This window comes from Streptomyces sp. NBC_00122, assembly GCF_045160845.1.
Taxonomy (GTDB): Bacteria; Actinomycetota; Actinomycetes; order Streptomycetales; family Streptomycetaceae; genus Streptomyces.
Genome location: NZ_CP108191.1, coordinates 4,413,477 through 4,874,849 on the forward strand (window position 1 = coordinate 4,413,477; position 461,373 = coordinate 4,874,849).

The 461,373-nt window shown below is 71.4% G+C and carries 389 protein-coding genes, 7 tRNA genes, 3 rRNA genes, 3 pseudogenes and 3 riboswitches (2 of these 405 running past the window's edge); of the genes and pseudogenes, 254 read left to right on the forward strand and 148 right to left on the reverse strand.

Annotation, left to right across the window (positions count from 1 at the left end):
* From OG737_RS21105 to mce, 7 genes are all read right to left on the reverse strand, one after another.
* On the reverse strand, positions 1-227 hold the 5' end (the start) of the coding sequence (locus OG737_RS21105; protein ID WP_328927695.1) for an ABC transporter permease. Its footprint begins 610 nt before the window's first position; the window shows 227 of its 837 coding nt (coding positions 1-227); it begins with the start codon at positions 225-227; its stop codon lies beyond the left edge, outside the window.
* Positions 224-1,339, reverse strand: a complete 1,116-nt coding sequence (locus tag OG737_RS21110) for an ABC transporter ATP-binding protein (protein WP_328927696.1) — start codon at positions 1,337-1,339, stop codon at positions 224-226. Before OG737_RS21110 ends, OG737_RS21105 begins: the two co-directional genes overlap by 4 nt.
* Before the next feature lie 135 nt (positions 1,340-1,474).
* Positions 1,475-2,251, reverse strand: coding sequence for an ABC transporter permease subunit (locus tag OG737_RS21115; RefSeq protein WP_328927697.1), 777 nt, complete (start codon positions 2,249-2,251; stop codon positions 1,475-1,477).
* Positions 2,252-2,253: 2 nt separating this feature from the next.
* The gene (locus OG737_RS21120; protein WP_328927698.1) at positions 2,254-3,267 is read right to left on the reverse strand and encodes an ABC transporter ATP-binding protein; all 1,014 of its coding nucleotides are present in this window, start codon (positions 3,265-3,267) and stop codon (positions 2,254-2,256) included.
* A 114-nt stretch (positions 3,268-3,381) separates the two neighbouring features.
* Positions 3,382-4,320, reverse strand: coding sequence for a cellulose-binding protein (locus OG737_RS21125; RefSeq protein WP_150259415.1), 939 nt, complete (start codon positions 4,318-4,320; stop codon positions 3,382-3,384).
* Positions 4,321-4,513: 193 nt separating this feature from the next.
* Positions 4,514-8,983, reverse strand: a complete 4,470-nt coding sequence (gene scy, locus OG737_RS21130) for a polarized growth protein Scy (RefSeq protein WP_328927699.1) — start codon at positions 8,981-8,983, stop codon at positions 4,514-4,516.
* Positions 8,984-9,165: 182 nt separating this feature from the next.
* The gene (mce, locus tag OG737_RS21135; protein WP_215020519.1) at positions 9,166-9,594 is read right to left on the reverse strand and encodes a methylmalonyl-CoA epimerase; all 429 of its coding nucleotides are present in this window, start codon (positions 9,592-9,594) and stop codon (positions 9,166-9,168) included.
* 137 nt (positions 9,595-9,731) lie between these two features.
* Between mce and OG737_RS21140 the strand changes: the two genes are divergently transcribed.
* On the forward strand, positions 9,732-10,934 hold the full coding sequence (locus tag OG737_RS21140; RefSeq protein WP_328927700.1) for an acetyl-CoA C-acetyltransferase: 1,203 nt from the start codon (positions 9,732-9,734) through the stop codon (positions 10,932-10,934).
* A 62-nt stretch (positions 10,935-10,996) separates the two neighbouring features.
* Positions 10,997-11,959, forward strand: a complete 963-nt coding sequence (gene meaB / locus OG737_RS21145; RefSeq protein ID WP_328927701.1) for a methylmalonyl Co-A mutase-associated GTPase MeaB — start codon at positions 10,997-10,999, stop codon at positions 11,957-11,959.
* A gap of 84 nt (positions 11,960-12,043) precedes the next feature.
* Here the strand turns inward: meaB and OG737_RS21150 are convergent, their stop codons facing one another.
* The 6 genes from OG737_RS21150 to OG737_RS21175 all read right to left on the reverse strand — a co-directional run bounded on the left by OG737_RS21150 (position 12,044) and on the right by OG737_RS21175 (position 15,581).
* Positions 12,044-12,118 carry a 50S ribosomal protein bL37 gene (locus OG737_RS21150; protein WP_099895366.1) on the reverse strand — a complete coding sequence of 25 codons (75 nt, stop codon included), beginning with the start codon at positions 12,116-12,118 and terminating at the stop codon, positions 12,044-12,046.
* A 94-nt stretch (positions 12,119-12,212) separates the two neighbouring features.
* Positions 12,213-12,782, reverse strand: a complete 570-nt coding sequence (locus OG737_RS21155) for a PepSY domain-containing protein (protein ID WP_328927702.1) — start codon at positions 12,780-12,782, stop codon at positions 12,213-12,215.
* Between the two features lie 127 nt (positions 12,783-12,909).
* Positions 12,910-13,413 (reverse strand): MarR family transcriptional regulator, encoded by a 504-nt coding sequence (locus OG737_RS21160; protein WP_328930424.1) that lies wholly within the window; start codon positions 13,411-13,413, stop codon positions 12,910-12,912.
* A 64-nt stretch (positions 13,414-13,477) separates the two neighbouring features.
* Positions 13,478-14,281 (reverse strand): AIM24 family protein, encoded by an 804-nt coding sequence (locus OG737_RS21165; RefSeq protein WP_328930425.1) that lies wholly within the window; start codon positions 14,279-14,281, stop codon positions 13,478-13,480.
* Between the two features lie 11 nt (positions 14,282-14,292).
* Positions 14,293-14,943 (reverse strand): AIM24 family protein, encoded by a 651-nt coding sequence (locus OG737_RS21170; RefSeq protein ID WP_328927703.1) that lies wholly within the window; start codon positions 14,941-14,943, stop codon positions 14,293-14,295.
* On the reverse strand, positions 14,943-15,581 hold the full coding sequence (locus tag OG737_RS21175; protein WP_328927704.1) for an AIM24 family protein: 639 nt from the start codon (positions 15,579-15,581) through the stop codon (positions 14,943-14,945). Before OG737_RS21175 ends, OG737_RS21170 begins: the two co-directional genes overlap by 1 nt.
* Before the next feature lie 207 nt (positions 15,582-15,788).
* On the opposite strand from OG737_RS21175, the gene OG737_RS21180 reads away from it, so the two are divergent.
* The 3 genes and pseudogenes from OG737_RS21180 to OG737_RS21190 form a co-directional block, all read left to right on the forward strand.
* A complete protein-coding gene (locus OG737_RS21180) occupies positions 15,789-16,133 on the forward strand; it encodes a DUF3817 domain-containing protein (RefSeq protein ID WP_328927705.1) in 345 nt (114 codons plus the stop codon).
* Positions 16,130-16,426: an MTH1187 family thiamine-binding protein gene (locus OG737_RS21185; protein ID WP_328927706.1), complete on the forward strand. Its 297-nt coding sequence runs from the start codon at positions 16,130-16,132 to the stop codon at positions 16,424-16,426. Before OG737_RS21180 ends, OG737_RS21185 begins: the two co-directional genes overlap by 4 nt.
* Positions 16,427-16,759: 333 nt before the next feature.
* A pseudogene (locus OG737_RS21190) lies at positions 16,760-16,993 on the forward strand (TetR/AcrR family transcriptional regulator); the annotation flags it as partial.
* 20 nt (positions 16,994-17,013) lie between these two features.
* On the opposite strand, the gene OG737_RS21195 reads toward OG737_RS21190, so the two are convergent.
* Positions 17,014-18,009 carry a DUF5937 family protein gene (locus OG737_RS21195; RefSeq protein WP_328927707.1) on the reverse strand — a complete coding sequence of 332 codons (996 nt, stop codon included), beginning with the start codon at positions 18,007-18,009 and terminating at the stop codon, positions 17,014-17,016.
* 109 nt (positions 18,010-18,118) lie between these two features.
* On the opposite strand from OG737_RS21195, the gene OG737_RS21200 reads away from it, so the two are divergent.
* The 5 genes from OG737_RS21200 to OG737_RS21220 all read left to right on the forward strand — a co-directional run bounded on the left by OG737_RS21200 (position 18,119) and on the right by OG737_RS21220 (position 22,464).
* Positions 18,119-19,357 carry an MFS transporter gene (locus tag OG737_RS21200; protein ID WP_328927708.1) on the forward strand — a complete coding sequence of 413 codons (1,239 nt, stop codon included), beginning with the start codon at positions 18,119-18,121 and terminating at the stop codon, positions 19,355-19,357.
* Positions 19,358-19,378: 21 nt separating this feature from the next.
* On the forward strand, positions 19,379-19,888 hold the full coding sequence (locus OG737_RS21205) for a MarR family transcriptional regulator (protein WP_328927709.1): 510 nt from the start codon (positions 19,379-19,381) through the stop codon (positions 19,886-19,888).
* Positions 19,889-19,932: 44 nt separating this feature from the next.
* Entirely contained in the window at positions 19,933-20,262 is a 330-nt protein-coding gene (locus OG737_RS21210; RefSeq protein WP_328927710.1) for a DUF3817 domain-containing protein, read from the forward strand.
* A gap of 76 nt (positions 20,263-20,338) precedes the next feature.
* Positions 20,339-22,039 (forward strand): methylmalonyl-CoA mutase, encoded by a 1,701-nt coding sequence (locus tag OG737_RS21215; protein WP_405921863.1) that lies wholly within the window; start codon positions 20,339-20,341, stop codon positions 22,037-22,039.
* A gap of 47 nt (positions 22,040-22,086) precedes the next feature.
* On the forward strand, positions 22,087-22,464 hold the full coding sequence (locus OG737_RS21220; RefSeq protein ID WP_405678483.1) for a hypothetical protein: 378 nt from the start codon (positions 22,087-22,089) through the stop codon (positions 22,462-22,464).
* Between the two features lie 56 nt (positions 22,465-22,520).
* Here OG737_RS21220 and OG737_RS21225 read toward each other — a convergent pair whose 3' ends face one another.
* Positions 22,521-23,141, reverse strand: coding sequence for a TetR/AcrR family transcriptional regulator (locus tag OG737_RS21225; protein WP_328927713.1), 621 nt, complete (start codon positions 23,139-23,141; stop codon positions 22,521-22,523).
* 227 nt (positions 23,142-23,368) lie between these two features.
* Between OG737_RS21225 and OG737_RS21230 the strand changes: the two genes are divergently transcribed.
* The 4 genes from OG737_RS21230 (at position 23,369) to OG737_RS21245 (ending at position 27,576) form a co-directional block, all read left to right on the forward strand.
* On the forward strand, positions 23,369-24,367 hold the full coding sequence (locus OG737_RS21230; protein ID WP_328927714.1) for a tetratricopeptide repeat protein: 999 nt from the start codon (positions 23,369-23,371) through the stop codon (positions 24,365-24,367).
* A 609-nt stretch (positions 24,368-24,976) separates the two neighbouring features.
* Positions 24,977-25,618 (forward strand): DUF6230 family protein, encoded by a 642-nt coding sequence (locus tag OG737_RS21235; RefSeq protein WP_328927715.1) that lies wholly within the window; start codon positions 24,977-24,979, stop codon positions 25,616-25,618.
* A gap of 109 nt (positions 25,619-25,727) precedes the next feature.
* A complete protein-coding gene (locus OG737_RS21240; RefSeq protein WP_328927716.1) occupies positions 25,728-26,300 on the forward strand; it encodes a DUF6114 domain-containing protein in 573 nt (190 codons plus the stop codon).
* Positions 26,290-27,576, forward strand: a complete 1,287-nt coding sequence (locus OG737_RS21245; RefSeq protein ID WP_328927717.1) for a hypothetical protein — start codon at positions 26,290-26,292, stop codon at positions 27,574-27,576. Before OG737_RS21240 ends, OG737_RS21245 begins: the two co-directional genes overlap by 11 nt.
* Before the next feature lie 318 nt (positions 27,577-27,894).
* On the opposite strand, the gene pyk is transcribed toward OG737_RS21245, so the two are convergent.
* The 3 genes from pyk to pta all read right to left on the reverse strand — a co-directional run bounded on the left by pyk (position 27,895) and on the right by pta (position 32,727).
* Positions 27,895-29,325 (reverse strand): pyruvate kinase, encoded by a 1,431-nt coding sequence (gene pyk / locus OG737_RS21250; protein WP_328927718.1) that lies wholly within the window; start codon positions 29,323-29,325, stop codon positions 27,895-27,897.
* A 61-nt stretch (positions 29,326-29,386) separates the two neighbouring features.
* Positions 29,387-30,601 (reverse strand): acetate kinase, encoded by a 1,215-nt coding sequence (locus tag OG737_RS21255; RefSeq protein ID WP_328927719.1) that lies wholly within the window; start codon positions 30,599-30,601, stop codon positions 29,387-29,389.
* A 41-nt stretch (positions 30,602-30,642) separates the two neighbouring features.
* Positions 30,643-32,727: a phosphate acetyltransferase gene (gene pta / locus OG737_RS21260; protein WP_405678479.1), complete on the reverse strand. Its 2,085-nt coding sequence runs from the start codon at positions 32,725-32,727 to the stop codon at positions 30,643-30,645.
* A gap of 224 nt (positions 32,728-32,951) precedes the next feature.
* Here pta and OG737_RS21265 point away from each other — a divergent pair, with 224 nt between their 5' ends.
* Positions 32,952-33,977, forward strand: a complete 1,026-nt coding sequence (locus tag OG737_RS21265) for an ATP-dependent 6-phosphofructokinase (protein WP_328927721.1) — start codon at positions 32,952-32,954, stop codon at positions 33,975-33,977.
* Positions 33,978-34,087: 110 nt separating this feature from the next.
* Here OG737_RS21265 and OG737_RS21270 read toward each other — a convergent pair whose 3' ends face one another.
* Positions 34,088-34,711 carry a helix-turn-helix domain-containing protein gene (locus tag OG737_RS21270; protein WP_405681353.1) on the reverse strand — a complete coding sequence of 208 codons (624 nt, stop codon included), beginning with the start codon at positions 34,709-34,711 and terminating at the stop codon, positions 34,088-34,090.
* 405 nt (positions 34,712-35,116) lie between these two features.
* Here OG737_RS21270 and OG737_RS21275 point away from each other — a divergent pair, with 405 nt between their 5' ends.
* Together OG737_RS21275 and OG737_RS21280 are read left to right on the forward strand one after the other, a co-directional pair.
* Positions 35,117-35,509 (forward strand): MerR family transcriptional regulator, encoded by a 393-nt coding sequence (locus tag OG737_RS21275; protein WP_328927722.1) that lies wholly within the window; start codon positions 35,117-35,119, stop codon positions 35,507-35,509.
* A 39-nt stretch (positions 35,510-35,548) separates the two neighbouring features.
* The gene (locus OG737_RS21280; protein WP_328927723.1) at positions 35,549-35,893 is read left to right on the forward strand and encodes a thioredoxin domain-containing protein; all 345 of its coding nucleotides are present in this window, start codon (positions 35,549-35,551) and stop codon (positions 35,891-35,893) included.
* On the opposite strand, the gene glgB is transcribed toward OG737_RS21280, so the two are convergent.
* From glgB to OG737_RS21300, 4 genes are all read right to left on the reverse strand, one after another.
* Positions 35,883-38,171: a 1,4-alpha-glucan branching enzyme gene (gene glgB, locus OG737_RS21285; protein ID WP_328927724.1), complete on the reverse strand. Its 2,289-nt coding sequence runs from the start codon at positions 38,169-38,171 to the stop codon at positions 35,883-35,885. The genes OG737_RS21280 and glgB overlap by 11 nt on opposite strands.
* The gene (locus OG737_RS21290) at positions 38,168-39,655 is read right to left on the reverse strand and encodes a maltokinase N-terminal cap-like domain-containing protein (protein WP_328927725.1); all 1,488 of its coding nucleotides are present in this window, start codon (positions 39,653-39,655) and stop codon (positions 38,168-38,170) included. Before OG737_RS21290 ends, glgB begins: the two co-directional genes overlap by 4 nt.
* Before the next feature lie 151 nt (positions 39,656-39,806).
* Entirely contained in the window at positions 39,807-41,516 is a 1,710-nt protein-coding gene (treS, locus tag OG737_RS21295; protein WP_328927726.1) for a maltose alpha-D-glucosyltransferase, read from the reverse strand.
* Positions 41,513-43,507: an alpha-1,4-glucan--maltose-1-phosphate maltosyltransferase gene (locus OG737_RS21300; protein WP_328927727.1), complete on the reverse strand. Its 1,995-nt coding sequence runs from the start codon at positions 43,505-43,507 to the stop codon at positions 41,513-41,515. Before OG737_RS21300 ends, treS begins: the two co-directional genes overlap by 4 nt.
* 428 nt (positions 43,508-43,935) lie before the next feature.
* Between OG737_RS21300 and OG737_RS21305 the strand changes: the two genes are divergently transcribed.
* On the forward strand, positions 43,936-44,448 hold the full coding sequence (locus OG737_RS21305; RefSeq protein ID WP_328927728.1) for a hypothetical protein: 513 nt from the start codon (positions 43,936-43,938) through the stop codon (positions 44,446-44,448).
* On the opposite strand, the gene OG737_RS21310 is transcribed toward OG737_RS21305, so the two are convergent.
* Positions 44,445-45,347 carry an ADP-ribosylglycohydrolase family protein gene (locus tag OG737_RS21310; protein ID WP_405921864.1) on the reverse strand — a complete coding sequence of 301 codons (903 nt, stop codon included), beginning with the start codon at positions 45,345-45,347 and terminating at the stop codon, positions 44,445-44,447. The genes OG737_RS21305 and OG737_RS21310 overlap by 4 nt on opposite strands.
* Positions 45,348-45,487: 140 nt before the next feature.
* Here OG737_RS21310 and glgP point away from each other — a divergent pair, with 140 nt between their 5' ends.
* Entirely contained in the window at positions 45,488-48,124 is a 2,637-nt protein-coding gene (glgP, locus tag OG737_RS21315) for an alpha-glucan family phosphorylase (RefSeq protein WP_328927730.1), read from the forward strand.
* A 4-nt stretch (positions 48,125-48,128) separates the two neighbouring features.
* Here the strand turns inward: glgP and OG737_RS21320 are convergent, their stop codons facing one another.
* Positions 48,129-49,142 carry an Lrp/AsnC family transcriptional regulator gene (locus tag OG737_RS21320; protein WP_405681352.1) on the reverse strand — a complete coding sequence of 338 codons (1,014 nt, stop codon included), beginning with the start codon at positions 49,140-49,142 and terminating at the stop codon, positions 48,129-48,131.
* A 136-nt stretch (positions 49,143-49,278) separates the two neighbouring features.
* Between OG737_RS21320 and OG737_RS21325 the strand changes: the two genes are divergently transcribed.
* Complete coding sequence (locus OG737_RS21325; RefSeq protein WP_328927731.1) at positions 49,279-50,820, forward strand: MFS transporter; 1,542 nt, start codon at positions 49,279-49,281, stop codon at positions 50,818-50,820.
* Between the two features lie 157 nt (positions 50,821-50,977).
* Entirely contained in the window at positions 50,978-51,649 is a 672-nt protein-coding gene (locus tag OG737_RS21330) for a hypothetical protein (RefSeq protein ID WP_328927732.1), read from the forward strand.
* A 154-nt stretch (positions 51,650-51,803) separates the two neighbouring features.
* Here the strand turns inward: OG737_RS21330 and OG737_RS21335 are convergent, their stop codons facing one another.
* Positions 51,804-54,074: a M4 family metallopeptidase gene (locus OG737_RS21335; RefSeq protein ID WP_405678470.1), complete on the reverse strand. Its 2,271-nt coding sequence runs from the start codon at positions 54,072-54,074 to the stop codon at positions 51,804-51,806.
* A 381-nt stretch (positions 54,075-54,455) separates the two neighbouring features.
* Here OG737_RS21335 and OG737_RS21340 point away from each other — a divergent pair, with 381 nt between their 5' ends.
* The gene (locus OG737_RS21340) at positions 54,456-55,922 is read left to right on the forward strand and encodes a sugar transferase (protein WP_405678468.1); all 1,467 of its coding nucleotides are present in this window, start codon (positions 54,456-54,458) and stop codon (positions 55,920-55,922) included.
* Between the two features lie 17 nt (positions 55,923-55,939).
* Here the strand turns inward: OG737_RS21340 and OG737_RS21345 are convergent, their stop codons facing one another.
* Positions 55,940-56,887: a GDP-L-fucose synthase gene (locus OG737_RS21345; RefSeq protein ID WP_328927735.1), complete on the reverse strand. Its 948-nt coding sequence runs from the start codon at positions 56,885-56,887 to the stop codon at positions 55,940-55,942.
* 253 nt (positions 56,888-57,140) lie between these two features.
* On the opposite strand from OG737_RS21345, the gene gmd reads away from it, so the two are divergent.
* The 4 genes from gmd to OG737_RS21365 all read left to right on the forward strand — a co-directional run bounded on the left by gmd (position 57,141) and on the right by OG737_RS21365 (position 62,294).
* The gene (gmd, locus tag OG737_RS21350; protein ID WP_328927736.1) at positions 57,141-58,154 is read left to right on the forward strand and encodes a GDP-mannose 4,6-dehydratase; all 1,014 of its coding nucleotides are present in this window, start codon (positions 57,141-57,143) and stop codon (positions 58,152-58,154) included.
* Between the two features lie 246 nt (positions 58,155-58,400).
* Positions 58,401-61,175, forward strand: coding sequence for a LamG-like jellyroll fold domain-containing protein (locus OG737_RS21355; RefSeq protein WP_405921865.1), 2,775 nt, complete (start codon positions 58,401-58,403; stop codon positions 61,173-61,175).
* A 100-nt stretch (positions 61,176-61,275) separates the two neighbouring features.
* Positions 61,276-61,950: a hypothetical protein gene (locus OG737_RS21360; protein ID WP_328927738.1), complete on the forward strand. Its 675-nt coding sequence runs from the start codon at positions 61,276-61,278 to the stop codon at positions 61,948-61,950.
* A 125-nt stretch (positions 61,951-62,075) separates the two neighbouring features.
* Positions 62,076-62,294, forward strand: coding sequence for a DUF6458 family protein (locus OG737_RS21365; protein WP_328927739.1), 219 nt, complete (start codon positions 62,076-62,078; stop codon positions 62,292-62,294).
* Here the strand turns inward: OG737_RS21365 and OG737_RS21370 are convergent.
* Complete coding sequence (locus tag OG737_RS21370) at positions 62,291-63,421, reverse strand: glycosyltransferase (RefSeq protein WP_405921866.1); 1,131 nt, start codon at positions 63,419-63,421, stop codon at positions 62,291-62,293. The two genes, OG737_RS21365 and OG737_RS21370, sit on opposite strands and share 4 nt — an antisense overlap.
* Positions 63,418-63,957 (reverse strand): WcaF family extracellular polysaccharide biosynthesis acetyltransferase, encoded by a 540-nt coding sequence (locus OG737_RS21375; protein ID WP_328927741.1) that lies wholly within the window; start codon positions 63,955-63,957, stop codon positions 63,418-63,420. Before OG737_RS21375 ends, OG737_RS21370 begins: the two co-directional genes overlap by 4 nt.
* A 157-nt stretch (positions 63,958-64,114) precedes the next feature.
* On the opposite strand from OG737_RS21375, the gene OG737_RS21380 reads away from it, so the two are divergent.
* Positions 64,115-65,590 carry a hypothetical protein gene (locus OG737_RS21380; RefSeq protein WP_328927742.1) on the forward strand — a complete coding sequence of 492 codons (1,476 nt, stop codon included), beginning with the start codon at positions 64,115-64,117 and terminating at the stop codon, positions 65,588-65,590.
* Between the two features lie 25 nt (positions 65,591-65,615).
* Here the strand turns inward: OG737_RS21380 and OG737_RS21385 are convergent, their stop codons facing one another.
* From OG737_RS21385 to OG737_RS21395, 3 genes are read right to left on the reverse strand one after another with little or no spacing between them, the layout of a single operon-like run.
* Positions 65,616-66,872, reverse strand: coding sequence for a hypothetical protein (locus tag OG737_RS21385; protein ID WP_405921867.1), 1,257 nt, complete (start codon positions 66,870-66,872; stop codon positions 65,616-65,618).
* The gene (locus OG737_RS21390; RefSeq protein ID WP_328927744.1) at positions 66,869-68,626 is read right to left on the reverse strand and encodes a lipopolysaccharide biosynthesis protein; all 1,758 of its coding nucleotides are present in this window, start codon (positions 68,624-68,626) and stop codon (positions 66,869-66,871) included. The genes OG737_RS21385 and OG737_RS21390 overlap by 4 nt, the downstream gene beginning before the upstream one ends.
* Positions 68,623-69,834 carry a glycosyltransferase family 4 protein gene (locus OG737_RS21395; protein ID WP_328930428.1) on the reverse strand — a complete coding sequence of 404 codons (1,212 nt, stop codon included), beginning with the start codon at positions 69,832-69,834 and terminating at the stop codon, positions 68,623-68,625. The genes OG737_RS21390 and OG737_RS21395 overlap by 4 nt, the downstream gene beginning before the upstream one ends.
* Positions 69,835-70,000: 166 nt before the next feature.
* Here OG737_RS21395 and OG737_RS21400 point away from each other — a divergent pair, with 166 nt between their 5' ends.
* The gene (locus tag OG737_RS21400) at positions 70,001-70,483 is read left to right on the forward strand and encodes an adenylyltransferase/cytidyltransferase family protein (RefSeq protein WP_328927745.1); all 483 of its coding nucleotides are present in this window, start codon (positions 70,001-70,003) and stop codon (positions 70,481-70,483) included.
* Here the strand turns inward: OG737_RS21400 and OG737_RS21405 are convergent.
* Both OG737_RS21405 and glgX read right to left on the reverse strand, forming a co-directional pair.
* A complete protein-coding gene (locus OG737_RS21405) occupies positions 70,464-71,198 on the reverse strand; it encodes a CDP-alcohol phosphatidyltransferase family protein (RefSeq protein WP_328927746.1) in 735 nt (244 codons plus the stop codon). The two genes, OG737_RS21400 and OG737_RS21405, sit on opposite strands and share 20 nt — an antisense overlap.
* 86 nt (positions 71,199-71,284) lie before the next feature.
* Entirely contained in the window at positions 71,285-73,633 is a 2,349-nt protein-coding gene (gene glgX, locus OG737_RS21410) for a glycogen debranching protein GlgX (protein WP_405921868.1), read from the reverse strand.
* Positions 73,634-73,811: 178 nt separating this feature from the next.
* On the opposite strand from glgX, the gene OG737_RS21415 reads away from it, so the two are divergent.
* From OG737_RS21415 to OG737_RS21450, 8 genes are all read left to right on the forward strand, one after another.
* Positions 73,812-75,032 carry an Ig-like domain-containing protein gene (locus OG737_RS21415; RefSeq protein ID WP_328930430.1) on the forward strand — a complete coding sequence of 407 codons (1,221 nt, stop codon included), beginning with the start codon at positions 73,812-73,814 and terminating at the stop codon, positions 75,030-75,032.
* Positions 75,033-75,199: 167 nt separating this feature from the next.
* Entirely contained in the window at positions 75,200-76,075 is an 876-nt protein-coding gene (locus tag OG737_RS21420) for a collagen binding domain-containing protein (RefSeq protein ID WP_405678460.1), read from the forward strand.
* Between the two features lie 60 nt (positions 76,076-76,135).
* Positions 76,136-76,855, forward strand: a complete 720-nt coding sequence (locus OG737_RS21425; RefSeq protein ID WP_328927748.1) for a L,D-transpeptidase family protein — start codon at positions 76,136-76,138, stop codon at positions 76,853-76,855.
* Between the two features lie 125 nt (positions 76,856-76,980).
* Positions 76,981-78,219: an Ig-like domain-containing protein gene (locus OG737_RS21430; RefSeq protein ID WP_405678457.1), complete on the forward strand. Its 1,239-nt coding sequence runs from the start codon at positions 76,981-76,983 to the stop codon at positions 78,217-78,219.
* 85 nt (positions 78,220-78,304) lie between these two features.
* Entirely contained in the window at positions 78,305-79,072 is a 768-nt protein-coding gene (locus OG737_RS21435; protein ID WP_328927749.1) for an enoyl-CoA hydratase-related protein, read from the forward strand.
* A gap of 271 nt (positions 79,073-79,343) precedes the next feature.
* The gene (locus OG737_RS21440; RefSeq protein ID WP_328927750.1) at positions 79,344-79,856 is read left to right on the forward strand and encodes an ATP-binding protein; all 513 of its coding nucleotides are present in this window, start codon (positions 79,344-79,346) and stop codon (positions 79,854-79,856) included.
* A gap of 365 nt (positions 79,857-80,221) precedes the next feature.
* Positions 80,222-81,016, forward strand: coding sequence for a polysaccharide deacetylase family protein (locus OG737_RS21445; protein WP_328927751.1), 795 nt, complete (start codon positions 80,222-80,224; stop codon positions 81,014-81,016).
* Positions 81,013-82,191: a hypothetical protein gene (locus OG737_RS21450; RefSeq protein WP_328927752.1), complete on the forward strand. Its 1,179-nt coding sequence runs from the start codon at positions 81,013-81,015 to the stop codon at positions 82,189-82,191. Before OG737_RS21445 ends, OG737_RS21450 begins: the two co-directional genes overlap by 4 nt.
* A gap of 73 nt (positions 82,192-82,264) precedes the next feature.
* On the opposite strand, the gene OG737_RS21455 is transcribed toward OG737_RS21450, so the two are convergent.
* Both OG737_RS21455 and OG737_RS21460 read right to left on the reverse strand, forming a co-directional pair.
* Positions 82,265-83,503 (reverse strand): cytochrome P450, encoded by a 1,239-nt coding sequence (locus OG737_RS21455; protein WP_328927753.1) that lies wholly within the window; start codon positions 83,501-83,503, stop codon positions 82,265-82,267.
* Positions 83,484-84,260: a tRNA-dependent cyclodipeptide synthase gene (locus OG737_RS21460; RefSeq protein ID WP_328927754.1), complete on the reverse strand. Its 777-nt coding sequence runs from the start codon at positions 84,258-84,260 to the stop codon at positions 83,484-83,486. The genes OG737_RS21455 and OG737_RS21460 overlap by 20 nt, the downstream gene beginning before the upstream one ends.
* Before the next feature lie 254 nt (positions 84,261-84,514).
* Between OG737_RS21460 and OG737_RS21465 the strand changes: the two genes are divergently transcribed.
* The gene (locus tag OG737_RS21465) at positions 84,515-84,727 is read left to right on the forward strand and encodes an EF-hand domain-containing protein (protein WP_328927755.1); all 213 of its coding nucleotides are present in this window, start codon (positions 84,515-84,517) and stop codon (positions 84,725-84,727) included.
* Between the two features lie 73 nt (positions 84,728-84,800).
* Here OG737_RS21465 and OG737_RS21470 read toward each other — a convergent pair whose 3' ends face one another.
* Genes OG737_RS21470 through OG737_RS21490 form a run of 5 tightly spaced genes read right to left on the reverse strand, consistent with a single transcriptional unit; the run spans position 84,801 to position 88,005 of the window.
* Entirely contained in the window at positions 84,801-85,358 is a 558-nt protein-coding gene (locus OG737_RS21470) for a PadR family transcriptional regulator (protein ID WP_328927756.1), read from the reverse strand.
* Positions 85,359-85,367: 9 nt separating this feature from the next.
* On the reverse strand, positions 85,368-86,219 hold the full coding sequence (locus OG737_RS21475; RefSeq protein WP_328927757.1) for an ATP-binding cassette domain-containing protein: 852 nt from the start codon (positions 86,217-86,219) through the stop codon (positions 85,368-85,370).
* Positions 86,216-86,965, reverse strand: a complete 750-nt coding sequence (cbiQ, locus tag OG737_RS21480) for a cobalt ECF transporter T component CbiQ (RefSeq protein WP_328927758.1) — start codon at positions 86,963-86,965, stop codon at positions 86,216-86,218. The genes OG737_RS21475 and cbiQ overlap by 4 nt, the downstream gene beginning before the upstream one ends.
* Positions 86,966-86,968: 3 nt before the next feature.
* A complete protein-coding gene (locus tag OG737_RS21485) occupies positions 86,969-87,310 on the reverse strand; it encodes an energy-coupling factor ABC transporter substrate-binding protein (protein WP_405921869.1) in 342 nt (113 codons plus the stop codon).
* Complete coding sequence (locus OG737_RS21490; RefSeq protein WP_328930432.1) at positions 87,310-88,005, reverse strand: energy-coupling factor ABC transporter permease; 696 nt, start codon at positions 88,003-88,005, stop codon at positions 87,310-87,312. Before OG737_RS21490 ends, OG737_RS21485 begins: the two co-directional genes overlap by 1 nt.
* A 29-nt stretch (positions 88,006-88,034) precedes the next feature.
* Positions 88,035-88,253, reverse strand: a riboswitch (cobalamin riboswitch).
* A gap of 167 nt (positions 88,254-88,420) precedes the next feature.
* Between OG737_RS21490 and OG737_RS21495 the strand changes: the two genes are divergently transcribed.
* On the forward strand, positions 88,421-89,137 hold the full coding sequence (locus tag OG737_RS21495; protein WP_328927760.1) for a flavodoxin family protein: 717 nt from the start codon (positions 88,421-88,423) through the stop codon (positions 89,135-89,137).
* A gap of 59 nt (positions 89,138-89,196) precedes the next feature.
* Here OG737_RS21495 and OG737_RS21500 read toward each other — a convergent pair whose 3' ends face one another.
* Entirely contained in the window at positions 89,197-89,334 is a 138-nt protein-coding gene (locus OG737_RS21500) for a hypothetical protein (protein ID WP_328927761.1), read from the reverse strand.
* On the opposite strand from OG737_RS21500, the gene OG737_RS21505 reads away from it, so the two are divergent.
* Positions 89,324-90,130, forward strand: a complete 807-nt coding sequence (locus OG737_RS21505; protein ID WP_328927762.1) for a hypothetical protein — start codon at positions 89,324-89,326, stop codon at positions 90,128-90,130. The two genes, OG737_RS21500 and OG737_RS21505, sit on opposite strands and share 11 nt — an antisense overlap.
* Positions 90,131-90,144: 14 nt before the next feature.
* Here the strand turns inward: OG737_RS21505 and OG737_RS21510 are convergent, their stop codons facing one another.
* From OG737_RS21510 to OG737_RS21530, 5 genes are all read right to left on the reverse strand, one after another.
* A complete protein-coding gene (locus OG737_RS21510) occupies positions 90,145-91,485 on the reverse strand; it encodes a DUF2252 domain-containing protein (RefSeq protein ID WP_328927763.1) in 1,341 nt (446 codons plus the stop codon).
* Between the two features lie 63 nt (positions 91,486-91,548).
* A complete protein-coding gene (locus OG737_RS21515) occupies positions 91,549-91,797 on the reverse strand; it encodes an amphi-Trp domain-containing protein (RefSeq protein ID WP_328927764.1) in 249 nt (82 codons plus the stop codon).
* A 69-nt stretch (positions 91,798-91,866) separates the two neighbouring features.
* Complete coding sequence (locus tag OG737_RS21520) at positions 91,867-93,192, reverse strand: diacylglycerol/lipid kinase family protein (RefSeq protein WP_405678450.1); 1,326 nt, start codon at positions 93,190-93,192, stop codon at positions 91,867-91,869.
* Between the two features lie 25 nt (positions 93,193-93,217).
* The gene (locus OG737_RS21525) at positions 93,218-93,544 is read right to left on the reverse strand and encodes a carboxymuconolactone decarboxylase family protein (RefSeq protein WP_328927766.1); all 327 of its coding nucleotides are present in this window, start codon (positions 93,542-93,544) and stop codon (positions 93,218-93,220) included.
* Between the two features lie 122 nt (positions 93,545-93,666).
* Entirely contained in the window at positions 93,667-94,191 is a 525-nt protein-coding gene (locus tag OG737_RS21530) for a hypothetical protein (protein ID WP_328927767.1), read from the reverse strand.
* Between the two features lie 205 nt (positions 94,192-94,396).
* Here OG737_RS21530 and OG737_RS21535 point away from each other — a divergent pair, with 205 nt between their 5' ends.
* The 3 genes from OG737_RS21535 to OG737_RS21545 all read left to right on the forward strand — a co-directional run bounded on the left by OG737_RS21535 (position 94,397) and on the right by OG737_RS21545 (position 96,942).
* Entirely contained in the window at positions 94,397-94,981 is a 585-nt protein-coding gene (locus OG737_RS21535) for a hypothetical protein (protein WP_328927768.1), read from the forward strand.
* 96 nt (positions 94,982-95,077) lie between these two features.
* Positions 95,078-96,358, forward strand: a complete 1,281-nt coding sequence (locus OG737_RS21540) for an IS30 family transposase (protein WP_405678447.1) — start codon at positions 95,078-95,080, stop codon at positions 96,356-96,358.
* A 371-nt stretch (positions 96,359-96,729) separates the two neighbouring features.
* Positions 96,730-96,942: a hypothetical protein gene (locus OG737_RS21545; RefSeq protein WP_405921870.1), complete on the forward strand. Its 213-nt coding sequence runs from the start codon at positions 96,730-96,732 to the stop codon at positions 96,940-96,942.
* 425 nt (positions 96,943-97,367) lie between these two features.
* On the opposite strand, the gene OG737_RS21550 is transcribed toward OG737_RS21545, so the two are convergent.
* From OG737_RS21550 to gcvT, 4 genes are all read right to left on the reverse strand, one after another.
* A complete protein-coding gene (locus OG737_RS21550; protein WP_328927770.1) occupies positions 97,368-98,750 on the reverse strand; it encodes an L-serine ammonia-lyase in 1,383 nt (460 codons plus the stop codon).
* 255 nt (positions 98,751-99,005) lie between these two features.
* A complete protein-coding gene (gene glyA, locus OG737_RS21555; RefSeq protein WP_328927771.1) occupies positions 99,006-100,262 on the reverse strand; it encodes a serine hydroxymethyltransferase in 1,257 nt (418 codons plus the stop codon).
* A 15-nt stretch (positions 100,263-100,277) separates the two neighbouring features.
* On the reverse strand, positions 100,278-100,658 hold the full coding sequence (gene gcvH, locus OG737_RS21560) for a glycine cleavage system protein GcvH (protein WP_328927772.1): 381 nt from the start codon (positions 100,656-100,658) through the stop codon (positions 100,278-100,280).
* 111 nt (positions 100,659-100,769) lie between these two features.
* Positions 100,770-101,885, reverse strand: a complete 1,116-nt coding sequence (gcvT, locus tag OG737_RS21565; RefSeq protein ID WP_328927773.1) for a glycine cleavage system aminomethyltransferase GcvT — start codon at positions 101,883-101,885, stop codon at positions 100,770-100,772.
* 156 nt (positions 101,886-102,041) lie between these two features.
* Positions 102,042-102,145: riboswitch (glycine riboswitch) on the reverse strand.
* 181 nt (positions 102,146-102,326) lie between these two features.
* Between gcvT and OG737_RS21570 the strand changes: the two genes are divergently transcribed.
* The 11 genes from OG737_RS21570 to OG737_RS21620 all read left to right on the forward strand — a co-directional run bounded on the left by OG737_RS21570 (position 102,327) and on the right by OG737_RS21620 (position 114,385).
* Entirely contained in the window at positions 102,327-102,995 is a 669-nt protein-coding gene (locus OG737_RS21570; protein WP_405681349.1) for an AAA family ATPase, read from the forward strand.
* Between the two features lie 99 nt (positions 102,996-103,094).
* Positions 103,095-103,829: an enhanced serine sensitivity protein SseB gene (locus OG737_RS21575; protein WP_328927775.1), complete on the forward strand. Its 735-nt coding sequence runs from the start codon at positions 103,095-103,097 to the stop codon at positions 103,827-103,829.
* Between the two features lie 55 nt (positions 103,830-103,884).
* The gene (locus OG737_RS21580; protein ID WP_328927776.1) at positions 103,885-104,625 is read left to right on the forward strand and encodes an enhanced serine sensitivity protein SseB C-terminal domain-containing protein; all 741 of its coding nucleotides are present in this window, start codon (positions 103,885-103,887) and stop codon (positions 104,623-104,625) included.
* A 497-nt stretch (positions 104,626-105,122) separates the two neighbouring features.
* The gene (locus OG737_RS21585; RefSeq protein ID WP_328927777.1) at positions 105,123-106,115 is read left to right on the forward strand and encodes an ABC transporter permease; all 993 of its coding nucleotides are present in this window, start codon (positions 105,123-105,125) and stop codon (positions 106,113-106,115) included.
* Positions 106,116-106,155: 40 nt separating this feature from the next.
* Positions 106,156-107,919: an ABC transporter substrate-binding protein gene (locus OG737_RS21590; RefSeq protein WP_328927778.1), complete on the forward strand. Its 1,764-nt coding sequence runs from the start codon at positions 106,156-106,158 to the stop codon at positions 107,917-107,919.
* Positions 107,920-108,069: 150 nt separating this feature from the next.
* Positions 108,070-109,071 carry an ABC transporter permease gene (locus tag OG737_RS21595; protein ID WP_328927779.1) on the forward strand — a complete coding sequence of 334 codons (1,002 nt, stop codon included), beginning with the start codon at positions 108,070-108,072 and terminating at the stop codon, positions 109,069-109,071.
* Positions 109,072-109,139: 68 nt separating this feature from the next.
* A complete protein-coding gene (locus tag OG737_RS21600) occupies positions 109,140-110,201 on the forward strand; it encodes an ABC transporter ATP-binding protein (protein ID WP_328930433.1) in 1,062 nt (353 codons plus the stop codon).
* A gap of 5 nt (positions 110,202-110,206) precedes the next feature.
* On the forward strand, positions 110,207-111,307 hold the full coding sequence (locus tag OG737_RS21605) for an ABC transporter ATP-binding protein (RefSeq protein WP_405922439.1): 1,101 nt from the start codon (positions 110,207-110,209) through the stop codon (positions 111,305-111,307).
* Between the two features lie 155 nt (positions 111,308-111,462).
* Entirely contained in the window at positions 111,463-112,119 is a 657-nt protein-coding gene (locus OG737_RS21610) for a trimeric intracellular cation channel family protein (RefSeq protein WP_328927780.1), read from the forward strand.
* A gap of 47 nt (positions 112,120-112,166) precedes the next feature.
* Positions 112,167-113,024, forward strand: a complete 858-nt coding sequence (locus OG737_RS21615) for a thioesterase family protein (RefSeq protein WP_405678441.1) — start codon at positions 112,167-112,169, stop codon at positions 113,022-113,024.
* 197 nt (positions 113,025-113,221) lie between these two features.
* Entirely contained in the window at positions 113,222-114,385 is a 1,164-nt protein-coding gene (locus tag OG737_RS21620; protein WP_405678439.1) for a cysteine desulfurase family protein, read from the forward strand.
* A gap of 3 nt (positions 114,386-114,388) precedes the next feature.
* Here the strand turns inward: OG737_RS21620 and OG737_RS21625 are convergent, their stop codons facing one another.
* Entirely contained in the window at positions 114,389-115,069 is a 681-nt protein-coding gene (locus OG737_RS21625; RefSeq protein WP_328927783.1) for an N-acetylmuramoyl-L-alanine amidase, read from the reverse strand.
* Positions 115,070-115,138: 69 nt separating this feature from the next.
* Here OG737_RS21625 and mnmA point away from each other — a divergent pair, with 69 nt between their 5' ends.
* A complete protein-coding gene (gene mnmA, locus OG737_RS21630; protein WP_328927784.1) occupies positions 115,139-116,275 on the forward strand; it encodes a tRNA 2-thiouridine(34) synthase MnmA in 1,137 nt (378 codons plus the stop codon).
* A 118-nt stretch (positions 116,276-116,393) separates the two neighbouring features.
* Complete coding sequence (locus OG737_RS21635; protein ID WP_328927785.1) at positions 116,394-116,519, forward strand: hypothetical protein; 126 nt, start codon at positions 116,394-116,396, stop codon at positions 116,517-116,519.
* A gap of 34 nt (positions 116,520-116,553) precedes the next feature.
* Here OG737_RS21635 and OG737_RS21640 read toward each other — a convergent pair whose 3' ends face one another.
* Positions 116,554-117,477 carry an NADP-dependent oxidoreductase gene (locus OG737_RS21640; protein WP_405921871.1) on the reverse strand — a complete coding sequence of 308 codons (924 nt, stop codon included), beginning with the start codon at positions 117,475-117,477 and terminating at the stop codon, positions 116,554-116,556.
* Positions 117,478-117,598: 121 nt separating this feature from the next.
* Here OG737_RS21640 and OG737_RS21645 point away from each other — a divergent pair, with 121 nt between their 5' ends.
* From OG737_RS21645 to gatB, 10 genes are all read left to right on the forward strand, one after another.
* A complete protein-coding gene (locus OG737_RS21645; protein WP_328927787.1) occupies positions 117,599-118,573 on the forward strand; it encodes a helix-turn-helix domain-containing protein in 975 nt (324 codons plus the stop codon).
* Positions 118,574-118,661: 88 nt separating this feature from the next.
* A complete protein-coding gene (locus OG737_RS21650) occupies positions 118,662-119,006 on the forward strand; it encodes a DUF1330 domain-containing protein (protein ID WP_328927788.1) in 345 nt (114 codons plus the stop codon).
* Positions 119,007-119,227: 221 nt separating this feature from the next.
* Positions 119,228-119,917 carry an SDR family oxidoreductase gene (locus OG737_RS21655; protein WP_328927789.1) on the forward strand — a complete coding sequence of 230 codons (690 nt, stop codon included), beginning with the start codon at positions 119,228-119,230 and terminating at the stop codon, positions 119,915-119,917.
* Positions 119,914-120,897: a methionine synthase gene (locus tag OG737_RS21660; RefSeq protein ID WP_405921872.1), complete on the forward strand. Its 984-nt coding sequence runs from the start codon at positions 119,914-119,916 to the stop codon at positions 120,895-120,897. Before OG737_RS21655 ends, OG737_RS21660 begins: the two co-directional genes overlap by 4 nt.
* A gap of 30 nt (positions 120,898-120,927) precedes the next feature.
* Positions 120,928-123,129: an NAD-dependent DNA ligase LigA gene (gene ligA / locus OG737_RS21665; protein ID WP_328927791.1), complete on the forward strand. Its 2,202-nt coding sequence runs from the start codon at positions 120,928-120,930 to the stop codon at positions 123,127-123,129.
* A gap of 399 nt (positions 123,130-123,528) precedes the next feature.
* The gene (locus OG737_RS21670) at positions 123,529-125,709 is read left to right on the forward strand and encodes a putative bifunctional diguanylate cyclase/phosphodiesterase (protein ID WP_405678429.1); all 2,181 of its coding nucleotides are present in this window, start codon (positions 123,529-123,531) and stop codon (positions 125,707-125,709) included.
* A 200-nt stretch (positions 125,710-125,909) separates the two neighbouring features.
* On the forward strand, positions 125,910-126,206 hold the full coding sequence (gene gatC / locus OG737_RS21675; RefSeq protein WP_030010586.1) for an Asp-tRNA(Asn)/Glu-tRNA(Gln) amidotransferase subunit GatC: 297 nt from the start codon (positions 125,910-125,912) through the stop codon (positions 126,204-126,206).
* A gap of 5 nt (positions 126,207-126,211) precedes the next feature.
* Positions 126,212-127,705 (forward strand): Asp-tRNA(Asn)/Glu-tRNA(Gln) amidotransferase subunit GatA, encoded by a 1,494-nt coding sequence (gene gatA, locus OG737_RS21680; protein ID WP_328927792.1) that lies wholly within the window; start codon positions 126,212-126,214, stop codon positions 127,703-127,705.
* Positions 127,702-127,947 (forward strand): hypothetical protein, encoded by a 246-nt coding sequence (locus OG737_RS21685; RefSeq protein WP_328927793.1) that lies wholly within the window; start codon positions 127,702-127,704, stop codon positions 127,945-127,947. The genes gatA and OG737_RS21685 overlap by 4 nt, the downstream gene beginning before the upstream one ends.
* A gap of 16 nt (positions 127,948-127,963) precedes the next feature.
* Complete coding sequence (gene gatB, locus OG737_RS21690; RefSeq protein WP_328927794.1) at positions 127,964-129,475, forward strand: Asp-tRNA(Asn)/Glu-tRNA(Gln) amidotransferase subunit GatB; 1,512 nt, start codon at positions 127,964-127,966, stop codon at positions 129,473-129,475.
* 66 nt (positions 129,476-129,541) lie between these two features.
* Here the strand turns inward: gatB and OG737_RS21695 are convergent, their stop codons facing one another.
* The 5 genes from OG737_RS21695 to OG737_RS21715 form a co-directional block, all read right to left on the reverse strand.
* Entirely contained in the window at positions 129,542-131,365 is a 1,824-nt protein-coding gene (locus OG737_RS21695; RefSeq protein ID WP_328927795.1) for a protein kinase domain-containing protein, read from the reverse strand.
* A 154-nt stretch (positions 131,366-131,519) separates the two neighbouring features.
* On the reverse strand, positions 131,520-132,152 hold the full coding sequence (locus OG737_RS21700; protein ID WP_405921873.1) for a GNAT family N-acetyltransferase: 633 nt from the start codon (positions 132,150-132,152) through the stop codon (positions 131,520-131,522).
* Positions 132,149-134,233 carry a penicillin acylase family protein gene (locus OG737_RS21705; RefSeq protein WP_405921874.1) on the reverse strand — a complete coding sequence of 695 codons (2,085 nt, stop codon included), beginning with the start codon at positions 134,231-134,233 and terminating at the stop codon, positions 132,149-132,151. Before OG737_RS21705 ends, OG737_RS21700 begins: the two co-directional genes overlap by 4 nt.
* Positions 134,234-134,350: 117 nt before the next feature.
* Positions 134,351-134,851, reverse strand: a complete 501-nt coding sequence (locus OG737_RS21710) for a DinB family protein (RefSeq protein ID WP_405678423.1) — start codon at positions 134,849-134,851, stop codon at positions 134,351-134,353.
* 8 nt (positions 134,852-134,859) lie between these two features.
* Positions 134,860-135,720, reverse strand: a complete 861-nt coding sequence (locus tag OG737_RS21715; protein WP_405681348.1) for a GNAT family N-acetyltransferase — start codon at positions 135,718-135,720, stop codon at positions 134,860-134,862.
* Between the two features lie 62 nt (positions 135,721-135,782).
* Between OG737_RS21715 and OG737_RS21720 the strand changes: the two genes are divergently transcribed.
* The 6 genes from OG737_RS21720 (at position 135,783) to OG737_RS21745 (ending at position 143,354) form a co-directional block, all read left to right on the forward strand.
* Complete coding sequence (locus OG737_RS21720; protein WP_328927799.1) at positions 135,783-136,199, forward strand: signal peptidase I; 417 nt, start codon at positions 135,783-135,785, stop codon at positions 136,197-136,199.
* Between the two features lie 211 nt (positions 136,200-136,410).
* Complete coding sequence (locus tag OG737_RS21725) at positions 136,411-138,651, forward strand: MMPL family transporter (RefSeq protein WP_328927800.1); 2,241 nt, start codon at positions 136,411-136,413, stop codon at positions 138,649-138,651.
* Between the two features lie 21 nt (positions 138,652-138,672).
* Complete coding sequence (locus tag OG737_RS21730; RefSeq protein ID WP_328927801.1) at positions 138,673-139,227, forward strand: GNAT family protein; 555 nt, start codon at positions 138,673-138,675, stop codon at positions 139,225-139,227.
* Between the two features lie 79 nt (positions 139,228-139,306).
* Positions 139,307-139,876: a hypothetical protein gene (locus OG737_RS21735; RefSeq protein ID WP_405678418.1), complete on the forward strand. Its 570-nt coding sequence runs from the start codon at positions 139,307-139,309 to the stop codon at positions 139,874-139,876.
* A 167-nt stretch (positions 139,877-140,043) separates the two neighbouring features.
* A complete protein-coding gene (locus tag OG737_RS21740; protein ID WP_328927803.1) occupies positions 140,044-140,211 on the forward strand; it encodes a hypothetical protein in 168 nt (55 codons plus the stop codon).
* 77 nt (positions 140,212-140,288) lie between these two features.
* Positions 140,289-143,354: an AAA family ATPase gene (locus OG737_RS21745; protein WP_405678416.1), complete on the forward strand. Its 3,066-nt coding sequence runs from the start codon at positions 140,289-140,291 to the stop codon at positions 143,352-143,354.
* On the opposite strand, the gene OG737_RS21750 is transcribed toward OG737_RS21745, so the two are convergent.
* From OG737_RS21750 to OG737_RS21760, 3 genes are all read right to left on the reverse strand, one after another.
* Positions 143,299-143,496 carry a DUF6191 domain-containing protein gene (locus tag OG737_RS21750; RefSeq protein WP_405681347.1) on the reverse strand — a complete coding sequence of 66 codons (198 nt, stop codon included), beginning with the start codon at positions 143,494-143,496 and terminating at the stop codon, positions 143,299-143,301. The genes OG737_RS21745 and OG737_RS21750 overlap by 56 nt on opposite strands.
* A 54-nt stretch (positions 143,497-143,550) precedes the next feature.
* Positions 143,551-144,789, reverse strand: coding sequence for a PQQ-dependent sugar dehydrogenase (locus OG737_RS21755; RefSeq protein ID WP_405678414.1), 1,239 nt, complete (start codon positions 144,787-144,789; stop codon positions 143,551-143,553).
* Between the two features lie 123 nt (positions 144,790-144,912).
* On the reverse strand, positions 144,913-145,920 hold the full coding sequence (locus OG737_RS21760; RefSeq protein ID WP_328927807.1) for an aldo/keto reductase: 1,008 nt from the start codon (positions 145,918-145,920) through the stop codon (positions 144,913-144,915).
* Positions 145,921-146,016: 96 nt separating this feature from the next.
* Here OG737_RS21760 and OG737_RS21765 point away from each other — a divergent pair, with 96 nt between their 5' ends.
* The 6 genes from OG737_RS21765 (at position 146,017) to serA (ending at position 155,826) form a co-directional block, all read left to right on the forward strand.
* Positions 146,017-146,973, forward strand: coding sequence for a 2-hydroxyacid dehydrogenase (locus OG737_RS21765; protein WP_328927808.1), 957 nt, complete (start codon positions 146,017-146,019; stop codon positions 146,971-146,973).
* A gap of 272 nt (positions 146,974-147,245) precedes the next feature.
* Positions 147,246-150,125: a putative bifunctional diguanylate cyclase/phosphodiesterase gene (locus OG737_RS21770; RefSeq protein ID WP_405678411.1), complete on the forward strand. Its 2,880-nt coding sequence runs from the start codon at positions 147,246-147,248 to the stop codon at positions 150,123-150,125.
* Positions 150,126-150,329: 204 nt separating this feature from the next.
* Positions 150,330-152,216 carry an acetolactate synthase large subunit gene (locus tag OG737_RS21775; protein ID WP_328927809.1) on the forward strand — a complete coding sequence of 629 codons (1,887 nt, stop codon included), beginning with the start codon at positions 150,330-150,332 and terminating at the stop codon, positions 152,214-152,216.
* 31 nt (positions 152,217-152,247) lie between these two features.
* Positions 152,248-152,772, forward strand: a complete 525-nt coding sequence (gene ilvN, locus OG737_RS21780) for an acetolactate synthase small subunit (protein WP_267824446.1) — start codon at positions 152,248-152,250, stop codon at positions 152,770-152,772.
* 180 nt (positions 152,773-152,952) lie between these two features.
* Positions 152,953-153,954, forward strand: a complete 1,002-nt coding sequence (gene ilvC / locus OG737_RS21785; RefSeq protein ID WP_328927810.1) for a ketol-acid reductoisomerase — start codon at positions 152,953-152,955, stop codon at positions 153,952-153,954.
* A gap of 282 nt (positions 153,955-154,236) precedes the next feature.
* Positions 154,237-155,826: a phosphoglycerate dehydrogenase gene (gene serA, locus OG737_RS21790; RefSeq protein ID WP_328927811.1), complete on the forward strand. Its 1,590-nt coding sequence runs from the start codon at positions 154,237-154,239 to the stop codon at positions 155,824-155,826.
* Positions 155,827-155,906: 80 nt separating this feature from the next.
* On the opposite strand, the gene OG737_RS21795 is transcribed toward serA, so the two are convergent.
* Complete coding sequence (locus OG737_RS21795; RefSeq protein WP_328927812.1) at positions 155,907-157,463, reverse strand: MFS transporter; 1,557 nt, start codon at positions 157,461-157,463, stop codon at positions 155,907-155,909.
* Between the two features lie 102 nt (positions 157,464-157,565).
* Between OG737_RS21795 and OG737_RS21800 the strand changes: the two genes are divergently transcribed.
* A complete protein-coding gene (locus OG737_RS21800) occupies positions 157,566-158,165 on the forward strand; it encodes a TetR/AcrR family transcriptional regulator (protein WP_328927813.1) in 600 nt (199 codons plus the stop codon).
* A 164-nt stretch (positions 158,166-158,329) separates the two neighbouring features.
* On the opposite strand, the gene OG737_RS21805 is transcribed toward OG737_RS21800, so the two are convergent.
* Entirely contained in the window at positions 158,330-159,304 is a 975-nt protein-coding gene (locus OG737_RS21805; protein WP_328927814.1) for an NAD(P)-dependent alcohol dehydrogenase, read from the reverse strand.
* Between the two features lie 116 nt (positions 159,305-159,420).
* Complete coding sequence (locus OG737_RS21810) at positions 159,421-160,632, reverse strand: PucR family transcriptional regulator (protein ID WP_405921875.1); 1,212 nt, start codon at positions 160,630-160,632, stop codon at positions 159,421-159,423.
* A gap of 159 nt (positions 160,633-160,791) precedes the next feature.
* Here OG737_RS21810 and OG737_RS21815 point away from each other — a divergent pair, with 159 nt between their 5' ends.
* Both OG737_RS21815 and pruA read left to right on the forward strand, forming a co-directional pair.
* Positions 160,792-161,718 carry a proline dehydrogenase family protein gene (locus tag OG737_RS21815; RefSeq protein WP_328927816.1) on the forward strand — a complete coding sequence of 309 codons (927 nt, stop codon included), beginning with the start codon at positions 160,792-160,794 and terminating at the stop codon, positions 161,716-161,718.
* A gap of 31 nt (positions 161,719-161,749) precedes the next feature.
* Complete coding sequence (gene pruA, locus OG737_RS21820; RefSeq protein ID WP_328927817.1) at positions 161,750-163,381, forward strand: L-glutamate gamma-semialdehyde dehydrogenase; 1,632 nt, start codon at positions 161,750-161,752, stop codon at positions 163,379-163,381.
* A gap of 72 nt (positions 163,382-163,453) precedes the next feature.
* On the opposite strand, the gene OG737_RS21825 is transcribed toward pruA, so the two are convergent.
* Positions 163,454-164,377, reverse strand: a complete 924-nt coding sequence (locus OG737_RS21825; protein ID WP_405921876.1) for a zinc-binding alcohol dehydrogenase family protein — start codon at positions 164,375-164,377, stop codon at positions 163,454-163,456.
* A gap of 45 nt (positions 164,378-164,422) precedes the next feature.
* Complete coding sequence (locus OG737_RS21830) at positions 164,423-165,124, reverse strand: nitroreductase family protein (RefSeq protein WP_405921877.1); 702 nt, start codon at positions 165,122-165,124, stop codon at positions 164,423-164,425.
* A gap of 77 nt (positions 165,125-165,201) precedes the next feature.
* Between OG737_RS21830 and OG737_RS21835 the strand changes: the two genes are divergently transcribed.
* Positions 165,202-165,747, forward strand: coding sequence for a GNAT family N-acetyltransferase (locus OG737_RS21835; RefSeq protein WP_405921878.1), 546 nt, complete (start codon positions 165,202-165,204; stop codon positions 165,745-165,747).
* A gap of 6 nt (positions 165,748-165,753) precedes the next feature.
* On the opposite strand, the gene OG737_RS21840 is transcribed toward OG737_RS21835, so the two are convergent.
* Both OG737_RS21840 and OG737_RS21845 read right to left on the reverse strand, forming a co-directional pair.
* Positions 165,754-167,781: a phosphocholine-specific phospholipase C gene (locus OG737_RS21840; protein ID WP_405921879.1), complete on the reverse strand. Its 2,028-nt coding sequence runs from the start codon at positions 167,779-167,781 to the stop codon at positions 165,754-165,756.
* A gap of 119 nt (positions 167,782-167,900) precedes the next feature.
* Positions 167,901-168,926 (reverse strand): NADP-dependent oxidoreductase, encoded by a 1,026-nt coding sequence (locus OG737_RS21845; protein ID WP_405921880.1) that lies wholly within the window; start codon positions 168,924-168,926, stop codon positions 167,901-167,903.
* Between the two features lie 101 nt (positions 168,927-169,027).
* Here OG737_RS21845 and OG737_RS21850 point away from each other — a divergent pair, with 101 nt between their 5' ends.
* The 4 genes from OG737_RS21850 to OG737_RS21865 all read left to right on the forward strand — a co-directional run bounded on the left by OG737_RS21850 (position 169,028) and on the right by OG737_RS21865 (position 172,748).
* Positions 169,028-169,912, forward strand: a complete 885-nt coding sequence (locus OG737_RS21850; RefSeq protein ID WP_405921881.1) for a LysR family transcriptional regulator — start codon at positions 169,028-169,030, stop codon at positions 169,910-169,912.
* A gap of 260 nt (positions 169,913-170,172) precedes the next feature.
* The gene (locus OG737_RS21855; RefSeq protein ID WP_328927824.1) at positions 170,173-170,304 is read left to right on the forward strand and encodes a hypothetical protein; all 132 of its coding nucleotides are present in this window, start codon (positions 170,173-170,175) and stop codon (positions 170,302-170,304) included.
* A 91-nt stretch (positions 170,305-170,395) separates the two neighbouring features.
* The gene (locus tag OG737_RS21860; protein ID WP_405921882.1) at positions 170,396-171,436 is read left to right on the forward strand and encodes a 3-isopropylmalate dehydrogenase; all 1,041 of its coding nucleotides are present in this window, start codon (positions 170,396-170,398) and stop codon (positions 171,434-171,436) included.
* A gap of 226 nt (positions 171,437-171,662) precedes the next feature.
* On the forward strand, positions 171,663-172,748 hold the full coding sequence (locus OG737_RS21865) for a branched-chain amino acid aminotransferase (RefSeq protein ID WP_328927826.1): 1,086 nt from the start codon (positions 171,663-171,665) through the stop codon (positions 172,746-172,748).
* A 77-nt stretch (positions 172,749-172,825) separates the two neighbouring features.
* Here the strand turns inward: OG737_RS21865 and OG737_RS21870 are convergent, their stop codons facing one another.
* Entirely contained in the window at positions 172,826-174,253 is a 1,428-nt protein-coding gene (locus tag OG737_RS21870) for a cytosine permease (RefSeq protein WP_405678390.1), read from the reverse strand.
* Positions 174,254-174,411: 158 nt separating this feature from the next.
* On the opposite strand from OG737_RS21870, the gene ureA reads away from it, so the two are divergent.
* The 6 genes from ureA to OG737_RS21900 all read left to right on the forward strand — a co-directional run bounded on the left by ureA (position 174,412) and on the right by OG737_RS21900 (position 182,040).
* Complete coding sequence (gene ureA, locus OG737_RS21875) at positions 174,412-175,125, forward strand: urease subunit gamma (protein WP_328927828.1); 714 nt, start codon at positions 174,412-174,414, stop codon at positions 175,123-175,125.
* Positions 175,126-175,172: 47 nt separating this feature from the next.
* Entirely contained in the window at positions 175,173-176,855 is a 1,683-nt protein-coding gene (locus OG737_RS21880; RefSeq protein ID WP_328930437.1) for an urease subunit alpha, read from the forward strand.
* Between the two features lie 29 nt (positions 176,856-176,884).
* Positions 176,885-177,919, forward strand: a complete 1,035-nt coding sequence (locus tag OG737_RS21885) for an agmatine/peptidylarginine deiminase (protein ID WP_405921883.1) — start codon at positions 176,885-176,887, stop codon at positions 177,917-177,919.
* Positions 177,920-177,961: 42 nt separating this feature from the next.
* Complete coding sequence (locus OG737_RS21890) at positions 177,962-178,582, forward strand: TetR/AcrR family transcriptional regulator (RefSeq protein WP_328927830.1); 621 nt, start codon at positions 177,962-177,964, stop codon at positions 178,580-178,582.
* A 371-nt stretch (positions 178,583-178,953) separates the two neighbouring features.
* Positions 178,954-180,582 carry a citramalate synthase gene (cimA, locus tag OG737_RS21895; protein WP_328927831.1) on the forward strand — a complete coding sequence of 543 codons (1,629 nt, stop codon included), beginning with the start codon at positions 178,954-178,956 and terminating at the stop codon, positions 180,580-180,582.
* A 108-nt stretch (positions 180,583-180,690) separates the two neighbouring features.
* Positions 180,691-182,040 carry a hypothetical protein gene (locus OG737_RS21900; RefSeq protein WP_405921884.1) on the forward strand — a complete coding sequence of 450 codons (1,350 nt, stop codon included), beginning with the start codon at positions 180,691-180,693 and terminating at the stop codon, positions 182,038-182,040.
* A 22-nt stretch (positions 182,041-182,062) separates the two neighbouring features.
* On the opposite strand, the gene OG737_RS21905 is transcribed toward OG737_RS21900, so the two are convergent.
* Positions 182,063-182,671 (reverse strand): YceI family protein, encoded by a 609-nt coding sequence (locus tag OG737_RS21905; protein ID WP_405921885.1) that lies wholly within the window; start codon positions 182,669-182,671, stop codon positions 182,063-182,065.
* Positions 182,672-182,918: 247 nt separating this feature from the next.
* On the opposite strand from OG737_RS21905, the gene OG737_RS21910 reads away from it, so the two are divergent.
* Entirely contained in the window at positions 182,919-184,502 is a 1,584-nt protein-coding gene (locus tag OG737_RS21910; RefSeq protein WP_328927834.1) for an acyl-CoA carboxylase subunit beta, read from the forward strand.
* 15 nt (positions 184,503-184,517) lie between these two features.
* Complete coding sequence (locus OG737_RS21915) at positions 184,518-184,715, forward strand: acyl-CoA carboxylase subunit epsilon (RefSeq protein WP_328927835.1); 198 nt, start codon at positions 184,518-184,520, stop codon at positions 184,713-184,715.
* A gap of 195 nt (positions 184,716-184,910) precedes the next feature.
* Here the strand turns inward: OG737_RS21915 and OG737_RS21920 are convergent, their stop codons facing one another.
* The 8 genes from OG737_RS21920 to OG737_RS21955 form a co-directional block, all read right to left on the reverse strand.
* A complete protein-coding gene (locus OG737_RS21920) occupies positions 184,911-185,498 on the reverse strand; it encodes an ATP/GTP-binding protein (RefSeq protein WP_215149809.1) in 588 nt (195 codons plus the stop codon).
* Positions 185,479-186,033 (reverse strand): DUF742 domain-containing protein, encoded by a 555-nt coding sequence (locus OG737_RS21925; protein ID WP_328927836.1) that lies wholly within the window; start codon positions 186,031-186,033, stop codon positions 185,479-185,481. Before OG737_RS21925 ends, OG737_RS21920 begins: the two co-directional genes overlap by 20 nt.
* A gap of 93 nt (positions 186,034-186,126) precedes the next feature.
* Positions 186,127-186,540 (reverse strand): roadblock/LC7 domain-containing protein, encoded by a 414-nt coding sequence (locus OG737_RS21930; RefSeq protein WP_030037347.1) that lies wholly within the window; start codon positions 186,538-186,540, stop codon positions 186,127-186,129.
* 10 nt (positions 186,541-186,550) lie between these two features.
* On the reverse strand, positions 186,551-189,739 hold the full coding sequence (locus OG737_RS21935) for a nitrate- and nitrite sensing domain-containing protein (RefSeq protein WP_328927837.1): 3,189 nt from the start codon (positions 189,737-189,739) through the stop codon (positions 186,551-186,553).
* Positions 189,740-190,032: 293 nt separating this feature from the next.
* The gene (locus tag OG737_RS21940; protein ID WP_328927838.1) at positions 190,033-190,617 is read right to left on the reverse strand and encodes an ATP/GTP-binding protein; all 585 of its coding nucleotides are present in this window, start codon (positions 190,615-190,617) and stop codon (positions 190,033-190,035) included.
* Positions 190,598-190,990: a DUF742 domain-containing protein gene (locus OG737_RS21945; RefSeq protein WP_328927839.1), complete on the reverse strand. Its 393-nt coding sequence runs from the start codon at positions 190,988-190,990 to the stop codon at positions 190,598-190,600. The genes OG737_RS21940 and OG737_RS21945 overlap by 20 nt, the downstream gene beginning before the upstream one ends.
* Before the next feature lie 151 nt (positions 190,991-191,141).
* Entirely contained in the window at positions 191,142-191,555 is a 414-nt protein-coding gene (locus OG737_RS21950) for a roadblock/LC7 domain-containing protein (RefSeq protein WP_328927840.1), read from the reverse strand.
* Positions 191,556-191,564: 9 nt separating this feature from the next.
* Entirely contained in the window at positions 191,565-195,161 is a 3,597-nt protein-coding gene (locus tag OG737_RS21955; protein ID WP_405921886.1) for a nitrate- and nitrite sensing domain-containing protein, read from the reverse strand.
* 564 nt (positions 195,162-195,725) lie between these two features.
* Between OG737_RS21955 and OG737_RS21960 the strand changes: the two genes are divergently transcribed.
* The 9 genes from OG737_RS21960 (at position 195,726) to OG737_RS22000 (ending at position 199,787) form a co-directional block, all read left to right on the forward strand.
* Positions 195,726-195,917: a hypothetical protein gene (locus tag OG737_RS21960; protein ID WP_328927842.1), complete on the forward strand. Its 192-nt coding sequence runs from the start codon at positions 195,726-195,728 to the stop codon at positions 195,915-195,917.
* Between the two features lie 96 nt (positions 195,918-196,013).
* On the forward strand, positions 196,014-196,802 hold the full coding sequence (locus tag OG737_RS21965) for a fumarylacetoacetate hydrolase family protein (protein WP_405921887.1): 789 nt from the start codon (positions 196,014-196,016) through the stop codon (positions 196,800-196,802).
* Complete coding sequence (gene gltX, locus OG737_RS21970; RefSeq protein ID WP_405921888.1) at positions 196,795-198,270, forward strand: glutamate--tRNA ligase; 1,476 nt, start codon at positions 196,795-196,797, stop codon at positions 198,268-198,270. Before OG737_RS21965 ends, gltX begins: the two co-directional genes overlap by 8 nt.
* Before the next feature lie 203 nt (positions 198,271-198,473).
* Entirely contained in the window at positions 198,474-199,202 is a 729-nt protein-coding gene (locus OG737_RS21975; protein WP_328927845.1) for an HAD family hydrolase, read from the forward strand.
* Between the two features lie 87 nt (positions 199,203-199,289).
* Positions 199,290-199,361 (forward strand) — tRNA-Gln (locus OG737_RS21980).
* Between the two features lie 27 nt (positions 199,362-199,388).
* Positions 199,389-199,461 (forward strand) — tRNA-Glu (locus OG737_RS21985).
* A 61-nt stretch (positions 199,462-199,522) separates the two neighbouring features.
* Positions 199,523-199,595, forward strand: a tRNA-Glu gene (locus OG737_RS21990).
* A 24-nt stretch (positions 199,596-199,619) separates the two neighbouring features.
* Positions 199,620-199,691, forward strand: a tRNA-Gln gene (locus OG737_RS21995).
* A 23-nt stretch (positions 199,692-199,714) separates the two neighbouring features.
* Positions 199,715-199,787: transfer RNA gene (locus tag OG737_RS22000), tRNA-Glu, on the forward strand.
* Positions 199,788-199,969: 182 nt separating this feature from the next.
* On the opposite strand, the gene ndgR is transcribed toward OG737_RS22000, so the two are convergent.
* Positions 199,970-200,686: an IclR family transcriptional regulator NdgR gene (gene ndgR, locus OG737_RS22005; RefSeq protein WP_007266782.1), complete on the reverse strand. Its 717-nt coding sequence runs from the start codon at positions 200,684-200,686 to the stop codon at positions 199,970-199,972.
* 119 nt (positions 200,687-200,805) lie between these two features.
* On the opposite strand from ndgR, the gene leuC reads away from it, so the two are divergent.
* The 4 genes from leuC (at position 200,806) to OG737_RS22025 (ending at position 204,017) form a co-directional block, all read left to right on the forward strand.
* Positions 200,806-202,230: a 3-isopropylmalate dehydratase large subunit gene (leuC, locus tag OG737_RS22010; RefSeq protein ID WP_405678374.1), complete on the forward strand. Its 1,425-nt coding sequence runs from the start codon at positions 200,806-200,808 to the stop codon at positions 202,228-202,230.
* 5 nt (positions 202,231-202,235) lie between these two features.
* Positions 202,236-202,829, forward strand: a complete 594-nt coding sequence (gene leuD, locus OG737_RS22015; protein ID WP_405678372.1) for a 3-isopropylmalate dehydratase small subunit — start codon at positions 202,236-202,238, stop codon at positions 202,827-202,829.
* 137 nt (positions 202,830-202,966) lie between these two features.
* The gene (locus tag OG737_RS22020) at positions 202,967-203,194 is read left to right on the forward strand and encodes a hypothetical protein (protein ID WP_030009267.1); all 228 of its coding nucleotides are present in this window, start codon (positions 202,967-202,969) and stop codon (positions 203,192-203,194) included.
* Between the two features lie 145 nt (positions 203,195-203,339).
* Positions 203,340-204,017, forward strand: a complete 678-nt coding sequence (locus OG737_RS22025; RefSeq protein WP_328927848.1) for an HU family DNA-binding protein — start codon at positions 203,340-203,342, stop codon at positions 204,015-204,017.
* Between the two features lie 271 nt (positions 204,018-204,288).
* Here the strand turns inward: OG737_RS22025 and cofC are convergent.
* Positions 204,289-204,951, reverse strand: a pseudogene (cofC, locus tag OG737_RS22030) (2-phospho-L-lactate guanylyltransferase); the annotation flags it as partial.
* 212 nt (positions 204,952-205,163) lie between these two features.
* On the opposite strand from cofC, the gene OG737_RS22035 reads away from it, so the two are divergent.
* From OG737_RS22035 to OG737_RS22045, 3 genes are read left to right on the forward strand one after another with little or no spacing between them, the layout of a single operon-like run.
* Positions 205,164-205,916: a lysophospholipid acyltransferase family protein gene (locus OG737_RS22035; protein WP_405678370.1), complete on the forward strand. Its 753-nt coding sequence runs from the start codon at positions 205,164-205,166 to the stop codon at positions 205,914-205,916.
* Complete coding sequence (locus OG737_RS22040) at positions 205,913-206,923, forward strand: NAD(P)H-dependent glycerol-3-phosphate dehydrogenase (protein ID WP_405678368.1); 1,011 nt, start codon at positions 205,913-205,915, stop codon at positions 206,921-206,923. Before OG737_RS22035 ends, OG737_RS22040 begins: the two co-directional genes overlap by 4 nt.
* Before the next feature lie 39 nt (positions 206,924-206,962).
* Positions 206,963-208,120: a D-alanine--D-alanine ligase family protein gene (locus tag OG737_RS22045; RefSeq protein WP_405921889.1), complete on the forward strand. Its 1,158-nt coding sequence runs from the start codon at positions 206,963-206,965 to the stop codon at positions 208,118-208,120.
* A gap of 99 nt (positions 208,121-208,219) precedes the next feature.
* On the opposite strand, the gene OG737_RS22050 is transcribed toward OG737_RS22045, so the two are convergent.
* Positions 208,220-208,666 carry a DUF3515 domain-containing protein gene (locus tag OG737_RS22050; protein WP_405678364.1) on the reverse strand — a complete coding sequence of 149 codons (447 nt, stop codon included), beginning with the start codon at positions 208,664-208,666 and terminating at the stop codon, positions 208,220-208,222.
* Positions 208,667-208,752: 86 nt separating this feature from the next.
* Complete coding sequence (locus OG737_RS22055; protein WP_073911116.1) at positions 208,753-208,986, reverse strand: Lrp/AsnC ligand binding domain-containing protein; 234 nt, start codon at positions 208,984-208,986, stop codon at positions 208,753-208,755.
* Positions 208,987-209,231: 245 nt separating this feature from the next.
* Between OG737_RS22055 and OG737_RS22060 the strand changes: the two genes are divergently transcribed.
* Both OG737_RS22060 and thiD read left to right on the forward strand, forming a co-directional pair.
* Positions 209,232-210,215 (forward strand): thiamine-phosphate kinase, encoded by a 984-nt coding sequence (locus OG737_RS22060; RefSeq protein ID WP_328927853.1) that lies wholly within the window; start codon positions 209,232-209,234, stop codon positions 210,213-210,215.
* Positions 210,212-211,012, forward strand: coding sequence for a bifunctional hydroxymethylpyrimidine kinase/phosphomethylpyrimidine kinase (thiD, locus tag OG737_RS22065; protein ID WP_405921890.1), 801 nt, complete (start codon positions 210,212-210,214; stop codon positions 211,010-211,012). Before OG737_RS22060 ends, thiD begins: the two co-directional genes overlap by 4 nt.
* Positions 211,013-211,109: 97 nt before the next feature.
* On the opposite strand, the gene rpmB is transcribed toward thiD, so the two are convergent.
* The gene (gene rpmB / locus OG737_RS22070) at positions 211,110-211,295 is read right to left on the reverse strand and encodes a 50S ribosomal protein L28 (protein WP_007266795.1); all 186 of its coding nucleotides are present in this window, start codon (positions 211,293-211,295) and stop codon (positions 211,110-211,112) included.
* A 242-nt stretch (positions 211,296-211,537) separates the two neighbouring features.
* Between rpmB and OG737_RS22075 the strand changes: the two genes are divergently transcribed.
* The 9 genes from OG737_RS22075 (at position 211,538) to mutM (ending at position 220,485) form a co-directional block, all read left to right on the forward strand.
* Positions 211,538-213,190 (forward strand): DAK2 domain-containing protein, encoded by a 1,653-nt coding sequence (locus tag OG737_RS22075; RefSeq protein ID WP_328927855.1) that lies wholly within the window; start codon positions 211,538-211,540, stop codon positions 213,188-213,190.
* Positions 213,191-213,227: 37 nt separating this feature from the next.
* Complete coding sequence (gene recG, locus OG737_RS22080) at positions 213,228-215,423, forward strand: ATP-dependent DNA helicase RecG (RefSeq protein WP_328927856.1); 2,196 nt, start codon at positions 213,228-213,230, stop codon at positions 215,421-215,423.
* A gap of 44 nt (positions 215,424-215,467) precedes the next feature.
* Positions 215,468-216,046 (forward strand): 16S rRNA (guanine(966)-N(2))-methyltransferase RsmD, encoded by a 579-nt coding sequence (gene rsmD / locus OG737_RS22085; protein ID WP_328927857.1) that lies wholly within the window; start codon positions 215,468-215,470, stop codon positions 216,044-216,046.
* Between the two features lie 14 nt (positions 216,047-216,060).
* Complete coding sequence (coaD, locus tag OG737_RS22090; protein WP_328930438.1) at positions 216,061-216,540, forward strand: pantetheine-phosphate adenylyltransferase; 480 nt, start codon at positions 216,061-216,063, stop codon at positions 216,538-216,540.
* A 103-nt stretch (positions 216,541-216,643) separates the two neighbouring features.
* Positions 216,644-217,657: a cell division initiation protein gene (locus OG737_RS22095; RefSeq protein ID WP_405921891.1), complete on the forward strand. Its 1,014-nt coding sequence runs from the start codon at positions 216,644-216,646 to the stop codon at positions 217,655-217,657.
* 129 nt (positions 217,658-217,786) lie between these two features.
* Positions 217,787-218,437 (forward strand): DUF177 domain-containing protein, encoded by a 651-nt coding sequence (locus OG737_RS22100; RefSeq protein WP_328930439.1) that lies wholly within the window; start codon positions 217,787-217,789, stop codon positions 218,435-218,437.
* A gap of 2 nt (positions 218,438-218,439) precedes the next feature.
* Positions 218,440-218,613: a 50S ribosomal protein L32 gene (gene rpmF / locus OG737_RS22105; RefSeq protein ID WP_003965982.1), complete on the forward strand. Its 174-nt coding sequence runs from the start codon at positions 218,440-218,442 to the stop codon at positions 218,611-218,613.
* 19 nt (positions 218,614-218,632) lie between these two features.
* Positions 218,633-219,493: a ribonuclease III gene (rnc, locus tag OG737_RS22110; RefSeq protein ID WP_328927859.1), complete on the forward strand. Its 861-nt coding sequence runs from the start codon at positions 218,633-218,635 to the stop codon at positions 219,491-219,493.
* 131 nt (positions 219,494-219,624) lie between these two features.
* Positions 219,625-220,485, forward strand: a complete 861-nt coding sequence (gene mutM / locus OG737_RS22115) for a bifunctional DNA-formamidopyrimidine glycosylase/DNA-(apurinic or apyrimidinic site) lyase (RefSeq protein WP_405678354.1) — start codon at positions 219,625-219,627, stop codon at positions 220,483-220,485.
* Here mutM and OG737_RS22120 read toward each other — a convergent pair.
* On the reverse strand, positions 220,458-220,865 hold the full coding sequence (locus OG737_RS22120; protein ID WP_328927861.1) for a helix-turn-helix domain-containing protein: 408 nt from the start codon (positions 220,863-220,865) through the stop codon (positions 220,458-220,460). The two genes, mutM and OG737_RS22120, sit on opposite strands and share 28 nt — an antisense overlap.
* A 125-nt stretch (positions 220,866-220,990) precedes the next feature.
* Between OG737_RS22120 and OG737_RS22125 the strand changes: the two genes are divergently transcribed.
* Positions 220,991-221,596 (forward strand): flavodoxin family protein, encoded by a 606-nt coding sequence (locus OG737_RS22125; protein WP_328927862.1) that lies wholly within the window; start codon positions 220,991-220,993, stop codon positions 221,594-221,596.
* Between the two features lie 13 nt (positions 221,597-221,609).
* On the opposite strand, the gene OG737_RS22130 is transcribed toward OG737_RS22125, so the two are convergent.
* Positions 221,610-222,575 (reverse strand): CAP domain-containing protein, encoded by a 966-nt coding sequence (locus OG737_RS22130; protein WP_405921892.1) that lies wholly within the window; start codon positions 222,573-222,575, stop codon positions 221,610-221,612.
* A 137-nt stretch (positions 222,576-222,712) separates the two neighbouring features.
* Between OG737_RS22130 and OG737_RS22135 the strand changes: the two genes are divergently transcribed.
* The 4 genes from OG737_RS22135 to OG737_RS22150 all read left to right on the forward strand — a co-directional run bounded on the left by OG737_RS22135 (position 222,713) and on the right by OG737_RS22150 (position 229,088).
* Entirely contained in the window at positions 222,713-222,994 is a 282-nt protein-coding gene (locus tag OG737_RS22135) for an acylphosphatase (protein WP_328927864.1), read from the forward strand.
* Between the two features lie 349 nt (positions 222,995-223,343).
* A complete protein-coding gene (locus tag OG737_RS22140; protein ID WP_328927865.1) occupies positions 223,344-223,562 on the forward strand; it encodes a hypothetical protein in 219 nt (72 codons plus the stop codon).
* A 184-nt stretch (positions 223,563-223,746) separates the two neighbouring features.
* Positions 223,747-227,439, forward strand: a complete 3,693-nt coding sequence (locus OG737_RS22145) for an AAA family ATPase (RefSeq protein ID WP_405921893.1) — start codon at positions 223,747-223,749, stop codon at positions 227,437-227,439.
* Between the two features lie 218 nt (positions 227,440-227,657).
* Positions 227,658-229,088, forward strand: coding sequence for a sugar porter family MFS transporter (locus OG737_RS22150; RefSeq protein ID WP_328927867.1), 1,431 nt, complete (start codon positions 227,658-227,660; stop codon positions 229,086-229,088).
* A 40-nt stretch (positions 229,089-229,128) separates the two neighbouring features.
* Here the strand turns inward: OG737_RS22150 and OG737_RS22155 are convergent, their stop codons facing one another.
* On the reverse strand, positions 229,129-230,115 hold the full coding sequence (locus OG737_RS22155; protein WP_405921894.1) for an LLM class flavin-dependent oxidoreductase: 987 nt from the start codon (positions 230,113-230,115) through the stop codon (positions 229,129-229,131).
* 189 nt (positions 230,116-230,304) lie between these two features.
* On the opposite strand from OG737_RS22155, the gene ftsY reads away from it, so the two are divergent.
* The gene (gene ftsY, locus OG737_RS22160; RefSeq protein ID WP_328927869.1) at positions 230,305-231,516 is read left to right on the forward strand and encodes a signal recognition particle-docking protein FtsY; all 1,212 of its coding nucleotides are present in this window, start codon (positions 230,305-230,307) and stop codon (positions 231,514-231,516) included.
* Between the two features lie 78 nt (positions 231,517-231,594).
* Here ftsY and OG737_RS22165 read toward each other — a convergent pair whose 3' ends face one another.
* Positions 231,595-232,263 carry a bifunctional DNA primase/polymerase gene (locus OG737_RS22165; RefSeq protein WP_328927870.1) on the reverse strand — a complete coding sequence of 223 codons (669 nt, stop codon included), beginning with the start codon at positions 232,261-232,263 and terminating at the stop codon, positions 231,595-231,597.
* 406 nt (positions 232,264-232,669) lie between these two features.
* Between OG737_RS22165 and OG737_RS22170 the strand changes: the two genes are divergently transcribed.
* The 6 genes from OG737_RS22170 (at position 232,670) to ftsH (ending at position 242,498) form a co-directional block, all read left to right on the forward strand.
* Positions 232,670-234,184: a hypothetical protein gene (locus OG737_RS22170; protein ID WP_405921895.1), complete on the forward strand. Its 1,515-nt coding sequence runs from the start codon at positions 232,670-232,672 to the stop codon at positions 234,182-234,184.
* Between the two features lie 384 nt (positions 234,185-234,568).
* A complete protein-coding gene (locus tag OG737_RS22175) occupies positions 234,569-235,912 on the forward strand; it encodes an ammonium transporter (protein WP_405921896.1) in 1,344 nt (447 codons plus the stop codon).
* A complete protein-coding gene (locus tag OG737_RS22180; RefSeq protein WP_328927872.1) occupies positions 235,909-236,247 on the forward strand; it encodes a P-II family nitrogen regulator in 339 nt (112 codons plus the stop codon). The genes OG737_RS22175 and OG737_RS22180 overlap by 4 nt, the downstream gene beginning before the upstream one ends.
* 17 nt (positions 236,248-236,264) lie before the next feature.
* On the forward strand, positions 236,265-238,691 hold the full coding sequence (locus tag OG737_RS22185; protein WP_405921897.1) for a [protein-PII] uridylyltransferase: 2,427 nt from the start codon (positions 236,265-236,267) through the stop codon (positions 238,689-238,691).
* A gap of 167 nt (positions 238,692-238,858) precedes the next feature.
* A complete protein-coding gene (ffh, locus tag OG737_RS22190) occupies positions 238,859-240,433 on the forward strand; it encodes a signal recognition particle protein (protein WP_328927874.1) in 1,575 nt (524 codons plus the stop codon).
* A gap of 127 nt (positions 240,434-240,560) precedes the next feature.
* The gene (gene ftsH / locus OG737_RS22195; RefSeq protein WP_405678335.1) at positions 240,561-242,498 is read left to right on the forward strand and encodes an ATP-dependent zinc metalloprotease FtsH; all 1,938 of its coding nucleotides are present in this window, start codon (positions 240,561-240,563) and stop codon (positions 242,496-242,498) included.
* Between the two features lie 12 nt (positions 242,499-242,510).
* Here the strand turns inward: ftsH and OG737_RS22200 are convergent, their stop codons facing one another.
* Complete coding sequence (locus tag OG737_RS22200; protein ID WP_405678333.1) at positions 242,511-243,188, reverse strand: SAM-dependent methyltransferase; 678 nt, start codon at positions 243,186-243,188, stop codon at positions 242,511-242,513.
* A 140-nt stretch (positions 243,189-243,328) separates the two neighbouring features.
* Between OG737_RS22200 and proS the strand changes: the two genes are divergently transcribed.
* The 18 genes from proS (at position 243,329) to OG737_RS22290 (ending at position 257,767) form a co-directional block, all read left to right on the forward strand.
* Positions 243,329-244,741 carry a proline--tRNA ligase gene (proS, locus tag OG737_RS22205; RefSeq protein WP_328927877.1) on the forward strand — a complete coding sequence of 471 codons (1,413 nt, stop codon included), beginning with the start codon at positions 243,329-243,331 and terminating at the stop codon, positions 244,739-244,741.
* A gap of 198 nt (positions 244,742-244,939) precedes the next feature.
* Positions 244,940-245,536 (forward strand): hypothetical protein, encoded by a 597-nt coding sequence (locus OG737_RS22210; protein ID WP_328927878.1) that lies wholly within the window; start codon positions 244,940-244,942, stop codon positions 245,534-245,536.
* 281 nt (positions 245,537-245,817) lie between these two features.
* Entirely contained in the window at positions 245,818-246,258 is a 441-nt protein-coding gene (rpsP, locus tag OG737_RS22215) for a 30S ribosomal protein S16 (RefSeq protein ID WP_030386406.1), read from the forward strand.
* A 2-nt stretch (positions 246,259-246,260) separates the two neighbouring features.
* Entirely contained in the window at positions 246,261-246,500 is a 240-nt protein-coding gene (locus tag OG737_RS22220) for an RNA-binding protein (protein WP_007266827.1), read from the forward strand.
* A gap of 95 nt (positions 246,501-246,595) precedes the next feature.
* Positions 246,596-247,156 carry a ribosome maturation factor RimM gene (gene rimM / locus OG737_RS22225; RefSeq protein ID WP_328927879.1) on the forward strand — a complete coding sequence of 187 codons (561 nt, stop codon included), beginning with the start codon at positions 246,596-246,598 and terminating at the stop codon, positions 247,154-247,156.
* Complete coding sequence (gene trmD, locus OG737_RS22230; RefSeq protein ID WP_328927880.1) at positions 247,156-247,977, forward strand: tRNA (guanosine(37)-N1)-methyltransferase TrmD; 822 nt, start codon at positions 247,156-247,158, stop codon at positions 247,975-247,977. Before rimM ends, trmD begins: the two co-directional genes overlap by 1 nt.
* Positions 247,978-248,110: 133 nt before the next feature.
* Complete coding sequence (gene rplS / locus OG737_RS22235) at positions 248,111-248,461, forward strand: 50S ribosomal protein L19 (protein WP_073911044.1); 351 nt, start codon at positions 248,111-248,113, stop codon at positions 248,459-248,461.
* A gap of 44 nt (positions 248,462-248,505) precedes the next feature.
* Positions 248,506-249,249 carry a signal peptidase I gene (lepB, locus tag OG737_RS22240; protein ID WP_405921898.1) on the forward strand — a complete coding sequence of 248 codons (744 nt, stop codon included), beginning with the start codon at positions 248,506-248,508 and terminating at the stop codon, positions 249,247-249,249.
* A complete protein-coding gene (lepB, locus tag OG737_RS22245) occupies positions 249,242-250,123 on the forward strand; it encodes a signal peptidase I (RefSeq protein WP_405678325.1) in 882 nt (293 codons plus the stop codon). The genes lepB (OG737_RS22240) and lepB (OG737_RS22245) overlap by 8 nt, the downstream gene beginning before the upstream one ends.
* 113 nt (positions 250,124-250,236) lie before the next feature.
* Entirely contained in the window at positions 250,237-251,139 is a 903-nt protein-coding gene (lepB, locus tag OG737_RS22250) for a signal peptidase I (RefSeq protein WP_328927882.1), read from the forward strand.
* A gap of 42 nt (positions 251,140-251,181) precedes the next feature.
* Positions 251,182-251,964: a signal peptidase I gene (gene lepB / locus OG737_RS22255; RefSeq protein WP_328927883.1), complete on the forward strand. Its 783-nt coding sequence runs from the start codon at positions 251,182-251,184 to the stop codon at positions 251,962-251,964.
* Positions 251,954-252,460 carry an NUDIX hydrolase gene (locus OG737_RS22260; protein ID WP_328927884.1) on the forward strand — a complete coding sequence of 169 codons (507 nt, stop codon included), beginning with the start codon at positions 251,954-251,956 and terminating at the stop codon, positions 252,458-252,460. Before lepB (OG737_RS22255) ends, OG737_RS22260 begins: the two co-directional genes overlap by 11 nt.
* A 55-nt stretch (positions 252,461-252,515) precedes the next feature.
* Positions 252,516-252,824, forward strand: a complete 309-nt coding sequence (locus OG737_RS22265) for a DUF2469 domain-containing protein (protein ID WP_005311352.1) — start codon at positions 252,516-252,518, stop codon at positions 252,822-252,824.
* A gap of 109 nt (positions 252,825-252,933) precedes the next feature.
* A complete protein-coding gene (locus OG737_RS22270; RefSeq protein WP_405678322.1) occupies positions 252,934-253,305 on the forward strand; it encodes a YraN family protein in 372 nt (123 codons plus the stop codon).
* A complete protein-coding gene (locus OG737_RS22275; protein WP_405921899.1) occupies positions 253,305-254,927 on the forward strand; it encodes a YifB family Mg chelatase-like AAA ATPase in 1,623 nt (540 codons plus the stop codon). The genes OG737_RS22270 and OG737_RS22275 overlap by 1 nt, the downstream gene beginning before the upstream one ends.
* Positions 254,924-256,111: a DNA-processing protein DprA gene (gene dprA / locus OG737_RS22280; protein ID WP_328927887.1), complete on the forward strand. Its 1,188-nt coding sequence runs from the start codon at positions 254,924-254,926 to the stop codon at positions 256,109-256,111. The genes OG737_RS22275 and dprA overlap by 4 nt, the downstream gene beginning before the upstream one ends.
* Before the next feature lie 209 nt (positions 256,112-256,320).
* Positions 256,321-257,157 carry an RNA polymerase sigma factor WhiG gene (gene whiG / locus OG737_RS22285; protein WP_328927888.1) on the forward strand — a complete coding sequence of 279 codons (837 nt, stop codon included), beginning with the start codon at positions 256,321-256,323 and terminating at the stop codon, positions 257,155-257,157.
* A 52-nt stretch (positions 257,158-257,209) separates the two neighbouring features.
* Positions 257,210-257,767 carry a helix-turn-helix domain-containing protein gene (locus OG737_RS22290; RefSeq protein WP_328930441.1) on the forward strand — a complete coding sequence of 186 codons (558 nt, stop codon included), beginning with the start codon at positions 257,210-257,212 and terminating at the stop codon, positions 257,765-257,767.
* 36 nt (positions 257,768-257,803) lie between these two features.
* Here the strand turns inward: OG737_RS22290 and OG737_RS22295 are convergent, their stop codons facing one another.
* Positions 257,804-258,265, reverse strand: a complete 462-nt coding sequence (locus OG737_RS22295; protein WP_405921900.1) for a M23 family metallopeptidase — start codon at positions 258,263-258,265, stop codon at positions 257,804-257,806.
* Between the two features lie 247 nt (positions 258,266-258,512).
* Between OG737_RS22295 and rpsB the strand changes: the two genes are divergently transcribed.
* The 9 genes from rpsB (at position 258,513) to OG737_RS22340 (ending at position 268,388) form a co-directional block, all read left to right on the forward strand.
* Positions 258,513-259,427 (forward strand): 30S ribosomal protein S2, encoded by a 915-nt coding sequence (gene rpsB, locus OG737_RS22300; protein ID WP_405921901.1) that lies wholly within the window; start codon positions 258,513-258,515, stop codon positions 259,425-259,427.
* A 135-nt stretch (positions 259,428-259,562) separates the two neighbouring features.
* A complete protein-coding gene (tsf, locus tag OG737_RS22305) occupies positions 259,563-260,399 on the forward strand; it encodes a translation elongation factor Ts (protein ID WP_405678315.1) in 837 nt (278 codons plus the stop codon).
* 163 nt (positions 260,400-260,562) lie between these two features.
* Entirely contained in the window at positions 260,563-261,345 is a 783-nt protein-coding gene (gene pyrH, locus OG737_RS22310; protein ID WP_328927892.1) for a UMP kinase, read from the forward strand.
* Between the two features lie 85 nt (positions 261,346-261,430).
* Positions 261,431-261,988, forward strand: a complete 558-nt coding sequence (frr, locus tag OG737_RS22315; RefSeq protein ID WP_030016386.1) for a ribosome recycling factor — start codon at positions 261,431-261,433, stop codon at positions 261,986-261,988.
* Positions 261,988-263,055 (forward strand): phosphatidate cytidylyltransferase, encoded by a 1,068-nt coding sequence (locus OG737_RS22320; RefSeq protein WP_328927893.1) that lies wholly within the window; start codon positions 261,988-261,990, stop codon positions 263,053-263,055. Before frr ends, OG737_RS22320 begins: the two co-directional genes overlap by 1 nt.
* Before the next feature lie 93 nt (positions 263,056-263,148).
* The gene (rlmN, locus tag OG737_RS22325; RefSeq protein WP_328927894.1) at positions 263,149-264,261 is read left to right on the forward strand and encodes a 23S rRNA (adenine(2503)-C(2))-methyltransferase RlmN; all 1,113 of its coding nucleotides are present in this window, start codon (positions 263,149-263,151) and stop codon (positions 264,259-264,261) included.
* 58 nt (positions 264,262-264,319) lie between these two features.
* Positions 264,320-264,429: riboswitch (TPP riboswitch) on the forward strand.
* An 85-nt stretch (positions 264,430-264,514) separates the two neighbouring features.
* Positions 264,515-265,612, forward strand: a complete 1,098-nt coding sequence (locus tag OG737_RS22330) for a thiamine ABC transporter substrate binding subunit (RefSeq protein WP_405678312.1) — start codon at positions 264,515-264,517, stop codon at positions 265,610-265,612.
* Between the two features lie 95 nt (positions 265,613-265,707).
* A complete protein-coding gene (locus tag OG737_RS22335) occupies positions 265,708-267,324 on the forward strand; it encodes an iron ABC transporter permease (protein ID WP_328930442.1) in 1,617 nt (538 codons plus the stop codon).
* Complete coding sequence (locus OG737_RS22340) at positions 267,324-268,388, forward strand: ABC transporter ATP-binding protein (protein ID WP_405678309.1); 1,065 nt, start codon at positions 267,324-267,326, stop codon at positions 268,386-268,388. Before OG737_RS22335 ends, OG737_RS22340 begins: the two co-directional genes overlap by 1 nt.
* Here the strand turns inward: OG737_RS22340 and OG737_RS22345 are convergent.
* The 10 genes and pseudogenes from OG737_RS22345 to OG737_RS22390 all read right to left on the reverse strand — a co-directional run bounded on the left by OG737_RS22345 (position 268,385) and on the right by OG737_RS22390 (position 278,160).
* A complete protein-coding gene (locus OG737_RS22345) occupies positions 268,385-269,632 on the reverse strand; it encodes a cytochrome P450 (protein WP_328927898.1) in 1,248 nt (415 codons plus the stop codon). The two genes, OG737_RS22340 and OG737_RS22345, sit on opposite strands and share 4 nt — an antisense overlap.
* 39 nt (positions 269,633-269,671) lie before the next feature.
* Positions 269,672-271,066, reverse strand: a complete 1,395-nt coding sequence (locus tag OG737_RS22350; RefSeq protein ID WP_328927899.1) for an FAD-dependent oxidoreductase — start codon at positions 271,064-271,066, stop codon at positions 269,672-269,674.
* Complete coding sequence (locus tag OG737_RS22355; protein WP_328927900.1) at positions 271,056-271,292, reverse strand: ferredoxin; 237 nt, start codon at positions 271,290-271,292, stop codon at positions 271,056-271,058. The genes OG737_RS22350 and OG737_RS22355 overlap by 11 nt, the downstream gene beginning before the upstream one ends.
* Before the next feature lie 134 nt (positions 271,293-271,426).
* Positions 271,427-272,026, reverse strand: a complete 600-nt coding sequence (locus OG737_RS22360; protein ID WP_328927901.1) for a hypothetical protein — start codon at positions 272,024-272,026, stop codon at positions 271,427-271,429.
* A 137-nt stretch (positions 272,027-272,163) separates the two neighbouring features.
* Positions 272,164-273,069, reverse strand: coding sequence for a hypothetical protein (locus OG737_RS22365; protein WP_328927902.1), 906 nt, complete (start codon positions 273,067-273,069; stop codon positions 272,164-272,166).
* An 80-nt stretch (positions 273,070-273,149) separates the two neighbouring features.
* Positions 273,150-274,241: a Rossmann fold nucleotide-binding protein gene (locus OG737_RS22370; RefSeq protein ID WP_328927903.1), complete on the reverse strand. Its 1,092-nt coding sequence runs from the start codon at positions 274,239-274,241 to the stop codon at positions 273,150-273,152.
* A 26-nt stretch (positions 274,242-274,267) separates the two neighbouring features.
* Positions 274,268-275,344, reverse strand: coding sequence for a hypothetical protein (locus tag OG737_RS22375; RefSeq protein ID WP_405921902.1), 1,077 nt, complete (start codon positions 275,342-275,344; stop codon positions 274,268-274,270).
* Positions 275,326-275,970: pseudogene (locus tag OG737_RS22380) on the reverse strand (ABC transporter ATP-binding protein); the annotation flags it as partial. The pseudogene OG737_RS22380 and the gene OG737_RS22375, both read right to left, overlap by 19 nt.
* 321 nt (positions 275,971-276,291) lie before the next feature.
* On the reverse strand, positions 276,292-277,653 hold the full coding sequence (locus OG737_RS22385) for an aspartate aminotransferase family protein (RefSeq protein WP_328927906.1): 1,362 nt from the start codon (positions 277,651-277,653) through the stop codon (positions 276,292-276,294).
* A gap of 3 nt (positions 277,654-277,656) precedes the next feature.
* Positions 277,657-278,160 carry an Lrp/AsnC family transcriptional regulator gene (locus tag OG737_RS22390; protein ID WP_328927907.1) on the reverse strand — a complete coding sequence of 168 codons (504 nt, stop codon included), beginning with the start codon at positions 278,158-278,160 and terminating at the stop codon, positions 277,657-277,659.
* Positions 278,161-278,329: 169 nt separating this feature from the next.
* Here OG737_RS22390 and OG737_RS22395 point away from each other — a divergent pair, with 169 nt between their 5' ends.
* The 3 genes from OG737_RS22395 to OG737_RS22405 all read left to right on the forward strand — a co-directional run bounded on the left by OG737_RS22395 (position 278,330) and on the right by OG737_RS22405 (position 281,583).
* A complete protein-coding gene (locus tag OG737_RS22395) occupies positions 278,330-279,769 on the forward strand; it encodes a gamma-aminobutyraldehyde dehydrogenase (protein WP_405921903.1) in 1,440 nt (479 codons plus the stop codon).
* 92 nt (positions 279,770-279,861) lie between these two features.
* Positions 279,862-281,040: a spermidine/putrescine ABC transporter substrate-binding protein gene (locus tag OG737_RS22400; protein WP_328927909.1), complete on the forward strand. Its 1,179-nt coding sequence runs from the start codon at positions 279,862-279,864 to the stop codon at positions 281,038-281,040.
* A gap of 78 nt (positions 281,041-281,118) precedes the next feature.
* Entirely contained in the window at positions 281,119-281,583 is a 465-nt protein-coding gene (locus OG737_RS22405; protein ID WP_405678298.1) for a hypothetical protein, read from the forward strand.
* Here OG737_RS22405 and OG737_RS22410 read toward each other — a convergent pair.
* The 5 genes from OG737_RS22410 to OG737_RS22430 all read right to left on the reverse strand — a co-directional run bounded on the left by OG737_RS22410 (position 281,576) and on the right by OG737_RS22430 (position 286,499).
* The gene (locus OG737_RS22410; protein ID WP_405678296.1) at positions 281,576-282,763 is read right to left on the reverse strand and encodes a serine hydrolase domain-containing protein; all 1,188 of its coding nucleotides are present in this window, start codon (positions 282,761-282,763) and stop codon (positions 281,576-281,578) included. The genes OG737_RS22405 and OG737_RS22410 overlap by 8 nt on opposite strands.
* 147 nt (positions 282,764-282,910) lie before the next feature.
* Entirely contained in the window at positions 282,911-283,588 is a 678-nt protein-coding gene (locus tag OG737_RS22415) for a response regulator transcription factor (protein ID WP_328927912.1), read from the reverse strand.
* On the reverse strand, positions 283,585-284,688 hold the full coding sequence (locus OG737_RS22420; RefSeq protein WP_405681346.1) for a sensor histidine kinase: 1,104 nt from the start codon (positions 284,686-284,688) through the stop codon (positions 283,585-283,587). Before OG737_RS22420 ends, OG737_RS22415 begins: the two co-directional genes overlap by 4 nt.
* Positions 284,689-284,747: 59 nt before the next feature.
* Positions 284,748-285,437 carry a glycerophosphodiester phosphodiesterase gene (locus OG737_RS22425; protein ID WP_405678294.1) on the reverse strand — a complete coding sequence of 230 codons (690 nt, stop codon included), beginning with the start codon at positions 285,435-285,437 and terminating at the stop codon, positions 284,748-284,750.
* A gap of 36 nt (positions 285,438-285,473) precedes the next feature.
* On the reverse strand, positions 285,474-286,499 hold the full coding sequence (locus tag OG737_RS22430; protein ID WP_328927914.1) for an adenosine deaminase: 1,026 nt from the start codon (positions 286,497-286,499) through the stop codon (positions 285,474-285,476).
* Positions 286,500-286,610: 111 nt separating this feature from the next.
* On the opposite strand from OG737_RS22430, the gene OG737_RS22435 reads away from it, so the two are divergent.
* Positions 286,611-287,315, forward strand: coding sequence for a DUF4190 domain-containing protein (locus tag OG737_RS22435; protein ID WP_328927915.1), 705 nt, complete (start codon positions 286,611-286,613; stop codon positions 287,313-287,315).
* A 20-nt stretch (positions 287,316-287,335) separates the two neighbouring features.
* Here OG737_RS22435 and OG737_RS22440 read toward each other — a convergent pair whose 3' ends face one another.
* The 3 genes from OG737_RS22440 to OG737_RS22450 all read right to left on the reverse strand — a co-directional run bounded on the left by OG737_RS22440 (position 287,336) and on the right by OG737_RS22450 (position 290,176).
* Entirely contained in the window at positions 287,336-288,955 is a 1,620-nt protein-coding gene (locus OG737_RS22440) for a TROVE domain-containing protein (RefSeq protein WP_405678290.1), read from the reverse strand.
* Positions 288,956-289,296: 341 nt separating this feature from the next.
* A tRNA-Ser gene (locus tag OG737_RS22445) sits at positions 289,297-289,358 on the reverse strand.
* Between the two features lie 263 nt (positions 289,359-289,621).
* Positions 289,622-290,176 carry an NADAR family protein gene (locus OG737_RS22450; RefSeq protein ID WP_328927917.1) on the reverse strand — a complete coding sequence of 185 codons (555 nt, stop codon included), beginning with the start codon at positions 290,174-290,176 and terminating at the stop codon, positions 289,622-289,624.
* A gap of 194 nt (positions 290,177-290,370) precedes the next feature.
* Between OG737_RS22450 and OG737_RS22455 the strand changes: the two genes are divergently transcribed.
* The 8 genes from OG737_RS22455 (at position 290,371) to OG737_RS22490 (ending at position 300,151) form a co-directional block, all read left to right on the forward strand.
* Positions 290,371-291,885 (forward strand): gamma-aminobutyraldehyde dehydrogenase, encoded by a 1,515-nt coding sequence (locus OG737_RS22455; RefSeq protein ID WP_328930444.1) that lies wholly within the window; start codon positions 290,371-290,373, stop codon positions 291,883-291,885.
* 48 nt (positions 291,886-291,933) lie between these two features.
* A complete protein-coding gene (locus tag OG737_RS22460) occupies positions 291,934-293,184 on the forward strand; it encodes a spermidine/putrescine ABC transporter substrate-binding protein (protein WP_328927918.1) in 1,251 nt (416 codons plus the stop codon).
* Between the two features lie 66 nt (positions 293,185-293,250).
* Positions 293,251-294,402 (forward strand): ABC transporter ATP-binding protein, encoded by a 1,152-nt coding sequence (locus OG737_RS22465; protein WP_405921904.1) that lies wholly within the window; start codon positions 293,251-293,253, stop codon positions 294,400-294,402.
* Positions 294,399-295,337 (forward strand): ABC transporter permease, encoded by a 939-nt coding sequence (locus OG737_RS22470; protein ID WP_328927920.1) that lies wholly within the window; start codon positions 294,399-294,401, stop codon positions 295,335-295,337. Before OG737_RS22465 ends, OG737_RS22470 begins: the two co-directional genes overlap by 4 nt.
* Positions 295,337-296,143 (forward strand): ABC transporter permease, encoded by an 807-nt coding sequence (locus tag OG737_RS22475; RefSeq protein WP_328927921.1) that lies wholly within the window; start codon positions 295,337-295,339, stop codon positions 296,141-296,143. Before OG737_RS22470 ends, OG737_RS22475 begins: the two co-directional genes overlap by 1 nt.
* A gap of 40 nt (positions 296,144-296,183) precedes the next feature.
* Positions 296,184-297,602: an FAD-dependent oxidoreductase gene (locus OG737_RS22480; RefSeq protein WP_328927922.1), complete on the forward strand. Its 1,419-nt coding sequence runs from the start codon at positions 296,184-296,186 to the stop codon at positions 297,600-297,602.
* Between the two features lie 155 nt (positions 297,603-297,757).
* Positions 297,758-298,222 (forward strand): hypothetical protein, encoded by a 465-nt coding sequence (locus OG737_RS22485; protein ID WP_405678283.1) that lies wholly within the window; start codon positions 297,758-297,760, stop codon positions 298,220-298,222.
* A 123-nt stretch (positions 298,223-298,345) separates the two neighbouring features.
* Positions 298,346-300,151, forward strand: coding sequence for a glycoside hydrolase family 18 protein (locus tag OG737_RS22490; RefSeq protein ID WP_328927923.1), 1,806 nt, complete (start codon positions 298,346-298,348; stop codon positions 300,149-300,151).
* Here OG737_RS22490 and OG737_RS22495 read toward each other — a convergent pair.
* Positions 300,108-300,905 (reverse strand): phosphatase PAP2 family protein, encoded by a 798-nt coding sequence (locus tag OG737_RS22495; protein WP_328927924.1) that lies wholly within the window; start codon positions 300,903-300,905, stop codon positions 300,108-300,110. The genes OG737_RS22490 and OG737_RS22495 overlap by 44 nt on opposite strands.
* 142 nt (positions 300,906-301,047) lie before the next feature.
* Complete coding sequence (gene gabT, locus OG737_RS22500; RefSeq protein WP_328927925.1) at positions 301,048-302,382, reverse strand: 4-aminobutyrate--2-oxoglutarate transaminase; 1,335 nt, start codon at positions 302,380-302,382, stop codon at positions 301,048-301,050.
* Positions 302,383-302,618: 236 nt separating this feature from the next.
* Between gabT and OG737_RS22505 the strand changes: the two genes are divergently transcribed.
* The 11 genes from OG737_RS22505 to OG737_RS22555 all read left to right on the forward strand — a co-directional run bounded on the left by OG737_RS22505 (position 302,619) and on the right by OG737_RS22555 (position 318,822).
* On the forward strand, positions 302,619-304,745 hold the full coding sequence (locus tag OG737_RS22505) for an ATP-binding protein (protein WP_328927926.1): 2,127 nt from the start codon (positions 302,619-302,621) through the stop codon (positions 304,743-304,745).
* A 133-nt stretch (positions 304,746-304,878) separates the two neighbouring features.
* Positions 304,879-306,459, forward strand: a complete 1,581-nt coding sequence (locus OG737_RS22510; protein WP_328927927.1) for a PucR family transcriptional regulator — start codon at positions 304,879-304,881, stop codon at positions 306,457-306,459.
* Between the two features lie 183 nt (positions 306,460-306,642).
* On the forward strand, positions 306,643-308,088 hold the full coding sequence (locus OG737_RS22515) for an aldehyde dehydrogenase family protein (protein WP_328927928.1): 1,446 nt from the start codon (positions 306,643-306,645) through the stop codon (positions 308,086-308,088).
* Between the two features lie 155 nt (positions 308,089-308,243).
* The gene (locus OG737_RS22520) at positions 308,244-310,187 is read left to right on the forward strand and encodes an acyl-CoA dehydrogenase family protein (RefSeq protein WP_328927929.1); all 1,944 of its coding nucleotides are present in this window, start codon (positions 308,244-308,246) and stop codon (positions 310,185-310,187) included.
* Between the two features lie 95 nt (positions 310,188-310,282).
* A complete protein-coding gene (locus OG737_RS22525; RefSeq protein ID WP_405921905.1) occupies positions 310,283-311,584 on the forward strand; it encodes a hypothetical protein in 1,302 nt (433 codons plus the stop codon).
* Positions 311,585-311,605: 21 nt separating this feature from the next.
* Complete coding sequence (gene dxr, locus OG737_RS22530) at positions 311,606-312,859, forward strand: 1-deoxy-D-xylulose-5-phosphate reductoisomerase (protein WP_328927931.1); 1,254 nt, start codon at positions 311,606-311,608, stop codon at positions 312,857-312,859.
* Entirely contained in the window at positions 312,856-314,157 is a 1,302-nt protein-coding gene (locus OG737_RS22535) for a site-2 protease family protein (RefSeq protein ID WP_328927932.1), read from the forward strand. Before dxr ends, OG737_RS22535 begins: the two co-directional genes overlap by 4 nt.
* A 176-nt stretch (positions 314,158-314,333) precedes the next feature.
* The gene (gene ispG / locus OG737_RS22540; protein ID WP_328927933.1) at positions 314,334-315,491 is read left to right on the forward strand and encodes a flavodoxin-dependent (E)-4-hydroxy-3-methylbut-2-enyl-diphosphate synthase; all 1,158 of its coding nucleotides are present in this window, start codon (positions 314,334-314,336) and stop codon (positions 315,489-315,491) included.
* A 141-nt stretch (positions 315,492-315,632) separates the two neighbouring features.
* Positions 315,633-316,478, forward strand: coding sequence for a GNAT family N-acetyltransferase (locus tag OG737_RS22545; protein WP_405921906.1), 846 nt, complete (start codon positions 315,633-315,635; stop codon positions 316,476-316,478).
* A 62-nt stretch (positions 316,479-316,540) separates the two neighbouring features.
* Positions 316,541-317,083 (forward strand): GNAT family N-acetyltransferase, encoded by a 543-nt coding sequence (locus OG737_RS22550; protein WP_328927935.1) that lies wholly within the window; start codon positions 316,541-316,543, stop codon positions 317,081-317,083.
* A 44-nt stretch (positions 317,084-317,127) separates the two neighbouring features.
* Positions 317,128-318,822, forward strand: coding sequence for a proline--tRNA ligase (locus tag OG737_RS22555; protein ID WP_328927936.1), 1,695 nt, complete (start codon positions 317,128-317,130; stop codon positions 318,820-318,822).
* Positions 318,823-319,027: 205 nt separating this feature from the next.
* On the opposite strand, the gene OG737_RS22560 is transcribed toward OG737_RS22555, so the two are convergent.
* Genes OG737_RS22560 through OG737_RS22575 form a run of 4 tightly spaced genes read right to left on the reverse strand, consistent with a single transcriptional unit; the run spans position 319,028 to position 321,994 of the window.
* Complete coding sequence (locus OG737_RS22560) at positions 319,028-319,975, reverse strand: SPFH domain-containing protein (protein ID WP_328927937.1); 948 nt, start codon at positions 319,973-319,975, stop codon at positions 319,028-319,030.
* Between the two features lie 44 nt (positions 319,976-320,019).
* Positions 320,020-320,922 (reverse strand): aminoglycoside phosphotransferase family protein, encoded by a 903-nt coding sequence (locus OG737_RS22565; RefSeq protein ID WP_405921907.1) that lies wholly within the window; start codon positions 320,920-320,922, stop codon positions 320,020-320,022.
* Positions 320,923-320,966: 44 nt separating this feature from the next.
* The gene (locus tag OG737_RS22570) at positions 320,967-321,407 is read right to left on the reverse strand and encodes a ferritin-like domain-containing protein (protein WP_328927939.1); all 441 of its coding nucleotides are present in this window, start codon (positions 321,405-321,407) and stop codon (positions 320,967-320,969) included.
* Entirely contained in the window at positions 321,404-321,994 is a 591-nt protein-coding gene (locus OG737_RS22575) for a hypothetical protein (protein WP_405921908.1), read from the reverse strand. The genes OG737_RS22570 and OG737_RS22575 overlap by 4 nt, the downstream gene beginning before the upstream one ends.
* Positions 321,995-322,108: 114 nt before the next feature.
* Between OG737_RS22575 and rimP the strand changes: the two genes are divergently transcribed.
* The 9 genes from rimP to OG737_RS22620 all read left to right on the forward strand — a co-directional run bounded on the left by rimP (position 322,109) and on the right by OG737_RS22620 (position 333,701).
* Complete coding sequence (gene rimP / locus OG737_RS22580) at positions 322,109-322,606, forward strand: ribosome maturation factor RimP (protein ID WP_328927941.1); 498 nt, start codon at positions 322,109-322,111, stop codon at positions 322,604-322,606.
* 2 nt (positions 322,607-322,608) lie between these two features.
* Complete coding sequence (gene nusA / locus OG737_RS22585; RefSeq protein ID WP_328927942.1) at positions 322,609-323,607, forward strand: transcription termination factor NusA; 999 nt, start codon at positions 322,609-322,611, stop codon at positions 323,605-323,607.
* A gap of 147 nt (positions 323,608-323,754) precedes the next feature.
* Positions 323,755-324,042: a YlxR family protein gene (locus tag OG737_RS22590; protein WP_328927943.1), complete on the forward strand. Its 288-nt coding sequence runs from the start codon at positions 323,755-323,757 to the stop codon at positions 324,040-324,042.
* Positions 324,043-324,190: 148 nt separating this feature from the next.
* Positions 324,191-327,304 carry a translation initiation factor IF-2 gene (infB, locus tag OG737_RS22595; protein WP_328927944.1) on the forward strand — a complete coding sequence of 1,038 codons (3,114 nt, stop codon included), beginning with the start codon at positions 324,191-324,193 and terminating at the stop codon, positions 327,302-327,304.
* Between the two features lie 160 nt (positions 327,305-327,464).
* On the forward strand, positions 327,465-327,758 hold the full coding sequence (locus OG737_RS22600) for a DUF503 domain-containing protein (RefSeq protein WP_030161467.1): 294 nt from the start codon (positions 327,465-327,467) through the stop codon (positions 327,756-327,758).
* 28 nt (positions 327,759-327,786) lie between these two features.
* Positions 327,787-328,239, forward strand: a complete 453-nt coding sequence (rbfA, locus tag OG737_RS22605) for a 30S ribosome-binding factor RbfA (RefSeq protein ID WP_214941698.1) — start codon at positions 327,787-327,789, stop codon at positions 328,237-328,239.
* Positions 328,236-329,144, forward strand: coding sequence for a tRNA pseudouridine(55) synthase TruB (gene truB, locus OG737_RS22610; protein WP_405921909.1), 909 nt, complete (start codon positions 328,236-328,238; stop codon positions 329,142-329,144). The genes rbfA and truB overlap by 4 nt, the downstream gene beginning before the upstream one ends.
* Positions 329,145-329,386: 242 nt before the next feature.
* A complete protein-coding gene (locus OG737_RS22615; protein ID WP_405921910.1) occupies positions 329,387-332,617 on the forward strand; it encodes a serine protease in 3,231 nt (1,076 codons plus the stop codon).
* Positions 332,618-332,744: 127 nt separating this feature from the next.
* Complete coding sequence (locus tag OG737_RS22620) at positions 332,745-333,701, forward strand: bifunctional riboflavin kinase/FAD synthetase (protein ID WP_328927947.1); 957 nt, start codon at positions 332,745-332,747, stop codon at positions 333,699-333,701.
* 78 nt (positions 333,702-333,779) lie between these two features.
* Here the strand turns inward: OG737_RS22620 and OG737_RS22625 are convergent, their stop codons facing one another.
* From OG737_RS22625 to eccE, 3 genes are all read right to left on the reverse strand, one after another.
* Positions 333,780-336,137 (reverse strand): SCO5717 family growth-regulating ATPase, encoded by a 2,358-nt coding sequence (locus tag OG737_RS22625; RefSeq protein WP_405921911.1) that lies wholly within the window; start codon positions 336,135-336,137, stop codon positions 333,780-333,782.
* A 112-nt stretch (positions 336,138-336,249) separates the two neighbouring features.
* Entirely contained in the window at positions 336,250-336,948 is a 699-nt protein-coding gene (locus OG737_RS22630; protein WP_328927949.1) for a hypothetical protein, read from the reverse strand.
* Positions 336,945-338,219 carry a type VII secretion protein EccE gene (gene eccE / locus OG737_RS22635; RefSeq protein ID WP_328927950.1) on the reverse strand — a complete coding sequence of 425 codons (1,275 nt, stop codon included), beginning with the start codon at positions 338,217-338,219 and terminating at the stop codon, positions 336,945-336,947. Before eccE ends, OG737_RS22630 begins: the two co-directional genes overlap by 4 nt.
* A 311-nt stretch (positions 338,220-338,530) precedes the next feature.
* Here eccE and eccB point away from each other — a divergent pair, with 311 nt between their 5' ends.
* The 4 genes from eccB (at position 338,531) to OG737_RS22655 (ending at position 342,314) form a co-directional block, all read left to right on the forward strand.
* Positions 338,531-340,114, forward strand: coding sequence for a type VII secretion protein EccB (eccB, locus tag OG737_RS22640; protein ID WP_328927951.1), 1,584 nt, complete (start codon positions 338,531-338,533; stop codon positions 340,112-340,114).
* Positions 340,115-340,125: 11 nt separating this feature from the next.
* Entirely contained in the window at positions 340,126-341,397 is a 1,272-nt protein-coding gene (mycP, locus tag OG737_RS22645; RefSeq protein ID WP_328927952.1) for a type VII secretion-associated serine protease mycosin, read from the forward strand.
* A gap of 214 nt (positions 341,398-341,611) precedes the next feature.
* Positions 341,612-341,962, forward strand: a complete 351-nt coding sequence (locus tag OG737_RS22650; protein WP_328927953.1) for a hypothetical protein — start codon at positions 341,612-341,614, stop codon at positions 341,960-341,962.
* A gap of 43 nt (positions 341,963-342,005) precedes the next feature.
* A complete protein-coding gene (locus OG737_RS22655) occupies positions 342,006-342,314 on the forward strand; it encodes a WXG100 family type VII secretion target (protein ID WP_328927954.1) in 309 nt (102 codons plus the stop codon).
* A gap of 107 nt (positions 342,315-342,421) precedes the next feature.
* On the opposite strand, the gene OG737_RS22660 is transcribed toward OG737_RS22655, so the two are convergent.
* Both OG737_RS22660 and eccCa read right to left on the reverse strand, forming a co-directional pair.
* Entirely contained in the window at positions 342,422-342,682 is a 261-nt protein-coding gene (locus OG737_RS22660) for a DUF397 domain-containing protein (protein ID WP_328927955.1), read from the reverse strand.
* A 76-nt stretch (positions 342,683-342,758) separates the two neighbouring features.
* Positions 342,759-346,727, reverse strand: a complete 3,969-nt coding sequence (gene eccCa, locus OG737_RS22665; RefSeq protein ID WP_328927956.1) for a type VII secretion protein EccCa — start codon at positions 346,725-346,727, stop codon at positions 342,759-342,761.
* Positions 346,728-346,923: 196 nt separating this feature from the next.
* Between eccCa and eccD the strand changes: the two genes are divergently transcribed.
* The 6 genes from eccD (at position 346,924) to OG737_RS22695 (ending at position 354,067) form a co-directional block, all read left to right on the forward strand.
* The gene (eccD, locus tag OG737_RS22670) at positions 346,924-348,429 is read left to right on the forward strand and encodes a type VII secretion integral membrane protein EccD (protein WP_328927957.1); all 1,506 of its coding nucleotides are present in this window, start codon (positions 346,924-346,926) and stop codon (positions 348,427-348,429) included.
* A gap of 182 nt (positions 348,430-348,611) precedes the next feature.
* Positions 348,612-348,899, forward strand: coding sequence for a 30S ribosomal protein S15 (gene rpsO, locus OG737_RS22675; RefSeq protein WP_031143997.1), 288 nt, complete (start codon positions 348,612-348,614; stop codon positions 348,897-348,899).
* A 311-nt stretch (positions 348,900-349,210) separates the two neighbouring features.
* Positions 349,211-351,433 carry a polyribonucleotide nucleotidyltransferase gene (locus OG737_RS22680; protein ID WP_328930446.1) on the forward strand — a complete coding sequence of 741 codons (2,223 nt, stop codon included), beginning with the start codon at positions 349,211-349,213 and terminating at the stop codon, positions 351,431-351,433.
* Positions 351,430-352,821 (forward strand): pitrilysin family protein, encoded by a 1,392-nt coding sequence (locus tag OG737_RS22685; RefSeq protein ID WP_328927958.1) that lies wholly within the window; start codon positions 351,430-351,432, stop codon positions 352,819-352,821. Before OG737_RS22680 ends, OG737_RS22685 begins: the two co-directional genes overlap by 4 nt.
* A gap of 30 nt (positions 352,822-352,851) precedes the next feature.
* Positions 352,852-353,604, forward strand: coding sequence for a 4-hydroxy-tetrahydrodipicolinate reductase (dapB, locus tag OG737_RS22690; RefSeq protein ID WP_328927959.1), 753 nt, complete (start codon positions 352,852-352,854; stop codon positions 353,602-353,604).
* A gap of 10 nt (positions 353,605-353,614) precedes the next feature.
* Positions 353,615-354,067, forward strand: a complete 453-nt coding sequence (locus OG737_RS22695) for a hypothetical protein (protein WP_328927960.1) — start codon at positions 353,615-353,617, stop codon at positions 354,065-354,067.
* A 44-nt stretch (positions 354,068-354,111) separates the two neighbouring features.
* Here the strand turns inward: OG737_RS22695 and OG737_RS22700 are convergent, their stop codons facing one another.
* Together OG737_RS22700 and OG737_RS22705 are read right to left on the reverse strand one after the other, a co-directional pair.
* Positions 354,112-354,672 (reverse strand): PH domain-containing protein, encoded by a 561-nt coding sequence (locus tag OG737_RS22700; RefSeq protein WP_328927961.1) that lies wholly within the window; start codon positions 354,670-354,672, stop codon positions 354,112-354,114.
* Positions 354,673-354,720: 48 nt separating this feature from the next.
* Positions 354,721-354,960, reverse strand: a complete 240-nt coding sequence (locus OG737_RS22705) for a hypothetical protein (RefSeq protein WP_328927962.1) — start codon at positions 354,958-354,960, stop codon at positions 354,721-354,723.
* Positions 354,961-355,126: 166 nt separating this feature from the next.
* On the opposite strand from OG737_RS22705, the gene thyX reads away from it, so the two are divergent.
* From thyX to OG737_RS22740, 7 genes are all read left to right on the forward strand, one after another.
* Entirely contained in the window at positions 355,127-355,867 is a 741-nt protein-coding gene (thyX, locus tag OG737_RS22710) for an FAD-dependent thymidylate synthase (protein ID WP_328927963.1), read from the forward strand.
* 210 nt (positions 355,868-356,077) lie between these two features.
* Entirely contained in the window at positions 356,078-356,977 is a 900-nt protein-coding gene (dapA, locus tag OG737_RS22715; protein ID WP_405921912.1) for a 4-hydroxy-tetrahydrodipicolinate synthase, read from the forward strand.
* A gap of 114 nt (positions 356,978-357,091) precedes the next feature.
* Positions 357,092-358,777, forward strand: coding sequence for a ribonuclease J (locus OG737_RS22720; RefSeq protein ID WP_328927965.1), 1,686 nt, complete (start codon positions 357,092-357,094; stop codon positions 358,775-358,777).
* 645 nt (positions 358,778-359,422) lie between these two features.
* Positions 359,423-360,947, forward strand: a 16S ribosomal RNA gene (locus OG737_RS22725).
* A gap of 282 nt (positions 360,948-361,229) precedes the next feature.
* Positions 361,230-364,352, forward strand: a 23S ribosomal RNA gene (locus tag OG737_RS22730).
* A 76-nt stretch (positions 364,353-364,428) separates the two neighbouring features.
* Positions 364,429-364,545 (forward strand): 5S ribosomal RNA (gene rrf, locus OG737_RS22735).
* Together the 16S, 23S and 5S rRNA genes with 1 tRNA gene alongside form the textbook arrangement of a ribosomal RNA operon.
* 5 nt (positions 364,546-364,550) lie before the next feature.
* Positions 364,551-364,626: transfer RNA gene (locus OG737_RS22740), tRNA-Thr, on the forward strand.
* Positions 364,627-364,680: 54 nt separating this feature from the next.
* Here the strand turns inward: OG737_RS22740 and OG737_RS22745 are convergent.
* Together OG737_RS22745 and OG737_RS22750 are read right to left on the reverse strand one after the other, a co-directional pair.
* A complete protein-coding gene (locus OG737_RS22745; RefSeq protein ID WP_328927966.1) occupies positions 364,681-365,151 on the reverse strand; it encodes a hypothetical protein in 471 nt (156 codons plus the stop codon).
* Positions 365,152-365,192: 41 nt separating this feature from the next.
* Positions 365,193-367,775 (reverse strand): SpoIIE family protein phosphatase, encoded by a 2,583-nt coding sequence (locus OG737_RS22750; RefSeq protein WP_328927967.1) that lies wholly within the window; start codon positions 367,773-367,775, stop codon positions 365,193-365,195.
* A gap of 165 nt (positions 367,776-367,940) precedes the next feature.
* Between OG737_RS22750 and OG737_RS22755 the strand changes: the two genes are divergently transcribed.
* From OG737_RS22755 to OG737_RS22790, 8 genes are all read left to right on the forward strand, one after another.
* Entirely contained in the window at positions 367,941-373,481 is a 5,541-nt protein-coding gene (locus tag OG737_RS22755) for a HAMP domain-containing protein (protein ID WP_328927968.1), read from the forward strand.
* 274 nt (positions 373,482-373,755) lie between these two features.
* Positions 373,756-374,439 (forward strand): response regulator, encoded by a 684-nt coding sequence (locus OG737_RS22760; RefSeq protein WP_328927969.1) that lies wholly within the window; start codon positions 373,756-373,758, stop codon positions 374,437-374,439.
* A 127-nt stretch (positions 374,440-374,566) separates the two neighbouring features.
* Positions 374,567-377,326 carry a DNA translocase FtsK gene (locus OG737_RS22765; RefSeq protein WP_405921913.1) on the forward strand — a complete coding sequence of 920 codons (2,760 nt, stop codon included), beginning with the start codon at positions 374,567-374,569 and terminating at the stop codon, positions 377,324-377,326.
* A 220-nt stretch (positions 377,327-377,546) separates the two neighbouring features.
* Positions 377,547-378,443 (forward strand): helix-turn-helix domain-containing protein, encoded by an 897-nt coding sequence (locus OG737_RS22770; protein WP_405921914.1) that lies wholly within the window; start codon positions 377,547-377,549, stop codon positions 378,441-378,443.
* 126 nt (positions 378,444-378,569) lie between these two features.
* On the forward strand, positions 378,570-380,063 hold the full coding sequence (rimO, locus tag OG737_RS22775) for a 30S ribosomal protein S12 methylthiotransferase RimO (RefSeq protein WP_328927972.1): 1,494 nt from the start codon (positions 378,570-378,572) through the stop codon (positions 380,061-380,063).
* Positions 380,060-380,716 carry a CDP-diacylglycerol--glycerol-3-phosphate 3-phosphatidyltransferase gene (gene pgsA, locus OG737_RS22780; protein WP_328927973.1) on the forward strand — a complete coding sequence of 219 codons (657 nt, stop codon included), beginning with the start codon at positions 380,060-380,062 and terminating at the stop codon, positions 380,714-380,716. The genes rimO and pgsA overlap by 4 nt, the downstream gene beginning before the upstream one ends.
* 24 nt (positions 380,717-380,740) lie before the next feature.
* A complete protein-coding gene (locus OG737_RS22785; protein WP_405921915.1) occupies positions 380,741-381,271 on the forward strand; it encodes a CinA family protein in 531 nt (176 codons plus the stop codon).
* 109 nt (positions 381,272-381,380) lie between these two features.
* Positions 381,381-381,758 carry a helix-turn-helix transcriptional regulator gene (locus OG737_RS22790; RefSeq protein ID WP_328927975.1) on the forward strand — a complete coding sequence of 126 codons (378 nt, stop codon included), beginning with the start codon at positions 381,381-381,383 and terminating at the stop codon, positions 381,756-381,758.
* A gap of 351 nt (positions 381,759-382,109) precedes the next feature.
* Here the strand turns inward: OG737_RS22790 and OG737_RS22795 are convergent, their stop codons facing one another.
* From OG737_RS22795 to OG737_RS22810, 4 genes are all read right to left on the reverse strand, one after another.
* The gene (locus OG737_RS22795) at positions 382,110-382,877 is read right to left on the reverse strand and encodes an SDR family NAD(P)-dependent oxidoreductase (protein WP_405678260.1); all 768 of its coding nucleotides are present in this window, start codon (positions 382,875-382,877) and stop codon (positions 382,110-382,112) included.
* Between the two features lie 36 nt (positions 382,878-382,913).
* Complete coding sequence (locus tag OG737_RS22800) at positions 382,914-383,708, reverse strand: DNA-formamidopyrimidine glycosylase family protein (protein WP_328927978.1); 795 nt, start codon at positions 383,706-383,708, stop codon at positions 382,914-382,916.
* Positions 383,709-383,862: 154 nt separating this feature from the next.
* Positions 383,863-384,555 carry a hypothetical protein gene (locus OG737_RS22805; RefSeq protein WP_328927979.1) on the reverse strand — a complete coding sequence of 231 codons (693 nt, stop codon included), beginning with the start codon at positions 384,553-384,555 and terminating at the stop codon, positions 383,863-383,865.
* A 156-nt stretch (positions 384,556-384,711) separates the two neighbouring features.
* Positions 384,712-389,301 carry an ATP-dependent helicase gene (locus tag OG737_RS22810; RefSeq protein WP_328927980.1) on the reverse strand — a complete coding sequence of 1,530 codons (4,590 nt, stop codon included), beginning with the start codon at positions 389,299-389,301 and terminating at the stop codon, positions 384,712-384,714.
* 109 nt (positions 389,302-389,410) lie between these two features.
* Here OG737_RS22810 and OG737_RS22815 point away from each other — a divergent pair, with 109 nt between their 5' ends.
* On the forward strand, positions 389,411-390,253 hold the full coding sequence (locus tag OG737_RS22815) for an AraC family transcriptional regulator (RefSeq protein WP_328927981.1): 843 nt from the start codon (positions 389,411-389,413) through the stop codon (positions 390,251-390,253).
* Here OG737_RS22815 and OG737_RS22820 read toward each other — a convergent pair.
* Positions 390,189-393,230, reverse strand: coding sequence for a hypothetical protein (locus OG737_RS22820; RefSeq protein WP_405678256.1), 3,042 nt, complete (start codon positions 393,228-393,230; stop codon positions 390,189-390,191). The genes OG737_RS22815 and OG737_RS22820 overlap by 65 nt on opposite strands.
* 92 nt (positions 393,231-393,322) lie before the next feature.
* Here OG737_RS22820 and OG737_RS22825 point away from each other — a divergent pair, with 92 nt between their 5' ends.
* Together OG737_RS22825 and OG737_RS22830 are read left to right on the forward strand one after the other, a co-directional pair.
* Complete coding sequence (locus OG737_RS22825; RefSeq protein ID WP_405678254.1) at positions 393,323-394,039, forward strand: AzlC family ABC transporter permease; 717 nt, start codon at positions 393,323-393,325, stop codon at positions 394,037-394,039.
* Entirely contained in the window at positions 394,036-394,344 is a 309-nt protein-coding gene (locus OG737_RS22830; protein WP_328927983.1) for an AzlD domain-containing protein, read from the forward strand. Before OG737_RS22825 ends, OG737_RS22830 begins: the two co-directional genes overlap by 4 nt.
* Here OG737_RS22830 and OG737_RS22835 read toward each other — a convergent pair.
* On the reverse strand, positions 394,313-395,287 hold the full coding sequence (locus tag OG737_RS22835; protein ID WP_328927984.1) for a hypothetical protein: 975 nt from the start codon (positions 395,285-395,287) through the stop codon (positions 394,313-394,315). The two genes, OG737_RS22830 and OG737_RS22835, sit on opposite strands and share 32 nt — an antisense overlap.
* 81 nt (positions 395,288-395,368) lie before the next feature.
* Here OG737_RS22835 and OG737_RS22840 point away from each other — a divergent pair, with 81 nt between their 5' ends.
* Positions 395,369-395,563, forward strand: a complete 195-nt coding sequence (locus tag OG737_RS22840) for a DUF3046 domain-containing protein (protein ID WP_030650223.1) — start codon at positions 395,369-395,371, stop codon at positions 395,561-395,563.
* Between the two features lie 105 nt (positions 395,564-395,668).
* The gene (locus tag OG737_RS22845) at positions 395,669-396,952 is read left to right on the forward strand and encodes an AI-2E family transporter (RefSeq protein WP_328927985.1); all 1,284 of its coding nucleotides are present in this window, start codon (positions 395,669-395,671) and stop codon (positions 396,950-396,952) included.
* On the opposite strand, the gene OG737_RS22850 is transcribed toward OG737_RS22845, so the two are convergent.
* Together OG737_RS22850 and OG737_RS22855 are read right to left on the reverse strand one after the other, a co-directional pair.
* Positions 396,906-397,661 carry a Clp protease N-terminal domain-containing protein gene (locus tag OG737_RS22850; RefSeq protein ID WP_405921916.1) on the reverse strand — a complete coding sequence of 252 codons (756 nt, stop codon included), beginning with the start codon at positions 397,659-397,661 and terminating at the stop codon, positions 396,906-396,908. The two genes, OG737_RS22845 and OG737_RS22850, sit on opposite strands and share 47 nt — an antisense overlap.
* Before the next feature lie 46 nt (positions 397,662-397,707).
* Positions 397,708-398,193 carry a hypothetical protein gene (locus tag OG737_RS22855; protein WP_405678248.1) on the reverse strand — a complete coding sequence of 162 codons (486 nt, stop codon included), beginning with the start codon at positions 398,191-398,193 and terminating at the stop codon, positions 397,708-397,710.
* Between the two features lie 111 nt (positions 398,194-398,304).
* On the opposite strand from OG737_RS22855, the gene recA reads away from it, so the two are divergent.
* The 3 genes from recA to OG737_RS22870 all read left to right on the forward strand — a co-directional run bounded on the left by recA (position 398,305) and on the right by OG737_RS22870 (position 402,605).
* Positions 398,305-399,414, forward strand: a complete 1,110-nt coding sequence (gene recA, locus OG737_RS22860; RefSeq protein WP_328927988.1) for a recombinase RecA — start codon at positions 398,305-398,307, stop codon at positions 399,412-399,414.
* 3 nt (positions 399,415-399,417) lie between these two features.
* A complete protein-coding gene (gene recX / locus OG737_RS22865) occupies positions 399,418-399,981 on the forward strand; it encodes a recombination regulator RecX (RefSeq protein WP_328927989.1) in 564 nt (187 codons plus the stop codon).
* Positions 399,982-400,052: 71 nt separating this feature from the next.
* A complete protein-coding gene (locus tag OG737_RS22870; RefSeq protein ID WP_405678246.1) occupies positions 400,053-402,605 on the forward strand; it encodes an FtsX-like permease family protein in 2,553 nt (850 codons plus the stop codon).
* A gap of 64 nt (positions 402,606-402,669) precedes the next feature.
* Here OG737_RS22870 and OG737_RS22875 read toward each other — a convergent pair whose 3' ends face one another.
* The 8 genes from OG737_RS22875 to OG737_RS22910 all read right to left on the reverse strand — a co-directional run bounded on the left by OG737_RS22875 (position 402,670) and on the right by OG737_RS22910 (position 408,954).
* Positions 402,670-403,068: a rhodanese-like domain-containing protein gene (locus OG737_RS22875; RefSeq protein WP_405922440.1), complete on the reverse strand. Its 399-nt coding sequence runs from the start codon at positions 403,066-403,068 to the stop codon at positions 402,670-402,672.
* On the reverse strand, positions 403,059-403,592 hold the full coding sequence (locus OG737_RS22880) for a cysteine dioxygenase (RefSeq protein ID WP_328927992.1): 534 nt from the start codon (positions 403,590-403,592) through the stop codon (positions 403,059-403,061). The genes OG737_RS22875 and OG737_RS22880 overlap by 10 nt, the downstream gene beginning before the upstream one ends.
* A gap of 78 nt (positions 403,593-403,670) precedes the next feature.
* Positions 403,671-403,757 carry a putative leader peptide gene (locus OG737_RS22885; protein ID WP_311318651.1) on the reverse strand — a complete coding sequence of 29 codons (87 nt, stop codon included), beginning with the start codon at positions 403,755-403,757 and terminating at the stop codon, positions 403,671-403,673.
* Positions 403,758-403,789: 32 nt separating this feature from the next.
* Complete coding sequence (locus OG737_RS22890) at positions 403,790-405,397, reverse strand: FAD-dependent monooxygenase (RefSeq protein WP_405921917.1); 1,608 nt, start codon at positions 405,395-405,397, stop codon at positions 403,790-403,792.
* Between the two features lie 153 nt (positions 405,398-405,550).
* Positions 405,551-406,444 carry an amino acid ABC transporter permease gene (locus OG737_RS22895; RefSeq protein WP_405921918.1) on the reverse strand — a complete coding sequence of 298 codons (894 nt, stop codon included), beginning with the start codon at positions 406,442-406,444 and terminating at the stop codon, positions 405,551-405,553.
* A complete protein-coding gene (locus tag OG737_RS22900) occupies positions 406,441-407,115 on the reverse strand; it encodes an amino acid ABC transporter permease (RefSeq protein ID WP_405921919.1) in 675 nt (224 codons plus the stop codon). Before OG737_RS22900 ends, OG737_RS22895 begins: the two co-directional genes overlap by 4 nt.
* A gap of 83 nt (positions 407,116-407,198) precedes the next feature.
* Entirely contained in the window at positions 407,199-408,050 is an 852-nt protein-coding gene (locus OG737_RS22905) for a glutamate ABC transporter substrate-binding protein (RefSeq protein ID WP_405921920.1), read from the reverse strand.
* Positions 408,051-408,168: 118 nt separating this feature from the next.
* Positions 408,169-408,954, reverse strand: a complete 786-nt coding sequence (locus OG737_RS22910) for an amino acid ABC transporter ATP-binding protein (protein ID WP_328927997.1) — start codon at positions 408,952-408,954, stop codon at positions 408,169-408,171.
* 278 nt (positions 408,955-409,232) lie between these two features.
* On the opposite strand from OG737_RS22910, the gene OG737_RS22915 reads away from it, so the two are divergent.
* Together OG737_RS22915 and OG737_RS22920 are read left to right on the forward strand one after the other, a co-directional pair.
* Complete coding sequence (locus OG737_RS22915; protein ID WP_328927998.1) at positions 409,233-409,946, forward strand: response regulator transcription factor; 714 nt, start codon at positions 409,233-409,235, stop codon at positions 409,944-409,946.
* Positions 409,947-409,958: 12 nt separating this feature from the next.
* A complete protein-coding gene (locus OG737_RS22920; RefSeq protein ID WP_328927999.1) occupies positions 409,959-411,371 on the forward strand; it encodes a HAMP domain-containing sensor histidine kinase in 1,413 nt (470 codons plus the stop codon).
* A gap of 5 nt (positions 411,372-411,376) precedes the next feature.
* Here the strand turns inward: OG737_RS22920 and OG737_RS22925 are convergent, their stop codons facing one another.
* Positions 411,377-413,551 (reverse strand): endo-beta-N-acetylglucosaminidase, encoded by a 2,175-nt coding sequence (locus OG737_RS22925; RefSeq protein ID WP_405678241.1) that lies wholly within the window; start codon positions 413,549-413,551, stop codon positions 411,377-411,379.
* A 21-nt stretch (positions 413,552-413,572) separates the two neighbouring features.
* On the reverse strand, positions 413,573-414,826 hold the full coding sequence (locus tag OG737_RS22930) for a glycosyl hydrolase (protein ID WP_405678239.1): 1,254 nt from the start codon (positions 414,824-414,826) through the stop codon (positions 413,573-413,575).
* 282 nt (positions 414,827-415,108) lie between these two features.
* Here OG737_RS22930 and OG737_RS22935 point away from each other — a divergent pair, with 282 nt between their 5' ends.
* Complete coding sequence (locus tag OG737_RS22935; RefSeq protein WP_328928002.1) at positions 415,109-416,200, forward strand: LacI family DNA-binding transcriptional regulator; 1,092 nt, start codon at positions 415,109-415,111, stop codon at positions 416,198-416,200.
* A 21-nt stretch (positions 416,201-416,221) separates the two neighbouring features.
* Positions 416,222-417,247, forward strand: a complete 1,026-nt coding sequence (locus tag OG737_RS22940) for an ROK family protein (protein ID WP_405678237.1) — start codon at positions 416,222-416,224, stop codon at positions 417,245-417,247.
* Between the two features lie 13 nt (positions 417,248-417,260).
* Here OG737_RS22940 and OG737_RS22945 read toward each other — a convergent pair whose 3' ends face one another.
* Positions 417,261-418,256 carry a TAXI family TRAP transporter solute-binding subunit gene (locus OG737_RS22945; RefSeq protein ID WP_405678235.1) on the reverse strand — a complete coding sequence of 332 codons (996 nt, stop codon included), beginning with the start codon at positions 418,254-418,256 and terminating at the stop codon, positions 417,261-417,263.
* Positions 418,257-418,338: 82 nt separating this feature from the next.
* On the opposite strand from OG737_RS22945, the gene miaB reads away from it, so the two are divergent.
* Entirely contained in the window at positions 418,339-419,856 is a 1,518-nt protein-coding gene (gene miaB / locus OG737_RS22950; RefSeq protein ID WP_405678232.1) for a tRNA (N6-isopentenyl adenosine(37)-C2)-methylthiotransferase MiaB, read from the forward strand.
* Positions 419,857-419,890: 34 nt separating this feature from the next.
* Positions 419,891-420,598: a class III extradiol dioxygenase subunit B-like domain-containing protein gene (locus OG737_RS22955; protein ID WP_405678230.1), complete on the forward strand. Its 708-nt coding sequence runs from the start codon at positions 419,891-419,893 to the stop codon at positions 420,596-420,598.
* Between the two features lie 109 nt (positions 420,599-420,707).
* Here the strand turns inward: OG737_RS22955 and OG737_RS22960 are convergent, their stop codons facing one another.
* On the reverse strand, positions 420,708-420,956 hold the full coding sequence (locus OG737_RS22960; RefSeq protein WP_405678228.1) for an antitoxin: 249 nt from the start codon (positions 420,954-420,956) through the stop codon (positions 420,708-420,710).
* A gap of 23 nt (positions 420,957-420,979) precedes the next feature.
* Positions 420,980-421,153, reverse strand: coding sequence for a gliding motility protein (locus tag OG737_RS22965; protein WP_405678226.1), 174 nt, complete (start codon positions 421,151-421,153; stop codon positions 420,980-420,982).
* A gap of 204 nt (positions 421,154-421,357) precedes the next feature.
* On the opposite strand from OG737_RS22965, the gene miaA reads away from it, so the two are divergent.
* The 6 genes from miaA (at position 421,358) to hflX (ending at position 429,326) form a co-directional block, all read left to right on the forward strand.
* Entirely contained in the window at positions 421,358-422,296 is a 939-nt protein-coding gene (miaA, locus tag OG737_RS22970; RefSeq protein WP_405678224.1) for a tRNA (adenosine(37)-N6)-dimethylallyltransferase MiaA, read from the forward strand.
* A gap of 126 nt (positions 422,297-422,422) precedes the next feature.
* Positions 422,423-422,980, forward strand: coding sequence for a hypothetical protein (locus OG737_RS22975; RefSeq protein ID WP_405678222.1), 558 nt, complete (start codon positions 422,423-422,425; stop codon positions 422,978-422,980).
* A 79-nt stretch (positions 422,981-423,059) separates the two neighbouring features.
* Complete coding sequence (dapF, locus tag OG737_RS22980; RefSeq protein WP_328928009.1) at positions 423,060-423,935, forward strand: diaminopimelate epimerase; 876 nt, start codon at positions 423,060-423,062, stop codon at positions 423,933-423,935.
* A 140-nt stretch (positions 423,936-424,075) separates the two neighbouring features.
* Positions 424,076-426,154, forward strand: a complete 2,079-nt coding sequence (locus OG737_RS22985; RefSeq protein WP_328928010.1) for an HD domain-containing protein — start codon at positions 424,076-424,078, stop codon at positions 426,152-426,154.
* Positions 426,155-426,241: 87 nt separating this feature from the next.
* On the forward strand, positions 426,242-427,696 hold the full coding sequence (locus tag OG737_RS22990) for a M1 family metallopeptidase (protein ID WP_405678219.1): 1,455 nt from the start codon (positions 426,242-426,244) through the stop codon (positions 427,694-427,696).
* Positions 427,697-427,820: 124 nt separating this feature from the next.
* Positions 427,821-429,326 carry a GTPase HflX gene (gene hflX / locus OG737_RS22995; RefSeq protein WP_328928012.1) on the forward strand — a complete coding sequence of 502 codons (1,506 nt, stop codon included), beginning with the start codon at positions 427,821-427,823 and terminating at the stop codon, positions 429,324-429,326.
* A 93-nt stretch (positions 429,327-429,419) separates the two neighbouring features.
* Here the strand turns inward: hflX and OG737_RS23000 are convergent, their stop codons facing one another.
* Positions 429,420-430,589 carry a trypsin-like serine peptidase gene (locus tag OG737_RS23000; protein WP_405678216.1) on the reverse strand — a complete coding sequence of 390 codons (1,170 nt, stop codon included), beginning with the start codon at positions 430,587-430,589 and terminating at the stop codon, positions 429,420-429,422.
* Positions 430,590-431,076: 487 nt separating this feature from the next.
* Between OG737_RS23000 and OG737_RS23005 the strand changes: the two genes are divergently transcribed.
* The 5 genes from OG737_RS23005 (at position 431,077) to OG737_RS23025 (ending at position 439,497) form a co-directional block, all read left to right on the forward strand.
* Positions 431,077-432,354 (forward strand): diaminobutyrate--2-oxoglutarate transaminase family protein, encoded by a 1,278-nt coding sequence (locus OG737_RS23005; protein ID WP_328930450.1) that lies wholly within the window; start codon positions 431,077-431,079, stop codon positions 432,352-432,354.
* Positions 432,355-432,957: 603 nt separating this feature from the next.
* Positions 432,958-434,766, forward strand: a complete 1,809-nt coding sequence (locus OG737_RS23010) for an IucA/IucC family protein (protein WP_405921921.1) — start codon at positions 432,958-432,960, stop codon at positions 434,764-434,766.
* A 31-nt stretch (positions 434,767-434,797) separates the two neighbouring features.
* Positions 434,798-435,496, forward strand: coding sequence for a GNAT family N-acetyltransferase (locus OG737_RS23015; RefSeq protein WP_328928015.1), 699 nt, complete (start codon positions 434,798-434,800; stop codon positions 435,494-435,496).
* 97 nt (positions 435,497-435,593) lie between these two features.
* Positions 435,594-437,474 carry an IucA/IucC family protein gene (locus tag OG737_RS23020; RefSeq protein WP_405678213.1) on the forward strand — a complete coding sequence of 627 codons (1,881 nt, stop codon included), beginning with the start codon at positions 435,594-435,596 and terminating at the stop codon, positions 437,472-437,474.
* Positions 437,475-437,526: 52 nt separating this feature from the next.
* Positions 437,527-439,497 carry an ATP-dependent DNA helicase gene (locus tag OG737_RS23025; RefSeq protein WP_328928016.1) on the forward strand — a complete coding sequence of 657 codons (1,971 nt, stop codon included), beginning with the start codon at positions 437,527-437,529 and terminating at the stop codon, positions 439,495-439,497.
* 74 nt (positions 439,498-439,571) lie between these two features.
* Here OG737_RS23025 and lexA read toward each other — a convergent pair whose 3' ends face one another.
* Positions 439,572-440,363, reverse strand: a complete 792-nt coding sequence (lexA, locus tag OG737_RS23030; RefSeq protein ID WP_215016496.1) for a transcriptional repressor LexA — start codon at positions 440,361-440,363, stop codon at positions 439,572-439,574.
* A gap of 468 nt (positions 440,364-440,831) precedes the next feature.
* Here lexA and nrdR point away from each other — a divergent pair, with 468 nt between their 5' ends.
* From nrdR to OG737_RS23065, 7 genes are all read left to right on the forward strand, one after another.
* Positions 440,832-441,344 (forward strand): transcriptional regulator NrdR, encoded by a 513-nt coding sequence (nrdR, locus tag OG737_RS23035; protein WP_328928017.1) that lies wholly within the window; start codon positions 440,832-440,834, stop codon positions 441,342-441,344.
* A 139-nt stretch (positions 441,345-441,483) separates the two neighbouring features.
* The gene (locus tag OG737_RS23040; protein WP_328928018.1) at positions 441,484-444,369 is read left to right on the forward strand and encodes a vitamin B12-dependent ribonucleotide reductase; all 2,886 of its coding nucleotides are present in this window, start codon (positions 441,484-441,486) and stop codon (positions 444,367-444,369) included.
* Positions 444,370-444,510: 141 nt separating this feature from the next.
* The gene (locus OG737_RS23045) at positions 444,511-445,341 is read left to right on the forward strand and encodes an arylamine N-acetyltransferase (RefSeq protein ID WP_405678208.1); all 831 of its coding nucleotides are present in this window, start codon (positions 444,511-444,513) and stop codon (positions 445,339-445,341) included.
* 32 nt (positions 445,342-445,373) lie between these two features.
* A complete protein-coding gene (locus OG737_RS23050; protein ID WP_328928020.1) occupies positions 445,374-445,979 on the forward strand; it encodes a YdbC family protein in 606 nt (201 codons plus the stop codon).
* Positions 445,980-446,050: 71 nt separating this feature from the next.
* Positions 446,051-446,710, forward strand: a complete 660-nt coding sequence (locus OG737_RS23055) for a histidine phosphatase family protein (protein WP_328928021.1) — start codon at positions 446,051-446,053, stop codon at positions 446,708-446,710.
* Between the two features lie 11 nt (positions 446,711-446,721).
* Entirely contained in the window at positions 446,722-447,639 is a 918-nt protein-coding gene (locus OG737_RS23060) for an ADP-ribosylglycohydrolase family protein (protein ID WP_328928022.1), read from the forward strand.
* Between the two features lie 172 nt (positions 447,640-447,811).
* The gene (locus OG737_RS23065; RefSeq protein ID WP_405921922.1) at positions 447,812-449,569 is read left to right on the forward strand and encodes a DUF4173 domain-containing protein; all 1,758 of its coding nucleotides are present in this window, start codon (positions 447,812-447,814) and stop codon (positions 449,567-449,569) included.
* A gap of 67 nt (positions 449,570-449,636) precedes the next feature.
* Here OG737_RS23065 and OG737_RS23070 read toward each other — a convergent pair whose 3' ends face one another.
* Positions 449,637-451,190: an MFS transporter gene (locus tag OG737_RS23070; RefSeq protein WP_405921923.1), complete on the reverse strand. Its 1,554-nt coding sequence runs from the start codon at positions 451,188-451,190 to the stop codon at positions 449,637-449,639.
* A 482-nt stretch (positions 451,191-451,672) separates the two neighbouring features.
* Here OG737_RS23070 and OG737_RS23075 point away from each other — a divergent pair, with 482 nt between their 5' ends.
* Positions 451,673-452,383, forward strand: a complete 711-nt coding sequence (locus OG737_RS23075; protein ID WP_328928025.1) for a ribonuclease HII — start codon at positions 451,673-451,675, stop codon at positions 452,381-452,383.
* Between the two features lie 76 nt (positions 452,384-452,459).
* Positions 452,460-453,074, forward strand: a complete 615-nt coding sequence (locus tag OG737_RS23080) for a hypothetical protein (protein WP_328930452.1) — start codon at positions 452,460-452,462, stop codon at positions 453,072-453,074.
* Between the two features lie 232 nt (positions 453,075-453,306).
* Here the strand turns inward: OG737_RS23080 and OG737_RS23085 are convergent, their stop codons facing one another.
* Both OG737_RS23085 and OG737_RS23090 read right to left on the reverse strand, forming a co-directional pair.
* The gene (locus OG737_RS23085) at positions 453,307-453,936 is read right to left on the reverse strand and encodes a hypothetical protein (RefSeq protein WP_328928026.1); all 630 of its coding nucleotides are present in this window, start codon (positions 453,934-453,936) and stop codon (positions 453,307-453,309) included.
* A 215-nt stretch (positions 453,937-454,151) separates the two neighbouring features.
* Positions 454,152-456,311 carry a RecQ family ATP-dependent DNA helicase gene (locus OG737_RS23090; RefSeq protein ID WP_405678202.1) on the reverse strand — a complete coding sequence of 720 codons (2,160 nt, stop codon included), beginning with the start codon at positions 456,309-456,311 and terminating at the stop codon, positions 454,152-454,154.
* Between the two features lie 123 nt (positions 456,312-456,434).
* Between OG737_RS23090 and OG737_RS23095 the strand changes: the two genes are divergently transcribed.
* From OG737_RS23095 to OG737_RS23110, 4 genes are all read left to right on the forward strand, one after another.
* Positions 456,435-457,700, forward strand: a complete 1,266-nt coding sequence (locus tag OG737_RS23095; RefSeq protein WP_328928028.1) for a DUF4192 domain-containing protein — start codon at positions 456,435-456,437, stop codon at positions 457,698-457,700.
* A 209-nt stretch (positions 457,701-457,909) separates the two neighbouring features.
* Positions 457,910-459,898, forward strand: coding sequence for a glycogen debranching N-terminal domain-containing protein (locus OG737_RS23100; RefSeq protein ID WP_405678198.1), 1,989 nt, complete (start codon positions 457,910-457,912; stop codon positions 459,896-459,898).
* A gap of 69 nt (positions 459,899-459,967) precedes the next feature.
* Positions 459,968-460,714 (forward strand): NUDIX domain-containing protein, encoded by a 747-nt coding sequence (locus tag OG737_RS23105; RefSeq protein ID WP_328928030.1) that lies wholly within the window; start codon positions 459,968-459,970, stop codon positions 460,712-460,714.
* A gap of 148 nt (positions 460,715-460,862) precedes the next feature.
* On the forward strand, positions 460,863-461,373 hold the 5' end (the start) of the coding sequence (locus OG737_RS23110) for an ATP-binding cassette domain-containing protein (RefSeq protein WP_405921924.1). Its footprint extends 1,292 nt past the window's final position; the window shows 511 of its 1,803 coding nt (coding positions 1-511); the start codon lies at positions 460,863-460,865; the stop codon falls past the right edge of the window.

Below are 461,373 nucleotides of genomic sequence, written 5' to 3' on the forward strand. Positions count from 1 at the left end.
GGCGTGGTGAAGGAGATGCCCGCGTAGTCCTGGTCCCCCGTCTGCACGACGAAGAGCAGCCCGACGCCGACGACGGTCAGCACGAGCGAGCCGAGCGTCCACATCGTGGAGCGGACCGAGACCAGCTTGGTCCACTCCGAGGCCATGGCGTGTCCCAGGTGCGGTCGCGGTGTCGGCAGCGGCGAGCTGTAGCTCTTCGGCTGGTCCGCGGTCGTCGGCGGGGTCATCGGGCTTCCTCGGGGTTGTTCTGGGCGGCCTCGGCGAGCTGGCCCGGGTTTTCCGGCATCAGGAAGGGCCGGCCGCCCGCTCCGGGCGGCGGGGGCGCGAAGAAGCCCGTCCCCGGGATCTCCGGTGCGGGCGCCTCGTCCTCCCACGCCGGGACGGTCAGCGGCTCCGGCTCCCACAGCTCGGCCCGCGGGTCTTCGGTGGAGGTGTACTCCAGGGACGACTGGGTCATCCGCATGTACGCCTCTTCCAGCGAGGCCCGGTGCGGCGAGAGCTCCCACAGCCGTACGCCCGCCTCGTGCGCGAGGTCCGAGATGCGGGGGAGCTCCAGCCCGGTCACGCGCAGTGCTCCATCGGGCTCCTGGAGGACCCGGCCGCCCGCCTTCGTGAGGGCCGTACCCAGCGTGTCCCAGCCATCGGGATCAGTGTCGGCCGCGCGTACCCGAGCGAATCCGGCCGAGTTGTGCGCGATGAACTCCTGGGTGCCCATGTCGGCCAGCAGCCGTCCCCGGCCGATCACGATCAGGTGGTCGGCGGTCAGCGCCATCTCGCTCATCAGGTGCGAGGAGACGAGGACGGTGCGCCCCTCGGCGGCGAGCCGGCGCATGAGGTTGCGGACCCAGAGGATCCCCTCCGGGTCCAGCCCGTTGACCGGCTCGTCGAAGAGGAGCACCTGGGGATCCCCGAGCAGGGCGGTGGCGATGCCGAGCCGCTGGCCCATGCCGAGCGAGAAGCCCTTCGTACGCTGCCGGGCGGCGTCCTGGAGGCCGACCACGGCCAGCACCTCGTCCACCCGCTTCTCCGGGATCCCGGAGAGCTGGGCGATCGAGAGCAGGTGGGTCCGGGCCCGGCGGCCCCCGTGCACGGCCTTGGCGTCCAGCAGGGCCCCGACGTGCCGCTGGGCGTTCGGCAGCTCCCGGAAGGGGAGGCCGTTGATCGTGACATGGCCGGAAGTGGGCCGGTCGAGGCCGACGATCATGCGCATGGTGGTGGATTTCCCGGAGCCGTTGGGCCCCAGGAAACCGGTCACATGACCCGGCCTGACCTGGAAGGACAGCTGGTCGACGGCGGTCTTGGCGCCGTAGCGCTTGGTCAGGCCGACTGCCTCGATCATCTTGCTGCCCCTTACCAGGCCGGGACGACTCTCGCCCGCGTAAGGGTTAAGAGGATATCCAGTCTCCTACGGTTCCGTCCCGGGCCGGATCCCTGAGCTGCCCCTGAGACCGACCCGGGGATGTCCCGTAGTGCGTCAGGCGTCCCTCTTCTTGAGGACGAGGTAGCCCCCGAGCACCGAGGCGGCCACCCACAGGAGCATGATCCCGAGGCCGCCCCAGGGGCCGTACGGCGTCTCGGAGCTGCCCATGGCGTCCGGCACGATCTGCATGATCTTGGACCCCGCCTTGTCGGGCAGGTACTGGCCGTACTTACGGGTCGCCTCGAAACCGCTGAGGAGGTTCGAGACGATCAGGAAGAACGGGATCAGGATGCTGATCGAGGCGACCGAGCTGCGCAGCATGGCGGCCACGCCCATGGAGAACAGGGCGAGGAGCGCCATGTACAGGCCGGCGCCGACCACCGCGCGCAGGACGTTCTCCCCGTCGATGCCGATGCCGTGGTCCCCCAGGATCGCCTGGCCGAGGAAGAACGACACGAAGCTGGTCAGCAGTCCGACCAGCAGGGCCAGGGCCGTGGCCACGGCGAGCTTGCCCAGCAGGAAGCTCGCGCGTGCGGGTACGGCGGCCAGCGAGGTACGGATCATGCCCGAGCTGTACTCGGTGCTGACCACCAGCACCCCGAAGACGATCATCGCCAGCTGGCCGAACTGCATCCCGCTGAAGCTCAGCAGGGTGGGGTCGAACGTGGCCCGTTCGACCGCGCCCATGTTGTCGAAGCTCGCGTTGACCAGGGCGCAGAAACCGGCACTGAACCCGACGGTGGCGAGGAGCGAGACGGCGAGGGACCAGCTCGTGGAGGCGACCGTGCGGATCTTGGTCCACTCGGACCTGAGGACGGCGGAGAAGGCCATGCTCACTCACCGCCCTTGGGGGTCGCCTCGTAGCCGGCGCCCCAGCCGGGAGCGTCGGCGGGCCGGGAGGGGTGGTCGGCGGCCATGCCCGCGGGCACGGGCGCGCCCGGTGCGTGGGCGTGGTACTCGACGGAGTCCGCCGTCATGCGCATGAACGCTTCCTCCAGTGAAGCCCGTTGCGGGCTGAGTTCGTGCAGCACGATCTGGTGCTGGGCGGCCAGCTCGCCGAGCCGCTCCGGGCCCACGCCGTCGATCTCCAGCGCGCCGGTGGCCGGCACGCTGACGGCGTCGATCCCCGCCTCGTGCAGGACGTCCTTGAGCCGCTCCTGCTGGGGCGAGCGCAGCCGGACGTAACTGCGCGAGTTCTGGTGGATGAAATCGGCCATCGACAGGTCTGCCAGCAGCTTTCCCTGCCCGATGACGACCAAATGTTCGGCCGTCAGGGCCATTTCGCTCATGAGATGGGACGAGACGAAGATCGTTCGTCCTTCCGCCGCCAGTCCCTTCATGAGATTCCTGATCCAGAGAATTCCCTCCGGGTCCAGACCGTTGACGGGTTCGTCGAACATCAGGATTTGGGGATCACCGAGCAGTGCGGAGGCGATTCCCAGCCGCTGGCCCATGCCCAGCGAAAATCCTTTCGACTTCCTCTTCGCGACAGCCGTCAGGCCGACCAGGTCGAGTACTTCGGCGACCCGGCGTTCCGGGATCCGGTTCGACTGGGCCAGACAGAGAAGGTTGTTGTATGCAGTTCGGCCACCGTTCATCGCTTTCGCGTCAAGCAGTGCACCGATGTACTTCAGCGGCTCCGGCAGATCCCGGTAGTGCTTGCCGTCGATCCGGACCGTACCGCTGGTCGGGTTGTCGAGGTCGAGCATCATGCGCATGGTCGTGGACTTCCCCGCCCCGTTGGGGCCGAGGAAGCCGGTCACCACCCCCGGTCTGACCTGGAAGCTGAGGTTGTCCACGGCGGTCTTCGCGCCGAATCGTTTCGTAAGGCCCTCAAGCTCGATCATGCAGGCCACGCTAGAACGCCGCAGGGCCGTACGCCACCTCCGAAAGGTGACGTACGGCCCTGCTTTGGTCGTGAAACGGGCGAACAGTACCGCCCGGTAGCCGTGACGCGGGGGTCAGCGGCTCTGCTGAGCCGGGACCCCGCGCGAGACCGGCTCGTCGTCGACGATCGGGTTGGCCGCCGCGACGGCCGCACCGGTCAGCGTCGCCAGCATCTCGCGGACGTTGGTCAGCTGCGCGTTGATGGAGTCGCGGCGGTTGGTGAGCGCCGCCAGCTCGCGCTCGGACTCGCTGCGGATACGGTCCGCCTTGGCGTTGGCGTCGGCCACGATGTCCTCGGCCTGGCGCTGCGCGGTCTCCACGGTCTGACGGGCGCGGCGCTCGGCGTCCGTACGCAGCTTCTCGGCCTCCAGGCGCAGCTGCTCGGCGCGGTGCTCGATCTCCGCGAGGCGCTTCTCGGCCTTGGCCTGGCGCGAGGCCAGGTCGCGCTCGGACTGCTCGCGGCGCTTGGCCAGGTTGGTCTCGAAGTCCGCGGCGGCCTGGGCGGCCTTGGCGCGGGTCTCCTCGAACAGGGCGTCGGCCTCCTCGCGCTTGGAGGCCGCGTCCTTCTGGGCCTCGGCGCGCAGGGTGGAGGCGTCGCCCTTGGCCTTCTCGACGATGCGGACGCCCTCGTCCTCCGCCTTCGACTTGCGGTCGGCGGCGAACGACTCGGCGTCGTTGCGCACCTGCTGGGCAGCCGACTCGGCCAGCTCACGGTGCTGCTCGGCCGCGCGACGGGCCTCCTCGCGCAGGTCCTTCGCCTCCTCCTCGGCCAGGCGCAGGATCTTCTCGACCCGGGCGCCGAGGCCGGCGTACGACGGTTCCGCGTCGCTCACCTGGGCCTGGGCGTTCTGCGTTTCGAGGTGCAGCTCCTCGATCCGCTTTTCCAGAGAGTTGATACGTCCAAGGGCGCTGTCGCGGTCGGAGACCAGCTTGGTAATGCGGTCGTCCACCTGACCGCGGTCGTAACCACGCCGCACGAGCTCGAAGCCGAAGGGGGAGGAAGTGTCGCTCATGGGGTTCCTGTCGAATGAGACCGATGAGGTGCTACGTGAGGTGTTAGGGGAATCCTAGGCGCCGAAGCGGCGTGTCTTCGAGTCAATCCGCGATTGATCTGGACAATGAGACCCCTTTTGAGTGGCAAGGCGACAGAATGCTTGTCACTCGTTCGACTGAACCTTCATCAGGAACACACATCCCGCACGCTTGCTACCCCTCCGACGACTTACCACCCGAACGAGTCGAACCCGCCGCGGCTCCGGCCTTCACGCCCCCCGCGCCCTGGCCGCCGACCGAGGGCTTTGCGCCGCCCGAAGGCGCCTCGAATGATTCCAACGCCTCAAGAACGTCCTGGACACGGGAGATCTCGCCCTGAATGTCCTGCCGCCTGCGCACCAGGACCTCCAGCTCGCGGCGTCCCTCGTCGACCAGCCGCTCGGCCTCCGCCTTCGCCTCCGCGAGGGCCTTCTCGGCCTCGCGGGCCAGTTCGGCCTTCTTCTGCTCGGCCTCCTTCAGGAGCGCCTCGGCCTTGCGCACCGCGGCGATGCGCACCTTGCTCGCCTCGCTGCTCGCGTCCGACACCAGCTCCTTGGCCTTCGCCTCGGCCGCGGCGCTCTGCTCGGTGGCCGCCCGCACCAGCTTGTCCACGCGCTCGCCGGCCGACTTCATCTGCTCGGCCGACTCCCGGCGGGCCCGCTCGTGCAGCTCCTCGACCTCTGCCTCGACGCGGCCGCGCAGCTCCTCCGCCCGCTCCCTTATGGCCGACGCGTCCGTACGCGCCCCGACCAGCAGCTCGTCCGCGTCCGTACGGGCCTTCTCCACCAGGGAGTTGCCCTCCACGGTCGCCTCCGAAGAGATCCGCACGGCCTCCTTGCGGGCCGCGTCGACCATCGCGTCGGCCTGCTCCTCGGCGGCCGTGGTGGCGGCCAGCGCCTGCTTGCCCGCCTCGGCGGTGAGCTTGTCGGCCTCCGCCGCGGCCTCGGTGATGAGCCGGTCGACCTGCTCCGCGGCCTCGCTGCGGCGCTTGTTGGCCTCCTCGCGCGCCTCGTCCAGCAGCCGCTCGGACTCCGTCCGGGCCTCCGTACGCATGCGCTCGGCCTCGGTCGCCGCCTCCGCCTTGACCCGCTCGGCCTCCGACCGGGTACGCGTCGCGTGCTCCTGCGCCGAGGACAGCGCCTCGGACGCCTCCGCGCGCAGCCGCTCGGCCTCGTTCGAGGCCTCGCCGACCGTGCGCTCGTTCGCCTTGCGGGTCTCGGCGGTGAGCTTGTCCGCCTCCGACGCGGCCTCGGTGATGAGCCGGTCCGCCTGCTCGGCGGCCTCGGTCCGCAGCCGGTTCGCCTCGGCGCGCGCCTCGTCCAGCGTCTGCTCGGCCTCGCGCTCCGCACTCGCCAGGGTCTCGTTCGCCGCGACCGTGACGCGGTCCGCCTCCGCGGTGGCCTCGCCGATGATCCGGCCGCCCTCCGCACGGGCGTCGTCCAGGGTCCGCTCCGCCTCGGCGCGCAGCCGCTCCGCCTCCGCGGTGGCCTCGCCGACCGTGAGCTCGTTGGCCGCACGGGTCTCGTCGACCAGCCGGTCGCCCTCGTTGCGGGCATCGACCAGCACCCTCGCGGCGTCCCGCTCGGCCGCGGCCAGGGTGTCCGCCGCCTGCTTGGTGAGCCGTTCGGCCTTCGCCGTCGCCTCGCCGACCGTCTCGGCGTTCGCCGCCAGGGTCTCCTCGGTGAGCCGCTCGGCCTCACCGCGCGCCTCGGCCAGCGTGAGCTCGGCCTCGGCACCGATGGCCTCCGCCGCGGCCGCCGCCTCGGCGGTGATCCGCTCGGCCTCGGCGGTCGCCTCGCCGACCGTCTCGGCGTTCGCCGCGAGGGTCTCCTCGGTGAGCCGCTCGGCCTCCGCCGTCGCCTCGGCGGTGATCCGTCCGCCCTCGGCGCGTGACGCTTCCAGGGCCTCCGCCGCCTCGCCGCGGATGCGGTTCGCGTCGTCCCGGGCATCCGCCCGGGTCCGGGCGGCGTCCCGCTCGGCCGCCGCCAGGGCGTCCGTGGCCTCGGTCCGCACCCGCTGCGCGTACTCGGCCGTGTCGCTGCGCAGTTGCTCAGCCTCGGCGATCGCGTCGCCGACCGTCCGCTCCGCGAGCGCCTTGGCCGCGTCCGTCTCGGCGCGCGCCTCACTGCGGATCCGGTTGGCGTCCTCGGTGGCCAGCTCCCGCTCCGCGTACGCGTCGCCGCGGACCCGCCCGGCCTCTTCCTCGGCCTCGGTCCGCGTGCGCTCCGCCGCGTGTTCGGCCGCGCTGCGCAGTCCGGCGACCTCCTCCTCGGCCTGCTCGTGCAGCCCGGCCACGGAGTCCCGCACCTGCTGGGCGGTGGCCTCCGCCGCCGCCACGACCTCGGACGCGCGCCGCTCGGCCTCCTCGGTCAGCCAGACCGCCTCGGCCTGCGCCTCCTCGGAGCGCTTGCGGGCCTGCGCCAGCAGTTCCTCGCTCTGCTCCCGGGCCTGCGCCCGCTCGTTCTCCGCGTCGGTCCGCGCCGACGCCAGGGTCTCCTCGGACTCCCGGCGGCGCCGGGCGGCCTCCTCCTGTGCGGCGGCCAGCGCCTCCGCGGCCTCCGCGGCGACCCGCTCGGCCGCCGCCTTCGCCTCGGAGCGCAGCCGGTCCGCGGTCTCCTGCGCCTCGGAGCGCACCCGCTCGGCCTCGGCCTCGGCCTCGCCGGTCAGGCGTACGGCGGCCTGCTCGGCCTCCGCGCGCACCCGGCCGGCGTCCTGCGCCGCTTCGCCCCGCAGCTGGTCGGCCTCGGCCTGCGACTGCGCCTGGAGGGTCCGGATCCGCTCCGCCGACTCGGCGCGCAGCCGGTCGGTCTCCTCGCCGGTCTCCCGGCGGATGTTCTCCGCCGCGGAGCGGGCGTCGCGCAGCGTCTGCTCGGCCGTGCCCAGCCGGTTCTCGGCCTCCGTGTGGAGGCGTACGAGTTCCTCGTCGGCCTCCGCCCGCTTCGCGGCGACGGCCTGCTCGGTCTCCGCGCGCCGGGCGAGAGCCGCAGCGTCCGCCTCGGCCCGTACGGCTTCCGCCTGCTCCTCGGCGTCGGCGCGCAGCCGCTCCGCCTCGCCGCGGGTCCGCTCCAGGGTCTCCTCGGCCTGCCTGCGCAAGGTGGTGGCCCGCTCGACGGCCTCGGCGCGGACGCGCTCGCTCTCGGCGGTCGCCCCGCCGCGCAGCTCGTCCGCGTCCGCCTTGGCCTTGCCGAGGAGTTCCTCGGCCGTCCGGGCCGCCTCCTCGATCTGCTGGACCGCCTCGCGGCGGGCCTCGCCGCGGATCCGCTCGCCCTCGGCGACGGCCTCCGCGCGCAGCTGCTCGGCCTCGCCGCGCAGCCGCCGGGCCTCCTCCTGGAGTTCGACCGTACGGGCCCGGTACTCCTCGGTGTCGTCCTTCGCGGCGCCCTTGAGCTCATCGGCCGTGGCCGCAGCCTGCAGGCGCAGCCGGTCGGCCTCCGCCTCGGCCTCGCGGCGGATCCGCTCGGCCTCCTCGGACGCGGCCCGGGTGGTGGCCCGGGCGTCCTCCGAGGCCTTGTTCAGTACGTCCTCGGCGGTGCGGGCGGCCTTCGCCAGCTGCGCCGCCGTGTCCTCGGCCGCCGCCGTACGGGCCTGGTCGCCGGCCTCGCTGCGCAGCCGCTCGGCCTCCGCGCGGGCATCGGCCAGGGACTGCTCGGCCTCCGACTTGAGGGCCTCGGCCTCCTTGGTGGCCTCGCCGACCAGCCGGGCCACCTGCTCCTTGGCGGTGCGGGTGCGCTGCTCGTTGACGGACTCCGCCGAGGCGAGCTGGCGGGCCGCGCTCTCCTTGGCCTCGGCGAGGACCTTGTCGGCCGCGGAGCGGGCCTCGCGCAGCGCGGCGTCGGCCTCCTGCACGCGGGCCTCGGCCACCCGGCCGAGGTCGAGGGTCTGCTGACGGGTCTGCTCCGCCTCGGCGGAGGTGGTGGAACGCAGCCGCTCGGCGTGCTCACTGGCCTCCTGGGCCTGCGTGGAGGCGGCGGTCAGCAGCCGCTCGGCCTCCTTGCGGGCGCGCAGCAGGGTGGCCTCGGCCTCCGCGCGGGCGGTCTCCGCGTCGGCGGCCATCCGGCGCCGGGTCTCCTCGGCGACCCGGGCGGCCTCGGCGCGGGCGGCGTTCAGGGACTGCTCGGCCTCGGCGCGGGACTCCTCCATGAGCCTGCGCGCCTGGGACTCCGTACGGGCGCGCAGCTGCTCGGCCCAGGCCACGTTCTCGTTGACGTGTGCCTCGACGGTCTGGCGGCGCTCGTTGAGCTCCTGGTCCAGACGCTGGCGGCGGTTGACGGCCTCGCTGTGCAGTTCGGCCTGCAGTCGTGCCTGGTGCTCGGCGTGCTCCTGGAGGATGCGCTGGGTCTGGGCCCGGGCGTCGCGCAGCTCGCGCTCGGCGTCGGAGCGCATCTGGTCGGCCTGGATCTGGGCATTACGGAGCAGCTGCTCCGCCTGGTACCCCATGTCCGCGCCGTCGTAGGCGGGGCGGGACGCCAGAGCTCGGCGTACCTCGTGGAGCTTGGCGCGCAGCACCTCGACCTGGTATCCCAGGTCCTCAGCGTGCTGGACGGCCTTCCCGCGCTCCTTCTTCAGCCGCTCCATCTCGGCCTCGAAGCGCGAGAGATGGTCGGCCTCGGCCTGATGGCTCTCCTGGCTTTCGTAGCCCCGCACAGCGCGGTCCCATCCGTCCCCTGGTCGCAAGCTCACTCCCAAATGAGCATCGCTCGCCCGCTGAACGACGCCCCCGGGTGAATGGTGTCAGATACCGGGGCAGGGGTCACAGGCCCCGACCCCGTCTCCGCACCGAACCCCGGCCGAGCCATGGCCACTCTACCGGCCGGGGAATGGGGACATCAGTGCTCGGGGTTGGAGGTGACGAGTTCGGTGAGGACTCCGTGGCAGTCCTTGGGGTGCAGGAAGGTGATCGAGGACCCCATGGAGCCGGTCCTGGGCTGGTCGTACAGGACGCGGACGCCCTTGCCGCGGATGGCTTCCGAGTCGCCCTGGACGTCCTCGGTGCCGAAAGCGATGTGGTGGACCCCCTCGCCGTTCTTCGCCAGCCACTTGCCCACCGCGGAGTCCTCGCGGGTGGGCTCCAGCAGCTGGAGGTAGGAGGCGCCGCCGTCGGACGTCTCGTTGATCTTGAGCATGGCCTCGCGGACGCCCTGCTCCTCGTTGACCTCGGTGTGGAAGACCTCGAAGCCGTACGTGGCACGGTAGAACTCGACGGTCTTGTCCAGGTCGAAGCAGGCGATCCCGATGTGGTCGATCCTTGTCAGCATGGAACCAGTGCACTGCCGAAGAGGGTGGTTACGCAACGTGCCAGCGATCACACCGGCAGCCCGGTGACGGCGCGGGTACCGCTCAGTACATTCATGTAAACCCTCGTTCACTCCTCATCCTCAAGGGGCTGTGCCTCATGTCCGGATCGAACAACACCACCTCAGTGATCGTCGCCGGGGCCCGCACGCCCATGGGGCGGCTGCTCGGCTCGCTGAAGTCCTTCTCGGGTGCCGACCTCGGCGGCTTCGCCATCAAGTCCGCGCTGGACCGGGCCGGGATCTCCGGCGACCAGGTGCAGTACGTGATCATGGGGCAGGTGCTCCAGGCCGGTGCGGGCCAGATCCCCGCCCGCCAGGCCGCGGTCAAGGCCGGCATTCCGATGAACGTGCCCGCCCTGACCATCAACAAGGTGTGCCTCTCCGGGCTGGACGCGATCGCGCTCGCCGACCAGCTGATCCGCGCGGGTGAGTTCGACATCGTGGTCGCCGGCGGCCAGGAGTCCATGACGAACGCCCCGCACCTGCTGCCCAAGTCGCGCGAGGGCTACAAGTACGGCGCCATCGAGATGCTCGACGCGATGGCCTACGACGGTCTCACCGACGCCTTCGAGAACATCGCGATGGGCGAGTCCACGGAGAAGCACAACACCCGCCTGGGCATCGAGCGCGCCCCGCAGGACGAGTTCGCCGCCGCCTCGCACCAGCGGGCCGCCGCCGCGCAGAAGAACGGCGTCTTCGAGGCGGAGATCACTCCGGTCGAGATCCCGCAGCGCAAGGGCGAGCCCGTGGTCTTCTCGCAGGACGAGGGCATCCGTCCGGAGACCACGGTGGAGTCCCTGGGCAAGCTGCGCCCGGCCTTCGCCAAGGACGGCACGATCACCGCCGGCACCTCGTCGCAGATCAGCGACGGCGCCGCCGCCGTGGTCGTGATGAGCAAGGCGAAGGCCGAGGAGCTGGGCCTGGAATGGCTCGCCGAGATCGGCGCCCACGGCAACGTGGCCGGTCCCGACAACTCCCTCCAGTCGCAGCCGTCGAACGCCATCGCCCACGCCCTGAAGAAGGAGGGCCTGCAGGTCGCTGACCTGGACCTCATCGAGATCAACGAGGCCTTCGCGGCGGTCGCCGTGCAGTCAATGAAGGACCTCGGCGTGACCCCGGAAAAGGTGAACGTCAACGGTGGCGCCATCGCCCTGGGGCACCCGATCGGCATGTCCGGCGCCCGCGTGGTGCTGCACCTGGCGCTGGAGCTCAAGCGCCGTGGCGGCGGGACCGGCGCGGCCGCGCTGTGCGGTGGCGGCGGCCAGGGCGACGCCCTGATCGTCCGCGTGCCCAAGGCGTAGCACGAGCCCGGCAGCACCCGCCCGTACCCGTACCCGTACGAGAACCGAGGAGCGCAGCACGTATGACGGCGGTGGACGTCCCCCAGCTGGTGGCCCAGGCACGTGAAGGCCGGCCGAGAGCGGTGGCCCGGCTGATCTCGCTGGTGGAGGGGGCGTCCCCGCAGTTGCGCGAGGTGATGGCGGCGCTGGCCCCGCTCACGGGCAACGCGTACGTGGTGGGGCTGACGGGGTCGCCGGGCGTCGGCAAGTCGACCTCGACCTCGGCGCTCGTGTCGGCGTACCGCAAGGCCGGGAAGCGGGTCGGCGTCCTCGCCGTCGACCCGTCCTCGCCGTTCTCCGGCGGGGCGCTGCTCGGCGACCGGGTGCGGATGTCGGACCACGCCTCCGACCCGGGGGTCTACATCCGCTCCATGGCCACCCGCGGCCACCTGGGCGGTCTCGCCTGGGCGGCCCCGCAGGCCATCCGGGTGCTGGACGCGGCCGGCTGCGAGGTGATCCTGGTCGAGACGGTCGGGGTCGGCCAGTCGGAGGTGGAAATCGCCGCGCAGGCCGACACCTCGGTGGTGCTGCTGGCGCCCGGGATGGGCGACGGGATCCAGGCCGCGAAGGCGGGGATCCTGGAGATCGGTGACGTGTACGTGGTGAACAAGGCTGACCGGGACGGGGCGGACGCCACCGCCCGGGAGCTGAACCACATGCTGGGGCTGGGCGAGTCCCGGGGGGCGGGGGACTGGCGTCCGCCGATCGTCAAGACCGTCGCCGCGCGGGCGCAGGGCATCGACGAACTCGTCGAGGCGCTGGAGAAGCACCGTGCGTGGATGGACGAGCACGGGGTGCTGGCCGAGCGGCGTACGGCGCGGGCCGCCCGCGAGGTGGAGACGATCGCGGTGACGGCCCTGCGGGCCCGCATGGCGGATGTGCACGGGGACGACCACGTCGGCGCCCTGGCCGCCCGGGTCGCGGCCGGCGAGATGGACCCCTACGCGGCCGCGGACACGCTCCTGGCGACGCTGACGGAGGCCTGAGAGGCCGTACGCCCTACGCCGTACGCGAGAGCCGCGCCCCGATCGACCGGGGCGCGGCTCTCGCGCGTCTGTGGGGCGGACCGCTCAGGCGTTGGGACGCTTGCCGTGGTTCGCCTTCTTCTTCTTGCGTGCTCGCTTCTTGTTGCCGCGCTTGGCCATGACGCCACTCCCTCGAAGATCGGGGTAAACCGGGCGCTCGTCAGTCTAGGGGCGCCCGGTCCGGTCCGCATCAGATCCCGCGGGCCGGTGGGCGTCAGTTGTCGTCGTTGTCGTCCGAGTCCGAGTCGGACACTGTCGCCTTCCCCGACGCGGGGTCGACGTGCACGTTGGTGGTCTTGTCGCCGGACTTGATCTCGACGTTCCAGTAGGGGGCGGAGGCGTTGTCGTCATCGTCGTCCCACTCCACCGACGAGACCTGGCCGGGGTGGGCGGCGAGGGCTGCCTTCATCGCCTGCACGGCGGTGACCTTCGCGCTGAGCAGCGCCTTGTTCCCGCCGGCGTCGTCGCTGTCTTCGTCGGCGTTCTCGGTGAACACCTTGCCGCTGCGGGTGTCGACCGTCAGTTCCGCGTGCTTGCCGTTCTTGGCGATGATGTCGACGTGCCAGACGGCGTCGTCCTTGTCGACGGACTCCACGACGCCGGGGTACTTCTTCAGCGCGGCGGAGGTTGCCTGCTCGGCGGTCATTTCGGAGCGGGCCGCCGCTGCCGCGGGGGCGGATCCCGCCGCGTCGGCTGTGTTCGCGGCGGCGGCCGCCACCGGGCCCCCGATCATCAGGGCCACGGCCGCGGCCGTCGAGACGTACGCCTTGTGCGTGCAGTGCATGGCTGACCTCCTCAGGCCGGCCATGCGCTGACGGTTGCCCGGCGGGCGGCCGGCGAGCGAGCGTTACCGACCATCCATTCTCCGGGCTGCCGCCGGGGACGGCACCCCGGCGAGGGGCGGGCCGGCGTCAGGCCTTGCCGCGGTTGCCCCGCAGGTGCTCCGCCACCGGGCGCAGCGACTCGCGCAGCGCGGCCAGAGCCTCGGGCGGCAGCAGGTCGATGAAGTGCCGCCGGACGGACGCCACGTGATGCGGAGCGACCTTTCGCATCGTCTCCATGCCCTCGTCCGTGAGCACCGCGAACAGGCCGCGGCGGTCGGACTCGCAGTTCACGCGGCGGACCATGCCCGCCGCCTCCATGCGCGTGATCTGGTGGGACAGTCGGCTCTTTGACTGCAGGGTGGCGGTCGCGAGATCGCTCATCCGCATCCGGTGGTCCACCGACTCCGAGAGGTTCACCAGGATCTCGTAGTCGTTGTTGGTGAGACCGAAGGGCTGGAGGTCCTTCTCCAGCTGGTGCATCAGCAGTCGGCTGACGTCCAGGTGGGTGCGCCAGGCGCACTGTTCGGCGTCGGTCAGCCAGCGGGTCCCGCCGGACTCCGTCCGGGGGAGGTCTGCCGTCTCGGTCTCCATGGTCTCCATGAGTGAACTCTACCTAAGAAGTTGAATTACGTACAAAAATGGGGCGGGTAAGCGGTTACAGTCCGAAGCGCCGCTGGAGATCACCCAGCTGCCCCGGCATCCGCGGCACGCCCAGCTGCCCCAGCGGGCCCTGGCCGGCTCCCGGCACGCCCTGCGCGTTGCCCGTGGCCGCGCCGGCGCCTACCGCTCCGACCGCCTGCTCCGCCATCAGCATCTCCGACGACTGCAGCAGGACCGTGCCCGCCCCCACGAACTCGAACTGGTGCTCCTCGCCCGAGGTGCCGCCGATGCCGGTCAGCGAGCGCAGCCCGCCCATCACGCCCGACATGTAGCCGTGATCGTAGTGGTGGCACGGCGAGGGACAGTCCGCCCAGCCCACCAGCGCCTGCGGGTCCACGCGCAGCGGCGGCTCCATGAAGACCACCGGCCCGTTGGACGCCGCCACGAACTTGCCCGTTCCGATCAGCGTGAGGAAGCCCGGGACGATCGACTGCTTCAGGGCCAGCGAGGGCTGGTACGCGAGCAGGTTGCCCGACCGTATGGTCAGGTTCCCGTTGTCCAGGTCGTACGAGTTCACGTCGAAGGCCCGGTCGGCCAGCAGCATCTTGCCCTGGCCCTCGGCCACCACCCAGTCGCTGGCGTGCAGCGGCGAGTGGAAGCTGGTGCGCAGCAGCCGGTCGAAGCGGCCGTTGCCGATGCCGTTGAACTCGATGCTCCCGTAGTACGAGATCATCTTGCCCTTCTGCAGGAACCACTGGCTCCCCTTGAGCTCCACGCAGAAGGTGTACGCGTTCACGTTGTCGTCGGAGGGCAGGGTGTACGGGTCGTAGACCGTCGGGCCGCCGGGGCCGCCCGTCACGGGGCCAAAGTTCACAGCTTCTCCTCCGAGGCCTGTACGTACACCGCGCCCTGGCCGGACAGCTCCAGCTGGAACGCCTCGCCCGAGCCGCGCCCCACCATGTCCCGCCAGCCGAGCGCGGTGGAGAGCTTGTTGCGTACGTCCCCGTGGTGGGCGACGTACGCCTGCGGGTCCACGTGGACCGGGCGCTGGGGGGTGATGGGGAGCTCGATGACCCCACCGTGCGCCATCACGGCGACCGCGCCGTGCCCCTTGAGCGTGGTGGTGAACAGCCCCTGGCCGGTCACCTGGCCGCGGACCATGCCCATGACCCCGCCCTGCGAGCCCATGAACATCGTGCCCTGCTGGAGGTTGCCGTCGAAGGCCAGCAGCCGGTCGGCCTCGACGTAGAGCGTCTCGCCGGTCAGGCTGATCACCTGGATGTGGTGGCCGCCGTGGCCGAACATCACGGTGCCGTTGCCCTCGACCGTCATCAGCGGGGTCTGCTCGTTCGCCACCCGGCGCCCGATCATGCCCATCACCCCGCCCTGACCGCCTGTCAGGCTCGGGGTGAAGGAGACCTCGCCGCGGTACGCGAGCATCGCGCCGCGCTGGCTGTACATCCGCTGCCCGGGGATCACCTGGGCCTCGACCATCTTCGAGTTGATCTCGCGGAACGGCATCAGATGTCGCCCCCGATGGTGTTGCGCTCGCTGGGCTGCACGTAGACCAGGCCCTCGCCCTCGAAGCGGATCTGGAAGGACTCCCCGGAGCCCTCGCCGATCAGGGTGCGGAAGTTGACACCCGACTGGAAGGACTGCTGGAGGTTTCCGGTGTGCGCGATGTACGCCCCCGGGTCGACGGAGAGCGGGTACTGGGCGCTCACGCGCAGCACCACCGCGGGACCGTCGGACATGATCGCCGCCTGGCCCGAGCCCTCGACGGTCGTGGTGAACAGGCCATTGCCGGTCGTCGCGCCGCGCAGACCGGTGAAGGTCGTGCCGGTGCGCAGCCCCGCGTCGGTGCACAGCAGGTTGCTGGACTCGACGTAGAGCTTCTCGCCGCGCAGGTCGACGAGATTGATCTCGCTCGCGCGGTCGGCGAAGAAGCAGGTGCCGTGCCCCTGCACTTCCATCACGGTCATCTGCTCGCCGGTGAGCCGGCGGGTCACCATTCCGCGGAGGCCTTCGCCGCCGCCGGTCATCTTCTTGAAGGCCATCTGACCGTCGTACGCGACCATGGAGCCGTTCTTCGCTTTCACGGCATCCCCGGTCAGGTCGACGGCGAGCACCTTGCTGCCTTGGAGTCGGAACTGAGCCACGGGATGACGTTATCGGCAGTGGGCGGGCACGAACAGGGTCCCGTGGCCGATATACGCCACACCCGGGCGGTAACGGACGCCGAACGGATGCCGTGCGCGCACCTTTCGGCGGCCCGCGGGCAGCGGCCCGGGTCAGGGGCCGGGTCAAGATCACGCAAAAGCGGCTGAGACACTGGGACGCCCTGACCTCCACCCCGAAGGTTCCCCGTGGACATCAAGACCGCCTCCGCCCTGCACCGGCTGCGCCTCATCTCCGTCCCGGAGGCGCTGTCGTTCCCGGCCCTGCTGATCTTCGGCTCGCTGCTGAGCCGGATCTCGGACATCGACTACCTGATGATGCCGCTGGGCATCCTCCACGGGATCCTGTTCGTCATCTACGCGGTCTTCCTGCTGGATGTCTGGAACAAGGCGAAGTGGCCGGTCTCGAAGGTCGCCCTGTTCTTCGGGCTGGCGCTGCTGCCGTTCGGCGGCCTGTACGGCGACCGGCTGCTCAAGCGGGACGAGGCCGACAGTGTGATCGCGGCCCGCGCGCGTGCGGCGGCCGACGCGTGATCGTCGCGTTCTCCGTGACCCCGCTCGGGGTCGGCGAAGAAGTCGGGGAGTACGTGGCCGACGCGGTCCGCGTGGTCCGTGAGTCCGGCCTGCCCAACCGCACCGACGCCATGTTCACCACCGTCGAGGGTCAGTGGGACGAGGTCATGGACGTGGTCCGGCGCGCCGTGGCCGCCGTGGAGGAGCGGGCGCCGCGGGTCTCCTTCATCCTGAAGGCCGACATCCGGCCCGGGGTCTCGGACGGGATGACCTCGAAGGTCGAGACGGTGGAACGCCACCTCGCCGAGGGCTGACGCGCTCACACGGCGTGGATGTGCACGTCCGGCGGATTCAGCACCGCCAGATAAGCAGCGATGTCCTCCGGGTCGCTGGTGAAGATCACGGCGCTGCCGTGCTTCGTGGCTGCCAGGGCCACGCAGGCATCCACCGCGTCGGCCCCTTCTTCGGTGGGAGTCGGGCTGCCCCAGGACGGTGCCGATCCGGCGCCAGTCGGCCAGGCCGAAGCCCGTTGCGCAGGCGACGCACTCAGGCCGGCCCGCCCTGGTTTCGCGCATCGGCGGGGCCGAGCTGCGCGCCTGCGGCACCGTGCAGTCTCTGAGGGCGGTGCCCAGTCCGTGCGCGAGCGCCGCATGCTCGCGGCGACCCCGCTGGCCGGGTTCGCCGACCCGGCGGGACTGGCCCGGGCCGCCGCCGCCTCCTTCGTCGGCATCGAGCTGCACGAGGGCGTGGACCCGCAGGGCGTCGGCCGGGCGCTCGACGCCCTGGAGCAGCTCGCCGGGCTCGCCCAGGCGCTGGAAGGCCTCGGGCCGCTGAGCCAGCGCGCGGTCCGGCACGGACTGCGGCGCGGCGGCCGCGGCTGAGGCGTGCGGCACCGTGCGGGTCAGGGAGCCGGGTCGCCCGTCGTGAGGGCGATGGCCAGTGGAGTGCGCTCGTAGAGGACCTGGTGGCCGTGGCGGGCGGAGACGAGCAGGCCCGCCGCGTGCAGGACCGTCAGGTGCGCCGAGACGGTGGAAGGGGCCAGCCCGAGCCGGTGGGCCAGCGCCGTGGTGGAGGCCGGTTCGTGCAGCGCGCACAGCACATCGGCCCGGGCCCGGCCCAGCAGACGGGCCAGCGCGTGCGGGGTCGGCCCCGCCCGGGCGGTCCACAGCGCGCCGACGCCCCGCGCCGGGTACACCAGCGTCGGCTGCCACGGCGGGTCGTAGCCGCCGACCACCTCCGGCCAGACGAACGCGCTCGGCATCAGCAGCAGCCCCTGCCCGTCCAGCGCGCGGTCGTGGTGCGCGGGCCGCTCGATGGTCAGCGTCGCCGTCTCCTCGTACCAGCGCAGCTCCGGATGGAGCCCGTCGAACAGCGCCTGGAGCCCGCCCGCCGCGAGGCGCCGCGAGTGGAAGACGATGTCCGCCTCCAGCAGTGCCCGCAGCCGCGGCCAGTGCGGGGCGATCAGCGCCTCCCAGGCCCGCTCGGTGAGATCGGCCAGCTCCCGTACCGCCCGCGCCGGATCCGCGAGCATCCGCTGCCCGATGTCGCTCTCCAGGGCGCCCGGGGTGCACACCAGGGAGAGCCGCAGGTCCTCGCGCGCCGCCCGCGGATCGGCCGCGCGCACCCGAGCCAGCTCCTCCTCGAAGGTGACGGAGGGACCGAGCGGCGACGGGCTGAGGAAGTCCGGGTGGTGCCCGGCCCGCGGCATCAGCAGCCACAGCGGACGCAGGTCCAGCCCCTCGGCGGCCGCCCGGACCTGCCGCAGCCACGGCAGGTGGTAGGTCTGCCGGTGCGGCCGCAGCAGGGTCCGTACCGCCTCCTGCGTCTCCCAGCGAGCGGACACGGCGAAGCGGCACCGCAGCAGGTCGCCGGGCCCGAACCGGTAGTGGAAGCCCATCGCGCCCCTCCCCGCCCCTTCGCGTCCCCGTCCGCGTCCCGTCCACCGAAGATTCGTGCGGGGACGAATCTCTACGGCGCCCACCGTAGCCGCGGCGAAGCTGCCGGACATGTCAGCCGTCACCTCCGCCTCCAGCGGCTACCGGGCCGTCTTCCGTACGGGCGAGTTCCGCCCCGTCTTCGCCGCGCACCTGATCTCCGTGCTCGGCGTGGTCGTCGCCGAGATCTCCCTCACCGTCCTCGTCTACCGCGCCACCGGCTCGCCCCTGATGAGCGCGCTCACCTTCGCCCTCGGCTTCCTCCCGTACGCCCTCGGCGGCACCCTGCTCGCCGGGATCGCCGACCGCCACCCCGCCCGGCGCGTGCTCGTCGGCTGCGACCTCCTCTGCGCGGCCTGCGCCGCGGCCATGGCCCTGCCGGGCACCCCCGTCGCGGTGCTCCTCGTACTGCGCTGCGCGATGGCGTTCGTGGCGCCGCTGTTCCAGGGCGCCCGCGCCGCCTCCCTCACCGACATCCTGGGCGCCGGCGACGCCTTCGTCCTCGGCCGCTCACTGCTGCGCATGGTGGCCCAGAGCTCCCAGCTCATCGGCTTCGGCCTCGGCGGGCTGCTGCTCACCGTCCTCGCGCCGCGCGGGGCCATCGGCCTGACCGCCGCCGGATTCCTGGGCTCCGCGCTCCTGCTGGGCCTCGGCACGCGCAGCCGCCCCGCCCGCGGGGGCTCCCGCGAGTCCCCGCTGCGCGGGCTGCGCGCCGTCCTCGGGGACCGCCGTATCCGGGTGCTCACCCTGCTGTTCTGGCTGCCGCCCGTCTTCGTCGTCGTACCGGAGGCCCTGCTCGCCCCCTACGCCGCCGGTCTCGGCTCCGGGACCGTGGCGCTGGGGCTGCTGATGTGCGCGATGCCCGTCGGCACCATCGCCGGCGAACTCTGGGCCGGCTCGGCCCTCACCGCCCGAACGCGTTCCCGGATCACGGGCCCGCTCGTGGCCGCCGGACTGCTGCCGCTGCTCCTGTACGCCGTCCGGCCCGGCGTACCGCTGGCGCTCGCCGCCCTGCTGCTCGCCGGCCTGGCCCACGCCTACACCCTCGGGCTCGACCAGTGGTACGTCGACGCCGTCCCCGAGGAGCTGCGCGGCCGCGCGATGACCCTGCTCAGCACCGGTCTGATGACCCTCCAGGGCGTGGGCATGGCCCTGGCCGGCCTCGCCGCCGAGTTCTTCCCCGTGCACCAGGTCGTCACCGCCGCCGCGATCCTCGGCACGGCCGTCGTCCTGCTGCTGCTCGCCGAACTCCGCGCCTGCGCCCCGGAGCGGGAACGGCCGAGGAGTGAGACGGGACTCGCCGCCAAATGACCGCCCGGTAGGGTCTGTCGCGTGCCCAAGCCGCTCAGCCTTCCCTTCGATCCCATCGCCCGCGCCGACGAGCTCTGGCAGCAGCGCTGGGGGCCGGTGCCCTCGATGGCCGCCATCACCTCGATCATGCGGGCGCACCAGATCCTGCTCGGCGAGGTCGACGCGGTGGTCAAGCCGTACGGTCTGACCTTCGCGCGGTACGAGGCGCTGGTGCTGCTCACCTTCTCCAAGGCCGGCGAACTGCCGATGTCGAAGATCGGCGAGCGGCTGATGGTCCACCCGACGTCGGTGACGAACACCGTCGACCGGCTGGTGCGGTCCGGGCTCGTCGACAAGCGGCCCAACCCGAACGACGGCCGCGGCACCCTCGCCTCCATCACGGACAAGGGCCGCGAGGTCGTCGAGGCCGCCACCCGGGACCTGATGGAGATCGACTTCGGACTCGGCGCGTACGACGCCGAGGAGTGCGCGGAGATCTTCGCGCTGCTGCGCCCGCTGCGGGTCGCCAGCGGGGACTTCGACGAGAAGTAAGCCCCCGTCAAGATCGAGCAAAACGGACGGTTAGTCTCAGTGGCATGAAGAAGAGCGTGCTGACCCGCTACCGGGTGATGGCCTTTGCCACCGCCGTGATGCTGCTGGTGCTGTGCACCTGCATGATTTTCAAGTACGGCTTCGACAAGGGCGCCGATCTGACGTTCGTGGTGTCCCAGGCCCACGGCGTGCTCTTCATGATCTACCTGGTCTTCGCCTTCGACCTGAGCTCGAAGGCCCGCTGGCCCTTCGGCAAGATGCTCTGGGTCATGCTCAGCGGCACCATCCCGCTGGCCGCGTTCTTCGTCGAGCGCAAGGTCCGCGCCGAGATCGAGCCGCTGGTCAGCGGCGGTCTCGCGACCGCCGAGGCCTGATCGTCACAAACCCCCGGGGCATCTCCCGGGGGTTTGCCATCGACATTTACTAGGACGTCCTAGTAAATTCATGGGTATGGACGCAGACGCCATCGAGGAAGGCCGCCTTCGCTGGCAGGCCCGTTACGACAGGGCCCGCAAGCGCGAGGCCGACTTCACCACGCTCTCCGGCGATGCCGTCGAACCGGTCTACGGGCCCCGGCCCGGCGACGCGTACGAGGGATTCGAGCGCATCGGCTGGCCGGGCGAGTACCCGTACACCCGCGGCCTGCACGCCACCGGGTACCGCGGCCGGACCTGGACCATCCGGCAGTTCGCCGGGTTCGGGAAAGCCGAGCAGACCAACGAGCGCTACAAGATGATCCTGGCCGCCGGCGGCGGCGGGCTCTCCGTCGCCTTCGACATGCCCACCCTCATGGGCCGGGACTCCGACGACCCCCGCGCCCTCGGCGAGGTCGGCCACTGCGGGGTCGCCATCGACTCCGCCGCCGACATGGAGGTCCTCTTCAAGGACATCCCGCTCGGTGACGTCACGACCTCGATGACCATCTCGGGCCCAGCCGTGCCCGCCTTCTGCATGTACCTGGTCGCCGCCGAGCGGCAGGGCGTGGACCCCGCCTCCCTCAACGGCACGCTCCAGACGGACATCTTCAAGGAGTACATCGCCCAGAAGGAGTGGCTCTTCGAGCCCGAGCCGCACCTGCGGCTCATCGGCGACCTCATGGAGTACTGCGCGAAGGGCATCCCGGCCTACAAGCCGCTGTCCGTCTCCGGCTACCACATCCGCGAGGCCGGAGCCACGGCCGCGCAGGAGCTCGCGTACACCCTCGCCGACGGCTTCGGCTACGTGGAGCTCGGGCTCTCCCGCGGCCTGGACGTGGACCACTTCGCGTCCGGCCTGTCCTTCTTCTTCGACGCGCACCTCGACTTCTTCGAGGAGATCGCCAAGTTCCGCGCCGCGCGCCGGATCTGGGCCCGCTGGATGAAGGAGGTCTACGGGGCGAAGAGCGAGAAGTCCATGTGGCTGCGCTTCCACACGCAGACCGCCGGGGTCTCCCTCACCGCCCAGCAGCCGTACAACAACGTCGTGCGCACCGCCGTGGAGGCCCTCGCGGCCGTCCTCGGCGGCACCAACTCGCTGCACACCAACGCCCTCGACGAGACCCTCGCGCTGCCGAGCGAGCAGGCGGCCGAGATCGCCCTGCGCACGCAGCAGGTGCTGATGGAGGAGACCGGGGTGGCCAACGTGGCCGACCCGCTGGGCGGTTCCTGGTACGTGGAGCAGCTCACCGACCGCATCGAGGCCGACGCCGAGAAGATCTTCGACCAGATCAAGGAGCGCGGCCTGCGCGCCCACCCGGACGGGCAGCACCCGATCGGGCCGATCACCTCGGGCATCCTGCGCGGCATCGAGGACGGCTGGTTCACCGGGGAGATCGCCGAGTCGGCCTTCCAGTACCAGCGGGCGCTGGAGAAGGGCGACAAGCGGGTCGTCGGCGTCAACGTCCACCACGGGTCGGTCACCGGGGACCTGGAGATCCTGCGGGTCAGCCACGAGGTGGAGAAGGTACAGGTACGGGAGCTGGCCGAGCGCAAGGACCGGCGCGACGACGCCAAGGTGTCCGGGGCGCTGGCCGCGATGCTGGAGGCCGCCCGGGACGGGTCGAACATGATCCCGGCCATGCTGGACGCGGCGCGGGCCGAGGCCACGATGGGCGAGATCTGCAACGTGCTGCGCGAGGAGTGGGGCACCTACACCGAGCCGCCCGGCTTCTGAGACCCCGTCGGCCGGAAAGGCCGGTCATGGCGCCCTACGGTGGCGGCATGGCCGGCCCTTCCGCTGTTTCGATCAACCGCGCCGTGCCCGGCGTGAGCGTCCGCGTGGTGATGCAGACCGGCTGCGGACCGTACGCGTACGTCGTCGTCGACTTCGAACCGCCCGGCCCGGACGGCGGGCAGGAGTTCCTGTACACCGTGCCCGACGCGCGGCTGCCGCACGAGTTCCTGCCCGCGGTGTGGGAGGGCATCCGGGAAGGGCTCGGCGCAGTGGCGGCCACCGTGCTGCTCACCGACGGGGGCTTCCACGAGGTCGACTCCAGGGACTACGGCTACTGGCTGGCCGGCCGCGAGGCGGGCGAGCCGCCCTCGCGGCCTCGGGGCTCGGACCCCCGCCGCAGGACCAGGGCCGGCAGATCCGGGTGAACTGGCCGGGGAAGCCCCGGCCGAAGCCGAAGGAGGGCGCCTGACCCCGCCCCGCGTCAGGGCTGGGCCGGGCCCCGGAGGCCGTGCATCAGGAGCGCCGTGAAGGTGGACACCCAGAGCTCGTCCACCGGTTCGGAGCTCACCAGCGCGCGGTGCACCACGGTGCCCGCGATCACGTCGAAGATCAGGTCGGTGGTGCGGCCCGTGAGGGACTCGTCCTCCTCGTACGGGAGTTCCCCGCGCGCCTGGGCCCGCTCGCGCCCCAGTACGACGAGACGTTTCTGCCGGTCCACGATGGCCGACCGGATCCGGCAGCGCAGGGCCTCGTCCCGGGTGGACTCGGCGACCACCGCCATCAGGGCCGTACGGGCCTCCGGGCGCCGCAGCAGCTCCGCGAACTGCAGGACCACGTACTCGACGTCGGCTTCGAGGGAACCGCGGTCGGGCAGTTCCAGCGAGTCGAAGAGTTCCGCGACCGCGTCCACGACCAGCTCGTTCTTGCCCGCCCAGCGCCGGTACAGGGTGGTCTTGGCCACGCCGGCCCGCACCGAGACATCGCCCATCGTCAGCTTCGACCAGCCCAGATCCACCAGCGCGTCCCGCGTCGCGGCGAGGATGGCGGCGTCCGCGGTGGCGCTGCGGGGGCGGCCGGTCCGGCCAGGGCTGGGGTTGCGCATGGCCGAGACCATACCCGCCGGTAGCCGACCGGGCCGCTGTGGTTCAGATCACGGGGCGCCGTGGGGCCGGGAGGAGTTACGCTACGGCTCGTAGCGTAAGAGCGACAACCACGCGAAGGGCTACTGGCGCCAGGTGGGGACCCGGCGCCGCACCGTTTCGACGGTCGCGACGAGGTAATTCTCGCGATCTTTTTCGTCGGCGCGCGCATACGGGGGAGGATGTACGCATGCAGCCCAGAAACATGTCCATGAGCGGCGTCGTCGACCTCGCCGCGGTGAAGGCGGCCGGCGAGGCCAAGGCCAAGGCCGAGCAGGCCCGCGCCGAATCGGCGCGGCAGGCGGCACAGGGCGGCGGGACCGGCCCGGCCGCCGGCGCCGTGCCGCCGTCCGCGCTCGTCATCGACGTAGACGAGGCCGGCTTTGAACGCGATGTGCTCCAGCTCTCCGCCGAGGTCCCGGTCGTCCTGGACTTCTGGGCCGAGTGGTGCGAGCCGTGCAAGCAGCTCAGCCCGCTCCTGGAGCGCCTGACCGTCGAGGCGAACGGCCGGCTCGTACTGGCCAAGGTCGACGTGGACGCCAACCAGATGCTGATGCAGCAGTTCGGCATCCAGGGCATCCCGGCCGTCTTCGCCGTGGTCGCGGGCCAGGTGCTGCCGCTGTTCCAGGGCGTGGCCCCCGAGCAGCAGATCCGCGAGACCCTCGCCCAGCTGGTCCAGGTCGCCGAGGAGCGCTTCGGGATCATCGGCATCGAGGTGGACCCGAACGCCGAGGGTGCGGCCCCGGCCGCCGAGGCCGAGGTCCCGGCCGGTCCGTACGACGCCCTGCTGGAAGCGGCCGTCGCCGCGCTGGACGCCGGTGACCTGAGCGGCGCGGTGCAGGCGTACAAGAACGTGCTCTCCGACGACCCGGCCAACAGCGAGGCCAAGCTGGGCCTGGCCCAGACGGAACTCCTCATCCGGGTCCAGGGCATGAACCCGCAGGCGGTGCGCACCGCGGCCGCCGAGAACCCGCGCGACCCGGCGGCGCAGATCGCCGCGGCCGACCTCGATCTGGTCGGCGGGCACGTCGAGGACGCCTTCGGGCGCCTGGTGGACACCGTGCGCGTGACGTTCGGTGACGACCGGGACGCCGTACGGCTGCGCCTGCTGGAGCTGTTCGAGGTCATCGGCGCGGACGACCCGCGGGTGTCGGCGGCGCGTACGGCACTGGCGCGGGTGCTGTTCTAGGAGCGGCTCCAGGAGCGGCTCCGAGAGCCGCCGCGAAGGCCGGTGGACCACCGGCGATTTATTGACACAGAGAGAAACAGCGGCCGCGCTTTGCCAAAACTTGGCAATTGCGGCCGCTGTTACTCGCAGTAAGCCGAACCCCGTGAACTGTCCGGTGTGTTCACTCTTCCCCCGTTCTGTCGTGGCCCTCGGTGACACCCTGTGTTGCTGCCCGACAACAGGAGGCAGCACCCCGGTTATCTGGCCGTTACCCGCCAGTAACGACCCCCCTTGTGCCCCGGCCGGGAATGGACCACGATCGGCGACGCTCGGTCCTTCCCGCAGAGCCGCTCACCCGGAGCCGCGGTGGAGGGTCCCCACCGAGCCGGCCGGTGGCAGTGGCACCGGCCGTGGGACAGGGGGGTCTCTGCCGCACGGCAGGGCCTGTCCTCCAGGTTGCGCGAACGCGTGGCCCAGTGGTTGTCGCTCGGGGGTGATCGCCGGTGTACGGGACGTGGCACAGCCGCGGCCGGGCCGCCAGCGCTCCTTCCCGAGGACGTAGCACTTCTCCCATCCCAGGACGGGTACGGCCCGGACCGGAGATGTACGTCCGAGAAGGAGGAACGAATAATGAGTTCTCAGGTTCGTGGCGGGACCAGATGGAAGCGCTTCGCGCTCGTCATGGTGCCGAGCATCGCGGCCACCGCCGCGGTCGGTGTGGGTCTGGCGCAGGGTGCCCTCGCGGCGTCCTTCAGCGTCTCCGGCCAGGACTTCAAGGTCTCGGCCGACAAGCTCGACGGTGACAACCTCATCCAGTACGGCGGCATTGCCAAGGGGCACGACCTGAAGACCGGCAAGGAGGTTGACCACCCGGTCACCATCTCCGGGTTCAGCCACGCCGAGATCACCAACATGTGCCAGTCCCTGGTCACCCCGACGCCGCTGGGCAACATCACGCTCCAGCTGCGTACGGGCCACAAGGGCAAGCCGGCCGTCGCCGACAACATCTACCTGGATGTTGCCGAGCTCGACACCGACGCCGAGTTCACCAACCTGGACATCGGTGTCGCGGTCGGTGACGCGAGCCACAAGACCAAGCCGCAGGCCGGCACGGTCTCCAGCCCGTACGCGTTCTCGCAGCGCGCGGACAAGGCGATCCTGTCGAACGTGCGCCAGAAGGCGTGGGCGACGACGGCGGGCACCTTCCGGCTGCCCGACCTCAAGCTGCGCCTCATGGGCGGCGACCAGCCGTGCTACCAGGACGAGAAGTAATCCGTCCCGGCGAGTGACCGGAGGGGCGGCCGGCGGCGCGAGTCGCCGTCCGCCCCGTCCGGGCTCCACAGAGTTCTCAAGTACCACCGTTTCCAGGGAGCTGTTGTCCATGAACCCCCAGGCCCCGGTTTACGTTCGCGCCGAAGATGACGCCTGGCTCACCGCGGTGTACTACCGCTTCCACGCGTGGAGCGGCCGCCGTCCGTTCTGGGCCGGGCTGTTCACGTTCCTCGGCGGCTTCCCGATCGCGTACTTCCCGTACGCGGACCTCCGGCTGGGCAACGTCAGTCTGGCGATGGCCACCACGGGTGGCGCCGGCGCGCTGATCATCGGCGTCCTGCTGATCACGCTCGGCCTGGCCTTGTGGTTCCAGCAGGCCATCCGCGTCTTCGCCGGTGTCGCCGCGATCCTGCTCGCCCTGGTCTCGCTCCCGGTGTCCAACCTCGGCGGCTTCTTCATGGGCTTCCTCCTCTCCATGCTCGGCGGCGCCCTCGCCCTGTCGTGGGCCCCTGGTCAGCCGGTGGAAGAGGCCCCGGTCGACCAGCGGCCCGCCCCGGTGGACATGGGCAAGGCGGAGTCGGCGGTCGGCCCCCAGGGCTTCCCCGCACACCGTGAGACGGAAACGGCACACGCGAGCGAGACGACTGCCCACGCCGATGGCGGGAGGAACAGTGCGGGGTGACGAGACGCAGCGGGGCGTGGCCCCAGGCGCAGAGTCCCGCGAGATCAAGGGGCCGCGGCATGCGGCGCCCAGGAAATCGCTGCTGAACAAGCTCCAGATACCCGTCGGCAAGACGATGGCGCTGGCGGCCATGCCGACGGCCGTGTTCGTCGGGATGGGCATGGCGCCCAAGCTGGCCGTGGCCGACGAGAAGGACATCCCCTTCGCGCCCGGCCCGTGCGTGACGCGGTCCGACGAGCCAGCCGAGTCGGCGTCCCCGACGCCCTCGACGTCGCCTTCGCCTTCGCCGAGCGCGTCGGCCAGTGCGAGCCCCTCGCCGTCCGCGTCGGGTTCCGCGAAGCCGAAGCCGAGCACGTCCCCGTCCCCGTCGGCGACCAAGCCCGCGGCCGACAAGCAGGCCGACGCCCCGGCGCCGAAGACGTCCCCGTCCGCGACCCCGTCGCCGACCAAGACCACGAACCCGCTGGACCCGCTGGGTCTCGGCGACGCGCTCAAGGGCCTGGTCGACGAGCTCGGCAACCCGCTCAAGGACGCGAAGACGCCGGTGACCCCGACGCCCGCGCCCTCCACGACCGCTCCGCAGACGCCTGCCCCGGCCCCGTCCAAGGCTGCGGACCCGGCGGCGGACGCGATCCGCGACGCGGCGAAGAACGCCGGCGTCGACGTCAAGGAGCTGTCCGACGAGGTCAAGGACACCGCCAAGACCCCGAAGGACGAGACGGGCGAGGGCAAGGCCGACGACGACAAGGCCAAGACCGAGGAGAAGAAGGACCCGGACGGGAAGGAACCCTTCCCCTGCCCGACCTATGACGCCAAGGCGCTGGCCGACGCCGAGCTGGAGCAGGGCGTCCCGCTCCTGCCGGACGAGCCCTGGTACCTGGACAGCTCCCTGCTGACCCTCTACGGCCTTGACTACCACGGCATCGTCGAGGTGAAGACGGCCGGCGGCAAGACCAAGAAGGTCCTGAAGTTCACCGCGGACTCGCTGGACATCAAGGACCTCTACCAGACGGTCGGCAAGGAGGGGAACGTCGCCCACCTGAAGTCCCGTCCGGGCTCCACGTCCAAGATCCGCGGCGGCACGGTGACGATGTACACCGAGAGCCTCAAGGGCAACCTCTTCGGCCTGATCCCGATCGAGTTCACCCCGAACAGCCCGCCGCCGCTGAACGTCCCGTTCGCGTTCTTCACGAACGTCAAGGTCGTCCAGGCCGGCCAGTTCGGCGGCACGCTCACCGTTCCGGGCCTGAAGAACTACATCGGCCCGCCGGAGTAACGGTCCCGCACAGGCCTGAGGCCCGCTCCCCACAGGGAGCGGGCCTCAGTCGTGCGTGTGGTGCTCAGGCGTCGAACCGCGGCAGGACCTCGGTGTTCATCCCGTACTCGTCGAAGATGCCCACCAGCGCGCGGGTCATGGCTTCCACACCGGGTTCGCGGACGATCACCAGATCCTTGACCTGGAGGTAGGAACCGTCGGCGCAGAAACACCGAGGGCGGCACCCCGATCCTCCTCGGGATCGGGGTGCCGCCCTCGGTCTCTGTGCGGCAGAGTTCAGGCGGTGGGTGGGGGACTTCCCAGCGGTGGCCGGGGGAGTCAGTCGCGCTCGCCGCCGCCCAGGTGGTGGACGCGGACCATGTTGGTGGTGCCCGGGACGCCGGGGGGCGAGCCGGCGGTGATGATCATGGTGTCGCCCGGGTTGTGGCGGCCCAGCTTGAGCAGCTCGCCGTCCACCAGGTCGACCATCGCGTCGGTGTTGTTCACGTGCGGGACGATGTAGGACTCGACGCCCCAGCTCAGCGTGAGCTGGTTGCGGGTGTTGGCGTCGGTGGTGAAGGCCAGGATCGGCTGGGTCACGCGGTAGCGCGACAGCCGGCGGGCCGTGTCACCGGACTGGGTGAAGGCGATGAGCGCCTTGCCGTCGAGGAAGTCCGCGATCTCGCAGGCCGCGCGGGCGACGGAGCCGCCCTGGGTGCGGGGCTTCTTGCCCGGGACCAGCGGCTGGAGGCCCTTGGAGAGGAGCTCCTCCTCGGCCGCCGTGACGATCTTCGACATCGTCTTGACCGTCTCGATCGGGTACGCGCCGACCGAGGACTCGGCCGACAGCATGACCGCGTCCGCGCCGTCGAGGATCGCGTTGGCGACGTCGGACGCCTCCGCGCGCGTCGGGCGGGAGTTGGTGATCATCGACTCCATCATCTGGGTCGCGACGATCACCGGCTTGGCGTTGCGGCGGCACATCTCGATGAGCCGCTTCTGGACCATCGGGACCTTCTCGAGCGGGTACTCGACGGCCAGGTCGCCACGGGCCACCATGACCGCGTCGAAGGCGTCGACCACGGCCGCCATGTTCTCGACGGCCTGCGGCTTCTCGACCTTGGCGATGACGGGGACCCGGCGGCCCTCCTCGTCCATGACCTTGTGGACGTCCTTGACGTCGTTGGCGTCGCGGACGAAGGACAGGGCGACCATGTCGCAGCCCATCCGCAGGGCGAAGCGGAGGTCGTCGACGTCCTTCTCCGACAGGGCGGGGACGTTGACGGCGGCACCCGGCAGGTTGATGCCCTTGTGGTCCGAGATGACACCGCCCTCGATGACGATGGTCCTGACCTGGGGGCCGTCGACCTCGGTCACCCGGAGCTCGACGTTGCCGTCGTTGATCAGGATCTGGTCGCCCTTGGAGACGTCACCCGGCAGACCCTTGTAGGTCGTGCCGCAGATGGACTTGTCGCCCGGGACGTCGTCGGTGGTGATGGTGAACTCGTCACCGCGCACCAGCTCGACGGGGCCCTCGGCGAAGGTCTCCAGACGGATCTTCGGGCCCTGGAGGTCGGCGAGGACGCCGACGGCGCGCCCGGTGTCCTCGGAGACCTTCCGGACGCGGTCGTACCGCTCCTGGTGTTCTGCCTGGGACCCGTGGCTGAAGTTGAATCGGGCCACGTTCATACCTGCCTCGATGAGCGCTTTCAGCTGCTCATACGAGTCGACGGCGGGGCCCAGCGTGCAGACGATTTTGGAACGGCGCATGACTGGATCCTATCGGTTTGTTTCGTAGCGGAATATTCCGTCTGGCGGAAAGTCCAAGTGACTAGTGAGTAACCAGCGCATACGCCTGGGTGGCGATCTCCAGTTCCTCATCCGTCGGGACCACGGCGACGGCCACCCGGGCAGAGTCCGCCGAGACCAGCCGCGGCTCGGGCGAGCGCACCGCGTTGGCCTCCAGGTCCAGCACCAGGCCCAGCTCGGCCAGGCCGTCCACCGCAGCTTCCCGGACCTGGTGGGCGTTCTCGCCGACCCCGGCCGTGAACGCCACCGCGTCCACCCGGCCGAGCACCGCCGAGTAGGCGCCGATGTACTTCTTCAGGCGGTGGACGTACGCCGCGAAGGCGGTGCTCGCCGCCTCGTCGCCCTCGCCCGCCCGCCGCAGCACTTCGCGCATGTCGTTGTCGCCGCACATGCCCAGCAGACCGCTCTTCTTGTTCAGGAGCGAATCGATCTCATCCACCGAGAGGCCGCCCACCCGCGCCAGGTGGAAGACGACCGCCGGATCCAGATCGCCTGAACGGGTCCCCATGACCAGACCCTCCAGCGGGGTCAGGCCCATGGACGTCTCCACGCACACCCCGCCGCGGACGGCCGAGGCCGAGGCGCCGTTGCCCAGGTGCAGCACGATCACGTTCACGTCCTCCACCGGCCGGCCCAGCAGCGCGGCCGTCGCCCGGGAGACGTAGGCGTGTGAGGTGCCGTGGAAGCCGTACCGCCGGATGGCGTACTTGTCGGCGGTCGCGGCGTCGATCGCGTACCGCGCCACGTACTCCGGCATCGTGGAGTGGAAGGCCGTGTCGAAGACGGCCACCTGCGGGATGTCCCCGCGCAGCCCGCGCGCCACCTCGATGCCCGTCACGTTCGCCGGGTTGTGCAGCGGGGCCAGCGGGATCAGGCTGCGGATCTCCGCCAGCACCTCGTCGTCGATGACGGTCGGCTGCGTGAACCTCGTCCCGCCGTGCACCACCCGGTGCCCCACCGCGGCCAGTTCGGGAGAGTCCAGGCCCGTCCCGTCGGCGGCCAGCTCCGCCGCTACGGCCCCCAGGGCCGCCTCGTGGTCGGCGATCCGGCCGAGCCGCTCCCGCTTGCCGCCCGCGGCGCCCGGCCCGGTCAGCGGCTCGTGCACCAGCCGGGAGGTCTCCTCCCCGACGCGCTCCACCAGGCCGACGGCGAGCCGGGAGCGGTCCGCCATGTCGAGGAGCTGGTACTTGACCGACGAGGAGCCGGAGTTGAGGACGAGTACGCGCGATGCGGTCACGGTGGAGGTCTTTCCTTGTCGCGGTCGGTGGTGGGGGGAGGTCAGGCGGTGGGCGCGGCCGCGCCCTGCGCCTGGATCGCGGTGATGGCCACCGTGGTGACGATGTCCTGGACGAGCGCGCCGCGCGAGAGGTCGTTGACCGGCTTGCGCAGGCCCTGGAGCACCGGGCCTACCGCCACGGCGCCCGCCGAGCGCTGCACGGCCTTGTACGTGTTGTTGCCGGTGTTGAGGTCGGGGAAGATCAGCACGCTCGCGCGGCCGGCCACCTCGGAGCCGGGCAGCTTCGTCGCGGCGACCGAGGGTTCCACGGCCGCGTCGTACTGGATCGGGCCCTCGACGGCGAGGTCGGGGCGCAGCTCGCGGACGAGCTCGGTGGCCTTGCGGACCTTGTCCACGTCCGCGCCGCTGCCCGAGGTGCCGGTCGAGTACGAGAGCATCGCGATGCGCGGCTCGACGCCGAAGGCGGCGGCGGTGGCGGCCGACTGGACGGCGATGTCGGCGAGCTGCTCGGCGTCGGGGTCGGGATTGACGGCGCAGTCGCCGTAGACGAGGACCTGGTCGGCCAGGCACATGAAGAAGACCGACGAGACGATGGACGCGTCCGGCTTCGTCTTGATGATCTCGAAGGCGGGGCGGATGGTCGCCGCGGTGGAGTGCACCGAGCCGGAGACCATTCCGTCGGCCAGGCCTTCCTGGACCATCAGGGTGCCGAAGTAATTGGCGTCGGCGACCACGTCGTTGGCCAGCTCGACGGTCATGCCCTTGTGTGCGCGGGCCTTGGCGTAGTACTCGGCGAAACGTTCCCGCAGGGGGGAGGTCGCCGGGTCGATGAGCTGCGCGGCCGAGATGTCGATGCCGAGGTCGGCGGCCTTCTTCAGGATCGCCGGCTCCTCGCCCAGCAGGGTCAGCTCGCAGACCCCCCGGCGCAGCACCACGTCCGCGGCGCGCAGCACCCGCTCCTCGGTGCCCTCGGGCAGCACCACGCGGCGCCGCTCGGAGCGGGCCCGCTCCAGCAGCTCGTGCTCGAACATCATCGGGGTGACGCGCTCCGAGCGGGTCACCGACAGCAGGTCGCGCAGCTCGCCGGTGTCCACGTGCCGCTCGAAGAGGCCGAGCGCGGTCTCCAGCTTGCGCGGGGTCGCGGAGTTCAAGCGGCTCTGCAGCGCGAAGAGTTCGGCGGCGGTCGGGAAGCTGTTGCCGGCGACCGACACCACGGGCGTGCCCGGGGCGAGCTTCGAGGCGAGCGTCAGGATGTCCGGGCCCGGGCGTTCGTTCAGGGTGAGCAGCACACCGGCGATCGGCGGGGTGCCCGAGGTGTGCGCGGCCAGCGCGCCGATGACCAGGTCGGAGCGGTCCCCGGGGGTGACGACCAGGCAGCCGGGGGTCAGGGCGTTCAGGAAGTTCGGCAGCATGGCTCCGCCGAAGACGAAGTCCAGCGCGTCGCGGGCCAGCCCGGCCTCGTCGCCGAGGAGCACCTCGCCGCCGAGCGCGCGGGTGATCTGGGCGACGGTGGGGGCGGACAGCGACTTGTCGTCCGGCAGTACGTAGCAGGGCACGGGGAGCCGGGCGGCCAGGCGCTCGGCTATGAGGTCGCGGTCCTCGGCGGCCACCCGGTTCACCATCATCGCGACGACGTGGCAGCCCAGGCTCTCGTAGGCGCGGTAGGCGTTGCGGGCCTCGGCGCGGACGGCCTCCGCGGGGTGCTTGGTGCCACCCACGACGGGAACGACGACCGCGCCCAGCTCGTTGGCGAGGCGGGCGTTGAGCGCCAGCTCGTCGGGGAGATTGGTGTCGGCGTAGTCGGTGCCGAGGACCAGCATGACCTCGTAGCCGCGGGCCACCCGGTGGTAGCGGTCGACCAGCTGGGAGACCAGCTCGTCGGTGCCCTTCTCGGCGAGGATCACCGAGGCCTCGTCGTACTCCATGCCGTAGGCGGTCGCCGCGTCCTGATCGATCCGGTAGCGGGCCTTGAGCAGATCGAAGAGCCGGTCCGGCCCGTCGTGGAGCAACGGGCGGTAGACGCCGACCCGGCCCGTCTGCCGGGTCAGGAGCTCCATGATCCCGAGCTCGACGACCTGCCGGCCGTCCCCCCGCTCGATGCCGGTCACATACACGCTGCGCGTCACGCCTGCTCTCCATCCCTTGCTGTGAATGTCTGTTTAGTCTGGCTTGACCTCTTGACAATACCTCTGTCGCTGGTTAGGGCGCCCCCCGGGAAAAGGCCTGGCCGGAAGGGTCGAGAGGCCCGGAGGGCGGAGCAGCAGAAGACGCGCGGCACCCCGGGCCCGTGGAAGAATCGGACAGGCTTCACCATTACGCCCTTCATATGTACGGCAGGAGACACAGCACGATGCGTATCGGAGTTCTCACCGCAGGCGGCGACTGTCCGGGCCTCAACGCTGTCATCCGGTCGGTCGTACACCGTGCCATGGTCGGGCACGGAGATGAGGTCATCGGTTTCGAGGACGGATTCAAAGGACTCCTCGACGGGCACTTCCGCCCGCTCGACATCAATGCCGTCAGCGGCATTCTGGCGCGCGGCGGCACGATCCTCGGTTCGGCCCGCATGGAGCGCGCGCGTCTGCACGAGGCCGCCGAGAACGCGCAGGAGCTGGCGAAGCGGTACGGCATCGACGCCCTCATCCCGATCGGCGGCGAGGGCACCCTGACCGCCGCCCGAATGCTGTCGGACGCCGGAATGCCCGTCGTCGGCGTACCGAAGACCATCGACAACGACATCTCCTCCACCGACCGGACCTTCGGCTTCGACACCGCCGTCATGGTCGCCACCGAGGCCATCGACCGCCTGAAGACCACCGCGGAGTCGCACCAGCGCGTCATGGTCGTCGAGGTCATGGGCCGCCACGCGGGCTGGATCGCCCTGGAGTCCGGTATGGCCGGCGGCGCCCACGGGATCTGCCTGCCGGAGCGCCCGTTCGAGGTGGACGCCCTGGTGAAGATGGTGGAGGAACGCTTCGCCCGCGGCAAGAAGTTCGCCGTCGTCTGCATCGCCGAGGGCGCGCACCCGGCCGAGGGTTCCATGCCGTACGAGAAGGGCGCGATCGACCAGTACGGTCACGAGCGCTTCGCCGGCATCGGCAACCGCCTCGCGGTCGAGCTGGAGCACCGCCTGGGCAAGGAGGCCCGGCCGGTCATCCTCGGCCACGTCCAGCGCGGCGGCACCCCCACCGCGTACGACCGCGTGCTCGCGACGCGCTTCGGCTGGCACGCCGTCGAAGCCGTCCACCGCGGCGACTTCGGCAACATGACGGCCCTGCGCGGCACCGACATCGTGATGGCCCCGCTGGCCTCGGCCGTCAGCGAGCTCAAGACCGTCCCCGAGTACCGCATGTACGAGGCCGAGTCGGTGTTCTGACCGCCGCCGCCAGCCCCGGTTTCCGTGCGGCGAGGCCCCGGAGCCCAGTGCTCCGGGGCCTCGCCGCGTCCCGGCCCTTCGCCGGGCGGGCCGGGCCGCCCCGATGTCTCCTATGCCCCGCCGCCCGCGAGGTGCCAGAAGCGGTCCACGATCTCGGCGAGGAACTCCCGGCCCGCGTCGCCGCTGCCCGCCTCACCCTGGCCGCCGCCCCAGCTGAGCGTCGCCACCATCCGCGACTGGTAGTCCCCGTGCAGCTGCTCCAGCACCCGCTCCAGATTGGCCTTGGGGATCGGCAGCAGCTTGCTCAGCGGCTTCACGTACGCCTGCCAGCGCGTGGTCACCGCACTGCGCAGCAGCTCCGCCAGCTCCTCCTGCTTGCCGGTGGCCGCCACGAACTGGGCCAGGGTCAGCCCGAGCACCGTCGCGAGGGAGGCGGACTGCCGCTCGTTGCCCTTCCAGCGCCCGGTGTCCTCCATCTTCTGGTACGAGTTCGCCTCCAGCCCGATCCGCCGGGCCAGCTCCTCGGCGGCCAGCCCCCTGGCGATCCGGTGCTCCCGCAGGGTGACCGGCTCGGCCAGCAGCTCCCCGGGCGAACACCACAGGACGCCGGCGAGGGCCGTGAGCTCGGCCGAGGTGGGCGATATCTCGCCACGCTCCCAGGCCAGCACGGTCTCGGGCGCGACGATCAGTCCGTACTGGGCGCGCAGGCCATAGGCGACATGACCGGGAGCCATGCCCAGGGCCGCGCGCAGGCGACGCGCGGCGGGGGCATTGAAGGGTGGGCTGGAGTGCACACGGCACACCGTAGGAGTGGCCGGGCTGTGGCGACTACAGACCAATCAAACAAGCCCAGAACTCGTAGGAACGTCCTATGGAGTTAGGGGCTTTTATCGGTTTCCTGTGCGACTGTCCGGTAACCGGTGCGACTCGAAGATCGACTGCACCTGTACGGTTCCAGCCAGCGCCCCTCGGCGCAAGACCCCTCACAGCTCCTGCACACACCTGAACCGCACGTCCACCCCGTGCGTGACACCTGTGGGGGCCCTCGCAGACGGGGGTGGCGAGGGCCCCGCCCCCGGCCGCCCGCCCCCCCCTGCTCCTCTTGCCTTGACGTCGGCGTCAAGGAATACGGTCGGTCCATGCGCATCGGCGAACTGGCGGAACGGGCCGGGACCAGCACCCGGACGCTCAGGTACTACGAGTCGCGCGGGCTGCTGCCCGCGCGGCGGGCGGACAACGGCTACCGGACGTACGACGAGGACGACCTGCGGCTGCTGAGCCAGATCCGCACGCTCCAGGACTTCGGCTTCGAACTGGAGGAGACCCGGCCCTTCGTGGACTGCCTGCGGGCAGGCCACCCGGACGGGGACTCCTGCCCGGCCTCGCTCGCCGTGTACCGGCGCAAGCTCGCCGAGCTGGACGGCCTGATCGGCCAGCTCGCCGACGTACGGGACCAGGTCGCGCGCCGGCTGGCCGACGCCGAGGAGGCCGCCGGGGAGGCGGCCGCCCCGCGCTGCGAGATGACGGGCTGAACGGCCCGCACACACGACCGACACAAGAGGGGACACGACATGATCCACGCACAGGGTGTCGCGGAAGTGACCGACGCGGACTTCGAGGCGGAGGTGCTCGGCGAGCGGGGCAGGCCCGTCCTCGTCGAGTTCACGGCGGACTGGTGCGGCCCCTGCCGCCAGCTCGCCCCCGTGCTGTCCGCGATCGCCGCCGAGGAGGCCGACCGCCTCAAGGTCGTGCAGATCGACGCGGACCGCAACCCCGCCGCCGTCACGCGGTACGGGGTGCTGTCCATGCCGACCCTGCTCGTCTTCCGCGACGGCGAGCCCGTGCAGCAGATGGTCGGCGCCCGGGCCAAGCGCCGCCTGCTGCAGGAACTGGAGGAGCAGCTCGCTACGGCCTGAGCCAGACCGTCGCCAGTGGCGGGAGCGTCATACGCAGGCTCGCCGGCCGCCCCTGCGCGGGCACCGGCTCGGGCCGCAGCGGCTGCAGATGGCGCACGCCGCTGCCGCCGTACTGCTCCTGGTCCGTGTTGAGGACCTCCCGCCACTGCGCGACGTCCTCCGGGACGCCGATCCGGTACCCGTGCCGGACCACCGGCGAAAAGTTCGACACGCACAGCAGCTGCGAGCCGTCCTGCGCGTACCGCAGGAAGGCGAAGACGTTGTCCTCCGCGGCGTCCGCCTCCACCCAGGCGAAGCCCTCCGGCACGGAGTCCCGCTCCCACAGGGCGGGCGCCGCCGTGTACGCGCGGTTCAGGTCGCGCACGAGGGTGCGCACGCCCCGGTGGTCGCCGGCCGCCGCGTAGGAGTCGTCCAGCACCCACCAGTCCGGCCCGTACGTCTCCGACCACTCCGACCCCTGGGCGAACTCCTGCCCCATGAACAGGAGCTGCTTGCCCGGGTGGGCCCACATGAAGCCCAGGTACGCCCGGTGCGCGGCCCGCTGCTGCCACCAGTCCCCGCCGGGCATCTTCGACACCAGCGAGCCCTTGCCGTGCACCACCTCGTCGTGCGAGATCGGCAGCACGTAGTTCTCGCTGTAGGCATAGACCATCCCGAAGGTCATGTCGTGGTGGTGGTACTTGCGGTGCACCGACTCCTTCGACATGTAGCGCAGCGTGTCGTGCATCCAGCCCATGTTCCACTTCAGGCCGAAGCCCAGCCCGCCCACGTCCGTCGGCCGGGTCACGCCCTCCCAGGCCGTGGACTCCTCCGCGATCGTCACCACGCCCGGGCAGCGCCGGTACACGGTCGCGTTCATCTCCTGGAGCAGCGCCACCGCGTCCAGGTTCTCCCGGCCGCCGTGCTCGTTCGGCGCCCACTCGCCCTCACCGCGCGAGTAGTCGAGGTAGAGCATCGAGGCCACCGCGTCCACGCGCAGCCCGTCGACGTGGAACTCCTCGCACCAGTACACGGCGTTGGCGACGAGGAAGTTGCGGACCTCCTTGCGGCCGTAGTCGAACTCCAGCGTCCCCCAGTCCGGATGGGCGGCCCGCCGCGGGTCCTGGTGCTCGTACAGCGGACGCCCGTCGAACTCGGCGAGCGCCCATTCGTCGCGCGGGAAGTGCGCCGGCACCCAGTCGACGATCACCCCGATGCCGGCCCGGTGCAGCGCGTCCACCAGGAAGCGGAAGTCGTCCGGGGTGCCCATCCGCGAGGTCGGCGCGTAGAAGCCGGTGACCTGGTAGCCCCAGGAGCCGCCGAAGGGGTGCTCGGCGACCGGCATCAGCTCCACGTGCGTGAAACCGAGCTCCTTCACGTACGCGGGGAGCTGCTCGGCGAGCTGCCGGTAGGAGAGCCCGGGCCGCCAGGACGCCAGGTGCAGCTCGTACACCGAGAAGGGGGCCTGGTGCGGTGTGCGGGCGCCGCGGTTCGCCATCCACTCCTCGTCCCGCCACTCGTGCGCGCTCGCCGTCACCCGTGAGGCGTTCGCCGGCGGGACCTCCGCCGAGCGGGCCATCGGGTCGGCGCGCAGCGTGTGGCTGCCGTCGGGGCGCGTGATGTCGAACTTGTACAGCGCCCCGGCGCCCACGCCGGGCAGGAACAGCTCCCACACGCCGCTCGACCCGAGCGAGCGCATCGGGTAGGCGACGGAGTCCCAGTACGAGAAGTCACCGGTGACCCGGACCCCCTGGGCGTTGGGCGCCCACACCGTGAACCGGGTGCCGGCCACCCCCTGGTGCTCGACGGGCTCCGCGCCGAGCGCCTTCCACAGCTGCTCGTGGCGGCCCTCGCCGATCAGGTGCAGGTCCAGCTCGCCGAGCGAGGGCAGGAACCGGTACGGGTCGTGGATCTCGATCTCGTCGCTGTCGTACGCCACCAGCAGCCGGTAGTCCGGCACCCCGGTCAGCGGCAGCAGCCCGGAGAACAGCCCGTCGCCCTCGTCGAAGAGCTCGGTCCGCAGCCCCTTGGCGAGGATGGTGACCGTCTTGGCGTACGGGCGCAGCACGCGGAAGGCCACCCCGCCCCGCTGCGCACGGGCCCCCAGCACCGCGTGGGGATCGTGGTGGCGGCCCTCCAGCAGCCGGGCCCGTTCCTCCCCGCCGAGCGCGGGCGCCGGCCGGACCCCGCGGGGCGGGGCGGCACGTCGGGCCCGTGGCGCGCGCGGCTTCTTGGCCGCCGCCGGGACGGATGCGGCTTCGTCGTGGACGGTCGGTGACGGCTGTCGTGCGGCGCTCACGCGAGCGGCCTCCTCGGGGGCTTCTGATGGGGTTGGGGATGCGTGGAGATGGAGCCGGGGACGGGCGGGGTCGGCGGTACCCGGTGGGCGGGCCGCTGCGGCTCGGAGAGCCGCCGGATCGCGGCCATCGGGACGTGCAGCCAGTCGGGGCGGTGCCGGGACTCGTAACGGGCCTCGTACACCGCCTTGTCGGTCTCGTACGCGCGCAGCAGCACCGGGTCCTCGCGGGGGTCGCGGCCCGTGGTGCGGGCGTAGCCCTCGCAGAAGGCGGCCCGGCAGTCGTCCGCCCAGGCGGGGGCGAACGGCCGGTGCGAGCGCGCGGCGTAGTCGAAGGAGCGCAGTATCCCGGCGATGTCGCGAACGGCCGGTTCGGGGCGGCGCCGGTCGGCCAGCGGCCGGGCCGGCTCCCCCTCGAAATCGATCAACGACCAGGAGCCGTCGAGGGTGCGCAGGGTCTGCCCCAGATGGAGGTCCCCGTGGATCCGCTGCGCGGGTACCCCGGCCCCCCGGGAGGCGGCCAGCGCGTCGAACGCCCCCCGCAGCCCCGCCTCGTAGGGCCGCAGCGCGGGCACCTCCCGGGCGGTGGCGGCCAGCCGGGCCGTCATTCCGGCGGCGAGCCGGGCGGTCTGTTCCGGGCCGAGCGCCACGGTGGGCAGCGCGGCGGCGAGCGCGCTGTGCACCTCGGCGGTGGCCCGGCCCAGCGCGTACGCCTCGGCCGTGAAGTCCTCCCCGGCGTCCAGCCGGCGCAGGGCGAGCTGCCAGCCGTCGTCGGAGCCGCGCAGGTACGGCTGGAGCACGCCCAGGGTGAGCGGCTCGCTCCCGGGCAGCTCGGCCTCGTACCAGGCGACGGGCGCCGGGACACGGGCGCAGCCGGCGGCGGCCAGGGCCCGGGGCAGCTCCAGGTCCGGATTGACCCCGGGGCCCACCCGCCGGAACACCTTCAGGATGTACGAATCCCCGTAGATCAGAGAGGAGTTGGTCTGCTCGCCGGACAGCGGCCGGGGTGCGAGCCCGGTCGGTACCGGCGCGTCCGGGTCCCGGTCGAAGCGGAGCGGGCCGAGACTGCCGGGGGAGCGCAATCGTTCCAGCAGCATGGCGGCGAGCCGGGGGTCGCCCAGCGCCTCGTACACCGCCCGGCCCGCGTACGGGCCGTCCTCGGCGTGCCCGATCAACGTGGGCGCGAGCGCGGGCGGCAGGGACGGGCGGATGCCCAGCAGGAGTTGGTAGCAGTCCCCGTCGACGTCGAGGAGCAGGTGCAGGAGTCCGGGGGTGGATCCCGGCGGCAGCAGCTCGGCCGCCGACACGGCCTTGAGCGTGCCGATGGTGCGGCCCTTGCCCGCGAACCAGCGCTGTGCGGGCAGCCAGGCCCGCAGCATCGGTTCCAGCGGGCCGATACCGGCGATCCCGGCGAACCCGGCGATCCCGGCGATCCCGGTGGCCCGGTCGGCCGTCAGCCGGCTCCGGGCGGATGCAGCCTCCGACATGGCGTCGCGTCCTTTCCCCGGGCCGTCACAGAATGCGCAGAGTGTCCCGGATGTGCGGCAGTTGCTTCTCCGGCGTGTGCGAGTGTCGGGTCAGGATGATCCGTACAGGGGCGGGCGATTGACCCATTCGCGCTGCCCGCCCCGTACCCGGCTACTTCTCGGCGCGCTGCTCGGTGCGCAGGCGGAACCAGTAGAAGCCGTGTCCCGCCAGGGTCAGCAGGTACGGCCACTCGCCGATCGGCGGGAAGCGCACATCACCCGTGAGCTCCACCGGGACCCGCCCGTTGAACGACCGCAGATCCAGCTCGGTGGGCTGCGCGAAGCGCGAGAAGTTGTGCACGCACAGCACCAGGTCGTCCCCGAACTCGCGCAGGAACGCGAGCACCGCCGGGTTGGACGAGGGCAGTTCGGTGTACGAGCCGAGTCCGAAGGCCGGGTTCGCCTTGCGGATCTCGATCAGCCGACGGGTCCAGTGCAGCAGTGAGGAGGGCGATGCCATCGCGGCCTCGACATTGGTGACCTGGTACCCGTGGACCGGGTCCATGATGACCGGCAGGTTCAGCCTGCCCGGATCGCAGGAGGAGAAACCGGCATTGCGGTCCGGGGTCCACTGCATGGGAGTGCGCACGCCGTCGCGGTCGCCCAGCCAGATGTTGTCGCCCATGCCGATCTCGTCGCCGTAGTAGAGCACCGGCGAGCCCGGCAGCGACAGCAGCAGGGCGGTGAACAGCTCCATCTGGTTGCGGTCGTTGTCCAGGAGCGGGGCCAGCCGGCGCCGGATGCCGATGTTGGCCCGCATCCGCGGGTCCTTGGCGTACTCGGCGTACATGTAGTCGCGCTCTTCGTCCGTGACCATTTCGAGGGTGAGCTCGTCGTGGTTGCGCAGGAAGATGCCCCACTGGCAGCGGTCCGGGATCGCCGGGGTCTTGGCCAGGATTTCGGAGACGGGGTAGCGGGACTCTCTTCGTACGGCCATGAAGATGCGCGGCATGACGGGGAAGTGGAACGCCATGTGGCACTCGTCCCCGCCCTTCGCGTAGTCCCCGAAGTAGTCGACGACGTCCTCGGGCCACTGGTTGGCCTCGGCGAGCAGCACCGTGTCGGGGTAGTGCGCGTCGATCTCCGCCCGCACCCGCTTGAGCAGCTCGTGGGTGCGCGGCAGGTTCTCGCAGTTGGTGCCCTCCTCGGCGTACAGGTACGGGACGGCGTCGAGCCGGAACCCGTCGATGCCGAGGTCCAGCCAGAAGCGGAGGGCGGAGACGATCTCCTCCTGGACGGCCGGGTTTTCGAAGTTCAGGTCCGGCTGGTGCGAGAAGAAGCGGTGCCAGTAGTACTGCTTGCGCAGCGGGTCGTACGTCCAGTTCGAGGTCTCGGTGTCGACGAAGATGATGCGGGCGTCCTGGTACTGCTTGTCGTTGTCGGCCCACATGTAGTAGTCGCCGTACGGACCGTCGGGGTCCTTGCGGGACTGCTGGAACCACTCGTGCTGGTCGCTCGTGTGGTTCATGACGAAGTCGATGATCACCCGCATGCCGCGCTGGTGCGCGGCGTCCACGAACTCCACGAAGTCGGCGAGGTCGCCGAACTCGGGGAGTACCGAGGTGTAGTCGGAGACGTCGTAGCCCCCGTCGCGGAGGGGTGAGGCGAAGAACGGCGGCAGCCAGAGGCAGTCGACACCGAGCCATTGGAGGTAGTCCAGCTTGGCGGTGAGCCCCTTGAGGTCCCCCACGCCGTCGCCGTTGCTGTCGTGGAAGGAGCGGACGAGGACCTCGTAGAAGACGGCCCGCTTGAACCAGTCGGGATCGCGGTCCTTGGCGGGGGTGTCCTCGAACGTGTCGTGGACGGGATCGTTGATCATCATGTGGTGGGTGACCCTCCGGTGGGCGGGGACGGTCGCAGAGCCGCCAGTACGTGCGCGGGCGTTCGGCCCGGCTCTAGGCGCACGTAGTTGGCCCTGCCCCAGTGGTAGGTATCGCCGGTGAGCTCGTCGCGCACCGCGAGGGACCCGTGCCAGTCGAGGCCGAGTACCGGCATGTCCAACGACACCGTCGCCTCCTGGGTGTGGTGCGGATCGAGGTTGACGACCACCAGTACGGAATTGGCTCCGGCGTGCTTCGAATAGGCGATCACCTGTTCGTTGTCGGTCGAGTGGAAGTGGATGTCGCGCAATTGCTGGAGCGCGGGGTTGCGGCGGCGCATCCGGTTCAGGGCGGTGATCAGCGGGGCGATGGTGCGGCCCTCGCGGTCGGCGGCGGCCCAGTCGCGCGGCCGCAGCTCGTACTTCTCGGAGTTCAGGTACTCCTCGCTGCCCTCCCGCACCGGGGTGTTCTCGCAGAGCTCGTAGCCGGCGTAGACGCCCCAGGCGGGGGACAGGGTGGCGGCGAGCACCGCGCGCACCTCGAACGCGGGGCGGCCGCCCAGCTGGAGGTACTCGTGGAGGATGTCGGGGGTGTTGACGAAGAAGTTCGGCCGCATGACGCAGGCCGACGGGGTGTCGGACAGCTCGGTCAGGTACTCGGTGATCTCGGCCTTGGTGTTGCGCCAGGTGAAGTACGTGTACGACTGCTGGAAGCCGACGGCGGCCAGGGCGCGCATCATCGCGGGACGGGTGAAGGCCTCCGCCAGGAAGATCACGTCGGGATCGGACTTGTTGATGTCCGCGATCACCTTCTGCCAGAAGACGACGGGCTTGGTGTGCGGGTTGTCCACCCGGAAGATGCGGACGCCGTGGTCCATCCAGTGCCGCAGGATCCGGCAGGTCTCCTCGACGATGCCGGCCATGTCGGTGTCGAAGTGGACGGGGTAGATGTCCTGGTACTTCTTCGGCGGGTTCTCGGCGTACGCGATCGTCCCGTCGGCGCGGTGGCGGAACCACTGCGGGTTCTTCTCCACCCAGGGGTGGTCGGGGGAGCACTGGAGGGCGAAGTCCAGGGCGATCTCCAGGCCCAGCTCCCGGGCGCGCGCGACGAAGGCGTCGAAGTCCTCGATGGTGCCGAGCTCGGGGTGCACGGCGTCGTGCCCGCCCTCGGTGGAGCCGATGGCCCAGGGCACGCCCGGGTCCCAACTACCGGCGGAAAGTGTGTTGTTCGGGCCCTTGCGGTAGGTGCTACCGATGGGGTGGATGGGCGGCAGGTAGACCACGTCGAAGCCCATCGCGGCGATCGCGGGCAGCCGTTCGGCGGCGGTCCGGAAGGTCCCGCTGACCGGAGCCTCGCCGGGCTCGACGACGGCTCCCTCGGAGCGGGGGAACATCTCGTACCAGGATCCGAAGAGGGCGCGCTTGCGTTCGACGAGGAGGGGCAGCGGCTTGGCGGAGGTGACCAGCTCGCGGTACGGGCGCTTGGCGAGCGCCGCGTCCACGGCCGGGCCGAGGGCCGCCGCGTACCGTTCGGCGGCCGGCCGGTCCTCGTCGCGCATCACCTCGGCGGCGGCCAGCACGGCCTCGCGGCCGTCCCGCTTGGGGATCCGGGCGCCGGCGCGCGCGTAGAGATCGGCGCCTTCGAGGAGGGTGAGGCCGGTGTCGATACAGGCGGGGATCTTGATCGCCGCATGGGCCCGCCAGGTGGCCACCGGGTCGCTCCACGCCTCGACGGTGTACGTCCACCTCCCCTCGGCCTCGGCGGACACCCGGGCCCCCCACCGGTCGGTTCCGGGGGCGAGCTCGCGCAGCGGTACGGGGGGCCGCAGCCGCCCGCTCGGATCCCGCAGCACGACGTGCGCGGATACGGCGTCGTGTCCCTCGCGGAACACGGTGGCTGAGATCTCGAAGACTTCGTCCACGACCGCCTTGGCGGGTCTGGCGCCGCAGTCGACGGCGGGGCGGACGTCCAGCACGGGAATGCGACCGATCATGATGGGCTCACCTGGGGGCAGTTCGCAGGGCTCGGTGACAACAGGCCAGCCGGCATGGCGGCTGGTAGTGCACGCTCTGTTCGCTCTGTTTCTAGCCGCTCGGTGGACGGCTGGGCTGCGGGCATGGCCGCTCCTGTCCGCGTTCACTCGGGTGGCGGGGAGAGGTTGGGGGCGGGTGCGCCGTGCGTGTACGACGTGTACCCGGTGAGCCCTTCCCACTCTCTCCCCGCCCAATCCGCGCGCTTGGTTAACTACTCGTACGTAGTGGCACGCCCGATACCAAGCCCCGGATCGACATCCGCCGGGGCTCCGTCAAGTCGGCCAGGACTACCTGATGTAGTGACGGACAACGTGCTTCTCATCAGTCCCACGGGTTGCTTCAGGTCCGCCGGGTCACAGGGACGAACGGGGAGGATGGAGGGCGAAACGTGAATGCCGGAACGCGGGCGTACCGCTATGTGGGACCGCCGGAGTTGGCCGGTCCCGTGCGATCCGGAGGCCGGGGCCGTCCGGTACGCTCGGCCCGCGATCTCACGGAGTGGGACGGCGCTCCCGCCGAGCCGTTCACCTATGTGGTGGACGGGGCGGGCGTGCTCCGGCTCGCCCCGCGGCGCAGCGAGCACGTGGCGTGCGCGGGCGGCGATCCGGTACTGGCGGCCGGGGAGATACGTTTCACCGCCTGCCCGGGCCGGGAACCGGCGTGGGAGGCGGACGAGGTGAGCAACCTGTCGACCGGCTACTGCCCCGACCTCGCGTCCTGGCCGGCGGTGGCCGAGGCGCTGGACCGGGCCGGGATCGGGCGTCCCGAAGGGTTCACGCACGCGGTGGTGTTCCGGCGCTGCACCGCCTGCGGGGAATGCAACGTGGTCCGCGACGCGTGGTTCGTGTGCGTCTTCTGCGACGGGGACCTGCCGGCCGAGTGGAACGTGGACGTGGGCTAAGGACGCCGGGCCGGGACCGCTTCGGTGTGGGCGCGCCACTGCGCGGGGACGGCGGACAGCGACGTGCGGGCGGCGATCACGCCGCCGACGATCGCGCACGTGGTGTCCCGGTCGCCCCAGCCCTCCACGGTGCGCCACAGCGCCTCGGGGAGGTCGTCGGGGGAGAGCGCCGCGCACCACAGTGCGAACGGCACCGTGTCCGGCGCCGAGATCCGCCAGCCCGAGCCCAGGCGGTCGGCGGCCTCCCGGACCGTGGTCCCGGCGGGCAGGGCGGCGGCCTCCAGCAGCAGGGTCCGTACCTCCGAGGGCGCCACCCGGGCCGCCACCTCGCGCAGGAACTCCGGGCGGCTCGGCGCGGGGCCGCCCCGGCCGGCGGCGGCCAGCGCGGCCGCCACCGCCACGGCGACCGCCCCGGCCACCGCCTCCGGGTGCGCGTGCGTGGCCAGCGCCGAGCGCCGCGCCTGTTCGACCACCATCGCGAGGTCCGTCCGGAACCAGGCGCCGAGCGGAGCCACCCGCATCGCCGCCCCGTTGCCCCACGAACCCTGGCCGTCGAACTGCTCGGCGGTGACGGCCCGCCAGTCCTCCCCGGCCCCGATCCGCTCCAGCACCTCGTGCATGGAAGCCCCGTACTGCCGATACGGGTCCCGCGCGTACTCGGCGGCGAAGCCGGCGGCCAGCACGTCCTCGCGGACCTCCCCGTAGCGGACCAGGTGCTCGTACAGCACGATCGCCATGGCCCCGTCGTCCGTCCACTTCCACGGCCCCGGCCGCAGCACCCGCCCGGCCAGCCACCGCTCCCCGGCCTCGGCGTCCCGTACGAACCAGCTCTGCCCGAAGGCGTCCCCGAGTACCAGGCCCTCAAGGCTGTCGCGTGCCACACCCACCCCACCGTTCATACCGCCGACCCTGCCATACGGGCCCGCCCGAGGCGGCATGGCCGCGGGGGCGGGGCGGCGCTAGCCTTCCGGGGGTGATGCGCGGATGCACAGCGTGGTGCGGCCGCTCCGATCCGTAATCCCCTGCGAAGGTGGAACACGTGAAGGCTATCCGTCGATTCACCGTGCGCCCCGTCCTTCCGGAGACCCTGCTGCCGCTCAGCGACCTCGCGCGCAACCTGCGCTGGTCGTGGCACGCGGAGACCCGCGAACTCTTCCAATCCGTCGACCCCGAGGGCTGGCAGGCCGCCGGGGGCGATCCCGTCCGGCTGCTTGGCGCCGTCCCCGCCGCCCGCCTCGCGGAGCTGGCCGGCGACCGCCGCTTCCTGCGGCGGCTCGCCGTCGCCGCCGCCGACCTCGATGACTACGTGAACGGCGGGAGGTGGTACCAGAGCCAGGAGAACGGCACGGAACTGCCCGCCGCCATTGCCTACTTCTCCCCCGAGTTCGGCATCACCGCCGCCCTGCCGCAGTACTCCGGCGGCCTCGGCATCCTCGCCGGGGACCACCTGAAGGCCGCCAGCGACCTCGGCGTCCCGCTCATCGGCGTGGGACTGCTCTACCGGCACGGCTACTTCCGCCAGTCGCTCTCCCGCGACGGCTGGCAGCAGGAGCACTATCCCGTACTCGATCCCAACGAACTCCCGCTCGCCCTGCTCCGCCAGGACGACGGCTCCCCGGCCCGGATCTCGCTCACCCTCCCCGGCGCCCGGGCCCTGCACGCACACATCTGGCAGGCCCGCGTCGGCCGCGTCCCCCTGCTGCTCCTGGACTCCGACGTCGAGGACAACGACGCCGCGGCCCGGGAGGTGACCGACCGGCTCTACGGCGGCGGCAGCGACCACCGGCTGCTCCAGGAGATGCTGCTGGGAATCGGCGGCGTCCGCGCCGTCCGCCTCTACTGCGGGCTCACCGGCCACCCCGGCCCCGAGGTCTTCCACACCAACGAGGGGCATGCCGGATTCCTCGGACTCGAACGCATAAGGGAACTGGAGAGGGAGCAGGGACTCGGCTTCGACGCCGCCGTCGAGGCGGTCCGCGCCGGGACCGTGTTCACCACGCACACCCCCGTCCCCGCCGGTATCGACCGCTTCGACCGGGCCCTGGTCGCCCGGCACTTCGGGGAGGGCGGGGAGCTGGCCGGCGTACCGGTCGACCGGATCCTGGAGCTGGGCGCCGAGTCCTACCCGGGGGGCGACCCCGGGGTGTTCAACATGGCCGTCATGGGGCTGCGCCTGGCCCAGCGCGCCAACGGGGTGTCCACCCTGCACGGCGCGGTCAGCCGGGAGATGTTCGCCGGGCTGTGGCCGGGCTTCGACCCGTCCGACGTGCCCATCACCTCGGTGACCAACGGGGTGCACGCCCCGACCTGGGTGGCCCCGGAGGTCGTCCGGCTCGGCGCCCGCCAGATCGGCGCCGGCCGCACCGAGGACGCCCTGTCGGTCGGCGGCTCCGCCCGCTGGGACGCGGTCGCCGACATCCCCGACCAGGACGTGTGGGACCTGCGGCGCGTGCTGCGCGAGCAGCTGGTCCAGGAGGTACGGGACCGGCTGCGGGCCTCGTGGCGCCAGCGCGGGGCCGCCGACGCCGAACTGGGCTGGGTGGACTCCGTACTCGACGCGGACGTGCTCACCATCGGCTTCGCCCGGCGCGTGCCCTCCTACAAGCGCCTGACCCTGATGCTCCGCGACCCCGACCGGCTGCGCAGGCTGCTGCTGGACCCGGACCGGCCGGTGCAGATCGTGGTCGCGGGCAAGGCGCATCCGGCCGACGACGGCGGGAAGCGGCTCGTGCAGGAGCTGGTGCGGTTCGCGGACGACCCGCGGGTGCGGCACCGGATCGTCTTCCTTCCCGACTACGGCATGGCCATGGCGCAGAAGCTCTACCCGGGCTGCGACGTCTGGCTGAACAACCCGCTGCGGCCGCTGGAGGCGTGCGGGACCAGTGGGATGAAGGCCGCGCTGAACGGCTGCCTCAACCTGTCCGTGCTGGACGGCTGGTGGGACGAGTGGTTCGAGCCCGACTTCGGCTGGGCCATCCCGACCGCCGACGGGCTCGGCGCGGACGAGGACCGCCGCGACCACCTGGAGGCGAACGCGCTCTACGAGCTGATCGAGGGCCGGGTCGCGCCCCGCTTCTACGACCGGGTCGGACGTACCGGGCTCCCGGTGCGGTGGATCGAGATGGTCCGGCGCACGCTCGTCTCGCTGGGGCCGAAGGTGCTGGCCGGGCGGATGGTGCGGGAGTACGTGGAACGGCTGTACGCGCCGGCCGCCCTCGCCCACCGCGCCCTCACCCCCGACGCGGCACGGGACCTCGCCTGGTGGAAGGGCCGGGTCCGGGCCGCCTGGCCGCGGGTCGGCGTGGAACACGTCGAAGCCCTCGCCGCGGCCCCGGTGGGCGGCACCGCCGAGCTCGGGGCCACCCTCACGCTGCGCGTGCAGGTGTCGCTGGACGCGCTCGTGCCCGAGGACGTGGAGGTGCAGGCCTTCGCCGGGCGGGTGGACCCGCAGGACGTGATCCGGGACGGGCGGACCTTCCCGCTGAAGCCGGCCGCAGGGCCCGACCTGGACGGCCGCTGGGTGTACGAGGGCCCGCTCGCCCTCGACCGTACGGGACCCTACGGCTACACCGTACGCATCCTGCCGGCGCACCGGCTGCTGGCGAATCCGGCCGAACTGGGCTTGGTCGCCGCCCCGATGGACTCAGACGCGGGAGGCGGCGTACTGCTGCGGTGAACCCTCACCGGGGGACGGGCGGCGGGTCCACCAGCCGCCCGTCCTCCACGAGCATCCCGGCCCGCTTGACGCTGCGCAGCGTCGGGATCAGCTCCACCTGGCCGACGCCGTCCACCGCGCCGATCCGCTCGGTCAGGTACGTGTAGAGGGCCTCGGTGTCCCGGCACACCACCACCGCCATCAAGGAGGCCGCACCGGTCACGGCCGCCGCGAAGGCCACCTCGCGGTGGCTCGCCAGCGCCGCGCCCACCTCCGCGAGCCGGGCCGGCGGGACGGTCAGCACCAAGGTCGCCTCCGCCTCGTAGCCGAAGAGCGCGGGTACGAACTCCACGTCGAAGAAGAGCGCTTCGAGGTCCCGCAGCCGTTCCAGCCTGCGGCGGGCGGTGGACTCCGACAGGCCGGTGGCGCGCGCGAGTTCCGGGTATCCGGCGCGTCCGTCCCGGCCCAGTACGGCGAGCAGCGCGAGCTCCGGCTCGTCCAGGGCGTACCGGTCCGGGACGGGTTGGACCGGCGGCCGCTGCAGGGCCTCGATCTGGTCGGGGCGCAGTACGTCCAGGCCCACCCAGGCGTCGCGTCCGCCGAAGAACTTCCGCAGGATGGTGTGGGCGCTGATGCCGGTCACCCGGCGGGTGCGCGGCAGCTTGTCCAGCAGCAGGCCGTCACGGTCCTTGCGGGTACGGGACCGGGTCATGCAGTGGATCTCCGTGCCGCCCGAATTCAGGGTCACCCACGCGATGTCGGGGCGGCGGGCGAGCGCCTCGGCCACCGGGAGCGCCGCGTCCGGGGCGCACTGCACCCGCAGCCAGGACTCGAACAGCCCGACGCGGCTGCCCGTCGGCAGCCCGACGACCCGGATCAGGCCGGCGGTCCGCAGGCGCCGGTAGCGGCGCACGACGGTCTGGTCGGACACCTCCAGGACTTCGGCGAGGCGGCTGAAGGCGGCCCGGCCGTCGATCGTGAGGGCCTGGACCAGGGAACGGTCGAGTACGTCCAGCTCCGTGTCGTTCACGGTTTCCATCATGGCAGAGGCTTCGGTGACGGAAATCCGGCAAGTACGGGTATCCAGGTGGGGGTGTGGTGCGGGGCGCTGAGAACTTGGGGTCACCGGGATCCCCCCGGGTCCCTCCGCCCTCCGCAATCAGAGGAGAACTCCCATGCGCAAATGGCTGCCGCTGACGGCCGTCTGCCTCGGGGCCTTCATGCTCCTGGTCGACGTCACGATCGTGACCGTCGCCCTGCCCGACATGGCTGCCGACATGCACACGGGTTTCGCCGGACTCCAGTGGGTCATGGACGTCTACGCGCTGGCGCTGGCGGCCCTGCTGCTCGGCGCGGGCTCGCTCGCCGACCGGATCGGCCGCCGCCGCGTCTACCTCGCGGGGCTCGTGCTGTTCGCCGCGGCCTCGCTCGTCTGCGGGCTGGCCACAGGCCCGGGCGAGCTGATCGCCTTCCGCGCGGTCCAGGGCATTGGCGGAGCCGCCATGTTCGCCACCACCATGGCCCTGCTCAGCGGGGCCTACCAGGGCCGCGACCGCGGGATCGCCTTCGGCGTCTGGGGCTCGGTCAACGGCGCCGCCGCCGCGGCCGGCCCCGTCATCGGCGGGCTGCTCACCGAGCACTTCGGCTGGCGCTGGATCTTCTTCATCAACCTGCCCGTCTGCGCGCTCGCCGTGTACGTGACCCTCAAGGCCGTCGCGGAGTCCCGCGATCCGCACGCCAAGGGCCTCGACCTGCCGGGCATGGCCACCTTCACCACGGGCGCCGGGGCCGTCACGTACGCCGTGATCCGCGGCGGCGAGAACGGGTGGGGCTCGCCCACCACGCTGGGCCTGCTCGGCCTCGGCGCCGCCGCCTTCGCCGCCTTCGTCCTCGTCGAACTGCGCAGCTCCCGCCCGATGCTGGACCTCGCGCTCTTCCGCAGCCGCACCTTCGTCGCGGTCATGGCCGCGGCACTGCTGCTGTCGGGCGCCGCTTTCTCGTACCTGATGTACGTCTCCCTCTGGCTGCAGTCCGTCCGGGGGATGACCCCGGTCGGCGCGGGCCTGGCGCTGATGCCGATGGCCGCGGCCGCGCTCGTCGTCTCGGCGGTGGCCGGACGTCTGCTGCACGCCATGCCGGCGCGGCTGACCATCGGCGGCGGACTGCTGCTGATCGGGGTGGGTGCGCTGATCCTGGCCTGGATGATGGACGCGGGTGACGGCTGGGCGGCCATGGTGCCGGGGCTGCTGGTGACCGGCGTGGGAGTGGGCGCCGCGACCCCGGCGCTGGCCGCGACCGCGATGGCCGCCGTGGCCCCGGCCCGGGCGGGCATGGCCGGCGGAGCCCTGAACACCGTGCGGCAGCTGGGCACGGCCCTCGGGATCGCCGTGCTCGGCGCGGTCTTCCACGCCGGGCTGCGCGGCGGGCTGGGTGAGGGCGGCCGGGAGCTGTCGGAGCCGCTGGCCTCCGGCGGCGCCGGGCGGCTGTTCGCCGAGGCCCCGGCGGGAGCGACGCGCGAGGCGCTGACCGCGCTGGTGGACGCGGGCTTCGCGAGCGGGCTCCGCGACACGTTCCTGGTCTCGGGCGCGATGGGACTGGCCGGAGCCCTGGCGGTCTTCCTGCTGGTCCGCACCGGCCCGCGACCGGCTCCGGGCGCCCCGGCGGCGGTCCCGGTTCAGGCGGCGCCGACGGACGGGCGTTTTGTGGCCCGGCGGTAACTGCACCCGGCCATAAGGCGGGTGGCCTGGTATCGCAAGGGTGAACCTTCGAACGCGCTGAGCCTGCCGAATCGTTTCATCACCCCCGTCCGCTCCTACGTTGGCCCGCGGATGCCACCGGACCCGGTATCCGCGGACCCCGAGAAACGGACTTTCCATGCGTCTTCGCACCACCGCCGCCGTCTTCGCCGGCGCCCTCGCGCTCGTCCTGCCCACCGCCGGCCCGTCGTTGGCCGACGACCAGGGCAGCCGCACCCTCGGCACGCTGCACTACCACTTCGTCGACGACCAGGGCGACGAGCGCAGCGCGCAGCTCCAGCCCGCGGAGAACGACACCTGCTACGTGCTGACGCGCACCTCCGGCGCGGAGCCCACCGTCGAGGTGCGCAACGAAACGGAGTCACTGGCCGTCCTCTTCGACAACCGGACGTGCGACGGCAAGGCGGAGCGGGTCCTGGAGCCGGGCCAGAAGGCGCAGGACGTGGAGGCCGTCTCGGTCTTCTTCAAGCCGGTCGACCAGCCGGGCGCGGGCCTGGGCGACCAGGCCCGTGATGACCAGGCCCGTGACGACCAGGCCGCCCGTGACGACCAGGCCCGTGACGACCAGGCCGCTCGTGACGACCAGGCTCGTGACGACCAGGCCGCTCGTGACGACCAGGCCGCCCGTGAGGACCAGGCCCGTGAGGACCAGGCCCGTGAGGACCAGGCCCGTGAGGACCAGGGCCGGGGCGACCAGGCTGCCCGTGACGACCAGGCCCGCCAGGACCAGGCCCGCGACGACCAGGGCGACGAGGACATGCTCGACCGCATCCTCCGCAACATGGGCTGATCCGGCGGCTGTCTGACCGACGAGGCCCGGCGTCCCGCACAGGGGGCGCCGGGCCTCGTCGGGTCCGATGGAACAGGGCCGCCCGGGGAGGTCGTCTCCCGGGCGGCCCCGTGGTCTATCTGGTCAGCTTCTTCTCACACGGCCCCGGTGGGGGTCAGAACGTGAGCTTCCAGCTGTTGATGTAGCCGGTGTCGGCCGCGTACACGTCCTTGACCCGCAGCTTCCAGACACCCTGCGCGACCTCGGAGGAGGCGTTCACGGTGTAGGAGGCGACGACGTTGTCCGCGGAGTCCGAGCTGGAGGTGTTCTTCAGCCGGTACGCCGAGCCGTCGGGGGCGATGAGGTCGATCTGGAGGTCACCGCGGTAGGTGTGGACGATGTTCACGTCCACCTTGAGGGTGCTCGGGGCGTTGCCCGTGCGGTTCACGGTGATCGGGGAGTCGACCGTGGAGTTGTCCGCGATCTGGTAGTCGGTGGTGTTCTCGAAGACGTTCGGCTGCGTGGTGCCGACCGTCCAGGTGAAGGCCGCCGTACCGGTCTGGTTCGCCGAGTCGGTCACCGTGACGGTCACGTTGGACGTGCCCGCGGTGGTGGCCGTACCCGAGATCAGGCCGGTGGAGGAGTTGATCGACAGGCCGGCCGGCAGACCGGTCGCCGCGTAGCTCAGGGCACCGGCGTTGCTGCTGGTGGCCTGGATCTGCAGGCTGACGGCACCGCCCGTGACGGTGGTCTGGTTACCCGGGCTGGTGACCGAGACCCCGACCTGGGGACGGGCCCCGACGCCGATGGCGGCCCAGGCGTGCGCGACGTTGTTGTACGTGGCCGAGCCGGACCCGTACAGGTCGGCGGCGGCCTGCAGGGTGGCCGTACGCGCGGCCGCGTAGTTGGTGTTCGACTTGAACAGACCGGTGGTCAGCGCGCGGAACCAGATCTTGGACGCGGCGTCACGGCCGATCCCGGTGACCGGGAGGCCGTCGGAGGTCGGCGAGTTGTAGCTCACGCCGTTGATGACCTTGGCGCCGGAGCCCTCGGAGGCCAGGTAGTACCAGTGGTTGGCCGGACCCGAGGAGTAGTGGACGTCGATGGAGCCGATGCCCGAGTACCAGGAGTCCTTGGATCCGCCGTCCTTGCTCGGCTTGTCCATGTAGCGCAGCGGGGTTCCGTCGCCGTTGATGTCGATCTTCTCGCCGACAAGGTAGTCACCGACGTCCTGCGGGTTGTTGGCGTAGAACTCGACCGCCGCCGCCATGATGTCGGAGGTGGCCTCGTTCAGACCGCCGGGCTCACCGCTGTAGGTCATGTTGCCGGTGACCGAGGTCAGGCCGTGCGTCATCTCGTGCGCGGCCACGTCGGTCGAGGTGAGCGGCTTGTTGTTGCCCTCGCCGTCGCCGTAGGTCATGCAGAAGCAGGAGTCGTCCCAGAACGCGTTGACGTACGCGTTGCCGTAGTGGACCCGGCTGTACGGGGCCACGCCGTCGTTGCGCAGGCCGTTGCGGCCGTGCACGTTCTTGTAGTAGTCCCACGTCACCTGGGCGCCGTAGTGGGCGTCGGCGCCGGCCGTCTCCAGGTTGGAGGCCAGGCCGTTGCCCCAGATGTCGTCCGTACCGGTGAAGAGCGTGCCGGTGCCGGAGGAACCGTGGTTGAGGTTGTACGTCTTGTGGCTGCCCCGCCCGGCGTCGGTCAGCGTGTAGTTGCTGCCCGACTGGGAGGTTCCGAGGGTCACCTGGCCGCTGTACTGCGTGTTGCCGGTGCCCGTCTCGATGGCCTGCCACTCGGTGATCTTCGCGCCGGTCTTGGCGTTCGTCACCACGTGGAGCTGGCTCGGGGTGCCGTCGTCCTGGAGGCCGCCGACGACGGTCTCGAAGGCGAGGACCGGAGCGCCCTCGGCAGCCCAGATCACCTTGCGGGCGCCCTTGGCGGCCTTGGCGTCCTTGGAGCCCGCGGCGTTGGCGGCGGCGACCGCCTGGCCCTCCGCGGCCGACGGGGTCACCGTGGCGTCGGTGTCCGCGACCTTGATCTCGTGGTTGGTCGCCTTGGTCACGCTCTTGGTGACGCCGTCCTTGGCGTGGACCGTGAGGTCACCGCCGAGCACGGGGAGGCCGTTGTAGGTGCGCTCGTACGTGGTGTGCGTGGTGCCGTCGGCGTCCTTGACCACGTCGCGGACGACGAGCTTCTCGCCGCCGCCGAGGCCGAGCGCCTTGGCGGCCTGCACGGTGGTCGAGTTGGCCTCGGCGAGGAGCGTCGCACGCTCCGAAGCGCTGAGTGCGCGGTTGGCCGCGCCCGGGTTGGACTTGACGGCCTGACGGGCCTGCGACGCGGTGGCGTCGGCGGTCGCGGTGCCGGTCTGAATGCCGACGGCGAGCAGGGCTGCTGCGGCAACGAGTGCGCCGGCCGCCGTGGCACGCCTCTGGGGGGTGGCTCTCAACGCAGACTCCTTCTGCAAGGGGGGTTCCGGATGGCTGGGTGGGCCTCCGGGCAGATCAGGGCTGGTGCGATGAACGGTCGAAGAGTGCCACCTGTTGGCCATGATGTCAGGACCGCGTCAAAAAGTTGGCCAGAAATAGTTCGTTGTCCGATCAGTCATATCCGGTATCCGAACCATTCACCTTTGCGTGCCAAGGGGGCATCCGCTATACGGAACGGCTCATACCAGTTGCTCACACTTGGGCAACGGGAGTTCGTGATGCCCCAAACGGCATCTGGCGAACGGGTGTTTGTCGTACTGTTTCCCGGTGCGACAGGTGTCCACTGCCTGGGGAAGCCGTGGAGACTCGTCGCTGTCATAGACCACGTGCCAGGGGGGCCCATGAGGCATGTCCATTTTCCTGCGCAAAGGGTGGCCGGAACGGCCCATGAGTCCGCACGGCGCCTCGGTGACAAGGCCCGCTGGTATCTGCCCGCCGCCGTCACCGCCGACTTCCTCGGCGCGGCCGTTCCCGTAGGACTCGTCTTCGCGGCCGCCCAGCAGGTCCGGCCCCTCTACTGCGCCCTCGGCGCCGCCTTGGCGTGGACCGGCGTGCAGTTGTTGCGCCGACGGTACGCGGCCCGGGTGCTCGGAGAATCCCGCGGAGTGCTGCCGGTCGTGCACGACTGGCTGATTCTGATCGGCGTGCTGGCCGTGGCCCGCGTGGTGACCGAGGAGGACACCCCCCGGCTCTCCGCCCTCGGGGCACTGCTGCCCGCCCTGCTGATCACCGTCGCCTGCCACAAACTGACCTATCGTCACCTCTCGGCCGCCCGCCGCGAGGCCCACGCCGTCAGCCGGGTCCTGGTGATAGGGGAGCCCGACGCCGCCGAGGACGTCATCGCCCACCTCGCCGCGCGCACCGACCATCCGTACGTGGTCGTGGGCGTGGTCCCGGTCGGCGCCGGCACCCTCGCCAGCGGGGTGCCCGTGGCGGCCCGGCTCGACGCGGCGATGCCCGCGGCGCCCGCCGGTGACTCCGCGGCCGTGCTCGGAGCCGTCAGCAGCCACCACGCCGACCTGGTCCTGGTGGCCCCCGGCGCGCGGATCTCGGGGGAGCGGCTGCGCCGGGTGGCCTGGGCCCTGCACGACGCCGGGCTGGAACTGGCCGTCTTCCCCGGACTGGTGGAGGTCTCCGTCAAGCGCCTGGAGACCCTGTCCGCGGGCGGACTCGCCGTGCTGCGGGTCGCGCCGCCCGTCGGCCGCGGCCTGCAGACCCTGCTCAAGTCGGTCCTGGACCGGGCGGGGGCCGCGGCCGGACTGATGCTGCTCGCCCCGATGTTCCTCGGGATCGTCCTGGCGATACGGCTCGGCTCGCGCGGCCCGGCCTTCTACCGCCAGCGGCGCATCGGCCGCGACGGGATCCCGTTCGTCATGTGGAAGTTCCGCACGATGGTGGTGGACGCCGACGCGCAGAAGGCCGAGCTGGCCGGGTCCAACGAGAACGACGGCCTGATGTTCAAGATGCGCCGCGACCCGCGGGTGACCCGGGTGGGCCGGCTGCTGCGCCGCACGTCGATGGACGAACTGCCGCAGCTGATCAACGTCCTGACGGGACACATGTCGCTGGTCGGCCCCCGCCCGCCGCTGCCGGAGGAGGTGGCGAAGTACGACGAGGTCGAACTGCGCCGGCTCACCGTGCGGCCCGGCATGACCGGGCTGTGGCAGATAAGCGGGAGGTCCGACCTGTCCTGGGACGAGACGATCCAGCTCGACCTGCAGTACGTCGACAACTGGTCCTTCACCAGTGACGTCGACGTGATGGGCCGTACGCTCCGCGCCGTCGTCGATGGCCGCGGAGCGTACTGAGAGGCTCTGGTTTGGGATCAGCCGTTCTGCTCGCGCCACCACCGGTAAGTGGCGGCGATGCCGTCCCGCAGCGGGATGCCGGGCTTCCAGCCGAGGGCGGTCAGACGGCCGACGTCGAGCAGCTTGCGCGGGGTCCCGTCCGGCTTGGACGTGTCCCAGGCGAGCTCGCCCTGGAAGCCCGTCACCTCGGCGACCGTCTCGGCCAGTTCCCTGATCGTCAGGTCCTCGCCGCAGCCGATGTTGACGGGCTCGTCGCCGTCGTAGCTGCCGAGCAGCACCGCGCAGGCGGCGGCGAGGTCGTCCACGTGCAGGAACTCCCGGCGCGGAGTGCCGCTGCCCCACAGGGTGACCTCCTCGCGGCCCTCGGCGGCGGCCTCGTGGAAGCGCCGGATGAGGGCGGGCAGGACGTGCGAGGACTCCAGGTCGAAGTTGTCGCCCGGGCCGTAGAGGTTCGTCGGCATGGCCGAGATGTACGAGGCCCCGTACTGCTTGCGGTACGACTGGACCTGGACGATGCCGGCGATCTTCGCGAGGGCGTAGGCCTCGTTGGTCGGCTCCAGCGGGCCGGTCAGCAGCGCGTCCTCGCTGATCGGCTGCGGGGCCAGCTTCGGGTAGATGCACGACGAGCCGAGGAACAGCAGGCGGTTCACACCGGCGGTGTGCGCACCGGCGATGACGCTGAGCTGGATCTTGAGGTTGTCCTCCAGGAACTGCACCGGGTACGTGCTGTTGGCCATGATCCCGCCGACCTTGGCGGCCGCCAGCACCACGGCGTCCGGGCGGACGTCCCTGAGGTACGCCCCGGTCGCGGCGGCGTCGCGCAGATCGAGGTCGGCGCGGCCCCGGGTGAGCACCTCGTGGCCGTCGGCGGTGAGCCGGCGGGCGACCGCGGACCCCACGAGGCCGCGGTGGCCCGCGACGAAGACACGGGCGTTCGGGGGCAGCAGCGGCAGCGAACTTGTCATACCGCCGATGATGCCAGTCCGCTCCCGCGGAGGCGGCGCCAGTCCGCCCCGGCCCGGTCCGGCATCCCGGGGCCCTTCCACGGGAGTTCTGCCCCCATCTCCCGCGCCGCACCGCGGAATCCGCCGCAAACGCGGCCGGACCCGGCGTGTACGGTACGCATCCAGTCCCCGGGCCCCCGCCCGGCGGGCCGGGCGCTGCCGGGGGTGCAGCCCGCTCAAGACCACGACCAGCAATCATCACCAGGGGGACCACATGGGCAAGACCGCACTGATCACCGGCGTCACCGGGCAGGACGGCTCGTACCTCGCCGAACTCCTGCTCTCCAAGGGCTACACGGTGCACGGTCTGGTGCGGCGGTCCTCCAGCTTCAACACGGAGCGGATCGACCACGTTTACCAGGACCCGCAGACCGCGAACCGGTCCTTCGTCCTGCACCACGCCGACCTCTCCGACGGCGTCGCCCTGGTGAACCTGCTCCGCGACATACGCCCCGACGAGGTCTACAACCTCGGCGCGCAGTCCCACGTCCGCGTCTCCTTCGACGCGCCCCTGTACACGGGCGACGTGACCGGCCTCGGCGCACTGCGCCTGCTCGAGGCGATCCGGGCCAGCGGCATCGACACCCGCATCTACCAGGCCTCGTCGTCCGAGATGTTCGGCGCCACCCCGCCGCCGCAGAACGAGGGCACCCCGTTCCACCCGCGCAGCCCCTACGGCGCCGCCAAGGTCTTCGCGTACTGGACCACCGTGAACTACCGCGAGGCGTACGGCATGTTCGCCGTCAACGGGATCCTCTTCAACCACGAATCCCCGCGCCGCGGCGAGACCTTCGTGACCCGCAAGATCACCCGCGCGGTCGCCCGCATCAAGGCCGGTCTCCAGGAGAAGCTCTACCTCGGCAACCTCGACGCCGTCCGCGACTGGGGCTACGCCCCGGAGTACGTGGACGCGATGTGGCGGATGCTGCAGCAGGACGAGGCCACCGACTACGTGGTCGCCACCGGAGTGGCCGCGACCGTCCGCGAGTTCGTCGAGGCCTCGTTCGGGCACGCCGGTCTCGACTGGAACGAGCACGTGCGCTACGACCCCAAGTACGAGCGCCCCAGCGAGGTCGACGCGCTCATCGGCGACGCCTCCAAGGCCCATGACAGGCTCGGCTGGAAGCCGACGGTCCTGGTCTCCGAACTGGCCAAGATCATGGTCGACGCCGACATCCGCCAGGTCGAGGACCAACTGGCGGGCGTGACGGTACGCATTGACCGCTGAGGCTTTATATTTCCCCTAGATTTGCCCTGCCCCGGCCATACTTCGCAGGTCCGTGTGGGTGCGGCCGGGTTAAACCTGCTGTATGTCCGAAGTGCGCCCTCCATGCTGAACCCTGTTGATTCCAAGTTGGTATGCAATGGGTCAAGTGAGGTGACCGGGCCCTCGCGTGAGCCCTAGTCTGCGCCAGTACATATGGCTGTTCGGATAGTTCCAGCCATCAAACCGGGCGATTGCCCTGGGGGGCTCATGCGTAGATCCAGAGGGCTGACCGTTGCCCTCGTCCTGTCACTGGCCGGTGCCGGCACGGGTATAGGCCTCGTGCTGATGCCGCAGGCGTCCGCCATCACGGCGCCGGTGGCGTTCACCGCCGACAACCTGCCGACGTGGCAGCCCAACGGGGTCGTGTGGGCGATGGCCCAGGCGAGCGGCACCGTCTTCGCCGGTGGCACCTTCTCGGCCGTCAGCCCGCCCGACGGCGCGGCCGGGGCCGAGCAGGAAGCCGTGAACTTCGTTGCGCTCGACGCCGCGACGGGCAACCCGACCTCGTGCAAGCTCGCCTTCACCATCGGCGACGGCACCGCGACGGTCCGCACGCTGGTCGTCTCGAAGGACAAGAAGACCCTCTACGCAGGGGGGTACTTCGGCGCCGTCAACGGCACCCCGGTCTCCAGCCTCGCCGCGGTCGACATCGAGACCTGCACCCCCAAGGCCGCGTTCCACCCGGGCGTCCCCGCCACCGTGCGCGCGCTCGCCGTCACCGACGACACCCTGTACGTGGGCGGTGACTTCGCCGCGGTCGACGGCCAGACCCGCGAGCGCTTCGCCGCGGTCGACGCCTCCTCGGGCGCCCTCAAGCCCTTCGTCGCCAACGCCGACGAGCCCGGCCGCGCCGTCGAGGTGAGCAACGACGGCAAGAACGTCCTGCTCGGCGGCGACTTCTTCTCGGTCAACGGCACCAACTCGCACGCGCTGGCCGTCGTGAACGCCACCACCGGCGCGGTCACCAAGACGTACACCAACATCCCGTCCAACTCCGTGGTCAAGGACATCTCGGCCGACGCGACGGGCTACTACACCGGCAGCGAGGGCTCCGGCGGCGGTGTCTTCGACGGCCGCATCGGCCTCGGCACCGACTTCAAGGAGAAGTGGCGCGACCGCTGCCTCGGCGCCACCCAGTACGTGCTGCCGTACGACGGGGTGCTCTACAGCTCCTCGCACGCGCACGACTGCTCCACCGAGCTGGAGTACCCCGACGGCAAGCGCCACTTCCTGCTGGCCCAGCCGACCGACCACACCGGCGCCGCCCCCGCGCCCGTGGACGGCTTCGTCCGCGGCCCGCGCAAGCTCGGCTGGTTCCCCACGGCCAACGACGGCATCGGCGAGGGCATCGGCCCGCGCGTCATGTCCGTCGCGGAGAAGAACGACGTCAAGTACATGTGGGTCGGCGGTGAGTTCACCCTCATCAACGGCAAGCCGCAGAAGGCCCTGACCCGCTTCGCCTCCACCGGCGACGTCGGCGCCCCGACCACCCCGGTGGTCAGCGCCGCGAGCGTCAAGCCCGGTGAGGCGCAGGTCCGCTGGCGCACCAGCTATGACGCGGACGACAGCAAGCTGACCTACCGGATCTACCGCAACGGCTCGGCCACGCCCGCCGCCACGGTGAGCGCGGAATCCCTGGAGTTCGAGCGGCCCCAGGCCTCCTGGGTCGACACCACGGTCAAGGCCGGCCAGTCGTACAGCTACCGCGTGACCGCGACCGACGGAGCGGGCAACACCAGCGCCCTGTCGGCCAACGTCTCGGTGACGGTCCCGACCGCGGTCCAGTCGTACCCGAACCAGGTCCGCGCGGACGGCGCCGACCTGTACTGGCGCTACGACGACACCGTCAGCCCGTACGTCGCCGACTCCTCGGTCGGCGGCAACACCGGCGGTGTCCAGCTGAACGCCCCGGCCCTGCGCCAGACCCCCGGCGCGGTCTCCGGCACCAGCACGGCGATGGGCTTCAACGGCACCAGCCAGCAGGTCTACAGCGACCACCGCCAGACGGTCGGCAACGCGTTCACCATCGAGACCTGGTTCAAGACGGGCAGCACGCGCGGCGGCAAGCTGATCGGCTTCGGCAACAACACCGACCGCAACAGCGGCTCGTACGACCGGCAGATCTACATGACCAACACCGGTCGTCTGGTCTTCGGCGTCTACAACGGCTCGACCCGGACCGTCTCCACCGGCCTGCTCGACACGTACAACGACAACAAGTGGCACCACGTGGTCGGCACCCAGGGCCCCGGCGGCATCACCCTGTACGTCGACGGCCAGAACAAGGGCTCGCTGAACGCCACCAGCAACATGACCTACGCGGGCTACTGGCACGTCGGCGGCGACAACCTGGCCAACTGGCCGACCCGCCCGACGAGCAACTTCTTCGCCGGGCAGATCGACGAGACGGCCGTCTACCCGTCGGCGCTCACCGAGGCCCAGGTCAAGAACCACTTCACGCTGGCCAAGGCGCCCACCGACACGGTCTCCAAGGTCAACGCGACCGAGGACACCTACATCAACCAGGGCGCCCCGAGCACCGCGTACGGCACGTCGAGCTCGCTCGCGGTGCGCGGCACCTCGGCGTACGAGACGTACCTGCGCTTCGACCTCCCGGCCGCCCCGGCCGGCCAGGTCCTCAAGTCCGCCGCCCTGCAGGTCAAGACCACCACGCAGACGGGCGCCGGCACCGCCGACACCGTCTCCGTGGTCCCCGTCACCGGCACCTGGAGCGGCGCGGGCACGACCTTCAACACCAAGCCCACCCTCGGCACCACCCCGCTCGGCACCATCGCGGGCGTGCCGGACGGCTCGGCGGTCCAGAGCGTCGAGCTGAACACCGCCGCGGTCTCCGCGGTGCTGGGCACCAGCTACAGCATGGGCCTGACGAGCACGGGCACCGACCCGCTGTGGATCTGGTCCTCGGAGTCCACGGCCGCGGACGGCATCCCGCAGCTGGTTCTCACCTTCGGCGCGAAGTAGCGACGGGAACCGAAGTAACCGCCTGACGGCGTGCGGGGCCCGGCCCTTCCCGGCCGGGCCCCGCACTCCTGTCCCACCCAGTAAGTACGGGAGCCATCCGATGTACCGACGCTCCGCAGCGGCTGCTGTTCTGCTGACCGCCGCCCTGACGCTGACCGCCTGCAGTTCGGGCAAGGCCGACTCCGGCGCGGAGGGCAAGGCGAAGCCCCCGGCCTCGTCGGCGGCCCCCGATCCCGCGGACAGCGCGGCGCCCTCGGCGTCCGCGCCCGAAGCGAAGCCGACGGGCCCCGTCCTGCCCGACGCGAAGCTCACCCCGAAGACGGGCAGTTTCACGGCGCAGGAGAAGAAGTACCTGAGCGGGCGCGTCCCGGAGAAGATGGACCCGGCGGCCGTCCTGCAGAGCGGCCAGGAGGCCTGCCAGCGCGTGGAGCGCACCGCGAAGCGCGACAAGGACGCGGCGACCGGCGCGGTCATCACCGGGGAGATCCCGGGCGCGAAGGACGCGATCACCCTGCTGTGCCCGGAGCAGAAGCCGATCCTCGCGGCGGCCGAGAAGGGCTTCCCCGAGGGCTCCCGCCAGTCGCCCGCGGCGGGCACGTACCGGGCGCTGACCCAGGCCACCACCTGCACGTGGGAGGCCAAGGCCAAGGACGGCTCGATCCTGGCCTCGGGCCCCGAGACCCAGCCCAAGGCCGGCGACAAGATCACGGCGACGATCCCGTCCGGCACGGCGGAGTTCAACTCCTCGGGCTGCTACGCCTGGCTGCCCGTCTAGGGCCACTGCCGTACGAGAACGCCCCCGGGGCCGGACTGCCGGTCCCCGGGGGCGTTTTCGTGTCCCCGTGCCGGGTAGCCGCGTGCCAGTACGCAACCACGACACCGGCATCCGGAGGCGATCCTATGCGCGGCCTGGGCGGCTGCATCGGCCTGATCGTGGTGGGGGCCATCCTCACCTTCGCCACCGACTGGGAGATGCGCAGCGTCGACCTCGACCTGGTCGGCCTCATCATGATGGCGGCGGGAGCCATCGGCCTCGCCGTGTACTCCAGGGTCCTGGGGCGCCGTCGCACGGCGGGCGCCATCCCGGTGGTGGAGGAGCGCCGCCGGGACGGCGTCTAGAGCGGGCTCTGGTTCCGGCGGGCGGCCTCGTACACCGGGAGCAGGGTGTCCAAGACCGCGTCCATCGAGAACGACTCCGCGGCCAGCTTGCGGGCCGCGCGGGAGGCCGCCGCGTTCGCCGCGGGGTCCAGCAGGGACAGGACCGCAGCCGACACGCCCGCCGGGCCCGGGTCGACCGCGTGTCCCGCGCCCGCCGCCGCGATGTCGCGGGCCAGGCCGTTGGAGTGGGTCACCACCGGGGGAACGCCCACCGCGAGGGCTTCCAGGACCGACATGGGGAACGGCTCGTCCACGGAGGGCAGTACGTAGACGTGCGCACGGCGCAGTTCCGCCAGGACCTCCCCGCCGGACAGGGCTCCCGGGACCGTGAAGCGGGACGAGAGGCCCAGTGCCGTGATGCGGGCGCGGACGGCAGCCAGCTCGCCCTCGTCCGGGCCCGCGACCACGAAGTGCGCGTCCGGATGCGCGGCGAGGACCGCCGGGGCCGCGTCCACGAAGTCCACCGGCCGCTTACGGGCCTGCAGGCGCGCCGAGTACAGGACGCGCGGCGGGCCGGACGGAGCGGGACGCTCCTCCTGCGCCGGGGTGCCGTTGACCAGGCGGACCGTGTTCGCCAGCGGCGGCGCCCCCACCACCGCGTCCAGGCCAGTCCGTTCGTGCGGGGTCAGGTGGAGCACCGCGTCCGCGCCCCGCAGCAGCCGGCGCACCGCCACCGCGTCCAGCACCTTGGCCAGTAGCTTCCCGCTCGGATCCACCATGCCGTGGGTCTGCAGGACGAGGGGCCTCCCGGCCCGCAGCGCGGCCAGCGCCACCGGCAGGGTCACCAGGTCCCGGGCCAGGTGGACGTGGACGACATCGGCGTCACGGACCAGACGCCCGGCCGACGCCAGCAGCGCCGGCGAGGTCATCCCGCTGAAGCCGAGGGGCAGCAGCCGCCGGGCCGGGAACAGCTTCGCCGGGACGCCCTCCACGGAGGTGGGCCACGGCTCGAAGCCTTCGCCCAGCGCCAGCAGCCGCGCCTCGTGGCCGCGGGCCCGCAGTCCCTTCGCCAGGTTCAGCGCGACCCGGACCGGCCCGCCGAAGGCGTGCGTGGGGGAGTGCAGCGTAACGGTGTGCAGGACTCTCACTTCGGCTCCTCCACCGGGCGGCGCTGCCCGTCCTGGGTCTGCAGGGTCAGCTCCGGCAGGTCCTTGTGTACGACGGCGCCCGCGCCCGCGACCGCGCAGCGGCCCACCGTCACCCCGGCCAGCACGGTCGCCCGCACCGCCACCCACGCGCCGTCCCCGACCGTGATCGGGGCGTTGCGGTAGCGGAAATCGGCGGCCCGGTGGTCGTGCGAGCCGGTGCACAGCATCGCCTCCTGCGAGAGGCACACGTGCGAACCGATCGTCACCGGCTCCAGGTTCAGCAGCCAGGCGCCCTCGCCGATCCACGTGTGGTCCCCGACGGTCAGCTTCCACGGCCACAGCACCCGCACCCGGTGCCGGATCAGCACGCCCTCGCCGATCTCCGCGCCGAAGGCGCGCAGCAGCGCGACCCGCAGCCGCGCCGGACAGAACCAGCTCATGAACAGCGTGTTCATCACGGCGAACCAGAGCGCCTGCGTCAGCAGACCCCGCCCCTTGTCGTATCCGGCCAGCGTGAAGGCAGGAAGGTCACGCAACTGAAGCCCCGATCGTCCACCCTCCCTCCGACCTCGTCGGAGGGACCCCCAGCGCCTCCCCGGGCGCCGCCCGCTCAGACTAGACTGCGCGCGGAGCCAGGCACATGGGGTGGGGGCAGCAGTGGCAACGGACATACGCAAGCCTTCCGTAGCCCCGGTGCCGCACCCACTTGAGGACGAGACCCTGTGGGGCCGGGTCACCACCCCGCGCACCCTGCTCTCCCGCGCGCTGTCCGTCCCGCTCGCCCTCGGATTCACCGTCTTCCTGCCGCTGTTCGTCGCCGTCCAGCCCGGTGCGGGCCAGCGCGACGCGGCCTTCTGGCTCCAGCTGCTGCTCACCATGTACGCGGGCGCCCGCCTCTCCGCGATGGTGCTCACCAGCCGACGCAAGCTGCTCCAGGGCTCCTTCTGGCTCTTCGTCTACATGGCCATGGGCGTGGCCCCCCTCGCCCAGGCCGTCCTCGGCCAGGTCCCGACACCCGTCGTCGGGCCCCGCTCCGACCTCACCGTCGCCATCGGCCTGGTGCTGCTCGGCTGCACCGCCTTCGACGTGGGCGTCCTGCTCGCCCGCCACCGGCCCGCCGGCCGCGCGGGCGGCTCCCAGAAGGAGTCGCGCCCCGTCATGGCCCACCGGCGGCGGCTCCAGCTGCTCACGGTCGTGTCCTTCGCGTGCAGCGCGGCCTTCGTGCTGAAACTCGGCGGTCCGGCGGTCTTCTTCTCCAGCCGCCAGGAGATCATCGCGGGCATCCAGGAGGCGGGTGTCTCCAACGGCGACGGCCAGGCGGGGCAGGCCCTGCTGCGCGGTTTCGGCACCGTGCCGGCGCTGCTCTCGCTGCTGCTCTACACGCGCTGGCTGATCACCTCGAAGTTCGCCCGCCGCAAGGTCTCGGTCATCGTCACCTGGTCGGCGCTCGCGCTGCTGAACCTGGTGGTCAACAACCCGATCTCGAACCCGCGCTACTGGTTCCTGACGGTCATGTTCGCGATGCTCTTCACGGTCTTCCCGGTCAGCGCGGCGATGTACCGGGTGGCCCTGTCGATGGCCGTGGTCGTCGCCCTGCTCGTCTTCCCCTTCGCGGACCGCTTCCGGTACGACGAGAAGAACTACCGTCCGGTCGAGACCACGTCCTTCCTGGAGCCGATGGCGCTCAAGGACTACGACCAGATCGGCATGTTCGCGAACACCATCACCTTCTCGAACTCCGGGCCGGGGCACTTCTACGGCCGCCAGCTGGCCGGGTCGGTCTTCTTCGCGGTGCCGCGCTCGGTGTGGCCGGGCAAGCCGCGCGACACGGGCGTGATGGTCGGTCAGTGGATGGGCACGGTCAACACCAACCTCTCCTCCCCGATCTGGGCGGAGCTGTGGATCGACTTCGGCCCGCTGGGCATGGGCGCCGGGCTGCTGGCCATGGGGTACGCCGCCGCCCGCGTCGACCGGCGCTACGCGAAGCGCGCCACCCGGCGGTCCCCGCCGGGGAGTCTGATCTCGGTGGTGGTCCCGCTGGTCGCGGGCTACTCCTTCATCCTGCTGCGCGGGCCGCTCCTCCAGGCGTCGGGGCGCGTCGCGATCGCCGCCCTGTGCCTGGCGCTGGTCGCGACCTACCGCACGGACAAGTCCACCACCCTGCGCTAGTCAGGGCGGAGCTCCGCGCAGCGGATCAGGCGGCGGAAGCCGACAGGGGCTCACTGTCCCGCGTGGTGGCGGCCGGCAGGCGGGCGACCCGCAACCAGGCGGCCAGGGCCTTCAGCGCGGAGCCGGCCACCAGGCCCCAGGCCGCGCCCGCCACACCGAACGCCGCGTAGCCGCCCAGCAGCAGCCCCACCGACAGCAGCGAGAAGACCACCTGCAGGGACAGCGTGGCCTTGGGGGCCAGCACCCGCAGGGTGAGCAGCGCGCAGGTGCCCAGACCCATCACCGCGTACTGGGCACCCGTCGCCGGCAGCAGCGCGGACGCCGAGGCCCAGGTGTCGCCCAGCAGCTGACGGCCCGCCCGTTCGGGAAGCGCGTACAGCACGGCCCCCCACCCGGCACCGAGCAGCGCCAGCACCACGCCCAGCAGACCCGTGGCCCGGACCGTGGCCCGCTTGCCGCCGAGCCGCGACAGCACCGGCGGCCCGAAGGAGTTCGCCGAGTTGAACAGCACGTTCAGCGGCCCGAAGAGGGTCGTCGCACCCCGCAGCGCACCGACGGCCAGCGGCGTCGCGAAGACTCCGAGGCCCAGTACGGCGAGCTGGCTGGAGCCGTTGCCCACGGCGAACTCGACCACGAACCGCTGCCCCAGGTGCCCGCGCCGCACGTACGGTCGCAGATCGGCCCGCGCCCCGCGAACGTAGGGCCGTAGCAGCCACAGCCCGAGGCCCAGCGCCGGCAGCGCGGAGAGGCCCCACACCAGCACCAGCCGTCCCGCGGAGGCCCCGGACGGCTGAGCGGCCAGCGCCGCGACCACGCACACCAGCCGCAGCGCGTCGGCGGCCAGCGCCCGCTCGGGGGCGCGCAGCGCCGAGAAGCAGTACCGCAGCCCGTCCTGGAGGAGGACCAGCGGCAGTACGAGGCCCAGCGCGAGGAACGCCGGCCCGGCGGAGCCGGACAGGGCCAGGCCCACGGCCGCCACCGCGGCCCCGGCCAGCACCGAAGCCGCCCCGGTGAAGCCCACGGCCGACCGGCACACCTCGCCCAGCCTCCCGCGGACTTCGTCCGGGGGGAGTCCCGCGCCGTTCTCCAGGACGACGCTCTGGCCGACGTAGGCCATGTTCAGCCCGAGGAGCACGGTGAAGGTCACGTACACCATCGAGAAGTCGGCGAAGCCGGACTCCGTGGACAGCCGGGCGGCCAGTACCAGCACCAGGATGTTCGTGGCGCTGGAAGCGGCCTGGTCCAGCACCGACGCGACGGCGGCGAGGCCGCGTCGGCTCATCTGCGGCCCTGGCGGACGGTGCGCAGCGCGACGGTGTCGGTGCCGTCACCGGCGATGTTCTGCTCGGGCTCGGCCACTTCGTACGCGATCGGCTCGGGCTGCGGGGCGGACTTCCCGGACGTTCCGGAGCCGGCGGCCGGGCCGGTGGCGGCCGGGACGACCTTGTCCTTGCTCCGGCCGCGCTTCTCGCCGGGCAGCGGCGCGTGCAGCACCGCGCCGAGCACCGTGCCGCCGGCGCCGCTGATCAGCTCGCGGATCCGGGACAGGTCGCTGCGGTGGACGGCGCGCGGGTTGCAGACCACCAGGACGCCGTCGACACGGTCGACGAGGGCGAGGGCGTCGGCGTACGAGAGCACGGGAGGCGCGAGCACGACCACGGTGGAGTTGGGGGAGTCGGCCTCGGAGATCAGCTGGGTGGCGCGGGCGGAGGTCAGCGCGCGCGGGACGTTGCGCGCCCGTTCGCCCGGAATCAGTTCGAACGTGCCGGACTCCCCGGCGTCGACGACGAGCTGGCGCCCGTCGGGCCACTCGGAGTCGGCGTGGCGTCCGGCGGCGGAGGGGCCGCCCGGGGTCCGGCTCCACCGGGGCCGGCCGCCGGCGTCCGTCGGCAGCTGGCTGGCCAGCACCGGGGTGCGCAGGTCGGCCTCGATGAGCAGGACGTCCTTGCCGGTCTCCGCGAAGGAGGCGGCGAGGTTCACGGCGACCGCGGCGGCGGTCTCGCTGCTGCCGCGGGGGGCGACGACGAGCAGCCGGCGCCGGTCGGCGAAGCGGGAGTCGTAGGCGAGCCGGAAGGCCACCGAGCGGTACTCCTCGGCGACCCGGGGATCGGCCTCGCCGGCGGCGAGCAGCGGTCCGCCGCCCGTCCTGTCCCGGGGCAGGTAGCCCAGTACGGGCGCGCGCAGGGACCGCGCCACATCGCCCTCGGAGCGCGGCGCCGGGTCGAAGACCAGCCGGACCCAGGCGGCCAGCAGGCCGAGTGCGAGGCCCACGGCCGCGCCGAGCGCGAGCGACATGACGATGCCGGGCCCGTCCGTCGCGGTGGGCGCGGTCGCGGCGCTGGTGACCCGGCCCGGGGTCATGTCGAGGGCTTCGAGCTTGGTGATCTTGGTGTTGTAGCCGCCGACCTCGCTCTGCAGGTCGGTCTTGGAGGAGGTGGCCGCGTCGCGCCCGGAGCCGGCGGGCATCCGGGCGATCTCCTTGGAGAGCTCGTCGAGCTGCTTGGAGATCGGATCGCGCTGCTCCTTGTACCCCTTGACCATTTTGTCGCGGGTGGCGTCGAGGGCTTCCTGACGCTTGAGCAGATACGCATCGGTCATCGCGTTGGCGCGCTTGGCGGCCTCGCCGGGGGAGGACGCGGTGTAGGTGAAGCGGAGCACCATCGTCTGCGGCGGGTTGGTCACCTGCAGACCGCTGCGCAGGGCCGCCAGGCCGGACGCGGACACGCCGAGCTTCTTGGCGGCCTCGTTGGCTATGGAGGAACTGAGCGCGACCTGGCGCTCCGAGCCGATGTTGATCGCCTTGTCGGGGGCGAGGCTCGGGTTGAAGGGGTCGTCGGTGGGTGCGCGCAGGACGACGTCGGCGGTCGCGACGTAGGTGTCGGCCGTGGAGATGCCGAGGTAGACGCCGCCCAGCAGGCCGACTGCGATGCCCGCGCCGATGAGTCTGCGGTAGCGCAGGAGCTGGCGGAACTGATCCCGGAGGAGGTCCGGTTCGTCCTCGGCCGGTGCCGCTGCTGGGCGGTTCGTCTCGATCACGGCCGGGATCCCCCAAGTGCTTCGTCCATCAGTGCGTCGATGCGGGCCAGGCCCGCTTCGCGGCTCAGGTGGGCCGCGACGTGGCGGGGTCCGGCCGCCCCCAGCGCGTCCGCGCCTTCGGGGTCCTCCGCCAGGGCCCGTACGGCCTTCAGCAGGGCCTCGGGGTCCTCCGGCTGTACGAGCACCCCTGCCCCCGAGCGCTCCACCTCCTGGGCGGTTCCGCCTTCCGCCGCCACGGAGGCGACGACCGGCCGGCCCGCCTGGAAGTAGGAGGTGAGTTTCGACGGAACGCTCATGTCCAGCACGGCGGCGTGCTGTGTGACCGCGAGTACGTCCGCCGCCGCGAGGATATCGGGGAACTCGCCGTCAGCGGCAGGGGGGATGATGTCCAGATTCGGGACGTCGGCGGCGAGTTCGGTGAGGGCCGAGCGCTGGCTGCCGTCGCCCATGAGGACGAAGCGGACGCTCGGGTCGAGCCGGGCGGCGCCCACGAGGACCTCCAGCCCCTGCTTCAGGCCCATGTTCCCGGAGTGCAGCACGACGGTTTGGCCGGGGGCCCAGCCCAGGTGGTGACGGGTCTCGCCGCGCGGCTTGCTGGGCACCGCGACGTGGGACCAGTTGGGGACGAGGCGGATCCTGCCGGGATCCACGCCCATGCCCACGACCCGCTCCACGAAGGTCTCGTGGATGACGCCGACGAGGGTGGCGCGCTTCAACGCGTACGCCTCGGCGCGGCCGGCGACCGCGGCCGCCTTGTCGCCGCCGCTGATCCCGCTCTGCGCGGCGGCGGCGCCCATCAGGTCCTGGACGACCGGGACGTACGGGACCTTCCACCGCGCCGCGAGCCGGGCGGCCAGCACGCCGCCGGCCAGGCTGGGCATCTGGGCGAGGACCGCGTCCGGCTTGGGCATCCGGGGCGGGGCCACGGCGCCGTGCAGCAGAATCGATCCTTCAAAAAGGGCGCGCTTCACGGCGGTCTGCTTCTGCGGCACGGTGTGCGCACGCCGGTGTACGGTGACCCCCGCGCGCTGCTCCGTGCGCCGGAACGCCCCCTGGTACTCCGGCTCCAGCGACCACGCCGGGTAGTGCGGCATTCCGGCGAGGACGTGGGTCTCGTGGCCGAGATCTGCCCAGTGCTCCGCGATTTGGGTGGCGTACGGCCCAATCCCCGCGTGTTCGGGAGCGTAATTGGTGGAAACCAGCAGCATGCGCCGGTGACCGGATCTCGACACTGAACGTCCCCTTCTCCCCAGGATGATGCGCACGTCACCCTATTCGTTCACCCGCACGGTGCGGAACGTGCACGCTATTGTCTGCTAATCCGCTACGCCGGGGGGTGTGGCTGCTGGGGGGTAAGAGATGACGGACCGTGACATGTCCGAACTTCGCGCGTCCGCGCGCAAACCGTATCGAGTCGGCTACGCGCCGGGCGCATACGACCTGTTCCACATCGGGCATCTCAACATCCTTCGGCACGCCCGGAGTCAGTGCGACTACCTGGTGGCCGGAGTCGTCTCCGACGAGATGGCCGAACTCGCCAAGGGACGCCGCCCGATGATCCCGCTCGTCGAGCGGCTGGAGATCGTCCGCAGCGTGAAGTACGTGGACGCCGCCTTCGTCGAGACGGTCCCGGACAAGGTGGAGACCTGGAAGCAGGTCCGCTTCGACGTCATCTTCAAGGGCGACGACTGGCGGGGCACCCCCAAGGGCGACAAGCTGGAGAAGGACTTCGCCGCCCACGGCGTCGACGTCGTCTACTTCCCCTACACCGTCCACACTTCCAGCACCCAGCTGCGCCGGGCGCTGGACGCGCTCGCCGAGCCCCTCACGGAGCCGGTCACCGCGGAACGGCGCTGAGCTCCCGGTACCACTTGGTGAGGAACGCCAGCAGGAACAGTCCGGCGACCACCCCGAGCCCCGCGTACGCCCATCGGAACAGCCCGCCGCCGAGCAGCAGGAACACCAGGCAGAACACCCCGTAGTCCACGGGCAGCAACGCCACCGCGCGCACGGTCGACGGCGCGGCGGCGGGACTCCCCGGAGCCGGCCTGGGCTTGAGCTTCTCGGTCAGCAGCCCGCCGAAGAAGGTCACGATCGCGGCGAACTGGAAGCCGAGCGGCACCAGCAGCCAGCCGTCGCCGCCCGTCCCGGCCCCGCCGATCCCGTACGAGTCGGGGAAGCGGTAGAAGGCGATCAGTACACAGGAGTGCACGGCGGTCAGCTTGGCGCAGTCCACGACGTGGTCGAGCCATTCGCCCGCCGCGCTGCCGCCCCCGCGAAGCCGGGCCAGCTGTCCGTCGGCGGAGTCGAAGGCGAACCCGACCGCGAGCGCGGCCCAGACGGCGATCCCGAGCCCCCAGGAGGGCTCGGTGAGCGCGACCGCGGCCGCGGCGGCGAAGCTGAACGCGGCGCTGACCAGCGTCACCTGGTTCGGGGTGAGCCCGAGCCCGTACGACCCGGCGGCCAGATAGCGTCCAGCGGGCCGGTTGACGAACCGTGAGTAGAGCGACACCCCCTTCGCCGACTTCTGCGCTCCGCGCAACTCCCGCAGCGCGGTTCCGACTCTGCCCATGCAGGGACCCCCTCAGTGACGATGTCGAACACATCATCGCAGGGCGAACTGGAGTACTAGATCCGTCCGGACCCCGGGTCCACGGCTCAGCCGACCACCCTGAGCAGCACGACCGACCGGGCCGGCACCGTCACGGTCTCACCGCCGCGGTGGCGGGTGAGCGGGGCGGTGGACTGGTCCTCGCGGGAGGTGTCCAGGACGACCTCGTAGCCCTCGGCCCACGGCGCCCCCGGCAGCACCCACGCCACCGGCCGGTCCCCGGTGTGCAGCAGGGCCAGGAAGCTGTCGTCCGTCACCTGCCGGCCCCGCTCGTCGCGGCCCGGGATGTCCCGCCCCGACAGGTACATCCCGAGCGCGGCGCCCGGCGCGTACCAGTCCCGCTCCGTCATCTCCGCACCCGCCGGCATGAACCAGGCCAGGTCCCGCAGCCCGTCCACCCCCTGCGGGCGCCCCGAGAAGAACGCCCGCCGCCGCAGCACCGGATGGGCCTGCCGCAGCGAGATCAGCCGCGTCGTCAGCGCGAACAGCTCCCGCCACGCCGGGTCCTCCAGCAGCGACCAGTCCACCCACCCCGTCTCGTTGTCCTGGCAGTACGCGTTGTTGTTGCCGCCCTGGGTGCGCCCGAACTCGTCCCCCGCGACGAGCATCGGCACGCCCGTCGACAGCAGCAGGGTGGTGAGGAGGTTCCGCAGCTGCCGGCGGCGCAGCGCGGCGATCCGGGCGTCGTCCGTCTCCCCCTCCGCGCCGCAGTTCCACGACCGGTTGTCATTCGTCCCGTCCCGGCCCGCCTCCCCGTTCGCCTCGTTGTGCTTGCGCTCGTAACTCACCAGGTCCCGCAGGGTGAAACCGTCGTGCGCGGTCACGAAGTTCACCGAGGCGTACGGCCGCCGCCCGCCCCACGCGTAGAGGTCGCTCGACCCCGACAGCCGGTACCCGAGGTCCCGTACGTCGGGCAGCGCGCCCCGCCAGAAGTCCCGTACGGCGTCCCGGTACCGGTCGTTCCACTCCGTCCACAGCGGCGGGAAGGCCCCCACCTGGTAGCCGCCCGAGCCCACGTCCCACGGCTCCGCGATCAGCTTGACCCGACGCAGCACCGGGTCCTGGGCGATCACCGCCAGGAACGGCGACAGCATGTCCACGTCGTGCATCGAGCGGGCCAGCGCCGCCGCCAGGTCGAAGCGGAAGCCGTCCACCCCCATCTCCGTGACCCAGTAGCGCAGCGAGTCCGTGATCAGGCGCAGCACGTGCGGGCGGCCCGCGTGCAGGGTGTTCCCGCAGCCCGTGTAGTCGGCGTACCGGCGCTGGTCCGACTGGAGCCGGTAGTAGCCCCGGTTGTCGATCCCGCGCAGCGACAGCGTCGGACCCAGCTCGCCCGCCTCCGCCGTGTGGTTGTAGACCACGTCAAGGATGACCTCGATGCCGGCCGCGTGCAGGGCCCGCACCATCCGCTTGAACTCCCCGACCTGCTGGCCCGCCGTACCGCTCGACGAGTACCCCGCGTGCGGGGCGAAGTAGCCGACCGAGTTGTAGCCCCAGTAGTTGCGCAGTCCCCTGCGCAGCAGGTGGTCCTCGTGCGCGAACTGGTGCACGGGCAGGAGCTCGACCGCCGTCACGCCCAGCTTCACCAGGTGCTCGACGGCAGCCGGATGCGCGAGACCCGCGTACGTGCCGCGCAGCTCCTCGGGAACCCCCGGATGGCGCATCGTGAAGCCGCGCACGTGCAGCTCGTAGATCACCGAATCGGCCCAGGGGGTCTTCGGCCGGACGTCGTCCGCCCAGTCGTCCTGATCGTGGACCACGACCCCCTTGGGGACGAACGGCGCCGAGTCCCGGTCGTCGCGCACGGTGTCGGCGATGTACTGCTGCGGCCAGTCCCGGACGTGCCCGTACACCTCCGGCGGCAGCCTGAAGTCACCGTCCACGGCCCGGGCGTACGGGTCCAGCAGCAGCTTCGCCGGATTGTGCCGGGCGCCCGTCCAGGGGTCCCAGCGCCCGTGCACCCTGAAGCCGTACCGCTGCCCGGGGCGTACGCCCGGCACGAATCCGTGCCAGATCTCGTGCGTGAGCTCCGTCAGGGCGCAGCGGGTCTCAGCCCCGCCCGCGTCGAACAGGCACACCTCCACCGCCTCCGCGCCCTGCGCCCACAGGGCGAAGTTGGTGCCCGCCGTCCCGTCCGGACCGTGATGGAACCGTGCCCCCAGGGGATGCGAGGACCCGGGCCACACCTGTGGTCCCGGGCGCCCGGATGCCCGTAACACCTGCCCTCTGACCTGGCCGTTCGGCCGCCCGCTGGGCGGCTCGTCCACCCGTGGCGCGGGCGCGGCGCGGCCGCTGCGCACCCCGTCCACGGCATCAACGGCATCCACCGCATCCACGGCGTCCACCGCGTTTCCGACGGCTTCCACCGCCTCTTCCTGCTCGGCTGCGCTCGACACTGCCCGCCTCCACGGCTCCTGGGTACCTGCGGGGAGGGGAGTGCGGCCCCGGCGTCCCGGCCAGGGCCCGCCCCCGTCTGGTCCTTCCCACTGTTCTGCCCGGACTGATCCGCCCGGAACGTGCAGCCCGCTCACGTTTCCCCCGGAGGGGCCCGGTCGTTGGAGGGTCGTGACACTTCTGACGAGGCGGGCAGGGGCGGGCTTGGCCGCCGTGGCGGCATGGGCGGGCCTCCTCGGCGGCCTGACCGGATGCACCCAGGACGGCCGGGCCCCGGTCGAGATCGAGCTGCCGGGAAAACCGCGTTCGCCGGACGAGGCCATCCGGATCACCCCCGACGACAACGCCAAGGCGGTCCCCGCGGACGGACGCCTCGGCGTCACCGTGCCCGAGGGCCGGCTGGAGCGGGTCGTGGTCACCAAGGTGGAGGACGCGCAGGAGGAGCAGGTCCCCGGTGCCATCGCCGCCGACGGGCTCAGCTGGAGCCCGGACCCCGAGGCCGCCCGGCTCTCGCTCGCGGCCAAGTACACCGTGGACGCCGTCGCCCTCGACGGGCACAACCGCCGCCAGGCCCGGCACACCACCTTCACCACCTACGTCCCCGAGGAGCGGTTCATCGGCTACTTCAAGCCCGAGAACCGCTCCACCGTCGGCACCGGCATGATCCTCTCCTTCAACTTCAACCGGGCCATCGAACGCCGGGCGGAGGTGGAGCGGGCCATCACCGTCACCTCCGCCCCCGCCGTGCAGGTCGTCGGCCACTGGTTCGGCAAGGAGCGGCTCGACTTCCGGCCCAAGGAGTACTGGAAGGCGGGCACCCAGGTCACGGTGAAGCTGAAGCTGCGCGACATCGAAGGCGCGCCCGGCTCCTACGGCATCCAGGACAAGACGATCACCTTCACCGTGGGCCGCTCCCAGGTCTCCACCGTGGACGCGGCCGCGCACACCATGGAGGTCCGCCGGGACGGGGAGCTGCTGTCGACCGTGCCGATCAGCGCCGGAGCGCCCAAGACCACCACGTACAACGGGAAGATGGTGGTGATGGAGATGTTCGACGTCACCCGGATGAACGGCCAGACCGTCGGTTTCGGCGGCGAGTACGACATCCCCGACGTCCCGCACGCCATGCGGCTCACCTCCTCCGGGACCTTCCTGCACGGCAACTACTGGCTCAGCCCCGACACCTTCGGCAGCAGCAACATGAGCCACGGCTGCGTGGGCCTGCGCGACGACAAGGGCGGCGGCTCGGACACCCCGGCCGGCTGGTTCTTCGACCGGACCCTGGTCGGCGACGTCGTGGAGGTCGTGAACTCGCAGGACAAGACGGTCGCCCCGAACAACGGCCTGGGCGGCTGGAACATGTCCTGGGCCGACTGGGTCGCGGGCTCCGCCATCGCCTGAGGGCCGCCGCCCGCCGCCGCCCGCCACCGCGCATCACCCTCCCGTGGCCACGGGAGGGTGATCGGTATGACCGGAATGCCGTAGCGGCCGAGTGTCCTCCCGTACTCGCGTACGAAGCTCCCCCAGCCTGTCAGGGGGCGACAGCCCCAGGAGACGGACGGAGTGTCATGGCAGCCAGGACAGCAAGGGTGTGGCCGCTCGGCCTCGCCGCCGCAGCGGTGGTCGTCGCGGCGGCGCCGGCCCATTGCGCGGGCGTGGACGGACCCGTCCCCAGCGCCCAGGTGGTGCTGCGGAACACGGACCTGGACACCGGAACACCCCTGCCCGGTGCCCGCTTCGAGCTGTGGCGGGAGGTCAACGACCAGCCGGGGCTCCAGGTCACCGGACCGGCCGCCGACGAGAAGCAGGAGGGCGCCTGCGAAACGGACGCCAGGGGCAGCTGCACGGTGGAGCTGCCGGTCGGCGAGACGTACTACTGGCGGCAGACCGTCGTCCCCGCCGGGTACGAGGCCCCCGAGGACCCGGTCACCGGCTTCACCGTGAGGGAGGCCGACGCCAAGGAGGGGATCGTCCTCAACGTCCCGCACCACAAGCGCGGCGCGGCGTACAGCGGCGCCGTCCGGGTCCTGAAGGAGGACGCCAAGACCGGGTCACCGCTGGCCGGTGCGGTGTTCGAGCTCTGGAGGGAGACCAACAGCACCGGGGGACTCCAGACCCGGGGCATCAACGCCGACCAGCGGGTCAGGCCCGGCTGCGCCACCGACGAGGACGGCGTCTGCGACTTCGAGGGACTCCCCGACGGCGAGTACTACCTGGTCGAGACGGACGTTCCCGAGGGGTACGTCCTGCCGGCGAGAACGGTGACCGGCCCGCTCCGCCTGGACGACGAGACCCCGGGCGGCCGACGCGTGGTCACCCTGGAGAACGCGCGCGACTCCTACGCCGGCGTCCCCATCACAGACCCGGACGAGGGCAGGGCCGCCCGGCGGGTGCGCCGCTGGAGTGGCCCGCTCACCCCCTCGGCGGAGCAGCACGGGCCGTAGACCCGCCCCGCGGGTTAGCTGGGCTGCGAGGGTCCGGCTGGCGGGCCCGAGGAGGCCCGGATGACTACAGGTCAGGCGACGAGCCCCCGAGGCGGTGTCCGGGCGGCCGTGCTCGGCGCCCTGCTCGTACTGGCGGGGCTGAACCCGGCGGCCGCGGCGGCTGCGCCCGCGCCGGGCCCGGAGTCCGCGTGCGCGGCGGGCACCGGTCCCTACCAGCGGGAGCTGGAGGAGCACGTGGGCCGGCCGGTCGACGGGGTGCAGTCCTCGGCGGACTGCTTCGCCGTCCGCGCCTTCCAGCGCAAGAACGGGGTCACTCCCGCGGACGGCTACCCGGGCGTGGCCACCTACCGCACGATGCTCGTCGTGGCCGCCCGCCCGAACCCCAACGCCGAGGGCGACTGCCCCGTGCGCTCGTACCGCGTGACGTGCGTGGACATGGGCCGGCAGCTGCTCTGGGTGCAGCAGGGCAGCCGGATCGTCTTCCCGGTCGTGCCCATCCGCACGGGCCGCGACACCCAGGAGACCCGGCCCGGCTGGCACGAGGTGTACTGGCGCAGCAAGGACCACAAGTCCACGCTGTACGCCGACTCCCCGATGCCGTACTCCCAGTTCTTCGACGGGGGCCAGGCGCTGCACGGCCGGACCGGTTACCTCTACGCCCACGGGGGATCCGCCGGCTGCGTCAACCTCACCGTGGCCGACGCCGAACGCCTCTGGAACCTGCTGACCGAGGGCGACGCCGTCTACGTCTGGGGCACGAAGCCCGGAACCGAGGACTGACCTGCGACACCGTCACCGATTCCGCACCCACGGTTGGGACGGAATGGTGACAAGACCGTGGCTTTTCGTGTTGTCCCCATGTGATTACCTGTCGACATGCGCGCGATTGCCCGCGCGCGGGGGACATGGGGAGAACACGAGTGAACCTGCAGCCGATACGCGGCCGCGCCCGCACCGGCCTGCCGGCCCTTCTGCTGGGGGCGGCCCTGCTGCTGACCACCGCGTGCAGTGGCGGCGGCGGCAACAGCAGCGGCAGCGGTGGAGACAAGGCGGGGGACGGTGCCAAGACCGGCACCGAGGCGTCCAAGGCCGTGGTCAACGTCAAGCCGGACGACGGCGCCAAGGAGGTCGCGACCAGCGGCATCCTGAAGATAACCAGCACCGGCGGCAAGCTCACCACGGTGACCGTCGCCGACACCAAGGGCAACGCGGTCGAGGGCAAGGTCGCCGACGACGGCGCGAGCTGGGAGCCGTCCCGCCACCTGGCCTCCGCCACCGAGTACAAGGTGCACGCGGTCGCCAAGGACGAGGCCGGCCGGGAGTCCGCCAAGGACACCACCTTCACGACGCTGACCCCGACGAACACCTTCGTCGGCCACTACACGCCCGAGGACGGCGCCACCGTCGGCGTGGGCATGCCGGTCTCGATCAACTTCAGCCGGGGCATCACCAACCCCGAGGCCGTCGAGAAGGCCATCACCGTGACGGCCGAGCCGGCCGTGCCGGTCGAGGGCCACTGGTTCGGCAACGACCGCCTCGACTTCCGCCCCGAGAAGTACTGGGCCGCGGGCACGAAGGTCACCGTGAAGCTCGCCCTCGACGGGGTCGAAGGCCGCCCCGGCGTCTACGGGAAGCAGACCCGTACGGTCACCTTCACCGTCGGCCGCTCCCAGGTCTCCACGGTCGACGCGAGCGAGCACACCATGGAGGTCGTCCGCGACGGCCAGGTGCTCAAGAACGTCCCGATCACCGCGGGCGCCCCGTCGACGACCACGTACAACGGGCAGATGGTCATCAGCGAGAAGTACAAGGTGACCCGGATGAACGGCGCGACCGTCGGTTTCGGCGGCGAGTACGACATCTCCGACGTCCCCCACGCCATGCGGCTGTCGAACTCGGGCACCTTCGTCCACGGCAACTACTGGGCCTCCTCGGGCACCTTCGGCTCGGAGAACGTCAGCCACGGCTGCGTCGGCCTGAAGGACGTCCGCGGCGCCGGCGACGGCAACCAGCCCGCCGCCTGGTTCTTCGACGAGTCGCTGATCGGCGACGTGGTCATCGTGAAGAACTCCAAGGACAAGCAGATCGCCCCGGACAACGGCCTCAACGGCTGGAACATGGACTGGGCGGAGTGGATCAAGTAGTCCCCCGTACGTAGTCCCAGGTGGCCCGGTGCTGTGACACACAGCACCGGGCCACCTGCCGTTAACCGCCGCTAACCTTCCTCGTATGACCATCTCTCTCGAAGTCTCCGAAGGCGTCGGCACCATCCGCCTGGACCGGCCGCCCATGAACGCCCTGGACATCGCCACCCAGGACCGGCTGCGCGAGCTCGCGGTGGAGGCGACCGACCGGGACGACGTCCGCGCGGTCATCCTCTACGGCGGCGAGAAGGTGTTCGCGGCGGGCGCGGACATCAAGGAGATGCAGGCGATGGACCACGCGGCGATGATCGCCCGGTCCCGCGCGCTGCAGGACGCCTTCACCGCCGTGGCCCGGATCCCCAAGCCCGTGGTCGCGGCCGTCACCGGCTACGCGCTGGGCGGCGGTTGCGAGCTCGCGCTGTGCGCCGACTACCGGATCGCCGCCGACAACGCGAAGCTCGGGCAGCCCGAGATCCTGCTCGGCCTGATCCCGGGGGCGGGCGGCACCCAGCGGCTGTCCCGGCTGATCGGCCCGTCCAGGGCCAAGGACCTCATCTTCACCGGGCGCATGGTCAAGGCCGACGAGGCGCTCGCCCTCGGCCTGGTCGACCGGGTGGTCCCCGCCGCCGAGGTGTACGAGCAGGCCCACGCCTGGGCCGCCAAGCTGGCCCAGGGGCCGGCGATCGCGCTGCGTGCCGCCAAGGAGTGCGTGGACGCGGGCCTGGAGGCCGACATCGACACCGGTCTGACCATCGAACGCAACTGGTTCGCGGGCCTGTTCGCCACCGAGGACCGCGAGCGCGGCATGCGCAGCTTCGTCGAAGAGGGGCCGGGCAAGGCCAAGTTCGTATAGGCGCAGTCGTGTAGGCGCCGTCGTGCAGGGCGCGTCGCCCGGTCCTCCCTGTGGGTGGATTAGCCAGGCCTTAAAGGAGCCTTAAAGGAAATCGTTGATCCACTCACGGTGATCATCGCTGTGCGCTGCGTCACGGCAGGTCAGGGCGTGTAGCGGAGCCCTCCGCTTGCCTTACGCATATGACAGGACACCCCCCCGGGTTCATCGGATCCGGGGGGTGTTTTCCCGTGGAACGGCCCGGAGGGACGGGGCGGCCCTCCATGATGGGTGCATGGCGGGCCTGGAGGGTGTGGAACAGCCGCGGCAGCGCAGCAGCGCTTCGGCCGTACGGCTCACGGCGGCGGTCGAGGACGAACAGGGCTTCAAGGCGCTGGAGTTGTACGGGAACCCGGCCGAGGGCGAAGTGATCCTGCCGTCGATGCCGGAATCGGCCGGTACCGCGCGCAGGCTCGCCCAGTGCGTGGTGGTCCGCCTCTGGGGCCTCTCCCCGCAGATCGCCGAGCATGCCGTCCTGCTGGTCTCCGAACTCGTCGGCAACGCGGTCAGGCACACCGGGGCCCGCACCTTCGGCTTACAGATGAAGCGGCGGCGCGGCTGGATCCGGGTGGAGGTGCGCGACCCCTCGCGCGGACTGCCCTGCCTGATGCCGGTCCACGAGCTGGACGTCACCGGCCGCGGGCTCTTCCTCGTCGACAAGCTCTCCGACCGCTGGGGTGCGGACCTTCTGCCCCGCGGGAAGATCACGTGGTTCGAGATGCGGGTCGCCGACCGTCAGAACGCCTGAAGCCCCCGGTCGCCGTGGTGGGGCGGTGTGGGGGCTTCGTGGGTGCGCCGAGGACCGATTGGGGTGTGATCCTCGGCGTGGCGACTTCGCTCGGGTCAATGGGGAAGTCGTGCTACCGACTATGGCAGACGTGGGCCCGAACGCCAAAAGTCCCTACTCGGACATAAGTGTGCAAATAGTGAGAGTTTCTAGTTAAATCCTAGGTGAGGTGGGCCACTCACCTCGCAATCTATGAATAAGTATCGACTGCTCTGTGTGAATCGTTGATCACGTAGCGGACGGGTCGCCCGTTTGGCCCACTTCGGCGGACGTACCGAATTGGGTCAATCATTACCTTCCGGGCTTTCCGCCTCTTAAATGGGCGAGTGCTCTCACATCCAGGCCGCAGGGCGGTCCTGCGCGCGGCCGGTCTCGGGGTGACCGGTGCCGCCACGGCGGGCCTCACCGCCGCCTGCGGATCGGGCCGCCCCGCCTCCGCCACCGCGCCCACCACCCCGCCGCCGGGCCCGGTCCGCCCCGCCCGGGCGGCCCCGGCCGTCCCGCGCCGGTTCGCCGGGCAGCCCGTCGAGATCGGCCACGGTCCGCGCGACCGGCCCGCGGTCGCCCTCACCTTCCACGGCAACGGGGAACCCGCCATCGCCCGGGCGGTGCTGGCCGAGGCGGAGAGAGCGGGCGCGCGGGTCACCGTACTGGCCATCGGCAGCTGGCTCGACGCCCACCCGGACATGGCCCGCCGGATCCTCGACGGCGGCCACGAGCTCGGCAACCACACCCAGCGCCACCTCGCGATCAACACCATGCCCGAGGCGGAGGCGTACGCCGAGATCACCGGCTGCGCCACCCGGCTCAAGCGGCTGACCGGCTCCATCGGCACCTGGTTCCGGCCCTCCCAGACCCAGTACGCCACCCCGCTCGTCCAGAAGCTGGCCCAGCGGGCCGGCTACCCCCACGTCCTCTCGTACGACGTGGACTCCCTCGACTTCACCTCGCCCGGCGCCGCGGCCGTCATCCGCACCGTCACCGGGACGATCCTCGCCGGATCGGTGGTGAGCCTGCACTTCGGCTACGCGGACACGGTCGACGCGATGCCGCCCCTCCTCGAAGAACTCGCGCGCCGCAAGCTGCGCGCGGTGACCACCACGGAGCTGCTGACGCCATGAAGACCACCCGCCTTCCCCGGAAGGCCTCCGTGCTGCTGGCCGGTCTGGTCCTCGCCGCCCTGGCCGGCTGCGGATCTGCCGACAAGGGACCCGCCGAGGCGCTCGGCACCAAGGGCCCGGCCAAACCCGTCAAGGCCGTCCCGCCGGGCCTTCCCGGCATGCCCCCGCTGCTCGATCCGGACGACGTGTACGCGGCGGACCGGCCGAACAAGCTCTCGCCGGTGGTCAAGGACTTCCCGTCCCGCGTCTACGTGCCGAACACCACCTCCAACACGGTGTCCGTCATCGACCCGGAGACGTACAAGGTCATCGACACCATCCCGGTCGGGGTCCAGCCCCAGCACGTGGTGCCCTCCTGGGACATGAAGACCCTGTGGGTCAACAACAACCGCGGCCACACGCTCACCCCGATCAACCCCGCCACCGGCGAGGCCGGAGAGCCCGTCGAGGTGCACGACCCGTACAACCTGTACTTCACGCCGAACGGCAAGTACGCCGTCGTCATGGCTTCGATGGACAAGGAGCTCGTCTTCCGCGATCCGCACACGATGGACCGGGTGAAGACCGTCCCGGTGAGCTGCTTCGGCGTCAACCACGCGGACTTCTCCGCCGACGGCCGCTACTTCATCGTGAGTTGCGAGTTCTCCGGCGAACTCCTCAAGGTCGACACCGAGAAGATGGAGGTCATCGGGCAGCAGAAACTGCCCTTCGAAGGGGCGATGCCGCAGGACGTCAAGGTCTCGCCGGACGGAAAGACCTTCTACGTCGCGGACATGATGGCGGACGGCATGTGGGTGCTCAGCGGCGACAAGTTCGAGGTCCCGAAGCTGCTGCCCACCGGAAAGGGCTGCCACGGGCTCTACGTGAGCCGTGACTCCAAGGAGATGTACGTCTCCAACCGGGGCGAAGGCACCGTCTCCGTCTTCGACTTCCCGCAGAACAAGCTCACCAAGAAGTGGGAGCTGCCCGACGGCGGCAGTCCCGACATGGGCGGCGTCTCCGCCGACGGCAAGGTGCTCTGGCTGTCGGGCCGCTACAACTCCGAGGTCTACGCGATCGACACCACCACCGGCAAGGAGCTCGCCCGGATCCCGGTGGGCGGCGGACCGCACGGGCTCGCCGTGTACCCGCAGCCCGGCCGCTACTCGCTCGGACACACCGGCATCTTCCGGTAGGCCGCGCGGGCAAGGCGGTGCCCCGGGAGCTCGCACAGCTCCCGGGACACCGCGGTACACGGCCGTGTGCGGACTACCAGGCCACCGGGAGCCGCTCCGGCAGCCGCTTGATGAAGCCCGTACGCCAGACGAGGTTCTCCGCGGGCACCGCGAGCCGCAGCCCGGACAGCCGCTCGACCAGCACCTCCAGCGCGATCTCGGCGTGAGCCCGGCCCAGCGCGGAGGCCGGGCAGAAGTGCCGGCCGGCGCCGAAGGCGAGGTTGGCGTTGGAGCTCTCGCGCCCCAGGTCCAGCTCGTCCGGGTTCTCGAAGGCCGCCGGGTCGAAGTTGGCCCCCTCCAGCAGGACGAGGACGAGCTCACCCTCCTTCACCAGCACGTCGCCGACCTGGACGTCCGCCAGAGCGATGCGCGGCAGGCCGTCCCCCACGGACAGGTTCCAGCGCAGCAGCTCGTCGACGGCCTTGCCCATGCGCTCCGGGTGCTCGCGCAGGTACCCGATGAGCTCCGGCTTCTGGAGCAGCGCCAGGACCGCGAGGACCAGGAACGCGGAAGTGGAGACCGCGCCCGCGCCGAAGAGCGAGACGGCGACCGTCGCGAACATGTCGTCGGTCAGGTGCGCCGACTCCGGGTCCGCCTCCTTCAGCGCGGCGAACCTGCCGAGGAGCCCCGTACGCTCCTCGGCAGGCAGCGCCAGCTGGACGTTCAGCTGCTCGGCGAAGTAGCCCACGTCCTTGTACCAGTTGAGGGCCGAGTCGGCGAACGGCTCGCGCGCGGTCATGAACGCGACGTCCAGCCCCGACATCAGCCGCCGCCAGTCCTCGAAGGGGACCCCGAGGACGGCGCAGTGCAGTGCCGCCGAGAAGGGGTCGGCGAACCCCGCCCGGAGATCGGCCGGACCGCCCTCGGCGACCAGCTGGTCGATCAGCTCGCCCGCCTTGGCGCGCAGCCAGTCCTGGAGCCCCTTCTGGCGCGGGTTGAGCGCCTTCATGACGGCGTTGCGCAGGCCCGCGCTGTTGATGTTGCCCATGTTGTTGACGACCTCGGGCGGGATCGTCAGCGCGTACTGGCGCGGGACTCCGGCGTTCGCCGTGTCCTTGAGGCTGAACCGCTCGTCCTCCAGCACCTGCTTGGCGAGGGCGTAGCTGCTCACCAGCCAGGCCGGGTCCCCGGTGAGGGTGCGCACCTTCGCCACCGGGGCCTTCTCGCGGAGCCACGTGCACTCCTCCGGGAGCACGTCACCGCGCCGCGAGAGCGGGAAGTCGAGGAGCGGCTGCTCCTGGGTCTCCGGGCCCTCAAGCTGCTCGACGCTCATTGACGTTCCTTTCGGTTGGTGCGTGGTTCGTGTCGCCCGCGGGCGTGTGTTCGCCGGCGGTCCGCGCCGCCTCGGGCCGGACGACGGCGTACGCCTGGTTGCGGGTGGCGCGCAGGCCCCCGCCGCGCGCGAAGAGGAGGTCCGTCAGCGGCATCTTGACGTGGTACGCCGCCACCGAGGACGGCACGTCGAGAATGCTCGGGGTGTCCACGAAGAACGGCAGCTCGGCCGCCATGTAATCGAAACAGACCTGCAACTGCCCGTCCGTGATGGATTCACCTTCCGGCAACTTGGAGCCGACAAAGTGCAAGGCCATCTTCTCGCAGCCCTTGCGGAATTCGTCGTCGGTCTCCAGGAAATGCAGCACACGTCGGTGCAGTAGCTGGTAGACGGGGTTGTCCCGGAACTCCGAAAGCGCCCTCACGCGGATTTCTCCCTGGGGCGGCCCCGATTCCTCCACGCCCTTCAGGATTCGCCGCCGGACTGCCTTTATCTCCTTCGTGGCGCGCTTCTCCGCGTGCTCCTGGGTGTAGCCGAAGGCGGCGAACATCCGGTCCACGTGGAGGTCTGCGTAGACGAAGTCGACCTGCGCGAAGCGGGTCGTGGCCCACTCGGCAAGGCGGGTGATGCGCTCGGAGCTGAAGTAGCTGTTTCCGGGACTCACCCCGATGAGCACATGGTCGCCGTCTTCCCAGATATGGCGGCAGGTACGTGTGAAGGGCAGAACTTCGAATGATGCGTCGGCTGTGATCGTCACCTGTGTGATCGCCCTTGTTGCCGCTTGTCCCTGGGAGCCCTGTGCTCCTGGTGTGGCGGCAATGTCGGTACGTTATGCCGTGGTCCCGGAGCGTGACAAGTCCGCGTGGCGTTTATTGGCCGGAATTATCGCTTCCGGTTTACGGGCGGGTAATTGAATATGTATCTGCCGCCCGAACGGGACCCGGAGCGGAGGCCGGCTCCGCGGGCCGCTACCCTGAGCCGGTCAACAAGCACCGAGAAAGGGTGGACCCAGTGGCGGACATCGAGAGCGCACGGGCGACGTTCAACAAGTTCGACGTGAACGGTGACGGCTTCGTCACGGCCGACGAGTACAGCGCGGCCATGAAGGCGATGGGCGACGCGTACGTCACCGGCGCGGTCGCGGACGCCGTGCTTGCCGCCAAGGACACCAACGGCGACGGCCTGCTGAGCTTCGACGAGTTCTGGGCCGCCCTGAACAAGTAGGCCTCCGCGAAGCGGGTCCCCGCGCAGCAGGCCTCCGCGCCGCCCCCGCCCCGCTTGCCGGGCGGGGGCGCGGTCATGCCCTGCCGCCGCCCGGGGGCGTCATGTCCTCGACCTCGGTGAGGGCCTCCTGGAGCCAGTGCAGCCAGAACGTCTCCAGGGCGATCCCGCCGTGCAGGACGAGCCGGCGCAGCCGGTCCTCCACGGCGTCCCGCTCCGGCGGGAAGTCCTTCTCCTCGATGGCCTGGTACTGGGCCAGCTGCCGCTGGTGCAGCTCCAGGTGGCGCCGCAGCTCCAGGCCGAGCCCCTGCGGCCCGACCACCCCCGCCGCGCGGATGCGCAGCAGCAGGGGATCGCGCATCGGCTTCGGGTCCTGGCTCTCGCCGACCCACCGCGCGAGCTCCGCGCCGCCCGCGGGCAGGACCTCGTACTCCTTCTTCTGCCCCCGCACGGGAACCTCGCTCGGCAGCTCCCGGATCAGCCCGGACTCCTCCAGCCTGCCGAGCTCGCGGTAGATCTGCTGGTGCGTCGCCGACCAGAAGAACCCGATCGACTTGTCGAACCGCCGGGTCAGCTCCAGCCCGGACGAGGGCTTCTCGAGCAGGGCGGTGAGGATGGCGTGCGGCAGCGACATGACGCCATCCTAGGTTTGCGGCCGCTCCGGCCGGTCTGCGGACGGCAAGGCGGACAGCGCGCCAGGGGTACGGGGGCCCGGGACGCCTGCGGGCAGCAGGCCGTGGGCGCGCAGGAAGGCCGTCACCGCCGGGGACCAGGCCTGGCGCAGGCCCGCCTCGGCGAGCAGGGCAGGATCCGAGAGCAGCGCCTGGGCCGCGCCCACCCGGATGCCCGACGGGGTCAGGACCGCGGCGTCGTCGGCCCACCGTACGGCCAGGTCCACGTCGTGGGTGGCCATCACCACCGTGGTTCCCGAGGCGCGCAGCCCCGCCAGGACGTCCAGCAGCCGCTCCTGGCCGTCCGGGTCGAGCCCGGCGGTCGGCTCGTCCAGGATCAGCACCCGCGGAGCCATCGCCACCGCGCCCGCGATCGCCGCGCGCTTGCGCTGCCCGTACGAGAGGAGGTGGGTCGGCCGGTCCCGCAGCGCCGTGATGTCCAGTGCGGCGAGCGCGGAGTCGACCCGCTCGCGGACCTCCGCCACCGGCAGGCCCAGGTTCATCGGGCCGAAGGAGACGTCCTGTTCCACCGACGCCGCGAACAGCTGGTCGTCCGGGTCCTGCACGACCAGCTGGACCGCCGTCCGCAGCCGGGTCAGGCCGGCGCGGTCGTACGAGACCGTCGCCCCCTCCAGGCGCAGCTCGCCCGGCCCCGGCCGCAGGCCGCCGCTCAGCAGCCGCATCAGCGTGGTCTTGCCGCTGCCGTTGCGGCCCAGCAGGACCAGCGCCCGGCCCTCGGCGATCTCGAAGTCGACTCCGCGCAGCACGGCGGGCCCGTCCTCGTACGCGTAGCCCGCGCCCACCAGTTCCACCAACGGCCTCACAGGTACAACTCCTTCAGTACGAGCGTCACGGCGGTCAGACCGGTCAGCAGTGCGGCGCAGGCGGCCAGGAACCGCCAGGACAGCGTCGCCTCGGGGACGAGCACGCGCAGCGCGCCGTCGTAGCCGCGCCCGGCCAGGCCCGACTGGAGCCGCGCCGCGCGGTCGAAGGCCCGTACGAACGAGGTCGCGGCGAGACCGCCCACCGAACGCCATGCCGCCGCCCGGCCGGTGGTGCCGAGCCGGGCCGCCTGGGCCTGCCGGATCCGGGCGAGGGAGTCGAGCAGCAGGAACCCGATCCGGTACATGACCAGGGCCACGTCCACCACGGGAGCCGGCACCCCCGCCCGGACCAGCCGCGGCAGCACGTCCGAGACCGGGGTGGTGAACGCGAACAGCAGCACACCGAGCGAGGCCGCCGAGGTGCGCAGCAGCAGCTCCGCGGCGTGCCGGGGGCCGTCCGGGGCCAGCGAGACGATCCCGCCGGGCCCGCCGACGGCGAACAGCAGCGGCAGCGCCCCCGTGAAGCAGAAGCCGAGCGGGATCCGGAAGGCCCGCCACAGCTGCCGCCCGGCCACCCCGGCGGGGCCGAGGAGCACGGCGAGGGTGGCCGCGGCGACCAGCGGACCGCCTGGCCACGGGGGCAGGCACACCGCGGTGACGGTCAGTCCGATCCCCAGCAGGGCCTTCTCCAGCGGGTGGCGGTGGCGCCAGCGGCTGCTGTGCGCCGCCGCGTCGATCGGCAGCACCGGCTACGACTCCGTGGCGGACGTGGACGCGGCCGCGGCGGCCGCCGCCTCCGCTCCCTGGCGGCGGCCCTTGCGGACGCCGAAGTAGTACGCGAGCACGCCCGCCCCCAGCGCCGCCTGGAGGGCGAACAGCGCCGACTCGATGTCCGCGGACGGGGGTTCGTACAGCGGCGAGAACCAGGGCTCGTAGTCCGGCTCCAGCTCGGTGATGGCCGCCTCCGCCTGCGCGTCGGCGCCGCTGAACGGCTCCTCCTTGCCCTCGCCCAGGCCGAGCACGAGCGGGAGCACGGCCAGCGCCGCCACCAGGAGCAGCAGCAGGGTGTTGATCTTCGCGTTCCTGGTCATCAGGCCGACGCCTCCTGCTTCGTCCCGGATCCGGTGAGCTTGGCGACGCCGAGCCGGACCAGGTCCGACTTGCTGGACTGCATCAGCAGCCGCATCACGAGCACCGTCAGCAGCCCCTCGCTGACCGCGAGCGGGATCTGGGTGAGCGCGAAGATGCCGGCGAACTTCTCCAGCGCGCCCAGGAATCCGGTGCCCGGGTCGGGGAAGGCCAGCGCCAGCTGGACGGAGGTCACGCAGTAGGTGACCAGGTCGGCGAAGAAGGCGCCGAAGAACACGGTCACCATCAGCGGCAGGCCGGACTTCCGCAGCAGCCGGTAGACGCCGTAGCCCGCCCAGGGTCCGGCGATCGCCATCGAGAACACGTTGGCGCCGAGGGTGGTGAGCCCGCCGTGCGCCAGCAGCAGCGCCTGGAAGAGCAGGGTGATCGTGCCGAGCACCGCCATGATCGGCGGCCGGAAGAGGATGGCCCCGAGCCCGGTACCAGTGGGGTGGGAGCAACTGCCCGTCACGGAAGGGATCTTCAGGGCGGACAGGACGAACGTGAATGCTCCGGATGCTCCGAGCAGCAGCGTGCTCTCCGGATTGGCCTTCACCTCGCGGGTGAGGGCGCGTACTCCGTGTACGACAAAGGGAGCGGACGCGGCGCCCCAGGCGACCGCGTGCAACGGGGGCAGAAACCCCTCGGCTATATGCATGAGTGGGGAAGACCTCTCCAGCACCTCGTGGATGGACAGCGCGCCCCGGCCGGTCTCCTGGCTCACGGGTACTGATGCCCGGACTCCGCCTTCCCGGGGCCGTGCGGTCTCCCGCGCGGGCCCAGTGGCTTCCGTAGGAATGGAGCCGGACTTCCCGATCACAGTGGCGAGGGCCGCACCGGTTTCGCACCGGTTTCCCGAACACCAAGGCCCATTGACCCTAGTCGGCCGCGCGGAGAGGTGACAAACCGCTCCGAACACCACCAGGCGGTGCCCGGAGTACGGCAGGTGGCCCAGCCCGTCGGGCGCACGGGGGAGCGGCCTGGTGAAGTGGAGGGCGCAGTGCGGTACACGTTCCCCCACCAGGGCGGTACGCGAGCCCGGCTCGCTCCTGCCGCGTGAAGGAGACAGGACGATGGCGGAGGCGGGAGAGAGGTACGGGGACCTGCGGGCCCTGGTGATCAACTGCACGCTCAAGCGGTCGCCGGAGCGCAGCCACACCGAGGGCCTGATCGACCTCAGCCGCGGCATCATGGAACGCCAGGGCGTGCAGGTCGAGGTCGTGCGGGCGGTGGACCTCGACATCGCCACGGGTGTGTGGCCGGACATGACCGACCACGGCTGGGAGACGGACGAGTGGCCGGTCGTCTACAGCAAGGTGATGGGCGCCGACATGCTGACGCTGGCCGGGCCGGTGTGGCTGGGTGACAACTCCTCGGTCATGAAGCAGGTGATCGAACGTCTCTACGCCTGTTCGTCGATCCTGAACGAGGCCGGCCAGTACGCCTACTACGGCCGCGTGGGCGGATGTCTGATCACGGGCAACGAGGACGGTGCGAAGCACTGCGCGATGAACGTGCTGTACAGCCTGCAGCACCTGGGGTACGTGATCCCGCCGCAGGCGGACGCGGGCTGGGTGGGGGAGGCCGGCCCCGGTCCCTCGTACCTCGACCCGGGTTCGGGCGGCCCGGAGAACGACTTCACCAACCGCAACACCACCTTCATGACCTGGAACATGCTCCACATGGCGAGGATGCTGAAGGACGCCGGCGGCATCCCCGCCCACGGCAATCAGCGGTCGGAGTGGGACGCGGGGTGCCGCTTCGACTTCGAGAACCCCGAGCACAGGTGAGGGACGCTCCGGCAGGCACCCGGGCACGGACCTCCGCGATCCACGGAGGGGAGGGCGGCTCAGATCGACCGCGAGCGATTCTTGAGAACGCTGACGTTCTGGCTGCGTCCGGCATTCGCGCTCCGCGTGGTGAACCGATTCCAGAGAATCGCGGGGTTCGACCGCTCGATGGCGCTGGCTTCCAGCATGCTGACCACGATGGTCTCCCTCGCGATCCTCTGCGGCGCCGTTCTGGCCGGCATCGGTGACAAGGACGTCGCCGACCGGATCATCGAACGGTACGGCCTCACGGGGGCCGGAGCCGACGCGGTGCGGAAGCTCTTCTCCTCGGCGGCCGACACGAGCCTCGGCGTCCTCGGGGCCCTGTTCCTGCTGATCTCCACGCTGAGCTTCGCGCGGGCGGTGCAGCGGTTGTTCGAGCAGACGTGGGAGCTGCGGCCATTGAGCGTGCGCAACACGGTGAACGACGCGAAGTGGGCCCTCGTCTTCGTGCTCTACGTGCCGGCGAGCGGCTGGCTCGTCGCCGTCACCGGCCGCGGACACCTCACGCTGGCGGTGAGCCTGGCCGAGGCGTCGCTGACCGGGATCTTCCTTATCTGGGGCGGCTGGATCCTCTCGGCGAAAAGGATCGCCTGGCGTGATCTCCTGCCGTTCGGAGTCATCGCGTCCGTCGCGACGGCGGTCTATTTCGTGGCCGCGGAGCTCTATCTGCCGCGCCTGTTCAACTCCTACGCCGACCGCTACGGCGCGGTGGGCGTGGTCTTCGCGATGCTCTCGTCGTTCTTCGCCGTCGTGCTGGTCGTGGTGGGGTCGGCGGCGCTCGGCCGGGAGGTGCACGACGAACTCGGCCGGATCCGCCAGGGCGAGCGGCCGCCCGATGACGAGGTCCGCCGCGAATGGGACAACGTGGTCGGCCAGATGAGAGAGCGGTGGCACACCACCCGGGGGAAGATCACTCGTTTCCGGCCGGCCCGGAAGCCGAAACGGCCCTGAGCGGGTGTTCCCGTTCAGACGTCGGGGGTGGCGATGATGTGGCCGGCGGAGACGGCAGCGGTGAGCGCGGCGTGGTCGGAGACGGTCTGGTCGGCGTAGGCGAGTGCGAAGTCGGCGACGGCCCGGTCGAAGGCGTCGCCGTTGCCGAGGTAGCCGGCGATGGCGATGCGGTCGCCGGTACGGGCGTGGGCGCGGGCCAGGGCGATCCCGCACAGTCCGGCGTAGTCGCGGAGCGCGGACGGGGTCATGGTCTCGACCACCGCCGATCCCTTCATGTCGCGCAGCTGGCGGCAGTAGAAGTGGCGCCCCTCCGGTCCGGTCGTCCAGCCGAGGAAGATGTCGCTGGTGGCCTGCATCAGCCGCTGCCCCGCGACCACCCGGTGGCCGTGATGGTCATGACTGCCGGCCGGCAGGTGTGCCTCCAGCACCGACGGCACGGCCTCCTTGATCTGGAGGAAGAGCGGGTCCTGCTCGTCGCGGCCGGTCAGCAGGGCGATGTAGCAGCGCGTGCCCACGCTTCCCACGCCGACGACCTTCCGGGCCGCGTCGACGAACCGGTAGCGGTCCAGCAGGAGGCGGCGCTCCTCGGGGAGGGTGCTGCGGTACTCCCTGAAGATCTTGTCGACGGCCTGTGTCGCGCGCCGGCCGGCGTTCTCCAGCAGAGGGGGGTCGTCGATGATGCGTCGGCGTCCGTCCCGGATCTCGGTGAGCTTGTCGAGCGCCTGCAGGCTGGTGCGTCCGCGGGCGCGCTCCAGGTTCGCCTCGGCCCGTCCCCGCTGCTTGCGCTGGCGGATCAGGGGGAGTACCTCGTAGGGGTCGATCCGCTGGTACCAGACGGCGAGCTCGCCCTGCCCGGCCAGCTGCCGCATGGCGCGCCGGTAGGTCTCGGCAGCGGAGAGAGCGGCCTGCCACGCGCGTGCGTCACCTTGCCCCCGGTCGCGGGCGGCCACGGCGACGCTGGCGGCGAGCCGCTTGACGTCCCATTCGAACGGGCCGGGCAGGGTCTCGTCGAAGTCGTTGAGGTCGAACAGCAGGGCCCGTTCGGGTGAGGCGAAGACGCCGAAGTTCATCAGGTGCGCGTCACCGCAGAGCTGGACGGTCAGACCGGTGTTCGGTACGGCGGCCAGGTCCGCGGTCATGACGGCGGCCGCGCCGCGCAGGAAGGTGAACGGGGAGACCGCCATCCGTCCGTAGCGGATCGGCAGCAGCTCGGCCACCCGGTCGGCAGCCTGCCGCTGCAGCACCCACAGGGGATCGGGACGGTCCTCGGCAGGGGTCCACCGGCCGTGCGAGGCCCGGCTGACCTGCTTGCGGACCGCGCGCCCGATCCGGGCCCGGTCGGCTGGACTGGTCATGGTCTGCTCCTTGTCGCTCCGCACCCTGACCGAACGGCGGGGACGGCGGATCGCGGGCGAGGCCTATTCCTTCGTCGCGGCTGCCTGCAGGGTCGGCCACTTGAATTCGATCTCCAGCTCGATCTCCCCGTCGCCGACCTCGACCTCGATTTCGGTGCGGAGTTCGTCGGGGATCCGCAGGGTCAGCGTTCCGGGCCCGAGATCCAGTTCGGCCGTGCCGCCGCGCCTGAGGGCGTCCGCGAGCGCGGAGAGCTGATCGGCGGCCTCAAGGCGTGTCAGCGAACTCTTCTGCTCGAATTCGAGGTCCTTCACGGCTGTCTCCAACCTGGGGGGAACGACAGACATGGCTAATTGTGGCGGTATGTCTCATAGAGGGCATCTTCATGTCGGGCGGGCGAAGGCCAGCGCGACGACTTCGCGCCAGTCGGGGGGCGGGGCGGGCGTGCGGGACCCGGGCCGGTCCTTGGGTACCAGAACGCGCAAGGCGCCCGGACGGATGGTGCAGGTGACGGGGGCGGGCAGGGTGAGGGCTTCGCCGTCCACGGCGACCGCGATGCGGTCGCCGTCCGAGGTGACGACGATCCTGCGGGAGGTCAGTACGTGCAGACCTGCCGCACGGGCCCCTCTGACGGCGACGTCCGCCGCCTGGGCCGCATTGCCCACCCGGATCCCGACGACGCCCAGCGACCCCTGGTCGAGCCGGGGCCTGCGGCCGCCCGCGGACGTGGGATCGGGGGTGGAGTACGGGTTGTTGCTGACCAGGAGGGCCTGCTGGGACTCCAGCTTCGTGTCGTCCGTCTGCGCGTCGAGCGGGCGGCCGGAGTATCCGAGCAGGAGGTCCGGCAGCGCGTCCAGGATCGAGCCCGCCTTGGCGTCGCGGTATTCCGGGCGCTGCACGACCTGTGCGTAGACGCCGAACGAGGCCGTGTTGACGAAGGCGCGGCCGCCCACGACGCCCAGGTCGATCCGGAGTTCCTCCCCGTCGGTCAGCGCGTCCAGGCACCGGGACGGGTCCTCCCGGTCCAGGCCGAGGTCCATGGCGAAGTGGTTCCTGGTGCCCGCGGAGATCGCCAGGAACGGCAGGCCGTGCTCGGCGGCCACCTCGGCCACCCGGGCCTGGGTGCCGTCGCCGCCGGCCACCCCCAGCAGGTCCGCGCCCTCGGCGACCGCCCGGCGGGCGATCGTCGCGAGGTCCGCCTCGCCCTCGCCGCCCAGCAGCACGACCCGGGCGCCCAGCGCCTCGGCCCTCTCGACCAGCCCGAAGCGGCCGACCTTGCCGCCGCCGGACTTCGGGTTCATGATCAGTACCGGATGCCGGGGGAGGGAGCACGGGACGGCACGCATGCCTTCGGGTTTCCGCGCCCGCAGCAGCGCCCACCGCGAGCACGCCACGGCGGCCGCCCACAGTGCGATCGCGGCCAGCAGGGTGGGCCACAGGCCCGCCCGGGTGTAGAGCACCAGGACGGCCACGGGCGCGGCCACCGCGACCAGCACCCCGGCCGCCCGCACCGCCCCGCGATGGGACAGGGCCCACCACGTACCCATCGCCGTGAGCGCCGAACAGGCCACCCCGGCGGCGAGGATGACCAGACCGCCGAACCCGCTCGCCGCCACCAGCGACACCGCCGCTCCCAGCGCGCAGACCACGGCCAGGCGCGCCGACGCGCGTGCGCGCGCCGGCGTGCCGGATCCGGGCGACAGGGACATCGTCCTCACCCGCCGCGGATGGTGCTCAGGACTCGGATCGGGATTCGGCTTCGGCCACTGCGATGGCGATCCCCAGAGCCTCCGTGATGTGGGTGGCCGCGGACATGACGCGGGCGGTGCCCACGATCGGCGCGATGGCCACCAGGACGTCCTGGAGCTTCTGTGCGTCCACGCCGGATTCCATGGCGGGGCCGGCGTGGGCGACGTAGGACATCGCGGGCGCGTCCATGGCGACGAGCGCGGCGATGCGGGTGAGGATGAGGGTGTCCGCGGACAGGCCGCACCGCTCGAGCGAGTCGAGCGTCATGGCGGCGAGGGTGTCGAGGACAGGAGTGTCGGACGCAGACGTCATGCGGTTCATCTCCTGACGGGATCGGGGGGCTGACGCCGTCAGTGGAGGGGAACCGGGTTCTCCTGCGGCGTATCCCTGTCCATCGACCTTAGGAACATTTCGGACTGTGCGCATCCCGGGGTTCAGCACCCGCTCTGGTGCGCGATGTCCACGACGAACCGCTCCGGCGAGTGCAGGGAGAAGGTGCGGTAGTACGGGACCGTGTCGAAGGCGGCGCCGAAGGTCACGTACCCCTCGAAGTCGCCGGTCAGGGCGAGGCCCTTGAGCTTGCTGAGGTTGATCTTCTGGAGCGCGGGCCCCTGGTAGGTGCTGTGGCCCGCGTCGTCGTGGGCGGCGGCGGGGTTGAGGCGGATCTCCAGGAAGTACTTCCCGGCCAGCGGCACGGGCTTGCCGGACCCGTCGTAGAACAGGTGCGGGACGGAGGTGACGCTCACCCCGGGGGCGAACCCCCGCAGGTCGATGACGATCCGGTCGTAGGTGGGGTGCCCGCCCCAGCGGGCGTTGACGACGAGCGGTGTCTGGATCTGCGTCTGGGTCCGGGTCCGGGCGGCGATGGCGGCCGAGGCCGGCGCGGCGGACGAGAGCCCGGCGGCGAGCAGGGCGCCGGAGGCCAGGGCCACGATCCGGCGGAAGGTCGGGTGGATCATGACGTCCCCTCGATTCTCGGGAGGCGGGGACTTGTGACACAGCCTAGGACGCCGTAGCGGACCCAGTAGTTCCACTTCTCCTTCCGCAATTCCTCCGGTACGCAACTCCCCTTGGTGGCAGGCTGGTTGAGTGGAATCCGACCCGCTCGACACAGGAGAGAACCGGATGCGCCGACGCCGTCTTACGCGCCGTGGAACGGTCGCCGTGGCTCTCGTCCTGGCGGCCACCGCCTGCGGCGGCGACGCGGACCGAGAGGTCTCGCAGGAGGGCAAGGGCGGCTACCACTGGGCGGCCACGGACGAGATCTGCAACGTGCTGCCCTACGGCGAGCTCGCCGACCCGCTGGGTGCGCGCGAGGAGGCCGCGGACCGGATCAAGCGGTCCGGTGGGGGCGCCCCGGGCGTCAAGTGCGAACAGCCGCTCGTCGAGTCCGGCCCGGCGAAGTACGGCAGCGTCAAGGTCGAGCTGGACCTCGCCTACACCGAGAGCGTCGACTTCGCGAAGGACGTCTTCGCCAGGGGCCGGGAGGACACGGTCAAGGCCATGCCGGACAGCGGCCTCACCGAGGTGAAGGGCGTCGGTAAGGAGGCCTACCGGTTCGCCTACGACAAGCCGACCGAGCTGCGCCAGGTCCGTGAGCTGCGCCTGCGGGACAGCAACCTGATGATCGACGTGACGGTCACGGCCGAAGCGCGCACCCAGCCCACCCCCGAGAGCCTGAAGGCGTACGACGCGTCGGTGGACGACTTCGCCAAGGGCGTCCTCAAGGCCCTGCGCCGCGGACAGTGAAGCGGACGGCGCCGCGGACGGCGCCGGACAGCGCGCAGGGCCCGGCGCGTGCTTGAGTTCTAGTGGTCGTCGCAACACCCCAGCTCAGGGGATGCGATGGACTTCGAGGTTCGGGCGGATCGACGGCCACAGGGACGCAAGAAGTTGAGCCGCGAGCGGGAGACATACCTTCTGCTCGTGGATCAAGGGACTTCTCACCTGGACGCCTGCGGGATCGTTGGCATCAACGACGGGACAGGCAGGCGATGGCGTAACGGCCGGCAGGCGTCCGGGAAGAACAAGGCGGCACCGCCTCTCGTGGAAACGGGGCCGTGGCGGTACACCGAGGCCCCAGAGCCGGCGGCCGCCCAGGAGCCCGAGGACGACGCTCCTTCGCGCTACCTGCGCGAGGCGGACCGGATCCACGTAGCCGACCGCCTCCGGGAGAAGGCGTCAGTCCGCACGATCGCTGCCGAGCTGGGACGCAGCCCGTCCACCATCAGCCGGGAGATCCGCCGCAACCGCACGGTCCTGCCCAGCGGCCAGTGGTACTACCGACCGCATGCGGCCCACCGGCGAGCAATTCGGCGACGGCCTCGGCCGAAGGTCGGCAAGATCGGCCAGAACCCGGAGCTCCGTGACTTCGTCCAGCATCACCTGACCCTGCGCTGGAGTCCCGAGCAGATCTGCCACGCTCTGCGCAGACGCTTCCCCGCCCGGCCGGAGATGCACGTGGTTCACGAGACGATCTACCAAGCTCTCTACGTCCAAGGCCGCGGCGAGCTGAAGCGGGAACTGACCCGCGCTTTGCGGACCGGACGCGCAGTGCGCCGGCCCCATCGCCACTCAGCACGCCGCAGGAAGCGGTTCCCCCACCCAATGGTGATGATCAGCGAGCGGCCCGCAGAAGTCGCAGACCGCGCTGTCCCCGGGCACTGGGAAGGCGACCTCATCATCGGCAGCAACTCCCGCTCCGCCATCGCCACCCTGGTCGAACGCAGCACTCGCTACTTGATGCTGGTCCACCTTCCCAACGGCCACGGAGCCGCCGCTGTCCGCAAGGCACTGGTCGACACGGTCCAGACCCTGCCGCCCCACTTGAAACGGTCCTTGACCTGGGACCAGGGCGCCGAGATGGCCGCCCACCACGCTTTCAGTGTCGCCACGGACGTGCCGGTCTACTTCTGCGATCCCGGCAGCCCCTGGCAGCGAGGCTCGAACGAGAACACCAACGGCCTCCTGCGGCAGTACTTCCCTAAGGGCAGCAGCCTGTCCGGCCACACCCGGGACCACTTCGACGCAGTCGCTGCCGAACTCAACAGCCGCCCACGCAAGACGCTCGGCTGGGAAACCCCAGCCGAGCGCCTGTCTAAACTGCTCGCCACCACGCGTCGGTGATCACGTGTGGCAACGACCCCTGGGATTCGCCTATGAGCTGGGCCTTCGCCGTGGAGCGGGTGACGGGAATCGAACCCGCGCTCTGAGCTTGGGAATCACCGGGCCGTCACGGAGGGGGTTGACGCTGACCAGCGCAAACGGCCTCTGGTGATTAATCGCGAGGCGTCGCGCTTGACTGCTCTTGACTGCTGGGATCCGCTCTTTCTGGCACGGATGTGGCACGGGCTTCCATCCGCTCTGACGGGTCGCGTCACCGACCCCGCACCCGATAACACTGTCACCCGAATGGCCCAACATGACGTGCCACCCACATGGGTGAAGATCAAGCTGGCTAGTGCCCCAACCGAGGCAATCTGTGAAAGGCGAACCAAATGCGCATTCGACGAATCCTCGCCGCAGTCTTCGCCACGGCAGCCCTCGCCGGACTCGGCCTCACAGGCGCCGCCACCGCCACCGCCGGCAGCGTCACCCCGGCCAGCGTCACCCCGGGTGAGTGCACGGACAACGGCGGAACGATCGATCGGTCGACGCCCGTGCTCCCGACCTGCAGGGGCGGTATGTACGACGGGCAGACGGTCGACTAAACCCCACTAGGCCCGTTGCGAAAGTGGATCGTCGCCCCGCAGCCACGCGTTGCGGGGCGACTCCCTCGCGAGCGTTCTCCCTCGGCTGACGGCTCAACGTACCTGGGAGGCGTGACGATCGCACACGAGCCAGATGAGGTCGGCGGGAGCGGCTTTGGGCTGGAGCTGCCGTGGGGCGAGAGATTGGGGCCCGTACGCTGGTCGCGAATCGGGCAGTCTCCAGGGCAGCAGCCTGTCCGGCCACACCCGGGACCACCTCGACGCAGTCGCTGCCGAACTCAACAGCCGCCCACGCAAGACGCTCGGCTGGGAAACCCCAGCCGAGCGCCTGTCTAAACTGCTCGCCACCACACGTCGGTGATCACGTGTTGCAACGACCCCTGGAATTCGCCGTGCGCCGGGCCCTGCGCGTCACCTGCCGTGGATCAGCACTCGATGACGTTGACCGCGAGGCCGCCGCGGGCGGTCTCCTTGTACTTCACCTTCATGTCCGCACCGGTCTCCTTCATGGTCTTGATGACCTTGTCGAGGGAGACCTTGTGGCTGCCGTCGCCGCGCATGGCCATCTTGGCCGCCGTGACGGCCTTGACCGCCGCCATGCCGTTGCGCTCGATGCAGGGGATCTGGACGAGGCCGCCGACCGGGTCGCAGGTCAGGCCCAGGTTGTGTTCCATGCCGATCTCGGCCGCGTTCTCGACCTGCTCCGGGGTGCCGCCCAGGACCTCGGCCAGCGCGCCGGCCGCCATCGAGCAGGCCGAGCCCACCTCGCCCTGGCAGCCGACCTCGGCGCCGGAGATCGAGGCGTTCTCCTTGAAGAGCATGCCGATCGCGCCCGCGGCGAGGAGGAAGCGGACCACGCCGTCCTCGTCCGCGCCCGGCACGAAGTTCACGTAGTAGTGCAGGACGGCGGGCAGGACCCCGGCCGCGCCGTTGGTGGGCGCGGTGACGACCCGGCCGCCCGCCGCGTTCTCCTCGTTGACCGCCATCGCGTAGATCGTCGTCCACTCGCTGCGGTGCATCATCGGGTCGCCCTCGGTGCGCAGCTGGCGCGCCGTGGAGGCGGCGCGGCGCTTGACGCGCAGGCCGCCCGGGAGGATGCCCTCGCGGGACATGCCGCGGGCGACGCACGACTGCATGACGCGCCAGATCTCCAGCAGGCCCTCGCGGATCTCCTCCTCGGTGCGCCAGGCCTTCTCGTTCTCCATCATCAGGGAGGAGATCGACAGGCCGGTCTCGTTCGCCAGGCGCAGCATCTCGTCGCCGGAGCGGAAGGGGTACTTCAGCACCGTGTCGTCGAGCTTGATCCGGTCCTCGCCGACCGCGTCCTCGTCCACGACGAAGCCGCCGCCGACGGAGTAGTAGGTCTTCTCCAGCAGCGGGGCGCCGGTGTCGTCGTACGCGAAGAGCGTCATGCCGTTCGCGTGGTACGGCAGGGAGCGCCGACGGTGCAGGATCAGCTGGGTCGGCTCGTCGAAGGCGATCTCGTGGCCATCGCCTATCTCCGTGCCGAGGAGGCGCAGGCGGCCGCTCTTGCGGATGCGCTCGACCTCGTCGTCGGCCGTCTCGACGTTCACGGTGCGGGGGGAGTGGCCCTCCAGACCCAGCAGGACCGCCTTGGGAGTGCCGTGGCCGTGGCCGGTCGCGCCGAGGGAGCCGAACAGCTCGGCACGGACGGACGCGGTCTGGGCGAGGACACCGTCCTTCTTGAGCCGCGTCACGAACATGCGCGCGGCACGCATCGGGCCGACCGTGTGGGAGGAGGACGGGCCGATGCCGATGGAGAAGAGGTCGAAGACGGAGATGGCCACTGGCGGACTCCCTTGTCTGCTCGTGGGGTGGAGGGGGCGGGAGATGTGGATTGTTCGGATTTTGTCCGACAGACGAGCTTAACGCGGTGAAATGAACGGCTCGTCTGCCGGAAAGGGACGGAGGGGGGTCACGCGGGTGTCACTCACGCTCCCGCACACACCGGCCTGTGCGGCCAGGGGCCGCGTCCGCCCCGTCCTCGGCCATGAGAAGGGCCCGGCCTCTGCACCAGCGAGGCCGGGCCCTCCCCGTGCCGACTAGAGCGACGGGTACAGCGGGAACTTCGCGGCGAGCGCCGAGACGCGCGCCTTGAGGCCCTCGGAGTCGTACGTCGGCTTCAGCGCCTGCGCGATGATCTCGGCGACCTCGGTGAAGGCCTCGGCGTCGAAACCGCGGGTGGCGAGCGCCGGCGTACCGATCCGCAGACCCGAGGTGACCATCGGGGGCCGCGGGTCGTTCGGGATGGCGTTGCGGTTGACCGTGATGCCGACCTCGTGGAGGCGGTCCTCGGCCTGCTGGCCGTCCAGCTCGGAGTTGCGCAGGTCGACCAGGACCAGGTGCACGTCGGTGCCGCCGGTGAGGACGTCCACGCCCACGGCCTTGACGTCGTCCTGGACCAGGCGGGCGGCGAGGATCTTCGCGCCCTCCAGGGTGCGCTCCTGGCGCTCCTTGAACTCGGGCGAGGCGGCGACCTTGAAGGAGACGGCCTTGGCCGCGATCACGTGCTCCAGCGGACCGCCCTGCTGACCCGGGAAGACCGCGGAGTTGATCTTCTTGGCCAGCTCCTGCGTCGACAGGATGACACCGCCGCGCGGACCGCCGAGGGTCTTGTGCGTGGTGGTGGTGACGACGTGGGCGTGCGGCACCGGGTTCGGGTGCAGACCCGCGGCGACCAGGCCCGCGAAGTGCGCCATGTCGACCATCAGGTACGCGCCGACCTCGTCCGCGATGCGGCGGAAGGCGGCGAAGTCCAGCTGGCGCGGGTAGGCGGACCAGCCCGCGACGATCAGCTGCGGCTTGGACTCCTTGGCGAGGCGCTCGACCTCGGCCATGTCGACCTCGCCGGTCTCGTCGACGTGGTACGGGACCACGTTGTAGAGCTTGCCGGAGAAGTTGATCTTCATGCCGTGGGTCAGGTGACCGCCGTGGGCCAGGTTCAGGCCCATGATCGTGTCGCCCGGCTTCAGCAGCGCGAACATCGCGGCTGCGTTCGCCTGCGCGCCCGAGTGGGGCTGCACGTTCGCGTGCTCGGCACCGAACAGCGCCTTGATGCGGTCGATCGCGATCTGCTCGACCACGTCGACGTGCTCGCAGCCGCCGTAGTAGCGGCGGCCGGGGTAGCCCTCGGCGTACTTGTTGGTCAGGACCGAGCCCTGGGCCTCCATGACGGCGACCGGAGCGAAGTTCTCCGACGCGATCATTTCGAGGGTGGACTGCTGGCGCACGAGCTCGGCGTCGACGGCTGCGGCGACGTCGGGGTCGAGCTCGTGGAGAGGGGTGTTCAGTACGGACATCAGGATCCCCTGGGGTCAGTTACCGGCGGTGAGCTGGGTGTACTCCTCGGCGGAGAGCACGTCCTTGGGCTCCTCCGAGATGCGCACCTTGAACAGCCAGCCGCCCTCGAAGGGAGCGGAGTTCACCAGGGCCGGGTCGTCGACGACGTCCTGGTTGAACTCGACGATCTCGCCGGAGACGGGGGAGTACAGGTCGCTGACCGACTTCGTCGACTCCAGCTCGCCACAGGTCTCGCCCTCGGTGACGGTCTCGCCGACCTCGGGGAGCTGGGCGTAGACGACGTCACCGAGCGCGTTGGCCGCGAACTCCGTGATGCCGACCGTCGAAACGCCGTCAACGGCGTCCGACAGCCACTCGTGCTCCTTGGTGTAACGCAGCTGCTGGGGGGTGCTCATGACCTGATTCTCCTGGATGCGGGGGAGTGGATACGAACTGTGGTCTTGGGTACTGAGACGGCGCCGTACGGATGTCCGTACGACTGCCTGCGCGCCGGGTCGTGCGAAGTGTTACTTCTGCCGCTTGTAGAAGGGCAGGGCCACGACCTCGTACGGCTCATGCGTACCGCGAATGTCGACGCCGACACCGGAGGTGCCGGGCGCGGCGTGCGCCGCGTCCACGTACGCCATCGCGATCGGCTTGCCGAGCGTCGGGGACGGGGCACCGGAGGTGACCTCGCCGATGACCTGTCCGTCGGCCACGACCGGGAAGCCGGCGCGCGGCACGCGGCGGCCCTCGGCGATCAGGCCGACCAGCTTGCGCGGCGGGTTCGTGGCGGCGCGCTCGGCGGCGGCCTCCAGCGCGGCGCGGCCGACGAAGTCCCCCTCCTTCTCGAACTTCACGACCCGGCCCAGCCCCGCGTCGAAGGGGGTGAGGGAGGTGGTCAGCTCGTGCCCGTACAGCGGCATGCCCGCCTCCAGGCGCAGCGTGTCGCGGCAGGACAGCCCGGCCGGGACCAGGCCGACGCCCTCGCCCGCCTTGGTCAGCGCCTGCCACAGCTCCACGGCGTGCTCGGGGGAGACGAACAGCTCGAAGCCGTCCTCGCCGGTGTAGCCCGTACGCGCGATCAGCGCCGGCACCCCGGCCACGGTGCCCGGCAGGCCGGCGTAGTACTTCAGCCCGTCCAGGTCGGCGTCGGTGAGGGAGGCGAGGATGCCGGGGGACTCCGGGCCCTGCACCGCGATCAGCGCGTACGCGTCGCGGTCGTCGCGGACCTCGGTGTCGAAGCCGGCGGCGCGCTCGGTCAGGGCGTCGAGGACGACCTGGGCGTTGGAGGCGTTGGCGACGACCATGTACTCGGTCTCGCCGAGGCGGTAGACGATCAGGTCGTCGACGATGCCGCCGTCTTCCTGGCAGATGTGCGTGTAGCGGGCGCGGCCGACGCCGACGGTGGAGATGTTGCCGACCAGCGCGTAGTCCAGGGCCTTGACGGCCTCCGGGCCGGTCAGGGTGATCTCGCCCATGTGGGACAGGTCGAAGAGACCGGCCTTGGTGCGTACGGCGTTGTGCTCGTCGCGCTCGCTCGCGTACCGCAGCGGCATGTCCCAGCCCGCGAAGTCGGTCATGGTCGCACCGAGGGAACGGTGCAGCGCATCGAGGGCGGTCAGACGGGGGGCAGTGCTCATGGGTGTGGCTCCCGAGTCCCAGGGCATGACATGACGAGGAGGGTCCTCCCCATCTGTCATCGGAACCTGAGAGGTTCGCCGAGAGTTCCTGGTTGCCCGGGATCTTCGGCTTGCACCTTGGGTGGAGCTGTCGGACAGCTCGCTTTTCAGATCTGCCTCATCCACGCGGTACGGGGCCTGAGAGATTCAAGGGAGGTTCTTGCTCCTTCGGCGCCCGCGCACGGCCTTGCGGCGTGCCGGGACTCTCCCGCGCGGATTCAAGCGGCCGGTATGCAGTTGGTCCAGATGGCGCACATCATTGCACGCCACCGCCGTGATCGGGGGTGGGGCCCCGAAAGTTCGTGCGGCACTCGAGCGGCCCGACCGGAACCGGGGCTGCCGGATTACCGTCTCTTTACACTCAGTGGGCAAGGGTCCTGGTGACCCGATTCGGGGGAGGCGATCACTGTGCGGAGATTCGTAGGTGTGGCGGCCGGGGCGACCGTCGACGCGGTGCCCGCGCAGCGGGGTGCGCGCGTGCGGAGCGGGCCGGCCGGTCCCGTCCGTGACCTCCGCGGCCCGGGGGTGCGCGGCCCGCAGCGCCTCGCCTTCGCCGCGGGCGACATCGTCGTGGTGTCCGGCCTGCCCGGCGGCGGCAAGAGCACGCTGATCAAGCGCGTGGCGGCCGGGGGCGGGGCCATCGACTCCCAGGACACCCGTGAGCGCTGGGAGCGGCGGATGCCGCGGACCCTGCCGTACGCGGTCTACCGGCCGCTGGTGCGCGGTGCCCACTACTGGGGCCTGTGGAGGGCCCTGCGCTCCGGCGCCTCGGTGATCGTCCACGACTGCGGAACGCAGAGCTGGGTACGGGGCCTGCTCGCGGCGGCCGCCCGCCGCCGGGGACGGGCGCTGCACCTGCTCCTGCTGGACAGCAGCCCCGCGGAGGCCCTGGCCGGGCAGACGGCGCGGGGGCGCCGCGTGTCGGCGTACGCCTTCGCCCGCCACCGGGGCGCGGTGACCCGCCTGCTGCGCGCCGCGGAGGCCGGCCACCCGCCCGCGGGCTGCGCCTCGGCGACCCTTCTGGACCGCGCGTCCGCCTCCGCGGTGACGAGGATCGTGTTCCACCCGTAACCGCCGGGTGCGGCGCGATCCGGCCCCGGCAGCGGCGCCGCACCCCGGGCCGATAACCTCGGCGACGACGATCCGCGGAACCAACGGAGGCACACGCACATGCAGGGCAGCGGCTGGCCGGAGAATGAGCTGGAGCAGGTGCTCGGGGCGGCGCTCGGGCAGCCGGACGCGGGCGGGCGGATCCTGGAAGTGCTCGGGCGCAGCCAGGTGTGGGTGCCGCTGCCCGGCGGCGGCGGGCAGGACTCGGCCTCCCTGGACCTGCCCACGATGGACATCGGCGGGGCGGCGTACGTCCCGGTCTACAGCTCCGAGGCCCAGTTCCTCGCCTGCGTCGGCCCCGGCACGGACTTCGCGGTGGCCCCCGCCGTCGAGTTCGCCCGCGGCCTGCCCCCGCAGCTGGGCATCGCGCTCAACCCCGAGGGCGCCGTCGGCGTCCCCCTGCCCCCGCCCGCCGTCGCGGAGCTGTGCCGCACGGGCCGGACCCCGCTCGACGGCCCGTCCACCGGCGGCCGGGTGCGGCTCTACGAGCCCGACTGGCAGGAGGACCCGGTGGACTTCCTGGCCGCCGCCGCCGAGGAGTTCCGCGCCACCGGCGTGGTCGCCGCCGCACACCGCTGCCTCGCCAGCGTCGAGGGCGGGGAGCCGCAGCTGTTCATCGGTGTCCGACTGGTGGGATGGGAGGCCGATATGCGAAACGCCCCGATGGAGGCCCTCGGCCGGGCCCTGACCCGCGTACCGGCGCCCTGGCCCGTGCAGTTGATCCTCCTCGACGCCGCCCAGGACCCGGTCACAGAGTGGATTCGTGAGCGCGTACGCCCCTTCTACCTCCCATAGGGCCGCTTAAGCTGTTGGTACGCGTGGACGACGGGCGGACGAAGAGGGGTACCGGGTGAGTGCGTCAGGCACGGCCGCGGCCGGGCAGGTCGAGCACATGCTCCGCCAGGTGACTCCCGGGCGGTATGAGAGTTACGAGTCGCTTCTGCACGCCCTCGCCGAGGGCCGGCTGTGGATGCTCCTCTGGCAGGGACAGCCGGGCTCCCCGGACGCCCAGTACGGCGGCATGGAGGTCGAGAGCCTCGGGTACGCGCCCTGCGTGACCTCCCCGCAGGAACTGGCCGCCAGCGGCTGGAACCGGGGCTACGAGGTGGTCACCGGGCGGGACATCGCCCGCGCGCTCTATCCGGACCGCTGGGGCCTGTGGCTCAACCCGCACGCCCAGGGCGGCGGCCTCGGCATCCCCTGGGCCGACCTGCGCCGGATCGCGACCGGTCTGGACCGGATGCCGGCCGGGCCGTTGCGGCTGTCCGAGCCCGCCATCGAGCTCCCGCAGTTCTACGGGCTGCTGACCCAGCACGCGCACCGCACCCCGGCCGTCCGGTCGCTGCGCCGCGCGTGGGTGCAGCCCGCGCTCGGGTCCCCGTACCTCGCGATCGGGCTCGACCTGTACGACGCCTCCGCGCCCGCGCTGGAATCCGTACGGGAGATGATGCGCCAGTCGGTCGGCGTGGTCCCCGAGGGCGTCCCGGTGTGCACGGTCGCGCTGGCGGACGAGCACGACCCCGTCGCGATGTGGCTGCGCGCGCAGACCCGTCCCTTCTACGACCGCGAGGGCCAGGCGCCGCCCTACTGACCGGCGCCGTCCGACCGCTCCCGTTCCGATCCCCAGACATCCGCATATCGAGACATCTGTGTCGAAGGCCGCACCGGACCCCATCGGTGCGGCCTTCGGCGTATCCGCCGACTCCACCCAAGAACCGTGCCTGAAATGGCAGTTGGGCCGGATGTCCGTTCCGCGCCGAAGGGGAGGTGTTTCACCGCTCAACAGGGCGCGCGGTTCGGATAACGGAAGGTGTAGACGCAGATCACGGTTGCGCATCACATCACCGGGAGGTCTGGCGGCCGCTTGAGCGCCCGATGAAGACTCCCCACCCAAGAGCCCGGTCAGTCCTTCGACACCCGGCTCGGCATGTGCACTTCGCTTGTTGTTCGGCACGGCAATTCCCGCAGTTCCTGCACTTCACACGCGTCCTGTGTGTCCCACGCACTCCAAGCGCCACTCCGCACCAACGCCGCCACAGCGGCGGGCATGGGCCGGCCACCCGTCGGCCGAGAGGGGTCCCCACCACGATGACGGCACCACTGCATGACACGAGCGCGGAAACACCCGCACCTGTGTCCGTAGCCGACGTCCCAGCCAAGGCCATCGAAGGCCGCTCGCCCGGCCGCATCGCCTGGATGCGGCTCAAGCGCGACAAGATCGCGCTGACCGGCGGCGTGGTCGTGATCCTCCTGATCCTGGTGGCGGTCTTCGCGCCGCAGATCGTGAGCCTGCTGGGCCACCCGCCCAACGAGTTCCACGAGGACCTGATCGACCCGGACCTGGGCACGCCGCTCGGTTCCTTCGGCGGCATGAGCTCCGACTTCCTGATGGGCGTCGAACCCACCAACGGGCGCGACGTGTTCAGCCGGATCGTCTTCGGCGCCCGGATCTCGCTGGTCGTCGCCTTCCTGGCGGCCTTCGTTTCGGTCGTCATCGGCAGCCTGCTCGGCGCGCTCGCCGGGTTCCTCGGCGGCTGGGTCGACGGCCTCATCAGCCGCACGATGGACCTGCTGCTGGCCTTCCCGCAGCTGCTGTTCACCATCGCCCTGGTCTCCGTGGTCCCCAACTCCCTCTGGGGGTTTGAGGGTTCGGGTGTCCGCATGGGCGTACTGATCGTCGTCATCGGCTTCTTCGGATGGCCGTACATCGGCCGCATCGTCCGGGGCCAGACGATCTCCCTGCGGGAACGCGAGTACGTCGAGGCCGCGCGCAGTCTCGGGGCGGGCCGCGGCTACATCCTGATCAAGGAGCTGCTGCCCAACCTGGTCGCACCGATCCTCGTCTACGCGACGCTGATCATCCCGACCAACATCCTGACGGAAGCGGCCCTCAGCTTCCTCGGCGCCGGGGTCAAGCCGCCCACGGCCTCCTGGGGAAAGATGCTGTCCGACGCCGTCCCCATCTACCAGGACGACCCCATGTACATGGTGGTCCCCGGTATGACGATCTTCATCACCGTCCTGGCGTTCAACCTCTTCGGGGACGGGCTGCGTGACGCACTCGACCCCAAGGGCAACTGAACCGCTGTATCGATTCACCCACCATGGAGGTTGGACAACCGTGATCCGCAGAAAGCAGGCATTCGCGATCACCGCCGTGATCGCCGCCCTGTCGCTGACCGCCGCGTGCGGTGGCGACGACGGCAAGAAGAGCGAGGGGAAGGGCAACGGTGCCGCCGCGTTCAACGCCGCCACCACCGGAGTCGTCAACCCGTCGGACGCCAAGGGCGGAGAGCTCAAGCTCTGGTCGCCGCAGGACGTCGACTACCTCGACCCGGCGCGTGCCTACTACGGCTTCGTCTGGAACATGCAGCGCCTGTACGTACGCCAGCTGCTCGCATACGACAGCAAGCCGGGCAAGGACGGCACCAAGCTGGTCCCGGACCTCGCCGAGGCCCTGCCGGTCCTGAGCAACGACGGCAAGACCTACACGCTCAAGCTCAAGGACGGCGTGAAGTTCGAGGACGGTACGCCGATCACCTCGAAGGACATCAAGTACGGCGTCGAGCGCAACTTCGCGCAGGACGTGCTGTCCGGCGGCCCGACCTACCTGATCGACCTGCTCGACCAGGGCCAGAAGTACCCGGGCCCGTACAAGGACACCGACCCCAACAAGATGGGTCTGAAGTCCGTCGAGACGCCGGACGACAAGACGATCGTCTTCAACCTGGCGAGCGCCAACTCCGACTTCAGCTACCTGCTGGCCATGCCGTCCTCCTCGCCGGTCCCGGCGGCCAAGGACACGGGCGCCACCTACACCAACAAGCCGGTCTCCACCGGCCCGTACAAGGTGGAGAGCTTCACCGCCGGCAAGGGTGCCACCTTCGTCCGCAACGAGAACTGGGACCCGAAGACCGACACGATCCGCAAGGGTCTGCCGGACAAGGTCTCCTTCACGGTGACGACCAACCCGGACGACATGGACCAGCGCCTGCTGTCGGGTGACATCGACCTCGCGGTCGACGGTACCGGCGTCCAGCAGGCCGCGAAGAACAAGATCATCAAGGACGAGAAGCTCAAGGCGAACGCGGACAACCCGTTCACGGGCTACATCCGCTACTTCGTCTTCCCGCAGACCGTCGCGCCGTTCGAGAACATCGAGTGCCGCAAGGCCGTCATCTACGCGGCCGACCCGAAGTCCCTGCAGACCGCCCGCGGCGGCCCGACCAGCGGTGACCTCGGCGCCAACATGCTGCCGCCCGGTATCCCCGGCTCGGACAAGTCCTACGACCCCTTCGGTCTGACGAAGGGCGAGCCGCAGGAGGCCAAGGCCAAGGAGGCCCTGAAGGCCTGTGGCAAGCCGGACGGCTTCGAGACCACGATCGCCGTGCGCAACAACCGCGCTCCCGAGGTGAAGACCGCCGAGTCCCTCCAGGCGGCGCTCGCCAAGGTCGGCATCAAGGCGACGATCGACCAGTACGACGGCAAGCTCTCCTCCTCCACGATCGGTTCGCCCGAGAACGTGAAGAAGAAGAACTACGGCATCATCGTCATGGGCTGGGGCGCCGACTACAACTCCGGCGCGGGCTTCCTGCAGCCGCTGGTCGACGGATCGTTCATCCAGCCGAACGGCAACAACAACTACTCGATGCTCGACGACGCCGAGGTCAACGGCCTCTTCGACAAGGCCGCCTCCGCCGCCACGCCGGAAGCCGCCGCGCCGTTCTACACGGACATCAACAAGAAGATCATGGAGAAGGCGCTCTACCTGCCGATCAACTTCGACAAGGCCTTCGTCTACCACAACCCGCGTCTGACCAACGTCTACTTCAACGACTCCATGGGCAAGATCGACCTTGCCACCGTGGGTATCGCCGCCAAGTAGTCCGGTCCGGTGCAGGGAATCAACCCAGCACGCAAGTAAGTAAGTGCCTTCACCGCACATGCGCTAGTCCGAAGGGCAGGTGAAGGCCGCAGGCGGTGGCCGCCGTCCCCACAAGGGGCGGCGGCCACCCGCCCCGGGCGGCCGACTGCAGTGCTCGTCTACCTCATACGGCGGCTGTTCAACGTCGCCGCCACGCTGCTGGTGGTCTCCGTGGTCACCTTCGGCATCTTCTTCGCGGTCCCGAAGCTGACCGGCAGCGATCCCGCGCTCATGTACGCCGGACGCGAGACCAATGAGACCGCCCTGGCGGGCATCCGCGTGAAGATGGGCTTCGACAAGCCCATCTCCGAGCAGTACCTGCTCTTCCTCAAGGGCATCTTCACCGGCCGTGACTACGACGGCGGCTCCGACGTCACGCACTGTGCGGCGCCGTGCTTCGGGTACTCCTTCAAGACCGACGCGCCCGTCTGGGAGACGATGCTCGACCGCATGCCGGTCACGCTCTCGCTCGCCCTCGGTGCGGCCTTGATCTGGGTGATCGCCGGTGTGGCCACCGGTGTGATCTCGGCGCTCAAACGCAGGACCGCCATCGACCGAACCGTCATGGTCGGCGCGCTCGCCGGTGTCTCCCTGCCGATCTTCTTCACCGGCATGGTGGCCCCCGCGATCTTCGTCTACAGCCTCGGCTGGCTGGACGTGTCCAACTACAAACCCCTGACCGAGGATCCAGGAGCCTGGCTCAACAGCCTGATCCTGCCCTGGGTCACCCTGGCCTTCCTCTTCGCCGCCACCTACGCCCGCATCACCCGCGCCACGATGCTGGAGGTCCTCGGCGAGGACTACATCCGCACGGCCCGCGCCAAGGGGCTCAAGGAGGGCGTGGTCATCCGCAAGCACGCCCTGCGCTCCACGCTCACCCCGATCGTCACGATGTTCGGCCTCGACCTCGGCGGACTCCTCGGCGGTGCGGTGCTCACCGAGACGACTTTCAACTTCCAGGGTCTGGGAACGGCGGCCGTTGCCGCCATCGGCGCCGGCGACCTCCCCGTGATCATGGGAGTCACCCTGATCGCCGCGTTGTTCGTGGTGATGGCCAACCTGATCGTGGACCTGCTGTACGCCGTCATCGACCCGCGCGTGAGGCTGACGTGACCGAGAACCCCACCACCGGCTCCGGCGAGCCCGATGACCGCGAACCCGTCGTCGGCGGGCCCGCGTTCATCCCCGAGCAGGCCGGGCCGCCCAAGGACGGCGCCTTCCTCTCCGTGCGCGACCTGAAGGTGCACTTCCCGACCGACGACGGTCTCGTCAAGTCCGTCGACGGGCTCTCCTTCGACCTGGAGCGCGGCAAGACCCTCGGCATCGTCGGCGAGTCCGGCTCCGGCAAGTCGGTGACCTCGCTGGCGATCATGGGCCTGCACCGCACCGGCAACGCGCGCAGCCGCCCCCACATCTCGGGCGAGGTCGTGCTCGACGGCGAGGACCTGGTACGGGCCGACGCGGACCACGTGCGCAAGCTCCGCGGGCGCAAGATGGCCATGGTCTTCCAGGACCCGCTGTCCGCGATGCACCCGTACTACTCGGTCGGCAAGCAGATCATCGAGGCGTACCGGACCCACCAGGACGTCGACAAGAAGACGGCGCGCAAGCGGGCCGTCGAGATGCTCGACCGTGTGGGCATCCCGGAGCCGCACCGGCGCGTGGACGCGTACCCCCACGAGTTCTCCGGCGGCATGCGCCAGCGCGCGATGATCGCGATGGCCCTGGTCAACAACCCCGAGCTGCTCATCGCGGACGAGCCGACCACCGCCCTGGACGTCACCGTCCAGGCGCAGATCCTGGACCTGATCCGCGATCTGCAGAAGGAGTTCGGCTCCGCGGTCATCATGATCACTCACGACCTCGGCGTGGTCGCCGAGATGGCCGACGACATCCTCGTCATGTACGGCGGCCGGTGCGTCGAGCGGGGCACCGCCGAGAAGGTCTTCTACGAGCCGCGCCACCCGTACACCTGGGGCCTGCTCGGCTCGATGCCGCGCATCGACCGCGACCAGACCGAGCGCCTGATCCCGGTCAAGGGCTCGCCGCCCAGCCTCATCAACATCCCCAGCGGCTGTGCCTTCAACCCGCGCTGCCCGTACGCCGACATCCCCAAGGGCGGCATCACCCGCACCCAGCGGCCCGAGCTGACCCAGGACGACAGCCGGCACTGGTCCGCCTGCCACATGTCGCAGGAGGAGCGGACCCGGATCTGGACCGAAGAGATTGCGCCGAAGCTGTGACCGACATGAAGAAGACCGGCGCGGCGGAGGCCTCTGTGCAGGCCTCCGAGAAGGCGCCCGCGGAAACGCTGCTGAAGGTGACCGGCCTGGTCAAGCACTTCCCCATCAACAAGGGGCTGCTGCGCCGGCAGGTCGGGGCCGTCAAGGCCGTCGACGGGATCGACTTCGAGGTCCGTCGCGGCGAGACGCTGGGCGTGGTCGGCGAGTCCGGCTGCGGCAAGTCGACCATGGGCCGGCTGATCACGCGGCTGCTCGAACCGACCGGCGGAACGGTCGAGTTCGAGGGCAAGGACATCACGCACCTCGGGGTGGCGGGCATGCGGCCGCTGCGCCGCGATGTGCAGATGATCTTCCAGGACCCGTACGGCTCGCTGAATCCGCGGCACACGGTCGGCACGATCGTCGGCGCCCCGTTCAAGCTGCAGGGGGTCAACCCGGAGGGCGGTCTCAAGGCCGAGGTGCAGCGGCTGCTGTCGCTGGTCGGCCTGAATCCGGAGCACTACAACCGCTACCCGCACGAGTTCTCCGGCGGCCAGCGCCAGCGCATCGGCATCGCCCGGGCCCTGGCCCTGAAGCCGAAGCTGGTCGTCGCCGACGAGCCGGTCTCGGCGCTGGACGTGTCGATCCAGGCCCAGGTGGTGAACCTGCTGGACGACCTCCAGGAGGAGCTCGGCCTGACGTACGTGATCATCGCGCACGACCTGTCGGTCATCCGGCACGTCTCCGACCGCATCGCGGTGATGTACCTCGGCAAGATCGTGGAGCTGACGGACCGCAAGTCGCTCTACGAGAACCCGATGCACCCGTACACCAAGGCCCTGCTGTCGGCCGTGCCGGTGCCCGACCCGAGGCGGCGGGGCGCGGCGACCGGCCGCATTCTGCTCAAGGGCGACGTGCCGTCGCCGATCTCCCCGCCGACCGGCTGCCGCTTCCACACGCGGTGCTGGAAGGCGACGCAGATCTGCACGACGCAGGAACCGCCGATGCTGGCGCTGAAGACCGGCCACCAGGTGGCCTGCCACCACCCGGAGAACGCCCCCGACCAGGCTCCGGGCGACCAGCCCCTGCCGGGCGCGGCGGACGCGGTGGCCACGGTCTCGGAGTAACGGCCGAAGGTGTGGGCGGGGCCGGATGCGCGCGGCGGCGCGCATCCGGCCCCGTCGGCGTTCGCGGCGGTAGCGGGCGCAGCCCCGGATCCTGAAGCCGCACCGGCCAGGGGCCCGCAGCCGGGCGGAGCCGCCCGGCAGGCGACAATGGCCCGGTGTCCCACGATCTCTTCCCGCCCGGGATCCAGCATGCCCTGGACCTCGCCGGCATCTTCGTCTTCGCCACCGCGGGCGCCCTGCTCGCCGTCCGCAAGAACTTCGACGTCTTCGGCATCGCCGTTCTCGCGCTGGTCACCGCCCTCGGCGGCGGCCTCTTCCGTGACCTCGTCATCGGCGCCGTCCCGCCGGCCGCCTTCGGCGAGCTCAGCTTCTTCGTCACGCCGCTGATCGCCGCCGCGCTCGTCTTCTTCCTCCACCCCGAGGTCCAGCGGATCAACCGGGCCATCAACGTCTGCGACGCCGCCGGCCTCGCGCTGTTCTGCGTGACGGGCACCACCAAGGCGTACGAGTACGGCCTCGGCCTCACCGCGTCCGCCGCGCTCGGCCTGGCCACGGCCGTCGGCGGCGGCGTACTGCGCGACGTACTCGCCAACGAGGTGCCCTCGCTGCTGCGCGACCGCGAGATGTACGCCGTGCCCGCCACGGTCGGCGCCGCTATGGTCGCCGTCTTCATCGCCCTGGAGTCCCTCAACGCCTTCACCACCGGCCTGGCGATCGTCACCACATTCGTTCTGCGCCTCCTCGCCATGCGCTACCACTGGCGGGCGCCGCTGGCCTGGAACCGTCGGTCGTCGGTGGCCGAAGAGCCGTAATACTAGAAAGCTACCGCTTAGTAGCTTCACGGTGTACCGTCGTTTTCATGTCAAACGCAGCTGCCCAGGCAACCATCGGCGACAGCGAGTTCGACCGCGACACCACGATCACCGCGCGCGCGGGCGAGCCCGGGGTGTACGACGCGGAGCTCTCCGCCGGGTGGACGATCATCACCGCCGTCAACGGCGGCTACCTGCTGGCCCTGGTCGGCCGGGCCCTGTCGGCGGCCCTCCCGCACCCGGACCCCTTCACCGTCTCCGCGCACTACCTGACCTCCTCCGTGCCCGGCCCCGCCGTGATCCGCACGCAGGTCGTACGGGTCGGCCGGACCCTCTCGACCGGCCAGGCCTCGCTGTTCCAGTACGACGAGAGCGGCGCCGAGATCGAGCGCATCCGCGTCCTCGCCTCCTACGGCGACCTCTCGTCCCTGCCGGACGACGTGCGGACGGTGGCCACGGCGCCCGGCATGCCGGCCTACGAGGACTGCCTCGGCGCGGAAGCCGGACCGGCCCCGATCCCCGGGAGCTCCGAGATCGTCGACCGGCTGCGGCTGCGGCTGGACCCCGCGACCGCGGGCTGGGCCGTCGGCGCTCCCTCGGGCAAGGGCGAGATGCGTGCCTGGTTCGAGCTGGCCGACGGCCGTGACGCCGACCCGCTGTCCATGCTCCTCGCCGTCGACGCGCTGCCGCCCACCGCCTTCGACCTGGGGCTGATCGGCTGGGCGCCGACCGTGGAACTCACCACGCACATCCGCCGCCGCCCGGCCCCGGGCCCGCTGCGCGTCGCCATCACCACGCGCAACCTGGCCGGCGGCTTCCTGGAGGAGGACGCCGAGGTCTGGGACTCGGCGGACCACCTGGTCGCCCAGTCCCGCCAGCTGGCCCGCGCCCCGCGCCAGTCCTGACACCTTCTCGACGCGCCCCCGCGCCCCCCTCGCACCGCTCGGCCCCGGCGGGCTTCGGGGGCGCGGCGACGGACTCCGTCGGCCGATCCTCGGCCGGGGGCCCGCGGGCCCCACGGGGCCCCGGCGGCCCCGAAGCGGCCGGCCTGACGGGACCGCGGCGCGGGAGGGTGCCGCCGCACTCGTAGAATCGGGGGATCATGGCCTACCTCGACCACGCCGCCACCACCCCGATGCTGCCGGAGGCCGCCGCGGCGATGACCGCGCAGTTCGCCGCCACGGGGAACGCGTCCTCCCTGCACGCCGCCGGCCGCCGGGCCCGCCGCACCGTCGAGGAGGCCCGCGAGGCCTTCGCCGACGCGATCGGCGCCCGTCCGAGCGAGGTGGTCTTCACCGCCGGCGGTACGGAGGCCGACAACCTCGCCGTCAAGGGCCTCTACTGGGCCCGCCGCGACGCCGACCCCGCCCGGACCCGGGTCCTGGCCAGCCCCGTCGAGCACCACGCCGTGCTCGACGCGGTCCACTGGCTCGCCGAGCACGAGGGCGCCCAGGTCGAGTACCTGCCGGTGGACCACTACGGGCGCGTGCACGCCGACGCCTTCCGCGAGGCCGTCGAGCGCAACCCCGACGACGTGGCTCTGGCCACCGTCATGTGGGCCAACAACGAGATCGGCACCGTCATGCCGGTCCGCGAACTGGCCGCCGTCGCGGGGGAGTACGGGATCCCGCTGCACTCCGACGCCGTGCAGGCCTTCGGGCAGCTCGACGTCTCCTTCGGCGACAGCGGCCTCGCCGCCATGACCGTCAGCGGGCACAAGGTCGGCGGCCCGTACGGCATCGGCGCGCTGCTGCTGGGCCGCGACCAGAGTCCCGTGCCCGTACTGCACGGAGGCGGCCAGGAACGGCACGTCCGCTCCGGCACCCTCGACGTGCCCGCCATCGCCGCCTTCGCGGTCGCCGCCGTCCTCGCCGCCGAGCGGCGCGAGCGGTTCGCCGCCGAGATCGGCGCACTGCGGGACGAGCTGGTCGCCGCCGTCCGCGCGGCCGTGCCGGACGCCGTCCTCGGCGGAGACCCCGACGACCGGCTCCCGGCCAACGCCCACTTCAGCTTCCCTGGCTGCGAGGGCGACTCCCTGCTGCTGCTGCTCGACGCCCAGGGCATCGAGTGCTCGACGGGCTCGGCCTGCACCGCCGGGGTGGCCCAGCCGAGCCACGTCCTGCTGGCCGCGGGCACCGACCCCGAACTGGCCCGGGGCACCCTGCGCTTCTCCCTCGGCCACACCTCCACCAAGGACGACATCGCAGCCCTGGCCGCAGCCATCGGCCCGGCCGTCGAACGCGCCCGTACGGCAGGCCTCAGCTAGGGCTCAGCGGGGGGCCGCCGCGAGTTCCGATCGGACCAGCCCCAGGTAGCGGTCCCAGTCCCAGTGGCTGCCCGGGTCCGTGTGGTCGGCGCCCGGGACCTCGGAGTGGCCCAGGATGTGCGTACGGTCCACGGGTATGTCGTACCTGCGGCAGATGTCGGCGGCCAGCCGGGCCGAGGCCGCGTACATCGCGTCCGTGAAGTCCTGCGGCCGGTCCACGAAGCCCTCGTGCTCGATGCCCACACTGCGCTCGTTCATCTTGCGGTTGCCCGAGTGGAAGGCGACGTCCAGCTCGCGCACCATCTGCTCGACATGGCCGTCCTGGGCCACTATGTAGTGGGCCGACGCTTGGTGCCACGGGTTCTTGAAGGCGTCCACCGAGGACGCGAAGCTGCCCTGCGTGACATGGATGACGATCCGGTCCACCGGGTAGTCGTCGGGCCGGTCCGCCAGCCGCCAGTTCGCCGGCGAGGCCGCCGTCCAGCCCACGCCCGGATGGTCCACCGCGCCCTCTTTTCGCGGCTTGCCCACCCCCGGCAGGAGCCACCAGGCGCGCTGCAGCTCGTCACGGCCGGCGATCGCCGCCACCGTGAAGATCCCCAGACCCCCGAACAGCACCGCCCGGCGCGTCCTGCGCGGCGCCGGCTTCGGTGCTCCGTCGACCTTTCCGCCCTTGCTCCCCATGTGATCCACCCCCCGTACCCCGATAACGCGCTGTGACCCCGCTCGGTTCCCCGTACTCTGGACGGTGCTATGACTGAGAACCTGCCGCGCACCGCCCGCCCCCTTCGCGTCCTCGCCGCCATGTCCGGCGGTGTCGACTCCGCCGTCGCCGCAGCCCGCGCGGTCGAAGCCGGGCACGACGTGACCGGCGTCCACCTGGCGCTCTCCGCGAACCCGCAGTCCTTCCGGACCGGAGCCCGCGGCTGCTGCACCATCGAGGACTCCCGCGACGCCCGCCGCGCCGCGGACGTCATCGGCATCCCCTTCTACGTCTGGGACCTCGCCGAGCGCTTCCGCGAGGACGTGGTCGAGGACTTCATCTCCGAGTACGAGGCCGGGCGCACGCCCAACCCCTGCCTGCGCTGCAACGAGAAGATCAAGTTCGCCGCGCTGCTCGACAAGGCCCTCGCCCTCGGCTTCGACGCCGTCTGCACCGGCCACTACGCCACCGTCGTCCTGAACGAGGACGGCACGCGCGAGCTGCACCGCGCCTCCGACATGGCCAAGGACCAGTCGTACGTCCTCGGCGTCCTGGACGAGAAGCAGCTCGCCCACGCCCTCTTCCCGCTCGGCGACACCCTCACCACCAAGGAAGAGATCCGCGCCGAGGCCGAGGAGCGGGGCCTGGCCGTGGCGAAGAAGCCCGACAGCCACGACATCTGCTTCATCGCCGACGGCGACACCCAGGGCTTCCTCGCGAACCGCCTCGGCAAGGCCGAGGGCGACATCGTCGACGAGGCGACCGGCGAGAAGGTCGGCACCCACGAGGGCGCCTTCGGCTTCACCATCGGCCAGCGCAAGGGCCTGCGCATCGGCCACCCCGCCCCCGACGGCAAGCCGCGCTACGTCCTCGACATCTCGCCGGTGAACAACACCGTCACCGTCGGCCCCGTCGAGGCCCTCGACGTCACCGCCCTGACCGCGATCCGCCCCCGCTGGTGCGGATCCACGGCCGCCGCCGCGGGCACCTACACCGCCCAGCTGCGCGCCCACGGCGGCGAGACCGAGGTCTTCGCCGAGCTCGTGGACGGCGAGCTGCACGTCTCCTTCACCGAACCGGTCCGCGGCGTGGCCCCCGGCCAGGCGATCGTCCTCTACGACGGCACCCGCGTGGTGGGCTCCGCCACCATCGCCACGACCACTCGGGCCGCGGCCGCCGCCGTGTGAGCCCCGCCCCGGGTGCGGGAGCGGGGCGACCCGGACGCGAAGGTGGAAGTGGGGGACGCCGGGGAGCGGAGGGGGACTACCCCCGGTCCTGCCGCCCTGTGCGGTCCCGCTGCTGCTCATGGGAGTCGCCGCGGGTACTGCGGCCGCCGCCCAGTCCGCACCCGCCACCCTGCGGGCCACGTCGGCGAGCGAGATCCTCGCGCTTCGCGAAGTCCCTGTGACCGCCCCCGTGGCCGCCCCCTGACCGCTGCTGGATCCCGGACCGGCTAGGCGTTCGGCTAGGCGACCGTCAGGACGATCTTGCCGGTCGTGCGGCCCTGCTCGCCGATCTCGTGGGCCTTCGCGGCCTGCTCCAGCGGCAGCACCGTGTCGACCAGCGGCTTCAGCAGGCCCTGCTCGACCAGGGCCGCGATCTCCTCCAGGCCCTTCAGGTCCGGCTCCACGAGCACCCAGGCGGCCTGCATGCCCTGCGTGTCGGCCGGGATGCCGTCCGGGCCGGGCAGGGTCACCAGGTGGCCGCCCGGCTTCAGCACCTTCAGGGAGCGCTGCCCGTAGTCCCCGCCGATGGCGTCGATCACGACGTCCACGTCCGCGACCGCGTCCTCGAAGTCGGTGGTGCGGTAGTCGATCACCTCGTCGGCGCCCAGACCGCGCAGCAGGTCGTGCTTGCCCGCGCTCGCGGTGCCGATCACGTACGCGCCGCGGGCCTTGGCGATCTGCACGGCCAGGTGGCCGACCCCGCCGGCCGCGGCGTGCACCAGCACCCGCTGCCCGGCCGAGACCCCGGCGGTGTCCACCAGCGCCTGCCAGGCGGTCAGTGCCGCCAGCGGCAGCGCGGCGGCCTGTACGTGGTCCAGGGAGGCGGGCTTGCGGGCGAAGTGCCGGGCGGGAGCCGCCACGTACTGCGCGTAGGCGCCGGCCTGCTGCGGGAAGCGGGGCATCCCGTACACCTCGTCGCCCACCCGGTGCAGGGTCACGCCCGGTCCGACGGCCTCGACCGTGCCCGACACGTCCCAGCCGACCTGCGGGACCGGCCCCCAGGGAATGAGGGCTCCGGAGGCCCGGGTCTTCCAGTCGACGGGGTTCACCCCGGCCGCGTGGACGCGTACCAGGACCTCTCCCATGCCCGGCTCCGGGCGGTCCAGCTCGGTCTCGGTCAGTACCTCGGGTCCGCCCCACTGGCTGACGACGACGGCGCGCATGTGTTTCTCCTCAGGTGTTGCAGGCGTGTCCGGTGTGTCCGGCGCTGCTCCGGAACCAGCTTCGGCGCCGACGGCAGTCCATGGTGTTGGCCGGACGGCCACCATGTGTCAGGATTTGGCCATGCACCGGATCGCAGTACTGGCCCTCGAAGGCGTCCCCCCGTTCGAGCTCGGGATCCCCTCCCGGGTCTTCGGCAACGCCCTGGACGAGGCCGGGAACCCGCTCTACGAGCTGACCGTCTGCACCGCCGACGGACGGCCCGTGGCCAGCGACGCGGGCTTCACCGTGGGCGTCTCGGCGGGCCCCGAGGCCCTCGCCGCCGCCGATACCGTGATCATCACGCCCACGCACTCCATGGACGAGCTCGCGCAGGGCGCGCCCCTGCCGCAGCCGCTGACCGACGCGCTCGCCGCGATCAGGCCCGGCACCCGGATCGTCTCCCTGTGCACCGGCTCCTACGTCCTCGCCGCCGCCGGGATGCTCGACGGCCGGCCCGCCACCACGCACTGGCTGCACGCGCCCGAGTTCCAGCGCGGCTTCCCGCGCGTCCGGCTCGACGAGGAGGTCCTCTTCGTCGACGACGGCGACATCCTCACCTCGGCGGGCGTGGCGGCCGGCGTCGACCTCTGCCTCTACCTGATCCGCCAGGACCACGGCTCCGCCGTCGCCAACCGCGCCGCCCGGCTGTGCGTCGTCCCGCCGTGGCGGGACGGCGGGCAGGCCCAGTACATCGACCGGCCCGTTCCCGAACCCACCATCGCCACCACCACCGCCACCCGTGCCTGGGCCCTGGAACGCCTCGACTCCCCGATCACCCTGGGCGAGCTGGCCGCCCACGCCCGGATGAGCCTGCGCACCTTCACCCGGCGCTTCCGCGACGAGGTCGGCATGACCCCGGTGCAGTGGCTCACCACCCAACGCCTCGAAGTGGCCCGGCACTTGCTGGAGTCCAGCGACCTGCCGGTCGACCTGGTCGCCCACCGGGCCGGCTTCGGCTCCGCGGGCTCCCTGCGCCAGCACATGCGGACCGCCCTCGGGATCTCCCCGATCGCCTACCGCCGCACCTTCCAGCCGCACAGCCCCGCCCTGGCATGACCTCAGGAGTAATCGCCTCCGACGCCGCGTCCTGACAGGATCTGGCCAACAGCCCGAACCCGCGGGCCGGTTGAAGGGGGAGATCATCATGACCGCATACGCCATCGGACACATCCGCCCCGACACGATGAACGAGGACGTCCTCCGCTACATCGAGGAGATCCAGTCCACCATGGACCCCTTCGACGGCCGCTTCCTGGTCCACGGCAAGGAGGTCGAGGTCAAAGAGGGCCCCTGGCCCGGCACGGTCGTCGTCATCGGCTTCCCGGACATCGACAAGGCCCGCGGCTGGTACGCCTCCGACGCCTACCAGGCCCTCATCCCGCTGCGCACCGACCACATCGCGGGCGAGGTCATCCTGGTCGAGGGCGTCCCGGCCGACTACGACGCCTCGAAGACGGCGGCCGCCCTGCGCGAAGCCGCCGGGCTCTGACCGTGGGCAACCGCTGGGGGAGTACGGGACCAGGCCCTGGAGCGGTGGGCCGGGCCGCGGCGTGACGCGCGGGCCGCGCTGGTCGCGGCGCACCCGCACATCCTGGTCGGTGACGGCTTCGGCCCCGCCGTGGGCGCCGATCCGGCCGTCACCGCCCGCGCCGTGATCGAGGCGGCGTACCGCGAGGCCGCCGACGCCTGACGGGTGCGAGCATGGGCGGTATGGCTACTCACCTGATCACCGGTGCCGGATCCGGCATCGGCGCCGCCGTCGCCGCCCGCCTGCACGCGCGCGGCGACGACCTCGTCCTCCTCGCCCGCGACGCCGGACGCGGCAAGCAGCTCGTCGAGCGGTACCCCGGGGCGCGGGCCCTCGTGGGCGACCTCGCCGATCCCGACCGGCTCTCGTGGGCCTTCTCCAAGCAGCCCGTGCCCGAGCGGATCGACTCGCTCCTGCACATCGCCGGGATCGTGGACCTCGGACCGGTGGGCGAGCTGCGGCCCAAGACCTGGCACCAGCAGCTCAACGTGAACCTGATCGCCCCCGCCGAGGTGACCCGGCTGCTGCTGCCCACCCTGCGCGCCTCGCGCGCCGACATCGTCTTCGTGAACTCCGGCGCCGGGCTCCACGCGCACGCCGGGTGGAGCGCGTACGCAGCCTCCAAGCACGGCCTCAAGGCGCTCGCCGACTCCCTCAGGGAGGAGGAGAAGCCCCACGGCATCCGCGTGACCTCCGTCTACCCCGGCCGTACCGCGAGCCCCATGCAGGCCAAGGTGCACTCGCAGGAGGGCAAGGAGTACGACCCCGCGAAGTGGATCGACCCCGAGTCCGTGGCGACGACCGTCGTCATGGCCATCGATCTGCCGCGCGACGCCGAGGTCAACGACCTGAGCGTCAGGCCCGGCCGATGAGCGCGAGCGCCACCGGCGTCGGTTCGCTGCCCGGGGGCGACGCCCGCGAGGCGGCCAAGACCGTCACCGGTTCCTTCGAGGAGTTCCCGTACCTGGCCGAGCTGCCCGCCCGGGGGCCCGGCGCCGACATGATCGGCCGCTCCCTCGGGCTGCTGGTCGAGATGTACGCGCACGTGGAACCCAGCGGCTGGCGGGTCAGCGACCGCCCCGGGCGGGACACGCGCAGGGCCCGGTCCTGGCTCGGCGAGGACCTCGACGCCTTGGAGGAGTTCACGCAGGGGTACGAGGGCAAGCTCAAGGTCCAGGCCGTCGGTCCGTGGACGCTGGCCGCCGCGCTGGAGCTGCACGGCGGCGAGGCCGTGCTCCAGGACGCGGGCGCGTGCCGGGACCTGGCGGGATCGCTGGCCGAGGGGCTGCGCGAGCACCTGGCGGACGTACGCAAGCGCATTCCCGGCGCCGAGATCGTGCTGCAGTTCGACGAGCCGTCCCTGACCTCGGTGCTGCTCGGCCGGGTGCGGTCCGCGAGCGGCTACCGCACCTACCGCGCCGTGGACCGGCAGGTCGTCGAGGGCACCCTGCGCGAGCTCTTCGCCGTCCATGACGGGGAGGTCGTCGTCCACTCCTGCGCGCCCGAGGTCCCCTTCGGGCTGCTGCGGCGGGCCGGTGCCACGGGCGTGTCGTTCGATTTCTCGTTGCTCACCGAGCGCGAGGACGACGCCATCGGGGAGGCCGTCGAGGGCGGTACGAAACTCTTCGCCGGAGTGGTGGCGGGCACCGACGTCCCGTTGTCAGACCCTGCCGGTAGCGTCATGGGTGTCAGGAAGCTTTGGCGCAGGCTGGGACTGGCCCCGGGGACTCTGGCGGAGTCCGTCGTGGTCACCCCGTCGTGCGGTCTGGCGGGCGCTTCACCCGCCTACGCGCGCGCGGTGCAGGCGCATTGCGTCAGGGCGGCGAGGTCGCTCGCCGACAACCCTGAGTGACGGTCGAGACGGGGCACGGGAGGACACGGCATGGCAGCCGAACAGCAGGACACGGCAGCACCGGCGGCGGTGCGTGAGCAGCACGCGCTGCTGGCCGAGCAGGTCGAGGAGCACCGCTTCCGGTACTACGTGAACGACCAGCCGGTCGTCAGCGACGCCGAGTTCGACAAGCTGCTGCGCTCGCTGGAGGCGCTGGAGGAGCAGTATCCGCAGCTGCGCACCCCCGACTCGCCGACCCAGAAGGTGGCCGGGGCGTACGAGACGGACTTCGCCTCCGTCGAGCACCGGGAGCGCATGCTCTCCCTCGACAACGCCTTCGACGACGAGGAACTGGCCGCGTGGGCCGAGCGGGTGGCCCGGGACGTGAACACCCCGGACTACCACTACCTGTGCGAGCTGAAGGTGGACGGACTCGCCGTCAACCTCACCTACGAGAACGGCCGGCTGACCCGCGCCGCCACCCGCGGCGACGGCCGCACCGGTGAGGACATCACGCCCAACGTCCGCACCATCGCCGAGATCCCGGACCGGCTGAAGGGCGACCGGATCCCGGCGCTCGTCGAGATCCGCGGCGAGGTCTACTTCCCGATGGAGAAGTTCGAGGAGCTCAACGCGCGGCTCGTCGAGGCCGAGGGCAAGCCCTTCGCCAACCCGCGCAACGCGGCGGCCGGTTCGCTGCGCCAGAAGGACCCGAAGGTCACCGCGAGCCGCCCGCTGCACATGGTCGTGCACGGCATCGGCGCCCGCCAGGGTTTCGAGATCGAGCACCAGTCGCAGGCGTACGAGCTGCTCCACGAGTGGGGCCTGCCCACCGCGCAGCACAACAAGGTGGTCTCCTCCCTCGCCGAGGTCCGGGAGTTCATCGCGTACTTCGGCGAGAACCGGCACTCGGTGGAGCACGAGATCGACGGCGTCGTCGTCAAGCTCGACGAGATCGCCCTCCAGGGCCGCCTCGGTTCCACCGCCCGCGCCCCGCGCTGGGCCATCGCCTGGAAGTACGCGCCCGAAGAGGTCAACACCAAGCTCATCGACATCAAGGTCGGCGTCGGGCGCACCGGGCGCGTGACCCCGTACGCGCAGGTGGAGCCGGTGACGGTGGCGGGCTCGGAGGTCGAGTTCGCGACGCTGCACAACCAGGAGGTCGTCAAGGCCAAGGGCGTGCTCATCGGGGACACCGTCGTACTGCGCAAGGCGGGCGACGTCATCCCCGAGATCCTCGGGCCGGTCGTGGACCTGCGGGACGGCAGCGAGCGCGAGTTCGTGATGCCCGCCGAATGCCCCGAGTGCGGGACGGCGCTGAGGCCGATGAAGGAGGGGGACATCGACGTCCGGTGCCCCAACGCGCAGACCTGCCCCGCCCAGTTGCGCGAGCGGCTCTTCTACCTCGCCGGCCGGCAGAGTCTGGACATCGAGAACTTCGGCATGGTGGCGGCGGCCGCGCTGACCGGCCCGCTGGAACCGGCCCAGCCGCCGCTGCTGGACGAGGGCGACCTCTTCGACCTGACCATCGAGCAGCTGCTGCCCATCAAGGCGTACGTCCTGGACCAGGACAGCGGACTGCCCAAGCGGGACCCGAAGACGGGCGAGGAGAAGATCGTCACGGTCTTCGCCAACCAGAAGGGCGAGCCGAAGAAGAACGCCCTGGCGATGCTGGAGAACATCGCGGCCGCCAAGGCCCGCCCGCTCGCCCGCGTCATCAACGGCCTGTCGATCCGCCATGTCGGCCCGGTCGCGGCGGAGGCCCTCGCCCGCGAGTTCCGGTCGATCGAGGCCATCGAGAAGGCCACCGAGGAGGAGCTGACCGCCACCGACGGGGTCGGGGCGATCATCGCGGCGTCCCTCAAGGAGTGGTTCGCAGAGCCGTGGCACCAGGAGATCCTGCGCAAGTGGCGGGAGTCCGGGGTCCGGATGGAGGAGGAAGGTTCCGCCGAGGAGGCGGGGCCGCGTCCGCTGGAGGGGCTGACTGTCGTCGTCACCGGCACTTTGCAGAGCCACACCCGGGACGGCGCGAAGGAGGCCCTGCAGAGCCGCGGGGCCAAGGTCACCGGTTCCGTCTCGAAGAAGACCTCCTTCGTCGTGGTCGGCGACAACCCCGGCTCGAAGTACGACAAGGCCGTGCAGCTGAAGCTCTCCATCCTCGACGACGCCGGCTTCGAGGTGCTGCTGGAGCAGGGCCCGGACGCGGCCCGGGAGGCGGCGCTCGCGGTGGACGGCGACGGCGGAGCGGAGTAAGACCTCGGTAGGGGCAACCGGCCGACAGGCCCGACGGGAGTAGCGAAGGCGAACGGATGCGTGGGGTGCGGCCGTACGGGCGGGCGCACGCCAGGCGCGACGGACGGTGGTAAACGGCTGGTACAAGCCTGGTGGCAGGGCGGTGACCTGTCGGATCATCGGATGGGTGACCAGGGGGTCCTGGTTCAAACTCACCCGTTCGGCGGATACCGTACTGATGAGGATGGCCGGGTCGCATTCGGGCAACCACCGCCGACCGCTGCCCCTGGGCCCCTCTCGCGTCCTACTGTTGAGGGGTGCGCCCCTCGTGCACGGCTGCAGGATGCGATTCCAGCCGTGGTGGCACGACAACGGGGCCATTGCGTGACATCGGCATCGCCGGCTGTGAGAGGGACGGGCATGAAACCCACCGAGAGCGCCGACCCGTCACATGAATTCGGCGGGGACATCCCGTCCATGCGGGCGGGGCGGATGGGTGTCCTGGGGTCCAGGACACCGGAGACCCGGCCGCTCACGGCCGGCGGGCCCGGAGTGGGACGGCGCGGCGTGCTGTCCTTCGCCGTCGTGGGCCTGTCCGTCGTGGTGCTCGCGGCCGGGATCGCCTCCTCCCTGACCCGCCGTCATGTCCTGTTCCCCGGTGGCGCGGTGGGCTGGGCGCTCGCCCTGCTCACCGGTATCATCGTCGGCCACCTCGTCGCGCTCGGCCGCGACCGCTGGTGGGGCGGCACCGGATCGGGCGCCGCACTCACCCTCGGCGTGCTCATCCTCTACGGGTGGGTGCCCGCCGGCCTCGTCTCGCTGGCGGTGGTCTCCCTGGTCGGAGCCGCCCGCCGGCACCGCTGGCGGCAGGGCCTGCTGCACGGCTCCGTGGACATCCTCGGCATCGGCGCGGGAGCCCTCGTACTCGCCGCCTTCGGCGAGGCCCCGTCCGTCGAGACCCCCTGGAACCCCACCACCTGGGGCCTGGACGCGGTGCCCGAGGTCGTCCTCGTCGCCGTCGCCTACCTGCTCTCCACCAGGGTCCTGCTGCGGATCGCGCTGGCCCCGCGCGGCGGCGGCCTGCCCACGGTCGCCCGTACGGCCCTGATCCGGCAGGCTTTAGTAGCCGTCGCCCTGCTCGGCATCGCCCCGCTGATCTGCGTCGTCGCGGTCACGCAGCCGGTGCTGCTGCCGCTGTTCGCCGTACCGCTGATCGCGCTCGACTCCACCCTGTGGATCGCCCGGGCACGCGCCGAGGAGCAGCTGCGGGATCCGCTGACCGGGCTGCCGAACCGGCAGTGGCTGCTGGAACGGGCCTGGAGCGCCCTGGACGAGGCCGAACGTTCGGGCACTCGGGCAGCTCTTGTACTGATCGACCTGGACCGCTTCCGCGCGGTCAACGACACCCTGGGCCACCTCGCGGGCGACCGGCTGCTCCTCCAGATCGCCGACCGGCTGCGCCAGGCCCTGCCCGAGGAGGCCGAGGCGGCCCGGCTCGGCGGTGACGAGTTCGCCGTGCTGCTCCCCGTCGCCGACTCCACCACCAGCGCCCAGCGGATCGCCCGCCACCTGGTCGCGGAGCTCAGCTCCCCGCTGGACCTGGACGGCCTCACCCTCGTCCTGGAGGCCAGCGCCGGCCTCGCCGTCTTCCCCGACCACGCGCTGGACGCGGAGGGGCTGCTGCGGCGCGCGGACGTGGCGATGTACCAGGCGAAGCGCGACCGCACGGGCGTGGAGGTGTACGAGTCCAAGCGGGACAGCAACACGCCCGACCGCCTGGGCCTCCTCGGCGATCTCCGCCGGGCCCTCGACGCCGGTGAAGTGGAACTCCACTACCAGCCCAAGGTTCGCTTCGACGGGCAGGTCGCAGGGCTCGAAGCCCTGGTGCGCTGGGTGCATCCGGAACGCGGGCGGGTGTCCCCGGACGAGTTCATCGCGATCGCCGAGACCTCCGGCCTGATGCCGCACCTGACGGAGTACGTCCTGGAGACGGCCCTCGCCCAGGCGGCGCGCTGGCGGGCCCAGGGCCTGAAGGTCCCGGTGGCCGTCAACGTCTCGCCGCGCGACGTCCACACCCCGGGGTTCGCGGGAGCGGTGGCCGCGAGGCTGGCCCGGCACGGGGTCCCGGCGAGCGGCCTCCAGCTGGAGATAACCGAACACGTGCTGCTGGAGGACCCCCAGCGGGCGGCGGACACCATGGCGGGGCTCACCGGCCACGGCGTGAAGATGTCCCTGGACGACTTCGGCACGGGGTACTCCTCGCTGGTCCACCTGCGCCGCCTGCCGGTCAGCGAGCTGAAGATCGACCGGTCCTTCGTCGGGCGGCTCGCCGTCGACGCGCAGGACGCGGAGATCGTCCGCTGCACGGTGGACCTGGCGCACTCGCTGGGCCTGCTGGTCGTGGCGGAGGGCGTGGAGGACGACGAGACGTGGGAGCGGCTGCGGGACCTGGGCTGCGACGCGGTGCAGGGCTGGCTGGTCGCCGCCGCGATGCCGCCGCAGGAGGCCACCGCCTGGCTGCTGGCGCGCGGCGAGCGCGGCTGGCGCCGCCCGGCCGACATCTCGGCGGAGCTCGCGGCCGCGGAGGCCGACGCGGTCTGACCGCGGCCGGCCGCGGCGCCGTTGCCGGGCTCCGCCCCGGACCCCGGGCGGACCCCGGGCGGAGCCCGGGAAGCCCCGTGCGGCGGGCCCGCGCCCAGCCTCGTGGCGGCATCAGCGCAAACCGTTTCGTGGGTCGGGGGCAGGGCCCCATAGGATTGGGTCCGAAAAGAAACATCCACCCACCCCCAGAGGATCGCTGCATGCCTGGCATTACGCGCGAGGAGGTCGTCCACCTCGCTCGGCTGGCGCGCCTTGAGCTGTCCAGCAACGAGCTGGATCACTTCGCCGGACAGCTCGGCGACATCATCGGCGCGGTCGCCCGCGTATCCGAGGTCGCCGACCAAGACGTCCCGCCGACCTCCCACCCGCTGCCCCTGACGAACGTCATGCGCGCGGACGAGGTCCGTCCCTCGCTCACCCCCGAGCAGGCGCTCTCCGGCGCTCCCGCCCAGGAGCAGCAGCGATTCAAGGTGCCGCAGATCCTGGGGGAGGACTAACAGCCATGACCGACATCATCAAGCTCACGGCCGCCGAGACCGCCGAGAAGATCGCCTCCGGCGAGCTCACGGCCGTCGAGGTCACCGAGGCCCACCTGGCCCGCATCGACGCGACCGACGAGAAGGTCCACGCCTTCCTGCACGTCGACCGCGAAGGCGCGCTCGCCCAGGCCCGCGCCGTCGACGCCAAGCGCGCGGCCGGCGAGAAGCTCGGCCCGCTGGCCGGCGTGCCCCTCGCCCTCAAGGACATCTTCACCACCGTCGGGGTCCCGACCACCGTCGGTTCGAAGATCCTCGAAGGCTGGATCCCGCCGTACGACGCCACCCTGACGCGCAAGCTGAAGGAAGCCGACGTCGTCATCCTCGGCAAGACCAACATGGACGAGTTCGCCATGGGGTCCTCCACCGAGAACAGCGCCTACGGGCCCACCGGCAACCCGTGGGACCTCACCCGGATCCCCGGCGGCTCCGGCGGCGGCTCCGCGGCCGCGCTGGCCGCCTTCCAGGCCCCCCTCGCCATCGGCACGGACACCGGCGGTTCCATCCGCCAGCCCGCCGCCGTCACCGGCACGGTCGGCGTGAAGCCCACGTACGGCGGCGTCTCCCGTTACGGCATGGTGGCCTTCTCCTCCTCCCTCGACCAGGGCGGTCCCTGCGCCCGTACGGTCCTGGACGCGGCCCTCCTCCACGAGGTCATCGCCGGTCACGACCCGCTCGACTCCACCTCCATCGACGCCCCGGTCCCGCCGGTCGTCGAGGCCGCCCGCAACGGCTCCGTCGCCGGCATGCGCGTCGGCGTGGTCAAGCAGTTCGCCGGCGAGGGCTACCAGGCCGGTGTCGTCCAGCGCTTCAACGAGTCGGTGGAGCTCCTGGGCGAGCTCGGCGCCGAGATCGTCGAGCTGGACTGCCCGTCCTTCGACCTCGCGATGGCCGCGTACTACCTGATCGCGCCGTCCGAGTGCTCCTCGAACCTGGCCCGCTTCGACGCCATGCGCTACGGCATGCGCGTCGGCGACGACGGCACCAAGTCCGCCGAGGACGTCACCGCCCTGACCCGCGAAGCCGGCTTCGGCGACGAGGTCAAGCGCCGCGTCATCCTCGGTACGTACGCGCTCAGCTCCGGCTACTACGACGCGTACTACGGCTCCGCCCAGAAGGTCCGCACGCTCATCACCCAGGACTTCGAGAAGTCCTTCGAGAAGGTCGACGTGATCGTCTCCCCGACGACCCCGACCACCGCCTTCCCGATCGGTGAGCGCACCGACGACCCGCTCGCCATGTACCTCGCGGACCTGTGCACCATCCCGACCAACCTGGCCGGCAACTCCGCCATGTCGCTGCCCTGCGGCCTGGCGCCGGAGGACGGTCTCCCGGTCGGGCTGCAGATCATCGCCCCCGCGATGAAGGACGACCGGCTCTACAAGGTCGGCGCCGCCGTAGAGGCCGCCTTCGTCGCGCGCTGGGGTCACCCGCTGCTTGAGGAGGCACCGTCGCTGTGAGCACCAGTGCACTGTCCAAGGCCAAGGGCTTCAAGAAGTCCAAGACCGGCACCTACCTGTCGATCGGCACCACCGCCTTCGGCGCCATCGGCGTGATCAAGCAGGTCAAGAAGGCCCGCAGCGAGCACGACATGCTGAAGCTGGTCGACGCCGCCGTGTCCGCCGCCGCCATCGTCACCGGCCTCGCGATCCTGTACCGCGAGCTGAAGCGCCTGGGCGACGACGACGTCCTGCTGGGCTGAGAGGGAAAGTTTCACCGTGACCACCTTCACCGAACTGCTCTCGTACGAGGACGCTCTCGCCTCGTTCGACCCCGTCATGGGCCTTGAGGTCCATGTCGAGCTCGGCACCAAGACCAAGATGTTCTGCGGCTGTTCCACCGAGCTGGGCGCCGAGCCCAACTCGCAGACCTGCCCCACCTGCCTCGGTCTGCCCGGCTCCCTGCCGGTCGTCAACGCGATCGGCGTCGAGTCCGCCATCAAGATCGGCCTCGCGCTGAACTGCGAGATCGCCGAATGGTGCCGCTTCGCCCGGAAGAACTACTTCTATCCGGACATGCCGAAGAACTTCCAGACCTCTCAGTACGACGAGCCCATCGCCTTCAACGGCTTCCTGGACGTCCAGCTGGAGGACGGCGAGATCTTCCGCGTGGAGATCGAGCGCGCCCACATGGAGGAGGACACCGGCAAGTCGCTGCACGTCGGCGGCGCCACCGGCCGTATCCACGGCGCGTCCCACTCCCTGCTGGACTACAACCGCGCCGGCATCCCGCTCATCGAGATCGTCACCAAGCCGATCGAAGGAGCGGGCGAGCGCGCCCCCGAGGTCGCCAAGGCGTACGTCGCCGAGCTGCGCGAGGTCATCAAGGCGCTCGGCGTCTCCGAGGCCCGCATGGACAAGGGCCAGATGCGCTGCGACGTGAACCTGTCGCTGCGCCCGACCCCCGAGTCCGAGTTCGGCACCCGCAGCGAGACCAAGAACGTCAACTCGCTCCGGTCGGTCGAGCGCGCGGCGCGCTTCGAGATCCAGCGCCACGCGGCCGTCCTGCAGTCCGGCGGCACGATCGTGCAGGAGACCCGTCACTTCCACGAGGAGGACGGCTCCACCACCTCCGGCCGCATCAAGGACAACGCCGAGGACTACCGGTACTTCCCGGAGCCCGACCTGGTCCCCGTGGCCCCGGCCCGCGACTGGGTCGAGGAGCTGCGCGCCGGCCTCCCCGAGATGCCGCGCGTGCGCCGCAACCGGCTCCGCGAGGAGTGGGGCGTCACCGAGCACGACATGCAGTCGATCCTCAACGCGGGCGCGGTGGACTCCATCGTCGCCACGATCGAGGCGGGTGCCGACTCGGCCGCCGCGCGCAAGTGGTGGATGGGCGAGCTGGCGCGCAACGCCAACGAGCAGGGCGTCGGCGTCGACGAGCTGCCGGTCACCCCGGCCCAGGTGGCCCGGGTCGCGGCGCTGGTCGCCGACGGTTCGCTCAACGACAAGCTCGCCCGCAAGGTGTTCGAAGGCGTCCTCGCGGGCGAGGGCAGCCCGGACGAGGTCGTCGAGAAGCGCGGCCTGAAGGTCGTCTCGGACGAGGGCGCGCTCGGCGCGGCCGTGGACGAGGCCATCGCGGGCAACGCGGCCATCGCGGACAAGATCCGCGGCGGCAAGATCGCCGCCGTCGGCGCGCTGGTCGGCGCGGTCATGAAGACCACCCGCGGCCAGGCCGACGCCGCGCGCGTCAAGGAGCTCATCCTGGAGCGCCTGGGCGTCTCCGAGTAGCAGCCCCTGTCGCATGGCAGGGCGGCCCCGCACCGGATCCCGGTGCGGGGCCGTCGGCGTATCCGGTCAGCGGGTGAGCTGCGGGGCGGCGATGACGACGGTGCCGTTGTTGCAGCCCATGTCGACCTTGACGCGCAGCCGCAGGGCCCCGGTCACGTCCACCGACTGGGTGACGGGCTTGCCGAGTTCGACGAGTTCGGAGAAGGCGGCGGGCTTGCCGTCGAGGGCGATGGTGACCCGGCCCTTCTGGTTCGTGGAGCCGTCGTCGATCCCGGCGGTGAACTCCAGGTGCTTCCACTCGCGGTTGAGGTCGAACTCCGTGATCGCCTCGTCGTTGCAGTCGGGCTCCGCGATGAAGGCGGTCCCGTACTGCTTGGTGTTGATCTTCGCCGAACCGATCCTGAAGTTGCCCAGACCCGATACGGGTGCCATGACGGTCAGATCGGCGGCCTTGATGTCCGGAGCGAAGCCCGAGGGCGATCTGGACCCCGTCGCACCGGGCTCGGCGGACGGGCCGTCGCTGCTCCCGCCGCTGTCGCTGACCGACGGGGACGGGGTCGGGGAGTCCGACTCCGTCGGGTCCGCGGAGGGGCTGGGTCCGGCGGACTGCTTGCTGTCCGTGGCCCGGCCGGCCGCCTTGTCCTTGTCACCGAGCAGCCGTACGCCGAGCACCGCGAGCGCCGCCAGGACCACCACGGTGGCCGCCGAGCCGAGGATCAGGGCGGTCCGGCGCTTCCTGGGGCGGGGCGGCTCCGGGGCCGGGGCCGTGGGCGGCGCCAGGTTGTACGTCGGCCCGTACCCGGTGGGCACCGTCGCGGGCAGGGCCTCGGGCAGGGGCTCCGGTACGGGGACGGGCGCCGGTGCCGGTGCCGGTGCCGGCGCGGGCGTCGGGGACGCCGGGGCGTACGCGGGCGGCGGCGGCACGTGCGGAGTCGGAGCCGCCGCGGGCTTCGCCGGGGCCGCGTCCTGCACCGCCCGCTGCGAGGTGGAGGAGGCGGTCGTGGACACGACCGCGTGGCGGACGTCCTTCATCCAGCCGGACAGGCTCACCGGCCGCTCGGCGGGATCGCCCGCGCAGATGGAGGTGATCCGGGCCCGCTGCCCGGCGTCCAGCACGGCGAGCTGCGGGAGCGCGGCCATCGCCCGGGCCAGCTGGTCCGGCGAATTGGGCGGGGACTCACCGCTCAGCATGAAGTACGCGATCGCCCCGAAGGCGTACCGGTCCGTACCCGGGGTGCGCTTGCCGTCGAAGACTTCGGGGGCCGCGTAGCCCGGGGTGAACCAGACCTCCGCCGTCTGGTGGTCGGCGGTCAGCTTGCTGAGGCCGAAGTCCACCAAGGTGGCCTGCCCGTGCGCGTCGACCATCACGTTGCCGGGGGACAGGTCTCCGTGGATCACCTGGCGCCCGGACGGCGTGGCCTTCCCCGAGTGCAGCCAGTCCAGTACGTCGGCCAGCTGCTCCAGCGTGCGCATCACCTCACGACGCTCGGCGGCGGTGGCGAGCGTCCGCTCCGCCCGCCAGTCGCGCAGGTCGAGCCCGTCGACGTGGTTCATGACGAGGACGAGCGCCCGCCCCGTCAGGGTCGAGGACTCGCCGGGCCGGTGGATCGGCGGCCCCTCGAAGTGCTCCCGTACGCCGACCACACCGGGCCGGTGGACGAACCGCAGCAGCTCGGCCTGCTCGTTCCACTTCTGGCTGATGCGATCGAAGATGTCCGGCGTGATGGTCGTCTTGGAGTCGAGCACCTTGACGACCACGGGCTCGGATCCGCCGGCGAGCTCGAGCTCCGCGAGGTAGAGCACGGCCTCCCCGCCGCGCCCGATCGACCGGAGCAAGCGGTAGCGGTCCGCCGCCGAGTCCGGCCCGATGTGCAGGTTCTGGCTGGTCAATTTCCCCCCAGCGCCAGTGGTTTGATTGGGGATCAGCTTCCAGCCGTCGGGCGTGCGGGGTCAATGGGAATCGGGATCCCCGTTAGGGTGACGGCATGGGCGGCGCCTTCCGGCCACCGCCCAGCTCGCACACCGCCGAACAGTCGTACGCCGGTCAGCCGATCTTCTGCGAAGACGCCGGCGGGTTGAGGAAGGCCAGGCGGGCCGGCTTGGCCGGGAGGTAGACCTCGGGCAGGTCGATCTCCGGGAGTTCGACCTCCGGGCCGAGTGTGAAACCGGTGCGCTCCAGGAGGGCGACCGCCTTGGCGTTGCGGGCGTCCGGCTCGGCGACCAGGCGCCGGGCGCCGCCGTCGGAGAACAGGTAGGCGATGAAGGCGGTCATCAGGCCCGCGGTGAAGCCGTGCTGGGCCACGCCCCCGCTGGGGCCGATCAGCAGGTGCACGCCGACGTCCCCGGGCTGGACCTCGTAGCACTCGCTGACCCGGTCCTCGGCGCAGTCGTACGTCTGGAACAGTGCGACCTGCTCGCCGTCGCGCGCGATCATGAACGCGTGGTGGGTGGTGCGGCGGTCGACGTCCTCGTAGATCTCCTGGACCAGCTCGCGGCTGGCCTCGCCCATGCCCCAGAAGCGGGCGCGCTCCTGCGTGACCCAGCTGTGGATGAGGGCGGAGTCGGCGGCCGGGTCGACCGGCGTGATCGTGACCGTGCCGAAGTCTTCGACGAGGCGGGTGTACACAGGCTGCCGGGTGGAGGCGGAGGTGGACGCGGAGGTGGAGGCGGCGCTCATATCGATTCCTTGGTGAGCCGGGACCAGTCGGTGACGACCGGGACGAGTTCGCACCGCGCCCACAGCGGGAGCTGGTCGCGGTGGTGGGGTGAGCCGGTGACGCCGTCCGCGCCGAGCGGGACCGCCCAGAGGCTGTCCTCGCGGCGGGCCAGGTCCCAGACGTAACGGGCCGCCGAGGCGCGGGCGGTGAGGTCGGTGAAGCCGGGGACGGAGGAGGCGGCGTTCACACAGTCGTGGTCGCCGCCGAGGCCGGGCCACCGTGCCTCGGGGTCCGGCAGCGCCGACCAGGGGGAGAGGCGGTGGACCTCCGCCCACGGGGTGTCGGGCGCACCGGTCGCGGCCGTTTCCTCCAAGGCGGCGCGGACGTGCGCGACGCGGTCGAGGCCCGGGAGGAGCGAGGTGGTGAGCAGGCCTTCGAGGGCGTAGCCGACCCGGGGGACCAGGTACAGCCAGGGGTGGAACACCTCCGGGCCGGTGGGGGCGCCTGCCAGGTCCGCGAAGACGGGATCGGCGGCGAGACGGCGTACGACCGCGGTCCGCAAGGCCGAGAAGACGGTGGCGTCGGTGCTGTCGGCCGCCATGTGCCGGTCCCAGGCCAGCAGCCGGGTGCGCAGGGCCTGCGCCGCGGGGGACAGGTCGTCGAGCGCGGGCAGCAGGGCGAGGAGCGGTTCGGCGGAGGCGAGGTGCGTGTCCGCGTGTACGTCGGCCATCGCCTTCGGGGACCAGTCCCTGGAGCCGCTGAGCAGCTCGCGGATGCGGTTGGCGCGGTGCGGGGGCGCGAACTCCACGCCGAGCGGGGAGGCGATCCCGCGGGCGTTCGCCATGACGGCGAAGCCCTGCACGGGCTCGGCGGGGGTCGGGGCCCAGTCCTGCCAGACGTACCGCTGGTCCCACGCGGGCACGGGGCGCAGCCGGTTGGCGGGATCGCGCAGTGGCACGGCGCCCGCGACGCGGTGCAGCAGGCCGCCCGCCGAGTCGGCGGCGTGGACGACGTTGACCGGCTCGGCCCAGCCGTCGAGGGCGCGGTCGATGTCGGCGACGGTGCGGGCGCGCAGCAGGGCGGGGAGGGCGGCGAAGCCGAGGTCGCGGCGGACGCGGGGCGGGTAGCGCAGCGAGAGGGTCTCCTCGCCCTCGCGGACGACGACCGGGCCGCGGGCGGTCTCCAGCACCTCGACCTCGATGTCCGCGCCGCCGGCAACGGTGACGGTCTCGGTGTGGCGGGCGACGGCCTCCCAGCCGCCGTCCGGGCCGAGGGCCTCCAGGGTGGGGCCCTCCCCGCGCAGCCGCTCGGTGTACAGGTCCTGGTAGTCGGCCATCGCGTTGGTGATGGCCCAGGCGGCGGTGCCGCTGTGCCCGAAGTGGGCGAGGCCCGGTACGCCGGGGACGGCCAGGCCGAGGACGTCGTACTCCGGGCAGGAGATGCGCATCTGCTGGTAGACGCCCGGGTCCTCGATGAATCGGTGCGGGTCGCCCGCGATGATCGCCGCGCCGGTGGCGGTGCGGTCGCCCGGCACCAGCCAGCCGTTGCTGCCGGCGGTGCCGGGGCCGTCGGTGGCGAAGAGGGTGACCGCCTCCTCGCCCAGGGCGCGGGCCACGCGCTCGCGCCACAGCTTGGTGGCGAAGCCGGCGAACAGGATGTGGGTGGCGGTCCAGACGGCGAGCGGAACCCACGGCTCCCAGGGGGTGGGGGTGAGGCCGGTGCGGGCGAAGCGCTCGTCGCGGGCGGCGCCGGCGGTCAGCCCGTCGTTGACGCCGTCGACGTAGGCGCCGACCCAGGCGGCGGTCTCCGGGTCGAGGGCCGCGTGGCAGCGGCGGGCGGTGTCGTCGATGCGGCACTGGCGGGCGAACGTGTCCCAGGCCGCGCTGTCCGCGCCGAGGAAGGAGGCGCTGGAGCCCTGGGCGCGGTGGCGTTCGACCTCCAGCTGCCAGGCACGGTCGAAGGCGGTGACGCGTCCCTGGGCGTAGGCGAGGCCGAGGGCGTCGGCGGCGCGGAGGTGGGGGATGCCCCAGGGGTCGCGGTAGACCTCGTACGTCCCGTACTCCCCGAACGCGCCGACGCTTTCGCCGCTCGCACTGCTCACGCTGCTCACACTCTTCCCCACGGTGCATTAGGTTAGGCTGCCCTAACTATAGGGGTGTCGGGGAAGGGTTCGTTCCCTGAGCCGCTCCGAGCCGCTCCGAGCCGCTCCGAGCCGGGCTCAGGCTCCGGTGGCGCCGTCGATCGCCTCGCGGAGCAGGTCGGCGTGGCCGTTGTGGCGCGCGTACTCGTGGATGAGGTGGAGCATGAGCAGGCGCAGCGAGGCCTCCTCCTTCCAGCTCGGCACGTACGCCGTCACGTCCAGGGATTCGGCGGCGGCCTCGATGCGGCGGGCATGGGCGACCTCCGCCTCCCAGGCGGCGAACACCTCGGTGCGGCCGGACCCGGAGGCGTCGTAGGCGGCCTGGAAGTCGTGGGTGTCCGACCACAGGTGGGGAAGGTCCTCACCGCTCAGGACGCGGCGGAACCAGTGCCGCTCGACCTCGGCCATGTGCCGCACCAGCCCCAGCAGGGACAGGGTGGACGGGGGCGACGAGGCGCGCCGAAGCTGCTCGTCGTCGAGACCTTCGCACTTCCAGGCGAGGGTGGCCCGGTGGTAGTCGAGGTAGGTCCGGAGCGTCTCGCGCTCGCGGCCGGTCAGAGGCGGGTCGATGCGTTCCATGCCGGTGATCATGCCCGCCGGGTACCGTCGCCCGGAAGCCCGTCGACGAGGCCGGACCGATCGGCGGGGCCGCTCTGCCCCCGCGTCCACACGTACGGCACCGTCACGCCCAGCACGCCGAACCCCAGCCGCTCCAGGATCGGGCGGCTGTCGGCGGAGGCGTCCACCTGGAGGTACGGGATCCCGCGCTCGGCCGCCACGCGGGCCCGGTGGGCGACCAGCAGCCGGTAGATGCCGCGGCCGCGCCACCCGGGGTCCGTGCCGCCGCCCCACAGCCCTGCGAACGGGGCACCCGGCGGCATCTCCATCCGGGCCGCGCTCACCGGGACGTCGCCCGCCATCGCCACGACGGCCTCGATGGTGTCCGGCTCGTGGCGCAGCAGGCTCAGCATCTGCTCCCGGATCTGCGGCCGCTCGGTTCCGAAGGCCCGCGTGTGGACGTCCATCATCAGGTCCACCCCCGCCTCGTCCGTCACCACCCGCAGGGTGACGCCCTGCGGCGGCTCCACCGGGAGCGCGGCGAGCTCCCGCGTCCGGCCGACCATCAGCGTCTCGGCCGGCTCCGGCACGAAGCCTGCCGCCCGCAGGCGTTGCCCCAGGTCCGCCGGCCGGTCGTAGTCGTAGAGCTTCCACTCGAACTCGGACGTCCCCAGCGCATCGAAGTACGCGACCTGCGCCGCGATCTCAGCGTCCGCCGTCCCCTCGTCGAGGTCCGACCAGAGCACGCCGTTCCAGCCGGCTCCGGGCACGGTCTGCCGTACGACCGCGCGGGCCCGTTCCACACGGGCCGACGCCGCGTCCGGCTGCGCGCCGCGGCGCATCCGGGCGTCGTACTCGGCCCGCACCCGGCGGAGTTCGTCATGATCCATCGTCGTCATCGGCCCAGCTCACCAGTGGCCGACCGGTCCCACAACTGCATTAACCTCACCCCGTGAACGACGACTCCACCATCTACACCGGCAAGGCCACCCCCGACGCCGCGGCCGACCGGGGCTGGCTCCTCGGCCACTTCAAAGACCCCGCCGACCCCCGTCACAGCGAGGACGTGGAGATCAAATGGGGTGTCCACCCGAAGGGCGACGAGCGGGAGCGCTGGGCGACCGCGGAGAAGCGGACCGCGCTGCTGGTACTGATCAGCGGCCGTTTCCGGCTGGAGTTCCCGGGGCGGACGGTCGTCCTCGCCGAGCAGGGGGACTACGTGCTCTGGGGGCGCGGCGTCGACCACTCCTGGTACGCGGAGGAGGACGCGGTGGTCCTCACCGTCCGGTGGCCCTCGATCCCCGGCTACCGGACCGACGAACCCGATGACCAGGGCCGCCCCGAGCCCTCCGGCCGGCCCGCTGGGTGACCGACGTCCCGCACTTCCCGGTTCCCCTGTGACGATGCACACGAAAGGGGCCAACGATCACGAAACGCTGAGATCGTCGAGGCGTAGACCATCTTGGCCGCACTTCCGGGGCGATCCCCCGAGCGGTCGGCCCGGCCTTCACGAGTTCAAGCGTTCTTTGCGACGGGCTGTCTCCCGGTAAAGATCCGAACCACCAGGGAGCACGTTTCCGTTGGCAGCACTCGCGCGTTGGTGCATGCGGCACCGACTCCTCGCCGTCATGATCTGGCTGCTCGCCCTCGGGGGGACCACGGCGGCCGCGGCGAGCGCCGGGTCCGCGTTCTCCAACGACTACGAGGTCCCCGGCACCGAGTCCGGCAGGGCGGGCGACCTCCTGCGGGAAGGCTTCCACGGCCAGGGCGGAGACACCGACACCATCGTGTGGCGGGCCCCGGAGCATCAGAGCGCCCGCACCCCGGACGTACGGCAGCGCATGACCCGGGCACTCGACGCCGTAGCCGCGCTCCCCGGCGTCGGATCGGTCGCAGGCCCCTACGGCCCCGGCCCCGACAGCGCCGCCCGGATCAGCCCCGACGGGCGCACCGCCTACGCCGTGGTGACCTTCGAGCGGCAGGCCGACGCCGTACCCAAGGCCCAGGCCCAGGCGGTCGTCGACGCGGCGAAGAACCCGGCCACCGAGGCCGACGGCCTCCAGGTCGAACTCGGCGGACGCGCCGTCGGGCTGACCGAGGCGCCCACCGCGCACCTCGCCGAGGTCATCGGTGTCGCCGTCGCGGCCCTGGTCCTCTTCCTCGCCTTCGGCTCGCTCGCCGCGAGCCTGCTGCCCATCGCGACCGCCCTGGTCAGCGTGGGCACCGCGTATTTCGGCATCACCCTGCTCGGCCACGCGATGCCGGTCGCCGACTTCGCCCCGATGCTCGGCACCCTCGTCGGCCTCGGCGTCGGCATCGACTACGCGCTGTTCATCGTCACCCGGCACCGCAAGGGCCTCGCGCGCGGACTCCCCGTCGAGGAGGCGGCCGAGAACGCCGTCGCCACCACCGGCCGGGCCGTCGTCTTCGCCGGAGCCACCGTCTGCATCGCGCTGCTCGGCATGCTGGTGCTGCGGCTCAACTTCCTCGACGGCGTCGCGATAGCCGCCTCCGTGACGGTGGTCCTCACGGTCGCCGCCTCGGTCACACTGCTGCCCGCTCTCCTCTCCTCCATCGGCACCCGAGCCCTCTCGCGCCGCGAGCGCCGCAGACTCGCCGCCGACGGTCCGCGGCCCGAACACACCACCGGCTTCGCCGCCCGCTGGTCCGCCTTCGTGGAACGGCACCCCAAACTGCTCGGCACCGTCGCCACCGCGGTCATGCTGGTGCTGGCACTGCCCACCCTCTTCCTCCACCTCGGCACGTCCGACCAGGGCAACAACCCGGCCGGCTCCACCACCCGACAGGCCTACGACCTGCTGGCCGAGGGTTTCGGGCCCGGCACGAACGGCCCGCTCGCCGTGGTCGCCCGCCTGGACGGAGCCGGCGACCGCCTCGCCGTCGAGCGCCTGGCCGAGGCGCTCCGTACGACGAAGGGCGTCGCCTCCACCGGCCCGGCCGTCCTCAACCGCAGCGGGGACACCGCCGTCCTCACCGTCGTACCGGACTCCGCCCCCCAGTCCCGGGCCACGAGCGACCTCGTCGACAGACTCCGCGAGGACGTCATCCCGCGCGCCGGGCACGGCAGCTCCATGCAGGTCCACGTCGGTGGCGTGACGGCCGGCTACGACGACTTCGCCGGGGTCATCGTCGGGAAACTGCCGCTCTTCGTCGGAGTGGTCATCACCCTCGGCTGCGTGCTGCTGCTGCTGGCCTTCCGGTCCATCGGCATCCCGCTCAAGGCGGCGCTCATGAACATCGCCGCGGTCGCCTCCTCCTTCGGAGTCGTCGTGGCGGTCTTCCAATGGGGCTGGGGCAGCGAGCTGCTCGGCCTGGGCAGCGCCGGGCCGATCGAACCCTTCCTGCCCGTGATCATGGTGTCCGTACTGTTCGGACTCTCGATGGACTACCAGGTCTTCCTCGTCAGCCGGATGTACGAGGAATGGCTGGAGACCGGTGACAACAAGCGGGCCGTCCGCGTGGGCCTCACAGAGACCAGCCGGGTCATCAACTCGGCCGCCGTCATCATGATCTCCGTCTTCCTGGCCTTCGTCCTCAGTGGCGACCGGATCATCGCGATGTTCGGCATCGCCCTCGCCGCGGCCGTGGCCCTCGACGCCTTCGTGCTGCGCACCCTCCTCGTCCCGGCCCTGATGCACATGCTCGGCGGCGCGAACTGGTGGCTGCCCGCCTGGCTCGACCGGCGGCTGCCCCGGATCAGCATCGAGCCCCCGGAACACCGCCCCCATGCGAAACTTCCGGCACAGCGGCCGAGCGATGACAGCGCGGAGCCGGCTGACTCCGTACCCGTGTCCCGCTGACCAGCCGTAAGGACTCCCCGCATGTTCGCGATAGACCTGGCCGAAGACGCCCAGCTCAAGCCGCTGGAGGTGTGGCACGCCGAGGAATTCCTCGCCCACATGGACCGTGGCCGCGAGTTCATCGGCCAGTACGTCGGCTTCCCCGACCGTGCCACCGACCTGGACTCGGCGCGCGAGCTGCTCCGTACGAACGCCGAGAAGGCCGCGAACGACGGCACCCGCTTCTTCGGCATCTGGGTCGAGGGCACGCTCGTCGGCGGCGTCCTCTACCCGGTCTTCGACGCCGCCGGCGGCAACTGCGAGGTCGGCTGCTGGCTGGAGCCCGCCGCCGCCGGACGCGGCCTGGTCACCGCCGCCTGCCGGGTGCTCATCGACTGGGCCTTCAACGGGCGCGGCATGCACCGCGTGGAGTGGCACGTCGCCACCGGGAACAAGAAGAGCATCGCGGTCGCCGAGCGCCTCGGCCTGACCCGCGAGGGCGTGATGCGCGAGAACCACCTGCACCGGGGCGCGCGCCAGAGCACCGAGATCTGGGCGGTCCTCGCCCACGAGTGGGCGGCGGCCCGTCCCTCCTGAACCCGGTCCGGGCCCCGCGGCCGCGGGGCCCGCCGCAATTCTCATGAACCTCTCAGACTCGCCGCTTACCGTGCCCCGCATGGACACCACGAAGACCCCCGCCCCGAACGCCTCCGAGGCGGACGCCACCCCCGCCGACCTCGAGAAGGCCGAGATCCCCCAGCCCGCCGAGGCCGAGGCCGACGCCGTACTCACCGACGCGGACCTGGACGACGACACGTTCGCCGAGGACGTGGCCGGGGACGAGCAGCCGAGCCACGTCGGATCCGCGGCCTCCGCGATCGTCGCCGCGGGTCTCTCCGTCGTCGCGCTCAGCGGCAGCTGGGTCGCCGGCATCGTGTCCGAGCGCAAGAGCATCACCGGCCGCCTGGAGCTGACCCAGGCCGCCGACGCCAACGCGCAGATCGCCGCCCAGTTCATCGGCCCGTGGCACTCCACCGCCCTGGTCAACGGCATCTTCGCCACTCTCGCCCTGATCATCGCCGTCTTCGTGCTGGCCCTGCCCGCCTTCGGCACCCCCGAGCGCACCCTCCCCGCCTGGGTCCGGTCCGTCTCCTGGGCGGCCATCGCGCTGGGCGCCCTCGGCATCCTGCTCTTCGTCCTCATGTACTTCGACCTCCTCCTCACCATCCCGAAGGCAGCCGCCTAGGCACCGCCTTAGGCCTCCTCGGCCCGGCTCACGAACCCTCCGCCCCGGACTAAGGCCCTGCGGCCCCGGCAGATGCGGCATGCGACCGATGTGCCGGTACCCCCTGGGACGCGAATCTTGGATCACACCGAACGAGGTGCCCGAGAAACGCCACCAGGGAGTACGAGATGTTCGAGTACGAGATCGCAGCCGCCCGCAACGCCGACCTCATCCGCGAGGCCGACGCGTACCGCCTGGTGCGGGAGGCCGAGAAGGCGCGCCGTGCCTCCTCACGAAGCCAGGAACCCGAAAGGGCGGTGAGGGAGCACCGGAGCCGCTTCGCCCGCACCGCGTGACCCGCGCCGACCGCGTGAACTGACACGTGATGAGAAGCGCAGGGATAACGAGTGCCGCCGCCAGGGACGTCTGTGCGATGCTCGGCGACGTGGAGACCAGATCTGTCAGCCCGGTGTTCGTCGGCCGCGCCGACGAACTGGCCGTACTCACCGACGCATTGACCCGCGCCGCCAGCCGTGAGCCGCAGGCGATGCTCATCGGGGGCGAGGCCGGGGTCGGCAAGACCCGCCTCACCGAGGAGTTCCTCGGCGAAGCGGCCCGCCGCGGCGCCGTGGTCGCCGTCGGAGGCTGTATGGAGATCGGGGCGGAGGGGCTTCCCTTCGCCCCGTTCTCGACGGCCCTGCGCACCCTGCACCGGCAGCTCCCCGAGGAGCTCGCCGCCGCAGCCGCGGGCCAGGAGGACGAACTCGCCCGGATCCTGCCCGAACTCGGCGACACCCCGCGCGGCCCGCACGACGAGGAAAGCACCGCCCGGCTCTTCGAGCTGACCGCCCGGATGCTGGAGCGGCTCGCCGCCGACCGCACCGTCGTCCTCGTCCTGGAGGACCTGCACTGGGCGGACACCTCCACACGCCACCTGCTCTCCTACCTCTTCCGCACTCTGTCCAGCGGCCGCCTCGTCGTCGTCGCCACCTACCGCGCGGACGACGTCCACCGCCGCCACCCGCTGCGGCCCCTCCTCGCCGAACTGGACCGGCTCCGCACGGTCCGGCGCATCGAGCTGCCCCGCTTCAACCGGGCCGAGGTGCGCCGCCAGCTCGCCGGCATCCTCGCCTCGCAGCCCGACGAGGACTTCGTGGACTCCGTCTTCGACCGCTCCGACGGCAACGCCTTCTTCGTCGAGGAACTCGTCGCCTCCCGGGCGAGCGGCTGCCGTGCCGGACTCACCGAATCCCTGCGCGACCTGCTCCTCGTACGTGTCGAGGTCCTCCCCGAACGGGCCCAGGGCGTCGTGCGCATGGTCGCCGAGGGCGGCTCCACCGTCGAGTACCCGCTCCTGCGCGCCGTCGCCGGGCTCAGCGAGGACGAGCTCATCGAAGCTCTCCGGGCCGCCGTCGGTGCCAACATCCTGCTCGCCACCACCGACGGGGACGGTTACCGCTTCCGCCACTCGCTGGTGCGCGAGGCCGTGAGCGACGACCTGCTGCCCGGCGAGCGCTCCCGCGTCAACCGCCGCTACGCCGAGGCCCTGGAGGCCGACGAGTCCCTGATCCGCGCCGAGGAGCGGGTCATCCGGCTCGCCAGCTACTGGTACCACGCGAACGACGCGTCCAAGGCGCTGCCCGCCGCGCTCGCCGCCTCCGTGGCCGCCCGCCGCCGACACGCCTACTCCGAGCAGCTGCGCCTGCTGGAACGGGCGATGGACCTGTGGGAGAGCGCCCCGGAGGACGTCCGCGAGGCGCTTCGCCCGGCGGACTACACCGATGTGTACCCTCCGTGCGGCTGCGACCCGGCCACCACCCCGCTGCAGCGGCTCGACCTGCTGGCCGAGGCGACCGTCGCAGCCCGCTACGGCGGGGAGCGGGAACGCGCCCTGAAGTTCTGCAAGACGGCCGTGCGCATGCTGGACGACGGCCACGACCCGCTGCGGGCCGCCTGGTTCTGGACCGAACGCTCCCGGCTGGTCGCGAGCCTCGGCCGGGGCGACGGCTGGGACGAGATCGCCAAGGCCCAGGAGCTCGTACAGGGGCTGCCCCCGTCCCAGGTGCATGCCGAGGTCCTGGTCCGGGCCGCGGGCTGGGGCATGCTCCACGACCCCGGCCCCGGCAACATCGACGCCGCCGAACGCGCCGTCGAATACGCGCGGATGGTCGGAGCCGAAGACATCGAGCTCAATGCCCGGATCACCGTCGGCAGCCTGATCACCGACGCCGGCGACCCCGAAGCCGGTCTCGCCGAGATGCACTCGGTCAGGGAACGGGCCACGGAACTCGGCCTCGCCGTGCTCGCGGGTCGTGCACATATCAACCTCGCCTCTCAGTTGGAAGGTCTGGGCCGGTCCCGTGAAGCCGTGGAACTGGCTGAACTGGGCGCTGAACTGGTCCGCAAGTCCCGGCTGCTGGACTCCGAGGCCTGGGTCAGCGGCAACATGTCGGAGAGCCTCTACAGCCTCGGCCGCTGGGACGAGGCCGCCGAGGCGGCCCGGCGCACGCTGCTCGTCGGGCAGAGCGCTGCCCCACGCGGCGCCGCCGCCACCCAGCTCGCCCATCTGGCACTGGCCCGCGGTGAATTGACCGAGGCCGCCCAGCAGCTCACCGCCGCCCACGCCCACTTCGGCACCCACGCCATCCAGCCCCAGCACCGGATACCGCTGTACCGTCTCGCGATCGGTGTCGCCGCGGGGGAGAGCCGGATCGCCGACGTCCGGGCCGAGACGGCCGCCGCCGTCGCCTACGGATTCCCGCTCGGGCAGCACCGCTACGGCTGGCCGCTGCTCCTCGCCTCCGCCACCGCGGAGGCGGACTCCCGGGGATTCCCGGCCGCCGACGCCGACCGGGAATCCGCCCTGGGCGTGTTGCGCAAGGCCGCCCGCAACCTGCCCGCCCCGGCCCCCGTGTGGTGCGCCCACGCCGAGTACCTCCGGGCCGAACTGCTGCGGGCCGAGGCCCGGGACACCGTGGCCGACTGGAGCGCCGTGGAGGAGGCCGTCCGCCCGCTGGAGCGCCCGTACCTGCTGGCCCGGGCCCGCCACCGGCTCGCCGAGGCCCTGCTGGCCGCCGGCGCCGACCGCGAGCGAGCCGCCGCCCTGCTGCGCGAGGCCCACGCCACCGCCGACGGGCTCGGCTCACGCCGGCTGCGTGAGGACCTGGCCCTGCTCGCACAGCGCGCCCGGCTTCCGCTGTCCACCGCGGACACACCCCAGGTCCCGCAGGTACCCCGGGCCGACCCCGTGGAGGAGCTGGGCCTGACCAGCCGCGAGCGCGAGGTACTGCGCCTGGTCGCGGCCGGCAGCACCAACCGCAAGATCGCCGAGGAGCTGTTCATCTCCCCGAAGACGGCGAGCGTGCACGTCTCGAACATCCTGGCGAAGCTGGGCGTCGCCGGCCGCGGCGAGGCGGCCGCCCTCGCCCACCGGCTGCGCCTCTTTACACCTGCCGGGCCGGCCGCTCCTCCGCCGGAGGCCGCTCGTCGAGGCGTATGAGCACGTGGCCGGACTCCAGGTCTATCGGCCCCCGTCCCGGGTCCCCGTCACCGACGTCGACCCGGGACAGCTCCAGCCGCTTCTTCTCGTCGTCCGTGTGCCCCCGTCCCGGGTTGAAAAGCTCCTCGATCATGTTGAACACCGCGTCCACCGTGCCTTCCGTCCCCCACGGGGGCCAAAGCCCTGTCCGGGCCGGCTATCGCACTGTCAGTGTCAGGATCCTGTCGTCGCCCGCTTCCGGCGATCCGCGCCCGTCCGTCTCGCTCGTGACCAGCAGCAGTCTGTCCCCGCCGAGAGCCAGCACCGTGCGCAGCCGCCCGTACTTCCCCTCCAGGAACGCTTCGGGCTCCGCCGCGAGTTCCGCACCGGCCAGCGGGATCCGCCACAGCCGGCTGCCCTTCAGCCCGGCCATCCACACCGACCCCTCGGCCCAGGCGATCCCGCTCGGGGAGGCCTCGTCGGTCTTCCACACGGCCACCGGATCCCGCATCCCCGGTCTGCCGGCCTTCCCCTCGGCCTCCGGCCAGCCGTAGTTGGCGCCGGGCTCGATCAGATTCAGCTCGTCCCAGGTGTTCTGGCCGAACTCGGCCGCCCACAGCCGTTTGTCCTTGTCCCACGCGAGGCCCTGCACATTGCGGTGCCCGTAGGAGTAGACGACCGAATCGGCCTCGGGATTGCCGTGCACCGGATCCCCGTCCGGCGTCATCCGCAGGATCTTGCCGCCCAGCGATCTCCTGTCCTGCGCCAGCCCCTTGTCACCGGTCTCGCCCGTTCCCGCGTAGAGCATCTTGTCCGGGCCGAAGGCGATCCGGCCGCCGTTGTGGACGAGGCCCTTGGGAATGCCCCGGAACACCGTGTCCGGGGAGCCCAGTTGCTGCCCGGCAGGTCTCTGCTCGTCATAACGCAGCCGTGCGATGCGGTTGTCGGACTCCGTCGTGAAGTACGCGTAGACCAACCGGTCCGAGGCGAAGGACGGCGACAGGGCGAGACCCAGCAGCCCGCCCTCCCCGCCCGGAGCCACCCCCGGCACCTTGCCGATCTGCGTCACCGCGCCCGTGTCCGCCGCGACCCTGCTGATCGTCCCCTTGTCCCGCGAGGCGACCAGCAGGTCCCCGCCGGGCAGCGGGGCCACACCCCACGGGGACTCCAGGCCCTTTGCGACCTCACCGGTCACCGTCACCGAGCCCTTGGCCGGCGGGCCCGAGGCCTGCGGAGAGGCGGACGGGCTCCCCGACGGGCCGGGTGATCCGGGGCCGGTCGCGGCCTTGCCCGGTGGAGAGCTGCCCGCCGCCGAGCCCGGGCCGCCCGCCGGCGAGCATCCCGTGACCAGCAGGGCGCCGCACCCCGCCAGCGCGAGGGCCGCCAGCACGCCCTGACGCCGAGCGCCCGGGCCCCCGAACCCCGCCTGCCGCCCGCGAGAACTTCCGTATCGCATCGCCCTGCTCCCTTCCCGGTGCTCCGATCCTGCCCCTTCACCCGTCTCAACAGCCGCAGAGGTTCCCGAAGTTCCACCACTCGTACACCCGATCGAGTGGTTGTGGGCGAGGCCCCGTCCCCGTCAGTCCCAGGCTCCCACGGCGACCGGAAGGGACGCGATCTCCGCGAGGTCCCCGGCCGTGAGCCGCACCTCCGCGGCCCGCGCGTTCTCCGCCGCCCACCGTGCCCGGTCCGCCCCCGGCACCGGCACCACCTGCGGCCCCTGCGCCAGCACCCACGCCAGCGCCACCTGCGCGACCGTGACCTCGGGCCCGTGCCGTCCCGCCACCCGCCGCAGCCCCGCCACCAGCCCCTGGTTCGACGCCATCGCGTGCGCCGTGAACCGCGGATGCCGGGCCCGCACGTCCTCCGACTCGAAACCCTCGCCCGGGGTGAGCGTCCCCGTCAGGAATCCGCTGCCCAGCGGCATCGCCGCCAGGAAACCCACCCCGCGCGCCGCGCACCACGGCAGGAGCTGCCACGCCGCCTCCGGCGACCACACCGAGAGCTCCGCCTGCACCGCGCTCACCGGGAACACCTGCTGCGCCCGCTCCAGGTGCCGCACGGTCGTGGCGTACGCCCGGTCCCCGCGCCGCCCGGCCCCCGGCCCGGCGCCCGCCCCCAGCGCGCAGAACCCGAGCGCCCGCACCTTCCCCGCGCCCACCAACTCCGCCATCGCACCCCAGGTCTCCTCCACCGGCACCTCCGGATCCACCCGGTGCAGCTGGTAGAGGTCTATGACATCGGTCCGCAGCCGCCGCAGCGAGGCGTCGCAGGCCCGCCGCAGATAGCCGGGCCGGCCGTCGGCCACCACGTGCTGGTCGCCCGCCCGCAGCCCGACCTTGGCCGAGACGAACGCCTCGGAGCGCCGGTCCCGCAGCACCCGCCCCAGCAGCAGCTCATTGGTGAACGGTCCGTACACATCGGCGGTGTCCAGCAGGTTCGACCCCAGGTCCAGCGCCGTGTGCACCGCCGCCACCGACTCCTGCCCCCGCCGCCGCGAAGGCGCGTACGCCCAGCTCATCGGCATGCAGCCGAGTCCGACCGCGCCCACCGCCAGTGCTCCCGCCCCGATCGACCTGCGCTCCACCCGTGCGTCCCCCTCCCCCGCTCCCGGTCCCGCCGCTCCCGGTCCCGCAATCAAACTAACGGCTTGATCGCGATGGCTTGGCATAGCCTCGTGATCATGACTGCAAAGACCTGGGACGTCTGGCTCCCCTTCCCCGCCGCGGAGATCGAGGGCCTGCCCGACTCCTTCCGATACCGCGTGTGGGACGGCGAGGACGACTTCCCCGCCGATCCGGCCGACTGCGTCTTCTACGTGGCCCCGTACATGAAGCCCCCCGCGGTCACCGTGCGCCCGCTGGCCTCGATGTCCGCCGTCCAGGTCGTCCAGACCCTGACCGCCGGCATCGACGATCTCGTCGGGGAGCCGGGGGGCCTCGGCAGCCTGCGTCCCGGCGTACGGCTGTGCAACGCCGTCGGGGTCCACACGGCCAGCACCGCCGAACTCGCCCTCACCCTCGTCCTCACCTCCCTGCGGGGCATCCCCGGCATGGTCCGGAGCCAGGACCGCGAGGAGTGGAGGGCCGGCTTCTACGGCGCCCTCGCCGACAAGTCCGTCCTGATCGTCGGCTACGGAGCGATCGGCTCGGCCGTCGAGGACCGGCTCGTGCCCTTCGAGTGCGGGCCGGTCGACCGCGTCGCGCGCTCGGCACGCACCGCGCCGCGCGGCCCCGTCCACGCCCTGGCCGACCTGCCCGAACTCCTGCCGCGGGCCGACGTGGTGATCCTCACCATGCCGCTCACCGAATCCACCCGCGGCCTGGCCGGAGCCGAGTTCCTGAGCCGCATGAAGGACGGCGCCCTGCTCGTGAACGTCGCGCGCGGCCCCGTCGTCGACACCAAGTCCCTGCTGGCGGAGGTGGATTCGGGCCGGCTGCGGGCGGCGCTGGACGTCACCGACCCGGAACCGCTGCCCGCGGGCCACCCGCTCTGGCATGCTCCGAATGTCCTGATCACGCCCCATGTGGGCGGCAGCAGCTCGGCCTTCGAGCCGCGGGCCAAGCGCATGGTGGCGCGCCAGCTGACCCGGTTCGCCGCCGGGGAGTCCGTGGAACACACGGTGCTGATCACCGAGTGACGCGAGCGAGCACGCTCCGCAGTCGTCCGGATGCGTTCAGCAGGACCAACTCCCTTGATGGTAACGCAGCGTAGAGAAGGTATGTCCCTGAGTGACGAAAGTGGTGTATCGTCCGGAAGAAGGGGCTGCGCCACGAACGTCTGGCGCTGGGGAGTGATCGGACACTTTGGGGGGCGACGGGCGATGTACGGCCAATGGACAAAGGATCCGACACGGCACAGCCGCCGGAGGCGACGATGGGGTGCGTCGGAAGCAGCTCGCGAGGGGGACCGGTGAGTGCCCAGGGGGCGGCGCTCCTGAACCGCCCGTCCCTTTCGGGCGGAGGCAAGGGCCTGGCCATGCAGCTGCTCCTCGCGGTGGTCAGCGGCGGGTACGCCGTCGGCGCCGCCCTCAACTGGGGGTCGGAGGAAGTCGCCGAGATCATGGGTGACTTCGGGCTCAGCGCCGCCGGATTACTCGCGGCGGTCTCCTGCTACTCCTACGCGCGGGCGATCGACAGCCGTGAACGGCCCGCCTGGCTGCTCTTCGCCTTCTCCTCCCTCATGGGTGCCGGCGGCAACGCGGTCTGGGGCTGGTACGAGGTGATCCTCGGCCAGGAGGTACCGAAGCCTTCGCTCGCCGACTTCGCCTTCCTCTGCTTCGCCCCGCCGGCCATCGTGGGCCTCCTCGTCCTCGCCAAACGCCCGGTCACCCGCGCCGGCTGGGTGTGCCTCGGGCTCGACTCCTGGCTCATCGGCGGCTCCCTGCTCACCCTCTCCTGGAGCCTGGCGCTGGCCCACGCGGCGCGGACCGCCCAGTCCGGCGCCCCCGGCAGCGTGCCGCGCGCCGCGCTCTCCCTCGCCTACCCGCTCCTGGACATCGCGCTCGTCTCGATGGTCCTGGTCCTGCACTTCCGGCGGTCCGAGACCAACCGCTCCGCCGTCAACACCGCCATCGCCGCGCTCGCCCTCACCGTGCTCAGCGACGCCCTGTTCACCTCACCGCTGCTGAGCGCGGAGTACCGGTCCGGACAACTGCTCGACGCCGGCTGGTTCGCGGGCTCGCTGCTCCTCGCGTACGCGCCCTGGGGCGCCCGGCGCCTCCACCCGGGCCCGGAGCCCGTCGGCCACCCGCGCGCGGAGCGCCCGCACAGCCGCCCCATCACCGGCTCGCTGCCCGCCCTCACCCCGTACCTCGCGGCCGCCGTGTGCACCCTGGGCATCCTCTACAACGTCGTGGACGGCCGGAAGGTCGACCGGATCGTAGTCTTCACCGGCTGCACGGTCGTCCTCGCCCTCGTCATCCGCCAGGGCATCATGCTCCTCGACAACATCGCGCTGACCCAGGAACTGGCCCAGAAGGAGAACCACTTCCGCTCCCTGGTCCAGGGTTCCAGCGACGTCATCATGATCGCCGCGCCCACCGGGACCCTGCACTACGTGAGCCCCGCCGCCGCCGGGGTCTACGGCCGCGAGGCGGAGGAGCTGGTCGGCACCGAGCTCGCCGCCCTGATCCACCCCGACGACCTCGGCAAGGTGGTCCACGAGGTGCGCCGCTTCCTCGCCGCGCCCCCGGCCGAGGAGCCCACCACCCGCATCGAATGCCGGTTCAAGTCGGGCGACGGCGAATGGCTCAACGTGGAGTCCACCGTCAACCGGCACCAGGGCGGGCTCATCCTCAATAGCCGGGACGTCACCGAGCGGGTCCGCCTCCAGGCCCAGCTCCAGCACAGCGCCGAGCACGATCCGCTGACCGACCTGCCCAACCGGGCCCTGTTCACCCGGCGGGTCCGCCAGGCCCTCACCGGCCGGCGCGCGGGCGACCACAGCACCGCCGTGCTCTTCATCGACCTCGACGGCTTCAAGGCGGTCAACGACACCATCGGCCACCAGGCCGGCGACGAGCTGCTCAGCGAGGCCGCGCGCAGACTCCAGGACTCGGTCCGGGCCGGGGACACCGCGGCCCGCCTCGGCGGCGACGAGTTCGCCGCGCTGATCCTCGGCGACGGCAGCCGGGACCGCAGCGCCCGCGAATACCAGGCGCGCGAGATCGCCGACCGGCTGCGCACCACCCTCTCCCAGGCGTACCGGATCGGCGGCAGCGAGGTACGGGTCTCCGCCAGCATCGGCGTGGCCTTCGCCGACCCCGGAATCACCCCTTCGGACCTGATGCGCAACGCGGATCTCGCGATGTACCGGGCCAAGGCGGGCGGCAAGGACCGCGTCGAGATGTACGCCCCGCAGATGCAGGCCGAGGTCGTCCGGAAGGCCGAGCTGGCGGGCCGGCTGCGGACCGCACTGCACGAGGGCGAGTTCGCGCTGCTGCACCAGCCCGTCGTCTCACTGGCCACCGGCGAGGTCTCCGCCGTGGTCGCACAGGCCCGCTGGCGTTCGACCCAGGGCATCCTCTTCACCCCGGCGGAGTTCCTCCGTGTGGCGGAGTACAGCGAGGGGTCCGCGGCCGCCGCCGGCAAGGACGCGTCGCGGACCGCCGAGCTGGGGCGCTGGCTGCTGGAGCAGGCCGTGGAGCAGGCCGCCGACCGCCACCGGGCCGGGCACGGCGTCCCCGTGGCCGTCCGGATGACCGCCCAGCGGCTCCTCGACCGGGCCATGCCGCTGGGCACCGTGGAGGCCCTGCTGACCAGGCACGGACTGCCCTCCGGTGCTCTGGTCCTGGAGCTGGCCGTTTCCGATCCCAGAGTGCCCTTCGACGACCTGGAGCGCCGCCTGACGGGCCTGAACCGGCTCGGGGTGGGAATCGCGCTGGACGGCTTCGGGAGCGGCTACGCGGCGATCAGCGCCCTGCGCCGCCTTCCGGTGGACATGCTCAAGCTGGACCGCGGGCTGGTGGAGGGTGTGGTCGAGTCCTCGCGGCTCCACAAGATCACCGCAGGTCTCTTGCGGATCGCAAACGACCTGGGCATGCAATCGGTGGCCGACGGGGTGGACCTGCCCGAACAGGTGATGGCGCTGCGCGCCATGGGGTGCACCCACGGCCAGGGAATGGCCTTCTCCGGGCCACTCGACGAATACCGGCTGCGGCGCGCGCTCGTGCGCGGTAGTTTCCCAGTACCGGGTGGCGCGGTGCAGCCCGCCCTGGCCGGTGGTTCGCCGGGGGGATCGATGGCCATCCATAGGGGCTCACATAATGAGACGCCCGTCCCACCTACTTGACATCACCCTCCCGCCAGAGGGAGGGTCAATGCCATGCGCACCCGAATTCTCGTACTTGGAAAGCGCGTCGGCTGAAGCCGGGACCAGCATGTCCCCGCTCAACACACCCGACGCGCTCCCCTCGCTTGCCTCCCGGCACGAGGGGTTTTTTGTTGCACTGGCACAGAGTCGAATCCGCGTAAAACCCTCAGCTTCGAGAAGAGAATGCCGATGACCGAGCAGGCCACCGGGGCCCACCATCCGCAGCCGCGGCCCCGTTCCGGCGGACAGCAGTCCACCGCAGTTGAGCACGTCACGGGCGCGCAGTCCCTCATCCGCTCTCTCGAAGAGGTGGGGTGCGACACCGTCTTCGGGATTCCGGGAGGTGCCATCCTCCCCGCGTACGACCCGATGATGGACTCGAAGAAGGTCCGTCACATCCTGGTCCGCCACGAGCAGGGGGCCGGCCACGCCGCCACCGGCTACGCGCAGGCCACCGGCAAGGTCGGCGTCTGCATGGCCACGTCCGGTCCCGGCGCCACGAACCTGGTCACCCCGATCGCCGACGCGCACATGGACTCCGTCCCGCTGGTCGCGATCACCGGCCAGGTCTCCTCCAAGGCGATCGGCACCGACGCCTTCCAGGAGGCGGACATCGTCGGCATCACGATGCCGATCACCAAGCACAACTTCCTGGTCACCAAGGCCGAGGACATCCCGCGGACGATCGCCGAGGCCTTCCACATCGCCTCCACCGGCCGCCCCGGCCCGGTCCTGGTCGACATCGCCAAGGACGCCCTGCAGGCGAAGACCACCTTCTCGTGGCCGCCCTCCCAGGACCTCCCCGGTTACCGGCCGGTCACCAAGCCGCACGCCAAGCAGATCCGCGAGGCCGCCAAGCTCATCTGCCAGGCCAAGCGCCCGGTGCTGTACGTCGGCGGCGGCGTCATGAAGTCCGGCGCGACCGCCGAGCTGAAGGTCCTCGCCGAGCTGACCGGCGTCCCGGTCGCGACCACCCTGATGGCGCTCGGCTCCTTCCCCGACAGTCACCCGCTGCACGTCGGCATGCCGGGCATGCACGGCTCGGTCACCGGCGTCACCGCGCTGCAGAAGTCGGACCTGCTGATCGCCCTCGGCACCCGCTTCGACGACCGCGTCACCGGCAAGCTGGACAGCTTCGCGCCCTTCGCCAAGATCATCCACGCGGACATCGACCCGGCCGAGATCGGCAAGAACCGCGAGGTCGACGTCCCGATCGTGGGCGACGCCCGCGAGGTCATCGCCGACCTGATCCAGGCCGTCCAGGCCGAGCACACCGAGGGCAACGCGGGCGACTACACCGCCTGGTGGAACGACCTCAACCGCTGGCGCGACACCTACCCGCTGGGCTACGACCTGCCCGCGGACGGCAGCCTCTCGCCCCAGCAGGTCATCGAGCGGATCGGCGCGCTCGCACCGAAGAGCACGATCTTCGCGGCCGGCGTCGGCCAGCACCAGATGTGGGCCTCGCACTTCGTCAAGTACGAGGAGCCCCGCACCTGGCTGAACTCCGGCGGCGCCGGAACCATGGGCTACGCGGTCCCGGCCGCGATGGGTGCCAAGGTCGGCATGCCCGAGCGCACGGTCTGGGCGATCGACGGCGACGGCTGCTTCCAGATGACCAATCAGGAGCTGGTCACCTGCGCGCTGAACAACATCCCGATCAAGGTCGCGATCATCAACAACGGTGCGCTGGGCATGGTCCGCCAGTGGCAGACCCTGTTCTACAACCAGCGCTACTCGAACACCGTCCTCCACGCGGACGAGACCGGCCACGACACCGTCGGCTCCCAGCTCGGCGAGTCGACCGCCCCCCGCAAGGGCACCCGCGTCCCGGACTTCGTCAAGCTGTCCGAGGCCATGGGCTGCGTCGCCCTGCGCTGCGAGGACCCGGCCGACCTCGACAAGGTCATCGCCGAGGCCAACGCGATCAACGACCGTACGGTGGTCATCGACTTCATCGTCCACGAGGACGCCATGGTGTGGCCGATGGTCGCCGCCGGCACCTCCAACGACGAGGTCATGGCAGCCCGGGGCGTCCGTCCCGACTTCGGCGACAACGAAGACGACTGAGCCGAGAGAGCCGAGAGAGAGAACGCCTCACATGTCCAAGCACACGCTCTCCGTCCTGGTCGAGAACACGCCCGGCATCCTCGCCCGGATCGCCGCGCTGTTCTCCCGCCGCGGGTTCAACATCGACTCCCTGGCGGTCGGTGTCACGGAGCACCCCGACATCTCCCGCATCACCATCGTCGTGAACGTCGAGGACCTCCCGCTGGAGCAGGTGACCAAGCAGCTCAACAAGCTGGTCAACGTCCTCAAGATCGTCGAGCTGGAGTCGCACAACGCGATCGAGCGCGAACTCGTCCTGGTGAAGGTCCGCGCCGACAACGAGACCCGGTCGCAGATCGTCGAGATCGTCCAGCTGTTCCGCGCCAAGACGGTCGACGTCTCCCCGGAGGCCGTCACCATCGAGGCCACCGGCGGCACCGACAAGCTCGGCGCGATGCTCAAGATGCTGGAGCCCTTCGGGATCAAGGAGCTCGTGCAGTCCGGCACGATCGCCATAGGGCGTGGCGGACGGTCCATCACGGACCGCAGCCTGCGGGCGCTCGACCGCAGCGCCTGACGGCCCGACAGGCCCGGTGCCCGACACGCCGGACCTGCCTGACGCGCCCGCGACGTCGGACGCAACAGACACGCAAGACACGTCGGACACGCTCAAGCTCGCATGGCGAGACCGACAGACTCAGATTCCGTTCCCCGCCGTACGGTGGGTGCAACACCAGCGCACCAAGGAGATATCCCAGTGGCCGAGCTGTTCTACGAGAACGACGCCGACCTGTCCATCATCCAGGGCCGCAAGGTCGCGGTCATCGGTTACGGCAGCCAGGGCCACGCCCACGCGCTGTCGCTCCGTGACTCCGGCGTCGACGTCGTCGTCGGCCTCAAGGAGGGCTCCAGCTCCAAGGCCAAGGCCGAGGAGCAGGGCCTGAAGGTCGTCCCCGTGGCCGAGGCCGCCGAGTGGGCGAACGTCATCATGATCCTGACCCCGGACCCGCTCCAGGCCGAGATCTACGAGGAGTCCATCAAGGACCACCTGAAGGAGGGCGACGCGCTCTTCTTCGGTCACGGCTTCAACGTCCGCTACGGCTTCATCAAGCCCCCCACCAACGTGGACGTCGCCCTCGTCGCCCCGAAGGGCCCGGGCCACCTGGTCCGCCGCCAGTACGAGGAGGGCCGCGGCGTTCCGTGCATCGCGGCCGTCGAGCAGGACGCCACCGGCAAGGCCTTCGACCTGGCGCTCTCGTACGCGGCCGGCATCGGCGGCACCCGCGCCGGCGTCATCAAGACCACCTTCACCGAGGAGACCGAGACCGACCTGTTCGGTGAGCAGGCCGTCCTCTGCGGTGGCGCCTCCGCCCTCGTCAAGGCCGGTTTCGAGACCCTGACCGAGGCCGGCTACCAGCCCGAGATCGCGTACTTCGAGTGCCTGCACGAGCTGAAGCTCATCGTGGACCTCATGTACGAGGGCGGCCTGGAGAAGATGCGCTGGTCGGTCTCCGAGACCGCCGAGTGGGGCGACTACATCACCGGCCCCCGCGTCATCACCGACGCCACCAAGGCCGAGATGAAGAAGGTCCTGGAGGAGATCCAGAGCGGCAAGTTCGCCGAGGAGTGGATGGCCGAGTACAAAGCCGGTCTGCCGAAGTACAACGAGTACAAGAAGGCCGACTCGGAGCACCTGCTGGAGACCACCGGCAAGAAGCTGCGCAAGCTGATGAGCTGGGTCGACAGCGACGAGAGCTGATCTCGTGGCGGCGGGGCCGGGACGCGCCGTCCCGGCCCTGCCGCACAGCACGGACGGCCGGGGAGGCCGGACACGCGGCATCTGCGGTCCCGCCTTGTCCACCCCGGCCAACCACGGAAGGGTGATCCTTCCGTACAGGCGGAAATCCGGCCCGCCGGCGCCACTACACTGCTCAACACATACGCGTCAGGCCCACAGTGTCGTGCGTCTTCCACGCGGCTACCCCCTCCACCGCCTGCGGCCGTCGGGACGGCCGTCCGCACTGGACTTGTGAGGACCCACGTGAGCTCGAAACCTGTCGTACTCATCGCCGAAGAGCTGTCGCCTGCCACCGTCGAGGCGCTCGGCCCGGACTTCGAGATCCGGCACTGCAACGGCGCCGACCGCGCCGAGCTGCTCCCCGCGATCGTCGACGCCGACGCGATCCTCGTGCGCTCCGCGACCAAGGTCGACGCCGAGGCCATCGCCGCCGCCAAGAAGCTGCGGGTCGTCGCCCGCGCCGGCGTCGGGCTGGACAACGTCGACGTCTCCGCCGCCACCAAGGCCGGCGTGATGGTCGTCAACGCTCCGACCTCGAACATCGTGACGGCGGCCGAGCTCGCCTGCGGCCTGCTCGTCGCCACCGCCCGCAACATCCCGCAGGCCAACACCGCCCTGAAGAACGGTGAGTGGAAGCGGAACAAGTACACGGGTGTCGAGCTCAGCGAGAAGACCCTCGGCGTCGTCGGCCTCGGCCGCATCGGCGTCCTGGTCGCCCAGCGCATGTCGGCCTTCGGTATGAAGGTCGTCGCGTACGACCCGTACGTACAGCCCGCGCGCGCCGCCCAGATGGGCGTCAAGATGCTGACGCTGGACGAGCTCCTGGAGGTCGCCGACTTCATCACCGTGCACCTGCCCAAGACCCCCGAGACCATCGGTCTCATCGGGGACGAGGCCCTGCACAAGGTGAAGCCGTCCGTCCGCATCGTCAACGCCGCCCGCGGCGGGATCGTGGACGAGGCCGCGCTGTACTCGGCCATCAAGGAAGGCCGCGTCGCCGGCGCGGGCCTCGACGTGTACGCGAAGGAGCCCTGCACGGACTCCCCGCTCTTCGAGCTCGACCAGGTCGTCTGCACCCCGCACCTCGGCGCGTCCACGGACGAGGCCCAGGAGAAGGCCGGCGTCTCGGTCGCCAAGTCGGTGCGCCTCGCCCTCGCCGGTGAGCTCGTTCCGGACGCGGTCAACGTCCAGGGCGGCGTCATCGCCGAGGACGTACGCCCGGGCCTGCCGCTCGCCGAGAAGCTCGGCCGCATCTTCACCGCCCTCGCCGGCGAGGTCGCGGTCCGCCTCGACGTCGAGGTCTGCGGCGAGATCACCCAGCACGACGTCAAGGTGCTCGAACTCTCCGCGCTCAAGGGTGTCTTCGAGGACGTCGTCGACGAGACGGTCTCCTACGTCAACGCGCCGCTGTTCGCGCAGGAGCGCGGTGTCGAGGTCCGCCTGACCACCAGCTCCGAGTCCCCGGACCACCGCAACGTGGTGACCGTCCGCGGCACCCTTGCCGACGGCCAGGAGGTCTCGGTCTCCGGCACGCTCGCGGGCCCGAAGCACCTTCAGAAGATCGTCGGCGTCGGCGAGTACGACGTGGACCTGGCGCTCGCCGACCACATGGTCGTACTGCGCTACACCGACCGCCCGGGCGTGGTCGGCAAGGTCGGCCAGCTGCTCGGCGAGGCCGGGCTGAACATCGCGGGCATGCAGGTCGCCCGCGCCGAGGAGCACGGCGAGGCGCTCGCCGTCCTCACGGTCGACGCCAAGGTCCCGGTCGGCGTCCTCGCGGACATCGCCACCGAGATCGGCGCCGTCTCGGCGCGCACGGTCAGCCTCGGCTGACCGGCAGGACACAGGGGAAGGGCCCGGGGGTGACCCCCGGGCCCTTTCACGTTCCACAGCCCACCCCGCACCGGCCGGGATCAGTTGTACGTCGGCACCTGCACGTTGTCCCCGGGAGCCGGGGCCTGCTCCGCCGCGGGCGGGGCAGCGGCTTCGGCACCCCGCATCAGGGCCGCGGCGAGCACGGCCGCCGCGAGCAGCAGTGCCGTACCGCCCCAGGCCGCGTACTGCATTCCGTGGACGAAGGCCTCGCGGGCCAGGGCGAGGACCTGCTCGCCGGCCGCCCCGCCGAGCTGGTGGGCGGTGGCCACGGCCCCGCCCAGGGTCTCCCGTACCGCAGGCTCGGAGTCCGCCAGGTCACTGCGGTAGACCGCGGTGCCCAGGCTGCCGAGGACCGCCATGCCGAGGGCGCCGCCGAACTCCTGGCCCGTCTCCAGCAGGGAGGCGGCCGAACCGGCCTTCTCGGCGGGAGCCGAGGCGAGCGCCATGTCCGAGACCAGCGACATGACGGTGACGATGCCCGAGGCCAGTACGCCGGCGCCGGTCAGGAGCAGCCACAGGGAGTCGGTGTCGACCAGGCTGACCAGGGCGAACCCGGCGGCGGCGAGGACGAATCCGCCGGCGATGACGTAGGCCCGCTCCATCTTCTGGGCCAGGGCGGCGGAGACGGGGGCCGCGGCGCCGATGACGACCGAGGGGGCGAGGCTCCACAGGGCCGCCTCCAGGGTGCCCATGCCGAGCACGGACTGCAGGTACTGGGTGGTGAAGTAGGCCGAACCCATCATGGCGAACGCGGCGATCGTGTTGAGGCCGACGCCCGCACCGAAACCGGGGCCCTGGAACAGCGCCCGGCTGACCATGGCGTCGTCACGGGTGCGCTGACGGCGGACGAAGACGCAGCCGAAGACCAGGCCGGCCAGGAGGCAGCCGAGGTAGAGCGGCTCGAAGCCCTCGGCGGCGATCTCCTTGAGCCCGTAGACGACCGGGAGCACGGCGGCCATGGACAGCGGGACGCTCAGCAGGTCGAAGCGGCCGGGGGCCGGGTCCTTGAACTCCGGGACCAGCACCGGGACCAGGACCAGCAGGAGCAGCATCGCGGGCACGTTGATGAGGAAGACGGAGCCCCAGTAGAAGTGGTTCAGCATCACACCGCTCAGCACCGAGCCCAGTGCGATGCCGCCGGTCATGACCCCGGACCAGATGGCGATGGCCTTGCCGCGCTGCTTGTCGTCCTGGAAGAGGTTCCGTACGAGGGCCAGCGTGGAGGGCATCAGGGTCGCGCCGCCGATGCCGAGCAGGACGCGGCAGGCGATGAGCATCTCGGCGCTCGTGGCGTACGCGGCGCCGACCGAGGCGAGGCCGAAGGCGGCCGCGCCGATCAGCAGCAGCTTGCGGCGGCCGATCCGGTCACCGAGCGAGCCCATCGTGATGAGCAGGCCGGAGAGGGCGAAGGCGTAGCTGTCGAAGATCCAGAGCTGCTGGGTGGCGCTCGGGTCCAGCTGCTCGGTGATGGCGGGGATGGCGAAGTAGAGGACGGAGACGTCCATCGAGACCAGGAGCAGCGGCAGCACGAGGACGGTGAAGGCGGTCCATTCGCGGCGGCCGGCGAGGCGCGGTGTGGCTGCGGGGTTCGTCATGAGAAGCAATGTACAGACGTCATAAACGTTTGTCTATGACGGATGTATAGAACGTTCGTCTGGAACTTTCGTCTATGACACCTGTCTTGCTACGGTGACGCCATGGGACATCGTGAGGATCTGCTTGAAGGCGCCAAGAAATGCCTGGTCGAGAAGGGTTTCGTGCGCACCACGGCGCGCGACATCGTGAAGGCCTCGGGCGCGAACCTGGCCTCCATCGGCTACCACTACGGCTCGAAGGACGCCTTGCTCACCGAGGCGTTCATCTCCTTGATGCAGGAGCTGGGCGCGGGCTTCCAGGACGGCGTGCAAGGCGAGGGCGGCTCGCTGGAACGCTTCCGCTCGGTCTGGGAGGGCTTCCTCGCCCAGCGCGAGCAAGCCGGCCCGGTCTGGGCGGCCAGCCTGGAGGTCGCGCTCTCCCGCGACCGGCTGCCGGACCTGAACGCGATGATCGCGGCCTCGCAGGGCGAGGGGCGCCGCGGCCTGATCGCGATGATGACCGGCGCCCCGGAGGAGGGGATCACCGAACGGGAGGAGCGGACGCTCGGCGCCTTCTACGTGGCGCTGCTCAATGGCCTGATGATCCAGTGGCTGTTCGACCCCAAGACGGCGGCGAGCGCGGAGGAGCTCACCGAGGGCATGCGGGCGGCGTCCGAGGCGCTGACGCGTTCCCCGGCGGAGCCGGCCGGGGAACGGGAGTGACGGGCGAACCCCTGCCTCAACCTCGCGGACGGGGCGCTGATCGGGTCCGTACGGTCCTCAACCCCGGCAGGCTCGCCGTCGCCGCAGGGCAGCCGGCGTGACGAGCGGACCACCGGCGCGGCACAGGCGCCGGTGGTCCGGTGGTCCGGTGGTGCGGCGGTCCGTCAGACGGTGACGACGACCTTCGCGCGGGCGTGCTCCACCTCCAGGTACCGGATGGCCTCGGCAGCCTCGCGGAGCGGGTAGGTCCGGTCGACGACCGGGGCGAGGTCGCCGCGCTCGACGAGTTCCCGCAGCGCCGCCAGGTTCTGGCTGCTCGGCGTCGCCGTGAGGACGAGCAGCCGCTGGCCGACGAAACGGGACAGTGCCCGCCCCTTGATGATGAGGCCCATCGGCCCGAGCAGGCTGCCGCCTTCGGACACGCCGCCACCGGACAGGACGAGCGTCCCCGACGGGGCCAGCGCCCGCCGGCACTCGGCCAGCGAGCGGTTGCCCACCAGGTCGAACACCACGTCGTAACGGGGTCCGTTCCGGGTGAAGTCGTCGTGGGTGTAGTCGACGACGTGGTCCGCGCCGAGCGACCGGACCAGATCCACGTTCTTCGTACTGCACACCCCGGTCACCTCCGCGCCGAACGCCTTGGCGATCTGGACGGCGAAGGTCCCCACCCCACCTGACGCACCGTTGACCAGGACCTTGTGCCCCGGCCGCACCCGCGCCAGATCGCGCAGGCCCATGAGGGCGGTGTTGCCCGCCAGCGGCACCGCGGCCGCCTGTTCGAACGTCAGGTTGTCCGGCTTCGGCTCCACCACGTCCTGGGAGGCGCACACGTACTCGGCGAACGCCCCGTCGGCCTCGCCGAACACCTCGTCACCGGGGCGCAGCCGCGTGACGTCCTTGCCCACCGCCTCCACCCGGCCCGCGAAGTCCGTGCCCCGGATCCGCTCCTTCGGCGCGCGCAGCCCGAACACCAGCCTGGCCAGGTACGGATCGCCCCGCATGAGGTGCCAGTCGCGCGCGTTGACCGCGGCCGCGTGGACCCGTACCAGCACCTCGTGGCCGGCGACGACCGGCTTGTCGACCTCCCTGAGTTCCAGCACGTCGGGGGAGCCGTACCGGTCTTGGACGATCGCCTTCATCAGACCTCCGTTCGGCTGACCGGGAGGCCAACGCTCTTCGCGACGGTAGGCGACTGATGCCGGTGCGGACATCGGGGACAGTCCCTAGGTGGGGCCCGGATCCGAAGGCCGCGCGCTCAGGCCAGGCGGGCGGCCTTCAGGGCCATGTGGAGCAGCAGCCGGTCCTCGCCCTCGTCGAGGTCGAGGCCGGTGAGCTGCTCCACCCGGGAGATGCGGTAGTAGAGAGTCTGGCGGTGGATGCCCAGGACCGCCGCCGCGCGGCCCGCCTGCCCCGCACAGTCGAGGAACACCTCGGCCGTACGGGCGAGTTCGCGGTGGGCCGGGTTCAGCAGGGCGCGCGTCGCCGGGTCGTCCACCGGGCCGGCGGCCACGGCGGCCAGCAGCCGGTACGGGCCGATCGCCGACCACTGGGCGACGGGGCCGAACCGCGGCTGCGCGGCGGCCGCCCGGGCCGCCGCGACGGCCTGCTCCCAGGCGTCGGGCAGCGCCGCGAGGGTGCGGACGGGATCGGCGACCCCGGCGGTCACGGTCCTCGGAACCCCCGAGCCGTCCGGCTGCTGCCCCGTCGAGCGCGGCAGCAGCCGGGCCACCGCCGTCAGGGCCGGAGCCAACGCGTCCGTGGAGCGCAGCCGGAGCAGGATCGCCAGCGCCAGGCCGCCTCCGCCCCCGCCGCCACCCGTGCCCGCGGCCCCGCCCGCTTCACCGCCGCCGCGCCGCGGTACGACGCACAGCGCCGCCGCGCCAGGCACCGACGGCGGAGCCTCCCCGGACCACGGCGCCACGCACACCGCAGCGTGCAGCCCGTCCCCGCCCGGGCCGAGGGCGAGCCGCAGCGCGGCCACCGCCATGTCCTGCTGCCAGCCCCGCCCGGCGGTGAGCACGGCCTGGAACTCCCGCGACAGGTCCGCCCCCGCCTTCGCCTCCTCGGCGAGCAGGACGCCGATCCGCTGGGCCACCTCCATGGCCGCGGCCAGCTCCGCCGGCCCCGGGCCCGGCTCCTGGTCGAGGAGCCACACGTAGCCCTGCACGATGCCGCGGAAGCGCACCGGCAGGCAGATCCGCCCCCGGAACACCCCGGCCTCGGGCGCCGCCGGGATGTGGACCGGCCCGGTGGCGCGGGCGATGCCGAAGCCCTCGAACCAGGAGCGGACGGCCGCGGTCGACTGGCGGGTCAGGATCGAGCGGGTCCGTACCGGGTCCATCGCCTGATCGTCGTCGCTGTCGTGGGCGCCGAAGGCGATGAGCCGGAAGTCCCGGTTCTCCAGGGTCGCCGGGGCGCCGAGCAGCGCGGAGATCTCGTCCACCAGGTCCTGGTAATCGCCCTTCACCCCAGCATTCTCCCACCCTCGCGGAGGCTCTTCAGACAGATGTATGAGATCGGGGCCACGGATGCGTGACAGCTGTCGATGGCAGAGGATCAAACCGATCCTTAGGTTTCACGGTGGTTTTACTTGAGCTTTTCTTCTGCCACCCGCTGGAGGTGCCCCGTGCTGGGTCCCGTGATCCTCGCCGCTTCGCGCAGCGACAAGATGCGCCGTATCGTCTCTGCCGCCCCGGTGACCAAGCCCGTGGTGAACCGGTTCATCCCCGGTGAGACGGTCGACCAGGTCATCCCGATCGTCGAGGACCTCACGCGGAAGGGCCTGGAGGTCACCCTCGACGTCGTGGGCGAGGACATCACCGAGGTCGCGCAGTCGCACGCCGCCCGCGACGCCTACCTCCAGCTGATCGAGCGCCTCGCGGAGCTGGGCCTCGGCGAGACCGCCGAGATGTCGGTCAAGCTGTCGATGTTCGGCCAGGCGCTGGAGGGCGGCCACGAGCTCGCCCTCGCCAACGTCCGCCCGGTCGTCGAGGCCGCCGCCGCCATCGGCACCACCGTGACGCTCGACGCCGAGGACCACACCACCCTCGACTCGATGTTCGCCATCCACGAGGAGCTGCGCCGGGACTTCCCGCAGACCGGCTGCGTGATCCAGGCCTACCTCTTCCGCACCGAGGCCGACGCCCGCCGCCTTGCTGCCGCCGGCAGCCGCGTCCGGATCGTGAAGGGCGCCTACAAGGAGCCCGCCGAGGTCGCGTACCAGGACAAGGGCGAGATCGACAAGGCGTACGTCCGGATCATGAAGATCCTGATGGAGGGCGAGGGCTACCCGATGATCGGGTCCCACGATCCGCGGCTTATCGCCATCGGCCAGGAGCTGGCCCGCCAGGCCGGGCGCAAACTGGACGAGTACGAGTTCCAGATGCTGTACGGCATCCGCAGCGAAGAGCACCTGCGGCTGGCCGCCGAGGGCCACCGGATGCGGGTCTACACCGCGTACGGGACCGACTGGTACGGCTACTTCATGCGCCGCCTCGCGGAGAAGCCGGCCAACCTGCTGTTCTTCCTCCGCTCGATGATCACCAAGAACTAGCCAAGAACTAGGTCAAGGAGTTACCAGCCCCATGGATGCTGTGACCCAGGTCCCCGCTCCGGTCAACGAGCCGGTCCACTCGTACGCCCCCGGCACCCCGGAGCGCGCGCGGCTCGAAGTGCAGCTCAAGCAGCTGTCCGAGAACCCGATCGACCTCCCGATGACGATCAACGGCGTCAAGCGGATGGGCGGCGGCGAGCGTTTCGACGTGGTCCAGCCGCACGACCACAAGTCGGTGCTCGGCACCTACGCCAACGCCACCCAGGCCGACGCGCAGGAGGCCGTCGACGCCGCCCTCGCCGCCGCCCCGGCCTGGCGCTCGATGTCCTTCGACGACCGCGCCGCGATCATCCTGCGCGCCGCCGAGCTGCTGTCCGGCCCGTGGCGCGAGAAGCTCGCCGCCTCCACCATGCTGGGCCAGTCGAAGACCGCGCAGCAGGCCGAGATCGACACCCCGTGCGAGCTCGTCGACTTCTGGCGCTTCAACGTCCACTTCGCCCGCCAGATCCTGGCCGAGCAGCCGGTCGCGAACTCCGCCGGCGTGTGGAACCGCAGCGACCACCGCCCGCTCGAAGGCTTCGTCTACGCGATCACGCCGTTCAACTTCACGGCCATCGCGGGCAACCTGCCGACCGCCCCCGCCCTCATGGGCAACGTGGTCCTGTGGAAGCCGTCCCCGACGCAGACCCACTCCGCGGTCCTCCTGATGGAGCTCCTGGAGGAGGCCGGCCTGCCGAAGGGCGTCATCAACCTGGTGACCGGCGACGGCATCGCGGTGTCGGAGGTGGCCCTGAACCACCCCGAGCTGGCCGGCATCCACTTCACCGGCTCGACCAAGACCTTCCAGTACCTGTGGAAGACGGTCGGCAACAACATCGAGAAGTACAAGTCCTACCCGCGCCTGGTCGGCGAGACCGGCGGCAAGGACTTCGTCGTCGCGCACCCGTCCGCGGACCGCGCCGTCCTGAAGACCGCCCTGACCCGCGGCTCCTTCGAGTTCCAGGGCCAGAAGTGCTCGGCGTCCTCGCGCGCCTACGTCCCGGCCTCGATCTGGAACGACGGCTTCAAGGAGGCCTTCGCGGCCGAGGTCGACGGCATCACCATGGGCCCGGTCACCGACCTGACCAACTTCATCGGCGCCGTCATCGACGACCGGTCCTTCGCGAAGAACAAGGCCGCGATCGACCGCGCCAAGGCCGACCCGACCTGCGAGATCGTCGCCGGCGGCACGTACGACGACTCGGAGGGCTACTTCGTCCGCCCGACCGTCATCGCGTGCACCGACCCCGAGAACGAGGTCTTCACGACCGAGTACTTCGGCCCGATCCTCGCCGTGCACGTCTACGAGGACGCCGAGTTCGACGCGATGCTCGCGCAGATGGAGTCCGTCTCGGCGTACGCCCTGACCGGCTCGATCATCGCCGCCGACCGGTACGCGGCCGCGGACGCGATGGAGAAGCTCCGCTTCGCGGCGGGCAACTTCTACATCAACGACAAGTCCACCGGCGCCGTCGTCGGCCAGCAGCCCTTCGGCGGCGGCCGCGCCTCGGGTACGAACGACAAGGCGGGCGCCGCGACCAACCTGCAGCGCTGGACCTCGACCCGCTCCATCAAGGAGACCCTGGTCGCGCCGACCGAGTACGGCTACCCCCACATGGGCTGACCGGCCCCCGCTGAACCCCGCCCCCGTTCCGGTACCCCCAAGTCCGGAGCGGGGGCGGTTCCAGTTGCCCCGCTAGGGGATCAGCACCACCTTGCCGAGGTTGCGCCGCTCCTCGGTAATGCGGTGCGCGCGGGAGGCCTCGGCGAGCGGGATCTCCTCGTGCACCGCCGGCCGCAGCGCGCCGCTGCCGTACGCCTCCCACAGCCCGCGCCGCCAGCCCTCGTACTCCTCCGGGCTGCCCTGAGCGACGGCCCGGATCTGGAAGCCGATCACCGACGCGCCGCGCACCAGCAGTTCGTACGCCTCCACGGTCCCGCCGCCGGAGCCGTACGCGACCAGCCGGCCGCCCGTGGCCAGAGCGCGCACGGCGGGGCCGAGCAGCTCGCCGCCGACGCCGTCGAGGACCACGTCGTACGGGTCGCCCCAGGCGGCCTCCTCGTACAGCACGACCTCGTCGGCGCCGAGCCCACGCACGAAATCGGCCTTGTCCCGGCTGGAGACGGCGGCGACCACGCGGCCCGCCCCCGCGGCCCGGGCGAGCTGCACGGCCAGGCTGCCGACCCCGCTCGCAGCGGCCGTGACCAGCACCGACTCGCCCGGCCGGATCCGCCCGGCCCCGACGGCGCCGCGGGCGACGAGCCCGCTGCGCACCAGCGCGACCGCCTCCACCGAGGTGGCTCCGCCGGGCACGCGGGAGGCCATGGCGGTGTGCAGGACGGCGTACTCGGCGTAGCCCTGGCCGAAGCACAGCCCGGTGACGCGCTCCCCGACGGCGAAGCCCGTCACTCCTTCGCCGAGCGCGGCGACCGTCCCGGCGATCTCCCCGCCCAGCGCGATCGGCTCGGCGGCCTCCCGCACCTTGCGCACGACGGGCAGCGTGACCCCGACGGCCTCGCTTTGCAGGAGCAGCTCACCGGGGCCGGGCGCGGGGACGGGCACGTCCTCGGCGAACAGCACCTCGGGCCCGCCCGGGACCTCGTAGCGGATGCGCAGCATCACGACCTCCCTGTTTTCGATCTTGGTCGAGTCTCACCGTAGAGGTCAGACCTCGACGATGACCTGGTCCAGGGACTTGCGGACCAGGTCCGGGACCTCGCAGTCGTCCGCCGGGTAGCCGACCGGGACGACCGCGAAGGCCTTCTCGTTCTCCGGGCGGTCCAGGACGTGGGAGAGGAAGCGCATCGGGCTCGGCGTGTGGACCAGGGCCGCCAGGCCGGACAGGTGGAGCGCGGACAGGAGCATGCCGACCGCGATGCCGACCGACTCGTCGACGTAGTAGTGCTTGCGCTTCGTGCCGTCCGGGCCGAGCCAGTAGCGCTGCTGGAAGACCACGATCAGGGCCGGGGCATCCGTGAGGTGGGTCTTCACGGCGTCCGTGCCGAGGGGGCGCAGGGCCGCGAGCCACTCGTCGCCGAGGCGGCCGTCGTAGGAGAGCGCCTCCTCCTGCTCGGCGGCGGCGCGGATCTGCTGCCGCACCGCCGGGTCCTTGACGAGGATGAACGTCCAGGGCTGCTGGTGCGCCCCTGAGGGGGCGGTCGCGGCGCACGCGATGGCGTCCCGGACCACCTGCTCGGGCACGGGGTCGGGGGAGAAGTGGCGCACGGTCCGCCGTTCGTCCATCCGGGCACGCAACTCGGCGGCGCGGGCCAGGGATTCCCGGCTCGGCATCCGCGCGGGCCGGTAGGCGGCGGGGCGGTACGGCTCGCCGTGGGTGGGCGTCCACTGCTGGGTATCGGGCGACATGGGGCGAGTGTGCCGGGAGGCTCCCGGGGACGGCCAGGAACGTACAGGCCGATTGGTGGCGGGGGGACACTGGTTCCATGACCGATACACGGACACGCCTCGCACACACCTCGCAGCTGGACCCCGGGGCGCTGGAGGAGATCCGGGCCCTGCTCGACGGCGCGTTCGAGGGCGACTTCTCCGACGAGGACTTCGAGCACGGGCTCGGCGGGATGCACGCCCTGGTGCACGAGGGCGGGGAGCTCGTCGCGCACGGGAGCGTGGTGCAGCGGCGGGTCGTGCACGCGGGGCGGGCCCTGCGGACCGGATACGCGGAGGGCGTGGCCGTACGGGCCGACCGGCGCCGGCGCGGGATCGGGAGCGCCGTCATGGCCGGGCTGGAGGCGGTCATCGGGCGGGCCTACGTGCTCGGCGCGCTGTCGGCGTCGCAGGACGGGGCCGGGCTGTACCGCGGCCGCGGCTGGCAGGTGTGGGGCGGGCAGATCGGAGTCCTCGGGCCACGGGGGCCCGAGCGGCTCCCCGAGGAGGAGGGCAGCACCTACCTGTGGGTGCCGCCCGGCGGGGTCCTTCCGGACCCCGCCGGGCGACTGGACTTCGACTGGCGCAACGGGGATGTGCTGTAGCCCCCGTCAGCCGGAGATGCTGGCCGCGCCCGACTCGATGTGGCCCGTGTAGCGGCGCGACCAGGTGCCGTCGAAGTCGGCCAGGACCGTGAAGTCGTACCAGCCGTTGCTGTAGGCCACGGCGTTGAAGTAGTCCTCGCGCGAGGAGTTCGCCGGGACCGTGTAGGTCCACGGGCCGTCCGTGCGGTAGGCGTTCGAGCGGATCGTGAAGGTGACGGGCGCGGCCGACGTGTTCGTCATCTTGAAGTAGACGGCGGTCTTGCCCGTGCCCGGCTCCACCGCGAAACGGGCCGCCACCTCGATCGCCTTGCCCGCCTTCGACGCGTCGCCGATGAAGCGGCGCAGGAAGCGGTTCGGCCCGTGCATCGAGATGTCGTACTTGCCCGAGCCGTAGCCGAGGCCGATGTTGAAGTAGTCGCTGCCGGTGCCGCCCGCGTCCACCGTGTACTGCCAGGCCGCCGTGTCCCGGTGCTGGTGCGGGTGGATCGAGAAGTGCGCCGCCTGCTTCGCCTCCGCGCCCTGGTTCGTCATCGAGAACCAGGCCAGGATCTTGCCGGCCGCGCCGAACTCGAAGCGGTCCAGGTTGCCGTTGACCTGGTACGGCAGGGCGCGCGCCGGGCGGGTGCCGGACTCCTGCGCCGGGAGGGCGTTGTCCTGCGGCGCCGGGTTGGGCAGCGGGCCGCAGGTCGACTGGCCGATCACCTTGGCCGTGGACGGGAGGCCCGCGGGCACCCCGTAGACCGGGTGCGCGAAGTCGAAGACGCCGGTCAGGTCGCCGGTCACCTTGCGGCGCCACGCGCTGATGTTCGGACAGCTGGCGGGGGTGCCGAGGGCGGCCGTCCACGTCTCCATGAACCGCAGCACCGAGGTGTGGTCGAAGACCTCGGAGCTCACCCAGCCGCCGCGCGTCCACGGGGACATGACGATCATCGGTACCCGGAAGCCGAGGCCGATCGGGGTGCCGTCGATGTACTCGCCCGGCGTGCCGGGCGGGGCGACCGGCGGCGGCACGTGGTCGAAGAAGCCGTCGTTCTCGTCGTAGTTGAGGAAGAGGACGGTGGAGTCGAAGACCTCGGGGTTGGCGGCGAGTGCCCGGTAGACGAGGTCCACGAAGTGCGCGCCGTCGCCCGGCGGGGCGTACGGGTGCTCCGAGAAGGCCTCGCTCGCCACGACCCAGGAGACCTGGGGGAGGGTGCCCGCGACGACGTCCGCGCGGATGGCGGCCGCGATGTCGTCCGGGGTGGAGCCGGTGACCTTCGGGACCGAGCCCATGCCCCGGTCCCACAACGGGTTGCCGGGGGCCGCGTCCGTGAACTTCTTGAAGTAGGCCAGACCGTTGTCGCCGTAGTTGTCCTGGGCGTTCTGGTAGACCTTCCAGCTCATGCCGGCGCGCTGGAGGGCCTCCGCATACGTCTCCCAGGTCAGCCCGGACTCGTCGCCGCCGTCCTTGCTGGACGCGTCGACCTTGCCGCTCCACAGGAAGGTGCGGTTCGGGCCGGTGGCGCTGAGCGTGGAGCAGAAGTACGCGTCGCAGATCGTGTAGTTGTCGGCGAGCCCGTAGTGGAAGGGTATGTCCGCGCGGTCCAGGTAGCCGAGGGTGCGGGTGTTGCCGACCCCCAACACCCAGTTGTCCATCCGGCCCTTGTTCCAGGCCGCGTGCTGCGAGGTCCAGCTGTGCGGGAGGTCGCCGTTGCACTGGGCCAGGGTCTCGCCGTCGACCCCGCCCGCCGGCGGGGTCGCGGAGAGCTTCCACGGGTACTGGCGACCGCCCCAGTTGGGCTGGTTGAACATGCCCCAGCCGCCGGGGATGTTGCCGGCGGCGCGGTCGCCGTACCCGCGGACACCCTTCAGCTTTCCGAAGTAGTGGTCGAAACTGCGGTTCTCCTGCATCAGGATCACCACGTGTTTCACATCGGTGATCGTGCCGGTCGCGGCGGCCGCGGCCGCCGTCGTCGGCGTGACCGCGGGCAGGGCCGCCCCCGCCACGAGCCCGGCGCCGATTCCCACGAACCCTCTGCGGCTGATCGGTGTCACTGGCCCCTCGCCTCCAACTCGCGTGCCCCGCTGGCACATTGACCGCAAGGGTGACGGGAGCGGCGCCAAAGGTCTACATCCGTGCGGTAAGAAGTCGGTGAACATCCGGGTGGCTGGAATCACCCGTCGATCCGGACGAGCATCTTGCCCAGATTGTCGCCCCGGAGCATGCCCAGGAAGGCATCCACAGTGTGGTCGAATCCCTGCACAACGGTGGTATCCGTACCGATCCGGCCGCTGCGCAGATGAGGGACGATGAAGTCCTCCAGCTCGTCCTGAAGATTGGTGTGATTGCGAACCAATACCCCTTCCAGACGCAGCGACTTGTGAACGACCTCGAAGAGGTTGCGGGGCGCGGCGGGGGACCGGTCGCCGTTGTACATCGAGATGGCCCCCACCCAGGCGATCCGCCCGTACTCGCGCAGCACGTCGATCGCGCCCTCCAGGTGGTCGCCGCCCACGTTGTCCACGTAGACGTCGACGCCTCCTGCGGACACCGCCGCGGCCGCCTCCGCGAGCTGCTCGCCGACCGGGCCGTCGTGGTAGTCGAAGGCGGCGTCGAAGCCGAGGTCCTCCGTCAGGTGGCGGACCTTGGCCGCCGACCCCGCGCTGCCGATGATCCGGCGGGCGCCGAGCAGCCGGGCGATGTGGCCGGTCGCCACGCCCACCCCGCCCGCGGCGGCGGACACGAACAGGTCCTCGCCCTCCCGCAGCGCCGCGGTCCGGGTCAGGGCGGCGTACGCGGTGAGGCCGGTGCCGCCGAGGATGGAGAGGTAGGCCTCCAGCGGGACGCCCTGGTGGCCGCGCAGCTTGCGCGTTCCGGCCACCCCGAGGGTGACGAGGGAGTGCGTGCGCCAGCCCTCGCGGTGGAAGACGAGGTCGCCCTCCGCCAGTCCCGGGTCGCGCGAGGCGACCACGCGGCCCACCGAGCGGCCTTCCAGCGGGGTGCCGAGCTCGAAGCCTCCCTCGCCGCCGTCCATCAGCCCGCGGTGGTACGGGTCCACCGAGAGCAGCAGGTTCTCCACCAGGGCGGTGCCGGGCCCCGGCTCCGGGACCGGGTACGCGACGTAGGTGAAGTCGGTGGCGGCGGGGAAGCCGGCGGGGCGGGCGATCTGGTGCACGGCGTGAGCGGTGTTCGTGGTCATGGCCCAGACGCTAGGAAGGAATCACCGGGCCGGGCAGGGGGTTGCGCTCATGGAAGCCGCACAGCCATGAATGTCGCTCATAGAACGAGGTGGGGGCCCCGGTGTCCGAACTCCTCCCGCAGGAACTGCGGATCCTGGTCGCCGTCGCCGAGTCCGGTGGCTTCTCCGCCGCGGCCGCCGCGCTCGGCCTCACCCAGTCGGCCGTCTCGCACTCCGTGCGCGGCAGCGAGGCGAAGATCGGCACGGTCCTCTTCGAGCGCGGCCGGACCGGGGCCGCGCCCACGCCGGCGGGGGAGCGGGCCGTCGGCCACGCGCGCAGGATCCTTCGGCTGTACGAGGTCATGGGCGCGGAGGCGCGCGGCGCGGGCCGGGGAGCGCCGCACCGGGACACGGTCGAGGGTGTGCTCCGGATCGCCGCGTTCCGCAGCGCGGCCCTGCACCTGCTGCCGCCCGCCCTGGACCGGCTCACCGCCCGGCACCCCGGCATCCGCCCCGAGGTCCGGGTGGTCCGCGAGATCGGCGCCGGCGCGGCCGGGGAGGTGGCGGCCGGCCGCGCCGACCTGGGTATCGCCACCCTGGGCGTGGCGCAGGGCATGCCTCCCGGCCTGCTGAGCGGAGTCCTCGTGGAGGAGGCGTACTCGCTGGTGCATCCGGCCGGGCATCCCGATCCGAAGGCGCTGCCGCTCATGGACTGGGACGAGAACTGCGGCTCCTACACGCGCACCTGGTGGCTGGCGCAGGACTGGATCCCGCGGGCGACCGTGAAGGCGGAGGACGACGCGATGGTGCTGACCATGGTCGGCCGCGGGCTCGGCATGGCGATCATGCCCGAGCTGTCCCTCCGCGAGGCGACCGAGGCCGTCGACATCACTGGACTGGGTCCCCGGGGGCCGGTGAGACGCGTGGGATACGTCACCACACCGGAATCCGCTTCATCGCTCGCCGTAAGGGCTCTGATCAGGGAACTTCGTTCCGAGAGCAGCTGAAAACGGATCCATGCGGGCTGCCTCCCGGGCGGTTCCGCGTCTCAGATAGTAGGAAGTCCGAGTAATTGCGGAGACATACAGCGGGACCTGCCCTAGCTTTGGAGAAGCCGAACGTCTCGCCGATCAGGCGAATGGCGGTCGAGAGCGCGCGCCCCGGGCAGGCAACCCCTGCCGCGCACCGCTCCCCGCCTCTTCCGGCGCCTTGAAGGAACCCCTCATCCGTGGCTTCGCCACGCCGTGATCTCAAGGAGTCGATCCACATGACCCCCACCACCGCTGCCGTCCGCCGCGTCCGCCACTCCTCCACCGCCGACGCCGACCGCAAGAACGCCGCCGCAGCCCTCCAGAGGGCTCTCGACCGCCGTGACAACGGCGGCTCGACCGGCCGCTGACCACCGTCCGCCCCGGACATGTTGCGTCCCCGTTGGTCCGAATGCTGGACGCAATATGTCTGAGGGCTGGGACACGGAGTACGGTTTCGCCATGTCGACCAGCATCAATCTCGCAGTGATCCCCGGTGATGGCATCGGCCAGGAAGTCGTGGCTCAGGGACTCAAGATCCTTACCGCGGTCCTGCCCCAGGATGTGAAGCTGGAGACCAAGCAATACGACCTCGGTGCCCAGCGCTGGCACCGCACCGGTGAGACCCTCCCGGACGCGGAGCTCGAAGCGCTGAAGCACCACGACGCGATCCTGCTGGGCGCCATCGGCGACCCGTCGGTCCCGTCGGGCGTCCTGGAGCGCGGGCTGTTGCTCAAGCTCCGCTTCGCCTTCGACCACTTCATCAACCTGCGCCCGTCGAAGCTCTTCCCCAACACGGCCACCCCGCTGGCCGGCCGTCCGGAGATCGACTTCGTCGTGGTCCGCGAGGGCACCGAAGGCCCGTACACAGGCAACGGCGGCTCGCTGCGCACCGGCACCCCGGCCGAGGTGGCCACCGAGGTCAGCCTCAACACCGCGTACGGCGTGGAGCGCGTGGTCCGTGACGCCTACGAGCGGGCCAACGCCCGGCCCCGCAAGAAGCTGACGCTGGTCCACAAGAACAACGTCCTCGTGTACGCCGGTCACCTGTGGAAGAACATCTTCGACAAGGTCGGCCAGGAGTACCCCGGGGTCAGCACCGACTACCTGCACGTCGACGCCGCGACGATCTTCTTCGTCACCCAGCCCGAGCGCTTCGACGTCATCGTCACGGACAACCTCTTCGGTGACATCCTCACCGACCTGGCCGCCGCCGTGACCGGCGGAATCGGCCTGGCCGCCTCCGGGAACATCAACCCGACCGGCGCCTTCCCGTCCATGTTCGAGCCCGTCCACGGCTCGGCCCCGGACATCGCCGGCACCGGCAAGGCCGACCCGACCGCGACGATCCTCTCGGTCGCCCTCCTGCTGCGCCACCTCGGCTACGAGGCCGAGGCCGGCCGCATCGAGGACGCGGTCTCCGCCGACCTCGCGGAGCGGGACGGCACCTTCCGCTCCACCGACGCCATCGGCGACGCCCTCGCCGCGCGCGTAGCCGGCTGACCCGGCAGCGCACCTCAGGAAGCCGTCGGGTCGGATAGGGGACCCGGCGGCTTTCCCTGTGCGGCCCCGGGTGCCACCATCTCCCCTGGGCCGCAACCCCCCGCTTCTCCGAAGACCCCGTGCGCGCGATAATCGAACGCGAGGCCGCGGAATGCGGGGAAGCTCGGACGTCCTAGTACGCCGTGAGCGCGGTCCGCCATACACAACTGGTGAAGGACAAGCACTCATGACGACGCCCACGATCGAGCTCAAGCCCTCCTCGAACCCGCTGTCCGACGCGGAGCGCGAGGCGATCCTGGCCAGCCCCGGCTTCGGCCGCCACTTCACCGACCACATGGTGACGATCAAGTGGACCGAGGGTCGCGGCTGGCACGATGCCGAGCTGGTCCCGTACGCGCCCCTGGCGATCGACCCGGCGAACATGACGCTGCACTACGCGCAGACGATCTTCGAGGGTCTCAAGGCCTACCGCCAGCCCGACGGCACCGTCGCCACCTTCCGGCCCGAGGCGAACGCCGAGCGCTTCCAGGCCTCCGCCCGCCGCATGGCGATGCCGGAGCTGCCGGTGGACCTGTTCATCGACGCCTGCGACGCGCTCGTCACGCAGGACCGCGCCTGGGTCCCGGACTCCGGCGAAGCCTCCCTGTACCTGCGGCCGTTCATGTTCGCCTCCGAGGTCGGCCTGGGCGTCCGCCCGGCCAACGAGTTCCTCTTCATCGTCATCGCCTCGCCCGCCGGCGCGTACTTCCCCGGTGGCGTCAAGCCCGTCTCCGTCTGGCTCTCCGAGGAGTACGTCCGCGCCGTCAAGGGCGGCACCGGCGCCGCCAAGACCGGCGGCAACTACGCGGCCTCCCTCGTCGCCCAGGCCCAGGCCGCCTCGCACGGCTGCGACCAGGTGGTCTGGCTCGACGCCGTCGAGCACCGCTGGATCGAGGAGATGGGCGGGATGAACCTGTACTTCGTGTACGGCGACCGCATCGTCACCCCGGAGCTCACCGGCTCGCTGCTGCCCGGCATCACCCGCGACTCCCTCCTCACCATCGCCCGCGACCTCGGCTACACCGCCGAGGAGGGCCGCCTGACCACCGAGGACTGGGAGCGCGACAACGCGAACGGCACCCTCACCGAGGTGTTCGCCTGTGGCACCGCCGCCGTCATCACCCCGGTCGGCTCCGTCAAGTCCGAGCGCGCCAACTGGACCCAGGGTGACGGCCAGCCGGGCCAGGTCACCATGCGCCTGCGCAAGGCCCTGCTGGAACTCCAGACCGGCCACGCGGCCGACTCCCACGGCTGGATGCACCCGCTGGGCTGACCGAGCCCGCGCCCCGTACGCACGAAGGCCCGCGCCCCCGGAGAGGGGGGCGCGGGCCTTCGTGCGTACGGGGCGGCTCAGGCGGCCGCGGCCGCGGGCTCCGGCTCCTCGGCGGGGACCGCCGCCGGCGCGGTGCGGGCGGTCAGGGCCGTGTAGACCAGCCCGCCGGTCAGGCCGGAGAGGACGAATGAGCAGTCCACGCCGCCGGTCAGGGCGAGCAGCGGGCCCTCGTAGAAGGGGGTGGTCACGGCGAGCAGGCCGACACCCGCGCCGATGGCCCAGGAAGCGGTGGCGGCCACGTTCCAGCCGCCGCGGTACCAGTAGGCCCCGCCGACCGAGCGGCGGTTGAAGACCTGCAGGGCGTCGGCGTCGTACTGCCCGCGGCAGCGCACGTAGCCGATCAGGGTGATCACGGCCCACGGGGTGCCGATCGCGGTCAGCAGCAGGACGAAGGAGGTCATCGCCGACTGCACGTCCCACTCGAAGGAGCCGACGAACACGAAGGCGGTGGCGACGGCCGCGGCGATCACGGTGGCCGCGGTGCGGGTGGCCCTGGGGACGATCGCGTCGAGGTCGAGGCCCATGGAGTAGAGCATCAGGCCGGCGTTGCCCACCGAGCCGGCCGCGGCGGCCGCGAGCAGCGGCACCAGGTACCAGAACGGGGCGGCGTCGACGAGCGGCCCGGCGTACTCGGCGCCGGCCTTGGCGGCGAGCGCGGTGTAGGTGCCGAAGAGCTGCGGAATCAGCAGACCGGCCAGCAGGCCGAGGCCGGTGGCCCAGAACACCTTGCGCGAGCTGTGCCTGCGCGGGGAGATGTAGCGCGTGTAGTCACCCAGGAGGGTGATGAAGGCGACGGGGCCGCTGAGCCCGGCGGCGACGGCGGCGAGCAGCCAGGTCGGCCAGAAGGAGCCGAGCAGGTACGGGGTGTCCGGCGGCGCGGCGGTGGTGAAGTCCGGCGCGTAGGCGAAGAGGCCGACACCCAGCAGGACCACCATGCCGATGGACAGGATCTTGCTCATGCGCAGCAGCAGCCGGTAGCCGAAGACGGCCCCGACGACGGTGCACGCGGCGAGTGCTCCGTACATCACGGCCCGCCATACGCCGGTGTCCGGCAGCCCGGTGAGCCGGGACAGGACCCCGACCATCACGTCGCCGCCGATCCACAGGGTTAGCGCGGTGTAGCCGAGGGAGAGCAGCAGGCCGACCACCGAGCCGACGAGGCGGCCGCGGACGCCGAACTGCGCGCCGCTGGAGGTGGAGAGGTTGGTGGCGGTCCGCAGGGAGACCAGCGCCAGCGGCGCGGTGACGGCGATGCCGACGATCGTGCCGGTCACGATGGCGGTGACCGAGGGCCACAGGCCCAGTCCGAAGGACGGGGGAAGCCAGCCGAACACGATCACGCCGAGGCAGAGGTTGGAGCCGAGCAGGATCGAGATCAGGTCACGAGGACCGCTCGTCCGCTCCTCCTCGGGGATGGTGTCGACTCCGCGCTGTTCGATGGGCATAAGGGGACTCCCTTGGCAGGGCGGGGGGGTGGGTTGCGCAATCTTTGAGCGACACTCAATGTGGCCTAAGCCCTGGTGCCAGGTCAATGATTCCTTGTGAACGAAAGAAGAGTTAGAGTGATGCTCTAACCCATCGACTCAAGAGGTGGTGGATCGGCGTGCGGCTGACCCCTACGGAGCGCGACCGGCTGCTGCTCCGCAGCGCTGCGGAACTGGCCAGGGCCCGACGGGCCCGGGGCCTGAAGCTCAACGTCCCGGAGGCCACCGCTTTGATCGCGGACACGGTCTGCGAGGCCGCGCGCGACGGCAAGCGGCTCGCGGAGGCCATCGAGGAGGCCCGCGGCGTGCTGGGCCCCGACGACGTCCTGCCCGGCGTGGCCGACGTGGTCACCGAGGTGCACGTGGAGGCCGTCTTCGACGACGGCTCCCGGCTCGCGGTGGTCTCGTCCCCCGTACGGGGCGCCGTACCGCTCGGCCACGACGCCCCCGGAGCGGTGGTCCCCGGGCCGGGCGTCCCCCAGCCGGAGCCGGTGTTGCACCTGCGTGTGCGCAACACCGCCGCCGTACCGGTGAGCGTCACCTCCCACTTCCACTTCTTCGAGGCCAACCCGCGCCTCGACTTCGACCGCGCCGCCGCCTACGGCATGCGGCTGTGCGTCCCGGCCGGCTCGTCCGTACGGTTCGACCCGCACGGCGAGGGCGAGGTCGGTCTGGTGCCGATCGGCGGCGACCGGATCGCCATCGGCTTCGCCGGCCTGGTGGACGGGCCGCTGGACGCGCCCGGCGCGAAGGACGAGGCCCTGCGCCGGGCCGCCGCCTGCGGCTACGTCGGCGTACGTGACACCACCGGTAGCGAAGGAGCACAGGCGTGAGCCGCCAGACCCCCCACAGCGATCACTGCGCGCCCGGCAGCCGGCACATCGACCCGCACGAGTACGCCTCCGTCTTCGGCCCCCGCGCGGGCGACCGGGTGCGGCTCGGCGACTCGGGGCTCACCGTGCGGGTGGAGTCCGACGCCCAGAAGCCCGGCGACGAGTTCCTGGCCGGCTTCGGCAAGACCGCCCGCGACGGCCTGCACCTGAAGGCCGCCGCCGTCCGCGAGACCTGCGACGTCGTCATCAGCAACGTGCTGGTCATCGACGCCGTCCTCGGCATCCGCAAGGTCTCCGTCGGCATTCGCGAGGGCCGCATCCACGCGATCGGCCGGGCCGGCAACCCGGACACCCTCGACGGGGTCGACGTCATCGTCGGCACGGGCACGAGCATCGTCTCCGGCGAGGGCCTGATCGCCACCGCCGGCGCCGTCGACACCCACGTGCACCTGCTCTCCCCGCGCGTCATGGAGGCCTCGCTCGCCGCGGGCGTCACCACGATCATCGGCCAGGAGTTCGGCCCGGTCTGGGGCGTCGGCGTCAACTCCCCCTGGGCCCTGCGCCACGCGTTCAACGCCTTCGACGCCTGGCCCGTCAACATCGGCTTCCTCGCCCGCGGTTCGTCCTCGGACGCGGCCCCGCTGGTCGAGGCCCTGGCCGAGGGCGGCGCGTCCGGCTTCAAGGTCCACGAGGACATGGGCGCGCACACCCGGGCCCTGGACACCGCCCTGCGGGTGGCCGAGGAGCACGACGTGCAGGTCGCCCTGCACAGCGACGGCCTCAACGAATGCCTCTCCGTCGAGGACACCCTGCGGGTGCTGGACGGCCGCACCATCCACGCCTTCCACATCGAGGGCTGCGGCGGCGGCCACGTCCCGAACGTCCTGAAGATGGCGGGCGTGCCGAACGTCATCGGCTCCTCCACCAACCCCACCCTGCCCTTCGGCCGGGACGCGGTCGCCGAGCACTACGGCATGATCGTCTCCGTCCACGACCTCAAGCCGGACCTTCCCGGCGACGCCGCCATGGCCCGCGACCGGATCCGCGCGGGCACCATGGGCGCGGAGGACGTGCTGCACGACCTGGGCGCGATCGGCATCACCTCCTCCGACGCCCAGGGCATGGGCCGCGCCGGCGAGACCATCCGCCGCACCTTCGCCATGGCCGCCAAGATGAAGGGCGAGCTGGGTCCGCTGGCCGGCGACGGCGAGGGCGACGACAATGCCCGCGTCCTGCGCTACATGGCCAAGCTGACCATCAACCCGGCCATCGCCCACGGCCTGGCCCATGAGATCGGCTCCATCGAGGTCGGCAAGCTCGCCGACATCGTCCTGTGGCGCCCGCAGTTCTTCGGCGCCAAGCCGCAGCTGGTCCTCAAGTCCGGCTTCCCGGCGTACGGGGTCACCGGCGACCCCAACGCCGCCACCGACACCTGTGAACCGCTGGTCCTCGGACCGCAGTTCGGCTCGTACGGGGCCGCCGCGGCCGACATCTCCGTCGCCTTCGTCTCCGCCGCGGCGGCCGCGCTCGGCTCCGACGAGATGCCGACCCGCCGACGCCGGGTGGCCGTCCGCGGCACCCGGGGCATCGGTCCGAAGGACCTGCTCCTCAACTCCCGGGTGGGCGCGGTCGATGTGGACGCGCGCAGCGGCCTGGTCTCCCTCGACGGGGAACCGCTGCGCTCCGAAGCCGCCGAGTCGGTCTCCCTCAACCGCCTGTACTTCCTGTAAGACAGCAGAGCCCCTAAGGACCCCCTGCCATGACCAAGCCCGCCGACCACGGATTCCGGATGCCCGCCGAGTGGATGCCCCACGAGCGCACCTGGATGGCCTGGCCCAGCCCCAACCCCACCTTCACCAACGAGCAGGAGCTCGCCGAGGCCCGCGAGGCCTGGAGCGCCGTGGCCCGCGCGGTCCGCTCGTACGAGCCCGTGACCCTGGTCGTCTCGCCCGGTGACGCCGAGAGCGCCCGCGGACACGTCGGCGACGACGTGCAGATCGTCGAGCGCGAGCTCGACGACGCCTGGATGCGCGACATCGGCCCGACCTTCGTCACCAACGACGCCGGTGAGCTGGCCGCGGTTGACTGGACCTTCAACGGCTGGGGCGCCCAGGAGTGGGCCCGCTGGGACCACGACTCGAAGATCGCCCGGGCCGTCTCCGACCTGGCCGGCACCCGTACCTACAGCACCGCACTCGTCAACGAGGGCGGCGCGATCCACGTCGACGGCGAGGGCACCGTGCTCCTCACCGACACCGTGCACCTCGGCGAGGGCCGCAACCCCGGCTGGACCCGCCAGCAGGTGGAGGCCGAGATCCACGCCCACCTGGGCACCGCGAAGGCGATCTGGCTCCCGTACGGCCTGGCCGGCGACTACGGCACCTACGGCACCCAGGGCCACGTGGACATCGTCGCCGCCTTCGCCCGCCCCGGCGTGGTCATGGTGCACACGCAGCCCGACCCGGCCCACCCGGACCACGAGCGCTGCAAGACCATCGCCGCCATCCTGCGGGCGTCCACCGACGCCCGGGGCCGGCAGCTGGAGGTCGTGGAGGTCCCGGCGCCGACCGTGCTGGAGGAGGGCGGGGAGTGGGTGGACTACTCGTACATCAACCACTACCTGTGCAACGGCGGTGTCGTGCTGTGCTCCTTCGACGACCCGCGCGACGAGGAGGCCGCCGAGATCTTCCGCGGACTGTTCCCCGAGCGGACCGTGACACTCGTTGACGCACGTACGATTTTCGCCGGGGGTGGCGGAATCCACTGCATCACCCAGCAGCAGCCGAAGGTCTGACCGACAAGACCGGCGGCGGACGGACGGACGAGGAGTGGGCCCATGGTGGCGGGTGGAGTACCGGTACGGGCGGCGCGCAAGAACGCGCCCCCGCGCGAGGACGTACTCGTCGCCGCCATGGCCACGATCGCCGAGCGGGGCCTGGAAGGCCTGACCATGGCAGGTCTGGGCCGTGAGGTCGGCATGAGCAGCGGCCACCTCCTCTACTACTTCCGCAGCAAGGACGAGCTCCTGCTGCAGACCTTGGAGTGGAGCGAGGCGGAACTGGGCACCGAGCGGCGGGCCCTGCTGTCCCGACGCGGCCCGGTGGCCGAGCGGCTGCGGGCGTACGTCGACCTGTACGTGCCCACGCAGGCCCGCGACCCGCACTGGACGCTGTGGCTGGAGGTCTGGAACCGCTCCCAGAACGCCGGCCCGCAGGAGCGCGACCGCCAGGCGGCCATCGAGGGCGCCTGGCACCGCGACCTGGTGGCGCTGCTCGCGGAGGGCATCTCGCGCGGTGAGTTCCGCCCGGTGGACCCCGACCGGGTGGCGGCCCGCATCCGGGCCCTGCTGGACGGGTTCAGCATCCAACTGGCGGTCGGTCTGCCGACGGTGAACCGCGAGGAGATCCTGGACCACGTCCGGGAGTTCCTCGACGAGACCCTCACCCCCCGGCCGTAGCCCCGGCGATGGCGCCGTACGCGGCCGGGGGACCGGCACCATCCGGCGGGCGGGCGGGCCGTGCCCGCATGCTGAGATCCGTGTCCACGCGCTGCGGGCGTTGTGGCACACTGCGAGCGTGCCTGCTCAGCTCATGATTATCGCCAGCAGCGCGCCGGTCCCCAGTGGCCGCTGAACCGTGGAAGAACTTCGCGGAAGCGGCCACCGTGCCTCAGACCCGCGCGCAGACCTCTCGCTACCCGCGAGAGGTTTTTTCGTTTCCCGGCCCATCCCAGCCGGGACCGGCCTGCGCGCGATGATGGGGGCAGTGACGGCGGCCTGCCCCTTTGGCGGGCATCCGGAACCACTCATCCGACAGGAGTCAGATCAGCATGACGACGACACCAGAGGCGGCAACTGCGCTGTCCGGGGGCCTGGACGACAGCTTCCACGTCTTCGACACCACCCTGCGCGACGGCGCCCAGCGCGAGGGCATCAACCTCACGGTCGCCGACAAGCTGACGATCGCCCGTCACCTCGACGAGTTCGGAGTGGGCTTCATCGAGGGCGGCTGGCCCGGCGCCAACCCCCGTGACACCGAGTTCTTCGCCCGCGCCCGCGCCGAGATCGACTTCAAGAACGCCCAGCTGGTCGCCTTCGGCGCGACCCGGCGCGCAGGCGGCTCCGCCGCCGAGGACCCGCAGGTGCGGGCCCTGCTGGAGTCCGGCGCCCCGGTCGTCACGCTCGTCGCCAAGTCCCACGACCGTCACGTCGAACTCGCCCTGCGCACCACCCTGGACGAGAACCTGGAGATGGTCCGGGACACCGTTTCCTACCTGGTCGGCCAGGGCCGCCGGGTGTTCGTCGACTGCGAGCACTTCTTCGACGGCTACCGGGCCAACGCCGAGTACGCGAAGTCCGTCGTACGCGCCGCCCACGAGGCCGGCGCCGACGTCGTCATCCTCTGCGACACCAACGGCGGCATGCTGCCCGCCCAGGTGACGGCGACCGTCGCGACCGTCCTCGCCGACACCGGCGCCCGCCTGGGCATCCACGCCCAGGACGACACCGGCTGCGCCGTCGCCAACACCCTGGCCGCGGTGGACGCGGGCGCCACCCACGTGCAGTGCACCGCCAACGGCTACGGCGAGCGCGTCGGCAACGCCAACCTCTTCCCCGTCGTCGCCGCCCTGGAGATCAAGTACGGCCGCACGGTGCTCCCCGAGGGCGCGCTCGCCGAGATGACCCGGATCTCGCACGCCATCGCCGAGGTCGTCAACCTCACGCCCTCCACGCACCAGCCGTACGTGGGTGTGTCCGCCTTCGCCCACAAGGCGGGCCTGCACGCCTCGGCCATCAAGGTCGACCCGGACCTCTACCAGCACATCGACCCCGAGCGGGTCGGCAACACCATGCGGATGCTGGTCTCCGACATGGCCGGCCGCGCCTCCATCGAGCTCAAGGGCAAGGAGCTCGGCGTCGAGCTGAACGGGGACCGCGCGCTGATCTCCCGGGTCGTGGAGCGGGTCAAGGAGCGGGAGCTCCAGGGCTACACGTACGAGGCGGCCGATGCCTCCTTCGAGCTGCTGCTGCGCGCGGAGGCCGAGGGCCGGGCCCGCAAGTACTTCCGCATCGAGTCCTGGCGGGCGATCGTCGAGGACCGCCCGGACGGCACCCATGCCAACGAGGCCACGGTCAAACTGTGGGCCAAGGGCGAGCGGATCGTCGCGACGGCGGAGGGCAACGGCCCGGTCAACGCACTGGACCGGGCGCTGCGGGTCGCGCTGGAGCGGTTCTACCCGCAGCTCGCCAAGTTCGAGCTGGTCGACTACAAGGTCCGCATCCTGGAGGGCAAGCACGGCACGGAGTCCACGACCCGCGTGCTGATCGCCACGACCGACGGCGTCCGCGAGTGGTCCACGGTCGGCGTGGCCCCGAACGTGATCGCCGCGTCATGGCAGGCCCTGGAGGACGCCTTCACGTACGGCCTCCTGCGCGCGGGCGTCGAACCGGCCGAGTAGTCCGCCACGCCTCGCCGGGCCTCGGCCCGGCGAGGTCCTCGGCGGCGGGCCGGACGGGCTTATGTCCAGCTCACACAGGAAAGTGCCGGTTCCGGTAGCGTCGTGAGCATGAGGACCTGGCTGATATCCGTACGCGTTGGATCGCTGCTGTCCGGTCTGCTGCTGGCCCTGTCGGCGAGCGCCCTCGTGGCCGCGCCGCAGGCATCGGCGGCCACCGGAGTCGCCGCCGTGGGGGAGGCCCTCAAGGAGGGCCCGGTCTACGTCGATCCCCGGGCCGAGGCGCAGCTGCCGGCTCCGGCGGCGCAGGCGCTCGCGCAGAAGATCAAGGACGCCGGGAAGCCGGTCTTCGTCGCCGTGCTCCCGGCCACCGCCGAGTTCCCGCCGGGCAAGGTGCTCAGCGCCGTCCGCGCCGAGACCGGCATCACCGGGCTCTACGCGATCCGGCTGGGCGACGGCTTCAACGCGGGCGCCGACAAGGCGGTCATGCCGTCCAACGCCGTGCGCAACCTCACCGAGGCCGTGAAGACGGGCACCCCGGTGGACGCGAGCACCCAGCTCAACAACTTCGTGGACCAGGCCCTGAGCCAGGCCAAGGGCAGCGCCCCGGCCTCCTGGGGCGGCGCCGCCGATGACGGCGGAGCCCCGGTCGGCGGCCTGATCACCCTCGGCGTGGTGGCCGCGGTCGGCGGCGGCGGCGCGTACGCGCTGGTCCGCCGCAACCGGAAGAAGAAGGAAGAGGCCCGTCGCGAGGCCATCGAGCGGCTCAGCGTGGTCGTCGACGAGGACATCACGGCCTTCGGCGAGGAACTCGACCGCCTCGACTTCCACCCCGGTGAGCCCGGCGCCGACGACGCCATGCGGGCGGACTACGAGCAGGGGCTCGACTCGTACGAGCGGGCCAAGCAGATCATGGCCTCCGTGCAGCGGCCCGATGAGGTCCAGGGCGTGACCCAGGCGCTGGAGGACGGCCGTTTCGCCCTGGCCCGCCTGGACGCGCGCCGTCAGGGGCGGCCGGTACCCGAGCGCCGTTCGCCCTGCTTCTTCGACCCGCGGCACGGGCCGAGCACCGAGGACGCCTCCTGGGCTCCGGCCGGCGGGGCCGCCCGTACCGTGCCGGTCTGCACGGCGGACGCCGTCCGGCTGCGCGACGGCCTGGATCCCGCGGTCCGCACGGTGGACACCGACTACGGTCGGCGCCCGTACTACGACGCGGGCCCGGCGTACGGCCCCTGGGCCGGCGGGTACTTCGGCGGCGGCATCCTGCCCGGCCTGCTCGTGGGCACGATGCTCGGTTCGATGATGTCCAGCCCCGCCTACGCCTCGGACTTCGGCGGCGGCTTCGACGGCGGGGACGTCTCGGGGGCCGACTTCAACCCGTCCGACTTCGGCGGCGGGGACTGGGGCGGCGGTGGCGGCTTCGACGGAGGCGGCGGCTTCGACGGTGGGGGCGGTTTCTGACCGTCCCCGGGCGCCCGCCGGGTCAGGCCTGCTTGATGGCCGAGATGTCGAAGGTCAGCTTCACCTTGTCGCTGACCATCACTCCGCCGGCCTCCAGCGCCGCGTTCCAGGTCAGACCCCAGTCGGAGCGCAGGATCTCGGCGGAGCCCTCGAAGCCGACGCGCTCGTTGCCGTAGACGTCCGTGGCGGAGCCGGCGAACTCCAGGTCGATGGAGAGCGGCCGCGTGACGTCCTTGATCGTCAGCTCGCCGGTGATGCGGTACGTGTCGCCGCCGAGCTGGGCCGCCCCGGTGGAGCGGAACGTCATCAGCGGGAAGGCCTCGGCGTCGAAGAAGTCACCGCTGCGCAGGTGGGCGTCGCGGTCGGCGATCCCGGTGCTGACCGAGGCGATCGTGACGTCGATGGCGGCGGTGGAGCGGGACGGGTCGCTGCCGTCCAGGTGCAGCGTGCCCTCGTGCTTGGTGAAGCTGCCGCGGACGTTGGTCACCATCGCGTGGCGGACGGTGAAGCCGATGCTGCTGTGGCCGGCGTCGATGACGTAGTCGCCGGTGAGGGCGGCGAGAGCCGGGTCCACTTCGAGCGTGGCGACGGCGGCGGTGGTGTCCTGGTTGCGGCGGGTGAAGAGACCCATGGCTTCCTCCTCGGTAGTGATGTTCGTTGAACTTTCAACGAGAATGACGCTAGACCCATTCCGTTCAAATTTCAACTTCTAGGCGGGGTGTCAGGTCGATTTGTAGAGGAGCGACAAAGGACGATGCCCCCGTCTGGCGGACTACGCGCATCCCCGAACCGTTCTGTGCGGGCCGGACAGCTGATGACACCCGAGACTGTGTGGAATCAACGGAGGTTTTTGACCCCGCGCTTCGTAAGGTCGGTACATGACCGTTGTGGACCAGACCCCGAGCGAGCCGACGGACGCCCGAGGGCGCGTGGCCGAGCTGCACTCCCTGCGCGAGCAGGCGCGGCGCGGCCCCAGTGACCGCGCGACCGAGACCCAGCACGCCAAGGGCAAGCTGACCGCCCGCGAGCGCATCGCGCTGCTCCTCGACGAAGGCTCCTTCAAGGAGGTCGAGCAGCTCCGCCGCCACCGGGCGACGGGCTTCGGCCTGGAGGCCAAGAAGCCCTACACCGACGGTGTCATCACCGGCTGGGGCACGGTCGAGGGCCGCACGGTCTTCGTCTACGCGCACGACTTCCGCATCTTCGGCGGCGCCCTGGGCGAGGCCCATGCCACGAAGATCCACAAGATCATGGACATGGCCATCGCGGCCGGCGCTCCGCTGGTCTCCCTCAACGACGGCGCCGGCGCCCGTATCCAGGAGGGCGTCTCCGCCCTCGCCGGCTACGGCGGCATCTTCCAGCGCAACACCCGGGCCTCGGGCGTCATCCCGCAGATCTCGGTGATGCTGGGCCCGTGCGCGGGCGGCGCCGCGTACTCCCCGGCGCTGACGGACTTCGTGTTCATGGTCCGCGAGACCTCGCAGATGTTCATCACCGGCCCGGACGTGGTCCGCGCGGTGACCGGCGAGGAGATCACCCAGAACGGGCTCGGCGGCGCGGACGTGCACGCCGAGACCTCGGGCGTCGCGCACTTCGCGTACGACGACGAGGAGACCTGCATCTCCGAGGTCCGCTACCTCATCTCGATGCTGCCCTCCAACAACCGCGAGAACCCGCCCGTCCACGAGACGAGCGACCCGGCGGACCGCCGCTCCGAGGTCCTGCTGGACCTGGTGCCCGCCGACGGCAACCGCCCGTACGACATGCTCAAGGTCATCGAGGAGCTCGTCGACGAGGGCGACGTCCTGGAGATCCACGAGCGCTGGGCCCGCAACATCATCTGCGCCCTGGCCCGGATGGACGGACAGGTCGTCGGCATCGTCGCCAACCAGCCCGGCCACCTCGCCGGCGTCCTGGACATCGAGGCCTCCGAGAAGGCCGCGCGCTTCGTCCAGATGTGCGACGCCTTCAACATCCCGATCATCACGCTGCTGGACGTCCCTGGCTTCCTGCCGGGCGTCGACCAGGAGCACGGCGGCATCATCCGCCACGGCGCCAAGCTGCTGTACGCGTACTGCAACGCCACCGTCCCGCGGATCTCGCTGATCCTGCGCAAGGCCTACGGCGGCGCGTACATCGTCATGGACTCCCAGTCCATCGGCGCCGACATCACCTACGCCTGGCCCACCAACGAGATCGCCGTCATGGGCGCAGAGGGCGCGGCCAACGTCATCTTCCGCAAGCAGATCGCGGACGCCGAGGACCCCGAGGCCATGCGCGTGCGCATGGTCAAGGAGTACAAGGCCGAGCTGATGCACCCGTACTACGCGGCCGAGCGCGGCCTCGTCGACGACGTCATCGACCCCGCCGAGACCCGCGAGGTCCTCGTCAGCGCCCTCGCGATGCTCCGCAACAAGCACGCCGACCTGCCGTCCCGCAAGCACGGCAACCCGCCGCAGTAAGGAGACAAGCCACCGATGAGCACCGACATGATGCTGCGCGTCGAGAAGGGCAACGCCGAGCCCGAGGAGCTGGCCGCGATCACCGCGATCCTGCTCGCCCGTGCCGCCGCCGCGCCCGAGGGCACCTCGGTCCCCGCGGGCCGCTCCCAGGCCGGCTGGCGCCGCCTGGAGCGCACCCCGGGCTTCCGCGCCCCGCACAGCTGGCAGGGCTGAGTCCCGAGCCCGACGCAAGGCCCCGCACCCTCCCTCAGGGTGCGGGGCCTTGCGCGTACCCGCCCCACGGCACGCAGCAACCGGCAACCGGCACGCGGCACGCGGCACGCGGCACGCGGCAACACCGGACTCCGTACACGGCGAAGGCCCCCGCGTCAGGGACACGGGGGCCTTACGGCTGTCGTCGGCGGGCCGCTACCGCAGGCGGGCCATGAGCGCGTGCTCGACGAGCGTGATGAGCGCGCTCTTGGCGTCCGCGCGGTGGCGGGCGTCGGTGGTGATGATCGGGGCGTCCGGGCCGATCTGCAGGGCCTCGCGGACTTCCTCCGGCGTGTACGCCTGATTCCCGTCGAAGCCGTTGAGGGCCACGACGAACGGCAGGCCGCTGTTCTCGAAGTAGTCGACGGCGGGGAAGCAGTCGGCGAGCCGGCGCGTGTCCACGAGCACGACGGCGCCGATGGCACCACGCACCAGGTCGTCCCACATGAACCAGAAGCGGTCCTGGCCCGGCGTACCGAAGAGGTACAGGATCAGGTCCTGGTCCAGCGTGATGCGGCCGAAGTCCATCGCGACCGTGGTGGTCGTCTTGTCACCGGTGTGGGTGAGGTCGTCGATGCCGGCGGAGGCGCTGGTCATGACGGCTTCGGTGCGCAGGGGGTTGATTTCGGAGACCGCGCCGACGAACGTGGTCTTGCCCACGCCGAAGCCGCCCGCCACCACGATCTTCGCGGAGGTGGTGGAGCGAGCGGGAGCCGCTCCGCCGTTAGAGCTTGCGAAGTCCACTGAGCACCCTTTCGAGCAGTGTCACATCTGGCTGGCCGCCGGCAGACTCGTCGCCGCCGGGCTGGTGAATGGCGACAAGGCCCGCCTCCGCCAGGTCGGCGACGAGGATGCGGGCGACACCAAGAGGAATGGAGAGGAGTGCCGAGATCTCCGCGACGGATTTGATCTCTTGGCACAGACGGCAGATGCGCTGGTGCTCGGGCAACTGCCCTTGCAGCCGCGCGGGATCGGCCGTGGTACTGACCAGCGCCTCGATGGCGAGCTGGTAGCGCGGCCGAGTACGGCCGCCGGTCATCGCGTACGGGCGCACCAGCGGGTTGTGGGCCTTCGGCGCAGGCTGCCGCATGGCGCGGGGAGGCTGCTGCTGCGGAGGCACATAGGGCTGCTGGGGCTGCCCGTACGGCTGCTGCTGGTAGGGGTTGTGCTGCTCCGGCATGGGCCGGCTGGGCGTGGAGGGGAAGTTGAAGCGGTTCTGGTCGTGCCCACCCTGCGGCTGCTGCGCGCCGCCATAAGGATGTCCTCCGGGTGTTGTCACGTTTCCTCCTCCGACTCCAAGTACGCAGTACTTCCTGTGGAACCGCGCCACCGCACCCTATGGTGCGATGGCGCGAAACGCACTGCCTGTCTGCTAGTTGAGAAGACTTCCCTGCAGCTCGGCGCGCAGGTCCGGAGTGAGGACACTGCCCGCACGGTCCACCAGCAGGGCCATCTCGTAGCCGACGAGGCCGATGTCGCACTCGGGGTGCGCGAGCACCGCGAGCGAGGATCCGTCCGAGACGGACATGAGGAAAAGGAATCCCCGGTCCATCTCGACCACGGTCTGGTTGACGGCGCCACCCTCGAAGATGCGGGAGGCACCGGCGGTCAGCGAGGTCAGACCGGAGGCCACGGCCGCCAGCTGATCGGCGCGGTCGCGCGGAAACCCGTCGGACATCGCCAGAAGGAGTCCGTCGGCGGAGACCACCACGGTGTGGGACACCCCAGGGGTGTTGTCCACGAAGTTGGTGATCAACCAGTTCAGGTTCTGTGCCGCCTGGCTCATCGGGCTCACACTAACGCTCCTGGTCATAGCTGTTACTTGACTGCTCAGAACCCGCGTTGCGTCCTTGCTGGACACCACGCCGCAGGTTGCTCAACCTGCCGCGGACGTCCTCCGGTGCGCGGGAGACCTGGGGGCCGCCCTGCGGGGTCGTCTCCGCCGCGCCCTCGACCAGGTTGGCCTTGGGCACTCGCCGAGGGAGACCGGACGAGGTGACCCCGCCCGCCTTCGGCTCACGGAGTTTGGCGGCCTGCTGCCAGCGTTCGTCGTTGCCCGAACGCCAGCCGGTGCTGGCTTCCTTCACCTCCGGGGCCCGCTCCGCTTCAGCGGGCTGCTGCTGACGCGGCGGCCGCTGTTCGAAGAGGGATCCGGAAGACTCCGCTTCCTGCCGTCCCGACTGCCGCTGCTGCTGGCTGCCGCGACGCGGCAGGCCCGCTCCGGTCATCTCGTGACCGGTGTCGGCAGCGGCACCCGGACGGTCGAAGCCTACGCGCTCCGCAGTCCGTTCGGGGACGGCAGGGGATTCCGATTCGGTCCCGTAATCCTGCTGGTAGCCAGCCGAATACGTGTTCTGCTCGGGCCACTCGGCCTGCCCCGCCTGGGATTCGTAGCCGTTGTCGTAGCCCTGGCCGGTCTGCTGACCGTCCGCGTAGCCCGCTTCCGGATAGGCGTAGCCCTGCTGCGGGTAGGCCTCGTAGCCCTGCTGGGGCTGCTGGGCCTCGTACGAGGCGTCGTAGCCCTGCTCGGACTGCTGCTCGTAGCCCTGGTACGGCTGGTACCCGTGCTCAGGCTGAGGTTCCGCATACTCCTGCCCAGCCTGCTCGGCGTACTCCTGATCGTCCTGCGGGTAGGAGACCTGGGCCTTCAGCGCGGCGCGCCGCTCCTCGGCGAGGAGCGAGCGCCCGACCGGGTCGAGCTGGCCGTCGCCGCCCTGCTGGTCGTAGCGGGAGTCGTCGAAACCGAGCTCGGCGGCCGTGCGCAGCGGCGCCTGCAGCTGTGCCTTCTGCTCCGGGATGATCTGGGAGACCGTGAAGTCGTCGTCCGGGATGCCCTCGCCACCGCCACCGTGGGTGATGGCGTCGGGAAGCATGACCAGCGAGGTGGTGCCCGCCGCCTCGCCCGAGGGGCGCAGCTGCACGCGGATGCTGTGGCGGTCCGCCAGCCGGCCGACCACGAACAGACCCATGCGCTGCGAGATCGCGGCGTCCACGGTCGGCGGGTTGGCGAGCTTGTGGTTGATGTCCGCGAAGTCCTCGGCGGTCAGGCCGATGCCCTTGTCGTGGATCTCGACCATCACGCGGCCGTCCGGCAGACGGGTCGCGTTGACACGGACCTTGGTCTGGGGGGAGGAGAACGTGGTGGCGTTCTCCAGGAGCTCGGCGAGCAGGTGCACGAGGTCGGTCACGGCCTGGCCGTGGATCTCGGCGTCGGAGACACCGGAGAGTTCGATGCGCTCGTACTGCTCCACCTCGGAGGAGGCGGCGCGCAGGACGTCGACGAGGGGCACCGGCTGGTCCCAGCGGCGGCCCGGCTCCTCACCCGCGAGGATGAGGAGGTTCTCGCCGTTACGGCGCATACGGGTGGCCAGGTGGTCCAGGCGGAAGAGGTTCTCCAGCTGGTCCGGGTCCGCCTCGTTGTTCTCCAGGTCGGTGATGAGGGTCAGCTGGCCCTCGATCAGGGACTGGTTGCGCATCGAGAGGTTGGTGAAGATCGCGTTGACGTTCCCTCGCAGAAGCGCCTGCTCGGCGGCGAGCCGGACCGCTTCCCGGTGGACCTGGTCGAAGGCGCGGGCGACCTCGCCGATCTCGTCCTGGGAGTCGATCGGGATCGGGTGGACGCGGGTGTCCACCTTGCCCGGGTCGGTGCGCGAGAGCTGGTCGACGAGCATCGGCAGGCGCTGCTCGGCGATGTCGAAGGCGGCGGACCGCAGGCGGCGCATCGCGCGGCCCATCTGGCGGGCCATGAGACCGGCCAGGATGAAGGCGGCGAGCAGGGACACGACCACGATGGCGCCGTTGGTGATGGCGTCCGTGCGGGCCTCGTCGGAGACCGCTACGGCGTCCTTGACGGCCTTGTCGAGGAGTTCCTTCTCGATCTCGTCGTAGCCGTCGAACTTCGCGGTGGCGGCGGCCTGCCAGAACTGGGGGTTGGTGCCGTTCTCGGCGAGCTTCTTCTTGTTCTCGCCGCTGGCGATCGCCTCGGTCATGCCGGTCAGTGCCGACTTGTTGACCACGGGCGGGGGCACGAAGCGGACACCGGCCTGCTCGGCCTGGCGCTTGGCCTCGGCGATCTTGGCGGCACCCTCGTCGGACTTCTTGCCCATGACCTCGCGGAGGCGGTTCACGTCCTCCTCGGTGCCCGCGGCGACGTACTCGCCCTGGGCGATCTCTTCGAGGTAGGCGTACGAGGAGAAGGCGACGAGCTGGGCCTTGCGGACGTCCTCGTTGGTGCTCGGACGGACCAGCAGGTGGGTACCGACGGAGCGCTGCAGCGAGTTGGCCGCCTTGGCCAGCTGGATCGCGTAGACCATGCGGCCGTACGAGGTCACGTTGCCGGTGCCGAGGCCGAGCTCGTTGGCGAACTGCATCAGGTAGTGCTGGACCGCCACGTAGCCCTCTTCGGTCGGGATGGGCCCGAACGACGAAGGAGGGTTCTTCTTGGGGCTCTCGGCCGCGGCCAGGTACGCCTTCTCGCGTACGTCCTTCAGCCTGGGCTCTTCCGCGCGGAAGAGGTCCAGACGCCGTTCCATGCCCTGGTTCTTCGGCATGTCCTGGACGACCTGGTCGAACTTCACCTTGGCCGCGTCGGTCGCGCCGCGGGCCTTGGTGACGATCTCGCTGTTGGCGTTGCCGCTCAGCAGCGGCTCGGCCGTGAGGTCACGCTCGTTGAGCAGTGCCTGGCTGTATTCCGAGGCCGCCTGGACGACCCTGGCTATCTGCTCGGCGTCCTGGGCCTCGTTCCAGGTGTCGACGGAGCCCTTCACCTGGAAACCGCCCATGACCAGCCCGACGAGGGCGGGCACGAGCAGGATGGCGTTCAGGCGGGTCGGCACACGCCAGTTGCGGGGGGAGAACCTGCTGGTGCTCCCGCTGCTCACGGGTGGTTCCACGGGCACGTCGACGGGCGACGCGGCCGCTCGCGGCGGCGGGGTGAAGTTGCCGCGCGCGGGTTCATCCGCGGGGCTTGCGATGCTTCGCCTCACTCGACCAACAACCTCTCGGCGGTGCTACTAGCTAGTTCGTTGAATTCCAGCACGGTTAACGGCCGTGTTCCAAACAGTTGAATTCGGCCACTCCGAGAACCTTATGCCCCGCATAAATCGGACATAAAGAGCTTCCTGCGGCAAAAATGGGGGGAGTTGTGCGCGTAGCGGTACCAACTGAACGCGCCCTGTGGCGAACCGGCCCGAATTCTCTGTCGAAACGTTATGAACGAGAGGGGCGGGCCGTGTCCCATGACACAGCCCGCCCCTCACGCACGGCAGTTGAAAGCGTGCTACTTGAGCCGCGCCATGAGCGCGTGCTCGACGAGCGTGATGAGCGCGCTCTTGGCGTCCGCGCGGTGGCGGGCGTCGGTGGTGATGATGGGGGCGCCGGGGCCGATCTGCAGGGCCTCGCGGACTTCCTCCGGGGTGTACGGCTGGTGTCCCTCGAAGCCGTTGAGCGCCACGACGAACGGCAGGCCGCTGTTCTCGAAGTAGTCGACGGCCGGGAAGCAGTCGGCGAGCCGGCGCGTGTCCACGAGCACGATCGCCCCGATGGCACCACGGACCAGGTCGTCCCACATGAACCAGAAGCGGTCCTGGCCCGGCGTACCGAAGAGGTACAGGATCAGGTCCTGGTCCAGCGTGATGCGGCCGAAGTCCATCGCGACGGTCGTGGTCGTCTTGTCGCCGGTGTGCGTGAGGTCGTCGATCCCCGCGCTCGCGGAGGTCATGACCGCTTCGGTACGCAGCGGGTTGATCTCGGACACGGCTCCGACGAACGTGGTCTTGCCCACGCCGAAGCCGCCCGCCACCACGATCTTGGCGGAGGTGGTGGAGCGGGGAGCCGCTCCACCGCTAGATGTTCCGAAGGCCACTGAGCACCCTTTCGAGCAGTGTTACATCGGGCGTGCCGCCGGCCTCTCCATTGCCCGGCTGGTGGATGGCCACCATTCCGGCCTCCGCCAGGTCGGCCACGAGGATCCGGGCGACACCGAGCGGCATCGACAGCAGCGCGGAGACCTCCGCGACCGACTTGACCTCGCGGCACAGGGTGCAGATGCGCTGGTGCTCCGGAAGGAGGCCGGACATGTGCATCGGATCGGCCGTGGTGCTGACCAGGGCCTCTATGGCGAGCTGGTAGCGGGGCCGGGTCCGGCCACCGGTCATCGCGTAGGGACGCACCAGCGGCTGATCGCCTTCCGAGTACGAATCTCCGTACGCATCGGGGTAGGCGGGGGGCGGGGTCATTGATCCTCCGGGCTGGACAGCAGTGGTCAGCGTGCCGTCTGACGGGGCGGCCGGTGGGGGGACGGTATGACGGCCTGTCGGTGGTACTGGGTTCCGGGGCCGCGGCCCCGGTCCCCCGGCCGGCAGTACCGTCCGGCCGGGAGTGGGTAAGTCAGCTGAGCAGGCTGCCCTGCAGTTCCGCGCGCAGGTCCGGAGTGAGGACGCTGCCGGCACGGTCCACCAGGAGGGCCATTTCGTAGCCGACGAGGCCGATGTCGCACTCGGGGTGCGCCAGTACGGCCAGGGAGGACCCGTCGGAGACCGACATGAGGAAGAGGAATCCCCGGTCCATCTCGACCACGGTCTGGTTGACGGCGCCACCCTCGAAGATGCGGGAGGCACCGGCGGTCAGCGAGGTCAGACCGGAGGCCACGGCCGCCAGCTGATCGGCGCGGTCGCGGGGGAAACCGTCGGACATCGCCAGAAGGAGTCCGTCGGCGGAGACCACCACGGTGTGGGACACCCCAGGGGTGTTGTCCACGAAGTTGGTGATCAACCAGTTCAGGTTCTGTGCCGCCTGGCTCATCGAACTCAACTATCGCTCCTGCTGGTAAGTGGGGTCGATGTGGTAACTGCCGGTCGCCGGACCACTGTTGCCGGCCTGACGGCCCTGCTGGATACCGCGTCGGAGGTTGGTCAGACGGCCGCGGACGTCGTCCGGCGCCCGCGAGACCTGCGGACCGGCCTGCGCCTCGGCCTGCTGCTGCGCCGTGCCGGCCACGAGGTTCGCCCGCGGTACCCGGCGGGGCAGCCCCGACGTCGTGATGCCGCCGGCGGCGGGCTGGCGCACGCGCTCGGCCTGCCGCATCAGCTCGTCGTTCGGAGACGACTTCCAGCTGACGGTCGGCATGGCGCCGGTCGCCGCCGCGGCGGGCTCGGCCGCGAACTCCTGGCCGCGCTGCGGCAGCGGAGCAGGGGCCGCCGGAGCGGACTGCTGCGGCTGCTGGGGTACGGCCGGTGCCTGCGCGGGGGGCTGCTGCCCCTCCTCGCGGAACCAGTTCGACTCCAGCGTGTCGAAGATCGGGCTGCGGGCGTCGCCGGAGCCCTGCGCCGGCGGCAGCGCCTCGGGCCGGGGGGCCTGCGGCAGGCCGGGCGCCTCCGGGCGCCGGGGCGCCACGGGTGCGTAGTCACCGCCCTGCTGCGGAGCCTGCGGCTGCTGGTACTGCGCCTGCGGCTGCTGCGGAGCCTGGGGCTGACGGGCGAAGCCGCCGACACCGGGGCCGCCGGGCCGCTGGGGCTGGTAGCCGGCCGGGCGCTCGAACTGCCCGGTGGAGGACGGGTCCAGGGGGCCCCGTACGTCCGGACGTTCGAACTGCCCGGTGGTGCTGCCCAGGCTGTCGGCCTGGGGCATCGGGGCGTTGAAGTCCGGGCGGGCGAACTCGGCGGTCGAGCCGGGGCCCGAGAGCTCGTCGTGGCCGCGGGCCTGGTCGGCGCCCCAGCTGGTGGTCTGCGGACCGGGGAGCTCGGGGCGGGCGCCACCGCGCGGCGGCAGCTGCGGCCGTCCGCCGCGGGAAGCCGGAGCCGCAGGGGCGGCCGGCTGCTGCTGGGGCCGCTGCTGCGGAGCCTGCTGGGGCTGCTGGGGACGCTCGAAGCCGTTGCCCTGCGGGAAGCCGCCCTGCCCGGAAGTGGTCGGAGCGGCCGCCGGACGGGCCTGCGGACCGCGGCCCGCCAGGGGAGCGCCGGAGCCGAAGCCGCCCTGGCCCTGACCCGCGGTCGTCGGACCCGCCTGCGGCCGGGCGCCGGGAGCCCCCGGGCCGCCCTGCTGGCGCTGCTGGCCTGGGCCGCCGTCGCGGCCCGGCAGGGCGGCGCGCTGGCCGCCACCGGAGACCTGCCCGCGCTGCGGAGCCGCGCCCACGGGCGGACGGGCGCCCGCACCGGGACCGGAAGCCTGGCCGCCGGGGCCGCCCTGAGCGCCGCCGGGGCCGCCCTGACCACCCTGGCCCGCCATCGGAGCCGGCTTCTTGCCGCCCTGGGCGACATCGACCGGCAGCATGACGAGGGCCGTGGTGCCGCCCGAGTCGGACGGGCGCAGCTGGATGCGGATGCCGTGTCGCAGGGACAGGCGGCCGACCACGAACAGGCCCATGCGGCGGGAGACGGAGACGTCCACGGTCGGCGGCGACGCGAGTCGCTCGTTGATCGCGGCGAGGTCCTCGGGGGAGAGGCCGATACCGGTGTCGTGGATCTCGACGAGCACACGGCCGTCGGGCAGCGCGTGACCGGTGACCTTGACCTTGGTCTGCGGGGAGGAGAACGAGGTGGCGTTCTCCAGCAGCTCGGCGAGGAGGTGCACGAGGTCGTTGACGACGCGGCCGGCGACATCGGTGCCGGGCACCGAGGCCAGCTCGATGCGCTCGTACTGCTCCACCTCGGACGCGGCGGCACGGAGCACGTCGACGAGCGGGACGGGGCGGGTCCACCGGCGGCCCGGCTCCTCGCCCGCGAGGACGAGGAGGTTTTCGCCGTTACGGCGCATGCGGGTCGCGAGGTGGTCGAGACGGAAGAGCGAGGACAGCTGGTCCGGGTCGGCCTCGCGCGACTCCAGCTCGGAGATGAGCGAGAGCTGACGCTGGATGAGGCCCTGCGAGCGGCGCGAGAGGTTGGTGAACATCGCGTTGACGTTGCCCCGGAGGAGGGCCTGCTCGGCGGCGAGGCGGACGGCCTCGCGGTGCACGTCGTCGAAGGCCGCGGCCACCTGGCCGATCTCGTCGCGGGTGTGCAGGCCGACGGACTCCACGGACGTGTCCACGTCCTGCGGGTCGGACTCGGACAGCTGCTTGACCAGCTCGGGGAGGCGGTCCTGGGCGACCCGCGTGGCGGTGTCCTGCAGGCGGCGCAGCGAGCGGATCATCGAGCGGGCCATGACGAAGGCGCCGACGAGGGAGACACCGAGGACGAGGAGGATCAGCGCACCGTTGATGATGGCGTCCTGCTGCGACTCGTTCTTGAGCTCGCGGGCCTTCTGCTCCATGTCCTCGAGCAGGGTCAGCTCGATGACCTTCATCGCCTGGAGCTTGGTGTCGTCGGCGTCGTACCAGTCCATCCAGGACCGGTTCTTCTCCTTGAGGAACTGGTCCTTGGTGCTCAGGACGCGGCGCGCGTAGTGGTCGGCGGTGCCGATCTCCGTGTTGCCGTCGCCGAGCGACGCGAGGAGCTCCTCGGACTTGCCCTGGTAGACGAGTTCGAAGGTCTTCTTCGACTGCTGCTCGCCCTTGAGCGCGGAGAGCGCGTAAAGGCGGTCGTTCTCCTTCAGCTCGCCCTGCTTCTCGGCGCTGTCGGGGAGCGAGGCGGCGATGATCGCGCGCTGGACGGAGGCGTACTCCTTGGCGGCGGAGAAGGCCGCCAGGGCGCGCGTGCGCTTGATCATCTCCGGGCTGGAGGTGGCCTGCGCCATGTCCTGGGAGAGCGACAGCAGCGAGACGATCAGGCTGTTGTACTCGGTGACCGTCTGCTGGGCGCCGTTCTGGTACGCCTTGCTGCGGATGTCCTCGATGAGGGTGAGCTGGCGGCCGATCTGCAGGATGTTGTTGCGGATCGACTTGAGCGTCTCGTCCTTGTCCTCCGTGCTGTCGACCTTGTCGGTCGCGGCGGCGAAGGCCTTGGCGGCGGCGTCGGTGGTGTCACGGACGTTCGTGACGGTGCTGTTGGCCTTGCCCGCCCCGGGGACCGACAGAGGACCCGCGGACTTGTCGCGCTCCTCCTGGAGCGCGGCGGCGAGGTTGGTCGCCTGCCGGGTCATCGTCGTGAGCAGCTGCATGTGCTCCAGCTGCGCGATGTCGTTGAGCGAGTCGTTGATACGGACGCCACCCAGCGTGGTGGCGGCGACGACCGGCAGGGTCAGCAGCGACACCAGTCGCGTGCTGATGCGCCAGTTCTGCATGTGGAGGCGGGAACCGGGCCCACTGGGGGCCTTCGGTATCGCCACGTCCTGCTCGACCGACCCGGCCTTGGCCTTGGTCTTGACGGACTTCCCTCGGCCCTTCGCCTTCACCGAGGCGGAGGAGTCGGGGCCTGCGCCTTCGACAGCCGGCCCGCGGTTCTGGGCGTGCTGGGGCGAGGAGCCACGATCGGTCCCGCCGCGCGGCTCCTGCTCCGCCGCAGCGCTGCCATCCCTCTTGAATCGTCCCTGCACTAGCGTCGCAACCTCTGGACCAGGCGTCCCGCCGGGCGACCGGTGGGACGGTGTCGAGTCGTGGGGCACTAACGGCCCCATGGTGGTCGTCGGTGACCGGCGCGTTTCCCTCTCTGTGCCACCGCGCTCGGCGCGGTCTCGCGCCACCTGCGCGCCGGCTGATTCCCGCGGCGGTCTCGCGAATTCCAGCACAGTGGAGGATCTCCAACAAGGTGCGAGCATCGGCCCGGAGAGTCGGTGACGGCCAGTGATGGGCGCACTACAGCACGTGGGGCTGCTTTCGGGGTAAACCGGACTTACATCATGCAAACACCATGCCCGGCAAGGTGTCCCAGTCGAGATGATCAGGAGCGGAATGACGCATTCAGTGGCGGAATGCCCGTTTCGTGAGGTCCAATTGACTGTCCATTATGCCGGTAATGTCTGGTCGCAGGTGAGCAAACTCACATGGCCGTGGCCATTACTTCCCGGTTCGGCAGGGGATTCAGATGTTTAGCCTTGCCCCTTAAAGGGTTGGCGGATACGCCGACCGACACACCGAGCAGCCGAGGGCCCGAAACTCCCATGAAGACGACGACGCGGCCGATGTTCCGCATAGCCAACCCCCGCCGCACCACCCTCGCGCACCTCAAGGACGCCGAGGACCTGCAGGCGGCCCCGGCCACCCCGGAGCACGCCGTCGAGCTGCCGACGCAGACCGCCAACCCGCGGCGCACGATCCTGATGGACGCGCCCGTGGCGGCCGCCGCGCAGTAGCCACGGCCCTAAAGAGAGCGAAGCGCCCCTGCCCGCCGCGTTAGCCTGGAGCCGCAGACTCCAGCCAGCGGAAATACAGAGGGGCAGACGCAACACGTGCGCATCGCCAGGTTCTCGATCGACGGCAATGTCGCCTTCGGCGCGGTCGAGGGCAACGCCGCCCCCGGCGCCGAAGGGGAGCTCGTCCTCGACATCATCAAGGGCATCCCGTTCGCGGACTTCGAGCTCTCCGGTACGAAGGTCCCGCTCAGCAAGGTGCGCCTGCTGCCGCCCGTGCTCCCGAACAAGGTCGTGGCCATCGGCCGCAACTACGCGGAGCACGCGGCGGAGCTCGGCAACGAGGTCCCGGACGCCCCCATCACCTTCTTCAAGCCCTCCACCTCCGTGGTCGGCCCGGGCGACCCGATCACGTACCCCTCCTTCTCCCAGGACCTGCACCACGAGGCGGAGCTCGCCGTGGTCATCGGCCGCATGTGCCGAGAGGTCCCGAAGGAGCGCGTCAAGGACGTGATCCTCGGCTACACCTGCGCCAACGACGTCACCGCGCGCGATGTCCAGCAGCGCGAGAAGCAGTGGGCCCGCGCCAAGGGCTTCGACAGCTCCTGCCCCCTCGGCCCCTGGATCGAGACCGACCTGGACCCGAGCGACCTGACCATCCAGTGCACCGTCAACGGCGAACAGCGCCAGCTCGGCCGCACCAGTGACATGGTCCGCTCCATCGAGGACCTGGTCGTGCACATCACCGAGGCCATGACGCTGCTCCCTGGTGACGTCATCCTCACGGGGACCCCGGCCGGAGTCGGCCCCCTCAACGTCGGCGACGAGGTCGCCGTCACCATCGAAGGCATCGGCACTCTCACCAACAAGGTGATCAAGCGTGGCTAACGCGAACGTCCGCGTACGTTTCTGTCCCTCCCCGACCGGCAACCCCCACGTGGGCCTGGTCCGGACCGCCCTCTTCAACTGGGCGTTCGCCCGCCACCACGGCGGTACGTTCGTCTTCCGCATCGAGGACACCGACGCGGCCCGCGACTCCGAGGAGTCGTACGGGCAGCTGCTCGACTCGATGCGCTGGCTCGGCTTCACCTGGGACGAGGGTCCCGAGGTCGGCGGCCCGCACGCCCCGTACCGGCAGTCCGAGCGCATGGACATCTACAAGGACGTCGCGCAGAAGCTGCTCGACGGCGGCTGGGCGTACCACTGCTACTGCACCACCGAGGAGCTCGACGCGCGCCGCGCCGCGGCCCGCGCCGCCGGCAAGCCCTCCGGCTACGACGGCCACTGCCGCGAGCTGACCACCGTGCAGGTCGAGGCGTACCAGGGTGAGCACCGCTCCTCGATCGTCCGCTTCCGGATGCCCGACGAGCCGATCACCTTCACGGACCTCGTCCGCGGCGAGCTGACCTTCACCCCGGACAACGTGCCGGACTTCGGCATCGTCCGGGCCAACGGCGCCCCGCTGTACACGCTGGTGAACCCGGTCGACGACGCGCTCATGGAGATCACCCACGTCCTGCGCGGCGAGGACCTGCTCTCCTCGACCCCGCGCCAGATCGCCCTGTACAAGGCGCTGATCGAGCTGGGCGTCGCCAAGATCACCCCCGCCTTCGGCCACCTGCCGTACGTGATGGGCGAGGGCAACAAGAAGCTCTCCAAGCGCGACCCCGAGGCCTCCCTCAACCTGTACCGCGAGCGCGGCTTCCTCCCCGAGGGCCTGCTGAACTACCTCTCGCTCCTCGGCTGGTCCTTCTCCAAGGACCAGGACGTCTTCTCGATCGAGGAGATGGTGGCGAAGTTCGACATCGACGGCGTCAACGCCAACCCGGCGCGCTTCGACCTCAAGAAGGCCGAGTCGATCAACGGCGACCACATCCGCCTGCTCGACCCGAAGGACTTCGCGGACGCCTGCGCCCCGTGGCTGCGGGCCCCGCACGCCAACTGGGCGCCCGAGGACTTCGACGCCGCGGCCTGGGAGCGCATCGCCCCGTACGCCCAGACCCGTGTGACCGTCCTGTCGGACATCACGGCCAACGTCGACTTCCTGTTCCTGAAGGAGCCGGTCGAGGACCAGGCGTCCTGGGACAAGGCGATGAAGGGCGAGCCCGCGGCCCTGCTGACCACGGCACGCGAGAACCTCCAGGCCGCCGACTGGTCGGACCCCGAGTCCCTCAAGCAGGCCGTCCTGACCGCCGGTGAGGCCCACGGCCTCAAGCTGGGCAAGGCCCAGGCCCCGGTCCGCGTGGCCGTCACCGGCCGCACCGTCGGCCTGCCGCTCTTCGAGTCCCTGGAGATCCTGGGCAAGGAGCGGTCCCTGGCCCGCATCGACGCGACCCTGGCGAAGCTCACCGCGTAGCACCACCCGCATCCCCCGGCCGGCGCCGGGAGGGGCCCCATCGCAGGGGGCGGCGGCCGGACCACCGGCCGCCGCCCCCTGCGGCGTTCTCCGCGCCCTTCCGCGCCCTTCCGGGGCGTTTCGGGGACCCTTCCGGGGGCCGGACCGGATCTTTCTTTCCCGTCCGCCCGCGGAGGACCGGCGTCCGGCGTAGGCTCGGCCCCATGCCGATCCGCGCCGTGCTGTGGGACATCGACGACACCCTCTTCGACTACACGGGGGCGGACGCCGCCGGGCTGGCGCGGCAGCTGGAGACCGACGGGATCGCGGAGCGGTACGGAACCCCCGCACAGGCGCTGGCGCTGTGGCGGCAGATCACCGACCTGCACTGGGCGCGCTTCGCGGCCGGCGAGGGCACCTTCCAGGGGCAGCGCCGGGAGCGGGTGCGGGAGTTCCTCGGGGAGCCCGGGATGACGGCCGACGAGGCGGACGCCTGGTTCGACCAGTACATCGAGCACTACAAGACCTACTGGTCCGTCTTCCCCGACGTGGTGCCCGCGCTGGACGCCCTCGCCGCCGGCTACCGGCACGGGGTGCTCTCCAACTCCTCCACGGCCAACCAGGACCCCAAGCTGCGTGACCTCGGCCTGCGCGACCGCTTCGAAGTGCTGGTCTGCGCCGTCGAGCTCGGGGTCAGCAAGCCGGACGCGGGGGCCTTCCTGGCCGCCTGCGAGGCGCTGGCGCTGGCCCCGGACGAGGTCGCGTACGTGGGTGACCAGCCGGAGATCGATGCGCGCGGGGCGCGGGACGCCGGGCTGCTGGCGATCTGGCTCGACCGCGACGGCCGCCGCGGGGACGGTCCCGACGGCGTGCACCGCATCGCCGGTCTTGAGGGGCTACCGGAGCTGCTGGCAGGGGATACCCGTTTTGGAGCACGGTCAGGCATCCGGTAATGTTCTTTCTGCGCCGCCGGAGCGGGCCGAAAGGCCGGACGGAGGCGCCACCAAAAAAAGAAAACCCCACAGGGGGTTGACTTTTGGTGGGGTATAGTGTAATTGGCAACACGAGGGTTTCTGGTTCCCTTATTCTAGGTTCGAGTCCTGGTACCCCAGCGCAGTGCAGCAGTAACGCAGTGCTTTGCCCCCGTTGTGTAGCGGCCTAGCACGCCGCCCTCTCAAGGCGGTAGCGCCGGTTCGAATCCGGTCGGGGGTACAGATCCTTCCCGCGAGATCTCCAGGGTCGCACCCGGACGTCTTGATGCAGGATCGCTAGGGCCCCCGTTGTGTAGCGGCCTAGCACGCCGCCCTCTCAAGGCGGTAGCGCCGGTTCGAATCCGGTCGGGGGTACTGTTGGTCTGGTCTAGACCACTTTGGGCTATAGTGTAATTGGCAACACGAGGGTTTCTGGTTCCCTTATTCTAGGTTCGAGTCCTGGTAGCCCAGCGCAGTAACAGCAACACCAGCTAGCCCCCGTTGTGTAGCGGCCTAGCACGCCGCCCTCTCAAGGCGGTAGCGCCGGTTCGAATCCGGTCGGGGGTACGCATCGAAGAGGCCTTCCGCGTTCATCGCGGAGGGCCTCTTCGTCGTTCGTCGGCACTGTTCCCCGACGTGGGCCCGATGTGACGTAAGGGCGTAAGTGCGGGCCCGGAGGCGCGTGTTCGGACGTGTGCGGCGTCGTACGCGCCCCCGGGCCCGGGGGTCGGTAAAGAGGTCGGAGCGGGTCAGCCGGAGCGGCGCAGCGCCTCCGTGAGGCGTGCGGCCGCGTCGATGACGGCCTGGGCGTGCATCCGGCCCGGGTGGCGGGTCAGGCGTTCGATCGGCCCGGAGACCGACACCGAGGCCACCACGCGGTTCGACGGCCCGCGCACCGGCGCCGAGACGGAGGCCACACCGGGCTCCCGCTCGCCGATCGACTGCGCCCAGCCGCGGCGCCGGACGCCCGAGAGCGCCGTCGCCGTGAAGCGCGCGCCCTGCAGGCCGCGGTGGAGCCGCTCGGGCTCCTCCCAGGCCATCAGGATCTGCGCGGCCGAGCCCGCCTTCATGGGCAGGGTCGAGCCCACCGGGACGGTGTCCCGAAGGCCCGAGAGCCGCTCCGCGGCCGCCACGCAGATGCGCATGTCTCCCTGACGGCGGTAGAGCTGCGCGCTCTCGCCCGTCACGTCGCGGAGGTGGGTGAGCACCGGTCCGGCCGTGGCCAGCAGGCGGTCCTCGCCGGCCGCGGCGGCGAGCTCCGCCAGCCGCGGACCGAGGATGAACCGGCCCTGCATGTCCCTCGCCACCATCCGGTGGTGTTCCAGTGCCACGGCGAGGCGATGTGCCGTGGGTCGTGCGAGCCCTGTCGCCGCGACCAGCCCGGCGAGGGTGGCCGGACCGGACTCCAGTGCGCTCAGTACCAGAGCTGCCTTGTCGAGAACGCCGACGCCGCTAGAGTTGTCCATGAAACGATATTCACGTCTCACACTGTGAAACGCAAGTTCAATTTTTCCAAGAACCAGCGAGTCTGTATGTACGGGTCCACGAACCACTGGGTCCGAGACGGTGAGCCGGAGGGAAAGCGATGGGTAGGACACTCGCGGAGAAGGTCTGGGACGACCATGTCGTCCGGCGCGCCGAGGGCGAGCCCGACCTCCTCTTCATCGATCTGCACCTGCTGCACGAGGTGACCAGCCCCCAGGCCTTCGAAGGCCTGCGCCAGGCCGGCCGCAAAGTCCGACGCCTCGACCTCACCATCGCGACCGAGGACCACAACACCCCCACCCTGGACATCGACAAGCCGATCGCGGACCCGGTCTCCCGGGCCCAGCTGGAGACGCTGCGCAAGAACTGCTCCGAGTTCGGCGTCCGGCTGCACTCGCTCGGCGACGTCGAGCAGGGCGTCGTCCACGTCGTGGGACCGCAGCTGGGCCTGACCCAGCCCGGCACCACCGTGGTCTGCGGTGACTCCCACACGTCCACGCACGGCGCCTTCGGCGCGCTGGCCTTCGGTATCGGCACCAGCCAGGTCGAGCACGTGCTGGCCACCCAGACGCTGCCGCTGGCTCGCCCGAAGACGATGGCGATCACCGTCACCGGCGCGCTGGCCGAGGGCGTGACCGCCAAGGACCTGATCCTCGCGATCATCGCCAGGATCGGCACCGGGGGCGGCCAGGGCTACATCCTGGAATACCGCGGCGAGGCCATCGAGCAGTTGTCGATGGAAGCCCGCATGACCATCTGCAACATGTCGATCGAGGCCGGCGCCCGCGCGGGCATGATCGCCCCCGACCAGACCACCTTCGACTACCTCCAGGGCCGTGACCACGCCCCGACGGGCGAGGAGTGGGACGCGGCGGTCGCGTACTGGAAGACGCTGCGCACCGACGACGACGCGGTCTTCGACGCCGAGGTCGTCATCGACGGCACGGCGCTGGCCCCGTTCGTCACCTGGGGCACCAACCCGGGCCAGGGCGCGCCGCTGTCGGCCAACGTCCCCGACCCCGCTTCGTACGAGGACGCTTCGGAGCGCCACGCCGCCGAAAAGGCCCTGGAGTACATGGGGTTGACCGCCGGGCAGCCGCTGCGCGACATCAAGGTCGACACCGTCTTCGTAGGTTCCTGCACCAACGGCCGCATCGAGGACCTGCGCGCCGTCGCCGGCATCGTCGAGGGCCGCAAAGTCGCCGACGGCGTACGGATGCTGGTCGTCCCCGGCTCGGTCCGGGTCGCCCTGCAGGCCGTGGAAGAGGGCCTGGACAAGGTCTTCAAGGAGGCCGGCGCCGAATGGCGGCACGCGGGCTGCTCGATGTGTCTGGGCATGAACCCCGACCAACTGGCCCCTGGTGAGCGCTCCGCGTCCACCTCCAACCGCAACTTCGAGGGCCGCCAGGGCAAGGGCGGGCGCACGCACCTGGTCTCCCCGCAGGTGGCCGCCGCCACCGCGGTACTGGGCCATCTGGCCTCGCCCGCCGACCTGTCCGCCGCCGACGCGACCGCCGGAGTCTGAGAACCATGGAAGCCTTCACCACCCACACCGGCCGGGCCGTTCCGCTGCGCCGCAGCAACGTCGACACCGACCAGATCATCCCGGCCCACTGGCTGAAGAAGATCACCCGCGACGGGTTCGAGGACGGGCTCTTCGAGGCCTGGCGCAAGGACCCGGAGTTCATCACCAACCGCCCGGAGCGCGCCGGCGCGACCGTGCTGGTCGCCGGACCCGACTTCGGCACCGGCTCCTCGCGCGAGCACGCCGTCTGGGCCCTGCAGAACTTCGGCTTCAAGACGGTCATCTCCTCCCGCTTCGCCGACATCTTCCGCGGGAACTCGCTGAAGAACGGACTGCTGACCGTCGTCCTGCCCCAGGAGACGGTCGACCGGCTGTGGCAGCTGACCGAGGCCGACCCCACCGCCGAGATCACCGTCGACCTGGTCGACCGCCAGGTGCGGGCGGAAGGAATCGAGGCGGAGTTCGAACTCGACGACAACGCCCGGTGGAGGCTGCTGGAGGGGCTGGACGACATCTCGCTCACCCTTCAGAACGAAGCGGACATCGCCACGTACGAAAGCGTCCGGCCGTCCTTCAAGCCGCGCACGATTCAGGCTTGATTCCTGCCTGATCAGCGCTTATTCACCTTTGGGTGATCACATCGACAACACTGTGCCCCCCACCGGATGGTGGGGGGCACAGCTGTGTGTTGAGGCCCCGTGAGGCGACAACTCGCCCCAGATGGCACAATCTGTGCATGGAACGCGACAGTCAACTTGAGCTCTACGAGCTCGTCGCGGACCGGCTGAAAGAAGCACACACAAGGGTTCGCTCACTGCAAGTCCCGGAGGGCGTAAGGATGGCGCTGTCCCGGAAGCTGTTGGTCGTCACGGCCGCGGCGAAGCACGATCTCGCCGATGCGGCAAGGCGCCTGGACAGGTTGATGAAGGACCTCGACGAGGGTCGATTCCCTGAAGGCGACTGATGCGAAGGAACTCCGTAACGGCCTCCAGCGTTGCGGCACTAGGGTGATTAGCCCGTTTCGTGTTTGATTTGCGGTATATATCCGCCTAACGTGCGAAATAAGCTTGAACACATTCGTTCTGGCGAAGTCTCCGAAGGGGAAGACGTTGAACAAGGCGCAGCTCGTAGAAGCGATTGCCGACAAGCTGGGCGGCCGTCAGCAGGCCGCGGACGCTGTCGACGCGGTACTGGACGCCATCGTCCGCGCTACCGTCGCGGGCGACCGGGTCTCGGTCACGGGCTTCGGCTCGTTCGAGAAGGTCGACCGTCCGGCCCGTTACGCCCGCAACCCGCAGACCGGAGAGCGCGTCCGGGTCAAGAAGACCTCGGTGCCCCGCTTCCGTGCGGGCCAGGGGTTCAAGGACCTGGTCAGCGGCACCAAGAAGCTGCCCAAGGGCGGCGAGGTGTCGGTGAAGAAGGCGCCCAAGGGAAGCCTCACCGGTGGTGCTTCCGCGACGGTCAAGAAGGCCGCCGCGAAGAAGGCCACCACCGCCAAGAGGGCGGCGGCGAAGACCACGGTCGCGAAGAAGGCCGTGGCCAAGAAGACCACCGCGACCGCCAAGAAGGCGGCGGTGAAGAGCACGGCCACCGCGAAGAAGGCGACGGCCACGGCGAAGAAGGCAGCGGCCGCCAAGAAGGCCGCCCCGGCGGCGAAGAAGACCACCGCCGCCGCGAAGAAGACCGCTCCGGCGGCCAAGAAGGCCACCGCAGCGACGAAGGCGCCCGCCAAGAAGACGGCGACGCGCAAGGCCACCGCGAAGAAGACCACCGCCCGCAAGAAGTAAGGGCACGAGTCACACACGCCGGGCCGGTTTCCCCGCCGGGGGAAGTCGGCCCGCGGTGCGTCGTGGCAGGTCAGAAGGTCTGCAGCGTGACCAGGGTGATCCGCAGGTCCGTGCCCTCGCCGTCCGTCTCGATCCGCACCCGCTGCCCGGGCCGCAGCAGCCGCAGGCCGCCCGCGTCGAAGGCCGGGGCCTCGAAGGGCACCGGGGTGCCGTCGTCCAGCAGCACACTGCCGCTGCGGGTCTGGGAGTCGTACGTGTACGCGGTCGCCTGCATACCGGCACTGTATCGGGCCGTGTGAGGCCCCACACCGAGGATGAGCGCCGCCCGCAGATCCCGCGCCGTGTCCACGTCCCGGCGCACGCTGTCCACTCCCGACAGGGCGATTTCCACCGCTCCCGAAGCCGAATGCCTGGCCCGCGAGGGACCGCCGAACGAGGGTGTCAATTCCACTTCCGGAGCAGCGGAAAGCAACGTAGTACCGATTCCGGCCGCATCCGCCAGAAATGCCCGGGGAAATGCCGAGGCGGTTTCGAGCACGCGTAGCAATTCGGGCGGCCGCAGTGCCGGCAGATCGGCGTTCATCGCGGCCACGGCCGCCCCGGGCCGGCCCGCCCGTATCGCCCGCGCCCCGTGGGCCAGCGCCGCGTTGAGCCCGGCCCCCGGGGTGTCCGCGACGATCCGCGCGCCGAGGCGGGCCAGTTCCGCACCGGCCTCGGCGTCGTCCGTGACGACCACCACATCCGCGACCGCGGCGCAGGCCAGCGCCCCCGCCACGGTGTCCTGGGCGAAGGCGAGCGCGAGCCCCGGGCGGGACCCGCCGACGTCCGCCGCGAGACGGCTCTTGGCCACCGCCAGAGGCTTCAGCGGGACCACCAGGCTCCAGACGGCGTTCGTGACCGACCCCTTCCCTCCGGTGAGCTCCGGCACAACCACGGCCCATGGTCAGGTCATGGCCGGGTCATGTGTCGGCCCATTGTCCCCTCCGCCCCGGCGGCCCGGGGGCCCGGCGGGGTGAGCGGGGCGTACGGTGTTCTCGACAGAGACCGGGCCCGGGGCGACACTTGTCCGGCCGACGAGGTGCCCAAGCTCCCCCAGTCACCGCTGGGAGGTGCCCCCACCCACCGGTCATGAGGAAAGGTGTCCGAGTGTCCCGCCGCAGAATCGGCTTCTGGTACCGCCTGGCGGCGGTCATCGCAAAACCGCCGCTGGTAGTGCTCTTCAAGCGGGACTGGCGGGGAATGGAGCACATTCCGGCCGAGGGCGGATTTATCACCGCCGTCAATCACAACTCGTATCTGGACCCGCTCTCCTACGCGCACTTCCAGTACAACACCGGCCGGGTGCCCCGATTGCTCGCCAAGGCGGCCCTCTTCAAGGTCCCCATTGTCGGCGCGATCCTGCACGGCAGCGGGCAGATCCCCGTCTACCGGGAGAGCACCAACGCCCTGGACGCATTCCGGGCCGCGGTGGACGCCATCGAGCGCGGCGAATGCGTGGCCTTTTACCCGGAGGGCACTCTCACCCGCGATCCCGACATGTGGCCGATGGCCGGCAAGACCGGCGCCGCCCGCGTCGCGCTGATCACCAGGGCTCCCGTCATTCCGGTGGCCCAGTGGGGCGCGAATCTCGCCATGCCGCCCTACGCGCAGGAGAACAAGGTCCAGCTCTTCCCGCGCAAGACCCTCCAGGTGCTGGCCGGACCGCCCGTCGACCTTTCCGCCTTCTACGACCGGGAACCCACCCCGGAAGTACTCAAGGAGGTCACCGAGGTCATCATGGCGGCCATCACCGCGCTGCTGGAGGAGGTGCGGGGAGAGACCGCGCCCGGGCAGCCGTACGACCATCGCAAGGCCAGGGCGGAACAGCGGCGCAAAGCCGCGGGGGAGGGCAAGAAGTGACACGTCCCGTGAAGGCAGCCGTATTCGGAACCGGCTCCTGGGGCACGGCCTTCGGCATGGTGCTCGCCGACGCAGGCTGTGAGGTGACCCTGTGGGGCCGCCGCCAGGAGCTCGCCGACGCCGTCAACACCGGCCGGACCAACCCCGACTACCTCCCGGGGATCGAACTCCCCGAGAACCTCCGCGCCACCACCGACCCGGCCGAAGCCGCGCGCGGCGCCGACTTCACCGTCCTCGCCGTCCCCTCCCAGACCCTGCGCGGCAACCTCGCCGAATGGGCGCCGCTGCTGGCCCCCGACACCGTGCTCGTCTCCCTGATGAAGGGCATCGAACTCGGCACCGCCAAGCGGATGAGCGAGGTCATCGAAGAGGTGGCCAAGGTTCCGCCGGCGCGCGTCGCCGTCGTCACCGGCCCCAACCTGGCCCGTGAGATCGCCGCCCGGCAGCCCGCCGCCTCGGTCGTCGCCTGCGTGGACGAGGCCGTGGCCCAGCGCCTCCAGGCCGCCTGCCACACCCCGTACTTCCGCCCGTACACCAACACCGACGTCGTCGGCTGCGAGCTCGGCGGCGCCGTCAAGAACGTCATCGGCCTCGCCGTCGGCATCGCGGACGGCATGGGCCTGGGCGACAACACCAAGGGCTCGCTCATCACCCGCGGCCTCGCCGAAACGACCCGGCTGGGCCTGGCGATGGGCGCCGACCCGCTCACCTTCTCCGGCCTCGCGGGCCTCGGCGACCTGGTCGCCACCTGCTCCTCGCCGCTCTCCCGGAACCACACCTTCGGCACCAACCTCGGCCGCGGGATGACCCTGGAGGAGACCATCGCGGTCACCAAGCAGACCGCCGAGGGAGTCAAGTCCTGCCAGTCCGTGGCCGATCTCGCCCACCGGTACGGAGTGGACATGCCGATCACCGAGACGGTCGTGGACATCGTCCACCACGGCAAGCCGACCCTGGTCGCGCTGAAGGAACTGATGGGGCGCAGCGCCAAACCGGAACGCCGCTGACTCCATTCCGGACGTCTGAGCGGGTACCCTCGTGGCGATATGAGCAGCGAGAACCTCCCCCAGACCCCTGAGCAGCAGGGCCGCAAGCCCCGCGTGGCCGTCGTGTTCGGCGGCCGCAGCTCGGAACACGCCATCTCGGTCGTCACGGCGGGCGCGGTGCTGCGCTCCATCGACCGCTCCAAGTACGAGGTGCTGCCCATCGGCATCACCACGGACGGCCGGTGGGCACTGACCGCCGACGAGCCCGCGCGGATGGCCATCGCCGACCGCAAGCTCCCGAGTGTCGAGGAGCTGGCCGACTCCGAGGACGGCGCCGTCGTGCTCTCGGTCGACCCCGCCAGCCGCGAGGTCGTCTACACCGAGCCGGGTGCCGTCCCCAAGGCCCTGGGCGAGGTCGACGTCGTCTTCCCCGTACTGCACGGCCCGTACGGCGAGGACGGCACCCTGCAGGGCCTCCTGGAGCTCTCCGGCGTCCCGTACGTCGGCTCGGGCGTCCTCGCCTCGGCCGTCGGCCAGGACAAGGACTACATGAAGCGGGTGTTCACGTCCTTCGGGCTGCGCGTCGGCCCGTACGTGACCATCCGCCCCCGCGAATGGGAAGCCGGCCGGGACGCCGCCGAGGCGAAGATCATGGACTTCGCTGCCGAGCACGGCTGGCCCCTGTTCATCAAGCCCGCCCGGGCCGGATCCTCCATCGGCATCACCAAGGTCGACGACGCCTCCGGGCTGGACGAGGCGATCCGCGAGGCCCGCCGCCACGACCCGAAGATCATCGTGGAGGCGCTGCTGCGCGGCCGCGAGATCGAGTGCGGCGTCCTGGAGTTCGAGGACGGTCCGCGCGCGAGCGCGCCCGCCGAGATCCCGCCGGTCTCCAGCCACGACTTCTACGACTTCGAGGCGAAGTACATCGACTCCGCCTCCGGGATCGTGCCCGCCCCGCTCACCCCGGAGCAGACCGCCGAGGTGCAGCGGCTCGCGATCGAGGCCTTCGAGGCCGCGTCCTGCGAGGGGCTGGTACGCGCCGACTTCTTCCTCACCGAGGACGGCGAGTTCGTCATCAACGAGATCAACACGATGCCGGGCTTCACCCCGATCTCCATGTACCCGCGGATGTGGCAGGAGTCGGGCATCGAGTACCAGGAACTCGTGGACCTCCTGATCCAGGCAGCCCTGCGCCGCTCCACCGGCCTGCGCTAGCCTCCCCCAGACTCCGTCCGGGGGGACCTCCAGGGACCCGAACAGCCGCCCGCCCGCCGAGCCGCCTTCAAAAGCACGGTTCGGCGGGCGGCGGTGTGCTCAGTAGGACGAGATGCCCTCGGGCACGGTCTTGGCGATGACGTCGGACAGCCCGACCAGCATCCCCGCGTCCGTGGCGTGCTCCCTGTCGACCCGGACCTCCGTGTACGCCTTCCGCATCCCGGTGGTGAACCGGAATTCGCCACCCGGGAGCTTCTCCAGCAGCCAGGCCACGTCGTTCACGTGGACGCCCTCCTGCTTCGGATCAGCCATCTTGGGGGGCTTGGGGATACCGCACCGCAGTACGATCGCCGAGCCGCCCCACGCGGCGGTCAGACCGGACTCCGGCTCGGTCGGGGTCCGCGCCAGGCCGGCCACCGTCTCCGGGAGCTCCTTGTGCAGCGCTGCACAGAACCCCGCGATGTCGGCGGGCGGCGTGGGCGGCGGATCGACCCGGGCCTGCGAATCGCCCGGGGAACACGCCGCGAGGGCCAGCAAGGCCGACACGGCGGGCACGGCAGACAGGGCCGACGAAACACGGACACGGCGGGGCCGGCGGTGGTGGGACATCACCGGCCAAGAGTAGACGGGGGCTACAGATGGACCACCGGGCAGGTCAAGGTGCGGGTGATCCCCTCCACCTGCTGGACCTTGGCCACGACCATGCGGCCGAGTTCGTCCACGGTGTCGGCCTGGGCACGCACGATCACGTCGTACGGGCCCGTCACGTCCTCGGCCTGGATCACCCCCGCGATCTGGCCGATGGACTCGGCGACGAACGACGCCTTGCCCACTTCGGTCTGGATAAGGATGTACGCCTGTACCACGGAACCTCCAGGGCGGCCACGAGGATCATTTCCCCTAACCTTCGGATGGGCCCCACACGATCGCAAGGGCCGGGGGAAGAAGGGACGCCACGGTACCGCGTCGCCGTGCGCCGCGGGGAGACCTGCGGGCCCGGCGCCACGCACAGCGGGGCGTACGGAGAGCAGAAGTTGACGTATCTGTTGACGGTACCCAGAGCTGTGACGGCTCGCGACCGCAAGCGGACTGGGCAAGAAGGGGCACAGCGATGAAGGGCACTGTGGGCGAGCTGGGGGAGTTCGGGCTCATTCGGGAGCTCACCTCACGGCTCACCACCACCCCGGCGGTCCGGCTCGGTCCGGGCGACGACGCCGCGGTGGTGTCGGCCCCCGACCGGCGGGTCGTGGCGAGCACCGACATCCTGCTGGAGGGCAGGCACTTCCGGCGCGACTGGTCCACCGCCTACGACGTCGGCCGCAAGGCCGCCGCCCAGAACCTCGCCGACATCGCGGCCATGGGCGCGGTGCCGACCGCACTGCTGCTCGGCCTCGTCGTCCCGGCCGAACTCCCGGTCACGTGGCCCACCGAGCTGATGGACGGCATCCGCGACGAGTGCCAGGTCGCCGGCGCGGCCGTGGTCGGCGGCGACGTCGTACGCGGCGACACCATCACCGTCGCCATCACCGCCCTCGGTGACCTGCGCAACCACGAGCCCGTCCTGCGCTCCGGCGCCCAGCCCGGCGACGTCGTCGCCGTCACCGGCTGGCTGGGCTGGTCCGCGGCGGGCTTCGCCGTGCTCTCGCGCGGCTTCCGCTCCCCGCGGGCCTTCGTGGAGGCCCACCGGCGGCCCGAGCCGCCGTACCACGCGGGCCCCGCGGCCGCCGGGCTCGGCGCCACCGCCATGACCGACGTCAGCGACGGCCTCATCGCCGACCTCGGTCACATCGCCGAGGCCAGCAAGGTACGGATCGACCTGCGCTCGGCGGCCGTCGACATCCCGACCCAGATGCACGACATCGGGCAGGCCGTCGGCGTGGACCCGCTGCAGTGGGTGCTCACCGGGGGAGAGGACCACGCGATCGTGGCCACCTTCCCGCCGGACGTGAAGCTCCCCGCCCGCTGGAAGGTCATCGGGGAGGTGCTGAACCGCTCCGCGCTGCCCCAGGTGACCGTGGACGGCGCCCCGTGGACCAGCACCGGCGGCTGGGACCATTTCGGAGCCGACCCGGCCGCCGAGGACGGCGCGCTGTGACCAGCGCCCCGCCGCGCTGCCTGACCGTCGCCGGATCCGACTCCGGCGGCGGCGCGGGCATCCAGGCCGACCTCAAGACCATGCTGGCGCTCGGCGTGCACGGGATGAGCGTGGTGACCGCTGTGACGGCGCAGAACTCCCTCGGGGTACGAGGAGCCTGGGAGCTGCCCGCCGAGGCCGTGACGGCCCAGTACCGGGCCGTGGTGGACGACATCGGCGTACAGGCAGTGAAGACCGGGATGCTCTCCTCGGCCGTGCTGGTGGAGACGGTGGCCGCGCTGCTGGCCGACACCCCCGCCCCGGTCGTCGTCGACCCCGTGGGCGTCTCCAAGCACGGGGACGCCCTGCTGGCCGCCTCGGCCCTGGACGCCGTGCGGGGGGACCTGCTCCCGGTGGCCACCGTGGCCACGCCCAACCTGGACGAGGTGGCGCAGCTCACGGGCGTGGTCGTGGAGACCGAGGACGACATGCGGCGGGCCGCCGACGCGATCCTCGGCCACGGACCCCGCTGGGCGCTGATCAAGGGCGGACACCTCGCGGCGCACGGGGGCCAGGCCGTGGACCTGCTGACCGACGGCACCGACGAACGGTGGCTGCGGGCCCCCCGGCACACCAACCCGCACACCCACGGCACGGGCTGCACCCTGGCGAGCGCCATCGCGGCCGGCCTGGCGAAGGGACTGTCCGTCCCGCAGGCGGTCACGGCCGCCAAGGAGTACGTCACGGGCGCCATCGCAGCCGGTTTCGCACTCGGCCGGGGCATCGGCCCGGTGGATCACGCCTGGCGGTGGCGCTGAGCCCCAGCCGGTCCGGGAAAGGCAAAAGGCCGGTTCACCAGAGGTGAACCGGCCTTCCTTTTGGCAACCGAAAAGGGCTGCGCTACGACGTGAGGCGTCAGCGCGAGACCTTGCCGGCCTTGATGCACGAGGTGCAGGCGTTGAGGCGCTTCGGCGTCCCATTGACCACGGCACGGACGCGCTGGATGTTCGGGTTCCAGCGACGCGAGGTGCGGCGGTGCGAGTGGGAGATGTTGTTGCCGAAGCTCGGCCCCTTGGCGCAAACGTCGCAGTTGGCAGCCACAGGTCACTCCAAAGACTTCAGATGCAATTACAGTGAATCCGGCGCACCGGAATCAGAGAGTCTGAAGTGGTTTGCCGGGGGAATGGCCCGACTCTCGTCGGGCAACCGGAGCAGCATACAACGACTGCGTCCGTCCAAGAAAACTACCATGACCGCCGCTGCCCCTGCCCCGCGGTCCGGACGCAGGGGCAGTCCTTGGTTACCCTGCGGTGAACCCCGGCCCGCACAAGGAGGAACGCCCGGTGCCCCACGAGCCGCAGCCGCAGCCCACTGACGAGCTCGACGCCGAAGCGGTGCGCACCTGGAGCTCGCTGGCCCTGGCCGCACTGGGCCGGGCCCGCGAGGACATCGACGCGATCAACGTCTACCCCGTGGCCGACGCGGACACCGGCACCAACCTCTACCTCACCGCCGAATCGGCCGACCGTGCCCTGACGGCGGCCTTCGAGGACGAGACCCACGCCACAGCCGGGACCTCCCTCGCCCGGGCCGTACGGGCCTTCGCGCACGGCGCGCTCATCGGGGCCCGGGGGAACTCCGGGACGATCCTGGCGCAGCTCCTGCGCGGAGTGGCCGACGTACTCGGCGACGAGCCCGCAGGACGGGAGCCCGGCAGGCTGCTGGCCGAGGCGCTGACCCGGGCCGCGCAGGAGGCGTACGAGGCCGTCGCGCACCCGGTGGAGGGCACCATGCTCACCGTCGCCGCCGCGGCCGCCCGGGCCGGCGAGGCCGCCGAGCACGCCGCCGGGACCGCGGCCGACGTGGCGCGGGCCGCCTACGACGCGGCCCGCGCCGCCCTGGCCGAGACCCCGGGGCAGCTGGCCGCGCTGGGCCGGGCCGGGGTGGTCGACGCCGGGGGCTGCGGCCTGGTCGCCGTACTCGGGGCCCTGTGGCAGGCGCTCTCCGGCCGGGAGCCGGCCGCCGAGCCGGTGCGCGGCCGGGCCGTACCCGTACCGCAGCCGCCGGACCCCTGCGAGCAGGAGCAGGACGGGCCGGCGTACGAGGTGATCTACCTGCTGGAGGCCACCGAAGCGGCCGTCGGGGAGCTGCGCGCACGGCTCGACGGACTCGGCGACTCCCTGGTCGTGGTCGGCGGCGACGGGCTGTGGAACGTCCACGTCCACGTCGACGACCCGGGCGCGGCCGTGGAGGCCGGGGTCGACGCCGGCCGGCCGTACCGGATACGCATCACGCACTTCGGCGACGAGCGGCGCCGGGGCCGGGGCGAACGCGCCCAGCGGGCCGTGGTCGCCGTCGTCCCCGGCGAGGGGCTGGCCGTGCTGTGCGGCGAGGCGGGCGCGACCACCGTGCTCGCGCCGCCCGGGGAGGCCCCGGCCGTCGCGGAGCTGGTCGACGCCATCCGGCGCGCGCACGCCCGCGAGGTGGTCCTGCTGCCCGGCGGCGCCGAACTGCGGGCCGCCGCGGCCGCTGCGGCCGAAGAGGCCCGCGCCGACGGCGTACGGGTGGCCGTGATCCCCACCCGGTCCGCGGTACAGGGCCTGGCGGCCCTCGCCGTGCACGACCCGGACGGCAGCTTCGACGAGGACGTCGTCGCCATGACCGCGGCGGCCGGCGCCACCCGCTACGCGGAACTGGCCGTCGCCGAACGGCAGTCCTTCACCTCGGCCGGCATCTGCCAGGCCGGCGACGTGCTCGGCCTCATCGACGGCGACGTCGCCGTGATCGGGGCGGGCCTCACCGAGACCGCCGAGGCCGTCCTGGAGCGGATGCTGGGCTCCGGCGGCGAACTCGTCACCCTGGTCCTGGGACCGGAGGTGCCGGACGCCCTCGCCGAGCGCCTGGAGGCGTACGTACAGCACGGGCACCTGGCCGTGGACACCGTCACCTACCGCGGCGGGCGCTACTCGGCGCCGCTCCTCATCGGCGTGGAGTAAGGGCCGAACAGCGGTCTTGTCAGCGGCATGGTGTGCAATGGAAGACGTGCCCGCGCTCGACGAAGACCTCAAGAAGACGCTCGGCCCCGCCACCGCCAAGGTGCTGGCCGAGCAGCTCGGCCTGCACACGGCCCTGGACCTGCTCCACCACTACCCCCGGCGGTACGCCGAGCGCGGTGAGCTGACCTCGCTGGCCGAGCTCGCCGACCAGATCGACGAGCACGTGACCGTCGTCGCCCAGGTCGCCGACGCCCGGATCCTGACCTTCAACGGGGGCCGCGGCAAACGGCTGGAGGTGACCATCACCGACGGCAGCGGCCGGCTCCAGCTGGTCTTCTTCGGCGCCGGCGTGCACAAGCCGCACAAGGACCTGCTGCCCGGCAGCCGCGCGATGTTCGCCGGCAAGGTCTCGAGGTTCAACCACAAGCTCCAGCTGGCGCACCCCGCGTACGAGCCGCTCGGCGCGGACGCCTCCGACCGGGACGCGGCCACCGCCTTCGCCAACCAGCTCATCCCGATCTACCCGGCCTGCGCGAAGCTGGAGTCCTGGAAGATCGCCAAGTGCGTGGACGCGGTGCTGCCCGGCGTCCACGAGGCCGTGGACCCGCTGCCCGCGTCCCTGCGCGAGGGCCGCGGACTGGTTCCGCTCACCGAGGCCCTGCTGAAGATCCACCGGCCGGGCACCAAGGCCGACATCGACGACGCGCGCCAGCGCCTGAAGTGGGACGAGGCCTTCGTCCTGCAAGTGGCCCTCGCCCGCCGCCGGCACGCCGACTCCCAGCTCCCGGCCGTCCCCCGCCGCCCCACCCCGGGCGGCCTGCTCGACTCCTTCGACGCCAAGCTCCCCTTCACGCTCACCGAGGGCCAGCAATCCGTCTCGAAGGAGATCTTCGACGACCTCTCCACCAGCCACCCCATGCACCGCCTCCTCCAGGGCGAAGTGGGTTCGGGCAAGACCTTGGTCGCGCTGCGGGCCATGCTCGCCGTCGTGGACTCCGGCGGGCAGGCCGCGATGCTCGCGCCCACCGAGGTGCTCGCGCAGCAGCACCACCGCTCCATCACCGAGATGATGGGCGAGCTCGCCGAGGGCGGCATGCTCGGCGGCTCCGACCAGGGCACCAAGGTCGTGCTGCTCACCGGGTCCATGGGGATGCCCGCGCGGCGCCAGGCCCTGCTCGACCTCGTCACCGGCGAGGCCGGGATGGTGATCGGTACGCACGCGCTGATCGAGGACAAGGTGCAGTTCCACGACCTCGGCCTGGTCGTCGTCGACGAACAGCACCGCTTCGGCGTGGAGCAGCGCGACGCGCTGCGGTCCAAGGGGAAGCAGCCCCCGCACCTGCTGGTGATGACCGCGACCCCGATCCCGCGCACCGTCGCCATGACCGTCTTCGGCGACCTGGAGACCTCCGTCCTCGACCAGCTGCCCGCCGGCCGCTCCCCGATCGCCACCCACGTGGTGCCCGCCAAGGACAAGCCGCACTTCCTCGCCCGCGCCTGGGAGCGGGTCCGCGAGGAAGTCGACAAGGGCCACCAGGCGTATGTGGTCTGCCCGCGGATCGGTGACGGCGAGGACGACCCGAAGAAGAAGGCCTCCGCGGAGGACGACGCCGAGAAGCGGCCCCCGCTCGCCGTCCTGGACATCGCCGAGCAGCTCACGCGCGGACCGCTCACCGGGCTGCCGGTGGAGGTGCTGCACGGCCGGATGGACCCGGCCGACAAGGACGACGTGATGCGCCGGTTCGCCGCCGGCGAGGTCAAGGTGCTGGTCGCCACGACCGTCATCGAGGTCGGGGTGAACGTGCCGAACTCCACCGTCATGGTGATCATGGACGCGGACCGGTTCGGCGTCTCCCAGCTCCACCAGCTGCGCGGCCGCGTCGGCCGGGGCTCCGCGCCCGGCCTGTGCCTGCTGGTCAGCGAGATGCACGAGGCGAGCCCCGCCCGGGCCCGGCTGTCCGCCGTCGCCGCCACCCTCGACGGCTTCGAGCTCTCCCGGATCGACCTGGAGCAGCGCCGCGAGGGCGACGTGCTCGGCCAGGCCCAGTCCGGGGTGCGCTCCTCGCTGCGGATGCTCGCCGTCATCGAGGACGAGGAGGTCATCGCCCAGGCCCGGGAGGAGGCCACCCGCGTCGTCGCCGACGATCCCGAGCTGGAGCGGCTGCCGGGCCTGCGGACCGCTCTGGACGCCCTGCTGGACACCGAGCGGGAGCAGTACCTGGAGAAGGGCTGACAATGGGGGTGCCCGATCCCTCCGACGATTGAAGGACCCCCCAGATGACCCGCGTGATCGCCGGCAGCGCCGGCGGGCGACGGCTGACCGTGCCCCCGGGCACCGGGACCCGGCCGACCTCGGACCGGATGCGCGAAGGGCTCTTCTCCACCTGGGAGTCGCTGCACGGCGTCGAAGGGGCCCGGGTGCTCGACCTGTACGGCGGCTCCGGGGCCGTCGGCCTGGAGGCCCTCTCGCGCGGCGCGGCCCACGCCCTGCTGGTCGAGGCCGACGCCAAGGCCGCCAAGGCGATCCGCGACAACATCAGGACGCTGGGCCTGCCCGGCGCCGAATTCCGGTCGGGCAAGGCCGAGCAGATCGTGGCGGCCACCGCGGCCGGGGACCCGTACGACATCGTCTTCCTGGACCCTCCGTACGCCGTGGACCACGGGGATCTCCGCGAGATCCTCCTCACACTCCGGTCCAATGGCTGGCTCACCGGCGATGCGCTCGTCACCGTGGAACGCAGCACCAGGAGCGGCGCCTTCCCGTGGCCCGAGGGCTTCGAGCCGCTCCGGTCGCGGAAGTACGGCGAGGGCACCCTTTGGTACGGTCGCGCCGCCTTCACCAGCGAAGACTCATGAACGAGGGAGTTAAGTTGCGCCGCGCCGTCTGTCCGGGGTCCTTCGACCCCATCACCAACGGACACCTCGACATCATCGGACGCGCCTCCCGGCTCTACGACGTGGTCCACGTCGCCGTGATGATCAACCAGTCCAAGCAGGGGCTGTTCACCGTCGAGGAGCGGATCGAGCTGATCCGCGAGGCGACGGCCGACTACGGGAACGTCCAGGTCGAGTCCTTCCACGGCCTGCTCGTCGACTTCTGCAAGCAGCGTGACATCCCGGCCATCGTCAAGGGCCTGCGCGCCGTCAGCGACTTCGACTACGAGCTGCAGATGGCCCAGATGAACATGGGGCTGTCGGGCGTCGAGACGCTGTTCGTGCCGACGAACCCCACCTACAGCTTCCTGTCGTCCTCGCTGGTCAAGGAGGTCGCCGCCTGGGGCGGCGACGTGGCCCACCTGCTGCCGGCGCACGTGCACACCGCGCTGATGGAGCGGCTGCGCGACCGCTGAGCGACTGACGGTCCGTCAGTCAGTGTCGGGGGCCCGCCCGCTGGCCTTAAAGTCGACCCGTCCGTCTCAGGAACCGCCCGAGGCCGAGAGAGTGCGAGCCCCCATGGACGTGCAGAAGAAGCTCGACGAGATCGTCGCGGCCGTCGGCGGGGCCCGGTCCATGCCCATGTCGGCCTCCTGCGTCATCAACCGCGCCGAGCTGCTCGCCCAGCTCGAAGAGGTCCGCCAGGCGCTCCCCGGCTCGCTCGCGCAGGCGCAGGAGCTCATCGGCGGCCGGGAGCAGATGGTCGAGGAGGCCCGCCGGGAGGCGGAGCGGATCATCGAGTCCGCCCACAGCCAGCGCGGTTCGCTGATCTCCGACACCGAGGTCGCGCGGCGCTCCCAGGCCGAGGCGGACCGGATCCTGGACGAGGCCCGCCGCGAGGCCGAGGAGATCCGGGCCGAGGCCGACGACTACGTCGACAGCAAGCTCGCCAACTTCGAGGTCGTGCTGACCAAGACCATCGGTTCGGTGGACCGGGGCCGCGAGAAGCTGCTGGGCCGCGGCCCGGGGCTGGACGAGCAGGGCTACCCCGACGCGGACGCGCCCGAGCGCAGCCACGACCCCGAGACGCAGCGGCAGCAGGCGGACGCGTACGTGGACACCAAGCTGGCGACCTTCGAGGCGGTGCTCTCCAAGACCCTGGAGGCCGTCGGGCGCGGCCGGCAGAAGCTGCTGGGCCGGGTGCCCACGGACGACCTCGGCGCGCACATGGCCGCCCAGGACGCGGCGGGCGGGCAGCAGACCCGCTCGTCCAGCGACGCGGACTTCCTGGCCGGCCTGGCCGAGCCCCAGCAGCTCCAGGCGCCGATCCCGGCCCAGCCGGAGCCGGCGTACGACACGTACGCCTACCAGCAGCCCCAGCAGCAGGACGGCTACGCCTACCAGGACCACCAGGACCCCTACGCGGGCTACCAGCAGCAGCCCGACCCCTACGCGGGCTACCAGCAGCAGCCCGACCCGTACTCCGCGTACCAGGAGCCGCAGGCCCAGCAGCCCTCGCTCGACGAGACCAGCTTCTTCGACACGAGCATGATCAACCTGGACCAGCTGCGCCAGTACGAACAGGGTCGCTAGGCCCGGATTGGGCGCAGAGCGCGGCGCCGGGTATCCTGGCTCTTCGGTCGCGCGTATGCACCGCGGTCCATGCTGCCCTTGAGCGGCGGAATTTTTGATCTTTAGCGATCCGTGAAAGCAGGAACGGCCCTGAATACCCGCCTCGACCACCGCAACCCCCTCGTGTTCGACACGCACGAGCTGGGTCGGCGTCCTGGTGCCATGCAGCGGCTGTCCCGTGAGATCGCGGCACCGGCGGACTTCGGTCTCGCCGGGGTCATCGGGGTGCCGGAAGGCAGTCCGGTGAAGCTCAAGCTCCGCCTGGAGTCGGTCATGGAAGGGGTGCTTGTCACAGGCACCGCCCGTGCATCGGCCGTAGGGGAGTGCGTAAGGTGTCTGGAGTCCGTCGAGCGTGAGCTCAAGGCGGACTTCCAGGAGATGTTCTCGTACCCTGACGCCGACGACCGGAGCCGCTCCAAGGCGGAACCGGCCGACGACGCCGAGGACGACGAGGACACGCTTTTCCTCGAGGACGGTTTGTTCGACCTCGAACCCGTGCTGCGCGACGTGGTGGTGCTCGCACTGCCGCTGCAGCCGGTGTGCCGGGAGGACTGTCTCGGACTGTGCCCCGATTGCGGGCTCAGCCTGAACGACGACCCGGACCACCACCATGACGCCGTCGACATCCGTTGGGCGGCATTGCAAGGACTCGTCGTGACCGATCAGGACGGCGAGAAGGACAACATGAGCGGCACTGCCTCTGACGGAGTTCAGGGCGCCGCCGAGAAGCAGGAGAAGTAGCCGTGGCTGTTCCGAAGCGGAAGATGTCGCGCAGCAACACGCGCCACCGCCGGTCGCAGTGGAAGGCTGCGGTCCCCACCCTGGTTTCGTGTGAGCGTTGCCAGGAGCCGAAGCTCCAGCACATTGCGTGCCCGAGCTGCGGCACCTACAACAAGCGCCAGGTCCTCGAGGTCTGAGCGGCTGGTGAGAGGCGCAATGTCTGAGCTGTCCAACGCTGAGAAGCAGGCAGACAGTAACAACGCGGCCTCGTCCCACACGCTTCTGGAAGGGCGGCTCGGGTATCAACTCGAGTCCGCCCTTCTGGTGCGTGCGCTGACCCACCGCTCGTACGCGTACGAGAACGGCGGTCTGCCCACCAACGAGCGCCTCGAGTTCCTCGGGGACTCCGTGCTCGGCCTGGTGGTCACGGACACGCTGTACACGACCCACCCGGATCTCCCCGAAGGCCAGCTGGCCAAGCTTCGGGCCGCGGTGGTCAACTCGCGCGCACTGGCGGAGGTCGGGCGCGGCCTCGAACTCGGCTCCTTCATCCGGCTCGGCCGGGGCGAAGAGGGTACGGGCGGCCGGGACAAGGCCTCCATCCTCGCCGACACCCTTGAAGCGGTGATCGGCGCGGTCTACCTCGACCAGGGCCTCGACGCGGCCTCGGAGCTGGTTCACCGGCTCTTCGACCCGCTCATCGAGAAGTCCTCGAACCTCGGGGCCGGCCTGGACTGGAAGACCAGTCTCCAGGAGCTCACGGCGGCCGAAGGTCTTGGCGTACCGGAATACCTGGTCACCGAGACCGGTCCGGACCACGAGAAGACCTTCACTGCTGCCGCCCGCGTCGGTGGTGTCTCGTACGGCACCGGCACCGGCCGCAGCAAGAAGGAAGCGGAACAGCAGGCGGCGGAATCCGCCTGGCGCGGTATCCGTACCGCGGCGGACGAGCGGATCGCGGCCGAGGCCGCTGCCGCCGCCGCTCCTGCGGTCGAGGTCCCGGCTTCGGCCGGGGCGGAGGCCGAAGCCGAGGACGGCGGGGCGCCGGAGCCCGCCGACACGGCGCAGGACGCCTGACCCTTCCTTCGGGATTTCCCCGCCCCGCCCTTGCCTCGCAAGGGCGGGGCGGTCCCGTTTCCCGGGCGCCGACGCGCGGCCGGTAGGCTCGGCGGCAGCGTCCACAACCGCATCGCCACCGGAGGAACACCGTGCCCGAGCTGCCCGAGGTCGAAGTCGTGCGGCGGGGGCTGGAGCGCTGGGTGGCCGGGCGGACCGTCGAGGCCGTCGAGGTCCTGCACCCGCGGGCCGTACGGCGCCACCCGGGCGGCGGGGCCGATTTCGCGGCCCGCCTCGCGGGACAGACCATCGGGGTGCCGCAGCGGCGCGGGAAGTACCTGTGGCTGCCCCTGCTGGAGCGGGACCTGTCCGTCCTGGGGCACCTGGGGATGAGCGGGCAGCTGCTCGTGCAGCCGACGGACGCCCCGGACGAGAAGCACCTGCGGATCAGGGTGCGGTTCGACGACGGCGCGGGTACCGAGCTGCGCTTCGTGGACCAGCGGACCTTCGGCGGGCTCTCGCTGCACGAGAACACGCCCGACGGGATGCCCGACGTCATCGCGCACATCGCGCGCGACCCCCTGGACCCGCTCTTCGACGAGGGGGCCTACCACCTGGCGCTGCGCGCCAAGCGGACCACGGTCAAGCGGGCGCTGCTCGACCAGTCCCTGATCAGCGGGGTCGGCAACATCTACGCGGACGAGGCGCTGTGGCGCGCCAAGCTGCACTACGAGCGCCCGACCGCGACCCTCACGCGCCCCCGGAGCGCGGAACTCCTCGGCCATGTCCGGGACGTCATGAACGCCGCCCTCGACGTGGGCGGCACCAGCTTCGACAGCCTTTACGTCAACGTGAACGGCGAGTCGGGCTACTTCGACCGTTCGCTCGACGCCTACGGGCGCGAGGACGAGCCCTGCCGGCGCTGCGGCACGCCGATGCGCCGCCGCCCCTGGATGAACAGGTCCAGCTACTTCTGCCCGCGGTGTCAGCGGGCTCCGCGCGTGTCGTCGTAGGTCTGCCGGGCGGTCAGCACCTCAGGCATGCTCCCCTCCAGGAAGTGGATGAGCGAGAGCAGACGGTTCGCCACCTCGACGCCGAGCGGGGTCAGTTCGTAGTCCACGCGGGGCGGGTTCGTCGGCTGCGCCTCGCGGTTGACGATGCCGTCGCGCTCCAGCGCGTGCAGGGTCTGGGAGAGCATCTTCTCGCTCACGCCCTCCACCCGGCGGCGCAGCTCGTTGAAGCGGCACGGGCCCTCGCGCAGCGCGCCCACGGTGAGACTGCCCCAACGGCCGGTCACGTGCTCAAGGGTCTCGCGGGACGGGCAGGCGCGCGCGAATGCATCGAACGGTAGTTCGGATCCGTCGGCTTCGGTACAGAACGCTGGTGTGTCCATGAGGAGAGCGTACCCTCGGGCAGCGCTATCCAATGGGTTGCGCTTTCTAAAAGTTAGTGGTTCTCTTTCTTTCGTCGCACCACGCCCCGTGTGCGGCGAGCACTTCCCCGAGGGAGAGAACCGCCTTGTCCGGAACCACGCACACCCCCGTCGTCTCGATCGCCTACCACTCCGGCTACGGCCACACGGCCGTCGTCGCCGAAGCGGTCCGCAACGGCGCCGCCGAGGCCGGCGCGACGGTCCACCTGATCAAGGTCGACGAGATCGACGACGCGCAGTGGGCGCTGCTCGACGCGTCCGACGCGATCGTCTTCGGCTCCCCGACCTACATGGGCACGGCCTCCGGCGCCTTCCACGTCTTCGCCGAGGCCACCTCGAAGCGCTGGTTCGGCGACGCCTGGCAGGACAAGGTGGCGGCCGGCTTCACCAACTCCGCCTCCAAGAGCGGCGACAAGCTGCACACCCTGCAGTTCTTCCAGATCCTGGCCGCGCAGCACGGCATGAGCTGGGTCAACCTGGGCCTGAAGCCGGGCTGGAACTCCAGCACCGCCTCGGAGAACGACCTCAACCGCCTCGGCGTCTTCGCCGGCGCCGCCGCGCAGTCCAACTCGGACGAGGGCGCGGACGCGGTCCACAAGGCCGACATCGCGACCGCCGAGCACCTGGGCCGGCGCGTCGCCGAGCACACCCGTGTCGTCGTCGCCGGCCGCGCGGCGCTGGCCGCGCTCTGATCCCCCTTCGGCCCTAGAAGCCGAAGTCCTGCGTCCACCAGGGGCCGCCGGCGGCGAAGTAGGCGCCGACGCCCAGGGTGCGGAACTCGCAGTTGAGGATGTTCGCCTTGTGGCCCGGGCTGTTCATCCAGGCCTTCATCACGGCCTCGGCGTCGCCCTGGCCGCGGGCTATGTTCTCGCCGCCGAGGCCCGAGAGCCCGGCCTTGGCCGCGCGGTCCCAGGGGGTGCTGCCGTCCGGGTCGGTGTGGTCGAAGAAGCCGCGGACGGCCATGTCCTTGCTGAAGGCTCCGGCCAGCGCCGCGAGCGGCGGGTTCGCCCGGACCGGACCGCACCCGGCCATCGCGCGCTCCTGGTTCACGAGGGCCACCACCGCGGCCTCCTCGGCGGAGTGGCCGTCACTGGGCACCGGCGCGGCGGTCGGCACCTGGACGGGCGGCTTCGGCGGTACGGGAGCGGGCTTCGCCGGGACCTTGGCGGCCGGCTTCGCCACGGGCTTCGCGGAGGCCTTCGCCACGGGCTTCGCCACGGGCTTCGCGGAGGCCTTCGCCGCGGCCGAGGCGCTCGGCGGGGGCGAAGCGGAAGCGGGCGCGGAAGTCGGCACGGAAGCCGACGCGGACGGGCTCGGCGAGGCCGGGGCCGAGGTGGAGGGGGAGGCGGAAGGGGACGGGGAGGCCGACGGGCCGGCGGCGGTACCCGTGCCCGCGGAGGCGCGGCCGGACAGGTTGGCGAGACCCCCCTGCTGCTCCGGCGTGCTGTGGGCGCGGCTCGGCGTGGGCTTCGCCGCTGCCTCCGTCTTGTCTGCGGAACCCGAACCGGCGATCCCCACATAGGGGAAGGAACTGCTGACCGGCACCATGCCGGTGGTGACGGCCGCGGTCCCGAGGGCCACGGCCACCGAGACGCCCAAAAGGCCGGTGCGCAGGGCGGTGCCGCGCTTGCCGCCGCGGTTCGGTGCGGCGTGGAGTCGGTGGCGTCCCATCGGCGTCGAGCCTTCCTTACCAGGTCAAGATCGTCCTAACTCACCCAAACGGGTGAGTTCATTGGTGCGCGACTGTACGGCAGTGGGGCCAGGGGGGCGATGTGTCCCGAAAGTGTTTGCCCCGTTAGCGTTCACGCATGAATGAAGACGTCCGCCTGATCGCCTGGGTGCGAGGCCGTGTGCAGGGAGTGGGCTTCCGCTGGTTCACCAGGGAGAACGCTCTGGAGATCGGCGGGCTCGTCGGCTTTGCGCTCAATCTCGACGACGGGCGAGTGCAGGTGGTGGCCGAAGGTCAACGTGAGAATTGCCACCGGCTGCTCGACTGGCTGCAGTCGTCCGACACGCCCGGCCAGGTGAACGGAGTGACAGAGATCTGGGGCACACCGCGCGGTGGCTACGACGGGTTCGCGATCAGATGACGGATCGCCTGATCATGTACTGATCACACCCTGAGATCGTCCGCACACGGTCGGATCTGCGCATTCTCCGCCGACGCGTTGCCGACGCGGACGATCCGTGGAAGGCTCGGAGATGCGGATGATCTCCACGCCCCTTGCGGGGCCCGGGCTGCCCGCCGATACGGGGCGTGATCGTGTTGACCGTCAAACTTTTTGGTGAGACGCTGGAAGCCCCGCGCACCTGAGCTGTTTGGCAGTGTTGGCAGTAGTAAGCGCAGTGACTGTCAGTCGCTGCCGGACATCCGCGGGTGCGATTCCCTCACGACCCACACCACTTCGGTCGGTCACTCAGTGTGGAGGACCATCCATCATGGCAAAGGCGCTTCTCGGTTACGTCGGCGGTTCCGATCCGCGACTCCTCGCCGAGATGCGACGGCTCCAGCAGCGCGTCCAGGACCTTGAGTCCGAGCTCGTACGGATTCAGTCCGAAAATGACGCGCTGAACGCGGCCGCCGCTCACCACGACGGAGACTCGCTGCTCGACAGCATCGAGATCGACGTACCCCAGGCGGAGCCTGCGCTCACCTGATCCGCTCAATTCGTCGCTCGACTCCAGCCCCGCATGATCTGCAAGGGACGCTCCGGCGTCCCTTCTTTCTTTCGGCGCCGCGCCCCACGGCATGAGGCCAGGTGGGCGGCTGATTCCTTTTGAGCTCAGTTGTGCCCTGCACCTTCATGGGTGAAACCGAACGCGAAAGGTAGAGTCCGGCGGCGTGCACCTCAAGTCCCTGACCCTGCGCGGCTTCAAATCCTTTGCATCCGCCACCACCCTGCGCTTCGAACCCGGCATCACCTGTGTCGTGGGTCCGAACGGCTCCGGCAAGTCCAATGTGGTGGACGCGCTGTCCTGGGTCATGGGCGAACAAGGGGCCAAGTCCCTGCGCGGCGGGAAGATGGAAGACGTCATCTTCGCCGGGACCACCGGACGTCCGCCGCTCGGCCGCGCCGAGGTCTCCCTCACGATCGACAACTCCGACGGCGCGCTGCCCATCGACTACGCCGAAGTCACCATCACCCGCATCATGTTCCGCGGCGGCAGCAGCGAGTACCAGATCAACGGCGACACCTGCCGCCTGCTCGACATCCAGGAGCTGCTCTCCGACTCCGGCATCGGCCGCGAGATGCACGTCATCGTCGGACAGGGCCAGCTGGACTCCGTCCTGCACGCGGATCCCATGGGGCGCCGCGCCTTCATCGAGGAAGCGGCCGGCGTACTCAAGCACCGCAAGCGCAAGGAGAAGGCGCTGCGGAAGCTGGACGCGATGCAGGCCAACCTCGCACGCGTACAGGACCTCAACGAAGAGCTGCGGCGCCAGCTGAAGCCCCTGGGCCGACAGGCCGCGGTGGCCCGGCGGGCAGCCGTCATCCAGGCGGACCTGCGCGACGCGCGGCTCCGGCTGCTCGCCGACGACCTGGTCACGCTGCGCCGCGCGCTCGACGCGGAGGTCGCGGACGAGGCGGCGCTGAAGGAACGCAAGGAGGCCGCCGAGGCCCGGCTCGCCGAGGCGCTGCGGCGCGAGGCGGAACTGGAGGAGGCCGTACGGGAGCTCGCGCCGCGGCTCCAGCGGGCGCAGCGGACCTGGTACGAGCTCTCGCAGCTCGCCGAGCGGGTACGGGGGACCGCGTCCCTGGCCGACGCGCGGGTCAAGAGCGCGACCGCCCCCGTGGAGGAGGAGCGGCGGGGGCGCGACCCGGAGGACATGGAAAGGGAGGCCGCCCGGATCCGCGAGCAGGAGGCGGAACTGACGGCGGCCCTGGAGGCGGCCTCCCACGCGCTGGAGGACACGGCCGCGCACCGGGCGGAGCTGGAGCGGGCACTGGCCGCGGAGGAGCGGCGGCTGCGCGAGGCCGCGCGGGCCATCGCGGACCGGCGCGAGGCACTGGCCCGGCTGACGGGGCGGCTCGGCGCGGCCCGCTCCCGGGCGGGCGCCGCGCAGGCCGAGATCGACCGGCTCGTCGCGGCGCGGGACGAGGCCGAGGCTCGGGCGGTGGCCGCGCAGGAGGAGTACGAGGCCCTGGCGGAGGAGGTCGGCGGTCTCGACGACGCTTCGTTGGAGGGCGAGTACGAGTCCGCCCGGGCCGCGCTCGCGGCGGCGGAGGCCGAACTGGGCGCGGCGCGCGACGCCCTGACGGCGGCGGAACGCTCGCGCGCGGCGGTGTCGGCGCGGCGGGACGCGCTGGCGCTCGGGCTGCGCCGCAAGGACGGCACGGGCGCGCTGCTCATGGCGCGGGAGCAGCTGGCCGGGCTGTTGGGACCGGCGGCGGAGCGGCTGTCGGTGACCCCGGGGTACGAGGCGGCGGTGGCCGCTGCGCTGGGCTCGGCGGCGGATGCGCTGGCCGTGGCCTCGCCGGGCGCGGCGGCCGAGGCGATCCGTCACCTGCGCGGTACGGACGCCGGCCGCGCCACCCTCCTGATCACCCCGCCGCCGGTCCTGCCGGCCCAGAGCCAGGCCCCGGCCCACGTCCCGGCCGATCCGTCCGCCCCGCCGCTGCCGGGCCGGGTCTCGGGCCCGGGGGCTGCCGTCCCCGGCCAGGTCCTGGCCGAGGCCGGGGGAGGCTCTCCTCACCCCACCGCTTCCCGGAACCGGGTTCTGCCCGGCCCCTCCGGTGTGCCCGCCGCGGAGCTGGTCGGGGGAGACGCGGAGGCGACGCGGGCCGTGGGGTGGGTCCTGCGGGACCACTTCGTGGTCGGGACGCTCGACGAGGCCGAGACCCTCGTCGCCGCGCGGCCCGACGCGGTGGCCGTGACCGTGGACGGGGACGTCCTCGGCGCGCACCTCGCGCACGGCGGCTCCGCCGGTGCGCCCAGCCTGATCGAGGTACAGGCGGCCGTCGACGAGGCGGCGGCGGAGCTGGCCCGGCTGGACGCGCGGTGCCTGGAGCTGGGCGAGGTACAGGCGGCCGCCCAGGCGCGGCGCAAGGCCGCGGCGGCCCTGGTCGAGGAGCTCGCCGAGCGCCGGCGGGCCGGGGAGCAGGCCCGCGCCGGGGTCGCGCAGCAGCTCGGGCGGCTCGCCGGGCAGGCGAAGGGGGCCGCGGGCGAAGCCGAGCGCACTGCCGCCGCCGCGGCCAAGGCCCAGGACGCGCTGGAGCAGGCGCTGATGGACGTGGAGGAGTGCGCGGAGCAGCTGGCGACGGCCGAGGAGATGCCGGTCGAGGAGGAGCCCGACTCCGCGGTGCGGGACCGGCTCGCCGCCGACGGCGCCAACGCCCGCCAGACCGAGATGGAGGCCCGGCTGCAGCTGCGGACCCACGAGGAGCGGGTCAAGGGGCTGGCGGGAAGGGCAGACTCGCTCGACCGGGCGGCCCGCGCGGAACGTGAGGCCCGCACCCGCGCCGAACGCCGCCGGGCCCGGCTGCGGCACGAGGCGGAAGTGGCCCGGGCGGTCGCCGACGGGGCCCGGCAGCTGCTCGCGCACGTGGAGGTGTCGCTGCGCAGGGCCGACGAGGAGCGCGCCGGGGCCGAGTACGCCAAGGGCCTGCGCGAGCAGGAGCTCGCCGCGGCCAGGAACAGCGGCCGGGACCTGAAGGGCGAGCTCGACAAGCTCACCGACTCCGTGCACCGCGGGGAGGTGCTGGGGGCCGAGAAGCGGCTGCGCATCGAGGCGGTGGAGGCCAAGGCGCTGGAGGAGTTCGGCATGGAGGCGGCCGGGCTCGTCGCCGAGTACGGGCCCGACCAGCCGGTGCCGCCCTCCCCGCCCGCCGAGGGCGAGACGCTGCCGGAGGACGCCGGGCACCCGCGGAACCTGCCCGGCCCCTTCGTCCGCGCCCAGCAGGAGAAGCGGCTCAGGGCGGCCGAGCGCGCCTACCAGCAGCTCGGCAAGGTCAACCCGCTCGCGCTGGAGGAGTTCGCGGCGCTGGAGGAGCGCCACCAGTTCCTCAGCGAGCAGCTGGAGGACCTGCGCAAGACGCGCGCCGACCTCCTTCACGTGGTGAAGGAGGTCGACGAGCGCGTCGAACAGGTCTTCACCGAGGCGTACCGGGACACGGCCCGGGAGTTCGAGGGGGTCTTCTCGCGGCTGTTCCCCGGCGGCGAGGGCCGACTCGTTCTCACCGACCCCGACAACATGCTGACCACCGGCGTCGACGTCGAAGCCCGCCCGCCGGGCAAGAAGGTCAAGCGGCTGTCGCTGCTCTCGGGCGGCGAGCGCTCGCTGACGGCCGTGGCCCTGCTGGTGTCCATCTTCAAGGCGCGGCCCAGCCCGTTCTACGTGATGGACGAGGTCGAGGCCGCGCTCGACGACACCAACCTGCAGCGGCTGATCCGGATCATGGAGGAGCTCCAGGAGAGCTCCCAGCTGATCGTCATCACCCACCAGAAGCGGACGATGGAGGTCGCCGACGCGCTCTACGGCGTCTCGATGCAGGGCGACGGGGTCTCCAAGGTCATCAGTCAGCGGCTGCGCTGACCAGTTCACTTCAGGAAGTGAACGCTCTGGCCCTCTTCACTCCGGCATGACCGGTTCTTCCTCGCTCTTGACTTCAGAAAGTGAAGCCATAGGCTCTGCTGTGCCGTGTCCGACGTTCAGGTGGTGGTGAGCAGTTTGCTGTGCGCCACTGGAGGAACACGCGCACAGACGCACACCCCCACACCGCCCGCCGTCGGCGCCGGGCCCAGGAGCGCATCTTGACCAGCACAGCGAACGCACCCGCGTCGGGCGGAGGCCGGGCGGCACGCCCCGACCATCTCGGGCACGTCATCTTCATCGCCGCGGCCGCGGCGATGGGCGGTTTCCTCTTCGGCTACGACAGCTCCGTCATCAACGGCGCGGTCGTCGCCATCCGCGAACGGTTCGACGTCGGGTCCGCGGCGCTCGCCCAGGTGATCGCCGCCGCGCTGATCGGCTGCGCCATCGGCGCCGCCACGGCCGGCCGCATGGCCGACCGGATCGGCCGCATCCGCTGCATGCAGATCGCTGCCGTCCTCTTCACCGCGAGCGCCATCGGCTCGGCCCTTCCGTTCGCCCTGTGGGACCTGGCCATGTGGCGCGTCATCGGCGGCTTCGGCATCGGCATGGCCTCCGTCATCGGCCCCGCCTACATCGCCGAGGTGTCCCCGGCCGCCTACCGCGGCCGGCTCGCCTCCTTCCAGCAGGCGGCGATCGTCATCGGCATCGCCGTCTCCCAGCTCGTCAACTGGGGCCTGCTGAACCTCGCCGACGGCAACCAGCGCGGTGAGATCGCCGGCCTGGAGGCCTGGCAGTGGATGCTCGGCGTCATGGTCGTCCCGGCCGTGATCTACGGGCTGCTGTCCTTCGTCATCCCGGAGTCCCCCCGCTACCTGATCTCCGCCGGCCGCACCGAGCAGGCCAAGAAGGTGCTGCGCGAGGTCGAGGGCTCGAAGATCGACATCGACGCGCGTGCCGCCGAGATCGAGCACGCGATGCACTCCGAGCAGAAGTCCACCTTCAAGGACCTGCTGGGCGGCCGCTTCGGCTTCCTGCCCATCGTCTGGATCGGCATCGGCCTCTCCGTCTTCCAGCAGCTCGTCGGCATCAACGTGATCTTCTACTACAGCTCCTCGCTGTGGCAGTCCGTCGGCATCGACCCGACCAGCTCGTTCCTCTACTCCTTCACCACGTCGATCATCAACATCATCGGCACGGTGATCGCGATGGTTCTCGTCGACCGGATCGGCCGCAAGCCGCTCGCCCTCATCGGCTCGGCGGGCATGGCCGTCTCCCTGGGCCTGTGCGCGTGGGCGTTCTCCTTCAAGGAGGAGATCGGCGGCACCATCTCGATCCCCAGCACCCAGGGCACGGTCGCGCTGATCGCCGCCCACGCCTTCGTGCTCTTCTTCGCCCTGTCCTGGGGCGTGGTGGTCTGGGTGCTGCTCGGCGAGATGTTCCCGAACCGCATCCGGGCCGCGGCCCTCGGTGTCGCCGCCTCGGCCCAGTGGATCGCCAACTGGGTCATCACCGTGTCGTTCCCGTCCCTGTCGGACTGGAGCCTGTCCGGCGCGTACGTCATCTACACCGTCTTCGCCCTGCTCTCGATCCCCTTCATCCTCAAGTGGGTGCCGGAGACCAAGGGCAAGGCGCTGGAGGAGATGGGGTAACCACCCCCGCCAACACCCCTCTCCTCGATACTGCCCCGGCTCAGTCCTTGAGCCGGGGCAGTACCTGTTCGCACAGCAGGTGCAGACTGCGCCAGCCCTCGTCCAGCGGCATCCCGCCGCAGAGCGGATGCAGCACCAGGTTCCCCGCCTCGCCCGCGCCCCGGGCGTACGAGAGCGCCTGGTCCGGCGTGAGGACCCGGTACACGCCCTCCGCGCGCAGCTCCGCCACCGAGCGCGCCGTCGACCGTACGGCGCTGCGGATGTCCTTGGACTGCCAGGACGCGTACATGCCCGCCTCGTGCAGGAAGCACTCGCCGTGCTCGGCCCAGACCCGGTCGGGGTCCTCGGCGATGTGCAGCAGCGGGGTCTCGGCCGCCGGCATCATGCAGAAGCCCTCCGTGCCGTACTCCGCCAGCCGCGCGCTGTAGTACGCCTCCAGCTCCGGCAGGTGGGCGCTCGGGAAGAACGGCAGCCCGAGCCGGGCCGCGCGCCGCGCCGCCGCCTGTGAACTCCCGCCGACCAGGAGCATCGGGTGCGGCCGGGTGAAGGGCCGCGGGGTCACCCGTACGGTGCGGCCGCGGAACTCGAACGGCTCGCCCGTCCACGCCTTCAGCAGGGTCTCCAGCAGCTCGTCCTGGAGCCTGCCGCGCCGGCCCCACTCCACGCCGTGCTGCTCGTACTCCTCGGGCCGGTAGCCGATGCCGGCGACGGTGACCAGGCGCCCGCCGCTCAGCAGGTCCAGGACGGCGATGTCCTCGGCCACCTTCAGCGGGTCGTACAGCGGGCCGATGATCGCCGAGACGGTCACCGCGATCCGGCGGGTGGCACCGAAGACCGCGCCCGCGAAGGCGAAGGGGGAGGGCAGCCAGTTGTTGCCGGCGCCGTGGTGCTCCTCGGTCTGGACGGTGTCGATCCCGCGGTCGTCCGCGTACCTCGCCATCTCCAGCGCCGCCTTGTACCGGGCGGAGAGGGACTCGGGGGTGCCGTTCGGGTCGACGAGATTGAACCGGGCCACGGTGATGGGCATGGAGAAGTCCCCCTTCGCCGGATGTGGGTGGGCGGGCGAAGGGGGACGTTAGCTGACGCAGCGTCAGTTGGACAGGGATCCGGCGGTCCGGCCCGGCCCGCTCAGGCCGGGAGCCTCGTCCAAGGAGCTGAGGAGCCTCGTCCGGAGATACGAGGAGCGGTCGACGAGGTCACGCATACTGAATCTGTTATGGACATCCTCATCCTTGCTGTAGTCATCGCCCTGGTCGCGGTCGGCGTGATCAGCGGGCTCGTGGTCAGCAGCCGCAAGAAGAAGCAGCTGCCGCCGCCGGCACCGTCGAGCACGCCGACCATCACTGCCCCGCCCGCCGAACCCCAGGTGGGGGAGGACGCCGCACCGACGGTCGAAGAGCCGCGCCGCACCATCGAGGAGGTCGGCCTTCCCGAGGCGGAGGCTCCCGCTCCCGTGGAGGAGGCCGAGCCCGAGGCGCCGCCCGCGCCCCGGATCGAGATCCCCGAGCCCACCGCCGGCCGCCTGGTCCGGCTGCGCGCGCGCCTCGCCCGGTCGCAGAACACCCTCGGCAAGGGGCTGCTCACGCTGCTCTCCCGGGAGCACCTCGACGAGGACACCTGGGAGGAGATCGAGGAGACCCTCCTCATCGCCGACGTCGGTGTCGCACCGACCCAGGAGCTGGTCGACCGGCTCCGCGAGCGGGTCAAGGTGCTCGGCACCCGCACCCCCGCGGACCTGCGCGCCCTGCTCAAGGAGGAGCTGCTGACCCTGGTCGGCACCGACTTCGACCGCGCCGTGAAGACCGAGAGCGGTGCCGACACGCCGGGCGTCGTGATGGTCGTCGGTGTCAACGGCACCGGCAAGACCACCACCACCGGCAAGCTCGCCCGGGTGCTCGTCGCCGACGGCCGCAGCGTGGTGCTCGGCGCGGCCGACACCTTCCGCGCGGCGGCCGCCGACCAGCTCCAGACCTGGGGCGAGCGCGTGGGTGCCCGTACCGTACGCGGCCCCGAGGGCGGCGACCCCGCCTCGATCGCCTACGACGCGGTCAAGGAGGGCATCGCCGAGGGTGCCGACGTGGTGCTCATCGACACCGCGGGCCGCCTGCACACCAAGACCGGCCTCATGGACGAGCTCGGCAAGGTCAAGCGTGTCGTGGAGAAGCACGGCCCGCTGGACGAGGTCCTGCTCGTGCTGGACGCCACCACCGGGCAGAACGGCCTGACCCAGGCCCGCGTCTTCGCGGAGGTCGTGGACATCACCGGCATCGTGCTGACCAAGCTCGACGGCACCGCCAAGGGCGGCATCGTCATCGCCGTCCAGCGTGCGCTCGGCGTCCCGGTCAAGCTCGTCGGCCTCGGCGAGGGCGCCGATGACCTGGCGCCCTTCGAGCCGGAGGCGTTCGTGGACGCCCTGATCGGCGACTGAGCGGTCCGTACGGAGACCCGTGCCCCTGTCCTGCGGCCTGAGGACAGGGGCACCGCCGTGTACGGGGCTCGGCGGGCCCTATCCGCGGAAGCGGTGGCAGATGTAGGCGAGGGTGCCCAGCAGCAGCCGGGCCTGCGGCGGGCTCGCGGCGGAATCGAGCGCGGGCGGGCGCAGCCAGCCGACCTGGCCCAGACCGGCCCGGTCGGAGGGCGGCGCCGTGACGTACGCCCCCTGGCCCAGCGCCCGCAGGTCGAGGTCGGCGTCGTCCCAGCCCATCCGGTACAGCAGCTGCGGCAGCTCGGCCGCCGCGCCCGGCGCCACGAAGAACTGCGCCCGGCCGTCCGCGGTCACGACGACCGGCCCGAGCGGCAGGCCCATCCGCTCCAGCCGGACCAGCGCGCGCCGCCCGGCCTCCTCCGAGACCTCGATGACGTCGAAGGACCGGCCCACGGGCAGCAGTACCGCCGCGCCCGGGTACTCGCACCAGGCCTCGGTGACCTCGTCCAGGGTGGCTCCCGCCTTGACGGTGGGGGCGAAGGGCAGCGGGTGCGCCCCGGCGGCGGCGCACCCGGGGTCCCCGCAGGAGCAGTCACCGGCGGGTGAGGCGGCGCGGGCGCCCGGGACCACGTCCCAGCCCCACAGCCCCGTGTACTCCGCCACCGCTGTGCATTCCGACGCCCGGCCGCGGCGCCGGGCGCCGGAACGGAACTCCTTGGTGCTGCGGCTGCCGCCGATCGTGAAGCCCATGCCCATGCCCCCTCCAACGGGTCGGACGCGCCGGTGGTTACGACATCGGCGGGACCGGCTGCGGGCGGTCCGCCACGGGGTTCCTCTGCCGCGGCCCGGCGCACTCCTCGCCGCGCGCGCCCCTGGCGCACTCCAGTCCAACCGATCCGTTTTCGCCTTGTGTCAAGTGAATCGCGCCTGGCCGGTGGCGAGTTCATTCGAAGGGGTGGCGAATGGTGGCGTTTCCGGGATCGACCTCGCGGGAGGGGTGATCGTAGGATTACTTTCGGTACACGAACCCCCAAGGCAGGCCCGTCCGTGGGTATGCCGGAGGCAATGCGTGAAGGACTCGTGAAGGTCCGTGGCGGCGCTCGCCGCTCCCGCCAGGGTTTCGTGTGGAAGATGCTGAGCGGATGGGGGCGTTCCAGTGAGCGGCAACGACGCAAGCGGAACGAGCGACGAGTGTGCTGACCGTAATGATCAGCTGACGTCATGGTTCGTCCGCAGCGGCTGGTCGAAGGGCGAGCTCGCCCGCCAGGTCAACCGTCGTGCCCGCCAGATGGGCGCCCACCACATCAGCACGGACACCTCCCGGGTGCGCCGCTGGCTCGACGGCGAACAGCCCCGCGAGCCCGTCCCCCGGATCCTCTCCGAGCTGTTCTCGGAGCGCTTCGGCTCCGTGGTCGCCATCGAGCAGCTCGGCCTGCGCACCGCCCACCAGACCCCGTCCGTCTCCGGCGTCGACCTGCCCTGGGCGGGCCCGCAGACCGTCGAACTGCTCGGCGAGTTCTCCCGCAGCGACCTGATGCTGGCCCGCCGGGGATTCCTCGGGACCTCGCTCGCCCTCTCCGCCGGCCCCGCCCTGATCGAGCCCATGCAGCGCTGGCTCGTCCCGGCCCCGGCCGCCGACCCGGGACCGCGCGCGGTGGGGGCCCCAGCGGAGCGAGGGGGAGGGCCGGCGGGCGCCCTCGGCGGCCACCGCCCGCCCCGGCTCTCCGAGCCCGAGCTCGGCCTCCTCGACGCCACCACCGTGATGTTCCGCCAGTGGGACGCCCAGTGCGGCGGCGGGCTGCGCCGCAAGGCCGTCGTGGGCCAGCTCCACGAGGTCACCGACCTGCTCCAGGAGAACCACCCGGCGCCCGTCATGAAGCGGCTCTTCAAGGTCGCCGCCGAGCTCGCCGAACTGGCCGGATGGATGAGCTACGACATCGGCCTGCACCCCACCGCCCAGAAGTACTTCGTCCTCGCGCTGCACGCCGCGAAGGAGGCCGGGGACAAGCCGCTCGGCTCGTACATCCTCTCCGGCATGAGCCGCCAGATGATCCACCTCGGCCGCCCCGAGGACGCGCTGGAACTCGTGCACCTCGCGCAGTACGGCAGCCGCGACTGCGCCGGCCCGCGCACCCAGGCCATGCTGTATGCGATGGAGGCCCGCGCCTACGCCAACATGGGGCAGCCCAGCCGTTGCAAGCGGGCGGTGCGGATGGCCGAGGACACCTTCGCCGACGTCGGCTTCGGGGGTGAGCCCGAACCCGACTGGATCCGCTTCTTCTCCGAGGCCGAGCTGAACGGCGAGAACTCGCACTCGTACCGCGATCTGGCCTACGTCGCCGGGCGCAGCCCCACGTACGCCTCCCTCGCCGAACCCGTCATGGAGAAGGCCGTCGCACTGTTCGAGAAGGACGAGGAGCACCAGCGCTCCTACGCCCTCAACCTCATCGGCATGGCCACCGTGCACCTGCTCCAGCGCGAGCCCGAGCAGGCCACGGTCCTCGTCGGCCGGGCCCTCGACGTGGCGGGAAAGGTTCGGTCCGAACGGGTGAACACCCGACTGCGCAAGACCGTCGACACCGCCGCCCGTGAGTACGGCGACGTCTCCGACGTGCGTCGGCTCACCGACGTCCTCGTCGCCCGGCTCCCCGAAGCCGCAGAGGCCGTCTAGCGGCCCGGGCGGCCGCCCCTCCCAGACCCCGGCCGCGGCAGTCACCCCGTGAAGCCCGATCAGGCTCCCCCAGCCAGGACATCCGGGTCACCGCCGCGGCCGGCCCCTCGTGTGCGGCCGAACCGCCCCCGCTCTCGCGGAAGCGGCTGCCCGCCGTCGTGGTTCTTCAATTGATGGTTCACGTGTTCATCGGGCTGTAACAGCCCGGACGCCTTCGTCATCGGCGCGAAACACCGAGCGGCGCCGCCGGAAACCGGCCTGCGCGAATCTCAGGGTCATTAACCGGCCAGTCCCGGCCAGCCCCCCATCCGGCCGGACCCCTTAACGCCGCTCAGGTTTTCACGATCGCCCGCACGCGAACGTACCGACGACGAGGAGACGCCGATGGCATCAGCCATCACGACCCTCGCGGCAGACGCCCCGACGCTGTCTGCCGCGAACACCGGGTTCATGCTCATCTGCTCCGCCCTGGTCATGCTGATGACCCCGGGACTCGCCTTCTTCTACGGAGGCATGGTCCGCGTCAAGAGCAGCCTCAACATGCTGATGATGAGCTTCATCAGCCTCGGGATCGTCACGATCCTCTGGGTCCTCTACGGCTTCAGCCTCGCCTTCGGCACCGACTCCGGCTCCCTCATCGGCTGGAACTCCGACTACGTGGGCCTCAGCGGAATCGGCATCACCGAGCTGTGGGACGGGTACACCATCCCGGTCTACGTCTTCGCCGTCTTCCAGCTGATGTTCGCCGTCATCACCCCGGCCCTGATCAGCGGCGCCCTCGCCGACCGCGTGAAGTTCAGCGCCTGGGCCCTGTTCACCGTCCTGTGGGTCACCGTCGTCTACTTCCCCGTCGCCCACTGGGTGTGGGGCGCCGGCGGCTGGCTCTTCGAGCTCGGCGTCATCGACTTCGCGGGCGGCACCGCCGTCCACATCAACGCCGGCGCCGCCGCCCTCGGCGTGATCCTGGTCATCGGCAAGCGCGTCGGCTTCAAGAAGGACCCGATGCGCCCGCACAGCCTCCCCCTCGTGATGCTCGGCGCCGGTCTGCTCTGGTTCGGCTGGTTCGGCTTCAACGCGGGCTCCTGGCTCGGCAACGACGACGGCGTCGGCGCGGTCATGTTCGTCAACACCCAGGTCGCCGCCGCCGCCGCCATGCTCGCCTGGCTCGGCTACGAGAAGCTGCGCCACGGCTCCTTCACCACCCTCGGCGCCGCCTCCGGCGCGGTCGCCGGCCTCGTCGCCATCACCCCCTCCGGCGGCTCCTGCTCCCCGCTCGGTGCGATCGCCATCGGCGCCATCGCCGGTGTCGTGTGCGCCATGGCCGTCGGCCTCAAGTACAAGTTCGGCTACGACGACTCCCTCGACGTGGTCGGCGTCCACCTCGTCGGCGGTGTCGTCGGCTCGCTGCTCGTGGGCTTCTTCGCCACCGGCGGCGTCCAGTCCGACGCGGCGGGCCTCTTCTACGGCGGCGGTCTCGAACAGCTCGGCAAGCAGGCCATCGGAGTCTTCGCGGTCCTGGCCTACTCTCTCGTGGCGTCCGCGCTGCTCGCCTTCCTCCTCGACAAGACGATCGGGATGCGGGTCACCGAGGACGACGAGGTCTCCGGCATCGACCAGGTCGAACACGCCGAGACCGCCTACGACTTCAGCGGAGCGGGCGGTGGATCCTCCTCACGGAGCACCGCCGCCCCCGCCCCCGCCGCCGCGAGCAAGAAGGTTGACGCATGAAGCTGATCACCGCGATCGTCAAGCCGCACAAGCTGGACGAGATCAAGGAAGCCCTCCAGACCTTCGGAGTCCAGGGGCTCACGGTCACCGAGGCCAGCGGCTACGGCCGTCAGCGCGGCCACACCGAGGTCTACCGGGGCGCCGAGTACACCGTGGACCTCGTACCCAAGATCCGCATCGAGGTGCTCGTCGAGGACGCCGACGCCGACGAGGTGATCCGGGTCATCGTGAGCGCCGCCGCCACCGGCAAGATCGGCGACGGCAAGGTGTGGAGCGTCCCCGTGGACTCGGTCGTCCGGGTCCGCACCGGCGAGCGCGGCGCTGACGCGCTCTAGGTGACGGGAGCTCCTGGGTGACGAGCGTCGAGAAGACCACGGACCACACGGCCGACTCGGGACCCAGCGGTTACGCCGCGGCCCGGCTGCGACTCCTCCAGGAGGAGTCGCGGTCCGGGCCTTCGCGGCGTTCCGCCCTGGCCGGGCTGACCGACGAATGGCTGAACGCCCTGTTCACGGCCGCCGTACGGGAGACCGGCGTACGCGGCGCCGCCCTCGTGGCCGTCGGCGGTTACGGGCGCGGCGAACTCTCCCCGCGCAGCGACCTCGACCTGGTGCTGCTGCACGACGGCAAGGCCGAGCCGCGGGCCCTGAGCGCGCTGGCCGACCGCGTCTGGTACCCGGTGTGGGACCTGGGCGTCGCCCTCGACCACTCGGTACGGACCCCCGGTGAGGCCCGGAAGACGGCCGCCGAGGACCTCAAGGTGCACCTCGGGCTGCTGGACGCCCGGCCGGTCGCGGGCGACGCCGGCCTCCTCGCCGGCCTGCGGACCGCGGTGCTGGCCGACTGGCGCAACCAGGCGGCCAAACGGCTCCCGGAGCTGCACACCCTGTGCCGGGAACGGGCCGAGCGGGCCGGTGAGCTGCGCTTCCTGCTCGAACCCGACCTCAAGGAGGCCCGCGGCGGTCTCCGGGACGCCACCGCGCTGCGGGCGGTGGCGGCGTCCTGGCTGGCCGACGCCCCGCGCGAGGGCCTCGCCGACGCCCGGCGCCGGCTCCTCGACGCACGGGACGCCCTGCACCTGGTGACCGGCCGGGCCACCGACCGGCTCTCGCTCCAGGAACAGGACCAGGTCGCGGCCCAGCTCGGGCTGCTCGACGCGGACGCGCTGCTGCGCGAGGTGTACGAGGCCGCGCGGGTCGTCGCGTACGCCGGTGACGTGACCTGGCGCGAAGTCGGCCGGGTCCTGCGGGCCCGCGCGGCCAGGCCGAGGCTGCGGGGGCTCCTCGGCACCCGCGGGGCGCCCGCCGTCGAGCGGGCACCCCTGGCCGAGGGGGTCGTGGAGTCCGACGGCGAAGCCGTGCTGGCCCTGGCCGCGCGCCCCGACCGGGATCCCGTGCTGCCGCTGCGCTTCGGCGCGGCCGCCGCACAGGCCGGACTCCCCGTGTCCCTGCACGCCCTGCGCAGGCTCGCGGCCCAGGCGAAGCCGCTCCCGGTGCCGTGGCCGGCCGAGGCCCGGGAGCAGCTCCTCACCCTGCTGGGTGCCGGCGAGCCGACCATCGCGGTCTGGGAGGCCATGGAGGCGGAAGGCCTGATCACACGACTGCTGCCCGACTGGGAACGGGTACGGTGCCGCCCGCAGCGCAACCCCGTCCACACCTGGACGGTGGACCGCCACCTCATCGAGACGGCCGTGCGGGCCTCGGCCCTCACCCGCCGGGTCGGCCGCCCCGACCTGCTCCTGATGGCCGCTCTCCTGCACGACATCGGCAAGGGCTGGCCGGGGGACCACTCCGTGGCGGGGGAGACGATCGCGCGTGACGTCGCCGTGCGGGTCGGCTTCGACACGCGGGACATCGACGTACTGGGCACCCTCGTACGGCACCACCTGCTGCTGATCGACACCGCGACCCGGCGCGACCTGGACGACCCGGCGACCGTCCGCGCGGTCGCCGGGGCCGTGGGGTCGGTGGGCACGCTGGAGATACTGCACGCCCTCACGGAGGCGGACGCCCTGGCCACCGGGCCGGCGGCGTGGAGCGCCTGGCGGGGATCGCTGGTCGCGGACCTCGTCGCGCGGGTCGCCGCCGTGCTGCGCGGCGCGGCCCCGGCCGAGCGTGAACCGGAGATCCCCTCGACCGAACAGGAACGCCTGGCGGTGGAGGCGCTGCGCACCGGGGAGCCGGTGCTCGCGCTCCAGGCCCGGCACGAGGAGGACGCCGTCGGCGTGGAACTCGTCGTGGCCGTCCCCGACCAGCCGGGGGTCCTCCCGGCCGCGGCGGGCGTGCTGGCCCTGCACCGGCTCACCGTCCGGGCGGCAGACCTGCGCTCCGTGGAGCTCCCGGACCGGCTGGGGGAGGTCCTGGTGCTGCGCTGGCGGGTGGCGGCCGAGTACGGCTCCCTGCCCGAGGCCGCGCGGCTGCGCACCGACCTGGTCCGCGCCCTGGACGGCTCGCTCGACGTACCGGCCAGGCTGGCGGACCGCGAGGCGGCGTACCCGCGCCGCCGCGGGGTGGTCCCGCCGCCGCCCCGGGTCGAGGTGGTCCCGGACGTCTCCGCGCTGGCCACGGTCCTGGAGGTGCGCGCCCCCGATGCGGTGGGTCTGCTGCACCGGATCGGGCGGGCGCTGGAGTCCGGCGGGGTCAGGGTCCGCAGCGCGCACGTCTCGACGCTCGGCGCCAATGCCGTGGACACGCTGTACGTGACCACCCCCGAGGGCAAGCCGCTCGAACCCGTGCGGGCGGCGGCCCTGGCCGCATCCGTGCAGGCGGCGCTGGCGTAGCGGCGGGGCCGGATCGCCCCCGGGCGATTTCGGCCCCACCGGCCCTGCGGGGCCCGCGGTCAGGGTCGGAGCTCCGGGAAAAGACGCCCGAAGGGCCGGGCCGGTGGCGCGGCCCGATACCCTGGGGGACGACCACAACGCCCCCGACCCGAGGAATCGCGACCACCGTGTTCGATACGCTCTCCGACCGCTTGGCGAATACCTTCAAGGGCCTGCGCGGCAAAGGCCGGCTGTCCGAGGCTGACATCGACGCAGCGGCCCGGGAAATCCGTATCGCCCTCCTCGAGGCCGACGTCGCCCTCCCGGTCGTCCGCTCCTTCATCGCGAACGTCAAGGAGAGGGCCCGCGGCGAGGAGGTCAGCAAGGCGCTGAACCCCGGCCAGCAGGTCCTCAAGATCGTCAACGACGAGCTGGTGACGATCCTCGGCGGCGAGACGCGGCGGCTGCGCTTCGCCAAGACCGCCCCCACCGTGATCATGCTGGCCGGTCTCCAGGGTGCCGGTAAGACCACCCTCGCCGGAAAGCTCGGCCTCTGGCTCAAGGGGCAGGGCCACACCCCGCTCCTCGTCGCGTGCGACCTCCAGCGCCCCAACGCCGTCAACCAGCTCTCCGTCGTCGCCGACCGCGCGGGCGTCGCCTTCTACGGGCCCCAGCCCGGCAACGGCGTCGGTGACCCGGTCCAGGTCGCGAAGGACTCCGTCGAGTACGCGCGGACCAAGCAGCACGACATCGTCATCGTCGACACCGCCGGCCGCCTCGGCATCGACGCCGAGCTGATGCAGCAGGCCGCGGACATCCGCGACGCCGTCAGCCCCGACGAGATCCTGTTCGTCGTCGACGCCATGATCGGCCAGGACGCGGTCAACACCGCCGAGGCCTTCCGCGACGGCGTCGGCTTCGACGGCGTCGTGCTCTCGAAGCTCGACGGCGACGCCCGGGGCGGTGCCGCGCTCTCCATCGCGCACGTCACCGGCAAGCAGATCATGTTCGCCTCGAACGGCGAGAAGCTCGACGAGTTCGACGCCTTCCACCCGGACCGCATGGCGGGCCGGATCCTCGACATGGGTGACATGCTCACCCTCATCGAGCAGGCCGAGAAGACCTTCTCGCAGGCCGAGGCCGAGAAGATGGCGGCCAAGCTCGCCAAGGGCCCCAAGGAGTTCACGCTCGACGACTTCCTGGCCCAGATGGAGCAGGTCCGGAAGATGGGCTCCATCTCCAAGCTCCTCGGCATGCTCCCCGGCATGGGTCAGATCAAGGACCAGATCAACAACATCGACGAGCGCGACGTGGACCGCACCGCCGCGATCATCAAGTCGATGACCCCGGCCGAGCGCCAGGACCCGACGATCATCAACGGCTCGCGCCGTGCCCGTATCGCCAAGGGTTCCGGCACCGAGGTCAGCGCCGTCAAGTCGCTCGTGGAGCGGTTCTTCGACGCCCGCAAGATGATGTCCCGCATGGCTCAGGGCGGCGGCATGCCCGGGATGCCCGGCATCCCCGGGATGGGCGGCGGCCCCGGCCGGCAGAAGAAGCAGGTCAAGCAGGCCAAGGGCAAGCGCAAGAGCGGGAACCCGATGAAGCGCAAGGAAGAGGAGGCCGCAGCCGCGGCCCGCCGTGAGCAGGGTCCGCAGGCGATCGAGCCCGCGGCCGGCGGCAGCCCCTTCGGGCTTCCCGCGGGCGGCGGTCAGCCGGGTCAGGACTTCGACCTGCCGGACGAGTTCAAGAAGTTCATGAAGTAGTACGCACGCGGGTACGCGAGCGTGGGCCCCGGCTGTGTTCACACAGCCGGGGCCTTCTGTATCTGCGGGGGCAGTGGTCGGGTTTGTCGCTTATGGTCGGCCGGGAGGACGGCAGAAGGAGACGCCCGTGCCCAGCCCCAGCCCCGTACCGCCGCGCGACCGGGCCGACACGCCCTGGCGCTCGGAGGGCGCACCGCCCGCCCCCGCGCCGAAGAAGAGGATGCCGGGCGGCTGGCGGTGGCTGATCCTCGCCGCCCTGATCGTCTACCTGATCACCAACCTGGTGCTGTCCTTCTTCAACGAGGGCGACGAGCCGACGATCTCGTACACCGAATTCAGCAAGCAGGTCGCGAACGGAAACGTCTCGAAGATCTACTCCAAGGGCGACGCCATCCAGGGAGAGCTGAAGACCAAGCAGCCGCTGCCCGACGGGGACAAGGGCGACTACACCAAGTTCGTCAGCCAGCGGCCGGCCTTCGCCGATGACAACCTGTGGGCCGAGCTCACCAAGCAGAACGTGACCGTGACGGCCTCTCCGGTCGTCCTGCAGCGCAGTTTCCTGGCCAACCTGCTGCTTTCCCTCGCCCCCATGCTGCTGCTGGTCGCGCTGTGGATCTTCTTCTCCCGCCGCATGAGCGCCCGGATGGGCGGCATGGGCGCGCTGGGCCGCAAGGCCCCGCCCAAGCCGGTGGAGCTGGTGGAGGGCGCCACGCGCACCACCTTCGAGGACGTGGCCGGCATCGACGAGGTCGCGGGGGAGCTGAACGACGTCGTCGACTTCCTCAAGAACCCGCAGGACTACCGGAGGATGGGCGCCAGGATGCCGGGCGGGGTCCTGCTGTCCGGACCGCCCGGCACCGGCAAGACCCTGCTGGCACGGGCGGTCGCGGGCGAGGCCGGGGTCCCGTTCTTCTCCGCCTCCGCCTCCGAGTTCATCGAGATGATCGTCGGCGTGGGAGCCTCCCGGGTCCGCGAACTGTTCGCGGAGGCGCGCAAAGTGGCCCCCGCGATCATCTTCATCGACGAGATCGACACCATCGGCCGCGTACGGGGCGGCGGTGCGACGATGGGCGGCCACGACGAGCGCGAGCAGACCCTGAACCAGATCCTCACCGAGATGGACGGCTTCTCGGGTTCGGAGGGCGTGGTCGTCCTGGCCGCCACCAACCGGGCGGACGTCCTGGACCCCGCGCTGACCCGCCCGGGCCGCTTCGACCGCACGGTGGTCGTCTCCCCGCCCGACCGGGGCGGCCGCGAGGCCATCCTGCGCATCCACACGCGGGACATCCCGCTCGCCGCGAGCGTCGACCTGGCCCAGGTGGCCCGTACCACCCCCGGAATGACCGGCGCCGAACTGGCCAACCTGGCCAACGAGGCCGCGCTGCTGGCCGTCAAACGCCGCCAGGACCAGGTCACCCAGTCCGATCTCTCCGACGCCCTGGAGAAGGTCCAGCTCGGCGCGGAACGGTCCCTGGTCATGCCGCTGGAGGAGCGCCGCCGTACGGCCTACCACGAGAGCGGCCACGCCCTGCTGGGCATGCTCCAGCCCGGCGCCGACCCGGTGCGCAAGATCACCATCGTCCCCCGGGGCCGCGCGCTCGGCGTCACCCTCTCGACCCCGGACGCGGACCGGTACGCGTACACCGAGGAGTACCTCCGCGGCCGCATCATCGGCGCGCTGGGCGGCATGGCGGCCGAGCACATCGTCTACGACGTGATCACCACGGGCGCGGAGAACGACCTCGAACAGGTCACCAACATCGTCCGCGGCATGGTCGGCCGCTGGGGCATGAGCGAGCGCGTCGGCAAGCTCACCGCCATCCCCACCGACGGCCAGGGCCCGTACGGCCTGTCCGCGGCCCCCGCCACCCTCGACGTGGTCGACCACGAGATGCGGCGGATCGTGGACGAGTGCTACGAGGAGGCCTGCCGGCTGCTGCGCGAGCACCGGCTGAAGCTCGACGCCCTGGCCGAGGCCCTGCTCGCCGCCGAGACCCTGGACGAAGCGGCCGCCTACGCCGCCGCCGGGATCCCGCGCCTGACGAAGGGCCACGGCGCGGACTGAAGGGGCCGCCGCTCACACCACCCGGGCGATCACGTACCGGAAGATGTTCGGCAGCCACACCGCTCCGTCGGATCGCTCGAACGGGTGAAGGGCCTCGGCGAGCTCCTTCTCCGCGAGCGCGGGATCGGCCGCGCCGTCGAAGAGCCCCGTCGACAGCAGCCCGCGCACGGCGCTGTCCACATCCGCGTACCCGAAGGGGCAGAACACCCGACCCGACCCGTCCGGCCGCAGCCCGGCCCGCTCCACGAGCGCGTCCAGGTCCCGGGGCGCGGGCCCGCCGCCCAGGACCGCCGGCACCGTGCACCGTTCCGCCGGACCCCAGTCGGCCAGCACCACTGCCCCGCCGCGCCGGACCGCGGGCAGCGCCCGGGCCAGCGCCGCCGGGGCCGGCGAGAAGGCCAGCAGGGCGTCGTACGGGCGCGGCGCCGCCGACGGCGCCGGGGGAGCCGCGAGCACCTCCAGCAGCCGCTCACGGGCCAGCGCCCGCAGTGCCGGATCCGCCTCCACCCCCGTGGCCACGGCTCCCCGCCCGGCAGCGAGCAGCAGGGGCAGCCCGGCCCCGCAGCCGAGGTCCAGCAGCCGGTCCCCCGGCCCGATCTCCAGCCGGTCGTAGACCGCCTCGTACAGCGGTACCAGCATCCGTTCCTGGATCTCCGCCCAGTCCCGGGCGACGAGTGTCGCGGTCGGCATCGGTGTCATCGAAAGAGCGCTCCTGATTCCATGTCGCCCCCTTGCCCCCGTTGACAGAGAACTCCCCATCGGCCCCCGCGTCCAGAGGAGCGTGCCACCCGATTCACGCATCGAGCGCCGGGCGCCGTACCATTCGCGCCATGGCAAAGGCACCCGTTCTCACCCCGCAGGCGGAGGATTTCCCCCGCTGGTACCAGGATCTGATCAACAAGGCCGAGCTGGCCGACAACGGTCCGGTCCGCGGCACCATGGTCATCCGACCGTACGGCTACGGCCTGTGGGAGCGGATGCAGCAGGAGATGGACGCGCGCATCAAGGACGCGGGCGCCCAGAACGCGTACTTCCCGCTGTTCATCCCGCAGTCGTACCTGACGAAGGAAGCCGAGCACGTCGAGGGCTTCGCCCCCGAGCTCGCGGTCGTCACGCACGGCGGCGGCAAGGAGCTGGAAGAGCCGGTCGTCGTCCGGCCCACCTCCGAGACGATCATCAACGACTACTTCTCCAAGTGGGTCCAGAGCTACCGCGACCTGCCCCTGCTGATCAACCAGTGGGCCAACGTGGTCCGCTGGGAGATGCGCCCGCGCGTCTTCCTCCGCACGAGCGAGTTCCTGTGGCAGGAGGGCCACACGGCCCACGCCACCTACGAGGACGCCCGTGACTACGCCGCCCGCATCCACACGGACGTGTACGGCGACTTCATGACGAACGTGCTCGGCATCGACGTCGTGCTCGGCCGCAAGACCGCCAAGGAGCGCTTCGCCGGCGCCATCAACACCCTCACGCTCGAAGGCATGATGGGCGACGGCAAGGCCCTGCAGCTGGGCACGAGCCACGAGCTGGGCACCAACTTCGCCAAGGCCTTCAACACGCAGTACCTGTCGAAGGAAGGCAAGCAGGAGCTCGTCTGGCAGACCTCGTGGGGCGTCTCGACCCGCATGGTCGGCGGCCTGATCATGTCCCACGGCGACGACAACGGCCTGCGGGTCCCGCCGCGCCTGGCCCACGTCCAGGTCGTCGTCATGGCGATCAAGGGCGACGAGGCCGTGGCCAAGGTCCGCGAGCTGGGCGCCCAGCTGAAGGCCGCCGGCATCCGGGTGCAGGTCGACGACCGCGTCGACACCCCCTTCGGCCGCCGCGCCGTGGACTGGGAGCTCAAGGGCGTACCGGTCCGCATCGAGATCGGCCCCCGCGACCTGGAGGCCGGCACCGCGATGCTGGCCCGCCGGATCCCGGGCGGGAAGACCCCCGTGCAGATCGACGCGCTCGCCGACCTGCTGCCCAAGGTGCTCGACGAGGACCAGGCGCAGCTGCTGCGCGAGTCCCGCGAGCGCCGTGAGGCCCGTACCTCGGACGTCTCGACCATCGAGGAGGCCGCCGAGGCCGCCATCGCCGGCGGCTGGGCGCGGATCCCGTGGGCGGACCTCGGTCCGGAGGGCGAGGCGAAGCTGGCCGAGCAGGCCGTCTCCGTGCGCTGCCTGATCGCCGCCGACGGGTCGGTTCCGGAGGCGGACGACGCCCCCGGTACCCTCGCGATCGTCGCGCGCTCCTACTGATCACTCCTACGCCCCGGCGCGCGGCCTGTGCCGTGCGCCGGGGTTGGTGCTTTCCCGTCGACGTTACGTACCGACTCATCCTGAGATCGACGCACCCGTCCTCGTCGGGACGCATGAGTGTGAACTGACTGGTACGTGCAAAAAATTTGGAATGGCCCGGAATCGGAACACCGGGGCACCTCGGCTCGTTGTCACGACGTGAGCACGACACCCCCTGTTCTCGCCGCAGAGCTGGCGCAGGCGTGGGCCGATATTCAGCGGTACCACCCCGAGCTGCCTGACCTTGCCGCGCCCGAGTCCCTGATCGGAGAGTCCTCGTCCGCCTGCGGCGCCGAGCTCTCCTTCGAGCGACTGCTGCACGAGGCAGTCCACGGCATCGCCGCCGCCCGCGGAGTCCGCGACACCTCGCGCGCCGGCCGCTACCACAACCGCAGATTCCTCGCGATCGCCGAGGAGATGGGTCTGGACCACTCCGAAGAGCCGCACGCCAGCAGCGGCTTCTCGCTGGTCACGCTCAACCCCGAGGCGAAGCGGCGCTACCGCCCCACGATGGAGCGGCTCCAGCGCGCGCTGAAGGCCCACACGGCCGCCACGGCTGCGGACACCAAGCGCAGCTTCCGGGGGCCGGCCGCCCGGCACGGCTCCTCCGGCGGCGGCGTGCGCGTCAAGGCGGTCTGCGACTGCGGGCGCAACGTGCGGGTGGTCCCTTCCGTGCTCGCCCAGGCGCCGATCGTGTGCGGCGGCTGCATGAAGCCGTTCCGCATCCCCGAGGTGGCCATCGCGGCGGCCTCCTGACCGTGGGGCCGGCCCGCCCAAGGCACCCCGGCGGGCCGCGCCGCGCCACTGCGGCGGCGACCGGAGCCGCGGCCGCGCTCAGCCGCGCCCGCAGGGCGGGGTGCATCCACCCCGCCCTGCTGAGCGCGCCGCAGGCGTATGGCACAATGGCTAGCTGTACTCGACAGTCGCATAGGACCCCTCTCTCCTCCGGCTGACGCGTCCATCGGGCACCCGAGTACCGCAACCCCACGTGGCATCTCATGTGCCCAACCACGTCAAGTTCAGGAGACACCACTCCAGTGGCAGTCAAGATCAAGCTCAAGCGCCTCGGCAAGATTCGCCAGCCGCACTACCGCATCGTCGTCGCCGACGCCCGCACCCGCCGGGATGGTCGCGCGATCGAGGAGATCGGTATCTACCACCCGACCTACAACCCGTCGCGCATCGAGGTCAACGCCGAGCGTGCGCAGTACTGGCTGTCCGTCGGCGCCCAGCCCACCGAGGCTGTGCTCGCCATCCTGAAGCTGACCGGTGACTGGCAGGCCCACAAGGGTCTCCCCGCCCCCGCGCCGCTCCTGCAGCCGGAGACGAAGGAGAGCAAGCGTCGCTCCTTCGACGAGTTCGCCAAGGCCCTCGAGGGCATCGGCGAGGGCAAGGGCGAGGCCATCACGCAGAAGGCCAAGAAGGCCGACAAGAAGGCGGACGAGGCTGAGGCCGCCGCCGAGTCGACCGAGGCCTGATCATGCTCGAGGAGGCTCTTGAGCACCTCGTGAAGGGCATTGTGGACAACCCCGACGACGTGCAGGTCGCCTCGCGCAACCTGCGCCGCGGGCAGGTGCTCGAGGTCCGGGTCCACCCCGACGACCTCGGCAAGGTGATCGGCCGCAACGGCCGCACCGCACGTGCTCTGCGTACCGTCGTGGGCGCCATCGGCGGCCGGGGGATCCGCGTCGACCTCGTCGACGTGGACCAGGTCCGCTGAGACCAGGTCCATTGCAAGAGTGATCACCGGCACGGGCCGGGGAGGGCATACGTGCCCGCCCCGGCCCGTCGTCGTCTGAACAGGAGAGACACACAGTGGAGCTGGTAGTCGCGCGGATCGGCCGCGCCCACGGCATCAAGGGTGAGGTCACCGTCGAGGTGCGCACCGACGAGCCGGAACTGCGGCTCAGTCCCGGCGCCGTGCTCAAGACGGAACCCGCGTCTGCGGGACCGCTGACCGTCGAGACGGGCCGGGTGCACAGCGGCAGGCTGCTGCTCCGCTTCGCGGGCGTCAAGGACCGCACCGGCGCCGAGGCGCTGCGCAACACCCTGCTGATCGCGGAGGTGGACCCGGCGGAGCTCCCGGAAGAGGACGACGAGTACTACGACCACCAGCTGATGGACCTGGACGTGGTGCTGGAGGACGGCACCGAGATCGGCCGGATCACCGAAATCTCCCACCTGCCCTCGCAGGACCTCTTCATCGTCGAGCGGCCGGACGGCTCCGAGGTGATGATCCCCTTCGTCGAGGAGATCGTCGCCGAGATCGACCTGGAGGAGCAGCGCTGTGTCATCACCCCGCCGCCCGGGCTGATCGACGAGCGCGAAGCGATCATCGACTCGACCCGCGACGAGGACTCCGGGGAAGAAGCCTGATGCGTCTCGACGTCGTCACGATCTTCCCCGAGTACCTGGAGCCGCTGAACGTCTCCCTCGTCGGCAAGGCCCGCGCCCGCGGCCAGCTCGACGTACACGTCCACGACCTGCGGGACTGGACGTACGACCGGCACAACACCGTCGACGACACCCCGTACGGCGGCGGCCCCGGCATGGTCATGAAGACCGAGCCGTGGGGCGCGGCCCTGGACGCGGCGCTGGCCGACGGCTACGAGGCGGGCGCGCACGGGCCCGTCATGGTCGTCCCCACCCCCAGCGGCCGGCCCTTCACCCAGGAACTGGCCGTCGAGCTCTCCGAGCGGCCCTGGCTGATCTTCACGCCGGCCCGGTACGAGGGCATCGACCGCCGTGTCATGGACGAGTACGCCACGCGCATGCCGGTGTACGAGGTCTCCATCGGCGACTACGTCCTGGCGGGCGGCGAGGCCGCCGTACTCGTCGTCACCGAGGCCGTGGCCCGGCTGCTGCCGGGGGTGCTCGGCAACGCCGAATCGCACCGCGACGACTCCTTCGCCCCCGGTGAGATGGCCAATCTGCTGGAGGGGCCCGTCTACACGAAGCCGCCCGAGTGGCGCGGCCGGGGCATCCCCGAGGTGCTGCTCAGCGGCCACCACGGAAAGATCGCCCGTTGGCGCCGGGACGAGGCCTTCCGCCGGACCGCGCAGAACCGCCCCGACCTGATCGAGCGCTGTGAGGCCGCGGCCTTCGACAAGAAGGACCGGGAGATCCTCTCCATCCTGGGCTGGAAGCCGTCGGCCGACGGCCGATTTTGGCGCAGGCCCCCAGCCGTGGAAGAATAGGCGGCTGCTGTGTGCTCGCGGACGCCCCTGCCACAGGGGGACCGTCGTCCGCCGGGTTCCACGGCTCCCGAATTCTCTACGGAAACCCGCACTGGCGACCTGTGGCGTCATGCGAAGAAAGCAGACGAAGAACATGTCTCACCTGCTCGATGGCGTCAACGCCGCCGCGCTCCGCTCGGACGTCCCGGCCTTCCGCCCGGGTGACACGATCAACGTGCACGTCCGCGTGATCGAGGGCAACCGCTCCCGTATCCAGCAGTTCAAGGGTGTCGTCATCCGCCGCCAGGGCGCCGGTGTCTCCGAGACCTTCACCGTTCGCAAGGTCTCCTTCAGCGTCGGCGTGGAGCGTACCTTCCCGGTCCACTCCCCGATCTTCGAGAAGATCGAGCTCGTCACCCGCGGTGACGTGCGCCGTGCCAAGCTGTACTACCTCCGTGAGCTCCGCGGCAAGGCCGCGAAGATCAAGGAGAAGCGCGACAACTGAGGTCCTCTCCGGGGTCCCGGGGTGGCCGGATAGGCTCGCCCCCGATGGACACCGAAGCACCTCACACGCAGCGCGGCCACTCTTCCCCCGGCGAGGGGGAGGGGCGGTCGCGTTTTGCGTTCTCGTCGCCGCGGACGCGGCGGCAACGGCCGGCCAGGCGGCTGACGTGGCGGCGGGCCGGAGTGCTCGGCGTGGTCTGCACCGTCTTCCTGCTGCTGCTCAGCAACTTCGTGGTGCAGCCCTTCCTGATTCCGAGCCGCTCGATGGAGCCGACGCTCGAGGTCGGGGACCGGGTGCTGGTCGACAAGCTGGCGTACCGTTTCGGCGATCAGCCGCGCCGCGGGGACATGGTGGTCTTCGACGGCACCGGGTCCTTCGTACGGGAACGCCCCGCGGGCCATCCGGTCGGGGAGGCCCTGCACGGCGCGGCCTCGGCGCTCGGGCTCGCTCAGCCGTCCGACACCGACTTCGTCAAGCGGGTCGTGGGCGTCGGCGGGGACGACGTGGTGTGCTGTGATGCGGGCGGGCGCATCAAGGTCAACGGCCTCCCGCTGGAGGAGAAGTACCTGTACCCGGGCGACGCACCTTCGAAGGTGCCCTTCCGGATCGTCGTACCAGTTGGGACCCTGTGGGTGATGGGTGACCATCGATCCCAGTCCAGGGACTCGCGAGACCACCTGGGAGAACCGGGCGGGGGGATGGTGCCGGTGGAGAAGGTGATCGGGCGGGCCGCGTGGATAGGCTGGCCCGTCTCGCGCTGGGGCACGGCCGGGGGCGGGCATGGGTAGCCGCGGGCGGCCGCGCGGCCGTCAGAAACGCGAACCCGAATGGGAACTCGAGTTTGAACCCGAGCCGGAGCCGCAGCCGGAGCCCGTCCCGGTGGTGGAGGGCGGCCGGGCCGAGCGGCGCAGGCTGGCCCGCCGGGTGAAGCGCCGGCGCCGTACGCGCCGGGCCGGTGAACTGCCCCTGCTGGTGGCCGTGGCGCTGTGCATCGCCCTGGTCCTCAAGACCTTCCTGGTGCAGGCCTTCTTCATCCCGTCGGGCTCGATGGAGCAGACCATCCGGATCGGCGACCGGGTGCTGGTGGACAAGCTGACCCCGTGGTTCGGATCCAAGGTCGAGCGCGGCGACGTCGTCGTGTTCAAGGACCCCGGCGGCTGGCTCAAGGGCGAGGTCGCCCGGCCCGCCCCCGACCCGGTCGGCGTCAAGCAGGTCAAACAGGCACTCACCTTCATCGGACTGTTGCCCTCGGCCGACGAGCAGGACCTGATCAAGCGCGTCATCGGCGTCGGCGGGGACACCGTCATGTGCTGTGACGCCAGGGGCCGGGTCACCGTCAACGGCTCGCCGCTCGATGAGCCGTACGTGAACGAGGGCAACACGCCCTCGGACATCCGCTTCGAGGTACAGGTGCCGACGGGCCGGCTCTTCGTGATGGGCGACCACCGGGCGAATTCGGCGGACTCCCGCTTCCACCTCGACGAGGCCTTCGACGGGACCATCGACGAGAACGGGGTCGTGGGGGAGGCCGTGGTCATCGCCTGGCCCTTCGGGCACTGGCGCCGGCTGGAGACGCCCGCCACCTTCCGGATGGTGCCCGATCAGGCCCGCCGCGAGGCACGCGGGCGTCGTCGACGCCGACGGGGCCCGCTGTTCGCATAGTGTGTCCTGGGTCTCCCGCGCCTTAGGGAACTCCCGCTCGTTAAGGGAGGGGAGAGCCCGTTTCCGATCCGGAGCGGGCGGTCGATCCGAGTGAGGGAGTGGATGTGGGGGATGTGGCGGTAGGCGCACGTTCCGGACGCGACGAGGGCGAGGAGCGGCCGGACGACGACGCTGCCATGAGCGAGGCCGAGGAGGACGGCGGTACCGCGGCGCGCCCGCACCGCTCGTTCTGGAAGGAGCTTCCGCTCCTGATCGGTATCGCCCTGCTGCTGGCCCTGCTGATCAAAACCTTCCTGGTCCAGGCGTTCTCGATCCCGTCCGACTCGATGCAGGACACCCTGCAGCGCGGGGACCGGGTTCTGGTGGACAAGCTGACCCCCTGGTTCGGCTCCGAGCCCGAGCGCGGCGAGGTCGTCGTCTTCCACGACCCGGCGGACTGGCTGTCCGGAGAGCCCACCCCGGAGCCGAACCTCGCCCAGCAGATCCTCAGCAAGATCGGCCTGATGCCGGACGCCGCCGAGAAGGACCTGATCAAGCGGACCATCGCCATCGGCGGGGACACGGTCGAGTGCAAGAAGGGGGGACCGGTCGTCGTCAACGGCAAGGCGCTCGACGAGCCGTACATCTACCCCGGCAACACCCCGTGCGACGACGCCCCGTTCGGCCCGATCACCGTGCCCAAGGGCAAGATCTGGGTGATGGGCGACCACCGGCAGAACTCCCAGGACTCCCGCTACCACATGCAGGACTCCACCCAGGGCTTCGTGCCGGTCGACAAGGTCGTCGGGCGGGCCGTGGTGGTCGCGTGGCCGATCACCCGCTGGTCCACCCTGCCGATCCCGGACACCTTCGACCAGCCGGGCATCGGCAACCAGACCAAGGCCGCCGCGCTGGGCCTCGGCGCCTCCGGGCTCGCGCCGGTGGGGCTCGGCCCGGCCGCGCTGGGGCTCACCGGCGCTGTGCCGCTCGTCATGTGGCGCCGACGGAGGCTGACTGGCGGGCGTACCGCCGGGTAGGGTGCCGCCCAGGTCGACGATCTCCGACGTGGGGGCGCTGCAATGGGCGGAACACAGGCAATACGCAGTGGCAAGGACGGCCACGGTGGTCTCGGCAACGTGTTGTCGGGTATCGCCGTGGCCGTCGGCTTTGCGCTCTTCCTCGGCGGTTTCGTGTGGGGGGCGTTCGTCTACCGGCCCTACACCGTGCCCACCGACTCGATGACGCCCACCGTCGTGCCCGGGGACCGGGTGCTGGCGCAGCGCATCGACGGCGGTGAGGTGCGCCGCGGGGACGTGGTCATCTTTACTGATTCCATGTGGAGCGATTCGCCCATGGTCAAGCGGGTCGTCGGCATCGGCGGCGACACCGTGAAGTGCTGCGGCGCCGCCGGCGAGCTCACCGTGAACGGCACGGCCCTGGACGAGCCCTACATCGACGCCACCAAGCCCGACTCGGGGCTTCCCATGCCGCCCGGGCAGACCACCACCCCCGGCACGCCCTTCGAGGTGACGGTGCCGGAGGGCAACCTCTTCCTGATGGGTGACCACCGGAGCGGCTCCCTGGACTCCCGGGCGCACCTCCAGGAGGCCGGACAGGGCACCGTGCCCCGGTCGGCCGTCAGTGCCCGGGTCGACGCCCTCGCCTGGCCCTCCATGAAGATGCTGGAGCGGCCGCCGACGTATTCCGGGCTGCCCGGCGGGGTCTCCGGGCCCGGGCCGCTGCGGCTGCAGCTGGCGGCCGTGGTCGTGGGCGCCGCCCTGGTAGTGCTGGGGGCCGCGTACGGGCCGCTCGCACGGGTACTCGGGCGCGGCCGACGGCGGGAGCGGGCCGATGCCCGCTGAAGCGGCATCGGCGCCGGGCTGCCGGAAGGTGTCGCGGGTGATCCTGCTGGACCCGGCGGACCGGATCCTGCTGCTGCACGGCTTCGAACCGGCGGATCCCGCGGACGAGTGGTGGTTCACCCCGGGCGGCGGGCTGGAGGGCGACGAGAGCCGGGAGGACGCCGCGCTGCGGGAGCTGGCGGAGGAGACGGGGATCACACAGGTCGAATTGGGGCCCGTGCTGTGGCACCGGTACTGCTCGTTCCCCTTCGACGGGCGCCGCTGGGAGCAGGACGAGTGGTACTTCCTGGCCCGTACCGCCCAGACGGCGACCGAGATGGGCGGCCTCACGGAGCTGGAGCGACGCAGCGTCGCCGGAGCCAGGTGGTGGACCTCCGAGGAACTTCTCGCGGCCCATGAGACGGTGTACCCGACCAGACTCGCCGAGCTGCTCCGGACGCTGCTCGACGACGGTCCTCCGGGTGCGCCGGTGGTCCTGGCCCCGGAAATCGTTTAGGGGCGCAGGGGCCTGGCGCACAATAGGGGGACGCACGGCTGAAGGGGAACATGCCATGAGTGCCGAGGACCTCGAAAAGTACGAGACCGAGATGGAGCTGAAGCTCTATCGGGAGTACCGCGACGTCGTCGGGCTGTTCAAGTATGTGATCGAGACCGAACGTCGTTTCTACCTCACCAACGACTACGAGATGCAGGTGCACTCGGTCCAGGGAGAGGTCTTCTTCGAGGTCTCGATGGCCGACGCGTGGGTCTGGGACATGTACCGGCCGGCCCGGTTCGTCAAGCAGGTGCGGGTGCTGACCTTCAAGGACGTGAACATCGAGGAACTCAACAAGAGCGACCTCGAACTGCCGGGCAGCTGAGTTTCCTCCGTCGTACGGGTGACCGGGTTATCCACAACGGCGGAGTTGTCCACCAAGATCCACAAGGTGGGCGGGGGCGCGCGATCGTCGGTACCGGAGGTGGTGCCGGATGAACGCGAAGGGCGTGGCACAGCAGGCATTGGGGCGGTACGGCGAGGAACTCGCGGCGCGGCGGCTGACCGAGGCCGGGATGACCGTGATCGCGCGGAACTGGCGGTGCCGAGGCGGGGAGATCGACATCGTCGCCCGGGATGGTGACGCCCTCGTGGTGTGCGAGGTGAAGACCCGCCGGGCGGGGGAGTTCGAGCATCCCATGGCCGCCGTACGTGCGGGCAAGGCCGAGCGCTTACGGGCGCTCGCCGAGCGCTGGCTCGCCGACCACGGCGGACCACCCCCGGGCGGGGTGCGCATCGACCTCGTCGGAGTCCTGCTGCCGCGGCGCGGTGCGCCCGTGGTGGAGCACGTCAGGGGGGTGGCCTGATGGGGTTCGCCCGAGCCTGTTCGGTGGCCCTGGTGGGAGTCGACGGCGTGGTGGTGGAGGTCCAGGCGGACCTGGAGCCCGGGGTCGCGGCCTTCACCCTGGTGGGACTGCCCGACAAGACCCTGGTGGAGAGCCGGGACCGGGTGCGCGCCGCCGTGGTCAACTCGGGCGCGGCGTGGCCGCAGAAGAAGCTCACCGTCGGGCTCAGCCCGGCTTCCGTACCGAAGGGCGGATCGGGCTTCGACCTCGCGGTGGCCGCCGCGGTCCTGGGCGCCGCCGAGGTGGTGGACCCGGGTGCGATCACCGACCTCGTGCTCATCGGGGAGCTGGGCCTGGACGGCCGGGTGCGGCCGGTGCGGGGCATCCTGCCGGCGGTGCTCGCGGCGGCCGAGGCCGGCTACCGGCAGGTAGTGGTGCCGCAGCAGTGCGCCGCCGAGGCCACGCTCGTGCCGGACGTCTCGGTGCTCGGGGTGCGCAGCCTGCGCCAGCTCATCGCCGTACTGACCGACGGGGCGGTCCCCGAGGAAGAACCGCCGGACCCGCCGGGCCGCCCCGATCCGATGCTGGCAGGCCTGGTCCTCCCGGGCGCGGGCCTGGGGACGGGCCTGTCGAGTACGCCCGGCGGCTGGGAAGGACTGGACCTCGCCGACGTCGCGGGCCAGCGCCCCGCCCGGCGGGGGCTGGAGGTCGCCGCGGCCGGGGGCCACCACATCCTGCTGAGCGGTCCGCCCGGGGCGGGCAAGACGCTGCTGGCCGAGCGGCTGCCGGGCATCATGCCCCCGCTCACCCGACAGGAGTCCCTGGAGGTCACGGCCGTCCACTCGGTCGCCGGGATCCTCCCACCGGGCGAGCCGCTGGTGACCGTCCCGCCCTACTGCGCCCCGCACCACTCGGCGACGATGCAGGCCCTGGTCGGGGGCGGCAGCGGGCTGCCGAGACCCGGAGCGGTGTCACTGGCCCACAAAGGGGTGCTCTTCCTCGACGAGGCGCCCGAGTTCCGCCCCCAGGTGCTGGACGCGCTGAGACAGCCCCTCGAATCGGGGCACATCGTGGTGGCCCGGGCGGCCGGGGTGGTGCGCTTGCCCGCCCGGTTCCTGATGGTGCTCGCCGCCAATCCCTGTCCGTGCGGGCGGCACACCCTGCACGGGGCGGGATGCGACTGCGCGCCCTCGTCGATCAGGCGGTACCAGGCGCGGCTGTCCGGGCCCCTTTTGGACCGGGTCGACCTGCGCATCGAGGTCGAACCCGTCACCCGGTCCGACCTGCTCGGCCACGGCGGGCGGGGCGAGACCAGCGCCACCGTGGCCGGGCGGGTCGTCGAGGCCCGGGCGCGGGCGGCCCGCCGTCTCGACGGCACCCCCTGGCGGATCAACAGCGAGGTCCCGGGGCGGGAGCTGCGCACACGCTGGCAGCTCGCCCCGGGGGCGCTGGCACAGGCCGAGCGGGATCTGGAGCGCGGGCTGCTCACCGCGCGGGGGCTGGACCGGGTCCTCAGGGTCGCCTGGACCGTTGCCGACCTGCGGGGGCGGGACCGGCCCGAGGCACTGGACGTGGCCGTCGCCCTGGAACTGCGGACCGGAATCGCCCGCGGGGCAACCCTGGCGGCGGGGGCCGGGCCATGACCGGGGCCGGGGCCGGGGACGACGAGGGCGAACGGTTGGCGAGGGCGGCGCTGACGCGGGTGCTGGAGCCCGGGGAGGAGCGGGGCGGGAGGTGGCTCCGGGAGTACGGGGCGGTCGGGCTGATGCGGATGCTGACCGCGCCCGGGGCGGAGGCGGGCGCTCCCGCGGGGGTGGGGGCCGAGCGGCTCGCCGGCTACCGCAGACGGGCGGCGCTGGCCGATCCCCGGCGGGACCTGGAGCTGGCCGCCGAGTCGGGGGGCCGGTTCGTGTGCCCCGGCTCGGCGGAGTGGCCGACCCAGCTCGACGACCTCGGTGACGCACGGCCCGTCGGGCTGTGGCTGCGGGGCCGGCCGAACCTGCGGACCTGGGCGCTGCGCTCGGTCGCCGTGGTCGGGGCCCGGGCCTGCACCCCGTACGGCGCACACATGGCCCAGACCCTGGCCGCCGGACTCGCGGAGCGCGGCTGGGTCGTGGTCTCGGGGGCCGCGTACGGGATCGACGCCGCAGCCCACCGTGGGGCCCTCGCCTCGGGCGGCGCCACGGCCGCGGTGCTGGCCTGCGGGGTGGACGTCGCCTATCCCCGTGGACACGCCGGGCTCCTCGGCCGGATCGCCGGCCAGGGCCTGGTCCTGGGGGAGCTGCCGCCCGGTAGCCATCCGACCCCCAGCCGGTTCGTCCTGCGCAACCGGGTCATCGCCGCCCTCACCCGGGGCACGGTGGTGGTGGAGGCCGCCCACCGCAGCGGGTCCCTCGTCACCGCCCGGCGCGCCCAGCGGCTCGGCAGGTTCACGATAGGCGTCCCCGGGCCCGCCACCAGCGGCCTCTCGGCCGGGGTGCACGAACTGCTGCGGGGCGAGGCCGTGCTGGTCACCGACGCGGCGGAGGTGGTGGAACTCGTCGGCTCCATCGGGGAACTGGCCCCTGAGCGGCGCGGCCCCGTGCTCGCCAGGGATCTGCTGGACCCGGACACGGCCCGCGTGCTCGAAGCGCTCCCGGCCGGCCGCCCGGTCCACGCGGAGGAAGTGGCACGTGCCTCCGGCAACGGCGCAGATGAAGTCATCGGCAGACTGTACGAACTTCACTCTCTGGGGTTCGTCGAACGGCAGGGCGACGGCTGGCAGTTGAGTCGACGAACACCTGAAGGAGGCACACAAACCGGAACCGTCCGGCGAGGCGGTCGTTGACCTGGAGCGTTCCGGTGAAAGAGTGAAACCGATGAGAGACGCGGTCTTCCCGGTGGCAGTCGCCGGGACCGTGCGCCAGGCGCCGGTCCCGGGTCGCACGCGCGAGTCGGGTCGCCCCTGCGCCCCCGCGCGATCCCGTACTCTTCGCGCACCGCGACACTCCCGTCACGCTACGCTCCCAAGGAATCCCGCTCCGGCAAAGGCGAAGCATGCCCCAGCACACCTCAGGGTCCGACCGCGCTGCGCTGCCCCCCGCTGCCCGTGGCAGCGTGCGGTCCACCGCGCCCTCGTCCCTGGAGGTGCTCTGGCGCTCGTACAAGGAGTCCGGTGACGAGCGGCTGCGGGAGCAGCTGATCCTGCACTACTCGCCGCTGGTCAAGTACGTTGCGGGCCGCGTCAGCGTGGGCCTGCCGCCCAATGTGGAACAGGCCGACTTCGTCTCCTCCGGGGTCTTCGGACTGATCGACGCCATCGAGAAGTTCGACATCGACCGGTCGATCAAGTTCGAGACGTACGCCATCACCCGGATCCGCGGCGCGATGATCGACGAACTGCGGGCGCTGGACTGGATTCCGCGCTCGGTCCGGCAGAAGGCCCGGGCCGTGGAGCGGGCCTACGCCACGCTGGAGGCCCAGCTGCGGCGCACCCCGACGGAGACCGAGGTCGCCGCGGAGATGGGGATCGGGGTCGAGGATCTCCACACGGTCTTCAGCCAGTTGTCCCTGGCCAACGTGGTCGCCCTGGAGGAGTTGCTGCACGTCGGCGGGGAGGGGGGCGACCGCCTCTCGCTGATGGACACCCTGGAGGACACCGCCGCCGACAACCCGGTGGCGGTGGCGGAGGACCGGGAGTTGCGGCGCCTGCTGGCGCGGGCCATCAACACCCTGCCCGAGCGGGAGAAGACGGTGGTCACCCTCTACTACTACGAGGGGCTCACGCTGGCCGAGATCGGCAACGTACTGGGCGTCACCGAGAGCCGGGTCAGCCAGATCCACACCAAGTCGGTGCTGCAACTGCGGGCGAAGCTCGCGGATGTGGGGCGGTGAGCTTGCGGTACCTCCGTAGAGTGGAGGGGTGCCCAGGATTCGAGCGGCCTCCGTGGCCGAGCACCGGTCGATGCAGCGCGGCGCCCTCTTGGACGCCGCACGCTCCCTGCTGTCCGAAGGCGGGACGGAGGCACTGACCTTCCCCGCCCTCGCGGAGCGGACCGGCCTCGCCCGGTCCTCCGTGTACGAGTACTTCCGCTCCCGAGCCGCTGTGGTCGAAGAGCTGTGCGCGGTGGACTTCCCCGTCTGGGCCGCCGAGATCGAGGCCGCGATGGAGCAGGTCCAGTCGCCCGAGGCCAAGATCGAGGCCTATGTGCGGAGCCAGCTGGGGCTGGTCGGCGACCGGCGGCACCGCGCGGTCGTGGCGATCTCCGCGAGCGAGCTGGACGCCGGGGCGCGGGAGAAGATCCGCGCGGCCCACGGGGGTCTGGTGGCGATGATCGTCGAGGCGCTGAGCTCTTCGGGGCAGGCGGAGCCGAGGCTGGCCGCGATGCTGCTGCAAGGGGTCGTGGATGCCGCCGTCCGGAGGATCGAGCTCGGGGCCGCCGAGGATCCGGACGTCGTGACGGAGACGGCCGTCGCCATGGCCCTGCGGGGCGTGCGGGGCTGAGCCCAGGTTCCTCCCTCCTGCCTCTCCGCCCGCGTCTCACCTCCCGCCGGGGTCCGGTAGCAGGCGGGGCGTCGGGCGGGGGAGCAGGGTGAGCGGGTTCAGGTACGCCTCGCCCGCCAGCAGGCCCCAGTGCAGGCACGGGACCGGACAGTGGGAGCCCTCCGTCAGGAGCGCCACCACCTGGCCCGCCATAACCTGCTCGCCCTCCGAGACCAGCGGGCGGACCGGCTCGTACGTCGTGCGCAGTCCGTTCGGCAGGGCGATCGAGAGGACCCCGCGGCCGGCGACCGGGCCCGCGTGGTGGACCCGGCCGGCGGCGACCGCGCGGAGCTCGGCGCCCACCGGCGCGGACAGGTCCACCCCGCGGTGGCCGGCGGCGTACGGGGTCGGGGGCGGGTCCCACCAGCGGGCCACCGAGAGCGGCGCGGGCAGTGGCCGGACCCCGGGGACGGCCGCCTGGACCAGGGTCAGCAGCAGGCTGAGCAGCAGTGTCGTCATGATCTGAAGGGTCCCGGGCCAGGCCGACACGCGCGTCGCCCTGTGGACAGACCGGCGGATGTGGACAACGGCGTCACCCGGCATACCGCCGGGTCCCGTACACTTCTTGTGGCGATCCGGGTCACCGGGTCGACTTCGCACGCCCCAGCACCGAGCCGAAACGGCAGGTGACAGCGTCTCTCGGTCCCGATGGGGGCAGGGCGCGGCGGGGCGTCAGGAACCAAACCGAGAAACCAAGGAGATGGCCATGGCCGTCGTCACGATGCGGGAGCTGCTGGAAAGCGGCGTCCACTTCGGTCACCAGACCCGCCGTTGGAACCCGAAGATGAAGCGCTTCATCTTCACGGAGCGCAACGGCATCTACATCATCGACCTGCTGCAGTCGCTGTCGTACATCGACCGCGCCTACGAGTTCGTGAAGGAGACCGTCGCGCACGGTGGCTCCATCATGTTCGTCGGTACCAAGAAGCAGGCCCAGGAGGCCATCGCCGAGCAGGCGACGCGCGTTGGTATGCCGTACGTCAACCAGCGGTGGCTGGGTGGCATGCTCACCAACTTCTCCACCGTCTACAAGCGCCTCCAGCGTCTGAAGGAGCTTGAGGCGATCGACTTCGAGGACGTCGCCGCCTCGGGTCTCACCAAGAAGGAGCTCCTGGTCCTCTCCCGCGAGAAGACCAAGCTGGAGAAGACCCTCGGTGGTATCCGCGAGATGTCGAAGGTCCCCAGCGCCGTCTGGATCGTCGACACCAAGAAGGAGCACATCGCCGTCGGTGAGGCGCGCAAGCTCCACATCCCGGTCGTCGCGATCCTCGACACCAACTGTGACCCCGACGAGGTCGACTACAAGATCCCGGGCAACGACGACGCGATCCGCTCCGTCACCCTGCTCACCCGCGTGATCGCCGACGCCGTCGCCGAGGGCCTCATCGCCCGCTCCGGCGCTGCGACCGGCGACTCGAAGCCGGGCGAGAAGGCCGCCGCCGAGCCGCTCGCCGAGTGGGAGCGCGACCTGCTCGAGGGCGACAAGAAGGCCGACGCCGCTGAGGCCGCTCCGGCCGAGGCCGCCGCCGAGGCCCCGGCCGCCGACGCTCCGGCCGCCGAGGCCCCGGCCGCCGAGGCCCCGGCTGCCGAGGCCCCGGCGGCCGACGCCGAGCAGGCCTGACCCACTGAGAGCGCCCGGCGTTCACTCGCCGGGCACTCGCAGCACGGACGATGACGGCGGGGGAGCCGCGCACACGGCGCGGCGCCTCCGCCGTTCACCCGTAGATCTACGACTTCGAGAGAGAATCACAGACTCATGGCGAACTACACCGCCGCTGACGTCAAGAAGCTCCGCGAGCTCACCGGCGCCGGCATGCTGGACTGCAAGAACGCGCTGGTCGAGGCTGACGGCGACGTCGAGAAGGCCCAGGAGGCCCTCCGCATCAAGGGTCAGAAGGGCGTCGCCAAGCGCGAGGGCCGTTCTGCCGAGAACGGTGCCGTCGTCTCCCTGATCGCCGACGACAACACCTCCGGTGTCCTCGTCGAGCTGAAGTGCGAGACGGACTTCGTCGCCAAGGGCGACAAGTTCCTGGCCGTCGCCAACCAGCTGGCCGCGCACGTCGCCGCCACCTCCCCGGCCGACATCGAGGCGCTGCTCGCGTCCGAGATCGAGCCCGGCAAGACCGTCACGGCCTTCGTGGACGAGGCGAACGCCAACCTCGGCGAGAAGATCGTCCTGGACCGCTTCGCGCAGTTCTCCGGCGCCTACGTCGCGTCGTACATGCACCGCACGATGCCCGACCTGCCGTTCCAGATCGGTGTCCTGGTCGAGCTCGACAAGGAGAACGCCGAGGTCGCCCGCGGCATCGCGCAGCACATCGCGGCGTTCGCCCCGCAGTGGCTCTCCAAGGAAGACGTTCCGGCCGAGAAGGTCGAGTCCGAGCGTCGCATCGCCGAAGAGGTCACCCGCGCGGAGGGCAAGCCCGAGGCCGCCCTGCCGAAGATCGTCGAGGGTCGCATCAACGGCTTCTTCAAGGACGCCACCCTGCTGGGCCAGGCGTACGCGCTGGACAACAAGAAGTCCGTCCAGAAGGTCCTGGACGAGGCCGGTGTCACCCTGAAGCGCTTCAGCCGCATCAAGGTCGGCATCTGAGTCCGTCCGTACGCGAACGGACACCGGACCCCGGTAGGGTCTGAGGCAGTCGTCCGCGCTTGCGCGAGGCGACCGCAGATCTGACGAGGAGGCCATTGCCGCAGAGGGAACCGCGAGGACCCACCGGCAATGGCCTTCTTCGTATGTGCACGAGGAGATCTCCATGAATCAGGGCGTGGACCCCCACACCGCTTCCGACGACAAGAGCGACCAGGACAAGAAGGGCCGCCGCCGCTTCATGCTGAAGCTGTCGGGCGAAGCCTTCTCCGGTGGCAGAGGACTGGGCGTCGACCCCGACGTCGTCCACGCCATCGCGCGCGAGATCGCCGCGGTGGTCCGTGACGGCGCGGAGATCGCCGTCGTGATCGGCGGCGGAAACTTCTTCCGCGGCGCCGAACTCCAGCAGCGCGGCATGGACCGGGCCCGGTCCGACTACATGGGCATGCTCGGCACGGTCATGAACTGCCTCGCTCTCCAGGACTTCCTGGAGAAGGAGGGCATCGACTCCCGCGTGCAGACCGCCATCACCATGGGCCAGGTCGCGGAGCCGTACATCCCGCTGCGCGCCGTGCGGCACCTGGAGAAGGGCCGCGTCGTCATCTTCGGCGCCGGCATGGGCATGCCGTACTTCTCCACCGACACCACGGCCGCCCAGCGCGCCCTGGAGATCGACGCCGAGGCCCTGCTCATGGGCAAGAACGGTGTCGACGGGGTCTACGACTCCGACCCGAAGAAGAACCCCGACGCGGTGAAGTTCGACGCGCTGGAGTACGGAGAGGTCCTCTCCCGCGACCTCAAGGTCGCGGACGCGACCGCCATCACGCTGTGCCGTGACAACAAGCTGCCGATCCTCGTCTTCGAGCTGCTCGCCGAGGGCAATATCGCGCGCGCCGTCAAGGGTGAGAAGATCGGCACGCTCGTCAGCGACCAGGGAACCCGGGCCTGAGCAGTCCGCTGCCGGACCGAGCCCGGACCGGATCCGCCCGCCCCGCCCGCCTGAACCATCCATTCAAGACATGCAGGAGCACGTGGTGACCGAAGAGATCCTCCTCGAGGCCGAGGAGAAGATGGAAAAGGCCGTCGTCGTCGCCAAGGAAGACTTCGCCGCGATTCGCACCGGCCGTGCGCACCCGGCGATGTTCAACAAGATCGTGGCGGAGTACTACGGCGCCATCACGCCCATCAACCAGCTCGCGTCCTTCTCGGTGCCCGAGCCGCGCATGGCGATCGTGACCCCGTTCGACAAGAGCGCCCTGCGCAACATCGAGCAGGCCATCCGCGACTCCGACCTCGGTGTCAACCCGAGCAACGACGGCAGCATCATCCGGGTGACCTTCCCCGAGCTGACGCAGGACCGCCGCAAGGAGTACATCAAGGTCGCGCGCACCAAGGCCGAGGACTCCAAGATCTCCCTGCGCGCCGTCCGCCGCAAGGCGAAGGACGCCCTTGACAAGCTGGTCAAGGACAAGGAGGCCGGCGAGGACGAGGTGCGCCGCGCCGAGAAGGAGCTCGACGACACCACCGCGAAGTACGTCGCGCAGGTGGACGAGCTGCTCAAGCACAAGGAAGCCGAGCTGCTCGAAGTCTGATGAACGACTCTTCCTGGCAGCCGGAGCCAGTTCCGGCGGGTCCCGCATACGATGCGCAGGTGGGCCCGCACACTCGGCCCATGCCCATCGTGCCCGATGCCGCCGGCCGTGACTTCGACGACCGGGAAGCACGCGATCGGGGGGCCGTCCCGGACGGCGGCCTCCTCTTCCGCGCCGAGACGCCGCCGCAGGAGCCCATGCCCAGCCCCCCGCCCCCGCAGCCGCAGGACGCCTCGCCACCGCCGCCGAAGAAGCGCGCGGGACGGGACCTGCGTGCCGCCATAGGGGTCGGCGTCGGCCTCGGCGCCGTCATCTTCGCCTCGCTGCTGATCGTCAAGGCGGTCTTCGTCGGCGTCATCGTCGTGGCGGTCGTCGTGGGCCTGTGGGAGCTCACCTCCCGCCTGCAGGAGAAGAAGGGCATCAAGGCCCCGCTGGTCCCGCTCGCCGTCGGCGGCGCGGCCATGGTCATCGCCGGATACGTCCGCGGTGCCGAGGGCGCCTGGGTGGCCATGGCCCTGACCGTGCTGGCGGTCCTGGTCTGGCGGATGACCGAGCCGCCCGAGGACTACCTCAAGGACGTCACGGCGGGTGCCTTCGCGGCGTTCTACGTGCCCTTCCTGGCCACCTTCGTCGCGATGCTGCTCACCGCTGACGACGGGCCGCAGCGGGTGATCACCTTCCTGCTCCTGACGGTGGTCAGCGACACCGGGGCCTACGCGGTCGGCTGGCGCTTCGGCAAGACCAAGCTCGCGCCGCGCATCAGCCCCGGAAAGACCCGCGAGGGCCTGTTCGGCGCGGTGGCCTTCGCGATGGCCGCCGGCGCGCTGTGCATGGAGTTCCTGATCGACGGCGGCTCCTGGTGGCAGGGCCTGCTCCTGGGCCTGGCGGTCGCCGTCAGCGCCACGCTGGGCGACCTCGGCGAGTCGATGATCAAGCGGGACCTGGGCATCAAGGACATGGGCACCCTGCTGCCGGGACACGGCGGCATCATGGACCGGCTCGACTCGCTGCTGCCGACCGCCCCGGTGGTGTGGCTGCTCCTGGCCGCGTTCGTCGGTACGGGCTGACCTGCGGAAAGGCGTCGTAACACGCCGGGCGGTTACTCTTGGAAGGCGCGCTGCTTCTGCGGCGCGCCTTTCGTCTTACAAGGAGTACCTGCCATGGCCCGCCCTGTTCCGGGAGAGCTCACCTTCGTCGCCCCGCGCGGAGCCAAGAAGCCGCCCCGGCACCTCGCCGACCTCACTCCCGAGGAGCGCCGTGAGGCGGTGGCCGCGATCGGCGAGAAGCCGTTCCGGGCCAAGCAGCTCTCCCAGCACTACTTCGCGCGCTACGCGCACGACCCGGCCGAGTGGACCGACATCCCCGCGGGCTCCCGCGAGAAGCTCCGGCAGGAGCTCCTCCCGGACCTGATGAACGTCATCCGGCACATCAGCTGCGACAACGACACCACCCGCAAGACCCTGTGGAAGCTGCACGACGGCACGCTCGTCGAGTCCGTGCTCATGCGCTACCCCGACCGGGTCACGATGTGCATCTCCTCGCAGGCCGGCTGCGGCATGAACTGCCCGTTCTGCGCCACCGGCCAGGCGGGCCTGGACCGCAACCTGTCCACCGCCGAGATCGTGCACCAGATCGTCGACGGCATGCGCGCGCTGCGCGACGGGGAGGTCCCCGGCGGCCCGGCGCGGCTGTCGAACATCGTCTTCATGGGCATGGGCGAGCCGCTGGCCAACTACAACCGCGTGGTCGGCGCCATCCGCCGCCTCACCGACCCGGAGCCCGACGGCCTGGGCCTCTCCCAGCGCGGTATCACCGTCTCCACCGTCGGCCTGGTCCCCGCCATGCTGCGCTTCGCCGACGAGGGCTTCAAGTGCCGCCTCGCGGTCTCGCTGCACGCGCCCGACGACGAGCTGCGCGACACCCTGGTCCCCGTGAACACCCGCTGGAACGTCCGCGAGGTCCTCGGCGCGGCCTGGGAGTACGCGGAGAAGTCCGGCCGCCGGATCTCCATCGAGTACGCCCTGATCCGTGACATCAACGACCAGGCCTGGCGCGGCGACCTGCTGGGCAAGCTGCTCAAGGGCAAGCGTGTCCACGTCAACCTGATCCCGCTGAACCCGACGCCCGGCTCCAAGTGGACCGCCTCGCGGCCCGAGGACGAGAAGGCCTTCGTGGAGGCCATCGCCCGGCACGGCGTCCCCGTGACCGTACGGGACACCCGCGGCCAGGAGATCGACGGCGCGTGCGGTCAGCTGGCCGCTTCGGAGCGCTAGGTTCCGGTTCTGGCCGGTCGCGATCGGCCACGGGGTACCCTGTGGCCGAACCAATTTCATATTCCGACAGGGGAGCGCCACAGCGCTGAGAGTGCGGTATCCGTCATCCGCAGACCCTCTGAACCTCGCCCCGGTCATTCGGGGTAGGAAGTTCGGTCACCACTCAAGCTGTTGCGCCCTGCCCGGCGTCCGCTCGCGAAGAGCGCCGGGCAGGGCCGCGTCTTCTCCTGGACATCCCAGGAGGAATTCACCAGTGAGCACCACCAAGAAGCTGGCGGGCGCAGCGCTCGCGGCCGCGCTGGGCGTCGCCACGCTCAGCGCCTGCGGCGGCGATGCCAAGGACAAGTCCGCGGGTTCGAGTGACGCCCCGAAGTCCAAGACGGTCACGCTCGTCTCCCACGACTCCTTCAACGTGACCGACACGGTCCTCAAGGAGTTCGAGCAGCAGAGCGGCTACACCGTCAAGGTGCTGAAGTCGGGGGACGCGGGCGCGGCGCTCAACCAGGAGATCCTCACCAAGGGCTCCCCGCGCGGCGACGTCTTCTTCGGCGTCGACAACACCCTGCTCTCGCGCGCCCTCGACAACGGGATCTTCACGCCGTACGAGGCCAAGGGCCTGGCCGGGGTGAAGCCCGAGTACGTGCTCGACAAGGAGCACCGGGTCACGCCGATCGACTCCGGCGACATCTGCGTCAACTACGACAAGGCGTACTTCGCCGACAAGAAGCTCGCCCCGCCGCAGACGCTGGACGACCTGGTCAAGCCGGAGTACAAGAACCTGCTGGTCACCGAGAACGCGGCGACCTCCTCGCCCGGCCTCGGCTTCCTGCTCGCCTCCGTCGGCAAGTACGGCGAAGAGGGCTGGAAGGACTACTGGAGCAAGCTCAAGGCCAACGGCGTCGAGGTCGTCGACGGCTGGGAGCAGGCCTACAACGAGCGCTTCTCGGGCTCCGCGGGCGGCAAGAAGGCCAAGGGCGACCGTCCGCTGGTGGTCTCCTACGCCTCCAGCCCGCCGGTCGAGGTGCTGTACGGCGAGCCGCAGCCGGCCGAGGCCCCGACCGGCGTCTCCACCGGCACCTGCTTCCGCCAGACCGAGTTCGCGGGTCTGCTGAAGGGAGCGAAGAGCGAGGAGGGCGGCAAGGCCCTCCTGGACTTCCTGATCAGCAAGAAGTTCCAGGAGGACATGCCCCTCCAGATGTTCGTGAACCCGGTGACGAAGGACGCTTCCCTGCCGGAGCTGTTCACGAAGCACGGTGTGGTGATCGAGAAGCCCGAGAACGTCGCTCCCGAGAGCATCGCCAAGAACCGTGATCAGTGGGTCAAGGCATGGACCTCGCTCGTCGTGAAGTAAGCGGCACCAAGGAGCCGGGTGCGGCGCCGGGAGGCGCCGCACCGGGCCCCGGCCCTCGCGAGGGCCGGCGGGCGATCGCGGTGCGACTCGCCCTGATGGCCGTACCCCTGGTCTTCTTCGGGCTCTTCTTCGCCTATCCCGTCGCCGCGATCGTCGGGCGCGGGCTCAAGACCGACGACGGCTGGCAGTTCGGCCGGATCGGCGAGGTGCTCGCCCGGCCCGACATCGCCGACGTGCTGTGGTTCACCACCTGGCAGGCGCTCGCCTCCACCGCGCTCACGCTGGTGATCGCACTCCCCGCCGCGTACGTCTTCGCGCGCCTCGACTTCCCCGGCAAGCAGCTGCTGCGGGCGGTGGTGACGGTCCCCTTCGTGCTGCCGACCGTGGTGGTCGGTACCGCCTTCCTCGCGCTGGTCGGCCGGGGCGGGCTGATGGACGAGCTGTGGGGCGTCCGGCTGGACACCACCGTGTGGGCGATCCTGCTCGCGCACGTCTTCTTCAACTACGCCGTCGTCGTAAGGACGGTCGGCGGGCTCTGGGCGCAGCTGGACCCGCGCCAGGAGGAGGCCGCCCGCGTGCTGGGCGCCGGACGGTTCGCCGCCTGGCGGCATGTGACGCTGCCGGCGCTGGCCCCGGCGGTGGCGGCCGCCTCGCTGATGGTGTTCCTGTTCACCTTCAGCTCCTTCGGCGTCGTGCAGATCCTGGGCGGCCCCTCGTACTCCACCCTGGAGGTGGAGGTCTACCGGCAGACCGCGCAGTTCCTGGACCTGTCTACGGCCGCCGTGCTGACGATGGTGCAGTTCGCGGCGATCGGCGGGGTCCTCGCCGTGCACGCCCGGACGGTGCGTCGGCGGGAGACCGCGCTGCGGCTCGTGGACCCGGCGCGTACGGCCCACCGGCCGCGCGGCTGGGCGCAGAGCGCCCTGCTGGGCGGGGTGCTGCTGACGATCGCGCTGCTGATCGTGCTGCCGCTGGGCGTGCTGGTGGAACGGTCCTTCGACGTTCCCGGCGGATACGGGTTCGGTTTCTACCGGGCGCTGCAGGACACGGGCGCCGGCGGCGGAACGTTCCTGGTGCCGCCGCTGGAGGCGATCTGGAACTCGCTCCAGTACGCGCTCGCCGCCACCGCCATCGCCCTGCTCGTCGGAGGCCTCGCGGCCGCCGCGCTGACCCGGCGGGCGGGCCGTTTCGTACGGGGCTTCGACGCGCTGCTGATGCTGCCGCTCGGGGTGTCCGCCGTGACGGTGGGCTTCGGCTTCCTGATCACACTGGACGAGCCGCCGCTGGATCTGCGGACCTCGTGGATCCTGGTGCCGCTCGCGCAGGCGCTGGTGGGCGTGCCTTTCGTCGTACGGACCATGCTGCCGGTCCTGCGCGCCGTCGACGCACGGCTGCGGGAGGCGGCCGCCGTCCTCGGCGCGTCCCCGCTGCGGGCGTGGCGGGAGGTGGACCTGCCGCTGGTGCGGCGGGCCCTGCTGATCGCGGCCGGGTTCGCCTTCGCCGTCTCGCTGGGCGAGTTCGGTGCGACCGTCTTCATCGCCCGGCCCGACCGGCCGACGCTGCCGGTGGCCGTGGCGCGGCTGCTGGGACGGGCCGGTGAGCTGAACTACGGGCAGGCGATGGCCCTGAGCACGATTCTGATGCTGGTGTGCGCGGTGTCCCTGCTGGTGCTGGAGCGACTGCGACCCGACAAGACCTCCGGAGAATTCTGATGACGCTGCTTCAGCTGGAAGGGGTGTCGGTCCGCTTCGGTGAGCGGGCGGGCGGGTACGCCCTGGACCGCGTGGACCTGCGGGTCGCCGAGCACGAGATCGTGTGCGTGCTGGGGCCGAGCGGGAGCGGCAAATCCACCCTGCTCCGGGTCGTCGCCGGGCTCCAGCAGGTGTCCGCGGGGCGGGTGCTGCTCGGCGGCGCGGACCAGGCGGCCGTGCCCACGCACCGTCGGGGCGTCGGCCTGATGTTCCAGGACCACCAGCTGTTCCCGCACCGGGACGTCGGCGGGAACGTCGCTTTCGGGCTGCGGATGCGGGGCTCCTCGAAGAGCGCCTGCGAGGGCCGGGTCGCGGAGCTGCTGGAGCTGGTCGGGCTCCCCGGAGCCGGGAAGCGGGCGGTGGCCTCCCTGTCCGGCGGCGAGCAGCAGCGGGTCGCGCTGGCCCGGGCACTGGCCCCGTCCCCGCGGCTGCTGATGCTGGACGAACCGCTGGGTCAGCTGGACCGCGGGCTACGGGAGCGCCTCGTGGTGGAGCTGCAGGGCCTGTTCTCCCGGCTGGGCACGACCGTGCTGGCCGTCACGCACGACCAGGGGGAGGCCTTCGCGCTGGCCGACCGGGTGGTGGTGATGTGCGACGGGCGGATCGCGCAGGCCGGTACCCCGCTGGAGGTGTGGCAGCGGCCCGCGTCGGAGTTCGTGGCGCGGTTCCTCGGCTTCGAGAACGTGGTGCCGGCCGTGGTGTCGGGCGGCGTGGCGGGGACCCCGTGGGGGAAGGTGCCGGTTCCCGATGGGGAGGCGGACGGGGAGCGGCGGCTGCTGATCCGCCCGGCGGGGGTCGTGCTGGGGCCGGACGGCCTGCGGTGCGAGGTGCTCTCCCGCACCTTCCGGGGAACGCACGTCGCACTGCTGCTGCGGCCGGAGGCGGGTCCGGTGCTGGAGGCGGAGTGCGCACTGGCGGGGGCGCCCGCCGTGGGGGACCGGGTCGCGGTGACCTTCGCCCCCGCGGAGGTGGTCGTACTCCCGGCGGACGCCCCGGGCTTCGGTGACGTGGACGACGCCGCCTAGGGGCGGATGCCGTCGCAGGAGATGGGCAGGTGGCGCGGGCCGCGCAGGACCGCGTTCTGACGGTACGGGGGCGGGTCCTCCAGCAGTTGCGGGTTCTCCAGCCTGCGGGCCAGCTCGCTCAGCGCCAGCTGGGCCTCCAGCCGGGCCAGCGGAGCCCCGAAGCAGCTGTGGATCCCGCTGCCGAGGCCGAGGTGCTGGATGTCCCCGCGGTCCGGGTCGAAGCGGTCCGGGTGGTCGAACCGCTTGGGGTCGCGGTTCCCGGACGCCAGGATCAGCCAGAGCGACGCGCCCTTGGGGATGGTGACGCCGCCGATCTCGATCTCGGTGAGCGGGCTGCGCTGGGGCAGCAGCTGCACCGGCGGTTCGTAGCGGAGCAGTTCCTCGACGATGGGGACGGCCATACCCGGGTCCTCGCGCAGTCGCTGGAGGACCTCCGGGTGGCGCAGCAGGGTCAGCATCCCGTTGGTGATGAGGTTGACGGTGGTCTCGTGGCCCGCGATCAGCAGGAGGGCCGAGGTGCTGAGGATCTCCATCGTCGTCATCGTGCCGTCCGGCGTGTCCGCGGTCGCCAGGTGGGACAGCATGTCGTCGCCCGGGTTCTTGCGGCGCTCCTCGATCAGCCCGGCCAGGTACATGCCGAGCTCCATCCGGGTGTCCTGCGAGCCCTTGTGGCGCTGGGAGGGGTCGGCGTCCGGGTCGGGGTCCAGGCTTGCGGCGAGGGTGTCGGCCCAGACGTGGAACCGCGGCTCGTCCTCGGGCGGCACACCGAGCAGCCGGCAGATCACCGAGACCGGGAAGGGGTAGGAGAACTGGTCGACGAGGTCGATCCGGTCCAGCCCGTCGGCCGCGACGATGCCGTCGATGAGCCCGGAGACGATGCCCTTGAGCTCGCCGCGCATGTCGTGGACCCGGTGCGGGGAGTGCGGCGGCCCGAACGGCCGGTTCGTCATCCGGCGCAGCCGGTCGTGCTCCGGCGGGTCGAGGCCGAGGAAGGACGGCGGCAGGGCCGTCTCCCCGTCCTCCTCGGTCTGGGCCAGCGGATCACCCGTCGTCGGCGTCAGGTTGCGGCGGTCGGAGCTGATCCGGGGGTCGTGGAGGAGGCTGTGGATCTCGTAGTACGTGCTGATGACGTACGGCCCGTCGCTGTCCTGGGACACCGGTGTCTTGCGGAGCTCCTCGTACAGCGGATACGGATCGGCGCGGTTCGCGTAGTCGATGATCTCCCGCAGGATGGCTTGTGTCATGACAGGTCCTCGTGGTCCTCGGGGGAGGGCGCGGCGGGGTCAGTGGCGCGCGGGGGTGAAGGTCATCTTCCGGTCGGCCGGCGAGTAGCCGCTGAGGGTGATGGTCGGGCCGTGCGTGGGCACCGACGGGTCCGGGAAGTCCGCGGCCAGGGCCTTGTGCCCCTCCGGCCTGCGGTCCACGGTGGCGAACTGCGGCGGGAACGGCGCGGTCGTCTCGATCAGGTGCTGGTAGAACGGCAGCCAGCGGCACTGGTCGAAGGTGACGGCTGCGATGACGCGCCCCTGGTACCCGTACACGGCCGCGAACCTGCGCTCGTCGCGCGAGCCCTGCGTGATGAGGATCTCCGTTCCCATCGGAGGGACGCCGACGGACTTGATGTTCACCCCGAACTGGGAGGACCAGAAGGCCGGTACCCACACGTGGGGGCGGCGGTCCATGCCCTCGCTGAGCATGTTGTGCGCCGCCGTCTCGGCCTGGGCGACGGCGTTGCCCCAGTGCTCCAGGGACAGGAACTGGTACCCGAACAGAGCGTGCGGGGAACGTGCCACGTCACCTGCCACATAAATGTCGTCGGTGACGATGCCCCAGATGTTGAAGGCCCGGCAGCCCGCGTCACAGGCGATGCCGCGGGGTCCCGCACCCAGTCCGGATCCGGCGAGCCATTCGGTGTTGCGCTGCGCGCCGAGAGAGACGACCACCACGTCGGCCTCGACGGTGGCGCCGTCGGACAGGTGCGCGGCGCGGACCCGCCCGGAGGGGTCGCCCTCCAGCGCGGTCACCATCACACCGGTACGCAGGTCCACTTCGTGCGTGCGGTGCATCTCGGCCGCTACCTCGCCGATGACTCCGCCGAGCGCGCCGACCAGCGGGGCGTTGCCCCGCTCGGCGACGGTGACGGGCAGGCCGCGCTCCCGGCAGGCGGACGCGATCTCCGAACCGGTGAAGCCGGCTCCGATGACGAGCACCCGGCGGGGACCGGCCGCGAGGCTGCGTTCCAGCGCGGCGCCGTCGTCGCGGGTGCGCAGGACGAAGACGCCGTCCAGCGCTCCCTCCTCCTCGTTCGGCCACGGCCGGGCCCGTACGCCGGTGGCGATGAGCAGGCGGTCGTACTCCACCTCGTCACCGTCGGCGAGCCGGACCCTCCGGCCCGCCATGTCCAGGCCGGTGGCGGGGACCCCGAGACGCCACTTCGCGTCGATGTCCCGGCGGCGGGGGAGCGCGGTGCGGTCCGCGGTCGCCTTGCCCAGCAGGACCTGCTTGGACAGCGGGGGCCGGTCGTACGGCTCGTACGGTTCGTCACCGATCATCGTGAGCGAACCGGTGAAGCCCTTCTCGCGCATGGTCTCGGCCGCCCGCAAGCCGGCCAGGGAGGCGCCGACGACGACGATCCGGCCGTCGCGCTTGAGGCGCTCCAGACTTCCGTCACCGTTCACCGCGCACCTCCGCGGTGGGTACGGGCTCGTCCGACGCGTCGTATTCGACGAGGATGGCCTGGACCGGACAGGCGGCGACGGCGCGCGCGACGTGCTCGCGCTGCTCCTCGTCGGCCTCCGGGTTGTACAGCAACGACTCGTCCCCGTGCATGGCGAACACGTCGGGAGCGAGGAACGCGCATTGCGCGTATCCCTGGCAGCGATTGAGGTCGACGACAAGCCTCATGAAAGACCCGTCCTTCCGTGGCCCGGTCATCCGCGTGATCCCAGTCGTCCCCGAGCCCCCCGTCCCCGATCCCTCCCCTCATCCAGGATGCGCGCGGGAGCCAAGGACGGCCTGCCGGGCGGCAGATGCGCAGGTCAGCGCCGTGTTCGCAGGATGTGGACGCTGATGACGAGAGCCCAGGCCGGGAACACCAGCTCGGACCAGGGCACACCGGACCCGATGACGATCAGGACCAGCCCGACGACGGTGCCCAGCACGCCCAGCGACCTGGGGAAGGCCCCGAGCCGCCGCCCGATCGCCGTGGTCGCGAAGACGAAGACGGCCGCCATCCGCATGCAGTAGGTCGCGAGGATCGTGTAGGCGTAGTGGCGGCCGAAGCCGGAGGGCGTGTTCTCCGCCAGCACGGTGCCCGCCGCCCCGGCGGCGACGAACAGGGTGGCGACGAAGACGAATCCGCTGCCGAGGAACACGGTGGCGATGAATCTGTCCTCGGCCTCGCCGGTATGGGCGCGCAGGGCGCCCATGAACCACAGGAAGAAGATCCCGGCGAAGGGCACGATCTCCAGGGCCACCCGTACCGCCCAGCGCCGGTCCGGATCGATGGCCGTGTCGGCGTTCCCCGACGGGACGGCGATCCGTATCAGCACGATCGCCGCCGCGAGCAGCAGCGCGAAGGCGACTCCGACCATTCCCGCGGCGCGCGGGGTCCGCAGCCGCTGAGTCGTGGGTTCCATGAACCCTCGCTTTCTCCCCCGTCCAGCAAGCGGCAGGCGCGGCTCCGCCACCATCGGGGACCGGCCGACCGGGTGAACCGGCCGACCGGGTGAACCGGCCGACCGGGTGAACCGGCCGACCAGGTGAACCGGCCCGCCTACGCCACCGGTTCGGGGACCGGGGCGTCCGCCTCCGCGTCGGAGCCCTCGTGCTTGCCGTACCAGGCGACCGCCACCGCCCCGGTCACGGCCAGGACGAAGCCCAGGACGGCCAGCCAGGCGAGGCCCGGGCGCGAGGCGTCGCCGAGCCACAGGACGCCGATCGCGCCCGGGAGGACCGTCTCGCCGACGACCAGGGCCGCCGTCGCACCGTTCACCGAGCCGATCTGGAGGGCGACGGTGTGCAGGTACATGCCGCCGACGCCCGCCACCACGATGGCGTAGAGCGCCGGGTCGAAGAGCAGCGTGCCGAGGTCGAAGGGGTCGATGCCGTCGAGGATCCGGACGCCGACGCCGAGCGCGCCGAAGCCCAGGCCGGACAGCAGGCCCGCCAGGATCGCCGCCCCGCCGCCCAGCAGCCGTACGGCCACCGTGCCGCCCGCCATCAGCAGCAGGGTGATCCCCAGCAGCCACCAGTGCGTGGACATCGGCGCGTGGTGGCCGCCCTCGTGGCCCGCCGCCGTCGCCAGCAGCACCAGCGCCGTGCAGACCACTCCGATGGAGGTCCACTCCTTGCGGCTCAGCCGGATGCCCAGCATCTTCACGCTCAGCACGGCCGTGATCACCAGATTGGCGCTGATCACGGTCTGCGAGAGGAAGAGCGGCAGCAACCGGGCCGCCAGAGCGCCCAGCCCGAAGCCCACGAAGTCCAGGATCGTGCCGACGATGAACTCCCACGTCATCGCCGCCTTGGCGGTGGACGACAGGTTGGGGCCGCCGTGCGCCGTCACCCCGGCGGCGGACGGGGACATCCGGGCGGCGCGGCGCGATCCGACGGCTTGCAGGACGGATCCCGTCCCGTAGCAGATGGACGCCGCGACAGCGGTCAGCAGGCCTATGAGCACCAAGGGCTCCGTTCACGTCTGGCAGGTTTTGCGGTACCTCTGCCAGACGTAAGAACGGGCCGGGAAGTTGCTTCGAGAGCTCAGCTCATCGACGCGAGCGCGCCAGGAACCTCGTCCACCGAGTCCACGAGGGCGATCCGGGACTCCATCGCCCGGCCGCGCGCCAGCGCTTGGAGCAGGGGCCAGGCCGGGAGGTGCTCGGTCCAGTGGGCCCGGTCGACCAGGATCATCGGCGCGGGCTCGCCCCGCGACGCGTAGTAGTTCGGCGTCGCGCTGTCGAAGACCTCCTGGACCGTGCCCGCCGCACCCGGCAGGAACACCACGCCCGCCGTGGACCGCGCCAGCAGTCCGTCCTCGCGGGTGGCGTTCGCGAAGTACTTGCCTATGTGGCCCGCGAAGGCGTTCGGCGGCTCGTGACCGTAGAACCAGGTCGGAATGCCCACCGAGTCGCCGCCGTCGGGCCACCGGTCGCGTACGGCGAAGGCCGCCTGCGCCCAGTCGGACACGGACGGGGCGAAGGACGGGGCCTTGGCCAGCAGCTCCAGGGCTTCGGCGAGGGCCTCGTCGGGGGCCGGGGCCAGGTAGGCGCCGAGGTTGGCGGCCTCCATCGCGCCGGGCCCGCCGCCGGTGGCGACCGTGAACCCGGACCGGGCCAGCGCCCGGCCCAGCTCGGCCGCGCCCCGGAACTCCGCACCACCCCGGGACATGGCGTGGCCGCCCATCACGCCGACCACCCGGGCACCGGCGAGGTGCTCGTCGAGCGCGTCGGAGACGGCGTCGTCGTGGATGGAGCGCAGCATCGAGGAGAAGACGTCGCCGTCCGCCTTGGTCTCCTGGAACCAGGCGTAGGCCTGGGCGTCGGGAGTGGCCTCGTACCCGCCGAGCAGCCCGGCGAACAGCTCCTCGGGCGTGTACAGCAGGCTCCGGTACGGGTTGAACGGCAGGTCCGGCACGGGCGGGAAGACCAGCGCGCCGTCGGCGCGGACCTTCGCCGAGGCGTCGGGCTCCATCGCGCAGCCCAGGAACACGGCCGCCGAGGTGTCGGCGGACAGCAGGGCGAACGTCCGCTCCAGCAGGTTGACCGACTGGATCCGGTAACCGCTGAGCGAGCCGCGGGCCACGACCCGGTCGAATTCGGCGAGCGTCTCGATCTCGATGTCTGCGTTGACCATTCGGCCCACCCTAAGGGCTGCCCGGGTCAGCGGGTCAGTGCCAGGGACGTCAGCTGTGCCACACCCCAGCTGACCGGTACGCAGACGGCGATCAGGGCGGTTGCCCGCAGACTCGCGGCCGTACGCAGGGCCTTGGCGGGCGCGCCGAGGTCGTGCAGGGCCTCGCGGGTGGCGGCGCGGCCCTGCCGGGCCTCTACCGCGGATGTGAGAAGGGTCGCGGCGGCGCACAGGGCCACCAGGGCCGCGGCCGGCTCGGTCAGCGGGCCCAGCGGGACGAGCAGCCCGCCCCGGTCGGGCAGGGCCAGGGCGGTGAGGGCGCCCGCCCCGACCGCGCACAGCACCCCGAGGGGCGGGCCGAGCCGGGGCGCTTCCTCCTGGAGGGCCCGCCCGGCCAGCAGCCGGAGCGCGCCCGGGCGTACGGCCTGGACCAGCGTGCCGCACACGTAGGCCAGGCCGGGTCCGGCGAGGGCGAGGCCGATCGCGGTGAGTGACCAGCCGGCCAGCATGCCGGGCCCGCCCCGCCCCGCGTACGCCTCGACGGCGAGGCCGCAGGAGGTCAGCGCGATGCCCCAGGGCAGGCCGGTCTGCGGGGCCGTCGGGGTGCGCCGTCGGCCCAGGACGCAGGCGGCACAGGCCGACGCGGTCAGGGGGAGCAGGACCAGGAGGGTGAGGGCGGCCGCCACGGGCAGCGGCTGGCCGGCGTGGAGCAGCCCGGCCCCGGCTCCGTCGAACGGCAGCCCGGACAGGTCGCCGCGCAGGTGGAGGAAGGCGGCCAGGGCCAGGGCGCTGCCCAGGGCGCAGGCGACGGCGGTGGAGAAGGCCGCGGCGAGAGCGAGCCGTACGGGTCCCAGCCCGGCGGCGTCCAGTCCTTCCCGGGGCCGGGTCGCCGGGTCGGTCCGGGCGACGGCGACGGCGAAGTGGACGGTGGCGGCCAGCGGCACCAGGGCCCACAGCAGGCGCGGGAACGATCCGGCGGGCCGGGCCACCGCCTCGGCGAGCACGTACAGCAGCAGGAACCCGGTACCGGCCGAGGCGGCGGCGACGAGGAGCCGGCGCAGCTGGACGAGCGGGCGGGAGCCGCGGGCTAGGCGGAGAGCGAGCACGCGGCCTGGTCCTCCGTGGTCTCGGAGGCGGGGGGCCCGGCGGCTGCGGCGTCGCGGCCGTCGAGCAGGGCCAAGCGGCGGTCGGCGACGGCCGCCGCCTCCTCGTCGTGGGTGGCCAGCAGCACGGTGATCCCGTGGGAGCGGGCCGCGGTGGTCAGCGAACGGAGCAGCAGGGCGCGCTCGGCCCGGTGCAGCGGAGCCGTGGGGTCGTCGGCGAAGATCACCGCGGGCGCGTTGACCAGGGCCCGGGCCAGTGCCACCCGCTGGGATTCGGCCCGGGTGAGGGCACGGGGGCGCTTGCGGGCGAAGCCGCCGATGTCGAGGCGGTCCAGCCATTCGCAGGCGGCGTGCTTGGCGCCGCGGTGGGAGGCGCCGGCGATCAGCAGCGGCAGGGCCGCGTTCTCCCACACCTTCAGCTCGGGCAGCAGCTGCGGCTCGGGGCCGATCCAGCCGAACCGGTCGCGGCGCAGCCGCTCGCGGGCCAGGGCGCCCATGGTGTGCACGGGGACGCTGTTGAACCAGACCTCGCCCTGCTCGGGCCGCAGCTGTCCGGACAGGCAGCGCAGCAAGGTGGTCTTGCCGCTGCCGCGCGGGCCGGTCAGGGCCAGGATCTCGCCCTGGCGGACTCCCACGCAGACCCCGGTGATGCCCGGAGAACCGCTGTGGGAGTAGTGAAGGGACCGTGCCCAGAGCAGATCATCTTGCGGCAGGGCGTTGTCGGCTGGGGCAGTGTCCCGTGGAGCCACCATGGCGTACACCTCCGTCCGGGGGAACGAAGCGGAGCCGGCCGAAGTCACTGGCGCCGCACTGAGATGTAAAGAGATGAACCTCTTGGATGGTGACAGCACACGGCCCGGACCCCCGCGTTCTCACTCGAACGGAGGATCCGGGCCGTGTGGTTGGAGCATTGCGGCGCCGGACGGTTCACCGTCCGGACCGGCGGCTGTCTACAGCTTGGTCCACGCCTCGGTGAGCACCGAGCGCAGGATGCCTTCGATCTCGTCGAAGGTGCCCTGGTCGGCGATCAGCGGCGGGGCCAGCTGGATGACCGGGTCGCCGCGGTCGTCGGCCCGGCAGTACAGGCCGTTCTCGAAGAGGGCCTTGGAGAGGAAGCCGTAGAGCACGCGCTCCGTCTCCTCGTCCGTGAAGGACTCCTTGGTGACCTTGTCCTTGACGAGCTCGATGCCGTAGAAGAATCCGTTGCCGCGGACGTCGCCGACGATCGGCAGGTCGTGCAGCTTCTTCAGCGTCGAGAAGAAGGCGTCCTCGTTGTCCAGCACGTGCTGGTTGAGGCCTTCCTTGTCGAAGATGTCGAGGTTGGCCAGCGCGACCGCCGAGGAGACCGGGTGGCCGCCGAAGGTGTAGCCGTGCAGGAAGGTGTTGTCGCCCTTGTAGAACGGCTCCGCGATGCGGTCCGAGACGATGCAGGCACCGATCGGGGAGTAGCCCGAGGTCATGCCCTTGGCGCAAGTGATCATGTCCGGGACGTAGCCGAACTTGTCACAGGCGAACATCGTGCCGAGGCGGCCGAAGGCGCAGATCGTCTCGTCGGAGACGAGCAGCACGTCGTACTCGTCGCAGATCTCGCGGACCCGCTGGAAGTACCCGGGCGGCGGCGGGAAGCAGCCGCCGGCGTTCTGCACCGGCTCCAGGAAGACCGCGGCGACGGTGTCGGCGCCCTCGAAGAGGATCTCCTGCTCGATCTGGTCGGCGCACCAGCGGCCGAAGGCCTCGGGGTCGTCGCCGTAGATCGGGGCGCGGTAGATGTTGGTGTTCGGCACCTTGTGCGCGCCGGGGACCAGCGGCTCGAACGGCGCCTTCAGGGCCGGCAGGCCCGTGATGGACAGGGCTCCCTGCGGGGTGCCGTGGTAGGCGACCGCACGCGAGATGACCTTGTACTTGGTGTGCTTGCCCTGCAGCTTGAAGTACTGCTTCGCGAGCTTCCAGGCGGTCTCGACGGCCTCGCCGCCACCGGTGGTGAAGAAGACCTTGTTCAGGTCGCCCGGGGCGTAGTCGGCGAGTCGCTCGGCGAGCTCCACGGCCTTGGGGTGTGCGTACGACCAGATGGGGAAGAACGCGAGTTCCTGGGCCTGCTTGTAGGCGACCTCGGCCAGTTCCTTGCGGCCGTGACCGGCGTTGACCACGAACAGTCCGGCGAGACCGTCGAGGTAGCGCTTGCCCTTGTCGTCGAAGATGTAGGTGCCCTCACCACGCACGATGGTGGGGACGGGCGCGTTCTCGTAGGACGACATGCGGGTGAAGTGCATCCACAGGTGGTCGTACGCGGTTTTGGAGAGGTCCTGGCTCACGGGCTATCGAGTTCCCCACATATAGGTCTGCTTCTTCAGCTTCAGGTAAACGAAGCTTTCGGTTGAGCGCACGCCGGGGAGCGTGCGGATCTTCTTGTTGATCGTGTCCAGCAGGTGGTCGTCGTCCTCGCAGACGATCTCCACCATCAGGTCGAACGAGCCCGCGGTCATCACCACGTACTCGCACTCGGCCATTGCGGTCAGGGCGTCGGCCACCGGGTCGAGGTCTCCCTCGACGTTGATGCCGACCATGGCCTGGCGCCGCAGGCCCACGGTGAGCGGGTCGGTGACCGCGACGATCTGCATGACGCCCTGGTCGAGCAACTTCTGCACGCGCTGGCGCACGGCCGCCTCGGACAGGCCGACCGCCTTGCCGATGGACGCGTAGGGACGGCGACCGTCCTCCTGGAGTTGCTCGATGATCGCCAGGGACACAGCATCGACCGAAGGGGACGGTTGTCTGTTCCTGGAATCTGCGCTTCGACTGACCACGACCACACTGTGCACGAGGAGTCGTCTGTTCCGCAAGACGGAATCGATGAAATCCGTTGTCTGGCGACTCCGATCTCACTGATTTCGTAGGTCGTGGCGTCTGGGTCTGTCGAAAGCGTCCGCCGAGAAGCTAGGCTTGGGATTCGTCTCAACCATTGGACATGTGATCAGGAGTGTGGCTGTAGTGACCACCGAACTGCGTCGTCTGCGCAACTACATCGGCGGAGAGTTCAAGGACGCCGCCGACGGGCGGACCACCGAGGTGGTCAACCCCGCCACCGGCGAGGTGTACGCCACCGCCCCGCTCTCCGGCCAGGCCGATGTCGACGCCGCCATGGCCGCCGCCGCGGCGGCCTTCCCGGGCTGGCGTGACACCACGCCCTCGGAGCGCCAGAAGGCACTGCTGAAGATCGCGGACGCCTTCGAGGCGCGCGCGGACGAGCTCGTCGCCGCCGAGTCGGAGAACACCGGCAAGCCGCTGGGCCTCACGGCCAGCGAGGAGCTGCCGCCGATGGTGGACCAGATCCGCTTCTTCGCGGGCGCCGCCCGGCTGCTGGAGGGCCGTTCGGCCGGCGAGTACATGGAAGGGATGACGTCGATCATCCGCCGTGAGCCGGTCGGCGTATGCGCCCAGGTCGCGCCGTGGAACTACCCGATGATGATGGCCGTGTGGAAGTTCGCTCCGGCCATCGCCGCGGGCAACACCGTGGTGCTCAAGCCCTCGGACACCACCCCGGCCTCCACCGTACTGATGGCGGAGATCATCGACTCGGTCCTGCCCAAGGGCGTCTTCAACGTCATCTGCGGTGACCGCGAGACCGGCAAGGCCATGGTCGAGCACTCCACCCCGGCGATGGCCTCCATCACCGGCTCGGTGCGCGCCGGCATGCAGGTCGCCGAGAGCGCCTCCAAGGACGTCAAGCGCGTCCACCTGGAGCTCGGCGGCAAGGCCCCGGTCGTGGTCTTCCCGGACGCCGACATCGCGAAGGCCGTCGAGGACATCGCGGTCGCGGGCTACTTCAACGCCGGCCAGGACTGCACCGCCGCCACCCGCGTGCTCGTGCACGAGTCGATCCACGACGAGTTCGTGGCCGCGCTCGCCAAGGCCGCCTCGGACACGAAGACCGGCCAGCCGGACGACGAGGACGTGCTGTACGGCCCGCTGAACAACCCGAACCAGCTCAAGCAGGTCGCGGGCTTCATCGAGCGCCTCCCCGCGCACGCCAAGGTCGAGGCGGGCGGCCACCAGGTCGGCGAGAAGGGCTACTTCTACGCCCCGACCGTGGTCTCCGGCCTCAAGCAGGACGACGAGATCATCCAGAACGAGGTCTTCGGCCCCGTCATCACCGTCCAGTCCTTCGCGAACGAGGCCCAGGCCCTGGAGTACGCGAACGGCGTCGAGTTCGCCCTCGCCTCCTCGGTGTGGACCAAGGACCACGGCCGCGCGATGCGGATGTCCAAGAACCTCGACTTCGGCTGCGTGTGGATCAACACCCACATCCCGCTCGTCGCCGAGATGCCGCACGGCGGCTTCAAGAAGTCCGGCTACGGCAAGGACCTCTCCGCCTACGGCTTCGAGGACTACACGCGCATCAAGCACGTCATGACCTCGCTCGACGGCTGATCGGCCGCATCGATCACAGCACAGCGTTGACGGGGCGGGCGGTAGACAACATGTCTATTGCCCGCCCCATCGCGTTCACCGAGGCTGAACCCATGCCTGAACTCGCCTTCTCCCGCCGCGCCGCGCTGCGCGGCCTCGGTGCCGCCGGCCTGCTGGCCGCCCTCACCGGCTGCGGAGTCCCCGCCGCCTACGTCCCCGAGGACCGGCGCGAAGGCCCCGACGGCTCCGGCAGCGACCGGACCGTCGTCTTCTCCAACTGGCCGCTGTACATCGACACCGACGACGAGGACGAGGAGCGCCGTCCGACCCTGGAGGCGTTCTCGGAGCGGACGGGCATCGAGGTCCGGTACACCGAGGAGATCAACGACAACGACGAGTTCTTCGGCAAGGTCAGTCCGGCCCTGATGAACCACCAGGAGACGGGCCACGACCTGATCGTGGTCAGCGACTGGATGGCCGCCCGCTTCGTCCACCTGGGCTGGGCCCAGAAGATGGACCGCTCGGCACAGTCCAACGTGGCCGAGCACCTGGACCCGCAGCTGCGGTCCCCCGCCTTCGACGACGGCCGGCTCCACACCGTCCCCTGGCAGTCGGGGATCACCGGCATCGCCTACAACCGCAAGGCCCTGGGCCGGGAGATCAAGTCGGTCAAGGACCTCTGGCAGCCCGACCTCGCGGGCAAGGTCACCCTGTTCTCCGGCCTCGACGAGTCCTTCGCGCTGCTGATGCAGGGCGAAGGCGTGGACGTCACCCGCTGGACGGAGTCCGACTTCTACCGGATGTGCGACCAGGTCGAGAGCATGGTGCGCAAGAAGCACATCCGCCGCTTCACCGGCAACGACTACACCTCCGATCTGAGCAAGGGCGACGTCCTGGCCTGCCAGGCCTACTCCGGCGACGCCATCCAGCTCCAGGCCGACAACCCGGACATCGAGTTCGTGGTGCCGGAGGAGGGGGCCGAACTCTGGGCGGAGAGCCTCCTCGTGCCCAACCTGGCCCGGCACAAGGCCAATGCCGAGGCCCTGATCGACCACTACTACGCCCCGGAGGTGGCGGCCGAGCTCGCCGCCTCCGTCAACTACGTCTGCCCGGTCCCGGCCGCCCGTGAGGTGCTGGCCGGCTCCGGCGACAAGGAGACCGCCGAACTGGCCGAGAACCCGCTGATCTTCCCCGACGGCGACATGCGCAAGCGGCTCGCCGTGGCCCGGGACATCTCCTCGGCCGAACGCCGCTCCCTCGCCCGGCGGTGGAACGCGATCGTCGGGCTCTGATCACGGACCGGCCACAGAATTGAACGCGTTCATCAATGTGGCTGAACGTGTTCAGAAAGCTGGCGTAGGCTTCCTTTCATGAGCGAGTCAAACGCCGTTCAGCGGCGGATCCGTGCCTGGTTGACCCTGTTCCTCGTCTGCCTCGTGCTCAGTGGACTCACGGCCTTCCCCCTGGTCAGCGAGCTCCACTGGGCCAACGCCCTGCTGGACAACGAGTGGTTGCGACGGGTGGGCGACGGACTGGACCGCGCCGATGCCGACTACCCCTTCCTCCTCTACGGCACCGACTGGCTCGCCTTCGCCCATCTCGTCATCGCCGTCTTCTTCTACGGCGTCCACCGGGACCCGGTTCGCAACATCTGGATCGTCGAAGCCGGCATGGTCGCCTGCGCCGGCATCATCCCGCTGGCCCTGATCTGCGGCCCGATCCGGGGCATACCCATCTGGTGGAGCGTCATCGACATGTCGTTCGGCGTCTTCGGGGTGATCCCCCTGATGGTCCTGCGTCGCATGATCAAGCGCCTTGAGGCGATGGCTACTTAGCGAAGGCCGCCATCACGATGCCGAACGTCACCTTGTTCATGTCCTGCCCCTTGGCATCGGTGGAGTTGACCGAGTAGACCAGCGTGCGCGAGAGATCGCGCGTCCCCCCGATCACGGTGCTGTAGCCGTACCGGGAGCCCGTCTTGCCGTAGGTCACCGTGCCGTCCGGCAGCACCAGCCGCTTCAGCCCCGCCGTCTGCGCGGCGTCCTCGCCGCTCTCGAAGTCCTTCACCCCAGGCACCGTGAACATCTCCTCCAGCTGCGCCTTCGGCACCACCCGGCCGCCGAACAGGGCCACGGTAAACTTCTCCAGGTCCGCGGTGGTCGATATCAGGTCCCCTGCGGCCCAGTTGGAAGAGGAGTTCCAGTCCGTCACGTCGACCAGCTCCCGCGTGCCGTCGGCCCGCGGCACCGCCTGGTAGCCGTGGTGGTGCGGGCCGGGTATCCGGTTCTGCTCACGGGACGGCACCGACGTGTGGTGCAGGCCCAGGGGCCCCAGTATCTGGGCGGTCAGAGCCCGCTCGTACGTCGTGCCCGTCAGCTTCTCGATCAGTACGGCCAGGACCGTGTAGTCGATGTTGAGGTAGTGCTGCTTCTCGCCCGGCCGGAACTCCGGCCCCTTCGCCACGGCGTTCGCGATCAGGGCGCGCGGGTCGACCACGTCGAACCGGTGGGCGTACTGCGCCTCGAAGGAGTCCCCCGGACCGTCGGCCGGCCGGATGCCGCTCGTGTAGTTCAGCAGCTGCCGCACGCTGACCGGCTCGAACTCTCCTGACAGCAGCCCCGGCAGGTACTCCTGCACCGGCCGGTCCAGATCCACCCTGCCCTCGGCGGCCAACTGCAGCACCACCGCCGCGGTGAAGGTCTTCGTCACCGACCCGGCCCGGAACCGGGCGCCCTCGATCGGCTCGCGCCCCGTCCGGATGTCGGCCACGCCGGAACTTCCCTTCCAGCTACCGCTCGTACCACCCACGCGGACCAGCGCGGCCGTCGCGTACGGGTTCTGCGGGCCGAGCCCCGCGATCGCCTTCTCCAGCGCCGCCGCGTTCGGCGGGGTCGAGACGGCCGGCGCCGCGGCGCCCGCCGGCACCGGAGCCGGAGCGGCGTGTGCGACCGCCGGGCCGGACGCGATGCCCAGGACCAGAGCGGCGGCGATCAGCGTGCGCGCGGATGCGTTCATGATGTCTTCCCCCTGCGAGACCGCGGGGCCCAGCTGCCCCGACGACCTCAATGTTCCTGGTCGGAGGGGTGGTTGAGGATCACCACTGAGAGGGGTCTTCTCCAGTACGACAACTGGGCCGCGAGAGGGAGGCGACACGCCGTGCACTCACTCTCCGGAGGGAGTACCCGCCGCGATCAGACCCGTCTCGTACGCGCAGATCACCGCCTGGATCCGGCCGCGCAGCCCCAGCTTCGCCAGCACGTTCCCCACATGCGACTTCACCGTGTGCTCGCTCACCACCAGCGCCGCCGCGATCTCCGCGTTCGACAGTCCCCGCCCCAGATGCAGCAGCGTCTCCCGCTCCCGCGCCGTCAGCACCTCCAGCCGGTCCGCCGCGAAGGCCGGCTGGGACGGACGCGCCGTCGCCGCCGTGTACTCCTCGATCAGCCGCCGCGCCACTGAAGGCGCCAGCAGCGACTCGCCCGCGGCCACCACCCGTACCGCGTGCACCAGATCGTCCCGCCGCACGTCCTTCAGCAGGAACCCGCTCGCCCCCGCGTGCAGCGCCTCGTACACGTACTCGTCCGAGTCGAACGTCGTCAGCATCACCGTCCGGCACGCGCTCCGCGCCGTGATCGCCCGGCACGCCTCGATCCCGTCCAGCACCGGCATCCGGATGTCCAGCAGCGCCACGTCCGGCGATAGCCGGGCCACCGCCTCCACCGCGGCCTCGCCGTCCCCGGCCTCCGCCACGACCTCGATGTCCTCTTGGACGTCCAGGATCATCGCGAACCCGCTGCGCACCAGCTCCTGGTCGTCCGCCACCACCACACGGATCGTCAATTCCCCACCTCCAGCGGCGAGGTTACAAGGACCACCCGCACCGAGAAGCCCCGCCCGCCCGGCACCGGACCGGCCTCGGCCGTCCCGCCGTGTGCCGCCGCCCGCTCGCGGATCCCGATCAGGCCGTGCCCGCCCGAGGACGGGCCCGTCCCGCGGCCGTCGTCCGTGACCCTCACGGTCAGCGCCCGCGCCCCGTACTCCAGCGCGACCTCCACGGCCGAGGCCGCGGCGTGCTTCACGACGTTCGTCAGCGCCTCCTGCACCACCCGGTGCACCGTCGCCTCCAGCGCGGCCGGCAGCTCCCGCACCTCGCCCGTCCGCTCGTACGACACCCGCACCCCGCTGGCCCGCACCCTGTCCAGCAGAGCCGGCAGCGCCCCGATCCCGGGCTGCGGCGCACGCGGAGCCGCCTCCTCCGTGCGCAGCACGCCCAGCATCGTGCGCAGCTGCGCCATCGCGTCCCGGCCCGTCTCGGCGATGGCCTCGAAGGCAGCCTCGGCCCGGGCCGGCGCCCGGCGGACCGCCACCGGACCGGCCTCGGCCTGCACGATCATGAGGCTGACCGCGTGGGAGAGGATGTCGTGCATCTCCCGTGCGATCCGGGCCCGTTCACGGGCCGCGGCCTGCTCCGCCTCGATCCGGTTCGCCCGCTCCAGCTGCGCCGCCCGGTCCTCGACGGCCGCCGTGTACGCCTGCCGGGTGGCCTGCAGCCGGCCCAGCGTGACCGCCGCCCCGAACACGAACAGCGCGAACAGCAGTTCCTTGGCCGTCGTCGTGTTGAGCGCCACGGAGCCCACGATGGCCACGGTCACGACCACCCCCATCACGAGCCGCACCCGCGCCGAACTCAGCAGCGCGATCGTGTAGACGGCGATCAGCGCCGCGTACGGCAGCGGCTGCCCGGGACCGTCCAGCGACAGCCGGTACACCGAGCCGGCCGCCATCACGCCGAACATCACCCACACCGGCGCCCGTCGGCGCCACACCAGCGGCACATTGACCAGCGTGGTCAGCAGGTATGCCGGCCAGTCGGCCGGCGACTCGTCCGGAGCCCTGGGCACGACGAACGGAATCGTCGTGGCCACCTGCACCAGCAGCATCAGGCCCAGGTCCTGCCAGCGCGGGTCCGCGTGCCGGATCCGCTCGCCGAAGGCCCGTATCACCGGCCGAACTCGGCCCGTACGGACTCCAGCGCGTCCACCCGGTTGGTGGTGATCGAGTCGACCCCGGCCCTGACGAGCCGCCGCATCGTCCGCTTGGTGTCCGCGGTCCAGGCCGACACCAGCAGGCCGTCCCGGTGGAGTGCGTCCGTCAGCTCCCGGCCGACCAGCCCGAAGCGGTAGTTGAGCCAGCGCGGGGCGACCGCGTCGATCAGCACCCGGCGCGGCGGCGACAGCGTGGTCCAGGTCAGCGCGATCTCCGCGCCCGGATCGGCGGCGCGGACCGCCAGCATCGTGTTGGGCCCCGCACAGTAGTAGGTGCGCTCGCGCGCCCCGCACTCGCGGACCTGGCCCACCACGGTCCGCACCGCCTCGAACGAGGCGCCCGGCAGGTCGAGCATCAGCCGGCCCGCCCCGCCCGCCGTCAGCGCGTCGCGCAGCGTCGGGACCGCGCCCTGCGTCAGCTCCGCCAACTGGGGGGCCGTGACGGCGTCAAGGCGCACGTCATGGCCCCACAGCCGCTGGAGCGTCTCGTCGTGGAGCAGGACCGGCACCCCATCGCGGGTCAGCCGTACGTCGATCTCGACCGCGTCCGCCCCGCGCGCGAAGGCGGAGCGGATCGAGGACAGGGTGTTCTCACGGACACGGTAGGGATCGCCGCGGTGGCCGACGGCAGTCAGGGTGCGCATGGCCCCATTCTCGCGGGCCGGAGGTTCAAGCGGCCGTCAGCGCGCGAGCCATTCGGCCGTGTACGCGTCGATCTCCGCGTTGAGCTTGGCCTTGCCGGCCGCGTCGAGGAAGGAGGCCTCGACGGCGTTCTTGGCGAGCTGGGCGAGACCGCGCTCGTCGAGGTCGAGGAGGCGCGCGGCCACCGCGTACTCGTTGTTGAGGTCGGAGCCGAACATCGGCGGGTCGTCGCTGTTGATGGTGACGAGCACGCCCGCGGCGACCATCTCCTTGACGGGGTGCCGGTCCAGGTCGGTGACGGCGCGGGTGGCGATGTTGGAGGTCGGGCAGACCTCCAGCGCGATGCGGTGCTCGGCCAGGTAGGCGAGCAGTTCCGGGTCCTGGGTGGAGCTGGTGCCGTGGCCGATGCGCACGGCGCCCAGTTCGCGGATGGCGTCCCAGATGGTCTCGGGGCCGGTGGTCTCGCCGGCGTGCGGCACGCTGTGCAGGCCGGCGGCGCGGGCCTGGTCGAAGTACGGCTTGAACTGGGGCCGCGGGACGCCGATCTCGGGGCCGCCCAGGCCGAAGGAGACCAGGCCCTCGGGGCGCAGGTCCACGGCGAGGCGGGCGGTCTCGGCGGCGGCTTCCAGGCCGGCTTCGCCGGGGATGTCGAAGCACCAGCGCAGGATGACGCCGAGTTCGGCCTCGGCGGCCTTGCGGGCGTCCTCGATGGCCTCCATGAAGGCCTTCTCGTCGATGCCGCGGCGCGTGGAGGAGTAGGGGGTGATGGTCAGTTCGGCGTAGCGGATGTTCTGCCGGGCCATGTCACGCGCGACCTCGAAGGTCAGCAGCCGGACGTCCTCGGGGGTGCGGACCAGGTCCACGACGGAGAGGTAGACGTCGATGAAGTGCGCGAAGTCGGTGAAGGTGAAGTACTCGGCGAGGGCCTCGGGGTCGGTCGGGACCTTCGAGTCGGGGTGCCGGGAGGCGAGCTCGGCCACGATGCGCGGTGACGCCGAGCCGACGTGGTGGACGTGGAGTTCCGCCTTGGGCAGTCCCGCGATGAAGGGATGAAGGTCGGTCATGAGGGTGCCTCCGGAAGGACGCGGGTGCGGGCAGGTCTGCCTTCATCGTAGGCAGGGACCGTGACTGTCGGTGGCAACGCTTAGCATGGCTGTACGAGAGGGGGGCGCCGCATGACCGACCAGAGCCCTGAGGCGAGGGACCCGTGGGCGCCGCCGGAGCGGCCGGTGGTGGACCTCGGTAAGCAGCGGGGCACGCCCGGACCGCCGTCCGTGCACGACCAGCACACGGTCGCCGGGATGCCGGGGGCGCATCCGTCGCAGCCCGCTCCGGCGCCCGCACCCGTGCAGCCGCCCGCGTACGGCTATCCGGCCCAGCCGGACGCGAGCGGATACGGGTATCCGACGCCCGTGCCCACGCCCATGGCTTCGCCGACCCCGACCCCGACCCCGCCCCTGACGCCGACCGCCGTGCCGGGCTACGGGTACCCCGGCGACGCGGGATACCCCGGGTATCCGGGATACCCCGGCTACCCGGGCAACGCCGGATACCCGTTGTACGCGGCGCCGAAGAACAACGGCTTCGGCGTCACCGCCCTCGTCCTCGGCATCATCTCGGTCGTCGGCTGCATCACCAGCTTCATCGCGATCGCGCTCGGGATCGGAGCCGTCGTCTTCGGCGCCCTGGGCAAGGGCAAGGCGACCCGCGGCGAGGCTGACAACGGCGGGATGGCGCTGGCCGGCATCATCCTCGGCGCGATAGGCATCGTGCTGGGCGCCCTGATGCTCCTCGCCATGTTCGCCCCGGTCATGGACAGGGACTGGGACTCCGACTACGACAGCCCGTACTCCAACTCGCGGGTGCGCGAGAAGATATGAGCCTCGGCCTGAGCCGGGGCTCAGGCTGAGGCCGAAGCCGCCGCCCACGGCCAGTCGGCGTCCCGGCCGCCCTCGATCAGGGACACCATGCGGAAGGCCGCGTCGGTGAGCCCGCCGAAGGTGTGCCGGTTCGCGGAGCCGGACGGCGCGTGGCCCACGCGGTAGCCCGCCAGGTTCCAGGTGTACACCGGCACCGTCGGCGGCACCTGGGCCGTCGGGTCACCGCCGTAGCCGTAGGAGGCTGCCTGCTCGTCGGTGACGATCAGCACCCGGTCGTGGCCGCGGTAGTGCTCCCGCACGGCCTGCGCCGTGTAGGTGCCGCCGAGGTTCCCGAACCGCTCCAGCACCTTCAGTACGGATTCGCCCCGGCTGTACGGGACCACCTGACTGGTCGAGCCGAACTGCACCAGGTCCGCGTCCTCGGCCCGCAGCGCCAGCGCCGCCCCGAACACGGCCGCCGCGTCCGCCCGGTTGAGCTTGGAGCGGTCCGACAGCGAGGACCACATCGACCCGGACCGGTCGACGAGGACCAGCGTCCGCCCGGGCAGCGCCGGTACGTTGCCCAGCGAGTGGCCGAGCGCCCGCTCCAGCGGGTACGCCCAGCGCAGCGAGGGCGCATGCTGGTAGGCCGCCAGGTAGCGGAAGGGGAACTGCCGCGCCCGGGCCACGGCCTCCGGGTCGCAGATCCTCAGCCCCACCTGCTCGGCCACCTGGTCCGAGACCCCGGCCTGGTCGAAGTTGCGCAGGTTGCGCAGCAGGGCCATCGCACCCATCGACGGGATGACCGCCTCCCAGGCGGCCGCGTCCATGGGCCCCTGCAGCCAGCCGGCCAGCGCCTCCCAGGTCATGCCCGCCTCCGCGAGCCGCTCGGCGCCGTCCGGGGCGAGCACCACACCGCGCCGCTCGGAGACCGGCAGCGCCATCAGGGCCCGGTGGGCCGCCAGGGTGCGGTTGCCCGCCGGGACCTCCGCGCTCTCCGGGTGGTGCCTGCGGTCGAGGGCGTAGCGGAACAGCTCGCCCTGCCAGGCCTTGGCCGGGTCGGGGGAGGCGTGCACGAGGTTGAGGACGTCACCGAACCGGTAGCCCTTCGAGTCGGTGTCGTACTTCAGCAGCGAGGTGCCGGAGTAGAGCCTGCGTACGGCGTCGGCGATGCCGCGCTTGACGGGCTTGGGCACGTTGCGCCCGTACGTCGCCGTCCAGTAGGCCAGCAGCTCACCGGGCTCGTCCGCGCGCCGCAGCACGGAGTCCACGACCTGCCGGTTCGAAGGCCCGTCGGTGGCGTCGGCGTCGAGCCGGGCCCGGACGTACTCGGCGGCGCCGACGAGTGAGGCGGTCCGCATGTTCGCGTCCCCGCGGAGCCAGCCCAGCAGGCCGGCGGTCCACGCGGGGTCCTCGACCGCGAGCCGCCGCACGAGGGCGCCGAAGCGGTCGTCGCGGTCTTCGCCGCTCTCGTAGGAGGTCTGCTGCGTCACGAAGTTGGCGACGGCGAGCAGGAACAGCTCGGAGCGCGCATCGCGTTCGTGACCCGGTCCGCCCTCGTGGGTGCGGGTGCGGCGGGTCGAGCGCACGGGCGAAGCCGGCCGAGAGGCGGACGCGGGCGCGGACGTGGACGCGGACGAGCGCAGGTTGAAACGAGCCATGGTGAATTCCCCCGAATTCAAAGGACGCGGGGGAGGCGTGACGTGAGGGATGCCCGAGATCGAAGTCGGCGACGGACTGTGTCGACTGCTCTGCCAAGCTGAGCTACCGGCCGTGGCCGGGCGGGATTCGAACCCGCGACCCGTTGATCCGGAAGTAACCGCTGCCTGCGCACCGGGCATCCCCCACGTACGGCCTCCCGAGATCAAGGTGGCGGCGGCCTGGTGTCTTTGCAAAAGAAGGAGCCGCTGCCTGCGCACCGGGAGGTGCGTGACGTAGGTGTCCAGAGAACAAGGTCGGCGAAACCACGTGGTGCTCTGCCGACTGAGCTACACCGGCTTGACGCCGGTGACGGGACTCGAACCCGCGACCGCCCCATTAACAGTGGAAGTAGGTCTCACCTGCGCACCTGGACAAGGATCACGTTAGGCGCCGGGTCCGGCCGCCGCCACGCAATTACCTCCCGGTCGGACCGTGGCCGCCATCAGCGGCGTCGGCACCATGACCTCGCCGTCGGCGCCCCCGCGCGACAGCGGGACCCGGATGATGCCGACCATCCGCGGGCGTGCCGACCCGTGGGCCCCGCCCGCGCTCGCGCACCATGAGTACGCAGCCGTCCCGGATGATCACGGCTGCCACCCGCCGCCGCTCCGTCACGCGCCGCTCCGTCACGCGCCGTCCGCGCGCAGCCGGTCCCGGGCCTCCATCAGGGCGAAGCCCAGCAGGTTCAAGCCGCGCCAGCGGGCCGGGTCCAGGGCGCGCTCGTCGTCGGCCGGCAGCCCGATGCCCCAGATCCGGTCCATCGGGCTGGCCTCCACCAGCACCCGGTTCCCGGTGGACAGCAGGTACGAGCGCAGCGCCGGGTCGGAGGCGAACTTGTGCACGCTGCCCTCCACCACGAGCGCGAACCGCTCCCGCTCCCAGATCGCGTCGTCGAAGCCGCGCACGAGCCGCCCGGCCTTCTTCGCCTCGGCCGGAGTGGCCGCCTCGAGCGCGGCGCGCTCGGCCTCCGCGTCCTGGAACAGACGGGCCTTCCCGGCCATCATCCAGTGCTCAGCCGTGGCATATCGGACATCACCCACAGTGAAGGCGGACGGCCACCACTGGCTGAGGCAACTCGGCCCGAGCGTCCCGTCGGGCCGCGGGCGGTGCCCCCAGAACGGCAGGAACTTCACCCGCTCACCGTGGCTGACCTGCTTGATCAGCTTGTCGATCATTTCCATGCACGCGAGTCTGACAGTCGCCACTGACACTTCGTACGGGATTTCGGGTGTGCCTCGACACATGGTCGACCGATTCCGTCGCGTAATCAAAAGGCAACAACGGAATCACTTGGCCGAGGGGATGTCCTCTGTCAGGATCGGCACTCAATTCGAGCTGTAGCTCGAACTGTAGCTACGGAGAGCGTGAGAGCGTGATGGGCAACCGCTTCCAGGTCAAGGACCGCTTCGCGGACGGCGCGCAGTACATCGACGGGCGACTCAGGTCCGGCACCTCCGGTCAGTCACACACGGTGGTCGATCCCGCCACCGGCGACGAGGTCCTCACCTACGAACTGGCGAGCACCGCCGACGTCGACGAGGCCGTCGCCGCCGCCAAGAGGGCTTTCCCGGCATGGTCCGGCGCCACTCCCGGGGAGCGTTCGGACGCCCTGCACCGGCTGGCCGCCGTACTGGCCGAGCAGGCGGAGGACTTCGCGTACGCGGAGTCCCTCCAGTGCGGGAAGCCGGTCAAGCTGTCCACGGAGTTCGACGTGCCGGGGACCATCGACAACACGGCCTTCTTCGCGGGTGCCGCCCGCCACCTCCAGGGGCAGGCGGCCGGCGAGTACTCAGGGGACCACACCTCGTACGTACGCCGCGAGGCCATCGGCGTCGTCGGCTCCGTCGCGCCCTGGAACTATCCGCTCCAGATGGCCGCCTGGAAGATCCTCCCGGCGATCGCGGCGGGCAACACCATCGTCCTCAAGCCCGCCGAGCTCACCCCGCTGACCTCGCTGATGTTCGCGCAGGCGGCCAAGGACGCGGGGCTGCCCGACGGCGTGATCAACATCGTCACGGGCGCCGGCCGTGAGGCCGGGGAGCACCTGGTCGGCCACCCCGACGTGGTCATGACCTCCTTCACCGGCTCGACGGCCGTCGGCAAGCGGGTCGCCGAGATCGCCACCGCCACCGTCAAGCGGCTCCACCTGGAGCTCGGCGGCAAGGCCCCCTTCCTCGTCTTCGACGACGCCGACCTGGAGGCCGCCGCGCACGGCGCCGTCGCCGCCTCCCTCATCAACACCGGCCAGGACTGCACCGCCGCCACCCGCGCGTACGTCCAGCGCCCCCTGCACGACGCCTTCGTCGCCCGCGTCGCGGAGCTGATGGAGACCGTCCGCCTCGGCGACCCCTTCGCGGCCACCACCGACCTCGGCCCGCTGGTCTCCCACGCCCAGCGCGACCGGGTCGCCGGCTTCGTCGAGCGCGCCCGCTCGTACGCCACCGTCGTCACCGGCGGCGAGGTACCGGGAGGTGAGCTCGCCGAAGGCGCGTACTACCGGCCCACCCTCATCACCGGCGCCGCCCAGGACAGCGAGGTCGTCCAGTCCGAGATCTTCGGCCCGGTCCTGGTCGTCCTGCCCTTCGACACCGACGACGAGGGCATCGCGCTCGCCAACGACACCCCCTACGGCCTCGCCGCCTCCGCCTGGAGCCGGAACCTCTACCGGGCCAACCGGGCCACCCGCGAGATCAAGGCGGGCTGCGTCTGGGTCAACGACCACATTCCGATCATCAGCGAGATGCCCCACGGCGGCTACAAGGCGAGTGGCTTCGGAAAGGACATGAGTGCCTACTCCTTCGAGGAGTACACGCAGGTCAAGCACGTGATGTACGACAACACCGCGGTTGCCGCGAAGGACTGGCACCGCACGATCTTCGGGGACCGATAGGAAACCTCCGCCTGACCAGCGGCCCAACATCCCGAAAGGGCAACGCGCATGGAGCAGTTCGAGCCCGACCGCCTCTCGGCGGCGCAACTCGCCGCGATGCGGCGCAGCCTCACCAGCGGGCGCGGCGCCCTCACCCGCCGCTCGCTGCTGCGCGCCTCCGGAGTCGGAGCGCTCACCCTCGGCGGCCTGTCCACCCTCGCCGCGTGCGGCATCCCGCCCGCCAAGCGCGCGGGTGACGCGGCGGCGGCCTCCGACGACCACTCGGCCCAGGAGAAGGAGATCAACTTCTCCAACTGGACCGAGTACATGGACACCAGCGAGGACGAGAAGAGCCGTCCCACCCTGGAGGAGTTCACCAAGCGGACCGGGATCAAGGTCAAGTACACCGAGGACATCAACGACAACGTCGAGTTCTTCGGCAAGATCCGCCCGCAGCTCGCCGCAGGCCAGGACACCGGCCGCGACCTGATCGTCGTCACCGACTGGCTCGCCTCCCGCATCATCCGCCTCGGCTGGGCGCAGAAGCTGGACCCCTCGCACCTCCCGCACGCCTACGCGAACCTGATCCCGCAGTTCCGCACCCCCGACTGGGACCCGGGCCGTTCGTACAGCTACCCGTGGACCGGCATCGACACCGTCATCGCCTACAACACCAAGGCCACCGACGGGAAGAAGGTCGACTCCGTCACCCAGCTGCTCGACGACCCCACCCTCAAGGGCCGGGTCGGCTTCCTCACCGAGATGCGCGACAGCGTCGGCATGACCCTGCTCGACCAGGGCAAGGATCCGGCGAACTTCACCACCGCGGACTTCGACGGGGCGATCGGCCGGCTCCAGAAGGGCGTGGACACCAAGCAGATACGCCGCTTCACCGGCAACGACTACACCGCCGACCTCGACAAGGGCGACCTGGCCGCCTGCCTCGCCTGGGCGGGCGACGTCATCCAGCTCCAGGCCGGCAACCCGGACATCCAGTACGCGATCCCGGCACCCGGCTACATCACCTCCAGCGACAACCTGCTGGTCCCCGCCCACGCCCGGCACAAGGCCAACGCCGAGAAGCTCATCGACTTCTACTACGAACCTGAGGTCGCCGCCCAGCTGGCCGCCTTCATCAGCTACGTCTGCCCGGTCGAGGGCGTCAAGGACGAGCTGGCCAAGATCGATCCCGCCCTCGCGGACAACCCGCTGATCGTGCCGGACAAGGCGATGGCCGCGAAGGCACACTCCTTCCGCTCGCTCAGCAGCGAGGAAGAGACGGCGTACGAAGAGAAGTTCGCCAAGCTGATCGGCGCGTAGCGGTACCCGCCTCGCCGCGAACCCCTCCCTTGACCTCTTCGCCCCACCCAACCCCGGGACCCATCCATGACTGACAAGACCGCGGGCGGCGACGTCCGCCTCGCCGGGATCAGCAAGCACTACGGCACCTTCACCGCCGTGCACCCGCTGGATCTCACCATTCCCCAGGGCTCCTTCTTCGCCCTGCTCGGCGCGTCCGGCTGCGGGAAGACCACCACCCTGCGCATGATCGCCGGCCTGGAGGAGCCCTCCACCGGCACGGTCCACCTCGGCGACCGGGCGGTCACCCACCTGCCGCCGTACAAGCGGCCGGTCAACACGGTCTTCCAGAGCTACGCCCTCTTCCCGCACCTGAACATCTACGAGAACGTGGCCTTCGGCCTGCGCCGCCGCGGCATAAAGTCGGTCAAGAAGCAGGTCGACGAGATGCTGGAGCTGGTCCAGCTCGGCCAGTTCGCCCAGCGCAAGCCGCACCAGCTCTCCGGCGGGCAGCAGCAGCGGGTCGCGGTCGCCCGTGCCCTGATCAACCACCCCCAGGTGCTCCTCCTCGACGAGCCGCTCGGCGCCCTCGACCTCAAGCTGCGCCGCCAGATGCAGCTGGAGCTCAAGCGCATCCAGACCGAGGTGGGCATCACCTTCGTGCACGTCACGCACGACCAGGAAGAGGCCATGACCATGGCCGACACGGTCGCCGTGATGAACGGCGGCCGCGTCGAGCAGCTGGGCGCGCCCGCCGAGCTGTACGAGAACCCGGGCACCACGTTCGTCGCCAACTTCCTCGGCACCTCGAACCTCATCGAAGCCGAGGTCCTGGAGGCGGGCGGCGCCGACGTCGTGGTCAGCTCGGCCGGGACGAAGCTGCGGCTGCCCGGGGCCCGCTGCTCGACCACCCCCAAGGCGGGCGGAAAGCTGCTGGTCGGGGTACGCCCGGAGAAGATATCCGTGGTCCACGCCGACGAGGAGGACACCATCGCGGCCGGCCGCAACAAGGTGCCCGGCCGGATCGCGGCCTCCTCCTTCATCGGCGTCTCCACCCAGTTCGTCATCGACAGCCAGGTCTGCCCCGAGCTGGAGGTGTACGTCCAGAACATCGAGCGGGACGCCCGCCTGGTGCCGGGCGCCGAGGTGGTCCTGCACTGGAACCCGGAGCACACCTTCGGCCTGGATGCCGCCCAGGACATCGACGCGGGCATCGAGACGGTCGAGGAGATCGCGTGACCGGCCCCGCTGTAGAAGCAGCGCCGCCCCAGGCGCCCGCCCCCGCCGGACCCCCGGTGCACAAGCCGTCGGTACGCAAGCGGCTGGTCCCGTACTGGCTGCTGCTCCCCGGCATCCTGTGGCTGCTGGTCTTCTTCGTGCTGCCGATGGTCTACCAGGCCTCCACCTCGGTGCAGACCGGCTCCCTCGAAGAGGGCTTCGAGGTCACCTGGCACTTCCAGACCTACTGGGACGCCTTCACCGAGTACCTGCCGCAGTTCCTGCGCTCCCTGCTGTACGCCGGCACCGCCACCGTGCTGTGCCTGCTGCTCGGGTACCCGCTGGCCTACCTGATCGCCTTCAGGGCGGGCCGCTGGCGCAACCTGCTGCTCGTGCTCGTCATCGCGCCGTTCTTCACCAGCTTCCTGATCCGCACGCTCGCCTGGAAGACGATCCTGGCCGACAGCGGCCCGGTCGTCGCCGTCCTCAACAAGATCGGCTTCCTGGACGTCACGAGCTGGCTCGGCATCACCCAGGGGGACCGGGTGCTGGCCACGCCGCTCGCGGTCGTCTGCGGTCTCACGTACAACTTCCTCCCCTTCATGATCCTGCCGCTGTACTCCTCGCTGGAGCGCATCGACACCCGCCTCCACGAGGCGGCCGGGGACCTGTACGCCCGCCCCGCCACGGTCTTCCGCAAGGTGACCTTCCCGCTGTCCATGCCGGGCGTGGTCTCCGGGACCCTGCTCACCTTCATCCCGGCGAGCGGCGACTACGTGAACGCCGAGCTGCTCGGCTCCACGGACACCCGGATGATCGGCAACGTCATCCAGTCGCAGTACCTGCGGATCCTCGACTACCCGACGGCTGCCGCGCTGTCGTTCATCCTCATGGCCATCGTGTTGATCATGGTCACCATCTACATCCGCCGAGCGGGGACGGAGGACCTGGTCTGATGCGCACCTCCATCGCCTGGCTCCGGCGCAATCTGGTCGTCATCGCGGGCCTCGTCACGCTCGCGTACATGATCCTGCCGAACGTGGTCGTGACCGTCTTCTCCTTCAACAACCCCACCGGGCGGTTCAACTACGCCTGGCAGGAGTTCTCGCTCGACGCGTGGAAGGACCCCTGCGGGGTCGCCGACCTGTGCGGCTCCCTCTCGCTCTCCCTCCAGATCGCCCTGTGGGCCACCGTCGCCGCGACCGCGCTGGGCACCGCCATCGCCTTCGCGATGGTGCGCTACCGCTTCCGGGCGCGCGGCGCGGTCAACTCGCTGATCTTCCTGCCCATGGCCATGCCCGAGATCGTGATGGCGGCCTCACTGCTCGCCCTCTTCCTCAACATGGGCATCCAGCTGGGCTTCTGGACGATCCTGATCGCCCACATCATGTTCTGCCTCAGCTTCGTCGTCGCCGCCGTCAAGGCGCGTGTCCTGTCCATGGACCCGCGGCTGGAGGAGGCCGCCCGCGACCTCTACGCGGGCCCGGTGCAGACCTTCGTACGGGTCACCCTGCCGATCGCGGCACCCGGTATCGCGGCGGGCGCGCTGCTCTCCTTCGCGCTCTCGTTCGACGACTTCATCATCACCAACTTCAACTCGGGCAACACCGTCACCTTCCCCATGTTCGTGTGGGGATCGGCCCAGCGCGGTACGCCTGTGCAGATCAACGTCATCGGCACGGCGATGTTCGTCATCGCGGTGCTGGTGGTGCTCGCCGGCCAGATGGTCGGCAACCGCCGCAAGAAAGCACAACCGAAGTAGTTCGAAAGCACGTCATCAGTTCCGTAGGGAGTTGGAAGCCATGGCCCCAGTCGCCATGCGAAGTGTTGCGAAATCCCTTTCCGAAGCGAAGCCGGTCTCGTACTGGCTGGACGACCCCGGCAAGCCCGCCGCGCAGCCGGCGCTGACCAGCGACGAGCGGTGCGACCTGCTGGTCATCGGCGGCGGCTACAGCGGTCTGTGGACCGCGCTGATCGCCAAGGAGCGCGACCCCGGACGGGACGTCGTCCTGATCGAGAGCAAGGAGGCGGGCTGGGCCGCCTCCGGCCGCAACGGCGGCTTCTGCGCCGCCTCCCTCACCCACGGCCTCGGCAACGGAATGGCCCGCTGGCCGGGGGAGCTCGCCAAGCTGGAGGAGCTGGGCGCCCGCAACCTCGACGCCATCGAGGAGGCGGTCGCCCGCTACGGCATCGACTGCGACTTCGAGCGCACCGGCGAGATCGACGTGGCCACCGAGCCCCACCAGGTCGAAGAGCTGCGGGAACTCCACGAGGAGGCCGGCCGCCTCGGCCTCGCGGGCGGCTCCGAGTGGCTGGAGGGGGACGCGCTGCGCGCCGAGGTCGACTCCCCGACCTTCCTCGCGGGCCTCTGGGACCGTGACGGCGTCGCCATGCTCAACCCGGCGAAGCTGGCCTGGGGCCTCAAGCAGGCCTGCCTCGACCTCGGGGTGCGGATCTACGAGAACACCCGCGGCCTCAAGATGGCCTCGGCCGGTCCGGGGATGACCGTGCAGACCCCGTACGGGACGATCCTCGCGCGCCGGGTCGCCCTGGGCACCAACATCTTCCCCTCGCTCGTCCGCCGCATCCGCCCGTTCACCGTGCCGGTCTACGACTACGCCCTGATGACCGAGCCGCTGGACGAGGCGCAGCTCGCCTCCATCGGCTGGAAGAACCGGCAGGGTCTGGGCGACAGCGCGAACCAGTTCCACTACTTCCGGATCACCAAGGACCACCGGATCCTGTGGGGCGGCTACGACGCGATCTACCCGTACCGGGGGAAGCTCGACTCCGAGTACGACCACCGCCCCGAGACCTACCTCAAGCTCGCGGAGCACTTCTTCACCTGCTTCCCGCAGCTGGAGGGGATCCGCTTCAGCCACGCGTGGGGCGGGGCGATCGACACCTGCTCGCGCTTCTCGGCCTTCTTCGGCACCGCGCACTCGGGGAAGGTGGCCTACGCGGCCGGCTACACCGGGCTCGGGGTGGGCGCCACCCGCTTCGGCGCGGACGTGATGCTGGACCTCCTCGACGGGGTCTCCACTGAGCGCACCCGGCTGGAGATGGTGAAGTCCAAGCCGATGCCGTTCCCGCCCGAGCCCTTCGCGTGGACCGGGATCACCCTCACCAAGTGGTCGCTCGCCCGCGCCGACAGCCGGGGAGGGCACCGCAACCTCTGGCTCAGGACGCTGGACCGCTTCGGCCTCGGCTTCGACAGCTGATCCGCCGAGGCGCACGCCCCCGCCGCACACCCGCCCGCCGGCGTGTGAGCCGCTTCACCACGTCGGAGTAACGGAATCCGCGTCATAGACCCGCCCGGCCCCGCTCTCTCCCGGTGAGAACCCTTCACCGGCACGAGACGAACGGAGGCCGGGCGATGGCGATCCCGGAGGCCAAGACGGCAGTGGAATGGCTGGTATCGGTGGCGCCGGATCCCGAAGCCTGCCGGGCGCGGTGGGAGAGCAACCCCCTCGGGGTCGCCCTGCTGCCCGCCGGCCGGCGCTGGGACGTGCTGATCCTGCCCGGGGAGCTGGGGCAGGCCACCCTCGACGTGCTGGCCCTGCTCCTCGCCCGGCCCGGCCCGGTGCTCGCGGATTTCGGCGACTCGCGGCTGGGCTTTTTCGTGCCTCCGGGCACGGCGTCCCGCTGGGTCGGTACGGGCGTACGGGGCGCCGGGCGCGGGACCTGGATCGTGGTGCCGTATCCCGGCCGGGCCACGGGCGGGGTGCGCTGGCTGGTGCTCCCGGACGGGCAGGGGATGCTCACCGACCCGGTGGTGCTGGAGCTCGCGATGCACGAGGCGGCCGCGCGCGTGGCGGCGGAGGAGGGCCGGACGTCTTGACAAGGGTATTGGTCTGGACCATCTTGGGCTCCTCCCTCGGTCGCCTCCCCCAGACTCCGTCCGGGGGACCCCCAGGGAGGTGCCCCCAGAACCCCTCCATCCCCCCACGTACCGGAGGCAGTTGTGCGCAGAGCCTGGTCCCTCCTCACGGCCGCCGCCCTCGCGGCGGCCGGCTTCCTCGCCGCGGGCCCGCCGGCCGCGGCGGCCGACGCCGACCTCGTACGCAACGGCGGCTTCGAAGCCGGCCTCGACGGCTGGAGCTGCTCGGGCGGCAGCGGAGCCGCCGTCAGCTCGCCCGTGCACGGCGGCGGCTCGGCCCTCAAGGCCACCCCGGCCGGCCAGGACAACGCCCGCTGCTCCCAGACCGTCGCGGTCAAGCCCGACTCGGCCTACACGCTGGCCGCCTGGGTGCAGGGCGCCTACGTCTACCTCGGCGCGAGCGGCACCGGCACCACCGACGTGTCGGCCTGGACGCAGACCCCGGGTGCCTGGAAGCAGCTGACGACCGGTTTCCGCACCGGCCCGTCGACGACCTCCGTCACCGTCTACACCCACGGCTGGTACGGCCAGCCCGCCCACCTCACCGACGACCTCACCCTGATCGGACCCGACCCGGGCGGCGCGGTCCTGCCGCCCGTCGCCCCCACCGGCCTGACGGCTTCCGCCACCTCGTCGAGCACGGCCTCCCTGTCCTGGCCGGCGGTACCCGGAGCCACCTCGTACACCGTCCACCGCGACGGCGCGACGCCCCTGTCCGTCAGCTCCGGCCCGGTGACGGTCACCGGACTCGCCGCGTCCACCACGTACACCTTCCGGGTCAGCGCGGTGAACTCGGCGGGCGAGTCCCCCAAGAGCGCCCCCGTCTCGGTGACCACGACGAGCGGCGGCGGTGGAGGCGGCGGCCTCCCGGCGCACGCGCTCGTCGGCTACCTGCACGCGAGCTTCGCCAACGGCTCGGGCTACCTCCGGATGGCCGACGTGCCCGCCTCCTGGGACGTCATCAACCTCGCCTTCGGCGAACCGACTTCGGTGACCTCGGGCGACATCCGCTTCCGGCTCTGCCCGGCCGCCGAGTGCCCGAACGTCGAATCCCCGGCCGAGTTCAAGGCGGCCGTCAAGGCCAAGCAGGCGGCGGGCAAGAAGGTGCTGATCTCCATCGGCGGCCAGAACGGCCAGGTGCAGCTGTCGACCACGGCCGCCCGCGACACCTTCGTCTCCTCCGTCAGCGCGATCATCGACGAGTACGGCCTGGACGGCCTCGACATCGACTTCGAGGGCCACTCCCTCTCCCTCGCCACCGGGGACACCGACTTCCGCGCCCCCACCACCCCGGGAATCGTCAACCTGATCTCGGCCGTGAAGACCCTGAAGGCCACGTACGGCCCCGACTTCGTCCTGACGATGGCCCCGGAGACCTTCTTCGTCCAGCTGGGCTACCAGTACTACGGCTCGGGCCCCTGGGGAGGCCAGGACCCGCGGGCGGGCGCGTACCTCCCGGTCATCCACGCCCTGCGCGACGACCTCACCCTGCTCCACGTCCAGGACTACAACTCGGGCTCGATCATGGGTCTCGACAACCAGTACCACTCCGTGGGCGGCGCGGACTTCCACATCGCCATGACCGACATGCTGCTCACCGGCTTCCCGGTGGCCGGCGACGCCGCCCGCGTCTTCCCGCCGCTGCGCCCGGACCAGGTCGCCATCGGCCTGCCGGCCACGACGAACGCGGGCAACGGCCACACTCCGCCCGCCGAGGTGAACAAAGCCCTGGACTGCCTGACGAAGAAGGCCGGCTGCGGCGCGTACCAGACCCACGGCACGTGGCCGGGCCTGCGCGGCCTGATGACCTGGTCGGTGAACTGGGACCGCTTCGGAGGCTGGGAGTTCAGCCGGAACTTCGACGCGTACTTCGGGGGCGCGGCCGGCTGACCCGCCCCACCGCCAGCAGCAGCGGGGCGCACACGAGGAGACTGGCCAGCACGTCCAGCGGCCAGTGCCAGCCCCGCAGCACCAGGCCCACGGCCGTCGCACCCGTCAGGACGAGGGCGACGGCCGTCGGCCATGCCCGGCGGGTGTACGGGGCGACGAGCAGCGCCGCCCCGAGGTAGGCGACGGCCGCGGTCGCGGTGTGGCCCGAGGGGTAGTAGCCGGCGGCCCAGGGCTCCAGCGGGCCGGGCCGGGCGGTCCATTCCTTCAGCGGGACGACCAGGGCCGGGACCAGGGCCATGGCCAGGGCCGCGGCCGCGGCGCCGCGCCGGTTGCCGCGCCGGGCGGCGTACGCCACGGCGAGGAGGAGCACGGGCAGGGCGACGGGGACGTTCCCGAGGTCCGAGAGCCGTTCGGTGACGGCGTCGGGGACGCTGCGGACGAGGGCGCGGCTGAGGCGCGCGTCCGGGGACAGCAGTGGCCCCGACACCAGGACCTGCCAGGTGATCAGGGCGAAGGCGGTCAGGCAGAGCGTTGCCTGGACGGCGGCCTTGGAAAGAGTGGCCGGCCGTCCCGGAACAGGGGGGATGGTTCCGGGACGGCCGCCCGGATCGGGTCGCCGCACGCCCCGGGGGGTTTGGGGCGGTCGGCCGTCCGATCGGTGAGGAGTGTGCGCGAACGCATGCCCAGTACGGCGCTGGGGAAGCCCGGCACTGGTGTCGCCCACGGTTTCCCGGGAGCGGGGTGTCTCACTCATCTGCAGAAACCGTACGGCAGCGAAAGGGGGACCGACAGCAGGAACGCGCTCCCGCCATCGGCCCCCCACACGTTCTTCACAGCGCCCGACGATTACCGCCGGTAGCGGTCGAGCGCTGCGCTCGGACGTTCTAACCGTTCGATCAGATGCCCGCGAAAGCGGCCTCGATGATGTCCAGGCCCTCGTTCAGCAGGTCCTCGCCGATGACGATCGGCGGCAGGAAGCGGAGCACGTTGCCGTAGGTGCCACAGGTGAGGACCATCACGCCCTCGGCGTGGCAGGCCTTGGCGAGCGACGCGGCCGCCTCCGGGAACGGGGTCTTGGACGCGGGGTCCTTGACGAGCTCGATCGCGATCATGGCGCCGCGGCCGCGGATGTCGCCGATGATGTCGTACTTCTCCTGCATGGCCGTCAGGCGGGCCTTCATGACGGACTCGATCTTCTTCGCCGCGGCGTTGAGGTCGAGCTCCTTCATGGTCTCGATGGAGCCGAGCGCACCGGCGCACGCCACCGGGTTGCCGCCGTAGGTGCCGCCCAGGCCGCCCGCGTGGGCGGAGTCCATGATCTCGGCGCGGCCGGTCACGGCGGCGAGCGGCAGACCGCCCGCGATGCCCTTGGCGGTGGTGATCAGGTCGGGGACGATGCCCTCGTCCTCACACGCGAACCACTGGCCGGTGCGGCAGAAGCCGGACTGGATCTCGTCGGCGACGAAGACGATGCCGTTGTCGTTGGCGAACTTCACGAGCGCGGGCAGGAAGCCCTTGGCCGGCTCGATGAAGCCGCCCTCGCCGAGGACCGGCTCGATGATGATCGCGGCGACGTTGTCGGCGCCGATCTGCTTGGTGATCTGGTCGATCGCCTGGGCGGCGGCCTCGGGACCGCAGTTCTCGGCGCCGGTGGGCCAGCGGTAGCCGTAGGCGACCGGGACGCGGTAGACCTCGGGGGCGAACGGGCCGAAGCCCTGCTTGTACGGCATGTTCTTCGAGGTCAGCGCCATCGTGAGGTTCGTACGGCCGTGGTAGCCGTGGTCGAAGACGACGACGGCCTGGCGCTTGGTGTACGCACGGGCGATCTTGACGGCGTTCTCGACGGCCTCGGCGCCGGAGTTGAACAGGGCCGACTTCTTGGCGTGGTCACCCGGGGTCAGCTCGGCGAGGGCCTCGCAGACCTCGACGTAGCCCTCGTACGGCGTGACCATGAAGCAGGTGTGCGTGAAGTTCGCGAGCTGCGCGGAGGCGCGGCGCACGACGGCCTCGGCGGAGGCGCCGACCGAGGTCACGGCGATGCCGGAGCCGAAGTCGATCAGGCGGTTGCCGTCGACGTCCTCGATGATGCCGCCGCCCGCACGGGCCGTGAAGACGGGGAGCACGGAGCCCACGCCGCCGGCCACCGTCTCGAGGCGGCGGGCCTGCAGCTCCTGCGACTTGGGGCCGGGGATCGCGGTGACGATGCGGCGCTCCTGCGGGACAGCGGTCATAGAGGGCTCCTGGGGGTGTTTTCGGACGCACTTGTGTCTTTGTCCGCAGGCTAGGCCCGGGGGTGGGGGTACTGCATGCTCCGTTCGGGAGTGGTGCCCGCGTGTCCTTGTCCGTGACGGCCATAGGAAGGATGCGGGACGTGTCCCGCCGGTCATGGCGGTGTACGGCCCCAACGCCCGGGCCGGGCACTAGATTGAGCGCCGCAGCGCACGGCACGGTCAGGGGGCAGGGGTTCATGGACACCGAGGGCACGTACGACGGTCAGGAGACCCGTTCGGGTCGTGTACCGCGACCCGCCGGGCCCCCCGCGCACCCGCCGGCCCTGCCGGGCCTCCCGCCGAAGCCCTCCCACGCGCCGGCGGCCGGGCCGGCGCTGGAGGACTGGCTGCGCCATCCGCGCGCCTCCGACGGGCCGGGCGTCTGGACCTACGGGCACGTGCCGCGGGCCGCCGAGGAACCCGAGGTGACCCCCACCCGCCAGCTGGTCAGCGGAGCGCTGATCGCCCTGCTGGCCGGGCTGCTCCTGTGGTCCCTGCTGTGGAACGGCTACCTCGGCGGGTTCTGGCTCTGGCCCCTCTACATGTTCACGCCCGACTCCTGGGCGGGGACGCTCCCGTCCGTCGTGGCCTCGTACGTCTGGTACGCCCTGGTCGCCGCCACCCTGACCATCGGCTTCGGGCGCCTCGGCCGCTGGCCCGAGCTGGGCCGCAGGCTGCTCGCCAGCCGCGCCGTCCGCGCCGTGCACGCCTTGCAGACCGCCGCCCCGGTCCGCCCCGAGGCGGGGGGCGCCGACGACCCCGCGCGCTGGCCGCAGTTGCGGGGTGCCGGGCTGGGGGACGCGGCCGAACGGCTCGAAGGGGAGGCCGGGGCCGGGCGGATGAACGACGTGGACTACGCGCGGATCCGACGGGCGTGGGAGTCCGTGTGCGCCGACCCGTCCCGGCTCCGGGCGTTCGCCGAGGCCGTGCGCGACAAGGGCGCCGGGGCCTGCGTACACCCGTCCGGGGAGCGGGACCTGCCCGTGCGCGCCGCCCGGCACGACCTGCTGGCCCGGCAGGTGCTGCTCGGCACCGTCGAGGACGGCCGGCGCAACCCGTACGCCCGCCGCGGTACCTCGCTCGCGCTCGACCCCGAGGTCCTCGGGACCTCGCTGCTCGCCGTCGGGCCCTCGGGATCCGGCAAGACCGGCCGGCTGGTGCGGCCCGTCGTCGAGTCCCTCGCGCTGCAGGCGCTCGCCGGCCAGGCCGCCGTCGTCGCCGTCGGCGCGGCCGGGGCCCGGCTCGGGCCGGACGCCGCGTACGACGTCGTGGTCCGCGTCGGCGACCCCGACTCCGTCTACGACCTCGACCTCTACGGCGGCGCGACGGACCCCGACGAGGCCGCCACCCTGCTCGCCGAGGCCTTCGTCGGAGACGTGCAGGGGATCGAGGTGCGCCGGGCCGCGACCGCCCTCGCCCAGCTGCTGGGGCCCTTCCGGGCGGCGTACGGGCGCTTCCCCGCCGTGGCCGAACTGCGCGAGCTGCTCGACCAGATGCCGGACGCCTTCGGCGAGCTGCGCCGGGACCTGGCCGACGCCGGCCTGCACACGATGCTCCGCGAACTCGACGCCCGGGAACGGCAGCACGGGGCTCCCGCGGACCCCGGACCGGCTCTCGCCGACCGCGTGGCCCTGCTCGACCGGCCCGCCTTCGCCGGGTTCTTCGACACCACCGGCCAGGGCCGGCCGTTCTCGCTGCGCACCCTCGAACACCCGATCCGGGTCCGCGTCGACCTGCCCGAGCGGGGACACGCCGACGCCTCGCGGATGCTGGCCCGGCTGCTGCTCGCGCAGTTCAACGCCGCCGCGGCCGCCCGCGCCGACCGCTCCCTCTTCGCCTTCCTCGCCTTCGACGACGCCTCGCACACCCTGACCGCGCAGACCGTCCGGGGCGTGCAGCGGCTGCGCTCGGCGAACGCCGGAGTCCTGCTCACGCTGCGCTCGCTGGACGACGTACCGGAGGAGCTGCGGACCCCGCTGCTCGGTGCGGTCGGCTGCCGGATGGCCTTCTCCGGGGTCACCACCTGGGACGGCAAGCGGTTCGCCGAGACCTGGGGCACCGAATGGGTGGAGACGCGCGACGTCACCCACCGCACCGTCTTCGCCGACCAGCCGCTGACCCGGGCGATCCACGCCTTCCGCAAGCTCGTCACCGGCAAGGCCGTCACCACCGACGCGGTCACCGTGCGGCAGGTGGAGCGGGAGCGGTGGTCCGCCTCGGACCTGGCGCACGACGTGCCGCCGGGGTACGCGGTGCTGTCGCTGACCTCGGTCCGGGGGGAGCGGGCGGCTCCGCTGCTGGTCCGGCTCGGCGGAACCGCCTGAACGGACCCGTACGAGGTGGCAGAATCGAGGGGAGCCGTTCGTACGACACGGCGAAAAGTGGACGCGGCTCCTCCTGCTGCCCTTCTGTCCTTCCCCTTCCGCCGCCCCCTCCCGCTAAGGCCTCCGGTAACCGATGCCGCTCACCCTCGCCTCGCTCGTCCAGCACTCGGCCCTCAAGCTCAGCGTCCGGGCGGGGGAGGGTCGCCTCGACACCCCCGTGCGCTGGGCCCACGTCAGCGAGCTCGCCGACCCCGTGCCCTACATGGAGGGCGGGGAACTGCTCCTGATCACCGCGATGAAGCTGGACGCGGAGGACCCGCAGGAGATGGTCCGCTACGTACGCCGCCTCGCCGCGGCCGGGGTCGTCGGCATCGGCTTCGCCGTCGGCGTGAACTACGAGGCGATCCCGGAGGCGCTGGTCGAGGCGGCGCGCGGCGAGGACATGCCGCTGCTGGAGGTCCCGCGGCGGACCCCGTTCCTCGCCATCAGCAAGGCCGTCTCCGCCGCACTCGCGGCCGACCAGTACCGGGCCGTGACCGCCGGCTTCGAGGCGCAGCGGGAGCTGACGCGCGCCGCGCTCGCCGCCGACGGGCCCGCCGAGCTGCTGTCGAAGCTGGCCGCGCACGTGCACGGCTGGGCCGCGCTGTACGACACCTCGGGCGCGGTCGTCGCGGCCGCCCCCGACTGGGCCGCTCGGCGCGCCGCCCGGCTCACCCCGGACGTGGAGCGGCTGCGGGAGCGGCCCGCGCCGGCGAGCGCCGTGGTCGGCGGCTCGGAGGACCGGGTCGAGCTGCAGTCCCTGGGCACGGGCCGGCGGGCGCGAGGCGCGCTCGCCGTCGGCACCGGGGCCCCGCTGGGCACGGCCGAGCGGTACGCGGTCCACTCCGCGGTCGCGCTCCTGACCCTCACCACCGAGCGCTCGCGCTCGCTGCACGACGCCGAGTCCCGGCTGGGGGCGGCGGTGCTGCGGATGCTGCTGGCGGGGGAGGCGGAGCACGCGCGGGCGGTGGCCGGGGACCTGTACGGGGCCCTGCTGGAGGCCCCGTTCCGGCTGATCGCGGCCGAGCCGGCGCTGCCGGGCACCGCGCAGCCCGAGGGTCTGGCCCTGCTGGCCGACACCGTGGAGTCGGCGGCCGCCCGCACCGGCGAGCCGCTGCTCGTGGTCCCGGAGCCGGGCCGGCTCGTCGTCCTGGCCGCCGACGGGGGCTCGGCCGTACAGGCGTGCCTGGACCACGCGGAGGCGCTGGAGGCGCGGCGCGGCCGGGACGCCGCAGGTCCGGAGCCGGACGAACTCGTCGTCGGCCTGTCCGCGCCGGCCGGCCCGGGTGCCGTGGCGGCGGCCCTGAAACAGGCCGACCAGGCCATGGCCGTGGCCCGGCGTCGGGGACGGCCGCTGGTGGAGCACGAGGAGATGGCGGCGGGCTCGGTCCTGCCGCTGCTGGCCGACGACGCCGTACGCGCCTTCGCGGACGGCACGCTGCGCGCGCTTCGGGAGCACGACGAGACGGGTCGCGGCGACCTGGTGGCCTCGCTGCAGGCCTGGCTCTCCCGGCACGGCCAGTGGGACGCGGCCGCCGCCGACCTCGGCGTGCACCGGCACACCCTGCGCTACCGGATGAAGCGGGTCGAGGAGATCCTCGGCCGCTCCCTGGACGACCCGGACGTCCGCATGGAGCTGTGGCTCGCCCTGAAGGCGTCCCCGGCCCCGTCGTAGCCACCGCCCCAGCAGGCGGCCCACGGGTGCGACAGTGACAAACCGGCGCGGCCCGGACCGCAGGTACTACACCCCGGCTAAACGCCGAATCCACGGCCGGGTCCTACGGTGGAGGGGACAACGACCCGCCCCCAGCCACCGCTGGGCGGTGCCCCAGCACACATTCGAAGGGCCGGGATTCGCATGACTTCCACCCACGCCTTCTGGCTCGCCGGCCGCCAGGCCACCGGCGAGGACAGCTTCGACGTCCACTCCCCGTGGGACGGCCGGCTGGTCGGCACGGTCAGCGTGCCCACCGACGCCCAGGTCGAAGAGGCCGTGGCCGCGGCGCACGCCGTGACGGCGGAGTTCTCCGCGAGCCCCGCCCACGTGCGCGCCGCCGCCCTGGACCACGTGTCCAAGCGGCTCGCCGAGCGCACGGAGGAGATCGCCCAGCTGATCTCCGCCGAGAACGGCAAGCCGATCAAGTGGGCCCGCGGTGAGGTCGGCCGTGCGGTGTCCGTGTTCCGTTTCGCCGCCGAAGAGGCCCGCCGCTTCAACGGCGGAGAGGCCCAGCGCCTCGACACCGACGCCGGTGGCGTCGGCCGTCTCGCCCTGACGCGCCGCTTCGTCAAGGGCCCGGTCCTCGGCATCGCGCCGTTCAACTTCCCGCTGAACCTGTGCGCCCACAAGGTGGCCCCGGCCATCGCCGTCGGCGCGCCGATCATCCTCAAGCCCGCTCCGGCCACGCCGCTGTCCGGCCTGATCCTGGGTGAGCTGCTCGCCGAGACCGACCTCCCGGCCGGCTCCTGGTCGGTCCTGCCGGTCGCGAACGAGAAGATGCCCGCCCTGGTCAAGGACGAGCGCCTCCCCGTCATCTCCTTCACCGGCTCCGACACCGTCGGCTACGCCATCCAGCAGTCCGTGCCGCACAAGCACTGCACGCTGGAGCTCGGCGGCAACGCCGCGGCCGTCGTCCTCGCCGACTGGGCCTCCGAGGCCGACCTCGACTGGGCCGCGACCCGTATCGCGACCTTCTCGAACTACCAGGCCGGCCAGTCCTGCATCTCGGTGCAGCGCGTGATCGCCGATGCCTCCGTCTACGACACCCTCGTCGACAAGGTCGTCGCGAAGGTCCAGGCGCAGGTCACCGGTGACCCGTCCGACTCCGCCACCGACGTCGGCCCCCTCGTCTCCGAGGACGCCGCCAAGCGCGTCGAGTCCTGGGTCGACGAGGCCGTGTCCGGCGGAGCCAAGCTGCTCACCGGTGGCAAGCGCGAAGGTGCCTCGTACGAGCCCACCGTCCTGGCGGACGTCCCGGCCGGCGTGAAGCTCGCCACCGAGGAGGTCTTCGGACCGGTACTGACGCTGCAGAAGGTCGAGGGCACCGACGAGGCCTTCGCCGCGGTGAACGACTCGAAGTTCGGTCTGCAGACCGGCGTCTTCACCCGCGACATCCAGACCGCGTTCCGCGCCCACCGTGAGCTCGAGGTCGGCGGCGTGGTCGTCGGCGACGCGCCGTCCTACCGCGCCGACCAGATGCCGTACGGCGGCGTCAAGCAGTCCGGTGTGGGCCGTGAGGGTGTCCGCTACGCGATGGATGACTACACGTACGAGCGAGTCCTGGTCCTGACCGGCCTCGACATCTGATCTCGTACGGCCAAAAAGCCGACGGCCGGAGCCCACTGTGCGGGGGCTCCGGCCGTTCCTCTTTTCCCGAGGGCGCGAACGGGGTACGACTCACAGGTAGCACCGGCTGGTAGTCCGGTGCACCACCCGACTCCGGCGGCGAGGTGAGCCCCCTCATGTCCGCAACACAACCCGTACAGCCCAAGGTGACCGAGCGCGAGGCACGGCAGGTCGCGGAAGCGGCCCGGGAGCAGGACTGGCGCAAGCCCAGCTTCGCCAAGGAGCTCTTCCTCGGCCGGCTGCGGCTGGACCTGATCCACCCCCATCCGCTGCCCGCCGACGAGGACGTCCGGCGCGGCGAGGCCTTCCTGGCCAGGCTGAGGGCCTTCTGCGAGACGCAGATCGACGGTGCGCGCATCGAGCGCGAGGCGAAGATCCCCGACGAGACCGTGCGCGGGCTGAAAGAGCTCGGCGCCCTCGGCATGAAGATCGAACCCAAGTACGGCGGCCTCGGCCTCACCCAGGTCTACTACAACAAGGCGCTCGCCCTCGTCGGCTCCGTCAGCCCGGCCATCGGCGCCCTGCTCTCCGCCCACCAGTCCATCGGCGTCCCCCAGCCGCTGAAGATCTTCGGTACGCAGGAGCAGAAGGACACCTACCTGCCGCGCTGCGCCACCACCGCCATCAGCGCCTTCCTGCTCACCGAGCCGGACGTGGGCTCCGACCCGGCGCGCCTGGCCACCACGGCGGTCCCGGACGGCGAGGACGCCTACCTCCTCGACGGCGTGAAGCTGTGGACCACCAACGGGGTCGTGGCCGACCTCCTCGTCGTCATGGCCCGCGTCCCCAAGAGCGAGAACCACCGCGGCGGGATCACCGCCTTCGTCGTGGAGGCCGATTCCCCGGGGATCACCGTCGAGCACCGCAACGCCTTCATGGGCCTGCGCGGCCTGGAGAACGGCGTCACGCGCTTCCACCAGGTCAAGGTGCCGGCGGCCCAGCGCATCGGCGCCGAGGGGGCCGGCCTCAAGATCGCGCTCACCACCCTCAACACCGGCCGGCTGTCGCTGCCCGCCATGTGCGTGGGCGCCGGGAAGTGGTGCCTGAAGATCGCCCGCGAGTGGTCCGGCGTACGCGAGCAGTGGGGCCGGCCCGTCGCGCGGCACGAGGCCGTGGGCGCCAAGATCTCCTTCATCGCCGCCACCACCTTCGCCCTCGAAGCGGTGGTCGACCTGGCCTCCCAGATGGCCGACGAGGACCGCAACGACATCCGCATCGAGGCTGCCCTCGCCAAGCTCTTCGGCTCCGAGATGGCCTGCCTGATGGCCGACGAGCTGGTCCAGATCCGCGGCGGCCGCGGCTTCGAGACGGCCGAGTCCCTGGCCGCCCGCGGCGAGCGCGCCGTGCCCGCCGAGCAGATGCTGCGCGACCTGCGGATCAACCGGATCTTCGAGGGCTCCACCGAAATCATGCACCTGCTGATCGCCCGTGAGGCCGTCGACGCCCACCTGTCGGTCGCGGGCGACCTCATCGACCCGGACAAGGCACTCGGCGACAAGGCGAAGGCGGGCGCCCGCGCCGCCGGGTTCTACGCCCGCTGGCTGCCCCAGCTGGCCGCCGGCGCCGGCCAGGTCCCCGGCACCTACCGGGCCTTCCACCCGAGCGGTCACCCCGACCTCGCCACCCACCTGCGCTATGTGGAGCGCTGTGCCCGCAAACTCGCCCGCTCGACCTTCTACGCGATGTCGCGATGGCAGGGCCGGATGGAGACCAAACAGGGCTTCCTCGGCCGGATCGTCGACATCGGCGCCGAGCTCTTCGCGATGAGCGCGGCCTGCGTCCGCGCCGAGCACCTGCGCGCCGACGGGGAACACGGCCGCGAGGCCTACCAGCTCGCCGACGTCTTCTGCCGGCAGTCCCGGATCCGCGTCGAGGAGCTCTTCGGCCGGCTCTGGTCCAACACCGACGAGATCGACCGCAAGGTCGTCGAGGGCGTCCTGTCCGGCACCTACACCTGGCTGGAGGAAGGCGTCATCGACCCCTCCGGTGACGGCCCCTGGATCGCGGACGCCGCACCCGGTCCCTCCACCCGGGAAAACGTGCACCGTCCCATCCGCTGACCTGCGATCATCACCGAACGTCGGACAGACGTACGAGGATGAGTACGCGTACCGGTACCCGTACGCGTACGAGCACGGGCAAGGCGGAACCAGCGATGCCGACGGCGGAAGACCGCAACAGCCGACGGCTGGCCTGGTGCGTGGCGCACCTCCTGCGCCACGCACCGGACCACGTCGTCGTCGACCTGATCGGCCGGCTCGACGCGCCGACCCGCAAATACCTGTGCCGCGACGAGTGGCTGTCGGCCTCGACCGTCACCCTGCTGCTGCGCCACGGCGACGAGGCGGACCGGCAGTTCGTCGCCCGCAACCCCCACGTCGTCGGACGGCCCCTGCCCGGGCTGCCCGGGCCGGCGCGGTACGCGGCCCGGCCGGGGCCCTCGCCGGAGCTGCTGGGGCAGGTCGGACCCGGGCCGTTCGCCCCCGGCGAGCTGATCGCGCTGCTGCGCCGCCACGGCCGCCGGCCCCGGATCCCCCTCACCTTGCTGCGGATGCCGCACGAGCCCCTCCACCCGCAGACGCTGCTCGCCGAGCACGCCCGTGCCCCGCTGCCGCCCGGCGCCGTCGAGGCCCTGCTGCTGGCCGGCGCACTGCCCCGGGAGACGTGCCAGGCACTGCTGGACGCAGGCCGGCAGGACACGTCACGGCGCCAGTGGCACCGGCCCGCCGTCCGCGCCGTCCGCATGGGGCTGCTCACCTTCGACGAGCTCGTCGCCCACGTGGCGCCCGCGCACCGGACCCTGCTGCTCGCGGACCTCCCCGAGAACACCGGCCTGCGCTGGTCCCTGCCCGAACGGACGGGGATGCGGACGGCCGTCGCCCGGGCGCTGCGCCCGCTGCGCGACGATCCCCGGCTGTGGGCGGAGCTGCTGCGCCACGCCCCCGGTTTCCGCGGCACCCTGCCGGTACTCGTGGCCCGGATCGTCCGCGGCACCCTGGACGGGTCAGCCGGCCCGCAGGCCGTCGACGGACTCCCCGCGGCGGTGGCCTCCCTGGCCCCGAGGGCCGCCGAGCCCGTCGGGGGAGTGGACCGCGAACTGGCTCTGGCGAGCCTCGCGGTGCCCGTGGACTCCGTCGAGGAGGACATCCGGTGGGTGCGGGACTGCCTGGCCCGCGGGCTGCTGACCGGCGAGGACGTGATCCGGCACAAGGCGCCCGCCTGCTGGGCGCTGGACGAGGACCACTGGCTGGGGGACGTGCACCACCCCGACCGCCACGACTGGGCCGAGCCGGTGCTCGCCGCGCGGGCGGAGGCCGACCGGCTGTTCGCCGTGTCCATCGGCGCCGATCCGGACGCCTGGTGGCGGGTCGCCGTCACCCTCCCGGACTTCGCCGGAACGCTCCCGCACCTTCTCCTGCGGGTCACGGAAGGGGGCTCCGTGTCGGGCCGCTCCTGACTTCCGGCAACAATGGGGGGCATGAGCGACCGCCCAGCCCCCCTCGCCGATCCGCACCTCCTCTTCGACCCCGCGGCCGGCCCCCGGGACATCGTCATCCTCGGCTCCACCGGGTCCATCGGCACCCAGGCCATCGACCTCGTCCTGCGCAACCCGGACCGGTTCCGGGTGACCGCGCTGTCCGCCGCCGGCGGGCGCGTCGGGCTGCTGGCCGAGCAGGCCAGGCTGCTGCGGGTCAAGACGGTGGCCGTCGCCCGCGAGGACGTCGTACCGGCCCTGAAAGAGGCGCTGAGCGCCCAGTACGGCGCCACCGAGCCGCTGCCCGAGATCCTGGCCGGGCCCGACGCGGCGGCCGAGCTCGCCGCCTCCGAGTGCCACACCGTCCTCAACGGCATCACGGGTTCCATCGGCCTCGCGCCCACCCTCGCCGCCCTGCGGGCGGGCCGGACCCTGGCCCTGGCCAACAAGGAGTCGCTGATCGTCGGCGGCCCGCTGGTCAAGGCCCTGGCGAAGCCGGGCCAGATCATCCCGGTGGACTCCGAGCACGCGGCGCTGTTCCAGGCGCTCGCCGCCGGCACCCGGGCCGACGTGCGCAAGCTCGTGGTCACCGCCTCCGGCGGGCCCTTCCGCGGCCGCACCCGCGAGGAGCTGGCGGGGGTCACGGTCAAGGACGCGCTCGCGCACCCCACCTGGGCCATGGGCCCGGTGATCACGGTGAACAGCGCCACCCTCGTCAACAAGGGGCTGGAGGTCATCGAGGCGCACCTGCTCTACGACATCCCCTTCGACCGCATCGAGGTCGTGGTCCACCCGCAGTCCTACGTGCACTCGATGGTCGAGTTCACGGACGGCTCCACGCTCGCCCAGGCCACCCCGCCGGACATGCGCGGCCCCATCGCGATCGGCCTCGGCTGGCCCCAGCGGATCCCGGACGCGGCCCCCGCGTTCGACTGGACCAAGGCGTCCACCTGGGAGTTCTTCCCGCTGGACACCGAGGCCTTCCCCTCGGTGGGCCTCGCCCGGCACGTGGGCACGCTCGGCGGCACGGCCCCGGCCGTGTTCAACGCGGCCAACGAGGAGTGCGTCGAGGCGTTCCTGGCAGGTCGGCTGCCGTTCACAGCAATCATGGATACCGTCTCTGCCGTGGTCGATGAGCACGGGACGCCGGAGTCGGGAACTTCCCTGACGGTCCAGGACGTCCTCGAAGCAGAGGTCTGGGCCAGGGCCCGGGCGCGGGAGATGGCGGCTCGGGCCGCCGTGGAGGCGAGCGCATGACACTACTGATGACGGTGCTCGGGGTCGTGATCTTCGCGTTCGGCCTGCTGGTCTCCATCGCCTGGCACGAGCTGGGGCACCTCTCCACGGCCAAGATCTTCGGCATCCGGGTGCCGCAGTACATGGTGGGCTTCGGGCCGACCATCTGGTCGCGGAGGAAGGGCGAGACCGAGTACGGGATCAAGGCCATCCCGATGGGCGGCTACATCCGCATGATCGGGATGTTCCCGCCCGGCGAGGACGGCAAGGTCACCGCCCGTTCGACGTCGCCGTTCCGGTCGATGATCGAGGACGCGCGCTCGGCCGCGTACGAGGAGCTCCAGCCCGGTGACGAGAGCCGGCTCTTCTACACGCGCAAGCCGTGGAAGCGCGTGATTGTGATGTTCGCCGGCCCGTTCATGAACCTGGTCCTGGCCGTGGCGATCTTCCTCACCACGCTCATGACCTTCGGGCTGAACACGCAGACCACCGTGGTCGGCTCGGTCTCGGACTGCGTCATCCAGCAGAGCGAGAAGCGCGACAAGTGCGTCGCGGGCGACCCGGCCGCCCCCGCCAAGGCGGCCGGGCTGCAGCAGAAGGACAAGATCGTCGCCTTCAACGGGCGCCCGGTCCAGGACTGGTCCGCGCTCCAGAAGGACATCCGCGCCACCGTCGGCCCCGCCGTCATCACCGTCGAGCGGGCCGGCCAGCGGATCGACCTGAAGGCGAACCTGATCGAGAACAAGGTCGCCAAGACCGACGGCAGCGGCAACTACGTCAAGGACCAGTACGTCACCGCGGGCTTCCTCGGCTTCGCCCCCGCCTCCGGCTACGTCCCGCAGTCCTTCGGCCAGTCCGTCACGCGCATGGGCGACATGATGCAGAGCGGCGTGGAGTCGCTGATCGCCCTGCCCTCCAAGGTCCCGGACCTGTGGGACGCGGCGTTCAACGGGGCCGAGCGCAAGCAGGACAGCCCGATGGGCGTCGTCGGCGCGGCGCGGGTCAGCGGTGAGATCTTCACCCTCGACATCCCCGCCCAGCACCAGCTGGTGTTCTTCCTCAACCTGCTGGCCGGCTTCAACCTCTCGCTGTTCCTGTTCAACATGCTGCCGCTGCTCCCGCTCGACGGCGGGCACATCGCCGGCGCCCTGTGGGAGTCGGTCCGGCGCAATGTGGCACGGGTGTTCAGGCGCCCCGACCCCGGCCCGTTCGACGTGGCCAAGCTGATGCCCGTCGCGTACGTGGTGGCGGGGCTCTTCATCTGCTTCACGCTGCTGGTGATGGTGGCGGACGTGGTGAACCCGATCAAGATCACCTAGCCCGTCCGGGGCATTGCCCCAGACGTACCGGAGCCGGGCACGCATCGTGCCCGGCTCCCTACGTTCGGGTGGCTCGCCCCCCGGGATGCATGGGCCGCGTGCTGGTTGGCGTAATCTCGAAACCTGGAGCCCGCCGATCTCGGCACCTTGATCCACACCTTGGGGTTGTACAGCAGATGACTGCCATCTCTCTCGGAATGCCGGCCGTGCCGACGAAGCTTGCCGACCGCAGGGTCAGCCGCAAGATTCAGGTCGGGTCGGTGGCCGTCGGCGGCGACGCACCCATCTCGGTGCAGTCGATGACCACGACCCGCACCTCCGACGTCGGCGCCACGCTCCAGCAGATCGCCGAGCTGACCGCTTCCGGATGCAACATCGTCCGCGTGGCCTGCCCGACCCAGGACGACGCCGACGCCCTCGCCGTCATCGCGAAGAAGTCGCAGATCCCGGTCATCGCCGACATCCACTTCCAGCCGAAGTACGTGTTCGCCGCGATCGACGCCGGCTGCGCCGCCGTCCGCGTGAACCCGGGCAACATCAAGCAGTTCGACGACAAGGTCAAGGAGATCGCGCACGCCGCCAAGGCCGCGGGCACCCCGATCCGGATCGGCGTCAACGCGGGCTCGCTCGACGCCCGGCTGCTGAGGAAGTACGGCAAGGCCACCCCCGAGGCGCTGGTCGAGTCCGCGCTGTGGGAGGCCTCCCTCTTCGAGGAGCACGGCTTCGGCGACATCAAGATCTCGGTCAAGCACAACGACCCGGTCGTCATGGTCAACGCCTACCGCCAGCTGGCCGCCGCCTGCGACTATCCGCTGCACCTCGGCGTCACCGAGGCCGGCCCCGCCTTCCAGGGCACCATCAAGTCCGCCGTCGCCTTCGGCGCGCTGCTCTCCGAGGGCATCGGCGACACCATCCGCGTCTCCCTCTCCGCGCCGCCGGTCGAGGAGGTCAAGGTCGGCAACCAGATCCTGGAGTCGCTGAACCTCAAGCCGCGCCGCCTGGAGATCGTCTCCTGCCCGTCCTGCGGCCGGGCCCAGGTGGACGTCTACAAGCTGGCCGAGGAGGTCACGGCGGGCCTGGAGGGCATGGAGGTCCCGCTGCGCGTCGCGGTCATGGGCTGCGTCGTCAACGGCCCCGGCGAGGCCCGCGAGGCCGACCTCGGCGTCGCCTCCGGCAACGGCAAGGGCCAGATCTTCGTGAAGGGCGAGGTCATCAAGACGGTCCCCGAGTCGAAGATCGTGGAGACCCTCATCGAAGAGGCCATGAAGATCGCCGAGCAGATGGAGAAGGACGGCGTGATGTCGGGCGAGCCGACGGTCGCCATCGGCGTCTGACGCCCGCGAACTTCCGCCCCGGCCCCGTTCCCGCAGCTCGCGGGCCGGGGCCGGGGCTCTTTCGTGACCTGGGGGACCGGGCATCCTCCGGCCCTGCCGGGTACAGTGCGGAGATCAGCAGACTTGCACGGTGAGGCCCCAGTGTTGACGCAGACCACCACCCGGGTCCTTGAGCCCAGTGATCTCGACGCCGCCCTCGAAGTCCTCGGACGCGAGCCGGTCGAGAACGCCTTCGTCACCTCCCGGGTCCAGGTCGCCGGACTCGACCCCTGGCGCCTGGGCGGCGAGATGTGGGGCTGGTACGCCGACGGCGAGCTGCGCTCCCTCTGCTACGCGGGTGCCAACCTGGTCCCCGTCTGCGCCGAACCCGACGCCGTACGCGCCTTCGCCGACCGCGCCCGCCGCACGGGCCGCCGCTGCTCCTCCATCGTCGGCCCCGCCGAGGCCACCCGGCTGCTGTGGCAGCTCCTGGAGCCCACCTGGGGACCGGCCCGCGACGTGCGCTCCCACCAGCCCCTCATGGTCATGGAGGGCCCGTCCGCCGCGGTCGAGGCCGACCCGCTGGTCCGCCGGATCCGCAAGGACGAGATGGACCTGATCATGCCCGCCTGCGTGGCCATGTTCACCGAGGAAGTCGGCATCTCGCCGATGGCCGGCGACGGCGGGCTGCTCTACCAGGCCCGGGTCGCCGAACTCGTCGGCAGCGGCCGCTCGTTCGCCCGCGTCGAGGACGGCCGGATCGTATTCAAGGCGGAGATCGGCGCCGCCACCTCCCGCGCCTGCCAGATCCAGGGCGTGTGGGTGGACCCCGAGTTCCGCGGCCGCGGCCACTCCGAGACCGGGATGGCCGCCGTCGTCGCCTACGCGCTGCGGGACGTCGCGCCGGTCGTCAGCCTCTACGTGAACGACTTCAACACCGCCGCGCGGGCCTCGTACCGCCGGGTCGGCTTCCGCGAGGTCGGCGCCTTCATGAGCGTGCTCTTCTGAATCCGCAGGAGACCTTGCCGACGGCATACCGGCATGCCCCTACCGCGCAGTAAGGTCGCCGCATGCTGCCTTCCGGAGTCCGCATCGGCCCGCTCGACCTCGCCGCCCGCGTGGACGAGGCCCTGCGCGTGCAGGCCGTCGCCTTCGGCCTCAGCGAGGACGAGGTCGGCATCCGGAGATACATCGTCCAGCGCCACATGACCTGCAAGGGCGCCCGCGCCCTCGGGGCCTTCGCCGAGGACGGCGCGCTCACCGGCTTCGTCTACGGGATGCCGAACGACCGGACGCACTGGTGGTCCACGATCGTCGAGCCCTACCTCCGGGCCGGCGGCCACGACGACTGGCTCGACGACTCCTTCGTGATCACCGAGCTGCACGTCCACCCCGGATTCCAGGGCCACGGCGTCGGCCGCGCGCTGATCACCGACATCACCGACAGCGCCGCCGAACCGCGCTCGATCCTCTCCGCCATCGACACCGACAGCCCCGCCCGCGGGCTCTACCGGGCCCTCGGCTACAAGGACCTCGCCCGCCAGGTCCACTTCCCGAGCGCGAGCCTCCCGTACGCCGTCATGGGAGCCCCGCTGCCCCTGCTGCGGCCCTGAGAAACGGTTTCCGCCGCCCGCGCGGCCGCCGGTAACCTCCGGGCATGTCTACGCAACACGTGCAGCGCATGTCCCGCCTCATGGCCAAGACCCTCCGCGAGGACCCGGCCGACGCCGAGACCCTCAGCCACCGGATGCTGGTCCGCGCCGGATACGTCCGGCGCAGCTCGGCCGGGGTGTGGACGTGGCTGCCGCTCGGCAAGCGGGTCCTGGACAACGTCTCGCGCGTCGTCCGCGAGGAGATGGACGCGATCGGCGCCCAGGAGGTGCTGCTCCCGGCGCTGCTGCCGAAGGAGCCGTACGAGGTCAGCGGACGCTGGTCGGAGTACGGGGACCTGCTGTTCCGGCTCAAGGACCGCAAGGGCGCGGACTACCTGCTCGGCCCCACCCACGAGGAGATCTTCACCCTGGTGGTGAAGGACCAGTGCACCTCGTACAAGGACCTGCCGGTCATGCTGTACCAGATCCAGACCAAGTACCGCGACGAGGCGCGGCCCCGGTCGGGGGTGCTGCGCGGGCGCGAGTTCCAGATGAAGGACTCGTACTCCTTCGACGTGTCCGACGAGGGTCTCGAAGAGTCGTACCGCCTCCACCGCGAGGCCTACGTCCGCATCTTCGAGCGTCTCGGCCTGGACCACCGCATCGTGTCGGCGGTGTCGGGGGCGATGGGCGGCTCGGCGTCCGAGGAGTTCCTGGCCCCGGCGGAGGCCGGCGAGGACACCTTCGTGGACTGCCCGTCCTGCGACTACGCCGCCAACACCGAGGCCGTGACGTTCGCCCTCGCCCCGGTGTCCGCTCAGCACCCGGCACCGGAGGAGGTGGACACCCCGGACACCCCGACCATCGAATCCCTGGCCGCGCAGCTGGGGGTGCCCGCCTCGGCGACCCTGAAGAACCTCCTCGTGAAGGTCGACGGCGAGATCGTGGCGGTCGGCGTGCCCGGAGACCGCGAGGTGGACCTCGGCAAGCTCGGCGAGCACCTGGCGCCGGCGGTCGTCGAGCTCGTCACGGCCGAGGACTTCGAGGGCCGGCCCGACCTCGTACGCGGCTACGTGGGCCCGCAGGGCCTGGAGAACGTCCGCTACCTGGCCGACCCCCGCGTGGCGCCGGGCACGGCGTGGATCACCGGCGCCAACCGGGTGGACACCCACGTCCGCAACGTGGTCTGCGGCCGGGACTTCGAAGTGGACCAGTACCTGGACGTGGTCGTCGTGGAGCCGGGCGACCCCTGCCCGACCTGCGGGGCGGGCCTGCGGCTCGACCGGGCGATCGAGATCGGGCACATCTTCCAGCTGGGCCGCAAGTACGCCGACGCGTTCGGGCTGGACGTGCTGGGCCGCGAGGGCAAGCCGGTGCGGGTCACGATGGGCTCGTACGGCATCGGGGTCTCCCGCGCGGTGGCCGCGCTGGCCGAGCAGACGGCGGACGCGCGCGGACTGAACTGGCCGGCTGCGGTGGCCCCGGCGGACGTCCACGTGGTGGCGGCGGGCAAGGCCGTGCCGCTGGCGCTGGCGGAGCAGGCGGCGTCGGCGCTCGCGTCCTCGGGTCTGCGCGTCCTGCTGGACGACCGCCCCGGCCTGTCCCCGGGCGTGAAGCTCACGGACGCCGAGCTGATCGGCGTCCCGTGGATCCTGGTCGCGGGCCGCCGCTCGGCCGAGTCGGTGGTCGAACTCCAGCACCGCGCCTCGGGCACCCGTGAGGAGCTCCCCCTCACCGAGGCGCTGGCCCGCCTGACGTAACGGGGCGGCGCCGCCCTCAGCGGCCTCGGGGAAGTGGGGCACGTCCCCGCGCCGCTCCCCCAGCTACCGCTGGGAGGTGCCCCCAGGCACGGCGCCTCGCCGCGTTGTCGCAGTAGCCGAGTGCGTCCAGTACAAGGGCACTGCTCCGCCTTGCGATGCACCGCACCGGACGACGCGGAAACGCACCCCACTTCCCCGAGGCCGCTTAGCCGCACGGCTCGTCGGTGCCCGACGGGGGCGGCGGCGAGCCGTCCAGGGACAGCCCTGTGGGCGGGCCGGTCACCGCACGGGGAGCCTCGGCGTCGCCCAAGGGGGGCGCGGAGGGGGCCTGAGCGTCCGGCGCGGAACCGGGGGCGGCCGGGGCCTGGCCCCCCTCCGCGCCCGTCGCCGCCGACGGCGTGGCGCGCTCCAGGAAGCGCAGGAGCTCCACGGGGAAGGGGAGGACCAGCGTCGAGTTCTTCTCCGCCGCCACCGCGACCACCGTCTGCAGCAGGCGCAGCTGCAGCGCCGCCGGCTGCTCCGACATGACCTCCGCCGCCTCGGCCAGCTTGTGCGAGGCCTGGAGCTCCGCGTCCGCGTTGATCACACGGGCCCGCCGCTCCCGGTCCGCCTCCGCCTGCCGGGCCATCGACCGCTTCATCGTCTCCGGCAGGGACACGTCCTTGATCTCGACCCGGTCGATCTGCACGCCCCAGCCCACGGCCGGGCTGTCGATCATCAGCTCCAGGCCCTGGTTGAGCATCTCCCGGTTCGACAGCAGGTCGTCCAGGTCCGATTTGCCGATGATCGACCTGAGCGAGGTCTGCGCCATCTGCGAGACGGCGAACCGGTAGTCCTCCACCGCCACGATCGCGTTCGCCGGGTCGACGACCTTGAAGTACACGACCGCGTCCACGCGCACCGTGACGTTGTCCCGCGTGATGCCCTCCTGCGCGGGCACCGGAAGCGTCACGATCTGCATGTTCACTTTTCTGAGCCGGTCGATCCCGGGCACGATCATCGCGAAGCCGGGCGGCCGGATCTCCTGGCGCAGCCTGCCGAAGCGGAAAACCAGGCCGCGCTCGTACTGCTTCACCACCCGGGCCGCGGCGCCCACGTAGACCGCGACGCCCACACCCACGGCGACCGCCGCTGTCAGCAGTTCTTCGACCATGACGGCCCCCTGCCGGACTGACGTACCTATCTAAACGGTATGCCCTACAGCCAGGCCGCGAACTCCAGCAGCAGCTCGGCGTCCCGTCGCCGCCCGGCGGCCAGCGCCCGGTTCCCCGACTCCACCGCCCGGAACACCGTCCAGCCCCGGAGCCGGTCCCGGTCCACCTCCAGGGCGTCGGCCAGCTTGTTCACCCGGCGCCGGGCGCCCGCCGCCCCCGCCGAGGTGGCCATCTGGTCCTCCAGCCGGTCCCGGACCAGCCGCGCCAGGTCGTACGCGCGCTCGCCGACCAGCGGGTCCGGGCCCACCGTCAGCCACGGGGCACGCTCGCCGGCGAGGACCTTGCCCTGCCGGAAGTTCCCGTGCAGCAGCAGCTCCTCCGGCGGGCCCGCGACCAGCTCGTCGCGCACCGCCAGCGCCGTGTCGGCCAGCGCCCTGACGTCCGCCGGGGCCGCCTTCAGCGCCACCGACTGCCGCTCGGACCGCTCCGCCACCGTCTCCCAGACGTGCCCGGCCGGCGGCGCCACCCACAGCCTGCGCAGCGTGCCGCTGGCCTCCAGCAGCGCCTTCGCCTCCGGCAGCGACCGCAACGAGACCTCCGGGTGCAGCCGTTCCAGCAGCAGCGCTCCGTCCTCCTCGTGGTACCGCGAATCGAGGACCCGTACGGCCCCGAAACCGCCCCAGTGCGCCAGCGCGGCCAGCTCCCGGTCGGGCCGGGCGTGCGGGGGAGCCAGTTTCAGAGCGGCCGGGGTCCCGTCGGCGTACCGGACGAGGACGACCAGACTGCTGCGGCCGCCCGGGGCCTGCACCCGCTGGGCCTGTACCCCACGCCGGTCCAGCGCGGCCTCGGTGATCCGGGGCAACTGGCTCAGCCAGTCCGCGTCCTGCGCCGATTCCGGCATCTCGCCGAGCGCCCGTACAAGCCGCTGCGGCGGTTCGAAAGCCATGCGTGCGTGGTCCCTTTCAGCTGTGCTGGGCCCGTCGTGCCACTTCAGCGCTTTTCCGTGAGCCCAGGGAAGGCTACGCCGACACCACGCCAGCGTGCCGCGCGCACGGCCGCGGCGCTCAGCGCGTCGGCCGCCATGCGGCGCAGCGGGCCCTGTGCCGCCCGCACCAGGTCGGAGTACGCGCCCGCCACCCGGTCCTCGATCTCGGCGGCCAGCCGCTCGGCCTCGGCGGGGGTGCGGACCTCGAACGGCAGGGCGTACGCCGCCTCCGACGGCCGGGGCGCGCCGCCGAGCTCCCGCACGGTCCGGGCGAGCGCGTCGCGCCGCGCGAGGTGGCCGGAGTACGCCTCGCGGGCCTCCGTCGCGCGTGCCCCGGTGGTCCGGGCGCCGATCACCCCGTAGCCGTACGCGGCCGCGTGCTCGGCGGCCAGTGCGGCCTGCGCCGCTTCCAGGGCCTGGCCGGCGGTGGTGGGTTCGGGCTTCACGGCTTGGCTCCGGGGGTCGAGGTCAGCAGGTACGCGTGTACGGCGCCGCAGGCGGCCACCGAGGCCAGCAGCCGGGCCAGCTCCCCCGGGGCGCCGGCCAGGTCGATGGTGCGGGTCTCCGACAGGCTGCGCTCGGCGTCCGCGAGGGCGGTCAGGGCCTCGGCGGGCTTGGGCGCCACGGGCTCCCCGCTCGGCGCGGGAGCGGCCGCCCCCGTACCGCCGGACGGGGACGCCGAAGCGGACCGGGACGGTGCGCCCGCCGGGGCGGGGGACAGCGCCGCGGCGTGCGCGGCGACCGCGGTGCGCAGCGGGGCGAGCCGCTCCGCCAGGTCCGGATGGGCGGCGACGGTGGCGTCGTAACGTTCCAGCAGCCGCTCACTGTCACGAACGGCCGCTTCCCGCATCCGCTGTTCGAGTGAAATCCCGGAAGCGGTGTCGGGCGAACCGGCGGCGGAGCACCCGCTGAGCAGCGCGGCGCCGCCCGCGCCGGCGGCTCCTGCGAGCAGGCTCCGGCGCGAGGGCCTCGGTGGCAGAGTCCAGGGCACGGCGACGTCCTCGGGGGTGATGGCGGGGCAGGGTGTGATCACGGTACCCGGGGCCCCGTCCACAGGGCTGACGGCAACACCCTCCGCGACCGGATACCCTTTGACCTGACACACGACGGAAACCACAACAGCACACGCGGCCGAGGAGTCACCCGGATGAGCACCACCCAGAGCGACAGGCTGCGCGGATTGCTGGAGCCGCTCGTCGCCGCCAAGGGCCTGGACCTCGAAGAGATCGAGACGTCCCGGGCGGGCAAGCGCCGGATGCTGCGCATCATCGTGGACTCCGACGAGGGCGTGGAGCTGGACGCGTGTGCCGAGCTGAGTCGCGAGGTGTCCGACCTGCTCGACGAGACCGACGTCATGGGCGAGGACGAGTACGTCCTCGAAGTGAGCTCGCCGGGTGCTGACCGCCCGCTGACCGAGCACCGTCACTACGTACGGGCGATCGGCCGCCTCGTGAAGTTCCAGCTGGCCGAGAGCGGGGAACTGATCGCCCGCGTTCTCGACGTCGACGACGAGGGACTGGACCTCGAAGTCCCGGGCGTGAAGGGCCGCAAGGCGACCGCCCGCCGTATTGCTTTCACCGACATCGCCAAGGCGCGTGTCGAGATCGAGTTCAGCCGCAAGGACAAGAAGGAAGAGGAGGCGTAGTCGTGGACATCGACATGAGTGCCCTGCGGGGTCTGGTCCGGGAGAAGGAGATCTCCTTCGACCTGCTCGTCGAGGCGATCGAGTCGGCCCTCCTCATCGCGTACCACCGGACCGACGGGAGCTTCCGCCGCGCCCGCGTCGTGCTGGACCGCACCAACGGTCACGTGGTCGTGTGGGCGACGGAAGACCCGAGGGACCTCGAAGAGGGCCAGGAACCGAAGGAGTTCGACGACACCCCGTCGGACTTCGGCCGGATCGCCGCGACGACCGCCAAGCAGGTGATCCTGCAGCGTCTGCGCGACGCCGAGGACGACCTGACCTTCGGCGAGTTCGCAGGCCGTGAGGGCGACGTCATCACCGGCGTCGTCCAGCAGGGCAAGGACCCCAAGAACGTCCTCGTCGACATCGGCAAGCTGGAGGCCATCCTGCCCGTGCAGGAGCAGGTCCCCGGTGAGGAGTACACGCACGGTCTGCGCCTGAAGGCGTACGTCGTGCGCGTGGCGAAGGGCGTCCGCGGTCCGTCCGTGACGCTGTCGCGCACCCACCCCAACCTCGTGAAGAAGCTCTTCCAGCTGGAGGTCCCGGAGATCGCCGACGGCAGCGTCGAGATCTCCGCGATCGCCCGTGAGGCCGGTCACCGCACCAAGATCGCCGTACGGTCCACCCGCTCGGGCCTGAACCCCAAGGGCGCCTGCATCGGCCCGATGGGCAGCCGTGTGCGCAACGTGATGGCCGAGCTGCACGGCGAGAAGATCGACATCGTCGACTGGTCGGACGACCCGGCGGAGATGGTCGCGAACGCGCTGTCACCCGCCCGGGTGAGCCAGGTCGAGGTCGTCGACTGGGACACCCGCTCCGCCCGGGTGACCGTGCCCGACTACCAGCTGTCGCTGGCCATCGGCAAGGAGGGCCAGAACGCCCGCCTCGCCGCGCGGCTCACCGGCTGGCGCATCGACATCCGTCCCGACACCGAGCAGCCTTCGGACGGCGGCGGGGAATAAACCGGTACCGCCCGGGGCTACCCGGGCGGTAGACAGGGACCACGAAGGGCCTTACACCGGCCCTGTGGATCACCACAACACAACAGCCGTTCGATTTTCGCCCGGAACCTGTCGGGGGAGGGTCGGTGCGGGGAGGTAGACTTAGGCGTGTCTGGCCGGACGCAAGCCCGCGCATGCCCCGAACGAACCTGTGTGGGGTGTCGGGAGCGAGCGGCCAAGAGCGATCTGCTGCGCATCGTGGCGATCGAGGACGAATGCGTCCCCGATCATCGCGGTACGCTGCCCGGCCGGGGTGCGTATGTGCACCCTGCCGTGGTCTGCCTCGACCAGGCGGTCCGCCGCCGGGCGTTCCCCCGGGCCCTGCGGTCCGCCGGAGCGCTCGACACGACGGAACTGCGCAATGTCCTGGCCGGTCAGGCCGAGGCGACACCGTAAGACGTAGAACGGCACGGATACCCCGTGCGGTCAGGTACCTCGCGAGTTGGAAGTAGGTCGAGATTGCGATGAGCACTCGATGAGTACGCGATGAGTACGCCCATGAAGTAGCAACGGTCCGGCGTAACCCGGACCTAAAAGGAGCGAAGTGGCTAAGGTCCGGGTATACGAACTCGCCAAGGAGTTCGGAGTTGAGAGCAAGGTCGTCATGGCCAAGCTCCAGGAACTCGGTGAGTTCGTCCGTTCGGCGTCCTCGACGATCGAGGCGCCGGTTGTACGCAAGTTGACTGACGCACTGCAGGGGCCCGGCGGCAACGCCGGCAAGTCCGCTGCGAAGCCGGGTGCGCCCCGCAAGGCTGCCCCCGCCAAGCCCGGGGCTCCGACCCCGGGTGCCGCACGTCCCGCTGCGCCGAAGCCCGGCGCACCGGCCCCCAAGCCGGTCGTCGCGGAGGCTCCGGCCGCCGCAGCGCCCGCCCCGGTGACTCCGGCCGCCTCCGGCCCGCGTCCCGGTCCGAAGGCTCCGGCCGCCCCGAAGCCCGCTCCGGCGGCGCCCGTGGCGACCGAGTTCTCCGCGCCTCCGGCGGCTCCGGCCGCTCCGGCGCGCACCGAGCGTCCCGCCGCGGCTCCCGGCCCCCGTCCGGCGCAGCAGCGTCCGGCGGCCCAGGGCGGCCAGGCCGGTGCCCGTCCCGGCGCCCCGCGCCCGGCCGGCGCCACTCCCGGTGCCCAGGCCCCGCGCCCCGGTGGCGCGGCCCCGCGTCCGCAGGGCGCCCGTCCGGCGGGTCCCCGCCCGGGCAACAACCCGTTCACCTCTGGTGGCTCCACCGGCATGGCGCGCCCGCAGGCGCCCCGTCCGGCCGGCGCGCCCCGTCCCGGTGCCCCCGGCGCCGGTGGCGGCCAGGGTGCTCCCCGCCCGCAGGGCGGTCCCGGCGGCGCTCCGCGTCCGCAGGGCCAGGGCGCCGGTCGCCCGACCCCCGGCGGCATGCCCCGTCCGCAGGGCGGCGCCCCCCGTCCGGGTGGTGCTCCCGGTGGTAACCGTCCGAACCCGGGCATGATGCCGCAGCGTCCCGCTGCCGGTGGTCCCGGTCCCCGTCCCGGTGGCGGCCCCGGTGGCCGTGGTCCCGGTGCGGGCGGTCCGCGTCCCGGTGGCGCCGGTCGTCCCGGCGGCGGCGGCTTCGCCGGCCGTCCGGCCGGTCCCGGCTCGCGTCCCGCGGGTGGCGGCGGCTTCGGCGGCCCGCGTCCCGGTGGCGGCGGCTTCGGCGGCGGTCCGGCCGGTGCCGGTGGCGGCGGTCGTCCCGGCTTCGGCGGGCGTCCCGGTGGTCCCGGTGCCCGTGGTGGCACGCAGGGTGCCTTCGGCCGTCCCGGTGGTCCGGCCCGTCGTGGCCGCAAGTCCAAGCGTCAGAGGCGCCAGGAGTACGAGGCCATGCAGGCCCCGTCCGTCGGCGGCGTGATGCTGCCCCGCGGTGGCGGCGAGACCGTTCGCCTGTCGCGCGGTGCGTCCCTCACCGACTTCGCGGAGAAGATCAACGCCAACCCGGCGTCGCTCGTCGCCGTGATGATGAACCTCGGCGAGATGGTCACTGCCACGCAGTCCGTCTCCGACGAGACGCTCGAGATGCTGGCCGGCGAGATGAACTACGTCGTCCAGATCGTCAGCCCGGAGGAAGAGGACCGCGAGCTCCTCGAGGGCTTCGACATCGAGTTCGGCGAGGACGAGGGCGGCGAGGAATACCTCATGCCGCGTCCGCCGGTCGTGACCGTCATGGGTCACGTCGACCACGGTAAGACCCGACTGCTCGACGCCATCCGCAAGACGAACGTCGTTGCGGGCGAGGCCGGCGGCATCACGCAGCACATCGGTGCGTACCAGGTCAGCGCCCAGGTCAACGACGAAGACCGCAAGATCACCTTCATCGACACCCCGGGTCACGAGGCGTTCACCGCCATGCGTGCCCGTGGTGCCAAGTCGACCGACATCGCGATCCTCGTGGTCGCGGCCAACGACGGCGTCATGCCGCAGACGATCGAGGCGCTCAACCACGCCAAGGCCGCCGGCGTCCCGATCGTCGTCGCGGTCAACAAGATCGACGTCGAGGGTGCCGACCCGGTCAAGGTGCGCGGTCAGCTCACCGAGTTCGGTCTGGTCGCCGAGGAGTACGGCGGCGACACGATGTTCGTCGACATCTCCGCCAAGCAGGGTCTGCACATCGACTCCCTGCTCGAGGCCGTCGTCCTCACCGCCGACGCCTCGCTCGACCTGCGCGCCAACCCGGAGCAGGACGCTCAGGGTATTGCGATCGAGTCCCACCTCGACCGCGGCCGCGGTGCCGTCGCCACCGTCCTCGTCCAGCGCGGTACCCTCCGCGTCGGCGACACGATGGTCGTGGGCGACGCCTACGGCCGAGTGCGCGCCATGCTCGACGACAAGGGCAACAACGTCGAGGAAGCGGGTCCGTCGACCCCCGTCCTGGTCCTGGGTCTCACCAACGTCCCCGGCGCCGGCGACAACTTCCTCGTCGTCGACGAGGACCGCACGGCCCGTCAGATCGCCGAGAAGCGTGCTGCGCGTGAGCGCAACGCCAACTTCGCCAAGCGCGTCCGCCGGGTGTCCCTGGAAGACCTCGACTCGGTCCTCAAGGCCGGTCTGGTCCAGGAACTCAACCTCATCATCAAGGGCGACGCGTCCGGTGCGGTCGAGGCCCTCGAGTCCTCGCTGCTCCAGCTCGACGTCGGTGAAGAGGTCGACATCCGCGTCCTGCACCGCGGTGTGGGTGCGGTCACCGAGTCCGACATCTCGCTGGCGATGGGCTCCGACGCCATCGTCATCGGTTACAACGTCCGTGCGGCCGGCCGTGCCGCGCAGATGGCGGACCGCGAGGGCGTCGACGTCCGCTACTACTCGGTGATCTACCAGGCCATCGAGGAGATCGAGGCGGCCCTGAAGGGTCTCCTCAAGCCGGAGTACGAAGAGGTCGAGCTCGGCACGGCGGAGGTCCGCGAGATCTTCCGCTCGTCCAAGCTGGGCAACATCGCCGGTGTCCTCATCCGGTCCGGCGAGGTCAAGCGCAACACCAAGGCGCGGCTCCTGCGCGATGGCAAGGTCATCGCCGAGAGCCTCACCATCTCCGGTCTGCGCCGCTTCAAGGACGACGTCACCGAGATTCGCGAAGGCTTCGAGGGCGGTATCAACCTCGGCAGCTACAACGACATCAAGATCGACGACGTCATCGCGACGTACGAGATGCGCGAGAAGCCCCGCGCGTAAGCGCGAGGCGGTTCGCACCGTGTCGTAACTCGTAACACCGGGGCCGGTCGACGGAATATCCGTCGATCGGCCCCGGCCGTTGCGTGTACGGTTCTGGTGACCCTGCCGAGCGACGGCCGGCAGGCCACCGAACCCGCACCGGCGGGATATCCGGAACTGCATGTACGTGGGGACTCTGTCCTTCGATCTGCTCCTCGGCGACGTCCACTCGCTGAAGGAGAAACGCTCCGTAGTCCGGCCCATCGTGGCTGAGCTCCAACGCAAGTTCTCCGTGAGCGCGGCTGAAGTGGGCGACCAGGACCTGCACCGCAGGGCCCGTATAGGGGTCGCTCTGGTGAGTGGGGACACGGGGTTCCTCTCGGACGTACTCGACCGCTGCGAGCGGCTGGTCGCGGCACGTCCGGAAGTGGAGCTGCTGTCCGTACGACGGCGCCTCCACGGTGATGAAGACTGATAGCAAGACATAAGAAGGAGACGGACCAGTGGCCGACAATGCGCGGGCGAAGAAGCTGGCGGACCTCATCCGGGAGGTGGTGGCCGAGAAGCTGCTGCGCGGTGTCAAGGACCCCCGCCTCGGTACGCACGTGACCATCACGGACACCCGGGTCACCGGCGACCTGCGGGAGGCCACGGTCTTCTACACGGTCTACGGCGACGACGAGGACCGGGCCAGTGCGGCAGCGGGCCTGGAGAGCGCCAAGGGCGTACTGCGCTCGGCGGTCGGCCGGGCGGCGGGAACCAAGTTCACGCCCACCCTGACCTTCGTGGCGGACGCCCTCCCGGAGACCGCCAAGACGATCGAGGACCTCCTCGACAAGGCACGCTCATCCGACGCCCAGGTACGCGAGGTCTCGTCCGGCGCCCAGTACGCCGGCGACGCCGACCCGTACAAGAAGCCGGGCGAGGACGACGACGAGGACGCAGCCGCGGAATGAGCAGCAACGCAGGGAAGACTCCGGACGGCCTTGTCATTGTCGACAAGCCGTCCGGCTTCACTTCGCACGACGTGGTCGCCAAGATGCGCGGGATCGCCAAGACCCGCCGCGTGGGCCACGCCGGCACGCTCGACCCGATGGCGACGGGCGTGCTGGTCCTGGGCGTCGAGAAGGCCACCAAGCTCCTGGGTCACCTCGCGCTCACGGAGAAGGAGTACCTCGGCACGATCCGGCTGGGCCAGAACACCCTGACGGACGACGCCGAGGGCGAGATCACCTTCTCCACGGACGCCGCCGGGGTCACCCGGGAGGCCGTGGACGCGGGCATCGCCAAGCTGACCGGCGAGATCATGCAGGTCCCGTCGAAGGTCAGCGCCATCAAGATCAAGGGCGTGCGCTCCTACAAGCGCGCCCGCGACGGCGAGGACTTCGAGATCCCGGCCCGCCCGGTGACCATCTCGTCGTTCCAGGTGTACGACATGCGGGACGCGGAGGCCGAGGACGGGACCAAGGTCGTCGACCTCGTCGTCTCCGTGGTCTGCTCCAGTGGTACGTACATTCGCGCGCTCGCCCGTGACCTGGGCGCCGACCTGGGTGTCGGCGGCCACCTGACCGCGCTGCGGCGCACCCGGGTGGGCCCGTACAAGATCGACCGGGCGCGCACGCTGGACCAGCTCCAGGAGGAGCTGACCGTCATGCCGATCGGCGAGGCGGCGGCCGCGGCCTTCCCGCGCTGGGACCTGGACGCCCGGCGCGCCTCGCTGCTCGCCAACGGCGTGCGGATCGACATGCCGGAGGAGTACCCGGCCGGCCGGACCGTCGCGGTCTTCGGGCCGCAGGGGAACCTGCTCGGGCTCGTGGAGAGCAAGGGCGGCAAGGCGAAGGCCCTCGCGGTCTTCGCCTGACCACGCGCCGCCCTGGTCTGCCGACGTGGAGCGGTGAGCGCACATGCATGGCCGCTCACCGCTCCACGACCCCCCTCGGGTAGGTCTCTATCCACCCGGACCCTCGTATTCACCCGTCCGAGCAGGCGCTTGGAGTGAATGGAGGGAGCGTAAGGGGGCGCGTTCACCTCGCGTGCTTTTCGTGCTGATCTTCACCTGCCTACCGTCATGAGCACGGGGCGTTGCGGGGGAGTGGTGCGGCCATGGCGGAGCTCGTCACAATCTGCGATCCGGCCGGGCGGGCGCGCGGCAGCGGATTCGTCGCCGACGACCGCGGGACGGTGGTCACCGGTCACGAGGCCGTCGACGGCCTCGGCCGGGTGGTGCTCCACGGGCCCGGCCAGGGCGGCCGCACCTGGCTGGCCGAGGCGGGGGACGTGACCGTACTGCCGGGGCTCGCGCTGGCACTCGTACGCACCGACGGGCTCGGGGTGCGGCCGCTGCCGGTGGCGATGCGCGAGGCGATCGCTCCGGGAACGTACGTACGGCTGCCCGCGCGGGGATGGCGGCAGGCGCGGGTGCTGGGGGGCGCGGAGGTCACCTACCCGGCGGCGGACCGGCGGCACGCCGTGCCCCCGGGCGCGGCGGTCGAGCTGGCGATCGGCACGGACGGGCGGGACGCGCTGAGCCTGGGCGGGGAGGCCTGCGGGGGACCGGTCCTCGACGCGCGGACCGGAGCGGTGCTCGCGGTACTGGGCACCGCTCTGCGCGCGGAACACCGGTCCGGCGGCTTCGCGGTCGCCCTGCGGGCGGCGGCCGCAGCCGACCCGGCCGGCCAGCTGGCCGCGCTGCTGGAACGCAACGCCGCGACCGTGCCGGCGTACGGGCCGGACCTGAACCTCGCCGGGGTCCTCGAACTGACCGGGACCACCCTGGGCGCGGCCCTGCCCCCGGGCGAGGCCGAGCCCGGCTGCGAAACCGTCGGGCGACCGGGGACCGCGGCCGAACTGGAGGCCTTCACGGCGGGGGACCGCCTTGTCCTCGGCCTGGTGGGAGCCCCCGGCACGGGTCGCACCACGGCGCTGGCGGCCCTGGCCGTACGCCGGGCACGCGCGGCCCGTCCCGCACCGACGGTGTGGCTGCGCGGGGCGGACCTGCACGGCGGGGACGCCTCGGTGGCCGACGCGGTGACGCGGGCGCTGGTCTCGGCGGCCCGGACCGCGTCCGCCGGGGGACCGGACGTCCTGGTGGACCGATCCGCGGCCGACACGGACGCCGAGCAGGCGGCGCGGGTCGCGGACGCGGCCGGGCGGGCTCTGCTCGTGGTGCTCGACGCCCCCGAGGAGATGCCCCCGGAGCTCGCGCACCGCCTGGGACCCTGGACCGACGCGACCGTCGGGTGGCTGCGCGCGACGGGGGCCCGGCTGGCCGTCGCCGCCCGGCCCGAGCACTGGGAGCGGGCCGGCGCCCTCTGCCCGCCCGAGGTGCTGTACGCCCCCGCCCGCCCGTCCCGGCGGATGCCGCCCGCCCTCCCGCTCGGCGACCTCACCCCCGCCGAGGCCGGGGCCGCCCGGGCCCGGTTCGGCATCCCCGAGGGCTCCGTCCGGGAGTCCGACGCCGGGCACCCGCTCACCCTGCGCCTGCTCGCAGGGATCCGCGCGGCCGGGGTCACGGCCGGGTGCCCCGGCCGCGACGAGGTCTTCGCCGCCCACCTGGACCTCCTGTGCCTGCGCGCCGCCGTCCGCATCGCCGCCGCCCGGGCCGGAGCGGACCGGGTGCACGGCCCCGGCGCCAGGCGGCTCGCGGCGCGCGTGGCTGGCCGGGTCCACGAGGCCGCACGGCGCTGTCTGGGACCCGGGCAGGGATCGCTGGACCGGGCCACCTTCGAGGAACTGTTCCCGTGGCGCACCGGCTGGGCCTGCGCCGTGCTCACCGAGGGGCTGCTGGTGCCCGCCGGGCCCGGCTACCGCTTCGCCCACGAGGCGTTGTCCGACTGGATCCAGGCCGGCCACCTGGACGTCCCCACCGCCCTCGACTCCCTCGTCCACCGGCCCGCCCGGCCGGGCGGGCCGGTGGCCCGGCACCGGATCGGGCCTGTCCTGGAGGCCTTGCGCCGACTGCCCGCGGACGCCCTGCACGGGGAGCTCATGCGGCTGGTCCACCGCCTCAACGATTTCGCCGAGGCCGCCGCCGCAGCCGCAACGGACGCCGGACCCGCCGCCGCAGCGGCCGATGCCGGGCCCGGACCCGATGCCGACCGGACCTGGTGGGCCGCCCGGCTGCTGCGCGAGAGCTTGCTCCGGGCCCCCGACGCCCACCCCCACCTCCCCGTCCTGCACGCCCTCGCGGAGCACGTGGCCCGCGCCGGCCCGGGCGAGTTCGGCGGCCGGTTCTGGAACCGGCTCCGGCTGCCCGAGCCCGACCGCCTCGACCTGCTGCGCCGGCTGCTCCCCGCCGACCCCGCCGAGGCGGTCCCCGGCGACCGCTACCTCGACGCCGCCGCCCGCCGGCTCGCCCGGAACCCGCGGCTCGCGCAGCCCCTGCTCTGCGCCTGGTTCACCGACGGGCGGCGGCTGCGCGGGCGCCCCGGAGCCACCGTCGCCACCGCCGCCCAGGCACTGCTGCACACCCACCGCCGCCTCGCCCTCGACGACCTCACCGAGGCACTCGTCACCGCCGCGCACCCCCGCGCCGACGAACTGCTCCGCGTACTCGCCGAGGAGGAGCCCGCCGCCCTGTGCCGGGCCGTGGACCGCTGGGCGCACGACGAACGGCCCGCGCGGCGCGCCGCGGCCGCCGCCTACGGGACGGCCACCGCCCCGTACGTGCGGACCCCCGCCGACCGGGAGCTGCTGCGCTACGCCGCCCAGGCGCTGCTGGCCCGCCCCGCCGACGCCGCTCTGCACGGCAGCGCCTTGGCCGTGCTGTTGCGCGACCCGCAGGCCCGCGGCCGCTACCTGCCCGACGCCCTCGCCTGCTTCCGGGCCCCCGAACACGGTTGTCGGCTGCCCGCCGCGGCGCTGGTCGCGGCCCTGCCCGTACTGCCCGACCCGGACGCGGTGTTCGACGCGCTGCGGGCCCGGGCCGACGGGGAGGTGGTGCGCGCCCTGGCCGCGTTGACCACCCCCGGGCTGGCCCGGCGCGCGGCCGACCTCGTACGCGACCTCCTGGCATGCCGGCCCGAGGACGCCCCGCACGCCGCGGCCTTCGTCGACCGGCGCCTGGAGCAGGGCGCGGCCGCCGCACCCGTGCTGCGCCCGCTGGTCCTGGACCTGCTGCGGTCCGCCCCGGCGCCGGTACGGGCCGAACTGGCCGTCGTACTGGCCACGCCGGGCGGGAAGGCCTCGTACGCGCTGCGCGGCGAGCTGGCCGGCGTACTGCTGCGCGAGGAGACCGACCCGCGGGTGCTCGACGCGTTCCGTGGAGCCGCCGCGGCCTGTGCCGCCGCCCGCCCGGAAGACCACTTCGGCAGGGCGGCCGCGGATGTGACGTGACGATATGGCGCGGCGGCCGTGCGACGCAGATGCCGATGCGGGGCACCGGGCACCGGCATGGCAGTCTTAGACCTGTAATCGGCAATCAGTACAAGGCCTAAACGGGTTCGGGCGAGGAGCGGTCACAGTGCAGCGCTGGCGTGGCTTGGAGGACATCCCCCAGGACTGGGGACGCAGCGTCGTCACCATCGGCTCCTACGACGGCGTGCACCGCGGTCATCAGCTGATCATCGGACGGGCCGTGGCCAAGGCGCGCGCGCTCGGCCTCCCGTCCGTCGTCGTCACCTTCAGCCCCCACCCGAGCGAGGTCGTCCGTCCGGGCAGCCACCCGCCGATCCTGGCGCCCTACGACCGGCGCGCCGACCTGATGGCCGGTCTGGGTGTGGACGCGCTGCTGATCCTGCCGTTCACGGCGGAGTTCTCGCAGCTGTCCCCGGCCGACTTCATCGTGAAGGTGCTGGTCGACAAGTTGCACGCGCGGTCCGTCATCGAGGGCCCGAACTTCCGCTTCGGCCACCGGGCCGCCGGGAACGTCGACTTCCTGCGCGAGCTGGGTTCCACCTACGACTACGACGTCGACGTCGTGGACCTGGTCGAGCGGGGAGAGGCCGGCGGCGGTGTGCCGTTCTCCTCGACGCTGGCGCGCAGGCTGGTCGCCGAGGGCGACATGGAGGGCGCGGCGGAGATCCTGGGACGGCCGCACCGGGTCGAGGGCGTGGTGGTGCGCGGTGCGCAGCGCGGGCGCGAGCTCGGCTATCCGACGGCGAACGTCGAGACGCAGCCGCACACCGCGATCCCGGCTGACGGGGTGTACGCGGGCTGGCTGACGGCCGACGGCGAGCGGATGCCCGCGGCGATCTCGGTGGGGACGAACGTGCAGTTCGACGCGACCGAGCGGACCGTGGAGGCGTACGCGATCGACCGGATCGGACTGGACCTGTACGGGAAGCACGTGGCCGTCGACTTCCTCGCGTACGTGCGGGGGATGGCGAAGTTCGAGTCGCTGGACGGGCTGCTGGAGGCGATCGCGGACGACGTGAAGCGGGCGCGGGTGCTGACGGACGCGCACGACGCGCAGCGCTGACGGACGAACGGGCGAGGGCCCGTACCTTCCCGGATCTCGATCGATCCCGGGGCGGTACGGGCCCTTCGCGCTGTCGGCTCAGCCCAGGCGGGGGTCGCGCGGGGGCTGTTGCTGCGGCTGCGGCTGCGGCTGCGGCGGCTGCGGCTGCGGCGCCGGGGGCTGCTGCCAGGGCTGGCCGGGCTGCGGGTAGGGCTGGCCGGGCTGCTGGTAGGGCGGCTGCGGCTGCTGGTACGGAGGCTGGCCCTGGGGCTGGCCGTACGGCTGCTGCGGCTGAGGCTGCTGGTGGTACGGCGGCTGCGGCTGGGGCTGCTGCGGGGCTCCCCAGTGGCCCTGTGGGGCCTGCTGCTGGGCCCGCAGGAAGTCCTCGGCCACCAGGGCGGAGAGGTTGAAGTACGCCTCGCGCGTCTTGGGCCGCATCATGTCGAGATCGACCTCGGCGCCTGCCGCGAGGTGCTCGTCGAACGGCACCACGACGACACCGCGGCAGCGGGTCTCGAAGTGCTGCACGATGTCCTCGATCTTGATCATCTTGGCCGTCTCGCGGACCCCGGAGATGACGGTGAGCGAGCGGGAGACGAGATCGGCATACCCGTGGGCGGAGAGCCAGTCGAGGGTGGTGCTGGCGCTGCTGGCGCCGTCGACGGACGGGGTCGAGATGATGATCAGCTGATCGGCCAGGTCCAGGACGCCGCGCATGGCGGAGTAGAGGAGGCCGGTGCCCGAGTCGGTGAGGATGATCGGGTACTGGCGGCCCAGCGTCTCTATGACGCGGCGGTAGTCCTCGTCGTTGAAGGTCGTGGAGACGGCCGGGTCCACGTCGTTGGCGATGATCTCCAGACCGGAGGGCGCCTGGGAGGTGAACCGGCGGATGTCCATGTACGAGTTCAGGTAAGGGATCGCCTGGACCAGGTCCCGGATGGTGGCGCCGGTCTCGCGGCGGACACGGCGGCCGAGGGTGCCGGCGTCGGGGTTCGCGTCGATGGCCAGGATCTTGTCCTGGCGCTCGGTGGCGAGGGTGGCGCCGAGAGCGGTGGTCGTCGTGGTCTTGCCGACGCCGCCCTTGAGGCTGATGACGGCGATGCGGTAGCAGGACATGACCGGGGTGCGGATCAGTTCCAGCTTGCGCTGGCGCTCCGCTTCGGCCGCCTTGCCGCCGAAGCGGAAGCGCCCGCCGGCGCTGTTGTTGCCGGTCTTGGGCTTCTGCTTGTTCCGCAGCAGGCGGTCCGAGGACAGCTCGACGGCGGCCGTGTAGCCGAGCGGCGCCCCGCCGGTGGTCTGGGCGGCCGAGTAGCGGGGGTCGTGGGGCTGGGGCGGCTGCGGCTGATGCTGCGGCTGGCCGACGGGCCACTGGGCGCCGGAGCGCGGATCGTGGTGCGGGGGCTGCGGCGCCGGCGCCGGCATCGGCTGCGGCTGCGGGGCGGGAGCCGGCGGCGGGAACGAGTACCCGTCCTGGTCCGGCTGGCCCGCCTGGTCCGCGAACGAGGGCGGCAGCGGCGGCAGTTCGCCACCGGGTCCCCCGAACGGGTGCTCCGCGGCGGGGACCTGTACGTCCGTAGGGCTGACCGGCGCGGCCGAGGCCTGCTCGGCGGGGGGCAGCAGGGGCGTCCCCTCGGCGGGCGTGTCGTGCGGACCGGCTTCGCCCTCGGACGGTGCCGGCGCCGGCGCATCGGCGGGCGCGGGGAGGGTGAACGGCGCGGGCGCCGGGGCCTCTACCGGGGCCGGGGCCTGGTACGGCGGGGCCGCGTCGACCGGTGCGGGGAAGGTGAACGGCGCGGGCACCGCATCCTCGACCGGCTCGGGAGCCTCGACGGGTGCCGGAGCCGGTACCTCGACGGGAGCCGGAGCCGGGAACGGCGCGGGGGCCTCGACCGGTGCCGGAGAAGAGAACGGCGCGGGCACCGGGGCTTCCACCGGTGCGGAGAGGGTGAACGGCGCGGGCACCGAAGGCTCGACCGGGCCCGGGGCCGGAGCCTCGTACTGCGGGGCCGCCTCGACCGGTGCCGGGAAGGCGAACGGCGCGGGCACCTCGACGGGCGCGGGTGCCGGCACGTCGACGGGAGCCGGAGCCGAGAACGGCGCGGGGGCTTCGATCGGAGCCGGAGCCGGAGCCGGAGCCGGGAACGGCGCGGGCACCGGGGTATCGGCCGGTGCCGTGAAGGGCGCGGGCAGGCCCGCGCCATCGGACGGGGTGCGCGGGCTCGGCGGAGCGATCCGCATCGTCGGGGGCGAGGCCACGTCCGAGGGACGGTGGGGCTCGAAGCCGCTGCCCTCGGGTAGCCCCGGCACCTGCGCGGACGGAGCCGCGCCCTGGGTGTACCAGGCCGGCGGGGTGTAGTCGATGGTGAACTCGCCCGTCAGTTCGGGCTCCGCGTCGGACTGATCGTCCGTCGGGACGTCCCACGTCCCGCCGCGCCTCTCGTTCCGATCGCCGTTCACTGGTCCTCCTGGTCTGTCGAACACTGGTCCGGCGCCCACTTCGACGCCGCGCCCGCGTCCAGCCTAATCGCGCTCCGCTGCCGGTGTCCGCCCCCGTCGGCCCCGCCGACCGTCAGTCGATCCGCCGCGCCGGGCCCAACAGGCCCGTCTCCGCGTCCGTCCCCTGGGTCATCACGAACTGCCGGTCCCGTGGCGTACACCACAACGTCACCCCGTCGCCCAGTGTCGGCAGGGATTCCACCGCCGCCTGCGGCAGGCTCATCAGGCGGCCGATCTGCTCGGCCTCGTCCGGCGACACCCGCTGCACACCCACCAGCGACGACTGCTGGAGCAGCCGTGGCGCCGTGGGGCTCAGGTACGGCAGCAACGTCAGTACGGACTGCCAGGGCCCGGCCACCACGCGCCCGCGCGGCGGCCGCATCCCGCAGTCGCGGATCACGAGTACCGGGCTGCCGGCCGACGCGCCCTGCGGCGGCACCCGGCCCACCTCGTGCAGGGTCACGCACTGCTGTCCGCCGCCCGCGGCCTGGGCCAGCCCGGACCACACGTGCCCGCGCCCCGTCTCCACCGCCACCCGCGCGCCCGTCGCCGCCGCGCGCAGCGCCAGTACCTGCGCCGTCCACAGACCGCCGATCAGCGTCACCTCGTACGGCGTAGGCCGGTTGACGCCGAGCACCGCCGGCCGTCCCTCCGCGTCCACACCGATGACGACCCCGTCGTCGCCGACGGGCAGCGCCAGCGCGTCCAGGTCGGCGGCGGGCACCACGTGCCGCTCCCGCCGGGGGCCGACCAGCCCGAAACCGCCCCTCATCGCGCCCCTCCCAGCGGCAGCGAAGCCAGCAGCCCCGGCACCTGTTCACGGTCGAGCCGGACCAGACCGGTCTTCACGCCCCGCGCCGTCCGCTCCAACTCCCGTCGGGCCGCGACCAGTTCCTCGTCGCTGCGCCCGGTCACCCGGACGTGCCCGGTCAGCGTCACGCCCTGGCGCTCCGCCGGGGCGATCGTCAGGCTGAAGTTCGTCGCCAGGGCCGGCAGCGAGGTCAGCAGCGCCACGAACTGCGGCAGCGCCGCGGCCCCCGCGCCGCCCAACCGCGGCCAGCGGCCTATCCAGTACGTGGTGTGCCGCCGGTCGTCGCAGCGCCAGGTCCGCGGAGTCTCCTCCGTACGCCGTCCCGTGCTGGCGGACCGTCCGGCCTGGGTGATCGCCATCGGGTTCGCGCACGAGGACGTGGCCAGGGCCGCCGTGAGCTCCTGCTCGGTCAGCACGGTGGCCGTGAACCCGGCGCCGGTCAGCCGGCTCGCCAACTGGTCCGCCACCCGCACCACGCACCGCTGGGCGCCCGGCAGTCCGCCGCCGCGCGCGGTGACCGCCTCGGGACAGAGCTCCGGGTCGAGCTTGAGCGCGATCCAGGTGAGCCGCACCGCCGGGGTACCGGTCCGGGCCTGCAGCGGCGCGTAGTTGCGGGTGGCCATCGACTGGGCGGGCAGGTGCGGGGCCGGCGCGGGCTGGGTGTGCTGCACCAGCTGCGCGGACTCCAACCGGATGCCGTCGACTTCGAGGATGTCCCGTACGACACCCAGCGGTAGTGGCCGCGCCCCCCGGTCGGGCCGCAGAGCGGTGGCGTCCGTGTCCACCTGGACGACGGCGGTGAGGAAGGTACCGTCGCCGATCATCCCGACCGGCCGCCGGTCGCGGTCGCTGAACGTGAGGGTGCGCAACGCCGGATCGGCCTCGACGAGCGGGGCGAGCCCGGGCTCGGTGCCCGCTGGCACGGTGAGGGACGCGGCCCGGCGCCGACGCGCGCGCAGCGCGAGCGCACCGCCGATCCACTCGGGCAGGGAGCGCTGGTGCCTGCGTACGACCGCGAGCACCACGAGTACGAGCGCGAGCGCGCCGGCGGGAACCAGCAGCACCGGTTCGACCACCCAGGCCACCAACAGGAGGGCCGCGGCCACCTGAAGCAGCACAAGCTGTTGCAATCGGAACGGACCGAAGCGGCCAGGGCTCGACTTCGGATGCGGCGTCACGCCGCCTCGTGCGGGTGCGGCCGCGCCAGTCTGCGGCTGCGTCGCGGTGGCCATCACTCGCGCACCTCCCCTTTCTCCCTCAGCTACCTCCCCCGGACTTCGTTCGGGGGGACCCCAAGGGAGGTGCCCCCAGGGCCGGACCGTGAGTTCCGGCGGCGCGCGACAGCTGGCGCAGGGCCCCGGAATCTTCTCAATCCACCCCGACAAGCCCTGAATACCCCGGTGCGGAAGGCGCTGAGCGGCGATCTCACCCTACCCGGCCCCTGGGCGGCCTCCGTCAAGAGGCATAGTAGGTGCCCGGTCCGACAATCGAGGCCCGGGGACCGTACTCACCGACCGGGCCGTGCGGGGAGAAGCAGACGGTCATGGCATCACGACGTGATGAGCTCAATGCGTACACCTTCGCGAAGCGGCGCACGGTGGCCGCGTTCCTCCAGCCGTCCGCGACGGGGACCGAGGAGGGCGCACCGCGCCCGCTGCGCGCGGTCGTGCCGGGGCTGATCGCGGCCGCGGTCGTACTCGCCGGCTTCGGCGCCTGGGGCATGTTCAGGCCGACGGCCCCCAAGGGCTGGGCGGACCCCGGCACCCAGGTCATCGTCGGCAAGGACTCCACCACCCGCTACGTGGTCCTGACGACGAAGGTGAACGGCAAGGACCAGACCCGGCTGCACCCGGTGCTCAACCTCGCCTCCGCCCGACTCCTGCTGGACCCCTCGAAGTTCAAGGTCATCCAGGTCGACGACAAGGTCCTCGACAAGGGCCAGCCGCCCCGCGGGCCCATCATCGGCATCCCGTACGCCCCCGACCGGCTGCCCGCCAAGGCGGACGCGGCCAAGGCCAAGCGCTGGGCCGCCTGCCAGCAGCCGGGCGGCAACGGGCGCGGGGTGCAGACCGCCACCTTCGTCCTCGCCGACCGCGAGACGCACCTGACGGACGATCAGCGCAAGCTGACCGACACGCAGTCGCTGTACGTGCAGAGCGCCGGCCCGGGCAAGGAGCGCTACCTGGTCGACGCCGCGGGCACCAAGTACAAGTTCCCGGAGGGCACCCCGGCCGCGGGCACGATGACCAACGCCCTGGTCGGCACCGGCGCCACCCCGCAGCAGGTCACCGAGCAGTGGCTGGGGACCCTCAACTCCGGCGACGACCTGTCCTTCCCGCAGCTGCCCGGCAAGGCCGGTACGAACGCCGACGTCAAGGGCCTGATCACCGACGACAACAAGGTCGGCATGGTGCTCATGGCCCAGACCGGTTCCGGCACGCAGCACTACGTGGTCCTGCCGGGGAAGGTCGCGCCGGTCTCCGACTTCGTCGCCTGGCTGCTGATCTCGGCGCCCGCGACCGACGGCCTCAACATGCACGGCAAGGCCCGCGAGATCGACCTCCAGGCCATCAGCCCGGAGTCCACCCCGTTCGCGGGCGACCTCAAGTGGCCGCAGAAGAAGACCGAGCGGATCAACCAGGGCGCACCGGCAGCCGGGACGCAAGGCACCGGCGCCTCCGGCCGCGACACCATCTGCAACGTGCTGCGCTCGGTCGACGGCCAGGGCAACCAGACCTTGAGCACCTGGGCGGGCACCGGCTTCCCCATCGACATCACCGCCAGCGGCACGAGCGCGTACGTCACCCCGGGCTCGGGACTGCTCTACACCCAGGTCCAGGGCAAGCAGACCACGGCAGGCGGCTCCCTCTTCCTGGTCACCGACACCGGCCTGCGGTACGCGGTCCAGGCCAACGGCGACAGCGACGCCGAGCAGTCGAAGATCGGCGCCCCCGACCAGCAGGCCAAGGGCGGCGCCACGGGAGGTGCGCCCGAGGCCAGCCAGGCGCAGATCCGGCTCGGCTACGCGGGCGTCACACCGGCCATGGTGCCCATCGCGTGGTCGGAGTTCCTCTCCAAGGGGCCGCGCCTGGACACCAACTCCGCCCGCCAGCCGCAGGGTTCGTGAGGAAGCCGCCGATGACCCAGCTCCCGATGCGGCGGCGCGCGGTCCGCGCCGCCGCCCTGGCCCTCGCGACGGTCGCCGCGGCCACCCCCGCCACCGCCGCCGCCGCGGCGGCCACCCCCGCCACCGCCGCGCCGCAGCCCCCGTACGCCCTGAGTCTCGACGGCGCCGGCGAGTGCACCTTCCCCATGAAGAAGCAGATCGCGGACCGACCCTGGGCCCTCCAGCGGCTCCTCCTCGACGAGCTCTGGACGCACACCAAGGGCAAGGACAAGAACGGCAACAGCATCCGCGTCGCGGTCATCGACACCGGGGTGGACCGGGTGAACCCGCAGCTCAGCGGCGCCCTCGACACCGGCGCCGGCAAGGACTTCATCGACCCCAAGGGCGGCGACGGCACGAACGACACCGTCGGCCACGGCACCAAGGTCGCCGGGCTGATCGCCGCCCGCCCCCAGGAGGGCACCGGCTTCGTCGGCCTGGCCCCGGACGCCACGATCATCCCCATCCGGCAGAACGACGGCCAGGGCAAGGGCAACGCCCTGTCCCTGAGCCAGGCGATCGACCACGCGGTGGCCAAGGGCGCCCAGGTGATCAACATCTCCCAGGACACCGACGTGCCGATGTCCCCGGACTCCGATCTCGGCAAGTCGGTCCAGAAGGCCATCGACGCCAAGGTCGTGGTGGTGGCCTCGGCGGGCAACGACGGCATGACCGGGGAGAAGCGCAAGACGTACCCGGCGGCCTTCCCCGGCGTGCTCGCGGTGGCCTCCTCGGACCGCAACAACGAGCGGGCCGTGTTCTCCCAGCCCGGCGACTTCATCGGGGTGGCGGCGCCCGGCGTCGACATGGTCTCCACGGTCCCCGGATTCGGCCAGTGCATCGACAACGGCACCAGCTTCTCCGCCCCGTACGTCGCCGGGGTGGCCACCCTGCTGCGCGCCAAGCACGGGGACTGGACCGTCGAGCAGATCGTCTGGCAGATCCAGAACACCGCGGAGCGCTCGGTCAAGGGCCGTGACGACTACGTCGGTTGGGGCGTCGTCGACCCGGTGCGCGCGCTCAGCCAGGACCGCGAGGCACCCAAGGCCCCCGTCCCGGATCCCGGCCCGCCCCCCGCGGCGGCCCCGGAGGCCGCCGCGCTCCAGCTCACCGAGACGGCACAGGAGCGGCAGGAGCGGTACGGCACGTACGCTCTGGGCATCGGAGCCGTCCTGATCGCCGTCATCGCGGGGACCGCGACCGTCGTGCGGGACGCACGCGGGCGCCGACGCCGTTTGCAGTGAACGGTCACAGTTCATCAACGGTAGCAACCCACCGGTGTTGGGCCCTGCCGATGAACTGGCTAGAGTGACAGCAGGCTTCACGAGTGTGATCGGGGGATCGCGTGAAGCGGAGGGGGACGCCCAGGGCGCGTGGCTCACGACCGCGCCGGGCATGGTCCGCTCCGCCACGCAATCCGCCGGTTCTGCCGGCGAATTGAGAAGTGAGGAGCTTCGGATGAGCACGAACACGTTCGGACTTGCAGACGATCCGGTCGTCCAGGCGAAGAGCAAGATCGAGGAGACGGCCAATGCCGTCACCAGGCAGGCCCGCGAACTGGCCGACATCCTCGCCACCGTGAGCGCCGGCTGGACCGGTGTGGGTGCCTCGGGGTTCATGTCCGCGCAGAGCATGGTCAATGACGACCACGACGAGATCCGCAGGCTGCTCGGCGTCCTGCACAACGCCGTCGCGCAGACCAAGAACCTGAGCAACGCCCAGGACGACGACGTGCGCGCCGCGTTCAGGGCCGTCCAGCCGGCCGGTTCCGGCGGCGGCTCCAACAGTTCCGGCCTCAACGGCATCTGACAGCAGCCGTTTTTCAGTTTGCCGCAGCGAGAAGGAGAAGAACATGGCGGGTAACGACGGGCACACCCGGGTCCGGTATGAAACCGTTCAGCAGATGGCGGACCGTATCCGGATCGTCTCCAAGAACATCATCACGGACCTGAACGAGATGGAGCAGGCCCTCAAGGTCGTCACCGACACCTGGGACGGTGAGGCCCACGGCCAGTACGTCCAGCTGCAGGCGAAGTACAAGGGCAAGGCCGACCACATGCAGAAGCAGCTGGAGCAGGTCGCCCAGCTCATCGAGCGCGGCAAGGGCGACTACCGCGCCACCGACGTGAAGGCCTCGCGCCTGTTCACCGAGGCCTACTGAGCCGGTAGCCCACGCAGTCCGTACGCGCCGAAGGGGCGCGCCCGCACCGGGCGCGCCCCTTCGGCGTCTGGTCCGTCAGGTGTCCGGCCCGTCGGATGTCCGGTCCCTCAGGCGTCCGGCTCCTCAGGGCGGTGCCGGTCCAGGTCGAACTCGCCGTCACGGGCCCCGAGTACGAAGGCCTCCCACTCGGCGGCGGTGTACCGCAGCACCGTGTCCCGGTCCAGCGAGGACCGCATGGCCACCGCTCCCTCGGGCAGCCGCGCGATCTCGACCCGCTCCTCGTCGGGGCTGGTCCCGGGCGGGCCCTCCCACTCCACGCCGCTGATGTCGAGCGCGTACAGCTCGTCCTTCTCCTGCTGGGTGCCCATGTGCGGCCTTTCCCCTCGGTGGCGCGGTCTTCACCGCCGATTATCGGTGCTGCGCCGCCGAGGGGAACCGGTTTCCTCACATCCCCGGCATCCGCCCCAGCTGCACCAGCGAGGTGCCCCGCCTGCGCGAGGCGAAGTAGGCCCGGCCCGGCGGCATCGGACGCGGTCGCACGTTGCCGACGAGGTCTCCCTCGGACGGGTCACCCGACAGGACGACGCCCTGCGCGCCCAGCTCCCTGATCCGCTGCATGAACGGCTCGTACAGCGAACGCGAGGCACCCGCCGAGTTCCGCGCGATGATGAACCGCACGCCCGTGTCCCGGGCGAAGGGCAGGAAGTCCACCAGCGGAGCCAGCGGATTGCCCTGGCTGGTGGCCACCAGGTCGAAGTCGTCGATGACGATGAACACGTCCGGGCCCGTCCACCAGCTGCGGTCGCGCAGCTGCTGCGGAGTGACGTCGGGCGGCGGCTGCCGGCGCGAGAACACCCCGCCCAGCGCCTCCATGTGCATCTGCAGCGAGCTCGCCATCGGCGCGTACTCCAGCAGGTGCTCCTCCGGCAGCGCCCCGAGCAGGCCGCGCCGGTAGTCGCCCACCACGAGGCGTGCCTGGTCCGGTGTGTAGCGCTGGGCGATCTGCTGGGCGATGAGCCGCAGCAGGTTCGTCTTGCCCGACTCGCTCTCGCCGAAGACGAGGAGGAACGGGTCGGACTCGAAGTCGACGAACACCGGCTCCAGGTCGGTCTCGTCGATGCCGATCGCGATCCCGCGGCCGGGGAACTCTCCGCCCTTGGGCAGCTGGTCGGCGTGGAGCAGCCGCGGCAGCAGCCGTACCCCGGGGGCCGCCTGCCCCTTCCAGTTCTGCTTCACGGCCTCCACGAACGCGGCCGTGGCCTCCGACAGGTTCGAGGCGTCGTGGGAGCCGTCGATCCGCGGGAGCGCGCTCAGGAAGTGCAGCTTCTCCGGCACCTGGCCGCGGCCCGGCATCCCGGTGGGGACGTTCGCCGCGACCTTCCGGTCGAACTCGGAGTCCATGGTGTCGCCGAGCCGCAGCTCCAGCCGGCTGAGCATCTGGTCCTTGAGCGCCGCGCGGACCTCCATGTACCGCGCCGCGGTGATCACCACGTGGATGCCGTAGCCCAGACCGCGGGCCGCGATGTCCGTGACGATCTGCTCCAGGCCGTCGTACTCGCCGCGGAAGCCGCCCCAGCCGTCGATCAGCAGGAACACGTCGCCCCACGGCTCACCGGGCAGCTCGCCCGCCGCCCGCCGGCGCCGGTAGGTGCCGATCGAGTCGATGTTGTTCGCGCGGAAGAACTCCTCACGGCGGTTGAGGATGCCCCCCACCTCCGCGACGGTGCGCCGCACCCGCTCCGGATCCAGGCGCGAGGCGATCCCGCCCACGTGCGGCAGCTCGGCGACCGCCGACAGGCTGCCACCACCGAAGTCCAGCCCGTAGAACTGCACCTCGCGCGGGGTGTGCGTGAGCGCGAAGGACGAGATCAGCGTCCGCATCAGCGTCGACTTGCCCGACTGCGGACCGCCGACCACCATCATGTGGCCCGCCGCACCCGAGAAGTCCCGGTACAGCACCTCGCGCCGCTGCTCGAACGGCTTGTCGATGAGGCCGAGCGGTACGACGAGCCCGCCGGGCCGCGTGTACCCGTCCGCGTGCAGCCCGCGCTCCGCGCTCGGCGCCAGCGCCGGAAGCAACTGGTCCAGCGGCGGCGCCTGGTCGAGCGGCGGCAGCCACACCTGGTGCGCCGGCACTCCCTGGCCCTCCAGCCGGCTCACGATCACGTCCAGCACCGTGTCGGCGAGCGCGTCGTCCTCGCGCGCCGACTGTGCCGCCAGGTACGCCGGGTCCGGAGCGGCGTACACCACCGGCACCGGAGCCGCCGTGAACAGCGCGGGCCGCCGCTCCACCGGGAACAGGCCCACCGACACGTCCGGCCCGCCCGAGCGGTAGGTGCCCGAGACGTACGCGGCCTTGAACCGCGTCATCTCGTCCGTTCCGAACTTCAGGTAGCCCGAACCGGGCACCGACGGCAGGTGGTAGGCGTCCGGCACACCGATCGCGGTCCGTGACTCCGCCGCCGAGAAGGTCCGCAGACCGATCCGGTACGAGAGGTACGTGTCCAGCCCGCGCAGCTTGCCCTCCTCCAGCCGCTGCGAGGCCAGCAGCAGGTGCACACCCAGCGAGCGGCCGATGCGGCCGATCTGGATGAACATGTCGATGAAGTCGGGCTTCGCCGTCAGCAGCTCGCTGAACTCGTCGATGACCAGCACCAGCGAGGCCAGCGGCTCCAGCGGGGCACCCGCCGCGCGCGCCTTCTCGTAGTCGTGGATGTTCGCGTAGTTGCCCGCCGAGCGCAGCAGCTCCTGCCGGCGCTGCAGCTCTCCGCGGATCGAGTCGCCCATGCGGTCCACGAGCGTGAGGTCGTCCGCCAGGTTGGTGATGACGGCCGCCACGTGCGGCATCTGCCCCATGCCGGTGAAGGTCGCACCGCCCTTGAAGTCGGCGAGCACGAAGTTCAGCGTCTCCGAGGTGTGCGTGACCGCCAGGCCCAGCACGAGGGTGCGCAGCAGCTCGGACTTGCCGGAACCGGTCGCGCCCACGCACAGGCCGTGCGGCCCCATGCCCTCCTGCGCGGCCTCCTTGAGGTCCAGCATGACCGGGGCGCCGTCCTCGCCGACACCGATCGGCACGCGCAGCCGCTCACCGGCCGACCGCGGCCGCCAGGTACGCGCCACGTCGACCGCGGCCGCGTCGCCCAGGTTCAGCAGGTCCGTGAAGTCCAGGTTCGCCAGCAGCGGCTCGTCGTCGTCCCCGCCGCCCGTGCGCAGTGGGGCCAACTGGCGGCCCAGCGCCTCCGCCGCGGGGAGCGACAGCGCGTCCGGGGTGCCCTCGTACGCGACCCCCGCGCCCGACTCCAGGCGCAGCCGGCCCGGCCGCACCACGACCGACAGCCCACCGCGCGGCTCGTCCAGCTCGCCCGTGACCACCTCGACGATCGTGACGCCCTGCAGCCCCTCGGCCGCCGCGAACACCGAGTCCGGCGGCACCAGGGCACCGCGGGGCGAGTTGGTGTCGAGCACGACCACCAGGTGCGGCTGGTCCAGCACCGGGGACACCTCGCGGCTGAACCGCGGCCGCCCCTCCAGCCGGGGCGCCAGCAGCCCCTCCAGCTCTCCGAGGTCGTCGCCGAACAGCCGCTTCGTACCGGCCCCGTCCACCTGGCCCGGCACCTGCGTGTGCGGCAGCCACTTCGTCCAGTCCCACGAGGGCACCGCACCCGGCGAGGCCACCACGGCCACCGTCAGGTCCTCGGGGGAGTGCAGCGTCGCCAGCTGCGCCACCATCGCCCGCGCCGCAGCACGCGCCGACTCCGGCTCACCGGACACCGTCACGTGGTAGAAGGCCCGGATCGACACCGCCATCGGCAGTCCGTCCAGCGAGGAGTGCACCTTGAGGAAGCGCTGCATCGCGCCCGCCGTCAGCGGCTCCAGCTCGTCCACCGGGGCCGTGTCCGGCGCCACCAGCGGCGTTTGCAGCCGCTGCGAGCCCAGCCCCAGCCGGGCCTGCCCGAAGTCCGGGTCGCCGACCCGCCGTTCCCACAGCCGCGAACCCTCGGCGACCACCGACCACAACTGCTCGGGGGCCGGGTGCAGGTACAGCTGCGCGTCGCGCTGCGCCCGCGCGGTCCGGCGTACCTGACGGCGCGTCTGCGCAAGGTATTTGAGGTAGTCCCGGCGCACATCGGCCATTTGCCCCTGCGTACCCCGCCGGTGCCGCACCAACTGCGCGACGACCATCGACACCGTCGACACCAGCATCAGCACGCCCATGATGCGCATGAACGGCGCCGCGCCCGGCATGAAGAAGAAGACGGCGGACGAGCCCATGCCGAGCATCGGCAGGAGCTGCATCAGCATGCCCTCCTGCTGTCCCCGGGGAAGCTCAGGCGGCGCCTCCAGCCGCACCTCGTCCGACGGCACTTCGGGCGGCAGGGACCGCGGCGGGCGTTTGACGACGATCTGGCTCACCGGAGCATCAATCCCTCGAAAACGGACGGGACGTCGTAACCGGCGCCCCCAAGTCCCGGGCGTGGAGGGGGTCTCCTCCACGCGTCGGTGATCCTACTTGCCGACTGTCAGGCACGAGCCCGGTAGGGTGGCGCGCGCAGTATGCGCATCCGCGAATCGTCCGCCGTCGCGGACGTCAACAAGGGGGGTCACACAGGTGAGTACGGCCGCAACGACGGGCTTCTGCAGGGTCACCGTCGTGGCCCCGGACAGCCGGATCGACGTCGCCCTCCCCGAGGACATCGCCGTCGCCGACGTCTATCCCGAGCTGCTGCGCCTCACCGGCCAGACCCAGCCCGTCGGCGCCCCCACGGGCTTCCACCTCGTACGCCGCTCCGGCGCCGTCCTCGACGGCGCCCGCACCCTCGCCGCCCAGCAGGTCCTCGACGGCGAGGTGCTCAGCCTGCGCCCCTTCGCCGAGTCCCTGCCGCCCGCCGTCTTCGACGACGTCTCCGACGCCGTCGCCTCCGCCGTCGTCCGCGACCGGCACCGCTGGAGCGACGACATGCTGCGCGGCGCGGGCCTGGCCGGCGCCGCGGTGCTCCTCCTCATGCTGGGCTTCGTCCTCTGGTACGCCGACCCGCTGCGCCACGACATGCACGGCCTGCCCGGCATCCTCGCGGGCGCCGTCGGAGTCCTGCTCACCGCGGTGGCGGGCGTGCGCGCCCGGGTCTACCGCGACCGCGGCTCCGCCGTGGCGCTCGGCCTCGCCGCCCTGCCGCAGCTGCTGATCGCCGGCTCCGGGATCATCGCCCCCGCCGCCGGCCAGGGCCCCGGCCGCCTCCAGTTCCTGCTCGGCTGCGTCTGCGTCCTCGTCGCCTCCGTCGCCCTGGTCGCGCTCACCCCCAGCGGCGACGCGCCCTTCGTCGCGGCCACCTTCGTCGCCGCCACCGGCACCCTGGCCACCTTCACGGCCATCGCCACCGAGGCCTCCGCGACCGCCACCGCCGCCGTCTGCGCACCCGTGGCCATCGGCCTCGTCGCCTTCCTGCCCGGTCTCTCCGCGCGCTTCGCCCGCCTGCCCATCGGCTACGCCGCCCCGCAGAGCGCCACCGAGGATTACGAGACCCCGGACCGCTACGAGACCGAGCCGTACGGTGACCAGTCCGCCGCCGACCAGCACGACCAGGCCGCCACGCTCGACGCGGAGCAGATCGCGGCCCAGGCCCGGCGCGGTCACGAGATGCTGCTCGGCCTGGTCGGCGGCTGCGCGGCGGTCGCCGTCGGCGCCGCCGCCGTCCTCGGCTTCTCCGACAACACCTGGGGCCGCCTGCTGGCCCTGACCACCGGCCTCGCCATGCTGCTGCGCGCCCGCCTCTTCCGCTACACCTCCCAGGTGGTCTGCACACTGGCCGCCGGCCTCGTCGCCGTCGCGCTGCTGATCCTGGGCCTGGCCCTGCACCCGCCGGCCGACCTGCTCGAAGCCCTCCTCGTGAAGCACGACCGCAGCGGCCTGGACCTCCGTACGATCTGGCTGACCGCCGCCGTCGCGGCCGGCGCGGCCCTCCTCGCCGGAATTGCGCTTGTCATTCCCCGCAAGGGCCTGTCACCCTTCTGGGGAAGGCTGCTCGACCTCACCGAGGCGGCGGTCCTGCTCAGCCTGGTCCCGCTGGCCCTGGCCGTGCTGGACGTCTATTCCCGGGCCCGCGCTCTCACCAGCTGAGACGCCGAGTCCCGGCAGCCTGGTACGCTGTGTGACGGCCGTTTGTGTACGCGTCCTCCGGATCCTCGACAAAGGGTCTGTGGACTGCGCTCAGCGGACCCCGCCTCCCGAGTTACGGAAGCTCCCCAGAGACTCAGACCTGGGGCACTCGGTGGCTACGAAGACCCAAACGAGGAGTACGCGTGCCGCTCGACGCCGCTACGAAGAAGCAGATCATCAGCGAGTTCGGTGCCAAGGAGGGCGACACCGGCTCTCCCGAGGTCCAGGTCGCGATGCTCTCCCGCCGCATCTCGGACCTGACCGAGCACCTCAAGACGCACAAGCACGACCACCACTCCCGTCGTGGTCTGCTGATCCTGGTCGGCCAGCGTCGCCGCCTGCTGCAGTACCTGGCCAAGAAGGACATCCAGCGCTTCCGTACGCTGGTCGAGCGCCTCGGCATCCGCCGCGGTGCGGCCGGCGCCAAGTAACACGCCGTGAAGGGAGCGGTTCCCACATCCGGGGGCCGCTCCCTTTGCTGTACGTGCGGGACGGACCGGACCCTTTGTAGTCTGGAAAGGACGCACGTGCGCGTATGAAGACGCGCGAAGACGTGCACAACAGAAGAGGAGGAGCGCCCTCCCTACGCCGCCGGTCCTCGGTAGTGGCACCCGGAATGCCCCCACGGGCAACGGACCGGGTGCTTCGATCGAAGACCGGCCCCAGGCAAGGAGCGCTTCTCCGCAACCGTCCACCGCCACACGGGCGGCGGACGGAGACGACGAAAATGGAGAAAACGCTAGTGGAGAACGAGACCCACTACGCCGAGGCCGTCATTGACAACGGTTCCTTCGGCACCCGCACCATCCGCTTCGAGACGGGCCGTCTGGCCCGCCAGGCCGCCGGCTCCGCCGTTGCCTACCTGGACGACGACACGATGGTGCTGTCCGCCACCACCGCGTCGAAGAAGCCCAAGGACCAGCTCGACTTCTTCCCCCTGACGGTGGACGTCGAGGAGCGGCAGTACGCGGCCGGCAAGATCCCCGGCTCCTTCTTCCGCCGTGAGGGCCGGCCCTCCGAGGACGCGATCCTCACCTGCCGCCTGATCGACCGCCCGCTGCGCCCGTCCTTCAAGAAGGGCCTGCGCAACGAGATCCAGGTCGTCGCCACGATCATGGCGCTCAACCCCGACCACCTGTACGACGTCGTCGCGATCAACGCCGCGTCCGCGTCCACGCAGCTGGCCGGCCTGCCCTTCTCCGGCCCGATCGGCGGCGTCCGCGTCGCGCTGATCCGCGGCCAGTGGGTGGCCTTCCCGACGCACACCGAGCTCGAGGACGCCGTCTTCGACATGGTCGTCGCGGGCCGCGTCCTGGAGGACGGCGACGTCGCGATCATGATGGTCGAGGCCGAGGCCACCGAGAAGACCATCGCCCTCGTCAAGGGCGGCGCCCAGGCGCCGACCGAGGAGATCGTCGCCGCGGGTCTCGACGCCGCGAAGCCGTTCATCAAGGTCCTCTGCAAGGCCCAGGCCGACCTGGCCGCCAAGGCCGCGAAGCCCGAGGGCGAGTTCCCGGTCTTCCTGGACTACCAGGACGACGTGTACGAGGCCCTCGCGGCCGCCGTCAAGGGCGACCTCTCCCAGGCGCTGACCATCGCGGGCAAGCAGGACCGCGAGGCCGAGCTGGACCGCGTCAAGGAGATCGCCGCCGAGAAGCTCCTCCCGGCCTTCGAGGGCCGCGAGAAGGAGATCTCCGCCGCCTACCGCAGCCTGACCAAGGCCCTGGTGCGCGAGCGCGTCATCAAGGACAAGGTCCGCATCGACGGCCGCGGGATCACGGACATCCGTACCCTCGCCGCCGAGGTCGAGGCCATCCCGCGCGTGCACGGCTCGGCGCTGTTCGAGCGTGGCGAGACCCAGATCCTGGGCGTCACCACCCTCAACATGCTCCGCATGGAGCAGCAGCTGGACACCCTCTCCCCGGTGACCCGCAAGCGCTACATGCACAACTACAACTTCCCGCCGTACTCCGTCGGCGAGACCGGCCGCGTCGGTTCGCCGAAGCGCCGCGAGATCGGCCACGGCGCGCTCGCCGAGCGCGCGATCGTGCCGGTCCTCCCGACCCGCGAGGAGTTCCCCTACGCGATCCGTCAGGTGTCCGAGGCCCTCGGCTCCAACGGTTCGACGTCCATGGGCTCGGTCTGCGCCTCCACCATGTCGCTGCTGAACGCCGGTGTGCCCCTCAAGGCCCCCGTCGCCGGTATCGCCATGGGTCTGATCTCCCAGGAGATCGACGGCAAGACGCACTACGTCGCCCTCACCGACATCCTCGGTGCGGAGGACGCCTTCGGCGACATGGACTTCAAGGTCGCCGGCACCAAGGAGTTCGTCACCGCCCTCCAGCTGGACACCAAGCTGGACGGCATCCCGGCCTCCGTCCTGGCCGCGGCCCTCAAGCAGGCCCGCGACGCCCGCCTCCACATCCTCGACGTGATGATGGAAGCGATCGACACGCCGGACGCGATGTCCCCGTTCGCCCCGCGGATCATCACCGTCAAGATCCCGGTGGACAAGATCGGTGAGGTCATCGGCCCCAAGGGCAAGATGATCAACCAGATCCAGGAGGACACCGGCGCCGAGATCACGATCGAGGACGACGGCACCATCTACATCGGTGCCTCCGACGGCCCGGCCGCCGAGGCCGCCCGTGCCACGATCAACTCGATCGCCAACCCGACCATGCCGGAGGTCGGCGAGCGCTACCTGGGTACGGTCGTCAAGACCACCACCTTCGGTGCCTTCGTCTCCCTCATGCCCGGCAAGGACGGCCTGCTGCACATCTCGCAGATCCGCAAGCTCGCCGGTGGCAAGCGCGTGGAGAACGTCGAGGACGTGCTCGCGGTCGGCACCAAGGTCCAGGTCGAGATCGCCGAGATCGACCAGCGCGGCAAGCTCTCGCTGGTCCCCGTGATCGACGGCGAGGCCGCCGGTGACGACGCTGACAAGGACGACTCCGACAAGTGATGTCGCGTAGTTCCCGTGTGACGGCCCGCCCCTCTTCGGAGGGGCGGGCCGTCGCCCGTACCCAAACCCTCCTCAAGGGCAGCAACGGCATCGGCACCGTCCGGCGCACGGTCCTGCCCGGCGGACTGCGCATCGTCACCGAGACGCTGCCCTCCGTCCGCTCCGCCACCTTCGGCATCTGGGCGCACGTCGGCTCCCGTGACGAGACGCCCACGCTGAACGGCGCCACGCACTACCTGGAGCACCTCCTCTTCAAGGGCACGCACCAGCGCAGCGCCCTCGACATCTCCTCCGCGATCGACGCGGTCGGCGGCGAGATGAACGCCTTCACGGCGAAGGAGTACACCTGCTACTACGCCCGGGTGCTCGACACCGACCTGCCGCTGGCCATCGACGTGGTCTGCGACATGCTCACCGGCTCGCTGATCCGCGAGGAGGACGTCGACGCCGAGCGCGGCGTCATCCTCGAAGAGATCGCGATGACCGAGGACGACCCGGGCGACATGGTCCACGACCTGTTCGCGCAGACCATGTACGGCGACACCCCGCTGGGCCGTCCCGTCCTGGGCACCGTCGACACGATCAACGCACTCGGCGCCGACCGGATCCGCCGCTTCTACAAGAAGCACTACGATCCGACCCACCTCGTCGTCGCGGCCGCCGGCAACGTCGACCACAACAAGGTCGTGCGCCAGGTCCGCGCAGCCTTCGAGCAGGCCGACGCGCTGACCCGCACCGACGCCGAGCCGATCGGCCCGCGCGCCGGCACCAAGCGCATCCGCACTTCCGGCCGCGTCGAGCTGGTCAACCGCAAGACCGAGCAGGCCCACGTGGTCCTCGGCATGCCCGGCCTCGCCCGCGCCGACGAGCGCCGCTGGGCGCTGGGCGTACTGAACACCGCCCTCGGCGGCGGCATGTCCTCACGCCTCTTCCAGGAGGTCCGGGAGAAGCGCGGCCTCGCCTACAGCGTGTACTCGTACACCTCGGGCTTCGCCGACACCGGCCTCTTCGGCGTGTACGCGGGCTGCCGCCCCAACCAGGTGCACGACGTGCTCCGCATCTGCCGCGACGAGCTCGACAAGGTCGCGTCCGACGGGCTCACCGACGACGAGATCAAGCGGGCCATCGGCCAGCTGTCCGGCTCCACCGTCCTCGGCCTGGAGGACACCGGCGCGATCATGAACCGGATCGGCAAGAGCGAGCTGTGCTGGGGCGACCAGATGTCGGTCGACGACATGCTGGCGCGGATCGCCTCCGTGACCCCGGACGACGTCCGCTCGGTCGCGCAGGATGTACTGGCCCAGCGGCCCTCGCTCGCGGTGATCGGCTCGCTGAAGGAGAAGCAGGCGGCCCGCCTCGACGAGGCCGTCGCCCAGTCCCGTACGTAGGTAAGTCTGCTCTGATTTAAGGACATGAACATGAGCAAGCTGCGCGTGGCAGTCCTCGGCGCACAGGGCCGCATCGGCTCCGAGGCCGTGAAGGCGGTCGAGGCCGCCGACGACATGGAGCTGGTGGCGGCCCTCGGCCGCGGCGACAAGCTGGAGACGCTGGCCGAGGCCGGCGCCCAGGTCGCCGTCGAGCTGACCACCCCCGCCTCGGTCATGGGGAACCTGGAGTTCCTCACCCGTCACGGCATCCACGGAGTGGTCGGCACCACCGGCTGGAACGAGGACCGCCTCGCTCAGCTGAACACCTGGCTCGCCGGATCCCCGGAGACCGGTGTGCTCATCGCACCGAACTTCTCCATCGGCGCCGTCCTGACCATGAAGTTCGCCGCCCAGGCCGCCCGCTACTTCGAGTCCGTCGAGGTCGTCGAGCTGCACCACCCCAACAAGGTCGACGCCCCCTCGGGCACCGCGACCCGTACGGCGCAGCTCATCGCGGCCGCCCGCGCCGAGGCCGGCTGCGCCCCGCAGCCCGACGCCACCGCGACCGCCCTCGACGGGGCGCGCGGCGCGGACGTCGACGGCGTCCCGGTGCACGCCGTCCGCCTGCGTGGCCTGCTGGCCCACCAGGAGGTGCTCCTCGGGGCCGAGGGCGAGACCCTGACCATCCGTCACGACTCCCTGCACCACAGCAGCTTCATGCCGGGCATCCTGCTCGGCGTGCGCCGCGTGACGCAGACCCCGGGCCTCACCTTCGGTCTGGAACACTTCCTCGACCTGGGCTGATCCGATCATCATGCGCGCGAAGATCACGTACTTCCTCACGGCCGCCGTCCTGGTCGTCTACTTCGTCCTGGCCGGCAGCCGGGGTCTGATGCTGATCCGGCACGGCACCTGGCTCACCGTCACCTTCGGTGTGGCCGTGCTGATCCTGCCGGTCATCGGCGTCTGGTTCCTCTGGAAGAACACCCGGTTCGTCACCAGGGCCAACCAGCTCGCGACCGAGCTGGAGGGCGAGGGCGGCCTGCCCGTCGACGAGCTGGAGCGGGACGAGTACGGCCGGATCCTGCGGGACTCGGCCGACGAGGTCTTCGCGCGCCGCAAGGCCGAGACCGAGGACGCGCCGGGGGACTGGCGCAGCTGGTTCCGGCTCGCCGTCGCCTACCACGACGCCCGCGACACCCCGCGGGCGCGCAAGGCCATGCAGCGGGCGATCGCCCTGCACGACAAGAAGCCCGTACAGGTCTAAGCGGTCTGACACCTGTACGGGCTCCCCGTGCGCGCGGCTCCGGATCAGGCGGGCACGGGCCGGTACTCGTCGGCCCAGGCCCCGACCGTGTCGGCGGCCCGGTCGAAGGCCTCGGACCGCGACAGGAAATCGGCGTCGTGGTCGGTCAGCAGCACCGGCAGCTCTGCGCCGTCGCGCCCTGCCACCGTCAGCGCCTGCCCCTGTACGGTCCTCGGCAGACCGAGCCAGCGCACCGGCTGCTGCACCGTACGGAGCTCGGCGATCTCGCTCCACGCGATCGAGCGGGTCCCGAAGAAGCCGACCCGGCGCAGTCCCGTACGGCTCACCCAGACGCCGGCGCGCAGCACTTGCAGCACGGACCCGACGACACCGAGCGCGGCGACCAGGCACACCGACGCTCCGCCCCAGGTACCCGCGAAGGCGATGATCATCGTGGCCAGCAGCATGAAGGCGGACAGCAGGAGCAGCAGCGCGGCGATGGCCACCCGCCAGGGACCCGGCCGGTAGGGCCGCCGCCAGCGCTCGTGGTCGTCATGGGCGAGCGCCTCGTCGCCGTCGTCATCCGCCTCGGACACACCGTCGGCCGTCAGGAAGGGCAGGGGCACGGCTGGACCTCACTCACATGCACGTTCGGTTGGGCTGTGACCGTGAGGCTACCGCCCCTCGGAGGCCTCCGACTGCTGCGACTTCGTCGGCGCCTTGCTCGGCTGCAGTGCCGGCATACCGAAGAGCAGCGCGCCGGCCAGCCCCGCCACCACGGTCAGCCCGACCAGACTACGGGCGGCGAGCTGAGTCCTGCTCAGGCGCTCGCGCGGCGGCGGAGTGACGTTGCTGCGGAAACGGTCGGCCTCGGCGACGAAGGCGAACGGGACGGGTTCCCGTCGGCGGAACATGGGAGCCACTCTCCTCACGATCGGTGTGCGTTCTCTTACGTAGGACGTCCGAGAGGCCCAATCGGTGCCGGGTTTGGGCACATTAACGAAAATCCATGGCGCTGCGGCCCGCAGGCGGCGACGTAGAGTGGGCGCGCCCCAGGACGCACGTTTGGAAGGACCCCCGGTGAGCGAGACCGCCGCTTCAGATCTGAAACCCAGCTTCCGCAGTGACGTGACGGTGGAGCTGGTGAAGCACTCCGCCGCCGACTCGGACGTGCTGTGGGCCGCCCGTGTCTCCACGGCGGGCGAGCAGTCCCTGGAGGAGCTGCAGAAGGACCCGGAGCGCTCCAAGGGCCTCATCAACTACCTCATGCGGGATCGCCACGGCAGCCCCTTCGAGCACAACTCGATGACCTTCTTCATCAGCGCGCCGATCTTCGTGTTCCGCGAGTTCATGCGCCACCGCGTCGGCTGGTCCTACAACGAGGAATCCGGCCGTTACAGGGAGCTGGAGCCGGTCTTCTACGTCCCGGACGCCGAGCGCAAGCTCGTCCAGGAGGGCCGCCCGGGCAAGTACGTCTTCGTCGAGGGCACCGAGGCGCAGCAGGAGCTGACCGGCCGCGTCATGGAGGACTCGTACGTGCAGGCCTACGAGGCCTACCGGGAGATGCTCGCCGCGGGCGTGGCCCGGGAGGTTGCCCGTTCGGTCCTGCCGGTCGGACTTTTCTCCTCCATGTACGCCACCTGCAACGCTCGCTCGCTGATGCACTTCCTGGGTCTGCGCACGCAGCACGAGCTCGCGGCGGTGCCGTCCTTCCCGCAGCGGGAGATCGAGATGGTCGGCGAGAAGATGGAGCAGCACTGGGCGAAGCTCATGCCGCTCACGTACGCCGCCTTCAACGGCAACGGCCGCGTCGCCCCCTGAGGTCCCTTGCCCGTGGGACGCACAGGGTGCGCTCAGTCAAGTCCGAAGTGTCCGTATTGCGGCGTTTCGGAAAGTTCATCTAGGCTGATCAAACGGACCCGGCACTGCTTGAACCCCCGAGCAGGCAGTGCCGGCGTCCAACACTCCGTACACCCTGTTGACGTCCCCCGAGGGGACACCGCGAGCATGGCAGCGAGTAGCGTGTTACCCATGGCTCCGATCTCGACTCCGCAGACCCCCTTCGGGCGGGTCCTCACCGCCATGATCACGCCGTTTACGGCGGATGGCGCACTCGACCTCGACGGCGCGCAGCGTCTCGCCGTCCACCTGGTGGACGCAGGCAACGACGGCCTGATCATCAACGGCACCACCGGCGAGTCGCCGACCACCACCGACGCGGAGAAAAACGACCTCGTACGAGCCGTCCTCGAAGCCGTCGGAGACCGCGCCCACGTGGTCGCCGGCATCGGTACCAACGACACCCGCCACACCCTGGAGCTCGCCCGCCAGGCCGAGCGCACGGGCGCCCACGGCCTCCTCGCGGTGACCCCGTACTACAGCAAGCCGCCGCAGGAAGGCCTCTACCGGCACTTCACGGCGATCGCCGACGCGACCGGGCTGCCGGTCATGCTCTACGACATCCCCGGCCGCAGTGGTGTCCCGATCGACACCGAAACTCTGGTCCGGCTGGCCGAGCACCCCCGTATCGTTGCCAACAAGGACGCCAAGGGTGACCTCGGCCGCGCCAGCTGGGCCATCGCGCAGAGCGGCCTGGCCTGGTACTCCGGCGACGACATGCTGAACCTGCCGCTCCTGTCCGTCGGTGCGGTCGGCTTCGTCTCCGTGGTCGCCCACGTGGTCGCCCCCGACCTGCGCGCGATGCTCGAGGCCCACCTGGGCGGAGACGTCCAGAAGGCGACCGAGATCCACCAGAAGCTGCTTCCGGTCTTCACCGGCATGTTCCGCACCCAGGGCGTGATGACGACCAAGGGCGCGTTGAACCTGCTGGGGCTGCCTGCGGGTCCGCTGCGGCTCCCGCTGATCGACCTGACCGCCGAAGAGACGGCGCAGCTCAAGCTCGATCTCGCCGCCGGCGGGGTACAGCTCTGAGAACAGACTTCACAACTGAACAAGCACGACCGAAACAGACAACAGCAAGAGCACGAATGTCATACACGCCACGTGCCTTCCGAGGTACGTGGCGTGTGTGGTGAGGAGACACTTTTGAGCCATCCGCATCCTGAACTCGGTCCGCCGCCGAAGCTGCCCAAGGGCGGCCTTCGGGTCACCCCTCTGGGTGGCCTCGGCGAGATCGGCCGCAACATGACCGTCTTCGAGTTCGACGGCCGCCTGCTGATCGTCGACTGCGGCGTCCTCTTCCCCGAGGAGGAGCAGCCGGGCATCGACCTGATCCTGCCGGACTTCACGTCCATCAGGGACCGTCTCGATGACATCGACGGCATCGTCCTCACGCACGGCCACGAAGACCACATCGGCGCAGTCCCCTACCTCCTCCGGGAGAAGCCGGACATCCCGCTGATCGGCTCCAAGCTGACGCTGGCCCTCATCGAGGCGAAGCTCCAGGAGCACCGCATCCGCCCCTACACCCTTGAGGTGAAGGAAGGCGAGCGGGAGAGCCTCGGTCCCTTCGACTGCGAGTTCATCGCCGTCAACCACTCCATCCCCGACGCCCTGGCCGTCGCGATCCGGACCCCCGCGGGCCTGGTCGTCGCCACCGGCGACTTCAAGATGGACCAGCTCCCGCTGGACAAGCGCCTCACCGACCTGCACGCTTTCGCGCGTCTGAGCGAAGAGGGCATCGACCTCCTCCTCTCCGACTCGACGAACGCCGAGGTCCCGGGCTTCGTCCCGCCCGAGCGCGAGATCTCCAACGTCCTGCGCACGGTCTTCGCGAACGCCCACAACCGGATCATCGTGGCCAGCTTCGCCAGCCACGTGCACCGGATCCAGCAGATCCTCGACGCCGCCCACGAGTACGGCCGCAGGGTCGCCTTCGTCGGCCGCTCGATGGTCCGCAACATGGGCATCGCCCGCGACCTGGGCTACCTGAAGGTGCCGCCGGGTCTCGTCGTGGACGTCAAGACCCTCGACGACCTGCCGCCGCACGAGGTCGTCCTCGTCTGCACGGGTTCCCAGGGCGAGCCGATGGCCGCGCTGTCCCGCATGGCCAACCGCGACCACCAGATCCGGATCGTCCCCGGCGACACCGTGATCCTGGCGTCGTCCCTGATCCCGGGCAACGAGAACGCGGTCTACCGCGTGATCAACGGCCTGACCCGCTGGGGCGCCAACGTCGTGCACAAGGGCAACGCCAAGGTGCACGTTTCCGGCCACGCCTCCGCGGGCGAACTGCTGTACTTCTACAACATCTGCAAGCCGCGGAACCTGATGCCGGTCCACGGCGAGTGGCGCCACTTGCGCGCCAACGCCGAGCTCGGTGCCCTGACGGGCGTCCCGAAGGACCGCATCGTCATCGCCGAGGACGGCGTGGTCGTCGACCTGATCGACGGCAAGGCCCGGATCTCCGGCAAGGTCCAGGCCGGCTACGTGTACGTGGACGGCCTCTCGGTCGGCGACGTCACCGAGGTCCACCTGAAGGACCGCCGGATCCTCGGCGACGAGGGCATCATCTCGGTCTACGTCGTGGTGGACAGCACGACGGGCAAGGTCGTCAGCGGCCCGAACATCCAGGCCCGTGGCTCCGGCATCGACGACTCGGCCTTCGGCCCGGTCGTCGTGAAGATCGAGGAGGCCATCGCCCGCGCCGCTTCCGACGGCGTGGCCGAGCCGCACCAGATCCAGCAGCTCATCCGCCGCACGATGGGCAAGTGGGTGTCGGACAGCTACCGCCGCCGCCCGATGATCCTCCCCGTCGTCGTCGAGGTCTGACCCTCGCCGTAGCGGCGTCACTGGAGCGGGGCAACCGGATTTGCATCCGGGGGCCCCGCTCCAGTACGTTTACGGCTCCACCTCGCACGGCGCCCGGGCACACATGTGTGTCCGGAACAGTCATGCTGGGATCCCTCCGGACGAAGTCCGGGGAGGGTGGGAATCGAGACTCAGGGAGACCTGATAAAGTCTGATCCACCCGAAAGGGAAAGGCCCCCCGAAGGCCATCGGAATTCCAATCCAAACCGGAAACGGCACGGAAATGAATCTGATAGAGTCGGAATCGCCGGAAAGGGAAAGCGCGAAAGCGTAGAACCTGGAAAGCACCGAGGAAGTCGGACACGAAAGAGTCTGATAGAGTCGGAAACGCAAGAACACAGAACGAAAGCCCGGAGGAAAGCCCGAGAGGGTGAGTACAAAGGAAGCGTCCGTTCCTTGAGAACTCAACAGCGTGCCAAAAATCAACGCCAGAAGTTGATACCCCGTCCACTTCGGTGGATGAGGTTCCTTTGAAAAAGACCTGTGAGGCTCCGGTTTCGGAGTGCTTGCAGGCAATAACACAGCGAGGACGTTGTGGCGCGTCGGTCATATTCCGATATGACGTGCCCGCTCTAAGTGATGTGTGCACCCGATTACGGGTAAACATTCATGGAGAGTTTGATCCTGGCTCAGGACGAACGCTGGCGGCGTGCTTAACACATGCAAGTCGAACGATGAAGCCCTTCGGGGTGGATTAGTGGCGAACGGGTGAGTAACACGTGGGCAATCTGCCCTTCACTCTGGGACAAGCCCTGGAAACGGGGTCTAATACCGGATACCACTCCTGCCTGCATGGGCGGGGGTTGAAAGCTCCGGCGGTGAAGGATGAGCCCGCGGCCTATCAGCTTGTTGGTGGGGTAATGGCCCACCAAGGCGACGACGGGTAGCCGGCCTGAGAGGGCGACCGGCCACACTGGGACTGAGACACGGCCCAGACTCCTACGGGAGGCAGCAGTGGGGAATATTGCACAATGGGCGAAAGCCTGATGCAGCGACGCCGCGTGAGGGATGACGGCCTTCGGGTTGTAAACCTCTTTCAGCAGGGAAGAAGCGAAAGTGACGGTACCTGCAGAAGAAGCGCCGGCTAACTACGTGCCAGCAGCCGCGGTAATACGTAGGGCGCAAGCGTTGTCCGGAATTATTGGGCGTAAAGAGCTCGTAGGCGGCTTGTCACGTCGGATGTGAAAGCCCGAGGCTTAACCTCGGGTCTGCATTCGATACGGGCTAGCTAGAGTGTGGTAGGGGAGATCGGAATTCCTGGTGTAGCGGTGAAATGCGCAGATATCAGGAGGAACACCGGTGGCGAAGGCGGATCTCTGGGCCATTACTGACGCTGAGGAGCGAAAGCGTGGGGAGCGAACAGGATTAGATACCCTGGTAGTCCACGCCGTAAACGTTGGGAACTAGGTGTTGGCGACATTCCACGTCGTCGGTGCCGCAGCTAACGCATTAAGTTCCCCGCCTGGGGAGTACGGCCGCAAGGCTAAAACTCAAAGGAATTGACGGGGGCCCGCACAAGCAGCGGAGCATGTGGCTTAATTCGACGCAACGCGAAGAACCTTACCAAGGCTTGACATATACCGGAAAGCATTAGAGATAGTGCCCCCCTTGTGGTCGGTATACAGGTGGTGCATGGCTGTCGTCAGCTCGTGTCGTGAGATGTTGGGTTAAGTCCCGCAACGAGCGCAACCCTTGTCCTGTGTTGCCAGCATGCCCTTCGGGGTGATGGGGACTCACAGGAGACCGCCGGGGTCAACTCGGAGGAAGGTGGGGACGACGTCAAGTCATCATGCCCCTTATGTCTTGGGCTGCACACGTGCTACAATGGCCGGTACAATGAGCTGCGATACCGTGAGGTGGAGCGAATCTCAAAAAGCCGGTCTCAGTTCGGATTGGGGTCTGCAACTCGACCCCATGAAGTCGGAGTTGCTAGTAATCGCAGATCAGCATTGCTGCGGTGAATACGTTCCCGGGCCTTGTACACACCGCCCGTCACGTCACGAAAGTCGGTAACACCCGAAGCCGGTGGCCCAACCCGTAAGGGAGGGAGCTGTCGAAGGTGGGACTGGCGATTGGGACGAAGTCGTAACAAGGTAGCCGTACCGGAAGGTGCGGCTGGATCACCTCCTTTCTAAGGAGCACAGTACCGATTGCAGACAAACGTTCTGCACGGTCAGCTCATGGGTGGAACGTTGATTAGTTGGCACGGTTCTTCGGATGGATCACGAGTACTGCTTCGGCGTGGAAAGTGACTCACTGATGAGGGATCGTGCCTGGCACGTTGTTGGGTCCTGAAGGTACGGCCGTAAGGTTGATCTTCAGTGCCGGCCCCAGTGAACTCGCCAGCTTGTCTGGTGGGGTGATGGGTGGCTGGTCGTTGTTTGAGAACTACACAGTGGACGCGAGCATCTGTGGCCAAGTTTTTAAGGGCGCACGGTGGATGCCTTGGCACCAGGAACCGATGAAGGACGTGAGAGGCCGCGATAGGCCCCGGGGAGCTGCCAACTGAGCTTTGATCCGGGGGTGTCCGAATGGGGAAACCCGGCAGTCGTCATGGGCTGTCACCCACTGCTGAACACATAGGCAGTGTGGAGGGAACGAGGGGAAGTGAAACATCTCAGTACCCTCAGGAAGAGAAAACAACCGTGATTCCGGGAGTAGTGGCGAGCGAAACCGGATGAGGCCAAACCGTATGCGTGTGATACCCGGCAGGGGTTGCGCATGCGGGGTTGTGGGAATGAGCTTGACCGGTCTGCCGGCCGGTCGGCGAGTCAGAAACCGTTGATGTAGTCGAAGGACATGCGAAAGGTCCGGCGTAGAGGGTAAGACCCCCGTAGACGAAACATCAGCGGCTTGCTTGCTCATCTCCCAAGTAGCACGGGGCCCGAGAAATCCCGTGTGAATCTGGCGGGACCACCCGCTAAGCCTAAATATTCCCTGGTGACCGATAGCGGATAGTACCGTGAGGGAATGGTGAAAAGTACCGCGGGAGCGGAGTGAAATAGTACCTGAAACCGTGTGCCTACAAGCCGTGGGAGCGTCGCCGTTGTTCTTCGGAACAACGGTCGTGACTGCGTGCCTTTTGAAGAATGAGCCTGCGAGTTAGCGGTGTGTAGCGAGGTTAACCCGTGTGGGGAAGCCGTAGCGAAAGCGAGTCCGAATAGGGCGATTGAGTTGCACGCTCTAGACCCGAAGCGGAGTGATCTAGCCATGGGCAGGTTGAAGCGGAGGTAAGACTTCGTGGAGGACCGAACCCACCAGGGTTGAAAACCTGGGGGATGACCTGTGGTTAGGGGTGAAAGGCCAATCAAACTCCGTGATAGCTGGTTCTCCCCGAAATGCATTTAGGTGCAGCGTCGTGTGTTTCTTGCCGGAGGTAGAGCACTGGATAGGCGATGGGCCCTACCGGGTTACTGACCTTAGCCAAACTCCGAATGCCGGTAAGTGAGAGCACGGCAGTGAGACTGTGGGGGATAAGCTCCATGGTCGAGAGGGAAACAGCCCAGAGCATCGACTAAGGCCCCTAAGCGTACGCTAAGTGGGAAAGGATGTGGAGTCGCAGAGACAACCAGGAGGTTGGCTTAGAAGCAGCCACCCTTGAAAGAGTGCGTAATAGCTCACTGGTCAAGTGATTCCGCGCCGACAATGTAGCGGGGCTCAAGCGTACCGCCGAAGTCGTGTCATTGCAGCAATAGGGCCAACGCCCGCTGTGATGGGTAGGGGAGCGTCGTGTGCCGGGTGAAGCAGCAGCGGAAGCTAGTTGTGGACGGTTCACGAGTGAGAATGCAGGCATGAGTAGCGATACACACGTGAGAAACGTGTGCGCCGATTGACTAAGGGTTCCTGGGTCAAGCTGATCTGCCCAGGGTAAGTCGGGACCTAAGGCGAGGCCGACAGGCGTAGTCGATGGACAACCGGTTGATATTCCGGTACCCGCTTTGAAACGCCCAATATCGAATCAGGCGATGCTAAGTCCGTGAAGCCGTTCCGGACCCTTCGGGGAAAGGAAAGTGGTGGAGCCGACGAACCAGACTTGTAGTAGGTAAGCGATGGGGTGACGCAGGAAGGTAGTCCAGCCCGGGCGGTGGTTGTCCCGGGGTAAGGGTGTAGGCCGAGGGGTAGGCAAATCCGTCCCTCATTAAGGCTGAGACCTGATGCCGAGCCGATTGTGGTGAAGTGGATGATCCTATGCTGTCGAGAAAAGCCTCTAGCGAGTTTCATGGCGGCCCGTACCCTAAACCGACTCAGGTGGTCAGGTAGAGAATACCGAGGCGTTCGGGTGAACTATGGTTAAGGAACTCGGCAAAATGCCCCCGTAACTTCGGGAGAAGGGGGGCCATCACTGGTGATCGGACTTGCTCCGTGAGCTGGGGGTGGCCGCAGAGACCAGCGAGAAGCGACTGTTTACTAAAAACACAGGTCCGTGCGAAGCCGTAAGGCGATGTATACGGACTGACGCCTGCCCGGTGCTGGAACGTTAAGGGGACCGGTTAGTGCACTTTCGGGTGTGCGAAGCTGAGAACTTAAGCGCCAGTAAACGGCGGTGGTAACTATAACCATCCTAAGGTAGCGAAATTCCTTGTCGGGTAAGTTCCGACCTGCACGAATGGCGTAACGACTTCTCGACTGTCTCAACCATAGGCCCGGTGAAATTGCACTACGAGTAAAGATGCTCGTTTCGCGCAGCAGGACGGAAAGACCCCGGGACCTTTACTACAGTTTGATATTGGTGTTCGGTTCGGCTTGTGTAGGATAGGTGGGAGACTTTGAAGCAGCCACGCCAGTGGTTGTGGAGTCGCCGTTGAAATACCACTCTGGTCGTGCTGGATGTCTAACCTCGGTCCGTGATCCGGATCAGGGACAGTGTCTGATGGGTAGTTTAACTGGGGCGGTTGCCTCCCAAAGGGTAACGGAGGCGCCCAAAGGTTCCCTCAGCCTGGTTGGCAATCAGGTGTTGAGTGTAAGTGCACAAGGGAGCTTGACTGTGAGACCGACGGGTCGAGCAGGGACGAAAGTCGGGACTAGTGATCCGGCGGTGGCTTGTGGAAGCGCCGTCGCTCAACGGATAAAAGGTACCCCGGGGATAACAGGCTGATCTTCCCCAAGAGTCCATATCGACGGGATGGTTTGGCACCTCGATGTCGGCTCGTCGCATCCTGGGGCTGGAGTCGGTCCCAAGGGTTGGGCTGTTCGCCCATTAAAGCGGTACGCGAGCTGGGTTTAGAACGTCGTGAGACAGTTCGGTCCCTATCCGCTGTGCGCGTAGGAATATTGAGAAGGGCTGTCCCTAGTACGAGAGGACCGGGACGGACGAACCTCTGGTGTGCCAGTTGTCCTGCCAAGGGCATGGCTGGTTGGCTACGTTCGGGAGGGATAACCGCTGAAAGCATCTAAGCGGGAAGCCTGCTTCAAGATGAGTATTCCCACCTCCTTGAGAGGGTAAGGCTCCCAGTAGACGACTGGGTTGATAGGCCAGATGTGGAAGCCCGGTAACGGGTGAAGCTGACTGGTACTAATAGGCCGAGGGCTTGTCCTCAGTTGCTCGCGTCCACTGTGTTAGTTCTGAAATAACGAACGGCTGTGAAAACACCAGCGTTCAAATTTCATAGTGTTTCGGTGGTCATAGCGTTAGGGAAACGCCCGGTTACATTCCGAACCCGGAAGCTAAGCCTTTCAGCGCCGATGGTACTGCAGGGGGGACCCTGTGGGAGAGTAGGACGCCGCCGAACAACCCGCCCTTTTAGCTCAGTCGGTAGAGCGTCTCCATGGTAAGGAGAAGGTCAACGGTTCGATTCCGTTAAAGGGCTCCAACAAAAAAGGCCCCCGCCAATAGGCGGGGGCCTTTTTGCGTTTACGGGCTTCCTTCATCGCAGCTGGCCGGCCGCCGCGTCGATGAACGCGCGCACAGCCTGCTCGAACTCGGACTCGATCGCGATGACCGCCTGCCGGTCTTCCGCATGGGTGATCTCACCGACCTTGGCGAATACGGCTTCCACTAGTCGGCGCAGCTGGGGATCGTCGGCCACGAGCTGGATACGGAACGCGGCGGTTTCGGCCGCGGCTCCCAGGCGGTCGCTCTCCAGGAAAGCCGCCAGCAGCGCCTCTTCGTCCCGTGGGGAGCGCCGTTGGCGGAACCATAGGGTGATCTTCGCGCGTTTGAGGTCCGTGACCGCCGCCGCGTAGCCGCTGTACGCGGCGAGGCGCTCCTGGCGCAGTCTTTCCCGGCGGGCCACGGCCTCGGTCCGTTCGGCCGTGCGGCGCTGGAAGAGGTAGGTGCTCAGAGATCCGATCAAGGTGCCGGCGACGGCCACCACACTCGTCAAGACTGTGTCCACGGTGGTGAGTTGAGCACATCGCGACCACCCGGGGCCAGAGACTAGTCGCCTTCGCGCTGGTGCGGGACGCGGAAGGCGAGGATCGCCATGTCGTCCGAGGCCGGTTCCGCCGCGAACCGTTCCACCGCGCGCAGGACGCGGGAGGCGACCGCGCCCGCAGTGAGGCCCGTGCACGTGGTGAGGACCTCCGCGAGGCCGTCGTCGCCGAGCATGCGGGTGCCCTCGCGGCGCTCGGTCACGCCGTCCGTGACGCAGAGCAGCACGTCGCCCGGGTCCAGGGTGAGCGTCTGCTCGTAGAGGTCCAGGTCGTCGATCACGCCCAGCAGGGGCTGCGGCTCCGCGGCCGCGCTGACGTCGCCGTTCGGGCGCAGGCGCAGCGGGAGCGGGTGGCCGGCGCAGACGACCTTCATGAGGGCGCCTCCGTCGGGCTGGGGGTGGAGTTCTCCGTAGAGGAGGGTGAGGAAGCGGCTGCGGGCGCCCTCGTCGAGGATGGCCGCGTTGAGCCGCTCCAGGACCGCCGGGCCGCCGAGGCCCTCGCGGGCCAGGAGGCGCAGCGCGTGGCGGGCCAGGCCGGTGACGGCGGCCGCCTCGGGGCCCGTACCGCAGACGTCGCCGATGGCGAAGCCGTACGCGCCGTCGCGGATCGGGAAGACGTCGTAGAAGTCGCCGCCCACCTCGTTGCCCTCGCCGGCCGCGCGGTAGATGACCTCGACCTCCATGCCGGGGATCGCGGGGGAGCCGGGCGGGAGCAGGCTGCGCTGGAGGGAGCGGCTGATGGCCGTGCGCTCGGAGTAGAGGCGGGCGTTGTCGAGTGCGAGGGCGGCCCGGCGGGAGAGGTCCTCGGCGAGTTCGAGGATCTCCTGGCGGAAGTGCTCCTCGCTGGGCTTGCCGAGGGTGAGCATGCCGATCACGCGGTTGCGGGCGAGGAGGGGAAGGACCACCGTCTCGCCGCCGACCGCGAGAGCCGTTTCCGGCCACGGGCGGGCGCCGGCCTCGCGGACCGGTTCGGGCGGGCTGACCCGGGAGAGCAGGTCCTTGAGGCCGTCGATGCGCTCCTCGTCCTCGTGGAGGACGTAGGAGAGGTACGGGTCCGAGGACTGGTCGGCGATGGTGTAGACGGCGCACCAGGTGGCGAGGGTGGGGACGGTCATCTGGGCCATGAGGGCCAGGGTCTGGTCCCGGTCCAGGGTGCCGGCCAGCAGGTCGGAGGCCTCGACGAGGAAGGAGAGGGAGCCGCGGCGCAGGCGTTCCAGCTCGCCGAGGCGGGCGGACTCGACGGCGAGGGCGATGCGGTCGGCGGCGAACTGGAGGCGCAGGGCCTGTTCGTTGGAGTAGCGGCCGGGGACCTCGGCGGCGACGCCGAGGGAACCGGTGAGCCGGCCTTCGACCTTGAGGGGGACGGTGACCACGGAGCGCATGCCGGTGGACTCCAGGAGCGGGACGGCTCCGGGGACGGCGGTGAGGTCGTCGTGGACGGCGGGCATGCGGGCGGAGCCGTACCGGTTGGTGCCGGCCTCGACGGGGACGCGGGCGAAGCGCTGGCGGGTGGAGGGCAGGCCGGTGGTCGCGCGGACCTCCAGCTCGGTCTCGTCGTCGGTGGCCAGCAGCAGGAAGGCGGCGTCGGCGTCGAGCAGGTCGCGGGCCCGTTCGACCGTGCGCTGGAGGAGGCCGTCGAGGTCGTCGGGGGCGGGGGAGCCGATGAAGACCTCGAAGGGGTCCGTCGGGCGGGGCTCGGTGAGCTGGCCGCCGTCGGCCGGGACCCGTACCGGGGTCTGGAGCAGGGCGCGCTCGTCGTCGTGGACGAGCAGGCAGACGATCGAGGGCTCGCCATGGGCATCGCGTACCCGCAGGTGTGAGGCGTAAACGGGGATCACCCGGCCGTCGGCGCCGCGGATCCCGTAGCTGCCCTCCCAGCGGGACAGGCGCAGGGCCTCGGCGATGCCGGTGCCGGTGCCGGGGGTCTGGGGCCAGGCGGCGAGCTCGGCGAGCGGGCGGCCGACGGCCTTCTCGGCGGGGTAGCCGAAGATGTGCTCGGCGTCCTCGTTCCAGGCGGAGACGGCGTCGGCGGAGTCGACCTGGAGGACGGCGACGCGGACCCGGTTGTCGGCGAGGGGGAGCAGCTGGTCGGGGACGACGGGCCCCGCGGACCGGGTACCGACCGGCCGGTCCGGGAGGTCGAGGCGGAACCACACGTGTTTGTGGGTGGCGGTGTACTCGACGCCCCAGCGGGTGGCGAGGGCGGCGCAGAGCATCAGGCCGCGGCCGCTCTCGCGGTCGGGGTCGGCGTACGGGCGCTCGCCGGGGTGCTGGAGGGGCAGCTCGCGCTCCGGGTACCGGTCGGCGACCTCGACCCGCACGCCGTCGTCGGTGCGCAGGCACAGGACCTCGGCCCGGGTTCCGGCGTGGACCACGGCATTGGTGACGAGCTCGCTGGTGAGTACCACCGCGTCGTCGACGATGTCCGCGAAGCCCCATCCCTGCAGGGTGTCGCGGACGAACGTGCGGGCAGCGGCGACCGAGCGCCCGAGGGGGTCGAAGCTGGCAGCCGCCCGTGCCGTGATCACGATTCTCCTTCGACGCGGTTGGACAACGGGTGCCAGGTTACTTACCTTCGCGGTCGGCATGGTGCCGTCGTCTGGGAATCCACCCGCAGGGTACGGCCGGTGTGCGATGGTGCCGAAGTGTTATGGCCTGGTTCGGCCAGGGTGAAACACTGGGCAGGCTTGAAGAGCCGGGCAGGACAGTCAACACCCGGTGGAACAGCGGTCGACCCTTTCGGGAGGGACACGGTGGAGTCTGGCGCAGCGGTGCGGCGTACGGGAACGCGGCCGAAGGGCGGGCGGTCCCGGCGAGGCGGCACGACGGAGGTCGATACCGCCGCTCTGAACCGGCTGCTCACGGCCCTGGTGTCGATGCGGGACGGGAACTTCCGCAAGCGGCTGACGGTGTCCGGCGAGGGCGTGATGGCGGAGATCGCCGCCGTCTACAACGAGGTCGCCGACCGCAATCTGCACCTGACCGGGGAGCTGTCCCGCGTACGGCGGATGGTGGGCCGCGAGGGCAAGCTGAGCGAACGGCTTGAAACAGGTGCCTGTGAGGGCTCCTGGGCGGCCGCCATCGACGCCTCGAACCAGCTGGTGGATGATCTCGCCCGGCCGGTGTCCGAGGTGGGCCGGGTGCTGTCGGCGGTGGCCGAGGGCGATCTGGACCAGCGGATGGACCTGCGGACGCAGACCGCGGAGGGGACCGGGCAGCCGCTGCGCGGCGAGTTCCTGAAGGTCGGCCGTACGGTCAACAACCTGGTCGACCAGCTGTCCGCGTTTACCGACGAGGTGACGCGCGTGGCGCTGGAGGTGGGTACCGAGGGCAAGCTCGGCGGCCAGGCCCAGGTGCGCGGAATGTCCGGATCCTGGAAGGATCTGACCGACTCCGTCAACACGATGGCGTACCGGCTCACCGCTCAGGTGCGTGATATTGCCCTCGTCACGACGGCGGTGGCGAAGGGCGACCTGTCGCGCAAGGTCACGGTGCACGTGGCCGGCGAGATGCTCCAGCTGAAGAACACCGTGAACACCATGGTGGACCAGCTGTCCTCGTTCTCCTCCGAGGTGACCCGGGTCGCCCGCGAGGTGGGTACGGAGGGCGAGCTGGGCGGCCAGGCGAAGGTGCCCGGGGTCGCGGGTGTGTGGAAGGACCTGACCGACTCCGTCAACACCATGGCCGGCAACCTGACGGCCCAGGTGCGTGGGATCGCGCAGGTGACGACGGCGGTCGCGAACGGCGATCTGTCGCAGAAGGTACGGGTGAGCGCGCGCGGCGAGGTGGCGCAGCTGGCCGAAACGATCAATCAGATGACCGAGACGCTGCGGACCTTCGCGGACGAGGTCACGCGTGTGGCCAGCGAGGTCGGGGCGAAGGGTCTGCTCGGCGGTCAGGCGCAGGTGCCGGGCGCCGCGGGGACGTGGAAGGACCTCACCGATTCGGTGAACACGGTCTTCCGCAACCTCACCACGCAGGTGCGGGACATCGCGCAGGTGACGACGGCGGTGGCCAACGGCGACCTGTCGCAGAAGGTCACCGTCGACGTGGCCGGCGAGATGCTGGAGCTGAAGAACACCGTCAACACGATGGTGGACCAGCTCCAGTCCTTCGGTGCGGAAGTGACGCGTGTGGCCCGTGAGGTCGGCGTCGAGGGTGAACTGGGCGGTCAGGCGCAGGTGCCGGGCGCCGCGGGGACGTGGAAGGACCTCACCGATTCGGTGAACACCGCCTTCCGCAACCTCACCGGCCAGGTCCGCAACATCGCGCAGGTGACGACGGCGGTGGCCAACGGCGACCTGTCGCAGAAGGTCACCGTCGACGTCTCGGGCGAGATGCTCCAGCTGAAGAACACCGTGAACACGATGGTGGACCAGCTGTCGTCCTTCGCCGACCAGGTCACGCGGATGGCCCGGGACGTGGGTACGGAGGGCCGGCTCGGCGGCCAGGCCCGGGTGGAGGGGGTGTCCGGCACCTGGAAGGAGCTCACCGACTCCGTCAACTTCATGGCCGGGAACCTGACGTCCCAGGTGCGCCAGATCGCCCAGGTGACCACGGCGGTGGCCCGTGGTGACCTGTCGCAGAAGATCGACGTGGACGCGCGGGGCGAGATCCTGGAGCTGAAGAACACCATCAACACGATGGTCGACCAGCTCTCGGCGTTCGCGGAGCAGGTGACGCGGGTCGCCCGGGACGTGGGTACGGAAGGCCGGCTCGGCGGTCAGGCGCAGGTGCCGGGCGTGGCGGGTGTGTGGCGGGATCTGACGGATTCCGTGAACGGCATGGCCGGGAACCTGACTTCGCAGGTGCGCAACATCGCGCAGGTCGCCACGGCGGTGGCGCGCGGTGACCTGTCGCAGAAGATCGACGTGGACGCGCGGGGCGAGATCCTGGAGTTGAAGAACACCCTCAACACGATGGTCGACCAGCTCTCGAACTTCGCGGAGCAGGTGACGCGGGTCGCCCGTGAGGTGGGTACCGAGGGCATCCTGGGCGGTCAGGCTGAGGTGAAGGGTGTCTCCGGCACCTGGAAGGACCTCACCCAGTCCGTCAACTTCATGGCGAACAACCTGACGTCGCAGGTGCGCAACATCGCCGAGGTGACCACCGCGGTCGCGATGGGCGACCTCTCCAAGAAGATCACCGTCGACGCGAAGGGCGAGATCCTCGAACTCGTCACGACCGTGAACACGATGGTGGACCAGCTGTCGTCGTTCGCGGAGCAGGTGACGCGAGTGGCCCGTGAGGTGGGCTCCGAGGGCATTCTGGGCGGTCAGGCCCGAGTGCGCGGGGTGACGGGCATCTGGAAGGACCTGACCGACAACGTCAACCTGATGGCCAACAACCTGACGTCGCAGGTGCGCAACATCTCCCAGGTCTCGGCGGCGGTCGCCAACGGTGACCTGACGAAGAAGGTCACCGTCGAGGCGCGCGGCGAGGTCGCGCAGCTCGCCGACACCGTCAACACGATGGTGAAGACCCTGTCGTCGTTCGCCGACGAGGTCACGCGCGTGGCCCGCGAGGTGGGTACGGAGGGCCGGCTCGGCGGCCAGGCGCACGTGCCGGGTGTCTCGGGGACGTGGAAGGACCTCACCGACTCGGTGAACTTCATGGCCTCGAACCTCACAGGCCAGGTGCGGCAGATCGCCATGGTCACGACCGCCATCGCCAAGGGCGACATGACCAAGAAGATCGACATCGATGCCCGGGGCGAGATCCTGGAGCTGAAGACCACCATCAACACGATGGTCGACCAGCTGTCCTCCTTCGCCGACCAGGTGACGCGTGTGGCGCGCGAGGTGGGCACGGAGGGCATCCTGGGCGGCCAGGCCCGCGTCCGGGACGTGGACGGCACCTGGCGGGACCTGACGGAGTCCGTGAACGAGATGGCCGGGAACCTCACCCGGCAGGTGCGCGCGATCGCGGCCGTGGCCACCGCGGTGACCCGCGGCGACCTGAGCCTGAAGGTCGACGTGGACGCGGCGGGCGAGATCCAGGTCCTCCAGGACAACATCAACACGATGATCGTCAACCTGCGCGACACCACCTTGGCCAACAAGGAGCAGGACTGGCTCAAGGGCAACCTGGCCCGGATCTCCGCGCTGATGCAGGGCCGCCGGGAGCTCGACGACGTGGCCTCGCTGATCATGAGCGAGCTCACTCCGGTGGTCTCGGCGCAGCACGGCGCGTTCTTCCTGGCCCTGCCGGCCGGCGGCACCAACGAGATCGGGACGGAGGGCGGCGCGGACGGCTCGTACGAGCTGCGGATGCGCGGGAGTTACGCGTATGCGGGAGGCCAGGTGCCCACCTCCTTCCGGCCCGGGGAGGGGCTGATCGGGACCGTCGCCGAGGAGAAGCGGACGATCCTCGTCGAGAACACCCCGCCCGGCTACCTGAAGATCTCCTCCGGGCTCGGTGAGGCGCCGCCCGCGCACGTGATCGTGCTGCCGGTGCTCTTCGAGGGGAAGGTGCTCGGCGTCATCGAGCTGGCGTCGTTCACGCCCTTCACGCAGATCCAGAAGGACTTCCTCAGCCAGATCGCCGAGATGATCGGTACGAGCGTCAACACCATCAGCGTCAACTCCAAGACGGAGATGCTGCTGAAGCAGTCGCAGGAGATGACCGAGCAGCTGCGCGAGCGTTCCGACGAGCTGGAGAACCGGCAGAAGGCCCTGCAGGCCGCCAACGCGGAGCTGGAGGAGAAGGCCGAGCTGCTGGCGCAGCAGAACCGGGACATCGAGGTGAAGAACACCGAGATCGAGGAGGCCCGGCAGGTCCTGGAGGAGCGTGCCGAGCAGCTCGCGGTCTCGATGCGCTACAAGTCCGAGTTCCTGGCGAACATGTCGCACGAGCTGAGGACCCCGCTCAACTCGCTGCTGATCCTGGCCAAGCTGCTCGCCGACAACGCGGACGAGAACCTCTCGCCGAAGCAGGTGGAGTTCGCGGAGACCATTCACGGGGCGGGTTCGGACCTGCTCCAGCTGATCAACGACATCCTGGACCTGTCGAAGGTCGAGGCCGGGAAGATGGACGTCTCGCCGACCCGGATCGCGCTGGTCCAGCTCGTGGACTACGTGGAGGCGACCTTCCGGCCGCTGACCGCGGAGAAGGGGCTCGACTTCTCGGTGCGCGTCTCCCCGGAGCTGCCGGCCACCTTGCACACGGACGAGCAGCGCCTCCTGCAGGTGCTGCGCAACCTGCTGTCGAACGCGGTGAAGTTCACCGACAGCGGGGCGGTGGAGCTGGTGATCCGGCCGGCCGGGGCCGATGTGCCGGCGGCGATCCGCGAGCAGCTGCTGGAGGCCGGTTCGCTGCGGGAGGCCGACGCGGACCTGATCGCCTTCTCGGTGACCGACACGGGGATCGGGATCGCGGCGAGCAAGATGCTGGTGATCTTCGAGGCGTTCAAGCAGGCCGACGGGACGACCAGCCGCAAGTACGGGGGCACGGGCCTGGGCCTGTCCATCAGCCGGGAGATCGCCCGGCTGCTGGGCGGGGAGATCCACGCGGCCAGCGAGCCGGGCCGCGGGTCCACCTTCACGCTGTACCTGCCGCTGCACCCGAGCGAGCTGCCCCCGCAGGGGTACGCGCCGCCCACGCCCGGCGGTGGCCGCGCGGAGCTGTACCGCAGGCCGGCCCAGGACGCGAGGCCCGCGCTGCCGGCGGCTCCGGTGGCGCCCGTACCGACGGCTCCGGCGCCCGCTCAGCCCGTGCGCGCGGAGCGGGCGGCCCTGCCGGGCTCCGAGCAGGCCGGGCAGGGTCAGGGCGGCGCCGCGCTGTTCCGGCGGCGGCGCAAGTCGCTGAGCGACCTGGAGCCCCGTACGGCGGTGCCGGGGCAGCCGGGCGCGGTGGGGGCCCAGGACGCCTGGGGCAACCCGGAGGCAGAGCTTCCGGCCGCGCCCCGGACGTACGACTTCCACGGCGAGAAGGTGCTCATCGTGGACGACGACGTACGCAACGTCTTCGCGCTGACCAGCGTGCTGGAGCAGCACGGGCTGGCCGTGCTGTACGCGGAGAACGGCCGGGAGGGCATCGAGGTCCTGGAGCAGCACGACGACGTGACGGTCGTGCTGATGGACATCATGATGCCGGAGATGGACGGCTACGCGACGACCTCGGCGATCCGGCGGATGCCGCAGTTCGCGGGGCTGCCGATCATCGCGCTGACGGCGAAGGCGATGAAGGGGGACCGGGAGAAGGCGATCGACTCCGGTGCTTCCGACTACGTCACCAAGCCGGTCGACCCCGACTATCTGCTGTCGGTCATGGAACAGTGGATGCGTGGGAAGTGATCACCGGGTGAGTGAACCGACGCCGACAGCTGGCTGACCGTGCCCGACGCGGTGTGGGAGGGTGGCAGACGGGGAACCTTCGGCTCTTCCACCACGTTTGTGCTTCGTGCACAGTGACATCTTGGTGACAGGGTGTGGCGATCTCGGGACTGGGGCTACGATGACCGGCACAAGGACGGACGGCGCAAGGATGCCGTCCTCTGGGGCGGGGCCCGGCGTACAGGCCGGAGTCTGGAGCCGGGGAGGCCCCATGCCGGGGCGAGGAGGACAGGGCATGGTGCAGAAGGCCAAGATCCTCCTGGTCGACGACCGGCCGGAGAATCTGCTGGCGCTGGAGGCCATCCTCTCCGCGCTCGATCAGACACTGGTCCGGGCGTCGTCAGGGGAGGAAGCGCTCAAGGCGCTGCTGACGGACGATTTCGCGGTCATCCTGCTGGATGTGCAGATGCCGGGAATGGACGGATTCGAGACCGCCGCGCACATCAAGCGGCGGGAGCGGACCCGGGACATCCCGATCATCTTCCTGACCGCGATCAACCACGGTCCGCACCACACCTTCCGCGGCTACGCGGCGGGCGCGGTGGACTACATCTCCAAGCCTTTCGACCCGTGGGTGCTGCGGGCCAAGGTCTCGGTCTTCGTGGAGCTGTACACGAAGAACTGCCAGCTGCGGGAGCAGGCGGCCCTGCTGCGGCTCCAGTTGGAGGGCGGCGGTCCGACCGGTGTGGACGGCAGCAGGGAGACGGCCGGTCTGCTGGCCGAGCTCTCCGCGCGGCTCGCGGCGGTCGAGGAGCAGGCCGAGGCGCTGACCAAGCAGCTCGGCGAGGACTCGGCCGAGGCGGCGGTGGTGGCGACCGCGGCCCATCTGGAGCGCAAACTGACCGGACTGCGGCGGGCGCTCGACGCGCTGGAGCCCGGGACCGGCGGGGGAGCGCCCGTACTGCCGCTGCAGGGCTGAGCGGCAAGCGGTCTGGTGGTGCGTCAGGTCTGGTGGTGCGTCAAAGCGGCCACGGGACGGGCGACACGAACGGGTGAAGGGGTGGGCACGCGCGTCCACCGGCGCGGACACCGGTAATCTCGGGCCCATGGCCTCACGTACGTCCGGCAAGGGTTCCCAGAGCACCGCGGGCACCGCGAAGGGCCGCACCGGCCGTACGTCGGCGCCGGCGAAGAAGGCGGCTCCTGTGCGCAAGCCTCCCGCGAAGAAGGCCGCCGCCAGGCGCGCCCCCGCCAAGAAGGCCGCGCCCAAGCCCGCGCCGTCCCCGACCGGGGGCGTGGTGCGGCTGGTGCGCGCCGTCTGGCTGGGCTGCGCGCACGCGGTCGGCGCGATCTTCAGGGGGATCGGCCAGGGTGCGAGGAACCTCGATCCCGCCCACCGCAAGGACGGTGTCGCGCTGCTGCTGCTCGCCCTCGCGCTGATCGTGGCCGCCGGGACCTGGTCGAACCTGAGCGGTCCCGTCGGCGATCTGGTCACCATGCTGATCACCGGTGCGTTCGGACGACTGGATCTGCTCGTGCCGATCCTGCTCGGCGTCATGGCGGTGCGCTTCATCCGCCATCCCGAACAGACCGACGCCAACGGCCGGATCGGGGTCGGGCTGTCCGCCCTCGTCATCGGGGTGCTGGGCCTGGTCCACATCGCCTGCGGGGCGCCCGGCCGGGACGAGGGCACCACCGCGATGCAGAACGCGGGCGGGCTCATCGGCTGGGGCGCCTCCAAGCCGCTGATCTTCACCATGGGCGCGCCGCTGGCCGTACCGATGCTGGTGCTGCTGACGGTCTTCGGGCTGCTCGTGGTCACCGCGACCCCGGTCAACGCGATCCCGCAGCGGCTGCGGCGGCTCGGCATCAAGCTCGGCATCATCGCCCCGAACGAGTACGACGAGGGCTACGGGGAGGCCGAGGCGGGCGCCGACCGACACGATGCCGAGCAGTGGCGGGCTCGTGGCGGCGCCGGCGCCGGTCCCGCCGATCCGGTGGACTCCGCCGAGGAGGAGGCCCTCGCGCGGCGGCGCCGGCCGAAGCGGGCCCCGTCCCGGCCGGCCATGGACCGGGAGATGGACGCCGTCGACGTGGCCGCGGCCGCCGCCGCCGCGCTGGACGGCGTGGTCTACGGCGGGCTGCCCCCCTCGCCGCTCGTCGCCGACCTCACCCAGGGCATCTCCGCCCCGCGGGAGCCCCGGGAGAACACCGCTCCCGTGCCGCCCGCCCGCGAGGAGCGCCCCGTACCGTCCGCGGCGCCCGCCGCCGAGAAGCCGCACGCCACCACCGCCGCGGCCTCCGGGACGCTGTCGGTGCCCGACCTGACCAAGGCCCCGCCGGAGACCCAGCCGCTGCCGCCGCGCGCCGAGCAGCTCCAGCTGCGCGGGGACATCACGTACGCGCTGCCCTCGCTGGACCTGCTGGAGCGGGGCGGGCCGGGCAAGACCCGCAGCGCCGCCAACGACGCCGTGGTCGCCTCGCTGACCAACGTCTTCACGGAGTTCAAGGTCGACGCGAAGGTCACCGGCTTCACCCGGGGCCCGACGGTCACCCGCTACGAGGTGGAGCTGGGCCCGGCGGTGAAGGTCGAGCGGATCACGGCACTGGCGAAGAACATCGCCTACGCCGTGGCCTCGCCGGACGTGCGGATCATCAGCCCGATCCCGGGCAAGTCGGCGGTCGGCATCGAGATCCCGAACACCGACCGCGAGATGGTCAACCTGGGCGACGTGCTGCGGCTCGCGGACGCCGCCGAGGACGACCACCCGATGCTGGTCGCGCTCGGCAAGGACGTCGAGGGGGGCTACGTCATGGCCAACCTCGCCAAGATGCCGCACGTGCTGGTGGCCGGAGCCACCGGTTCCGGAAAGTCCTCCTGCATCAACTGCCTGATCACCTCCGTCATGGTCCGCGCGACCCCGGAGGACGTGCGGATGGTGCTGGTGGACCCCAAGCGGGTGGAGCTGACGGCGTACGAGGGCATCCCGCACCTGATCACGCCGATCATCACCAACCCCAAGCGGGCCGCCGAGGCGCTCCAGTGGGTCGTGCGCGAGATGGACCTGCGCTACGACGACCTGGCCGCCTTCGGCTACCGGCACATCGACGACTTCAACCAGGCCATCCGGGACGGCAAGATCAAACTGCCGCCGGGCAGCGAGCGGGAGCTCAGCCCGTACCCGTACCTGCTGGTGATCGTCGACGAGCTCGCCGACCTCATGATGGTGGCCCCGCGTGACGTGGAGGACTCGATCGTCCGCATCACGCAGCTGGCGCGCGCGGCCGGCATCCACCTGGTGCTGGCGACCCAGCGGCCGTCGGTGGACGTGGTCACCGGCCTGATCAAGGCGAACGTGCCCTCGCGTCTGGCCTTCGCCACCTCCTCGCTCGCGGACAGCCGGGTCATCCTGGACCAGCCGGGCGCGGAGAAGCTGATCGGAAAGGGTGACGGGCTGTTCCTGCCGATGGGGGCGAACAAGCCGGTCCGCCTGCAGGGCGCCTTCGTCACCGAGGACGAGATCGCCGGGATCGTGCAGCACTGCAAGGACCAGATGGCGCCCGTCTTCCGGGACGACGTCACGGTCGGGCAGAAGCAGAAGAAGGAGATCGACGAGGACATCGGCGACGACCTGGACCTGCTGTGCCAGGCTGCGCAGCTGGTGGTCTCCACCCAGTTCGGCTCCACCTCGATGCTCCAGCGCAAGCTGCGGGTGGGCTTCGCCAAGGCCGGCCGGCTCATGGACCTCATGGAATCGCGTGGAATCGTCGGCCCGAGCGAGGGTTCGAAGGCGCGCGACGTCCTGCTGAAGGCCGATGAGCTGGACGGAGTGCTCGCCGTCATCCGAGGAGAGACACAACCGTAAGGAAACGGCGGGCAACCGTTTCCCTTGGGCCCGCGTCCAGTTGAAGGAAGGTGGCGACACCGCGTACGGCATCACGTACGGCGCGGGACCGCCGCACCGGAGGGGATGCTTCCGCGCCATTCGGATGGCGTAGGAAGTGCACCCTCCGGTTGCTCCACCCTTTCGTCACCCCCCTAGACTGGACATCCAGCAGGTGGCTACACGCTCGAAAGGCGCACTCGTGTCCATCGGCAACTCCAACTCCCCCGAAGAAGAGCGGCCTTCGACCGACGACCGGTCCGAGGACCGCATCGTCGAACGCTCCGTCGAAGGACCGTCCATCGGGACGGCCCTCAAGAAGGCCCGGATCGCCGCCGGGCTCACCGTCGAAGAGGTCAGTTCCACCACCCGCGTGCGCATCCCGATCGTGCACGCGATCGAAGAGGACGACTTCACGCGCTGCGGCGGCGACGTCTACGCCCGCGGTCACATCCGTACGCTCGCCCGCGCCGTACACCTCGATCCGGAACCCCTGGTCGAGGCCTACGACGCGGCTCATGGCGGCCGGCCGGCACCCACCCCCGCCGCGCCGATGTTCGACGCCGAGCGGATCCGCCCGGAAAGGCAGCGGCCCAACTGGACCGCCGCCATGGTCGCCGCCATCGTCGCCGTGATCGGCTTCGTGGGCTTCACCGCCTTCGGCGGCGGCGACGAGCAGACCAAGCGACCGGTGGCGGAAGGTTCCGCCTCCCCGAAGCCCGCGCCCAAGCAGTCCGGCGGCAAGCCGGCTGCCCAGCCCCCGCAGACCCCGCAGGCACCCAAGCCGGAGCCTTCCGACAGTGCCATCGCCGCCGCGCCCAAGGACCTCGTCACGGTCGTCCTGACGGCCGACACCGGCGAGAGCTGGATCTCCGCGAAGGACCACAGCGGCCGCCTGCTCTTCGACGGCACCCTCGCCCAGGGTGAGTCCAAGACCTTCACGGACAAGGAGTCCGTCGACCTCGTGCTCGGCGACGCCGGCGCCGTGAAGCTGTTCGTGAACGGCAAGGAGATCAAGGACGAATTCCAGTCGGGTCAGGTGGAACGTCTCACATACACGAAGGAAGACCCCCTCCGAGGACAGCCCCAGGCGGGCTGACCCGAGGCCGCCCTAGGGCGGAACGCTTTGATCCGGATCCCCGGGGTGCCGCACCGCACCCCGGGGATCTTGTTGTAAGGGGACTTGGGGCGGGGGCCGCCGCCGGGACGAAGTAGTCTTGAGTCCATGCCCGAACGCCGTACCGTCGCCCTTGTCACTCTTGGCTGCGCCCGTAACGAGGTGGACTCGGAGGAGCTCGCAGGCCGCTTGGCGGCGGATGGCTGGGAGCTCGTCGAGGACGCCGCCGATGCGGACGTAGCCGTCGTCAACACCTGCGGCTTCGTCGAAGCCGCCAAGAAGGACTCCGTAGACGCCCTGCTGGAAGCCAACGATCTCAAGGATCACGGCAAGACCCAGGCCGTCGTCGCCGTCGGCTGTATGGCCGAGCGCTACGGCAAGGAACTCGCCGAAGCGCTCCCCGAGGCCGACGGAGTCCTCGGTTTCGACGACTACGCGGACATCTCCGACCGCCTCCAGACCATCCTGAACGGCGGCATCCACGCCTCCCACACCCCGCGCGACCGGCGCAAGCTGCTGCCCATCAGCCCGGCGCAGCGCCAGGACGCCGAGGTGGCACTTCCCGGCCACGCGCAGGAGCCCGCCGAGGCCCCCGCCGACCTGCCGGACGGGCTCGCGCCCGCCTCGGGCCCGCGCGCGCCCCTGCGCCGCCGCCTGGACAAGAGCCCCGTCGCCTCGGTCAAGCTGGCCTCCGGCTGCGACCGGCGCTGCTCCTTCTGCGCCATCCCGTCCTTCCGCGGCTCCTTCATCTCCCGCCGCCCCAGCGACGTGCTGGGCGAGACCCGCTGGCTGGCCGAGCAGGGCGTCAAGGAGATCATGCTGGTCTCCGAGAACAACACCTCGTACGGCAAGGACCTCGGCGACATCCGGCTGCTGGAGACCCTGCTGCCGGAGCTGGCCGAGGTGGACGGCATCGAGCGCGTCCGCGTCAGCTACCTCCAGCCCGCCGAGATGCGGCCCGGCCTGATCGACGTACTGACCTCGACCCCCAAGGTCGTGCCGTACTTCGACCTGTCCTTCCAGCACTCGGCCCCCGACGTGCTGCGCGCCATGCGCCGCTTCGGTGACACCGACCGGTTCCTGGAACTGCTGGACACCATCCGCTCCAAGGCCCCGCAGGCCGGCGTCCGGTCCAACTTCATCGTCGGTTTCCCCGGCGAGAAGGAGTCGGACTTCGCCGAGCTGGAGCGTTTCCTCACCCACGCCCGCCTCGACGCCATCGGCGTCTTCGGCTACTCCGACGAGGACGGCACCGAGGCCGTCACCTACGACCACAAGCTGGACGAGGACACCATCGCCGAGCGGCTCGCGCACATGCAGCGGCTCGCCGAGGAGCTCACCTCGCAGCGCGCGGAGGAGCGGATCGGGGAGACCCTGGAGGTACTCGTCGAGACCGTCGTCCCCCTGGACGAGGCGGAGGACGGCGAGGGCGCCTACGGGCGCGCCGCCCACCAGGCCCCCGAGACCGACGGCCAGGTCGTCTTCACGGACGGCACGGGACTGGTCCCCGGGCGTATCGTCACGGCGAAGGTGGTCGGCACCCTGGGTGTGGACCTGGTGGCCGAGCCCCTGGGCACGGAATTTGAGGAGGCGGCCGGATGACCGGAGTCCCGGCATCTGCGGCGGGCGGGACCGGCCGTCGGCCCGCGCCCGGCGCGAAGCTGGGAGCCGCGGCGGTCAATCAGGCCAGCCTGTGGAACATCGCCAACATCCTGACGATGATCAGGCTCGTGCTGGTGCCGGGCTTCGTCTTCCTGCTGCTGGCCGAGGGCGGCTACGACCCGGCCTGGCGTGCCTGGGCCTGGGCGGCGTTCGCCGTCGCCATGATCACGGACATCTTCGACGGGCACCTGGCCCGGACGTACAACCTGGTCACGGACTTCGGCAAGATCGCCGACCCCATCGCCGACAAGGCGATCATGGGATCCGCGCTGATCTGCCTCTCCTGGCTGGGCGACCTGCCCTGGTGGGTGACGGGGCTGATCCTCGGGCGCGAGCTCGGGATCACGCTCATGCGCTTCTGGGTGATCCGCTACGGAGTGATCCCGGCCAGCCGGGGCGGCAAGCTCAAGACCCTGGCGCAGGGAACGGCCGTGGGCATGTACGTGCTCGCGCTGACCGGCGCGCTGGCGACCATGCGCTTCTGGGTGATGGCGCTCGCCGTCGTGCTGACCGTCGTCACCGGTTTGGACTACATCCGGCAGGCGGTCGTACTGCGTCGCCAGGGTCTCGCCGCGGAGCGGGCCGCGACGTGACAGACGCGGCGGGGGAATCTTCCTGTGGCTGAGGGTGGAGCCGGAACGGCGGCCGCGGCCACGGAGGTTCTGCGGTTGCTCACGGAGAGTGGCCAGACCCTCGCCGTCGCCGAATCGCTGACGGGCGGCATGGTGGCCGCGGAGCTCACCGCGGTCCCCGGGGCCTCGCGGTCCTTCCTCGGCTCGGTCACGGCGTACGCCACGGAGCTCAAGCACCGGGTCCTCGGGGTGGACGCCGGGCTGCTGGCCGCCGAAGGTGCGGTGAACGCCCAGGTCGCGGCGGAGATGGCGGCCGGGGTGCGGCGCGTGATGGGCGCTTCGTGGGGGATTGCGACGACGGGAGTGGCCGGCCCGGACCCGCAGGACGGGCAGCCGGTCGGCACGGTTTTCGTCGCCGTGGAGGGCCCGGGGGGCAGGAAAACGGCCCGGCTGAGGTTGAACGGCTCCCGTGCGGAAATCCGTAGGGAGAGTGCACGGACAGTGCTCGAACTGCTCTCAGGCCAACTTCGTGAGAATGCGCGGGGGCAGGATACGGAACACAACGGGGGGATTTGATGTTTGCAGCCCTGAGTGAACACGACATCGCTCCCCGCACGGCCGCGGCGCGAGGCGGTACGGTGGGGCGTGAAGGATGCGGCTACACGGTCAGAGGAGGGAGCCACCGATGATTCTGCTCCGTCGCCTGCTGGGTGACGTGCTGCGTCGGCAGCGCCAGCGCCAGGGCCGTACTCTGCGCGAAGTCTCCTCGTCGGCCCGAGTTTCGCTCGGCTATCTCTCCGAGGTGGAGCGGGGGCAGAAGGAGGCATCCTCCGAGCTGCTCTCCGCGATCTGCGACGCGTTGGACGTACGGATGTCCGAGCTGATGCGCGAAGTCAGTGATGAACTGTCGCTGGCCGAGCTGGCACAGTCGGCCGCGGCAAGCGAACCGGTCAGTGTGCCGGTCCGCCCGATGCTCAATTCGGTTTCCATGACTTCGGTCGCGGGACCGGAGCGGGTGACCATCAAGGCGCCTGCGGAAGCGGTGAATGTCGTAGCCGCGTGAGCGAGCACGTGAGCGTGTGAGTGTGGCCGGAGCCCCGGCCGGTGCGTGAAGCACCGGCCGGGGCTCCCGGCCGTTCTGGGTGCGGCGGCGGGAGGGGTGCGGGAGGATGGGGCCGTCCGGGTCCCGGCCCCAGGGAGGTAGCCGTGCGGCGGTTACTGCGCACGCCTGTGGCTTCGGCCCTGGCGCTGGCGGTGGGGGTGTTGTGGTGGTGGGCCGTGCTGCGGCTGCTCCTGGCGCCTGCGGAGTCCGGGCCCGTGGAGGGCGCGGTGGCGGTGGGCGGGTGGGGGCTGGGGCTGCTGCCGGTGCACTGTGTCCCGTGCCCGGTGCGCAAGGCCGCCGGGGCGACCAGGGCTACCAGGGCATCGACACTCCGCCGTTCGGGCGAAGGATCTGGCCCGTCATGAAGGACGAGGCGTCCGAGGCCAGGTAGAGCACGGCCCGGGCGACGTCCTCGGGTTCGCCGACCCGGCGCAGCGGGGACATGCGGATCATCATCGCCTCGGTCTGTTCCTGGACCTCGGGTGCGTGGCGGCCGGTCATCGGGGTACGGATCCACCCGGGGGCGACGGCGTTGACGCGGATGCCGTGCGGGCCGGCCTCGGTGGCGAGCGTCTTGGTCAGCTGGACGACGGCTGCCTTGGCCGCGCTGTAGCAGAGCAGGCCGGGCTGGGCGGCGTCCACGGCTCCGGAGGCCATCGTGACGATCGAGCCGGGGCGCCCCGCCTCGATCATGGATCGCGCGGCCTCCTGGCATGTGCGCAGGACTCCCTTGAAGTTGATGTCCAGGATCCGGTCGAGGTCCTCGTCGGAGGTCTCCAGGACGCTGCTGGTGTGCATGACCCCGGCGATGGCGGCGGCGATGTCGAGCGGGCCGGCGGCGGTGACGGCGGCCCGCAGGGCCGCCCGGTCGGTGACGTCGAGCGGGTGGACGGTGGCGGCGCCGTGGCCGGCCTTGCCGACGAGGGCTGCCGTCTCGGCGAGGCCCTGTTCGTCGCGGTCCGCGCAGTGCACGTGCGCGCCCGCCCCGGCGAGGAGGACGGCGGTGGCGCGGCCGATGCCGCTGGCGGCGCCGGTTATCAGGGCGGTGCGGCCGGTGAGGTCGTACGAGGCTGTGGGCATGCCGGGACCGTACGAGCGGATCTGACGGTCCGTCAACTAGCCTGTCGGGCCGGATTGGCAGCGGGGGCACCAGTACGTGGGGCGGCCGTCCTGGGGGGCCTCGCGGATCGGGGTGCCGCAGCGCAGGCAGGGCCGGTGGGCGCGGCCGTAGACGAAGAGGTCCTGGCCGGGGCGGCGGCTGCCGGTGGTGTTGCGGGGGCCCGGCCGCTCGCCGGTGTTCGCGGACAGCAGGCGGTGGGCCGCGGCGGCGAGGCGGGGGAGGGCGGTCTCGGGCAGGGCGCCGACCGGGGTCCAGGGGGTGACCTGGGCCAGGAAGCAGAGCTCGGCCTTGTAGATGTTGCCGATCCCGGCGAGGTTGCGCTGGTCGAGCAGGGCCTCGCCGAGGGGGCGCTCGGGGGCGGCGAGGAGGTTGGCGGCGGCCCGGTCGGCGTCCCAGTCGGGGCCGAGGAGGTCGGGCCCGAGGTGGCCCACCGCCTGGTCCTCATCGGCGGTGCGGATGAGCTCCAGGACGGGGAGGCGGTAGCCGACCGCGGTGTGGTCGGCGGTGCCGAGGATCGCCCGGATCTCGTGGGCGGGGCCCCCGTGCCACTTCGCGCCCGCGGGGAAGACGTGCCAGGCGCCGTCCATGCGCAGGTGGCTGTGGAGGGTGAGCCCGCCTTCGAAGCGGGCCAGGAGGTGTTTGCCGCGAGGGGTGACGTCGAGGGTGGTGCGGCCGGTGAGGTCGGCGGTGGCGAAGCGGGGGACGCGCAGGTCGCAGCGTGTGAGTTCCCGGCCGGCCAGAGCGGTGTGGAGGCGGGTGGCCGCGCGCCGGATGCTGTCACCTTCGGGCATGGCCCCATTGTCACCCTGCGGGGCTGCGGGGCTGCGGGGCTGCGGGGCTGCGGGGCCGTGGGGGCCGTACGGGACGAGCCCCCGCGGCGGGGTGCCGTCGCGGGGGCTCGTCCGGGTGTGCCTTCAGGTGGAGCGCAGGGCGGGGTGGCCGCTGCTACTTCCAGACGAGGCCCTTGTTGTTGCTCAGCGAGTTGTACGGCTCGCCCCAGTACTCGGCCGCGGAGACCTTCGTCTGGGCCGACGGGGCCAGGGCCACCGCGCAGCTGGTCTGCGTCTGGCCGTTGGTGAAGCCCTTCGGCAGCGATTCGTTCGGGCACTTCTCGAACTTGCCGATGACCGACAGGCCCTGGGCCTCGCTGCCGTCGCCGAGCAGGCCCTTGATGTGGCCCACCGAGGAGAACGACAGGTCCGTCGTGCCGGTGTTCTTGACCGTGTAGCGGATGTAGTACGGAACCTTCCCGCTGACCTTGTCGCCGAGCTTCATCGCGTCCAGGTCCGAGAGGGTGCCCTGCTCGATCGCGGTGACGGTGATGGCGATCTGGCCGCCCTTGTTGCTCCCGTAGCTGAACGGGACCGTCGCGGCCTCGCCGAGCTTGAAGGTCTGGCCGGACTTGGCCGTGCCCGCCGCACCGGCGGGGGCGTCACCGTAACCACCGGCCGACGGGCTGCCCGAGGTGCTCGGCTGGGCCGGCTGCGAGGGCTGGGCGGACGGGGCCGAAGAGGCCGGAGCGGACGGCTGCGCCGGGAGCTCCTCGTTGCCGCTCTTGCAGCCGGTGAGGGCCAGGGTTCCGGCGACCGCCAGGCCGACCGCGCCCAGGGTGGTTTTGCGCATGCTGATGGTGCTCACTTTTCTTCTCCCCCATGACTACGCATCGTCCAGCGCGATGCCTGTGATCATCTTGATAAAGCATGAATAAGGATCACTGCCAGCTGAGTCGGGGGCGGCAGCCGTTTCGTGACATGCCCAAGACATAAGTGGCTCAGTCGAGACCGTACGGAGCCATCAGGAGCGCAGGCGCAGACCTCTCGGGGTGGCGTGGAAACCGGCCGCCTCCAGGGCGCCGCCCAGGGGCGAGATCAGGGCCGCGGCAGTGTTGATCCGTTCCACCGTGAGGGCCGGGAGGGTGCCCGTGCGGGAGGCTGTGGCGAGGGCTTCGACGGCCGCGGTGAGGCGCGGGTCGCCGGGGTCCGGCCAGGCCAGGAGGGTCTTGCCGCCGCGCTCCAGATACAGGGTGAGCTCGCCGTCGACCAGGACCACCAGGGAGCCCGCCTTGCGGCCGGGCTTGTGGGTGGCTCCGCCCGGCGGCTCCGGCCAGGGCAGCGCCGCGCCGTACGCGTTCGCCGGATCGGCGGCGGCCAGCACCACCGCCGCCAGCGGGGGCGGGGTCCGCTCGGCGGCCCGCAGGCGGTCCACCGCGCCGTCCATCGCGAACTGGGCCGCGCCGAGCCCCTCGACCACATAGCCCCGGCGGGCCTGGCCGCTGTCCTCGAAGGCCGACAGGACGCGGTAGACCGCGCTGAAGCCGCCTTCCACCCCTTCCGCCGCGACCGCGCCCCGGGTCACCACCCCGTGCCGGTCCAGCAAGGTGCGGGCCAGGGCATGGGCCCGGTGGGTCGGGTCGGGGGCTTGCGAGGGCAGGAGCGACCAGCGGCCCGAGACCGTGGGCGGGCCGGTACGGGACACGGTCGCGCTGAGCGTGCCGTACCGCCCGCGCGGGACCGTCCGCCGGGCCCGGTGGGCCGTCGAGCCGGCGGTGCGGCCCGAGCCCAGCAGGGCCCGCAGGGGGCTCAGGGTGTCGTTCGTGAGCCGGCCCGACCAGGCGAGGTCCCACACCGCCTCGGAGAGCGCGACATCGGACACCTCGGGGAACGCCGCGCGGACCGCCTCGGCGATCTGGCGGAAGAACAGGCCGTACCCGCCCGACAGCCGGTCGAGGACCGCCTGGTGGAGAGGGGTCAGCTCCAGGGGGTGCGGCGGGGGCAGGAGCAGCGGGGCCGTGTCCGCCAGGTAGAGGGAGATCCAGCCGTCCTTGCCCGGGAGCGCGCCGGCGCCCGCCCAGACCACCTCGCCCGCGGTGGTCAGCTCGTCCAGCAGTCCGGGGGAGTAGCCGCTCACCCGGGACGGGAGGATCAGACGTTCCAGCGCGGAGGCCGGGACCGGGGCGCCCTGCAGCTGCTCGACCGCCCGGGCCAGGCCGTCGATGCCGCGCAGGGCTCCGCCCAGGTGCTGCCACTGCGGGAGGAAGGTGGCCAGCGAGGTCGGCGGGACCGGTTCCAGTTCCTGGCGCAGCGCGGCCAGCGAACGGCGCCGGAGCCTGCGCAGCACCGTCGCGTCGCACCACTCCTGGCCGATGCCCGCCGGGTGGAACTCGCCCTGGACCACCCGCCCGGCCGCGGCGAGCCGGTGCAGGGCGCCCTCGGTGACCGCCGGGCCGAGGCCGAAGCGGGTCGCGACGGCGGCCGTGGTGAACGGCCCGTGGGTGCGGGCGTACCGGGCCAGCAGATCGCCCAGCGGGTCCTTGACCGGCTCGGTGAACGCCTCCGGGACGCCGACCGGCAGCGCCGTGCCCAGTGCGTCCCGCAGCCGGCCGGCGTCCTCGATCGCCGCCCAGTGGTCGGTGCCGCCGATCCGGACCTGGATGGCGCGGCGGGCCGATGCCAGCTCCCGCGCCCAGGCCGGATCGGCCCCGCGCTCGGCCAGCTGGTCCTGCGTCAACGGGCCCAGCAGGCGCAGCAGGTCGGCCACCGATTCGGGGTCCTTGGCCCGCCGGTCCTCGGTGAGCCACTGGAGCTCCCGCTCCAGCTCCTCCAGTACCTGCGCGTCGAGCAGTTCGCGCAGCTCCGCCTGACCGAGCAGCTCGGCCAGCAGGCGCGAGTCCAGCGACAGCGCGGCCGCCCTGCGCTCGGCCAGGGGCGAGTCGCCCTCGTAGAGGAACTGGGCGACGTACCCGAAGAGCAACGAGCGGGCGAAGGGGGAGGGTTCGGGGGTGGTGACCTCGACCAGGCGGACGCGGCGTGCCTCGATGTCCCCCATCAGCTCGGTCAGGCCGGGCACGTCGAAGACGTCCTGGAGGCACTCGCGTACGGCCTCCAGCACGATCGGGAAGGAGCCGAACTCCGAGGCCACCTGGAGCAGCTGGGAGGCGCGCTGACGCTGCTGCCACAGCGGGGTGCGCTTGCCCGGACTGCGCCGGGGCAGCAGCAGCGCGCGGGCCGCGCACTCGCGGAAGCGGGAGGCGAACAGCGCCGAGCCGCCGACCTGTTCGGTGACGACCTGGTTGATGTCACCGTGGTCGAAGGCGACATCGGCCGCGCCCAACGGGGCCTGCTCGTCGTCGAACTCGAAGCCCGCGGGACGTGACGGGTCGTGGTCCAGGAGGTCCATGGACAGCAGGTCGGCGTCGGGGAGGCGGAGCACGATCCCGTCGTCGGCGTGCATCACCTGCGCGTCCATGCCGTACTTCTCCGCGAGGCGGGCGCTCAGCGCCAGCGCCCACGGGGCGTGCACCTGCGCGCCGAAGGGAGAGTGGACGACCACCCGCCAGTCGCCGAGCTCGTCGCGGAAGCGCTCGACCACGATGGTCCGGTCGTCCGGCACGTGGCCGCAGGCCTCGCGCTGCTCGGCGAGGTACGCCAGGACGTTCTCGGCGGCCCAGGCGTCCAGGCCGGCGGCCAGCAGCCGTAGCCGGGCGTCCTCCTCGGTGAGGCCGCCCAGCTCGCGCAGGAACGCGCCGACCGCGCGGCCCAGTTCGAGGGGGCGGCCCAGCTGGTCGCCCTTCCAGAACGGCAGCCGGCCGGGCACGCCGGGCGCCGGGGTGACCAGGACGCGGTCGCGGGTGATGTCCTCGATCCGCCAGGAGGTGGTGCCCAGGGTGAAGACGTCCCCGACGCGCGACTCGTAGACCATCTCCTCGTCGAGCTCGCCGACGCGGCCGCCGCCCTTCTTGGGGTCGGAGCCCGCGAGGAAGACGCCGAACAGGCCGCGGTCGGGGATGGTGCCGCCGGAGGTGACCGCGAGACGCTGGGCCCCCGGCCGGCCGGTGACCGTCCCGGCGACGCGGTCCCAGACGACCCGCGGTCTGAGCTCGGCGAACGCGTCCGAGGGGTAGCGGCCCGCCAGCATGTCCAGCACCGCGGTGAACGCCGACTCCGGCAGCGCGGCGAAGGGCGCCGCCCGCCGCACCAGGGCCAGCAGGTCGTCCAGCTGCCAGGTGTCCATCGCCACCATCGCGACCAGCTGCTGTGCCAGGACGTCCAGGGGGTTCGAAGGGATCCGGAGGGACTCGATCGAGCCGGTGCGCATCCGCTCGGTGACCACCGCCGCCTGCACCAGGTCACCCCGGTACTTGGGGAAGACCACACCGGTGGAGACCGCGCCCACCTGGTGCCCGGCGCGGCCCACCCGCTGGAGCCCGGAGGCCACCGACGGCGGGGACTCCACCTGCACCACCAGGTCCACGGCGCCCATGTCGATGCCCAGCTCCAGGCTGGAGGTGGCGACCACCGCGGGCAGCCGGCCCGCCTTCAGGTCCTCCTCCACCAGGGCCCGCTGCTCCTTGGAGACCGAGCCGTGGTGAGCGCGGGCCAGCAGCGGCGGGGCGCCCCGGGCGGCGCCGGACTGCGCCATGACCTCCGCCGGGGGAGAGCCCTCGGGCAGCTTCTCGCCCACGGCCCGCTCGTACGCGATCTCGTTGAGCCGGTTGCAGAGCCGCTCGGCGAGGCGGCGGGAGTTGGCGAACACGATCGTGGAGCGGTGCGCCTGCACCAGGTCCGCGATCCGCTCCTCCACATGCGGCCAGATGGAAGGCTTGTCCCCGCCCTCCCGGCCCTCGGTCGCCGGAGAGCCGCCCAACTCGCCCATGTCCTGCACCGGGACGACCACCGACAGGTCGAACTCCTTTGTCGACGGCGGCTGGACGATCTCCACCCTGCCGCGCGGCGCGAGGTACCGGGCCACTTCGTCCACCGGCCGGACCGTCGCCGACAGCCCGATCCGGCGTGCCGGGCGCGGCAGCAGCTCGTCCAGCCGCTCCAGGGACAGGGCCAGGTGCGCGCCGCGCTTGGTCCCGGCCACGGCGTGCACCTCGTCCAGGATCACGGTCTCGATCCCGGTCAGGGCGTCCCGGGCGGCCGAGGTCAGCATCAGGAACAGCGACTCGGGCGTGGTGATGAGGATGTCCGGCGGTCGGGTGGCCAGCGCCCGCCGCTCGGCCGGCGGGGTGTCGCCGGAGCGGATCCCGACCCGGATCTCGGGCTCGGGCAGACCGAGGCGGACGGACTCCTGGCGGATACCGGTCAGCGGGCTGCGGAGATTGCGCTCCACGTCCACGGCCAGGGCCTTCAGGGGCGACACGTACAGCACGCGGCAGCGCTTCCTCGGCTCGGCCGGCGGCGGGACCGAGGCCAGCTGGTCGAGGGCGGCGAGGAAGGCGGCCAGGGTCTTGCCCGAGCCGGTGGGCGCCACGACCAGCACGTCCGCCCCCTCCCCGATGGCCCGCCAGGCGCCTTCCTGCGCGGAGGTGGGCGTGACGAAGGCCCCTGTGAACCAGGAGCGGGTCGCGGGGGAGAACGATGCGAGCGCGGAGCCGGACATGCCCCCATCGTGCACCCCGGCACTGACAACGGGCCGGACCTGCGGGAACACCCCTTCCGGGCCGGAGGCCGCCGCCCGGCCGTGACCGGGGGAGGCGCAGAATGGGGGGATGGGGACGGACGAGGGGCGCCGGGAGTGGGCCCGGCACTGGCAGTACCCGGAACTGCCCGGGCTGGACCTGCTGCGCGCCCACTACGTACGCCACACCTTCCCGCGTCACGCCCACGACGGGTACGTCATCGCGGCCGTCACCGGCGGCATCGAGGAGATAGGGCTCCCCGGCGGCACCGTACGGGCGGGGCCGGGCAGCGTGGTCCTGATCAACCCGGAGGTGGCGCACACGGCGCGCGCGGGTGTGCCCGAGGGCTGGGCGTACGCGACCCTCTACCCCTCCCGCGCGCTGATCACCGAGGTCGCCGCCGAGATCGGCACCCTGCGCGGGACCCCCGGTTTCACCGCCGACATGGTCGCCGACCCGCAGGGCTCCCAGGCGATCGCCGAAGTCCACCGGGCCGCCGAGGCCGGGAACGCGCTGGCGGCCGACACGCTGCTGCGGGGCGTGGTGGCGCGGATGCTCCGCAGCCACGCCGGCCCGTTGCCCGGCCGTACGGTACGGCGCGCGGGCACCGCCGACGCCGAGCGGGCCCGTGCCGTCCTGGAGGGGCGCCTCGCGGACCCGCCGTCCCTGGAGCAGCTCGCGGCCGAACTGGGCACCAGCCCCTTCGCGCTGCTGCGCGCCTTCCGCGACCGCTACGGCATGCCCCCGCACACCTGGCTGACCGACGCCCGCGTCCGCCGCGCGCGCCGCCTGCTGGACGCGGGCACCCCGCCCGCGGAGGCGGCCGTGGTGGTCGGCTTCACCGACCAGCCGCACCTGAACCGGCACTTCACACGGATCGTGGGGGTGCCGCCGGGGGCCTATCGGCGCGGTCGAACAGGCGGCGCCGCTTGACCGGCGCGGGCCATACGGCCGCGGCGCCGAGGTGGTATCCCAGTTCCCGGTAGGCGTCGAACTGGGTGTGGTCGAACCACTGGTCCATGGTGCTCTGGCGCGGGAACGCCTTCTCCTTGAGGGCGTAGCTCAGCAGCTCGTACGGCATGTCCGGGGTCAGGCTGGCCTTCGCGAAGATGATGGTGCCGCACCTGGAGCCCGGCTTGCCCTCCTCGAACTCCACGTCCTCCGGGTACTTGATGACGCCCTTGACGAGGCAGTTCGCGGAGAACCGCGTGTTGAGGGCGGCCATCGGCTCCGTCGGCTCCAGCTTCTCGGCGCTGCCCGGCACCAGCTTCAGCACCTCCTTCTGGTCGAAGGTGATCTGCACGCCGAGGTCCTCGTAGGCGAGCGTGACCGCCTGGGCGAGGGTCGTGGCCAGCGGGGGCGAGTCCCCCGAGGAGTCGATCACGTACACCGTCCGGCAGCGCAGCCGCAGCAGCTCCACCAGGCCCAGGTTGTCGAAGTGCCCGCCGTCGGTGCACAGCAGCATGGGGCTGGAGTCCGAGTACCGGCCAATGAGTTCCTGGAGCTGGTAGCGCAGCCGGCGCACCCGGGGCAGCCTCGGCATGACCCAGTCCGGGCCCCGCAGGGCCACCTCCGCCAGGTACAGCGGGTTGGGCACCCACGTGCCCAGGCGCAGGTTGGACAGGGCGAGCAGCCGTTGCGCGGCCATCGACTGGGTGCCCATCGCCGAGGCGAACGCGGCACCGGAGACAGCGACGGCCGATTGCACGGTGAGGTCGCGGCCGACGAGCGGGGGCGCCGTGTCCTCCATCGTGGTCGTCCGTACCCACCCGGTGTCCGGGCCGCCCACGTAGTCGTGGGAGAAGGTGAACGGCACCGCGGGCCGCCCCGGCGCGGTGCGGTTGCGCAGGGACAGGGCTGCCGAGGCGACGAAGATGGTCTGCGGGAACGTGCCCCTGTCGCCTTCCACGCGCCTGCCGTGCGTGGACAGTTTGGTCTGCTCGGCGTTGTAGTCGTACGGCAGGGCGCCGACCGAGCCGTCGCGCAGCACGGCCCGGCGCACCGCGAACGCGCCGGCCAGCCGCTGCCGGTAGAAGGGGTGCAGGCTGAAGGTGGTCTGGTCGACGGCGAGCGCAGAGAAGAGCAGCAGGGCCGCCAGGCCCCACCGCCACCACCCGCTCCAGTCGCCCGCGTAGACGGCGGCCCAGGACAGCAGCGCCAGACCGAAGAACGCGACGAGGGTCAGCACCAGCCAGACCACGAGCGTCTGCGCCCAGCCGGCGCCGGTCTGGGTCACGATCGAGCTGGCTCCCGAGAACCGGCCGGCCTTGCCGCCGTCCGGTCTCACCTTCGTCACCCGGTCCTTGGTGGCGGTGAACAGACCGCCCAGTCCGGTCGCGGCGGCCGTCAGCGCACCGAAGATCGAGATGCCCTTGGGGCCCTCGGGGAAGACGTCCTCCCGATTGGCCAGCCAGGCGAAGAACCACAGCACCGTCGGCAGGATCACGGCGAACACGGCGATGGCCGCCGCCACCGCCAGGATGAACTTCACGGTGCTGCGCACCCAGGCCGGGCGCGACTTCCCCTCGCGCCCCCTGACCAGCGACGCCACCACGGACACCACGGCGGCGAGTGCCACGAGGGCGACGAGGGGCGTCACCAGTTCGTCGTGCAGCTGGTCGGACAGCGAGGGGAAGGAAGCGGCCGGGTCCGTCCGCAGCCGGTCCAGATCCGTCAGCGGGACGCGATGGTAGAACGCGCTCAGATAGACGCCGACGACGACGAACGCCAGCGCCAGCAGACCCAGCGACACGCACAGGCCGCGCAGGATGATGCCCGCCGCCAGCAGTTTTTCCCTCGGGCTGTCCGCCAGGTACTTCGCGTGCCGCCGGATGTGGTCCTCTTCGGGGCTGCCGGGCGCGAACACGTCGCGCACGGTGGCGAGACGGGCGTCGGCGAGATACGCCGGCTGCTCGTCGGTAAGGGCGAGCTGGAACGCCCCGGACGTGTAGCCGCCGCCCGAAACGGACACCAGATAGCGGGCCTTGGCCAGCACACCCCCCTCGCGCAGGGCCTGCAGCGCGCCCAGGGTGACCGATGCGGACCGGATGCCGCCGCCGGAGACGCAGATGCCCACCTCCGCCGGTTTCCGCCCGGGCAGTTGGAGCGCGCGGGTGCGCCAGCGTTCCTTGGCGCTGTCCGGCGGTTCCGCCGTGACGGCAGGATCCGGCCACTCGCTCACGGGTGTGGTGGCGTGCGGCGCGGCGGGCGGAGTGACGATGTCCGGGTCGTCCCAGGGCTCACCGCGGTTCGCGAGCTCGTGGGCCTTCTGCACGAGCGGGGTCCGGGGGAGGGGAGGCGTGCCCGACGGTGCGGTCCCGGCGGTCTTCACCGCGGCCCTGGGGAACAGGAGGATCCGGGCCGCCAGCGTGAGGGCGATCCACAGCGCCGCCACCGTCACCGGTCCGACCAGCGCCCACTTCAGCAGCGCGCACCAGGACGCCTTTTGCCAGTCACCGTCCGCGCCCGTGCCGAGCCCGTCCAGGGCCCGGTAGAGGAGGATGTTCTCGCAGACGTCCGCCGCGGCCGTCACCCCGGTGACGGCGAGGCCCCGGAGCATGAATCTCCGCGACACCTTGCGGTACAGGAAGCAGCTGCCCAGACCGAACACCGCGAGCAGCGCCAGCGTGTATCCCGGGATGAAGAGGAACGAATCGAGCCGCAGGGCCCGGCGGAACGGCTCGCGGTGTCCGCCGGGAAGCGGGCACCACAGACTCTGCCCGTAGATGATCCGGCAGGCCCGGTCCCAGCTGCCCGCGAGCTGGAGCGGCACCTCGTCGGGGAGCGTTCTGTGCCGGTCGACGTACAGGACGATGAGAACGCCCCCGGCGATCAGGCCGATGCAGCACAGCCATGCGGCCCACTTGGCATATGAAGGACGTACAACAACTCGTGTCGGAGCACTCTCCATGCGCCCACCGTAGCGATGTGGGTGCGGAGCGTGACGATGCGCGCGCAAGAACGTACAAGACCCGGACGCCGTGCCCTGCGTAGCTTCGGGGCGTGGAAGAACGTCAGACTGTGATTCAGGAGGCCCCCGAGGGGGTCGCCGCCGGGCGGCCGCGCGCCGCCGTCGTACGGGACGCGCTCGGCGTGGGGGTGGCGGTCGGGCTGTCCGGGTTCGCGTTCGGGGTGACCGCCGCGGGAGCCGGGATCAGCGTGCTGCAGGCCTGCGTACTGAGCCTGCTCGTCTTCACCGGCGCCTCGCAGTTCGCGCTGGTCGGGGCGCTGGCGGCCGGTGGCAACCCGTTCACGGCCGCCGCCGGGGCCTTCTTCCTCGGGACGCGCAACGCCTTCTACGGGCTGCGGCTGTCGCAACTGCTCGCGCTGCCGCGCGCCGTACGGCCCTTCGCCGCGCACTGGGTCATCGACGAGACCACCGCCGTGGCGCTCGCCCAGCGGGACCGCAGGTCGGCCCGGCTCGGGTTCACCGTCACCGGCCTCAGCCTCTACGTCCTGTGGAACCTGACCACCCTGCTCGGGGCGCTCGGCGCCGAGGCCATCGGGGACACCGCCGCGTGGGGGCTGGACGCCGCCGGACCCGCCGTCTTCCTGGCCCTCCTCGCGCCCATGCTGAAGACCTCCACCGAACGGGCCGTCGCCGGGCTCGCGCTCGTCCTCGGACTGGGATTCCTGCCCGTGCTGCCCGCCGGGGTGCCCGTGCTGATCGCCGCGCTGGCCGCGCCCGCCGTGCTGTGGATGAAGGGACGCCGCTCGTGAACGTCTGGATCGCCATCGGACTCACCGTCGTCGGCTGCTACGCCGTCAAGCTCGCCGGGCTGCTCGTACCCGCCGGGGCCCTGGAGCGGCCGCTGGTGCGCCGGCTGTCCGCCCTGCTGCCCGTCGCCCTGCTCGCGGCGCTCACCGCCCAGCAGACCTTCAGCACCGGGCACGAGCTCGTCCTCGACGCCCGCGCCGCCGGTCTCGCGGCCGCCGCGCTCGCGCTGCTGCTGCGGGCGCCGTTCCTCCTCGTGGTCGCGGCCGCCGTCGTCGTCACCGCGGGGGTACGGGCCCTGGGCGGCTGACCCCGGCCGGCAGGCGCCCGTACGCGCGCAGCGTCAGCAGGGCCTCCAGCGTGGCGATCGGGCGCCGCTCCAGCGAACTGCCCGGCGCCCACGCCCTGCGGCGTACCGGCCAGCCGCCGTCCGGCTGTTGCTCCGCGGCCAGGAAGTCCAGCGAGCGGCGCAGCTCCTCGTCCGTGAACCAGCCGCGCGCCAGCGACTCCGGCCGCCTCGCGAAGTCGTGCGGGAAGAGCTGCTCGCCGGGCGCGTAACCGGGGGCCGCCGGGTACTCCGCCCGCCGCACCGGATCGAGCACCGCGAGCCGCCGCTCGCGCACCAGCCGCCCCAGTCGGTCCGCGGCCGCCACCGCCCGCGCCCGGTCGGGGGCGCCGTCGAGGAAGGCCACCGCGCTCTGGACCTCGTACGGATGCGAGCGGTGCAGGCTCTCGACCCGGTCCCAGCAGAAGTCCGTGGCCCGGAAGAGCCAGGCGTGCCAGATCCGGTTGCGGTGCAGCAGGCCGACGACCGGGCCCGTGGTCAGCAGCTCGCCCGGAGGGTCGTCGTACACCGGGTGGTAGGGGGCGGCGGGGTAGCCGTGCGGGGCCGCCGACACCACCGGAAGGGCGCCCTCCGGGGTGGAGACCCGGGTCAGGTGGCGGCAGAGCCTCTCGATGCGCTGCCCGGTGCAGCGGCCCAGGCTGTCGAGGACGCGCAGCGCGTGCGCGGTGTGCAGCGGGTGGCTGAGCGGGCCGCGCAGATCCGGATCGAGGGCGTGTCCGTAGCCGCCGTCGTCGTTGAGGTAGGAGCCGAGGGCGGTGTCCACCGCGTCGGCGTCCCCGCCGAGGAAGTGGAACGCGAACCGCCGCTGCTCCAGCACGCGGGCCGTGAGCCAGATGAACCGCTCGGCACGGGGCAGCGGGGCCGTGGCCGCCACGGCGGCCGCTGGGGGAGCTTCGTCTCCAGGCATGCGAGAAACCGTAGGACGCCGTGGTGCGGCGACGGGGGACGAACGGGGCGGGTGCACTCTCCGGGGCGGGATACTGGAGGCATGCGGTTGACGATTTTCTGGGAGCGGATGGCGGAGCACTTCGGTGCGGGCTACGCGGACTCCTTCGCGCGGGACCACGTCATGACGGAGCTCGGCGGGCGCACGGTCCACCAGGCGCTCGAAGCGGGCTGGGAGGCCAAGGACGTGTGGCGCGCGGTGTGTTCGGCGATGGACGTGCCTGCCTCGCTGAGGTGACATCGCGCCGGCCGGGCGCCGACGGGGCTTCGGGGCACCGCTTCGGGGCACCGCTTCGGGGCACCGCTTCGCGGTACGCGCAGCCGGTGGGACAGACTTGGCGGCGTGGCAGCCAGTGATGAGACGACGACCGATCAGCCCGCAGACGCCCAGGGCGCGCCGCCGCCGCGGCCGGCGGATCAGGCCGGGTCCACCGGCCCCGGCGGCCCCGCAGGCGCCGCCTCGTCGCCAGGTGCCGAAGGGCCCGCCGGGCCGGGGAGCCCTCCGGCCGGGACGGCCCCCGACGGGGCGGACGCGCGGATGCCGCGCTGGCTGCCGCGCGCCGTGGTCCTCGTACTCGCGCTCGTCGCCTGCTTCCAGCTCGGCAGCTGGGCCTTCCACCAGCTCATAGGGCTGCTCGTCAACATCCTGATCGCGTTCTTCCTCGCGCTCGCGATCGAACCCGCGGTGGACTGGATGGCGGCCCGCGGCATGCGCCGCGGGCTCGCCACCTTCCTGATGTTCCTCTTGGTGCTCGTGGTGACCGCGGGCTTCCTCGCGCTGCTCGGCTCGATGCTCGCCGGGCAGATCGTCGAGATGGTGGAGGGTTTCCCGGGCTACCTCGACTCGGTGATCAAATCGATCAACACCACGTTCCACACCGAGCTGTCCAGGCTGGAGATCCAGGACAGCCTGCTGCGCTCCGACTGGCTGCGCAAGTACGTGCAGAACAGCGCGACCGGCGTGCTCGACGTGTCCGCCACCGTGCTCGGCGGGCTCTTCAAGCTGCTGACGATCGGGCTCTTCTCCTTCTACTTCGCCGCCGACGGACCGCGGCTGCGGCGCGCGCTGTGCTCCGTACTGCCGCCCGCCAAGCAGTCCGAGGTGCTGCGCGCCTGGGAGATCGCGGTGGACAAGACGGGCGGCTACCTCTACTCGCGCGGGCTGATGGCGCTGATCTCCGGCGTCGCGCACTACATCGTGCTGGCGGTCCTCGGCGTGCCGTACGCGCCCGCGCTCGCCGTGTGGGTGGGGCTGGTCTCCCAGTTCATCCCCACCATCGGCACCTATCTCGCGGGCGCGCTGCCGGTCCTGATCGCCTTCACCGTCGATCCCTGGTACGCCCTGTACGTCCTCGGATTCGTGGTGGTCTACCAGCAGTTCGAGAACTACGTCCTGCAGCCCAAGCTGACCTCGAAGACCGTGGACATCCACCCGGCGGTCGCCTTCGGGTCGGTCATCGCGGGTACCGCCCTGCTGGGCGCGGTCGGGGCGCTCGTCGCGATCCCGGCCGTCGCCACGCTGCAGGCGTTCCTCGGCGCGTACGTGAAGCGGTACGCGCTGACGGAGGGCGCGGCCGCCGCTACTTCCCGTCCGCGGCGCCGAGTACGGCTGCCAAGGCGTCGGTGACGGTCGCCTCGGCGGCGGCCTTGTCCACGCCGAGGCCGCTGAGCAGGCCCTCGCCGTTCTCCAGCTCCAGGAGCGCGAACAGGATGTGTTCGGTGCCGACGTAGCCGTGGCCCAGGCGCAGGGCCTCGCGGAAGGTGAGCTCCAGGGCCTTCTTCGCGGACGCGTCGAACGGGACGAGGTCGGGCACCTCCGCCTGGCCCGGGGGCAGTGCGGCGGCCACGGCGGCGCGTACGTCGTCCGCCGCGACGCCCTGGGCGCTCAGGGCGAGCGCCGCGAGGCCCTCGGGCTCGGACAGCAGGCCCAGGACGAGGTGCTCGGTGCGGATCGCGGTGCCGCCGGCGGCGCGGGCCTCGTTCTGCGCGGCCATGACGACGTTGCGGGCGCGCGGGGTGAAGCGGCCGAAGCCCTGGTTGGGGTCGAGGCCGGGGTCGCCCTCCTTGTCGGCCTTGGGGACGAAGCGCTTCTGGGCGGCCTGGCGGGTGACGCCCATGCTCCGCCCGATGTCGGTCCAGGAGGCGCCGGAACGGCGGGCCTGGTCGACGAAGTGTCCGATGAGGTGGTCGGCCACCTCTCCGAGGTGCTCGGCGGCGACGACGGCGTCGCTGAGCTGCTCCAGGGTGTCGGTGTGGACCTTCTTGATGGCCTCGATCAGGTCGTCGAGGCGTACCGGATTGGTCATGCGAACGGGTTCCACTGAAGGGTTCGTCATGAGTGCAACCCTAGGTTGACAGTCGGGGGGTGTCAACCTAGGGTTGTCAGTCCTGGGTGGGGTGAGCGGCTCGGCCGGTGGGCTCCTCGGGCTCCCGGGGTGGTCCGGGTGGTCCGCAGAGGAGGCTCAGGAGGCCCGTCGCCGTGCCGAGGGCGGCGAACGCGAGAAAGGGGTGCAGGCCGACGCCCTCGCCGCGCGCCGAGTCCGTGACGCACGCGGCGAGGGCGGCCAGCCCGGCGGCCCGCGCCAGCACCGCCTGGGCCCTGTCGGCCCACTCGGACCGCCTCCGCAGGCCGCGGTGGAGCAGGACGCGGACGGCGGTCGCGGTGAGCAGCGGCACCCCCGCCGCCAGGAAGATGAAGACCCACACGGCTGCTCCCGACTCCGCGCGTTCCGTGCGCACGGTGCGCCCGGTGCGCTCCGTGTCCGCGAGTATGCGGTCGGCCGGGCGGCAGGGGAACGGCCGGGACCGGTGCCGCTGCGCGGCCGTACCGCCCCCGGACGTGGCGCGCTTGACAGGGAAATCGAACATCCATTCTGATGGGTTATCCACAGCCGAACCGGTCGTGGAGGCGCATTGTCAGTGGCAGGCATTAGCGTCAATGGCGTGAAGCGATCGACTCAAGCAAACCGGGTGGAACCCATGGCAGGCACCGACCGCGAGAAGGCTCTCGACGCCGCGCTCGCACAGATTGAACGGCAATTCGGCAAGGGTGCGGTCATGCGCCTCGGCGACAAGCCGAACGACCCCATCGAGGTCATCCCCACCGGGTCGACCGCGCTGGACATCGCCCTCGGCGTCGGCGGGCTGCCCCGCGGCCGCGTGATCGAGGTGTACGGGCCGGAGTCCTCCGGTAAGACGACCCTGACCCTGCACGCCGTGGCCAACGCGCAGAAGGCCGGCGGCACCGTCGCCTTCGTGGACGCCGAGCACGCGCTCGACCCCGAGTACGCGAAGGCCCTCGGCGTCGACACCGACAACCTCATCCTGTCGCAGCCGGACACCGGCGAGCAGGCGCTGGAGATCGTGGACATGCTCGTCCGCTCCGGTGCCCTCGACCTGATCGTCATCGACTCCGTGGCGGCCCTGGTGCCGCGCGCCGAGATCGAGGGCGAGATGGGCGACTCGCACGTGGGTCTCCAGGCCCGCCTGATGAGCCAGGCGCTGCGGAAGATCACCGGTGCGCTCAACCAGTCCAAGACCACCGCGATCTTCATCAACCAGCTCCGCGAGAAGATCGGTGTGATGTTCGGCTCGCCGGAGACCACCACCGGTGGCCGCGCGCTGAAGTTCTACGCCTCCGTGCGTCTGGACATCCGCCGCATCGAGACCCTCAAGGACGGCACGGACGCGGTCGGCAACCGCACCCGCGTCAAGGTGGTCAAGAACAAGGTCGCGCCGCCGTTCAAGCAGGCCGAGTTCGACATCCTCTACGGCCAGGGCATCAGCCGCGAGGGCGGTCTGATCGACATGGGCGTCGAGCACGGCTTCGTGCGCAAGGCCGGCGCCTGGTACACGTACGAGGGCGACCAGCTCGGCCAGGGCAAGGAGAACGCGCGGAAGTTCCTCTGCGACAACCCCGCCCTCTCCGACGAGATCGAGCGGAAGATCAAGGAGAAGCTGGGCGTGGGGGTCCGCAAGGACGCCGAGACCGCCGAGGGTGCTGCCGCGGCCGACGCCACGGCCGCCGCCGTGCCCGCCCCGGCGACGAAGGCCAAGACGACGGCCAAGGCCGCCGTGGCCAAGAGCTGACCCGTGCGGGAGCAGGATGGGGGCGGTGAGAACCGGAGCGGCCGTGAGCGCCGCCAGGAACTGCCGCCCCAGAGCCCCGAGGAGCAGGCGCGGGCGATCTGCCTGCGCCTGCTCACGGGGAGCCCGCGCACCCGGCGCCAGCTCGCGGACGCCCTGGACAAGCGGGGCATCCCCGAGGAGGTGTCGCAGCAGGTCCTCTCCCGGTACGAGGAGGTGGGCCTGATCGACGACGCCGCCTTCGCCGGGGCCTGGGTCGAGTCCCGGCACCGCGGCCGGGGCCTGGCCCGGCGGGCGCTGGCGCAGGAGCTCCGGACCAAGGGGGTACACGCCACCCTGGTGGAGGAGGCCCTGGAGCAGCTGGACTCCGACCAGGAGGAACAGACCGCCCGGGAGCTCGTGGAGCGCAAGCTCCGCGCCACCCGGGGCCTGGAGCGTGACAAGCGGATCCGGCGGCTCGCCGGGATGCTCGCCCGCAAGGGGTACCCGGAAGGCATGGCTCTGCGAGTGGTCCGCCGTGCGCTGGAGGCGGAGGGCGTGGACGCCGACGATCCGGGGTACCTGGGGTAGGGCTAGCCCCCGGCCGCACACGCCGGGGTACGCCAATGTCAGGAGGCGTGGCCGGCGGCAGAGTTGGCCGCATGATGCTGCGTTACGCCCTCCAGACCGTGAGAGATCGCAAAGCCGGTTTCCTCGGCGCCTTCGTCGCGCTGCTGTGCGCGGCCGCCCTCGTCACCGCGTGCGGGACGCTCCTGGAAACAGGACTCCGCGGCACGATCGGCACCGAGCGCTACGCGACCACGCCGGTCCTCGTCTCCGCCGACCAGAACGTCCACGAGACCACGGTCAAGGAGAAGAAGGGCAAGGCCAAGACGAAGCACAAGGCCAAGCCCGTCGCCGAGCGGGCCTGGCTCCCCGCCGCCGCCCTGGACGCGGTACGGTCCGTGCCCGGCGTCGAGCGGGCCGTGCCCGAGCTCACCTTCCAGGCCGTCCCGCTGGCCAAGTCCACCGGAGACCCGAAGCCCGCGTACGGGCACGCCTGGACCTCCGCCGCCCTCACCCCGTTCACGCTCGCCGAGGGCCGTGCCCCGCAGGGCGCCGACGAGGTGGTCGTCGACCGCGCGCTGGCAGCCCGCGCCGCGCTGAAGCCCGGCTCCGAACTCGCCGTGCAGTCCACCGGCGAGCCGAAGACGTACCGGGTCAGCGGGATCGCGACGACCCCTCGCGGGGACCTCGCCCAGCAGAGCGCCCTCTTCTTCGGCGAGGCCGAGGCCCAGCGGCTCGCCGCACGCGACGGGCAGGTCAGCGCGATCGGCGTACTGCCCCGGCCCGGCGTCGACGCCGGTGAACTGGCCGGCCGCATCGAGCAGGCACTGAAGGGCACCACGGCGGCCACGGCGCAGGTCGCCACCGGGGACGAGCGTGGGCCGGTGGAGTTCCCGGGCGCCGCCGGGGCCCGGATCAAGCTGGTCTCCATGGGCGGCGCGATGGGCGGCACCTCGCTGCTCGTCGCGATCCTCGTGGTCGTCGGCACCTTCGCCCTCTCCGTCCAGCAGCGCCACCGCGAACTCGCCCTGCTGCGGGCCATCGCCGCCACCCCCGGGCAACTGCGGCGCATGATCGGCCGGGAGGCGCTGCTCGTCGGCCTGGCCGCCGGGATCGCCGGGTCGTTCGCGGGGCTTCCGCTCGCCGCCTGGCTGTACGGACGCTTCGTCGACAGCGGCGTCGTCCCCACGGCCCTGGAGCGCACCGCCGGCATCTTCCCGATGTTCGCCGCCGTCGGCGCCAGCCTGCTCGGCGCCTGGGCCGCCGCGCGGATCACCGGACGGCGGATCACCCGGATCCGCCCCGCCGAGGCGCTCGCCGAAGCCGCGCTCGAACCGCGTCGGCCCTCCTGGATCCGCACCGTGCTCGGGGTGCTGCTGCTGGCAGGCGGTGCGGTGCTGGTCGTGGTGCTCGCCTCGCTGCGCACCGAGCCGGCGTCGACCCCGGTCACCTTCCTGGCCGTGGTGGTCCTGGCCGGTGCGGTCTCGCTGCTCGGCCCACTGCTCGTACGGGGCTGCGCCGCGCTGCTCGCCGGTCCGCTGCGGCTCGCCGGGGCGGGCGGCCACCTCGCCACCGCGAACCTGCGCGGCAACGCCACCCGGATGGCCTCCGCCGTCACCCCACTCGCACTCCTCGTCGGCATGACGTGCACCGTGCTCTTCATCACCCCGACCCTCGGGGACGCCGCCCGGGACCAGGCCCGCGACGGGATCCGGGCCGGATGGGTGCTGGCCGCGCAGGGACCGGGCGTCACCGCGGAGGCTGCCGACAGGATCCGCCGGACCCCCGGGGTCGAGGCGGCCACCGAGATCGTGCACACCTCCGTCCGGGTGGGGCTGGTCAAGTACGGCGCCCAGGGCGTGACCCCGGCCGGGCTGACCCGGACGTGGGACCCCCGGGTCACCGGCGGGAGCCTGGCCGGCTTCGGCGAGGGGAACGCGGCGGTCAGCGAACTCGCCGCCGACCAGCTCGGGCTGAAGCCGGGGAGCCCGTTGCGGCTGACGCTGGGCGATGGGACGCCGGTCACCCTGACGGTCTCGGCCGTGTACGCGCGGGGGCTGGGCTTCGGGGACCTGACCCTGCCGCACGCACTGGTGGCCGCGCACGTGGACAATCCGCTGGCGGGAAGCGTCCTGGTGGCGGCGGAGCCGGGCGTCGGGCGGGACCGGTTGGCCGCGGCGCTGAAGAACCACCCCGGGGTGAGCGTGCTGTCCGCGCGCGACGCCGACGAGGTACGGGCGGAGCGGCAGGACGCCGGAGCGGAGATCAACCTGCTGGCGATGGGACTCGTACTGGCCTTCACCGCCGTCGCGGTGGTGAACACCCTCGCGATGTCGACGGCCGAGCGGGTCCGGGAGTTCGCGATGCTGCGGCTGGCCGGGGCGAAGCGGCGCCAGGTGCTGCGGATGCTCCGTGCGGAGGCGGTGGCGGTGGTGCTGATCGGGGTGGTGCTGGGGTCGGGGATCGCACTGGCCGTGCTGACCGCGTTCAGCGTGGGCATGACGGGGGTCGCGGCGCCGGCGCTACTGCCGGTCGCCTACGCCGTGGTCGTGGGGGTGGCCGGGCTGCTGGCCCTGGCGGCCACCGCCCTCCCGGGCCGGGTCGCGCTCCGCGTCCCGCCGGTGGACGTGGCCACGGCCAAGGGCTGACCGCTGCGGCTGCCCTCCTCCCTTCCCCGGCCGGGGAAGGGAGGAGGGCAGCGGCTCGGGCGGGTCAGGAAGGAGCCGTTACCGGCAGGCCGGCCGACCTCCAGGCCTGGAAGCCGCCGGTCAGGTCCGTGGCGCGGTGGAGGCCCAGGGTGTGGAGGGAGGCCGCCGCGAGGCTGGAGGCGTAACCCTCGTTGCAGATCACCACCACCTGGAGGTCGTGGCTCGTGGCCTCCGCGGCGCGATGGCTGCCCCGGGGGTCCAGGCGCCACTCCAGTTCGTTGCGCTCGACCACCAGTGCGCCCGGGATCAGCCCGTCGCTGTCCCGCAGGGCCTGGTAGCGGATGTCCACCAGGAGCGCGCCGGAGCGGGAGGCGGCGTAGGCCTCCCGCGGGTCGATGCGGGTGTACTTCGCGCGGACCCGCTCCAGCAGTTCGTCGATGCCGACCGGGGCGCTCACTGCCAGTCCGCCGGACGCTCGACGTGCTCCAGGTTGAGCACCGGTCCGCTGCGGCTGTACCGGCGGATCAGCGGAAGCGGCGGGTAGTACGCGTGCACGGAGATCGCGTGCTCGGCCGGGGACTCGTTGAGGACCTCGTGCACGTGGTGCTCCCCGAAGGCCCGCCCGGTGCCCGCGCCCAGGCTGCGGCTGCGGTCCAGCCCGGAGTCGAGCTCAAGGGACCGCCACCCCTCCGAGGGCAGGCGTACGGCGAGCGAGTGCTCGGTGAGCCGGCCCCGGGCGGTGGCGAACGCGCCCCGAGACTCGGCGTGGTCGTGCCAGCCGGTGCCGGTCCCCGGGGGCCAGCCGATCAGCCACGCCTCACTGCCGGACGGCCCGTCCAGCCGGATCCAGGTGCGGCCTTCCGGGTCGAGCGGCAGGGAGGCGACGAGCTCGGCGTCGGCCGCGGTGCGCAGGGCGAAGTCGAGGAGTTCGGCGGCCGTGGGGCCCCCGGCCAGCACGGGCTCAGGTGTGTACGCGGGTGCAGACATGGAAGTGGACCGTTCCTGGGGTTCGCGGAAGTGCGCGCGGGCCGGTGACGGCACGGGGCGCGCAGGGGGAAGGGCGAATCAGCAGGAAGGGCGACACACGCAGCCCGCGTAGCGGAGCAGGTCCATATGGACCCTCCGCCACAGGCGCACGTCGTTGCCGGTCATGTCCGCGAGTGAACCACGGGACCGCGGGACGGTCAATCGATCACCGCGGTCGGTGTCGGTGTCGGTGTCGGTGTCGGGGCGGACGAGGGCGCCGGCACCCGGGACACGGGTGCGCCCGCCCGGACCGCGTCCGCCGCCTCGTACAGCTCCGCCGGCCGCACGCCCGCGAAGGTCGCCGCCAGGTGCCCGTCTGGCCGGATCAGGAGCACGGTGTGCGCCGGGGCCCCCGGGTAGCCGTCCGCCACCAGCAGATCGGTGCGCACCGGCAGCGCGCTCACCGCCGCCGCGAGGCGGGGCATCAGCCCGGCGCCGAGCCAGTGGCGCCGGTCCCAGACCCCGGTGCCCGGCGCGACCAGGACCACCAGCAGCCGGCCCCGCCCCAGCAGGTCGCGCAGCGGCACGGTCGACCCGTCGGGCGCGGTCACCGGTACGTTCGCCACCGCCCCGCCCGGTTCCGTTGCCGTCGGGACCTCGCGTACGGCCACCGGCGGGGCGTACGCCGGCGCGGCGCCCAGTGGTCCCCGCCCCAGGTGGCCGTCGGCGAGTAGGGATTCGGCGGACCGCGAGGCGCCGGGCAGGTAGGTGCGCAGGCCGCCCCCGGCCCGCAGCACCGGCATCGCCTGGTCGGCCGCGCGCAGCCGGGCGGCGACCGCGGTGCGCCGCTCGCCCTCGTAGCTGTCGAGCAGTTCCTCGGAGGCTCCCTGGTGCCAGGCCAGGGACAGCTTCCACGCGAGGTTCTCGGCGTCCCGCAGCCCCTCCTCGACCCCTTGGGTGCCGAGGGCGCCCAGCAGGTGCGCGGCATCCCCGGCGAGGAAGGCGCGGCCGTCGCGCCAGCGCCGCGCGAGGCGGTGGTGCAGGGTGTGGACCCCGGTGTCGATGAGGTCGTACGGGGGAGTCGTGCCCCCGCACCACACCGCGAGGGTGTCCCGGATGAGCGTGACCAGCGCGTCGGGGGTGACGAGCTCCCCGCGCGCCGGGAGCAGCCAGTCGAGGCGCCACACCCCGCCGGGCAGCGGCCGGGAGGTGACCTCCTCGGGTCCGGACAGCGGGTTGCGGTGGAGCAAGGCCTCGCCGGGCCACGGCAGTTCGGTGCGCAGGGCGGCCACGGCGTACCGTTCCACGGCGGTGCGGCCGGGGAAGCGGATGCCCAGCAGTTTGCGCACGGTGGAGCGGGCGCCGTCGCAGCCGACCAGGTAACTCCCGCGCCACCACGTGGTCTCGGCGCCCCGGGTGTGCGCGGTGACCCCGTGGTCGTCCTGCTCCAGGGAGTCCAGCTTGCTGTCGGTGACCAGCTGGACGAGCGGGTGCGCGGTGGCGGCGTCGCGCAGCCCGCGCGTCAGGGCGTGCTGCGGCAGGTGCAGGGGGGCCGGTCCGTCGTCGAAGGTGCTGCGCTGCGCGGGGCGGCCCCGCCGCATGGTGCGCCAGGCGGCGAAGTACGCCCCCTCGTAGCGCAGGGTCGAACAGCCCAGCCGGTGCGCCATGGCCGCCGTGTCGGCGTGCAGGACGACGGTACGGGCGGGACGGGACTCCTCCTTGCCGGGCCCTTCGTCGAGCACGACGGAGGGCACGCCCTGGCCGGCCAGGGCGAGGGACAGGGCCAGGCCGACGGGCCCCGCGCCGACGACGATCACCGGGTCCATGATGTGGCTCCCAGTGTCCGGTATGTGATCACAGAACGTATGCAACCGACTGAAGGTGCCCGCGTCAAGTGACGCCGGTCCGGACAACGCCGTGTGGTGCGGCGGAAGAGTTCCGCCGCACCACACGTGTCACGCCATTGTACTGACCGGGCGTCAGGGAGCCTTGCCCACGCCGGCCGCGCCGCCCGCGTCGACCTCGGCCACGTCGGCCTCGACCACGGCGCCGGTGCCCTTCTTCGACTGCCGCAGCCGTCGCTCCAGCCAGGAGGCGAAGGTGGTGAGGGTGAAGTTCACCGCGATGTACAGCAGGGCGATCACGACCATGGTCGCGATGGTGTTGCTGTAGTTGGCGGAGATCTGCCGGTTCATCGACATCAGGTCGGCGAAGCCCAGGACGGCGCCGCCGAGCGCGGTGTCCTTGAGGATCACCACGAGCTGGCTGACCAGTGCGGGCAGCATCGCCGTGACAGCCTGCGGGACCAGGACGTACGTCATGATCTGGCCCTTGCGCATGCCGATCGCCTTGGCCGCGTCGGCCTGGCCGCGCGGCAGCGACAGGATGCCGGCCCGGACGATCTCGGCGATGACCGCGGAGTTGTACACGACCAGGGCGGTGACCACCGCGTACAGCGGCCGCAGGTCGGAGCTGACCGTGCCGAGCATGACGTACAGCGCGGAGGCGAAGAACATCAGGACCAGGACCGGGATGGCGCGGAAGAACTCCACGATTGCACCGACCGGTATGCGCACCCACGCGTGGTCGGAGAGCCGGGCGATGCCGAGGAGCGCACCGAGCGGCAGCGCGATCACCATGGCGATCAGGCCGGCCTTGAGCGTCTCGCCGAGGCCGGGCAGCAGGAACGTGGTCCAGATCTGGCTGTCGGTGACGAACGGGGTCCACTTGTCGGCGTCGAGCTGGTTCTTCTCGGCCATGCGGCCGAGGATCCACCACAGGGCCAGCCCGAGGAGGACCACGAAGACGCCGGTGTAGATCCAGTTGCGGACCTTGGCCTTGGGGCCGGGCGTGTCGTACAGGACGGAGGTCATCGCTTCACCGCCACTCGCTTGGCTACCCAGCCCAGCAGCAGACCGGTGGGCAGGGTCAGCAGGACGAAGCCGAGGGCGATGACGGCGAAGACCGCGAAGATCGCGTCCGACTCGTTCTCGAGCATTTCCTTCATCAGCAGGGCCGCTTCGGCCACGCCGATGGTCGCCGCCACCGTGGTGTTCTTGGTGAGGGCGATCAGTACGTTGGTGAGCGGCGCCATGGCCGCGCGGATGGCCTGGGGGAGCACGATCAGGGTGAGCACCTGGAAGAAGCTCAGCCCCAGCGCGCGGGCGGCCTCGGCCTGCCCCACAGGCACGGTGTTGATGCCGGAGCGCAACGCCTCACAGACGAACGTGCCGGTGTAGGCGATCAGACCCAGGATCGCGAGGCGGAAGCCGATCTCCTTGGAGGTCCCGCCTCCGAGGGTGATGGTCAGGGTCTGGGCCAGGCCCAGCGAGCAGCCGAGGATCAGCAGGGTCAGCGGCGTGTTGCGCACGATGTTGACGTACGCGGTGCCGAAGGCCCGCATCAGCGGGACCGGACTGACCCGCATCCCGGCCAGCATCAGACCCCAGATCATGGACCCGACAGCCGAATAGAGGGTGAGCTGAACCGTCACCCAGAAGGCTCCGAGCACGTCATACTGCCCGGAAGTAAGAAAGTCGAACACGTTGCCCTGCGCTCTCCCCAGGATGGCCGGTGAGGTGTGCCGCCGCCCGAGGTGGGCGGGTGGCGGCACACCTCACCGAAGAATCAGCTGCCTTCGGTGACCTGCGGGGCCGGGTCGGCCTTGTAGTTGGCGGGGCCGAAGTTCTTGTCGACCGCCTTCTGCCAGGAACCGTCCTCGACCATCTTCTTCAGCGCGGCGTTGACCTTGGTCTGGAGCTCCTTGTCGCCCTTCTTCAGGCCGATGCCGTAGGGCTCGTCACTGAGCTTCAGGCCCGCCAGCTTGAACTTGCCCTTGTTCTTCTCCTGGGCCGCGAAGCCGGCCAGGATCGAACCGTCCGTGGTCACCGCGTCGACGGCCTTGTTCTCCAGGCCGGTCAGGCACTCGGAGTAGCCCGGGTACTCCTGCAGGTCGGCCTCGGGGGCCAGCTTGGTCTTGACGTTCTGCGCCGACGTGGAGCCGGTGACCGAGCAGAGCTTCTTCTTGTTGAGGTCCTCGGCCTTGGTGATCGAGGTGTCGTCGGCGCGGACCAGCAGGTCCTGGTGGGCCAGGAAGTACGGGCCGGCGAAGTCGACCTTCGCCTTGCGCTTCTCGTTGATCGTGTAGGTGGCGACGACCAGCTTCACGTCCCCGTTGGCGATGAGGTTCTCGCGCTCGGCGCTCACGGCCTGCTTGAACTCGATCTGGTTCGGCTCGTAGCCGAGCTCCTTGGCCACGTACGTCGCGACGTCGACGTCGAAGCCCGTGTACTTGCCGTCCGGGGTCTTCAGGCCGAGACCCGGCTGGTCGTACTTGATGCCGACGACGATCTTGTCCTTCTTGGCGTCGCCGGAGGCACCGCCGTCACTGGCGGCCTTGTCGCTGCCGCCACAGGCGGTCGCGGTCAGGGCGAGAGCTACGGCGACGGCCGCGGCCGCAGCGGCCTTGGAGATCTTCATGGTGAACTTCCCTCGGATGAGACGTTGTTGAACGACGAGCGACGCGTACGGGCGCATGCGCGGGCAGCGGAAGCCGCCCGGCGCTGGTCCGTCACCGGATGACTACCAGACCGGACGCTCAGTGATGCAGGATCTTCGACAGGAAGTCCTTGGCCCGGTCACTGCGCGGGTTGCTGAAGAACTGCTCGGGGGCGGCCTCTTCGACGATCTTTCCGTCGGCCATGAAGACGACGCGGTTGGCCGCGGAGCGGGCGAAGCCCATCTCGTGCGTGACGACCACCATCGTCATTCCCTCCCGGGCGAGCTGCTGCATGACCTCCAGCACCTCGTTGATCATTTCCGGGTCGAGCGCCGAGGTCGGCTCGTCGAAGAGCATCACCTTCGGCTCCATGGCCAGCGCACGGGCGATCGCCACGCGCTGCTGCTGGCCGCCGGAGAGCTGCGCCGGGTACTTGTCGGCCTGAGTGCCGACACCGACTCGGTCCAGCAGGGCCACGGCCTTCTCACGGGCCGCGGCCTTGTCCGTCCCGCGGACCTTGACCTGGCCCAGCATGACGTTCTCCAGCACCGTCTTGTGCGCGAAGAGATTGAACGACTGGAACACCATGCCGACGTCGGCACGCAGTCGGGCGAGTTCCTTGCCCTCCGAGGGCAGCTCCTTGCCGTCGAGCGTGATGGTGCCGGAGTCGATCGTCTCCAGCCGGTTGATGGTCCGGCACAGCGTGGACTTGCCCGATCCCGAAGGACCGATCACCACGACGACCTCACCGCGGGCAATGCTCAGATCGATGTCCTGAAGCACGTGCAGCGCGCCGAAGTGCTTGTTGACGTTGCTCAGTACGACCAGGTCGTCCGCGGTACCGGCCGCGTCCTGCACGTCCTTGGTCACTGATACTCCGCTCATCGGCTTCTTGCTCCGTCCTCCTCGGTTGGGAGGACAGTAGTGACGTGACGCGCACAACGTCATCACATCTGAGGGAGAATTGAGCATAACGATCCGGCCTCGCCCGGATACGCTCCGTGCGCGACATCGGCGTGGCTCCCGGTGCGGTCGTACCGGGTGCATAACGGAAGGCGCGCCGGACCGGAACCCTCTTGACGTGGGCGTCCGCATCGGCGGGAATGCAGGGTGGCCCTGCAACGTACGGAATCCGAAGACCGAGAGAAGGAGAGGGGGACGACATGAGACTGCTGCTCGTCGAGGACGACGACCACGTCGCCGCCGCCCTGTCCGCGATCCTCGCCCGGCACGGCTTCCAGGTCACCCACGCCCGCAACGGCGAGGAGGCCCTCCAGGCCCTGCTGCCCGCCGGAGCCCAGCCCGCGGCCCATCCCTACGGGGTGATCCTGCTCGACCTCGGCCTGCCCGACCAGGACGGCTACGAGGTGTGCGGCAAGATCCGCAAGCGCACCGCCACGCCCGTCATCATGGTGACCGCGCGGGCCGACGTGCGCTCCCGCATCCACGGCCTGAACATGGGCGCCGACGACTACGTGACCAAGCCCTACGACACCGGCGAACTCCTCGCCCGCATCCACGCCGTCGCCCGGCGCACCGGTGCCTCCGAGGAGGCAGCCGCCGGGACGGGCGCCCCCGCCGGCGTCCGGCTCGGCTCCGTCAGCATCGAGCTGTCCACCCGCCGGGTCAGCGTCGACGGTACCGACGTACCGCTCACCCGCAAGGAGTTCGACCTGCTGGCCCTGCTCGCGCAGCGGCCCGGTGTCGTCTTCCGCCGCGAGCAGATCATCAGCGAGGTGTGGCGTACCAGCTGGGAGGGGACCGGGCGGACCCTGGAGGTCCACGTCGCCTCGCTGCGCTCCAAGCTGCGCATGCCCGCCCTCATCGAGACCGTCCGCGGGGTGGGCTACCGGCTCGTCGCCCCGGCCGCGCCCTAGCGGGGTCCGCTCGTGCGCGCAAGGCTCCTCCCGCTGCTCGTCGTCCTGATGGCGGGCACCCTCCTCGCGCTGGGCTTCCCGCTCGCCGTGAGCCTGGCCGCCGGGCAGCAGCAGCGGGTCGTCGTCGACCGCATCGACGACAGTGCCCGCTTCGCCGCCCTGGCCCAGTTCGTCATCGACGCCGAAGGCGCCGGATCCAACGGCTCCGACGAGCGCCACGCGATCCTCCAGCTCGAACTGGCCCGCTACCAGGAGCTGTACGGCGTCCGCGTCGGCATCTTCCGCCGCGACGACAACGCCATCGCCCGGTCCCCCAGCTGGTGGGAGCTCCCCGATACCGGTGAGGGCCACCGCGCCTTCCAGGAGGCGCTCGCCGGGCGGCGCAGCCACGATCCCCCGCAGGTGTGGCCCTGGCAGACCAACGGCAAGCTGATCGTCGCCTCCCCGGTGGTCCTCGACGGGGACGTGGTCGCCGTCGTCGCCACCGAATCACCCACCGACCTCATGCGCGGCCGGATCCTCAGGGGCTGGCTGCTCATCGCGAGCGGGCTCGCCGCCGCCATGCTGGTCGCCTTCGGCGCCGCCCTGCGGCTCACCAGCTGGGTCCTCAAGCCCGTGCGGACCCTCGACGCCGCCGCCCACGGGATCGCCACCGGCCGGATGAACTCGCGGGTCGCGGCCGCCGGAGGGCCGCCGGAACTCCAACGCCTGGCCGCTTCGTTCAACGAGATGGCCGACAACGTCGAAGAGGTACTGGAGCAGCAGCGCGCGTTCGTCGCGGACGCCTCCCACCAGCTGCGCAACCCGCTCGCGGCGCTGCTCCTGCGGATCGAGCTGCTCGCCCTCGAACTCCCCGAGGGCAACGAGGAGATCGCTTCCGTGCGCGCCGAGGGCAAGCGCCTGACACAGGTCCTCGACGACCTGCTGGACCTGGCGCTGGCCGAGCACGCCTCCGCCGAGATCAGCCTCACCGACATCGGGGCGCTGGCCGCCGAGCGGGTCGCCGCCTGGCGTCCGTTCGCCGAGGAGAAGGGCGTACGGCTCACGGAGGCGGGACGGTCCGCCGTCACCGGCTGGGCCGACCCCATCGCCCTGTCCAGCGCCCTCGACGCCGTCATCGACAACGCCCTGAAGTTCACCCCCGCGGGTGAGAAGGTCGAGGTCTCCGTCGAGGCCGCCGGGCGTACCGTCCGCGTGGTCGTCGCCGACCGCGGCCCCGGCCTCAACGAGGACGAGCTGCTCCGCGTCGGCGACCGCTTCTGGCGCAGCGGCCGCCACCAGAACATCAAGGGCTCCGGGCTCGGCCTGTCGATCTCCCGCGCCCTGCTCGCCGCGGGCGGCGGGTCCCTCACGTACGAGACGAACCCGCCGCACGGGCTGCGGGTGACGGTGACCGTGCCGCGCACCGACCCCCACACCGCCTGACGCCGCTACCAGGCAAGGGCCGTACGGGCCGGGGCGGAGACCGCGTACAGCTCGTCCACGGCCCGGACCTCGAAGGCGGTCGCGAGCTCCCGGCCGGAGCGGGGTACGGCGGCCACGTAGAGGGCGGCGGCGCACGTGCCGCCGAGGAAGCGGCGGCTGCCGTCGGGCAGGACCCGGGACACCTCGTAGTGCCGCACCGGCCCGGCCGCCCGGCGCCACGACAGGCGCAGCCAGGCCCGGTCCTCCCGGCGGGCCGAGGCGTCCACGGTCAGGGCGGCGGGAGACGCCGGGCGCCGGCCGACGGCGGCGTCGCGTACCGACAGGGCCCCGAGCCGCCACACCACGGGTCTCTTTCCGAGCCCGGTGATCCGTACGGCCAGTCCGTACGCCGTCTTCCCGGCCAGGGCCGCGAGCCCGACCCGCGACCGGTGCCAGTCCGCCCCCGTGCCGCAGGAGTCCGCACGGATCCAGGTGTACGGGGCCGGCCGGCCCGGAGCCGTCGGCTCGCGGGTGGCCACGCCGACCTCCACCGCGACCGGGCCCGACTCGGCGGCGTGCACCAGCTCCAGGACGGTCGAGGAGGTGAGGGGGAGCCGGGTGGAGTGCAGCCCCACGGCCGCCGGGGCGGTCAGGGTGCCCGCGACCAGCAGGCTGGAGCCGCCGCGCCAGGCACGCGCGAAGTCCAGGGTCACGGCGGGCCGCTCTCCGGCGGTGTCCACGACCCAGCGGCGGCCCGGCAGCCGGTCCTGGAGCCCGAGGTGGTTCCAGGGGGTGTCGGAGACTGCCGCGCCGTCCTCGTACCAGCGCTCCCCGTGCCCGGTGTTGAAGGTGCAGGCGAAGGGCAGGGAGGTGACCGTGGACCGGTCGGCGACGGCCGTGGCGGGGGCCCGCCAGCCCGATTCGGGCGCGGGCCGGGCGGGGTCCAGGGACTCGCCCGTCCAGAACCGGTCGTCGGCCCGGTGGAAGGCTCCGGGGGAGCGGTCGGTGAGGTGATTGCGGGTCCACTCGGGCCGGTAGAAGCCGTAGCTGACGACGTGGTCGCCCCCGCGCGGGATGATCGCGTCCCAACGGACGGCGGAATTCCAGCCGTTGGCCTCCGTGTCCACCGCGGCCCACAGCTCGTGGCGGGAGCGGCCCAGGCGCTGCGCGAGCGCGCCGGATGCGGCCAGGCTCTGCGGCGTCCAGCGGAAGTCCACGAACATCGTGTCCGCGACCTTCCCGGCGCGGTCCTCGAAGAACTCCTGGTTGAGCTCGTTGAGGGCGCCCTGCCAGCCGACCCGGCCGGTCGTGTCCATCGCGTCGTACCAGGTGATCCGCAGGCCGTGGGGCTCGCCCGCCGCTCGCAGCGCCCGTAGGAACTCCCGCATCCTGGTGGCGAGTCCGCTGTCGCCGCCGTCGGTCTCGGCATTGACGAACCAGCCGTCGAAGCCGTACGCGGTCGCCACCCGCACCAGCTGCTCCGCGATCGGGAAGCGGCCCAGGGAGTCCCGCTGGACCAGGTCGCGGGTCCACTGGAGGTCCCCGCCGTAAGCCGCGGGCGGCAGGAACACATTGCCCAGGACGCGGACCCCGTTGCGGTGGGCGGCGTCGATCACGGGCGCGTTCGGCGCGAGCACGATGCCCTCGCCGGAGGAGCCGCCCCAGAAGACCAGCTCGTCGATGTACGCCCAGTGCGTGAGCGCGTAGTAGTCGGCGGTGGCCGAGCCCTGGGACGGGTTCTGCGCGGTGGGCCCGAAGGAGACGAGGGAGGCGATCCGGGCCTGGCCGGCCCGGGCGCCCGGGTGCGGCGGGACCGGCGTGAAGCGCGGCGCGAGCGGCACGGTCGCGGTGTTGTGGGCGAGATCCGGGTCGCTCTCGGGAGCCCACCGTTTGAGCGAGCGCCATACGATCCCGGGTCCGGGGGCGCCCTTGGGGAGCGAGTCGGGGAACCAGTACGAGGCGTACGGGGCCAGGTCGGCCGGGTCCGGCGGGGCCGACGGGGCGGGGGCCGTGGGAGCGGTCGGCCCGGCCCAGGCGGCGGGCGCCAGGGCCGGGGCGCCCAGCAGCGCGGCCGCCCCGGCCCCGGCGGCCAGTACCGCGCGCCGGGTCGGCGGCCGTAAGGAGGCGGGCCCGGGCGGGTGCACGGGCGCGGGTACGGGCACGTGCGTACGAGGGTCGACTCCGTCGTCGGTCTCGGACATGCGGGCTCCTCCGGAAAGGCGTCAGGTCAGGTCGGGGACGCGCAGCACCTCCGTGATGCCGCGCGCGGAAAGGTGCGCGGGGTCCTCGGCGAGCTCGGCCAGCACGACGGCGGGCCGCACTCCGTCCGCGGTGAGCGCCGCCCAGGTCTCGAAGAACGCGCCGCCGGGAGCACAGACCGAACGCCGCGGCGCCGCCTCCGCCCCGCCGACGTCGACCGCCAGTGCGGTGGACCGTACGGCCGGGCGGTGCTCGCGGCCCCGCCACGTCTCGGTGATCCGCGCGATGGCGGCGCCGGCCGGCTTGGTCCGGCGGTCGTTGGTGAGCAGGCCGAGGCCGTACTCCAGCTCAGGGAAGTCCGCGAGCCCGCGCGACACGTCGTGCGAGCACCACCAGGTCACGCCCCACAGGTCCGGGCAGTCCAGCGCGTTCGCCACGGTGGCCTCGGTGAACTCGGCCGCGTGCTCCGGCCCGATCAGCGGCGCGGGCGCGCCGACCTCCTGGAGCCACACCGGCCGGTGCGGGTCCCGGGCCCAGGCCTTCGACAGCTCGATCAGGTACGCGGCGTGGTGCTCGGTCGCCGTCCCCGCCGGGCCGTGGCGCTGCGCGGTGCCGTTGAACACCCAGGAGTGCACGGCGGTTGCCGCGCCCAGCCGCGCGGCCTGGGCGACGGTGAAGGGGTGCCCGTCCTGGTACCAGGCGGCGTCGTACTCGGCGTGCAGGTGGAACCGGCCGGGCGCGCCCTCCTCGCAGGCGGCGAGCATCCGCTCCAGCCAGTGGCCCGCCTGGTCCCGGGTGATCTCGTCGGGGTCGGGGTGGGGGGCGCCGGCGAACTGGTTGATCTCGTTGCCCACCGTCATGCCCAGGAAGTTCGGCCGGTCGGCCAGGGCGGCGGCCAGCGTGCGCAGGTACTCCTCCTGAGCGGCGACCACGTCCGGGTCGGTGAACATGTTGCGCCGGTGCCAGGTCCGGGTCCAGGCGGGCAGGAAGTCGAAACTCGACAAGTGGCCCTGCAGGCCGTCCACGTCGACGTCGAGCCCGCGCTCGGCGGCCGCGTCGGCGAGCGCGACGAGCTGCTCGACCGCGCGCGGCCGGATCAGCGTCCGGTTCGGCTGGAACAGCGGCCACAGCGGGAACACGCGGATGTGGTCCAGCCCGAGCGCGGCGATCGAGTCGAGGTCGGCCCTGACCTCGTCGAGGTCGAAGTCCAGCCAGTGGTGGAACCAGCCGCGGGACGGCGTGTAGTTGGCACCGAATCGGAGCGCGTCTTCGTGCACAAGGCGTCCTGGAGTTCTGAGGAATTCACCGGGTGGGCACAACCTGCCGGTGCGGATGGGGAAAGTCAACAGGGCCTACCGGCTGTGTACTTATGCGCTTCAGTCCTGTTGGCACAAGGGTTCTGGTCATCCAGACCCGGCAAAACTAATGCGCTTTAGTTGTGGCCGTCCGCATGGCGGTGCGTGGAAATGGGCAGCGATATTCCGGTCACGGCGTCCCGCCGGGGCGAGATCGCGTACGGTCTGGCCATCGCAGTCCGCGTCACCGGAGGATGACAGGCCATGGCCCGTAGACCCACGATCAAGGACATCGCCCGCCAGGCCGGAGTGTCGGAGAGCGCCGTGTCCTTCGCGCTCAACGACCGGCCGGGGGTCTCCCAGGACACCCGCGCCCGCATCCGCCGCGTCGCCGAGGAGCTCGGCTGGCAGGCCAACAGCGCCGCCCGCGCCCTGTCCGGCGAGCGCTCCGGGGCCGTCGGACTCGTGCTGGCCCGGCCCGCGCACACACTCGGCGTCGAGTCCTTCTTCCTCCAGCTCGTCTCCGGCATACAGGAGGTCCTCGCCGCCGCCCGGACAGCCCTGCTGTTCCAGGTCGTCGAGGACATCGACGCCGAATGCGCCGTCTACCGCCGCTGGTGGGCCGAGCGGCGGGTCGACGGCGTCCTCGTCGTCGATCCCCGCACGACGGACCCGCGGCCGGAGCTCCTCGGGCAGCTGGCCCTGCCGGCCGTCATGGTGGGCGAGGCACCTTCCCGCGGTCCCTCCCCGGCCGCCCCTCAAGGCCCTTCCCACGGCACCTCCCACCCCGCGGGCACCCTCTCCTCGGTCCGGGCCGACGACGCCGGGGCCATGGCCCAGGTCCTGGACCACCTCCACGGGCTGGGCCACCGCCGGATCGTCCACATCGCAGGGCTCCCCGGCCTCGCCCACACGGCCCGCCGGATCGAGTCGCTGCGGACCGAGGCCGCGCGGCGGGGCCTGGGACCCGACCGGGTGCGTTCCGTGGTCACCGACTACTCCGACGCCGAGGGCGCGGCGGCCACCCGGCGGGTCCTGGCCGAGCCCGAGCCCCCCACCGCGCTCGTCTACGACAACGACGTGATGGCCGTCGCCGGGATCGCGGTCGCTGCCGAACTGGCCATCCCCGTACCGGGCAGCCTCTCGATCGTGGCCTGGGACGACTCCGCGCTCTGCCGGGTCACCCACCCCCGGCTCACCGCCCTCGTGCGGGACACCGCGGGCTTCGGCCGACTTGCCGCCGAGGAGCTTCTCGCCGTGCTCGCGGGAAGGCCGGCCGGGGTGCGCCAGAGCGAGCAGCCGCGCCTGGAGCCGCGCGAGAGTACGGCCGCGCCCGCGGCGCATACTGATTCCTGACCCCTTCCTGGAGCCGCCACCGTGACCACGCCCACCACCACCCCCTGCCTCACACCGCGCGCCGGCGCCGCGGCCGACGGGCTGACGGTGGCGATCGACATCGGCGGGACGAAGATCGCCGGGGCGCTGGTGCACCCCGACGGCACGATGTCGGCCACGACCCGCCGCCCGACCCCGCGCGGCGCGGACCGGGACGCGGACGCCGTCATGGCGGCGGTGACCGAAGTCGTCGCCGAGCTGTCCCGCTCGCCGCTGTGGCCGTCGGCGGTCCGCTGCGGGATCGGCAGCGCGGGCCCGGTGGACGCCTCCCGGGGCACGGTCAGCCCGGTCAACATCGGGGCGTGGCGGGAGTTCCCGGTCCAGGCCCGGGTCGAGGCGGAGCTCGCCGCGCGCGGGGCACGAGGAGCCGACGGGGCGGCGGTGCCGACCGTACTGGCCGGTGACGGCGTGGCGATGACCGCGGCGGAACACTGGCTGGGAGCGGCCCAGGGCCACGCGAACGCGCTGTGCATGGTGGTCTCCACGGGCGTCGGCGGCGGCCTCATCCTGAACAACCGGCTCCACCCCGGCCCCACCGGCAACGCCGGTCACATCGGCCACATCAGCGTCGCCTTCGACGGGGAGCCGTGCGCCTGCGGCGGCCACGGCTGCGTCGAGTCGATCGCCTCCGGCACCGCCATCGCCCGCTGGGCCCTGGCCCAGGGCTGGACCCCCGCGGAGCCCGGCGGTGACGCGACGGCGGCGGGCGTGGCCGCGGCCGCCGGGGCGGGCGACCCGGTCGCCCTGGCCGCCTTCGACCGCGCGGGCCGCGCGCTTGCGGCGGCCATCGCCGCCACCGCGACCCTCGTCGAGACGGACATCGCGGTCATCGGGGGCGGCGTCGCCGCCGCCGGCGACACCCTCTTCGCCCCGATCCGCAGGCACCTCGCCGCCTACGCCACGCTGTCCTTCGCGCGCGGCGTGCGGGTGGTCCCGGCGAGCCTGGGCACGCACGCGGGCCTGATCGGCGCGGCCGCCGCGGCGACGATGCTGCTGCCGTGCGCGTGACGGCCGGGGCGGCTCAGGGCTTGACCGAGCGGTAGTACCGCATCGCGCCCTCGTGCAGGGCGAGGGGGGCGGTGTAGATGGCCGTCCGCAGGTCCACGAGCTGCGCCGCGTGCACCTCGTGCCCGATGTCGTCGCGGCTGAGGATCACCGTGCGCGTGAACCGCTGCGTCAGCTGGGCGTCCGTCCGCTCCGTGGTCACCAGCAGGTTCGGCACCGCCAGGGTCGCCACAGCGCTGGTGTTGCGGGCCCGCGTGTACGCGTCCTGCGGCATCACCGCCGCCCGGTAGTACCGCGCCGGGCTCCCGCTCGCCTGCAGCGCCTCCACCAGGTCGCCGAGCTGCACGAGCCGGATGTCGAACCGCTCCGAGAGCTCGCGCACCGCGTTCGTGGGGAGCCCGCCGGACCAGAAGAACGCGTCGATCCGGCCGGCCTCCAGCTCGGCGGGCATGGTGTCGATGCCGATGGACACCGGAGCGATGTCCTTCGCCGAATCCAGCCCGGCCGCCGTCAGCAGCCGGTCGGAGATGAGTCGCACCCCGGATCCCGGCTGGCCTATCGCGACCCGCTTGCCGCGCAGGTCCCGCGTCGACTGCACCGGTGAGCCGGCGGGCACGACCAGCTGCACGTAGTCGTCGTAGAGCCGCGCGCACCCGCGCAGATCGTCCGATCCGGGCTTCATCTCCTGCTGGTACTTGGCGACCGCGTCGGCCGTCGCCACCGTGAAGTCGGCCTCCCCGGCGGCCACCCGCGCGAGGTTCTGCTGCGAGCCCTCGCTGGTCTCCAGCCGCACCTTCACCCCGGGCATGTCCAGCCTCAGCTGCTGCTCCAGCAGCTGCCCGTACCGGTGGTAGACGCCGGTCCTGACACCCGTGCTGAAGGTCAGCTCTCCCTTGAGCTCCGGCTCCCCGAACGGTTTCAGCCACCAGAGCAGGACGCCGAGCACGGCGAGTACGGCCACCAGGGCCCGCAGGGCTTGGCGCCTGCTGATCCGGGGCGGTACGAGAGGCATGGCCGCGATCCTGCCACCCGGCCGCCGTCCTGTCACGAGGAGGCCGACCGGAGCGCTCCCGGGTACCGCCTACCCTTGTTCCATGACCAGCAGCAGCGACCGGAGCACGGCAGTGGACGTCAAGGGAACATACGAGGTGCGCACCTACGGGTGCCAGATGAACGTGCACGACTCCGAGCGGCTGGCCGGTCTGCTGGAGGGCGCGGGCTACACGCGTGCGCCCGAGGGCTCCGACGGGGACGCCGACGTGGTGGTGTTCAACACATGCGCCGTCCGCGAGAACGCCGACAACAAGCTGTACGGCAACCTCGGCCGGCTCGCCCCGATGAAGACCAAGCGCCCCGGCATGCAGATCGCCGTCGGCGGCTGCCTCGCGCAGAAGGACCGCGACACGATCGTCAAGCGGGCCCCCTGGGTCGACGTCGTCTTCGGTACGCACAACATCGGCAAGCTCCCCGTGCTGCTGGAGCGCGCCCGCATCCAGGAGGAGGCGCAGGTCGAGATCGCCGAGTCGCTGGAGGCGTTCCCCTCGACGCTGCCGACCCGCCGCGAGTCCGCGTACGCCGCCTGGGTCTCGATCTCCGTCGGCTGCAACAACACCTGCACCTTCTGCATCGTCCCGGCGCTGCGCGGCAAGGAGGAGGACCGCCGTCCCGGCGACATCCTCGCCGAGGTGGAGGCCCTGGTCGCCGAGGGCGTCTCGGAGATCACCCTGCTCGGCCAGAACGTGAACGCGTACGGCTCGGACCTCGGCGACCGCGAGGCGTTCAGCAAGCTGCTGCGCGCCTGCGGGCAGATCGAGGGCCTGGAGCGGGTCCGCTTCACCTCCCCGCACCCCCGCGACTTCACGGACGACGTGATCGCGGCGATGGCGGAGACCCCGAACGTGATGCCGCAGCTGCACATGCCGCTGCAGTCCGGCTCGGACCCGATCCTCAAGGCGATGCGCCGGTCGTACCGGCAGGAGCGGTTCCTCGGCATCATCGAGAAGGTCCGCGCCGCCATCCCGCACGCCGCGATCTCCACCGACATCATCGTGGGCTTCCCCGGTGAGACGGAGGAGGACTTCCAGCAGACGATGCACACCGTGCGCGAGGCCCGCTTCGCGAGCGCGTTCACCTTCCAGTACTCCAAGCGGCCCGGCACCCCCGCAGCCGACATGGACGGGCAGATCCCCAAGGAGGTGGTCCAGGACCGCTACATGCGCCTGGTCGCCCTCCAGGAGGAGATCTCCTGGGAGGAGAACAAGAAGCAGGTCGGCCGCACCCTGGAGGTCATGGTCGCGGAGGGCGAGGGCCGCAAGGACGGCGCCACCCACCGCCTCTCGGGCCGCGCCCCCGACAACCGCCTGGTCCACTTCACGAAGCCGGACGCGGACGTCCGCCCGGGCGACGTGGTCACCGTGGACATCACCTACGCGGCCCCCCACCACCTGCTCGCCGAGGGCCCCACGCGGACCGTGCGCCGCACCCGCGCCGGCGACGCCTGGGAGAAGCGCAACGCCGCCCCGGCCCAGCCTGCGGGCGTCATGCTCGGCATCCCGACCCTGGGCGTCCCGGCCCCGCTGCCGGCGGCGACCTCGGGCTGCGCGATCGACTGACCCCGCACCGGCGCGGGCGGCTAGGCTGCGGATCATGCTCGTAGCCGCTGCCGTCTGTCCCGCCCCGCCGCTGCTCGTGCCGGAGGTCGCCGCGGGGGCCGCCGCCGAACTCGGCGACGCCCGTACCGCCTGCTCCGACGCGCTCGCCGTGCTCGCGGCCTCCCGGCCCGACCTGCTGGTCGTGGTCGGGGCCGCCGACCACGACCACCGCGGGCCCTACCCCGAGGGCGCCCGCGGCACCTTCCGCGGATTCGGCGTCGAGGCCCACGTACAGCTCGGGGAGGGCGAGGAAGGGCCGCGCCTGCTGCCCCCGTCGCTCGCCGTGGGCGCCTGGCTGCTGCGCCGCGCGAGCTGGGGCGCCGCCCCCATCGAAGGGCTCGGGGTCGAGGAGCCGCTGGAGACCGCCCGGTGCCTGGAAGCCGGCCGGGAGCTCGCCGCGCGCGACGCCCGGGTGGCCCTGTTGGTCATGGGCGACGGCAGCGCCTGCCGGACCCTCAAGGCCCCCGGCTACCTCGACGAGCGCGCCGCCGCCTTCGACGCAGCCGCCGCCCGCGCGCTGGGCGCGGCCGACGTCGCCGCGCTCGCCGCACTCGACGCGCGGCTCGCGGCCGAGCTCCAGGCCGCAGGCCGGGCCCCCTGGCAGGTGCTGGCGGGTGCAGCCGAGGGCGCGGGCCTCGACGGGCGGCTGCTGTACGAGGACGCGCCGTACGGCGTGGGCTATTTCGTCGCCGCCTGGTCGTAGGGGCCGCCCGGGGCCGCGGAAGGCCTCACCGGAGGGGGGAGACCCACAGACGCGACGAAGGGGCGCGGGACCGGCTCCAGCCGGTCCCGCGCCCCTTTCCGGTACCGCGTCAGGAAGCGGTCGGCGACGTCGTCGGCCCGCCGGGGGTGTCCTTGTGCGCGATCTTGCCCAGGGCGTCCTTCGCCTTGCCCGTACCGCTCGTGATCCGGTCGCTGTACTTGCCGTGGGTCTTCGAGTCCACGGCCTTGGCCACCTTGTCCAGACCCTCGGTGATCCTGCCCTCGTTCTTCTGGGCGAGGCCTCCGACCTTCTCCTTCGCCGGAGCGAGCTTGGCCTTCAGATTGTCCAGCAGGCCCATGGGTCACCTTCCGTTGGCGGTCGCTACGTACGGGCGCCGTCACCGGCTTCGCTGTCCGCGGCCACCTCGGCCGACTGCTGCTTCGGAATCTCCACGGCTTCCGCCGCCGGAGCCTCCACGGCAGCCGCCTCGGCCTCGGTCTCCTCGGCCGAACCGGACTCCGCCGTCGGGGACTCCGCGGCGACCGCCTCGGTCACACCCTGGTCCTTACGGCGAAAAAGCCGATCAAAAACGCCCATGTCTACTCCTATAACGTTACTCGTGTGAGTGAAGTTCCGCCGTGGCCGCAGGGGCCTCCACCGGGCCGAACCCCGCCAGGGCAACGACCCCGCCCGCACCCCGTCACGTAGCTCGATCGGGTACATGGCCGTGTCTTGACCGGGGGCTGCGAGACTGGGGCAGTGAGGAAAGCAGCCCCCGCACCGCGGGTCATCGCCGTCGTCGGTCCCACCGCGGCCGGAAAGTCAGATCTGGGCGTAGCCCTGGCCCGCCACTTCGACGGCGAAGTCGTCAACGCCGACTCCATGCAGCTGTACCGGGGGATGGACATCGGCACCGCCAAACTGACGACCGGGGAGCGCGGCGGCGTCCCGCACCACCTCCTGGACATCTGGGACGTCACCGAGACCGCCAACGTCGCCGAGTACCAGCGCCTGGCCCGCGTCGAGATCGACAAGCTCCTCGCCGAGGGCCGCACGCCCGTCCTCGTCGGCGGGTCCGGCCTGTACGTACGGGGCGCCCTGGACGCCATGGCGTTCCCCGGCACCGACCCCGAGGTCCGCGCCCGGCTGGAGGAGGAGGCCACCCTGCGCGGCCCCGGCGCCCTGCACGCCCGCCTCGCCTCCGTCGACCCGGCGGCCGCCCGGGCGATCCTGCCCAGCAACGGCCGCCGGATCGTCCGCGCGCTGGAGGTCATCGAGATCACCGGCCGCCCCTTCACGGCCAACCTGCCCGGCCACGAGTCCGTCTACGACACCGTGCAGATCGGCGTCGACGTGGCGCGGCCCGAGCTCGACGAGCGGATCGCGCTGCGCGTGGACCGGATGTGGGAGGACGGGCTCGTGGACGAGGTCCGCGAGCTGGAGGCCCGGGGCCTGCGGGACGGAATAACCGCCTCCAGGGCGCTCGGCTACCAGCAGGTGCTCGCCGCGCTCGCCGGGGAGTGCACCGAGGACGAGGCCAGGGCCGAGACGGTCCGGGCCACCAAGCGTTTCGCCCGGCGGCAGGACTCGTGGTTCCGCCGCGATCCGCGCGTGCACTGGCTCAGCGGCGGCGCCGCGGACCGGGGGGAACTCCCCGGGCTCGCGCAGACGTTGGTCGAACGAGCGGTCACAGCCTGATCACGTGATGGCATCGGGACGCCCCGGGCGCCCGTCGAGGGGTCGGCGGCGTGCCATCATCAAACTCCTGCGGGTGTGGTCACCCGCAGTGAATTGCGGCGTACTGAGTCCGAGTGGGGAGGGCGCGTGGCGATGGAGGCCGGCCCTCGTGACACCGGGCGGGACGACACCCGGCAGGAAGCGGATCCGAGGCGTCTCGACCGGACGGACGGGTCCCCCGACCCGACGGACGGGTCCGCGGGGCCCGACGGCACCGCCGGGCTCGGGCTGCCCGCCGACCCCGCGCGCCTGACCCCGGACGGCCCGGACGCACCGGATTCCGCGGAGGCCGAGGCCGCCGCCGGACCCGCGTTCGAGGTCGAGCTGCGTCCGCAGCGCCGCCTGCGCCTGTGGCAGATCGCCCCCATCGCGGTGCTCGCCGCCGCGGGATCGCTGATGTTCGCCTTCCCGCTCGCCTTCGAGTTCGGCGACGGCGGAGCCGTGGTCGCCATGCTCGGCTTCCTCATCAGCTGCTGCGCCGGAGGCTGGGGGATGATGGCCGCCCGCCGGGTGGGCTACACCTGGCCCGGGCTCCCGGCCCGGGGGAGCGGCTGCCGCCCCGACTGGCGCATGGCCGCGCTGTACGCCCTGGTCGCGCTGGCCGTCGTCAGCCTTGCCGTGTACCGCGTCGCCCGGCTGCGCTGACCGCGCTGACCGCCCCCTCCCGGGCCGCGCCGCAGGCCCTGCGCAGCGCCCCTGAACTGCGGCTCGCTACCATGGGCGGGTGACGCACACCACCCTCCCCTTCCTCAAGGGTCACGGCACCGAGAACGATTTCGTGATCGTCCCGGACCCGGACAACTCGCTGGAGCTGCCCGCGTCCGCCGTCGCGAAGCTGTGCGACCGCCGGGCCGGGATCGGGGCGGACGGCGTCCTGCACGTCGTCCGGTCCGCCGCGCACCCCGAGGCCGCGCACCTGGCCGACGAGGCGGAGTGGTTCATGGACTACCGCAACAGCGACGGCTCCATCGCCGAGATGTGCGGCAACGGCGTACGCGTCTTCGCCCGCTACCTCCACCACGCCGGTCACGTCGAGCCCGGCGACCTGGCGATCGCCACCCGCGGCGGCGTCAAGCACGTCCACCTCGACAAGAGCGGCGACGTCACCGTCTCGATGGGGCGCGCCGTCCTCCCCGAGGGCGAGGTCACCGTCTCGGTCGGCGAGCGCAGCTGGCCCGCGCGCAACGTGAACATGGGCAACCCGCACGCCGTGGCCTTCGTCGACAGCCTCGACGACGCCGGGAGCCTGTACACCGCCCCGCCGTTCAGCCCGGCGTCCGCCTACCCGACCGGGGTCAATGTCGAGTTCGTCGTCGACCGCGGCCCCCGGCACGTCGCGATGCGCGTGCACGAGCGAGGTTCCGGCGAGACCCGCTCCTGCGGCACCGGAGCCTGCGCGGTGGCCGTGGCCGCCATCCGCCGCGACGGAGCCGACCCGGCCGCCACCGGTCGGCCGGTCACCTACACCGTCGACCTCCCCGGCGGAACCCTGGTCATCACCGAGCACCCCGACGGGCAGATCGACATGACCGGACCGGCCGTGATCGTGGCCGCGGGAGAGTTCGAAGCGGCCTGGCTCACCGAAACGGCCTTCGCCTGAAGCTTCCCTCTAATGGGTGATCCGTTTCACGCTCAGCGAGAGGTGGACTGCGCCACGTGGTGGGGTCGGTAACATCAGGCACCGGCCCTGAGGGCTCACCCCATGCCCGCCACCGCCGGTCGAAGCCGCCGGAGGTGCCCATGAGTGCAGAGGCCACGAACCCCGAAGCACACCCCGAAGCGCGCCCTGAGCTCCGCAGACGCGGCCGGACCAGGCTCGATCTGCGCCGGCTCGGCCGCGCGGCCCTGCTGGGGCCCACGTCCCGCGACCGCCTCCCGGACGCCATCGGCCACGTCGCCGAGGCGCACCGCGCCCACCATCCGGACGCCGATCTGTCCGTTTTGCGTCGCGCGTACGTCCTCGCGGAGTCCTCACACCGCGGTCAGATGCGAAAAAGTGGTGAGCCGTACATCACACATCCGCTCGCCGTGACCCTGATCCTCGCCGAACTCGGCGCCGAGACAACCACCTTGACGGCCTCTCTCCTCCACGACACCGTCGAGGACACCGAAGTGACCCTCGATCAGGTCCGCGAGGAGTTCGGCGACGAGGTCTGCTTCATCGTCGACGGCGTCACCAAGGTGGAGAAGATCGACTACGGCGCCGCCGCCGAGCCCGAGACCTTCCGCAAGATGCTCGTCGCCACCGGCAACGACGTCCGCGTGATGTCCATCAAACTCGCCGACCGGCTGCACAACATGCGCACCCTCGGCGTGATGCGCCCCGAGAAACAGGCCCGCATCGCCAAGGTCACGCGCGACGTGCTCATCCCGCTCGCCGAACGGCTCGGCGTCCAGGCCCTCAAGACCGAGCTGGAAGACCTCGTCTTCGCGATCCTGCACCCCGAGGAGTACGAGCACACCCGCGCGCTCATCGCGGCCCACGCGGGGGAACGCGACCCGCTGCCCGCCATCGCCGACTCCGTACGCACCGTCCTGCGCGAGGCCGGCATCGCCGCCCAGGTGCAGGTCCGGCCGCGGCACTTCGTCTCCGTGCACCGCATCGCCCGCAAACGCGGCGAGCTGCGCGGCTCCGACTTCGGCCGCGTCCTCGTCCTCGTCGGCGAGAACGCCGACTGCTACGCGGTCCTGGGAGAGCTGCACACCTGCTTCACCCCGGTCGTATCGGAGTTCAAGGACTTCATCGCCGCCCCCAAGTTCAACCTCTACCAGTCGCTGCACACCGCGGTCGCCACGCCCGAGGGCTACGTCGCCGAAGTCATCGTGCGGACCCGGCAGATGCACCGCGTGGCGGAGGCGGGCGTGGTCGCGCTCGGCAATCCGTACGCCACCGCGACGGCCGACGCCGCGGAATGCGACGAGGAGCGGGTGGACCCGACGCGGCCCGGCTGGCTGTCCCGGCTGCTCGACTGGCAGCAGTCCGCGCCCGACCCGGACACCTTCTGGAGCGTGCTGCGCGCCGAGCTGGCCCAGGACCGGGAGATCACCGTCTTCCGCGCCGACGGCGGGACGCTGGGCCTGCCTGCCGGTGCCAGCTGTATCGACGCCGCCTACGCGCAGCACGGCGAGGCGGCCCACGGCTGTATCGGCGCCCGGGTCAACGGGCGCCTCACCTCCCTCTCCTCCCCGCTGTCCGACGGGGACACCGTGCAGCTGCTGCTCGCGCAGGACGCCTCCTCGGGGCCCGCCGCCGAGTGGCTGGACCACGCGCGGACCCCGGCGGCCCGGATCGCCATCAGCAGCTGGCTCGACGCCCATCCCGACCGGGCGATGGCCACCACTTCGGCCGCGCGGGCGCCGCTGTCGGTGGTCGGGGCCCGGGGCGGCGGGGCCAACGCCGTCGCCGACCTGCCGGACGCCCCCGTCCGGCTCGCCGGATGCTGCACCCCGGTGCCGCCGGACGCGGTCGCCGGGTTCGTGGTCCGGGGCGGGGCCGTCACCGTGCACCGAGCCCACTGCGCCGCGGTCGCCCAGATGCGCGCGGTGGGGCGTACCTCCGTCGCCGTGCACTGGCGGGCCACGGCGGACTGCCGGGTCACGCTCCTGGCTGAATCGTTCGGCCGCCCCCATCTGCTCGCCGACCTGACCGAGGCCATCGCCCGCGAGGGGGTCGAGGTCGTCTCCGCGACCGTGGAACCCCCGGTCGAGCAGCGGGTGCGGCACAGCTACACACTCCAGCTGCCCGACGCGGCCGGGCTGCCCGCCCTGATGCGGGCGATGCGCGACGTGCCGGGCGTCTACGACGTCAGCCGCGCGTAGGCCGGGTCGGCGCCGGAAGGTCCCGTTCGGGTGGACTCGTCGCGCGCCGTTCGCGGCAGCGCGGCGGGCGCTGGTAAGCGGTGGGGGATGCAGCTCATCTCCCCGCGCCTGCGCGCCGCCCTGCTCGCCGCGGCCTCCCTCACCCTCGTCGCCGCCGTGCTGCCCCCGCCGGCGGCGCTGGGCATCGGCGACCGGCTGTTCCCCGAGCTGGGGAACCCCGGGTACGACGTGCTCTCTTACGACCTGTCGTTCACGTACAAGGACAACCGCACCCCCCTCGACGCGGTCACCGTGATCGACGCCCGCGCCCTGCAGCCGCTGGACCGGATCAATCTGGACTTCACGCACGGAAAAGTGGCGTCCGTCGAGGTCAACGGCGAGCCGGCGCGGTTCGAGAGCGTGGGGGAGGACCTCGTACTGACCCCCGCGCGCCCCGTCCCGCGCCATGTGCCGCTGCACATCACGGTCCGGCACACCAGCGACCCGCGCGGGCGCGGGGACGGCGGCTGGGTGCCCACCGAGGACGGCCTGGCCATGGCCAACCAGGCGGACGCCGCCCACCGCGTCTTCCCCTGCAACGACCACCCCGCCGACAAGGCCTTCTTCACCTTCCGGGTCACCGCCCCGGAAGGGCTCACGGTCGTCGCCAACGGCCTGCCGGTCCTTCCCGCCCTCCGCGCCCTGAGCACGGGCTCCTCGACGACGTGGACGTACCGGACGCGGCACCCGATGGCCACCGAGCTGGCCCAGGTCTCCATCGGCCGCTCCGCCGTCGTCCACGGAACCGGACCGCACGGGCTGCCGCTGCGCGACGTGGTGCCCGCCCAGGACCGGGAGAAGCTCGACCCCTGGCTGAAGAAGACCGCCGGGCACATCGCGTGGATGGAGGAGCGCGTCGGCCGCTACCCCTTCGAGAACTACGGGGTGCTGATCGCCCGGGCCACCACCGGCTTCGAACTGGAGACGCAGACCCTCTCGCTCTTCGAGCACGGCCTGTTCTCGGGCGACGGCTACCCCGAGTGGTACGTGGAGGCCGTGATGGTCCACGAACTCGCCCACCAGTGGTTCGGCGACAGCGTCGCCCCGCGGACCTGGTCCGACCTGTGGCTCAACGAGGGACACGCCACCTGGTACGAGGCCCTGTACGCGGACGGGCTCGGCAAGTACTCCCTGGAGCGGCGCATGCGCGAGGCGTACCAGCGCTCCGACCAGTGGCGGGCGGCGGGCGGCCCCCCGGCGGCTCCGAAGGCAGCCGCCCCGGGCCAGAAGATCGGGCTGTTCCGGCCCGTGGTGTACGACGGGGCCGCGCTGATCCTGTACGCGCTGCGCCAGGAGATCGGTACGGAGGCCTTCGACCGGGTCGAGCGGCGCTGGGTGGCGGACCACCGGGACGGGGTCGCGGGCACGGACGACTTCGTACGCCTGGCCTCCGAAGAGGCGGGCCGGGACCTGAAGGCCTTCCTGGAGCCGTGGCTGTACGGGCAGACGACCCCCGCGATGCCCGGGCACCCGGAGTGGAGCGGGACCGCGGCCGCCAAATAAAGGGTGTGACCGCCGGGGAACGGGCATGTCACCATCGACGGGGCCGTTCGGGGAATCCCCGGATGGTGTGACACGTTGGACGTGACAGTTCCAGCAGTGCTATTCGAATCGACGTAAGGATCCAATGACCTCCTCTTCTTCCCCTTCCCAGGACGCGCGGGACGCACGGGACGTGCCGGACCCGTCGAGCTTCACCGAGAGCCTTCGGGCCGATGCCCTGATGGAAGAGGACGTCGCCTGGAGCCACGAGATCGACGGAGACCGGGACGGCGAGCAGTTCGAACGTTCCGAGCGCGCGGCCCTTCGCCGCGTCGCCGGCCTCTCCACCGAGCTCGAAGACGTCACCGAGGTCGAGTACCGGCAGCTCCGCCTGGAGCGTGTCGTCCTCGTCGGTGTCTGGACCTCCGGCACGGTGAACGACGCGGAGAACTCCCTCGCGGAGCTCGCCGCCCTCGCCGAGACGGCGGGTGCCCTCGTACTCGACGGCGTGATCCAGCGCCGCGACAAGCCGGACCCGGCCACCTTCATCGGATCGGGCAAGGCGCGCGAGCTGCGCGACATCGTCATGGAGAGCGGCGCCGACACCGTCGTCTGTGACGGCGAGCTCAGCCCCGGCCAGCTCATCGCCCTCGAAGACGTCGTCAAGGTGAAGGTGGTCGACCGGACCGCCCTGATCCTGGACATCTTCGCCCAGCACGCCAAGTCCCGAGAGGGCAAGGCGCAGGTCGCTCTCGCGCAGATGCAGTACATGCTGCCGCGCCTGCGTGGCTGGGGTGCCTCGCTGTCCCGTCAGATGGGTGGCGGCGGCGGTGGCGGCATGGCCACCCGAGGCCCCGGTGAGACCAAGATCGAGACCGACCGGCGACGGATCCGCGAGAAGATGGCGAAGATGCGCCGGGAAATCGCGGAGATGAAGACCGGCCGTGACATCAAGCGGCAGGAACGGCGCCGCAACAAGGTGCCGTCGGTCGCCATCGCCGGCTACACCAACGCGGGCAAGTCCTCGCTGCTCAACCGCCTCACGGGCGCGGGCGTGCTGGTGGAGAACGCGCTGTTCGCCACCCTCGACCCGACCGTGCGCCGGGCCGAGACGCCGAGCGGCCGGGTCTACACCCTGGCCGACACGGTCGGCTTCGTCCGGCACCTGCCCCACCACCTCGTCGAGGCCTTCCGCTCCACGATGGAGGAGGTCGGCGACTCCGACCTCATCCTGCACATCGTGGACGGCTCGCACCCGACGCCGGAGGAGCAGCTGGCGGCGGTGCGCGAGGTGATCCGCGAGGTCGGCGCGGTGAACGTGCCCGAGATCGTGGTGATCAACAAGGCGGACGCGGCGGACCCGCTCGTCCTGCAGCGGCTGCTGCGCATAGAGCGGCACTCCATCGCCGTCTCGGCGCGCACGGGCATGGGCATCGAGGAACTCCTCGCGCTCATCGACACCGAGCTGCCGCGGCCCGAGGTCGAGGTGGAGGCCCTGGTGCCGTACACCCGCGGATCGCTGGTGGCCAAGGCACACGCCGAAGGTGAGGTGATCTCCGAGGAGCACACCCCGGAGGGCACCCTGCTCAAGGCGCGGGTCCACCCGGAGTTGGCGGCGGACCTGGCGCCGTACGCGCTGGCGAAGCGGTGACACGCTGACGCACTGACGTGCTGACGTACATGTGAGAAAGGCCGGGGCCCCCTGCGGTGCAGGGGGCCCCGGCCTTTCTCCGTCGTTCCGTGACTACTTGAACTTGCCGCTCACCGCGGTGAAGATGCCCTGCGCCTCCGGACCCAGCCGAGGTCCGGCCAGCCAGCCCGCCTTGGCCGGGCCGATCGAGGTGTTCGACACCAGCGCGGGCTTGCCGTCCGCGCCCGCCGCGACCCAGCCGCCACCGGAGGAACCGCCGGTCATGGTGCAGCCGATGCGGTACATCACGGGGTCGTTCGCCGTCAGCGACAGCCGGCCCGGCCTGTCCGCACACTGGTAGGCCTTCTGGCCGTCGAAGGGCGCCGCCGCCGGGTAGCCGGTGGCCGTGATGCCCGCGACCTTCGGCACCGCCGGGGCGTTGAACTCCACCGGGAGCGCAGAACCGACCGTCTCCTCCAGGGACTTGCCGCTGCCCTTCTCCGGAGTCACGTGCAGCACCGCGAAGTCGTACGGGGCACCCGCGCCGCCGGTCGGGCCGCCGTTCGCGATCCACTGGTCGGAGGTCTGCGCCCAGTCGCTCCACCAGACGCCGTACGGGGCCACCTGCTCGCGGGGCGCGCCCTTGAGCTGCGCCGCCGGCCTGCCCGCGTTGTTGTAGGACGGGACGAAGGCGATGTTGCGGTACCAGCCGCCGGACTTGCCCGCGTGCACGCAGTGGCCCGCCGTCCAGACCAGGTTGGACTTGCCGGGGTGGGCCGGGTCCTTGACCACGGTCGCCGAGCAGACCATCGAGCCCTCGGGACCGTCGAAGAAGACCTTGCCCGCCTGCGGAACGCTCGTGTGGTAGGGCGTGTTCGCCGCCTTGGCCGTCACCGGTGCCGGGGTCGGGTCGGTCACGCCCTGGTCCTTGCCCGCGTCCGGGTCGACGGCCGGCTGCTGCGGCTGCTCGGCGTCACGCATGCGGTCCGGGTCCCACAGGCCCTCGATGATCGGGTTGACGTAGTCGCCCGCCTCGCGGAGCCAGTCCTCCTTCTTCCAGTTCTTCCACGCACCCCCCTTCCACTTCTCCAGGTCGATGCCGTGCTCCTTGAGCCTTTCCTTGAGCCCGTCCGGGATCTTGATCCCGTCGTTGCCAGGAAGGCTCGCCGCCACGGTCGGCTTGGCGTCGCCGCCGGCCTCCCCGTCGCCGGGGCCGCAGGCCGCGGCGGTCAGCGCGAGCGCGGCCGCGCACAGGATCGCGGTGACCGGTCGGTTCGGTCGCATGTCGTTCGTCCCCCTGGTGGTTTCGAGGCGTGGAGTGCAGCACCCCACTATGCCGCCGTGGTGAGGGACGGCACAGCCCGGGGCTGTGGTTCCCCGGCCCTGCCGTCTTGCCGGGCAAGGATCTTGCGTCCACCCGTGATCCCTCGCCGTCACCGTCGTTGGTACGTACGGGGGATGGATGGGCAGCGTTCGTGTTCGAGACGCAATCCGGAAGTGCAATCCGTGCGGGAGGACGACACTCGTGGCTTTGACCGAGCCGGCCGCGGCCGAGGCCGCCGCACCTAACACGCCGCAGAGCGCCCAGGGGTTCACGGCGGATTTCACGGAAGACTTCACCGAAGAGTTCACAGAAGAGTTCACGGCGGAGATCGCGCCGCAGGGCACGCGGGACATCGCGCCGCAGGTGCCGCCGCAGGGGAGCCGGGCGCCAGGGCCCGGCGCCGCCCGGGGAGTTGGCGGACCCGGCCGGTCCCTCTCCCCGGACGGCATCCTGCGCAGGCAGGCGCAGCGGGAGTCCGCCGCCAGGACGTACGCCCGCTCGCTGCCCATCGTCCCGGTGCGGGCCCGCGGGCTGACGATCGAAGGCGCCGACGGGCGCCGCTACCTCGACTGCCTCTCCGGGGCCGGAACCCTCGCCCTCGGGCACAACCACCCGGTCGTGCTCGAAGCCATCCGCAAAGTCCTCGACTCCGGGGCTCCGCTGCACGTGCTCGACCTCGCGACCCCGGTCAAGGACGCCTTCACCACCGAGCTGTTCGCCAATCTGCCGCCACAACTGGCCGCCGACGCCCGCATCCAGTTCTGCGGACCGGCCGGCACGGACGCGGTGGAGGCCGCCCTCAAACTGGTCCGCACAGCGACCGGTCGCTCGGGGCTGCTCGCCTTCACCGGGGCCTACCACGGGATGACCGCCGGAGCCCTCGCCGCCTCGGGCGGCGCCCCGGACGTACGGGTGACCCGGCTCCCGTATCCGCAGGACCACCGCTGCCCGTTCGGGATCGGCGGCCCCGAGGGGGCCGAACTCGGCGCCCGCTGGGCGGAGAACCTCCTCGACGACCCCAAGGGCGGGGTACCCGCCCCCGCCGGCCTGATCGTCGAACCCGTACAGGGCGAGGGCGGGGTACTCCCGGCCCCGGACGCCTGGCTGCGCCGGATGCGGGAGATCACCGAGGCGCGGGGAATCCCGCTGATCGCCGACGAGGTACAGACGGGAGTCGGCCGCACCGGTGCTTTCTGGGGGGTCGACCACGCCGGGGTGGTGCCCGATGTGATGGTCCTGTCCAAGGCGATCGGCGGCAGCCTGCCGCTCGCGGTGATCGTGTACCGGGCGGCCCTGGACATCTGGACCCCCGGCGCCCACGCGGGCACCTTCCGCGGCAACCAGCTCGCCATGGCCGCCGGTGCCGCCACGCTCGCCTTCGTCCGCGAGAACCGGCTCGCCGAGCGCGCCGCCGCCTTGGGCGAGAGCATGCTGACGGCCCTGCGCGGCCTGGCTTCCGCCCAGCCCTGCATCGGGGACGTCCGGGGGCGCGGCCTGATGATCGGCGTCGAACTGGTCGACCCCGACACCGGGTCGGCCGCGCCGGCCCTGGCCGCGGCCGTCCGCCAGGAGTGCCTGGACCGCGGCCTGATCGTCGAACTGGGCGGCCGCCACAACGCCGTCGTCCGACTGCTCCCTCCACTGACCCTCACCGACGAGCAGGCCGCGGCGGTCCTCGACCGCCTGGCCGACGCCATCCCGGCCGCAGCCCGACGACCCCACTGACCCGGACCCCACTGACCCGGACCCCGAGGACCCGCGATGCCCGATCCGCACCAGTCCACCCCGCCCCACGGCGGGCCGCTCCCGCAGTCCCCGGCCCCCGCGGCCGCCGGACCCGCGGACCCCGCCCCCGCGCAGCACCAGGAACTCGATAGAGCCCCGGCCCCTGACCCCGACCACGGACCCCAGTCGGCCCCCGGGTCCCCCACGCCGCCCGAGCGAGGTGCCCAGGAGGCCTCCGGACCCGCCGAGGCCCAGCAACGCCCGGCCCCCGCGGCGTCTCCCGACCCCGCCTCCGGGCTTCTTCCCCCCGCGCCCCCGCCGCCGACTCCCGCCGGCCCTCCTCGGACCACCGGGCCCGGGCAGGCATCCGTACCGCCGCCCGGGGCCGCCGAACGGTACGAGGCCTCCGCCGACCGCTCCCCGGCCGACCGATCCCCGGCCGACCGATCCCCGGCCGCCGAGCCCCGTCCCGCAGTCCCGGCCCCCACCGCCGGAGCAGCGCACCAGCAGCCCCCCGCGACCGGAATCGAGGCGGCGGCCACCGTGCCGCGTCAAAAGGACGGCACGCCCAGACCCCGGCCCGGCTGGGCAGTTCGCCCCGCAGTGGCGCCGACAGCGCTGCCCGATTTCCTGGACCACCCCGACCCGGCCGTCGCCGCCGAGGGAGCGGCGGTGGAGAACCTCCTCCGCTGCTGGGTCCGCGAAGCGGGACTGCGCCGCCCCGACGGCCTCGCCGGGACCCCGCTGCGCATCCCCCTCCCCGCATCCGGCGCGGCCCTCGTCGTCCCCGTCCGGTACTGGTCCCCCACGGGATGGCACCGCTTCGGCCCCGCCCGGCTGGCGGCCGCCCCCGCCGCCGCCCCCGCCCTGGACGCTGTCACCCTGGCCGCGCTGATCGCCCGCGAGGGCACAGGCACGCGCGCGGCCACGGCCACAGCCGCGGTCACAGCCACAGCCGCGGGCTCCTGCGGCGTTCGCGGTAGCGCCGACCTCGTCGGCCGGGTCGCCGACTCGGTCCGCCGCACCGCCGAGTTCATCGCCGACCGGCGTGAACGCCCCGCCGCCCCTCCCCCCATCGGTGTGGACCGCTTCCTGACCGCCGAACAGTCTCTCCTCCTCGGTCACCCCCTCCAGCCGGACCCGAAAAGCCGCGAAGGGCTCTCCGAGACCGAAGTACGCCGTTACTCACCAGAACTCCACGGCTCCTTCCCCCTGCACTGGTTCGCCGTCGCGCCGTCCGCCCTCGCCACCGAATCAGCCTGGACCGAACGCGGCCGTCCCGTCTCCGCCACCGCGCTGCTCGGCCGGCTCGCCCCCGGACTCCCCCTCCCCGACGGCGCCACCCCCCTTCCCCTTCACCCCTGGCAGGCCCGCGACCTGCTCCAGCGCCCCGCCGTCGCCGCCCTCCGCGACGCGGGACTTCTACACGACCTGGGCCCGTACGGCGCCCACTGGTACCCCACCTCCTCCGTCCGCACCGTCCACCGCCCGGGCGCGCCCGCGATGCTCAAGCTCTCCCTGGGCCTGCGCATCACCAACTCCCGCCGCGAGAACCTCCGCAAGGAGCTCCACCGCGGTGTCGAAGTGCACCGGCTGCTCCGCACCGGCCTCGCCGAGCAGTGGCAGACGGCCCACCCCGGCTTCGACATCGTCCGCGACCCCGCCTGGGTCGCCGTCGACTCCCCGGACGGCACCCCCGTCCCCGGACTCGACGCCCTCCTGCGCCACAACCCCTTCCGCTCCGGCGACGACGCCGTCTGCGTCGCCGCGCTCACCTCGCCCCGCCCGTGGCCCGGACGGACCACCATGAGCTCCCGGCTCGCCGAGATCATCTCCGCCCTCGCCGCCGCCACCGGACGTACCACCACCGCGGTCGCCGCAGAGTGGTTCCTGCGCTACCTCGACCGTGTGGTCCTTCCGGTCCTCGCCTTCGACGCGCTCGCCGGCATCGCCCTCGAAGCGCACCAGCAGAACACCCTGGTCCTCCTCGACCCGGTCGGCTGGCCGGTCGGCGGCCGTTACCGCGACAACCAGGGCTACTACTTCCGCGCATCCCGCCGCGCGGAACTGGAGCACCGGCTCCCCGGCATCGGCAGCCTCAGCGACACCTTCGTCCCCGACGCCGTCACCGACGAACGCTTCGCCTACTACCTCGGCATCAACAACGTGCTGGGTCTCATCGGCGCCTTCGGGTCCCAGCGGCTCGCCGACGAGCGCGTGCTCCTCGCCGCCTTCCGCCGATTCCTCGGCAAGACCTCAGGCCTCGGCCCGCTCCCCGCGCGGCTGCTCGACTCGCCCACCCTGCGCTGCAAGGCGAACCTGCTCACCCGCCTGGGCGGCCTCGACGAACTCGTCGGACCCGTCGACACCCAGTCCGTCTACGTCACCATCACCAACCCCCTCCACGATTGACGCGTCGCCGCCGACGCGGGGAAGAGCCCCCATGCCCACCACAAACGCCCCCGCCGAACCCGTCGGCCGCGCCACCCACGCCACCGGCGTGGTCCGGCCCCGCGACGACACCTTCGAACTGCGGCTCACCGCCGAGCTGTTGCCCCTGCTCGCCGAAGCCGACCTCCTCGACTCCCCGGCGACCTGGGGCAGCACCGACACCCCCGCCGGAGCCTTCCGCCTCGATCCCGTACGACCCGGCCGAGACCTGGAACTCCTCACCGGCTGGATGAACGACCCCGACGTGGCCGCCTACTGGGAGCTCGCCGGCCCCGCTGCCGTCACCGCCGCCCACCTGCGGGCCCAGCTCGACGGGGACAGCCGCAGCATCCCCTGCCTCGGTCTCCTCGACGGCACACCGATGAGCTACTGGGAGATCTACCGGGCCGACCTGGACCCGCTCTCCCGCCACTACCCGGCGCGCCCCCACGACACGGGTATCCACCTGCTCATCGGAGACGGCCCGAACCGCGGCCGGGGTCTGGGCACCACTCTGCTGCGCGCCGTCGCCGGCCTGGTGCTCGACAACCGCCCTCGCTGCACGCGCGTGATCGCGGAACCGGACATCCGCAACACCCCCTCCGTATCGGCCTTCCTGAGCTCCGGATTCCGCTGTTACGCGGAAATCGACCTTCCCGAGAAGCGAGCCGCCCTGATGATCCGGGAGCGGGCGCTGCGCAATCTCCTCTGACTGCCGCCCCGCACGCCCTGACCGTGGTCGCGCTCCGCACCTCTCCCTTTGATAACTCTGCGTGACGAAGCGCAGTTCCCGATCTCCGAGGAGTCCCGTGCAGAATTTTCCCTCAGCCCCCGACTCCGCCGAGCCCTCCGTGTCCCCCTCGCCCCAGTACCCCCGTACACCCCCCGAACTCAACCGCGCGACCTGGGACGGCGCCGCCAGGCGACTGCTCGCCAAGATGCTCGCCGAGTTCGCCTACGAGGAGATCATCAGCCCCGTCCCTGTCCCCGTCTCCGTCCCCACCCCCGCCCCGGCCGCCGCCGGTGACGCGTGGACCCTGACCCTGGACGACGGCAGCAGTCTCGGCTTCCGGGCCCGCCGCCGCGCCTACGGCAGCTGGGACGTCGCCCCCGACACGATCACCCTCACCCCGCCTCCTTCCTCACCGCAGCCGCCGTCCGCCTTCGGGGACCCGTACGCCTTCCTCACCCGATCCCGCACCCTCCTCGGCATCGACGGAGTCACCCTCGGCCACCTCGTCCGCGAGCTGAGCGCCACCCTCTGCGCCGACGCCCGGATCGATCACACCGCGCTCACCGCCGACGTCCTCGCCGACCTCGATTACGCCGCCCTCGAAGGCCACCAGACCGGACATCCCTGGCTCGTCCTCAACAAGGGGCGCATCGGTCTCTCCGCCTCCGACACCGCCGCCTGGGCCCCCGAGGCCCGCACCCGCCAACGGCTGCCCTGGCTCGCCGCCCACACCTCGCTCGCGACCTACCGAGGCACCGCCGGCCTGGAGGATCCCGCCCGCCTCTACTCCGCCGAGCTGGACCCCGCCACCCGCGCCGCCTTCGACCAGGCCCTGCGCGACCGCGGCCTGGACCCGCTCCACTACCTCTACCTGCCGGTCCACCCCTGGCAGTGGGACGAGGTCGTCCTCCCCCTCTTCGCCCCGGCCCTCGCCTCGGGCGTCCTCGTCCCGCTCCCCGCCGATCCCGACGTGCGCCTGCCTCAGCAGTCCATCCGTACGTTCCTCAACCTCACCCGTCCCGACCGGCACAGCGTCAAGCTCCCGCTCTCCGTCTTCAACACCATGGTCTGGCGCGGCCTGCCCAGCGACCTCGCCCTCGCCGCCCCCGCCGTCACCGCCTGGATCCACTCCCTGCGCGACGCCGACCCCTTCCTCCGCGACGAATGCCGGGTCATCCTGCTCGGCGAGGTCGCCTCCGTCACCGTCCGCCACGCCGTCTACGACGAGCTTCCCGAGGTCCCGTACCAGTACAAGGAGCTCCTCGGCGCGATCTGGCGCGAGCCCCTGACCGGCCGCCTCGGATCAGGCGAGCGTGCCCGCACGCTCGCCTCGCTCCTCCACACCGACCTGCGCGGCCGTTCCTTCACCGCCGAACTCGTCGCCCGGTCCGGGCTGACCCCCGAGGCCTGGCTGCGGCGCCTGTTCGCCGCCGTGCTCCCCCCGCTCCTGCACTTCCTCTACCGCTACGGCACCGTCTTCTCCCCGCACGGAGAGAACGCCATCGTGATCTTCGACGAGCAGGACGTCCCGGTCCGCCTCGCGGTCAAGGACTTCGTGGACGACGTCAACATCAGTGCCGAACCGCTGCCCGAGCTGGACTCCCTGCCCGAAGAGGTCCGGGCGGTCCTGCTCACCGAGCCCGCGGACTTCCTGCCTCAGTTCATCCACTCCGGGCTCTTCGTCGGCGTCTTCCGCTACCTCTCGGCCCTGTGCGAGGACAGCCTCGGCGTCCCGGAGAGCGAGTTCTGGTTCCTCGTACGGGCGGAGATCCTCCGCCACCAGTCCCGCTTCCCGGAGCTCAAGGACCGCTACGAGCTCTTCGACCTGCTCGGCGAGCGCATCGGACGGCTCTGCCTGAACCGGAACCGGCTCTACGAGGACGGCTACCGCGACCGCCCCACACGCCCGCACGCCGTCCAGCACGGCACCGTACCCAACCCGCTTTACCAGCCGTGAGCCCTCGCCGGTGCCGTCACTGTCGGTGGAGCCCCGTAGGGTTGGCAGTGCTATGACGAAGCCCTCCCTCCCCGACCTGCTGCACGCCGCCGTCTCCGCCGTCGGCGGCACGGAGCGCCCCGGCCAGGTGGCCATGGCCGAAGCCGTCGCCGAAGCGATCGACGACAACTCCCACCGGCTCATCCAGGCCGGAACCGGCACCGGCAAGTCCCTCGGCTACCTGGTGCCGGCGCTCGCGCACGGGGAGCGGGTGGTCGTGGCCACCGCGACCCTCGCCCTCCAGCGCCAGCTCGTCGAGCGCGACCTGCCGCGCACGGTGGAGGCACTGCACCCGCAGCTGCGCCGCCGCCCCCAGTTCGCCATGCTCAAGGGCCGTTCCAACTATCTGTGCCTGCACCGCCTGCACGAGGGCGCGCCGCAGGACGAGGAGGAGGGCCTCTTCGACCAGTTCGAGGCGGCCACCCCCACCAGCAAGCTCGGCAAGGACCTGCTGCGCCTGCGCGACTGGGCGGACGAGACGGAGACCGGTGACCGCGACGACCTGACCCCGGGCGTCTCCGACAAGGCCTGGGGGCAGATCTCCGTCTCCTCCCGCGAGTGCCTGGGCGCGACGAAGTGCGCGTACGGGGCCGAGTGCTTCGCCGAGGCCGCGCGCGAGCGCGCCAAGCTCGCGGACGTGGTCGTCACCAACCACGCGCTGCTCGCCATCGACGCCATCGAGGGCGCCCCGGTGCTGCCGCAGCACGAGGTGCTGATCGTGGACGAGGCGCACGAGCTGGTCTCCCGGGTGACCGGGGTCGCCACCGGCGAGCTCACCCCGGGGCAGGTCAACCGTGCGGTGAAGCGTGCCGCCAAGCTGGTCGACGAGAAGACGGCCGACTCCCTGCAGACGGCCTCCGAGTCCTTCGAGCGGGTCATGGAGCTGGCGCTCCCCGGCCGCCTGGAAGAGATCCCCGAGGACCTCGGGTACGCGCTGATGGCCCTGCGGGACGCCGCGCGCAATGTGATCTCCGCGATCGGCGCGACCCGCGACAAGTCCGTCCACGACGAGGACGCGGTCCGCAAGCAGGCTCTGGCCGGCGTGGAGGGTATCCACACGGTGGCCGAGCGGATCACCAACGGCTCCGAGTACGACGTCGTCTGGTACGAGCGCCACGACCGCTTCGGCGCCACCGTCCGGGTCGCCCCGCTGTCGGTGTCGGGCCTGCTGCGCGAGAAGCTGTTCGAGGACCGCTCGGTGGTCCTGACCTCGGCCACCCTCAAGCTCGGCGGCGACTTCAACGGGGTCGCGGCCTCGCTGGGCCTGTCCCCCGAGGGAGTCGAGGGGGACGACGTGCCGCTCTGGAAGGGCCTGGACGTCGGCTCGCCCTTCGACTACCCGAAGCAGGGCATCCTCTACGTCGCCAAGCACCTGGCCACGCCGGGTCGCGAGGGCACCCGCGGCGACATGATGGACGAGCTCGCCGAGCTGATCGAGGCGGCCGGCGGCCGTACCCTCGGGCTCTTCTCCTCCATGCGCGGCGCCAAGGCGGCCGCCGAGGAACTGCGCGGCCGGCTCGACAACCCGATCCTGCTCCAGGGCGAGGAGACGCTCGGCGAGCTGATCAAGGCCTTCGCGGCGGACCCGAAGACCTGCCTGTTCGGAACGCTGTCGCTGTGGCAGGGCGTGGACGTGCCCGGACCCAGCTGCCAGCTGGTCGTCATGGACAGGATTCCGTTCCCGCGCCCCGACGACCCGCTGATGAGCGCCCGGCAGAAGTCGGTGGAGGAGCACGGCGGCAACGGCTTCATGGCCGTCGCGGCGACGCATGCCGCCCTGCTGATGGCCCAGGGCGCGGGCCGCCTCGTACGGGCCACGGGGGACCGGGGTGTCGTCGCCGTGCTGGATCCCCGGCTGGCCACGGCACGGTACGGGACCTTCCTGCGGGCCACGCTGCCGGACTTCTGGTACACCACGGACCGCAACCAGGCCCGCCGCTCCCTGGCCGCCATCGACGCTTCCGCCAAGGCCGACGGCAAGTAGGCACCGGGCCGCGGGCATGGAACAACCCCCGGGACCGGCGCAGTGGATCCCGGGGGCTGGATGGTGGCGGCGGGTCAGACCCGACGCAGTACCGCGACGACCTTGCCGAGGATGGTCGCCTCGTCACCGGGGATCGGCTGGTAGGCGGAGTTGTGCGGGAGCAGCCACACGTGGCCGTCCTCGCGCTTGAACCGCTTGACGGTGGCCTCGCCGTCCAGCATCGCGGCGACGATGTCGCCATTCTCCGCGACCGGCTGGCGACGGACCGTGACCCAGTCGCCGTCACAGATGGCGGCTTCGATCATCGAGTCGCCGACGACCTTGAGGACGAAGAGCTCGCCGTCGCCGACGAGCTGGCGGGGGAGCGGGAAGACGTCCTCGACCGACTCCTCGGCGAGGATCGGGCCGCCGGCCGCGATCCGGCCGACCAGGGGAACGTAAGAGGCGGCGGGCTTGCCGGTGGTGTCCGTGGGCTGCGAGCTGGGCTGGTCCGAGCCCCGTACCTCATACGCCCGGGGGCGGTGCGGGTCGCGGCGCAGGAAGCCCTTCCGCTCCAGCGCCATCAGCTGGTGCGCGACCGAGGAGGTGCTGGACAGGCCGACCGCCTGGCCGATCTCCCGCATCGACGGCGGGTAACCCCGCCGCTGCACCGAGTCGCGAATGACTTCGATGACCCTCCGCTGCCGGTCCGTGAGCCCGGAGCTGTCGGCGCGGATGCCTGGAGGTCGACCGGGCAGCGAGCGTGCGGGGCGTACGGGCTCCGCCTCCGGGTTCAGGTTTGCGTCGTTCATGGCATGCACCGGCTCAAGTCGGCTCTGGGAGCGGTTCTGGGCAGTGATGGTGGCGCTGTCTGCGGTGGTGGTCACGTCGGCCCCTCTCGAAATGTTCTCCCTAGCTGGACAACGGTAGTTGCTTTCGAAAGGTTGCGCCAAACACACGTTCGAGTGAAAAATCGCAGATCGTCCCGCGTGGGTACATCGAGGGGTGTATGGACGATCGGTTCGCCGAACGCGGGTTCGGCTCGGCATCCGCCGCTTACGGTACCCTTCCCGGTCGGGTCGCCGCCTTCCGGGCCTGGCTCCAGTGTGGCACCGCGAGGCCTCGTATCCGGCTATCGGACGCTGCGACACGCAGGGTCCAGGAAATCCACCACAACCCAAGATCTAGTGGTTGGATGAGCGCGGCCGCCCAGAAGTTGTGGTCCTCGGTCTGTCGAGGGTCCCGGCATCGCATATGCTTGTGGCTGCTTCACGAGCCCCCGGCAGAGTCTGTCTCTGTCGTTCAGGGGCCTCGTGGGGTGATTCAGTCGTGCCAAGAGGGAGGGTGAGGGAACCATGCACTGCCCCTTCTGCAGGCACCCCGACAGCCGCGTCGTCGACAGCCGCACCACGGACGACGGCACGTCGATCCGCAGGCGCCGTCAGTGCCCCGACTGCTCCCGTCGCTTCACGACGGTGGAGACGGCCTCGCTGATGGTGATCAAGCGCAGCGGGGTGACCGAACCCTTCAGTCGTACCAAGGTCATCTCCGGCGTGCGCAAGGCGTGCCAGGGGCGGCCGGTCACCGAGGACGCCCTCGCCAAGCTCGGCCAGCGGGTCGAGGAGGCGGTGCGCGCCACCGGGAGTGCCGAGCTGACCACCCACGACGTGGGTCTGGCCATACTCGGCCCGTTGCAGGAACTCGATCTGGTCGCCTACCTGCGCTTCGCGTCCGTTTACAAAGCGTTCGACACCCTTGAAGACTTCGAGACCGCCATCGCGGAGCTCCGCGTGCCGCGGCCTCACCCCGAAGAGCGCGAGCCCGGTGGGACCGGTTCGGTCCCCGTGCCCGCCTCCGCCGCCGACTGACCGGACGGCCCGCCCCGCACTGCAATCGCAACGCGGAGCGGCCGGTGAGCCAGGCGAAGAGACGTAGATACAAGACACAGCACCGTGCCGCGGAATAGCGCTGGCACTTTAGGGCGTTTTGCCCGCATTGGGAGGCGGCATGACAGAGACGGCGAGCAGCTCGGCACGTGGTTCCCGCGCCAAGGGGACCAAGGCTGCCAAGGGCGGCCTGCGTATCGAGCGCATCCACACCACCCCCGGCGTGCACCCTTACGACGAGGTGAGCTGGGAGCGCCGTGACGTCGTCATGACCAACTGGCGCGACGGCTCGGTCAACTTCGAGCAGCGTGGCGTCGAATTCCCCGACTTCTGGTCGGTGAACGCGGTCAACATCGTCACCAGCAAGTACTTCCGCGGCGCGGTCGGCACCCCGCAGCGCGAGACCGGTCTGAAGCAGCTGATCGACCGGATCGTGAAGACGTACACGAAGGCCGGCGAGGACTTCGACTACTTCTCGTCGCCCGCCGACGTGGAGATCTTCGAGCACGAGCTGACCTACGCCCTCCTGCACCAGATCTTCAGCTTCAACTCCCCGGTGTGGTTCAACGTCGGCACGCCCCAGCCGCAGCAGGTCTCCGCCTGCTTCATCCTCGCCGTCGACGACTCCATGGAGTCGATCCTCGACTGGTACAAGGAAGAGGGCATGATCTTCAAGGGCGGCTCCGGCGCCGGCCTGAACCTCTCCCGCATCCGCTCCTCCAAGGAGCTCCTCTCCTCCGGCGGCAACGCCTCCGGCCCGGTCTCCTTCATGCGCGGCGCCGACGCGTCCGCCGGAACGATCAAGTCGGGCGGCGCCACCCGCCGCGCGGCCAAGATGGTCGTCCTGGACGTGGACCACCCGGACGTCGAGGCCTTCATCGAGACCAAGGTGAAGGAAGAGGAGAAGATCCGCGCCCTGCGCGACGCGGGCTTCGACATGGACCTGGGCGGCGACGACATCACGTCCGTCCAGTACCAGAACGCCAACAACTCCGTCCGCGTGAACGACGAGTTCATGACGGCCGTCGAGAACGGCACCGAGTTCGGCCTGCGCGCCCGCATGACCGGCGAGGTCATCGAGAAGGTCGACGCCAAGGCGCTCTTCCGCAAGCTGGCCGAGGCCGCGTGGGCCTGTGCCGACCCGGGCATCCAGTACGACGGTGTGATCAACAACTGGCACACCTGCCCCGAGTCCGGCCGCATCACCGCGTCCAACCCCTGCAGCGAGTACATGCACCTGGACAACACGTCCTGCAACCTCGCCTCGCTGAACCTGATGAAGTTCCTGAACGACGACGGCAAGGGCAACCAGTCCTTCGACGCCGAGCGCTTCGCCAAGGTCGTCGAGCTCGTCATCACGGCGATGGACATCTCCATCTGCTTCGCGGACTTCCCGACGCAGAAGATCGGCGAGAACACCCGCGCCTTCCGCCAGCTGGGCATCGGCTACGCCAACCTCGGCGCCCTGCTGATGGCCACCGGCCACGCGTACGACTCGGACGGCGGCCGCACCCTCGCCGCCTCGATCACCTCGCTGATGACCGGTACCGCGTACAAGCGCTCCGCCGAGCTGGCCGCCATCGTCGGTCCGTACGACGGCTACGCCCGCAACGCCGAGTCGCACAAGCGCGTCATGAAGCAGCACGCCGATGCCAACGCCGTCGCGCCGCGCACCGAGGACCTGGACAACTCGATCTGGGCCGCGGCGACCGAGGCCTGGCAGGACGTTCTCCGCCTCGGCGAGAAGAACGGCTTCCGCAACTCCCAGGCCTCCGTCCTGGCGCCGACCGGCACCATCGGTCTCGCGATGTCCTGCGACACCACCGGTGTCGAGCCGGACCTGGCGCTGGTCAAGTTCAAGAAGCTCGTCGGCGGCGGCTCGATGCAGATCGTCAACGGCACCGTCCCGCAGGCCCTGCGTCGCCTGGGTTACCAGGAGGAGCAGATCGAGGCGATCGTCGCCCACATCGCCGAGCACGGCGTGGTCGTCGACGCCCCGGGTCTGAAGACCGAGCACTACGAGGTCTTCGACTGCGCCATGGGCGAGCGTTCCATCTCCGCGATGGGCCACGTCCGCATGATGGCCGCGATCCAGCCCTGGATCTCCGGCGCGATCTCGAAGACGGTCAACATGCCGGAGTCGGCGACCGTCGAGGAGATCGAGGAGATCTACTTCGAGGCGTGGAAGCTGGGCGTCAAGGCGCTCGCGATCTACCGCGACAACTGCAAGGTCGGCCAGCCCCTCTCCGCGAAGAAGAAGGAAGAGGAGAAGGTGGAGGTCACCGCCAAGGCGGAGGACACCATCCGCGCGGCGGTCGAGAAGGTCATCGAGTACCGCCCCGTCCGCAAGCGCCTCCCCAAGGGCCGCCCGGGGATCACCACCTCCTTCACGGTCGGTGGCGCCGAGGGCTACATGACGGCCAACTCCTACCCGGACGACGGTCTGGGCGAGGTCTTCCTGAAGATGTCCAAGCAGGGTTCGACCCTCGCGGGCATGATGGACGCCTTCTCCATCGCCGTCTCGGTCGGCCTGCAGTACGGCGTCCCGCTGGAGACGTACGTCTCGAAGTTCACGAACATGCGCTTCGAGCCGGCCGGCATGACGGATGACCCGGACGTGCGGATGGCGCAGTCGATCGTCGACTACATCTTCCGCCGCCTGGCGCTGGACTTCCTGCCCTTCGAGACCCGCTCGGCCCTCGGCATCCACACCGCCGAGGAGCGCCAGCGCCACCTGGAGACCGGCTCCTACGAGCCCCTCGAGGACGAGCTGGACACCGAGTCGCTGGCCCAGTCGGCCCCGCTGGCCGCCGTCCCGTCGGCCCCGAAGCCGGCGGTCGCCCCGGTCCCGGCTCCGAAGACGGCGCACAGCAACGCCGAACTGGTCGAGATGCAGCTGGGCGTCTCCGCCGACGCTCCGCTCTGCTTCTCCTGCGGTACGAAGATGCAGCGCGCCGGCTCCTGCTACATCTGCGAGGGCTGCGGCTCCACCAGCGGCTGCAGCTGACATCCGGCTGATGCCGTGATCCGCTGAGGCGGGCAGGTCCCTTGGGGGACCTGCCCGCCTCCGGCGTTCTCAGGCCCGCGATCATTGTGTGGACGCCGCGTACGCCGCGGACGAGCGAGGGACACGGGGAGACGGGGAACCATGTGGAGCGGTGACGAGCTGGACCTGGACGCGTATCTGGCACGGATCGGGATCGGGGGCGGGGGCGGGGAACTCCGTCCGGACCTGGAGACGTTGTACGCAGTGCACCGCGCACACACCGCCGCCATCACCTTCGAGAGTCTGGACGTCCTGCTCGGCCGCCCCGTCGAGCTGGACACAAAGGCGATCGAGGAGAAGCTCGTGCACGCCCGCCGCGGCGGCTACTGCTACGAGCAGAACTCGCTGCTGGCCGCCGCACTGGAGCGGATCGGCTTCGAGGTCTCGGGGCGAGGTGCCCGCAACCGCACCCGCGGGGACTCCCTGACACCGGTGACGCACGCCGTCCTCGTAGCCACCGTCGAGGGACAACCGTGGCTGTGCGACGCCGGGTTCGGCTACCAGGGCCCGCGTGAGCCCGTCCCGCTGGGGCGGCCCGGCGGCGAGGTGCGGCAGGGGGAGTGGACGTACCGCGTACGCGAGGAGGAGGACGACATCCTCGTGCTGTGCTTCCTGCGCGGGGGAGCCTGGCGCGACCTGTACGCGTTCTCCCCGCAGCGGTACCACCCCGTCGACTACCTCCTGCTCAACCACTACAGCTCCACCCACCCCCGCTCCGCCTTCATCGGGCGAGTCATCGTCCAGCACCCGGGCGACGACGTCCGCCGGGCGCTGGTCGGGCGCGAGCTCACCCGGCTGCACCCCGACGGGCGGGACGAGCGGCGGTCCGTCGGCCCGGACGAGCTGCTCGACGTGCTCGACCGGGAGTTCGGGCTTCGGCTGCCTGAGCGGGACGCGGCGGAACTGGTGCGGATCCACCGCGCCGGGGACTGACCCGGGCCGCGCCGGGACCGTACGATGGCGCAGTGCTGGTCAAGTGGATTCGCTGCACGGTGACGGACCGACGCGGGTTCGAGCGCGGACAGCGAAAATGGGCGGGGCTGCCGGGCGAGCCGGGATTCCGGGGACAAGGCGGCGGCTGGAGCCGGGGCCGGCAGGGGGTCGCGCATGTCTTCGCGTTCTGGGAGAGCCGTTCCTTCTACGACTCTTTCATGGCCCGCAGCCACGACCGGCTCGCCGCGGCGCAGCACGGCACCTACACCGATGCGCGGGTCACGCTCTTCGACCACCGCTTCGATGTGAAGACCGGGTTCGAGCCGCGCTTCACCGACGCCGACGTCGTCCGGGTGGCGCACACCCGTGTCCGGGAAGGGCGAGTGGACCACTTCGCCCTCATGCAGGAGAAGGTGTGGAATCCGGCCATGGCCGGTTCGCCGGGCATGATCCGCGGCCTTTTCGGGGAGGCCCCGGGCCGGGAGTTCCTGGTGCTGTCGATGTGGCACGCGGCCGCGGAGCACGGCAAGTACCGGCAGGAGCGGGTCGAGCGGCTCTCCCTGCGCGCCCAGATCCAGGCCGACATCGAGGCCCTCACCGGTGACGTCGTCGACCTCGAACCCTCCTGGACGGTATGACCGTACGACGACCGGCGGGCCTACCGGCGTGCCCGGCCGGTCGGCTCCCGGTGGCCGAATAGGGTCGGGGGATGTCTCGACCACGCCGCATCGTCCTTGTCCGGCACGGGGAATCCGAGGGAAACGCCGACGACTCGGTGTACGAACGGGAACCCGACCACGCGCTGCGGCTGACCAGGAACGGCCGCGAGCAGGCCGCGGCGGTCGGCGAGCGGCTGCGCGAGCTCTTCGGTGACGAGACGATCAGTGCGTACGTCTCCCCGTACCGCCGGACCCTGCAGACCTTCCGGGAGCTGCGGCTGGATCCGACGCGGGTCCGGATGCGCGAGGAGCCGAGGCTGCGCGAGCAGGACTGGGGAAACTGGCAGGACCGGGACGACGTACGGCTCCAGAAGGCGTACCGGGACGCGTACGGCCACTTCTTCTACCGCTTCGCGCAAGGGGAGTCGGGCGCCGACGTGTACGACCGTGTCGGGTCCTTCCTGGAGAGCCTCTACCGCAGCTTCGAGGCCCCGGACCACCCCGAGAACGTGCTGCTGGTGACGCACGGGCTGACCATGCGGCTGTTCTGCATGCGGTGGTTCCATTGGTCGGTGGCCGAGTTCGAGGCCCTGTCCAACCCCGGGAACGGCGAATTCCGGACGCTCGTGCTGGCACCGGACGGCCGGTACCGGATGGACCGCCCGTTTGAGCGCTGGACCACACCCGAGCCTTATGACCTGGACGGCTAGAGTGACCCGCGATGACCCCTGACTCCACTCCCGAACGGCGCTACGCACGCGCCATGTCCAGCCTCCGCGGGCTGGCGCTGGGCGATGCCCTGGGCTCCCAGTACTTCGTCCCCGTGAACTACCCGCGCCTCAAGCGGCGCGAACTCCCTGCCGGCACCGAGACGTGGCAGTGGACCGACGACACCGAGATGGCCTGTTCGGTGGTGGCCGTGCTCGCCGAGCACGGTCGCATCGACCAGGACGCGCTGGCCGGCTCGTTCGCCCACCACCACGACTTCGACCGGGGCTACGGGCCCGCCGTGAACCGGATGCTCCGCCTGATCCGGGAAGGCGAGGACTGGCGCACGCTGGCCGCCGAGCTGTTCAACGGGCAGGGCTCGTGGGGCAACGGCGCCGCGATGAGGATCGCGCCGCTGGGCGCCTGGTACGCGGACGACCCCGAGCAGGCCACGCACCAGGCGGAGATCTCCGCCTACACCACCCACCAGCACCGCGAGGCCGTCTGCGGGGCCATGGCCGTCGCCGCCGCGGCCGCGCTCGCGGCGGCCCCGGCCGGACCGCCGAAGGCCGCCGACCTGCTGGACGGCGTGATCGCACTGGTGCCGCGCAGCGCCGTGGGCGCCGGAGTACGGCGGGCACGGGACATGCTCGACTACGGCGATGCGACGACGGTCGCGGCAGTACTGGGCTGTGGGCGGCGCACGAGCGCCCATGACACCGTGCCGTTCGCGCTGTGGTCGGCGGCGCGGTCGCTTGACGACTACGAGCGGGCGTTCTGGACCACCGCGCAGGTGGGCGGGGACGTCGACACGACCTGCGCGATCGTCGGCGGGGTGCTGGGCGCACGCGGTGACGAGGTGCTGCCGGCCGCGTGGCTGGCGCGTACCGAGGCCCTGCCGGCCTGGCTGCCGGAGGCCGCGACGCGATAGCGGAAGGTGGCCCGTGGCGTCCGGGAGCGGGGTGAAATACCCCGTTCCGATTGTCACGGTCCTGCCACAGGAGTCTTTTGATCCTGTTCAAAACTGCATGGCACCGGCCTACTCTGTCCGCTCCGCCGCCCCCATCGGAACTCGGGGGCGGACGACAGGGGAGGGGAACCCGATGTCAGAGAACACCGACGGGGTGGACGACACCGCGGCCGGCACCGCAACCGAGGGCGCGGCCAACGGGACGTCGAGCGGTGGGTCCAACGAAGCGTCCGCGGCCGGAGATCCACTCGCGGGCACGGCTCCGACCGCAGGCAGACCCGCCGGAGCGGCCGGACCTGCAGGGCCGGGCGTCGGAGCCCCGGCCGACGCCGCCGCCTGGCAGGCCTGGCAGGAGCAGCAGCGGCGCGAACGGGCCGCCGCGGCCCGCGCCAAGGCCGCCGCGCCGCCCGCGTGGGCCGTACTCGTGCGGCCCGCCCAGGCCGCCCCCATCGGGACCGCCACCCTCGCCGCGGCCGGCCTCGCGGGACTCGCCGCGGCCCTGCTCCTCGGCGACGGCATGGGCCCTGGCCTGCTGCTCGCCATCGTGCCCGCCGTCGTCGCCGCGTACGCCGCCGCCCGCACGGCCCGTCGTACGGCCCGCCCCTGGACCGTGGTCTGGGCGATAGGCTGCCTCGCACTCCTGGCCGTACCCGCCCTGCGCGACTCGGCGTGGCCGTCCACCCTCGCGATCCTCTCCGCCGTCCTGCTCGGCGCGCTGGCCCTGCACGGCAGCCGCACCTGGCCCGGAGTCCTACTCAGCCCGCTCGGCTTCTTCGAAGCTGCCGTGTCCGGCGTCGGCTGGGCCTGGTCCGGCCTGCGCTCGCGCAGCGGCGTCAGCAAGGACCGCTGGCTGCCGGTCGCCAAGGCCGGCGCCGTGGCGGTGGCCCTCCTGCTGCTCTTCGGCACGCTGTTCGCCTCGGCCGACGCGGCGTTCGCCGATCTGCTGGGCGGGCTGACGCCCGACATCTCCATCGGGGACGGGCCCCTGCGGATCCTGCTCTTCCTCGTCGGCGCCCTCCTCGCGCTGGCCGCCGCCCGCACCGCCGCGGCCCCGCTGCGCTGGGACCGGATCAAGGTGACCCCCGGCAGGCCGAGGTCCCGCGTCGAATGGGCCCTTCCGCTCGTCCTGCTCAACCTGCTGTTCGCCGGCTTCAACGCCGTGCAGCTGGCCGTTCTGTTCGGCGGCTACGACAAGGTCCTGGAGAGCACCGGCCTCAGCTACGCCGAGTACGCCCGGCAGGGTTTCTGGCAGTTGCTCTGGGCCACCCTGCTCACTCTCGCAGTGATCGCCCTCGCGCTGCGCTGGGCCCCGCGCGACGGCGCGGGCGACCGCCGCTTCGTCCGCGTCGTCCTCGGGGCGCTGTGTGCGCTGGCCCTGGTCGTCGTCGCCTCCGCGCTGCGCCGGATGGACCTCTACGTGGACGCGTACGGCCTGACCAGGCTGCGCGTGTCGGTGGCCGCGATGGAGCTGTGGCTCGGGCTGGTCATCGTACTGATCATGGCAGCCGGGGTGTTCGGCGCGCGCTGGCTGCCGCGCGCGGTCGCGGGGAGCGTGGCGGCCGGCGTCCTGGCCTTCGGCCTGCTGTCCCCGGACGGGATGGTCGCCGAGAGCAACGTGGCCCGGTTCCAGGCGGACGGCAAGATCGACCTGGCCTACTTCCAGAGCCTGTCGGCGGACGCCGTGCCGGCCCTGGACCGGCTGCCCGAGCCCCGCAGGTCCTGCGCCCTGTACGGGATCAGTGCCGAAATCTCCAGGGCGGGCGACGTCCCGTGGTACGCCATGAGCCTCGGCGAGCACCGGGCCCGCCAGATTCTGCGCGAGCGGCCGGTGACCGCGTCGTACGAGGTCTGTTCGCGCCTCGGCGCGTTCGGCAGCCGCATCGAGTACTAGGGGGCGCGGCACGGGGTCCGGGCACGGGGCACGGTGCCGCGCCCGGATCCCGTACGTCGGGGCCGGCTCAGGCCGCCGGACCGCTCTTCGCGGCGGCTCCGTTGAGGGCATCCAGGTCGCTCTTGCGCACCCTGATCACCAGCAGCGCGGTGGCCAGGGCGAGACCGGCCATCGCCACGGCGGCGCCGAACGCGGTGGAGATGCCCTGGGTGAGCACGAGATCGCCCCAGGGATCGGGCAGCTGGCCGGTCTCGTTGAAGGCGGCCAGCTGTTCCGGCCGAGCCTGCGCCATGAAGACGGGGACCTGCTGGTCGGCCTCGGTGCGGGCGGCCGTGCCGAAGACGGTGACCAGGATGGACAGCCCCAGGGAACCGCCCACCTGCTGGCTGGCGTTGAGCAGTCCGGAGGCCGCGCCCGCCTCTCTCGGCGCGACTCCGGAGACGGCGGTGAGGGTGAGGGTCACGAAGTTGAGCCCCATGCCGAAGCCGAACAGCAGCATCGGCCCGAGCACCCCGGCGAGGTACGAGGAGTCGGTCCGGATGAAGGTCAGCCAGGTGAGCCCGGTGCCTACGAGGGCGGTTCCGGTGACCATGAACGGCTTGGGGCCGAAGCGGGGCAGGAAGCGCTGGGAGAGACCCGCGGCCGTGACGATGGCGACGGTCACGGGTAGGAACCCGAGTCCGGACTGGATCGGGGAGAAGCCCAGAACGTTCTGCACGAACTGGACGATGAAGAAGAACATCCCGAACATCGCCGCGGCGAGACCGAGCATGATCAAGTACGTGCCGGCTCGGTTGCGGTCGGCGAACATCCGCAGCGGGATGATCGGTTCGGCGGCCCGGGACTCGATGGCGACGAAGAGCGCGAGCAGGACGACGGCAGCGGCGAACGAGCCGAGCGTGAGGGAGTCGCGCCAGCCGTCTTCCGAGGCGCGGATGAACCCGTAGACCAGCGAGGCCATGCCGCCGGTGGAGGTGAGGGCGCCGGCGACGTCGAAGCGGCCGGGGTGGCGCTCGGACTCGCTGATGTAGAGCGGGGCGAGGATCGCGATCAGCACGCCGATCGGCACGTTGACGAAGAGCACCCAGCGCCAGTCGAGCCACTCGGTCAGCATGCCGCCGGCCAGCAGGCCGATGGCGCCGCCGCCCGCGGAGACGGCGGCGAACACCCCGAAGGCCCGGTTCCGTTCGGGGCCCTCGGGGAAGGTCGTGGTGATCAGGGCGAGCGAGGTCGGGGAGGCGATCGCACCACCGACGCCCTGGAGGGCGCGGGCTGCGAGCAGCTGCCAGGGTTCCTGGGCGAAACCGCCGAGGAGGGAGGCCAGGGTGAAGAGCAGGATTCCGGCCATGAACACGCGGCGCCGGCCCAGGATGTCGCCGGCCCGGCCGCCCAGCAGGAGCAGGCCGCCGAAGGTGAGCGTGTAGGCGCTCAGTACCCAGGAGAGGTCGGTGGTGCTGAAGTCGAGGGCGGTCTGGATATGCGGGAGCGCGATGTTCACGATCGTCGCGTCGAGGACGACCATGAGCTGGCATGCGGCGATGACGGTGAGCGCCACGCCGGGGCGCCCCTCCCGGCGGGCCGCGCCCGGTATCCGGGGTTTGGTGAGTTGAGAGCTTGTCACTGAGGATCCCCCCCAAAGTGAATGGGTGAACGCAACCGTTCACTGTGGGACCACGGTAGGAGCGAATCCTTAGTGAACGAAAGGATTCACCGGTGCCGAAAATTCACGCGAGGCGGGCGGGGGCCGAGCGCCGACGGACAGATCTGTCGGCCGTTCCTTCACGAATGCGATCGCGAGTGCGGTCCGGTGTCCGTCGACGGGTTCTGCGGAGCCGTCCGGTCCGGATGGTGGACGTCGGCGCGGGTGGCTGATCAGGGGCTTGTGCGGCGGAGAATCGGGCGGGGCGGAGTGCGGTCGGACTCGGCTGGTCCGTTTGTCATGGATGCCTTTCGCGGCGACGGCGATGCATCACACGGAGGTGTGCGGGAGCGAACGAGAGGATCCGGACACGGGCCGGACGCGCGTCGCGACCGGGACGGAGCCGCGTCGGACCCGGGGCGGGGTGTGCAGGCGGCGCGGGGCGGCGTAACCTTGCTGGCGCCATGCCGTACGAAGCACCCACCCACACCGTCGAACGCTCCCTCCGTGCAACCACCGGCGCCAAGGTCATCGCCGGGGTCGACGAAGTCGGACGAGGGGCCTGGGCCGGTCCCGTCACCGTGTGCGCGGCGATCACCGGTCTGCGCCGGCCGCCCGCGGGCCTCACCGACTCCAAACTGCTCACCGCCAAACGGCGCGACGCCCTCGTCGACGTCCTGGAGGCCTGGGTCACCGCGTACGCCCTCGGGCACTCCTCCCCGGAGGAGATCGACGAACTGGGGATGACCGCCGCCCTGCGGCTCGCCGCGGAGCGTGCTCTGGAAGCGCTGCCGGTGCGGCCCGACGCGGTGATCCTCGACGGCAAGCACGACTATCTCGGCTCGCCCTGGCGGGTCCGTACGGTGATCAAGGGCGACCAGTCCTGCGTCGCCGTCGCGGCTGCCTCGGTCATCGCCAAGGTCCGCCGTGACCGCATGATGGCCGAGATAGGCGAACAGGGCGGTGGAATCGAGGACTTCGCTTTCGCCGCCAACGCCGGATACCCCTCACCTGTGCACCGGGCGGCGTTGGAGGTGCGGGGGCCCACCCCCTACCACCGGCTCTCGTGGTCGTACCTCGACGCGCTTCCCCAGTGGCGCCACCTCAAGAAGGTGCGCCGCAGCGAGGAGTCGATGGAGCTGGAAAACGGAGGCCAACTCGGCTTCGATTTCTGATCGCACCCATGTGCCGCTGACCGGTACGTTTCGTACCGGCGTTTGATAGACACCACGTCACGCCTCTCACCCCGCCATCGAGGAGCCTCAGATTCACGAGAGTGCCCAGGGTCCCCGCGTCACGCCGGCCGCGAGCCGCACCGCGCAGACCCCCCGCCCCGTACCTGGTCCGCGTCCCGCCGCCGTGCCGCGGCCCGGACGCCCCGGTCCCGTCCGGCCCGCCCCGCCCGTTCAGCAGGCCACTCCCGGACCCGTTCCCGTAGCCACCGCGGTTCCCGCCGCGCCGTCCGTCTCGGCGGCGGTCCCGCAGATCCAGCTGATCCCGGCATCCGCCGAGGGTGCGCTGGACGCGGCCGAAGAGGCCGTTGACCTGCTGCTCGACACCGGGCGCGCGCCCGGTGACATCCTGGTGCTCACCACCGGCGACCCGCACCCGTGGGCCGCTCACGAGCTGTCCTTCGGCGAGGCCGCGTACTGGGCCCTGCACGAGGCCGGGGACGACGTCTTCTACGCGGACGCCGCGCACGTCAAGCGCGCCTCCGGCCGTCCGGTCGTGGTCTTCGCCGTCAACGGCGGAGCGGTCGACGCGGTCGTCGGCGCCCTGCCAGTCGCCCTCGCGCGGGCCGGTGCGCTGCTGATCGTGTGCGGTGACCCGACGCAGATCAACTCCGTTCTGGGTGCGGGCGTCTGACGCCCCGTATCCCGGTCCGGGCGAGGGGCGGGGCGGGCCGACGGCCGGCCCCGCTTGAAGCCCGGAGGCTGATCCGCCGTACGCCCGCGCCTGGGTGTACGGCCGTGAGGCGTGCCCGCCGGAGTCCGCCCGCACGTGGGTCGGATGCCGGTGGTTGGCATACCTGTGGTCCGCGTGTCGGCGGTCTGCCCGTCCGGGTATGCACCCGTGCGGCCGGGCGGCGGTACGACGGTCAGCGCGCGGCGGTTCGGCGCAGGGCCTCGGCCGCGCCGCCGCCGCTGTGCAGGGCGAGCGGGGAGAACTCGGCCACCGTGTCGCCGAGCCGCTGAGGCCGCGAGTCCGAGCTGGGCCGCCGGCCGCCCCGGCCCTCGCCGAGAACCTGCCACCCGCCCCGGGTCAGCGTGATGTACGCGCCGCAGCGCAGCCCGTGCAGGGTGCAGGCGTCCCGCAGTCCCCACATCCACGCGCCGTCCTCCTCGGTCCACCGCTCGTCGCCCTCGCGGCAGTAGAGCAGCACGGCCGTCCGCACCGGGGTCCGTCGCCGCAGGTCGTGCGGGAGGACCCGGCGCAGCGCGGAGAGCAGGGCGTTGCGGTACTCCCAGCCGTCGGCCGAGGTCGACCGCTGCACGAAGGAGGCGCTCGCCACGAGCTGCTCCTCCGGGCCGAGGACGGCGATGACCGCGGTCGACGGCGCCGGGGCGTGCCGCGAGTGCAGCCCGCTGACGACCTCACGAGGATTGCGCAGCAGCGGAATTCCCGCCGCTGTCCATTCGGCGGGTTCCAGCAGCCGGCCGTGCCGGCTGGCGCCGCCGGTGGCCGCTTTCAGGGACGTGGTCGAGAGCGGGGCGAATCCGAAGGTCACGGTCCTCCCTTCGGGTACACGCCCGCGGACGGGCACGGCTGGAGTGTGGGCGCGCCGCAGCGCGGCCCAAAAGAGTGCCGCGGAGCCGAGCGGGAGCACTCCAATTCTCGCGTGGCCCCGGAGCATGCGGCAACGAGCAATTGACGCCGCCGACCGGAATTCGCCGGTATGCCGTTCATATCCTTGCCCCGCCACGCCGAAGATGACTCATTCGGCTACGGCTGGACCGCCAGTACCAGTGGGAGCACCCCCTTCGCGCCCGCCCGGCGCAGCAGCCGAGCGGCCACGGCGAGGGTCCATCCGCTCTCCGCTCGGTCGTCCACGAGGAGAACCGGCCCTGACGCCTCGGCCAATGTCGCCGCGAGGGCCGGGGGCACGGTCAAGGCCTGGTGGAGCCCCCGCACCCGCTGGGCGCTGTTGGAGGAGGGCAGACCGTACTCCGGTACCTGGTCCGTGTACGCGACCGTCCCGAGCAGCGGCATCCTCCCCACCTCGGCGATGCGTGCGGCCAGCGAACCGACCAGCTGGGGGCGGCTTCGCGAGGGCAGCGCGACCACGCCCACCGGCCGGGCCGGGGCGTCCGGCTCCCCCGAGGCCCAGCCGCCGGGGCCGCGGGCCCAGTCGGCGAGGACGGCCACCACGGCCTGTGCGACGTCGTCGGGAACGGGCTGGTCCGGACTCTGCGGGGCGAGCATCGGGCGCAGCCGGTTGCCCCAGCCGATGTCGGACAGCCGGCCCAGTGCCCGGCCGGTGGCGGCCTGCTCCCCGGCCGGGATGCGGCCCTTGAGGTCGACGCCGACGGCCGTGAGCCCGGTCGGCCACATCTTGCGCGGTTCCAGCTCCACGCCCGGGCGGCCGAGTTCGCCGCGTGCGGTGTCCAGCGCGGTGGTGGAGACGTCCGCGGTGAACCGGGCCCCGGCACAGTTGTCGCAGCGGCCGCACGGCGCGGCTTCCTCGTCGTCGAGTTGGCGGCGCAGGAACTCCATCCGGCACGCCGTGGCCGCCGCGTAGTCGCGCATGGCCTGCTGCTCCGCGGCTCGCTGGCGGGCCACCCACGCGTAGCGCTCGGCGTCGTACGCCCACGGCTCGCCGGTCGAGGTCCAGCCGCCCTTGACCCGGTGCACGGCCCCGTCCACGTCCAGCACCTTGAGCATGGTCTCGAGCCGGGTGCGCCGCAGGTCGACCAGCGGCTCCAGCGCGGGCAGCGACATCGGCCGGCCCGCCTGGGCCAGAACGTCGAGGGTGCGGCGCACCTGCTCCTCGGGCGGGAAGGCCACCGAGGCGAAGTACTGCCAGATCGCCTCGTCCTCCCGGCCGGGCAGGAGCAGGACCTCGGCGTGCTCCACACCGCGGCCGGCGCGGCCGACCTGCTGGTAGTAGGCGATGGGGGAGGAGGGGGAGCCCAGGTGCACGACGAAGCCGAGGTCGGGCTTGTCGAAGCCCATGCCGAGGGCGGAGGTGGCGACCAGCGCCTTGACCCGGTTGGCCTGGAGGTCGTCCTCGGCCTGCTGGCGGTCGGCGTTCTCCGTCTTCCCGGTGTACGAGGCGACCGTGTGCCCGCGGTGGCGCAGGTACGCGGTGACCTCCTCGGCCGCCGCGACGGTCAGCGTGTAGATGATCCCGGAGCCGGGCAGCTCGCCCAGGTGGTCGGCGAGCCAGGCCAGCCGGTGTGCCGCGTCGGGCAGGGTCAGCACCGCCAGGCTCAGGCTTTCGCGGTCCAGCGGGCCGCGCAGGACCAGTGCGTCCGTGCCGGCGCCTGTACCGAGCTGCTCCGCGACGTCGGCCGTCACACGGGCGTTGGCCGTCGCGGTCGTGGCCAGCACCGGGACGCCCGGCGGGAGGTCGGCGAGCATCGTGCGCAGCCGCCGGTAGTCGGGACGGAAGTCGTGGCCCCAGTCGGAGATGCAGTGGGCCTCGTCCACGACGAGCAGACCGGTGGCGGCGGACAGTTTGGGGAGCACCTGGTCGCGGAAGTCCGGGTTGTTCAGCCGTTCCGGGCTCACCAGCAGGACGTCGACCTCGCCCGACGCGACCTCGGCCTGGATTCCCTCCCATTCCTCGGGATTGGCGGAATTGATGGTGCGGGCGCGGATCCCCGCGCGGGCGGCGGCCTCGACCTGGTTGCGCATCAGGGCGAGGAGCGGGGAGACGATCACGGTGGGACCGGCGCCGCTCGCACGCAGCAGCGAGGTGGCGACGAAGTACACCGCGGACTTGCCCCAGCCCGTGCGCTGTACCACCAGCGCCCGCCGCTTGTGCGCGACGAGGGCCTCGATCGCCCGCCACTGGTCCTCGCGCAGCCGCGCGGTTCCCGTGGGATCGCCCACGAGGCGGGCTAGTACGGAGTCGGCCGAGGACCTCAGGTCTGCGTTCATGCCCCCATGCAACCCGATGGCTCCGACATAGCGCCAATGCCGCTCTGAGCCTGTGGATGTTGAGCGGTCAAATGGTTATCCACAGGGCTTTCGGGATCGGATCACGCACGGGATCTTCGGGACATGACGAACAACCACGAATCGCGCACCCCGTCCGGCCAGCCGTCCATCAGCTCGGCCGGATCCACCTCGGACTCCCGGATCACTCTGCGCAGCCCGGCCGAGCTGGCCGACGCCCTGCCCTACATGCTCGGCTTCCACCCCACGGACTCCCTGGTCATGGTCGCCGTGCACGGCGATGGCGGGCGGTTCGGCGGCCGGCTGCGCGTCGGCATCCCGGCAACCCCCGCGGAATGGGAGGACACCGCACGGCAGGTCGCCGACTGCCTGATCCGCGGCAGCGAGCGGCGCGGGAGCAAGCCCGACGGCATCGTCGTCTTCCTCTGCCAGGAGCCGCAGGGAGAGGAGAGCGGCCGGCGGGTGATGACCCGGCTGCGGCCGCTCGCCCAGCGGATCCGGCTGGCCTGCGGCGCGCTGGACGTGCCCGTTCTGGAGGCCCTGTGCCTCTCCGCGGGCCGGTTCTGGTCCTACGTATGCCCCGACGAGCGCTGCTGCCCGGCCGAAGGCAGCCCGCTGGCCGCGGTCGGCACCTCCGTGATGGCCGCCGCGGCCACCTTCGCCGGGCTCCAGGTCCGGGGCTCCCTCAAGGACATCGAGGGCCGGCTGGCGCCGCTGCGCGGGGCTGTCGCCGCGGAGATGGAGAGCGCCCTGGACCGGGCGGCAGCCGCCCTGGTACCGAAGATCCTCGACGGGGCCACCCGGGAGGAGGTCGGCGCCGAGACCCTCACGCTGGCCCGTTCCCTGATGCGGCGGATGACCCTCGCGCCGCCCGTGGAGGGAGGTCCCCACGCCGATGACTGGGACGACGCGCTGCTCGGCCACGACGAGGCCGCCTCAGTGATCCTCGGCCTCCAGGACCGTGAGATCAGGGACATCGCGGCCGAGTGGATGGAGGACGAGGAGGCAGCGCCCGCCCTGCGGCTGTGGCGGGCCCTGGCCCGGCGCTGTGTCGGGGCGTACGGCGAACACGCGGCGGCCCCGCTCACCCTCGCGGGCTGGGTCTCCTGGTCCACCGGGGACGAGCCGACCGCCCGGATCGCCCTCGGACTTGCCTTGCAGGCAGACGGCGAATACCGCTTCGCCCAACTGCTCCACCACGCCTGCAACGAGGGCATCGACCCCGAGGGACTGCGGCAATGCCTGCGGGAAGAACGGCGGCGCCGCGAGCCCCGGCCGGGGCGGCGGACCGCGGGTACCCGTCCCCCCGGCCGCCGCGGCAAGGCGGCTCCCCGCCGTGAGCCCCGCCGCACCGCGGGGAGCGGGCAGTGAGCCCGCTGCGGCCCCGGCACGGGACCCGGGTGCGGCGGCTGCGAAGGGCCCTGGGCGCGGTCCTGAGGCGGCCGCCCCGTCCCGGGCGTGCGCGGTCGGCGGTACGGCCCGTGACCCGGGCGGGGGTGGGGACGTTCAGTTGTGGGGCGGTGGGGGACCGGCCGCGCCGCCGCCCAGCCGAACCGACCGGAGCGCAGACAAGGCGACGCATGTCTCACCCCGCACCCTCCCGACCACCCGGCGTGCCTGCCGCCCGCAGGTCCGAGCCACCGCCGGTGCACGGCGCCGTCATCTGCGTCGCGGCGCCCTGCCTGGTCATCTCGCCGGAGCACGGCCAGCTGACGGGGCGGGGGATCGACGGCATCTACCGTTCCGGGCGGCGGCTGCTCTCCCGGTGCGTGCTGCGCGTCGGCGGGCGGGAACCGGTGGCCGTCCAGGGGCGCAGCCTCGGCGCGGACCGTGCCGCCTTCACCGCCACGGTGCGCACCGGTGCCGAGCCCGGCCCCGATCCGGACGTCGGCGTGGAACGGGTCCGGCACGCGGACGGCACCGAGCGGATCACGCTGCGCAGCTTCACGGCCCGGCCGCTGCGCCTGTCCGTGGAGGTCCTGCTCGGCACGGACCTGGCGGAACTGGCCGCCGTGGCCGCCGGCCGGGCCGGGCCGGAGCTGCCCGCCGCGGTGCATGCCGCCGGGCTGCGCTGGAGCACCGGCGACGCCGAGGCGGTCACCGCCGCCGATCCGTCTCCGGACGACGCGCTGGCCTCCTCCGGGCTGCTGCGCTGGCAGCTCGAACTCGGTCCCGGTGAGTCCCGCACCATCGAGCTGCGGACCACCCAGGACCGCGTCGTCCGGGCTCCGGCGGGCCAGGTGGCCAATCCGCTCGCCGCCGCCCGGGCCGAAGGGGACGACCCGAGAGCCGAGGCGTGGTTCCGGACCGGCGTCGAGGACCTCGGGGCGCTGCTCCTGAGGGATCCCGCCGAGCCGGGCGACTCCTTCGCGGCAGCGGGGGTGCCATGGCGCCTGGGGCTGGCCCCGGCGGAGTCCCTGTGGGCCGCCCGGATGGCACTGCCGCTCGGGACCGGACTGGCCGCGGCCACCCTGCGGATCCTGGCCCGCAACCAGAGCGACGGGCGCGGGCCCGACGCGGGGAAGATCCCGGGACCCCTGCGGGGGGCGGGCCCGCAGCTCCCCCCGGGGTGCACGGGCACGGAGGCGACCCTGGCCTTCCCGGCGGTGCTCGCCGAGGCCCGGCTCTGGGGGATGCCGGAGGAGGAGGTGGACCGGCTGCTCCCCGCCGCCGAGCGGTGCCTCGACTGGCTGCGGGGCGCCCTGGGCGAGGACGGCTTCCTGGCCGATCCAGACCCGGGGCCGCGGCGCTGCGAGACCCAGGCCCACGCCCACCGGGCCGCGCTGCTCGGCGCGGACCTCCTCGCCGCACGCGGTCGGCCCGACGCCGAGGAGTGGCGGCAGTGGGCGGCCGCGCTGCGGGAGCGGTTCCGGGCCGAGTTCTGGATCGACGGCCCGGACGGGGGGCGGCCCGCGGCGGCCCTGCATCCCGACGGCCGGCCGCTGCCCCGGCTGACGGGGGCCGCCGCCCACCTGCTCGACACCGGCCTCCTCAGCGGCGGCCGGCTCGCCCCGGGGCTTCTGGACCGGGTCCGCACCGAGCAGCTGGCCCGACTGCTCGGCGCGCCCGCCATGGACTCCGGGTGGGGGCTGCGGAGCATGGCGGCCAGGGAACCGGGTCACAACCCGTTCGGCCACCGATCCGGCGCGGTGCGCGCGTACGAGAGCGCCGTGGCGGTGGCCGGACTGGCCCAGGCGGGCTTCGAGAAGGAGGCCACCGGCCTGCTCCGGGGCCTGCTGGACGCGGCGGAGAGCTTCGGGTACCGACTGCCGGAGATGTTCGCGGCCGAGCAGCGCACCTCCGGCAGCGCTCCGATTCCGCACCCGGCGGCCTGTCGCCCGGCCGCGGTGGCCGCCGCGGCCGGGATCCACGTCCTGACAGCCCTCGCCGGGATCCGCCCCGACGCCCCTGCGGGGACGGTCGCCCTCGCCCCCCTCCCCGGCGCACCGCTCGGTGCGCTGCGCCTCTCCGGCCTGCGTGTGTCGGGGGAGCCCTTCGCGGTCCGGATCAGCCGGCTGGGCCTCGGCATGGTGGAGGAGGCGGCCGATGCGCTCGTACTGGGGGGCTAGCCTCCACTCCAGCGTCTTCAAGGTCACCAAAGCGCTGTTTATCGTCAGGCAGACGACTATGATCGCGGCATGTCGCCCTACGACCCGTCGGCCTTTCCGCCCTTCGCCGTCACCGTCGACCTGGTCGTGCTCACCGTACGGCGCCACGCGCTCTGCGCGCTGGTCGTCCGGCGGGGTGAGCAGCCGTTCCAGGGGCGCTGGGCGCTGCCCGGCGGATTCGTGCGCGGAGACGAGGACCTGGCGGCGGCCGCCGCCAGGGAACTCTCCGAGGAGACCGGGCTGTGCGCGCACGACCCCGCCGTGCCGGGCGTGGGCAACGGGGCCCATCTCGAACAGCTGGCCACTTACGGTGATCCGAAGCGGGATCCGCGGATGCGTGTCGTCAGCGTGGCGCATCTGGTGCTCGCTCCCGACCTGCCTGCGCCCCGGGCCGGCGGAGATGCCAACAGCGCCCGCTGGGCCCCCGTCGACGAGCTGCTGGAATCCGAGGACCAGGCGTTCGCGGGGCTCGCCTTCGACCACGCCCGGATCCTCGACGACGGTGTGGAGCGGGCCCGTTCGAAGATCGAGTACTCCTCCCTCGCCACCGCCTTCTGCCCGCCCGAGTTCACCGTCGGCGAGCTGCGCCGGGTCTACGAGGCCGTCTGGGGCGTGGCCCTCGATCCACGGAACTTCCACCGCAAGGTCACCGGGACCCCCGGGTTCCTGGTGCCGGCCGGAGGGACGACGACCCGTCAGGGTGGGCGCCCCGCCCAGCTGTTCCGCGCGGGCGGGGCCACCCTGCTCAACCCGCCGATGCTGCGTCCGGAAGTCTGACGCCGAGCCGACGGTCCCGGCTTCCGTTCCGAAGGCAATATCGGCATTCCATCGGACCGGTTGCGCCGTAAATCGGACATATCGCGCTATCTTGCTTGCGGTACTCACCCTGCCGCAGAGCGGTCTCACCCCCCCCGCGAGAGAAGCGATGCTCCAGGCAATCGGACTCACCAGCACATCCCGCCCCGACACCCGGCCCCTCGTGGACGACCTCTCGTTCGAGGCCCGCCCGGGGAGCGTGACCGCCCTGCTCGGCGAGCCGGGATCGGGCAAGACCACCGCGCTGCGGCTCATGCTCGAACTCGAACCGGGCCGCGGCGTCACCTACTTCCGCGGCCGTCCGCTGCACCGGATCCCGCATCCGAGCCGTGAGGTCGGCGTGCTGCTCGGCGACGTCCCCGGCAACCCTGCGCGCACCGTGCGAAACCAGCTGCGGATGCTCTGCGCCGCCGCAGGTGTGCCGGCCTCCCGGGCCGACACCATGCTGGACGTCGTCGGTATCGCGGGCCTGCGGGACCAGCGGCTCGGCTCGCTCTCTCTGGGCATGGAGCGACGGGTCGCGCTGGCCGCGGCGCTGCTCGCCGACCCCTGCACCCTGCTCCTGGACGAGCCTACGGCCGGTCTGTCCCCACGTGAACGCGGCTGGTTGCACGGGCTGC

Excerpts from the sequence above, each read along its gene's own strand:
- OG737_RS22465 (WP_405921904.1), top strand. The coding sequence starts at position 293,251 with ATGACTGACAAGACCGCGGGCGGCGACGTCCGCCTCGCCGGGATCAGC.
- OG737_RS22495 (WP_328927924.1), bottom strand. The coding sequence starts at position 300,905 with ATGAGTGAGACACCCCGCTCCCGGGAAACCGTGGGCGACACCAGTGCC.
- OG737_RS22180 (WP_328927872.1), top strand. The coding sequence starts at position 235,909 with ATGAAGCTGATCACCGCGATCGTCAAGCCGCACAAGCTGGACGAGATC.
- OG737_RS22360 (WP_328927901.1), bottom strand. The coding sequence starts at position 272,026 with ATGGAACCCACGACTCAGCGGCTGCGGACCCCGCGCGCCGCGGGAATG.
- tsf (WP_405678315.1), top strand. The coding sequence starts at position 259,563 with ATGGCGAACTACACCGCCGCTGACGTCAAGAAGCTCCGCGAGCTCACC.
- OG737_RS22945 (WP_405678235.1), bottom strand. The coding sequence starts at position 418,256 with ATGCCTCTCGTACCGCCCCGGATCAGCAGGCGCCAAGCCCTGCGGGCC.
- OG737_RS21330 (WP_328927732.1), top strand. The coding sequence starts at position 50,978 with ATGCGTCTTCGCACCACCGCCGCCGTCTTCGCCGGCGCCCTCGCGCTC.
- recG (WP_328927856.1), top strand. The coding sequence starts at position 213,228 with ATGGAAGACGTGCCCGCGCTCGACGAAGACCTCAAGAAGACGCTCGGC.
- OG737_RS21385 (WP_405921867.1), bottom strand. The coding sequence starts at position 66,872 with ATGAGCCGACGCGGCCTCGCCGCCGTCGCGTCGGTGCTGGACCAGGCC.
- OG737_RS22905 (WP_405921920.1), bottom strand. The coding sequence starts at position 408,050 with ATGAAGATCTCCAAGGCCGCTGCGGCCGCGGCCGTCGCCGTAGCTCTC.
- OG737_RS22060 (WP_328927853.1), top strand. The coding sequence starts at position 209,232 with ATGAAGGGCACTGTGGGCGAGCTGGGGGAGTTCGGGCTCATTCGGGAG.
- OG737_RS22795 (WP_405678260.1), bottom strand. The coding sequence starts at position 382,877 with ATGCCCACAGCCTCGTACGACCTCACCGGCCGCACCGCCCTGATAACC.
- OG737_RS21845 (WP_405921880.1), bottom strand. The coding sequence starts at position 168,926 with ATGACCACGAACACCGCTCACGCCGTGCACCAGATCGCCCGCCCCGCC.
- OG737_RS21210 (WP_328927710.1), top strand. The coding sequence starts at position 19,933 with ATGAAGAAGAGCGTGCTGACCCGCTACCGGGTGATGGCCTTTGCCACC.
- whiG (WP_328927888.1), top strand. The coding sequence starts at position 256,321 with ATGCCCCAGCACACCTCAGGGTCCGACCGCGCTGCGCTGCCCCCCGCT.
- OG737_RS22910 (WP_328927997.1), bottom strand. The coding sequence starts at position 408,954 with ATGAGCGGAGTATCAGTGACCAAGGACGTGCAGGACGCGGCCGGTACC.
- OG737_RS22630 (WP_328927949.1), bottom strand. The coding sequence starts at position 336,948 with ATGAGGGGCGGTTTCGGGCTGGTCGGCCCCCGGCGGGAGCGGCACGTG.
- leuD (WP_405678372.1), top strand. The coding sequence starts at position 202,236 with ATGGAAGCCTTCACCACCCACACCGGCCGGGCCGTTCCGCTGCGCCGC.
- OG737_RS22335 (WP_328930442.1), top strand. The coding sequence starts at position 265,708 with ATGGCCGTACCCCTGGTCTTCTTCGGGCTCTTCTTCGCCTATCCCGTC.
- OG737_RS21975 (WP_328927845.1), top strand. The coding sequence starts at position 198,474 with ATGCCGATCCGCGCCGTGCTGTGGGACATCGACGACACCCTCTTCGAC.
- OG737_RS21885 (WP_405921883.1), top strand. The coding sequence starts at position 176,885 with ATGACCAAGCCCGCCGACCACGGATTCCGGATGCCCGCCGAGTGGATG.
- OG737_RS23055 (WP_328928021.1), top strand. The coding sequence starts at position 446,051 with ATGTCTCGACCACGCCGCATCGTCCTTGTCCGGCACGGGGAATCCGAG.
- OG737_RS22355 (WP_328927900.1), bottom strand. The coding sequence starts at position 271,292 with ATGAGGCTTGTCGTCGACCTCAATCGCTGCCAGGGATACGCGCAATGC.
- dapB (WP_328927959.1), top strand. The coding sequence starts at position 352,852 with ATGAGCAAGCTGCGCGTGGCAGTCCTCGGCGCACAGGGCCGCATCGGC.
- OG737_RS21490 (WP_328930432.1), bottom strand. The coding sequence starts at position 88,005 with ATGCATATAGCCGAGGGGTTTCTGCCCCCGTTGCACGCGGTCGCCTGG.
- OG737_RS22935 (WP_328928002.1), top strand. The coding sequence starts at position 415,109 with ATGGCCCGTAGACCCACGATCAAGGACATCGCCCGCCAGGCCGGAGTG.
- OG737_RS21215 (WP_405921863.1), top strand. The coding sequence starts at position 20,339 with ATGGACGCAGACGCCATCGAGGAAGGCCGCCTTCGCTGGCAGGCCCGT.
- OG737_RS21710 (WP_405678423.1), bottom strand. The coding sequence starts at position 134,851 with ATGGAACGCATCGACCCGCCTCTGACCGGCCGCGAGCGCGAGACGCTC.
- OG737_RS21345 (WP_328927735.1), bottom strand. The coding sequence starts at position 56,887 with ATGACAAGTTCGCTGCCGCTGCTGCCCCCGAACGCCCGTGTCTTCGTC.
- OG737_RS23025 (WP_328928016.1), top strand. The coding sequence starts at position 437,527 with ATGACGAAGCCCTCCCTCCCCGACCTGCTGCACGCCGCCGTCTCCGCC.
- OG737_RS23105 (WP_328928030.1), top strand. The coding sequence starts at position 459,968 with ATGTCGCCCTACGACCCGTCGGCCTTTCCGCCCTTCGCCGTCACCGTC.
- glyA (WP_328927771.1), bottom strand. The coding sequence starts at position 100,262 with ATGTCCGTACTGAACACCCCTCTCCACGAGCTCGACCCCGACGTCGCC.
- OG737_RS22405 (WP_405678298.1), top strand. The coding sequence starts at position 281,119 with ATGAGCGAGTCAAACGCCGTTCAGCGGCGGATCCGTGCCTGGTTGACC.
- OG737_RS21240 (WP_328927716.1), top strand. The coding sequence starts at position 25,728 with ATGAACCCCCAGGCCCCGGTTTACGTTCGCGCCGAAGATGACGCCTGG.
- OG737_RS22525 (WP_405921905.1), top strand. The coding sequence starts at position 310,283 with ATGCCGACGGCGGAAGACCGCAACAGCCGACGGCTGGCCTGGTGCGTG.
- OG737_RS22800 (WP_328927978.1), bottom strand. The coding sequence starts at position 383,708 with ATGCCCGAAGGTGACAGCATCCGGCGCGCGGCCACCCGCCTCCACACC.
- OG737_RS21865 (WP_328927826.1), top strand. The coding sequence starts at position 171,663 with ATGACGACGCCCACGATCGAGCTCAAGCCCTCCTCGAACCCGCTGTCC.
- OG737_RS21405 (WP_328927746.1), bottom strand. The coding sequence starts at position 71,198 with ATGGGCAGAGTCGGAACCGCGCTGCGGGAGTTGCGCGGAGCGCAGAAG.
- OG737_RS21300 (WP_328927727.1), bottom strand. The coding sequence starts at position 43,507 with ATGATCGGTCGCATTCCCGTGCTGGACGTCCGCCCCGCCGTCGACTGC.
- OG737_RS22550 (WP_328927935.1), top strand. The coding sequence starts at position 316,541 with ATGCTGCCTTCCGGAGTCCGCATCGGCCCGCTCGACCTCGCCGCCCGC.
- OG737_RS21635 (WP_328927785.1), top strand. The coding sequence starts at position 116,394 with ATGGGAGTCGCCGCGGGTACTGCGGCCGCCGCCCAGTCCGCACCCGCC.
- OG737_RS21170 (WP_328927703.1), bottom strand. The coding sequence starts at position 14,943 with ATGCCGTTCCGCGAGATCAACTCGAAGATGGTCGAGGCCCAGGTGATC.
- OG737_RS21425 (WP_328927748.1), top strand. The coding sequence starts at position 76,136 with ATGACTACAGGTCAGGCGACGAGCCCCCGAGGCGGTGTCCGGGCGGCC.
- OG737_RS21455 (WP_328927753.1), bottom strand. The coding sequence starts at position 83,503 with ATGAGCGTCGAGCAGCTTGAGGGCCCGGAGACCCAGGAGCAGCCGCTC.
- OG737_RS22565 (WP_405921907.1), bottom strand. The coding sequence starts at position 320,922 with ATGGCTTTCGAACCGCCGCAGCGGCTTGTACGGGCGCTCGGCGAGATG.
- OG737_RS21400 (WP_328927745.1), top strand. The coding sequence starts at position 70,001 with ATGTCCGAACTTCGCGCGTCCGCGCGCAAACCGTATCGAGTCGGCTAC.
- eccE (WP_328927950.1), bottom strand. The coding sequence starts at position 338,219 with ATGGCCACCGCGACGCAGCCGCAGACTGGCGCGGCCGCACCCGCACGA.
- OG737_RS21220 (WP_405678483.1), top strand. The coding sequence starts at position 22,087 with ATGGCCGGCCCTTCCGCTGTTTCGATCAACCGCGCCGTGCCCGGCGTG.
- OG737_RS22655 (WP_328927954.1), top strand. The coding sequence starts at position 342,006 with ATGGCGGGTAACGACGGGCACACCCGGGTCCGGTATGAAACCGTTCAG.
- OG737_RS22990 (WP_405678219.1), top strand. The coding sequence starts at position 426,242 with ATGCAGCTCATCTCCCCGCGCCTGCGCGCCGCCCTGCTCGCCGCGGCC.
- OG737_RS23060 (WP_328928022.1), top strand. The coding sequence starts at position 446,722 with ATGACCCCTGACTCCACTCCCGAACGGCGCTACGCACGCGCCATGTCC.
- OG737_RS22855 (WP_405678248.1), bottom strand. The coding sequence starts at position 398,193 with ATGTTCGATTTCCCTGTCAAGCGCGCCACGTCCGGGGGCGGTACGGCC.
- OG737_RS23075 (WP_328928025.1), top strand. The coding sequence starts at position 451,673 with ATGCCGTACGAAGCACCCACCCACACCGTCGAACGCTCCCTCCGTGCA.
- OG737_RS22480 (WP_328927922.1), top strand. The coding sequence starts at position 296,184 with ATGGCCCCAGTCGCCATGCGAAGTGTTGCGAAATCCCTTTCCGAAGCG.
- OG737_RS21320 (WP_405681352.1), bottom strand. The coding sequence starts at position 49,142 with ATGGAAACCGTGAACGACACGGAGCTGGACGTACTCGACCGTTCCCTG.
- OG737_RS22815 (WP_328927981.1), top strand. The coding sequence starts at position 389,411 with ATGGGGACGGACGAGGGGCGCCGGGAGTGGGCCCGGCACTGGCAGTAC.
- OG737_RS21755 (WP_405678414.1), bottom strand. The coding sequence starts at position 144,789 with ATGCGATACGGAAGTTCTCGCGGGCGGCAGGCGGGGTTCGGGGGCCCG.
- OG737_RS22135 (WP_328927864.1), top strand. The coding sequence starts at position 222,713 with ATGAATGAAGACGTCCGCCTGATCGCCTGGGTGCGAGGCCGTGTGCAG.
- OG737_RS22455 (WP_328930444.1), top strand. The coding sequence starts at position 290,371 with ATGGGCAACCGCTTCCAGGTCAAGGACCGCTTCGCGGACGGCGCGCAG.
- miaB (WP_405678232.1), top strand. The coding sequence starts at position 418,339 with ATGACCAGCAGCAGCGACCGGAGCACGGCAGTGGACGTCAAGGGAACA.
- OG737_RS22915 (WP_328927998.1), top strand. The coding sequence starts at position 409,233 with ATGAGACTGCTGCTCGTCGAGGACGACGACCACGTCGCCGCCGCCCTG.
- trmD (WP_328927880.1), top strand. The coding sequence starts at position 247,156 with ATGCGTCTCGACGTCGTCACGATCTTCCCCGAGTACCTGGAGCCGCTG.
- OG737_RS21740 (WP_328927803.1), top strand. The coding sequence starts at position 140,044 with ATGTTCGAGTACGAGATCGCAGCCGCCCGCAACGCCGACCTCATCCGC.
- mycP (WP_328927952.1), top strand. The coding sequence starts at position 340,126 with ATGACCCAGCTCCCGATGCGGCGGCGCGCGGTCCGCGCCGCCGCCCTG.
- OG737_RS23100 (WP_405678198.1), top strand. The coding sequence starts at position 457,910 with ATGTCTCACCCCGCACCCTCCCGACCACCCGGCGTGCCTGCCGCCCGC.
- rimO (WP_328927972.1), top strand. The coding sequence starts at position 378,570 with ATGCCCGAACGCCGTACCGTCGCCCTTGTCACTCTTGGCTGCGCCCGT.
- OG737_RS21915 (WP_328927835.1), top strand. The coding sequence starts at position 184,518 with ATGAGCACCGACATGATGCTGCGCGTCGAGAAGGGCAACGCCGAGCCC.
- OG737_RS22435 (WP_328927915.1), top strand. The coding sequence starts at position 286,611 with ATGACCGACCAGAGCCCTGAGGCGAGGGACCCGTGGGCGCCGCCGGAG.
- OG737_RS22265 (WP_005311352.1), top strand. The coding sequence starts at position 252,516 with ATGAGTGCCGAGGACCTCGAAAAGTACGAGACCGAGATGGAGCTGAAG.
- OG737_RS22460 (WP_328927918.1), top strand. The coding sequence starts at position 291,934 with ATGGAGCAGTTCGAGCCCGACCGCCTCTCGGCGGCGCAACTCGCCGCG.
- OG737_RS22155 (WP_405921894.1), bottom strand. The coding sequence starts at position 230,115 with ATGCCCATCACCGTGGCCCGGTTCAATCTCGTCGACCCGAACGGCACC.
- OG737_RS22200 (WP_405678333.1), bottom strand. The coding sequence starts at position 243,188 with ATGCCGACCGCGACACTCGTCGCCCGGGACTGGGCGGAGATCCAGGAA.
- OG737_RS21765 (WP_328927808.1), top strand. The coding sequence starts at position 146,017 with ATGACTGCAAAGACCTGGGACGTCTGGCTCCCCTTCCCCGCCGCGGAG.
- OG737_RS21830 (WP_405921877.1), bottom strand. The coding sequence starts at position 165,124 with ATGTCGCCCGATACCCAGCAGTGGACGCCCACCCACGGCGAGCCGTAC.
- nrdR (WP_328928017.1), top strand. The coding sequence starts at position 440,832 with ATGCACTGCCCCTTCTGCAGGCACCCCGACAGCCGCGTCGTCGACAGC.
- OG737_RS22560 (WP_328927937.1), bottom strand. The coding sequence starts at position 319,975 with ATGGTCGAAGAACTGCTGACAGCGGCGGTCGCCGTGGGTGTGGGCGTC.
- gmd (WP_328927736.1), top strand. The coding sequence starts at position 57,141 with ATGGGCAAGACCGCACTGATCACCGGCGTCACCGGGCAGGACGGCTCG.
- hflX (WP_328928012.1), top strand. The coding sequence starts at position 427,821 with ATGACCTCCTCTTCTTCCCCTTCCCAGGACGCGCGGGACGCACGGGAC.
- OG737_RS22890 (WP_405921917.1), bottom strand. The coding sequence starts at position 405,397 with ATGGACCCGGTGATCGTCGTCGGCGCGGGGCCCGTCGGCCTGGCCCTG.
- OG737_RS21505 (WP_328927762.1), top strand. The coding sequence starts at position 89,324 with ATGCTGACCACGATGGTCTCCCTCGCGATCCTCTGCGGCGCCGTTCTG.
- OG737_RS22835 (WP_328927984.1), bottom strand. The coding sequence starts at position 395,287 with ATGCCTGGAGACGAAGCTCCCCCAGCGGCCGCCGTGGCGGCCACGGCC.
- OG737_RS21525 (WP_328927766.1), bottom strand. The coding sequence starts at position 93,544 with ATGACGTCTGCGTCCGACACTCCTGTCCTCGACACCCTCGCCGCCATG.
- OG737_RS22515 (WP_328927928.1), top strand. The coding sequence starts at position 306,643 with ATGACTTCCACCCACGCCTTCTGGCTCGCCGGCCGCCAGGCCACCGGC.
- OG737_RS22895 (WP_405921918.1), bottom strand. The coding sequence starts at position 406,444 with ATGACCTCCGTCCTGTACGACACGCCCGGCCCCAAGGCCAAGGTCCGC.
- OG737_RS22095 (WP_405921891.1), top strand. The coding sequence starts at position 216,644 with ATGGACGTGCAGAAGAAGCTCGACGAGATCGTCGCGGCCGTCGGCGGG.
- OG737_RS21835 (WP_405921878.1), top strand. The coding sequence starts at position 165,202 with ATGACCGATACACGGACACGCCTCGCACACACCTCGCAGCTGGACCCC.
- OG737_RS21120 (WP_328927698.1), bottom strand. The coding sequence starts at position 3,267 with ATGATCGAGCTTGAGGGCCTTACGAAACGATTCGGCGCGAAGACCGCC.
- OG737_RS21230 (WP_328927714.1), top strand. The coding sequence starts at position 23,369 with ATGCAGCCCAGAAACATGTCCATGAGCGGCGTCGTCGACCTCGCCGCG.
- OG737_RS21520 (WP_405678450.1), bottom strand. The coding sequence starts at position 93,192 with ATGTCCCTGTCGCCCGGATCCGGCACGCCGGCGCGCGCACGCGCGTCG.
- OG737_RS21325 (WP_328927731.1), top strand. The coding sequence starts at position 49,279 with ATGCGCAAATGGCTGCCGCTGACGGCCGTCTGCCTCGGGGCCTTCATG.
- OG737_RS21870 (WP_405678390.1), bottom strand. The coding sequence starts at position 174,253 with ATGCCCATCGAACAGCGCGGAGTCGACACCATCCCCGAGGAGGAGCGG.
- OG737_RS21280 (WP_328927723.1), top strand. The coding sequence starts at position 35,549 with ATGATCCACGCACAGGGTGTCGCGGAAGTGACCGACGCGGACTTCGAG.
- OG737_RS22485 (WP_405678283.1), top strand. The coding sequence starts at position 297,758 with ATGGCGATCCCGGAGGCCAAGACGGCAGTGGAATGGCTGGTATCGGTG.
- ftsY (WP_328927869.1), top strand. The coding sequence starts at position 230,305 with ATGGACATCCTCATCCTTGCTGTAGTCATCGCCCTGGTCGCGGTCGGC.
- OG737_RS23065 (WP_405921922.1), top strand. The coding sequence starts at position 447,812 with ATGTCAGAGAACACCGACGGGGTGGACGACACCGCGGCCGGCACCGCA.
- OG737_RS21700 (WP_405921873.1), bottom strand. The coding sequence starts at position 132,152 with ATGAGCGCCGCCTCCACCTCCGCGTCCACCTCCGCCTCCACCCGGCAG.
- OG737_RS23045 (WP_405678208.1), top strand. The coding sequence starts at position 444,511 with ATGTGGAGCGGTGACGAGCTGGACCTGGACGCGTATCTGGCACGGATC.
- OG737_RS21855 (WP_328927824.1), top strand. The coding sequence starts at position 170,173 with ATGACCCCCACCACCGCTGCCGTCCGCCGCGTCCGCCACTCCTCCACC.
- OG737_RS22765 (WP_405921913.1), top strand. The coding sequence starts at position 374,567 with ATGGCCTCACGTACGTCCGGCAAGGGTTCCCAGAGCACCGCGGGCACC.
- OG737_RS21960 (WP_328927842.1), top strand. The coding sequence starts at position 195,726 with ATGAAGACGACGACGCGGCCGATGTTCCGCATAGCCAACCCCCGCCGC.
- OG737_RS21340 (WP_405678468.1), top strand. The coding sequence starts at position 54,456 with ATGAGGCATGTCCATTTTCCTGCGCAAAGGGTGGCCGGAACGGCCCAT.
- OG737_RS22320 (WP_328927893.1), top strand. The coding sequence starts at position 261,988 with ATGAACGACTCTTCCTGGCAGCCGGAGCCAGTTCCGGCGGGTCCCGCA.
- OG737_RS22120 (WP_328927861.1), bottom strand. The coding sequence starts at position 220,865 with ATGGACACACCAGCGTTCTGTACCGAAGCCGACGGATCCGAACTACCG.
- dapA (WP_405921912.1), top strand. The coding sequence starts at position 356,078 with ATGGCTCCGATCTCGACTCCGCAGACCCCCTTCGGGCGGGTCCTCACC.
- OG737_RS21360 (WP_328927738.1), top strand. The coding sequence starts at position 61,276 with ATGTACCGACGCTCCGCAGCGGCTGCTGTTCTGCTGACCGCCGCCCTG.
- OG737_RS21155 (WP_328927702.1), bottom strand. The coding sequence starts at position 12,782 with ATGCACTGCACGCACAAGGCGTACGTCTCGACGGCCGCGGCCGTGGCC.
- OG737_RS23015 (WP_328928015.1), top strand. The coding sequence starts at position 434,798 with ATGCCCACCACAAACGCCCCCGCCGAACCCGTCGGCCGCGCCACCCAC.
- OG737_RS21115 (WP_328927697.1), bottom strand. The coding sequence starts at position 2,251 with ATGGCCTTCTCCGCCGTCCTCAGGTCCGAGTGGACCAAGATCCGCACG.
- OG737_RS21730 (WP_328927801.1), top strand. The coding sequence starts at position 138,673 with ATGTTCGCGATAGACCTGGCCGAAGACGCCCAGCTCAAGCCGCTGGAG.
- OG737_RS22475 (WP_328927921.1), top strand. The coding sequence starts at position 295,337 with ATGCGCACCTCCATCGCCTGGCTCCGGCGCAATCTGGTCGTCATCGCG.
- OG737_RS22175 (WP_405921896.1), top strand. The coding sequence starts at position 234,569 with ATGGCATCAGCCATCACGACCCTCGCGGCAGACGCCCCGACGCTGTCT.
- OG737_RS21435 (WP_328927749.1), top strand. The coding sequence starts at position 78,305 with ATGACCATCTCTCTCGAAGTCTCCGAAGGCGTCGGCACCATCCGCCTG.
- OG737_RS21660 (WP_405921872.1), top strand. The coding sequence starts at position 119,914 with ATGAGCGCGAGCGCCACCGGCGTCGGTTCGCTGCCCGGGGGCGACGCC.
- OG737_RS22140 (WP_328927865.1), top strand. The coding sequence starts at position 223,344 with ATGGCAAAGGCGCTTCTCGGTTACGTCGGCGGTTCCGATCCGCGACTC.
- OG737_RS21270 (WP_405681353.1), bottom strand. The coding sequence starts at position 34,711 with ATGGCTCCCGGTCATGTCGCCTATGGCCTGCGCGCCCAGTACGGACTG.
- OG737_RS22960 (WP_405678228.1), bottom strand. The coding sequence starts at position 420,956 with ATGGGCCTGCTGGACAATCTGAAGGCCAAGCTCGCTCCGGCGAAGGAG.
- pgsA (WP_328927973.1), top strand. The coding sequence starts at position 380,060 with ATGACCGGAGTCCCGGCATCTGCGGCGGGCGGGACCGGCCGTCGGCCC.
- OG737_RS22260 (WP_328927884.1), top strand. The coding sequence starts at position 251,954 with ATGCCCGCTGAAGCGGCATCGGCGCCGGGCTGCCGGAAGGTGTCGCGG.
- lepB (WP_328927883.1), top strand. The coding sequence starts at position 251,182 with ATGGGCGGAACACAGGCAATACGCAGTGGCAAGGACGGCCACGGTGGT.
- lepB (WP_405678325.1), top strand. The coding sequence starts at position 249,242 with ATGGGTAGCCGCGGGCGGCCGCGCGGCCGTCAGAAACGCGAACCCGAA.
- OG737_RS21825 (WP_405921876.1), bottom strand. The coding sequence starts at position 164,377 with ATGCTGCGCATCCGCTACGAGGTCCCGGGCGGGCCCGAGGTGCTGTTC.
- OG737_RS21890 (WP_328927830.1), top strand. The coding sequence starts at position 177,962 with ATGGTGGCGGGTGGAGTACCGGTACGGGCGGCGCGCAAGAACGCGCCC.
- OG737_RS21290 (WP_328927725.1), bottom strand. The coding sequence starts at position 39,655 with ATGTCGGAGGCTGCATCCGCCCGGAGCCGGCTGACGGCCGACCGGGCC.
- OG737_RS21735 (WP_405678418.1), top strand. The coding sequence starts at position 139,307 with ATGGACACCACGAAGACCCCCGCCCCGAACGCCTCCGAGGCGGACGCC.
- OG737_RS21650 (WP_328927788.1), top strand. The coding sequence starts at position 118,662 with ATGACCGCATACGCCATCGGACACATCCGCCCCGACACGATGAACGAG.
- OG737_RS21620 (WP_405678439.1), top strand. The coding sequence starts at position 113,222 with ATGGCCTACCTCGACCACGCCGCCACCACCCCGATGCTGCCGGAGGCC.
- OG737_RS22410 (WP_405678296.1), bottom strand. The coding sequence starts at position 282,763 with ATGAACGCATCCGCGCGCACGCTGATCGCCGCCGCTCTGGTCCTGGGC.
- rimP (WP_328927941.1), top strand. The coding sequence starts at position 322,109 with ATGAGCACCACCCAGAGCGACAGGCTGCGCGGATTGCTGGAGCCGCTC.
- OG737_RS21485 (WP_405921869.1), bottom strand. The coding sequence starts at position 87,310 with ATGACCAGGAACGCGAAGATCAACACCCTGCTGCTGCTCCTGGTGGCG.
- OG737_RS22705 (WP_328927962.1), bottom strand. The coding sequence starts at position 354,960 with ATGTTCCGCCGACGGGAACCCGTCCCGTTCGCCTTCGTCGCCGAGGCC.
- eccB (WP_328927951.1), top strand. The coding sequence starts at position 338,531 with ATGGCATCACGACGTGATGAGCTCAATGCGTACACCTTCGCGAAGCGG.
- OG737_RS21275 (WP_328927722.1), top strand. The coding sequence starts at position 35,117 with ATGCGCATCGGCGAACTGGCGGAACGGGCCGGGACCAGCACCCGGACG.
- OG737_RS23000 (WP_405678216.1), bottom strand. The coding sequence starts at position 430,589 with ATGCGACCGAACCGACCGGTCACCGCGATCCTGTGCGCGGCCGCGCTC.
- OG737_RS22275 (WP_405921899.1), top strand. The coding sequence starts at position 253,305 with ATGGGGTTCGCCCGAGCCTGTTCGGTGGCCCTGGTGGGAGTCGACGGC.
- OG737_RS21655 (WP_328927789.1), top strand. The coding sequence starts at position 119,228 with ATGGCTACTCACCTGATCACCGGTGCCGGATCCGGCATCGGCGCCGCC.
- OG737_RS21510 (WP_328927763.1), bottom strand. The coding sequence starts at position 91,485 with ATGACCAGTCCAGCCGACCGGGCCCGGATCGGGCGCGCGGTCCGCAAG.
- OG737_RS21125 (WP_150259415.1), bottom strand. The coding sequence starts at position 4,320 with ATGAGCGACACTTCCTCCCCCTTCGGCTTCGAGCTCGTGCGGCGTGGT.
- OG737_RS22370 (WP_328927903.1), bottom strand. The coding sequence starts at position 274,241 with ATGGTCAACGCAGACATCGAGATCGAGACGCTCGCCGAATTCGACCGG.
- OG737_RS22840 (WP_030650223.1), top strand. The coding sequence starts at position 395,369 with ATGCGGTTGACGATTTTCTGGGAGCGGATGGCGGAGCACTTCGGTGCG.
- OG737_RS21110 (WP_328927696.1), bottom strand. The coding sequence starts at position 1,339 with ATGATCGAGGCAGTCGGCCTGACCAAGCGCTACGGCGCCAAGACCGCC.
- OG737_RS21310 (WP_405921864.1), bottom strand. The coding sequence starts at position 45,347 with ATGAACGGTGGGGTGGGTGTGGCACGCGACAGCCTTGAGGGCCTGGTA.
- OG737_RS23040 (WP_328928018.1), top strand. The coding sequence starts at position 441,484 with ATGACAGAGACGGCGAGCAGCTCGGCACGTGGTTCCCGCGCCAAGGGG.
- OG737_RS21160 (WP_328930424.1), bottom strand. The coding sequence starts at position 13,413 with ATGGAGACCGAGACGGCAGACCTCCCCCGGACGGAGTCCGGCGGGACC.
- ligA (WP_328927791.1), top strand. The coding sequence starts at position 120,928 with ATGGCAGCCGAACAGCAGGACACGGCAGCACCGGCGGCGGTGCGTGAG.
- OG737_RS21585 (WP_328927777.1), top strand. The coding sequence starts at position 105,123 with ATGACGGCACCACTGCATGACACGAGCGCGGAAACACCCGCACCTGTG.
- OG737_RS22295 (WP_405921900.1), bottom strand. The coding sequence starts at position 258,265 with ATGACGACACTGCTGCTCAGCCTGCTGCTGACCCTGGTCCAGGCGGCC.
- OG737_RS21225 (WP_328927713.1), bottom strand. The coding sequence starts at position 23,141 with ATGCGCAACCCCAGCCCTGGCCGGACCGGCCGCCCCCGCAGCGCCACC.
- OG737_RS21860 (WP_405921882.1), top strand. The coding sequence starts at position 170,396 with ATGTCGACCAGCATCAATCTCGCAGTGATCCCCGGTGATGGCATCGGC.
- OG737_RS21900 (WP_405921884.1), top strand. The coding sequence starts at position 180,691 with ATGAGGACCTGGCTGATATCCGTACGCGTTGGATCGCTGCTGTCCGGT.
- OG737_RS22045 (WP_405921889.1), top strand. The coding sequence starts at position 206,963 with ATGAGCAGCGAGAACCTCCCCCAGACCCCTGAGCAGCAGGGCCGCAAG.
- OG737_RS22880 (WP_328927992.1), bottom strand. The coding sequence starts at position 403,592 with ATGTCTGCACCCGCGTACACACCTGAGCCCGTGCTGGCCGGGGGCCCC.
- mce (WP_215020519.1), bottom strand. The coding sequence starts at position 9,594 with ATGCTGACAAGGATCGACCACATCGGGATCGCCTGCTTCGACCTGGAC.
- gatA (WP_328927792.1), top strand. The coding sequence starts at position 126,212 with ATGACCGACATCATCAAGCTCACGGCCGCCGAGACCGCCGAGAAGATC.
- OG737_RS22955 (WP_405678230.1), top strand. The coding sequence starts at position 419,891 with ATGCTCGTAGCCGCTGCCGTCTGTCCCGCCCCGCCGCTGCTCGTGCCG.
- OG737_RS22535 (WP_328927932.1), top strand. The coding sequence starts at position 312,856 with ATGACACTACTGATGACGGTGCTCGGGGTCGTGATCTTCGCGTTCGGC.
- OG737_RS21540 (WP_405678447.1), top strand. The coding sequence starts at position 95,078 with ATGGACTTCGAGGTTCGGGCGGATCGACGGCCACAGGGACGCAAGAAG.
- OG737_RS21530 (WP_328927767.1), bottom strand. The coding sequence starts at position 94,191 with ATGATCCACCCGACCTTCCGCCGGATCGTGGCCCTGGCCTCCGGCGCC.
- OG737_RS21715 (WP_405681348.1), bottom strand. The coding sequence starts at position 135,720 with ATGGATCATGACGAACTCCGCCGGGTGCGGGCCGAGTACGACGCCCGG.
- ilvN (WP_267824446.1), top strand. The coding sequence starts at position 152,248 with ATGTCCAAGCACACGCTCTCCGTCCTGGTCGAGAACACGCCCGGCATC.
- OG737_RS21800 (WP_328927813.1), top strand. The coding sequence starts at position 157,566 with ATGGGACATCGTGAGGATCTGCTTGAAGGCGCCAAGAAATGCCTGGTC.
- OG737_RS21805 (WP_328927814.1), bottom strand. The coding sequence starts at position 159,304 with ATGAAGGCGATCGTCCAAGACCGGTACGGCTCCCCCGACGTGCTGGAA.
- OG737_RS22885 (WP_311318651.1), bottom strand. The coding sequence starts at position 403,757 with ATGACCGGCAACGACGTGCGCCTGTGGCGGAGGGTCCATATGGACCTG.
- OG737_RS21430 (WP_405678457.1), top strand. The coding sequence starts at position 76,981 with ATGGGGAGAACACGAGTGAACCTGCAGCCGATACGCGGCCGCGCCCGC.
- OG737_RS21395 (WP_328930428.1), bottom strand. The coding sequence starts at position 69,834 with ATGCTGCTGGTTTCCACCAATTACGCTCCCGAACACGCGGGGATTGGG.
- OG737_RS23095 (WP_328928028.1), top strand. The coding sequence starts at position 456,435 with ATGACGAACAACCACGAATCGCGCACCCCGTCCGGCCAGCCGTCCATC.
- OG737_RS22520 (WP_328927929.1), top strand. The coding sequence starts at position 308,244 with ATGTCCGCAACACAACCCGTACAGCCCAAGGTGACCGAGCGCGAGGCA.
- OG737_RS22850 (WP_405921916.1), bottom strand. The coding sequence starts at position 397,661 with ATGACGAACCCTTCAGTGGAACCCGTTCGCATGACCAATCCGGTACGC.
- OG737_RS22165 (WP_328927870.1), bottom strand. The coding sequence starts at position 232,263 with ATGGGCTTCACGATCGGCGGCAGCCGCAGCACCAAGGAGTTCCGTTCC.
- OG737_RS21265 (WP_328927721.1), top strand. The coding sequence starts at position 32,952 with ATGCGTATCGGAGTTCTCACCGCAGGCGGCGACTGTCCGGGCCTCAAC.
- OG737_RS21745 (WP_405678416.1), top strand. The coding sequence starts at position 140,289 with ATGCTCGGCGACGTGGAGACCAGATCTGTCAGCCCGGTGTTCGTCGGC.
- OG737_RS22270 (WP_405678322.1), top strand. The coding sequence starts at position 252,934 with ATGAACGCGAAGGGCGTGGCACAGCAGGCATTGGGGCGGTACGGCGAG.
- OG737_RS22510 (WP_328927927.1), top strand. The coding sequence starts at position 304,879 with ATGCCGCTCACCCTCGCCTCGCTCGTCCAGCACTCGGCCCTCAAGCTC.
- mnmA (WP_328927784.1), top strand. The coding sequence starts at position 115,139 with ATGACTGAGAACCTGCCGCGCACCGCCCGCCCCCTTCGCGTCCTCGCC.
- OG737_RS22130 (WP_405921892.1), bottom strand. The coding sequence starts at position 222,575 with ATGGGACGCCACCGACTCCACGCCGCACCGAACCGCGGCGGCAAGCGC.
- OG737_RS21365 (WP_328927739.1), top strand. The coding sequence starts at position 62,076 with ATGCGCGGCCTGGGCGGCTGCATCGGCCTGATCGTGGTGGGGGCCATC.
- OG737_RS22505 (WP_328927926.1), top strand. The coding sequence starts at position 302,619 with ATGGACACCGAGGGCACGTACGACGGTCAGGAGACCCGTTCGGGTCGT.
- OG737_RS21355 (WP_405921865.1), top strand. The coding sequence starts at position 58,401 with ATGCGTAGATCCAGAGGGCTGACCGTTGCCCTCGTCCTGTCACTGGCC.
- OG737_RS22400 (WP_328927909.1), top strand. The coding sequence starts at position 279,862 with ATGCCTGAACTCGCCTTCTCCCGCCGCGCCGCGCTGCGCGGCCTCGGT.
- OG737_RS21575 (WP_328927775.1), top strand. The coding sequence starts at position 103,095 with ATGCAGGGCAGCGGCTGGCCGGAGAATGAGCTGGAGCAGGTGCTCGGG.
- gabT (WP_328927925.1), bottom strand. The coding sequence starts at position 302,382 with ATGACCGCTGTCCCGCAGGAGCGCCGCATCGTCACCGCGATCCCCGGC.
- cimA (WP_328927831.1), top strand. The coding sequence starts at position 178,954 with ATGACGACGACACCAGAGGCGGCAACTGCGCTGTCCGGGGGCCTGGAC.
- leuC (WP_405678374.1), top strand. The coding sequence starts at position 200,806 with ATGGGTAGGACACTCGCGGAGAAGGTCTGGGACGACCATGTCGTCCGG.
- OG737_RS21615 (WP_405678441.1), top strand. The coding sequence starts at position 112,167 with ATGTCAAACGCAGCTGCCCAGGCAACCATCGGCGACAGCGAGTTCGAC.
- truB (WP_405921909.1), top strand. The coding sequence starts at position 328,236 with ATGAGCAGCAACGCAGGGAAGACTCCGGACGGCCTTGTCATTGTCGAC.
- OG737_RS21420 (WP_405678460.1), top strand. The coding sequence starts at position 75,200 with ATGGCAGCCAGGACAGCAAGGGTGTGGCCGCTCGGCCTCGCCGCCGCA.
- OG737_RS22650 (WP_328927953.1), top strand. The coding sequence starts at position 341,612 with ATGAGCACGAACACGTTCGGACTTGCAGACGATCCGGTCGTCCAGGCG.
- OG737_RS22660 (WP_328927955.1), bottom strand. The coding sequence starts at position 342,682 with ATGGGCACCCAGCAGGAGAAGGACGAGCTGTACGCGCTCGACATCAGC.
- OG737_RS21200 (WP_328927708.1), top strand. The coding sequence starts at position 18,119 with ATGTCAGCCGTCACCTCCGCCTCCAGCGGCTACCGGGCCGTCTTCCGT.
- OG737_RS22430 (WP_328927914.1), bottom strand. The coding sequence starts at position 286,499 with ATGACCGACCTTCATCCCTTCATCGCGGGACTGCCCAAGGCGGAACTC.
- ndgR (WP_007266782.1), bottom strand. The coding sequence starts at position 200,686 with ATGGACAACTCTAGCGGCGTCGGCGTTCTCGACAAGGCAGCTCTGGTA.
- OG737_RS22925 (WP_405678241.1), bottom strand. The coding sequence starts at position 413,551 with ATGTCCGAGACCGACGACGGAGTCGACCCTCGTACGCACGTGCCCGTA.
- OG737_RS22695 (WP_328927960.1), top strand. The coding sequence starts at position 353,615 with ATGCGCGCGAAGATCACGTACTTCCTCACGGCCGCCGTCCTGGTCGTC.
- OG737_RS21235 (WP_328927715.1), top strand. The coding sequence starts at position 24,977 with ATGAGTTCTCAGGTTCGTGGCGGGACCAGATGGAAGCGCTTCGCGCTC.
- OG737_RS22020 (WP_030009267.1), top strand. The coding sequence starts at position 202,967 with ATGGAACGCGACAGTCAACTTGAGCTCTACGAGCTCGTCGCGGACCGG.
- OG737_RS21495 (WP_328927760.1), top strand. The coding sequence starts at position 88,421 with ATGGCGGAGGCGGGAGAGAGGTACGGGGACCTGCGGGCCCTGGTGATC.
- OG737_RS22555 (WP_328927936.1), top strand. The coding sequence starts at position 317,128 with ATGTCTACGCAACACGTGCAGCGCATGTCCCGCCTCATGGCCAAGACC.
- proS (WP_328927877.1), top strand. The coding sequence starts at position 243,329 with ATGGCAAAGGCACCCGTTCTCACCCCGCAGGCGGAGGATTTCCCCCGC.
- dprA (WP_328927887.1), top strand. The coding sequence starts at position 254,924 with ATGACCGGGGCCGGGGCCGGGGACGACGAGGGCGAACGGTTGGCGAGG.
- rpsB (WP_405921901.1), top strand. The coding sequence starts at position 258,513 with ATGGCCGTCGTCACGATGCGGGAGCTGCTGGAAAGCGGCGTCCACTTC.
- OG737_RS22790 (WP_328927975.1), top strand. The coding sequence starts at position 381,381 with ATGATTCTGCTCCGTCGCCTGCTGGGTGACGTGCTGCGTCGGCAGCGC.
- gatC (WP_030010586.1), top strand. The coding sequence starts at position 125,910 with ATGCCTGGCATTACGCGCGAGGAGGTCGTCCACCTCGCTCGGCTGGCG.
- OG737_RS22810 (WP_328927980.1), bottom strand. The coding sequence starts at position 389,301 with ATGTCCGGCTCCGCGCTCGCATCGTTCTCCCCCGCGACCCGCTCCTGG.
- lepB (WP_405921898.1), top strand. The coding sequence starts at position 248,506 with ATGGACACCGAAGCACCTCACACGCAGCGCGGCCACTCTTCCCCCGGC.
- OG737_RS21605 (WP_405922439.1), top strand. The coding sequence starts at position 110,207 with ATGAAGAAGACCGGCGCGGCGGAGGCCTCTGTGCAGGCCTCCGAGAAG.
- OG737_RS21930 (WP_030037347.1), bottom strand. The coding sequence starts at position 186,540 with ATGAGCCAGGCGGCACAGAACCTGAACTGGTTGATCACCAACTTCGTG.
- OG737_RS21910 (WP_328927834.1), top strand. The coding sequence starts at position 182,919 with ATGACCGTTGTGGACCAGACCCCGAGCGAGCCGACGGACGCCCGAGGG.
- pyk (WP_328927718.1), bottom strand. The coding sequence starts at position 29,325 with ATGCGCCGTTCCAAAATCGTCTGCACGCTGGGCCCCGCCGTCGACTCG.
- OG737_RS22985 (WP_328928010.1), top strand. The coding sequence starts at position 424,076 with ATGAGTGCAGAGGCCACGAACCCCGAAGCACACCCCGAAGCGCGCCCT.
- OG737_RS22345 (WP_328927898.1), bottom strand. The coding sequence starts at position 269,632 with ATGACACAAGCCATCCTGCGGGAGATCATCGACTACGCGAACCGCGCC.
- rplS (WP_073911044.1), top strand. The coding sequence starts at position 248,111 with ATGTCTCACCTGCTCGATGGCGTCAACGCCGCCGCGCTCCGCTCGGAC.
- gcvT (WP_328927773.1), bottom strand. The coding sequence starts at position 101,885 with ATGAGCACTGCCCCCCGTCTGACCGCCCTCGATGCGCTGCACCGTTCC.
- OG737_RS21645 (WP_328927787.1), top strand. The coding sequence starts at position 117,599 with ATGCACCGGATCGCAGTACTGGCCCTCGAAGGCGTCCCCCCGTTCGAG.
- OG737_RS22820 (WP_405678256.1), bottom strand. The coding sequence starts at position 393,230 with ATGGAGAGTGCTCCGACACGAGTTGTTGTACGTCCTTCATATGCCAAG.
- rnc (WP_328927859.1), top strand. The coding sequence starts at position 218,633 with ATGTCTGAGCTGTCCAACGCTGAGAAGCAGGCAGACAGTAACAACGCG.
- dxr (WP_328927931.1), top strand. The coding sequence starts at position 311,606 with ATGAGCGACCGCCCAGCCCCCCTCGCCGATCCGCACCTCCTCTTCGAC.
- OG737_RS21670 (WP_405678429.1), top strand. The coding sequence starts at position 123,529 with ATGAAACCCACCGAGAGCGCCGACCCGTCACATGAATTCGGCGGGGAC.
- OG737_RS21795 (WP_328927812.1), bottom strand. The coding sequence starts at position 157,463 with ATGACGAACCCCGCAGCCACACCGCGCCTCGCCGGCCGCCGCGAATGG.
- OG737_RS23090 (WP_405678202.1), bottom strand. The coding sequence starts at position 456,311 with ATGAACGCAGACCTGAGGTCCTCGGCCGACTCCGTACTAGCCCGCCTC.
- OG737_RS21640 (WP_405921871.1), bottom strand. The coding sequence starts at position 117,477 with ATGCGCGCCGTCGTCGTCAGCCAGTGGGGCGGACCCGAGGTACTGACC.
- meaB (WP_328927701.1), top strand. The coding sequence starts at position 10,997 with ATGACGGCGGTGGACGTCCCCCAGCTGGTGGCCCAGGCACGTGAAGGC.
- OG737_RS21945 (WP_328927839.1), bottom strand. The coding sequence starts at position 190,990 with ATGACCCCGCCCCCCGCCTACCCCGATGCGTACGGAGATTCGTACTCG.
- rlmN (WP_328927894.1), top strand. The coding sequence starts at position 263,149 with ATGGCCCGCCCTGTTCCGGGAGAGCTCACCTTCGTCGCCCCGCGCGGA.
- OG737_RS21440 (WP_328927750.1), top strand. The coding sequence starts at position 79,344 with ATGGCGGGCCTGGAGGGTGTGGAACAGCCGCGGCAGCGCAGCAGCGCT.
- OG737_RS22615 (WP_405921910.1), top strand. The coding sequence starts at position 329,387 with ATGGCGGAGCTCGTCACAATCTGCGATCCGGCCGGGCGGGCGCGCGGC.
- OG737_RS21450 (WP_328927752.1), top strand. The coding sequence starts at position 81,013 with ATGAAGACCACCCGCCTTCCCCGGAAGGCCTCCGTGCTGCTGGCCGGT.
- recA (WP_328927988.1), top strand. The coding sequence starts at position 398,305 with ATGGCAGGCACCGACCGCGAGAAGGCTCTCGACGCCGCGCTCGCACAG.
- OG737_RS22220 (WP_007266827.1), top strand. The coding sequence starts at position 246,261 with ATGCTCGAGGAGGCTCTTGAGCACCTCGTGAAGGGCATTGTGGACAAC.
- ispG (WP_328927933.1), top strand. The coding sequence starts at position 314,334 with ATGACTGCCATCTCTCTCGGAATGCCGGCCGTGCCGACGAAGCTTGCC.
- OG737_RS22440 (WP_405678290.1), bottom strand. The coding sequence starts at position 288,955 with ATGGCTCGTTTCAACCTGCGCTCGTCCGCGTCCACGTCCGCGCCCGCG.
- OG737_RS22600 (WP_030161467.1), top strand. The coding sequence starts at position 327,465 with ATGTACGTGGGGACTCTGTCCTTCGATCTGCTCCTCGGCGACGTCCAC.
- treS (WP_328927726.1), bottom strand. The coding sequence starts at position 41,516 with ATGATGATCAACGATCCCGTCCACGACACGTTCGAGGACACCCCCGCC.
- OG737_RS22750 (WP_328927967.1), bottom strand. The coding sequence starts at position 367,775 with ATGCCGACCGCGAAGGTAAGTAACCTGGCACCCGTTGTCCAACCGCGT.
- OG737_RS21195 (WP_328927707.1), bottom strand. The coding sequence starts at position 18,009 with ATGGGCTTCCACTACCGGTTCGGGCCCGGCGACCTGCTGCGGTGCCGC.
- OG737_RS21545 (WP_405921870.1), top strand. The coding sequence starts at position 96,730 with ATGCGCATTCGACGAATCCTCGCCGCAGTCTTCGCCACGGCAGCCCTC.
- OG737_RS22420 (WP_405681346.1), bottom strand. The coding sequence starts at position 284,688 with ATGCTGCTGGTGCAGGTGGCCACGACGATTCCGTTCGTCGTGCCCAGG.
- rsmD (WP_328927857.1), top strand. The coding sequence starts at position 215,468 with ATGACCCGCGTGATCGCCGGCAGCGCCGGCGGGCGACGGCTGACCGTG.
- OG737_RS21775 (WP_328927809.1), top strand. The coding sequence starts at position 150,330 with ATGCCGATGACCGAGCAGGCCACCGGGGCCCACCATCCGCAGCCGCGG.
- OG737_RS22870 (WP_405678246.1), top strand. The coding sequence starts at position 400,053 with ATGATGCTGCGTTACGCCCTCCAGACCGTGAGAGATCGCAAAGCCGGT.
- pruA (WP_328927817.1), top strand. The coding sequence starts at position 161,750 with ATGGATGCTGTGACCCAGGTCCCCGCTCCGGTCAACGAGCCGGTCCAC.
- OG737_RS22340 (WP_405678309.1), top strand. The coding sequence starts at position 267,324 with ATGACGCTGCTTCAGCTGGAAGGGGTGTCGGTCCGCTTCGGTGAGCGG.
- OG737_RS21625 (WP_328927783.1), bottom strand. The coding sequence starts at position 115,069 with ATGGGGAGCAAGGGCGGAAAGGTCGACGGAGCACCGAAGCCGGCGCCG.
- OG737_RS22450 (WP_328927917.1), bottom strand. The coding sequence starts at position 290,176 with ATGGAAATGATCGACAAGCTGATCAAGCAGGTCAGCCACGGTGAGCGG.
- gcvH (WP_328927772.1), bottom strand. The coding sequence starts at position 100,658 with ATGAGCACCCCCCAGCAGCTGCGTTACACCAAGGAGCACGAGTGGCTG.
- OG737_RS22425 (WP_405678294.1), bottom strand. The coding sequence starts at position 285,437 with ATGCGCACCCTGACTGCCGTCGGCCACCGCGGCGATCCCTACCGTGTC.
- OG737_RS22760 (WP_328927969.1), top strand. The coding sequence starts at position 373,756 with ATGGTGCAGAAGGCCAAGATCCTCCTGGTCGACGACCGGCCGGAGAAT.
- OG737_RS21470 (WP_328927756.1), bottom strand. The coding sequence starts at position 85,358 with ATGTCGCTGCCGCACGCCATCCTCACCGCCCTGCTCGAGAAGCCCTCG.
- OG737_RS21905 (WP_405921885.1), bottom strand. The coding sequence starts at position 182,671 with ATGGGTCTCTTCACCCGCCGCAACCAGGACACCACCGCCGCCGTCGCC.
- pyrH (WP_328927892.1), top strand. The coding sequence starts at position 260,563 with ATGAATCAGGGCGTGGACCCCCACACCGCTTCCGACGACAAGAGCGAC.
- OG737_RS21950 (WP_328927840.1), bottom strand. The coding sequence starts at position 191,555 with ATGAGCCAGGCGGCACAGAACCTGAACTGGTTGATCACCAACTTCGTG.
- OG737_RS21140 (WP_328927700.1), top strand. The coding sequence starts at position 9,732 with ATGTCCGGATCGAACAACACCACCTCAGTGATCGTCGCCGGGGCCCGC.